The organism is Rummeliibacillus sp. JY-2-4R (assembly GCF_053847205.1).
The window spans coordinates 1903160-2364532 of record NZ_CM132623.1; the positions used below are offsets into that span (position 1 = coordinate 1903160).

A 461373-nucleotide genomic window follows, 5' to 3' on the forward strand; every position below is an offset into this window, starting at 1 on the left:
TACAATTTTGTATCATGCATGATATATTCATTGGCTAATGGAGAGAAATCTCCGGTGTGCAATGCTTCGGCATATGTTACTGGGTACATTGCAATAAAATCAGAAAGTTTTTGTTGCTCCGCAGCTGACATTTTTTGACCAGTAACTTCTACCTCTTGTTTTTGATCAGTTGTTGTAGTTGTTGTATTTCCTTTAGATTGGCTAGTGTCATCAATAGTCGGTGTTTCGGTAGTGAAAGCTTCTGTTACTTTTGGTTCTTCTGAATTTTTCTGCGTATTATTTCCACAACCGACTATCAAAGAAGCTGTTAAACATATTGAACTGATAAGCTTCCATTTATTCATTATCGGCCCCTCTTTCAATGGCAGTTTATCCTTATCATACATTATTTGCTACAAAGTTAATAGTCTGGAAGAAATTTGTCTTATTAAATTGTAGTATAGAATAATAATAAACATTTTTTTGAAAATGAAACCTAAACCTTTTTTATTTTTGAAAAAAAGAGTATTATAATTAGTAATCATATAAGAAAGGTTGGTTTATAATGGAGAAACCAATTTCTATACCAAGGCCTTTAGTTCGAGTGAACCAATGGGTTATTTTAATAAGTACAATAACTATGTGGGTATTACATCAACCTAACATTTTATTGATTCCTTTAATCGCCAATTTAATGGGGCTATTTTTTAACTTTAATCCATTTATGAAGTTGGGGCGATTATTTTTAAAGAAAAAACCATCAGCCTATATCCCTGAAGATATCGTTCAACAAAAATTTAATTCATGCATTGCAATAACTTGTTTGCTTTTAGGATACATTGGATTTGAAATGGATAAACCTGTAATGGGGTATGTGTTTACAGTGATGGTAGCATTAGCAAGCGGTATTGCTATATTGGGATTCTGTATCGGTTGTTTCATCTTTTTCCAACTTAATCAGTTCCGATACAAATTGAAGAAATCTTTTCATTCATAACTATTATGAATAAAAATAATATATCAATAAAATTTTTTCATTAAAGCCTAGCATGTTTCCCTGAAAAGTGCTACAATAATTTATGTACTTGATAAACACTTTAAGTCATTTGCCGATTTAGTTTAATGGTAGAACGGTGGTCTCGTAATCCACTGATAAGAGTTCGATTCTCTTAGTCGGCATAATGTAGCATTTTTGGTTAATTTAATAATTTTTAAAATCCTTGTAAATGTTGATTTATCAATGTTTATGAGGATTTTTGTTTTATGTTAATTAGCACGAGTGAGGCTATTTTAAGGCTATTTTAGTTAAAACACTACACAAATATTACACATACTACACAAGTTACAACATCTTTTCTTGGAATACTTATAAAGATTTCGTATCCTTTCTTGTACGAAGTTCTTTTAATAATGATTATAATAATTTAATTTTTTCTGAATATCTTTATGGCTTAATCTTTCTGACACATAATAAATTGTTATACCTATAAAGAACAATACTATCGTGCAAGTATGTTAAATGGATTAGTTAGAGGGGATACATTGTGACATTTGTCTAATTTAGCAGCAACGACTATTATTTCATGGAACGAAGTTGCTTAAAAGATTATGATAAACGTTTCCAAAATAGATTTAGTTCAGTGGGTTCAGTAAAACGGGGAGATATTGATAATTTGAATCATATTGTGCATCAAGAATGGCTAAAAAGCCATCCAAATTATATGATGGCTCATAAGGTTAATTAGTAGTATTGTAAAATCAAAGGTAGAATCTTTTCTTAACCATTATTACCAATTTTTAAAACTAACGAAGCTAGTAATTGGATTGCTGCTTGAATTACTACATCAATTTGAACTTCCGTTTGTCTAACTGTTATTCCATCAGAATCAATAATAGCAACTCTTTGTGATTCAACTTGAGTAACTTCTAAACTTTGTGCTATTTTTTGAAGATTTTTAACATCAGCATTTTCATCTGAACCTAGTACTGTAATTACAGCTTCGATAGCAGCTTGTAGTGCAGCTTGAACTAAAAGAAGACCTTGAACTTCCGTTTGTGTTACATCAACAGTATGAGAATTTCGAATAATTAACCCTTGATGCTCCATTTGATTTACTTCTATATTATTTCCAGTATGTTGTGAAAATTGTCTATCTTTATCATAACTTGACATAAATACATCTTCTCCTTTTAATTTTATTTTGTCTTCCTTTCATAGATTATTCAAAAATAGTAAAAAACTATGGACCAATATCTTGGTAACTATTAATTATGTTAGAAATTAGTTTTGTAAGCTAATATGATTAAATAACTATTTGAAATAATCCGAGCGAATATTTTCCCGAAAGTTAAAATCGACTCCAGAATAATGATGTCTATACATTCGCTGGCTGATATATAAGTAGAAGAAATAGAAAATGAAGAAGAATATAAATAAGAAGTGGTATGAGTTTTCAACTTTTCAAATAGAAGAAAGTAAAATTATCGTAATTCTATTAATTGCAATAATTACCTTTAGAACCATGATTAGTGATTTTACGCTTGGGATGTAACTATAAATAGTGCTATTATACCGTTTTGTTGATGCAAATTTAGAAGAGTATTTAATTTGATTTTCCTCAACTTCAACTATTTTAAATAGACCGTCCATGTCAGTTATCAAATCCAATTTTTTTGTGCAAGCTTTATTCAATTATATGTATGAATGAAAATGCAGATGGCAACAATAGTGCTATTGTGATAAGATTTTCAAATGATGGAGGTGGATGAAATGCAAATGACAGAACAAGCCGCAGATTTTTTTAAGAAAGAAATGGTTGAAAAAGGCGAGGATACATTGCGTTTTTACAATTTAGCTGGTTGTTGTCACCCCGTTTTAACTGCTGAATTTGAACCTGCTCAAGCAGACGATCAAATAAAAATTGTAGATAATGTGAAAATAGCGATAGAACCAGCAGTAGTAGAGGATTTGAAAGATGTCACGATTGGTATTGATGATACGGGTGATGAAGTTGAGCTTGTCTTGGATGGATATGTTATTCCTGAACAATGTGACTGCGAACATGATCATGAGCATGAAGAACATCATCATTGAAGAAATCTAGTCCAGATTCATTTAAAAAAATCACTAACAAAAGTATAAATTTATGAGTTTCATACAAAAGTTGAAAAATTACGTTAAAACCCTTCTTTAATTAGAAGGGTTTTTTACTGTGATTAAATGAAAAATGGAAAACGAGCCATGAATGATATCAATTTAAGAAGTAATTTAATATTTTTTACTGTAAATCAAATCCCTATATATAGCCGTTTCTTAGAATAAATTACATAATTGTTACAAAAACATTGCAAAAGTTACTAGTAATTTAAAGATACTGTAATGATAATGACCTGTAAATATCAATATGATGTACAAACAAAAAATAGCAAAATTGATAGTTCTGAAGTTCTGATCATAAAAATGAGATACAATTTATTCATTTATAGGATCAACTTAAATTGAATTTGTTCTTATTAAAAAATTGATAATAGCTGAAAGGTGATGAACTATGAATAGTAAAAAGCAATATAGGATAGTAAAAATTATTTTGAATATGGGGTTATTTTTTTCGCTGATTTTGACAGTTGCTGGTTGCTCACAAAGTAATGATGCAAGAGAAAAACCTAAAGTAAAAGAAGTGAGTGCGGACTACTATCTCGAAGACAATGCTAAAAGCATAAAATCTATTGAATATGTTCTTAAATCTGAATTTTCTAGTCCAAAGAAAAAGTACAATCAAATCGTGCAAAATCCAGCGAATATTACTAAAGTTGATGGTCAAAGAGTTTTAAAAGCTTGGAATGGTAGTGAACTTTATAATTATGTAGAAGATTTATACCAACCATACTTTACAACTGCTGGATTTGAAAAGTTTTTTGCAAATACAGCCTTTAGTTACACCTTACAATCAAGCGATATTCATATAAAAGTTGATAATATTTCTGTAAATCGTAGTAAAAATTATAACAAAAACTTTGATTTTATTGTGAAAGTCAAATATAAAAAAGGAAAGAATCCTGAAAAGTATTATCAAGTTAAAGGAGTCGCTGTATTACCTGAAAATGGTAAAATAGAGGAAATTACGTATTATGATGATGGTGGCTTATTAAAAAATATTAAAAAGAATAGCTAAGCTAAGAAAAGATACCAAACAATAGCCTATCATTTCTCGTTACTTTAGAGAAAATAGGTTATTTTTATTTTTGACATAGAAAATACAAGTAAGGGATAAAAATTAAATAGTTTCCTATATAATAGAAGTAAGTTTAAATTTGAAAAGAGGGTTTTGATGTTCCAACCATTAAAAAAAGGTGATACGGTGGGGGTTTATTCACCTTCAAAGCCTGCAACAGTCACTGCAAATATTCGATATGAGCGTGGTAAGAGGGTTCTTGAATCACTGGGTTTAATAGTAAAAGAGGGAAATTTAACTGGTGAGTCTGATTATTATAGGTCGGGTACGCCTAAAGAAAGAGCTGAAGAGTTAAATGCTCTTCTCCGTAATCCTAATGTTAAAATGATCATTCCATCAATTGGTGGGACAAATTCGAATAGCATCTTACCGTATATAGATTATGAAGCGTTTCGAAATAACCCCAAAATAGTCATTGGGTTATCGGACATTACTGCAATTTTACTTGCATTATATACTAAAACAGGTGTACCCGTTTTTTATGGTCCTTCTGTTGCTTCAACTCTTGGTGAATTTCCTCCATTACTTGAGGATACGGTTAAAAGTTTTCAAAATATGTTCATGGCTGAAGTACAAGCACCTTATACAATACCTATGCCAAAGTTTTGGTCTGATGATCATGCAAATTGGTTAGAAAAAACAACAGAAAAAAAGATGTATAATAACGAGTGGATTTGTGTACAAAATGGAAAGACAAAAGGTAGACTAATAGGTGGGAATCTTAACACAATGTATGGTACGATTGGCACAGAGTACTTTCCAGAAATTTTGGAGGGCGATTTATTATTAATAGAAGATACGACTAAAACAGCTGCAATCATCGAAAAAAACTTCGCGATGCTTAAACTACATGGGATTTTAGATAAGATATCTGGAATCATTCTTGGAAAACACGAACAATATGATGATTTAAGGACAAGCAGAAAACCTTATGAAATATTACTTGAGCAATTAGATGGACGTGACATTCCAATTTTAGCAGATTTCGATTCTTGCCATACACATCCTTTACAATCAATGCCTATTGGCCGGCAAGTTGAACTTAATGCAACAGAGAAAAAGATAACCTTATTAGAAAATTGGCTATAACAAAGGAGTGATAATGAATGTACATAGGTGGTCGAAGGGATTTACATGCTCTGGATCAATATACGATTGAAACATTAGGTCTACCAGGAACGGTCCTAATGGAAAATGCAGGAACAGCAGTAGCTTCCACAGTTTTACAACACTGTGAGCATAATCATGATGCAAAAATACTTGTATTAGCAGGTGCTGGTAATAATGGTGGAGATGGTTTTGTTATTGCACGAAAATTGTGTGATATTGGTTTAAATGTTGAAATGTGTTTGCTGGTTAAAGATTCGAAGTTAAAAGGTGATGCGCTTGTTCACTACACTATTTATCAAAATCGGAAATTGCCGTTTTTCCAGTTGACTGAAGAAAACATAGAAGAATTAAATTTGAAAATTGAACATGCAACAATAATTGTTGATGCAATGCTTGGTACTGGAGCAACTGGCTTATTACGTGAGCCGTATCGCACTGTCATTCAAATGGTCAATAATTCAACTGCATTTGTGTTATCTGTAGATATACCTTCAGGACTTCAGGCGGATGATGGGTATGTAGAAGAATTTGCAGTTAAAGCTGATCAAACAATTACCTTTGTAATACCCAAAAAAGGTTTCTTTTTACAAGAAGGGCCAAAATATATTGGAAAATGGGAAGCGGTTAATATATCTGTCCCTACATCTCTTGTTCAACAACTAAACCTTGTGTTACCAAGATTGATCACGACTGGTGATGTATTTGCACAGTTACCTAAACGACCAATGAATGGGCATAAGGGAACATTTGGTCATGGTTTAGTTATTGGTGGTTCAAAACCCTATGTTGGAGCGCCCATATATACTGCCAAAGCAGCATTTCACACTGGGATTGGATTAGTCTCACTAGCAGTACCAGAAAATAATTATCCATTGACAGCGGTACAAATCCCTGAAGCATTATACTTAGCATTAGAAGATCACGAAGGGCATTTTGCTAGTAACTCTTTTTCACATATGGATTTTTCTAAATACAATGCCATTGCTTTCGGACCTGGAGTTAGCCGCTTTGAAGGTGGAGAACAATTAGTAAAAGATCTATTCAAAGGGTTAAATAGTCAATCAATCATTATTGATGCAGATGGGCTCTATTTCATAAAAGACCAATTGGACTTAGTTAAAGAATACAGAGGACAAGTTCTAATTACACCACATCCTGGTGAAATGGCTATGCTGTTAAATACTTCTGTAAAAGAAATTGAAACAAATAGATTAGAAATTGCACAACAATTTGCACAAAAATATAATATATATGTTCTTTTGAAAGGGCATCGTTCAATCATAGCCACACCTGAAGGAAAAGTATGGATTAATCCTTTTGGTCATGATGCCTTAGGGAAGGGTGGTAGCGGAGATGTTTTAACTGGCATCATACTATCATTCATCTGCCAAGGTGCAAGTGCAGAACAAGCGTTAGTATGCGCCACTTACTTACATGCAAAGGCTGCTGAATTACAAGCAAATCAATTATCACATTACAGTGTCACACCAAATGCAGTAATTGAAGGAATTCCGAAAATTCTAAATGAAATGTTCTAAGAATAAAAATTAGATATATTCTATGCTATTTGCGAAATTTGACGATTAATGTTTTGGAAGGAGAATAAACTTGCGGAATTTAGCATGGTACATATCTTTAGGTATTACATTTTTAGGTTTTATGGTTATTGAATTTTATTTTACATTAGAGCCTACAAAAGATTGGGAGAACGGCAATATTGCATTTATCCCATTTATCGTTTTAATTCCTTTTTTATTATTAAGTTTGTTTATCACATGGACAGTTGGAAGAAAATATTTTGCGATGAAACCACTAAATAGGCCTTTGTTATTTATCGTAGTATTCGCACTTATTCTTTTGATCAGTATTCCAGGTGAATATCAACTAATACAAAAATCATTAGATGCATTGCGTGGTTCTTGGCGAAATCATCAATCGATTATATATCAAAAAGGTGCATTCAATTCTTATACAAATAGTTGGTACTTTAATGAAAATACCTTTTTAATTTTGCATCTTTGTGCATTTTTAATTGGTTTTTTTGGAAGAAAGAATGAATGGCAGTTAGGAAATATAAATGAAGACAAAATAAGCAAGAATCAAGATTAAGAGCAGATATAAGTGAAGACTATCTGCTCTTTTTGTATAAAATGAATTGAATTTATAAAATTTGGAATAAATGTTATAATTATTTCCTGTGAAATAGTCTAAAACCATTAATTGAGGAGTGAATCACATCATTCTTTTGTATTTTGTGTTTGGTTTAATTGTTGGAGTAGTTTTATATTTAATTGGAATTTTGCTAATGAGAAAAGGAGTAACGTCAATTTTTATTCGTTATTATTTTTTGACTACAATTGCGTTGGCAGTTTTCATAGCTTTTTATGGCTATTTAATAGTAAGAGGATTTGAGGGATTTTCTTATTTACTATTTTGCATTCCAATTTTTCTGATTTCACTTGTTTCTTTTATAAAAATTTCAAAAAAATGATTAAGTAGATTCAATCAATTTCATAATAAAAAAGAGCTTCAGTTAGTTCATCATAACTGAGGCTCTTTTTATGGAAATAATCCATATTGAAAAGAAGGATTATTTGTGATAAATTTATATAGTAACACAATTTTACATTAAACAAAGTATGTACTTTTATATTTTATCATTATTTTCTCCATTTGTCAACTTTTAAATTCATTTATTAAGGAGTGCATAATATGAATACAGATCTTAAACATGAGCAAGAACGATTGAATCAAGTTATGAATACAATTGAAGAGCAAATTAGTAAGACTGAAAAAGATACAGGGCGGCAACGAGATGAAGTCATTCATTTCCGGAAACATTTTTGGGATGAAGTAAAAGTCAATACTGATACATTTGATGATTATCTCGAAACGATTATTAATTTAAGACAACAAGCACAAGATTTATCAGTCAATCAAAGTATTCATCGACACTCCTACAATCGACTTTCTGTATTGCAAAGAATGAAGGATATTCCTTATTTTGGTCGCATTGATTTTAATGAAAATGGATCAGAAGTAGAAAAAATATATATCGGAATCTCCACACTAACAGATTCTTCTGGAGAAAATTTTTTGATTTATGATTGGCGTGCACCAATATCAAGTGTTTATTATGATTATGCTCCTGGTCCTGCCGAATACAATACACCAGAAGGAGTTATTCACGGTGAGTTAGAAGAAAAGTGGCAATATATGATAAGAAATGGTGTACTCCAATCAATGTTCAATACAAGTCTCACAATTGGAGACGAGATTTTACAGCAAGTGTTAGGCAAAGGCACAGACAAACATATGCATAGTATCGTGGCAACCATTCAAAAAGAACAAAATCAAATTATTCGACACGATCACAGTCGACTTCTAATTGTTCAAGGAGCAGCAGGAAGTGGAAAGACTTCAGCTGCACTTCAACGAATTGCTTATTTACTTTACAAATACCGTGATAAGTTAAAAGCTGATCAAATTGTTCTATTCTCTCCAAACTCAATGTTTAATACTTACGTATCCAATGTATTACCAGAACTTGGAGAAGAGAATATGCAACAGGTCACTTTCCAGGAGTACTTGGATCATAGGTTAGGAAATACATTTCAATTAGAAGGTCCCTTTGAGCAATTGGAATATGTATTAACTAAAACAGGTGATGCTTCATATCAGGTTAGAGCAGCAGGCATAAGATTTAAGGCATCGACTAGTTTTTTTGAAACAATCAAATCATACAGAAAGTCTCTTGAATCGACTGGGATGTTATTTAAAGGAATAAAATTCAGAGGAAAATCGATCATCACAAGTTCGCAAATAGCGGAAAGGTTTTATAATACCGATCATTCAATTCGTTTTTCAAATAAAATAGAAAAAGTGATTGAATGGCTTAATATGCGAATAAATGAGATGGAAAAGCTTGAGTTGAAAAAACAGTGGGTGCAGGATGAAATTGAATTATTAAGTAATGAGGACTATCAAAAGGCTCACACCTACTTACAGAAAAAAAGAGGAGATTCGGATGATTCGTTTGACGACTTTGAAAGAGAACGTAAATTCCTAGCTCGTATGATTGTTCGCAAAAAGCTAAAACCAATTCGTAATCATATTCGAACATACCGTTTTATAGATTTTTTAGGTATATACAAACAGCTTTTCTTAAATCCTGCCCAAATAAATATGTGGAGTAATGAGAAAACACCCGATGAATGGACGCAAATTTGTCAAATGACATTGAAAATGCTAAGTGAAGGAAAACTGAATTACGAGGATGCTACTCCATTTTTACTTTTAAAAGAGATGATTCAAGGATTTCAAACAAATACATCAATTAAGCATGTATTTGTAGATGAAGCGCAAGATTATTCTCCGTTTCAATTTGAATTTATGAAGCAATTATTTCCGAATGCTAAAATGACTGTACTTGGCGACTTTAACCAAGCTATATTTGCCCATGCAAGTGAAACAGTAGATTTTCATACACTTACAAATTTATATGGTAAAGATGAGACGGAAGTAATTAAACTATCTTGCAGTTACAGATCTACTCGGCAAATCACTGAATTTACAAGAGAACTTGTACCTAATGGTAACCGAATTCAATCCTTTAATCGTGACGGTGATATTCCCAAAATCGCTCAAGTATCTGACTTTGACCAATTACATCGTAATATCGTAACCAAAGTCTTCGAATTGAGAAAGAAAAATTATAACACGATTGCTATTATATGTAAATCTGCTAAAGAATGCGTCAATGCTTTTGATGCATTGAGAGATATTGAAGATATCAAGCTTGTGAAGCATGGAGCGATTGAATATGAACAGGGGATTGTTGTCATACCTGCGTATTTAGCAAAAGGAATCGAATTCGACGCAGTCATCATTTATGATGCTTCAGCTAATAAATACGGAGATGAAAGTCTTCGACGATTATTCTACACAGCATGCACTAGAGCAATGCATTTCTTAGAACTGTACAACGTAGGCGAACCAAGCCCATTTCTTAAAAACATTCCACAAGAAAAATTATTCAATGGTCTAATTAAATAATGAAAAGACCTGGATCTATTCGCATAGATCCAGGTCTTTTATTGTCTTTACTATAGATTTTAACTATCATTTAACAGAATTCGCTATGCCAATCAGATTTTCAATGGTTATTTCCTTGTCACTTGCTTGATCCACACTCAATATATATTGCCACCCATTCTTTTCGAATGCCAATGAACTGAAATTAGTGAAGGTTTTACTAAAAATCGCTTCACTTCCATCTTTCAATTTAACTTTTTGGTTAATATTCTTTTGTTCAAAGGGAAGTTTGTACTCACTAGGATTAATAGTAATTTTGTAAAGATTATGCGGAGAATCTTCATTAATAAAGGCAAATTCAAGCCCATCATTTTCTTGTCCATCTAAATCACTTAGTCGACCAAAAGCATGTGTGAAAGGAATTGCTGGTAGTTCAGAGGGCAATGAAATATTCTTGTGAAAATGTTTGTTACTCTCTACAAGTGCTGTGGAAATATCTTTATAGCCAATATCATAGTAGTATTTTTCGAAATCTTCCGCTGCTTTTACTAATTGTGTGTGAACCGTAAACATTGCTATGAAAGAAAATGAAAATAAAGCAATAAATAATTTTTTCATTTTAAATTGTCCTTTTCTATTAGAATTTTTCTATATATAGTTTGAAACAAAACCATTATTTCATTCATACATATATATGTATTAAAAGAATTTTAAAAGTATAAACCTCGATAGTCTATATAAAAAATAAAAATAAAGCAATAAAGACAAAATTATAACAGATTAAAAATAATGAGGATAAAACAAAAAGCTCAATTTCAAAAAAGAAATTGAGCTTTTTGCGTATTATTTAAAAATGATGATAAACTAAACTTGATACAAAAATTGATAATGTCAGAAAAGCGATTAGATTACCTAAAATTAATCCTTTTTTCATGGAGCCTCTTTTCCCCATAGAAGCAATGAGTACCCCTGCAAGCGGAGAAGTGAAAACGAGAACATAAAAAATATACCATAATAACCCAACATAATTATTATTTTCAATAGATGAGCTTGCATACCGATCTAATAACAAACAAACTAAAAACGAGGCAACTGTACCAATAAAGCAAATACTTGAAATCAAGTTTATCTGCCGTTTGTTCAATCGGAAACCTCCATACTTTATTTGTTTTTTGATTCACTGACATTGAAAGCCTTTATAAAATAATATGACAACAAACCGGATTTAATTAGTAAAAAAAATAAATAAAGTCAAAAATTTGTTGGAAATTTTGTGTACCTTTTAACGAATATCAATTGTATAGAATATAAAAGGCTTGTGGAGGCATTATAAATGAAATTCAAAAAGTTTTTTGTCGGTTTTTCTTCTTTCATCGTGACTGTAGCAATTCTCTTTTGTTTGGGGCGTCTTATTGAAATTTCTTGGTTAACATTTCATTACGAATTCATAAATAACTCTGAAGGTTTTTCATTTGAGGCTGGTTCATTATTACCTATTTTTATTGCACTAGTAGTTTCCTTTTTCGCTGAGAAAATTTATCTAAAAAAATGTGAAATGCATTAATCAACTTATGTAATATTTTTATTACTAAGTAATCTTATTTTTACAAAACTCAAGTTTCAGATTATTGTTTTGCTGTTTCTTAACATTTTTAATTCTTACCTTAAAATTAATTTAATTTAATAGGCGAACTTTGTTCCTTAAATGGTGGATATGGCTGAATAATTACCTCCCAATCCATTATTTAGGGATTTTTTTATCATTAAAATAAGATTATAGAATAATTGTTATATTTGAATAATCTGAAAAGTGGTTAAGAAATATAGCTAAAAGAGGTATATAAAACAATTATTTACATATATTCAGTGTTTTTTGTTATAGAAATGATAAGTTTGTAATAAACAATATAGTATTTGTAATTATATTACAATAATAATATATTCTCATTGGGAATTGATAATTAAATGAAACAAAACTGACATACTCACCCTATAAACTTATTGAAGTGGAAGGAGAAGATTTTTTGAAAAAAAGAATTATTTTTTTAGTCTCACTTTTTATAGTAGTAGTAATTGTTGCATCAGTTTTTTCCATAAAAGGATATAAAGAATATATTGCAACAAAGGATCATGTAGGAAAAGCGATGGCTGGAATTCAAGTTACAGTTAAAAACACAAAATTATTATCACAAGCTGGAAAAGATGAACTGTATCTTGAAAATTACAAGAAAGAAAACTATTCATTTAGTAAACCCTATGTTGTACTAGACCCCTACAATCGTGCACCATTATCTGCATTAGCTGTTTTTGAGACAGATCAAAAAGCGAAAATCAATGTAACTGTAAAAGGGAAAAGTAAGGATGCCAATATCTCGCATAGTTTTTCAAAATATGAAAAACTACATGAATTACCTATCCTTGGCTTATATGCTGATACAAACAATGAGGTAATCATTACTGCTCAAACAGAAGATGGTAAAAAGAAATCAACTACTATTCATATTCAAACAGCAGCATTACCTAAATATATAGGAACGATTGATATAAAAAAAGTTAATAAAGATAAAGTTGATATAAAAAGTAGCGATTTGACTTTTGTAGTTCCAAGTACTAAATACCCTTATGCTTTTGATACAAATGGCGATGTACGTTGGTACAGTTCAAATTACAACAGTCATGTATTTAAACAACTTGAAAATGGCCATATCTTATTCTTAACTAAAGAGAATAATGGTGCTAGTACTTATAATGTGCTTGTTGAAATGGATTTTTTAGGAAAACTGTATCATATGTATGACTTTAATATAGCGAACAGTTCAAATGAAGGAATAGATGAAGATACTGCAGCAGCAGAAGCAACCATGATTCATCATGATGCTATTGAGTTACCAAATCATAACTTATTGTTAACTGTAAATGGTGATTCTAAGTATATAGAAGATGTCATGATCGAACTAAATCGTGAAACTGGCGATATAGAAAAGGAAATTGACTTAAAAAATATACTACCGAAAGAATTTTATGAAAACTATACAGGCACGGTTCGTGAGGATGGCAAAATCGATTGGTTCCATCAAAATGCCATCGTTTATGATGATTCGGATCAAAGTATAATTGTTTCAGGACGAAACCAAGATATTGTCATGAAACTTGATTACAAAACGGATAAGATTAAATGGATATTAGCATCACCAGAAAAATGGCCTGAGGAATATAAGAAATATTTATTTATGCCTGTTGGAGACGTTAAATTTAATGCAGGCCAGCATGCACCGGTAATTTTACCAGATCAAGACAATAATAAGGATACAATGGATTTATTGCTTTACGATAATAATGTTGTCGTAACTCGTGGTGATGAAAAGTTATCCAAAACATTTAGTCGTGGTGTTCAATACCGCATCAATGAAAAAGATAAAACTGTAAAAGAAGTTTGGTCATTTGGTCAACAATTTGGTCCAGCGTATTTTACGAATGTAGTCGGAAGTACACGTTGGTTAAATGATTCTAAGCATCGCCTAGTCGATTTTGGTTATATGGATCATGATACTCGAAGTGGCATTTTCGAAGTAGATGGTGATGGAAAAGTATCAATGGAAGCATATGTTACAAAATTCCCACTAGGTGCTAGAGCTTATCGTGCAGAACGCATAAGTTTATATAATGATGAATGGCAGTACTCATTACAGAAGAACCCATTTTTCGTAAAACTATATAAAAAAATCTTAGAATAACCTTAAGTATGCAAAATACTACAAAGGATCCCGTTTTAAAAGCTGTATTTAATAGCTTTTTTAGCGGGATTCTTTTGTTTGTAGATTTGATGGAAAGTATAAATTATACTGGAAAAATTTTGTTGAAAGCTTGATATATAAATAAAAAGGTCATTTTGTTATTGAACACAAGATGACCTTTAAAAGTATTTAAGGTTGGTTCCAAAGAAGTGTCATAAGTAAGAAGAACCCAATAATCACTAATGAGAAGAGAATTAAAGCAATGAAAGAGAGTGTTTTCCAAATACCTTTCTTTGCATAAAGTGCAAAGAACCAAGAAAGTAAATATGTAATTATTAAAATCTGATAGAGATAATTTAAAGTGAAATCAAATTTCTGTGCAAAAAAGATTGTACATATACTAGTTAATAAGAAAAATAAGGAAGTAATTCCCGAAAATTCCCTCATTTAATCCCCCCAATAAAATATTTGCTAATCAATCGTTTTCACTAAATTCTAATATTTTATGTATGAAAATAAAATAGATAAAATGATGAAAGTAAAAATTCTTACTATTTACACCAGTGTTTGATGGTTAATTTAGGTGTTAGAAGCAATATTAAAGGCTTGGTTCTTTGATTGGAACCAAGCCAGAAGGTTATAATTATTTTATTTTTTCTTGAATTCCTCAATCGCTTCATTTGCTAATTTTGTTTGAATCACATCAGGCATTGGGGGATTATATAAACCAGCACGAACATTCAAATAGTATCTGTGCATTGGATTTGATTCAGATAGTGCTCTTGCACCGACGATTCTCATCGCAAGATCAACTATCTTCATAGCAGCGTTTGTGACTTCGATTTTGGTAACATCTAATGGTTCTTTAAATAACGCCTTATCCGTACTGTGTTCATAGCGTTCCACAGTTCCATATAGCATATGTCTGGCAGTAGCAAGTGTAAGTTCCATTTCACCAATCATTTGCTTAATATTTGGTGCTTCTGCAATTGGTTTTCCAAGTGATGAAGGAATGTAGGATGTCGCAAAGTTTAACGCATAATTTCGTGCTGCTTTTGCGATTCCGATATAGCATGCAGGGATATGCAACATCCAACCTTTCGCACCATTCGCTCTTTGTTTACCAGTTTGCAAGACGTATGTATCTGGAACACGAACATGGTCCAAAATAACAGTTTGACTTGCTGTTCCACGCATTGCAAGGGAATCCCATGTATCCTTTAAAGATACTCCTTCTGTAGTGCTTGGGACTAGAATCATGTCTACTTCGTTATTTTCGTTAGTCGCAGTGATAATGAAATGGGTTAACGCTGGTGCTGCAGTTGTGAATATTTTTTCTCCCGTTACAACTAGTTCATCACCATCGCGTACTACCGTAGTTGTTGGAAGTGCTCCTCGAGATGGACTTCCTGCATTATTTTCAGATGATGCTGTATTAATGAGTGCTCCATTTGTAACAGCTTCTAAAAGGATTGTCGCTGCCTCTGAATTCCAATGCTTGCTTTCTACATATTCCAAAATAATTCCGTTCGTAAATCCTATTGAAAGGGCAGTTGAACCGCATCCTTCAGCTATCGCTTCTTGAGCCAAAATAAATTCATATAATCCCATACCTTGGCCACCAAATTGGGTTGGCAATGTTAGGGTATTGTATTTAATTTGTTTCAAGTCAGTAATATTTTCAAATGGAAATGAACCTCTAGCATCGAGTAGTGTTTCCCGTTCGTTAAATATAGGAATTAGTTTCTCGATTTTCGCTAATAGTTCTCGTTGTTCTTCTGTTCGAATAAAGCTCTCCATCATATAACGCCTCCATATCTATCATCTATCATACATCTAAACTCTACTGACTTTCTATGAATTAGATTAGAAATTATTTAAGCGAAAAAGTTAGCTTGTTAGGTGTAATGAAAATAGTATGCTATTATAAGGTCGAATGTTATCTTGAAAGGAAGATATTGATGAATTCACCATTTACATTTTTACACACAGCTCCAAGTAACATGGAAACTGGAAAATTATATCCTGCAATTTTCCTAATGCATGGAATGGGAAGTAATGAACAAGATTTACCTGGATTACTTGATGAAATTAAAGACCAATGCCATATTTTTAGTTTGCAAGGTCCTATTATTCAACAACCAGGTTATGCGTTTTTTACAATAGAGGAATTTGGTAAACCGCATAGACAAGTTTTTGACCAAGTTATTATGCAGATTATGAAATTTATCGAGGAAGCCATCATCGAATACCCAATAGATGCTGAAAAAATCTTTTTAATGGGCTTTAGCCAAGGTGCAATTCTTTCGAAATCATTAGCTTTTGCGATGGGTAAAGAAAAGGTAGCAGGGATTGTTGCATTAAGTGGTTATCTACCAGATTTCGTTCAAAATGAATACCATAAGCACTCAGTTTCTGACATGCCAGTATTTATATCTCATGGTTTAATGGATTATGTATTACCATATCAATGGGGAGAAGCAAGTAGAGACTTCTTCACTGAACAAGGTGCAATTGTAACATTTAAGAATTTCCAAGATGGACACGGTGTCACACCTGAAATTCAACAAGCATTGATTGTATTTTTAAAAGAACAGATGAAAAAGGCATAGGAATGTTAAGAAAAAATAAAAGATTCCAAAAAGAGATTTTAAAAAATGGTTGACAATTGGAATTCAAAACTATAATATTACATTAAATTAATGGTTCGAATAGGTAGCAACTTTGATAGCAAGGTTGGCCTTATGAGTTGAGATTAGAAATGATGAGCATAGCCGAGAAATTGAAGAATAAGAGTAGTAGCATATTAATCATTGCCAAGAGAGTCAGCGGATGGTGCAAGCTGATCAATGGGATATGTGAATGGACTTATGAGAGCATCCGTCAACACATCGTTAGTAGCGGATGACGATTAATCCTCGTTACGGATATTTAAGCGGAAGTTATATAACAACTTCAACTTGAGGTGGCAACGCGGTCTACATCGTCCTCATGAAAGAGATTTCTTTCATGAGGACTTTTTTATTTTTCTCAAACTTCGAGCATAAAAATAGGAGATGAATGATGATGATCGAACAAGCAAGTTTTCGCACAACGACTAAAAAGATTAACGGGGATATATTGACCCCAATATTGATTTTCCAAAGATTAAAAGGAAAACGTAAATTTTTACTTGAATCTGATTCCAAATTTCAAAATTCCGGACGCTATTCGATGATTGGTGCTAACCCTATAAAATCCTATAGTGGAAGTGGCAATACGTTAATCGAAAAACAGTTTCATACAGGAAAAGAATATAGCTATGAAGGAGATTTACTTACACTTTTAAAGAGAGTTATGCCAAGAATCACCGGACCAGATGAATTCCCATTTACTGGTGGAGCAGTTGGGTATATTTCATATGGGTCAATCATTGAAAGTCGTCATCAAAATGATCTACATATTCCAAATGTCAACTTTTATATATACGAAACGATGATTGTATTCGATCACTTACAAGATGAAATTACTGTAATCCATACGGAAGTTAATCCAGAACAACAAAAAGTTGATTTAGATACGATTATCAATGAAATTCAAACACCAATAGATGAGTCAAATGAAGATTATCAACTCTCACAATTTACTAGTGAGGTATCGAAACAACAATTTATAGATCAAGTAAATAAATCGAAATTATCTATTCAAAAAGGAGCATTAGATCAAATCGTTTTATCCAGACCGCAACAAGCAACTTACAGTGGAAATCCATTCTCCATATACAGAAAATTAAGAAAACAAAACCCGTCACCATATATGTATTACATGGATTTTGATGATCATATTATTTTGGGAACTTCACCTGAAAGCCTAATTAAAGTGCAAGACGAAATAATCACCACTACTCCAATTGGTGGTACGAGAAAAAGAGGAAATACGGATGTTGAAGATCAACTACTTGCAAAAGAATTACTAAATAACACAAAAGAACAACAAGAGCATGCTATGTTGGTTGAACTTGCAAAAGATGATTTACAAAAAGTAAGTGAAACTGATTCCATACAAGTTCAACAATATATGAAGTTAGAACGGTACGAACATGTCATGCATTTAGTTTCATCTGTTCAAGGTAAATTATCACCAGTCTATCATTCATTAGACGTATTAATGTCATCCCTACCAGCAGGCGCTATCACAGGTTCACCTAAGAAAAAGGCAATCGAAATGATTGATGAAATTGAGACAACACATCGTAATATATTTGGTGGTGCTATTGGTTATATAGGGTTTAATGGCAATATAGATTTTGCAATTACGATACGCTCAATGTTATTAAAGGATGGGATTGCCCACATTCAATCTGGTGCTGGGATTGTTAAAGACTCCATCGCAGAAAGAGAATTCGAGGAGACAAATGAAAAAACCACGTCATTAACATCATTATCAAATGTAGAGTAGAGAAAAGTTTAGCTTAGAGAGGAGAGCGTTTTTCAATGAAACATGCAATTGAAAAAGTAAGTCAAAACGAACACTTATATTATGAGGAAATGTTAGATGCATCCAAAAAAATGTTTCAAGATGAAACACCACTAGAAGAAATTGAAGCATTTTTAATTGCCTTATCTAAAAAAGGTGAAACTGCACAAGAAGTTGCAGCACTTGCTACTGTTATGAAATCTCTTTCACTAGAAGTTCCAACACCGTTTGGAAGTTATATGGATAACTGTGGAACAGGCGGTGATGGATGTAAAAGTTTTAATATCAGTACAACTTCAGCCATTGTATTAGCTGCAGCGGGTGCAAAAATAACAAAACATGGTAACCGGAAAATTTCAAGTGCAGCAGGCAGTTCTGATGTTTTAGAAGCATTAGGAATTCATACAGATTTCACAATGTCAGAAACAATAGAGTTGCTAGAACAAGAAAATGTTACATTCCTATATGCACCCAATGTACATCCTAAGCTAAAACGAATTGGTCAAGTGAGGAGAAAAATCGGTAAACCGACAATTTTCAATCTTGTAGGTCCATTAACAAACCCTGTTGATTTGGAGACACAATTTACAGGAATCTATCGTAGAGATTTTCTAATGGAATATGCAACAGTGATGAAAATGTTAGGCCGTAAAAGAGGAATAGTAGTAACTGGTGCGGGGGGGATGGATGAGGCATCACTTGCGGGACAAAATGAGTTTGTGTTAGTAGATCATGATGATTTAATTCCTTTCTCACTTCGCCCTGAAGAAGTAGGCCTACAAGAAGCAACATTGGAAGCTGTTCGAGGTGGTAACCCGGATGAGAATGCCATCATTTTAAGGGAATTATTGAAAGGTAAACGAGATGCATATTTTGATGCAGTGGCGTTAAATACAGGAATTGGGCTATTTTCTTATGGTACTGTCGACAAAATCAAAGATGGTGTGGATTTAGCTATTGATACGATCATGTCAGGTAAAGCACTGGATAAATTAGAAGCTGTCATTGCATTTAGCGATGCTCATAAAAAGGAGAAAATCTCATGACAACTATATTAGATAGAATTATTGCTGAAAAAGAAAATGAAGTTCAAAGATTAAAAAGTGTATCCTTACAACAAAGCTTTGAACATGTAAAAAAACCATCTTTGTACGAAAAGTTAAAAGGTGCGAATCGTTTGCAAATTATCTCAGAAATTAAAAGAGCTTCACCTTCAAAAGGAAATATTAATAATGAAGTTATACCGGTAAAACAAGCACGACAATATGAAAACGCTGGTGCAGCTTGTATTTCTGTTTTAACCGATACACCCTTTTTCAAAGGAACATTTGAGGATTTATTTGATGTAACACACGCTGTACAAATACCTGTTCTTTGCAAAGATTTTATCATTGACGAAATTCAAATTGACTATGCAAAAGCAAATGGGGCATCCGTTATTTTACTCATTGTAGCAGCATTAACAAAAGAGAAGTTAGTAAAACTATATCAATATGCAAAAAATCAAGATTTAGAGATATTGGTAGAGGTTCATGATGAAAAAGAACTTCAACTAGCTTTAGAGATTGATGCGAAAATAATCGGCGTCAATAATCGAAATCTGAAAACATTCGAAGTAGATTTACACCATTTTGCAGAACTTTCAAAGCATTTCCCGTTCAATGAAGAACGAGTATTAATCAGTGAAAGTGGGATTAAAACACCAGATGATGCTAAGTTTGTAGCGAGTCATGGCGCAAGTGCAATTCTTGTGGGCGAAACGCTTATGCGTAGCAATCAAATCGAAACTACATTGCAATCGTTTCAAGTGCCAAAAGGTGTTATGATGCCATGACCAAGGTGAAAATATGTGGATTAATGAAAGAGGAAAATGTTAAAGCTGCAGTTGAAGCAGGTGCTGATGCAATCGGTTTTGTCTTTGCCAAAAGTAAAAGGCAAATTTCGATAGAAAAAGCTGCACAATTAGCGAAACTAATTCCTGAAAATATTTTGAAAATTGGTGTATTTGTAAATGCATCAGAAGAATTTATATTAAAAGCTTATCATGAAGTACCGCTAGATTTGATACAGTTCCATGGTAATGAAACAAATGAAGAAATCAAGAATATCGGACTACCATCGATTAAAGCATGTTCTATAAAGAGTAAAGAAGATATTGATTTTTCATTAACCTATGAAACAGATTATTTATTATTAGACGCTCCTGGAATCGAGTTTGCAGGAGGAAGTGGCAAAGTATTTGATTGGAGTTTATTGAATAATCCAAAATTAATTAATTCAAAAGTCATTTTAGCAGGTGGATTAACAGCTGCGAATGTAGAAAACGCAATCGAGATTTCTCGAGCAGATATGGTTGATGTTTCGAGTGGAGTAGAAATAGACGGACAAAAAGATAATCAATTAATTACTGAATTTATTAATGCAGTTAAAAAGGGGAGTTTATTAAATGGTGAAAGAACTAAATGAGCAAAAACCGGGACGATATGGTAAATTTGGTGGTCAATATGTGCCTGAGACATTAATGACTGCCTTGAGTGAATTAGAAAAGGCATACGAGGAAGCTACTCAAGATCCAGAGTTTCATAAAGAATTACAATACTATTTAAAAGATTATGTAGGTCGTGAAAATCCACTTTACTTTGCTGAAAGTTTAACTAAAAAAATCGGTGGCGCGAAAATTTACTTGAAACGAGAAGATTTAAATCATACTGGTGCACATAAAATTAATAATGCATTGGGCCAAGCATTGTTGGCTATAAGAATGGGTAAAAAGAAAATCGTTGCTGAAACAGGCGCCGGTCAACATGGGGTTGCAACTGCTACTGTTTGTGCTCTTTTTGATTTAGACTGTACTGTATTTATGGGGAAAGAAGATATCAAACGACAAGCACTTAATGTTTTTCGTATGGAATTACTTGGCGCAACTGTTGTTTCCGTTGATCAAGGCGGAGGTACGTTAAAAGATGCGGTCAATGAAGCGCTTCGCTATTGGGTTACAAATGTGGAAGATACACATTATATCCTAGGATCTGCAACTGGACCCCATCCATTTCCAAAAATTGTCCGAGATTTCCAAAGAGTAATCGGTGTAGAAACACGTAAACAAATTCTTGAAAAAGAAGGCCGTCTACCAGATGCAGTAGTTGCTTGTCTTGGAGGTGGTAGTAATGCGATTGGTATGTTCCACCCATTTGTTGATGACGAGACTGTAAAATTATATGGTGTTGAAGCAGCGGGTAGTGGTATCCAAACAGGGCTTCATGCATCTGCTTTTGCCGAATTGAAAGAAGGCGTATTACATGGGGCATATACTTATTTATTGCAAGATGAAAATGGATTTGTCCAAGAAGCTCACTCGATTTCAGCTGGGCTTGATTACCCAGCGGTAGGGCCTGAACATTGTTATTTACATGATATAGGTCGTATTCAATATTCCGCTGTTACTGATGATGAAGCATTAGAAGGTCTACAATTATTGTCACGTACTGAAGGGATAATTCCAGCTTTAGAAAGTGCTCATGCAATTTACCGTGCAGTAGAAATTGCGAAAGATATGAGTCCTGACGAAATTCTTGTCATTTGCTTATCAGGAAGAGGAGATAAGGATGTTGAAACGGTAAGAGAAGCTCTAGGAGGCAAAAAATAATGATAACAAAACCATTACAACTAGCAATTGAAGGAAAAGTAAATGCAGGACAAAAGGCTTTTGTTCCATACATTATGGCTGGAGATGGTGGTTTATCTTCCCTCCGCGATAAAATTCTTTTCTTACAACAAGAAGGCGTTACAGCAATTGAAGTAGGTATTCCATTTAGTGATCCTGTAGCTGATGGTCCTGTTATTCAAGATGCTGGTAATCGTGCATTAAAAGAAGGCGTTAATCTAAACGTAATTTTAGAAGAAATTGCGAAGTTTAAAGATGAAGTCAAAGTACCACTAATTATCATGAGTTACATCAATCCAATTATCGCATATGGAATTGAAAAGTTTGTAGCAAAATCTGAAGAAATTGGCATAAGTGGCTTAATCATTCCGGATGTACCTGTCGAAGAAGCTGAAATTATTACGGCTCATCTTCAAAACACATCAATCGCGTTAGTCCAATTAGTTTCTCTAACAAGTCCGAAAGAGCGAATAGAAAAAATTTCAAAAGCATCAGAAGGTTTTGTCTATGCGGTAACTGTAAATGGTATTACTGGTGTACGAAATGAATTTGGAAATTCACTTGAAGATCATTTCAAAACATTAAAAGAAATGAGTGAGATCCCTGTTCTAGCTGGATTTGGTATTTCAACACCTGAGCAGGTTGAACAAATGGGCGCAATGGCAGATGGCGTAATCGTTGGAAGTGCTATTGTAAAAGCTTTCCACGAAGGAAATAAAGAATTCATTAAAGAATTGCTACCGAAAGTAACCGTAGGAGAGTAGATCACCTCCAAAGTTTAAAACTTACACCCCATGATGTAATTCATCATGAGGTGTTTTTTAACAATAGCTATTGATTAATTTTGAATTTAATAATTGTACTAACTCTTGTTTACTTCTAGGTAGATTTACGGTTTCTATGGAATCATTTTTTGATTGCAAAACTTGAGCCATTTCAAATATCCAAGGCTTATCTAAATGTGCTTTCTTAAGTAGCAATTCATTTTGAAAAATATCATATGGATTCTCATGGTAAATTACCTCTCCATTATTCATTACAATAATCTCATCCGCCCATTCATAGGCAAAATCAACATCATGAGTGGATAAAATAATCGTCTTATTATCTGAATGTATTGAATTTAATAAGTGTAAAATTTGCTTTGCATAATAGGGATCAAGTCCAGCAGTTGGTTCATCCAAAATAAATACATCAGGATTCATTGCTAACACTCCAGCAATTGCAACTCTCTTTTTTTGACCAATACTTAAGAAATGAATTGGTTTATCTTGTAAATGAGTTACTTCTGTTTCTTTCATTGCCCATTCAACCATTTCAGTAACTTTTTCAATTGGCCAACCAAGATTTAATGGACCAAAAGATATATCTTGGCGAACATTTCCGGCGAAAAGTTGAGAATCTGGATCTTGAAATACGATTCCAATGTGAGAACGTAATGCAAGTAATGATTTTCGATTATATTTTATTGGCTGATTTTGAAAGAAAATCGTACCTTTTGTTGGGTGCAAAAGACCATTTAAGTGTTGAAATAATGTAGATTTTCCAGCGCCATTATTACCAAGTAACGCAATCTTTTTTCCTTTGGCTATTGTCAAAGACAAATTATGTAACGCATTCGTCCCATCAGCATATGTATGCGTTAGATTCTGAATATTAAAAAATAATTCATTCAAACCAGAGTGCCCCCAAACTGAAAATAAACAACCATAATTAGCGAAATGATAAAGAGAATAATGATCCAATTTTTCCTTGAATATTTGTAACAATCTTCAAGAAAAACTATGGATTCATCGTAACCACGAGCATTCATGGCCATAGATAATTCTGTAGACCGTTGAAAGACTTGAACAAATAATGAAGAGATAAGCATCCCTAATGAATGCATACTACGGATAACAGATAAATATCCTAGTCTAGAGTTTTGTGATTGGAAAATTTCAATCGATTTTTCTAAAAAAACAAATATAAAACGGTAAGTAAGTTCAATTAATTCAATTAATAATTGAGGTATTCTACATTTCCTTAAAACCTGCATGATATCATGAACAGGCGTCGTTAACGTTAAAAAATATAAACAACTTATGCTACTCAAGACTGAAAAAAATAATTGGATACATGATTTAACGCTTTGTTCTGAAATGTAAATTGTCCAGTTGTGCAATTGGAATTGCCAAATTGCACTATGGATTAGTTCAGCTTGTCGAGTGAATGATATTAAAATACTTATCAAACTACTAATGAGAAAAAAAGTAGGTATGGATAACATTTTCAAATAATATGACAAAGGAATTTTAGCTACAACAACTGTTATAAAACTCATTACAAAAAATGTGATTAGTGAAACTAGCTCGTCTTTGACAGATAATGAAAATAATAATAAAAAAATAGCAAATATAATTTTTTCGACTGGATGGATCTTTGCAAGTCGATTGATATAAGCGTATTGATCAATGAGTAGCATGGTTACCTTTGCCTACTTTTCCTTCTGATTTTTTATGTTTTCCACGAGAAAGTCCGATAAAATATCCGATGAATCCAGCACCAATAGCAGCTTGTAAACTGAACAATAAACTTTCAATTTCGCCACTTGGTGGTTCCCAAATACTTGAAAACCATGGTTGATAATTTATATCAATTTTATTAATTGTAGCCTCAGCTTCAGCATCAGCACCACTGAATTCAGCGCCCTTTTGAAAAAGCAAAGGGAAAATCGCTAATATAACAACAATTGCAATTAAGAGAAGATTTTTTTTCATTATTGTTGTGCACCTTTCTTAAATACTTTTAGCGCATTTAATTCTGCTAAGTTGTATTTTTGTAAAAAATTCATAATCACAACAGTCAGAATACCTTCACTCACTGCTAACGGAATTTGTGTAAGAGCGAAGATACTACTAAATTTAGTGAAAGAGGCAATGAAGCCACCCACTTCTGATGGGAAAGCAAGTGCTAATTGGATTGATGTGACAACATACGTACCCAAGTCACCAAGAGAAGCAGCTAAAAATACCGCAAATGAGAATGATAACCCCAATTTGGCCACTCCTTTATATACACCATAAGAAATAAGCGGACCTACGATTGCCATAGAAAATGTATTTGCTCCTAAAGTCGTTAAACCACCATGTGCTAATAACAAAGCTTGAAATAATAGAACAATAAAACCAACAATGCTCATTGCAAATGGACCAAACAGAACAGTACCAAGACCTACACCGGTAGGATGAGAACAGCTACCTGTTACAGATGGTATTTTCAGTGCAGATAAAACGAATGCAAAGGCTCCTGATAAACCTAGCATCATCTTAGTTTCCGGATTTTCAATAATTGTTTTTCGAATTGAACGGAATCCAATGACTAAAAATGGAATAGTTATAGCCCACCAGAAAATGGCCCATTCGACAGGTAAAAATCCTTCCATGATGTGCATGGCAAAAGCAGGTTTTGGCACGATCATGATTGCCGTAAGAAAATAAATAAGTCTCCAATTTAATAATTTTTTTACTATTTTCATGAATTTTTCCCTCTCTATTCGTATTCATTTGTTAGATAATATTTGACGCCACCCCTTTAATACTTTGTAGGACATAAAAAAACACTTCCTCGAACTGAAGAAGTGTAAACGAATAGTAAACCAATACCAAATGTAAAAGCATATCTATTCTCACACCTATCCTCGTAGGCTGAATCGAATCCACACTTTTGGCAGGTCTCCTGGCTTAGAGTCATCATTATGTTCTAACCTTCCCATCGTTGACAGTGGCATCTAAGAACAAAACTCGTCTTTACAGTGGCGGGACCGCGTTTGTATTTCACAAACTTCCCTATTAAGCTAAATAAACTAATTTAGCACCATAAAGTTTATTGAATTGTAAGATTACTCCCCAAGTGTATCATTTTTATATTTTCAATTCTACTAAATTTTTTATAAATAAATTTTTTTACAAAAGATGAACATAGAAAAGTTAAAAGTTTAAATTACTAACAAATTAAGTACATAAAACTCATATAAATTGTTTGATTCAAAAAAATATATTTGAAATTATTAAAAAATGGTATATGATTGTTTTAAGTTTTAAATTTACTAAATTATACAATTTCATAGAATTTTAAAAGTGCCTTTATAAGAATATAAGGGATAATAGGGAAATCGGTTTAAGTCCGATGCAGCCCCCGCTACTGTTACATGGATGAAATGATGCGTACTCACTGGTCGAAGTTAGTGACTGGGAAGAGATCAGAGTAAAGTGAAGTGAAGCCAGGAAACCTGCTTTTAAATGTAATGTATGATACTTTTCGGAGGGAAAGGTAAAGACTAATAAGCAGATTGTTGTTATGTACATATGATAATTTTCTGAATTCTCTAGTTTTTAAACCTTAATTCTTTGAATTAAGGTTTTTTTCTTTCCTTTTCTAAAGAAAATTTTTGAATTGGAGGATTTATATGACAACTTGGAATTTAGCTAGTATGAAAAGTCATTTATTCATTTGTAATGGAAGTTCATGTATGAGAAAAGGTGCTGAAGATATAACAGTGGCAATTCGAGATGAAATTGCACACTTAGGTTTAGATGAACAAATTCATACAACAAGAACGCGTTGTAATGGAAGATGTAAGGATGCTTGTATCGTTATTGCTTATCCGCAAGGAAGCTGGTATAAAGCATCGACTTCTGAAATAGGTCGCGAAATTGTAAGAGATTGTATTACACAACATAACAAGCAAAACACAATCTACCAAATGAAAGATGGGAAAATGATTCTGAACCCAAAAGTTGCCTCCATAACTGGAATTGATAAAAGCAAATAAAGTGAAACTTCAGTCAGTGGAAGGTTTTATCCCCACTGATTGTTAATCCCGGTCTACTGTTTCTAAGATTTCAAGTGTATGCTTCAAATCAATCGACAGTACGAACTCTATTGGTTCAACTAACTTTGTGCAAACGCATCAGTAAGTTTCATTGTATCTCATCAAAAGGGCGTTTACTGGTATTTGACCCTCATATATTTTCTATATAAACCCTTCAACTTGGGGTGAAGGTCTTACTGTCGGTTAATGCGGGATAAATCATATAGGGAGTGATTACACGTGACAAAACAAGGAAAACTATATGTCGTTGGTTTTGGACCTGGGGATTTTAAACATATTACAACAAGAGCCGTTGAAGCCCTTCAAGATAGCGATTTTATTATTGGTTATAAAACGTATGTAGAACTCGTTCAAGATTTAATAAAAAATGAAACAACTGTCATCAGTACTGGAATGACAGAAGAAGTATCCAGGGCGCAAGAAGCCGTTCGCCAAGCGGAAGCTGGTAAAAAAGTAGCTGTAATCTCAAGTGGTGATGCAGGTGTTTATGGAATGGCAGGTTTGGTATATGAGGTTTTAATCGAAAAAGGGTGGTCGGAAGCAAATGGGGTTCCTATAGAGATAATTCCTGGGATTTCTGCTATTAATTCATGTGGTTCATTACTTGGCGCTCCGATAATGCATGATTCTTGTACTATCAGTTTGAGTGATCATTTAACTCCATGGGATCTAATCGCTAAAAGAGTAGAAGCAGCAGCAATGGCCGATTTTGTTATTGCACTGTATAACCCTCGAAGCGGAAGAAGAACACGCCAAATTGTAGAGGCACAACGAATTCTACTTCAGTACAGATCTCCTGAAACACCAGTTGGTCTTGTAAAAAGCGCTTATCGTGATCGTCAACATATTATCATCACAAATCTAGCGGAAATGTTAGATCATGATATTGGTATGTTAACAACAGTTATTATTGGGAATTCTTCAACTTTCCTTTATGACAATAAAATGATTACTCCTCGTGGTTACCAAAGAAAATACACATTGAACACAGAGAAACAATCTTTAAAACCACATCAACGATTAAAAGCAGAAGCAGAACCTTGGGCGATGGATCAAGAAACCGGTGTTCAACGAGCGCAATCTTCTGTTGCAGTTGCTGAAAAAGTAACAAATGTTCAAATGAATGAAGCTGTAAACCCTTCATTACCAAAAATTAGCTCGTATGAAATGGCGATGGAAGCATTAAAACGTGTAACTGGAGAACAACCCAAAACTTCTCAGTACGTACATCAAAACTTTGAAGAAATTTTCGAATTAGCCGTAAGTCCGGGTGTAGCAAATAAAAAATTCACACCTGAACAAATGATGACATTAGCAATGGTAGTTGGAGAAAAAGGAACAATGGAATATACACCAAATCATCAAATCGTATTAAAGATTCCAACTTCAAATCCAGAGAGCATTACGAATAAGCTACAAGGAGTTGGATTCCTACTATCACCAGTTGGAGATGTACTGACATTAAAAGCATGCGATTTCTGTGACGGTGAAAAAACGGGTGGTATTCCTTATGCAGAAGAAATACAAGAAAAATTAGGTGGCGTTCAGTTACCGAAAGAATTAACAATTGGCTTTAATGGATGCGGAATGGCTTGTTATAAAGCGGTAACTGAAGATATTGGCATCATCTATAGAAAAGGGAAATTTGATCTGTTCTTGGGAGCAAAACCCGTTGGAAGAACAGCGCATGCTGGACAACCTGTAGCGGAAGGTATTGAACCAGACAAAATCGTTGATGTGATTACGAGCATTATCAAAGAGTATAAAGAAAATGCACATCCAAATGAGCGACTATTTAAATACTTCAAAAGAGTAAAGCAAATACAAGGATTTGTTTATCAAGATATCGCACCAAAAATTAATATCGAACCAGCTCCATGTGGAGACTGATTTAGGAGGAAAATCAATGAAAGCCATTTTATTTGTAGGTCATGGAAGTCAATTAGCAGCAGGTAATGAGGAAGTAACAAATTTTATTGAACAGTTGAAACCTACATTAGATCAAAATTTACTAGTAGAGTGTTGTTTCCTTGAATTTGCATCACCAAATATTGCTCAAGGAATCGACAATTGTGTTGCAAAAGGAGCAACTGAAATTCATGTGGTACCAATTATTTTATTACAAGCTGGACATTCGAAGATACATATTCCTGCTGCTATTGACGCTGGCATTGCCAAATATCCAAATATAAATATTTTTTATGCAAGACCTCTAGGAATTCATGAAAGTATTTTTGATATCTTGAAAGAACGTCTTGTTGAAAAAGGTTTTGACATCGGAGAAAAGAATGACGATACAGCGATTCTTCTAATTGGTCGTGGTGGTAGCGATGTTGATGCCAATAGTGATTTCTATAAAATTGCTCGAATGCTTTGGGAACAATTAAATGTGCTCACTGTTGAAAGTGCATTTATGGGCGTTACTTTCCCAACAGTTGAACAAGGTATTGAGAGATGCGTAAAGCTTGGAGCAAAGAAAATTGTGATGCTTCCTTACTTCTTGTTCACTGGTATTTTAATGGAAAGAATGCAAGGAATGCGAGCTGATTTTGCTTCAGAATATCCAAATGTCGATGTGAAATTAGCGAATTACTTTGGCTATCACAAATCACTACAAATAGTATTAAATGATCGAATTGAAGAATCATTGCAAGGTGAAGTAAAGATGAATTGCGATACTTGTCAATATCGTATAAATGCTGCTGAATTTGTAGAACATCACCATCATCATGACCATGAGCACGGACATGACCACAACCATCATCATGACCATGAGCACGAAGAACATTTAGTAGGTGTTCACAAATGATTTTCATGTTAGCTGGTACAAGTGATGCAAGAGAACTCGCAATCGAAATAGAAAACAATGGATTGAAAGTAATTGCTACAGTTGTGACAGAATCTGCGGCTAAGAGTTTAATAGAATCTGGTATTCAAACAAATATTGGCCGTTTAACTACAGAGCAAATGATTCAATTTATAAATGACAATGATTTACAAGCACTAGTTGATGCAAGCCATCCATTTGCTGAAGAAGCCTCAAAAAATGCGATTGCGGCGACGAAAGCTATTGGCATTCCATATATCAGATATGAACGAGCGAGTCAATCTTACAATAATCAACTAGTAACGATAGTACAAGACTATGAACAAGCAGCACAATTAGCTGCAAAGAAACACGGTGTAATTATGTTGACAACTGGTAGTAAAACATTAGGGATTTTCACAAAGCATTTATTAGGCTTAGAAAATACTAGAGTCATTGCACGAATGTTACCGAGACTAGACAATATGGAAAAATGCCAAGCATTAGGTGTAGAACAAAAAGACATTATCGCGATGCAAGGGCCATTTTCAAAAGAGTTAAATATGGCACTTATTCATCAATACGAAGTCACACTTATGATTACAAAAGAAAGTGGCAAAGTTGGTTCAGTAGATGAAAAGTTAGAGGCAGCACTTGAATGTGGTATTGAAACGATTATGATTACGAGACCAAAAATACAGTATGAAAATATGCATTCAAGTTTTGAAGGCGTTTTAGAAGAATTAAAGTTGAAACTAATAAATTAGGAGGAAATCAAAATGGATTTTAAAACAGATTTTAAACCACTTACAGTTGCACCTGATAATATTTACGAACATAGTTTTGCAACAATTGCAGAGGAATATGGTCCACATGATTTTACGGAAGACGAATGGAAAGTTATTCGTCGTATCATTCATGCATCTGCAGATTTTGATCTAGGTAGAAGTGTCATTATTCATCCAGATGCAATTGGTGCAGGAATAAAAGCAATTCGCGCGGGGAAACCGGTTATTGCAGATGTTCAAATGGTGGAAGTTGGCACTGGGCATAAACGTTTCCAAAAACACGGTGGTGATATTTACTGTTATATCTCAGATGACGATGTATCACAAGCAGCAAAAGAAGCGGGAGTTACACGTGCAATTATGTCTATGCAAAAAGCTGCTCATTTCCATGAAGGGGGAATTTATGCCATTGGAAATGCACCAACTGCACTTTTAGAATTGATTCGATTAATCAAAGAAGGTAAAGCAAAACCTGATTTAATCATCGGTATGCCTGTTGGTTTTGTTTCAGCTGCTGAATCCAAAGAAGAATTAGCAAAAGTTACAGAGGTTCCATTTATTACGAATATCGGTCGTAAAGGTGGAAGTACAGTTACTGTAGCTGCATTAAATGCTATTTCAATTCTAGCCGATCAAAAATAATGCAAAAGAAAAATAAAAAAGACCCATCGCAAATGCGTCATGGCTACACAACAGGCGCTTGTGCGACAGCTTGCACGAAAGCTGCATTAACAGCCCTAATTACTGGTGAAGCACAAGAAACAGCTACGATTCATTTACCAATTGGGCGAGATGTAACGTTTACGATTGAAAAGAATGTATTTACTGACAAAGGAATGTCTTGCGAGACAATCAAGGATGGTGGAGATGATCCAGATGCTACACATGGTGCTTTGATTGTTTCAACAGTTAGTTGGCAAGAAGAATCAGGAATTAGTTTAGACGGAGGGATTGGGGTTGGACGAGTAACAAAACCAGGTCTTCCAGTAGCAGTCGGAGAGGCAGCGATTAACCCTGTTCCTCGTAAAATGCTATATTCAGCAGTAGAAGAGACATTAGCTGAATTCAACATCAAGCGTGGGGTAAAAGTGATCATCTCGGTTCCAGATGGAGAGGAAATTGCGAAAAATACATTAAATGGTCGTCTAGGAATAATAGGCGGGATTTCAATATTAGGTACAAGAGGCACGGTTGTTCCATTTTCTAGTTCAGCTTATATGGCAAGTATAGTTGAAGCAATCAGTGTTGCTCATGCTACTGGAAATGATCATGTTGTGATGACCACTGGTGGGCGAAGTGAAAAATATGCGATGAAGCAATATGAAGGGCTACCAGAGGAAGCATTTATTGAAATGGGTGATTTCGTCGGTTTTGCTGTCAAGCATTGCAAGATACTTGGAATAAAGAGAGTATCCCTTGTTGGTATGATGGGGAAATTTTCAAAAGTTGCACAGGGAGTTATGATGGTACATTCCAAAAGTGCACCAATTAACTTTGAATTTTTGGCACAATTAGCTAAAGACGTTGATGCATCAGAAGAAATCGTTCAACAGGTAACTGAAGCTAACACAGCATCACATGTAGGAGAAATCATGCTTGGGAGTGGCAATACACGTTTCTTTGATCATTTATGTGAAGCATGTTGTACTTCTTCATTGAAACATGTAAAAGGTGGACTAGTTATAGATACGGCTATTTATTCTATGAAGGGTGAATTATTAGGAAGGGCTGATGGAATTGACGCAATCGATTAAATTAATTGGCATTGGAGATAACGGACTAGCAAGTTTATTGCCCCAATATAGCAAGTGGATAGAAGAAAGTGAAGTACTGATTGGTGGCGAAAGATTGATAGAGTTCTTTCCTTATTATAAAGGAGAAAAAATAATCGTAAAAAGTGGTTTGAAGAAACTTGTTGATACAATTCAACATGAAACAAGAGATATTGTTATTTTAGCTTCAGGTGATCCATTGTTCTATGGACTTGGAGGCTATTTATCAAAATATCTAAATGTAGAGGTATATCCCCATGTTAGTTCTATACAATTAGCGTTTTCTAAAATCGGTGAGAGCTGGCAAGATGCATATATTACAAGTGTTCACGGCCGTTCAATGAAAGGATTAATCCAAAGAATTGATGGCTATGACAAGATTGCTTTATTGACGGATGCAATAAATAGTCCGACTGCAATTGCTGAGTACTTAATTCAATTTGGAATGAATGAATATAAAGCATTTGTTGCAGAAAATTTACAGGGCGAAAACGAAAAAACGGGTTGGTACTCATTAAAAGAAATGAAAAACGAAGAATTTTCCCCATTAAACGTTGTTATTTTAAAAAGAAATGCCCCTTCTCCAAAATGGAGTTTAGGTATTCCAGACGATGAATTTTCTCAAAGACGCCCCGATAAAGGGCTTATTACCAAAAAGGAAATTCGTGTTTTAAGTTTACAAGCTTTGCAATTGCTAAAGAACAGTATTGTATGGGATATCGGAACATGTACGGGTTCTATGGCAATTGAAGCTGCTAAAATTGCACGTGAAGGTCAAGTTTTTGCAATTGAAAAAAACGAAGGGGACCTAGCAAATTGTATTGAGAATCAACATAAATTCCGTACAGATTTAACAACAATACATGGTAAAGCACCTGAAGGACTAGATACTTTCCCAAATCCAGATGCAATTTTTATCGGTGGAACAGGTGGGAATATGAAAGACTTACTTGGAGTTTGTTGTAACCGAATAAATGAGGGAGGCCGAATTGTATTAAATGCTGCAACAATAGAAAATTTATATAAAGCGCTTGAATGCTTTAAAGAGCTGAATTTTAAAACGAGTATTTTACATGCACAATTAGCACATAGCAAACCGATTCTAGGTATGAATCGATTTACACCACTTAATCCAATTTATATTATTACTGCAGTGCGAAAGGAAGAAAATGATGACTAATACTGGTACATTGTATGGCCTAGGAGTTGGGCCTGGAGATCCAGAACTAATTACTGTAAAAGCTTTTCGAGTTATTCAAGAAACGCCGATAATTGCTTATCCTCGTAAGAGAAAAGGTAGCAAAAGTTATGCGGAGCGTATCGTTAATGTATACATAAAACCCGGCGAGAAAGAGATGCTTGGTTTAGTTTTCCCAATGACGAAAGACCAAGATATTTTAGATACTGAATGGCGTAAAACGGTAGAAATTGTCTATGAAAAATTACAAGAGGGTAAAGATGTTGCTTTTGTAACGGAAGGAGATCCACTTTTATATAGTACTTTCATTCATATGATGAAATTAATGCAAGAACTTCACCCACATGTTGATGTGAAAACAGTACCTGGTATTTCAAGCTTTAATGGATCCGCTTCAAGATTAGGGATTGCTTTAGCTGATGGAGATGATCATGTTGCAATCATTCCTGCTCGTGATGATTATGCTGAAATGCGTAAAGCAATTGAAGATCATGATGCAGTGGTCTTTATTAAAGTGGCTAAAGTAATAGACTTAATGATTGCAGTATTAAGAGACTTAGATCTGTTGGACAAAGCATCTGTTGTTACAAAAGTAACTTCTGAAGAAGAAGTGATTTGGGCAATGGATGAGTTAGATGGAGCAGAATTAGAATACTTGACATTAATGGTGGTGCGTAAATGATGAAGAAAATTTATATTGTTGGAGCAGGTCCAGGCGATCCAGATTTAATCACAGTGAAAGGTCTTCATATTTTACAAACAGCAGATGTTGTAATGTATACAGACTCACTTGTAAATGAGGAATTAATTGCAAAAGCAAAACCAGAAGCTGAAGTTTTAAAAACAGCTGGTATGCATTTAGAAGAAATGGTTGACGTGATTATCGATCGTGTAAATGCAGGGAAAACTGTTGCTCGTATTCATACGGGTGACCCAGCTATGTATGGGGCAATTATGGAGCAAATGGCATTACTGAAAAAGGAAGACATCCATGCAGAAATTATACCTGGCGTTAGTTCTGTATTTGCTTCTGCTGCAGCAGTTGGTGCTGAATTAACGATTCCAGATTTAACACAAACACTCATTCTAACTCGCGCAGAAGGTCGTACGCCAGTACCAGAATTCGAAAAATTACGTGATTTGGCTAGCCATCATTGCACAATTGCGCTATTTTTAAGTGCTACATTAACGAAGAAAATCGTTAAAGAATTACAAACTGCTGGTTGGTCAGATGATACACCTGTGGCTGTAGTACAAAGAGCAACATGGCCTGATCAAAAAATAGTACGCACTACTTTAATCAACCTAGATGAAGATATGCGCATAAATGGTATTCGTAAACATGCAATGATTTTAGCAGGTTGGGCTTTAGATCCAAATATTTATGAAAAAGATAAATATCGCTCTAAATTATACGATGCAACTTTCACTCACGGATTTAGAAAAGGCGTGAAACCACAATGATAGAATTACAAGAAGGAATCCTGCCCGAAGTTGACCAACGAAATCCTTATGTAATTGTTGCAATAACAAAACATGGTGTACAACTTGCGCGGAAATTACATAATTCATTTATCCATTCGGACGTCTACTATATGAGTAAATTTGAACAAGGTGATGAAGCATCAAAACACATACAGTTATTTTCTGGTAGTGTAAGAATGCTTCTCCCAACACTTTTCAAACAATATAAAGGCATTATTTTAATCATTTCACTAGGTGCAGTGGTTAGAATGATTGCACCAATTTTAAAAGATAAAAAAACAGACCCTGCTGTCGTTGTCATAGATGACCGGGGTGAAAATGTCATAAGCGTTCTTTCTGGTCATCTTGGTGGTGCAAACCAATTAACACATGAAGTAGCTTCTGTACTAAATGCCCGTCCGATTATTACTACTGCTTCTGATGTCCAAAAAACAATACCAGTTGATTTATTTGGCTCACGTTTTGGATGGGAGTGGGATTCAGCTGATAAATTAACACCTGTGAGTGCTGCCGTGGTGAATGAAGAACCAGTTGCGATTGTTCAAGAATCTGGTGAAACGAATTGGTGGCATTTAAAAAGTCCAATGCCCAACAATTTAAAAGTTTACGCATCAATTCAAGAAGCGATTGAAGCAAAACCAAATGCGGCATTAGTAATTACACATCGCATTTTATCGAAAAAAGAAGAAAAAATCCTTGATAATGGTGTACTTTATCGACCCAAAAATGTTGTAATTGGTATGGGATGCAATCGAGGAACTTCAGCAATAGAAATCGAACAGGTCATTAAAGAAACATTAGATGATCTGCAAATTTCAATAAAAAGTGTAAAAGCGCTCTGTACTATTGAACTAAAAAAAGATGAAGTAGGGCTCTTAGAAGTCGTTGATAGACATGGATGGGAATTTGTTTATTATAAACCAGAAGAACTGAATGCTCAGAAAATCGAAGCGCCATCAGATACAGTATTTAAATATACAGGTGTTTATGGCGTAAGTGAACCTGCCGTTAGAATTTATACCGGTTCTGAACATTTAGAGGTTATCAAGAAGAAATCAGGCAATACAACGATATCCGTTGCATTAATGTAATAAGCAGAGGAGGAATACAATGTCAGCACATCGATTAGTAATTGCTGGTACAGGTAGTGGTGTCGGCAAGACAACTTTCACGATTGGACTAATGGTAGCATTACAACAAAAAGGTTACCAAGTTCAAGGATTCAAATGTGGACCAGATTATATTGATCCTACATTCCATACTGCCGTAACAGGTAGACCTTCCCGTAATTTAGATAGTTGGATGTTTGATGAGAAAACAGTTATTGATATTTTGGAAAGAAGGAGCCGAGATGCAGATATTTCAATAATTGAAGGCGTGATGGGTTTTTATGATGGAAAATCACCATTAGATGACCGAGGTTCTACAGCTGAAATAAGTATTTTAACAGAAAGTCCTGTCATACTAATCGTAAATTGCGCAAGTATGGCCCGTAGTGTTGCTGCTATTGTTAAAGGATTCCAATCATTAAATAATAGAGTCAATATCGTTGGGATTATAGCCAATCAAGTTGGTAGTGAAGGTCATTATAAAATTGTAAAGGCAGCTGTAGAACAAGAGTGTGGAATTCCAGTAGTTGGTTTCTTAAAAAAAGAAACGGATATTCATATGCCAAGCCGTCAATTAGGGTTAATTCCTGCGATTGAACGCGGTGAATTACAGCCATTCTTCCAACAATTAGGTGAGTTGATTAATGCTACTGTAGATGTAGAAAAGTTATTTGAGTTATCGACTGCTACTAAACTCCAAGTGATAGAACCAAGTATTTTTGAGCAGAAAGAAGAGCAGCATGTAAAAATTGCAGTTGCCAAAGATGCAGCATTTAACTTTTACTATGAAGAAAATATTGAGTTACTTAAAGCACATGGGGCAATAATTGAGTATTTTTCGCCATTAAAAGGTGAATTAGTTCCGACCGATGCAGATGGATTATACATCGGAGGTGGGTTTCCAGAAGAATTTGCAGAGGAACTTTCACAACAATCTACAGTAAAAGAATCAATTAAACAAGCAATCTCAAAAGGAATACCTACACTAGCTGAATGCGGTGGCTTTATGTTCTTGACGGAAGCTATTTTTGATACGGAGGGAAATCGTTTTGATATGGTTGGTATTATTCCTGGAACTGTTCAGATGCAAACAAAACGAGCTGCACTCGGTTATCGCGAAATTTTCGGTACATATGGGAACTTCTTAATTAGCGAGAATCAAGTAGCTAAAGGTCATGAATTTCACTATTCTACTTATTCAACAGATGAAAATATTACGCATGCTTATGAAACAAAGAGTCGTTTCAAAAAACAGGGTGAAGGATATTTGAACGGAAATTTAGTTGCAGGGTATACACATTTCCACTTTGCTTCGAACCCGCAATTAGTTGTTCAATGGATTGAGCAATGTAAAAATTATCAAAAGAAAGTTGTGAATGCTAATGGTTAACTATTACCCAATGATGTTGAATATTACAGATCAACCTGTAGTCGTCATTGGTGGAGGTTCAGTTGCTACACGGAAAGTCGTATCCCTATTAAGTGCTCAAGCTCAAGTGACAGTGATTAGTCCAGATCTTTCACCAAAACTCCAACAATTAGTGGATGAAAGATCAATAAAATGGAAGAATAAAACCTTTACTCCTGAGGATTTAGAAGGTGCATTTTTAATAATTGCCGCTACTAATTCTTCTTCAATCAATGAAATGATAGCAAAAAACGCGAAACCCCATCAACTTTGTAATATCGTTGACAATGAAGAGCAAAGTCAATTTATCGTTCCATCAGTAGTAAAACGAGGACCATTAACTATTGCCATTTCTACATCAGGGGCAAATCCAAAACTTTCGAAAAAAATTAAAAAACAAATAGAAGAGCAATATGACGAATCGTACGAAGCGTATATTTTATTTTTGCAAAAAGCTAGAAGGCAAATTATTGAAGAAATAACGGATAAAAGTCAAAAAAGTGAACTGTTAAATGCGTTGCTTGATCCTCAGTTTTTAACATTAACTAAAACAAACAACTTAGCAGCGCGTGATGCATTGTTCAAACAATTATTACAAAGGGGATCGATACTATGACAAAAGGAAAAGTTTATCTAGTCGGAGCAGGTCCTGGAGATCCAAAACTAATTACAGTATATGGACTTGAATGTATTAAAAAAGCAGATGTTATTGCATATGATCGTCTTGTAAATCCAGATTTATTGAAAAATGCAAAAGAGGATGCAGAGCTAATTTTCTGTGGTAAATCCCCAGGTAAGCATCATTTAATCCAAGAACAAATTCATACATTGTTGGTTGAAAAAGCACTTGAAGGTAAAGTGGTAACACGTTTAAAAGGTGGAGACCCTTGCGTTTTTGGTCGTGGTGCAGAAGAAGCAGAAGTGTTAGTAGAACATGGAATTGAATACGAAATTGTTCCTGGGATTACTTCTGGAATTGCAGCACCGGCTTATGCTGGAATTCCTGTTACACATCGTGAATTTGCTTCAAGCTTTGCTATTGTTACAGGACATGGTCGTGATGAAAAAGGTCAAGACCATTTAAACTGGGATGCTTTAGCAAATGGCATTGATACAATTGCTTTTTATATGAGCGTTGGTAATTTGGAATATATAAGTAAGAAGTTGATTGAAAATGGAAGAACTGCAACTACACCAGTAGCTGTTATTGAATGGGGTACAACAGAACAACAACGAACGATTACAGGAACGCTTGCGAATATACATGACAAGGTCATTCAAGAAGGATTCCATAATCCATCGATGGTATTAGTTGGTGAAGTTGTTCGCTTACGTGAAAAAATCCAATGGTTTGAACGTCAACCTGTAATGAGATAGGAGAATTCAAATGACAATTATTGAAGCGATTAAAGAGCGTCGTGCCATACGTAATTATGCAGAACGTGAAGTAGAAAAAAAGAAAATTGAAAAATTGTTGGAAGTTGCTACATATGCTCCAAATGATCGTTTACGTCAACCATGGCATTTCTATGTGATTACTGGTGATGCAATGAAACGATATGAAGAAATGGCGACTGAATACTTACAGCAACGTTTTCCAACGAAACCGCATTTAGTTGAAAGTTCTTTAAAAGTTGTCACAACAACACCAGTAGCTATAGTTGTTACATCAGTAATCATTCCCGATAAACCGGATGATTCTGAAGATAATATTTTTGCTACTTGCTGTGCCATTCATTCCATGTGGTTAGCTGCACAAGAATTAGGCTTGGGCTTTGTTTGGAGAACAAGAGGTGTGGGATTAGTTCATGATGATCGAATGCATGATTTTATCGGTTCTCCTGAAAATGAAAAAGTAGTGGGAACAATCTTCATTGGTTATCCAGAAGAAGGTATAGAAGTTCCTGCAACTGAAAGAATATCATTTGAAGAAAAAACGACTTGGTTGTAAAAAGGGGGAACAGAAATTGGCACGACAAGGTTTACTATTAGTTTATACAGGTGAAGGTAAAGGGAAAACAACAGCCTCATTAGGTGTAACACTTCGAGCAATTGGCAGAGGTTACAATGTGAAATATATGCAATTTATCAAGTCTCCTGAACGTACATATGGTGAAGCCATAGCTCTTCGCAAACTAGGCGTAGAAATGGAACAAATGGGCATCGGTTTTACATGGACAAAAACACCAGAAGAGCATCGAGAAGCTTTGAAAGAAGCCTGGCAAAAAGCAAAAGCTGCATTAGAGGACCCTTCGATTGATTTATTAGTACTAGATGAATTAAATAATGCCCTTTCGATTGATAAATTTCCAATCGGTGATGTCCTACCTCTACACGAAGTAATTGAGGCAGTGAAAAATCGTCCTTCAACGATGCATCTAGTCATTACTGGGCGAAATGCTAAACAAGAACTAATAGACTTGAGTGATTTAGTTTCAACAATTGATGCAACCAAGCATTATTATGAAAGAGGAATACCCGCTGTAAAAGGTTTAGAATTTTAATGGAAGAAGGGGAGACCGTGACTGCTAAGGCATTAATGATTCAAGGTACTGCTTCAGATGTTGGTAAAAGTATGATTTGTACTGCATTTTGCCGTATATTTTCAGACGACGGGTTGAAAGTCGTCCCTTTTAAGTCACAAAATATGGCACTAAATTCTTTTGTTACGATTGACGGCGGCGAAATCGGCAGAGCGCAAGGTGTTCAAGCTGAAGCGGCAAGAGTCATCGCTACAACAGATATGAATCCAATTCTTTTAAAGCCAAAACAAGATATGGTCTCAGAAGTCATTGTGCATGGAAAGCATTTTATGGATATGAGTGCAACGAAGTATCGTAATAATTTTGTGCAAGAAGCCATGCCGATTGTAGAAAAATCCATACATAAGTTGCAAAAAGAATATGATGTGATTGTATTAGAAGGTGCAGGGAGTCCAGCTGAGATAAATCTAAAAGACCGTGATATTGCGAATATGAGAATGGCGCACTTAAGCGATGCTTCCGTTATTCTAGTCGCAGATATTGATCGAGGTGGAATGTTTGCATCCATAATAGGGACATTAGCACTTCTTGATGATTCAGAAAGAGCAAGAGTAAAAGGAATAATTATCAATAAATTTCGGGGAATGCGCGAGTTATTAGATGATGGTGTAAAATGGCTAGAAAAAGAAACGGGTATACCAGTTCTCGGGGTTATACCATTTATTGATATTAACATTGAAGCGGAAGACTCTTTGGCATTATCATCATTACGGTTCAAAAGACCAAAACAACATGAATTTGCTATTGATATTGCCATGATTTGTTTACCACGAATTTCAAATTTTACAGATGTAGATCCATTCTTTGATGAACCTGAAGTCGGAGTGCGTCTAGTACGGCATGTAAAAGACCTAGGTAATCCAGATCTTCTCATATTGCCTGGAACCAAAAATACCATTGATGATTTACAATGGCTAAAAGATCAAGGGTTTGAACTGGCTATAAATCGACTTGTTGAAAAGGGTACACATATATTCGGCATTTGCGGAGGTTTTCAAATGTTGGGTCAAAGATTACTAGATCCGGATGCAGTGGAAGGAGATGGTAGTAGTGCGGTAGGGCTGTCATTATTACCATTAACCACGATTTTCAATAAAGTGAAAAAAACTGTTCAAATGACTGGTTCTATTAATATCTTAGATCAAAACATGAAAGTAACTGGATATGAAATACACTTAGGGAAAACCATTATTGAAGATAAAAATGGGTCTGCATTTTTATCGTTATCAGATGGCCGTACAGATGGCGCCGTTGCAATGAATGGACAAATCATTGGTACGTATTTTCATGGAATCTTTAATAATCGTGAGTTTACTAGAAAAATAGTAAACCAACTTCGAAACAAAAAAGGGTTGGAACCACTTAATGAGGAAGTAAAATCTGATGCAGAAAGAAGAGAAGCTGCCTATCAATTATTAGCAAATCATGTAAAGCAAAATATTGATCTTGAGAAAGTATATGAGATGATTCAAACTTCCATAAGTTTAGGATAACTAGAATATTGTTTCGTAATGTAAAATAAAAATGACCATCACACAGGATGGTCATTTTTATTTGGTAAACTCTACTTTGTTATCGAAATAGTTAATTTACTCTTTTTTTTGAAACTTATGAAGAACTAAAGTAAGTACAGGCGGAATAATTATATAAATATAAAGGATTCTAAATAATTGATAAATAGTTACTGTTGCAACATCTGCATGAACTTCATGTGCAATAATCCCCATTTGATCCATTCCTCCAGGAGCTAAACTTAAAAACCCAGTAATAATTGAAGTATGTTGAAAATCTTTCATAATAATTATACTCATGATAAATGTTATCAACACTAAAAAGACACTACTAGTAATTGCGAATAGGAATATTTTCTTTTTATCTTTTAAAGATTCTGGATGCAATAGTAAACCAATATGTATACCAACAACCATTTGGCAAATATTCAATAAACCATGTGGCAATGCCGATGCATAAAACGAAGTTAAATTGATTAAGATGGTCATAATAATTGGTCCTAGTAAGTATGGTGCTGGAACCTTAATTTTCTTTGCTAGCAGTGAAGCAATCGTACACAATACAATATAAATGATAAAGTGAAATCCATTAAATGTATTTACCAAAGTTGTTATGTCAGTAGAAATGTGTAAATTTCCTGATTGAAGAAATGGCATATGAACGACAAATGGTACTAAAAATACGACCATAATAACACGAATTGCATGAAAGAAGGTAACGGTTGAAAGTTCAATTCCTTTCATTTCTTGTGCAAAAATGACAATCTGAGTAAGGCCACCAGGCACGCTGCTTGTCAATGCAGTAGGAAAGTCAATATCACTGTTTTTAGAAATGAAAAAAGCAAAAATACAACTGAAAATAAATAAAATAGTAGTAATGATTAGCATTAAGGGAATATCAGTTAACATGGTACCTAATATTGATTTGTTAAAAGAAATTCCTAGTGAATAGCCAATAACGATTTGTGCTCCAAGTTGAAGCTGTTTAGGCATATTCATAGGTGTATGCCATATTCTATTCGCTACTAATATGGCGAACATTGGACCTAGTAGATAGGGAACTGGGGCGTGTATTAATTTAAATACGATTACACCCAATATTCCAATGATCACCGTTTTAATAAATATTTTTATTTCGAATGTTTTCATAATCACACCCTCTTCAAACTATACTATCTATTATGGCAATAAAAATAGAGAATGAAAAGTCTGTTTGCAATTTAACTATGTTTGAAATTATTTGAGAATAAAAAAAGATTAGGAGAATTGGGATCTCCTAATCTTCAAGCGATACAATTTATAAGTTAGTTTTTAATCCTGTATTCGCTTTAACTTCAACTTCTGCATATTTTTTAGCATCTGATTTTTCACCAACAAGTGAACCAATCCATCCAGCTAGGAAGCCTAATGGTACAGAAATAATTGCTGGGTTTGTAAGTGGGAATAATGGAGAACCAATTAGAATTGCTTTACCTTCAGGACTCCAAATGTTAGGGCTTACTGCTACTAGAATTAATGCAGAAACTAAACCAGTAACCATCGCAGCAACTGCACCAGTTGTATTGAATTTTTTGTAGTAGATTGTGTAAATAATTACTGGTAAGTTTGCACTTGCAGCAATACAGAATGCTAATGAAACTAGAAATGCTACGTTTAATGTTTGAGCACCTAAAGCAAGCAAGATTGAGAATACAGCTACGCCAATTGAAGCCCAACGAGCAGCACTCATTTGTTGTTTTTCAGTTATTTTACCTTTTTTGATAATTTGTCCGTAGATATCATGAGCAAATGCTGAAGCACCTGATAACACAAGACCAGCTACTACTGCAAGGATTGTTGCAAAAGCAACCGCACATACAAAGGACATAAGCAGGTCTCCGCCAAGTGCATCCGCAAGTAGTGGAGCAGCCATATTACCAGCCGCATTTGCTGCAATAATTTTCTCTGCACCAACAAATTTTGCTGCACCGAAACCTAAGAAAATAGTTAGGATATAGAAGATTCCGACAATCCAAGTTGCTGTAACTACTGAACTACGAGCAGTTTTCGCATCTTTAACTGTAAAGAAACGCATTAGAATATGTGGTAAGCCAGCTGTTCCCAATACTAAGGCAATCATCATTGATAATGTATCTAAACCGTTTGTGTATTTTACCCCTGCGTTTAAGTAAGCTTCTCCATGTGGAGTTGCAGTTTTAACTGATGAGAACATTTCTATAATATTAAAGTTGAATTTAATAAGTACTAAAACAGAGATAATAACAGTACCAATCATTAATAATACAGCTTTAATAATTTGTACCCAACTTGTTGCAGCCATACCGCCCCAAAGAACATAAATAGTCATCATTACTCCAACAAGAAGAACAGCTACCCAATAAGGAATTCCTAATAATAATTGTATAAGTGCACCTGCGCCAACCAATTGTGCAATCATATAAAATAGTACGATTACAATAGTGCTAATTGCTGCGGTACCACGAACTTTTTTCTGATCAAAACGTGCAGTAATCATATCTGCTAAAGTATAACGGCCAAGATTTCGTAATGGTTCAGCCACAATATATAAAACTACTAAGTAAGCTACTAAATAACCAATACTATAGAAGAATCCATCAAATCCAAAAAGTGCGATAGCACCTGCAATCCCTAAGAATGAAGCTGCTGATAAATAATCCCCTGCAATAGCAATACCATTTTGCCATCCAGTTAGTCCGCCACCCGCAGTGTAAAATTCACTTGCTGAATGATTTTTTTTAGAAGCAATGAAAGTAACGACTAATGTTAAACCTACAATTGCTACGAAAAAGATAATGCCAATTGTACCCATTAATATCCACCATCCTTAGCCTTCTCAATAATTTTGTTCGCGTCGTTATCAAAAACATTTGCTTTGCTAACATAAGTCATACATAAAACCCAAGTCATTATGAATAGGCCTAAAGAATATAGCCAAACCCATGTTATATCTCCGATTGCTTTTCCGTCTAAGACAGAAGTAAAGGAAGTTAAGATAGGTAATAAAATATATAATGCCAAGAATAATATTGAAATAGGTACTATAAATGCATTTTTCTTTTTTACTAACTCCTTAAATTCTGAACTTTCTGAAATTGACACATACTCTTCAGGTGAAAAGTCATTCTTCGATCCTTGACTAGGTTCAAATGAATTTGTAATAACTTGACCCATATCAAATCCCCCTTTGATGATTTGTGAATTTGAAAGTGCTTTCAAATCCTTGAAATAATCATATTCAAATTTGACGAAAATAGCAACATTTTTTTGCGAAAAAGAATAAATTATTCTAATTTATGTATATATTTTTCTCTTTAAATCAAAAAAGCCATTAGCTAATATGATTTAGCTAATGACTTTTTTGAATATCCTTGTTGAAATTATAGGTATTTCCTATTAAAAGTATAATACAATTTACATAGAGAAGTAAATAATAATTTTTTCGAGAATATATATATAACTAAATAGTGTTTATATTCTTCTGTTGGTTAATTTGGCGAATTTTTTGTTGACTTTGATTTTTTATAAATAATTATGACAATTGTAGTCAGTATTTCAGCAAACGTAAAAGCTAACCAAATGCTTTTATTATTTAACAATGATGGGAGAATATAAAGGAGCGGTAATAAGAACGCTATGCTTCTCATAATCGTAATCATCATTGATAATCTAATTCGTTTAATAGCTTGATAATATTCTGCGTGTATTAAATTAAAGCTTAAAAATAAATAACCGATAAAGAATAGGGTAATTCCATCTTTTGTAAAGAATATGACTTTTTGATCGTTGACACCAAATAATCCGATAAGTTGGTCATCGAAAAACCACCCCAATAACAATATTACTAATCCACAAATAATCCCTGTTTGTAATCCCAATTTCAACACTTGTTGCAATCTTTCTTTTAACTGTGCTCCGTAACTAAAACTTACAATTGGTTGAATGGCCAATCCGATTCCTGTAAATACCATAATGAATACTGAATGTAGATAGTTAACAATTGCATATGAAGTAACACCAATTTCACCAACAAAATGTCTAAATGCAATGTTATAACCTACAACAACAATTGCAACAGTACCTTCAGTAATAAAGCTTGGAAATCCAATTTTTAGTATTTCTAAACTTAATTTCATATCAAAATGATATCTTGTAAATTTTAAATTGCTTTTTTTTGTAAAAAAGTGAAAAAGAAGTACAATCAATCCCGCTAATGTTGATAATGCTAATGCATATGCAGCGCCCTTTACGCCCATGTTCAAATTAAAAATAAAAATATAATTTAAGATGATATTTAAAATAGAGGTAGTGATTAAACTGGTCATGACTAGTTTTGGATTACCGTCATTTCTCACAAATATACTTAAGAACTCTTCTAATACGAATACAATTCCAAAGAATAAGATGATTTTTAAATATTCTTCAACATAAGGAAAAATCTTGGGGCTTGCTCCAAACAAATAGGCAATTTCTTCTTGTTTCCATAAACAACCTAAGACGATAAAACCAACGATAACTATTGTCATCATTATACTTTGAGTAAAAATATAAATTGCCTTCTTATAATTGTTTTTTCCCATTTCGATGGAATATAAAGTAGCGCCACCTATACCAATCCATAAAGAGATAGAAAGTAAAATAGAGAAGATAGGGACAGCGATATTTACACCTGCAAGAGCAATTTCACCTACTCCTATGCTAATAAAAATGCCATCTACCAATATATTGATTGCCATTAAGACCATTCCTAATAATGATGGAAATAAATAAGAAAAAAACAATTTTTTAATAGGTGTTTTTCTTAAAGTTAATGCGGTTGTTGCCATAAACACTCCTCCTCGGAGCAACAAGTCCAATTGTTATACAATTTAAGTTTTGAATTTAATTTATCTTATGCATTTAACAAGTTGGCAACAGAGATAAATATAATAGAAATTAACAAATAATTTTCTAGTATTTTAATAAAACTGACGGTTCTACAAATATTGAAAAGAGCTTTTATAGATCATTTATAAAGATAAAAACCGACATATTTCTACGAAAATCAAATTAATTAATAGAAATGTAAAAAATAATATTATTTCTGTATAGAACAAAATAATTTCTATATAATTCGTATATTTTCTGCTATTTTTAGAATTCGCTAAATAACGACACTTTTTCATTAGAATCGAATAGTTAGTCGACTAATGCGCATATTTGAACTTTTATAAAATCGATTATTGCGATTAAATTCCAACTTTTATTTATGAATTTCAAGAAAATTAATCATCAATTAAAAAAGGTTCCCAAATGTATATTTGGGAACCTTTTTATGTGTTAAAATAAAGATAAATTGAGGTGAATGCGTATGAAACAAAAGAAACCTAAAATACTTCGTGATTTTTTAATTTATCTAACTGCAATTAAAGGAAAATCAAAACGTACTCGCGATGAATATGAATATGACCTAACGTTATTTTTACGCTTTCTACTAGTCATTCAACAAGATTTGGAGATACATCAGATTGAAACGATTGATATACAAGGAATAGATTCCGCTTTTTTAAAAGATATCTCATTAGAAGATATGTATATGTTTTTAGAATATTGTGAGGAGCAAAGGAAGAACTCAGCAAATACAAGAGCTCGGAAAGTTGCAACTCTCAAATCATTCTTTAAATACTTGAAGTCTAAAAGGAATATTATTGAAGAAAACCCAGCAGAGAATCTCGAAACACCAAAGGTAAGTAAAAGGCAGCCAATCTACTTAAGTTTCGATGAGGCCAAGACTTTTATGAATGGAATTTCATCTAAATGCCATCATGATCGTGATTATTGTATGATGACTTTTTTCTTAAATTTAGGTATCCGTGTCAGTGAACTTTGTAACTTAAATGTTGATTCCATACAGGAACGTTTTTTAACTGTTAGGGGGAAAGGCGATAAAGAAAGAACCGTTTATTTGAACGATGCATGTATGAAGACACTTAATACGTATTTAGAAAACGAGCGACCAAATATAAAGGATTCTACCAATAATCAAGCGTTATTTCTTTCTCAAAAGGGGACGAGATTGACGAGACAAAGAGTGGCTAAAATTGTCAAACAAATCAACCATTCATCGGGTCTGGAAAAGAAAATGTTATCGCCACATAAACTAAGACATACCTCCGCAACGATGATGTATAAAAGCGGTGCAGATATCAGAAGTCTTCAGCAAATACTAGGACACTCAAATGTATCAACAACCCAAATATATACACATGTTGAAGATAAAGAAATCCAACGAGTAATTGAAAATAATCCATTTAACATTTAATTAAATAATATTATTATGTAAACTAAAATTATAAGAGGAGGAAAATAAATGCTTGAAATAAATGAAGAAATGTTAGAAGGCATTATTCTAAGTATTAAACCAGAATTTTGCGAATTGATATTAGCTGGAAATAAACCATATGAATTTCGAAACTTCATACCCAAACAATTTTCTCCATACTTTTTTGTATATGAATCCGCTCCATCATCTGCATTAAAATACATTCTTAAAGTCGCAAAACCAATTAAATTTCCTGATCAAGTTGAAGGAAAAGGCTTTGGTAACGAGCTTTTTAACAACGGACAAATGAGTTATAAACATGCTTATAAAATTGAAGAAATATACTCAATAGCAGAACCAATTCCTCTTACTATTTTGAGAGAAAAATTCAATTTTTCAGCACCACAGGCGTATACATATCTAAAAAATAATAAGGAATTACAAAGTTTTCTGACAGGGAAAAATCTAGAACTTTTTATTCCAAAATAGATTTCGTTAAAAAGCCATCACAATATTGATGGCTTTTTTAGTTTCTATAACACACATGTGGTAATAATCTTATGTAAACTAAAACATCTTGTATCCAATTCAAAGGAATTAAGTAAAGTATATTCTTATTGATATTTTTAAGTTGATGGTAGTGATGAATACTTATTGATATAAGATTTCTAGTTTAATTTTCATTTTTAGAACGAAAGATCATGTATCCAATCTGTACTTAAACAGCTAAGTTAATCTTCTCTTTTAGTAGAAATACTTAATAATATCATTTGCAAATTAGCAAAAAGTATTTTAATTATTCTAAATTATTGGAAATTTAAGAGGGTTTTTATTCCAAAAAGCGTAATAGTATTATTATAAATGCCATTGAAACTAATTAATCGGTATTTTATTGAAATTACTTTCATAACTTTAGGTATTGGATACAATATCCGCTGGAGGTTTTGCACTTGAACATTACTTATTTATTCGTACCGGGGTGTAAAGAAAGGATAATTTATAAAGCAATTGATAGTTCTGCTGATACGATTGTTATTGATTTAGAAGATGCAGTTGCTCTATCAGAAAAGGAAACTGCTAGAAACCTAGTATCAAAGATTTTAGAGAAAAACAATATAAAAAAGGAACACATAATTCGTATCAATGGATTGGATACAACATTTTGGAAAGATGATCTTGATATTGCCATAAGGCATGGTGTTAATGGCATTATGATTCCGAAAGTAGAAGATGCCAATATTATTGAAATAGTATGTGAATATCTTGAAAGCAAACAAGTCAAGAAAGATTTTTATTTGATTCCATTAATTGAAACGGCAAAAGGAGTACATTTTGCATATGAAATTGCAAAAAGCCATGAAAGAATTCAACGGTTGGCTTTTGGGTCGATTGATTATTACTTAGATATAGAATGTGAGCCCTCAAAAAATGGAGAAGCGTTAATATATCCAAAATCTCATCTTGTCATTTCTTCCAAAGTAGCAAACATTGGGGGTCCTATTGATACAGTATTTACAGACTTATCTGATGAAGAAGGGTTAGTAAACGAAACAAAATTAGCAAAGCGTTTAGGATTTCATGCAAAATTACTGATTCATCCGAAACAAATTGCGAGTGTTCATCAAGTATTTACACCCACTAATGAAAAACTATTGAAAGCAAATGAAATTGTTAAATTTTTTGAAAAAAATGAAGGCAATGGAGAAGCTTCATTAAAACTCGATGATCAATTTATTGATTATCCAGTTTACAAAAAAGCGAAACAACTCGTTGAACGCTTTGCATTAAAGGAGATTCGTTAATGAAAGAAATTTTATATAAAAATATTGTCGATGCGGTTGCCAAAGCTTGCCAAGATGCGAATTTTCATTTGGGCGAGGATGTAATGGATGCTTTCCGCTCATCCCTTCAAACGGAAACGAATGATAGTGGAAAATATATATTAAATCAACTTATTGAAAACGCAAACATTGCAAGCCTTGAACGTATTCCGATGTGTCAAGATACGGGAGTTGCGGTGTTTATTGTGGAATTAGGACAAGAATGCAAAATTGTTGGTGGATTGTTAAATGATGCTATTAACGAAGGGGTCGTAAAAGGATATGAACAAGGCTATTTGCGGCATTCAATAGTATCAAATCCGATTACTCGTGAAAAGGATTCTACTTTCTACAATGGTCCGGCCATCATTCATATCGAAATGGTCGATGGTGATGAATTGCATTTACATATGACTGCCAAGGGTGGCGGTAGTGAGAATATGAGTAAAATGCAAATGTTAAAACCATCAGAAGGCTATGAAGGGGTAGAAGAATTTATCTTAGAAACAGTTAAAAAAGCAGGGCCAAACGCCTGTCCGCCATTAGTCGTTGGGATTGGTATTGGAGGGAATTTTGAATACTGCTCCTACTTAGCAAAAAAATCGCTGTTTAGAAAAATTGGAGAAAAACATAAAAATAAAGAAATTGCCGAACTTGAATCTAGGTTAATCACAAAGATAAATGAGCTAGGAATTGGTCCACAAGGCTTGGGCGGATCGACGACTGCATTGGATGTCAAAATTGAAATGGCACCATGCCATATTGCTGCTTTACCTGTTGCTATAAATTTGAATTGTCACGCAAGTAGGCACCAGCATATCGCTTTATAAAAGGAGTATGTACATGAAACAGATTAGTTCCCCTATAAAAAATGAAGAACTCATATCTCTAAAGGCAGGAGAGCATGTATTAATAACAGGCATCATTTATACAGCAAGGGATGCCGCACACAAGAGATTATACGAGATGTTAAACAACGGTGAAGAACTCCCAATCGAAATTAAAGGCCAAACATTTTACTATATGGGGCCCACTCCGGCTAAACCAGGTGCAGTAATTGGTGCTGCTGGCCCAACTACTAGTGGAAGAATGGATAAATTTACTCCTTTGCTTTTAGATAAAGGATTAAAAGTAATGATTGGTAAAGGATATCGAAATCAAGAAGTAAATGAAAGTATGAAAAAGAATAAAGCTATCTACTTGGCTGTAATTGGTGGATCAGGAGCTTTAATTTCTAAAAAAATAAAGAATGTAGAAGTTGTTACATTTGAAGATCTTGGACCAGAAGCAATTTACAAATTAGAGGTTGCAGATTTTCCAGCAATAGTTATCAATGATTTATACGGAAATAATTGGTATTCAATGGTTCAAGACACTGCCAAATGAAAATTCGTTTAAATGGAGTTTGATTAGACGCTCACAATTTAGAAATAATTTAGATTATCTGGGGGGATCTAGGTGCTACCATTAAGTGATATTACAGTTGTAAGTTTAGAACAAGCGGTTGCAGCACCTTTTGCTAGCCGACAGCTTGCTGATTTAGGTGCACGTGTTATCAAAATTGAAAGGCCTGAAGTGGGCGATTTTGCTCGTAATTATGATTCAACTGTGAACGGGTTATCTAGCCACTTTGTTTGGATTAATCGTTCCAAAGAGTCATTAGAATTAGATCTTAAATCAGACGATGGCAAGAAAATTTTGCATGAGTTATTGTCCAAAGCAGATGTATTTATTCAAAATTTAACACCTGGTGCTATTGAGAGATTAGGATTTTCACCAGAAGAATTACTGAAAGAGTTTCCAAAATTAATTGTTTGCAGTATTTCTGGCTATGGAAACAGTGGCCCATATCGCGATAAAAAGGCATATGATTTACTAATTCAATGTGAAACAGGTCTAGTTTCCATTACAGGGACTGATGAAACGCCATCAAAAGCAGGGATATCGATTGCCGATATTAGCGCAGGAATGTATGCGTTTTCAGGAATACTAACGGCAATCATACAGCGCCAATCAACTGGCAAAGGTGCAATTATTGATATTTCTATGTTAGAAGCGCTAGGCGAATGGATGGGCTACCCAATGTATTATGCAAATTATGGCCAAGAAGAACCTGAGCGTACTGGTGCTAGTCATGCAACGATTTATCCATATGGTCCGTTTCCAAGTGGAGATGAGAAATCTGTATTTTTAGGAATTCAGAATGAACGTGAATGGGTTCGATTCTGTAACGAAGTATTAGAATTACCTGGATTAGTTATGAATGAAAAATTTGATAGTAATCACAAGAGAAATCAACATAAGAAAGAGTTGAAAGAAATAATTGAACGCCGATTTGCGGATTTAACAGCAGAAAATATTATCAATCGTTTAGATAGGGCGCAAATTGCTAATGCGAACCTGAACGAAATGAAGTCATTCTTTAAACATCCTCAGCTAGCAGCAAGAGAACGTTTTGTTGATGTTAAAACACCTAAAGGCATAATTAAGGCATTATTACCACCAGCAAATATTACAGGGATTCAACCAGTGATGGGAGCAGTTCCAGCAGTTGGTGAACATACACAAACAATTTTAGAAGAATTGGGGTTATCTGCAAATCAATTATAGTTGGATGTTTGATATGACTATAAAGACGAATTACTTTCCAAAGTATTCGAAAATCAGGAAAAGAGATAATTCCTCTTTTCCTATAAAAAATTATATCTTCACTTTAAGATTTTGAAGAACATTTTTCCCTGCGTTATCAATATGTAATTCGATTAATTCACTAGCACGTTTACTATCTTTTATTTTCACAGCAGCTAGAATTCCACTATGTTCAGCTTTTGATTTACCAATTCCATTTGGAAACAGATAGGGTGTGTTTAATGGTAGTCCCGTATTTAATTGTTTAATGAAATTGTTTAGACGAGGATAAGGGCAGCAACTAATTAATAATTCGTGAAAAGCAATATTCAATTTCACGAATTCACCAATGTTTTGTGTACTTTCCATAGAATGGACAAGATGTTCAAGATCATTATAAACTTCTAAAGTCATACGTCGAACACTTTCTTCAACAGCCTTTTTTTCGAAAATTTTACGAAGAAAATAGATTTCTTCAATTTCTTCAATTGTAAATTGGCGAACAATTGCACCTCTATGTGGTTCGATTGACACTAAACCTTCTGTTTCTAGTTTCTTTAAAGCTTCACGAATAGGCATTCTACTAACTCCCATTGATTCTGCAAGTTCAGTTTGCGCTAAATGTTGTCCGGGTTTTAAATCACCATTAACGATTGCTTCGCGTAGAAGTCGACAAATTTTGTCCGGAATAGTTTCAAGATCTTTTACTCCAAGGCGGTAATTAAAGTCTTCTTTCATCATAATTGCCTCCTACTCTATTTTCGGGATATTGAATCCAATATTTATATCATTGTATAATATCTGAATTTATTTGAATACTCAAAAACTTCACTTTTGACACAAAATAGGACAAGCAGAATCAGAGGTTTTTAATGTTACTAGCTTGTATGTTATCCCTTAAAGATGTGGTGGGAAATAATAGATTAGATTAAGTCTTTAGCCTTTTAAAACCAGCAATCTATTTATAAACTTATGCATTTACTTATATTTTTTTAGAATTCACTTAAAAAAATTGGCTCATAGGAGGGAAAAGTATGAAAATAATGAAAAAAATTTTTTATGTTATCGGATTAGTAGCTATAGTTGCGAGTTTAGGTGCCTGTGGTAGTAAAGAATCATCTGCAAGTAAAGAGGGTGATGGTGGATATACGAAAGAAAAGCCATTAGTTATTAAATTTTCTCATGTTACTTCAGCAGATAGTGTAAAAGGAAAAGCAGCTGATGCATTTGCTAAATTAGTCGCTGAAAAAACAAATGGTAAGGTAAAAGTTGAAGTTTATCCTTCTTCTCAGTTATACGGTGATAATGATGAGTTAGATGCTCTAGCATCTGGAAATGTTCAAATGATCTCTCCATCCGCGACAAAAATGGTGAAAATAGATCCACGCTGGCAATATGTTGATATGCCTTATTTATTTGATAATGAAGAACATGTACGCAACTTCTTCAAATCTGATATAGCAAAAACACTTTTAGAATCCGATCAATTAGCGGCAAATGATATTAAAGGTTTAGCTTTTTGGGAAAATGGTTTTAAAGAATTCTCGAATAATAAGCATCCTTTAGTAAATCCAGAAGATTTCAAAGGACTTAAATTCCGTGTACAAGCAGGGAAATTACTAGATGCACAATTTAAAGCGCTACATGCTGGATCAGCTACCATTGCTTTTGGTGAATCGTATGCTGCATTACAACAAGGAACAGTTGATGGTCAAGAAAATAGTTTCAATAACTTTGATACACAAAAGTATTCTGAAGTACAAAAATATTTAACAGTTTCCGATCATGGTCGCATAGATTATGTAGTATTTGTAAATAAAACATTCTGGGATAATATTCCTAAAGATTTAAAAGCACCAATTGAAGAAGCTTTAGCAGAATCAACTCAATTAGAATGGAAATTAGCACAAGAAGAAAACAAAAAGTCCCTAGAAAATATTAAAAATACTGGTGACGTAGAAATTACAGAATTAACAGAAGCACAAAAAGAAAATTTAAAGAAATCTCTTCAACCGTTATACAAAGAATTTGAAGGTGAAATTTCGAAAGAATTAATCGATGGTATTGAGGGTTTAAGAAAATAAATGCAAAAGGCCTAACGAACACATTCTTAAAATAGCTTTTTATCATTTGTTGAACATGTGATTGTTCACATATAGGGAGGCGATGATCTTTGCAAGTACTGTATAAAGTATGGGGCTGCTTAGAAGAAATATTTGCGGGGTTCTTTTTTTCAATTGGTATTGTACTAATCTTTTACGGTGTGATCATGCGCTATATCTTCAATGAGCCTCAATCATGGGTCGAAGAACTTGTCCGATATACAATTATTTGGGGAACGTTCTTTGGTTTTAGCTTAGCATTACGCCATAATCAACATATCCAAGTAGATATTCTATATGATAAAGTAACCCCTCCAGTAAAGCATATTATCGATATAATCGCTAACGGAGTTAGTATTGTGTTTTGTGTGATTTATACGTATTACGGCTTTATATTAGTTGAAAATCGCTATACTTCGGGGATGGTTTCCCTCGACGTTGGAATTCCTATGTGGATAATCTATTTGGTTTTACCAATTTCAGGAATATTATTTTTAGCACGATTTTTAGAAAGGATTATTAAAGTAATTCGTAGAAAGGAGGAAGACTATGCTAATCCTCTTAATTAGTTTCTTCCTATTATTATTTTTACGAGTTCCAATAGCCATTAGTTTAGCACTTTCTACCATTATCGTCTTATTCCAAATAGATTTTAATATGAATATGGTCCCGCAACGGATGTTTACGGCGCTGGATTCATTTCCAATGATGGCTATTCCAGGATTTGTTTTAGCTGGTGTATTAATGGCACGTGGCGGTATTTCTAAATACTTAATTGAAGCATTACGTGCATGGTTTGGCCATTTGCCAGGAGGATTAGCCGTTGTAACTATTTTAGCATGTTCAATCTTCGCCGCAATATCTGGTTCTTCACCTGCAACTGCTGCAGCAATAGGATCGATTATGATTCCGGCTCTTCTTTCAGCAGGTTATGATAAGAGATATTCAATGGGCTTAGTAGCTGCTGGAGGTACACTTGGTATCTTAATACCTCCAAGTGTACCGCTTATTATATACGGAATCACATCTGAACAATCCATTGGCGAATTGTTTATGGCGGGTGTAATTCCTGGTCTTTCACTATCTGCTCTATTAATTATAGCTGCCATCGTATATGCGAAAAGAAAAGGATTTAAAGTAGACCCCATTTCTTCTTTTGAAGAACGTAGAAAAAAATCTTTAAAAGCAATTTGGGGAGCCATTTTGCCAATCTTGATTTTAGGAACGATTTATTCAGGGATTATAACACCAACTGAATCAGCAGTAGTTGCCGTTTTCTATGGATTAATTGTTTCTATCTTTATTTATCGAGAAATGAAGTTAAGAGATTTCAGAGAAGTAATAGTAGAATCAATTAATATAACATCGATGATTTTTTTAATTATCGGTGCTGCATCACTATTTGGGTTGTATTTAACAAACGCTCAAATTCCACAAGAAGTGGGAAATTGGATTGCAGCAAGCGATATGAATAAATGGATATTTATCATTTTAGTCAATGTTCTTCTTTTCATTATGGGGATGTTCTTAGAATCTGTTTCGATTATCTTAATTACATTGCCAATTCTATTGCCAATGTTAGTTCATTTTGATATTAATTTAATTCATTTTGCTATTATTATGACTATTAATATGGAACTCGGAATGATTACTCCACCTGTAGGATTGAATCTGTTTGTTGTAAGTGGCATTGCAAAAGAAAAACTTGGTGAAGTAGTAAAAGGGGTTATACCATTTATTATTTTGATGATTGTGTTTTTGGCAATCGTAGTGTTATGGCCACAGCTGTCATTGTGGTTGCCTGAAAGAATAAAATAGAACAAATTATTTCTAATGAAAGTTGAAAAAATAACAATGGTTTGAAGGATTTGATAGTTTCAAGTGGAAGATTCTTTTCATATATTTACTGCATTAGATGAGTCACCAAAGATGGACAGCCCCGTAAATGTTAGACATGAAACTAACATTTACGGGGTATTTTTTTGGCACTATTTAACACCAATGAAAATTCCGGATAATTTTGTATATGTTTAAAATGGAACCATAATGGAAATTGTATAAGAAATAAACTTTTTTATAGATTGGAGCTATCTACATGAAGACAAATAATCAACAAGAAGAACATAAAGACGACTCATTACAAGAGGAAGGTAAAACGATTGGAGAGCCATTGTCTGAAATTAAATCGAATCCTCCACAAAAACAATCGAAAGTGACTCGGACATTTGGGATTGTAGTGTTAGGGATATTGCTGATTGTTTTAGGTTATACAGTAATTGTTAATCTAATGTAAGAAATCCCTAGACGATTAATCTTACCATTTTTACTTCTGATTGAAGCATGTATTACACAAAATAATATTATTATGTAAACTAAAATAAATATAACCATACCAATTATCTCAAATCCTTTCCTTTTTCTTTTTAAATAAGTAAAATAATAAGGAATTCGTATTATCCCGCATTAACGGGCGGTAAGACTCCCACCACAATGTTTTAGAAATTCAAAGAAGCATAGGTGGGAGATAACAGCCCATAAATGCCAGATTCGTTCAGGCAGGCAGGATGGCTGTCACTCAGGTGTTGCTATTGACGTGGCGAACTTAGCATGAGTTCCTATTTCTCAGCGGGGGATAGAAAAATTCCCCGCTGATTGAAGTTTCACTTTATTTGAAGGGGAGTTTTTATGAAGGATAAGCGGTATTATATTGCTCATCGTGAAGCACTTATTGGTATTGCATTAGTAATTGTGAATTTTGCAATATGGTTTGGCTTTGCTTATGGGCTTGGTTCAGGGGATCCGAAGAATTATACATATGTTTTCGGCTTTCCAGCTTGGTTCTTTTATAGCTGCATCGCAGGGACAATCTTTATGATTCTCTTGATCATGGTCATCATCAAATTCTTCTTTAAGGATGTATCGTTTGATGAAGAAGAGGATGGTGAAGAAAAATGATGCATTGGGGAGTTATTTTTCCATTAATTATTTTCCTTGTTATTATTTTTTTAATAGGGATATGGGCAAATAAAAGTGTTATGCAGTCTGATTCATTCTTACAAGAATACTTTCTAGGTGGTCGCCAGATGGGGGGGTTCCTCCTTGCAATGACGATGATGGCTACATATGGAAGCGCATCAAGTTTCATAGGAGGCCCAGGGGTTGCATATAACAAAGGTTTAGGATGGGTACTTTTATCTATGGCCCAATTACCTGCAGGGTATTATGTATTGATGGTGTTAGGTAAGAAATTTGCCATAATTGCCAGGAAATATAAAGCTATTACATTGATTGACTTTTTGCATGAACGCTACAAAAGTAATGTTATCGTAATCGTTTCTGCAATTAGTATAATCATCTTCCTGTTTTCATCAATGGCAGCACAATGGATTGGTGGTGCTCGACTAATTGAGTCATTGACAGGACTCCACTATACTACTGCGTTGTTTATTTTTGCGGTTGTTGTGCTTGTTTATGTAATTATTGGCGGTTTCCGTGCGGTTGCACTGACGGATGCTGTTCAAGGTTCAGTTATGTTCCTTGGTGCTGTTATATTATTAGTTGGTACCATTATAGCTGGTGGTGGGGTTTCAAATATTATGGCCGATTTAGTGGCTGAGAATCCGAAACTTGTTTCACCTTTTGGTGCAGATGATAGTCTAACACCACTTTATGTATCAACATTTTGGATCTTAATCGGTATTGGTGTAATCGGTTTACCTCAAATCGCTGTGAGAGCCATGTCTTATAAAGATTCAAAAAGTATGCATTCTGCTATTATTATTGGAACTTTTGCTCTTGGCTCAGTTATGTTTGGCATGCATTTAACTGGTGTTTTAGCAAGACCGGTCATTCCAGGAATCGAAATTGGTGATAAAGTTATGCCGTTACTTACATTGAAGGTATTACCACCGTTTTTAGCTGGAATTGTATTAGCTGCTCCAATGGCCGCTATCATGTCTACAGTAAATGCATTATTAATGCTTGTTAGCTCGACCATTGTAAAAGATATTTACTTAAACTTTATTAATCCAAAATCTTCAGATCAAGAAATAAAACGCATCAGCTATTTTGTTACAACAATTATTGGAATAGCTGTTGTACTAGTATCATTAAGGCCACCTGATTTACTTGTATGGTTAAACCTATTCTCCTTTGGTGGATTAGAATCAGTATTTGTTTGGCCAGTAGTATTTGGCCTTTATTGGAAAACGGGGAACAAATACGGTGCAATTAGCTCAATGATTGTAGGATTATTGAGTTATATCTTGATTGATCAGCTATGGCCAAATGTATTTGGGATGCATACAGTAACCATACCAATATTGTTATCATTGGTTTGTTATGTAATTGTTAGCATACTAACTAAGAACAAATTTAAAGACTTTAAGCATATTATTTAATGAAAAAACCCAAACTTCTAATAACAGAAGTTTGGGTTTTTTCGTTCGTAATTTTTTATTAATCAGATGTTAACTTATTGTATATTTCTGATTATTTTGTTGACATGTAAAAACATGTGTTATATATTAATATCAGAAATTAAATTTGTTATATAACAGGAGGGGATATCATGGAAATGTATCTAGAAGGATATGAACGATATTGCAATGCATGTAAAGAGTACGGTCTAGAATCGAAAGACTTTTATTACTTTATTAACAACTTAACAGAAGAGCAGCTAAATGCTTATATGGAACATTCAAAAAGGAGCAATGATGCAAATGTCTGATGTCGCCACGTGTAACTTATAAGACCCCTACTAATCATGAATGATTGGTAGGGGTTTTATTGCGTTATTTGGAAATTTTAGAGTAATATACTTATATACAAACAGTTGCTTCACTGGTAAAAAAATACTGTTTTTTGAGCTTCGACATAAAATGCCAGTCTTTTTTCTATTATTTAGTGCATAATATAGTATAAATTTAGCTAATATTATATCGGTATAAGTTTGAACTATCAATTTAATAGAAAAGGTGAGTGATAATGTGAAATATTGGAATTCTTCGAAGAGGTTGAAAACGAAAATACTCTCAGTCTTCTGTATTACTAGTTGTTGCATTATGTTTCAGCATCCGCATGTTGATGCAAAAGAACGAAATTATACTTCTTCAGATGTATTGATATCCTATAAAAATGAATCTGGTAAGAACTATATCATTCAAAAAGCTCAAAAAGTGGACAGTTTACTTAACAAAGTAAAAATGGTTAGGGCGACTATTAATATGAAACAATATAAAGAATTTCTTCAAAACAAAAATATAGAATTTATCAATAGAGACTCAAAAAGTATGATTCTAACTGATGAAACGGTAGCAGCGATTCCTAGTACAACACCAACTTATAAATCCTATTGGAATTTGAATTATGTTAAAGCGCCTACGTATTGGAACAAAGGTTTTATGGGGAAAGGTGTAAAAGTGGCAGTGATCGATACAGGTGTAAATAATATTGCTGATTTACCAAATGTCGTGAAACGCGTATCATTTGTGAAAGATGACCCAAAGACTAAGACTATTAACGAATCAGATTCAAAAGATAGAGGAAATGCTGGAGAAGGACATGGGACAAGTGTAGCAGCGGTGATTGGTGCACAAATCGGGGGAGATATTTTCAATACAACCATTTCAGACGTCATTGGAGTTGCACCAAATGTTCAATTATATTCTTTAAAGTATGCAGATGGTACAAAGGAAGGTAGTATCGGAGAAGTAATTGAAGCCATCAATTGGTCAATTGAATATAAAATGGAGATAATCAATATTTCATCAAGCACCTATGAAGATGATCCTGCCTTAAAAAAGGCAATTGATCAAGCAGTAAAAGCTGGGATAATCATAGTTGCTGCTGCTGGAAATCAGGGAAATCAAAGTAAACCTACTTACCCTGCCCGATATAGTAATGTAATTGCAGTTAGTTCTATTGGAAAAGATAAAAAATGCAGTGATTTTTCAAATACTGGCGAAGCAATCGATTTTACTGCACCCGGAGATTACATACCAACGATTAATAGCCATGGGGAAATATTCTTAGCTTCTGGTACATCATTTGCTGCTCCACATGTTACAGGATTGCTCGCCGTTTTAAAAGAAAGATATCCATATAGTACATCGAGCGAGCTTATTCATAAACTTCAAAATGCTGCGTTGGATTTAGGAACAAAAGGCAAGGACACTAAATTTGGATATGGTCTAGCGCAATTGCCGACATTTTCAACAACAAAGCCAAAAGATTTGACGAATGTAGCTATATCCAACATACAAGATCATAAGGCAACACTTTCTTATACATTGCCAAATGACAAATCATTTAGCAAAGTAGCTATTATCGTGAATGGAAAAACTATAAAATATACAACAAAATCGTCCTATACTTTAAAGAATCTTTATGCGAATCGTAATTATAAAGTTGAACTTAAAGTTGTAAATCAAAATGGTGATAGTTCTTCAGGAATTCTTAAGTCCTTTAAAACCTTACTAGATATCACAGCTCCAAGTGATATTACTAATTTAAAATTGGCAAGTCTTAAGATTAGCTCGGCAACATTTACGTGGACGAATGCGAATGACGAAGATTTCAAGGGTACTCAAGTAATATTAAATAATCAACTTTTAGATACCACTACAAATGAACAATTTTCTATAACTAAGTTAAAGCCTGATACTGATTATAAAGTTAGATTGATTACGGAAGATACAGCAGGAAATATAGCAGATGGAATCGAAGCGAAATTCCATACTCCTGCAATAATAAATATTTCAAGTCCAATCGTTTCCCCCGTGACTACTAGCGTCCGAACGATTTCAGGCAAAGCAAAAGGGAACACTGTCATTAAAGTGAAAAATGGCACAAAAACAGTCGGAAAAAGTTTAACAAATAAAGAAGGAAACTTTAAAATTACCATTCCATATCAAAAAGCAGGCACATTCCTGAAGATAACTGCAGAGGATTCAGTCGGAAATATTAGTAAAGCAAAGGAAATAATCGTTAAGCAATCGAATACAACAGCCATGCCAATCGTGAAACCTGTTAGTACCAATTCTAAATATATGAGTGGAGTTTCAGAACTTGGCTCTTCGATTACTATATATAGAGGGAAAACATTATTAGTTTCCGACAAGGTAGACTCAAAAGGTCAATTCTTCTTTTATATAAACTATCAACCTAAAAACACTGTACTAACAGTTTATGCAACAAATAAACTTGGAATTAAAAGTAAACCACTAAAAGTAATTGTAAATTAACGGAAATGAGCCTATACAGTTGTATAGGCTCATTTTTTTATCTAAGTGGCGTTAGCTCATAAACTGCCAATCTATAATGTTAAAAATCACAATAATATAAAGGCTAAATTCTAGTGTTTATATAAGAACGTAGATTTTCTCGTTCTATGAAGGAATAATTATTTGTCCCATCATGTAATTTTCTATTTAAAATAAAACTCAAACTAGTATATTATTTTCCATTAAGTTTGTTGAATGTATATGGACGTGATTCCTTGGAAAAAATAATTTCAAATACAGAGTTTTCAAGGATTCGATAGCAATAACATTGAATATTAAATTTTAGGGAGAATTTTAAAATGAAAATAACAAAAGTCACTACTATATTTGAGTTAATGGAAGCTATTTCGGAAAATATACCACAAGTTTTGGAGATTGAATCATCCATTCTTTCCCCACATTCCATTACTTTACCTGAAGGATACAAATTAACAGGGAAAAGTACCGATTCATGTATAGTGAGTTTTAACAATAGTGATGGGTTTGGTTTGACTCGCGACAATACGATTTCGAATCTAACCGTTATGACAAAACAAACTAACCGGGCTATATATACGATGTGTGGCATTCCTGATATGGGGGATATTGTCCTTGAAAATTTGACTATTACAGGTCAGGTTTCAATTATCTCTAGGCAAGGAACGGACAAAATAAACCTCATCTCAAATAACTTACACATCATTTCTTGTGATTCAAGACATTATAGTGAGCAACCGCAAAAATATGGTGTTAATGTTTACCAAGGGGCATTGACTGTATACAATTTTAATTCTAATGAAAACAGTGAGATTAATTGCACGATAACAAATATCAGTATAGGTATTAAAAATGCTCCTGTAATTGGCTCAGGCATTTTTGTTTGCGGTTTTGGCGATAAAGGTGGCAAAGTCAATTTGGAGACATTAACCACAGGTAATGTTTATACAAATGGTATGTTACCCGATGGTACAGCGGATATCATTACAGCCGCAGTTTTCATTGTTTATGGTGTTGAGGCAAAAACAGTTGAACATCAAGGTGAGCTCGTGACTTACGGTGTTAATGACATGGTACTGGACACATGGGGCAAAGTCGAAAAATGGGTTTGTAATAGTCGGGTAGTTTCTTATGGTCCAAGTGGTATAGGATTTGTGAACTTTGGTACAGTGAAAGATTTCATGGCACAAGATATTATTACATATGGGTTAGGTGCTAGAGGGTTTAACCAATATGACGGTACAGTAGAAAATATTAAGTTTAAATCCATTACTACTCATGGTGATGGATCGATAGGCATACAAGTCAGCAAACCCATTGGAAATATGACGATTGAAGAGAATGTAACAACATACGGCTCAGTGGGTAATTCTTTAGTTAAAGGAGTAGTAACGGAGCTTGCGGCAAATGCAATAAGTATTAAATCGGGTGGCAAAGTAGAGAGTTTGACTGTCCTCGGTGAAATTGTAACGTATGGCGACAATGTGACTAGTTACGCATTAGAAGGTGGCGATGTGATGAATTTCACCATCAGCGGTGAAATTATTGCCAATGGGAAAAATTCGCAAATTACAAATCACAATTAATCTGTGAATCCACTCAACATTTTGAGTGGATTTTTTATAATGAATTCACTTATCTTCATTAAAAATATACATAGTTATACCCATTTTTGGAATTCACCTTTTAAATATTTCCACTATCTAGAAAAATTTTTGGTATAATATTGTTATTAGTCCAAAAGGAGGGTTCATCTATGAAAGAAAAGAATTTTCAACAAGCTGTTGGATTTAGTGTAAAAGACACACTAGCCCTTTATTGGCTTTATGCGACACAAGATAAAGAAATGTACTCAGTAGAAATACACCAACAATTTGAAGTTGAATTCCCGGGGCGGAAAGTCGGCTATGAGTACGTAGCTAGAATTGCAAAACAACTAGAAGCGGATGGTGCACTTTCATCTCGGCAAATTCATAAGAAGGTACTATATAAGAGTACAGAGTTAGGTACGAATAGGTTAAATCGTTATCAAGAACTTTATTTTGAACGCTTCCATGAAATTGTATTAGTACTTGATCGTTTTTATTTTGAATTGACAAGAAATGGGGAAAAGCCGCCGAAACCAGAACATCCATTACCAGAAGAGTTTCGTAGTTACTTCTCAAAGCTAATTTCAGTTAAAGATGCCGTACGATATTTAGCACTTAAATTATCACAAACTCGTTCAAGTTTTTATATGGCAGAAGTTGGTCAACAATTGGAGGATTTATTTGGTTGGTGTCCTTCAAATGGCTATTTATATCAAATTGCATGGGAACTTGAAGAGGAAGGCTATTTAGTAGGTTCGTGGCCTGATGAAAAAAGAACTGTGCGAAATTTAAGAGGGACTGATGAAGGTGTATCCTTTTATCGAACCATTGCGGATTCATTAACTGAAAGAATTACAACCATACGACGATACTTGCGCTATATGTTAAAGTTTTATACAAATAGTAGCGTTATACAATAATTTATTGAAATTTCTTGTATCATTTATTATAATATGTAACATACTTACAATTTTAAATTGAAATCGTTGAACAGGATTAGTACATAAGAGCAAAATGGTTCAGAGAGTCGACGCTTGGTGGAAGTCGATCCATTTCCTTATCGAATGGACCTGTGAGTGATTACTTGAAAATAGTAGGGTAATCCGGCACATACCGTTATATGTGAGTGGTAGTGAGTTCACTACAAGCAAGGTGGTACCGCGGAGATTCCGTCCTTCATAGAATTTTTTTCTATGAGGGGCTTTTTTTGTAGGATCAGTTTTGCCATTCATTCATTATGAACGCCGGAGAGAAAAGTTGAGAAGAGCAGAGAAAAGGAGTTAAACAAATGACAGTTGAGACGAGAATGTATGAGATGAAGACAATTCAGGGTGATATGCTAACGCCCATTTCGATCTATCATGCTTTAAAAGGATCGAAAAAAATGCTATTCGAATCCTCCGCAAAGCATGAAGAAAGTGGCAGATATTCATTTATTGCAGCAAATCCAATTGCGGAAATGACTGCGATTAATAATGAATATCAATTTTATAATGAAATGCATGAACTAATCATTCGTGATACAAACACCTTTGAAAAACTTAAGACATTGCTACCAACAATGGAAGAAGAACTTCCATTTTCATTTTTCGGAGGTGCAATTGGTTATTTTGGTTATGAAACGGCATTTTATCATGAAAAAATTGGTGACATATTAGATGATGAATTAGAAATGCCTGATATGCATGTATTTTTTTACGATACTTTTATCGTAGTCGATCATTTATTGCAACAAGTGCATATTGTGGCAGTTGATTTATTTAAAAAAGGACTCACTCATGAACAATTACTTAATAGAATTCAAACTATGGAAGATCAACTAAAAACCACGATTACAACGCAGTCAACTGACGATTCAAGTATTGAATTCCGTTCTACTATTGAAAAAGAAGATTTTTGTCAAATGGTTCAACAAGCAAAACAACATATTGAGCAAGGAGATATTTTCCAAGTTGTTTTATCACAACGGTTTGAAGCGGATTTCACTGGAAATCCGATGAATCTTTATCGCAAGCTTCGTACGACTAACCCATCACCTTATATGTTTTATATGGACTTTGAAGAGTATGTCATTTTAGGTACATCTCCTGAAAGCCTAGTTAAAGTAAAAGGGAGAATGGTTACAACAAATCCGATTGCTGGTACGAGACGACGGGGACAAACTAATCAAGAGGATCATGACTTAGAACTAGAACTATTACATGACGAAAAAGAACTTGCTGAACATCGTATGTTAGTAGATTTAGGGCGCAACGACATTGGAAAGCTTTCGAAAATTGGCTCCGTTACATTACCAAAATATATGCAAATAGAAAAGTATAAGCATGTCATGCATATTGTGTCTGAAGTAACTGGAGAGTTAAAAGATGAGATTCATCCATTAGATGTTTTAGCGACATCATTACCTGCGGGGACCGTTTCAGGTGCACCTAAAATTCGAGCGATGCAGATTATTAACAATTTGGAGAGCGCTAAAAGAGGTGTTTATGCTGGAGCTGTTGGCTATGTATCCATTTCAGGTGATATGGACATGGCCCTAGCAATTCGAACAATGGTGATTACGAAAGGTAAAGCATATGTTCAAGCAGGAGCAGGGATCGTGTATCATTCGATTCCTGAAAATGAATATGATGAAACGCTAAATAAAGCGAAAGCATTATTGGAGGTACGCTCATGATTTTACTAATCGATAATTATGATTCGTTTACTTATAACTTATATCAACAAATAAGTAGTCTTGGAAAAGAAGTAAAGGTTGTCCGCAATGATGCCGTAACAATTGAAGAAATACGCGCTATGCAACCAGAAGCAATTGTGATTTCTCCTGGACCGGGGACACCAAAAGAAGCAGGCATCTCGATTGATGTTATCAAAAACTTATACACAGAATTTCCTATACTTGGGATTTGTTTAGGTCATCAATCAATTGGAGAGGCTTTTGGAGCTAAAATCATTCAAGCGCAGCAAATAAAACATGGATTATATTCAAAATTACAACATAGTAAATCGAGCTTATTTGAAAAATGTCCAGATTCAGTTTCTGTTATGCGTTATCACTCACTTGTGATTGATAAAAATTCATTACCTCCTGAACTAATCGTAACAGCTACTGCAGAAGATGATCAGGAAATTATGGCCATCGAGCACAAGCAATATCCATTATTCGGATTACAATTCCATCCAGAGTCAATCGGTACGAAGGATGGGGACTTAATGATTCAAATGTTTTTAGAGGCATTCACCAAGCAAGTTGTATAAGAAATAAATTTAAAAACACCATTATCTGCTTACAGATAATGGTGTTTTTGTATATGTAAAGCTATGATACAAAATAATACAACCTGTACGGTAAGGATTTGGATTACTTTAAGATTTAGGTTAGTTTTAATCCGATTCATTTAATGGAAGAAGTATTACGATTAGAAAATACAGAGCATGTTTATTGCTTATTTATATTGGAAAAACTAAGTACATAAAATAATTATAGAATTAGAAAGGCGTGATTTTATGGCTACTGAAGAAAATCCAAATTACTTAACCCACTCTGTCTCTTTAACTCGTAATCTTTGGTCTGGCATCCTTTTTGGATTAGGTCTAGTCGCCTTTATCGATGAAACTGTTTTTCATCAGCTATTGCATTGGCATCATTTCTATGACAAATCAACAACAAGCGTGGGTTTAGTCACTGATGGCCTTTTTCATGCTTTTAGTTGGTTTGCAACGATTAGTTCGTTATTTATGGTTGCTGACCTGCGCCGTAGAAATATATTTTGGTTTAAAAGATGGCAAGGTGGAATGATGCTTGGGGGTGGTGGATTTCAGTTATATGATGGGACAATCCAGCACAAGATTATGAGACTTCACCAAATTCGTTATGTTGATAATGTCTTTATATACGATTGGATTTGGAACATAATCGCTACGGTAATGCTCATCATTGGCATAACAATCATTTTTAGGACCCAAAAAGAATCAAAACAAATTAAAGGGAAAATCATAAATGAACAGTAATCATATTAATCATGGAAATGGAAACTCCTTGGAGTTTATACTGTTGTTTTTCATTGTAATGATATTGATTATTTATATTCCTGCTGTTGTTTATTCAAATCTTCGTTATAGACAATGGCCGCACTATAGAATTGTCTTCTGGATTTCCGGTGTTTTCTGTGCGGCTACAGCAATCATCGGTCCCTTAGCCAATCGTGGTCATATGGATTTCAATGCGCATATGCTTGGCCACTTACTCCTTGGAATGCTAGCCCCAATTCTGATGGTACTGGCTGCTCCGATGACTCTTGTCTTGCGAATACTAAATGTGAGAACAGCTCGACGTCTTTCAAGTCTACTTAAGAGTTGGCCTGTACGAATTCTTAGAGATCCATTCGTAGCAGCCTTTATCAATTTAAGCAGCTTATGGATTCTTTATACTACGAATTTATACTCTATGATCCATCAAAATATGCTTTTGAACTTGTTTATACACCTTCATATTTTCGTTGGAGGATACCTTTTTACCATGTCGATGATTTATATCGACCCCACTCCACATAAATCTAGTTTTCAGTACCGAGCAATCATGTTAGTAATTGCTTTGGCAAGTCATGATGTCTTATCAAAATACATTTATATTAATCCGCCTACTAATGTACCAACGGAACAGGCTGAAACAGGGGCCATGATTATGTACTATGGTGGGGACGCGATTGATATGATTATCATATTTATTTTGTGCTTGCAATGGTTCAGAGAAAACCGTCCAAGAACAAAAATACATGAATCAGTAAGCTCTTAACATTATACTAATTCTATACAAAAATCCTTTAAAAAATTAATAGGTTTAAAAAAGTGATTCCAAACGTTACAGGAATCACTTCTTTTTTTCTAAAGGTATATACAAAATGAGATTAGAATCCTAAAAATTGGCTTCTTTCAGTGAAAAATCTCTCAATTTAGGATATGGGAAGATCTTGAATTAGTTAACCACATTGATGTTGCTTTTTTGCAACACTCCTTAACTATCCTAAGTTACAAAGTATAAAAACTTTCTAAAGTTTCTCTTTGAAATGATGAATAAATGCGACATGACATTGAATATAGTGATTTATCAATAGGATAATTTTAAAGCATAGTAAGCTGTTGTCCTTTTGCAACATCTAGAGAGGAGGTTCATCATGGTGGAATATGAACTGATAGAAAGTTTTGGTATATATCAAACACATCAAAACTTAAAAGATGTACTGAATGATTTTGTTGGAAATAGTTATCAATATGGCATTGTAATTGACAAGAATCATAAAATTGTAGGTTTCTTTTCAAATCAACTCCTTTTAAAGCTAGTTATTGACATCGGTTTGGAAAATATAGAAAAAGCAAAAGAACTTGGTTCATTCACAGCTTCTTTGAGTAAAAACTTTCAAACTTTAATAGACACACCTAGTTCCAAAGAGTTATTTAAAGACCAGGTAGATTTATACATGGTACAAGTAGATGGTTATGTCAACGGTTTAATCGATTATCCTCGATTTCTTCAATATTTAACCAAGGAATTACAATTTGAAAAACATCATTTTGATACCGTTTTCAACGCAGTACCAAGTGGCGTCATTTCAGTGAATATTGAAGGCAACATTACGATGATGAACCCAGCAGCAGAGAAAATTTCTGGGGTTAAAAGAGACAAAGCTATTGGCCAATTTATTACAGACATGGTGTCACCAAAAGGATTGTTACGTGTTTTGCAAACGGGTATTGGCCATATCGAGAAATATAGGGTTGGTAATAGGTGGTATGTTTCATATCGAGAACCCATTTATGATGGGAAACAGTTAGTTGGGGCTGTAGGCGTTTTTGATGATATATCCAAAATTGAAAAATTGTCTACTGAGCTTGCAACGATACAACAATTAGTAAAAGAAAATAAAACATTACTAGAAAATAGTTTAGATGGTGTAGCGATTGCTGATGGAAAAGGAAGTATACTACAACAAAATAATTTGTTTCATCAAATGCATCTAGCACTCATGGTTAATAAAGAACAACAATTAAAATTTTACCAAACGATAGATGAGGTCATACATTCACAAACACCCTGTCAATACGATGCTTTAATGAATAACAATTTATGTTATCGATTCCGATTTAACCCGATTAAAGAAGAAGAAAAAAATCAATTACAACAAATCTTTGTTCGAATACAAGATATAACCGAGCAAACAAATATGAGTTTCCATTTAACAAACTATCAAAAAATAAGTAAACATTTTCTTCAGTCGAAACGAATTGAGCCATTTATTCATGTTTCTAAGGAAATGAAAGAGGTAGCCTCCAAACTTAAAAAGATAGTAAAAGTGAATGCCCCTGTACTCATTCAAGGCGAAATAGGAACGGGGCGATCTACTATAGCAAATCAAATTGTTATTCAAAGTGATCGAAAAGAAGCCCCATTCATCATAATAGATTGCAAAAGTAAAAGAAAACAGGAATTAGAAAACATTCTATTTAGTCCAATGCTCAATCAACTTTTATCCATTTTGAACGGGGGAACAATTTATTTTAAGAATATTGATTTTTTGCCACTGTCATTGCAGGAACGATTAGCAGATTTATTATCACAACAAGCCATTAACACTCAACAAGGGTTTATCGAAAAGATTCATGATATTCGTATCATTTCATCTATCAGTCAAGAAATTTCGTTTATAGGGGAAGCGCCTTTTAGTGAAAGGCTTTATTACCTCATTAATGCCATGACAATTATAGTACCTACACTGCAAGAACGCCCAGAGGATACTCATGCCATTTTAGGTCACTTGATTGACTTACTCTCAGAAAAATACGATAGAGACATTGTTTTAACAAAAGAGGCTTTACAATTTATTACTAGTAGAAAATGGGTCTATAATTTGGCAGAAATAAAAGAATTACTCGAGCAATGTATTCGGTCTAATTCAACGACAAAGATCGATATTTCACTTTTATCAGATAAAATCCGAAACGCCAAACAAACAACTGATAAGCCAATTGTTGTCAATCAACTGATGCCTTTGAAACTAGCAAAAGAGGTAATGGAAAAAGAACTAATAGAGTTGGTTCGGAAACAAAATATCTCCTATCGCAAAATGGCTAAAATTTTAGAAGTCAATCCATCTACAATTATCAGAAAAGTACAAAAACTAGCGTTGGATAAATAGGAGAAATGCGTGTGTACTCCATAAAACGAAAGAAATTACGAAGGTAATACAGAAATCTAACGGTACATTATCGCATCTGAATTAAGTAGAGAATACAAGGGGGAAATGAAATGATCAATTTTGCATTTACAGATGAACAAGAACAGTTTCGGAAAATGCTTTCTGAATTTGCAAAAGAAGAATTACTTCCAAACTATACAAAATGGGATAAAGAAAAAACAACACCGCGGCATCTTTGGAAAAAGCTTGGGGATTTAGGAGTAAATGGTTTACGGATACCTGAAGAATATGGTGGCAGTGGTGCAGATTGCGTTACAACTGGGATTGCCGCTGAAGAAATCGGTCGAGGCGATTTTAATTTAACTTATGCCGTGATGTTAAATGGTCTGGTAGGGGAAATCATTTCACAACATGCGAACTCAGAGATCAAGCAAGAATGGTTACCACAAATTGCAAGCGGAGATAAAATCGTTGGCATTGCTATCACAGAACCTGCAGCGGGTACAGATGCTGGTGGAATTAAATCAACTGCCGTTAGACACGGTGATACCTATATTCTAAATGGCGAAAAATCAGGAATCAGTGTGGCAACATGTGGTGATGCTTTTTTGATTTTCGCTAAAACAGATCCTGTTCTTGGAAATCGCGGTATTAGTGCATTTCTTGTTCCTTCAAATGTAGAAGGTTTATCAACCAAAGGATACGAAGATATGGGAAATATCCCAATTGGACGAGGTTCGATTTATATGCATGATGTAAAAATACCGGCAACTCACCTGCTTGGTGATGAAAATAAGGGCTTCACACAAGTGATGAATGGCTTTGATTTAAGCCGATTACTAATTGGATTACAGTGTGTAGGTGCTGCCATGCAAAGTATCGATGAAACAATTGAACATGTCAAAATGCGTCATTCTTTTGGTAAACCACTTGCAACAAAACAAGGTGTTGCATTTCCAATTGTGACTCATCATACACAATTGGAACTCATTAAATGGCAAGCTTATCGTGGTTTATGGCTTCGTGATCAAGGTTTAAACCATTCACAAGTTTCATCAACTGTGAAATGGTTGGGACCAAAATATAGTGTTGATGCTATCCATGAATGTCTTTTACTCAATGGACATTACGCTTATACAAAAGAAATGCCTCTAGAACAACGCTTGCGTGATGTAATTGGTTTAGAAATTGGTGATGGTACAGCACAAGCAAATCAAATGGTCATTGCAAAAGATTTATTTGGTAAAGAATATCGTTGTAATTAATAAGGAGGAATAAACATGAGCCAACCAAAAGAAAACGTGTTAAATAACGAAGGATCAACTGGATTAGAAGATATCATTTACGAAAAGAAAAATGGAATCGCTAAAATCACAATTAATCGACCACAAGTTTACAATGCATTTCGTTCGCAAACTGTGAAAGAACTAATTCTTGCACTTCGCGATGCTTGGGATGATAACCGAATTGGAGCAGTTATTTTAACAGGAGCTGGAGAAAAAGCCTTTTGTGTGGGTGGCGATCAAAAGGAAAAAGGTGAAGTCGGTGGATACAATTATAACGGAGGATTAGGCGGAGGCATTGGATTAGAAATTGAAACACTCCATCAGACAATACGTAATATTCCAAAGCCGGTTATCGCTGCGGTCAATGGATTTGCTATTGGTGGTGGACATGTCTTACACGTCATTTGTGATTTAACAATAGCTGCTGATACTGCAAAATTTGGTCAAAGCGGACCCAAAGTTGGAAGCTTTGACGCAGGGTTTGGTTCTGCTTATTTAGCTCGCATTGTGGGAGAAAAGAAAGCGCGAGAAATTTGGTATCTATGTGAACAATATACTGCCCAAGAATGTAAAGAGATGGGCCTTGTAAATAAAGTGGTACCAGCAAGTGAATTGCAACAAGCAGCAGAAGATTGGGCAAATAAGATTTTAGAAAAGAGTCCAACTGCTATTAAAATGCTAAAATATTCATTTAATGCGGATAGTGCTAGTATTCAAGGCATTTCGCAGCTAGCAATGGGAAGTCTAGCCATGTTTTATAATACGGAAGAATCAAATGAAGGAAAAGTTGCATTTCTTGAAAAGCGGGAAGTCAATTTCAAAAAATTCCGCATATAATCGGAGGGGAAAAGATGAAATTCCATACAACATTAAATGATGCACTGATTGAAAAGTATCAACATGTTTGGCCACAAAAAACGATTTTAGATTATTTAAACGATTCGATTAAAAAATACCCAAACAAGTTAGCAATTATCGATAAGAAGAGTCGATATACGTATGCTGAACTTGGCAAAATGGTCGATCGTGTGGCACTTGGTTTAGTAGAACTTGGAATTCAAAAAGGCGATGTTGTTTCCCTTCAGTTACCAAACTGGAATGAATTTATCATTCTACATTATGCGATTACAAGAATAGGAGCTATTACAAACCCTCTTATTCCTATTTATCGAGAACGTGAAATTTCATATATGGTTGGGGTAGTAGAATCCAAGATGATCATTATTCCTGATGAGTTCCGCAACTTCGATTATACAAAAATGATTTCTGAATTACGTTCAGAGTGGCCGTTGTTAGAGCATGTTTTAGTTATAGGTGAGAATGTTCCAGAAACAATGCAATCTATTCGAGATTTATTTGACATACCGTGGGAAGAAATCAGAGATATAGCATTACTTGATGAAATACCCTTACATCCAAATGATGTGACGGAAATCATTTTTACTTCAGGAACTACCGGTAAACCAAAAGGTGTGATGCATACACATAACACCTTATGTATTTCAACGGACTACTGGGTTGATAGATTACAACTTACTAGTGAAGATGTAATGTTCATGGCATCTACTTTTGCCCATCAAACTGGCTTTGGTTATGGCGTTCGTCTTCCAACGCATCATGGAGGAACTGCGGTTTATCAAGATGTTTGGAATGTAGAAGAATTTTTACAACTAATTGAGAAAGAGAAAATCACCTATACAGCAGGTGCTACGCCATTTTTACAAGATACCGTTCAATCTCCAGATCTTAGCAAATATAATATTGAAACATTTCGGGCATTTGTTGCATTAGGTGCACCAATACCACGGGTTCTGGTAAAAGAAGCGGCAAAAGTCATCCAATTCAACATTCTAGCAGGTTGGGGTCAAACGGAAAATGGATTGGTTACACTAACCAAATTACAGGATTCAGAAGAAAAACTAACAGGAACTGATGGAGTTCCATTCCCACATATGGAAGTAAAAGTTGTCGATTCTGAATTCAATGAAGTGCCCCCTAATGTAGAAGGAAATCTGTTATGTAAAGGTCCAGCATTGTTTGTTGGCTATTATAAGCAAATTGAAGTCACCTATTCAGAATACCAGGAAGAATGGTTTATTACTGGGGATCGCGCGATAAAGGATGAGGATGGGTATATCCGAATCACAGGAAGAAACAAAGACATTATTGTTCGTGGCGGGGAAAACATACCTGTCGCTTATATTGAAAATGTCCTATACGAACACCCTGATATTTTTGCTGCACAAATTGTAGCTATTCCAGATTCACGGTTACAAGAAAGAGCTTGTGCATGTATTTGTCTAAAGCCTGGGGCAGCAGCATTTACATTTGAAGGTATGCAACAGTTCTTAGAGGAAAAAGGTGTAGCAAAACAATATTGGCCAGAACGGTTAGAACTTTTTGAAGAATTCCCTCGAACTCCGAGTGGTAAAATACAAAAATTTAAATTAAGAGAAATCGTTGGAGGTTGATTCAAATGACAAAAAAAGTAGCATTTGTAACAGGGGCTGGACGTGGGATTGGTCGAGAAATTGCTTTAAAGTTGTCACAAAAAGGACATCAAATTATTGTAACAGATGTGAATGTAGATAATGCGCATGTAACGGTAGCAATGATTGAAGATGCTGGTGGCGAAGCAATAGCAATCTACTGCGATGTGACAAAATTAGAAAGTGTACAAGAAGCCGTACAATTAGCGGTCTTAAAAAATGGCAAAATTGATATTTTAGTCAATAACGCAGGTTGGGATAAGATTGAACCATTTTTGAAAAGTGAACCTTCCACTTGGGAACTGATCTTAAATATTAATTTAATGGGACAAATTCATACTTGTAAAACCATCCTACCTCATATGATTGAAAATGGATATGGAAAAGTGATTAATATTGCGTCTGATTCTGGCCGTGTTGGTTCAAGTGGTGAGGCGGTTTATTCTGCTGCTAAAGGCGGTGTCATTGCCTTTACAAAAACACTTGCAAGAGAAATGGCTAGACATAAAATTAACGTCAACAGTATTGCGCCAGGACCAGCAGATACACCGTTATTTAAAGAAATAGGCGAATATAACGAAGGAATTGCATCAGCGCTTGTTAAAGCTATTCCATTTAGACGATTAGCAAAACCATCAGATATTGCAAATGCTGTTGCATTTCTATCTTCAGATGAAGCAGAATATATCACAGGCCAAACATTATCTGTAAATGGTGGATTGGCAATGGTGTAATCAACTAGCGGTAAAGTATAGGATAAAAGTGAAACATAGCCTAAAATGGTTTAATTCAAAGTAAGAGCATTTCTTTGTAAAGAGAAATGCTTTTTTATTTTTGTAGGAATTTCGAATAACAACAATAACATAATAAAAAACAACATAAGTTTATTGTAAAACAATAAATAAGATGATAAAATCATGTTGTCATTAAATATAAGTGAGGTGTTTTAAATGAATGTTAAACGAGATTCAACCACTTTCTTAAAGGTAATTATTTTTCTGGCTGGAATTGCAGTGCTTGCATTGTGCATTTTTTTGGTGCCTAAGATTGGAGATTTTGCTGGTGAAATGTATCCAGATATCGCTTATATGAAATCTCTTGTTTTAATCGATATGTACGCAGCAGCGATCCCTTTTTACTTGGCTCTGTATCAGGTTTGTAAACTTTTAAGCTATATTGATAAGAACCAAGCGTTCTCGGAATTATCGGTAAAGGCTCTAAAGAATATAAAATACTGTGCCATTACGATCAGTATCCTGTACCTGCTAGGTATGCCACTTTACTATCTTATGGCGGAAAAAGTTGACCCGCCAAGTTTCATGCCAATGGGATTGTTCATTATTTTCACTTCTATGGTGATTGCCGTTTTTGCTGCTGTTCTGCAAAGACTTTTACAAGAAGCTATAAATATAAAATCAGAAAATGATTTAACAATCTGAGGTGAATATCATGGCAATTATCGTCAATGTGGATGTGATGTTGGCAAAAAGGAAAATGAGCGTAACAGAACTTTCGGAGAGCGTTGGAATTACTATGGCGAATCTTTCAATTTTAAAAAATGGAAAAGCAAAAGCAGTTCGTTTTTCAACATTAGAAGCGATATGTAAGGCTTTGGATTGTCAGCCGGGTGATATTTTGGAGTACAAATGTGATGAAGACACTAAATAAAAACAGACACTATGACTTTCTTCAACCCAATCTTCAACCCACTATGAAAGGATAGTGATAAAGCTATTCTTTCTCTACGTTTAATAGAATTGCATTATATTAGTGACAAAAATGGGATGTGATTTTAAATATTTGCATATCAAAAGGGAGCATAAACTGTTTTTCAATTTGTTTAATTATTTTTGCAGGATTTCCACCAACCACTTCATGGTCGGTATATCTTTTGTTACAACCGCTCCAACCGCAAAAACTACATTATTTCCTATATGAACTCAAAGTAAAATCATTGCTCTTCCGCTAATCCACACGGTATTACCAATGTTTACGGGAATTCGGCGCCAGGATTCTTTCTTTAGATTTCAATGGATGAGTCGCAGTATAAATGTGAAATCCTGGTGCAATAAAGCAGTTATTACCTATTCAAATCATAAAAAAATACACAATCAAATTAGTAGAAATTCTCCTACATGGTTATTGTTGCCGTAATCACAGCAAAAATCGGTTCAACATTTAATATTCTCCAGCGGGACCAAAAAGTTCCTTTAAAATTTTCGTACGTTTTTTATGATTTTCGAGTGAATCATTAAATAATTTAGTTAACCGTCTAGCATTCAATCTTTCACTATGTAATTCGGGGTCTGCTGCATTAGAGCATTCACCATTAAACATCATTGCTTTTTCTATTTAATCTATCCGATTAAATTATAATCATGTCACTCCTTAATAATCTGTATCCATTTTTGATAAATTATTGGTACATAACACAAGCCTTTTCAGTTATTAAGCATAACATATACATAAATCTGACAATCCATATGAATAGTTCTAATCATGATTTACGCTTGTTTTTCAGATTGGAATGTTAAATATCCCGATTTTCACTATATTTACTTACACAATCTGATTCACATTAGTGGAAAATAGCAAAATAGATTACGCAATAGGGGGTGGGGAAATGGACCATTATATCTTTTTACTTCGAAATTTATTTATGACATTTTTTAAAGATGCGATATGGGTTGCAGGCTTTTTCTTCTTATTCCTTAAAACTTTTGGTAATCCAGAGCTAAATAAAATTTGTAAGTACTTAGCAATTGTAATACTCGTAATTTTATTCTTGTATTCGATGTTAGTTAACTTGTGACTTTTCATTGTGAAAAAGCGTATGTGGTATTTTCCACATACGCTTTTTACCTTTCATAAAATCAACAAAATTCAACGATTATTTAAAACTAGGACGTCGTTTTTCAATAACTGATGTAACTCCTTCGTGGTAATCTGGTAATTCAGTTATAATACCCATAGCAGAAGATATATAATCAAGTGACGATCTTAAATTCATAGACTGACTTTGATAGACTGCACGTTTCATAAATTGAATTGTTGCAGCCGGTCCACTTGCTAATTTTTCTGCGTAGGCTAACGTATGCTCTTCAAGTTCGTGATCAGGGACTACAAACGTCACGAGTCCTTTTTCTTTTGCCTCCACTGCAGTTAATACACGTCCTGTCCAAAGCATATCTAGTGCTTGATCTATTCCAACAAGTTTTGGTAAGTAATAGGCACCACCATCACCTGGGACTATACCTACATTGACATAGCTTTCTGAGAGTTTTGTTGATTCCGCTACAATGCGGATATCACACATTAAAGCCATATCAAGACCAGCGCCGAAAGCAAATCCGTGAACTTGTGCAATAACTGGTTTATCAATTTCCTCCAGTAATAACGGAATACGTTGAACTCTTTTCCAAAGTGAATTTTTTCTGGCTAGGGCAGTGGAAGTCACATCTTCATCGCTTTCAAAAAAACCTCTTCCAGCACCCATTGCTTTAATATCGCCACCAGCACAGAAGCATTTTCCATTTCCTTTAACAATCAGCACACGAATCGAATCAGAATCTCTGACAGTTTCTAGTGCATGAATCCATTCTTGGATCATTTCTTCACTAAAAGCATTCATACTTTTTGGACGGTTTAAGGTAATAGTTGCAATCGGTCCATTTGATTCAAATAATAAATCTGCCACGTTAATTGCCTCCTTAAAAAGTTTGATATACATTCTGCGAATTCGTTAAATAAGTCCAGATATCCGTCGATTCCGTTTTTAGAAGTTGATTTGCAATTTCCTTTTTCCAATAATTCACTGAGTTACCTTCATCTCGCCATGCCCATAATCGACGCGTGTATTGATGGAGGCTGTGTTCGTGTGTAACACCAATTGCCGCGTGAACTTGATGTGCAGAAGCAGCCACACTCTTAGCCGCTTCGTCAATTCGAATTCGTGTATATCCTACTTCACTATAACCGTCATTTGCCATCAATTGTGCGATCATATTTTCAATTGCTGTTGTTGTAATGACAGCTTCACCAGCAAGGATTGCAATATGTTGCTGTACTAATTGGAAACGATGAATTGGACGACCAAATTGTTCACGTTCTTTTGTGTACTTCACTGTTAAATCATTTGCTTTTTCGATTGCTCCAGCTATTAAGGCGTTTTTGGCAGCTGTATCGAGCACAATCAATTTACTTAGCTGATCTATTGTCAACGCAGTAGCCTGAATAATTTTCGCATTATCAAGTACGACCGTATCTCTTGGCTCTGCTGCTAAATTAGTTTGTGGAGTAATTTCTGCTTCTCTAAGTGATATGTGAATGAGCTGATTATGAGCGAATAATACTAATTCATCGACATGTCGAGCCCATGGGATATTGGTAAGCGTCCCGCTAATGGTAGTTCCGCTTTGAGTGACTTCTTGTTTTTCAATACTGTATGTTACTTTGTTGTGAGAAATTGATAATCCAACTTGTTCTAAAATATAGTTTGCCATTGTTGCTTCTACAAAAGGTAGTGGAGCGGCATATTTGCCAACTAGTGGGTAAATGCTCAGTAAATCATCTATATCGCCACCTGCTCCTCCAGCTAATTCTGAGCTCGTCACATGAAGTAAACCATTTTCTTCTAAGATACTCCAAACATCTTCTGCCCATTTTCCTTCTTCAAGCAAATCGACAACTTCTTTTGAAATTTGTTTTTTGAAGATTTTTTCAACTACTTCAACAATCATTTCTTTCATTTCACTCATTGTGCAACAACCCCCTTCGCAACAATGCCATATAGAATTTCTGATGTCCCTCCACGAATTGTAAATCCTGGGGAATGTAAAATCGATTCGGCAAGTAAGCGATCCAATTTTCTTTCAGCATCAAGCTTCGGATAGGTATCGATAAGTAAGCGTGCAATTTCAGGAATGCTTTGTTCAAATTTCGTACCGATACTTTTCACAAGTGCTGCAGGAATTGCTACTTCGCCGCCTTCTTCCAATACTTTTGCAACGCCAATTGACATATTACGTAAACTCCATAATTGTGAGACTAATTTAGATGCTTCTTGTAAACCAATTAGATTTTGTTGCTTTTTAAGTTCTTCTATTAGCTCCGTTAATAGGGGGAGTGTGCTCAAAATTCTTTCAGGGCCGCTTCTTTCATAGGCTAGTTCAGCTAACCCTTGCTTCCAACCTTGTCCTTCTTCACCAACTAAACGATTATCAGGAACAAATACATTATCGAAAAACACTTCGTTAAAATGGCGTTTTCCTGTCAAATACTTGATTGGTGTAACCGTTACACCTTCAGCATGTAAATCAATGATTAATTGACTTAATCCTTTGTGCTTATTCACACCATCAAAAGGCTCTGTACGAATCAGAGTAATCATATAATGTGCATCATGCGCATTACTTGTCCACGTTTTCGAACCATTGACAATCCATCCACCATCTACCTTTTTCGCATGTGTACTAACAGAGGCTAAATCTGAACCACTATTCGGTTCACTTAAACCAATCGCGAAATAGCATTCACCTTTAATAATTTTTGGCAAAAAATATTCGCGTTGCTCTTCGGTGCCAAAACGAAGTAACAGTGGACCTGATTGACGATCCGCAATCCAATGTGCCGCAACAGGAGCACCCGCTGCTAAAAATTCTTCGGTTAAAATATAGCGATCGATGGCGCTACGCTCAGCACCTCCATATTTTTCCGGCCAAGTTAAACCAATCCACCCTTGTTCGCCAATAAGCTTTGAAAATTCTGGATCAACACCACTTAACCATGAATCACATTTTGTTTGAAATGTTCCTTTTTCCAATTCCTTTTGTAAAAAAGATCTGACAGTTAGTCGAAATTGATGCTGTTCTTCTGTAAAATGAACCGTTGGTAATTTCATATAATTGCCTCCTTTTGTTTACAATGTATGAATTTTGAAAATATAACATGATAGATTTAATGATATATTCGGCTTTAATAAGGGAATCTCCTCGTTTTTTGTGACTAAATAATAGGATAAAGAACAAATATTTTTAAATAATATTATTATGTAAACTAAAGGAGTAAGGATTTGCTATCAGCGATCTAGTCATATAAAACTATTTTTAAATAATCAATGAATAGATTTAGGATATGTTGACATATTAACAAAGTAAAAATTTTAGCACAATAAGGTGGTATAATATCGTGGCAAAAGTATTATATATTACAGCTAACCCCAATGATGAAACACAGTCTTTTAGTATGGCAGCTGGAAAAGCATTCATTGAAACTTACAAAGAAGTAAATCCAAATGATGAAATCGTGCATATTGATTTATATCAAGAAAATATCCCGCATATTGATAGAGATGTTTTTAGTGGATGGGGAAAACTTCAATCTGGTAAAGCATTTGAAGAGCTTTCAGCAGAAGAAAAAGCAAAAGTGGGACGTCTTAATGAGCTGAGTGATCAGTTTGTATCAGGAGATAAATTTGTATTTGTCACACCTATGTGGAATTTCTCATTTCCTCCAGTAATGAAATCATATATTGATTCCATTGCTGTTGCGGGTAAAACATTTAAATATACTGCTCAAGGTTCAGTAGGACTATTAACAAATAAGAAAGCCCTTCATATCCAAGCTCGTGGAGGTATTTATTCTGAAGGCCCCGCTGCTGATTTAGAGATGGGGCATCGCCATTTAAGCGCCATCATGAATTTCTTTGGCATCCCTTCTTTTGAAGGATTATTTATTGAGGGACAAGCTCAGATGCCTGACAAAGCTCAAGAAATTAAAGAAAAAGGAATTGCGCGCGCAAAGGACTTAGCACATACTTTTTAATTAATCGTGTGTAACTGACCTAATAATGCTTAACTATCCTTTTCATCAATTGAGCACTATCCTTTAAAACTCACCATGAGCTTCAGGATACTTGCACGCTAAATCCATTTTCTATCGTACTTATTTAAATGTATATTAAAAGAGGTATAGCCTGTAAAAAAGCGCTATACCTCTTATTTTTATTTTGTATTTTGGATTGTCACCACTAGTTAAAAATACAGTTGTCCAACATTTAGATTTTCTAGTTGATCCCATTTAATCCAAGCTAGTGAAAGCTCTTTGCCAATTTGGATATAGAAAGTAGATTCTTGTTGTGTATAATCACTCTCAGTACGGTTATAGATTTTGAGAATTTCTTCAAAATCTTGATCACCTTTTAAATGAGCAGTATAGATTTCTTTGTATGCGATTAGTTCTGGTTCTTTACTTAGAGCGTCTTCATCAAAATCAGCAATCGCATGTGCTAAATGTCTTAATGTATTTGTGTCATAGTAAATGATAAATGCGCCCTTCACTGGTAAGTCTTTTGTTAAAACTTCTGGTAGTTGATCGTACATTTTTTGAGTTTCATCATTTAACCCAAAATGTTCTAACTTCGCAATTTCAATATGTAAAGCAGATAAGTATGCAGAAACAGCAAGCTTTTGTTCTCCCATTAGATACGCAACTTTTCCAACGCCTCTAAAAAGATTACTGTTTGAGGGTTCCTCTTTGATTGCAGCTGTAAACATATTTAGAGATTGGTCGTATTGACCTGAATTTCTTAATTCAATAGCATGTTCAACCATTTTTTCAACATTTGACATTATTCTCAACCTTTCAAAGTAGATAGTCCTATTATATATGATTTTGTAAGAATAGGGGGAATCCAACGAACAGAACATTTGTTCGTTGATGTTAAAAAGGGCGTTTTTAATAATTTTATAATATTTTTATCAATAATTATCAAATTTAAATCAAAAATAGGCGATTGTTGTTTCTTTAAAGATGCTTGATTTTTAATGAAAGAACGTTTGTTCCGTTTAATCATCATTAGTTTTGACTAATCCTTTCAAAAAAATAGTGATATAATCCCTCGCTTCATCATTTAGATGAAAAGGTTCTCCGAAAGAAAGCCAATCGTAGAGAGTACCTCTCATGCATCTTGAAATGTACATGCTCGACTTAGTTACATCAATTTTAGAAGAAAGCTCTCCATTTTCAACTGCTTCTTCTAGAAACAAATTTAAAATTTTGTATAAGCTTCTTTCTGTATTTGCAAAATAGTTTGCTTCATGTTTTATCAAACCATTCATATAAACACTTCTCATCAAATCTTCGCCAAGTTCATGTTTTAAAAACGTCATTTGGGCATCAAAGAGAGCCATAATTTTTTCTTCGAATGGTAAATAGGATGGTAAAGTTTGTACAAAGTCTTCATAGAAGGAATCGATTTCTTTGAATTTTTCTAAAAAAATGTCGTATTTAGAAGAAAAATGCCCATAAAATGCGCCTTTTGAACTTTTACTTATACGAACAATTTCATCGACACTTACGTTATTAAATCCCTTTTTTTCAAACAATTTTAATGCTGTTTGATAAATCCTCGCTTTTGTTTCCTCAGCTTGTTGTTCTCTTGTTTTCTTCTCCATTTTCACACCTACTTTTGTTTTATTGTTAGAGAATGTATTTTGTAGTTTTTAGAATTTACAAAATAATCTGAAATTTATATTGAAATTAAAATAGAATTATATTATCTTTTAGACTATAGTCTACAAAAAAGTAAGCGCTTTAGCAAAGGGGGTATGGAAAATGGATATCATTGGGGAGAATACGCTTCGATCATTATTAAAAGCAAAGGTTGAACTACATGGGGAAAAGAAATTTATTTGTTTTGAGGATGCAGATGGAAAAAGATTTGAAAAAAGCTACATCGAATTTCAACAAGAAGTTAATAAATTAAGTAATGCTTTTCTAGACTTAGGGATTCAAAAGCGAGATCATATTGTCCTACATTTGCCAAATAATATGGAGTTTCTATCCACTTGGTTTGCTCTTGCCAATATTGGTGCCATTATGGTTCCAACAAATATTTTATCTACTGCAGATGAGATGAAGTATATTATCAATCACTCAGAAGCGGTTGTACTTATGACTGAGGTTGAATATTTGGATAAATTTGAACAAATCCGAGATGAAATCCCAACAATTCAAATGAGAATTGTTACAAGAAACATGAAGTCCATTGAAAATGTTTTAAATTTTGATGTTTTACTAGCAAATGCCTCAGACAATACTGAGAATTTACCGGAAATTGCTTCAGAAGATGTCGCAGCAATGTTATATACATCTGGTACAACATCCAAACCAAAGGGTGTAGAAGTAACGCACGCGAACTATATATATGCAGGTGAATTATTATCGAAATCGATTAATTTAACAGAAGAAGATCGTCCATTTATTGTTCTTCCGCTTTTCCATGGAAATGCACAATATTACACTACAATGTCAGCGCTTGTCGTAGGAGCCAGTATTGCTTTAACAGAGAAATTTAGTGCTTCAAGATACTTTAAACAAGCAAAAGCTTTAGGTGGAACAGTTGGCTCATTATTTGCGGCACCCATTCGAATGATTCTCGCAAAAGAATATGACACAGCTGACCAAGTTAATTCGATTCGATTAATTATGTTTGCGCAATCCATTGCTGAACACCAAATCACTTCTTTTGAAGAGAAATTTAATCTGAAATTATTACAAATGTATGGCATGACAGAAACCATTGGCGTCCCATTAATAAATCCAATAAATGATATTAGAAAAAATATGAGTATTGGGAGACCAAGTATTGGCTATGAAGTTAAATTACTGGATGATCATGGCTATGAAGTAACTAGAGGTGAAGTGGGCCAAATCGCTGTAAAAGGGGTTCGTGGCAGAACATTGATGAAAGGCTACTTCAAAAACGATGAGGCTACAGAACAAACCTTCCAAGGTGACTTTTTATTAACGGGTGATAATGCTCGCATCGGAGAAGATGGTTACTTTTATTTCGTCGATCGTAAGAAAGATATGATTAAACGTTCAGGGGAAAATGTTGCAGCAAATGAAGTGGAAAGTGCATTAGTTGAACATGCTGCTGTTTATGAAGCTGCTGTTATTGGGATTCCAGATGATATGCGTGATGAAGCAATTAAAGCATATGTCATTTTAAATAAAGATTCAATAGTGACTGAAAGTGAGTTAATTGATCATTGCAAAGCAAGATTAGCAAAGTTTAAAGTTCCGGATTTAATCGAATTCGTAGAAGATTTTCCACGAACACCTGTTGGTAAAATTCAAAAACACATTCTACGTAATTCAATTTCTATATAAGAAAGAAGGGGATTTTATTGAAAAATGCAAGGGTATTGTTAGCAAGTGTAGCTGGTTCGATTATTGAATGGTATGATTTTTACCTTTATGGTACTGCAACTGGACTTATCTTTTCTACTCTGTTCTTTCCCTCATCAGATCCATCTATTTCGATTTTAATTGCATTTGCTACTTTTGGTGCTGGTTATGCAGCTAGACCAATAGGGAGTATAATTTTTGGGCACATGGGCGATCGCATAGGACGTAAGGCTTCACTTATGCTAACACTTATCGGAATGGGTGGAAGTTCATTCCTTATTGGGTTGCTTCCAACATACGCACAAATCGGCGTTGCTGCTCCTAGCTTACTCGTGTTGTTACGACTCCTTCAAGGGATTGCGCTTGGGGGTGAATGGGGAGGAGCGGTATTACTAGCAACTGAATCTGCAAAAAAAGGCATACGTGGGTTCTTTGGTTCGATTCCTCAACTCGGTGTACCTATCGGATTAGTACTTGGAACATTTAGTTTTACTTTAATTAGTTCGTTGACAACAGAAGCACAATTTATGTCATGGGGATGGCGTATTCCGTTCCTATTTAGTGCAGTACTGATTGTTTTAGCCGTTTGGATTCGTAGTGGAATTGAAGAAACACCTGAATTTAAGCAGAAAAAAGAACAAGGCGAACTGGCAAAGGTACCAATTATCGATGCCTTTAAATACAACAAAAAAGATATTCTTCGTTTGATTGGTTTAAAACTTGGAGATGGTTTTTTCAATGTATTCTTAATGTCATTTATCTTAGTTTACGCAACAACACATTTAGGGTATAGCAGAGATGTAGCATTATTTGCTTTAATGATTAGTTGTGCAACCATGATTCTTTCAATTCCGTTAGTCGGTTACTTATCTGATTACATTGGACGTAAAACCATTTATATCAGTGGAATCGTTGCAATGCTATTGTTAGCAATCCCATATTTCACGATGATTCCTCAAAGCACAACCGCGTTTTACATTATGCAGGTTCTCTTACTTGGTGTCATTTGGGGAGCTATTTTCTCAACCCAAGGGACGTTATTCTCTGAATTATTCCCTGCAAATGTTCGCTACACAGGTCTATCACTAGGTTATCAAGTAGCCGCTGCGATTGTTGGATTTGGGCCTATGCTTTGGACTGAATTAGCGTCAAAATATGGCGCAGCACCTTATATATTTGGTGGTTTTATGATTTCAGGTCTTGTGATTTCATTGATTTTAGCAATCTTTGCACCAGACACTCGCAAAATTACGCAATATGCAGATCATTCAGAAGCTGAGGAGAACTATTCATCAGAAAAAGTTTCTGTATAAATATGATAAAGTAGAGGCTAAAACCTCTACTTTATTTTGAGGTGAAACGATGAAAAAACAAGTAGCGATTGTTACTGGAGCAGCTAGCGGGATTGGCCAAGGCATTGCGATTGCATTAGATCAAAAGAATGTTCAAGTTGTATTGGTTGATAAAAATCCTTGTCAAGAAACATTGGATCAAATGCAAGGTAATGGGCATGTTGAACATTTAGGGGATATTCGAGAAGCTGAGTTTATCCAATATGTAGTCAAAAATACAGCAGAAACTTTTGGCCATATTGACATTTTAGTAAATAACGCTGGAACTGCTAGTAGATTGAATTTAGAAACGATGACAATTGATGATTGGAACCGGGATATTAATACAAACTTATTAGCAACCTTTTTATTCACGCAAGCAGTGGTTTATCCATACATGAAAGAACAAAAGTCAGGTCGTATTGTAAATATTAGTTCCATATCCGGTTTAAATGGTGGGGCGAAATCAGGTGATGAAACGGTAGGGAGATCTGGTCCAGCCTATGCTGCTTCTAAAGGTGGCAGCATTGCACTTACCAAATGGGTTGCGCGTGAAATTGGACAATATAACATTACTTGTAATTCAGTCGCACCCGGTGCAACTGAAACGGGTATTACAAGAGGCGTGCCGTACGACACAAGCCATCAATCTATTAATCGCATGGGGCAACCTTCTGAAATTGCATCAGCTGTAAGTTATTTGGTCTCAAAAGAAGCTAGTTATATTACAGGCCAAGTGATTATTGTCGACGGTGGGGCTTATATGTAAATAAAGAGGATTAGGTTTCAACATATTAGAAAGGGTATGATAAGATGACTATCTATGAATATCGAGAGAAAAATTATTTATCAAAACCCTTCATTCCTAGACGTGAAGAGCCAAAAGTTATTAAAAAGACAATTTCTGATAAAGGGACTGTTTACTCAGTAACAACAAAATATATTCCACCGACTGAATTTGCGAAAGATTGCCCCTATCCTATCGCGATCATTCAATTAAAAGATGTTCCGATAAAGGTAACAGCACGTATGGAAGAACCTGTGAAGATAGGAGACACTGTTTACTTCACGAAGTTTGAAAAAGGTACTTATCATTTTAGAAAACAAAGGGTATTTAAATAGTTTTATATTAAGGTATTGTATTGTGAAGTATTTATCATAATGCAATGCCTTTTTCATGAGGAAAATAAACAACAATATCATAACTACCGTTTTATAAGCACTTACGTGATAAAATAGTGCTAAGAAACAAATATAGATTTTTTTGAGAAAAATTCTAATTGAAGGAAGTGCAAAATATTGAATTTTGAAATGGTTATGCAGGAGCTTGAAGCCTTGGGGAAAGAACGTACTAAAAAAATATACATGTCCAATGGTGCGCACGAGCCGCTTTTTGGCGTGGCTACGGGAGCGATGAAGCCAATCGCCAAGAAAATTAAGAACAATCAACAATTAGCCGAAGAACTCTATGCAACAGGAAACTATGATGCCATGTACTTTGCAGGAATTATTGCAGAGCCAAAAGTGATGACAGAGTCAGATTTTGATCGTTGGATTGATACAGCGTACTTTTATATGCTGTCCGATTTTGTGGTAGCCGTAACTTTAGCTGAGTCAGATATTGCACAAGAAGTTGCAGATAAATGGATTGGAAGCGGAGATGAGTTGAGAATGTCTGCTGGATGGAGTTGCTACTGTTGGCTATTAGGTAACCGTAAGGACCACGAATTTTCTGAGAGCAAGTTAGCGAGTATGCTTAATCAAGTAAAACAAACCATTCACGAATCGCCAGAACGAACAAAATCCGCCATGAATAATTTTCTTTACACAGTAGGAACTTCTTATATACCACTTCATGAAAAGGCGATTGAGACCGCAGCAGCTGTAGGAATCGTTGAAATGAAAAGAAACAATAAAAAAAGCAGTTTCCTAAACGCCTACGAAAGTATACAACAACAAATCGAAAAAGGAAGAATTGGTTTCAAACGCAAATATGTCAGATGTTAATAAGTTAAACGGAATTGGTGGTAACTACAATCGATGCAAAATAAAAAAGGATAGGGAACGACCTATCCTTTTTTATTATATAAATTTATTAAAAGATTAGAGCATCAAGTGAGATAGATCCTGCGCCCATGAATACCATTCCTAGTGCAATAGCGATTAAAACTAAATTGTACTCGATTCCGCCTTTATCTGCGAACAGTCCATTTTTACCAGTGACAGTAACCATTGCAACAATCATAGGAATAATGATTAAAATAGAAGCTAGTGGAGTTAAGAATCCAAGTACGAAAAGAATACCTCCAACGAATTCTCCTAGACCTGCTAATAGTGCCATAAATTTACCTGGTTTAATACCAATTTGTTCAAAGAATGCACCCGTTCCTGCAATTCCACCACCATTAAACCAGCCAAACGTTTTTTGTGAACCGTGGATTGCATAATATAAACCTACAATCACTCTTATAATTAAAAGGCCAATTGCTGCCATTAAAAATCCCTCCGAATGTATTTACATTTATTTTGTTTCAAATTTAAGTATCTTGAAACTGAGCTAATTATATAGCGCAAAAACGTAGGATACCATCGGGCATAAGTCTGAAGTGAGAAAGAAAGGTTGTAGTGTCTTTCCTTAGACTTTAATTTTTAAAGATATCAAATATAAACAAAAAGGTAAAAAGACAAGATAAGTTAATTTAGCATAGAAATAAATGTTCTTTGAATGACTTTGGTACATTAAATTTTGTCAAAAGTGAAGGGAAAGGGACGATCTAAACCTTCTCGATCGTCGTTAATACACCGACCCTCGTTTTAAAGGTCGTAAGCCATTTATTTCAGCATTTGTTATACTTGATGAAGGTCCGGAACTTTACACGCTTGTTAAAGCAGATGATATACAATCGGTGTAAATTGGCCAAAAGGTTCCAGTGGATTTTGATGAGTTGGCAGGTAGAACAGTTTATGTATTTAAATTGGAAGATTGATACAAATGGTTAGAGAAGTTTAATCCGATTCAAGAACTTACACCTAAAGGGATTCAGACAGCAGAATCAGAGATTGAACTAATATAATTGTATTGCAACTGGATATGATGCGATAACAGGTTCACTACTCATTAAATTTGTGATGGCTTCTATAAAAAATAACGAATTATTTTTTAAGAAACGATTAAAATGTTCGTATTTATACAGTGAAAGTGCGATTCTCTCATCGGCCAGATAAACGTTAATTTTATAAAAAGCGAATATTAATGTTTAACTATTTGTTTCCTGAATGTAAATGATTTATTGACAAATAATCCATATTTGTTAAGGTTACCAATTTAATAACAAAAAGGGAAAACCCCAAGTTTAAACAAAGTTATCGTATTCTATACGTTAATTTGTATTCGCTTGGGGTTTTTTCTACGATTCTATGAAATGTTTCCGTAAGTGATGCAGTGTAAAACGGGGAGGGGGGAGGCCTGCTTTTTTCAACTTATCTTTGAAAATGACATGCAAACCACGAGGATCTAATGCTTTATGGTTTTTATTCAAGAAAACAAGTTCAGATGGATAAAATTGATATGATCTCAAATTTGCTTTATAGCTATTTGAGAAGCGGAATTAAGTGAATTAAGTGCGGGTGAAGAGGAAATATCCGTTCTTTTTTCCTTTTCCTTCAATTCGAATTGTTTCATTTACAAAATCCAGTTGTTCCCATGTTAATGAAACGGGTTCAGAACGTCTTAAACCGGTCATAGCTAATAGTTTAAACATTACCTCATTCCGCTGAGCAAAACGTGAATGGGGGTGTTCTAGATAGCGAAATAACTGTAGTAGATCCATAAAGATATTACAGGGAGTTTACCACCAGTCTTTGGTGAATTAATACGTGCATAAAATCATGCTGTAAAAAAGTGTTCTTTTAGACGATACTTGCTGAATGATTTTAAAAATGAAATTTTTCGATTAACGGACCGAGGCATTTGTTTTAATGATTCCAATTGATATTGAATGAATCGACGACTTAGGTCTTGGTAATATTATTTAAAACAGTTGAACAGCCATGATTCGTTAAAAACGTTAAAAAGAGATGCAAATCGTATTTATAACTGGTGACTGTATTAAGCGAGTGATTTTTTCAATTTCAATATACAATACAAATTCATCAATGGCAGCATGTAGTTGCAAGAATAAAACCTCCAGAAAAATATTAAACAATAATTCTTATCTGTACAAAATCATCCCATTATCGTAAAAAAGGAGAGTTATCGTACATATGAAAATTATCAGGAACTTAAGTATTACAAGTCGAAAACAGATATTATGGGGAATTGGCGTTGGCGTATTCAAGCCCTCCTTTTCGCTAATTCTTTTTAGTTTACATAATATATATTCTAGGAAGTTGCGTTTCATTTCAAAAGTATACTTATAATAGTGAGATATTTGAGATTTTTAGACAATAAAAAACTTCAGCATCTATTACTGAAGTTTATCCGGATCTAACTAATTTTTAGAATTTCGATTCATTTTAAATCTTTTTCCTTCATCTGTTGAATCCATTGCTGGAATTGTTCTTTCTTTGTAATCCATAAATCTTTCACAGATTTTTTAACGCTATTCAAGTCAGTTAATTGATCTAACCGTTTTGCAAATTTAATCTGATTAATTTCTTTGCGACTCATCCTTGAATTAATATCTATTTCATTGCTATGATCTACCAAGTCTAGATAACTTATGGCTACTTCTAACTTTCTTTCAGATAATTTCAAGTTAAGTTCAATCAATGCAATTGTTATGAATGAAATAGCTAAAATTAATACGATAAAAATATAAATCAATGTCTCGCCTCCAGTCCTGTATTTCTATTACCACTTTTCCCCTATTTATATGCTTTCATAACGAATTAATTACATTATTTTGAAATATACGTTACAATTTCAAGTCATGTATGAATTTTGATGAAATTAAAAAGAGAGTCTATCCGAAGATAAACTCTCTATAATTGGTTCATTATTCCATTTGCTATCAACTGCTTCAAATTACGCCAATTCTATAATATTAGGCACTACATACATCTGATTTAGCTAATTTACATCCTCATTGGATTAATCGATATTGATTAACAGGTCTGCCTACGCCTCCATATTGAATATCAATTTTCACTTTGTTTTGCTTTTCGAGATAGTCTAAATAACGGCGTGCTGTTACTCTCGCTATACCAACGCCATTTGCTACTTCCTCAGCGGAAATCGAATGCTCTTGAATCCCAATATATGTAACAATTTTCTCTAGCGTTGCAGCATTTAAGCCTTTTGGTAATTTGATATCAGTCGATTGCACAGTTGTTTGTTGATTGTGAAGCAAAGTATCTAATTCTTTTTGTGTCATCTCATTTTTTTCACTGATTTTCGTTTTAAATTGCCTATAATTTTCTAACGTGAGCTTCATCCGATCAAAAGAAAATGGCTTCATAATATAATCGAAAATCCCTAATTGCAACATTTTCTGAATAGTTTTCATATCATTGGCAGCTGTTACTGCGATAACATCAACTTTAAATTCCTTTTCCCGAATTTTCCTTAAAGTTTCAATCCCATCTTGTTCAGGCATGAAAATATCCATAAATACTAGATCTGGTTTTAATTGTTTAATTTGTTGAATTCCTTCTACACCGTTTTTAGCGGTACCGATCATCCTGTAGCCAGGTACTTGTTCGATAAATTGTCGATTCACTTGGCGCACCATTGGGTCATCTTCTACTAATAGAACTTGAATTGGTTGCATTCCATTCATCCCCTCTTATAAGTAAAACGTTACGAATATACTTGTCCCTTCTCCGACAGTACTTGTCACCTCAATTGTCCCATCTAGTTTTTTGACGATATCTTGGATCAGATAAAGACCAATTCCATGATTTTCATTATTCTTTGTTGAATATCCATTGTCAAAAATACGGGCTTTTACTTCATCTGACATTCCAATACCGTTGTCTTCTACAAGAATTGATAGAATATCTTCATCTTGATCGATACTGATCATGACTTTTCTATCTTCTTTTTTTGAAAGTTGCAAAGCTTCAAAGGCATTTTCAATTAAGTTACCGATGATTACAACAAAATCATTGAAGTCCATTTGTTCTGGGATTTTGGTCAATTGACTATTCATATCAATTTCTACATCTATTCCAAGTTCTTTCCCATGATTTATTTTACTTAATAATAAACCTGAAATATTTTGGTTTTTAATACGATCATTTAAGAAGTTAGCGATTTCATCTTGACTTTCTTTTACCTCTTTTATATAAGAAAGTGCTTGTTGATAATGACCTAACTGTATAAGACCAGCTATGGTGTGTATTTTATTTTTGTGCTCATGGTTTTGAATACGCAAAGCTTGTACAAATTCTTTTACACCTGTTAGCTCTTCCGCAAGCTTTTTAAACTCCGTTCGATCTTGGAAAATAGCAATGGCTCCTACTGTTTTTCCAGCAACAATAATCGGTACACGGTTACTCATAATATTATGTTGATTTACGAATAATTCTTTATTGTATACAGGCTGATTATAATCAAGAATTTCAGGTAATCTAGTATCCGGTAATATATCAAAAATTTTCTTTCCAACTAAATTTTCATCTGTTATTCCTAGTATTTGCTTTGCTTTTGTATTAAAGATTGTTACCGTGAAGTCATTATCAATTGTAATAATTCCCTCATGCATTGCATTAAAAGTTTCCGTACGTTCTGTGTACATTTTAGCAATTTCATGAGGTTCCAAATTAAACATTTGTTTCTTCATGTTGCGACCAAGAAGCCATGCCCCCCATGCGCCAAATAAAAGCGATAATAACGTAGCAATCAAGATTTCTTTCCGAATACTATATAAAATTTCAGGAATTGTCGGTAGTCTGTATCCTACGATTACTACTCCTATTTGTTGATGCTTGTCATTCATAATTGGAACAAACGCTCGAATCGTCTTTCCGACTTCCCCTTGCGCTTTCGACAAATAATAGTGTTCAGCAAAAGCAGCATTCTCATCGCTTGTTTTTGATTTTGTACCAATTAAGTCTTTTTCAGGGTGAGATAGTCTTATATGGTCCATATTTAAAACCACAATGTATTCTGCTTTATTAATGATACGAATTCCTTCTATCGTGTCATTTATCACCTTTGCTTGATCTATTGGTTTTTTATCCAATGATAATTGATTCGTCACTTCAGGAAGTTTGGCCACTGTACGCGCATTAAGCATTGCCTGGTTCCCTAATTCCTTTTCTTTCGTCGACAAGATATTCCCAATTACAAAAATACCCGCAACTAAAAATGAAAATACAATGATGAAGAAGGTGAGCGACATAATTTTACCGTTCATGGACAACTGCTTCTGTTTCACCATTCTTCCTCCAATCTGCTAGTATACTCATATTGTATCACCTGGAATTATGTTAGAATAGAAATATAATAAAATGTCAGAATTGTTGGTGATTGCATGAAAGTATATATTACAACCGCCATTTTAACCATCGTGCTGCTCCTTGGTTCAATTGGCTTTAAGCAACAAGTTTGGCAAAACTCATCCTTACCTAAGGATGAGGAGCAGCATGGCTTGAATAATCAAATAGTAATTAATTTTAGCCATGTTGTAGCAGAAGACACGCCAAAGGGTCAAGCAGCCATTAAATTTGCTAAAGTTTTAGAAGAAAAATCAAATGGTAGAATTCATGTGGTTATTTATCCAAATGGCATGCTTTATAACGATGATAATGAGTTGAAGGCATTACAAAATGGAGAGGTCCAAATGATTGCTCCTACATTTTCTAAAATGACCAACACGATTCCTTCTTGGCAAGTATTGGATTTGCCGTTCCTATTTCATTCAGACGAAGAAGTTGAAAAAGTATTAAATGGAGATATCGGAGAACAACTTTTAAATCAATCCAACCACGCAGGTGTCAAAGGACTTGCCTTTTGGAATAATGGTTTTAAACAAATGATTTCGGAAGATAAACCATTAGTTCGCTTGGAAGATTTCAAAGATTTAAAAGTCCGTGCTATGCCGAGTCAAGTTTTACAATCCCAATTTAAATTACTGGGAGCAAGTGCAGTGAGAACATCATTCGATGAGTTATATTCTGAAATAGAAAATCATGAAATCGATGCTCAAGAAAATACATTATCTAATATCTATTCAAAGGGATTTTATAAAGTTCAAAAACATATCACCATTACGAATCACGGGCTTTTGGGCTATGCTGTATTGATAAATGAAGATTTTTGGAATAGCCTGCCTCAAGATTTGCAAGAGGATGTTGAACAAGCAATGGATGAGGCAACAAAATGGAACTTCAAAATTGCAAAAGAAATGAATGAGCAAGATTTAGAAAAACTAAAGAGAGATCCTAATATAGATATTTCTACTTTGTCTGTTACAGAACAGAGGAAATGGATGAAGCAATTTAAACCGATTTATAGTGAATACAATAAACAAATAGGCTCCGTCTTTCTTAAAGAAATACAATCAGAGATCAATAAGTAGCATCTGTATTAGTACAAAATGGACAAAATTAAATAATTTTTTGAAAATTTATTAACCGAGAACTTGCTTCTCGGTTTTTGTTTTTCATTGATATAACTGGATTTACATACCTTCCTGCATCTTTTTAAGTAATTGAGACCAAAAAGACCAAAAAGAGTTTTATAACCATAATAATTTAATTTTATTAAATGAATAGTATGATATTTCATGTAAGCGATAACAAATAATAACTCACAAAGAAGGTATGGCTATGAGAATAAACTTTAAAAACTTAACCGTTCAAGTTATCTGCGGGATTATTTTAGGTATTATCGTAGGCTTAGTGTTCCCAAGCTTCGGTTCTCAATTAAAAATACTTGCAGATATCTTTATCAAGCTAATCAAAATGTTAATTGCACCAATCATTTTCTTAACCGTTGTTACCGGTATTGGCGGTATGGGGAATTTAAAGAAAGTTGGGAAAATCGGTGGTAAAGCATTAATTTATTTTGAAATCGTTTCTTCTATTGCATTAGCAATTGGTTTAGTAGTAGTTCACATCATTCAACCGGGACATGGTTTAGATACATCATCTGCAAAAGCTGATTCAGTAACTGAATTTACAAAACAAGCTGCAGATTCTGAACATGGTTTTGTTCCATTTATCATGAATATTATTCCTGATAACTTCATTGGTTCACTTGCAAGTGGAGAATTATTACCAGTATTATTCTGTGCAGTATTGTTTGGGGTAGCAGCTGCATCAATCGGTGATCCAGTTAAACCGGTAATTAAACTTTGCGAACAAATTTCTGAAATTTTCTTTAAAATTATTGGATTGGTAATGAAATTATCTCCAATTGGAGCATTTGGTGCGATGGCCTTTACAATCGGGAATTTTGGCCTTGGATCATTAAAATCACTCGGATTGTTAATGGTTTCCGTTTATATTACAATGGCACTTTTCGTTCTCATTGTACTTGGACTAATTGCAAAATTCTTTGGCTTTAATATTTTGAAATTCTTAAGCTATATTAAAGAAGAATTATTACTTGTGTTAGGTACATCATCTTCTGAATCTGCTCTACCATTGATTATGAAAAAACTAGAAAAATTCGGTTGTTCAAAACAAGTAGTTGGTTTAGTTGTTCCTACAGGTTATTCATTTAACTTAGATGGTACTTCCATTTACTTATCAATGGCAGCAATGTTCATCGCTCAAGCATATAATGTTGACTTATCATTATGGCAACAAATTTACTTATTAGGGATTTTAATGATTACATCAAAAGGTGCAGCAGGTGTAACAGGTTCAGGGTTTATCACATTAGCTGCAACACTAGCAGCCTTCCCAATGATTCCTGTAGAAGGGATTGCACTACTAATTGGAGTTGACCGCTTCATGTCTGAAGCACGTGCTATCACAAATATCATTGGTAACTCCGTTGCAACAGTAGTTGTTGCGAAAATGGAAAAAGAATATGATCCTGTTCAACATCAAGAACTTGAAAAAGAAATTGCATTATCACATAAACACGCACATACACATTAATAGCAGAACGTCATAACAGGAACTCGATCTCCTAGACAATGACTTTCAATAACAAACCACCCGCACTCTCCTCGTTGCGGGTGGTTTTTTTATTTAAATGCTAAACGCGCCCGATTTGAGGAAGATAGCCTAAAAAACGCCGCGTCCTGCGTCAACGACTATCTGACCCACATCCTGTGGTCCCCCGACAAGCGCTGGAAGGCTCGGTTGAAAGCATCTTTTAAGCTTTCAACCGAGGGACTGAAGCAACCTCGAGGGGCTGGGCATGAAGCTGGATAATGAATTAATGCTGAAGTGCTCGTTCAGGCCTGACAAGGCTGGAGAGCCCGACTTAAATGCGTCTTTCCAGCTTTTGACCAAGGGATTGAAGCGACATCCCATCGCAACGGCTACCATAATTACATCCAATGAACTCTAGAGGTACTACCATGTGAGTCAAATTTCTAGATATTTGCGATCTTTTAAATCAAATTAAACATCTTTTATAAGCTCAATAGATACAATGGTATGGATTAAAAAATGAATGAAGGAGATGGTTTATTGCTAGTGACTACAACGAATAATATTGAAGGTAAAACCATTCAAACCTATCATGGAATTGTTACTGGTGAAGCAATCTTAGGGGCGAATATAGTGCGAGACCTTTTTGCTTCGATCACAGATGTTATAGGTGGCCGTAGTTCTGCTTATGAAAATAAGCTTGCTGAAGGACGTGAAATTGCCATAGAAGAAATGAAACAAAAGGCATTAAAGCTTGGGGCAAATGCTGTAATTGGAGTAGATCTTGATTTTGAAACAATCCGCGAAGGTATGCTGATGTGTGTAGCGACAGGAACTGCAGTGGTGTATAAATAAACTAAGTATGAATATATCTCTATAAAATTGCATAAAAAAAGACGATGTACACCGTCTTTTCAACTTTAAACATAGAGTTATAGAATACCTATTATGGATTAAATCTATATTCCTTATCAGCGCCATCCGCAAATCGAACTTCAATTTCAATCTTTTTATAATTTTCATTTATATTAAATACTGTTAAAATTTCTCGTTTTACATCTGCATCGGATGAATATTTATCAAATGTTAGTTTATTTAATTCAGGTATTATCATATTATATGCTTTTTTACCAATTACCTTTTTGTTTATACGCTCATCTTCAATTTCCGCTTCAATTCTATTGCTATTCTTTTCATAATCTAATTCATAGGTTTGGTTATTTGCATAATCGATATCCAGAGAAAACTTTGAAAAGGTAAACTTCTTTTCAACTTGGATGCTTATTGTATCTGATATGTTCTGATTTGTTGTATTTGCGGATTCTGTTTGAATATTTGAGCTGCTACCAGATACAGGTATTGCATCAACGGCTTTTGGTTTACGAGCATCATCACTACAACCAAATAAAACTATAACCATTCCTAATAGGGAAATCCATTTACCCATATTCTACTCACCTACCCTTTTCATCATCTAATAATGCTCTATCAAAGATAAAGCTACCCCTTTAATCTTTTATGAGGGGTAGCTTATTTAGTAATTAAGGAGTAAATGTATAGTTCTTCTCTACACCATCAGCAAACTTAACTTCTAATTCAATTTTGTTATAATCTTTACCAAGATCGAATGCTGAAACGATTTCTTTTTTTACTTCATCATCTGGTGTATTGGCATCAAAAGTAAGCTGTTTAAATTTTGGTTCTAATTTTGCATATGCATCATTACCTTCAATGCTTTTGTTCAGTCGTTGATCTTCAATCTTGGATTCTGTTTTCGTTTGTTCGTTTTTGTATTCTACTTCGTATTTTTGATTTGCTCCATAATCAACATCAAGCGAAAACTCTGAAAATGAAAACGGCGCTCCTGCAGTTGATGTATTTGGAGTAGCACCTGTGTTAGGTGCAGCTGCATTAGGATTTGGTGCTTCAGTTGTTTCAGGTGCATTTAAGCCACTTTCTGAAACCGGTGCTTTATTATTTACATTTGTTGCATTGTCACTATTTGATCCACATCCGTATAGCATTGCAGCTACAAGAGAAGAGGATAAAACGATTGACCACTTTTTCATTTAGACATCTCCTTTACATTTCTACTGAATATATCCTTTCCTCTTTCTCTCCTTTTTAACCATAGAATCTTTGGAAAACAAAAAAAGCATGCTAAAATTGCATGCATGCTTTTTCTATTTAAAATCTTGATTGAATGGTTTTAATCGAAGTAAAACCCTTCCTCGAACTTCTTTATGATAATCGATTGGCCCAAAATCTCTCGAATCCATTGAATTATTTCGATTATCTCCCATGACAAATATCTTATCTTTAGAAAGCTTTATATCTAAATTTGAAGTGACCATTGGTTCTTTTATGTATGGTTCATTTAACACTTTTGAGTTTCGATAAAGCACATTATCTTTGATCTGGATATGATCTCCGGGTAATCCGATTACTCGTTTAATAAATAAATCGTGACCTGCAACGATATCTGAGTCAAAACTCACAATGTCATTATAATGCGGCTTACTATATTTATATGCAATTCGATTTGAAATTAAATAATCACCTTCATGTAGGCTATTCTCCATACTATGCCCAATGACTATTTCAGGTGAAAAAATAGCACGGAAACTAATTGCTAAACAAATCATCGCAAGCAATATAAAGCAAAAATACCGTAAATCCTTCAATAATTGTGTATACTTCCCCATATTTACATCGCCTATTTTCTCTTTTATTATCTTTATGAATACAATTTAGTTAAATCATACAAACATACTAATAAAATATCAAATTTCAAATAGATAATAAAACTATAGAAGAATCATTAAAAGCTATTAAACAAAGAATGAAATCTCTTTGCTTAATAGCTTTTGTTAATTCAAAGTTATTGTGTGATGTTTTGCATTCATTTAAAGGTATTTTGTGCGTATTGAGCTTTCAACACGTGTTTTAGAATCTTGCCAGAAGCTGTTTTGGGTAGTTCATCTACAAAAACAAAATACTCAGGTACCTTAAACTTTGCTAATTTTGTAGCACAATAGCTTTGTAATTCTTTGATATTGGCTTCATTAAAGTAATCTGATACTAGGATTGCTTGCACTTTTTCTCCGTATATTTTATCAGGAATCGGAACTACCGCCGCTTCTACGATATTTGGGTGTCCTTTTAATACATCCTCCACTTCAATGGAAAAGATTTTTTCTCCTCCCCGATTGATCATGTCTTTCATCCTGTCTAATACGAATATATAACCTTCTTCATCGATTCGACCGATGTCTCCAGATAACCAGTAACCATCAATAAATGAAGTAGCATTTGCTTTTTCATTATCCCAGTATCGTCCTATTACCATAGGACCTTTTATCAATAGTTGACCCGATTCATTGACACCTACTTCTTCGCCACTCTCGTTCACGACTTTTACTTCTGCATTTTCCACTGGAACACCAACCGATGTTGCTTTTTCTAATGGCAAATTATTAGGTGCTATTGTCGTTGGTGAAGTTGTTTCTGTTGCTCCGTATAAATTATGAAACGTTGCTTGAGTGAAAATTCCTTTTAACTGTTCAAGTGTTTGACGATAAATAGGTGATCCCCCGTAGCCAACGATTTTCACGAAATCCAAGTTGTATTCTTTTAAAAGTGGACTTGTACCCATCATCAAAAACATGGTTGGAACGTTTAATGCAAAATTAATCTGATGTTTCACTAAATGGCGAATATACTCTTCGTTTTGATATCTCTGTAAAATAACAGTTGTTCCGCCTACGTAAATCATGTGTAAAAACTGAGCAGCAAGACCAGTAATATGAAAAAGAGGTACGGCAATAAGAGTTTTACTATTTTCGCTCGATTTTAAGTTAGAGTGGTAGTGCATCACTGTATGGATCATGTTCACATGACTGATCAATGCACCTTTAGGTAAACCCGTTGTACCAGATGTATAACATAAAAAGGCGCCATCTGTTTCTTCAATAACTGGTGGTATATATTCCCCATCTAAACTAAGTAATTCGTCAATTTCTATATTTTTGGAATTTGAATCAATTGAAATTAAGTTTTGCAAATAATAGGTGGCAGTTGGGTCAACTGATGGGATTTGTGTAACTGTGTCTTCTACATCACTTTCAGCTAAAATGACTTTAGGTTTTGAATGGGTCACAATATAAGCAAGCTCTTGTTCAGTTAGCTTCGTATTTGCAGGTACCATGATCGCACCTATTTTCAGACAGGCTAATGTTATAACTGTAAAAGCTGGTATATTTCCAAGAAGTGAAAAAACACGGTCCCCTTTTTGAATATCGTATTTTTGTTGAAGATTATAAGCAATGGTTGAAGTTATTTTATCAATTTCTTCATATGTCCAAGATTGATTTTGATAAATAATAGCTTCTTTTTTCGGATGTTTAGCAACACTATCTTTTATGATTTCACGAAAAGAGTGTGGGCGGTTTTTAAAAACGCTTACATGATTACGGTCAAAAAGTGTAATATGCTCGGTTTCTGGACTAAATAGCAAATTGCATTCCTCCGCTCTCTTTTAGCTATTAAAGATATTTTTCGGATTATCAATTAAGATTTGCTTTAAGATATCATCAGAAACACCATATTCTTTTAGTTGTGGAATGATATTTAAAAAGATATGTTCTATGTTCCAGTCTTTCAGTAACTCTGACATACTTGGAGGAAATTCTGCTGCTTTTCCAAGCCACACATTTACTGTATCATGTGAAAGTGTTAACTGATTCGCATAACCATTTTGAATAATTCCCAGCAATACCATTATTCTTTCTTTATCTGTAGGGGCACCCACAAAGCCTTGAATACCAAGTCGATCAAAGCCAACATGGACACCATGCTTTAAAGTTTCGAGTTGATAGCGCATATCCGTATTTCCATCCATATGACCAATAACGATTTTCTTCGGATTCGCACCTAAAGAGACTAAAAGTTCTGCTTGTTGTGGTCCCATTGTCCCTTCTTGTGTATGTGTAATAATTGGAATATCTTGTTCTTGTTGGACACGTGCTGCTACTCTAATAAATGTCTCTTCATAAGGGGTAATCACATCTTTACTTGTCCCTAGTTTAATCACACCTGGTTTAATGCCTGTATCGCCAATCCCGTTTTTAATCTCATGAGTAAATAATTCATAGATTTCTTCTTCGGCTGTTCCAAGAGAAGATTTGAATTTGAAATAGGCTGGGGCACCTTCTCCTTCATAGTAATAACCTGTTGAACAAATAATATTGACTCCTGATTGTCTAGAAACTTCAGCTAACGCTTCTGGGTAACGGCCACAATCACTCGGTGTTGCATCTACAATTGTTTGCACGCCATGTTTCTTTGCTCTTTCTGCTACTGCCACACCTTCATCAATTAAAGCTTCGAATGATCTTTCGTATTTTGTGTTCCCATAGAATCCTGGGTAACCAAAAAAGAAGTGCTCATGCATTAATGTTTTACCTAAATCAGAAGCAGCAACCGGACCTAATACTGTATTCACTAATTTACTCAAATGAATTACCTCCATGGTTTAAAATGTCATTACTAGTAGATAATCATATGATGGAAAATTAGAAATATTATTCAATTCGTTTAAATTTTTTTGAGAATTTTTTATTGCAATCTTTAAGGTTCTAGCCATTTTCTACTCATCAAAAAAATATTGTTTAAAAATTAACCTTGATTAATTAAGTCGTTCAAAATGCATTTTAGATACTATTCATTGAAGTTGAATAACATATATTGTTGAAAATAAAAAGATAGGAGAGAGTGAAGTGGCCCAATTCAAATTTGAAGTTACTCCTTATAACTTTAAATATGCTCAACAAACAGTAGCAATGTGGAGAGAGAGTAAGGAACAAGCTATTGGTCAGAAAGAAATTCATAGTTTTCAAGATCACGTTTATTTTTTAAATCATATATTAGCTGAACAGTATCAAATTGATTTAGCATTAATTGATGAAAAAGTAGTTGGAATGATTGCGTATAATAAAAACGAAATAAATCAACTTTATGTTCATATAGATTATCAAGGAAACCGTATAGGTCAAACATTACTTGAAAAAGCAAAGGCACAATCAAGTGGGAGATTATCATTATACACATTTGAAATAAATGAAAATGCACAAGCATTTTATGAAAAGCATGGATTTGAAATCATTGGTAGAGGTCATGAAAATGAAGAAAATTTACCTGATATCCAGTATGAATGGGTATCCAAATAAAGAAAAAGCATAAAAACCTGCTTTCATACATGAAGGCAGGTTTTGAAAAATTATAAACTTTAGAAGAATGTATGCAAGGACATTATTTCCATTCTTTTACGGTCTTTTCTAAAGTAACATGATTGATTGCTCTTTGGATCCCTTTAGAGTTTTCGACAGCTAGTTGCATTTCTTCCTTATAGCGGTCTAGTTTGTTTTGTTTCTTTGCAATTTCTGCTTCAATTCGATGCGGCATCCAAGGTTGTAGGAACGGATGGTTTCTTGCAACGCCATATTTTCCGGATAATGCTTCAATGTAAGCCGTGTTGAATGTCTTTAGTGGGCCGTTAGTCATTGAGTTCACGATTTCTTTCGCTTCTTTTAAATTTCCTAAACGAACAGCTCGGGTAAATTCATAGTCCTTTTGCCCGTCCGGTTGATTCTTGTATTTTTTGATGAGTCGATCTAATGCATTGATCTCGTCTTCTTTTGTACCCTCTTTAATTGCTAATATATAAGCATAAGTAGGGTTTCTTTTTTGATTACGAACTTGTCGAAGGATAGCTTTTGTGTTTTTGGATGAAGTCATTGTAAATGCGTAATATCCAATCATTGCAACAGCAAGAATCACAAAGAACGCAAGAGAGATATTAGTTGGTACTTTTAGCCAAATAAAAATTGACCCTATACCGAAAACAATTACGTAAAACAATAGTAGTCTTAAAATATTCATTTTATAACCCCAATACAATTTATATCATTTAATCTTTCATTTCTATCTTATCAATGTGTTGTAGATTGGGCAATTGTAAAGGGTGAATTAGCGTTAGAACAATTTATACTTATTCATAAAAATTTCATATCTACATGGATCGCCATGCGCTTTTCCCTCATATTAGAAGATAATTAATAGTTTGCTAGCATATATTGTTCAAGATGTGAAAGCAAATGTGAATTCTAATACAAAGGGGATCCATATGAAAAAAATATCAGTAAAATATTCTGGAGACTACTCTAAACTATTAACATCTGAGGTTCAACATATGATTCAAAAAATCCACCAAGATATGGATAGTAAAAGTTGTAAGGGAGCGGATTATTTAGGGTGGGTGGATTGGCCAAGCTCCATTCCTCCATCTTACTTTAATGACTTGCAAGCAACAGTCCAGGAAATTCGAGAAAATTCGGATGTGCTAGTTGTTGTCGGGATAGGTGGTTCCTATTTAGGTGCACGGGCTATTATCGATGCATTGCAAAAAAACTTTCAGCCATATCAAAAGTTAGAAGTTATTTTTGCAGGTCATCTTATGAGTGGTACCTATCTAAAGAATTTAATGGGGTATTTAGATAGTAAAGAGGTAACCATAAATGTTATTTCCAAATCTGGTACAACAACGGAACCTGCAATCGCTTTTCGCTTTTTAAAACAATATATGGAAAAACGTTATGGTGAAGATGCTGCTTCAAGAATAATCGTGACAACTGACGAAGAGCAAGGTGCTCTCCGTTCATTAGCCATTGAAAAAGGGTATAAACGATTTTCCATCCCAAAGGATATCGGTGGACGGTACTCTGTTTTTACTGCTGTTGGCTTATTACCGATTGCTGCAGCAGGTTATAACATTGAAGAACTATTAATCGGTGCGAAAATAGCTCAACAAGAGTTTGGTCAATTAGATTTTGAGCATAATGCAGCCATCCAATATGCCGTTGTCAGAAAGCATTTATATGATATCGGTTACCCAGTGGAAATATTAGCTTCATTTGATGACCAATTGAAATCTATTCAAGAATGGTGGAAGCAACTGTTTGCAGAAAGTGAAGGAAAAGATGGGAAAGGAATCTTCCCAACCTCTGCAATCTATACAACAGATTTACATTCATTGGGGCAATATATTCAAGAAGGTAAGCGCATGATATTTGAAACATTTCTATTAATCGAAAGAGTTCAAGAAGATTTAACTGTATTTGAGTCTCTAGATAATGGAGATGAATTGAACTATGTAAGTGGATTGTCGTTACATGAATTGAATTATGTATGTTATAAGGGAACCTCAACCGCACATTTAAACGGTGGCGTCCCACAATTGGCAATTACGATTGATCAATTAGAAGAAAGAGACATAGGTTATCTATTTTATTTCTTTATGGTGGCTTGTGCATACAGTGCTTACCTACTTGATATCAACCCATTCGATCAACCGGGAGTTGAAGAATATAAAACGAATATTTTTAAATTATTGAAGAAACCGGGATATTGTTAACACTCTTTGAAAATAGCTATCTTAATTTAAAAATTATAATAAGGATAGCTATTTTTTTATTGCTATAGTGAAATTTAAATTTACCAATACTTTATCTTATAAAAGTAAAGCTGCCCCAAGCATTCCAGATTCATTGCCAAATTTGGCTCTTTTTATTTCTACGGGTTGTAATTTTAAGGGGTTTACTTTATCAATCAATAAATCCCACCAGTCATTCGCAGATTCCGATACACCGCCACCAATGACAATACAATCAATATCTAGTAGAACTTGTAGGTTGGAGATAACGATAGATAAATCTGTTAGGAATTGTTCTCGAATAGCAATGGCATTTTGTTGGCCTGTCGATGCAAGTTGGAATAATTGATGCGGTAGAACAAGTGCATTTGTGTTTGGGTCAATTACACTCATTTGTTGTATCATTCTTCGAAGGGCCGTGCCTGAAACATATTGTTCGCTACAGCCCTTTCTACCACAGCTACAAGATATACCGTTTGGATATAAGATAACATGTCCAACTTCTCCTGCTCCTCCATGTGAACCGTTCATCAGATTTCCATTCAATACAATTCCACAACCTAAACACGTACCAATCGTTAAACATATGACCCTATTAAACCCTTTTCCTGCACCTATCCTAGCCTCGGCTAATGCAGCGCAATTTGCATCATTATTCACTTCTACACGAATATTTGTAGTAGTTTCAAGAAGTGATTTTACTTCTACGCCTTCCCAACCATCTAATTCTTTTTCGTAGAGAATGATTCCCGTTTTGTGATCAACCATTCCCCTTGTCCCTATACCGATTCCATCAACGTCTGGAAATTCCAAAATCAGTTTCTGTATCTCTTTTTCTAAATAGGAATAAACGGGCAGTTTTGTAGGGATGGTTCGATCTTTTACTACAAGTCCATTCGCGTCTATGACACCTAAACGAATTTTCGTTGCTCCGAGATCTACACCAATTTTGACATTCAAATGGACTTCACCTCCAAATTCAATCAAAATATTACAGATATTTATCCGGCATTAACTGACTTTAGACTCAACTGCAAGGCTTTATAAAATTATAAGAAGCACATAATCCACAGTAGTTGAAGTTTCAATATATGTAAACAAAAGCAGATAAATGCTTAAATTAATAAAAAAAGATTGATCCCAAACTTTAAGGATCAATCCACTAAAATGTCGATTCACTTATTTTCTTAACGCCGTTACTACCGTCATGATGGTAGGTAAAAAAATAAGTAGACCAAGTATTATCCATATGACTCCTTCTAGCGCAGCAGTATTACCTTGGGCAATATGAATAGTTTCCCAAACAACGATAGCTAGTAATAAGCTACTCATATTCTTGATAAATGACAGCATCAATACACTTTGTTTCACTTCTTTTTCGATATGAGGATCGTTTATATTTAAAGGAAAGTAATGCCATTTAGGGTGCTTTTCTAAAAAACGCAAGGCCATTCCAATCATTAATGTGATCATTGGAAATAATAACAATTGCCATTTTGCCCCATATCGATGGATTTCGCCTTTTAATCCGATATAAATAGGGACTTCAGTAGGGAGATTTGACCAATTAAAATAGATATAAGCAATAGAAGCAGCAAACAATCCAATTCCAAATGTATCCATCACATGCATAAGCGTTGTTTTTGGTAATTCACTGAAGGTTGTTTGTTTCATACAAACCCCACCTTTATATTTTGATGGAATAAATATTATGTAAATTTAATCCTTTTTGTTTTACTATCATGTGCCATAATCTACTTTATTATGAATTATTTTAATGTTCTTTATAAAAGTTTCTGGATAACTAAATTGCCTTTAAATAGGTATTTGTTAATCAATTGAAAAAGCCTCAAAATAATTACCATCAGGTAAACTATTTTAAGGCTTTTTCTTCTTATTAGACTTTTCTAAAGTTGTAGTGAAATCGCCTTACTTCGCAACTACATCGCTAATATATTTGGCAACTTCTTTAATTTCTTGTTTGGATAATGTGTCTTTGAAGGATGGCATGGTGGTGCCCCCTTCCGTTACTTGTTTTACAACATTTTCATAAGTTTTTGCAAATTCGCTTTCTTGTAAGTTCGGACCATTATGCCTATTTGCTCCTTGTTCTCCATGACATGGTAAACAATTAGCCGTATATACTGATAATCCTTTATCCGTGTTAGCAGACACTGTTTCACTTGTTTTGATGCTTTTTGTTGCTTTCTTTTTTTTCGCTAGCATCAATAACTTTTCCTTTTGGTAAATCTCCCCCTAGTTTAAATGTGTATACTTTATCTCCATGTTTAGACCCTGCAAGAGCGTTTCCAGCTGCTAAAATTGATATATACTGCTCTCCGTCAATTTCGTACGTGACAGCTGGTGCATTTGCGCCAGCATCCATTTTGTATTGCCACACTTGTTCGCCTGTTTTTGCATTGAATGCGATTAAGCGTCCGTCATTATGACCGACAAAGACTAGATTGCCTTTAGTAGTCATTACGCCACTATACGCAAGCGCATCCCATTTTACTTGCCAGGCAATTTTGTTTGTCTTAACATCGATTGCAGAAACGGTCCCTCTTACAGGTGCTTCAGAGACTGGTTGCATGATACTGCCTACATACATCGAACCTTCTTTAAACGCTTCATCTTCTTTTCGAGCAAATGAGAAGTAACTATCATTGCCTAGAACATAGAAATACTCAGTATCTGGATTATACGCAGATGGTGGCCAGTTTGCACCTCCAAAAGGACCTGGTTTTATTGTTATCGGTTCATCCCAGAATGGTGTATAGATATCGCCAACTTTTCCCTTAAATTTATCGCCTAAATCATTTTTAATATCATCTTCAGTAATTGTTTGAGGAACAAAGGAATCGCCTACAGGATATGGTTGTGTTTTAGCTGTTTTTTGGTTTTCGTTTTGTGGTACTTCTTTTTCATTAATACCAACAAGTGGTTTTCCCGTCTTTCGATCTAATAAATAAACCCAACCTGTTTTACCAGCTTGCCCAAGGCCTTTTCTCATTTTGCCATCCTTCTTAACATCAAACAAAACGACAGGGTTTGTCGGATCCATATCCCATAAATCATGATGGACTTCTTGGAAATGCCAAACGTATTTACCTGTTTCTGCATTTAATGCAACAACTGAGTTGGCATATAAATTATCGCCCTCACGGTTACTACCATCTAAATCTGGAGAAGTATTTCCTGTTGCAAAATAGATGTAGCCTAATTTAGGGTCGATTGCTGGTGTATTCCAAACTGGGGCACCACCAGATTGCCATGCATCATTATCTTTTGGCCATGTATTGCCATTTTCGTCATAAGGTGTAGGTATCGTATAAAATCGCCATACTTCTCGGCCAAGTTTTGAATCATATGCTGTTAGACGTCCTCGGATTCCGTATTCCCCGCCTGATACACCGGTATAAACTTTCCCATTGTAGTAAAGAGGGGCACTTGTTACTGTATAACCTTTCTTCCAATCTGCTACTTCTGTTTCCCATACTACTTTACCAGTCTTCATATTTAGTGCAACTAGCCTTGCATCTAATAGGCCCGCATACACTTTGCCATCACCAATAGTTACACCACGTGTTGTCCATCCACAACAAACAGTTTCCATTTTCTGTTCAATATGTGGTCTATATTCCCATATTTTCTCACCTGTTTTGGCATCAAGTGCGAGTACATCGTTTGCTGCTGTAGCAATATACATCACGCCATTTTGAGCAATTGGTGTTGCTTCTCCTGAATATTTCATCTCGCTGCCAGATCCAAGACTGGTTACCCAAGTCGGCTTTAAATCTTTAATTGTGTCTGTATTGATTTGGTTTAGTATAGAGTAACGTCTATTGTAATAATCACCACCATGTGTCACCCAGTCTTTTGAAATGTATTCAACTTTTTCGTTTGGGTTAGATGGACTTAATGCTGTACTTTGCTTTGTTTCAGTTACTTGTTTTGTATTTTGTGATGCTACTTCTTTTCTAGAATTGTCATAAGAAGTGGCTATCCATGCAAAAACAAATAGTAGAATGAGGCCAATCACCGAAGAAATAGCCATTAACTTCCACAATGACTTATTGTCCAATAACAAAATCCCCTTTCTCCAAAGTAAGATTAATATAAAAGTATTAATGTAAGCGCTTTTATAACTTACACTTAATCTAATCTATGAATCTAATTACTCATCTATATACAACGGGTACAATTCATGAAAATATTCCAATGTAAATAATCCCATATTTTAAGACGATAATCTGTTTGCAATTGCCTATATCTATTACTTTATAATTAGATGAAAACATATTTCTCATTTGCCTTTAGTGCAAATTTTAATTATTAATCAAACTTATAGATAAAAGATGGAATTGAAACAATAGAAAAATTCTTCAATACAGACTAAATGAGGAAGTAGATGTATATCTTTAGATTTCTAATTTAAATCATGGTAAAATATGTATTTGTAAAAGAAGGAGTGATGATTATGTCAGAACAAACAGTATCATTAAACAACGGAGTAAAAATTCCTGCAGTAGGTTATGGTACTTTCCGTGTAAAAGATAGTAATGAACTAGCAGAAATGGTAACGCTAGCAATTAAAGAAGGCTATCGCCATATAGATACAGCACATATTTATGGAAATGAAGAAAGTGTTGGTCGTGGGATTAAAAAAGCAATTGATGAGGGAATTGTAACACGTGAAGAATTATTCGTAACATCTAAAGTTTGGAATGATGGCCTCACATATGAAGAAACAAAATCAGCATATGAAGAAAGTATTCAAAAATTAGGGTTAGAATATTTAGATCTTTATATCATTCATTGGCCAGGTCAAAATGACAATTATATTGAAGTTTATAAGGCGCTTGAAGAACTTTATAACAATAAAAAAGTAAAAACTATAGGTGTCAGCAACTTCCATGTACATCATTTAGAAAAACTATTGGCGAATACTTCAATTGTTCCAGCAGTCAACCAAATCGAATTCCAACCTCGTCTAACTCAAGTGGAAGTTCGTGAATACTGTAAAGAACATGGAATCCAAGTTGAAGCTTGGTCACCACTTATGAACGGCGAAATCCTAAACGATTCAACACTAGTTGAAATTGCTAAAAAATACCAAAAATCTCCAGCGCAAATCGTTCTAAAATGGGATTTACAAAATGATGTCATTACCATTCCTAAATCTATGACACCTTCTCGTATTCGAGAAAACCTAGATATTTTTGACTTTATACTTACTGATGAGGAACTTGATAAAATTTCTTCATTAAATGAAGACTTCCATTATGGTCCAGATCCTGAAGAATATAATTTCAAATAGTATTTTTGAAAATTCGAAAGCACAAACATTTTGTTTGTGCTTTCAGATTGTAATAAGGATTAACTCTTCAGCTTTTAATCATATACCCATTTCTAACATTTTCACTGTTATTTTTTCAACTCTACCATCAATATCAAACCCATTAAATTTAGGAAGCTTCATCTCATTCACAATTTTACCATCACACATAAACATAATGCGCTCTGTCCGCGCCGCTACTTTCGCATCGTGCGTTACAAGCATAATCGTAGTACCATCCGCGTTAATTTCAGTAAATACGTCCATAATCTCTTGAGCAGATTTTGAGTTGAGTGCACCAGTTGGCTCGTCGCCAAAGATGATTTTAGGGTTATTCATTAGTGCTCTACATATGCCCGCACGCTGTAGCTGACCACCCGAAACTTGTGTAATGTCACGATTTTCAAGATTTCCTATACCTAGTTTTTTCATAAATGCTTTTGCCATCACCGAAATTTTTACAGTATCATTTCCCTTGCCACGCATTGATGGAAGAATTATGTTATCGAGGATATTCAGATTTTTTAGCATAGTTGGTTGTTGAAAAATGAATCCCATTTTTGTTCTACGAATATATGAAAGCTCATTCTCCCCGACTGTTGATAACTCCTTGCCATCAAATATGACGATACCATCATCAATCCCATCGATTCCGCTTAAAGCAAATAATAGTGTAGATTTTCCAGAGCCTGAAGGTCCCATAACTGCAACGAACTCTCCTTCGTTTATTTCAACAGACAGTCCGTCTAGAACATTATGTTGTTCATCACCCTCGCTAAAAGATTTTACAATATTTTCGCCGATAATAATTTTCTTCATATGACTACTCCTTTATATTTTCGGTAATTTTTATTTGCCCTGCGCCTGATGTGCCGATTATTGTAGCAATCAATACCGTGCAAATCATCAACAACGGACTAAGCAGATACCCCATAAGCGGATTGACCGTAAAAGTAAATGAAGACGCTCCAAACGAAGAGATTAGCGCACCCGCAAGGATTTCTCCGAGAGTGTTTGCCAGTAGCGTCCCGAGAATAATTCCAATAATTAAGACGAAAACCGCACGTGAAATATACTGTGCTGTAATATCTGAGGTTGTAAAACCAAACGCTTTCATGACTGCAATGGAGTATTCATCTTTTGAAACAAGCATGTTCATGAATAACTGTGTAACCAAAAATGTAATAATCAGCGCAACAACTACTGAGATGTAGGTAGCATTTTCGACGGAGCTAATTGTCGAGCCAAGTGTCTGTGAAACAAATTCGTCAATGTTTGAAGTCTTTGCAAAGTCGAACTTACTAGAATACTCTGAAACTTTTTGGTCAATAAGAGATTTATCCGAAATTGCAACACAGACAATAGTCCACATAATGTTGGCTGAATCGTCAGTAAATACAGCCTTTGCTGTTTTGCCACCGTTAGTAACGTCGGAGTATATTCCAGTTACCGTAAGATTTTTCTCCTTCCCTTCAATCAATAACGAAATGACATCACCGACCATTTTGTTCATTCCACTGGCGTTTATTGCCGAGAGAGCAATTTCGTCATCATGGGTAGGCGCCCTGCCCTCAGAATACTTTATTGGGAATACCGAATGGTCGCCGAGTTCAACTTTTATATTTTCCTCTGATCCTTTACTCGTTTTTAATTTGAAAGTCTTCGTTGTCATAACAGCATACTTTGAAACGGTACTGTCACTGTCTATCGTTCTTACTATTTCATCGGTTTTAGCAAATCTATTGGTCTGAATACGCAAATCGTAATTTCCAATACCCATATATTGGATGAAGTTTTTTGAGGAAATCGTGTTGTAGAGGTTCTGTGGAACAATGATGATAAATGACGAAATCACCAGGACTATAAAAATAGTGGCATAAATTCTTTTTCTAGTGAGAACATCCTTGATTCCGAGAAATACATTCGTACTAAACAATCTGTTTCTATTTAAGGAAAAACGCTTAGCGCCAGCTTTCTTTTCCTGAGAATTCCCAAAACGTATTGCTTCCGCAGCGGAAATTTTTCCAAAGCTTTTCAGTACACCATTGACATAGACAATTATTGCAAGGAAAACGAGTAATATACCGATAATTCCTAAAACAACAGCAGAAGAAGAATTTTCGCTTTCCCCCATATAAAGTCTTATATTTTCAAGAAGCACACTTTGGAACATAACTGTAAGAATAAACCCAAGAATACTTCCTATCATGGCAATACTTAAGTATTTCGCAAGATAAATCAGCTTTATGTCGGATATATGCATTCCTATTGCCTTCATTACCCCGATTTCACGGTAGTCGTCCTCTATTTTCGCAAGTAGCGTAAAGCGTATACACATAAAGGCGATGGCCACGACAAGTGCGCTTACAAGAAGGATAACCGCAATCATTATCCCATCTGAAATAGCGTTCATCGTTTTAAAAAGTGAATAAGTAACCGTAGGTCCATTTGCTTCCAGTCCGTTTGAAGCATAGGCTGTTTCAAATTCATTTATCGCCGAGAAATCCTTTAATCTAAACTCAATCAGATACTCGATACTTCCAAGGTTTTTTATTTTCGCGAAATCATTGTTGCTTACAAGAAATCGCTTTGAAGCGGAAAGAGAGGAATTCATGGTTGAATCACGGAGAAATCCTGCAACGGTAAATTCCATTCCATTTATTATTGCCTTGTCACCGACCTTTGTAGTGTTGTCTCTCATATAGGTTACTGGAACATAAAGTTCGCCGTCGGATGCGTTGATGATGTTGCCATTAAGATCAAGAAGATAATCAAATTTTTTGTTCTGTATACTAAATCCATTATCTTGAACACTATCACTGAGCGAATTATCGCCTAAAATAATCTGCTCGCCATCCATGCCTAGAAACTCAACTACCTGAAATTCTTCGACGTTGTTATTTTGCTCTGCAAAAGATTTAAGCCGAGCATTATTAAGATTACCGGAATGCATTTGCATAAAATGTGGAGTTTCAGCTTTTGTCATTAGCGTATCTAATGCACCCGAAAGATTGACCATGAGGATTGCAGCAGAAGAAACAAGCATAGCTGCTGCAGCAACAAAAATCATAGTACAAATTGTTATCATTTTGCTCTTTAAAATATCATTGCGGATTAATCTGAAATACATATGTCACCTCTGTTTTCAAATTTTAAACAGATTTTGCATTGTTCGAGTTTATAAGTAACACATATTTACACTCTGGTTGATAGATATGAGAATTACAGTTTCTTTGCTGAAAATCTATCCATAGCCATCTCCATCAAATGTCGTACCTATTTATTCAAGGCTGCCAAACATCTGTGAAATTGACAGTAAATTTCCGCTTTTAACACCAAGCAATCTTTCTGTATTGTAAACAAATGCATGTATACGATTAGCGCGCTCTTCTTTCGTCATTTCAAGCATGTCATCGTCAAAAATAGTATTCGTATACGTTACAACCATTTCCATACATTCATAAGGAAACGGTGTATCAAACTGTCCTTGTTCAATTCCTTCACGAATAATCCCCGTCAATATTGGTGTAACCCCATTGATGATAACTTTTTGTATTTTCTGATGCATAAGCGCGTTTTGTGGTCTATGAATATGCTCCATAATCTCCTGACTGCTTCCCCCGCTTAAGTTCAGCGACATTACAACACGAATTATACGGTCAACTACGGGTATACTCTTGTCTGAAGCAATTTTCTGAGCTGCCTCTAAAAGCCGGATACTATAGCGCTCAATCAGCGCATCCATAATACTCTCTTTCGATTTGAAGTGATGATAGAGAGTTCCTCGAGCAATTCCGACCTTTTCAAGAATATCGTTTGTACTTGTACCATCAAAGCCATTTTGACCAAAAAGTTCATCTGCTGCATCTAGTATCTCATTCCTGCGTTCCTCAGCTTCTTTTCTCATAAATCACTCCTCCTTATAAACCGACTGTCTGTCGATAAAATTATAACATTATTTTCCTTATTTTCAATAATAAATTATAAAAATACTATAGCACTTCAACTGAAAGGGACATTCAAAAGGTGAATAAAAACATAAGAAGACGGCCAATTAAATACTAATTGGCCGTCTAATGTTAAAACCTTAAAATTATTTCCTGGTCCTAATTTTCCGGTAGCTCTATACGTTTTACTTTTCCGATTATAAAGATATAAGATATTGTACCAATTAGGGCAACAGCAGAAACAAAGGCTAATGCAGGTGTAAATGAACCTGTAGCACTTACAATAAAACCGATAATTAATGGTGAAAGCGTCCCGCCAATATTCGCTGCAAAATATAGCGCGGAGCCTGTTATACCAACCAATCCTTTTGGTGCTATATCGGATAATAGTGCCCCTGTTACCGTTGATGCAATTCCTTGACCTAAGAATGCGATGGACATAAAAGTAATCACTATAGAAGGAGAATTGGTAAAGTTCCCACCAATGACTGTACAAGATAGTAATAAACCAGCAATAATCGGTAATTTTCGTGCCATGCCTATTGAATAACCGTGTGTAATCATCCAATCTGAGCTTCTTCCGCCAATTGCAGTCCCTAAAATAGCGGCCATGTACGGAATAGCAGCATAGATGCCAGTGTTTAGCATGGAAAGTCCTTTTTCTTTAATCAGATAGGTTGGAAACCATGTCATAAAAAAGAAGAGTGTTGTCATGATTGAAAATTGACCGATAAACATACCCCAAATTTGACGATGTTGAAGCAGTTGCCCGATTCTTTTCCAAGAAAATGGTTGTTTTTCCTCAGAACCTATCATTCCACCACCAGCAGCAATATAATCGAACTCTTCTTTTGAAACGGCGCTATGTTCTTTAGGATTGCGATAAAATGCATGCCAGATGATGGCAATAATAATACCGATCATCCCTGCTCCATAGAAAAGAGCTTGCCAGCCAAAAGTGACAATTCCCCATGTAAGAACAGGTGTTAAAAACGCTAGTCCAATATATTGTGTACCTGTATAAAGACCTACAGCAGTCGCTCTTTCTTTTCTAGGAAACCATTCTGCTACACACCATGCATTCGTTGGAATGGAGGGTGATTCACCTACTCCAAGAAATAAACGATAAATCACCAAAGATGAGAAATTCTTTGCAGTCCCGATTAAAAATGTACAACAAGACCAAATCACGGCTGAAATCGTATAGACTTTTCTAGGTCCAAACTTATCCAAAAAATAACCACCAAAAAGCATTGTAAATGTGTAACCCCAACCAAATGCTGAAAATACAATCCCCATCATAGCTGGTTCTATCCGTAAGTCCTTCTGTATAGCTGGAGCAGCAAGAGAAATGATCGCACGATCAATATAATTAATGCCAGTAACGAGGCAAATTAGAAAGAGTATAAACCATCGAACTCGTTTTCTTCCTTTATTCTTTGTATTGCCAGTTATTTCTGCTATGTACGGCTGCGTTTGCAGTTCTCTGAACCCTTTTCTCATCAGAAATCCCCTCTTATAAATATTCTAATTATTTAAACTTTTATTAATTTTTTTATTATAACAGTTATTTTACTATAAATAAATCTAGTTACTTTTACTTTTTTTAAAAAATGTTATTAAACTAAAAGCATTTTAGTAAAGAATCATTTTGATTTTATCACTAGTCATCTGTAAATGGATATAAAATGAATTTTATTAATAAGCAATACATCAAGTATCTTTGGAAAATAAAAAAGCCTTTCCATCAGAAAAGGCCTTTACTCCCTGTTACAACTCTTATAGTTTCTCAACTTGGTTTTTTTGATAAAATTTAGATTGTGAATAGTCTCCTGAATTTACAATGTTCCAATTTTACTACGCTTTATAAGACTATCTCTAGCTTCAAGATATTCCATATAAAGAGTATCTACAAACTCTGCTGCACTAGTAACCTCTTTAATAACACCGATTCCTTGACCACTTCCCCAAATATCCTTCCATGGCTTCACGGCCCTTTCTCCAAAATTCATCTTAGATGGATCGCTGTCTGGAAGATTGTCAGGATCTAATCCAGCTGCTCGGATTGAGGATTTTAAGTAATTTCCATGAACACCAGTAAAAAGATTACTATACGCAATATCATCAGACGTGCTATCAACGATTGCTTGCTTATAGGCTTCATTTGCTCTGGCTTCATGCGTTGCTATAAAAGGTGAGCCAATATATGCAAAATCAGCTCCCATCGCTTGAGCAGCCAAAATCGCACCTCCTGTAGCAATCGATCCAGACAATGCAAGCGGACCATTGAACCACTGTCTGATTTCAGAAATTAATGCAAATGGACTTTTCACACCTGCATGACCACCTGCTCCTGCAGCAACAGCAATCAAACCATCAGCGCCTTTATCAATGGCTTTATGTGCAAAATTGTTATTGATAATGTCATGAAGAACAATTCCTCCATAACTATGTGCTGTATCGAATATTTCTTTCCGTGCGCCTAGTGAAGAGATGATAATAGGAACTTTATACTTCACACATAATTCCATATCGTGCTCTAACCTGTCATTAGACTTGTGAACTATTTGATTAATAGCAAATGGTGCAGCCGGATGTTCAGGATTTTTTGCGTTGTAAGCTGCAAGTTCTTCGGTAATTTCCGCCAACCATTCATCAAGTTGTGATGCTGGTCTAGCATTAAGTGCAGGCATTGATCCCACTATTCCTGCTTTGCATTGCTCTATTACGAGCTTAGGATTACTGATAATAAATAATGGTGCCCCAATTACAGGGATACGCAAATTCTGAAGTATTGTCGTTTTTACCATTTGTTTGTTTCCTCCATTCTATTTAAAACGTGGTATATCTTCCAAAACTTTATTCGATTAAACTTTCTAAATGGTTCAAATCATCAGAACTATCTTCTATTATTTTTATGTATATAAATAAATGAAAAGACCAATTAATCCTTCTCTTTATATGTCTTCTATAGGGGGGATAAAGACTTTCTCTATTAAATCACTAATAAAAATCTATTCTTATTTGTTAAATGTAAATGAAAGATAAAAAAATCGATCTCCAAAAAATATAGAGATCGATTATATGAGGTTTTTAAGTTCTAGGGTAACCCCATTTCGTTACGGTTCAAATCCTGCTTGACTAATATAAATCTGGTTTTCTTTGAAGACTTTTAGAAACCTTGTATATACGTTTTTATAGGCATGTGGTCCATACCATTCTTCTAATCCTAGCTCTCTATACTTATTCTCCATTTTTAGCCTTTTTGTGCGTTGTCCTCCACTGCCGTCACCCATAAAATAATCATCAATGCATATTCGATCTATTCGCTCCACAGATGACTTTAGTTTTTCGGCAAAATATTCTCCGCTAGGCAATACAGGCGCTATAGCAGCTTGAATTGGTATTCCGGCTTCACTTAGTTTTCGTAATGTGTTAAAACGAGCCTGAATTGGAGGTGCTTTAGGAGTAAAATGTTTTCGAATAGTTTCTGAATCCGTCTCGATAGTCATACTTACTCGGACTTTATCTTTTAACTGTTGAAGCAAATCAATATCTCGACTGACAAGTGGGCTTCTTGTTTGGATGAGTAGAAAATCTGGTGGCTCTTTTACCATTACTTTTAAAAGTGATCGTGTCACCTTTTCTTTAGACTCAATTGGCTGATAAGGGTCTGTGCTTGAGGACATGAATATCGTCACTTTTCCTTTGGCTTTCGCCTTACGAAGTTCTTTTTCAAGTAAAGCTGCTGCACCATTCTTAACATCTACCCATTCTCCCCAGTTGCCTTCTCGAAATAGAGCTACAGGCATTTGTCGAACATAACAATAAGAACATCCAAATGAACAACCTGTATAAGGATTCAGTGAATGTGTATATCCAGCCAAAAATCCTGTCCCTTTATTCAATATCATTTTGGGATTTTTATAGAACAATTCACTTTTCAGGGGAACCACACCTCTCGCTTTAGTCAAATTTGTTTTTCTAAATCCAACAATTTTACTTTCATATCCAACCCACCACGATATCCCGTTAATGCACCATTCTTTCCAACTACTCGATGACAAGGAACTACAATTAAAACACTATTTGCTCCAATAGCTGCTCCAACCGCACGAACAGCAGCTGGCTTTTGAATGGCTTCAGCAATTTCAGTATAAGTTCTCACTTGTCCATATGGAATTTCACAAAGAGCATTCCAAACAGCTAGTTGAAAAGCTGTCCCACTATAATCAAATGGGATTGTGAAATTATGTCGTTTACCTTCTAGATACTCTACGATTTCTAGTTTATAAGGCTTCAGCATTTCCGCATCTTCAATAACTAAACTTCCAGGTAAATGCTTGCCCGCCCATTTAGATAATTCCTCAAACGGCTTATTTTGAGAACCTACATAGCAAAGTCCCTTAGAATTAGCAGCTACATATAAACGCCATTCTTTACTTTCTAATAATGACCAATAAAGTATTAGGCTCTGCTTTGTTTTCACCTTGTTATTCCTCCTTCTTTTTCTTTAAATGCTGCCTGCGAAACTGTGCTGGCGTAAGCCCCATCTTCTCTTTAAACAACGTGATAAAATAGGATGTATTCGGTAGACCTACATATTTTGAAATTTTTTCAATTGTTTTGTTTGTTTGTGTCAAATATTTTTTAGCTTCATTTAATCTAATTATTTGTATATATTCAACCGGTGTAACTCCAGTAATCTTTTTAAATGTTCGATGTAAATGATAGGGACTCCCATGGGCAATATCTGCTAAAGAATCTAGCGTTAATTTATTAGCATAATTTTTATCAATGTATTTAGTGACAAGTGCAATCCACTCGCTATCAGGCAATTTCTCATTTGTTGGCTTACAACGTTTACACGGTCTAAAATTTGCTTGTAATGCTTGTTCTGCATTTGTAAAAATACATACATTTTCTCTTTTGGGTACACGAGATTTACATGACGGTTTGCAAAAAATCCCTGTAGTTTTTACTGCATAAAAAAATATATTGTTATATGATGCGTTATTGTCAATAATCGCTTGCCACTTTTCATCTGTTAGCCTATTATCATCACGATCTTCCGACATTTTATCACCTTCTTTTTTTATTATAACCACTATCTATTCTGAATTTATAATTTTCAAGATGAAACAGCAAGATAGTGAAATTTTTCAAAACTATTATGTGATACATTAAAATAGAAATCTTTTGTACAAAAAGGAAGATGAAAAATGACAGAATCCATTATCCTTCAATTACCTAAATTTTTTGATTCAGCTGCTAACTTAGGTTATCTAACCAGGGCAAAAAATGAGTGCATGTATGAAGTAGAAAACGGCATGATTACAAAAGCAATAGTAATTGGAAAAAGCCGCTATTTAGTACAAATTAACATAGTGGATAATAAGAAAATGCTTATTCAATTTTTAACTAATTCAAATGGAGAACAGCAGGAAGCAGTTGCTCAATATATTCGTGAATGGTTTGATCTAGATACAGATTTAACTTCATTTTATGTAATGGCAAAAAATGATCCATTGCTGAAATATTCGGTTCAAAAGTTTCGTGGCTTACGAATTATGGGTATTCCAGATTTATTTGAAACGCTTTGTTGGAGTATTATAGGTCAACAAATCAATTTGGCCTTTGCTTATTCTTTAAAAAGGCAATTTGTAGAGAGTTTCGGCGATTTTATAGAATGGAATGGCAAAAAGTATTGGACCTTTCCGACTTATGAACAGATTGCGAAATTGACACCTGCTGATTTAGCAGATATCAAAATGACTGTAAAAAAAAGCGAATATATCATCGGTGTTGCGAAGTTAATGGAAAAGGGTGAATTGTCCAAAGAAAAACTATTGAAACTGGAATTTGAAGAAGCGGAAAAAGCTTTAATAAAGATTCGCGGAATCGGTCCGTGGACAGCTAATTATACACTTATGCGTTGTCTACGGTTCAAAGAAGCCTTTCCGATTGATGATGTAGGCCTAAAAAATGCGATCAAAACCCTATCCAATATGGATCGAAAGCCTACAAAAAGCGAGATTTTAAACATAGCAAAATCATGGAAAGACTGGGAAGCATACGCTACATTTTATCTCTGGCGTGTACTTTATTAATAATGATGTTTCATCGGTGCTTAAAGGTCATCCTAAGCAAACAAACAAGATTAATGTTAAAATTATTTCATTCTATTGCAAAAGGAGTTTTTGTTTTGAAAGCACTTATTTTCAATGAATTTGGTAGTTCTGATGTTTTACAATATCAAGAAATACCAAGTCCAGTAATTAAACCAAATGAAGTTTTAGTTCGTACAAAAAGTATTGGGCTAAATTTTGCTGATATATATAGAAGAAAAGGAAATTACCATTTAGCTGGTGAACCACCTTATATACTTGGTTATGAAGGTGCTGGGATTATTGAAGCAATCGGTAAAAATGTAACTGAAGTACAAATTGGCGATCGTGTTGCATTTGCAGATGTTCCATTTGCGAACGCTGAACTAGTTGCAGCTCCAATTGATAAATTAATCTTACTTCCAGATGAGATCTCTTATGACGTGGCATCATCTGTTCTTTTACAAGGGTTAACAGCACATTATTTAACCCATGATAGTTACGCTCTTAAACCAAATGATACAGTCGTTGTCCATGCAGCTTCTGGTGGGGTCGGACAAAATTTAGTTCAAATCGCAAAGATTATTGGCGCTAAAGTGGTAAGTCTTACATCAACTAAAGAAAAAGCGGAAAAAGCATTAGAAATTGGTGCGGATATTGCTTTTACATATGATCAAAATTGGATTCAATCCGTCATTAAATTTTCGGAAGGAATTGGTGCAGATATTGTCTACGATTCTGTTGGCTCTACTCTTATGAACAGTTTCGAAGCAACCCGAATTGGCGGCACAGTCGTATTCTTCGGAATGTCTGGCGGTGATCCTGCTCCTGTTGATCCTCGCATGTTAATGGATACTTCCAAAACACTTACAGGTGGCGATTTATGGAATGTTTTGACATCATTTGAAGAACGCCAAAACCGTTCTAAACAATTATTTGAATGGATTATTGCGGGTAAACTTCAGATTCAATCACCCACTATTTTCTCTCTTCAAGAAGGAGCAAGAGCCCATGACTTACTTGAGAGCCGGAAAAGTACCGGGAAAATATTATTGCGACCATAAGAAATGTCCCTACCCTTGTTAAAATGGATCAATATAACAATTTGAAATAAATGCATAAAAAAGCTGAACTAAATTTAGTTCAGCTTAAATATTATTAATAATGATTTTGAAAGTTATCTATTGATTACTCATACAGTCCTTCGGCTACCTTATCAGGAGTAAACACTATCGCAAGTATTAGGTGCTGGCTCATAAAAGCAATGGTTTTTAAATTGACCAGAAAAAGGTTGACCATACCATGAATCCGGACATGGTGCATAAGGATTAAAATACCAAAGGGCCCATCTCGCTGGTTGTTGTCTCCAATAATCTAAAGTTTGTCTTGCTAATCGTTGTTCATTTGGTCTAGCTCGTTGATAAAACATATTCCCCTTTTGCACCGCTTCAAATGAATAATTTCCACCTTGTACTTGAAAAATCACATCTTCAATTGTTCTTAAATCTTTAAAATCCAAACAGTCTGCTACCAAGCGATTAACAATTACATTTCCAATATACAACATCCCTTGGTTTCCTTCACCTTCACCTTCAGCTCTCATCATCCTTGCAACTAAGTCAACATCTGCATCACGGTAATTTACTCTTGGCATTTTTTCACCTCAAAAATATAATATGAAAAAAACTATAAATTGTTGTCATTCGTTTATACAATAAGAAACCTGAAGTTTATTGCATACAATTTTAAGTAAAAAACATGGATTTAGGTTAATCTTTTCTCCACACATTGATTACTTTTATAACGAATGACAAGAACTTCTAGGAACTAATTCACTAGTTTTCCATTTATATTCAATATGTTAATTTCATAAGAATCACTATGAGATAATAAATTTAATTGTAAGAATTCATTAACTGTCGCTTCTATTTTGTTTGCTAACTGATGCGCTTCATTATTTGAACCTTTGATCGATGTTTCAATGGTAAGTGATTTTTGATATTTAGCAGTTATGCTTCTGATTACTTCGTAGTCTTTAAGACTTTCCGTTAAATCCGCTCCTAGAATTGAAAGTTCTTTTTCTTTTTTAAAAGTTTCATCATTTTCATCGGTATTAAAATCCCATCTCTCAAAGACGATAGTATAGTGTTTTAATGCTGAAGTTCTCATAACACTTTTTGCAATGGTTGCCATATTGTCTTTTACGGAATTAAAATATTCGTCATCCCCTACAACCTGTATCACCAATTCTTTTTTTGAAGTCGTTTTTACATCAAACCAAACGTATTTCGCACCAAGCTTATCTTTCAATTGAGATATACTTTGCTTTTCTTTAGTAGTAAAAAGTTCCTGTTCTTCTTTATTTGCAAAAGAATCAACTTTTAAACTCTTATTTAACAGGATTAGAGAGGTTATTGAAATTAAAAGTATTCCAGCAATTAATATTACCCTTTTTGACAAATAATCCCTCCTATTAAGAAGGTATGACATTTATCCCCCAAATAATGCAAGAAAACAGAAAGTTATCTGATTTAGAATAGGTTCTAGTGTATTAATTATTCGTGTCGTAAATCCATAGCTTCTTGATCTTCTTAAGAAAATCAAGAAAAGGCATCATAGTACAATTTCTACCATGATGCCTTTTCTTATAACAATTCATTTATAATTTTTCGATAATACTTTGTTGTCAGTATTGCAAAGATTGAATATAAGAGAATATAGATTGCCATTGTAATGAGGAGTGGAACAACCAATTCGGTTCCAAATAACATCCAACCAGATTTCACAGCAAAATAGCTATGGCAAATTCCTATTATTAAAGGTAAACCGAAGCTAAATAATTGTTTTCGGTGTATCCCTTTCATAATCTCATCTGTAGAAAAACCGATTTTTTGTAATGTCAAAAATGAACCACGTTCTTCTTCAGCTTCAGTCATTTGCTTAAAGTATAGAATACTTCCTGTTGCAAATAAGAAAGCCATTCCTAAAAAACCAGTGATAAAAATTAATAGTCCCATACTTTCTAGCGTCTGTCTATAGTCCTCGTGTTTTGCATTGAATTGGCGAATTTCAGTTGCACCATCCTTTAGTTTTGCTTTATAGGTGCCTTCATTCGTCGTTTCTTTATAAATCGAATTAGCCTTATCCATTTGTTGCTTATTTGTAATTGTATATCCATTAAATGATTTCCATACTGTGTTCGTTTGGATTGCCTTATTCTTTTGAAGTTGATTAAATAAATCATCTTTTATAATAATTGCTGGTAAAGCATAAGTAAGTTGTGAAGGAATACTTGCTTGTTTTTCAATAGCGACTAATGTAAGTTCTTGTATAGAACCATCGATATGAAGAATCATTTTCTTTCCTACTTCAAATGGAATAAATTTTTGCATGATATCGCTATACCCAGACATAATTGCTTCATCTTTTTTGAGATGAAGTTTTGGAATAATTTGTTTTGCATCGCTTTCTCTTATCACAATATTATCCATATTTAAGTTATTTTGATTAAGCGATTTTTCTTTTAATAATGGCGTTACATCGATTTGCACATTTAAAAGATCATAATGATTTATTTTATATTCTATATTTTCCCTTTGTAATGCCTTTTCAAATGATTTTCCATTTGCTTTTTCTTCACTATTAATTACAGACATATCGTAAGGAACCAATTGTTCGGTTTTCGCATCTACAGAATAATAAGATATATAAGATAAAGATAGAATTGCTAGTGCTAAAGCAGTCAAAATTGTAATGATGGTTAGAGAAAGCACATTGCTTTTCATACGATGCATAATTGATGTAATAGAAAGTACATCATTCAAAGATAAATGACCTTTACGAGACATTCGAATCATATTCATGATAAATGAAATAGAATATCTAAACACTAGAAATGTTCCTAAAATAACGCAACCTAAAACAGTCCCCATCTTTATATACAAGTCCATAATTTCAGTGGTTTTATCCATTTCAAAAAGGGTCGTTGAGACATAATAACCATATATGATTAATGCAATACCTAACAAACCTAAGAGAATTTGAAATGGATTCATCTTTTTCAGTTTAAGTTCTGCTTTACTTGTTGCTTTAAATAAATCTAACAACGAAGTGCGATGAATGACCCACATAGTTTGCAGTAATACCACGATTAATAATATGGCAAAAACGATTATTGTTTGTAAAAGGGCCTCAATTGAAAAATCTAGCGCTACCTCTCTTTTTGTATCGATTACTTTTAAGAAAATTAATGCAAAGAATCTTGAAAAGAAAAATCCGATAAGAATGCCAATAAGTGTTGCGCCAACCCATAGAATGAGATTTTCAAATGTTAGCATGTATGAAATGATTGTTTTAGGAATCCCAATCATTTGGTACAATCCAATTTCTTTACTCCGTCTTTTTAAAAATAACTGATTGGCGTAGAAGACAAAGAAAAACACAATGATTAATAGCAAGATGGATCCTACCTTAAATCCAGCTTCACCTTTCATGCTTGAATGTGTTAGCTTAACCACAGCTTCATTATGTTGTAATGTAACAAACGAAAAATATAAAGCTGCACTAAAAATAAGTGCGAAAAAGTATAAGTAATAGTGCTTTATATTTTTTCTCATGCTTCGAATTACAAGTGTACTAAGCTTCATAACCGTCACCGCCTAAAACACCTTGCGTTTTCATAATTTCTTGGAAGAATTGAGTTCGTGTTTTATCTCCTTTATAAACTTGCGTATAAATTTCACCGTCTTTTAAGAATAGTACGCGGCTACAATAACTTGCTGCTAATGGATCATGTGTAACCATCATGATTGTCACACGATTAGCTTTGTTTAGTATTTCTAAATTTTCAAGTAAAGCTGCTGCTGCTTTAGAATCAAGCGCACCTGTTGGCTCATCCGCAAAAACAATACTAGGCTTCATAATAAGTGCGCGAGCTGCAGCTGTCCGTTGTTTTTGTCCACCTGATATTTCATGAGGATATTTGTTTAGTATCTCTTCAATGCCTAATTGTTTAACGAGTTGAATGCACCGTGCCTCTGCCTCTTGTTTTTTAGTTTTTCCAACCGCTAAAGGTAGAAGGATATTTTCTTTTACCGTTAAAGTATCAAGTAAGTTATAGTCTTGAAAGATAAACCCCATTTCTGTACGGCGAAACGCTGATAATTGTTTTGCTTTCATTTTTTGTAAGGCCTGATTATTTATTTCGACGATGCCTTCAGTTGGGCGATCAATTGAACAAAGTACGTTTAACAAGGTTGTTTTCCCAGAACCTGATGGCCCCATTATACCTACAAATTCTCCTGCTTCAACCTCTAAATCGATTCCTTTTAAAACTTCTTGAGCGAACAATTTTTTTCCGTAAACTTTTTTAATTTTACTTGCTTTTAATATCCCCAAATTTGATTCCCTCCTGCATTTGATACTTCTATTCTATAAAGAAAAGGACTTGGAATCGTTCGATTAACGTGACATTTTGAATTGGTAAATGACATTTTTGTCACTTAGCAAGAGTTTTGACAAATTCATTAGCATTAGGAAATGTAAGTGTAAATGTACTTCCCTCATTTACTACAGAATGTACATCTATTGTAATGCCTAGTTTTTTAGCCGCATTTTGAGCTAAATAGAGTCCCATACCCGTCGATGCACTTTGTTTTCTCCCAGTTGAGCCTGTAAAAGATTTTTGAAATATACGAGGTAAGTCAGCTGGATCAACTCCAACTCCAGTATCTTGAACATGCAATTCTTGATGTCCATCGTTATCAATTGTTACATAAATGGAAATGGTATCTCCCTTACGACTATACTTCACTGCATTTGATAAAATTTGCCGAATAATAAACGAAAGCCATTTTTGATCAGTTAAAACGGTTACTTCAATATTATCTGCATCAATTGCTAAATTTTTTGCAAAACACCATGATTGAAGTTCCTTAATTTCTTGTAAAACAATTGGATACAAAGCTACCTTGTCCAATACTGTGTCTTGCTCAATATTAGCTAGTCGTAACGTGTGCAACGTTTGATCGAGTAGAAGATGTATGCGTAACCACTCTAATTCCAATGGTTTTCTTGTATTTTGAGGCAAATCTTCAATCATCAACTTCATCGCCGTTAATGGTGTTTTCACCTCATGAATCCATGCCAAATGTTGATCTCGTTCTTCTAAAAATTGTATCGATAGTTCATTCTTATATCTCTCAATTTCGAGCTCTGACTCATTCAATTTAGACAGAATCAGGTCTTCTAGATGATGAAATTTCCTTGGTGAATCTGTCATTTTTTTAACTAAATTCATTTCTTTTAAATAGCGCCAAACAAGAAAACAAATAAAGAAGAAAAGAAGTGTTGCGTTAAGGTACATTGTAGAAACAACATGTGTAAATCCAACATCCAAATACAAAAGTACATTCATCCAAATCATACAAAATATAAAAAAGGCAATCCATGAAAGTTTTTCTTTCAAATACAGTAGAATCAACTATTGCACTTCCTTCGTCACAGCCATATAACCAAGGCCTTTCTTCGTCACAATAACATCTAATAATGAAAGTTCTTCCAATTTACTTCTCAAACGGTTCACATTAACGGTCAATGTATTGTCATTGACAAATCGTTCATCGTCCCACAGCTTTCGCATTAGGTCATCTCTAGATACAATTTGGTCCTTATGTTCTAAAAGAATGCGAAGGATAAATTGTTCGTTTTTTGTAAGCTCAATGGTTTTGTTGTTTTTAAGAATTGTACTTGTTAAATAATCAATTGTTGCTCCATTCCAAATCACATGTTCGACTTTTTCTTCTGAATAATCATATGTACGTCGTAATATTGCTTGTACTTTCGCAATTAACACATCCATATTAAATGGCTTTTGAATATAATCATCCGCCCCCATTTGCATGGCCATTACCATATCCATTGGCTGATCTCTTGAGGATAAAAATAGAATTGGCACCTTCGTAATAGAGCGAATTTCTCGACACCAGTGGAATCCATCAAATGCAGGAAGTTGAATATCGATAATTACGAGTTGCGGCTGCACCTTCTGAAAATTGTCCATTACATGTTTAAAATCAATTGGTATTTCAACTTGCATATCCCACTGCGCAAAATGTTTTTGGATGAGTTTTGCAATTGCTTCATCATCCTCTATTAATAAAATGTTAAATGCCATTTGAACGCTCCTTAGTCAATTTTTCTAAGCTTTATCATACCATTTTTAGGGAAAACTTTTTGTTTCAGTTACTTGTTTTATATGATTTTTCTTATTGCAATTTTTTTATAATTTATATAGACTGGCGAGGTATATAGAACAACAAATAATTTACTTTTATGATGAATGATTTTCATGAAAGAAAAAGTTTCGATTCTTTCAAGATATTTTCTATATCAAAAAAGCGCTCATCTACCATTACAGGTTAATAAGCGCTTTAATTGTATTACACAGTGAAATAAACAAAAAACAACTCCAAAATCACTATTTAAAGTGTATTTTGAAGTTGTTTTAGCTTTATTATTTGTTTGTTTGTAAAGTTATATCTTGATAGAAATGTTTTTTACCGATATTAAAAATCACTTCACATTGACGTAATCTCAATTCAAAGAGCGTTATTGAATCATGATAAACTTCAGGATTTGCTTTCAGTTGTTGCAGTGTATCTTGATTTTCTTGTATTTCCATATGGCTGTTTTCTACCGCTTGTTCCAACTCGCTAAATGAATTTCTAAAGAATATAGTAATATCTCGCTCTAACGCTTTTTCAAATAACTCAAATTGCAAGAAGAATTTGTTTGTAATTAATGCTGTTACATCCGTGTAATCTTCATTTTCTATATATTGTTTATATTTATTATAGATCATTGCTTTATTATTTTTAGGGAGAACTCCAAATATTTTACCGGCACCTTTCAGTAAAATTTGAGTTGCTGAAAATCGATGTAAGATATTAACTTCATCCATTTGAATACTTGTTGTCATTCGATCAATATCTCTTTGCCAGTCATCAAGGACTTTAAAATCACCTTCTAACTGTATTCGATCTTCTCCACATAAATAATTAATTCCTTCACTGATTTCATTTAAGTACGATTGACTTTCGAAGAACTCGTTATTAGAAATTTCAATCCAATTTTGCATAGAGCGAACAAGATTAGGTAGAACAGTTTGTTGTAGATAATTTTGAATTCTGTCATTCATTGCTGTATTTAGTTCAGTCTCAATATGACCATAATTGCTTTCTTCACTAATTAAATCAGAACAACCCTTCAAAAGTTTTGGGATATCTACTACAAGATCATTGGCAATTTTGTTTTTCATCGTTCGATATGAACCTGTAATCAATTCGATTTTTTCTTCTTTAAAATCAGTAAGGTTATTAATAAAACCATTTAGTTTAACTAACATATCTTCATTCCAATTAGTAGAATCAACTATGTTGTTTTCCAGCTCTACACGTTTATTTAAAAGATATGTTATTGCTTTTCGAATGAAAAATAACAGTTTTTCTGTACGTTCTGCATCGATATTGTTATGGTTAAAGTTAAAATGTATAAACTCAGTTAAATCGTTTAGTTGTTGTTTATTCGTATATAACGATGAGTAAGGCAAAATTCTAGCTCCAGGGAAATATACATTTACTCTTTCTTGTGTATCATGTATAACTCTTTTTAATTCTACTTCACTGTATATGTTATCAATTTTATTTAATAAGAAATGAATTTGTAGTTTTGGTGCATGTTTTTGAATACTTAAAAGCATGTCACGCTCTTTATCAGTAAATGGTGAATCAGCATTCAAGATGAATAATAAATCATCTACAGAATTTAAATACTCAAATGTCTCATCTGTAGTATCATTGTTTCGATTAAAGCTAGGTGTTACAACGAATGTAAGTTTATTTCTATTTAAAAAGCTAGATGGTAATTTATATTCAACACATGCTTTATCAATATTTGTTTGTTCATGAAGATTCATCATGTTTTGATACTCAGATAAGTCATCAGTTGTTGAAATGGCTGAATCTGTAATAGCATTAATTTCTGTTTCAGCGTCATTTTTCAAGACAATAACATTTGATATTGCGTTTTCGAAAATAGGTTCTCCTAGTATAGAGTTTATAAATGATGTCTTTCCATTTCCTGAAGTTCCCGTTACCAAAAGTCGATTTGTTCTTAGATCTGTAAGCTCGTCAACTAACCATCTAAATCGATGACCCATTTCTAAATCATGTTGCTTTGCCCACTGTGTAATAGATTCAAAAAGATGCAAACTATACTCTATGCCATTCACATCATTCATTGAATAGGACAGTAGTTTTTCCGCTTGTTGAATATTTGCTGAATCTATTTTGGAAGGGAAAATCTCATCCCATGCTAAAACTGCTGCAGATAGAAATACAGAGTGAGATGGATCGACTACCTTTAACCAATTGGTGAAAAGATTTGGCATTATATCGTGTAGTTGTGTTAACAAATATTTACCCTTAATCAATTCAAAGTATGTTTCTTCATAAAGAGAAGAAATGTTGCCCCATATTTCGGACGATTGAATTTCGATAGTTGAGAAAAATACATTGATTGTAGTGAGCCACAATAAGTAATTTTGTTCATTTTTATAGCTGCGCCAAAGTGAGGAAACCATTTGTGTAAATTGTACTTGATCCATATTATATAAAGTAACAAATACATCATTAAAATACGCTGGCGAAATATGTTTTGTATATCCCTTATTTACATACTCCTTTAAAACCTCAAACCATTGAGAAGATTGTGTTCGAATCAACTCATTCACAGCAAGTTCTACCGCACTATCGAAATCTCGCTGTTCTTCATAAAAGGAACGTGCAATTTTTGTAACATTTGGATAATCAGGATTTAAAGAAACTGCTTCTTTAATAACAGTGAAAGCTGAATCAAGTTTATTCTGTTCTATGTAAAGAGACAGTAATTGAAGTGCAATTTCAGTCAAAAGAATTATGTTATCAGTAGTAATAGAGGTATAAACATTTTCAGCAGCTGATAATTGGTTAAGTTCTACATAGGCATCCGCAATATTTTTTTGTGCCCATGGTACTAATTCATTACTAACTTTCTCCCATTTAAAAATAGCTGATTCAAAATCTTGATTATGATAATAAAATTCACCTTGTGCAAAACGAATATCAGATCCATCTGCAATCTCTTTTTTTACTTCGTTTAAATAAACTTCTCCAAGGACTTGAAGAGGTGGATGTGTCTCATTTTCCGTTAGGAATGTTTTATAATATATCTTTTCAATTAATTGTTTTTCTAAACTCATATTTCCCCCACCATATCTTGAAGAATACAATTTCTTCATGTGTCAACTCTTTTTTGTATTTATACTTTTTATTGTAGCAAAGAATGTCTGGTGGTAAATTTCATTTTTCTATCATTTTTTTAGGTAAGATTGAATTTTGATGAGATAAGTTTCAGTTGTTTTGCATTTTCCTTTCAAGTTCGATACAACTTTTGTTTTTTATTAATAAATATGAATATTTTATTCTATATTTTTACAATTGATACCCATACTACTTTAATAAGTATGGGTCCCCTTTTTCATCAAACACTTGCTTAAAGTCAAACGCATAAGGAGTTGGTCCATTCTTAATGTAATGGTTGTATCTTTTGAAAGCGTCCTTCCACGAAGTATCCTTTGACTTCTCTGTCCACCATACTACATAAGAAAGATGTTTTTCTTGATAAGGAACCATCCATTTGTTACTATCACGCAATGCTTGCCTATGAAGGCCAGTATAGGTAAAACGATATAAAGATTGTAGACTTTTCCATACGCTAAGTGTAATTACTGGGAATCCATTCTTCTTTTTTGCTTCTTCAGGTAAAAGTATTCCTTCAGGCGAAAACAATTCTATAAGCTGACCTGACTTAGCGGCCTGACGAATTACTTCATTCCCTACTTCAAAAAACTCACGAGAGGCTGGGTGATCATAGGGTTGATTTAACATTCCAACTGTAAAGATGGAAACAAAAGAAATTTAAATCCCTCCATTTCAAGTTTTTACTTATTTATATTCAAGTTTTGCTTATTGCTATTCCTTTTTATATTTATATAGACTAGCGAGGCTTATACTATTAAAAGATTATAATAGAAATAATTCAAGAAAGTGGTCAACCCTCGCGGATTTAGAAGTAATTTCCCTCGTTAAATTGCCAAGAATTAGTCGTTTCAATTGAATTTCCCGCTATTTTCTGAATTTTTCCCTAGAACAAAACAAATAAAGTCCTATTTTAAAGTAAAATCAAAGGAAAACTATTTTACATCATGCCCCATATATCAAATAATGAATTTGTTTTCTTCACTCTAGCAATGTACAATAATATGGAATATACATTCGTACATTACCCATGAAATGAGGTTACACTATGTCATCCAATCAACCATCTAATCAAAATTCAGCTGAGAAGAAAGAATTTACTACTGAAGAAATGTTACAAGAAATTAGCCGCCTAACTGAATTGCTTCAAAAAGACAATATTACTGAAGCAGAATACTTAAAAGAAAAAGAAAAACTGATGAACATGATGAAATCATAGAAGTTATCTTATCTAAAAAAGCCATTCAGGATACAAAAATCCTAAATGGCTTTTTTCATTTGAAATTATATGAATTATTTCCTGCGAGAAAATTAAACTAATACAGCTGCTTTTTCAAGTTTCTTTGTCATGTTATACCAAACTTCACCGCCATGCTCTGATTCTGAAACACCATCGTTTTCATAACCATGCTTTTCATAAAAGGGTATTAATGTTTCGAGACATGTTAAAGTGACACTTGTGCGATTCTTCAAAGCAGCTTCCTTTTCAAGTTCAGTTAATAAAATCGAAGCTATTCCCTTTTTTCTATGTGATGGATGAACTGCAATTCCAAGTATACTTTGAACGCCACCTGTTTCTGGGTTTTCCTTTGTTTCGCTAAATAAATCATCTGTGATGAATGGATTATCCATAACAGGACCGTTTATAAAGCCTAGAATTTCTTCCCCTTCTACTGCTATTAAAAAGGTATCTGGAATCATACGTATTCGATTAACGAACGCTACTTCTGTTGCAGCTTCATCGGGTGTAAAGCTTAACTTTTCTATTTCCATTAATTGATCGAAATCATCCATTTCTACTTGTCTAATAATCAATTGAATTACTCCTTATCTATCTTAAGGTGGCTGAAAAAATTATATATCTATTGTTACGTATCGAGATACATTTTGCAAATGGAAATTTTCCTATATAAAAAAAGGCGCCTAAAATTCAAAAGAAAAATTAGGTGCCTCCTTAGAACTATTCATAGAAACCTTATAGTACTTTTTCTAAAAAGTCTTTTGCACGTTGTGTAGAAGGGTTTTTGAAGAATTCTTGTGGCGGTGCGTCTTCGATTAATTGCCCGCCATCTAAAAAGAATACACGGTCCGCTACTTCACGTGCAAAGCCCATTTCATGCGTTACAATCAGCATGGTCATCCCTGTGACTGTCAATGATTTCATAACATCTAGCACTTCTTTTACCATTTCAGGATCTAGTGCTGATGTTGGTTCATCAAAAAGCATAATTTCTGGTTGCATAGCTAATGCTCTTGCGATGGCAACACGTTGTTTTTGACCACCTGAAAGACGGTTTGGATATTCGTCTTTTTTATCAAAAAGACCAACTTGTTTCAATAATTCTTCGCCGCGCTTAACAGCTTCTGCTTTTGATAATTTACTTACTTTCATCGGTGCATAGGTTAGGTTTTCCATTACTGTTTTATGAGGAAACAGATGAAAATGTTGAAATACCATACCAACTTTTTCACGAAATTTCATGAGGTTAGCTTTTTTTGCTGTAATTTCTTGATCATGGATGACGATTTTACCACTTGTCGGAGTTTCCAGTAAGTTCATGCAACGTAAGAAGGTTGATTTACCTGAACCAGAAGGACCTATGATTGCGATTACTTCGCCATCTTGAATTGTTGTAGAAATGCCTTTTAGCACATCGTTATTACCAAACGATTTGTGCAAGTCTTGTACATTAATCACCTTTTCTCATCCTTTTCTCAACCAATTTACCTAAATAAGAAAGAACTAAAACAATAAAATAATAGATAACACCAGCAATTAGTAATGGCTCGATATAATGGAATGTCGCGCCACCAACAACATAAGCACGACGCATAATATCAAGTGCACCGATTACTGTAACGATTGCTGTTTCTTTTGTTAAGGATACAAACTCATTTATTAATGCAGGTATAATATTCTTTAAAGCTTGTGGTAAGATGATATCTTTCATCATACTACCATAAGAAACGCCAAGAGCTTGTGCTGCTTCACTTTGCCCTTTATCTACAGCCATAATACCTCCACGAATAATCTCAGAGATATATGCTGCTGAATTTAACGAGAATGCTAGAATTGCAGCTGGCATAGGTTCAATATCAATATTAGGGAACATTTGTGGAATCCCCATATAGATAATTATTAATTGTAAAACTAGTGGTGTTCCACGGAATACAGAAGTATAAAAATCCGCTAGCCATTTAAGCGGCTTAATGCCGCTTAATTTAACTAGTGAAAGTAAAACTCCAAGTAGAAATCCGAGAACACACGCAACTGCCGCAATTTCAAGTGTGATGCCAATACCTTTTAAGATATAAGGGATCGACGGTACAATTGGTGTGAAATCTAAATTCATCTAAAGAACCTCTTTCCCTATATTACTTAACTTTGAACCATTTTGCTTTCATTTTATCGATTTCGCCTGCATCATCTAATTCTTTAACAGCTTTGTTGAATTCATCAACTAACTTACTTCCCTTTTGGAATGCAGCTGCTTTCTTTTGATTTTCAACGCCTTCGATTTTTGAATATTTCAAATCAGGGTTTTGTTTTACATAATTTTCTGCAACAATATCTTCAAGTACGATTGCATCAAGTCTGCCAAGTTTTACTTCTTGGATCAATTCAGGTACACGGTCACGCGTTTCAACTTTTACAGTTTTCACTTTATCAGCAATTGCATTTGCTGTGTCTTGTTCGATTGAAGAAACTTGCGCACCGACTTTTTTATCTTTTAAGTCATCGATTTTATCGAATTTAAAATCTTTTTTTGTGATTAAATAATCATGCGTATCGTAATATGAATCGGTGAAATCGACTACTTTTGCACGATCTTCGTTAGGCGTAATACCTGCCATTGCAAAATCGATTTTCTTAGATTGTACAGCAGGAATTAAACTGTTGAATTCCATATCTTGAATTTTCAATTGATAACCCATTTTCTTCGTTACGGCATTTGCTAAATCAACATCAAAACCGATAATATCTTCTGATTTTGTTGCGTCAATATATTCAAATGGCGCGAAGTCAGCAGATGTTCCCATAACAAGTACTTTTTTGTTTTGATCAGTATTTTGATCTGTAGCAGTTTTCGTTGAATTAGATCCACATCCTGCAAGTGACAATGACAATACAGCAGCTGCTGCAAATAACCATTTCTTTTTCATATCTATTGCTCCATTCTATATGTTGTGTATATATTCTTTCATTTGAGGGCAACTATTTTGCATATAAATACGGGTAAGCTACAAATAATGAATATATATAAATCAATATTTATGAATATAATAACATAAATATAAAAAAACTAAAGTCCTTTTAAGTAAGAATGTGCTTTTTTTTTTGAATTATGATAGAAAAAATTCACGAAAAAGAAAAATAATGATTTTGTCGAAAAAATCAATCAAATCCGAACTTTTTGTCGTTTTTCCTTATTCCTCGGGTAATATTTCTTTTCTCCATTATTTCCTTACGAACATATTTCTTTTCGCTCATTTAAGTATCTTAGGCTTCACTCTTTTGCATATAGTACTTTTTAGAAAAATGAATACTTCAATTACAAAAAGGATCACGACTACATATTTCCCTATTTCCACAACCATTAATCTCGCATGTTCAAATAGTAAACCTTTCGGTAAATGAATTGTAAAGTTAACTAACATTCCAAATGTAAAGTTTCGTGCCCATTGAGTTGGATGATAAGCAAATAAGCCATTATTAAAGCCTAAACTTTTCACACGCAAAACAATTCGAATTAGTTCAATACATTCTACAAGACAAAATAAAATGAAATCAATTAGCCAAAAGTAAATTAGCCAGTTACCTAAGTTTTTCATCGAAATACATAATGCTAAACCAGTAATGGATAAAGCTCCGTGAATTATACAATTTGTATTCGCCCAATTTAAAATAGTATTATGAAGAGTATTTTTTAAAATAGCAATCATAATAAATACAATACCAATCAGATAAAAAACAAACCCAAGTATGACCATTCCTAATTCAAGTCCCCTTGGAATATTAATTGAGTAAATAGTTGCTGCAACAATGACAAGTGATTGTGTGGCAACACAACTCAGTAAGATAGCACCATGTAATTTAGCAATGTATTCTTTATTCTTACAAAAAATAATAAAATTTCTAACAATGAACCACAAATACCAGAGCCAGTTTATGAAATCAAGTCCAAAGAATACTATGCTTGATAATTGCAATTGAGGAAAATAATAATGGGCGTTCAGTAAAACAACAGAAGTTGATGCAACCCATGTTCCAATCGCAAAACTATTGATTGGATTATTTGTATGATTCTGAGATAATGTCCCCTTATTAAAATCGAGTATAAAGAAAGACAAAATGGCTCCATATACACAAAATAAAGTAATTGCCAATATGTGTCCAACTACCAGTGTATAAAATGGGATATTTTGGATAACACCAACAAGAATTATTCCCATAGCCATCACGATGGCACCTGAAGTTGTTGGAATGGATTTGACTTTTAGATAATTGAAAAGGTAACACAATATCCCTATGTAAATAATGAATAATAGAAAATAGTACATATTAACACGACCTTTAGTAAATTTCCTATTCAATTATATATAGAATATATACATAGTTAATACTAATATCTGTGTCATTATTAAAAGCATACAAAAACCTCATTTCATAATAGAAATGAGGTTTTTGATTTATGGTATATAAAACTATTTCATTTTAAACCATTTAGCTTTTAACTCGTCAACTTTTCCTTCTTTTTTAAGTTCATCGTAAGCTTTGTCGAACTCTGCAGTTAATTTGCTTCCTTCTGGGAATGCTGCTGCTTTAGATTGGTCTTCTTGGTTTTGTATTACATAATACTCTAAATCTTTGTTTTGTTTTAAATAATTTTCAGCTACAATATCTTCAGTAATTAACGCATCAATACGGCCGAGTTTTACTTCTTGTACTAATTCTGGGATACGGTCGCGACTGCTAAGTGTAATACCTTTGATTTGTTTTGCTAATGATTTTGCTAAATCTTCTTGGATAGATGATGTTTGCGCGCCTACTTTTTTCCCTGCTAAATCAGCATCCGCTTTAATACCACTACCTTTTTTAGTTAGCATATATTCTTTTGTATCATAGTAAGATTGAGAGAAATCTACTACTTTATCACGTTCTGCATTTGGTGTCATACCTGCTAAAACGAAATCTACTTTTTTTGCTTGAAGAGCTGGAATCAAACTATTGAATTCCATATCTTTTACTTGTAATTTATAACCCATTTTATCTGTAACTGCTTTTGCTAGATCAACATCAAATCCAATGATGTCATCTGACACTTTCGCATCGATATATTCAAACGGTGCATAGTCTGCTGCAGTACCCATCACTAATACTTTGTCTTGTTTTGTATTGTTAGAAGTATCAGCTGATTTATTTGAATCGTTTGATCCACATCCTGCAAGTGAAAGTGCTAAAACTGCTGTTGCTGCGAAAAACCATTTTTTCATTTTCATATTAAAAACTCCCTTTTGTGTAATTACTTAGTTGTATATTTTTCTAAAGCTCGATCTAACATGTTCAATCCATCATCAATTTGTTCTTTTGTTATGGTAAGTGGTGGAATCATTCGAATGACTTCCCCCTCATTTCCGCAAAGGTAGAACAAGACACCCTCAACAAGAGCCAAATCTAAAATTTCTTTAAGCGCTTTACCATCACCATGACCCGTTGTAGGATCGATTACATCAATACCAATCATCAAGCCTGTTGCACGAACTTCACCAATGCAGTCATATTTTTCTTGGATTGCTTTTAGTTGTTCAACTGCATATGCACCAACGACTTTTGAATTTTCAATTAAATTTTCTTCTTTGAAAACTTCAAGTGTTGTTAAAGCTACTGAACATGCAATTGGATTTCCGCCAAAAGTTGTACCATGTGAACCAATTGGCCATTTTTCCATTAATTTATGGCTAGCAACCGTTGCACTTAAAGGAAGCCCAGATGCAATCCCCTTTGCAATCGCCATAATATCCGGTGTTACGCCAAATGTTTGAGCGGCAAACCATTCGCCTGTTCGGCCAAATCCAGTTTGAACTTCATCGAAGATAAGCAAAATTCCATGACGATCACATACTTCACGAATTTTCTGTAACCATTCTTTAGGTGGAATGACATAACCACCCTCTCCTAAAACTGGTTCCACAATAACTGCGGCAACCTCTTCAGGTGTAACTTGATGCTTGAATAATTGGCCAAAATCATGTTCAAGTTTGTCCACTACATATACAACTGGATCAACACCTTGAGGCGCTTCTTTCACATTTGCATATGGAATTTGATAGGACAAGTGTGATGGTTGCATAAATTTGCGATATTTACTTTTAGATGTTGTGACACCTAACGCTCCCATTGAACGTCCGTGGAAGCATCCTGTGAAGGAAATAACATATGGCCGCTGTGTTGTGAACTTCGCAAGTTTTAATGCCCCTTCAATTGCCTCTGTTCCGCTATTTCCATAGAAGAAACAATCTAAATCTCCCGGTAAGATTTCTCCAAGCTGTTTAGAAAGTTCTAATATTGATTCATACATGATAACCCCAGATGGTCCATGTATTAATTGATCAGCAGCGTCCTTAATACTTTGCACGATTTTAGGATGACGGTGACCCGTGTTCGCAACAGCGATGCCTGATGTAAAGTCTAGATATTTTTTACCGTCTGCCCCGTAGTAATAGCATCCTTCTTCTTTTACTACAGGTAGGTTGGGATGATCTTTTGCCATGCTTGGTGCTAAATAATCTCCCATATTGTCATATAAATCGAGCCAACTTACCATTGTAATTCCTCCAATAAATTCTGAATAAACATAAATTAATATTTATGAATATAATAACATAAATATAAAAAAAGAAAATACCCATTTTATGAAAAATCAAATAAAACCACTTAAACATTGAGATTTTTCAAGTAATTTATATACTTATTTTCCCTTATATTATACAAATAGGAATTTCCCTATATCTTTATCGAATTATTGTTATGCATAAATATTAATAATGTATAATTATGACTAATTTAATTGTAGGTTTAATACAAAATTTCAGAATAATTTTTCTCCAGTTGCGGTTTAAAATTGACTTCTACCAAAATAGAATGTAAGAAAAAAAGAAGTCAAACTAGAATTTCCCTCCTAGATTGACTTCTTTATGATGAATTAGATTAATACATGTCTATTCAATATTTTCTTATTTACTAACAGTTAACAACATTTCACGAATTGTTTTACATGCTACAGCTGTAGAAGCACCGCTTGGATCGTATTGTGGTGATAATTCAACAACATCAGCAGCGACGATATTGTTTAAATTTTGTAATTGCATTATACCATTTAACAATTCTTTATACGTAATGCCTCCTGGCTCAGGAGTTCCTGTGCCAGGGAAAGTGCCTGGGTCTAATACATCCAAATCGATTGTAACATACACAGGAAGGTCTTTTAAGTCATTGACAACTTCTGCTAGTGTATCAATTGTAAAACGTTCCATGTACGTATGTTCTTTTGACCATTCAAATTCTTCTTTAAGACCTGAGCGAATGCCAAATTGGAAAATACGACCGTCTCCTAAAAATTCATGGCAACGACGAATGATGGATGCATGAGATAATTTTTCGCCCATATAATGTTCTCGTAAATCTGTATGTGCATCAATATGAATTACATGCAAGTTAGGGTATTTTTCGAATGCTGCTTGGATTGTTGGAAAACTTACCAAGTGCTCGCCACCAACCATCACGAATTTTTTGTTATCCGCAACAATTGAACGTGTAAACTCTAATATCTCTTTCATCGTTTTTTCGGTATTTCCAAGTGGTAATTCAAGATCCCCACCATCATAAATTGCAACATCCTCTAGGTCACGATCTAAATATGGAGAGTATGATTCTAATCCATATGAGTCTGGACGAATTGCTTGCATGGCAAAACGAGTTCCAGGTCTAAAGCTTGTTGTTCCGTCAAATGGAATACCGAAAAGTACTACTTCTGATTCTTCATAATTATTATCACAACCGATGAAAGTTGAGACATTTAGTGGATTTTGTGGCATGTAAATTTCCTCCTGCATATTGCGTTTGATTGTAATACATGATGCATAATTCTTGCACTTTTTATCTATAATTGACTCTATTTTATAATTCTTTTACAACTGTAATATGATGCTTTAAATCAGATTCAGTGAGAACATTCCCGAAGTTTTCACAGTAATAATAGTATTGTTGAACGACTTCTTCTGATATTAGCTCACCCGGAATTACCAATGGGATACCTGGTGGATAAATCATTAACAAATCAGCACTAATTTTCCCTTTTGCCATTTCAATTGGAACTAATTCATGTTCTGCATAATGTGCATCTCTAGGACTGATCATTAATTTATTTGCATGAGTTGGCGTTACGCTTGTTGAGTATATTGGCTTTTTGCCTCCATAAACTTTATCGATATCTTTTAGTGCCCATACTAATTTTTTTAATGATCGTTCATCGTCAGCTGTTGTAATAACAGCCATCACAACATAACCTTCTGCTAGCTCCATTTGAATTTGATACTTTTCTTTTAACAATGTATATACTTCGAAACCTGTTAAGCCACAATCATTAACGCGAATGACTAGTTTCGTCCAGTCGTGAGATTGTGAACAGTGATGATTTAAATAGTCGCTTTTTAAAACTTCAAAACATGTATTTTGTTCAATATCACGTACTGTTTTTTCTACTAATGGAATTAAGGCTTTAAAACGTTCATAACCGTACAATGCAAGGTCATGTCTTGCTACATCTAAAGAACTCATTAATAAGTAATTGGCACTTGTTGTTTGTAACATATTCAATGTTTTTTGCATTTTTTTAGCTGAAATTCGGCCTTCATTTAATAGTAGAATCGAACTTTGTGTTAGGGATCCACCTGTTTTATGCATACTCATTGTAACAATATCTGCTCCTGCAGTAATTGGATCGAGCATTCCTGGCATAAAAGGTAAATGAGCTCCGTGTGCACTATCTACGATTACTGCCATACCGTTTTTATGAGCAAGTTTACAAATTGCTTGTAAATCATTCATAGACCCAAAGTATGTTGGATATGTAACCAAGATAGCTGTTGCTTCTGGATAAGCTGCTATTGTCTTTTCAACGTTTTTTAGTGAAATACCATGTGATATACCAAAATGTACATCTACTTCTGGTTCGATAAAGACTGGTTTTGCACCACTTAAGATAAGTCCGTTCATCACAGATTTATGACAATTACGAGGCACGATTAACACATCATTAGGTTTACATGTTGCTAAAATCATGGCTAAAATTCCAGAAGTTGTTCCATTTACTAAGAAAAATGCATGGTCTGCTCCAAATGCATCTGCAGCAAGTTGTTGTGCTTCTTTGATTACGGATTCTGGATGACTTAAAAGATCTAATTCTTTCATCGAATTAACATCCATTTTCATTGCCATTTCGCCAAGTACATATTTTAAGGGGCTATCTTGTGCACCCATTTTGTGCCCTGGCACATCAAATGGAGTGGTATTTGATTTTGCATATTTAACTAATGCATTAAATAGTGGCATACGTTCTTGTGCGATGGATTCTGCTGTAGGTGCGAATTGTTCTTGTAAAATATTCATGATTGAACTCCCTTTCCCAAAATGTTGTCAGTTGCCTTTGAAAAAGGGCTTTCAATAATTTCTTTTTGTTTTACATTAATTTTCATACTTTCAACTAATTCTAATTCCGATGTAAATAAAGTTTGTTCAGTCAATATTATCCTCTCCTACTAAAAAAAGGTTTTTAGCATGCAAAAAAGCTCTCCAACCATTAGAAGGAAAGCTTCGATAGATATCAACTGCTTATCCTCTTATCGTTCACAAAACTTCGTACATTTTGTGCTCAGGTTGAGCCCCAACATCTGAAAAAACAGACTGGTTTGCCACCGTATCCTAGACCCCTCGTCTCAACGGTTACTAATAAGAGCAACTTTATTTATGCTGGAATTAATACTAAATTATTTCTTTTAAACTGTCAATTCATTTTCAATAAAAAATTTTTGGGTTTTGTTCTTTTTTGAATTCATTAAAAAATAAAGCGCTTTCATTCCAATCATATTTTTAAAGTAGAATCATAAAGTGGTACATTTTGCGCAAAAACAAAAAGACATTTACCTAAAAAATCAAGCGGTAAATGCCAATGTTAATAAAATTTATTTTTTTATATTATTGAATCAAATATTGTACTTCATCCGCATATGTTAGGGCTAAAGGGTTCCATTTCCTTGGAATGCAATCGATTACTTTATAAGGAATACCCATTCTACGGATAAAATCTCCAAACTTTTTATCTAACCAAGGTGGTGTCCAAGCACCTGAGCGGCAGATATGAATGGCTGAAATTTTCGTTTTCGTTTGCAAATCGGTTATTTTCGGATAATCAATATGAAAATGCTCATTCATTTCTTGGAAATTTTCAGGTTTTTCTGCTGTATAGGGACCGTAGATAATATGTGCTTCATCAACTTGTTTATTTTTTAACAATTTACCAAGCCAGTTAGCACAATTGATTTCAAAATCAAGAGATGAAAGTCCGCCATATCCTAAATCTGAATGTGCATCAAAAAGGTACACATCTGCACAATCATACTTTTTCGCGATTTTGTATGATAATGCATGTGAATCTGAGACATATACATCAATATGTGAATCAAATTCAAATATTTGTTTCATTTTACTCCAAAATTTTTCAGTTTCTGTAGATAGAAAAAATCTTCGTTGTATATTTTTTCCTTGAGCTTTCAAGATCAAATATTTCTTATACCACAGATCAATAATTGTTCTTTTATTTTCAATACTTGATACACAATTTTCGTTGTCGAGCGAAATAAAATAATCCCAATCAATAGATAATAAACTGTTCCCCATCTAAGATCACCTCTAATAAGTTACACTACAGATTATCTATTTTGACATTTTATTAGTAATTGTTCAGCAATTAGTAAAATTGCTAATAAATTAATTGTAGTTTTCTGCTATTTTTATGTCAATTGAATTGCGTGTTTTTCGAGGTAAGGGGAAATTGAAGGAATTGAAAACAAAACAGATGATCGAACTTTCAGTTGATCATCTGTTTACTGTAATAAATTGTTTAACATTGTGTTCTCAATTCTGCGAGGCTTAATCGGTAATCGTGATTTTGTGTTCATAAAGTTCTCCTGGATATTCAATCGATAGGAAAGATAATAACGGAAGGCTTAAATCTTGTGGAATTCGAAAATGGACGTTGTTAATATGAATAAGACGTCCAAGTTTATAAATACTTTCATAAAGCGAATCCCTTGAATGCATAACTACATTTTTCCCCATTTTTGTAATATACTCTACGACATAGTGCATATTCTCCCTGTAAATATTAATGGTTAACAAAGAATCATCACTTCCCTTTCCTTTTTTTACTATTTAAATTAAATAGTAATAACATTATTATAGCATAAAACAGAAAAAATATGACACAATATAGAATTGTGCGTATTTTATTAATTACTATGATTTCAAAAACATGTCACATTTTTGAGCACATTTTAGGTTTTGGGTTGGTATAATAAGGGGAATAAATTAGATTCATCTCCTAATAAAATTGGAAAATTTCCATGAATAAGCTAGGAAAATACAACAGGTGATGGGATTAATAAGAAATACAGTGGACAATTATGCTCACATAAATTTATTTCTAAGTATTATTAATATTACAAAATTTGCTGATGAATATTTCAACCATTACGTGAATATTAAATTTTATTTTTATCCAAAATGTAAGGAATTACCTACAAAAAGTGATTCTTATGGCAACATTGAAAATCGATTGTACACATCTGATAAAGTTTCACAACCGATTTGTCTTGCTTTTTCAATATAAATACTCCATAGTTCTGCGGTTAATATCGCATCTCCTAAAGCATTGTGCCGATTGATGATAGGAATGTTGTTATGGCAACAATAATCCTCAAGTTTTACTAGATCTAAATTTCGTTCAACAATTTTAAATAAAAATGTCGTATCGACAATGCGGTGTTTAAACGGCATTTTAAAAAATCGATTGCTTGCATACTTCATAAAATTTCTTTCATGATTTGCATGATGTGCAACTAAGGTTGAATCATTTGAAAATTCCAGAAAGTCTAGGATTACATTGGAGGCCTTTGGAGCATTACGTATGTCTTCATGTTTAATTTTTGTTAATTTGATTATTCGATCAGGAATTTCTTTTTCTATATGCAAAAGCGAATAAAATGTTTGGTCTGTATGAATTGTTGAACCAGTCATTTTAATTGCTCCTATAGACAATATTTCATCACCCTTATCTGGATAAAATCCAGTACTCTCAATATCAAATACCACTACATTAAGCTCAGATAATGAAATAGTAAGTGCCTCTTCTGGCTGAATTTCTTTTTGCATTCTCCTTAAATATGCAATTTGCTGTGCATTTTGCACTTCCCCTAGTCCTTCAAAGGATCGTCTTTTTTGTATGGATCTAAATAATTGTTGAAACGGTTCAAATGCCATATTTAACACCCTTTTTCGATGAGCTCAATCACATCATCATGCAATCTTATACCAGTTTTTAGAACATTTTTAAGATTTCTCTTTTCTTGTTTTTCAAGCTTCTCTACATTTAAATAATGGGTATCGGTATAATTTTCCACTTCTATAAGCTCTAATCGATATTTTAATAGATGATCAAAGTTTCTTTCGCAATCATTAAGGAGATTCATGTATTTCGGGATTTGATTTAGCGTGTTTATCCTACAGAGTGTTGAAGTTTCATGTAAACCTTCTTTAATAGCTAGTAATCGAATAACATTTACGTATGGTACAAATGCAGAATATTTCAGATCAATAAACCCCTGGTAGGTACCATATCGTTCTACTATAATTTGACCGAATGGACCGATAACATTTTTCACATGCCTAATATTTGCAAGAAATCGTTTAATAAGATTTGGATGATTTTTATGATAGCCATAAATGATTGATTTTAATTGTCCTATAAAATTAACTTTTCCATCTATTATTCGAGCATCATAAAAAATTTGTAAATAGCGTATTGCTTCAAAGCTTTCAGATTCCATCCATGAAAGTAGCTGTTTTTCCCATGCATCAATTGATTTACACCAAATGGGATTGGAACTCATAATATTTCCTTTGCAATAGGGATACCCTACAATGGCAAGACCATTTGATAATTCCTCTCCAAGCGCTAAAAAATAGTTGTTACATTTTACTGTATCCTCAGCAAAGATTAATCCATGATCTTGATCACTGATAAATCCCTGCTCCAATCTTCCTCCGCTTCCAGTCACAAACCATGAAAAACTACAAGGTGGCAATCCCAAATTTAACTTCTCAATCGCCACCTGCAGCACTTTTCTCATTACTTGATCATGGAATAAATTTAACTCTTTTATATTATTTTTATATTGCTTAATATTTTGCGTCTTCCAATTTTTTATGGAATTATATGTTACCACCCCAGTGTTCAATTAAAAGCACTTCCTTTTAGAACTAGCCTCATTATAAAAGACCGTATTCTTATGAACTGATATGAGTTTTGTTAAGGCTAATGATTGCATCTTGTTCTTTTAACTTCATTTGTTCAGGGTAACCATAACTACCGTGTTCACTAATATCTAACCCCATTATTTCTTCTTCCTCGCTTACACGAATTCCTCCCATAACTTTCTTCATTACCCAAAGAATTGCGAAGGAAACCATAAATGCATATAATCCTGAAACAGCCACCCCCATGAATTGAACACCTAATTGTTCAAAACCGCCGCCATAGAATAATCCAGGTTTTCCAACAGTAGCAAGCTCTTTTGTTGTAAAGAAACCAGTTGATAAGGTACCCCAAATACCAGGAATACCGTGTACAGATACAGCAAAAATCGGATCATCGATTTTTCTTTTTTCTAAAAAACGAGCACTATAGAATGTAATAATACCAGCGATAAAACCAATCACAACAGATGCCCACACATCGACAAATGCACAAGATGCTGTAATGGCAACTAAACCAGCAAGAGCACCATTTAAAATGGTTGGAATATCCGATTTACCTAGTACAACCCAAGAGATTAATGTAGCTGCTACTGCACCAGCACCAGCTGCCAAATTAGTGTTCAGTGCAACAAAACCGAAGAATGCACCATCTACTGAAATCGTACTACCGGCATTAAATCCAAACCAACCTACCCAAAGAATGAGAACCCCTAATGCAGTATAAACTTGGTTGTGTCCTGCAATATTATTTGCTGAGCCGTCTTTGTTAAATTTACCAATTCTAGGTTTTAATAAAACTGTAGCAGCAAGAGCAGCCATTGCTCCTGTTAAGTGAACGACTGTAGAACCGGCAAAATCTTGTTTACCATGTTCTGCTAACCAGCCACCACCCCAAATCCAGTGAGCAACAACCGGATATACAAGAATGCTAAATAAAATAGTGAATACGACATAGGCAGAAAATTTTGCACGTTCTGCAAAACCACCTAGTGCGATTGTTACGGAGATTGCAGCAAACGCTAATTGGAATACGAAGAAAACGGTTGTAGCAAGTCCTGCTTCTTTATCTAATCCACCAGAATAGAAAAAGTCTGTCATTCCTACAAAGAAGTTTGCATTACTACCAAAGATCAAACCATAACCTACTGCCCAAAATACTAGTGAGGCTAAACCGAAAGTGAAAATTGTTTTACCTGCAACGTGACCAGCATTTTTCATTCTTGTGGAACCAGCTTCTAATAATATAAAACCACCAATCATTAAGATAACTAAAATTGCACCAACCATCGTCCACAAGCTATTCATTAGATAAGTTGCATCCATGTAACCATCCCCTTTTATTGATGTCATATAAATTAACAATTATATGTTAGGTTTTATAACATATATGTTATTAATTTATATTTTACACGTTAAATTTGTATAGTCAATATAATTTTCTGGCTTTTTTGCATTTATGTTAGATATTCTTACATGCAATTAATGAAATAACTTTTTAAGAACTAAAAAAACACGTAATTGACGTTAAAATATGTCGATTACGTGTTTTTTAATTATAAATATCTTTAAGATATTGAATCCATTATATATATATTTAGACTACTATTTATTTAAATTACTTTTCGTTTTCAACCACTGGTAGCTTTTGAACATGTACGATATCCCCGTCAGTTGTAACGTCCACTGCGTATGATCCGTTTGAGAATCGGTCTGCTAAGCGATATTGGCTTTCACGTAACTCTTCTTGAACACCTTTTTCAGTTGTTACTTCAATACCTTCTCCTGCTTCTACATATACAACTGTAAAGATTCGGTGTGGGTTTTTCTTTAATTCGTGGAGTATTAATACGCCACGAAGAGCACGATTTCCAGTCTCTACTTCATCTAAAGCCATTTTCTTAACTGCCCCACGATGTGTGACAACCATCACTTTCCCTTTATGGTTCTCAGGAATTGCGTTTGCAGCTTTAATATAGTCGTCATCCTTTAAATTCATCGCTTTGACACCAGCAGTTTTAGTTCCTGTAACTTGTACTTCACTTAACTTAAAGCGAATGGAGTAACTGCAGTAAGATGTTAAGAATAATTCAATATTTTCCTCAACAATATCTGCAAAAATAACGAGATCATCTTTTTTAATATTCATCATTTTAAGCGGTTTTGTGTATCGTTGGACAAGGAAATCAGCTAATGCAGTCCGTTTGATTTGTCCATTCTTTGTAATTGTTAAGACAAATTTTTCTGCATTAAAATCAGTAACGCCACATGCATTAATAATATTTTCATCTGCATCAATTGGCACAATACTTGAAATATGTTGACCTAAGTCTTTCCAACGAATATCAGGTAATTCATGAATTGGTTGGAAAATATAATGGCCTTTATCTGTAAATAACAATAAATGTTGTTGGGTATTAAGCGTTTCTTCGTACAATAGGTGGTCAGATTCTTTCATTTCAAAATCCTTACCATTTGACGCATTGTATGAACGAATACTTGTACGTTTCACATAACCATCTTTGGTAACGGTTACGACCACATCTTCACTTGGTATTAGTACTTCTAGATCCACTTTTATATCTTCAATTTCATCTTCAATTATGGATCGTCGAGGTTCTTCAAAACGCTTACGAACATCTTGTAATTCTTTTAGCAATACTTTTACCAATTTCGCATCACTATCTAATATACTTTGAAGCTCAACAATTTTATCCTCAAGCTCTTTTTGTTCATTTCTCAATTCTGTAATATCAGTATTAGTTAATCGATATAATTGTAATGAAACGATTGCTTCAGCTTGTACTTCAGTAAAGGCAAATTTTTGTTGTAAATTCGTTTTTGCATCTTTTTTATCCTTTGATGCACGTATTGTTGCTATAACTTCATCTAATATCGATAAAGCTTTCATTAAGCCTTCTACAATATGTAAACGATCTTTTGCTTTTTTTAAGTCAAATCTAGAACGTCTAATCACAACTTCTTTTTGATGTGAGATATATGCATCTAAGAGAAGTGGCAAGCTCATCATCGTTGGACGACGATTATAAATCGCAATCATATTGAAATTATATGTGACTTGAAGGTCGGTATTTTTTAATAAATATTTTAGAATTGGTTCTCCGCTTATTTCTTTTTTCAGTTCGATAACAATACGTAAACCTGTGCGATCCGATTCATCTCGCACTTCTGCAATCCCTTCTAATCGCTTATCTAGACGCATTTCATCAATCTTCTTCACAAGGTTTGCCTTATTCACTTCATAAGGAATCTCAGTGATTATAATTTGCTCTTTGGAACCTTTTATTTGTTCGATTTCAGCTTTTGCACGAACAATGATTTTACCGCGTCCCGTTTCATATGCTTTTTTAATGCCATCAATCCCTTGAATTATACCACCTGTCGGGAAATCTGGACCCTTAATTACAGTCATTAATTCCTCTACTGTGGCATTTGGATTTTTCATACGCATAAACACGGCATCTAATACTTCAGCTAAATTATGCGGTGGAATATCTGTCGCATATCCTGCAGAAATCCCCGTAGAACCGTTCACTAAAAGGTTTGGGAACCGTGAAGGTAGTACAGTAGGTTCCATATCTTGGTCATCAAAATTGGGGACAAGATCAACTGTTTCTTTTTGGATATCTCGAAGCATTTCAGCAGCGATGGTCGATAATCTTGCTTCCGTATAACGCATAGCAGCTGGAGGATCACCGTCAACAGAACCATTGTTACCATGCATTTCTATAAGCATATGACGTGCTTTCCAATCTTGGCTCATTCGAACCATTGCTTCATAAACAGAACTATCACCATGTGGATGATAGTTACCGATTACATTACCTACTGTTTTAGCAGATTTTCTAAATGGTTTATCATGTGTATTTCCTTCCATGAACATCGCATATAAAATACGTCGTTGCACGGGTTTCAGTCCATCTCTTGCATCAGGAAGAGCGCGGTCTTGAATAATGTATTTACTATACCGCCCAAAACGATCACCGATGACTTCCTCTAAAGGCAAGTCTTGGAAATTCTCTGACTGTGTCATTTAAGCTCCTCCTCTTCTTGGTGTATAAATTCACTTTCTAAGATATTGTTATCTTCTTCAAGCCCAAAGTCGACATGGGATTCAATCCATTTACGTCTTGGCTCTACTTTATCACCCATTAGTGTTGCTACACCTTTTTCTGCACGATCAACATCATTGATTTTAACACGTACTAATGTACGAGTTTCAGGGTTCATCGTCGTATCCCAAAGTTGATCCGCATTCATTTCACCAAGACCTTTATAGCGTTGTAATGTATAACCTTTTCCAACTTTTTTAATCGCTTGTTGAAGGTCTTTTTCTGTCCAAGCATATTCGATTACTTCTTTTTTTCCGGTTCCTTTAGATACTTTGTAAAGAGGAGGTAGTGCGATATATACTTTTCCCGCTTCAACAAGAGGTCTCATATAGCGGAAGAAGAATGTCAAAAGTAAGACTTGGATGTGTGCACCATCCGTATCGGCATCGGTCATGATAATAACTTTGTCATATGCAGCATCTTCCACATTGAAATCAGACCCTACACCAGCGCCAACAGCATGGATGATTGTTGAAATTTCTTCGTTTTTCATAATATCTTGTAGTTTTGCTTTTTCTGTATTGATGACTTTACCTCGTAGTGGCAATATTGCTTGGAAAGTTCGATCGCGACCTTGTTTTGCAGAACCACCAGCTGAATCACCTTCGACGAGATATAATTCATTTTTTGCTGCATTTTTTGATTGTGCAGGTGTCAATTTACCAGATAAAATGGTACTTTGTTTTTTTGATTTTTTGCCATTTCTAGCATCTTCTCTTGCTTTTCGTGCTGCTTCTCGAACTTGTTGTGCACGAATTGCTTTACGGACAAGTGATGCACTAAGTTCGGCATTTTCTTCTAAAATGTACATCAATTTCTGAGAAACCACCGCATCAACAGAACTTCTAGCTTCTGATGTACCTAATTTACCTTTTGTTTGCCCTTCAAATTGCAATAAATGCTCAGGTATTCGGACAGATATAATAGCAGCTAGCCCTTCTCGGATATCAGAACCATCTAGGTTTTTGTCCTTTTCTTTTAACAGACCAATTTTTCGCGCATAGTCATTAAACACACGAGTCATTGCTGTTTTTGCACCTGTTTCATGCGTTCCACCATCACGAGTTCGAACATTATTGACGAATGATAAAATTGTTTCTGAATAGCCATCATTGAATTGAAAAGCAAATTCAACTTCAATTTCATCTTGTTCACCTTCAAGATACTTTACCGGATGAAGATTGTCTTTTTCTTCGTTTAAGTAAGCAACAAAAGCTTCAATACCATTTTCGTAATGATAGACTTCATGTCGTTCTGTAGCTTCTTCGATTAGTTCAATCTTCAAATCCTTTAATAAGAACGCTGATTCACGTAAGCGTTCAGCTAATGTATCAAAATTATATTTTGTAGTGGAGAATATTGTTTCATCAGGTTTGAAATGTATAAATGTACCCGTCTCTTTTGTAGAACCTATTTTCTCTAACGTGGTAACTGGTTTACCACCATTTTCAAAACGCATACGATACTTATTACCATCACGATAGATAATTACTTCAAGCCATGATGAAAGCGCATTAACTACTGATGCACCTACACCGTGTAAACCACCACTTGTTTTGTAGCCACCTTGTCCAAATTTACCACCTGCATGAAGGATGGTGAAAATTACTTCTGGAGTAGGCTTTCCAGTTTTGTGCATACCAGTAGGCATACCTCGTCCATAGTCACGAACGCTAATACTTTGATCAGCGTGTATTTTTACAATGATATGAGATCCAAAGCCAGCTAACACTTCATCCACAGCATTATCAACGATTTCATAAACGAGGTGGTGTAAACCTCTACCATCCGTTGAACCAATATACATACCTGGACGTTTTCGAACAGCTTCTAGCCCTTCTAATACTTGAATATCATCTTCATTGTAAGACGTGATTGTCTGTTTACTTGTCAAAAAAATTCCCCCTAAATACAAACACCCGTTCTACTTTAATTCATATTAAACACAATAATCGAAACTGTCAACTTCTTGCATTTTATATATATTCAGCATTTATTGTATCAAACGTTGAATTGAAAGGAAAATAAGAATATGATTAATTCGGACAAAAAAATTGTTGATTGTGTATTCTACTGAATTCATGATAAACTATTAGTACAATATAATAGTACCAACTACTAAAAAGTAAGAGGGAGTTTTTTATGGATATTATTCTTGTTTTGGTTATAGCCTACTTAATAGGATCGATTCCTTCAGGGCTATGGATTGGCCAAATATTTTATAAAACAGATATCCGCAAGTTCGGTAGTGGCAACTTAGGTGCAACCAACACATTCCGTGTTCTTGGAAAAAAAGCAGGGATTGTTGTAACGTTAATGGATATTTTAAAAGGTACAGTCGCAACCCTTTTACCAACTTTAGCAGTCTTTTCAAACAGTGGCGTACATCCTCTTATTGCAGGGATTGTTGCAGTTTTTGGTCATATGTTTCCCATTTTTGCTGGTTTTCGTGGTGGTAAAGCAGTTGCAACTTCAGCAGGTTTGGTACTAGGTTATCATTGGCCCGTTTTCGTGTTATTGATTATAGCATTTCTACTTTGTCTAAAAGTATACAAAATGGTGAGTCTTGCATCGATGTTTGCTGCAGTAGTAGCTTTCATTTATTCATTAATTTATGCATTTACCGCACATGAATATTTACTATTAATCATTATTACAGTCATTGTAGTCTTTATCTTTTATCGTCATCGTTCTAATATTTCACGAATTAAAAATGGAACTGAGCCAAAAGTTAAATGGATTTAGTAAAAAGGGAGAGTTCATATGAACATTCATATTACGGATCAAGCTTATAAATGGTTTTTAGATGAAATGAGTGTCAAGTCTGGTGATTTTGTTCGTTTTTACGCACGATACGGAGGTTCTAATCCTTTTCATGAAGGATTTTCGCTCGGTATGAGTAAAGATGAACCAATGAATCCTACTGTACAAGTTATTATCAATGAAGTGACCTTCTATATTGAAGAAGATGATCGATGGTTTTTTAATGACCATGATTTATATGTTGACTATGACCAAGATAGCGAAGAACTTAGCTACGAATATAAATAACATACATACAAAAAGCATGCAAATTTGGCATGCTTTTTGTTTTGCATGTTATTTTGTATTTTCTGCTTCTTCCAGGTATTTGTTATACCATTCTTTGTCAACACGTTCTAATGCTACTGGTCGGAAATTCTCTTTTTTTACAATAATATGTTCTGATGTTGCAGTTGCAGCGATTGTACCATCTGTATGTAATATCTCATATGCGTATACGGTCCTTAGTCGATCTTGTGATTTGATCCAAGTACGAATAATGGCTTTTTCCCCATATCTTAATGATGCTTTATAGCTCACATTTACATTCATGACAGGTGAAACATAACCTTCTGCTTCTAATTTTGTTACTGAAAAACCTAGGTCTTTAATTAGTTGTGTTCTACCTACTTCCATCCAAATTACGTAATTCGCATGATAGACTACGCCCATTTGGTCAGTTTCTGCATATCGTATTTCTATTTCTTTTTCGCTCACAAACATTTTGTTCACCTCATCCTTAAGTATATCGAATTTTTGAGTTGTATTTCAAATGTCGGATAAGTAAAAATAATTCCATCCATAGGAATTCTATCTGCTCGCTAATATGTGCAACTAAGAACTATTTTTATGCTAATCGGGTGTAATATTGAGAGTACTAATCTTCACCATAGTTTCCAGTCAAAATTTTAATATAAATATACTTCTATTTTACCGTTTCAGGGGCCTGCTCTAATTCCAACTCAAAAATTTTTGACTACAAGCCACATCAAAATTTTGTTAAAAAGCAATTGTACAATCTTAAAAAACCTGCGACAAGTGGATAGACACCATTTTCATTTTCGCCTTTCTATGTTATAAAAAACCTTCAATAATTTTTGTTCAAATCATTGAAGGTCACTAAAATTATATTTAATTGAATTTATTATCTTTTACTTGCTTCGTTCGCTCCAAATAAACCGATTGTTTTGTTTTTATTCCATACACTACTCCAATAACTATGTGGAACTGGACCATTTCCTGCGTAAGGTGCGATTTCTATAGTTAAGCCAGGTTTCTTTTGATTTAGGATAAACCAATCTGCAGAGGATCCTGAACCTCTATAGTATAATGGTGGTACAACTGAATACCCTGTAATTCTTGCTACACTTTTTGCTAAATTCAAATCTCTTGTACGATTTGATCCTGTTTGAAAATTAAACCAATAGACAATTTGTCCAGATGAATGATAGGACAGATTGGTCTTGAAATGATGACGTTCAACAAAGGCTTTTAATGCTTTGGATTCAGGTTCTGAGAAAACACTTGGTCCTTTATAGTTCATATACGATTTAGGCGTTGCGGCAAGATATTTCCATATCCCATCGAAATTACGGTTTAAATCTACGCCTCGACCATTAGCTTTCCAACGATTAAAATTAGTACTTCCTTGATTATATTTTTTAAGAGTTGTTCTATATTTTGAATCTATCCCACTTAACCCTTTTTGTACTAATGTTACCCCATCTGGATTCATCATAGGTACAAACCAAATACTTGTTTTATCTAACGTACTTTTCACATTATATCCTGCATACTTAGAATTTTTGCGGTAAGATTCTGTATACGTATCAATCATTTCCATTAAGACGTTTGTCGTCATATGTTCTCTTGCGTGGAGTGCAGCATCCATTAAAATCTCTTTTTTGCCATTCCCTACTCGTAGCGCATAGATTGATCTTCCTTGTACTGACTCACCGATTTTCTCTACTTTTGTAAACTCAGGGTATAGTTGTGCAATTACTCGAACGTAATAGTTATACATCCCATATGTGATATTCTTGCTTCCGTTCACCATATTCGAATGGTTAAAATATTTTAAGTTTACATAACCTGATTTCCCCATAAAATCGATAATTCCTTGATCGCCTTTTAAAGCTTTCAGTGATACGACTTGACCTTTAAAAATGGTACCAATTTTCTTTCCAGATGAAGAATAAACAGAGTTTGTTGTACCAACTTGTAAAGTAACTGGATAAGTTTCCTTCACAAGCGATTTAAGTGATGCAGACTTTTCAGTTGGAATTGTACCATTTTTTGTGATTGCGTAGGATTGACTGCCTACTTGAATAATATGATAAGATGTCGTTGATTTAGCGACCTTTACAACTGTTCCATCAACTAATGTGCCTACAGATTTGTATTTTCCGCTAACAATTTTATACATTTTAACAGAGCTTGTCGCAACTTCAACGTTACTGTTTTTCTTATACGTAATATTTATTTGACTGAATGGAATATACCCTTTTACCCCCGCTACAGAAACGACATAAAAATTATCAACTACGTCTAACACTTCAAAAGATGTAGGTGTTGTACCTTCCAGCAAAATAGTTGATTTCAAATTGTTCTTTGAATAGATTTTGAAATTACTTTTTGATGTTATTTTAAGTTTTCGATTCTTAGTTAACTTTGTTTGTTGTTCAGAAGATGGTTGTAGACCTTCTGCTTTAATCCAGTATGTGTTTCCCCCAATTTCCATCTCATAATAATCTTCATTTGTTGATTGTTTAACATGATATGTAATTTCACATGCTGGCAACTTTACCTTAGAAGGTTTTAAAGTTTCCGGACTGAAAAGTTCCGTATCTAAACTAATTTTAGCGAAATCTGATATCACATGATTTTGATTATTATTACCATTTTCTATTGAAATTGGATTTTCATTGTTATTATCATTCGAATTGGTTGTATCATTTGAACTATTGTCTTCGCTTGATTCTATTGGTGTTTCTATAGTTGTTCCCTTTTCTTCCCCTTCTGCATTGGCTTGCACAGTAAACAAACTGATGGATAGAAGGCAGCATGCAGAATACAAAAACTTTCTTTTTCCTTTCATATGTATGTCGATCATTTTCTTTCATCACCTCATATTTTTATATAGTAAAATTGGTCCACCATTATAAATATATCATAGATACTACTTTAGTTTCGTTTTTTTACAAAAAAAATACATGTGCACATTATTGTGCACATGTATGAAAAGTTTCAAATGAATAAACTTATTTTGATAATTTGTTACGTAATACCATTTGTAGGATACCGCCGTTACGGTAGTAATCTACTTCTACTTCTGAATCGAAACGAGCAAGTGCTTTGAATTCTTTAGTAGAACCATCTTTAGCAGTTGCAGTTACAGTTAAGATATCGCGAGGTTTAACGCCTTCAGCGATGTTAACTGCAAATGTTTCTTCACCAGTTAAACCTAGAGATTCAGCGTTGTCACCATCAACAAATTGTAATGGAAGAACACCCATCATAACTAAGTTAGAACGGTGGATACGTTCGTAAGATTCAGCGATAACTGTTTTAACACCTAGAAGGTTAGTACCTTTAGCTGCCCAGTCACGAGAAGAACCCATACCATAGTCTTTACCAGCAAGAACTACTAAACCAGTGCTGTTTTTAGCATATTTCATTGCTGCATCATAAATGTATTCAACTTCGCCTGTTGGCCAGTAAGTAGTGAAACCACCTTCTGTACCTGGAGCGATTTGGTTACGAATACGGATGTTAGCAAATGTACCGCGCATCATAACTTCGTGGTTACCACGACGAGAACCGTATGAGTTAAAGTTACGTGGTTCTACACCGTTTTCACGTAAGTATTTACCAGCAGGAGTATCTTTACCGATTGCACCTGCAGGAGAGATGTGGTCAGTTGTAATTGAGTCACCAAACTTAGCTAACACGCGTAATCCAGAAAGTGATTGAATATCTTCTGGTTTAGCAGATAAGTGTTGGAAGAATGGTGGGTTTTGAATGTAAGTTGATTTTTCATCAAATGTATATAAAGAATCAGTTGATGTTTCAATTGCATTCCATTTTTCGTTAGCGTTGAATACTGTTTCATATTCTTTTTGGAATAATTCACGAGTTACAACTTTAGAAAGAACTGCATTTACTTCGTCAGTTGATGGCCAGATATCATCGAAGAATACATCTTTACCATCTTTGTCTTTACCTAATGAATCTTTACGTAGATCAACATCAACAGTACCAGCTAATGCATAAGCAACAACCAATGGTGGTGAAGCTAAGTAGTTAGCTTTTACTAATGGGTGTACACGACCTTCGAAGTTACGGTTACCAGAAAGTACTGAAGTTACGAATAAATCGTTTGATTTAATTGCTTCTTCGATTTCAGGTAGTAATGGACCTGAGTTACCGATACATGTTGTACAACCATAACCTACAGTGTTGAATCCAAGAGTATCTAGGTATTGTGTTAAACCTGATTCATTTAAGTAGCCAGTAACAACTTTTGAACCTGGTGCCAATGAAGTTTTAACCCATTTAGGAACAGTTAAGCCTTTTTCAACCGCTTTTTTCGCAACAAGACCTGCAGCGATTAAAACGTATGGGTTTGAAGTATTTGTACAAGAAGTGATTGCAGCAATACCAACAGCACCTGCTGGGATTTCTACATCGCCTTCTGCAAATTTAGCAGTTGCAGTTTTAGTGAATTCATCTTCAGTTAAACCAAAGCCTTGAACACCAGCTGGAGCAACTACTACTTCATGGTAGCGGTTTTTCATGTTAGAAAGTGGAATCAAATCTTGTGGACGTTTTGGACCAGAAAGGTTTGGTTCGATTTCTGCTAAATTGATTTCTAATACGTCAGTATAAGTTGGTTCTAATTCTGGGTCAAAGAACATGTTGTTAGCTTTTAAGTAAGCTTCTACAACTTGGATGTGTTCTTCGTCACGGCCAGTTAGACGCATATAGTTAAGTGATTCTTCATCGATTGCGAAGTAACCACAAGTTGCACCATATTCAGGAGCCATGTTAGAGATTGTAGCACGGTCAGCTAATGGAAGAGCAGGTACGCCAGGTCCGAAGAACTCAACGAATTTACCTACAACGCCTTTTTTACGTAACTCTTGAGTAACTTTAAGAGCTAAGTCAGTAGCTGTTGTACCACTTGGAAGTTTACCAGTTAGTTTTACACCGATAACTTCTGGAATTGGGAAGTAAGAAGGTTGACCTAACATACCAGCTTCAGCTTCGATACCACCAACGCCCCAACCAAGTACGCCAAGACCGTTAATCATAGTTGTATGTGAGTCTGTACCAACTACTGAGTCTGGGAATGTTTCAAATGTACCATCAGTATTTTCATTTACGTGAACTACTGGTGCTAAGTATTCTAAGTTTACTTGGTGCACGATACCAGTTGCTGGTGGTACAGCACGGAAGTTATCGAAAGCTGTTTGAGCCCATTTTAAGAAGTTATAACGTTCTGCGTTACGTTCGAATTCAAGATCCATGTTAACTTGTAATGCAGAAGAATTACCGTATTTATCAACTTGTACTGAGTGGTCAATTACTAAGTCAACTGGAATAGCTGGGTTGATTTCGTTAGCGTCGCCACCCATTTCTTTCATTGCTGTACGTAGAGATGTTAAGTCAACTACTACTGGTACACCAGTGAAATCTTGAAGTACTACGCGAGATGGTTTGAAAGGTACTTCAGCGTTTGCGTCTGAGTCTTTACCCCATTTAGCTAAGTTGTCTACGTGTTCTTCTTTGATTACGTAGCCGTCATATTGACGTAATACTGATTCTAATAATACTTTGATTGAATAAGGAAGGCGTGAAACTTGTGCTACGCCAGCTTCTTCAATTGCAGTTAAACGATAAAAGTTATAAGTTTTACCGTTTACTTCAAAAGAAGAGCGACTGTTATGCAAGTTGTTGTTTGCCATTGTTCGGTTCCCCCTCTAAATAAACTAATGAAAAGGCTTTAAATTTGAGCTACTTTTCTCCAAAACCAATCATAATCGAAAAAGATTCATAAGTAAATAACATTAATATTATACTTTGTGATAAGTTTTTCGAATGACCCCTAACTAAGAAATCGTTTTCGTACCTTTTCATCTGGAATTTGGCATGAATTTCTCGACTTTGTTAATTTAAACCGATTTCGAGCAATTATCCTATAAAAATAATCTCGTATTGGCAGTGGGATTATTTTCAAAAAATATAAGTATGAATAAGGAAATCTTAAATTTTTTGTAATAAATAGTACTGCATTCGATTCTGTCAGTAATTGGCCATCCTGATATACGACAACTGTATCTAAGTTATGTGTTAAAGTAGTTGGTAATAATTTTGCTGCAATTTCTCCTTGTAACGGCGCAAAGTTTAATATGGGTTTTCTTTCATTTTTTAATACAAAACGAATGGAATTTTGGCAAAATCCACAGTCACCATCATAAAAAAGAATCGAATTCATCTAATCATCCACCTATTATATAGAAGAAACTTCAACGCTATTAATGGTACAAAAGTTTGCGATTATTCGCAACAAATATACTACATACATAAGTTTTAATACCAATTTTTCGTTTACTTATTGATCAGTTAAAATAATATAAGTTGCATGAATCGGCCCATGAACCCCAACGACTAATTTCATCTCGATATCAGCTGAATTACTTGGTCCTGAAACAAAATCAATAGCTGATGGTAAAACTTCCCCTGCTTCAACTCTCGAATTCAAGATTGTTGCTACTTGTGTCATACGAGGTACGATAGTGCTACTGTTTACGATTGCGATAAAACTTGTTGGTAACAAACTAACAGATTTTCCATGTTCGCGATTCGAAAACAATACAACCGTCCCTGATTCTGCTATGACATATTCGGAGAAAGTTATCCCGATTTTTGCTTTTTCGGCATTGAGAATGTTCTTACTTTCTAATTCTTGCTTCCATAAAGAAACTTCATATCCTTGGCTTGGCCATTTTTCTTCATATAGAGATTGTAATTGATACTCATTAAAACGTGAGTCCTGCCACATAGAAATTGGGCCACCACCATAATTTTCTACAATTTTATCAAGTATATTAGGTAGTTCACTTGAAGTAGTTTTGACAAGATTCGTATGAATCTTTTTACATTGTTCTTCCAAGATTTCAATTAAATCATCTTGCGAACATCCTTCATACCCATTTTTCTGTGGTGAGTACTTCCAATTACGTTGCGGTTTTTCTTTTGTATTGATAGGACGACCTAATGCGTTACCGATTGTTTCTAAAAATGCTTCTTTCTGTTGAATCATTCGTTGTCACTTCCCTTTTCATGCTCTTTAAACCAATCTCTAAATCGTTCTTTTTTAGGTGCTGGAAAATCACGAATTTCAGTCCAAGCTTTTAATGGTCCAGGGCCTTTTGAAATTTTGTTATTTTTGGCAATTGGTGAAACAATACGAGAAGCGATTTTAGCACCAGCCGCATAAATTGAACTTGAAGAACCCCCTAAACTAAATGCCTTCATTAACATCGCTTCAGAAATAGGCGCCTTTCCTTCTATTTCCACTATTTGCTCACGATGTTTTAACAGTAACTCATGAAGAGGGATTTTCACAGGACATGCCTCGGAACAAGCTCCGCATAATGAGGAAGCATAAGGTAACTCTTTATAGTCATCATACCCTGCAAGTAATGGTGTCAGCACAGCACCGATTGGACCTGAGTAAATGGAGTTATATGAGTGACCACCAATATGTCGATAAACAGGACAAACATTTACGCATGCACCGCAACGTATACACTGTAAAATTGATTGGAAGTCAGTGCCCAAGATACTAGAACGGCCATTGTCAACGATCACCAAATGAAAATCCTCTGGTCCATCTGATTCGTCAGGCTTTCGAGGTCCAGTAATGACATTTACATAGCTTGGCAATTTTTGACCAACCGCGCTTCGAGTTAGCATATTGACTAATACTTCTAGTTCCTCAAAAGTGGGTACAAGTCTTTCCATCCCCATCACTGTGATTTGTGTTTTGGGAACTGTTGTAACCATACCCGCATTACCTTCATTTGTAACAAGACAAATAGAACCTGATTCCGCAACAGCAAAGTTACAACCTGTGATTCCAACATCTGCTGTCAAAAATTCATCTCGCAATGTGGTACGAACATGCCTTGCTAAATCCCCGGCTTCTGCAGATTTGTTCGGATTGTAACCTAGCTTATCTACAAATACCTCTTTTACTTGACTTGCATTTTTATGTAGTGCAGGTGCAACAATATGTGAAGGCTTATCATGATTATCAATTTGCAAAATATATTCACCTAGATCTGTTTCAACAACTGTGCAACCTGCTTCTTCAAGTGCTTCATTTAAGCTAATTTCTTCTGTTACCATTGATTTAGATTTTACAATCTTTTTTGCATCTTTAGCTCTTACGACTTCTTGTATATACGCTGTAGCATCCTCTGCGGTTTTAGCAAAAAATACTTTACCTCCAGCCTTTTCTACATTTTCGGCTAATTCATTTAGATAATAATCGAGATTATTTAATACATGCTGGCGAATTTCTTCTGCATGATTTCTCCATTCTTCCCAATCGCCTAATTCATCTGCAGCTGCTATTCGTCCAGCACGAAGTCGATTTTGTGCAGAGACAACCGCACCTCTCATAAAAGAGTTTTGTAAATTTTCTTCAACATTTTCTTTGAATTTATGGTTATTATATTGAATAGACAATAATATTCGCCCCTTTAATGGTGGTTTAGTACTTCTGCAATATGCATGACTCTAACATTTTCTCCTCGTCTTTGCATTCGACCACCGATATTCATCAAGCAACCCCCATCTGCACCGATTAAGTAAGTTGCACCAGTTTCAAGCGTACTATTTACTTTTTCATCTACCATTTGTTCAGAGATATTGCCCATTTTTACAGAGAATGTACCACCGAATCCACAGCAATTAAAGCTATTAGGTAATTCGACCATTTCAAGTCCTTCAACATTATTCAAAAGCTTTTTAGGAGATTCTGAAACTCCTAAAAGTCTAGTCATATGACATGAAGGGTGATATGTAGCTTTTCCTTCTAATTTCGCACCTACTTCTTCCACTTTTAAAACATTAACGATAAAATCTGTTAATTCATAAGTTTTAGAAGCTACTTTTTTGGCTTTATCATAATAGATTGGATCATCTTTAAATACTTTTGGATATTCTTTGAACATATATGCACAAGAGCCAGAGGGTGTCACAATCACCTCAGCATCTAGAAAAGTATCAATCATTTTCTTCATTGGTTCTTTTGCGTCTTTGACATAACCTGAGTTATATGCAGGTTGTCCACAACAAACTTGGCCAGATGGAAAGACAATTTCGCATCCTAATCTTTCAAGTAGTTCAACAGTTGCTTTTCCTACATCTGTTTGAAACATATCAACAATACATGTTGCAAATAAAGAAACTTTCATTTATAAACCCCCTCGATCAAAGCTAGGTCATTCTACGACTTAACTTATAGTTTTTATCCTACACCTGGAACGTTATATTTTCAAACTATTTTAATAAATTCGTATTTTCATTTAATCGAAATATTTAATCTACTAAGTTTACCATCGATTATTCTTATGAAGTATGGTTGATATGAGCTTATTTTCGCTTTTTAGCATTAGTTATAATTGAAAAAAGCTGTACCAAAGTAAGTATCTGTTCACTTTGGTACAGCCAATTTAGTTTCTACAAATTAATCTTCAAATTTAAAATCCATTTCTTCTAATTTAACAACTTTTGATTTTCTAACTAGTTTATAGCCAAATAATAAGATGAGGAAAAATGGAATGCCCAGGTATGCAGCTATTACACTCCCCCAGTCTACTTGATCTGCTAATAAGGCTTGAAAGTTTTGAGCTAGGATGACAACAATCCCACAAAAAATCGCGAAAATCGGTCCAATTGGAAACAGTTTTGCTTTATATGGCAATTCATCCAATGAATGTCCTTGAGCTAAAAACCCTTTACGGAATCGATAATGACTAACAGAAATCCCTAACCAAAAGATAAAACCTGTAATACCAATTGCATTCATTAACCAAAGGTATACTTGGCCATCTCCGAAGAATGAAGCTAGAAAAGCAAGAGCTCCGATTGCACATGTGAAAATCATGCTTGCAACGGGGACACCGCGCTTATTTAGTTTTGCAAAAATTTGCGGTGCTTGTCCATTTTTCGCCATAGAATACAACATTCTAGTAGATGCATATACACTTGAGTTACCTGCTGATAAAACTGCTGACAAAATGACTGCATTCATCAGTGATGCTGCAAAAGCGATGCCTGCTTTTTTCAAAATTAATGTAAACGGACTAACCATTACACTATCATTTTGTAAACTTGAATTCGTATAAGGAATTAATAGTCCTATGACGAAGATTGCTAAAACGTAGAATAGTAGAATTCTCCAGAAAACACTATTCACTGCTTTTGGAACGTTTTTAGCAGGATCTTCACTTTCTCCTGCTGCAACACCTACAATTTCTGTTCCTTGGAATGAAAAGCCTGCAGCAATAAAGACGATAAAAACACCGATAATCCCACTTGGAAAAGGTGCAGCATCTACTGTGAAGTTTTTAAACCCAACTGCTCCTTCACCCATAATGCCAAAAATCATCAAGATACCTACGATTAAAAAGATAATAATTGCACTAACTTTTATAAAAGATAGCCAATATTCACCTTCACCATAACCTTTTACCGATAGATAATTTAACAAGAAAATAATGGCTAAAAATGAACCGCTCCACACCCATGAAGGACTATCAGGAAACCAGAATTTCATAATCATGGTGGAAGCAGTTAACTCTGCTGCAATTGTCATGGCCCAGTTAAACCAATAAGTCCAGCCTATTGCAAATCCAAATGCTGGGTCTACAAATCTTGAAGCATATGTACTAAAAGATCCACTTGTTGGCATATATGCCGCTAATTCTCCTAAACTTGTCATGACAAAATATACCATAGCACCAACTAAGGCATATCCAAGTAGCGCACCCCCAGGACCAGCTGTATGAATAGCAGCCCCACTACTTAAGAATAAACCCGTTCCGATTGCCCCTCCAATCGAAATCATGGTTAAATGCCGTGATTTTAATTTTCTTTCTAATTGCTGATTGCCTTGATTTTCTTCATGGGTTTTTTCACTTTTTTTCAAACTAATACTTTCTTGCTCCTGCTGTAATGTCATTCCGCTTATCCCCTTTTGTGAGCATTGCTAAACTATTTAGCAATTCAAGTAGTTTGGTAAAAGATTTACTTTTTTACTAATTTTTCAATATAGTATAGTAGAAATATAATTCATAATTATCCGAATTGTCAATATATTTTTTCGGGGTACAAACTGGCTGAAGATTATTTGTTTAAAATCCATGTAATTATTGTACTGCGGATGATATGATATATTATCTATATCTATTAATTTAAGGGTGGATACCATGTTAGAAGTAAATGAAAGTAAATTAGCACAATATGTAGTGCATCATGTTAGTGATGTGCTTGTTTTAGGTGAAGAGGCTTTTTCTCAGCCAGAGGTATTGTTAGAAGCAGCCTTTACGCAATTAGCATTTAACAAAATCGATTGGGATCAGCAATACGAATTCTTCCATGAAACAGATATTGAATTAAATGAAGTTTATTCATATGTGAAAACTATTTTTGAACAAGAGGATCGATTCCTTGAACATTCGAAAAATATCGCTACACACTTACATTCCTCGTCTCAACATCCAAATATTAAAAGTGGAGAATTGTTTATTGGATTGTTCAAGAATTGTTTATGGAATACAACAGAAGCAAAAAAGGCCATTGCTATTGTCAAAATTGATGAAAAAGAAATATTTTTGGATGTCAAAAATGACCAAAATAAAATGATTGTAAATGGCATTGACGGTATTAATGTAAAGAAAGTCAATAACATGGCCGTAATCGTGGATATGGGCGCAGGCATTGCACCCGCCGTCTATATAAAAACAAAAAGAAAAGAAGATGTTGTCTACTGGCAAGAGCATTTTTTAAAAGTAAAAGTGGCAGATGAGAATTACCATAGAACGAATCTAGCGTTAACAGAATGTAAAAAATATATTATTAAAGAAGAAAGTTTTTCAAATACCAAGAAATTGGGACTTTTAAACAAAACACTCGATTACTTTAGAAATGAAGAAGAATTCCACGTCGATGAATATATTGATAGCGTTTTTGAAGAAGCCGAACCCGTACAAAAAGATATCATCGTCAATACGGTTAAGCCCTACGAAACAGTTATATCTGAAAGCGCAATTGAAAAGGTAGAAAAGAGTTATAAGCGAAAAATCAAACTAGATTCCAATATAGAAATTCAAGTTAATTTACCGAACATTGAGCATATGGATGAACTAATTGAAGTCGGCTTTGATGAAGTAACTAATCGGAAGTATTATAAAATTTATTTTGAAGAAGAAAACTAATTAAACAAGTAAATCCCGCAACACTATTAGTTGCGGGATTTACTTGTTTGTGTATTTAAAATCTATTCCAAATCCTTTTTACTTCTGTCAACTCTGTTTTATCGAATGTAAGTTTATAAATATCTGGCATATCTAGTTGTTTCCAAAAACTGAACCCATAGTTACTATTAAAATAATTCATGATAAGAACCATGATATTACCATGTGTTCCTACTACAATATTTTTATTTTCATAATCATTTAATAGCTTTAAAGTTGCCTTAACCCCTCTTTTCTGGGCAATACTATTAGATTCACCGCCATTCCATGAAAAATGAGAATTATCCCACAATTTTGATATAGCCAAATTAAAATCCTCAACAGGTTGATCAGACAGTTTTCGTTCCTTAAAATCTTCTACAATTAAAACTTCTTTTCTATACGACTTGGCAACTCCCTCAACCGTTTGTATCGCCCTTTTATATGGACTAGAAATCACAATATCTATTTTCTCTTTAATGAGAAGTTTACTAATTCTTCTGGCATCTAAGTAACCAATAGTAGATAATGGTCTCCCCAGTTCATCAGGTGTATATGTAGAGTGAGCATGTCGTACTAAGTATAAATTTGTATGCAAAATTGTCCTCCTTTATATTTTAACTTCATTAAATTACATAAAAACTGCTGTGAAATAATGTAAGATGATGAATTAGACTAGGACACTCGCTATCTAATACACCAATAAACCCTATGTATACATAATCCATTCATTGTCACCATATTGCAAATCCTTCATAAATTAAAATGAGAAAATGAGATTTTAAAAGAAAGGAATGGCTATGGTAAATTTTAAATCGTTTCAAGGAACCGTAACACAGATCAATGATTTTATGATTGGACAAAATGGAGAAGGCGAAGGTTGTTATCAACTAATGACGGTAGTAAATGGGGATGGTGGCATAGTTAATTTTGTGATTTCCCCTGCTACTTACTTTGTAAACCAGGAAATCGTTAATGTCGGGGATAATGTTACTGGATATTATGATGGGAATGCTCCTGTACCTTTGATATACCCACCACAATATCCGGCACTAGTTGTTGCGAAAGGAAATCATTACCAAAATGTAAAAGTGGACTTTTTTAATAGCCAGTTCCTAAGTAGTGACGGTCAATTACAATTAAATCTCTCTCCTTATACCATTATCTTACTCACAAATGGCCAACCTTTTTCAAAAAATCCTGCAAATCGGAACCTAATTGTAATATATGGTGCTACTACCAGAAGCATCCCTGCTCAAACTACTCCTTATAAAATAATCGTTTGGTGTTAAAGGATTAAAATTCAAGGTTAAAAATAGAAAACTATCGGAAAGCCCAATTACTTAGACGTGTTCGATAGTTTTCCTTTTGACTACTATTTCAACCTGATATTACACGAATTGAAGACGTTTTTCTTCAAATTTTTTGATTTCATCTTCATACTTAAATGTTAATGCAATTTCATCCCAACCATTTAACAGCATTTCTTTATAGTAAGGATTGATTTCGAAGTGATAGACTTTATCGTCAGCTGTTAAAGTTTGTTCTTGTAAGTTAACTTCTGCATTTAATGCAGATTGTTCACCCTTTGCCAATAACTCTTCAATTTCAGCTACTTTTAATTCGATTGGTAAGATTCCATTTTTGAAGCAGTTATTATGGAAAATATCAGCAAAACTTGGAGCGACAACAACATTAAATCCATAGTCTAAGATTGCCCATGGTGCATGTTCACGAGATGATCCGCAGCCGAAGTTTTCATGAGCTACTAAGATTTTGGAGCCTTTGTATTGTGGTTGGTTTAATACAAAGTCTTTAATTGGATTGCCATTTTGGTCAAAACGCCAATGATAGAAAACGTATTGACCAAATCCAGTGCGTTCAATTCGTTTTAGAAATTCTTTAGAAATAATTTGATCCGTGTCCACGTTTTTTCGATTTAAAGGTGTAATGACACTTTTTACAACATTAATAGGTTCCATAGTTTACGCCTCCATTACACAGGTACATTTATAATTTCACGAACATCTACAAAATGACCAGCGATTGCAGCTGCTGCAGCCATTGGTGGACTTACAAGATGTGTTCTAGAGCCTGCACCTTGGCGTCCTTCGAAGTTTCGGTTGGATGTAGAAGCACAGCGTTCACCAGCTGGTACCACATCTTCATTCATAGCAAGACACATACTGCATCCAGATTCACGCCATTCAAATCCTGCATCCTTGAAAATTTGGTCAATGCCTTCTTCTTCTGCTTGTTTTTTGACAGAGTACGAACCTGGAACAACGATTGCACGAACATTTGGATGTACTTGTTTTCCTTTTATAACAGAAGCCGCAGCACGCAAATCATGTAAACGTGAATTTGTACATGAACCGATGAAGACATGTTGAATTTCAATATCTGTTAATGGAGTGCCTTCACTTAATTCCATATAAGCAAGAGCTTTTTGTAATGCAAGTTTATCTGACTCATCCGCATAATTATCAGCTGATGGTACATTTTTTGTTATACCACTGCCCATTGATGGATTTGTACCCCATGTTACAAATGGTTCAATTTCAGATGCTTCAATTACCAGCGTTTTGTCATAGGATGCGTCTTCATCTGAAGCAAGTGATAACCAATATTCTTTTGCTTCTTCAAACTTTTCACCTTGTGGAGCGTAACGGCGACCTTTAATATAGTCAACTGTGATGTCATCTGGGCTAATTAATCCTGCTTTAGCACCAGCTTCAATGGACATATTACAAATTGTCATGCGTTCTTCCATCGATAACTTATGGATTGCATCGCCTGTAAATTCGACAATGTGGCCAGTACCTATATTTATTCCGAATTTTGCGATAATTGCAAGTATAACATCTTTTGCTGTAACACCAAAACCAAGTTCACCATTTACATGAATTTGCATTGTCTTGGGTTTGTTTTGCCAAAGTGTTTGTGTTGATAATACATGTTCTACTTCACTCGTTCCGATACCAAATGCAATAGCGCCGAAAGCACCATGTGTAGATGTATGAGAATCACCACAAACAATCGTTTTACCAGGTTGTGTTAATCCAAGTTGTGGTCCAATGACATGCACAATCCCTTGATCTGGATGACCCATATCTGCTAATTTAATTCCAAATTCTTCGCAGTTTTTAGCTAATGTATTAATCTGTGTTTTCGCAATGGGATCATTAATGACTGGTAAATTTTTTGTTGGTACATTGTGATCCATTGTTGCATAGCATAAATCCGGACGGCGAACTTTACGATTATTTAAACGAAGCCCTTCAAATGCTTGTGGTGAAGTCACTTCATGAATTAAATGAAGATCAATGTAGAGTAAATCCGGTTTGCCATCTTCTTGATAAACTACGTGTTGGTCCCATACTTTTTCGATTATATTTTTCCCCATTATTCTTCACCTTTTTTCTATATATAAGTTGTCATAATACTATTTGAAACAAAACTTGTATCGATTTCGTTTAACACTTTTTCTGTCCATTCATTTGTTGTCAGTACTCGACTACCTGGTGTAGCTAAATCTCCAGTGTAGTAACCATCTTCAAAGACTGCATTTACCGCACGTTCAACTTCAGCTGCCTCTTCTTTCAAACCAAATGAATAACGTAACATCATGGCAACTGATAGAATCGTTGCTGCAGGATTGGCAATCCCTTTACCAGCAATTTCTGGAGCAGAACCATGGACGGGTTCATATAATCCAAAATTGTCAGAACGGATACTTGCTGATGGTAATACACCAAGAGATCCTGTGATGACAGAAGCTTCATCACTTAAAATGTCTCCAAACATATTTTCAGTCACAATAACATCATATGCCCCAGGATTTGTAATCAATTTCATTGCTGTTGAATCGACTAAACTATGTTCAACTTCAACATCTGGATATTGCGCTTTTTTCTCATCAACAATTTGTCTCCATAAACGGGAAGTTTCAAGCACATTTGCTTTATCTACAGATGTTAACTTACCTTTACGAACGCGTGCTAATTCAAATGCATTTTCAACGATTCGTTCAATTTCAGGACGACTATAAACAAGTGAATCAAGTGCTTCTTCTTCTGTTCTATTGCGTGGTTCACCAAAATATAGACCACCTGTAAGCTCGCGAACAATGAGTAAATCAACGTCTTTTACTAAATCATTTTTTAGAGGAGAGGCATTGATAAGTGATGGAATAGCTTGAACTGGACGCAAATTTGAAAATAAATCAAAATGTTTCCGAATTCGGAGTAATCCTTTTTCGGGTCTTAATTCAGCAGGGTTTTGATCCCATTTCGGACCGCCTACAGCTCCTAAAAGGATTGCATCACTCTCTTCACATAACTCAATTGTTTCATTTGGAAGTGGATCTTCATGCTGATCAATTGCAGCACCACCAATCGTCCCATAAGCAATATGAAATGAATGCTGGAATCTTTTGCCTACAGCTTTTAGCACTTCAACTGCCGATGCGACTACTTCTGGACCAATTCCATCACCAGGTAAAACAGTAATTTTCTTTTCCATAGTTCTCTCCCCTTCTGATACGAATCAAGCATTTCTTTTACTAAATAGCAAGTTATATACCTAATTGGCTTAAAGAAGCAGTTAACTGCTTCTTTAAGTTTTTATGATAAAAGTAACCTATAGATATACAGCAAGCTAGTAATCTATTAAGCTTTCGTAGTTACAGTTTCTTTGTTCACTTTTTGACCAACAAATGGCATCATAGCACGTAACTCTTCGCCAACTTTTTCGATTTGATGTTCTGTTTCAGCTTGTTTGATTGCATTGTATTTAGGACGACCATTTTGGTTTTCTTCGATCCATTCTTTTGCGAATTTACCGTTTTGGATGTCTGTTAATACAGCTTTCATGTTTGCTTTAACATCTTCAGTAATCACGCGTGGACCTGATACATAGTCGCCCCATTCAGCTGTATCAGAGATTGAGTAACGCATGTTAGAGAAGCCTCCTTCGTAGATTAAGTCTACGATTAGTTTCATTTCATGTAGACATTCGAAGTATGCACTTTCTGGTTCATAACCAGCTTCAACTAATGTTTCGAAACCAGCTTTGATTAAGTGAGTTACACCACCGCAAAGAACTGCTTGTTCTCCGAATAGATCTGTTTCTGTTTCTTCTTTGAAAGTTGTTTCAAGAACACCAGCACGAGCACCGCCAATACCTTTTGCATAAGCAAGACCGATTTCTTTTGCTTGACCAGTTGCATCTTGATATACACCAACTAATGCTGGAACGCCTGCTCCAGAAACATATGTGCGGCGAACTAAATGTCCTGGACCTTTTGGAGCTACTAAGAATACGTCTACATCAGCTGGAGGCACGATTTGTTTGTAATGGATGTTGAAGCCATGTGCAAATACTAAAGCGTTGCCAGCTTCTAGGCCTTCTGCGATTTCACTTTCGTAAACTTCTTTTTGTTTTTCATCTGGTAGAAGAATCATGATAACATCAGCTTCTGCAGCTGCTTCTTTTACAGATTTAACTACAAGACCATCATTTTTTGCTCTTTCAGCCGAATTCCCTGGGCGGATTCCAACACGTACATCGAAGCCTGATTCTTTAAGATTTTGGGCATGTGCATGACCTTGAGAACCATAACCGATGATTGCGATTTTTTTACCTTCTAATACTTTTTCATTGATGTCTTGGTTGTAATATAATTTTGCCATTTTAATTTCCCCCTGATTTGTTTTTTAGTTTTTATATTTATTGTAAAATCGAAAGTTGCGCAGATGGCTTAATTTGAGCATCACGTACAAATGCAGTTACACCTGTACGAGTCAGTTCTTTAATACCATAAGGACGAATTAGTTCAATAAATGCGTCAATTTTTTCCGGATTACCAACGATTTGATAAGTAATTACATTTTTACCCATATCGATGATTGAACCGCGGAATGGTTCAACGATTGAATTGATTTCGCCACGCAAATTCGGTGGAGCCACAACTTTAATTAGTGCTAATTCACGCATTACAATAGATTTATCTGTAATGTCATTGACTTTAATGACGTCAATTTGTTTTGATAATTGTTTCACAAGCTGTTCAATCTTCGCTTGATCTTCAACATTGACGATAAATGTCATTTTAGAAATGCCTTGTTGTTCTGTATGACCAACTGTGATGCTTTCTATGTTAAATTGGCGTTTCATCAGTAGACCTGTTACACGATTGAGAACGCCGCTTTGGTTAATAACTGCAACGGAGATTACTCTTCTCATCCTTTTTTCACTCCTATCATTTCTGCAAGACCTTTACCAGGAGCTACCATTGGATTAACCAAAGTTAATTCTTTAATACGACAATCCACTAAAGTAGGCTCATCTGATTCGATTGCTTCTTTGAATACAGCTTCCACTTCATCCACTTTCTCTACTTTATAGCCTTTGATTCCATATGCTTCTGCAAGTTTTACAAAATCAGGTTGTACTGGTACTAAAGAAGATGAATAGCGTTCTTCATAGAAGGTTTCTTGCCATTGGCGCACCATTCCTAAACAGCTATTATTTAAGATGAAAATTTTCACTGGTAATTTGAATTCTTTTAGCAAAGCAAGTTCTTGCAATGTCATTTGGAAACCAGCATCTCCAACGATTGAAATGACTTTTTGATCTGGTTTCGCAAATTGCGCACCAATTGCAGCTGGGAAACCAAAGCCCATTGTGCCTAGACCACCTGAAGTAACCCAGTTGTGATCCTTTTTAAATGAATAGTATTGTGCAGTCCACATTTGGTGTTGACCAACATCTGTCGTAATGATTGCTTCACCTTTCGTTAAGCGGTGAATTGTTTCAACGGCAAATTGAGGATAAATGGTTCCATCACCATCATCGTCATACCATAGCGGACATTCTACTTGGCATTCATGTAGATATTCATGCCAAAGTGTTAAATCTTGAGCTTCAAATGGTTGCTCTAATAATGAAATTAAAGCTTCCTTTGCATCGGCTACGATTGGAATATCAGTTGGAACGTTTTTACCAATCTCAGCGGGATCGATATCGATGTGAATTACCTTTGCGTTAGGTGCAAATTTATCTAATTCTCCTGTTAAACGGTCATCGAAACGTGCGCCAATATTTAACAACACATCACAATTACTTATTGCCATATTCGCTGTAAATGTACCGTGCATACCTGCCATTCCTAGGAAAAGTTCATGGTTACCTTCGATGCTTCCAAGTCCTAAAAGTGTATTTACAATCGGGAAATTGTATTTTTCAACAAATTCAGTTAATTCTTTTTTTGCATCCGCTGCAAGCACACCTGCACCAGCTAAAATAACAGGTTGTTTTGCTGTACTTAATAAGGACACTGCTTTTTTAATTTGCAAATAGTTAGGATAAATTGTTGGTTGATAACCTGGCAAGTTAATTTCGGCTTCTTCGACTGCACTTGCATCAAATATGCTATTGGCAATATTCTTTGGAATATCCACTACAACTGGACCCTTACGACCTGTTGAAGCGATATGAAACGCTTCTTTTACAATTCGTGGTAAATCCTGAACATTTTTCACTTGATAATTATGTTTTGTAATTGGTTGTGTGATTCCAACAATGTCTGCTTCTTGGAAAGCATCTGTGCCAACAACTGTCGTAGCTACTTGGCCTGTAAAGACAACGAGTGGTAAAGAATCCATCATTGCATCAGTAATACCAGTGACCAAGTTTGTTGCACCTGGCCCAGAAGTAGCAATCACTACTCCGGTTTTACCTGATACACGTGCATAACCTTCAGCAGCGTGAATGGCACCTTGTTCATGACGAGCAAGAATATGCTTAATTGGATTACGGTAAAGTGCATCATATAAAGGTAAGACTGCACCGCCTGGATATCCAAAAATTATTTCAACACCTTGGTTTTGCAACGATTCAATAAATATCTCTGCACCCGTTTTACTGGCTCTACATTCTTGATCAACTTCTTGATCTGCCGCGGATTGTTTTTTTAGTGGAACTTGTGCATTCATCAAAGAACTCCTCCCAGGAAAATCGTATTTTATTAAAAAAAGCTTTTTCATCCACGCAAAAGAAGACCTTTCGCGTAGGGATGAAAAAAGCTTCCATGGTACCACCCTAATTTGTAGTCAAAGAACGACTACCTCATGAATAGATTAACTATTCTTTATCTAACGAGCACAAAAGTATGCGCCCGAGGCTACCTATTAACCAATGGCTTTTAGCAACCCACTCCGAGGGGATGTCGATATTAGTTGTACTGCCAGTTCTCAGCAACCCGGCTCTCTGTAAATACAAAGCTCTAATATCTTTAACCTCATCAACGTTTTATCTATATAAGTTTATTATTATTTAACATTGAATTATATTTTCATTACCCCACCAGTAGAAGCGGAAGTAACTAATTTTGAATAACGTGCTAAATATCCTTTTTTAATCTTCGGTTCAAATGGTTGTAATTGTGCTTTTCGTTGTTCTAATATTTCATCTGATACATTTAGTTCAATTGTTCGATTTGTTAAATCAATTGAAATGATATCTCCATTTTTAACTAAAGCGATTGGACCACCTTCAGCAGCTTCAGGAGAAATGTGTCCAATTGAAATACCGCGAGATGCACCTGAGAATCTTCCATCAGTTATGAGTGCAACGTCTTTACCAAGTCCACGTCCCATAATAGCTGATGTTGGTGCAAGCATTTCAGGCATCCCTGGACCGCCTTTTGGACCTTCATATCGGATAACAACTACATGACCTTTTTGAACTGTGCCGTCATCGATTCTTGCTTGTGCTTCTTCTTGAGAATCAAAAACAATTGCTTCCCCAGTAAATTCCTTAATAGATGGGTCAACCGCACCAACTTTAATAACTGCGCCATCTGGAGCGATGTTACCAAAGAGAACGGATAAACCACCAACTGGACTATATGGATTATCTTTTGTACGAATGACTTCAGTATTTAGAATTTCATGACCTTTTACTTGTTCTTCAATGGTTTTACCAGATACTGTGATGCGATCTTTATGAATTGCACCAGGAATTTTGCATAACTCATTGACGATGGCACTAACCCCTCCTGCAAGATGAACATCATGCATTGAATAATTAGATGCTGGCATGATTTTTGCTAAGTATGGAACTCTTTCTGCAACCTTGTTAATGTCTTCAATGTTATAGTCAATTTCTGCTTCATGAGCAATTGCAAGTGTGTGTAACACAGTATTTGTAGAACCGCCCATTGCCATATCAAGAGCAAATGCATCATCGATTGTTTCTTTAGTAATAATATCTCGAGGTCTTACATCTTCTTTAACCATCCGGATTAAATGTTCTGCAGCTTCCTTAATCAACTGATATCTTTCTTCAGATGTAGCAACAATCGTTCCGTTACCTGGTAATGCCATTCCTAACATTTCCATTAATGAATTCATTGAGTTCGCTGTGAACATTCCTGAACAAGAACCGCAAGTTGGACATGCATTTTCTTCTATTTCTTTTAATTTTTCTGCTGTCATTAAACCACTTTTATAAGATCCTACACCTTCAAAAACAGAAGTAAGAGAAAGTTGTTCACCAGTAGATGAAACGCCAGCTTCCATAGGTCCACCGGATACAAAGACAGATGGAACATTCGTACGAACAGAAGCCATCAACATTCCGGGTGTGATTTTATCGCAGTTAGGTATGTAAAACACGCCATCAAACCAGTGGGCATTGATCACTGTTTCAGCAGAATCTGCAATTAACTCACGGCTTGGCAATGAATAGCGCATACCGATATGCCCCATTGCTATCCCATCGTCAACACCGATTGTATTGAATTCAAATGGAATACCACCTGCTTCACGAATTGCTTGCTTAACAACTTCGCCAAATTTTTGTAAGTGAACGTGTCCTGGAATTATATCAATATACGAATTACAAACACCGATAAATGGTTTATCTAAATCTTTTGTTTTAACACCAGCAGCATATAAAAGACTACGGTGTGGAGCTCGATCGACTCCCTTTTTAATCATGTCACTTCTCATTATTACCGCCCCTTATTCTACTGTAGCTTCTTTTTGGTATACTTTTTCACCTTGTTCTTCAACAACTTTACGGAATGCTTGAAGAATGTGATTTGTTACTTTACCTGGTTTACCTTCACCAATTTCACGGCCGTCAACGTTCACTACAGCAATTGCTTCAGCAGCAGTACCAGTTAAGAATACTTCATCCGCTACATACACATCATGTCTTGTAAATACACCTTCACTCGCTTCATATCCAAGCTCATTTGCAATTTCTAATATTACGTTACGTGTAATACCTTCAAGTGCTCCAACGTATGCAGGAGGTGTAATTACCTTATTTCCTTTGACGATGAAGATATTATCAGCAGAACCTTCTGCGACATATCCTTCTTTGTTTAAGATTAATGCTTCTGTTACTCCAGCTTGCTGTGCTTCAATTTTTACTAGAATATTATTTAAATAGTTTAATGTTTTCGTCTTTGGACTCAATACATCTGAAGGTACTCGTCTGCTTGAGGCAGTTACAATTGAAATACCAGTTTCATATAATTCAGCAGGGAATAATGCAAGTGGCTCAGCAATGACAATTACACTAGCACCTTTGCATGTTGAAGGATCAATTCCTAGGTTTCCTTCACCACGGGATATAATTAATCGGATATATGCGCTTTGCAAATCATTTGCTTTTAAAGTTTCTTTTATGATTTCAGTCATTTCTTCCATTGTGTATGGAATAGTAAGCAGAATAGATTTAGCAGATTCATATAAACGAATTAAATGTTCTTGTAAGCGAAAGACGTTTCCATTGTATGAGCGAATCCCCTCAAATACACCATCGCCATATAAAAAACCATGATCATAAACAGAAATTTTAGCGTCTTCCTTTTTCACTAAATTTCCATTAAGAAAAATTAATTGTTCCCCCATACTTATTTCACTTCTTTCTATAAAATACAATAAAGTGTTTAAGAGCAATTCGCTTTAAAACATTTATTAAATTGTTGCTATCATAGTACGTATTTCCATTCAAGTCAACAGTATTTTTTGAATTGTCACTTAATTTAAAAATTCATAAAGTGTTTGTATACGTTTTCATTCTCTTTATACCACCTTTTCGCTATTTTTTGATAATTAATAAATTTTTTGAAAAATTGATTAATTGAGTTTATTTTGATTTTTATATCTAACATAATCATATTTATATTTACATCTTGATGTAAAAAACTTAATCGAGTAGAAGTACTCAAAAAACAAAAAAGGCTTCTTCTAAAGGTGAATTTGTTTACGCCTTTAAAAGAAGCATTATTTTTTATTCATCATATTCATCGTAAAGCCTTAGTGGATCTCCCAGAAGTCAAAAGCTAAATTCAAGATAAAAATTGAATGTATGGCTACAAAAATCAGAGCCTGTTTGTTTAGTTTTTTTGTCAAAGCACGATCCATAAGCTTACATCTCCCTTCTGCTTTTTTGTAATTATAATCTAATTTATTAGAATTTGCAAAATATTTTAATTTATTAGTTTTAATTTTTTCCAAATGGATTTGTTCTAATTTATATGTCATAGTAAAGGAAAATGGTTGAGGTGATTAAATGGAAAAAGCATTAATCGTAATCGATTATACGGTAGATTTTGTAGATGAAAACGGTGCATTAACATGTGGGAATCCTGGGCAACGGCTCGAGAATGCTATTCTAAATCATATTCATCAATTCGTGGAAGATGGTCAGCTCGTGGTTTTTGCATGTGACTTACACGAAAAGGATGACACTTTCCACCCAGAATCTAAGCTATTCCCCCCACATAATATTCGAGACACAAAAGGCCGAGAACTTTATCATCAAGTACAGACATTATATGAGCAAATAAAGGACTTACCGAATATTTTTTGGTTAGATAAAACAAGATATAGTTCTTTTGTGGGGACAAATTTAGAACAACTATTACGAGAGCGGAAAATTAATAATCTTTATTTAACGGGTGTATGTACAGATATTTGCGTTTTACATACTGCTGTGGATGCTTATAACAAAGGGTATTCTATTCATATTTTTGAGGATTCTGTTGCAAGTTTTAATCAAGATGGGCACGAATGGGCACTTGGTCATTTCAAAAACTCTTTAGGAGCAACAATTCTATAATGTGTTGGGCATCAATTAGAATCTGCGAAATTCTAGATGATGCCCTTCTATTTTCATTGTCTATTTTGATTGAACTTTTCCTTTAGGCAAAAAGAATGTTAATAGAATTGCGATAAGCGCGAAGATTACAGTTCCTGTATAAACAAAATGGATTCCTCCTACTATAATTTGTATAATATGATTAATTTTTTCAGGTGAGAAAACCGTTTGATTAAATGAACCATTTAAATTTATGTTTTCTGCTCCAAGCTTTGCCAATTTCCAACTTGTGGCTGTATTAAAGATTGCGCCAAAGATTGCAGCACCAATAGACTGGCTAAATGTGTTAATAAATGAATTTAGGCCAATTGCAGTGCCTAACTGTTCTTCAGTAGTAGAGGCCTGGACAGAAATGACAAGCATTGGTGAGATAAATCCCATACCTAATCCTAAAAAAGATGTAGATAACGCTACAAAGAAAGGACTGGTATTTGTTGATAAGAACATCAACATCGTTGTTGCAATGATTAAAAGCACAGTCCCTATTTGTATAATAGTTTTGTTTGTAAATCGTCCGACTAAATTCCCCACTACAATTGCACCAACAGTCCACATAACTGATAGTGGTGTCAACATTAAGCCTGCTTCCGTTGCATTTTTCCCTAATACAGATTGAGCATAGATTGGTAAATACGCAGAAATACTAATGACAATTGCCATACAGAATAGTGATAATCCGTTAATTACATTTAATCGCTTATTCTTAAATAATGACAGTGGGATAATAGGTTCTGCTGCTTTTTTTTCGACAAATATAAAAAATCCTAAAAATACAATGGCTATGATATAAAGTGATAGTTGAGAAGTAGTTAGCCAGAGTTGTGTATTACTTCCTTCAATTAGTGAATAGAGAAGTGCTACCATAGCGGTTGAAAATAGCAACGCACCAGCATAATCTATTTTTCTCTTTAATTTTTCTTGATCTTCTTGATAATATTTTGCAATCAGTAGTATTGCCCCTGCACCAAAAGGAATATTCAAAAGGAAAATATAATGCCATGTTAACTGATCGACGATAAATCCACCAATTAGAGGGCCTATAACGCCAGATATCCCCCAAACCATACTAATATATCCTTGACCCTTAGCGCGTTCCTTCTCGGTCTTAAAAAGCTCACCAACGATGGTTAAAGTAATAGGCAAAATAGATCCTGCACCAATGCCTTGTATAGCGCGAAAAACAATTAAAAGCTCCATGGAGGTGGCTAATCCACATAATAATGAGCCCAATAAGAAAATACTAATCCCCACGATGATTATTCTCTTTCGGCCAAATAAATCTGCTAATTTACCGAAAATAACCGCAGAAATTGCTGAAGTTAATAGATAGGCAGAATAGATCCAACTAATTAATTCAACTCCAGACAGGTCAGTCGTAATGCTAGGGATTGCTGTTGATACAATTGTCCCTTCAATAGCAGCCAAAGCCGTTGCTAATAATACAGCGACAAATACTTTATTCATATAACTACCCCAATTCTTAATATAAATATTTCCTTAATTACTAATTGATAAACATAACATAGAAAAGCAGTGTAATATGTATGAGGAAAACTTTCTTTGAAACTAAAATAAAGTTTGCTATAATTTTGTTTGTTTTTACATTCAAATGGAAGAAAATGATTTAAGATTCGGAGGAATATAGTGTATGTGGCAAGACTTCAAAAAATTCGCGTTAAAAGGGAATGTCTTAGATTTAGCTGTTGGTGTCATTATAGGTGCCGCATTTGGCAAAATCGTTTCATCACTAGTAGCAGACATTATTATGCCTATTCTTAGTTTGTTAATTGGCAATGTCGATTTTACCAAGTTACATTATCACGGAATAAAATACGGAAATTTCATACAAAATGTATTTGACTTCTTTATAATTGCATTCTCAATTTTCATATTTATTCGTATCATTTCAAAAGTACATTTTAAGAAAAAACAAGAAGAAGTGGTTGAAGAAGTTCCTGTTGAAACTACAGAAGATCTTTTAAAAGATATTCGAGCATTACTTCAAGAGAAAAAATAAGCATGAAAGTAGCTACCAATAAATCACATGGTAGCTACTTTTTTATTATTTACCGTCTTCAATTATTGTTTCCATATCAACTGCAATCGTATCATATGGTACATCTTTATAGCCACTATAGTTTTTCACTACTACTCCATCTTGGTTTACTAAGAAAAAGCTAGAACCATGAATTACTTGGTTACTATTTGGGTCATCTTTTACTAATGTTTTAAATGATTTTAAAGCAAGGTTCGAAATTTCATCTTGAGAATAACCTGTTAACAAGTTCCATTTTGATTGATCCGCTACTGGATATTGTTCTAAATATTTTTTTAGTTTTTCTGGTGTATCCGTTTTTGGGTCAACGCTAAATCCAACGATGTTATAGTCTTTTAGCCCCTTTTTTTCAAATGACTTTTGAATGTCTGTCATATGCATCGTCATTGGTGGGCATACAGTCGCACAATTTGTAAATATAAACATTGCAAGCCATGGTTTCCCTTTCAAGTTATCTAGCGAAACTTGTTCTCCATTTTGGTTTGTATAATTGAAATCTTGTACTTTCCAATCAGTTTCAGCTTTAAATTTGCCACCACCGCAAGCAGTTAAAAATACTGCTAACACGATTACCATGAACGGTATGAATAACCTTTTTTTCATTTTATCGTCACTCCTAATCAAATTCATCTTATCTAATTACAACCTATATTACAAGAAAACTTTTTGTCCTTTTAAGTCGAAAGGATGAATCGGATTATTTTAAATCTAATAATGCTTCATGGATTGCTTGCAGCTTCGTTTCAACCCTATGCATTAAATAGAATGACACAAAGATTGGAAATCCTATTTCTTGTATTAGCGTAGTCCATTCAGCCATTGCAATTCCTCCTCTCTTTAAACAAAGAAAAATCTGCTCTTCTAGTAAACGAGAACAGCAGATTTTCTAAATTATTATGAATAAATGAGATTATATTTAGTAGTTTTAAGCTTCTACTTCTGTAACAGTACGTTCAATATAACGGGCTCCTACAATTTGCGCTATTGGCGCATTATCAACCTCAAATACATTACTTGATACGATGGTGTTCATGGCTTGATAAATTTCTTCATTCGTTAAATCTTGTTTAGGCATATCTACACTCAATGAAACACCTTTACCATCTTCTGTCTTAAATTGTAATTGCAATACTTTTGACATGCGCAAACCCCTCCATTTTTAATTAGTTTTGAATAATTTCTTGTGTCAAAATTCCTGTTCCTATAAATTCATAGGAATAGAGACTAGCTAGAGCATTACCAGCAGTAGTTAAATTATCAACTGATGTTTGATCTGACACATTTTGGTAAGACTTTACTTTTTCAACTAGTTGACCATTTTCATTGACACCTAATGAAAACTTCAAGCGTAGAGTTGCTTTTTCAAATGCTTTTGTTGCCATCTGTATCACCTCCCTTTCACTCATTAAATAGACATAAAATCTAAAAAGAGGACAATGGGGTGCAATTTTTTTAGAATCCTTTTATAATTACAGTTGAGGTGAATGTAGTGTTAAACGGCTGGTTTATGTGGTTTATATTATTTTGGGTAGTTGTTCTGATCGGTACAATGGCTATTGGTGGGTTCTTTATGTTCCGGAAATTTCTAAAATCGATGCCAAAAGACGATGGAAAATCTACATTGGATTGGCAAGATTATTATGTAAATAAGACATTGCACTTATGGCATCAAGAAGAAAAGGACTTATTAAATGAACTGGTTAGTCCAGTTCCAGATTTATTCAGGGATGTAGCAAAGCAAAAGATTGCAGGTAAAATAGGAGAACTTGCTTTAGAAGAAAAGGCCAAAAAGATAAATTTTGACCTAATTATTAGAGGATACATACAAGCCTCACCAAAACGTGATCATAAATTTTTAAGAAAAAAGATGAACCAAATGAAAATTGATATAACACCTTATGAGCATTTACTTGATTGACGAATGCTACAGCTTTTAACGGACGCGGCGATTGATTCGTTTTAAGCTACGAATACTAAACATTAAAAAAGATTCTTTCCAAATTTCGGAAAAGAATCTTTTTTATTAGTTATGCTGTAATTGTAGTTGTTTTTCCAGCTTCTTGTATCGAATTAGCATTGCAATACGCCATGGAAGAATCATTGAAAAGGCTAATATAAAGAACATCCCGCCAAGTTCTCCAAGATGGAAAGAACCGCTTAGGTAAACCTTTGCAACTGTTCGAACCACCAAAAGACCTATTAAGATAAAAAAGAAAGCCTTTGAAGGTTTCAAGTATACATCATTATCAACAATTTCAAATTTTGAAGTTGCAATAAGTACTGTTGAACAAACAATACCTGCTATAACAGCTTCTAACACTTGAGGCCAAGGCACACGAAAATAGTCAAAGCAAAACATTAGCGCGCCGGTTGACATTGCAAAAGGTGGAATAATAATTTTCTTAACACTCGCTGGTTTTTTTGAAGATTTTGAACGAATGATCATGGCCATAATCCCCATTATGACAAACATAACAGAGGAACCAATCACTATATATTGAGAAGGAATAGCGCTCAACATATTACAATCACCTGTCTTTTATTTAGTTATTCTATCATTTGACGTATCGTCGTCTCTAAACGTTCCCGTTCAAAAGGTTTTGTTATAAAATCTTTTGCTCCATATTTCAACGCTTCTAAGATGACCTTTTGTTGACCTAATGCTGTAACAATACAAATTTTAGCATTTGGGTCTTCTTTTATAATTTCTCTCGTTGCTTCTAATCCTGACATAACAGGCATTGTCACATCCATCGTTACTACATCAGGATGCAATTTTAGGTACTGCTCGATAGCTTGCTCTCCGTTTTCGGCCTGGCCAACAACATCAAAGCCAGCATTTGCGAGAATTTCTGTAATTGTCTGTCTCATAAACATTGTATCATCTACTACTAAAACTGTTGACAACCATTTCACCCCGTTACTTATATAGTTCCTTTTAAAACCCTTGGAACCCTCCGAAAATAGGCGTAAGGATACTGTTAATCCACGTTAATCCATCAAAGAATAAAATTACACCTACAAGAATCATGATATATCCGCCAATTTTCACGAATTTCTGGCTATTTCTTCTAATCCAATTCATACGAGCAATGAAGAATGACAAGACGAAAAATGGAATTGAAAAACCTAGTACATAGGCTAACATATACCCAACAGCTGAATCTGGGTTTGTTGTCCCAAGTGCGATTATAGCAGCTAAAATAGGTCCCGTACATGGAGTCCAACCCGCAGCAAATACCAGTCCAATAAGTAAAGAACCAATATAACCGGAAGGTCGATTATTAAATTCAAATTTGCGATCTTTCATCAAAAACTCTGGAGTGAAGATGCCAGTAATAACAAGACCAAACACAACAATTAAAATACCACCAACTTGACGAATTAACTCATCGTACTGAACAAATATCCCTTTGATAAAAGAGGTACTAAAACCTAATGCAATGAAAATTAAAGAAAAGCCGAGTAAGAAAAATATTGTATGCAGAATGGCTCTTTTTTGCAACATTCCTCTTTCATTCTTTAACTGATTAAATGATATGCCAGTTATGTATGATAAGAAAGCTGGATAAAGAGGCAACGTGCATGGTGATATAAAGCTTAAAAAGCCTGCACCAAAAGCAAAGAAAATATTAATGTCTGGATTCATATGCAGATGTCGCTCCTTATAATTACTGTATCCATCGTACCAAACTTTAAGGAAAAATACTTATTTTTTATCTATATTATTATAAAGATAATTGCGTACTACGTATTAGTATAATGCGTAAGGTAAACATTGGGCAAGATTTCTGTCATGCCTGATTAATTAGATTAGGTCTCAAGAAAATTTCCTCTGTATGCTTGAAACATGTTCATTCTTAAGTTTTTCACTTACGTTCGTATACTTTGACAGCTTGCCATAAAGTGAATATACAGGTATACGTTTTTCCAAATAATGTTGATTTATATTATCTATGATAGCAAGATTTCTCCTATTTATTACATGAATAGTTGGCGTAGTAACTTCAATTGTTTTCAGAGTACATCGATTGCTAAAAACAATCATTGACGTAAATAATTCTTTAGGTTGATCATTAATAATTTTTTGTAAGGCTTTTATATGCGTGTGATTTTGTTTAATCGGATTGTAAAACTTAAAATTCTTCTTATTCGGAAAAACTTGAGTCCATTTATAATCCTTTTCCCTTCCAAAAATCCAACCACTATAATTTTTTGATTCAATTACATAAATTCCTTTTTCGTGAATAAACAAAATATCAATTTCAGTCAATTCACTACAATTTTCTTTCGGAATATATACATTCACTAAAGTTTTATGTATACCAGGAAACTTTTCTAATTCATTTACAATTGAATATTCACCGAATAACCCAGTATTAAAACGAACTTTCCAATAGGAGGAATTTGTTATTTTTTTATATGGACTCCTTTCAAAACGAGAATAAGATATAAAAAAGGAAGGGAGTAGTATAAATATTGTACTAAATAAAAATATAAGAAACATTTAATTCACCTTCTAATTAGTATTATTATACTACGTTACCATTTAATTAATATTTTTCCAACAATTTAAAAATAAAGATTCTATAAATTTTCTTGTTAAATCATCATCAATCTTTCACACCAAAAAACCAGTTCCCCTCTGGAAACTGGTTTCCCTTTAGCACACTATGTATGCTGGATATGGAACTGGCCCCCCTCTGTGGACGTCCTTCCAATTTAAAGCATGAGATATAATCGTATTTGATTTAATTTGAAGATAATTTTTCTTTTGCTTTTTCAAGTTGAATTTTTACTTGATCGAAGCCTGTTCCGCCTAGGGAATGACGACGCTTGACAGCTGCCTCCGGTGCCAATACATCGTACACATCCGCTTCGATTAGTTCACTTGCCTCTTGCAAGTCCTCAAGTGGAAGGTCTAATAAGTAAATACCCCTTTGAATGCAAAGGAAAACTAATTTTCCTGTTACTGCATGAGCTTCGCGGAATGGCATACCTTTTGTTGCTAAGTAATCCGCTAGTTCTGTTGCATTTGAAAAATCTTGATGTACTGCTTTGTTCAATGTGTCTTTTGCAACAGTCATAGTACGAACCATACCTTCGAAGATTTTCAATGCTCCAACAATGGTATGAAGAGTATCGAACATACCCTCTTTGTCTTCTTGCATATCTTTGTTGTAAGCAAGTGGGATACCCTTTAGGACTGTTAATAATCCCATTAGATTACCATATACGCGGCCCGCTTTCCCACGAATTAATTCTGCCATGTCAGGGTTTTTCTTCTGTGGCATGATACTTGAACCTGTTGAGAACGCATCATCTAATTCAATAAATTTAAATTCTTCACTTGACCAAAGAATGATTTCTTCGGCAAATCTTGATAAATGAGCCATCAATAAAGAACTATTACTCAAAAACTCTACGATAAAATCACGATCACTAACAGCATCCATACTATTTTGATAAACGCTTGAAAAGCCCATTAGTTCTGCTGAAAGTTCGCGATCAATTGGAAATGTTGTCCCAGCAAGGGCCCCTGCCCCCAGTGGAGAGATGTCGATGCGTTTCACTGACTCAGTGAAACGTTCTTTATCTCTTTCCAACATCCAGAAATAAGTCATAAGATGATGTGCAAAAGAAATTGGTTGAGCTCGTTGTAAATGTGTATATCCAGGAGCAAGAGTGTCGATATTCGCCTCTGCTTGGTCGACAATCGTACTTTGGAATTTTGCGATTAACGCAATCACTTCATTTACACGCTTTTTCAAAAACAGATGCATATCTGTTGCAACTTGATCGTTTCGGCTACGGCCTGTATGGAGTTTTCCCCCAACAGGACCGACCAAATCGATTAACATTTTCTCTAGATTTAAGTGAATGTCTTCATTTTCTATTAAAAAGGTTAGCTCGTTATTTTGAGCTTTAGATTTTAATTGTTCAAGGCCATCTTTAATCGTGCTGACTTCTTCTTCTGCAAGGATGCCGGTTTTGCCTAGCATCGTTACATGTGCGATGCTACCTTCTAAATCCTCTGTTACAAGCTGATGGTCAAACCCGATGGATGCGCCAAATTCATCTACCCATTGTTCGGCAGATTTTTGGAATCGACCTCCCCAAAGTTTACCACTCATGCTTGCACCTTCTTTTCTCCTTTGTTGTTCACCATTGAATTCACTTTTGTAGGAAGACCGAATAATTCGATAAAGCCTACAGCTGAAGCGTGATTGAATTCATCATCTTTTGTATAAGTAGCAAGTTTTTCATTATATAAAGAGTTTGGTGATTTACGACCTTCAACGATAGCGTGACCTTTGAATAATTTTACACGTACTGTACCATTTACGAATTTTTGAGTTTCTTTTAAGAACGCTTGAATTGCAACGCGTAATGGTGAGAACCATAGACCATCATAGATTAATTCAGTTAATTTTTTCTCAACAACTGGTTTGAAATGAGCTAATTCTTTTACAAGTGTGATATCTTCAAGTTCTTTATGTGCAAGAAGTAAAGTATGTGCACCAGGAATTTCATAAACTTCACGAGATTTAATACCAACTAATCTGTTTTCAACATGGTCGATACGTCCAATGCCGTGTTTACCAGCTAATTCATTTAATTTTAAGATAAGATCGGCTAATTTATATTCAACACCATCAAGAGCTACTGGAACACCTTGAACGAATTCGATTTCGATTACATCAGGCACATCTGGAGCATCTTCAATTGCTACTGTTAAATCATAAGCATCTGCAGGTGGTGCAGCCCATGGATCTTCTAAGATACCACATTCGTTTGCACGGCCCCATAGGTTTTGGTCAATTGAGAATGGGCTATCAAGGTTAATTGGAATAGGAATATTCTTAGATTTTGCATATTCGATTTCTTCTTCACGGCTCCATGCCCATTCACGAACAGGTGCAAGAACTTCTAAATCTGGATTTAATGCTTTAATAGAAACTTCGAAACGAACTTGGTCATTCCCTTTACCTGTGCAACCATGTGCTACAGCAACAGCACCAGTTTTTTCTGCAATTTCAACTAATTTTTTTGAAATTAAAGGACGAGATAATGCAGAAACTAAAGGATATTTTTGTTCATACCAAGTATGTCCTTGTAATGAGATTAAAGCGTATTCTTCAGCAAATTCATCTTTTGCATCAATGATGTAAGATTCAACTGCACCAACTTCAAGAGCTTTCTTTTGTACAAATTCTAAGTCTTTCCCTTCACCTACGTCTAAGCAGCAAGCTACTACATCATAACCTTTGTCTTTTAACCATTGGATTGCTACAGATGTATCTAAACCACCTGAATATGCTAATACTAATTTTTTTGCCATTTTGCATTCCTCCATAACGTTTCATGTATGTTTATGCGTTTGTTTTTAATATTTATGCATACATCTTAACATGTTATAAAAATGAATACAAGTGTATTTTCTTGCATTTTTCTAAAAAAAATAAATATATTAAGTTTTTCATATAAAGCCCTAAAATTAAGGTATTTTCCGATAGTTTTTTTACCTGAAAAATCAAAAAAGCGACTTATGATACAGCAAAGTCGCTTTGGTCTATTTGAATATTATTCTTCTAATAAATTATTAAAAAAGGTTGTTTTATTAAAATTTCTTTAGAAACAAAATGAATATTTACTTAATATACAGATTTTCCGCATCGTTTCGCTAGCTTGGTTGTTAAATTTCTAATGTATAAATGGATCATTATGGACTCCATTATTATTTTTTATTAAAGAAATTCTTACCGACTTTTTCTATTAAACTAGGTGCAAGCGCGTATAGTTTACTCGATATCCCCATATACCATGGCATATTAATTTCTCTTTTCTTCTTCCCTATTGTTTTTAATGTAGCTAGAGCAACATTTTCAGGATTGAGAAGGATATTCTTCATTGCATCTCGGTATGAGGCTGTTTGATCTGCATGGTCAATAAAGGGCGTATCGATTGGTCCAGGATGTATGCAAGTGACAACAATTCTATAAGGTGATAACTCCATTCGTAAAGCATTAGTATATCCAATAAGTGCATGCTTAGTTGCTGCATAGACTGAAGCTTTTGGTGTCGCTACCTTGCCTGCTTGTGAACCAATGAAAATGAGTTGCCCCTGATTCTGTTGTTTCATTTTTGAGGCAATATATTTTGTGAGTAGAATGGGAGCTTGGATATTAAGTTGTACCATTTGCATGATATCCTCATCACGTATGTCAGTTGCATATTCGAAGGTTCCAATTCCAGCAGAAAAAATTGCAACATCTAGAGACGGTAATTGATCAACTAAACGTCTAACGCCATTAATGGTTGTTAAATCACTTTCGATGATTTTCATATTATTTTCAGCTAGTTCTTTTAAAGCTTCTTTATTTCTTCCTGTTGCGATTATTTGATGCCCTTCATTTGCAAGTTTCATCGCAATGATTCGTCCAACACCAGATGTTGCACCTGTTACTAAGATTGTTTTATTTTTTTGCATACCAGTATACGCCGTTCTCATCAATTTCCTCAGTGATTAGCTGATGATGAAGCAAATAATCAATTTGACCAATTGTTTGAGACAATGTTAACCCAAGTTCATTCTCATAGTGGGTAGGAAATATCCCTACTGTCAGTTCAAAAATATTCTTTGGTTCGTCTTCCATCATGCTAAGAACGCGCATTGCACGCAGATGTTGCTTTTCAAGTCTTGCATTGACCAATTCATTTACATTTGTAATCTCTTCTCCATGACCACTATACAAAATGTCAATCGGTAATGTTAATAATTTTTTTAGAGATTGATTATATTGTAGTAAAGATTTTGCTCGTTTTGCTTTCGGATTCAACGGTGGTTCAATTAGTGGATTAGATGAAATTTTAGCGATTAAGAGGTCTCCGCCAATCATTGCCTTTTTTTCTTCATTCCAAAATGCAAAGTGACTTTGTGCATGGCCAAGTGTTTCTATAGCAACAAGTCCCTTATGTCCTGGAATTTCATCACCATCATGAATGATACCTGTTAAAGTTCGTTCACCAAGCATTTCAATTGAACGCGTCATTCTCTTCACCCAATGATGATATTTTTCAGGAACACCTTCTTCTATTAAACGATTCATATAGAAATCATAATGCGAACCGATAAAAACAGGATCTCTCCTTAACCAAGCATCCACATATACATGTCCCAAAACGTCAGCATTTGGAAAAGCATCAATCCATCCTACATGGTCTGGATGATGGTGTGTTAAAATGACTTGTTCAATTTCCCCCATTTGATATCCTGCATTTTTTATTCCCGCTTTTAATGCTTCGTACGCTTCTGGTGTTTTTGTACCAACATCGATAATTGATAAGGCATCGCCTTTTAATAAATATGAATTAACTGTCCCCTCCGGAAAAGGTACTGGTGTAACAATTTTTTGGATCATATGTATGCCCCTTTTTTGTGAATACTAATTCAATTTATTGTACAATTTTTTTTGAAAAACGTCATCTTTTTACATTGACAAATCTATAGTCATTCTCTATACTCACAATAAAGTAAAACTTCCCTCTGTGGGATGTTGAAACAATTGATCCTATACTGGCCGTTTTCCTACACTATCGTCTTTTCGTTTAATTTTAGTGCGAAGTGGGATTGTCTTTACTGCCTAGTATTGTGTGATAAATAATTAAAGCTACGATGAAGAATAGTACGAAGGGTATTCTAGTTTACAGAGAGTGTGACCAATTGAGGCTGCAAGTCACATAACCAAGGTACTTTTGGAACCTACTTCTGAGCAACTGTGCAAACACAGTCGCATCTCTGCGATAAAGGGAATTTAAGATGTGCTACAATTAGTAGCAAAGCAAGGTGGTACCGCGGAATCAAGCATTTTCGTCCTTATATTTTGGACGGAAATGCTTTTTTATTTTAAAAAAACAGGAGGCAACTAGAATGGAGACAATTGTATTTGCAGGTGCTGGCTCAATGGCGGAGGCATTAATTCATGGCTGGATCAAAGAAGGTGTTGTTTTGCCTAAAAACATCTATGTTATGAATAAATCCGACCAAGAAAAGCTAATGCGAATTGAAAAAACATATAATGTACAAATTGTTTATGGGAATCGCGAAATACTTAAACAAGCTGATTGCTTAATACTTGCTATGAAACCAAAAGATATCCAACAGGCAATGGAAAATTTAGCTCCTTATTTATCACCAAATACAGCTATACTTTCTGTAGTTGCAGGTGTATCGATGGAGTCAATCGAACAGACATTAGGAAAACGACCAATTGCAAGAGTGATGCCGAATACTTCTGCAACAATTGGAATGTCTGCTAGTGGTGTCTCATTTAATCATGCCATTACGAATTCTTTAAAAGAAGAATTTCTTCATATGTTAAAAGCGATTGGAATTGTCATTGAGGTACAAGAAGATGAATTACACGCAGTAACTGCTTTATCGGGAAGTGGCCCAGCTTATCTATATTATTTAGTCGAAGCGTTCGAGGAAGCTGGAATGAAACTAGGATTATCGCAAAATACAGTCCGTCAATTAGCTATTCAAACTATAGCCGGAGCAGCAGAAATGCTAAAACAATCAAGTGAAGAGCCTACTGTATTAAGAAAAAAAGTAACAAGTCCAGGTGGAACAACTGAAGCAGGTATTAAAACTTTACAAGAAAATAATTTCAAAAACGCTATAATTGCTTGTATTCAAAACGCGGAAGCAAAATCACGTGAACTTGCTTCAGTGAAAGTAGTTCAATAAAAAAACTGTAGATACATGTGTTAATAGCAAATGTATCTACAGTATCAAAGTAAATCTATATGGATTTACTTTTTTTGTTTATCCGAAACATCATAACGAGAATTAGATTTTGATCGACTAGTGAAAAAGGCTAGTACCAAAAAGAAACCTGCAATTGAAAAATATAATCCAGAGTGATTTGCTTCTACACCTGTTTGAGGTAATCTATTTTGAACAAATTCTGCTTGATTGGATGCGGCGATTTGCTTCGTTGTTGAATTAGATACAGTAGTATGATCAGAATCACTAGCAACTGTTGATGCTTCATGACGGTCGTTCGTACTTGCAGCATTTGCATAAAAACCTTGCGTAAAAATTAAACTTGCTACAAATAGACTCGTCATAATGGTAAATATATATTTTTTTATCATGTTAAGTCCCCTCAATTATAAAATTTCTTAAATGTAATTTGGAATTATGCCCTGTCGAATTATTATAAACCTATCTCACCAATTAAACTATAAAAACTTAACAAAATATTTATATTAAATTTACAAAATAAGGCTTTTTTCTTAATATTATGCGACTAATCATGCAAAAAATAGAGTGCAATGAAAGTATAGCCAAGAAAATCGAATTATAAAATCCATCTACTAATACAAATTAATAAAAATTGAGGAGTTATATGACTATTTAATGATAAATCGAGTATGACTATATCCCTCTTTTGTCTTTTTAACTTCAAGAAGTGCCGGCATTGCATCTTTCAATTCGGCTACATGAGAGATGATTCCAATCATTCTACCTGAATTTTGTAATTCAATTAGCGTATCAATCGCTTTATTTAATGCTTCTTCATCAAGCGTTCCAAAGCCCTCATCAATAAACATTGTATCTATTTCAATATTACCTTGATAGGATTGAATAACATCTGACATACCAAGGGCTAAAGAAAGTGAAGCGTTGAATTTTTCTCCTCCCGATAGTGTTTTAACATCTCGATTTTGACCTGTATATGCGTCATAAACATCTAAACCTAAACCACTTTGTTTTCCCCTAGCTTCTTGACGATTACTTCTCACTAAACGATATTGGCCATTTGAAATTGGCTTTAATCGTTCATTTGCCGCATGAATAATTTGTTCCAAATATTCAATTTGTAAATATCGTTCAAATGAAATCTTCATTCCATTTTGGCCACGAATCAAATCATAAAGATCAACAATTCTCGCGCATTTTTCTTCAAGTGTCTTTATTTCCGCGCTGTTTTTTTGAATTTCAACTGTTAATTGCTTAGCTTGAGCTTGATATTGCTTAGTTTGATGAAGTTCGTTGTTTAATTGAATAGACTTATTGCGTAAATCTTCTAATCTTTGTTCAAGTTCTAATTCATCTTTTAGTGATTTATTTGCATAGTCGGATTCGCCATCTTTTAATTGTTCGGTTAATGCATATTTTTGTTTTAAATAATCAGTATAGCTAGTTTCTAATTCCTCGAGAATTGAGGGTTTTAACCTTGCTGATTGATATGCACTACCATTTTCAAAACCTGATGCAAATACAGCTTCTTTAAAACGATTTTCTGCAGTTTTTAATGCTTCTTGCGCTTCCAAACAGATTTTTTCTATGCTTTTCACTTGAGCTTCTAAAGATACCAATTTATGATTTGTTTCTTCCACTTGTTGTTTTGCAAGTTCAAAACGCTGTTTTAATTGGTCGCGTTTTAGCGTTAACATTTGAATTTTATGATGTAATTCTTGAATGGATGCTATTGTATCAGGTATTTCATTTTTTAAACTCGTAAATTTTGCTTGGGCACCATAATAGTTTTCCAAATGTGTATTCTTATCGCTCTCTAATTGACGAAGTTTTTGATTTATAGTTTCCATTTGCTGTTCTACTTGTTGTTTTTTATTTTGAATATGGTCGAGTTCTTTCTTACAAAGTTTAAGTTCAGCTATTTCATGTTGTAGTTGCTGATAGTGTGAAAGCAATGCATTTCCATCGTCAGGTACTACATTTAATAATTTTAGTTTTTCTTCTAACTGATTAAGTTGTTGTGTTCTTGCTTGAACTTGTCCATGCACTTCAAAGTATTCACTCGTTGCTTTTTCTGATAAAGATTTCAATTTAGACAATTGTTGATCACTCATGGCTTCACTTTTATTAATATGAGTAGCATGATGTTCCAAACTTCCGCAAACTGGGCAAGGCTGACCATCAACTAATTGTGAAGCTAACAAACTTGCTTGAGACTGAAACCATTTTTGTTCTTCAGATTGATATTGCAAAATGATGTTTTCGTAATTTTGTTTTTTCACTTTTTCTGAAGTCTTAATGTCATTCAATACAATTAATTCTTGCTGCCAATTTTGCCAAGCTGCTGTTTTTTCTTTATACATTAGAAGCTTGTCGTTTTTCTCATCAAATTTGCTTAATTGCTGTGTTAATTGAGTGATCATTTCAAATTGTTGCAATTTGACTTTTTCTAAATTTGCAATTTCAGACTTAATAGTATCAATCGTTTTAGAATCTTGAAGGACAATTTCTTTGTGATATTGAAGCGATTGAGTGGCAATTGATAATTCATGAAATTTCTCTTCTAACTTTTGCAAGGAGGCTAGTTCAATAGATAATTCTTCTATTTTGGGTTGCTGTAATTTTTCTTTATCGAATATGGCAACGGATTGTTCGTGTTTAGATTTCACTTGTTGTTCGTTAACTTTTAAATTTTCTAATTCTGCATCTTTTAATTTCTTGATTTGAAGCTTTTCAAAATAGTACTCTTCAAGTGGAATGATATGGCTAGCTTTTTTAGCAGCTTCTATTTTTTGTTTAATTTCTTCAAACGCAAGTGATTGTTTTTCTAAGGAAGCAAATAACTCTTCTTTTTCTTTATATGCACGCAATCGTTTATTGAACTCTTTCGTTTCAACGACCACCTGTTGTTGAAGCTCAAACTGTTTTGCTAGCTCTTGATTTACTTTTTCTTTTTCTACAATATCATTTGAATAATATTCAATTTCATCATTTAAAGCATCTATTAACTGGTACAAATTGATATGCTCTGATAATAAAACTGCTTGTAATGTTGACTGACGCTTAGGCAACCCTGTTTTAATATGTTCAATATGTAAATGCTGAACGGATTTTGCACTATTAAGCGCCTTTTCTGCAACATCTTTTTTGTCTTTTAATCGATCCGCTAAGTGTCGATAAGAATCTGTTTTAAAAATCTTGCGAAGGATGGCTTCTTTATTTTCAGTTTCAGATGTTAATAACTTTCGGAATTCTCCTTGTGGTAACATGACAATCTGTTTAAATTGATCTTTTGAAAGTCCAATAATTTCTTCCATTTTGCGATTAATTTCTGTCATCTTTTGGGATTCAACTACTGGTTTTTCACCATCAGATAAAATTTCTACAAATTCCAATTTATCTCCGGTTGCATTTTTATTCCCTTTTTTCTTATGAGCAATTTGACGTAATATACGGTAGGTTTTGCCTTTCATCAGAAATATAAGCTCAGCAGCAGTATGAATCTCATCTGAAGCAAAGTCACTTCGTATTTCTTTTATATCTGCTCTGTCTTCCCCACTTGCAGAACCATATAATGCAAAGCATATCCCATCAAATATAGTTGTTTTACCTGCGCCTGTTAATCCAGAAATAACAAATAACTTATGATCACCTAATTCTCTAAAATCTATTGTTTCTGTATTTTTGTATGGACCAAATGCGGTAAGTTTCAAGACTAAAGGTTTCATGAATTTTTCACCACCACTTCACGTTTATCTAGTAATTCTTCTTGTAAAACCTCTTGGAATAACTCAATAGTTTGCGTGTCTGCACCTTTCCCAACGATTTCACTATAGAATGATTTAAAAAGAGTGAGGTCGTCCATTTTTTGACGAGATTGAATCTCTTGTTCAACATTTTGAAAATCTTTTAACGTAACTCTTTCAACATGCATGGCATTTGGATAAACAGAACGAATTTTTTCCATTGGGGAAATGATGGGTGTTTCATCTAATAGTTTAACGTAAATATAATCATCGCTCATTGGTGATTTTAATATTTCATCCATAGTATTTTCTACAGTACGTAAATCACGCTTTGGCTTTAATTCTCTTTTTGAGATATTAATTGAACCATCTTCAGCTAAATCAACCATTAGATAACCTTTTTTATGCGTTTCTTCAGAAATAGAATACTTTAATGGTGAGCCAGAATATCTAATCTTCTCTTGATCAACAAAATGTGCTTGATGTAAATGACCAAGTGCAGTGTAATGAAAAGGCTCAAATAGATTTGCATTAATACACTCAGAGCCACCTATTGATAATGGACGCTCAGCATCAGTTGTATTTTCTTCTTCGTCCCCATTTTTTGTGACAAATGCATGTCCTACTAAGACATGTCTAGCATTCTGATCTAATCTATCTACTATATTTTCCATAATTTTTGACATGGCATCTTGTTGTGATTTAACAGAATCATCTTCCAATATATAACGAACATGTGATGGGTCTGTATAAGGAATCAAATGAAAATGAACTTCACCAAATTCATCATGCAATACAATTGGTTGCTGTTCATTTGTCAAGTTACCAATAATATGAAGGCCTTTTGCCCCCATAAAACCAGAACCAAAGTGTATACGTCCAGGGCTATCATGATTACCCGCAATCGCAATCACTGGAATTTCTCTTTTAATGGCAATTTCAGTAAGAACATTATCTAATAATGAAACGGCTTCAGTAGGAGGGACAGAACGGTCATATAAATCTCCTGCAATAATCACAACATCAGGCTTTTCAACGTCAATATCTTTTATAAACTCTGTTAAAATATATTCTTGATCTTCAATCATTGATACACCTTGAACTAATTTTCCTAAATGCCAATCAGCTGTATGAAAGATTTTCATAATATCACTCCACTCCGTTCTAATATATTTGTATCTTATCACATTTTAAAATGTAGAACAAACGTTCCAGAAATGTATAAAAGGACATAACAAGACAAAATTCGCTTGATATGTCCTTTTTCGTTTTTTAATATTGAGAAATCGTATAAATTAAAACTACCGCTATTACAATAGGAACGACAAATGTCATCAAAAATCTCCATGATTTATAATATCCTATTGCTAAGTGACTTCCCTGTGTAAACTCATCTTGTGTAAACTTTTTATCCATTTTATGAATAATGAAAATGGCAATTAATAGATTCCCTAATGGTAAAAGAATATTACTTACGAGATAATCGGTTGCATCAAAAATACTTTTTTTAAATATTGTTAAATCACTTAATGTGCTTGATGATAATGCAGCGGGAATGGATGCAATAAAAACAACTAATCCGATTCCCCATGCTATATTACGTCTAGCATTCGGCCATTTTTCAACGAGTGCTGCAACAATTATTTCGTATAAACTAAACGAAGAAGTCAGCGTTGCAAATAAGAAAAGTAATAAAAAGATGGCAAAGAATACTTCTCCAAATGGCAATTTGCCAAATACTGCAGGTAGTACCATAAACAATAATGCTGGCCCTTCTTTTGGTTCAAAACCAAATGCGAAGACAGCTGGGAAAATAGCTAGTCCCGCTAATAATGATACAAAAATATTCATGAGTACTACTGATCCTGCTGAATATGGAAGACTTTCATCCTTCTTCAAATAGGAACTATATGTAACCATACATGAGAATCCAACAGCTAATGCAAAAAATGATTGTCCCAAAGCATATAGTACCGAATCGGCAGTGATCTTAGAAAAATCAGGTGATAAGAAGAATTTTACTCCTTCCATTGCCCCATCCAACGTCAATGAGCGAATCACTAGTATTATAAAGAAAATAAAAAGTAATGGCATCATGATCTTATTTGCTTTTTCAATTCCATTTTGTACGCCTAAGCTAATTACTAACACGTTAAAAATAGTAAATAAGAACAATCCTAATAATGTAATCCAAGGTGTACCAGTCACACTTCCGAATAAAGCGCCTGGGTCTTGACCTGATTGAATCACATCACCTACAAGTGCCTTTCCTGAATAAATTAATATCCAGCCACCTACAACACTATAAAATGATAATAGTAAAAAGCATCCAATAACGCCTAGTTTACCGATCCATGTCCATTTTGTTTTTGGTGTCAAAAACTTATATGCACTTACGGCTTCTTTATTAGTACCACGGCCTATTATAAATTCTGAGATTAACATGGGTAACCCAATTAATAGTGTAAAACAAATAAATAGTAGGAAGAATGCACCCCCTCCACTTTGTCCTGTTACATAAGGCAATTTCCAAATGGCCCCTAGCCCAATTGCGGCCCCAGCGGACGACAATATAAAACCAAGTTTTGTTGACCACTGATTGTTATTTTTATTCAAAAAAATACCTCCAATGCTCTGCTAAACTCGTCTCAACTCTTAACAAGTGACAAATCTTCAGACTTTCATTATTTTATCATGAAATTCGACATTTTTTTAGAACAAAGTTTTATTAGTCTGAGAGAATTCACTAATAAACTTTAAAATTAAAAACATCCCGCAGTGCTGTTGATTGCGGGATGCATTGTGATCTATATAATTTAAATTCTCTTAAGCATGAAGTTTCCCTTTTTGAGCTTCTACTGACCAATTTAATTCATCTAAGAAATGAAGTGTATCTTCAAAAACTTTTTCACGTTCTTTACCTAACGTAATGATGTGACCAGAGTTTTGGTACCAGATGAGATCTTTTTCTTCTGTTTCAACTGTATCATATATATACGGTGCACTTTCTTGGTATAGATTATCGTCAAGTTTTCCTTGTAATACAAGGGTTGGAACATGGATTTCTTCAATTTCATCTGAAGTATGTTGAATCATTTTTTGAATTTCTTCGATTGCCCCTTGTGGTAGTTTCTTCAATTCTTCAAGTTCTTTTTCTATTTGTTCATTATCTTTACCTTCGAATTGTTTGTATGCTTTTGCATAGTTATATAATCGTTCAAATAATCCATCTTTCGATTTACGTTTAATAGGTGCACACATTGAAACGACACCTTTAATTGGGAATTCAGCCCCTACTTTTAATGTAAAAACAGCACCTAATGAAATACCTACAACTGCAATTTCATCATATCCAAGTTCTTTTAAATGGTGGTAACCACTGGTTACATCTTCCCACCAATATTTTGCACCATATTTCAGAATTTCTTCAGCACTAACACCATGACCACGATACATTGGTGCATGACATGTGTAACCATGTTTATTTAAATATTGACCTAATTTCTTAACGTCTTTTGTACTTCCAGTAAAACCATGTAATAATAAAACTGCACGACGATCTCCCTCTAAAGTAAATGGTTGCGGTGCCAATAGCTTCATTTTTTTTTACTCCTTTGTAATTTTGAGTACCCAGTTTATTTTTCCCTTTTTTATAATTATTAAAATAGTCAAATTAAAACATTGTCAATATTTTCTCTTTTTATACGAGGCGCTCACTTTTTGTTCACATTTAATGTTACATACAGACTAACACCTTTCCCTTATAATGTACACAATATTATCTCATAATTATCTATGCATTTTTGTAATGATTATAATGTCATTAAGGTTGATTTTTAAGGATTCACTTTTCTCTTCTTACCATGCATTTATTTTATAAATTATTAATACATTTTTGTTAATTTTTATGCTAAACAAAAGTAAAAATTTAAACTTGTTCTCTTTTGAGTGTAACAGTACAATCATTGTTAAGTCTGTTATATAATAGTTACATATAAAAGATTAGGGGGTTAACTAATGAAGGTTTCCACAACGAGATTAGAAAAAGAGGATGCTAAAATTATTTATCAAGAAACAGCAGGACTTTCTATTATTACCATTCGCCGTCCACAGGCTAAAAACGCTCTTACTGCGCATATGTGGGATGAACTACGCACGATTGCTTTACAAGCACTAGAAAATCCTAAAAATAAAGTTTTACTTATAAGAGGTTATGGACAACAATTCACTGCAGGTTCAGATATAAAAGAATTTAATTCCATTTCATTAGAACAATCAGAAGAAGCATTTGTACATATGGAAAAAACCATATCTACAATAGAACATTTACCACTTCCAACTATCGCTGTTATTAATGGACCTGCCATGGGTGCTGGTCTGGAGTTAGCACTTGCTTGCGATCTTCGGGTAGGTTCAGATAAAGCTAGACTTGGGATTCCCGTCGGAAAGTTAGGAATAACCATCAATAACCAATTCGCAGCTCGACTCGTGAATTTAATTGGTCCAAGCATGACAAAAGATTTAGTATACACTGGACGTTCGTTAAAATGTGAAGATGCCTATCGTGTAGGCTTGTTGAATTATGTAACACAAGAAAAGGATCTGGATCGATATGCTATCCGGCTGGGCAAGCTTGTCGCTTCCATGTCGCCTGCTTCCGTACTTGCAGTTAAACGTTCAGTACAAGAATGTATAGATTCAGTTCCTGTTTTATGGAAAAACTCAACTCCATTTGTAGACCCTCATGACTTTCCAGAAGGCGTAAGCGCATTCGTAGAAAAAAGGCCACCAAAATTCAAACGAATTCCATAAAGTGAAACTTAATACAGTCATATTCCTGTTAGTAAAGGGAAAAAGAAGCAACATTTCATTCTATTAAGAGCGAAATGTTGCTTCTTTTTTTTGTTCATATTGGATTGTAATTAATTTTACATTGACACTTATTAGTTCTAACTCGAATTCACGTTCAAACATATTCAGTATATTTTGCTGTAACTTGTTGATTGGAATTCTTTTATTTAACGTGATAGGTCCTTTTAAAGTCATACTAACTGTTGTTTTGGGTAATGGCAATAAATCAAATTGTACTTTCGTTACTTTTTCTACAAACTCAGATTCTTCGCAGGTTTGGTTAATCAAATCGATAATATATTGCTGATTTATCTGGCCAATTGGATGATGAAAATCAGGTTGAACAATTGTCGTTTCCCCAATTTTCTCCTTTTTTGAAGAAAAAATTTCTACACCTTTTTGAATAAATCGTTTAAAAAAATTTTGTTCGACTTGAACAACAGGTATAGGCATAATATGCTTGCCTTCCGTTTTACGTATAAATTTAGCTAGCTTTATCTCGGCTTGTGTTCGTAAATCCTCAATATGGTAATAGAATTGTATTTTCCCCACATTTAACCGTTCAGCAATTTGTTTAGTCATTTTATCAGATGTACCTAGAATAAGGAGTTTCTCAATAGCCTGTTCCTTAATGGCTTTTTGTACTTCTTCCACATGGTTATGATCTGTAAAAATCGCCCTTTTTACAGCTCTGTACGCACTTTTTTCAAACTTTGCAGATGTCCCTGCAATTTTTTTGCCATTCAATATAAATAATCCATCATCTATTATGCCGTCAATTCCCTGCTCGTGAGCAAAAGAAAGGGCTGTTGTACTTTTTCCTGTTCCACTTGGTCCACTTAACGAGTAGATTTCCAATTATCCATTCACCTTCTTACTTAAAAAAATTTGCTTAGCAATCAAATTAAAATTACAGCTATCCTTAGTCTATAAAACTAACATAAGGATAGCTTGTATGAATGTCAAGAAGATTAGATTAATTTAAATCGATGTGTTAATTCTTGCAATTCTACTGCTTGTCTGCTTAATTCTTGAACAACACTATTTATTTCTTGTAATGTTGCATTTTGCTCTACAACGGAACTTGAAATATTACTTGTTGCCTGAGCTGCAAGTTGCGATTGATTGGAGATTTCTTCAATAGATGCTGTTACTTCTTCACTTGATGCAGACATTTGTTCTGAAGTTGCTGTAACATCTTCTATACGGCTAGTCATTTCTTTTACAGATTCAACAATATGACTAAATGCTTCTGCTGCATTGGTAATGACATAAACGCCTTCATCTACATTTTTTAAACTCTGTGTTACTGAATTTGCTACGACTTCTGTATCTGATTGAATTGTATTCGTTAACTCTACAATTTTCACGCTTAAGCTTTTTGATTCCTCTGCTAATTTCTTCACTTCATCTGCAACCACCGCAAAGCCTTTACCATGCTCTCCTGCTCTAGCAGCTTCAATCGCTGCATTTAATGCTAATAAATTGGTTTGATCTGAGATATCTGTTATACCATTTGTCATATTTTTTATATCAGCAGTCTGTTTTTTTAGTCTAATAATTAATTCATTTGTTTGATTTGTAGAATTAGCAATAATCTTAACTTGGCCTTTTGCAATTTCTAAAATCTTACCACCGCTATCGGCAAGATCGGTTGCTTGTTTTGCTTCCTCAAAAATTATTTGGGATGCTTCTGCTATTTTTTGAACACCAATAGATGTTTCTTGCATAGCATAAACGGTGTCTTTTGCTATTTCTGCTGAATCATTTACCCCTTGTGATGTCTCTTCCACACTATTTGTAACTTCATCAGCAGCATTCGAAATCTCTTCAGTTGATGCTGCAAGTTCTTCAATTGATGACGATAGTTGACGAGAACCATCTCCAATATGCTGAATTATGGATTGTAAATTCTTTTTCATTTCATTGAAAGAATTAGCAAGTTCCCCTACCTCGTCTTTTGATTTGAGATTTATATCTTCTTGTGTTAAATTTCCTGATGCGATTTGTTTTGCGCCTGCAACTACTTTTAATAATGGTTTTACAATTATTCTTCTAACTCTATTGATAAATACTAAGGAAGTAATCATACCACAAATAGCAATAATGATTGAAATATACTTTGCTACAGCTGAATTATGAATGACGCTTTGCCTTGCATTTTCCAACTCGTTTTGTTGGAATTTTTCGACAGTTGTGATTAAACTCATCATGTCATGGTTTGCAGATTCCGCATTCGTTAATTGGGCAATCGCATCCGCATTCTGTCCTTGCTCTTTTAATTGAACAATATCATTGATCACTTGATTGTTTTTCACTATTAAATCACCAAGCATCGCTGAATAATCTTTAAGTTTTTTTGTATTAGCATTCTTTTTTAATTCATCAACTGATTTTGTTAAATAATCTTGATATGTAAGTAGTTTTTGCTTATTCGAATTATGATCTTCTAAAAGATATCCCCTTAAATATAAACCCTCATTTGCAAGATTTGATTTTATATTGTTGACCAAGTTCATATTTTTTATATTGGAATCGATGACATTATCAAATGAACCAACAACACTATTCATCCGATTATTATTTACCCCCATTAATAACAAGATAAAGATAAATAAAACAATAAATCCAACGCTTATTTTTTTAAACACAGACATGCTTTTCATCCTCCTTTATGATGAATTTTGAACTACATAAATTCAACGTAATAATATAATAGCATTATTAGGATGAAAGATAAATTAGTATAATTAGACTAATCTAAAAAGTTAGTAGAGGATAAAGCAGAATATAAAATTGATTCTATTAATCAAATTATGTCTGAATGAAAAGTGGAATTGGCTCGCTTCCCCGTAAAGAGACAGAGCTAATTCCACTTCAACATAGGCTATACTATTCTATACAAAAAACCTCAAGTTAATATTTGATGGATTTTAAATCTTCCATTCTTACTTTTCCGCTTTCTGCGAGAATAATCTTTAAATCTTCATTTTTTATAATAAGTATTATGAAAAATACCCTTTTTCATACCGTTCACATATGTAATTCTTAACATATTGTATACATTCTAATGATAAACCACTTTTATCTGGTATCAATAAATCTCCATAAGGAATCCCATCAACCATTCGGATGAATCCTTCAAACGATTGCTTATTTCTTGCGTCAATCCCTTGAATTTTGATAAAACATGTTATCGGACCATGAAAAGAATAATCTAGTATCATTACTTCATGTTTCATTTTTAGTTAATCCTCATTTCTTTGAGAATTCTTTTACGATATGAACTTAGTTGCCAGACCGTTAAAAGTACAATAATCCATAAAAACGGCTCATTTAGACTGAATCCAACAGTTGAGTTTCCACCAAGATTCGGTAAAAATAGTATACATGCCACTAAGTACACCATGACAGTATTTTCTACATAAAAATGTTTTAATTTAGCCTTGGCATCAGAAGGAGGATATACACTAAACATTAACAATGCAAATCCTACAACAAGTAATAGCCATTTCGGAAACAAATTCCAAATAGACCATTCGCTAAAAAAGTCATAACACATTAATAGTGTGGCACCTACTAGTCCACTAAATAATTTAAATCCATTCACTTCGATTCATTCACTCCTTTGAAGACTAGTGTAGCATAGGTGCTATAATCAAACATTGACTAATTTAAACTCCCCTTTTATTTCCCCATATATACGTATGTAATTGTGGTAGCACTTTAACATTCGTTATTTCTTTATCATGGATTACTTTTTCAATTAGTATTTCATATTTAGAGATTAGATTACTGACTAATTGTGATTGATCTGTCGTAGTGATATCATCATTTCCAACCTGAAGATAAAAAGGTATATTCTGATAACGTTGATGTATTCTTTTAGCAAACTGATAATCTTCATCATCAAAAACGACAATCTTCAATGAAACATGTTGAAGGTTATTATTTACTGTAAGCTTTTCTATAATTTCATCTAAAATATCGATATTTGTTTTCATACCTGAGCTTGGTGGTTTTGGTGATATCGTTAGTTCATCGATTTGATAAAACCATTCTTGCCATCTACTCCCTTGTGTTTCTACACCTATTTGTATATTTTTTTCTTTTAAGAGTGAAACCAAGCAATCAATATTCTTCAATAGCGCTGGATTTCCACCTGAAATGGTGACAAATGAAAATCCATCACCACCAATTCTTTTTAGTTCTTCCCATATCTCGTTTGCTGTCATTTGTTTAATGAGATTTTTGCCACTACCATCCCATGTAAAGGAGGAATCGCACCACGTGCAAGAATAATCACAACCTGCAGTGCGGACAAACATGGTTTTTTGACCAATTACCATCCCCTCCCCTTGTATTGTTGGACCGAAAATCTCAATAACTGGAATTTTATTCAACTTCCATCCACTCCCTTCTTGCCTCTGCATAGCTTGTAGGAGTTTCAAATAGGCGAACAAATTCTACTCTTGTCTCTTTATACATATAGCTTTGTTTTAATGCTTCTTCCATTCTTTCATATATCCAAACCACTATGTTCTCCGCAGTCGTATTCATCAATGGTAATGTTTCATTTAGATATCGATGATCTAGATAAATCTCAATTTTTTCTTTCCAAATCGTTTTGATATCTCCAAAATCAATTGTCAATCCACGTTCATCAGTAAATCCACTTATCCCAAATACAACTCTGTAGGTATGTCCATGTAAATTTTTGCATTTTCCTTCGTAACAATGAAGGTGATGAGCAGCATCAAAAGTAAATTCTTTGCTCACAAGTACACGTTTCGCATGATATTTTAGTTCATTTCGTTGTATATCCTCATCAATTTTCTGCAGTTTGTCTATTATTCTAAATTCATTCAATTAAAAAGACTCCTTTATCCGAAAAAAACAGCACTCTAAGAAAGAGTACTGTTCTTCTTAGTTTTTTTAAAGAGGGTAGCTAAAACCTCTTATTCGAGATGCAATTTTTTCATCTAATTGAAATTCTAAACGTATTTAAAGTGTAAATCAAGGTTCATCTGGTCTAATTTTGGCATCTCTCCTCATATTATTGAATAATTGGTAGGATTTTCGCGAAAAATTAAGAGTAGATCGATGTCGATTTTTTAGGAGGAAAAAATGAATATTGCAGATTGGCTAATTGTCATCGTATTTGGAATCGTATTGCTTGCAATAATTGTAGCTCTTGTTTTTCTAGTTTATATGTTTTCAATTGACCGCACGCAAAAACGTCATGCTATTTTACGGAATTATCCTTTACTTGGAAGAATTCGATACTTTTTTGAAAAAATTGGTCCTGAGATGCGTCAATATTGGTTTGATGCAGATCTTGAAGGGAAACCATTTTCACGTGTAGATTATGAGCATATCGTAAAAGGCGCAAAGTATATGCGTGAAGTAGCTGCATTTGGTTCGAAACGTGATTTTGAAAAAGAAGGATTTTATGTTCGTAATGATATGTTTCCCAAATTAACAGAAGAAATCAAAGTAGATAATGAAAAAAGGGTGAGGACAAAAAGATATATTTTGATCAGTGATCCGCTTTTTTCTCAACGTGTAGAAAATTGGGAGGTTGAAGAGACATCTGCTTTTTTACTTCATGATGACGATGCTGTTGTCATAGGACCGAAAACAAAAAATCCATTTATAGTCAAAAGCCTTATAGGTATGTCAGCAATGAGTTATGGTTCTTTAGGAAATCGAGCGATAACAGCATTATCAGAAGGACTTAGCTTAGCAAAAGGCACGTGGATGAACACTGGTGAAGGTGGGCTTTCACCCTATCATTTAAAAGGTGGGGTTGATATTATCATGCAGATTGGCCCTGGTTTATTTGGCATTCGTGATAAGAATGGTAGTGTTGATTGGGACGAATTAAAAAGGAAAAGTGAGATTCCAGAAATTAAAGCATTTGAGATTAAACTCGCTCAAGGTGCAAAAGCACGTGGTGGCCATATTGATGCGGAAAAAGTTACCCCTGAAGTAGCTGAAATTCGTAAGGTTGAACCATATAAATCAGTGGACAGTCCAAATCGGTTTCATCAGTTTGGCGATGTAACTTCTTTATGTGAATTTATCGATAAGATACGAACTCATACTGGGAAACCTGTAGGTATGAAGATTGTAGTTGGTAGTATTGATAGTATTGAGGAACTAGCAAAGTATATGAAAGAAACTGGCAAGGGCCCTGATTTCATCACAGTAGATGGCGGAGAAGGTGGTACTGGTGCTTCATATCAAGAATTGATTGACAGTGTAGGACTCCCTATAAGATCAGCTTTACCTATTGTAGTCTCTACTTTAAAAAAATATGGTGTACGAGATCAAGTGAAAATAATCGCATCAGGAAAAATGTTTACACCTGACCGAATCGCTATTGCAATTGCGATGGGTGCTGATTTAGTCAATATTGCACGTGGATTTATGATTACGATTGGCTGTATTCAAGCTATGCGATGCAATTCCAATTCGTGCCCCGTTGGTGTTGCAACAACTGACCCTGATTTACAAAAGGCACTTGTGATAGACGAAAAGAAATACAGAGTTGTAAACTATTTAATTACTCTAAGAAAAGGACTATTTCGAATTGCGGCAGCTGCAGGAATTGAATCCCCTGTTCATTTCAAACCAAAACATATCATGTTTAAAGATGAGAAAGGTGTCGTCATAACCTTAGAAAAAATTATGCATGATATTCAACAACAACTTAAATAAAACAATTCTTTGCCCAAAAAAACCGACTTCCATTTGTGAGAAGTCGGCTTTTTTATGGAGTGGCTTAGTATACTAAACCGTAAAGTGCTTTAATGTGTGAAAGGTAACGCATGTTACTTGCTTCTTTCATCAATGATGCAGGTAAACCTTTAAGTTCAGTATTGTTACCTCCAACTGTAGCAACGCCATCTTTACGTCCTAGTGATGCTAGTGTACCTGAGTTAATTGCGCTAAATTTTCTCATAGGTTGTTTTTTAATTTGTGCAAATAAGTTATAACCAGCAGTTTCACCCATTTGCCAAGCAACTTGTGCAGTTGGTGCATATAATGGACGAGCGCCTTCTTCAGGAATTAGAACAGAACTATCTCCAACTACGAATACATCAGCGTGAGAAGTAGATTGTAAGAATTCATTGATAGTTGCTTTTCCACGGTTTACTTCTAAGCCTGACTCAGCTACAACTGGAAGTGCAGCAACCCCACCAGTCCATACAAATGTATTAGCTTCAATTACTGAACCGTCTTTAAGAGAAATTTTGTTACCTTCTACTGCTGTTACTGGTAGCCCAGTTATGAATTCAACACCACGTTTAGATAATGATTCAGTAGCACGATCAATTAATGTATCTGGGAATACAGGAAGTACTTTTGGACCTGCTTCTACTAATTTAACTTGGAATTCGCTGAAATCAACTCCGTACTTTTCAGCAACTTTTGGCATATTGTCAATGATTTCACCAACAAGTTCAATACCTGTTAGGCCGCCACCGCCAATTACAATTGTGCCATCTGCTGGGTTTTTAGATTCAGCGTATGCTTTAATTTTAGATTCAATATGAGCATTAATATGGTTTGCATCATTAACAGATTTAAGTACCATACTATTTTCTTCTAATCCAGGAATACCGAAGAATCCTGTTTGGCTACCTAAAGCTACTACTAAAGTATCGTAAGATAAAGATGAACCATCATTTAATTTTACAAATTTTTTATCAGGTGAAATTTCTGTAACTGTTGCAATTTTAAGATTGATATCTTTTCCTTTGAAAAGTTTTTCTAATGGGAATGCAATTGCTTGTTCTTTTATTGTACCACCAGCTAAACGGTGAAGTTCAGTAATGATTTGGTGAGTTGGGAATTGGTTGACAACAGTAACTTCCGCCTCTTCTTTTGTAGCGTATTTGCGGAAAGTTAAAGCAGTTAAAACGCCGCCATAACCTGCGCCTAAAATAAGTATTTTTTTTGACATAGTTAATCCTCCATATAGGTATTGATGTAAGACTACTTCTTAATTTTTATGTTCTTTGCTTACTTCAAGGAAAGCGTTAGCAAAACGGAATAGTTGTTGTACTTGTGGATCTTTAAGCAAACGCAACATTCCAAATAGACCAATAGTTTCAGTGCTTTCTGCAGCACGGTCTTTTGCTTCAATTGCAGTTTGTGCCAAACCTTTAGCAGAATTCACAACTGGAGTTGCAATTTCTCCTACAGCTCCAACGATATCGTTTTTTAACACATCATCAGTAGCTAAAGACATTGCAACATCATAGACTTTTGTTAATGTTTGTACCATTTCAGTCAACTTTGGTAACTCGTTTACCAATACAGTAATAGAATCTTGTACCTCAGGTTTTAATAGTTGTTCCAATACATCAAGTTTTTCTTGGCTTACAGCTGATTGTTCAGCTTGTATTTGATTAGTCGTTTCTGACATATTCAATTCTCCTTTACAATAACTAATTACTTTTTACTTACTCTTTTACCCATTATTAAGAAGTCCTACCTGATCATCTTTTTGACAATAGATTCGAAAGTTTTTGACGATCTATTAATAACCTCTATCCTATATATTTGTGGAATATACCACTTTATATGCCTACTACAGAATAATACACCTTAATGAAAATAGTTTCCATCAATTTTGAAAATTTTATGTGAAAAAATGCACAAAGATTCAATTTCAGGTGCTTTAGGCCGTAGAATCAGGTTAATTTAATTCTTTATATGGAGCAAATAGAAAAAGTGTTTTAAAAAAGAGTGATTTAAACACACGGTTAATAAAAACAATCGAATCAAAGTTTGTAAAATATTATTAATGACATGTGTCCATAATAGTAATTTATTCTTGTTTTCTACTGGATTTACATCGTTGTAAATCCTAATCCTATAAATTTATAATTATAATACATTTATAGTATACATCTTATTTTATTATGAGTAAAATGAATGTTAAGAAAGACACCTATATATATAATTCATAGTTTAGAGCAAATTTCAAGTTCATTAGTTGCTTTTTCATATTTGCTTCATGACCAAATTTAGATGTATATCAATTTCCATTAGTATTTATCAGCCACCTATATATAAAACACATTGGCAAATTGCAATATAAAAGGCCGGATTATTTATTATTGCATTTTCTTCAAGTTGTAATTCGATGTGAAATTCATTGTCTAGAAGTTTTGCTTGCCATTTTGCCACCACTAAATTATCTACTAAAAAGAGTGACCAATCATCCATTTCTTTATGTATTTTCATGATAAAGTCATCTTTTTTGATGATAAGATCTGGAATTAGCTGTTGCCATCCATCATAGTCAATCATGTATTTTTCTTTCGTTTTTTCATCAATTGCCTCAAAATAAATTTTGCCTTTTTTCGATATTTTCTTACAGGTGAAAAGTTCTTGTTTTTTTAAATCATATGTTTTGTATGTTAAGAAATATTTATTTTCTAACAAACGGTCCAGTGTGCGTTTGATCCCATTGCTGTATATTCTTTGACATGTATAAACGGTTTCTTTTTGTTCATTTTTGATTGTTAAAATAGGGGTTTCTGTAATGGTATTTGGATGGGTATAAAAATAACTCTTCATATATAACTCCTGACTTTTGAAAATATACTTCATTAATTTCATAAACAAAATTGCATAATTGTTCCGCTTTTTTATCGGATCTTTGTTTATTTAATTTTATTCCCTATTAAAAACTATATCTAATAAAGGGAGACAAAACAATGAAATGGCTATCAAGATATATCAGAATGACTAATTAAAAGGAAAAAGGTATCGAAAGAGCAACTCTTCGATACCTTTATGGACAATACTTAAATTAAGCATTAACCAATTGAATTTTATTGGCAACACGATTTGTAAGGACACTTGTTGCTTTTGGAAGTACTGCTGTAAAGATTGGATTTAGAATTGGAGCAGCTAATCCGCCTGCTTTTACTTCTAAATGTCCTGTCATTTGTGTTTTGTTTGCATCGATTGCAACATCTTCAAAGTAACCATTACCTGAAAATTTATCGGATAATCCTGTTAACTCAAAGTTGATTTTAGATGGTTCTACGAAATCAATAATATCAATTTGTATTTTTACTTCTTTTTTTAATGCACCTACATTTCCAGCGAAAGTCCATGTAGATCGTTTTTCATCGATGATTTCATGTTCGCGGTACCCTGGTACAAGTGTAGCCCATTTTTCCATTTGACTGACAAATTCCCATACTTCTTTTTGAGTTGCTTGTACTTCTACTGTGTGTGATGCTGTTGCCATAATTGGTCACTACTTTCTTATTTGTAAATTATTAAAATCTGATAGTAATTATACTATAGACTCGTCCTTTCATCGACCAAAATTCATTAATTTTAATCTATTTTTAACGTGTTTGTCCACTACCTGAAATATAAAATTTCGATGATGCTAAAGCTGGTAACCCCATTGGACCTCTCGCATGTAGTTTTTGCGTACTGATCCCAATTTCTGCTCCATACCCAAATTCAAAACCATCTGTAAAACGTGTGGATGCATTATGATAAACTGCTGCAGCGTCTACATTCGTTTGGAATTTCGATGCATTTTCTTTACTTTCAGTAACGATTGCTTCAGAGTGTTTCGTTCCATATTGGTTAATATGCAAAATCGCTTCATCAACATTCTTTACAATCTTCGCACTGAGCGTTAATGCTAAATATTCAGTTGCATAGTCTTCCTCAGTAGCCGGCTTAACATTAGCGTTCAACTGCTGAACATGTTGATCACCAATTATAGTTATATCTTTCTGAAGTAGTGTGTCTATCAATTCACTACCGTACTTTTCATACCAATTTTCATGTATTAATAGACTTTCAGCTGCGTTACAAACAGAAGGTCGTTGTGTTTTTGCATTGATCACAATGTCTTTTGCCATTAGATAATCTGCAGTTTCATCTATATATATATGACAATTTCCAGCACCCGTTTCTAATACTGGAACAGTTGCTTTCGAAACGACTGTATCAATAAGGTTTTTGCTTCCACGTGGTATAAGAACATCTAAGTATTCTTTTAAATGGAACAATTCTTCAGCAGCATCATGAGATGTATTTTCAATAAGTTGTACAGCATCTACAGGAAGTTTTGATTGACCTAATGCATGTTTGATTGATGCCACTAAAGCTATATTAGAATATTTTGCAGAAGAACTTCCTCGAAGAATTACTGCGTTTCCTGTTTTTAAAGTAAGTGCAGCAGCATCTACAGTAACATTTGGACGTGCTTCATAAATCATGCCAATCACACCAAGGGGTACACGTTTTTTCTCAATATGAAGACCATTGTCTTTCTCAATATTTTCAAGTACTTCCCCAATTGGGTCAGGCAAACTAATCACCAATTCAATTCCTTCAACAATACCCTTTAATCGTTCTTCTGTTAAAAATATACGATCAAGAATAGACGCAGACAGTCCTTTTTCTTGACCATTCAGTATATCTTTTTGATTTTCTTCAAGAATGAATTGTTGGTCTTCAAGTAGTTGATTGGCAATTAATTGTAATGCCTCATTTTTTTCAATTGTTGTTTTTTGATTCATCTCATAGCTTGCAATCTTTGCAAACTTTCCCTTTTCATGAACCTCTGTCATCTACAGTTCCCCCTTATTTATATTTGAACAAAGCGATCACGATGGATTACTTCAATAGAAGGAGCATTAAAATCCGATGTTCTTTTTCCCATTGATTGTTCTAATTGGTCGGACGAATATAGAACCTCTCCCCTACCTAATAACCCATGTGTACCATATACTTCTACTACATCACCAGTAGAAAATTCCCCTGCTAAATCAATGACTCCTGCAGGTAACAAGCTTTTCCCCTGTTCCATTAAGGCGATCTCTGCCCCATTATCAATGGTAATTTTACCAGCGACAGCTGAGAACAATGAAATCCATTGTTTTTGGCTTGGCAAGATGGGTAGTTCTTCTTTTTCAATATAAGTTCCATCTCCATGGCCATTCAAAATGCCAAGCAGTTTATCTTCACCTGCACCACAACCTATAAATACTTTAACGCCTAAGTCAAACGCTGTTTTTGCAGCATATAACTTAGATTGCATACCGCCAGTCCCTACTTTTGAGCCTTCTGACGTTGCATAGCCAAGCATTTCATCTGTAATTTCAGACAATTGATTGATACGAATGGCATTTGGATTTTTCTTCGGATTTGCATTATAAAGGCCATTTATATCTGTTAGAATAATCAGTTGATCTGCATGCACTAAACCACTTACTAAGGCTGATAACATATCATTATCACCAAATGTTAATTCTTTTACAGAAACGGTATCATTTTCATTGATAATTGGCATGACTGATCGCTCTAATAATTCAGACAATGTTGCATAAGCATTTTTGTAACGATTTTTTTTGGAAAAGTCTGTTCTTGTCAACAAAATCTGTGCAGTGACGATGCCGAATTCATTTAATTGCTCAGTATACGATTGAACGAGTAAACTTTGACCAACAGCTGCAGCTGCTTGCTTACCTTTAATTGTGACGGGTCTTGATGAATATCCAAGTTTTCGGAATCCACAAGCGACTGCGCCTGAGGATACAAGAACGACTTCATGGCCAGCTTGTTTTAATTTTGCAATTGCCTGTATATGATCATGAAATTTCTTTTGATCAATTTCACCCTTAGAATTGGTCAAAGAGCTGCTCCCAATTTTCACAACAATACGTTTCTTTTCCATTGCAAATCCTCCTATTAAAAAAACCCTTTCCATCCTTAAAATTTAAGGACGAAAAGGGTTATTTTCGTGGTACCACCTTAGTTGAACATCAAATTCGATATTCCACTCATTCCTCATAACGCTTGAGACTGCGCCTAGTTTTGCTAGGAGCTATGAAGTAGGTTCCGCATAGTTCTATTACAATGTCTTTCAGCCGGTGAACATTGCTCTCTTTTACAGAAGGGATACACGTACTAGTCTTCAATTTTTGCATTTATATTTATATATTAGAATGCAACAGTTTAAATTGAATGTCAATATGTTCATACTAAATTTTAAGATTATATTTGTTTTCTTTTATAGAGCACGATATTTTTTTAATGAGAGAATATTTAACATGATAAATATTATGGCAAATCCAACTAATACGGATAAATCTAAAGTAATATCATGAAAACTATACCCTTTATACATTACTCCAGTAATAGCATCTGAAGCATAATACAGTGGCATAACCCTACCGATATTCACTAACCACTCAGCCATCCCATCCATCGGAAATAATCCTGTAAAGAATATTTGCGGGATAATGACCAATGGGATAAATTGCACCATTTGGAACTCCGATGAAGCGAAACTTGACAATAGAATCCCGAGAGACAAGGCAACTATGCTTAAGCAAATATTAATCAGTAGTACATTCCAAATCGAGCCTACCAATACAACATCTAGAATATTGACTGCATAAAAAACAACAAGTAAAGTTTGGATAATAGCAAAAATCCCATATCCTACTAAATAACCTATCACGATTTCATAACGTTTGATTGGTGTTGAGAGCAATCTTTCTAAAGTTCCCGTTGTGCGTTCTTTTAATAACGCAATTCCAGCAATTAAAAAGACAAAGAAAAATACAAAAAAACTAACTAAAATGGGACTAATCACATCAAATAGTGCAGTATCCTGATCTCCATATACATAATCAATCGAAATAGATGAAGTTTGTTGTGGCGTGCCTGAGAGTGCTTGTTTTAGCTTTAATTGGAGCGCCTTCGCACGACTTGGTTGATCATTTTGTAATGTTAACAAGAGTTTTCCATCTCGAACTTCTAACCATCCATCGAGTTTCTCGTTTAAAGCTTTTTTTGTTGATAAACTTTCAAACTTCATAACTTTTATATCAGACTTTTCAATTGTATTCACAATTTTTCCATTAACATTCACAACACCTAATGTTGTATCTACTTCATTTGAATGAAATATAAAGTACATCAAACTGAGCACAAGTAATGGGGCCAAAAAGAGCAGCGCCATTGTTCGTTTATCTCTAAAAATTTGTTGAATGATTCGGGTTACTAATGCGAATATTCTCAATTTTGATGACCTCCTGCTTTAAGGAATACATCATCAAAGTTGTCTGCTTCGAATTGTGTTTTTAGCTCTGCAGGTGTGCCTTGTGCAATTATCTTGCCTTCTCGCATTAATGCCAATTCGTCACATTTCTCCGCTTCATCCATGACATGTGTTGTGATGAAAATTGTTTTTTGTTCTTCGTCTCGTAATCTTTCAAGTTCTCGCCAAATGGTTTTCTTTAATGCGGGATCAATACCTACGGTTGGTTCATCTAAAATTAAAATTTCTGGATTTTGAATCAATGCAATCGCAAGTGAAAGTCGGCGTTTCATCCCGCCTGAATAATCCTGTACTTTTCTTTTTAGGAAATCTGTTAATTGCACTACTTCAGCAGCATAGGCAATTTGTTGAAGTCTTTTCATTTTCTTAAATCCATACAATTTAGCATAAAATTGGAGATTTTCATATCCTGTTAAATCAGTGTACAACGCATCGGATTGAGCCATATACCCTATTTTATCTAATAAATCAAATTGAGGAACTGATTTGTCTAAAACTTTAACATTTCCATGGTCTGCTTTTAACATGCCAACCATCACTTTAATTAAAGTTGTCTTTCCACAACCAGAAGGTCCAATCATACCGAAGATTTTCCCTTTTTGAACAGATAGGTTAATATCTTGCAAAACTACATGTTTGTGAAATTGTTTAGTCACATCAGTAATTTCAACAGAAACACTCATTTCGATCATCCTTTCACTAAACACGGTGTTGATTATATAATAAGTGTAAGTGAGTCCCCCTTAGAACTCAATAAACAGTCTTTTGGAATGTGTTGAGTATAATTATTACTTCTAACAATGTACATTCATAAAACACTTTTTTGACAGTGGTGAGCTATAATTTTTAGGAGATTTTTCATGTAAATAGTTGTAAATCATATAATGGATTACAAGGAAAAATTTCAGCTACTACTACTGGGAGGTATTTCATGAGAAATGATCAAACTAATAATCATCTAGAATCACCTGAAAATTATGCTGCAAAATTAGCAGTTATCGTAAGTGCAATTTCAACTCTTGGAGATGGACTCTCAACAATTGCTGCATCAATTGCCCTACAGCAAGAAGTCATTGAGGATACAAAGAATCATCAAAAAGATGAAAATAATTCTAATCAAATTGAACAATTACAAAAGCAAATGAGTCAATTGTCTAAAAGAATTGCTAAGCTAGAACGAACTAAATAATTATTTACATAAACTTTTTTATTTTACGAAAGGTATCTGAAACTCAATGAGTAAATTCCATGAACAAATGAATTTAGACACAAAGCAAAAATTACAAGATGCATGTATTGCCATTATGTCAGAACACGGAATTCAAGGTGTCACTGTTCAAGGTTTGGCTGCTAAAACCGGTCTTAATCGTGGCACCTTTTATTTGCACTATCTAGACAAATATGATTTATTGACTCAAATCCAAGAGCGATTACTAACAGGATTAGAAGCATGTTTGAATGATATGGAACCTTTAGAGGGACTAGGTTTTATAGAAATGGGTAAACCCTACCCTCCTATCATTCAAATGTTTACCTATTTTAGTTCGGAATCAACTGCTTTTAAAGTACTTCTTGGACCAACGGGAGATCCCGCATTTTCAAAAAAGATAAAAAACTTATATAAAGAAACGATCCTCAAAAAAGTCCTTTCCCATATGCCAAATGAGAGAACAAAAGATGATCAATATAATGAAGTAGTATTTTTCAAAAACTATTTTATATCTTTTATTACTTCAGCTATTTTCGGTGTAATAGAGGAATGGTTAGCGAATGGAGCAAAAGAAACAGCTGAAGAGATGGGAATGATTCAGTATCAAATCGTGAGGGCTATTCGTTTTGAATTAGGAAAACAATGATATCAATTGGCTTAAGTCTTATATATATATCAACTACATGAATTTCTCAAATAAAAATGAGTCTGTGTATTGTTTTTTAAAATTAAATGAAATTTTTTCCTATTCTAGGTTAATTTATTTATAGTTATTGATAATAGTATGGATGGTGAAATAATGCAGATTTTAATATTCACTTGTAGTTTAATGTTTATTTATTTTAATTATTTCGTTTTAAAAAATTTAATCAAATCAAATCAAGAAACGTATAAAATAAATAATCGTCATATTAGGCTATTAAAGCTGGTTAAAGTTGCACCAATTATTGCCTTTCTTATTTTATTAGGTTTAGTTTTGATTTATTTCCATACAAAGGAAGAGATTAGGCTATCACACGCTTGGTATGATTCGCAATTTTGGGCTTATGCTACTCTTTTGTGTTTCTTCTATAGAATAACTAAAAATAAACTTAGTCTTATATTTAGTGTACTTTCAATTTTTATAGCAATTTACAATACTCCATTATTTCATTATGAACATTTATTTGTAGGTAGCAGTATCATTGTTTCTGATATTTTTGGAATACTGATGTTTATATCTATGTGGTTAACCATTTCGAAAATCAATATTATAAACCTCAACAAGATTCCAGATTCCATTACATAGCCTAAATGAAAAGTACCACAAATCGAAACAATGTATATCGTTTCATTTGTGGTACTTTTTTGATTCAATTATTGATTTAGCTTTGATTGGTTTTCTTTCGCAGATGGTTGACCATTATTTTCATTTTGATTTTTAGCTTTTGCCGCATTGTTTTGGCCAACAACATCTAAATCATCCGGGCTAAGATCATAACCGTAGCCAAATTCTTCACGATCCACGTTATTCTTATTCTTATTATTTTTTTGTTTTGCCAAGTTAAATCACCTCCAGCCATTAGAATTAGTCAAAACTTTGGATTTTATTCTTATTTAAATGTAAATGTTTTGTAAAGAATATTGTTCAAGATTTTTACCGTTTTAAAACAGTGAGAATCTTCACCGTTTTCTTTTATTTATTTTATTTTTATTTTATTTTTCTTATTGTAAAATCCTTATTCTCTATATAGACTAACGAGGTATATACCAATAATGTTTTTAGTATGTTAAATGCTAATAGTAGTCATAGAATTGGACAAGGGGTACACTAAATTTTAGCGTACCCCTTGGATTTCTATATATTAGCTAATTTTTGAAAGTCAAATTTCAACCCGATCATCCGGGGAATATACTAGAGAACCTCAATTCTCTCTTACTTGCCGCGGTAAAATTCCACTGGAAAGTTCTCTAACTTAAGCAACGCGAACCCTACCTTCTTTCGCGTCCTTGTGACCCCAAAGCCACGCCAGTGTGAATAAGTATCTTCAAAAACATATAGTAGAATGCCAATAACTTCTAATTAGCTAATCAGCATAAATATCATTATCTCACAATATCGTAATTTTGTCTACTATATTATAATTCTTCAATACATTATTTTTCATTTTGTCCTGGCTTTATTGATTGTGGAATTGGACATTTATATCTATTTCCATCTAGACTTTCTTCTAATTCTGCTTTTGCTTTAGCAAGGAGTTCAGGATTTTTCATAACCTCAAGAGCTGTACCAGCTATTACTTTACCAGCTTGTAACATTCCTTTTTGTCCAATCGAGGTAGCTCCTATCGATACAACTTGCCAAGTATGTGCAGGTGTACCGATTACCCAACATGCTGTACCTACTTGAGCTGTTGGTACAAGCCAACTTACATCACCCACATCTGATGATCCGCCTAATTTTTCATCAATATCGCGATCAAAATAAGGTTTAATGATATCAGCAATCGATTTATCTTTTAATTTTCCTGCAAATTCTTTAGGTAAATTATTTAAATCAGATTGAATATCTTCTTTCGTTAAAGTTGATTGTAATTTTCTAGCAAAATCCATTTCTTCTTCTGAATAAACTGGAACACCAATTTCATTAAATACTTCTGCCATTTTCGTATTCAATGTATTATTTGGAATCACATTTGAACATGCTTTATCAAATACAATTTCAACATCTGTTCCAGTCATCAATGCTGCACCTTTGGCAATATCACAAACACGTTCATAGATTTCTTCTACTTGTTGATTTTTTGGTGCACGAACCAAATATAATACTTCCGCATTTTCTTGCACGACATTTGGAGAGAAGCCACCAGTATTCGTCACAGCATAATGGACTCGAGCATCTTGGATAATATGTTCTCTTAAATAATTGACACCGACATTCATTAATTCAACTGCATCTAATGCACTTCTTCCTAGATGTGGAGAGACTGCAGCATGTGAGCTTTTTCCTTTAAAGCGGAAAAAAGCTTGAATATTCGCTAAAGAATTTCCTGGCAAAATTCTGTTTACAGTCCAAGGGTGCCAGCATAAAGCAAAATCTACATCTTTAAATACGCCAGCTCTGGCCATATAAGTTTTTCCAGAACCACCTTCTTCAGCAGGGCAGCCAAAGTATTTAACTGTACCGATGATTCCTTCTTGTTCCATATAGTCTTTTAATGCTACAGCTGCTGCAAGTGATGCAGTACCTAATAGATTATGTCCGCAACCATGACCATTTCCACCAGATACTATCGGGTTAGCTGTAATTTCACCACCCTCTTGACTAAGTCCTGATAAAGCATCATATTCACCTAAAATCGCTACAACAGGTTTTCCTGAACCAAAGCTTGCTACAAAAGCTGTAGGCATTTCAGCTATTCCTCTTTCAACTAAAAAACCTTCTTCTTCCAGTACGCTTGTTAATAATTTTGCAGATTTATGTTCAGTAAAACGAGTTTCGGCATATTCCCAAATCTCTTTACTTGTATCAATCCATTTTTGTTTTTTATCTTCAATTAAATCCACTAATTTTTCAACATCGCTAAGCATGTCGATCACACTGCTTCACTCCCAACTTCATTACTCAATTTTTGTGCTTTTGAATTTTTCTCTCCGTCTCCTTTCATATTTAGAAATAGACTTGCAATAATTGGAATTACTAATGAAACGATTAGCAAAACAAAAGCACCATTGTATGACCCATGGAATACTGAAATCATATAACCCATTAACGTTGGAGCAAGTGTTCCTGCCATTTGTCCACCAAAATACATCATCCCTACTGCTGAACCCATTGAATTTTGACCATAGTATTTTAAAGGTAATGCAAGGACAACTGAAATTAATCCAACGCCAAAATATGCAAAACATAAATCTGTCACTGCTAAGGAAACGCTTCCAGCACTGATAGTAAAATAAAGTGCGAATATTGAGATTAATGACCCTAAAATAATAAGATATTTTTCTTTCCCAGGTTTTAATTTATCTAATATCCAAGAACTTAACAAAATACCAATTAAAGAACATGCGGTTGGGATCATTGAGATGGCCCCTGTTTTCACTAGTTCCAGATGACGTGCATTTACCCAATAAGATGGCAACCATGAATTTAGTCCCCAGTTCACCATACTCATACCGAAATAGATTAACATTAACAACCAAACTGATTTCATTTTCAAAACGTTTAAATAGGAAACTTTATTTCCGTTTTTTTCCTTCTTTTGTGAAGCTCTGTTAGGTAAGAATTTCCAAAGTAAAATCATGAATACAAAACCTAGAATCCCAAAAATATGGAACATGTTTTGCCAACCAACATTTTTGATTAATACTGCTGCTAATAATACTGAAATAATAGAACCAATTTGTGTTGAAGCTGACAATACACCTTTAGCTCGTCCACGTTGCTCTTTTGGAAAATTCTCTGCTAATGCGACTGAACTTGCTGGAGGGAAACTTCCTTCACCTAATCCGAACAGGAATCGTATAGCAATTAATGACACAAATGACCATGCAAACCCAGTAACTACAGTGAATATGGACCAGAATAATAGTGAAAATAAAATTACTTTTTTTGATCCATACTTATCTGTTAGCCATCCCCCAAGTAGTTGCATAAAAGCATAGGCTAAGAAGAAACTACTAATAATCATCCCACTTTGTGTAGTAGTTAAATGAAATTGTTTTGAAATAGATATTAACGCAACTGACATTGAATTTTTGTCTAGATAGTTTACTACCCAAGTTAAGAAAAGCAGCGTTAATACAATCGTTTTATTTTTGTTGTTGTATACATTTTCTTGCATAAAAGCACCCCTTGTTACTAATTTCGGACCTATTTAAGACATGTCCGTTAACAGAATTATAGCAAAAGCAAAATAACTTGGCAATAATTCTGAAAAAAATAATTATTCCATAATACTAATAAGTACATAAAAATGGAAATACATTGTATACTTACATTTAGAGAAAATTTTAGAAGGGTAAGAGAATACATGATCAAACTCGGTGTGATTACCGCCCAACATTCAATTAATTCAATTAAAAAAATCGAGCCATTGTTAGAAGGTCAATGCTCGATTACATATATTCCGTATAAAAAAATTGATGAAATTACTCTTTTATATAAAAATAACCATTTGTTTTTTGATGGTATTTTATTTAGTGGTAGCATGGGCTACACAATTGCTAAACAAGATTTGAAAGAATTTGAGACACCTACCTACTTTTTAGACATTACGGAAGGTGACTTTTATAAACAATTGTTTGTTATTAGTAATTCAAACAAAACGATTAAATTTTCAAGAGTTTGCATGGATTTATTCAACACTGAAAACAACTATCAAAGCTTATATGAAGTATTACCAGAAGATGAATTTCCCCAGTTAATCGAATTAACGTTTAACAATGACTTATATGAAGATGCCTTTTCAAAATACTTATGTTTATGGAAAGAAAAAAGAATTGATTTAGTTGTTACTAGAATCAGTAATATAGTAAATTTATTAAAGGATGCAGGTATTCCGACCGTATTTATTTTCCCATCGACTGAATCGCTTCTTGAGCAAGTAAAAAATATAGCCAATGAATTGCAAATTACCAATTTACTTGATCAACAAGATGCAATCGGAGTTGTTTCAATTGACAAGAATAATGATGAATTAAATAATATTAAGCTCCATAAGGCTTTACTTGAATATAACGATTTGCATCATGAGCTATCTGCCATTGTGAAAAAGGATGATAATTTTCAAGTGATTACCTCACAAGCAGATTTGAAAATGTTAACAAATGATTATCAATCATGTGGTTTGCTAGAATATTTAACCGATGTACTATCTCTACAAGTACACATAGGTTGGGGAATAGGAACTACGTTTTATCAAGCAAGCTCTAATGCATATACTGCTCATGCTCAGGCAGTTAGTACCAATAGTTCTTGTTCTTATGTAATTACAAATAATGACGAAATCATTGGTCCACTTGGAGAAGATACTTGTTTACAATTTACCAATAAAATTGATACACAATTGCAAAATTTAAGTGAAAGTATTGGCATTTCAACTATGCAAATACAAAAAATATTAGCACTGCTTCAAAAGCTACAAACAGATGAAATCACTGCTGAAGATTTAGCCTATCAACTTGGGGTATCCGTTCGTCAAGCAAATCGTATATTAAAAAAGATGGAAGATAAAAAAGTTGCTATGGTTACATTTAAGAAATCAGAAAAGCTACGTGGTCGGCCTAAAAAGCAATATAAAATTGACTTTTCGAATGTTGGAAATTAATTAAAAGAATTTAAATATCAAGTACTCGTAAAAAAGACTTAAAGAGGTTATTTGCTCTTTAAGTCTTTTTTTATCATTGGAAATCATTTGCAATGTCTAAAGAATGTACGACTGGGTGATAATAAAAAAATAACTGTTATTTTATCTATTTTAATTGAGGTGAATCAATATGCCGTGTGTAACAATACTTGGTGGGAAATCATTTGAAGTTGAAAAAGGAACAAAATTAGTGCTTGCCTTGGAGGATAACGGTGTTAATATTCTGCATCGTTGTGGAGGGAAAGCAAAATGTACTACATGCAGGGTAGAGATTTTAGCTGGAGACTATTTAGAAATAACCAGTAAAGAAAAGAAAGCTTTTGTAAATAAAGGGGTTGATCCTCATATATATGATGATTTTTTGCGTTTATCCTGTCAAATTATTGTCAATGGAGATATTACAGTACGTCCAATCATGACCTCTGAAAATACCGGCAAATCTCCTGGCCCAAGACCTGATGATGTATAAATTTCACAAGGTTACTGGATAAAGTTTACCATTAACAGCGAATGATACCTTACCTGTTTCCTCAGAAACGACAAGTATTAGGGCATCACTTCTCTCTGATAGACCTAAAGCTGCTCGATGGCGCGTCCCTAATTTTTTATCACCAGTTGATTGAAGTGAGAGCGGAAGTACATTCGCTGCTGATTCAATATGATTATGACTGACTAATACTGCTCCATCATGTAGTGGATTACCCGGATAAAATATGGACTCTAACAATGGATGAGTTAACTCTGCCTTTATAGAAATTCCTGGTTGCATTAATGGCACAAGTGAATCTTCCCTTTCAATCACGATTAATGCTCCATGTCGTACAGTTGATAAATTTTGCGCACATTTTGAGATTTCCGGATATTTATCTGTATACGGAGATAGGTAGCAATTTAAATAAAACGTAGCTGCTTTCATCTCAATCTCTTCAAATTTCTCTTTGGCATCTTCTAAATTCCCAAGAAGACAGTAATTATCTTCCCCCATACTATCTAAGCTAACTTTTAAAGAACCCATCAATAGGACGATATCTTCTTTTATAATTTGTTGCATCGGTGTGAAATCGCAGTTTCCGTTATTCACGTACAAGCATCTCCTTTGCCCATCTGCTTACTTTTATCTAATTATTTTCATACTAAAAGTTTGTCTTAATTAGTGTTATTTATTCTTTTGAATTATATTAAGCAAAATGTAAATATGAATTTTTAATTTCTGTATTTTTTGTTTTCTCGCTTACAGATTAAAGAGATAAATTTCCCATGCCAAATCTAAAAAAGACAAGAACTGTTTTTAGCTCTTGTCTTTTACAAATTTAATTATGAAATTCAATTAAAATCAAAAATAACTTTTCCTTGATCCAATTTTAGCTTTGCTGAAAAACTAGAGCCTTTTTTTGATTTAAAGCCTTTCATTTCTTTGGTCACACCGTTTTGACAAAGGTCTTTTACTTGATTGGGTGACAATTTTTTGCTTGCAATAGTTTTCGAAACTGTAAATTTGCAACCGGCTCGGTAGTTGGAGCAGCCGTAAAAGGATTTTCTTGCAACCAGTTTCCCCTGATGACAAATTGGACATTCTACGATTGGTTCATCTGATGGAGCTGCTTCGATTGCTGCTTGTATATTGGTACCTGCTACTTTTTCTGGTGTTACTTCTATTAAATGATGTAAGAATTTCGAAACGCTACCCAAGAAGGCTTCTTGAGAACCCATACCATTGCCGATTTTACGTAAATACGTTTCCCATTTGGCAGTCATAGCTGGACTTGATAAAAGTGAACCTTCAATGCTTTCGCAAAGTACGCGCCCTTTATCCGTGACTGAGACGATATTTTTAGCCACTTCGATATAGCCATGTCTTTTAATGGTTTCGATAATACCAGACCTAGTTGCCTCTGTTCCCAATCCTTCTACTTCTTTTAAAATATCACTTTGGCCCTCATCTTCTATGAATTTTCCGCAGGTTTTCATCATTTGTACCAGTTGACCTTCTGTATAGGGTTTTGGTGGTTGAGTTGTACCTTCGTGAATGTGGATAAGTGATTCAACCACATCATTTATTGCCACATGTGGTAATAATGGCTCTTCTTTCTTTTTAGGTGAAGCTGGCCATAATTCTTGGAATCCTTTGTCTATTTCTACTTTCCCTACCGTTTTAAAATCAATCCCTTTAACGATAGTCATGATTGTCGTTTCTTCATATAAATAATCTCTATGAAACATTGCAAGCATACTACGGACAATTTCATAATAAATATTCCGTTCCATCTCCTGTAATCCCGCCACTTTTACATCAGATGGAATGGTCTTTGTTGGAATGATGGCATAGTGCTCCTCCACTTTAGATGAGTCAACATAACGCTTTTGTGGACGACTATTTGCTACTTCAAATGGTTGTCCTATGATTCGTTGATAGGCCGGAATTTGATTGGCTAAATAGGAGAATTCCGCATCTGTAATGTATTGACAATCGGAACGAGGATACGAAACCAGTTTTTTCTCATATAAAGACTGTACAATTTCTAACACTTTTGCTGGACTATATTTCCATATTTTATTGGCCTTTGCCTGTAAAGTTGAAAGTGAATGCAATTTTGGTGGTTTAATCGATTTACGAAGCTTTTTCACATCTTTGATTGTTCCTGGAATTTGTTGATTTTCTAGTATTCCTGCTTGTACTAATATAGCCTCTACTTCTTCTCGCTTGTCCTTTTTCACATTAGCTTTCCCTTTATATGGACCATGTTCCGCTAGAAAGTCACCAGTTATTTCATAGAAATTAGATGGTTTGAAGTTCTCAATCTCTAGTTGTCTTTGGAAGATCATATAAACTGTTGGTGATTGTACTCGACCAATAGACATCGTTTCATTTAATCCTTTTGCTTTTAAAAGCATTGTATAAAGTCGACTTGCATTCATTCCTACTAGCCAGTCACTAATTTGGCGAGTTTGTGCTTCACGATATAAAAGAAGGTCTTTTTGATTATCGCGCAAGTTCGAAAATCCTTTTCGTATCTCATCTATTTCTAGCGAATTGATCCATAATCGTTGAATGGGTTTATTGCGGATACCTGTTTGACGTAATATGGAGTAGAAAATATTCGATCCTTCACGGTCCACATCACATGCGTTAATAAGTAAATCTGCATCTTTAAAAAGTCTCTTAACCTCTTGAAATTGATCCCATTTACCTTTCGACACTCGAAATTCATAACGATCAGGAATCATCGGAAGTTGTGTTAATGACCATCTTTTCCATTCGGGCTTATAGTCTGCTGGCTGTTTTAGTTCTACTAAATGACCTATTCCCCAGGTAATAGTAGCACCTTCAGGAAATGTTGCACATGGTTGCAATTCTATGTAGTTTTTTGTTTTCTTCATTACTTTAAAAGCGTCTGCATATGCCTTCGCCTGTGAGGGTTTTTCGGCTAAAACGACGGTCTTCAAAAAGCATCCACCTCTTTACAATTCATACCTATATTTTACCGAAAATATGTTCTAATGGCGAATAATTCGAGGTGAATTTTAAAATTTATGCGTGAGTAATTTTCCTAGTAACAAGACTTGTAGTCATCCCCACAACCATTAATGTAATGATGGATAAATATAATGTATTTGCAGATATGAGCACTCCACCAAGTATGATCACCGTCACATCAATCATAAAGATGATGATTCCTACATTTATACCAGTTTTGACACTTAAAAATTGAGCAATTAAATCTGTTCCTCCAGTACTAGTGTGGAATCGGAGCATCAAACCCATGCCCGTACCAATGCACACTCCTCCAATGATAGAGCTAGGAATTGGATTCAAGTGAACAAGAGAACGCAAAGGTTTTAATAAATCTATGATAAAGGAAGAAAATAATAACCCATGCAAACTATTATAAAAATAATGCCTATATCGCACCCATGCAACGATAAAAATGGGTACAGAAAGGAGCATAATCATGAGACCAACTTCTAAATCGTACAAATAGTTTAAAATGAGTGATAATCCCACAATACCACCATCTAGTATTTCATGAGGAGCCAAAAATAGATTGATTCCTAATGATAAAAAGATGCTTCCTATGATAATAACGATAATTTTCTTTAATAAATACATATAGGCCCCCTCTTACTATTGAACATATCAATATTTTATGTATAAAACAGCCTGAACATGTTTTATGTGAATTGTAATTTTTTTGAATTCAGATATTTTGTTGGATTGTATGAAATCATGCAAAAAGCCGTAAAAATGTATTCATTTTACGGCTTTTTATACGCGATTTTTTTAATTTATTTTGAGGCTATAACTTCAATTTCAATAAACACACCTTTTGGCAAAGACCTTTAATAAATAATCAAATTTCGTCATCAACAACTTCATTTGCTTCTGGATTTAGGGGAAGGATTTTTATTTTATATTATTTGGAAAGCGCTTATTTTTGGAAATGAGCCCTTAGCATTTCTTTCATTTGAATTTTATTTTCCGCAAATTGTTTAATCCTGTGACCATTTCCCCCAGAAGGATGAGGGAAACCCGAAAGAAGACAATTTGAATCAAGTAGTTGGTTGTCTACTAAATACTTTAAAACATTAGTTACGTTAATACCTAAAGGAATAATAAGTGGATTATCTAAATTGTTCATTTCTGTAGCAAAGCATTGAGTCACGTATTTTTTTAAGGTTTCAGTCTTTAATATGTTTGGTGTTGAGCCACTATAGTTTTTCCCATTGTAAAATACAGGGAAGGGTAAAACAGATGTGGTATGTACAAGGTTACTAGCTTCATTGAAAAGTTCCATAGTAGAAGATAATCCTAAATATTCATTTAAACCTAGTTCGTCTAACATTTTAACCAAATTTTTTCTCATAGGTCCTTCAAAGCTAGAATTATTTTTTACTTGTTGAAGTATGGCTTCATCGTTATCTACGCTGTTCCTTAAATTTAAAACGGTTGAAAAGGATTGTTTCATTTGATGTATTCCTGGGGTTATCCCAACAATAACCACCTTAGCACTTTCATTAACGTATTCAAAAGGTGCGTAATATATTTCTAACTTCTTCTTTTCATCTATTTCTAATAAAAACTGTTCACTTAATAAAGATTCCGCTGTTAGAGAGGAGGGTAATGACTGAATGAGATTCTTAAATTGATTAAATTTTGAATAATTTGCTATTGCCATAGGTTATTATCTCCTTTATTGTATTGAGAATATAACACTTTCTTTTTCTTAATCCTTACTAGTATAGCAAAAAAGCATGACATTTTTCCCCGCCCCCAAGCATGAACAAAAGTGTTATTTTTTTAAAAGACCATCTGTAGCTGTTTTCTACAAATGCTCTAACTGCTTCACAAACAACTTGTTCAACAAGATCTTTACAGTGTTTTGTTTTAATTAGCACTGAGGGACTTGAACCCCCCCGTCCCTCCCTTTCAAGGTAGTAATGTTATTTGTTCATAAAGAAAGTTCACTATTATCCACTTCAACTGTGATATGTTTAAAATTTATAACATCAAACAATCCAGTATCTGTTAGTTTGATACTTGGAATTACTGGTAAAGCAATAAATGATAATGTTAAGAAAAGGTGGAAGTTTAAATTAGGATTCAGCTGGATGAGGGCCTTGTGTAATTCATGTAATTGCTTTTCTGCATCATCCGCATTTAAATTGGTCATGAGTCCGCCAATTGGAAGAGGTAAAGCACTTAACACTTCCCCATCTGCTACTACAACATATCCTCCTTGCATTTTTTGTAATGCTTCAAGTGCTAGTAGCATATCTTCATCATTTGTACCGCAAACAAGGGCATTATGTGAATCATGGGCTACTGTTGTGGCAACGGCTCCTTTTTGAAGTCCGAAACCATTAACAATGCCAAGTCCAATATTACCTGAGTTATGATGGCGTTCTATTACAGCTAATTTTAAATAATCTTTTTCTATTGAAGGAACAAATGCACGATTTTCAATTTGGACTGTTGCAACTTTTTTATGTGTGATCAGTTGATTCGGTTCGATTTCAATGATGTTTGCTTGATTTCCATTAATAAAAGGAATTTCTAAATCATGTGATGTTAATTTTGGAATATTCACAGATTGCAAAATAGAAGCAGGCACAGGTTCAGAGTTTGTTTCTTGTCGTATCAATTTTCCGTTCTCTACTACTTTCTTTCCATCTTTCCAAACAGATTGCGGCTTACAGGTGGTTATATTATCTAGTAAGATCAAATCAGCTATATATCCTTCAGCAACTGCCCCTTTTTTCTTCAATCGATAACATTCAGCAGCATTTAGAGTAGCGAGTTGAATTGCTTGAAGTGGATCCATCCCCTTTTCTATTGCTAAGGCAATCGAGTGATTGATACTTCCCTCATCAATAAGTTCATCTAAATGTTTGTCATCTGTGCAAAACATAAAACGTCTAGCATTTGTAGGAGTTACTGCAGGTAAGACAGCACGAAGATTTTTTGCAGCTGAACCTTCACGAATGAGCACGTACATCCCTTGTTGAATACGAGTTCTTGCTTCATCCGCTGTAACACATTCATGATCAGTTTGAATTCCTGCTACTCGGTATCCACGTATTTGTTTCGAAGTTAACCCAGCACCATGACCATCAATTACGAGGTTTTTAGTTTCCGTTTGAGCAATTTTCTGCATCATATCGTCGTCGCCATTTAACACAGATGGATAATCCATAACTTCTGCTAACCCTAATACATTTGGATGACTTAAAAATGGTGCTAAGTCTTTTGCTTTTAGCGTAGCCCCCGCATTCTCAAAAGATGTAGCGGGCACACTTGATGGGAGCATTACATGAATATCCATCTCAGCATTTTCAGCATCATCCAGCATATATTGAATGCCTTTTGCACCTGCCACATTAGCAATTTCATGTGGGTCGGTAATGACTGTTGTAATCCCATGCGGTAATAGGATTTTACTAAATTCAGATGGTCGCAACATAGAAGATTCAATATGAATATGTCCATCAATAAGACCTGGAATGACATATTTTCCATTTGCATCTTCTTCTTCTTTAGCTTCATATTTTCCTTCTGTATCAATAGCCACGATCATACCATTTTTTATAACAACATCTGCTTTTCGCCAGACAAGATTAAATACGTCCGCAACTTGTGCATTACGTAAAATAAAATCTGCTTTTCTATTATTTTGGGAACTTAAGATGCTCTCTTGTTTTCTTAATAACTCTTCATTCATATGGAGTTCCTCTTTTCCTTTGTCCAGGTTTTCTACAGTTATACCACAAAGTTCTATGGAAGAACAAAAAAATTCGTTTAATAAACAAAAGCATTTCTTCAATATTATATAAGTTTAAAATTCTATTTCACTTTTGCTTTTTTTGATTTATGATTAACATCCACAAACTACATCCGCATAATAACCATCCAAATAATGAAATAATTACAACGGGCGAAATGATTTTTACAAATGTTAGTGAGATCATGATGAATCCAACGATGAGATAATGATTCACTGCGTGTAGATGGTATGTATCTTGTTCAACATGCCACGCTCGAAAATACCCTTGAAAAAATCCAAGCATGATTTGTAATAGTAGTGCTATGTACGGTAAGACATCATACTCCAAATGAAATTGGCCGACGAAAAGGTACATGCATCCCATTCCCAAATAGATGAGTGTTATGTACGATTCCCCCTTATTCTTTTTCACCTGAAATACACGGTATCCCCATGCAGCTGAGAATGAATGGATGGCGAAAAGCCAACCGAATACTGTAAACGTAAGGGTTACCCCTTTTAACCAAATGATATAGTATGGGAAAACGGCAACTTGGCCAACTGTAATAATTAGTGGGATTATTCTATTGCTATTACGAATCATTTATATCCTCTTTACTTCAAATAATTTTGATAAAAATTGTTAACGAACACTTCATTTGGATCTTGCTTACGCTTTTCTGCTTTGAATTTTTTCCAATTTGGATAGGATTCTTTAAATTGTCTTTTTGTTTGATAAGGATAATAAGGTAGATAATACGTTCCACCATGCTTAATTGTGAGATCGGTCCATTTTTGTATCATGACTTTTGCATGTTCAATATCTTTACCTTGAAGCCCATGCTGAATAAGAATGACTAAACCTAACATGTTTTCTTTTGCATAGTTAAGCGTTGTCGTATTGTCTTTTGCTGCATAACGAATTGTAATATTATGAACTTTAAAATCTTCATCTGCATCATTTGCTGGAAGTATTTTCTTTAAGTCTTTCATATATTCATTGAATTCATTAATCGGAACAAAAAATTCCTGTAGCACTTCTACTTTTTCTGGATTATTAAATTCCATAAAAGTAGATTCTGAACGCATGACATTATTTCGAGTAATTTTGGTACCATCAAGATGATTTAAATAGGAACTTTGAGTTTTCCAAAAAATATCCTCTAAAAGCCCGCCTTGTCTTCCAATATCCAGTGAATATTTAGTTAAATGAACAAAATCCTCACCTTTTAACTTCGTCAAATGGTCTGTGTTACCTGTTTTATAGTAATCAATCACAACCATATCATCTAAAAAAGAACTTAGTGCAACACTTACTCTTGCGTAATTCATCGCAATATCAGGATTGTTTAATACTCTCGTGAAATACGATTCATATTCGCTAGTTTTTAAACTTTTCGTATGAATGGTATAGAGCTCATTATCTGTCAACTCTAGTGTTACATCCAAAATCACGCCAAAAAGCCCATATCCCCCTAATACATATTGCATCATATGATTCGCATCTTTGTTCGTAATTGTTTTAATTTCGCCTTGTGGTGTCAATAATGTTAGTTCCTTTAATGTACTAGACATTGGTCCAAAGCGAATATCTCTCCCATGTCCATTGACTGAAAGAGAACCCCCAATCGTGAAGATTGATTGGGATTGAGTCACTTTAAGCGCTAATCCATATGGTTGAATCGCTTCTTGCACATCCTCCCAAGTAGCACCAGCTTCCACTCGAACAGTTTTTGCTTTGTCATTTACTTCTAAAATTTTGTTAAATGTCCGCATATCAATGACAATGCCATTTTTATAATATGTATGTCCACCTTGAGAGTGTTGAAGTCCTGCAATCGATATATGCTTACCTTCCGCATTTGCTTTCTTCACGATTTTCTGCAAATCATCTCGGTTGGTGGCTTTTACCACTTTGTCCACATGCTCTGGTAGTAATCCAGTATAATCAGTAGTCAGCCCAGATTGAGTAAGTCCATATTTTCTTTTTTCAATGGGAATATTAAAGGTCACAATAATAGCTAGGATGACAACAAGGAAAAATAAAAACCATGGATTTCGAATGATTCTTTTCAAATTAATCTCCTTAAAAGATTGATGTGTTTTTACTTACAATATTGTATTATTCAGTAAAACTTTATATTGCCTATTATACAATTTTATAGTTGATTAATGAGAAATGAAATCTATTTTTTCATTGTTCGTTTAGATGAGAACCTAGACTCTTTAGGACTAGTTGTTGCTTGATTAGTTCACTGTGACTTTTATTAGCGCTACTTAGACTTTGATTTAATTCGCTTAGATCTGCATTTGAACTACTCAGCGATCGATTCGATTCACTCAGAGCCATATTAGCACCACTAGTCCTTAATTAGACTCATTCAATACTTAATTAGAACCACTCAACGATCGATTAGACCCACTCGAACTTCGTATAGAACCATTTAGTTTCAAATTAGAATCCAACTTAAGTAAACAAAAAAAGACCACCGAGTTATCTCGTTGATCTTTTTTTGTGCCTCTATCAAACCCCAGTACTCTCTACATAACTCTTTCTCAGATGTACTTTTTGGATTTTGCCTGAAGCGGTTTTTGGTAATTCGTCAATTAATGTAACACCTGTAATAGCTTTAAAGTGTGCTAGTTTGGAACGGGAGAAATCAATGATATCCTTTTCTGTTAATGTTACATTTTCGCGTAGTACTACGTATGCATGAGGTGTTTCTCCCCATTTTTCGTGCGGTACGGCAATAACAGCTGCTTCCAGGATATCTGGGTGATCATAAAGAACGCCTTCTACTTCAATAGAAGAAATATTTTCTCCTCCACTAATAATGATATCCTTTTTACGGTCTGTGATTGCTACATACCCTTTATCATCGATATGGCCGACATCCCCAGTATGTAACCAGCCGTCTTTGATCGTATTCAAGGTTGCTTGTTCGTTCTTCCAATAGCCTTTCATCACGCCATTACCTCTGACGATTACTTCCCCAACTGTTATGCCATCATGAGGTACTTCGTCGCCTAATTCGTCTACAACTTTTACTTTTGTACCAATCATCGGTGTTCCTGCTTTAGCTTTCAGTTGGTATTTCTCATCATCTGGTAAATCTTGATATTGAGGAAGAATGCGTGAAATCGTACTTAATGGAGTTGTTTCTGTCATACCATATACTTGCACAAACTCCCAACCAATTTCTTTTTCTATTTTTTCAACGAATGCGACTGGCGGTGCTGAGCCTGCAATAACAACGCGAAGTTCATCGGATAACGCTGGTTTTTGTTCATCATGGTATTGAATAAGTGAATTCAATACTGTTGGTGCCATATGAACAATAGATACATTGTGTTTTTTAATCTTACCGAATATTGCTTCGGGTGTTGCTTTTCTTAGGAAAACTTGCGTTGAACCATTTGCAGTGTAGTAAAATGGTGAACCCCAACCATTCACATGGAACATAGGTAGAACGTGCAGAAGAACATCCTCATCCGTTACGCGTAGATGGTGCATTGATGTAAGGGCATGTAGATAGTTATTTCTGTGCGTTAACATAACACCTTTTGGATCACCTGTTGTTCCACTTGTGTAAAGAAGACTCGCTACATCATCCTCATCTAACTCTGTACGCTTAAACTCACTATTATCAAAGTGAGCTAACCATTCATCATAGCCAAGTTCTTGCGTTTCTTCATCTTTATAATGGACAATGATTTGCTGCACTGTTTCCAATTTCTCTTTAATTGGGACGATTAAATGGTATAAATCTTGATCTACTAGTAATATTTTAGACTCACTATGATTTAAGATAAATAAGTAATCTTCTGGTTTTAATCGGATATTTAAAGGAACCATTATTGCCCCTAATTGATAAATTCCATAAAAACCTTCATACATTTCAATTGTATTTGAAGCCAAGTATGCAACCTTGTCCTCTTTTTTTACTCCAAAAGATTGTAATCCACGGGATAACTGATTTACACGTCCGTTTAATTCGCGGTATGTAAATGCCCTTTTTTCATCTAATATCGCTTTTTTGTCTCCATATAAATCTACTGCTCTATCAAGAAAATCTGTTAATATTAATGGTACATTCATCCCCTACACCCCTTTTGTAAAATGGAATTACGTTCATTCTACAATATTCAGACAATTTTGTCATTTAGGAGATGAATGTTTATTTCGAGAAAATTTTGCTGAATTTATAGGAGATTTGGAATTCCTTTTATAATGTACTTCCACCATCCACACTTAAAACTGTACCTGTGACAAAATCACTTGCTTTTGTTGCTAAATAGATGGCTGCACCTTTAAGCATATTTTCATCACCTATTTTCTTGAGAGGAATTGTTTCTAGGATTTTTTCTTCTTTTTGATTTAATGTTTCTTTTGTCATCTTCGTTCGGAACATTCCTGGTGCAATAGCATTTACATAGATCCCATGTTGTGCCCATTTGATGGCCAAGTCCTTTGTAAAGTGAACGACCGCTGCTTTACTTGTCGTATAGCCGATGGTATTGGTGATTTCTGGTGGTCTGACTGTAAGGCCCCCCGCAGATGCGATATTGATGATTTTTCCATATTTTTGGTTAATCATATGATTTCCAACTGCTTTACTGACTAAAAAAGTACCCGTAACATTCACATTCATTACTTTTTCCCAAGCTTCTAATGGCATTTCTTCCACTTTTGCTCCCCAAGTTGTGCCACTATTATTGACTAGAATATCGATTTTGCCGAAGTCTTCTATAATTTGTGCAACCACTTCGTTTACTTGATTTTCATTTGTTACATCAAGCTCATAACCCTTTGCTTCTATGCCATATTTTTGAATTAGGATATTCGCAACCTCATCACAATTCTCTTTATTTCTTGAACAAAGAGCAAGATTGCAACCCCGTTCTGCATATACCTCTGCAATTTGTTGTCCTAAGCCTCTTCCTCCGCCTGTAATGACCGCAATCTGCCCATTTAAATCAAATAATTCTCGAAATTCCATTCTTTTGCCCCTTTCAAGATTTTGATGAACTATAAAGAATATCGTTTAATATTTGCGTACGACTCACGCTTTTAACATTAGGTGCTATTTTATAGAATGCTGGTGTGATGTTTTTTAGCTCTTCGAATGAAATTTCTTCTATCTTTTCAGTTAGTTGAAAACAACCATCGACAAATTTAAAAACAGCCAATTCAGTAACAATCGTATCAACACGGTTTTTGGCAGTCAGAGGATATGTACAGCAAGGAAGAATTTTTGGTTCGCCACTTTGTGTTAAATGTTTTGTTGTTACGATTACTTTTTTGGCTCCGATTACTAAATCCATCACACCTCCAACGCCAAGTACATCTTCACCAGGGATCGCCCAACTTGCAATATCTCCATTTTCTGCTACTTGAAGTGCACCTATAATCGTTGCATCCAAATGACCACCACGCATCATGGCAAAGGAAAGAGAACTATCAAAGTAAGATGAATATGGAAGAGATGTAATATAGTCTTTTCCAGCGTTTACTAAATCTAGATCTTCTTCACCTTCTAGTGGCGTTGGTCCAACTCCTAGGATTCCATTTTCAGAATGCAGTGTTACAAGTCCTTTTGGTATAAAGTCAGCAACTAGTGTTGGGATACCGATTCCTAAATTGACAACACCATACGTTAGATCTTTGGCTGCACGCCAAGCAATATACATTTTTAAGGAATCATCACTCATATGACTTCCTCCTCCTTTTTGTTTACAATAATATCAACAAAAATGAAAGGTGTAGTAATCGACTCTGGATCAAGTTCCCCAATTTCAACGACTTCTTCCACCTCTACAATTGTCAAATCTGCAGCCATTGCCATCAATGGATTAAAATTCCGAGCAGTTTTTCGATAAATTAGATTTCCGGCCTTATCTGCTTTGTATGCTTTGATTAATGCAATATCTGCTGTAATGGAATGTTCTAAAACGGCGTCAACTCCATTAATGTGTCGGACCTCTTTTCCTTTAGCCAAATCCGTGCCTACAGCTGTTGGGGTGAAAAAAGCAGGAATGCCAGCTCCACCTAATCGAATTGCTTCTGAAAATGTCCCTTGTGGTAATAGTTCTACTTCAATACGGCCTTCTCTATATGCTTTTACGACCTCTTTGCTCGTTGTATAATAACTTCCTACCACTTTTCGAATACGATTTAGCATAAATAATTTATGAAGATTCGAGGTATCCTTGATATTATTACTTATTATCGTTAAATCCCCTACCCCCTGATCAATCAGACCTTGAAGGAGATATTCAGGGATTCCCGTGGCTCCGAATCCTCCTACTAAAATTTTAGAATGATTAGGGACCTTTTCCATTGCTTGTTGCAAAGATAAGAATTGTACATTTGTTTGAATTGTGCTATTGGTCAATTAATATATCCTCCTTAAGAAAGCTGAATAATTTAAAGGAAGAAATCAGATAAAGGTACCTGATTTCTTCAGACTCATTATCATTTCTCTATTGGGATTGAAACAATTTTTCCATTTTCAACTGCACCCACACGAACATTTACACCAAACGCTCCATTCTTTCCAATCGTTGGAATTTCATAAACCTTTTTGTTTTCTGGTAGTTGATCTAGTCCATCTTGAAGATGTTCATAAATTGCTTTTGGATCATCAACGCTTTTTGCTGCTTTCATTGCCTCTGCAAAGACATAAACCGATGTGTATAGGTATCCGGATTCAGAACTTGGAACAGCATTAAATTTCTCTTTATATTTTTTAATGAATTCAGCTGTTCCAGGATAATCTGCAGAAGAGAGTGGCATCGTACCGATTGAACCTTCTAAAAAGTCATAAGAACCTTTTAACTTCATCATTTCATCCATTTTTGCTTGGTCCATGACGATAAAACCGCCTTTAAATCCTGCTTCTCTAGCTTGAAGTGCTAATTTTGCGGTCGATTCTGATGGACCACCGACGAATAGTACATCTGGTTTCTTTTTCAGCGCATTTGTAACAAGTGTATAGAAGTCTGTATCTTTTTCAAAATCTACAGTAGATTGATATACAACTTCTCCACCTTTTTCTTTCCATTTAGGTGTAATTGCCTTTGCCCAATCTTGACCATATTGTGTAACAGGTGGAATTAGCGCAATTTTCTTTCCAAACTTTTTCATTTCATACTCTACAAATGTGTCAATATAATCCTTATAATTTGGAGGTATTCTGACAGTTAAAGGGTTTCCTACTTCTGTAATGGAAGGTTCACTAGAATATCCACCAATGATAAAATTTTGTTGAACATTAAATACTTGTAATGCAGAAATCCCACCGCTATGTGGTGTAATAATAATTGGGGTTTTATATTCTTGTACTAATCTTTGCCCATTAGATGCCGTTTCATTTGGTAAATATTTATCATCTAACTTCACTAATTTTAATTTATAATTTGTTCCATTTATATCGAGGCCTGATTTATTAATTTCATTAATAGCCATAGATAATCCATTTACTGTTTTTTCGCCATAATGAGCAGCCGAGCCTGTTAAAGGTCCACTGTAGCCGATATTGATAACATTTTTACTACTCGAACCTCCACCGCTTTTACTTGAACATGCTGTTAATACCAACACACAAGCTATGAGACTAATAAATAAAAATGATTTTATTTTATTCATTCAATACCTCCTCAATTTTTTATAAAGGCTTACTTTAAGCACCAATATAGGCTTTTCGAACTTCTTCGTTTTTAAATAATTCTTCCGAAGTTCCTTCAACAACAATTTTTCCATTTTCAAACACGTATCCCTTATCAGCAATACTTAAAGCTGCATTTGCATTTTGCTCTGCCAATAAAATTGTGGTTCCTTCTTTATGAATCTGTTGAATACTTTTAAACATCTGCTCTACAATTAATGGAGCCAATCCAATAGAAGGCTCATCTAACAGCATGATTTTAGGTTTAGCCATTAACGCTCGACCAATGGCTACCATTTGCTGTTGTCCGCCACTTAACGATCCAGCTGCATCATTCTTTTTCTCTTCTAAAATTGGAAATAGTTCATACACATTGTTTAATGTTTTCTTAATCTCATTCTTATTTTTTCTATGAACATATGCGCCCATTAGCAAATTTTCATAGACAGACATTTGTGAAAATAATTTTCGATCTTCTGCACATTGAATAATACCTGCTTGCACAATTTTATCTGGGGATTTTCCACTGATAATATTACCCTCAAGAAGTATTTCACCTTCAGCTGGCTTACTAAGACCACTTATTGTTCGAAATGTTGTACTTTTTCCTGCTCCATTTGCACCGAGTAAAACGACTAATTGACCTTTTTCTATTTGAATATTCAAATTTTGAATTGCGGAAAAATGGCCATATTTAGTCGTTACGTTTTTTAACTTAAGCACTGGCATTCCCCCCGAGATATGCTTCTATTACTGCTTCATTTTGATTGATTTCTCCTGGTGTCCCTTCTGCAATCTTCTCTCCATAGTTTAGAACCATAATTTTATCTGCTAAATCCATAATCATTTTTATTTTGTGCTCGATCAGGCATACTGTTATTCCTTGATCAGCCATTTTCTTAATAATTTCGGCCAAATCATCTGTCTCATCAGGATTTACCCCTGCAGTTGGTTCGTCTAAAAAGACAAGCTCAGGATCAGTCGATAAAGCAAGAGCAAATGCAACTCTCTTTTTTTCCTCTTGGGATATATTTGCAACAATCCTATCAGCTGAGTGAGCTAAACCTACCCTATTTAAAACTTCCAAGGCTTTTTCTTTGCATTGTTCTTCTTCTCGTTTTAATCGTTTTGTTCTAAAAATCGCATCGAATAGGGTTGATTGTGTTCGAAGGCGATGACCGACAATTATATTATCGAAAACAGTAGATTCTTCAAATAAATTAGTTGTTTGAAACGTTCGGGCAATCCCCATTTCAGCAATTTTGTGTGAAGGAAGTTTTGTAATATCCATTCCTTTATATACAATTTCGCCGGTTGTTGGAGTATGAAACCCGCTTAATAAATTAAAGAAAGTAGATTTACCTGCACCATTTGGACCGATAATTGCATTAATTTTGCCCTTTTCTATAGAAAAATCAACATTATTAACAGCAGCTAAACCTCCGAATCTTTTCGATAAGTTTTTTGTTTCTAAAAACATCACATCACCCCTAAGTTACTTTTTTGCTTTCTGCAATTCTTATTCTTTTCTCTCTTCTTGATGCAATCATAGTGCTAAATAATCCAACAATTCCTTTTGGCGAGAAAATAATGATAAGTGTTAGAATTGGGCCGAAAAGTAACATTCGGTACTCTTGAAGAAATTGAAGGCTTTGGGTTACATAAACGATGAGCAATGTACCGATAATTGGACCAGATAAAGTGCCGATTCCACCTACAATAAGAAATGTTAATAAATCGAACATGATAGTGGTAGAACTTATTTGTGGTCCTATGAATCTTAAAAAGCATGCATATAATGCACCAGATAGACCTGCAAAAAACGTTGCTAAAACAAAGGACATTAATTTTGTTTTAACTGTTGAAATACCGATAGCTTGTGCTAAATTTTCACTCGTTTTAACAGCTTTAAACGATCTTCCTGTTAATGAATGCACAATACGATAAACGATTAAAATCGTTAACAATAAAAAGAATAATACGAAATAGTATTGTGAAATTGGCGTTGTGAATGTTACTGGCCCAATATTGCCTGGTACACTTATTCCCATAAGTCCTCTAGGTCCACCGGTTAATGTATCCCATTTATCAATCACCAAGTAGATTACATATCCTATACACAATGTATAAATTGCAAAAAAGTGTTCTTTTGTCCTCAGAGCTACTAGACCTACGATGAACCCTAAAAATGTTGTGATAATTGGAGCTAGAATGAAAGAAGGCCAAAAGCCCATTCCTGTTTTCACTGAAAGTAATCCCATTGAATATGCACCGATAGCAAAAAATCCAGCTTGGGCAAGGGATAAATATCCAGTATACCCTGCCAGTATATTTAAACCATAAACTGCGATCATCCAAATAAATGCTAACGTTGTAACATAGATATGATAATTATTCTGTGTTATTAATGGAAATAGAATAGCAAGTGCTATTAAAACAAGGATGATATATTTTTTGCTGGATACTAACGTCATTCAGCTCCCCCCCTTGAAAATATTCCATTCGGTTTGAAGGACAAGATGATGATGAGCAATACAAATGCGATAATATCCTTATAATCACTGGCAATGTAAGTGGCACCGAAACTTTCACTTAATCCAAGAATATAACCACCAATAATAGCCCCTGGAATACTGCCCATTCCACCTATAATAATGATGACAAAAGCTTTTAGAATCACTAAATGTCCCATACCAGGAAAGACTAAATTTAATGGAGAGGTTAAAGATGCAGCAACTGCAGCTAAAGCACCTGCTATAAAGAACGTTAACATCGCTACCTTATTCGAATTGATTCCTACTAGAAATGCACCTTCACGATTCTGAGACATGGCAATTATTGTTCTTCCGACAAACGACTTATTTAGGAAAAGATATAACAATCCCATGATGGCAATAGCAGCTACAATGATAATGATTCTTTGCATAGTTAACGTAACACCAAATACGTCTATAATTTGAGAAAAGGGTGTTGACATTTGGAGAAAGTCAGCTCCCCACACCAACTGAGAAAATGACTCAAGGAATAATAGAATACCTATTGATGCCACCATATTATTAATAGAAATCGTTCCTCTTAATGGATGAAAAACAAACCTTTCCATTAAGAGACTTATGAAGCCAACGACCAACATTGAAATAACAATGGCGATGATGTAATGAACACCCAGTTTAGTCATAACTGTTAATGTTACATAAGCACCAATCATATATAATGCACCGTGTGCAAAGTTAGGAATGTGCAAAATACCATAAATTAGGGTTAATCCAAGTGCAACAAGACAATACACACTACCAATTGTTAAACCATTCATCAATTGTTGGATAAATATTTCCATTTTGTCCCCCCTCTGTTACAGCAGTTTCGATTATACAAATCGAACAAAATACTATTTACCTTTAAATTGAGGTACTCGTTTTTCTTTGAATGCTTGTACGCCTTCTTTATGATCTTCTGTACCAACCATTGTTGCTTGTGTGATTCTTTCTTGATCGAGAATTTCTTCTAAAGTAGATGTTAATGATAAGTTTGCAATTTTTTTGATAAACCCATAAGAAACGGTTGGACCATTTGCTAGTTTAATCGCAAATTCCTGTACTTTATCTTGGAATTCATTATTTAAATACACTTGATTGACAATACCAAGTGACTTTGCCTTTTCAACTGTGATGGGCTCTGCATTGAAGAATAGTTCCTTCGCAAGATATGGCCCAATTAATCGAGGTAAAAACGATAGCCCACCACCATCTGAAATTAAGCCAACTTTTGAAAAGCTTAATATAAACTGACTATCTTCTGTAGCTAATATAATGTCGCTTGCCAAGGCAAGATTAAAACCCGCACCTGCAGCATACCCGTGAACTGCAGCAATGATTGGTTTTTCTAAGTTTTGCATTGCTAGAATTAATTCATTTAGTCTTCCGATGTGCTCATATGTTCCTAGTGGCGTTCTTTGTCCCATATTTTTAACATCTCCACCTGCACTGAAGGCTCTACCATTGCCAGAAATGACGACAACTTTAATAGATTCATCCGTTTTCGCTATTTGGATGGATTCTTTTAATGCAACAATCATGTCAGGACTAAATGCATTTAAACGATCAGGACGATTTAACGTTAAATATAAAATACCATTATCTTTATTTACTAATAAATCATCAGTCTTTGAAATTGACATTTTTTCTCTCCTCTTTTTCTAATCTAATACAACGGCTTGTTTGTTTTTGACGTAAGGAACAACATCATACAAATCGAACTGTAAGATAAAATCGATTTCATCGCTTAAGTTTTTTCGTACTAATTTCTTTCCTACTCTAGAGGAACGTAAAATTTCAATTCCATTTTCAGCTTGCCCTTTATAAAATTGATGCGCTGCAAATGCTGCATCAGTGAATTCAAAATCGTTTTCTGCATGACTTAACAATTTGTCGATAAAGTATCCTGCACCAAAGAAGTCTTCTATATTAAATGCACCAGAGGATCCTGAACAAACTAGAATAATGGTTTCGTCTTCATCATGATTGATGATTTGTTGGGCCACAGACTTTGCGTTTAAAAGGCACGCAATATATACTTTTTTCGCTTCAATTGCTTTACGAATCGCAACAGTTCCATTGGTTGTTGATAAGATAATGGATTTATCTTTTACACAATTTATTAACGCATTTGGATGTGGTGGTAGCATACCTTCAATTGTTTTCCCAAGATATTCTCCTACCATTAAATAACTTCCTAATTTTTTGTCTTTTGCTACTTGTATGGCCTCTTCTTCATTGAGGACTGGAATTACTTCCTTGGCGCCATTTTTTAAGAAAGTTGTAATAGTAGAAGTAGCAAGTAATATATCAAATACAACAGCAATTTTATTGTTTGTCAGTTTTTCTTCATCGAGTTCTTCTTTTTTCAATATCACATGCACTTTTTTCAATTGATCACCTCATTTACACCGCTCAATTTCTCTTAATGGATGTTTCATTAGCGTAATAGATTAAATTTCGAACATATTCGTTTAACTTGGCAAAACGTTGATCTACCGTTTGACCTAAATAATAGCGATAGTAGATTTGTTGGCAAATCACTGCTAATTTAAAATAAGCAAAGGTTAAATAAAAGTGCATATTAGAAACATCTCGACCGCTCTTTTTCGCATAAGATTCGATAAATTCTTGTCTTGTCATAAAGCCTGGATGGGATGTAATTGATTTTTCAACATCCATTTCTCTTTTTAGCAGCTCTGAATCGTCTTCTTGAATCCAATAACTCATTGCTACTCCTAAATCTATGAGTGGATCACCTACTGTTGTCATTTCCCAATCAAATATCCCTACAATTTCACTAAAGTCATGATTAAACATTGAATTATTTAATTTGAAGTCATAGTGAATAACTGTTGGATTAGGCGATTTAGGAATATGAGTAATCATCCACGACTTTAGTTGATTCAATCCTTTGATATTCTCTGTTTGAACCTTTTCAAATCGTTTGATCCAACTATGAACTTGCCGCTCCATAAAACCATCAGGCCTAGTCATCTCTTTTAACTTAGTTTTTCGATAGTCAATGTTGTGTAAATCAACTAATGTATCGACCATTTTTTCAGAGATTTGTCGACATAGGCTTTTAGTTATCTGAATCGATTCAGGAAATTTTGTATCGAGTACGATGCCGTGTTTTCTTTCCATGATGAAGAAAGGACTTCCAAGTATATTCTCTTCTGCTAATAGATACGGTTCTGGCGCTTTATTGAAATGAGTATGAAGTCCATTTAATATCGTATATTCTCTTTTCATATCATGAGCTTTTGGAGCAAGGACTCCTAAAGGCGGGCGTCTTAAAACGGCTTCCCAGCTTCCAATTTTAATTTCATATGTTAAATTGGATTTTCCTGCGCCGAATTGTCTGATTTCTAATTCGGCACACGGTAGATTTGGAATTTTCTCTTTTAAGTAGGTTTCAAGCTTATGACAATCCAATTCCTCACCTTTTCGAATAGGAATTGTTTCAGAATCCATGTAATCACGCCTTTTGAAATTTATTAAACTAATAATTTCTGTTCTAAATTTTGTCTCAAAACTTCTGGGATTGTAATCGACTTTTGTTCTATATGATTAAAGCAAACCGTTGTGACGATTGCTTGTGCAATAATCTTGCCATCTGCTTCTGATTTAATGATTTGTTCCATTGTAAAACTTTTATTTCCAATTTTTGTAACATAGGTATAAACTTTTAAAATTTGTTCTGCATAGGCTTGGTTGATATAATCACATTTAATAGACGCTAATATAAAACCTAATGAACGTTTTCTATCGGGATGTAGTTCTGAAAAGAACTTTGTGCGTGCTTCTTCAAAGTATAGAAAGTAGCTTGTATTGTTCACATGTCCTATTGCATCTGTTTCGCAAAATCTTACATATACTTCAATTTCATGGGGAGTAGTTGTCACGTTTCTCCCTCCTTCTAGCATTTGAATTGTTTTATCCTTCTCTTTCGATGATCGTAGCAATCCCTTGACCCCCACCTATACATGCAGTAATGAGTGCATACTTACCACCTAAACGCTTAAGTTCATAGGCTGCTTTTGTGATTAATATTGCACCAGTGGCACCTAATGGATGTCCATGTGCAATAGCTCCTCCATTGCCATTTAATGTATCAAGATTCATATCTAATTCTCTTTGACAAGCAATTACTTGCGCAGCAAAAGCTTCATTTAATTCAATGATATCCATTTGGTCTAAATGGAGACCTGATTTAGCCAACACTTTTTTTGTTGCTGGCACCGGGCCAATCCCCATAATATTCGGATCAACACCTGAAACAGCAGTTTCACGAATCGTCGCAAGTGGTTTTAATCCTAATTCTTCAGCTTTTTCTCTCGCCATTATAACAAGTGCCGATGCAGCATCATTTAGACCAGAGCTACTACCTGCTGTGACAGTACCATTTTCTAAAAATGCTGGCGGCAATTTGGATAACCCTTCTAATGTCGTTTGAGGACGAGGATGCTCATCTTGGTCAAAAATAATTGGATTTCCTTTTTTCACTGGTACTTCAATCGGTACGATTTGTTCATCGAAGCGGCCTTCACTCATGGCTAATGCCATTTTTTGTTGACTACCGAGCGCAAACAAATCTTGTTCTTCTCTAGAAATCTCATACATTCTTGCTAGATTTTCTGCCGTTATACCCATAGGAGGATTACCTACTTCTAGTGGTGAAAGCTGTGATTTTCTAAACGATGGTGGACTTGGACTATAAGGCTTCTCTGCTCGATCCATTAAATAAGGTGCACGACTCATGCTTTCAATTCCACCAGCTATATAAATATCACCAGTTCCTGCTTGTATTGATTGTGCTGCAAGTGCTACAGCGTTAATTCCAGAACCACATTGGCGATCTACTGTAAGCCCAGGAATAGTTAAAGATAAGCCGGTCTGTAAAGCTGTTAATCTAGCAATATTTCCGCCACCACTTAATACATTTCCAAAAATCGCATCATCAATTTGTTCCGGTTCGATATTTGCTCGTTTAATGGCTTCCTTCATCACTTCAGCACCGAAAATATGTGCAGGGACAGACGCTAATGCGCCTCCCTGTCTAGCAATTGCAGTACGTACAGCTGATACAATCACAGCATCCCTTTTCATGATTTGCCCCCTTAAAATTCTTACCAAATTATTTTGCTATTGAACCACCATCAACCACAATTGTTTCACCTGTGATAAAATCTGAAGCGGCAGATGCAAGAAATACCGCAACGCCTTTCATATCATTTTCTGTACCAAATTTTCGAAGTGGTGATCTATTTCGTAATTGATCGCCCCCACGTTCGATTAAAACCTGGGACATTTTTGTAGGGAAAAAACCGGGTGCAATTGCATTTACGTAAATACCGCGCGAACCCCATTTCACAGCTAAATCTTTTGTAAATGACAACACGCCACCCTTACTTGTGTTATAACCGATGGCATCCATGAAACTTGGGTCAGAACCTTTTAACCCAGCTACTGAAGCAATATTGATAATCTTGCCGTATTGTTGTTTTGCCATAATTTTGCCAACTGCCTGTGACATCAAGAAAGTACCTACAACATTTACATTTAATACTTTCTGAAAAGCTTCTAACGGCATTTCATCTACAGGGGCTCCCCAAGATGCACCACTATTATTTACGAGAATATCAATTCTTCCAAATTTCTGAAGCGTTTGATTTACTACATTTTCAATATCACTTGGATTTGTGATATCACATTTTAATGCAATGGATTGAATCCCTTTTTCGTTTAATTTTTCGCTTACTTCTTTGCAGTTTTCTTCTTTTCTAGAACAAACTACAACATTGGCACCAGCTTCAGCTAATCCTTCTGCGATTTGTTCACCTAGGCCTCGACCTCCACCAGTGACAATAGCCGTTCTTCCGTTAAGATTAAATAATTCTTTTACGTTCATACACGATCAACTTCTTTCTTAACGATATTTTTTCAACTCTTGCCAAGCAATTGCTCTTCTATGCACTTCATCAGGACCATCAGCAATTCTTAATGTGCGGATTTTGGCAAAACTTGCAGCAAGCGGATAATCATCACTGACTCCAGCAGCTCCTAAAGCCTGTATCGCTCTATCAATTACTTTTAGGGCCATATTTGGTGCCACAACTTTTATCATGGCGATTTCATTTTTGGCTTCTTTATTTCCAACTGTGTCCATCTTATATGCTGCATTTAATGTAAGGAGTCTAGCTTGCTCAATCTCCATACGAGAATTAGCTATCCATTCTTGTACGACACCTTGCTCAGCTAGTTTTTTTCCAAAAGTGATTCTTTCTTGAATGCGCTTACACAATACTTCTAATGCTCTTTCTGCGGCACCAATTGATCTCATACAATGATGAATTCTCCCTGGGCCCAATCTTCCTTGTGCAATCTCAAATCCTCTACCTTCTCCTAAAAGCATATTGGATGCAGGTACTCTTACATTGTTGAAATCTATTTCTGCATGGCCATGTGGTGCATCGTCATATCCGAAAACAGGAAGAGTTCGTTTGATTGTAATTCCTGGCGTATCAAGCGGTACTAGAATCATTGATTGTTGTTTATGTTTTGGTGCATTAGCATCATTTTTGCCCATCACTATGGCAATTTTGCAGCGAGGGTCACCTGCACCTGATGACCACCATTTTGTTCCGTTAATGATGTATGCATCTCCATCACGAACAATACTTGCTTTTATATTTGTCGCATCTGATGATCCAACATCTGGCTCAGTCATGGCAAAGCATGAACGAATTTCCCCATCTAGTAGTGGCTTCAGCCAATGTTTTTTTTGTTCTTCCGTACCATAGCGTACAAGAACCTCCATATTACCTGTGTCCGGTGCTGCACAATTGAATACTTCTGGTCCAATGCTTGAACGTCCCATTATTTCGCATAATGGTGCATATTCTAAGTTTGTTAAGCCCACGCCGTATTCACTATCAGGTAAAAATAAGTTCCACAGCCCTTGTTCTTTTGCTTTTTGTTTTAGTTCTTCCATAATTGGTGGAATGCTCTCAAAACGATTGGCGTGTTCATTCAACTGTTCTTGATATATTTTTTCATTTGGATAAATATACTCATCCATAAACGCTAATAACTTTTCCTGATAAGCTTTTGACCTTGCTGAATTCTCGAACAAGAAATCTACCTCCAATTATGCTAATTAAATTTAGAAAATTGAGCTGTTCCTTTTATCACGGTTTTTTCATGCTGATTCACAGCTTTGACATCAAAAATAATATGCTCTTCTGTGATCTCATTAACCATTGCTTGTAATGTTAGAATGTCATTTAAAAAAACCATGCCAGAAAATCGAATTTGATAGTTTTGTAGGAATCCTTCTTCATAATGCGGTGTAAAGAGCTTTGCTAAATTTCCCATCGTCCACATGCCATGTGCAATAATACCTGGTAAACCAGCTTTCGTCGCTTCTTCATCGATTGTATGAATTGGATTGAAATCACCTGATGCTCCAGCATACTTAATCAAATCGATTCTAGAAACTGGTGTAAGCGTAATCTCTTCAAGTGCTTCACCCTTTTGTAATTCACCTAGTCTTTTCATATTAAATTCGCCTTCTTTACGGTTTCATTTAAAATAGTCGTCATTTCCTCGCTGAAAATGATATTCCCCTTCGAATCTTCACCATATCGAGTAACGACTAAAAACGTCATAGATCCGCTACTTCCCTTTTTTTCATATGAATCTTTTACTACACTATAACAATATAATTCTTCACCAACATGCAATGGTCTTGCATAGTGATAGATTTGTTCGCCATGAATTAAGCCCTTTACTGGAAGGTTCAAGCCTTCAATTTTGCCATAGTCAAATACTCTTGGAAATGTAGGTGGTGCAATGTTGACGGCAAATTGCGAATTTGCTCCTACAGTTTCATCTAGATAAATAGGATGTAAATCGCCAATAGCTTCAGCAAATCTTTTGACAAGACCGCGTTCCACAACATTTTTTACTTTATTTGATCGTTTACCGATTAAATGTTTATACATGTTACGACCCCTTACGCTATAGATTTATGCTTTTGGACCACCAGCAACATAAATAACTTGACCGCTCACAAAGGATGAATTTTCATCCGCGAAGAAAGCAACCGCATTGGCAATGTCCGCTGGTTTACCACTTCTACCAACAGGAATATTACTAACACTTGCTTTAATTAATTCTTCAAATTGAATACCGATTCTCGCAGCCGTTTCTTTCGTCATCTCTGTCTCGATAAATCCAGGCGCCACTGCATTACATGTAATTCCAAACTTTCCAAGTTCAATCGCTAATGTTTTTGTAAAGCCTTGTAATCCTGCTTTTGCGGTTGCATAATTTGCTTGTCCTCTATTACCTAAAGCTGATGTTGAGGAAATATTAATAATTCGGCCATATCTTTGTTCAGTCATATGCTTTTGAGCTGCACGTGCTGCATTAAAGGACCCTTTCAAATGAACATCCATTACCTGTTGCCAATCATCATCTGTCATCTTGAAAAGTAAATTATCTCGTATAATCCCTGCGTTATTCACTAAAACATGTAGTGCACCATAATTTGCAACCACTTCATCGATTGCCTTTTCAATTTCTTCACGATTTACAACATTTGCTTTTTTGGTGATAATATTAAACCCTAGTTCTTTAAATTCTTTTTCGGTCGCTTGTAATGCTTCTTCGTTGATATCAACAATGGCAATGGAAGCACCCTCTTCTGCAAATTTCTGTGCAATGCCTTTTCCAATTCCGCGACTTCCACCCGTTACAAATACAACTTTTCCTTCAAATCTTTTGCTCATCTGTTTTTCCCCCTATTTTTAGATATATTGTCCGACTTTTACATGACCTTTTAATAAGTTTCTAGAAATGATTAAGCGTTGAATTTCATCTGTACCATCATAGATTCTCCATAGTCTTGCCTCGCGGTACCATCGTTCAATTGGCAATTCTTTTGTATACCCCATACCCCCATGTATTTGCAGTACTCGGTCTACTACTTTGTTCCCCATATTTGCGCCGTATAGTTTAGCCATAGATGCTAAATGACGATTATCTTCTCCTTGATCTAACGTAAATGCAGCATTTAAGACTAACCATTTCGCTGCTTCAATTTCTACAGCAGAATCTGCAATTTGCCATTGGATTGCTTGTCTATCAGCGATTGGTTTACCAAAAGTTTCACGTTCTTTTGAATAGTTAATCGCCATTTGTAATAGACGCTCTGCAGCACCAACAGCACGTGCACCAACAATCCATCTTGCGAAACCAATCCATTCAAGGCCTAACTTATAGCCTCCATGCAGTTCACCTAAAATATTTTCCTCTGGCACTCTTACATTATCGAAAATTAAACTAGCTGGTCCCCATTCACCCATTGTCGGAATGAATTCTGATTTCCACCCCATGCTGCGATCTACGATAAAGCATGTCACACCATCTCTACCTGTTTTTTGATGTAACTCTTTATCCGTAATCGCAATAACCATGACGAAATCTGCTTCATTACCACCTGTGATAAAAGTCTTTTCACCATTTAACACCCATTCATTGCCATCCTTAATAGCAGTCGTTTTAATATTTCTTGTATCAGATCCTGCACCTGGCTCTGTCATGGCAAAACAAGATTTTTTTTCGCCATTAATTGTAGGGATTAAATATTTTTTCTTCTGTTCTTCATTTCCATAATAAAGAATATTGTCAGCAGAACCGCCAAATTTGAACGGAACAAATGTCTTGGAAATTTCCATTGTGACAATTGCTTGCATCATTTGCCCTAAATCTGCGCCCCCGTACTCTTCAGGCGTATTGATGCCCCAAAATCCTGCTTCTTTTGCTTTAAGTTGCAATTCCAGTTCTTTCTCTTTTGAAAGACTTGGTTTCCCTTCAATTTCATTGCGAAGCACTTCATTTTCTAGTGGAACTAATTCTTTTTCTACAAATTTTCGGATTGTTTCTTGAACCATTTTTTGTTCTTCATTTAATCTTAAATGCATTAAAATCTCCCCTTTTTGTTGTTTTTTGGCAATAGAATTCAAACTTATTCTACATAGTGATTTACTATGTATGTCAGTGAAGTTAGTAACTTTAGAAGTCATTATTCACAGCCCAGTTTGTTGATTATGAAGACGAATTTAAAGCTCTTTTCAGTATCTTCCCTACTGCTGTTTTTGGTAGTTCTTCTACAAAGGCCACACTTCGAGGGACTTTATAGGAAGCTAATTTTTCTTTGCAATATTGAATTAGCTCTTCTTCTTCTAGTTTTTCGTCTTTTTTGAGTACGACAAAGGCTTTTACCGTTTCGCCTCTGTAGGAATCAGGTACACCAATAACTGCTGCTTCTAAAACTTTTTTATGTGTATAAATGACATCTTCAATTTCTATCGGATAGACATTGTAACCACTCGCAATAATCATTTCTTTTTTACGGCCAACAATGTAAAAATAGCCGTCCTCATCCATTTTTGCTAAATCTCCTGTATACAGCCACCCATTTCGCAATATCTGTGATGTTTCATCCGGCATATTCCAATAACCCTTCATGATCTGTGGACCTTTCACTACTAACTCTCCTACTTCACCAATAGGAAGTGATGTTTTTCCATCTTCCAAATTGACTATTTTAGCATCTGTGTTTGGTATAGGAATGCCAATGCTACCTGGCTTTTGGACACCAGTAATAGGATTTCGATGGGTTACAGGTGAAGCCTCCGACAAACCATATCCCTCAAGTATTGTTGTTCCACAGATAAGATTAAACTGTTCCAATACTTCCACTGGCAATGGGGCTGACCCACTTACACAAGTCTTGAAACTACTAAAATTTAGTGAATGTTGTTTTTGGTAATTTAGTAAAGCAATATACATTGTTGGAACCCCTAAGAAATTAGTAGGTTTTGTTTGTTCAATTATCTTAACTGTTTGTTCTACTTCAAATTTGGGCACTAAGATTACATTTCCTCCTGTATAAAACGTGAGATTCATACAACTCGTCATGCCATAAACATGGAATAACGGAGCAATCGCAAGTACTCTTTCTTCACCTAATACTGTATTCATCATAGATGTTCCATAGCATTGGAAAATATTCGAAACTAAATTCATATGTGTTAACATAGCACCTTTTGAGCGACCAGTTGTTCCCCCGGTATATTGGATCACTGCCAGATCTTCTTTTGGATTTATACGGACTTTTGAAAAAGGTAAGTTATTCTTCTTTAAAAGTTCGTGGAAACGACCATGTTTTTCGAATGACACATCAAACACAGTTTTTAATTGCGTCTGATCCACGATTTGTTCTATTAATGGTAAAATATCTTCTAAGACTATTAGAATAGTTGAGCCTGAATCATTTAACACATGTATCAATTCTGAAGATTTATACATAGGGTTAACTTGTACAATTGTTGCGCCACAAGTCAATGCAGCATAATAACTAATTGGATATTGAGGACAATTTGGTAACATGATTGCTACCCGATCCCCTTTTTTCACACCGATACGTTGTAAATGACTTGCTACATTTTCAACCATTTCACCAAGTTGTTGATAGGTTATGGTTTGATCAAAAAATGTCATTGCCTTATGATTGGCATATTTTCGAACTGATTCTTCAAATAGTTGTACCAACGAGATTTCAGGAATATCCACTACTTGAGGCATTCCATTTGGAACATGTTGTAGCCAAGGTCTCTCCATAGAAATGCTACCTCCATTCGAATCTTGTTATAATTACGAAATTTAATAATTTGATAGAAATATTTGTATGATTATTTTTTTGATTTGAATTTGTATTATGCAATTCATTTTTGAATTATTTGTTATAAAAAAACAAATAAAAAATACAAATTACATTACATCTTATGTGTCTAGGGAAAAATATATTAACCTTTTTTGAATTTTATGTGAATTTAATTATTGTTTTATATGATTAATAATTGATGTAATGATATGAAGTGACTGCCACTCTCCGTTAGAATATTCTTCAATCGCATATTTTTTTGGAAATAGGCTTTTTTGAATTGCTTGAATGGACAATCCGTTTCCAACCATTTTCTCTACTTCCTTATAGATTTGTTCAAGGTACTCTAGCTTTTTCTCTAGCATTCTTCTTCCATCTTGAATATAGCCAGAATGCGAACAAAACAGAGAATCAAAAGGATAGGTAAGTAGTTTACGGATTGAGTTCATGGTGACAGGGATTGATTCACTTTTCATAATGACTTTCGTTTTAGGGCTGACAAATAAATCTCCAGTAAACATCATTCCTGTTTCCGCATGATAAAGGCAAATATGATCATCTGCGTGACCAGGTGTATAAATTACTTCCCATTTATGACTATCTGAGTTAATTGTCTCCCCTAGCGGAAGTGCTTTAAATTCATCCCGTGTTCCCCAAGTCTTTTGACGGTAAAGTGGATATGGAGTTTTTTGATTACAAATAGAAATGCCATTTGGATGTACATAAATCGGAGTATTTAGACTCTTTTGAATCCATGGAGCTACTCCTGAATGATCTTCATGACTATGCGTTAATACTACACAATTAAAATCATGTTCCTTTAGCACAGTTTGGATTTCGTGCTCCATGATTTGTGGTCCGGAATCGATTAACATACCATCTACTAAAAACAAAAAAACCGATTTTTCTCTTCTTCCGCTACTTCCTACTATCACTTCAAAACTTGTGACATTATTATGTTTATGAATATATATCATATCCTCGACCTCTCACTTCTTTGGAGCGATTCATTTAGTTTATTTGCAATACTGTATACAGCTTGAATTGTTGGTACTTCTACATCTAGTTCTTCCGCTTTTTTTACAACAACTCCACACATCGAATCTACTTCCATCATTTTTCCGTTTAACCGATCCTGAAGCATTGAAGTTTGATGTTTTCTTGCATGTTCTGCATTGCGGAAAATAGTGGAATAAGTCTTTTCAAAATCTAAAGAAATACCTAATTTGAGTGCAACGTTAATTGATTGTATACATATATTCGAAGCTGTCTTTTTCAATTCCTCATTATCTAAAATCTCTCCAACCGAAACATTTGCTATAGCTGTTAATGGATTAAACGTAATATTCCACAATAACTTTTTCCATTTTTGTTCGATAATATTTTCTGCATGTTTTGCATCTATGCCTACTTCTTGAAAGACTTTGACAAGTTTATTACATGCTCCTTTTCCAGAAGGCGTATACTCACCCATTACTAATCTTACGCTACCTTGTTGTTTCACTATCCCAGGTTCTACAATGGAGGCCTGTAAATAGGATGCACATGATAAAATTTCATTAGAGCTCAATACCTTGCTAAGAATTTCTTCATTTCCTAACCCATTTTGCACTGTTACAATTACTGATTCTGGATTAATAAACGAGGATAATTTTTTTGCCATTCTTTCTGTATCGTTCGACTTTACACAAAATAAAATCAGTTCAGATTCTGATAAGTCGCCGATATTATCTGTAAAATGTCCTTGAATAGTGATTTCTCTTTCTTCGTGTTGAACAATTAATCCCCTTTTCTTCATCGTAGATAGATGGTTTCCTCTTGCTAAAAATGTAACTTCATGACCCGATTCTTGTAACATCGAACCGATTAAACATCCAACTGCACCAGCTCCTGCGATGCCTATTTTCATAAAACATCTCCTTTCGTTTTTAAATGGATTTTATATTTTTTTAATTTCCTTACAATGGTTGGTTGACTGGTATTTAGTGCTTCTGCAATTTCATACGTATTACTATATTTCTCAGCAGCTCTTTGAATGACTTTTTTCTCCGCAATCTCTACTGCCTCTTTTAATGAAATGGCTGTATGGAATGATTCCGTAGTTTGCTTAAATTGGTCAATTTCCTTTTTATATTCTTCATTCAGTTTATTTACTTTATTCAGCTTTAATTGAAGTTTATTAAAATCCGAGAGATCTCTAATATTCGTGACAATCTTCTCAACTTCACCCTTCTCATTAAAAATAGGACTGCCGATTAAAATCGTTTCATTCCCAGCGTAATTTTTTTGTACGAAAGAAACGGTTCTTTGAAATTTTAAAACCTCTTTTGTAACAGACTTTTCTAAAATGCCTCTTTCCATTAATGTATCTACGTTTTTTCCAATATAATATTCTTTTGGTATATTTGTAATTCTTTCGATTGCTGAATTGGTTCTTAATGTCACGCCATTTGGATCTGTAATATAAATACCATCATATGAATTTTCAATGATTGCATCTAATTCACGGTTGACGTTATTTAATTCTTGCTTTTCTATTAATAGATTAAAAAAGAAAGAAGTCTCCATACCAATTAGCATCACATTTACATCGTTTTCCATTGACCTCTTCATAAATACATAATGTTTTTCGTTTTTTCTCACATCTATAATGTCTGTTTTTAAATCAGGATTCCAGTTAACAAAAATATCAGTTATGTGCTTGTCCTTTTCGAATTCTTCTGCAAATGCATCTTTTACTAGTTGATTGAAGAAAATGATTTTATTATTTACATCAACTATAATTCCTAAAAATGGGATGCTATCAAGTGTTTTCAAATCTATTGTCTGGATCATTTTCTCTCACTTCCTCACTAGTTGTTAGAAAATACAAAATCTATTATTCTTTCAATTAAGTTATTCACGAATGAATCGTTTTAATACTAAATTTAATTTTTGCTTACAATAATATTCATTTTTGCAGTATTAATAGCGTACAAACAAATTTGAAAAAAAAATGACCAACAAATTAGCGTACAATTTGTTGGTCATTAAATATGGTTTTGTTATTAATTACTTTAATAGTGGTACTTTATTAAAATTCAACACACATATTACTCATCGTACCAAATACATAAGATTGGTTAATTTTTTTAGCTTTTGTCGTTTTGTCACTTGCACTACCCATAGCGATAAATAATGGAACAAAGTGTTCTGGTCTTGGCACTGCAAGTGTTGCATTTGGAGCAAGCGTTCGATAGTGATCGAGTGTATCGATATCACCTTTTTCTACTTGATCAAAAATCCAGTTATCAAATTCAACAGCTTCAGGAACTGGACTTGTTGCATCTGGATACATCCACTGGAAGTTGTGCACTGTTGTACCGCTACCGATTACTAGTATATCTTCTTCACCTAATCCCTTTAATGCTTCTCCAATAGCAAACTGTTCTTTTGGAGACAAGAATGGATTCACTGATAATTCGACCACTGGTATGTCTGCATCTGGGTACATATGTTTAAGCGCCACCCATACACCATGGTCTAAACCACGAATTTCTTCACGTTTTGTTTGGATGCCTGCTTTTTCAAAACGATCTTCTAAAATATTCGCTACAATTTTAGATCCTTTTGCAGGATATTTGATTTTATACATTTCTTCTGGAAATCCATAGTAGTCATACACTGTATCTAAAATATCGTCAGTATACGTAATGGCTAATGTTTGGCTTTCCCAATGAGCACTAAAGATGACGATTGCTTTTGGTTTAATACGTTTCCCTAATTCTTTTAGAAATTCTGAATACTCATTTTGAGTAACTGCTAAGTATGGTGAACCGTGTCCAATAAATAATGATGGGACCAATATAATACTTCCTTTCTTAATACCTTCTATTATTAATATCATTAGATATACAAACTCATCATAAACTTTTCAATACAAAAAATGAAGAAAGTGTGCTTATAATCGTCCAATAATTTTTACTAGTAGCACTATTCATATGTTCAATTGAAATTATTGTATCCATTATGTAATAAGTTATTTCTTTAAAACTCAATTCCCTTTCTGCATTAATGGAAATTATCTTAGCTATGTCTACAATTCTTTTATGAGGTCGTGCTCATTTGCATTCATTTCTTTTATTAATTATATATACCATGTATTCTTTTGTTTTTCATCAACGACCTTCGAATAACAGATTGTAATTCACCATAGCCAGATAGTTCAATTGCGTAACAAAATCTATTTAAAGTTGTCACGCTCACTCCAAGCATTTCACCTATTTCTTGTGGGGATCTTAAAGCTACGTCATAGGGGAATTCTAATATATAGTTTGCTACCTTTTTTTGCAACTCTGATAAATGAAAAAAATGCTTATGAATTAACTTTGGATACACACTATGCACTCCTTGATACCTTCATACTTTTTTGAATTACAATATCACTATTATTTTCTAAACAATAACTTGTCAGAATTATCATGATAATAAATGGAAGTAAATTCTATAAGACTAAAGGAACAGTATTAATATAGCCTAAAAAAGTAGCATTAAAAATTGCATTTTTTAAAATTAAAAAAGAGAGTGAATTAAACGTCTCTAATTTCACTCTCTTTAAGATATATTATTCTATTAGGTAAAAGGTTTGAATAAGCGTAAAAAAATTCGGTTTTTGTAATTTAAATACAACAATTTGTATCTTTCATTATTTATCTAGCTGTTTGTCTTTTTATTGTGAATTGGACGTGGGAGATTCCAATGATAATAAACTGATAATAACCTACAAACAACAATTGCCATTAATAGGCCAAATGTGGCATCGGATCCTTTAATCCAATTTAGTCCTATTACAAGACCAGCCAGCGATGCCCATAATGCATAAATTTCCTTACGAAATATCAGTGGTTTTCTCCCTACGAATAAATCTCGAATCATTCCACCGCCCGCACCAGTTAGTGTAGCTGCGATAATGACTGAAATTAAAGGAGAATGCATTGCTACTGCCCAGTTAGCACCTTGTATCGCAAATGCACCTAGTCCTATAGCATCGAATAAGATAACCCACTTTTTCCAATGATAAATCCAGTGGTTTGGAAGAATAAAGGTAATGAGAATAATGACAAAAGCGATCATAAATAAATTATCTTGCTCCCAAATATTCTGTACTGGTATTCCAATCATTAGATTACGAACCAGTCCACCTCCAAATGCTGTTGTAAAGCCTAAAACCATCACACCTAATATATCAAATTCTTCTTCCTTACCTACAAGTGCCCCACTGATTGCAAATGCAAGGGTCCCAATTATATTTAGAATTTCCCAAGACAAAGTAATAATTCCTCCGTGCTAAAATATATTCATTTTGGCTAGCTGTAAAATCATACATAAATTCTTTTAAAAACTAGTCCTGAAAAGAACAGCCATAGATAAACCGTAGTATTATTCTAGTCAATAAAAACTATTTAATACTAAGATTATCTATGACTATACATGTTTCATTCAAATTCTAACACAAATAAAAGTACATTTAGTAATTATTACTTGACAATCTCGTGAAAATCATAAAATTATTTTTTAGTACTATTCTAATCCATAATATCCACAAACCACATATCCTACTGATTTTGCTGCTACTAATAGTGCATCTTCATCGATATCAAACTTAGGATTGTGATTAAAGTAAGGTTTTTCAACGCCCTTAGGTGTACAACCGATATAGAAGAAGCATGATGGGAATTTTTCTGCATAATAAGCAAAGTCTTCGGATGGTGGCATAGCTGGCCATTCTTCTACTTTTGTAATATTTTGATCATTTGCATTCATTAGGAATTGAGAAACTTTTTCAGTTATTTCTGGGTCGTTATAAAGTGGTGGGTAATCATTTTCGTAAGTCAGATCACAAGTTACACCAAATTCTTCTTCGAGACCTTTTACTAGGCGTCTCATTTCTTTTTCAATTCTTTGTTTTGTTTCAACAGTCATATAACGAATATCGCCTTCAAGTTCTACGCTATCCTTGATAACATTGAAAGTACCTTTACCATCAAATGAACCAATTGTAATAACACCAATATCAAATGGACTTAAACGGCGACTAATAATTGTTTGAACTGCAGTTACAAAATGAGCACCTGCAACGATGGCATCATTTGCTAGATGTGGTGATGAGCCATGACCACCTGTACCTTGAATTTTTAATTTCAAGTATGCGCGTCCATTAAATGAGAATCCAGAATGGTAGCCAACAACCCCAGCTGGTGCCATTGGCAATAAATGAATACCAAATATATTATCTAAATCATCAAGCACACCAGATTCCACGATGCTCTTTGCACCACCTGGTGGAACTTCTTCTGCATGTTGGTGAATAATTTTGATAGTACCTGGAATTTCATCTTTTAATTGAATTAGACAATCTGCTAAGACTAATAAGTAAGCTGTATGTCCATCATGTCCACAACCATGAAAAACGCCTTCATTTTTTGATTTGAAAGGAAGTTCTGTTTCTTCAACAATTGGAAGGGCATCAAAATCTGCTCGTAAGCCAATTTTTTTACCAGGCTTTCCACCTTTGATTGTTACGATAATTCCGTATCCATTCCCAACATTTGTTTGAATTTCAACATCTTTACCTTTGTAAAAGTCAATAATATATTGAGCCGTTTTTTCTTCTTTAAAAGAAAGCTCAGGATTTTCATGTAGATGTCTACGAATGGCAATTATTTCATCCTTACGAGATTCTAACATTTCCATTAATTTACTTTTCATTTCAAAACATCCTTTCCGTTTTTTAGGCAATGCCACATACAAGTATATGGCATTGTTGTTTTACATTGCTGATCATAATTCAACGATTCAAATTAAGCTTTTGTTGATTTACCTGCGTTATTTGGAACCATAAAGATAACAGATAGTATTGCAATTATGCCAAATAAAACATTTACAGCCATACCAATTGCACCAGCTGATGCAAGATTTCCACTTGCTGCGATTGCACCATAAGTAGCTGCGGAAATTGCAACGCCGAATGCACCACCAAGTGAACTTGCCATTTTATAAACTCCAGCTGCTTGCCCTACTTTGCCAGCAGGAGCATTCGATACAGATGTATCCGTTGATGGAGTCGCATAAAATCCAAGTCCTAGACCAAATAGTGTAAATCCAATGAATTCAGAAATTATATAACCAACACCTGGTAAGAAAGTTAAGCCCATCAATGCCACACCAATTGTCGTAATGATGGAACCCCAAAGCATTGGTTTTTTTGCGCCTACTTTTTGTAATATTTTCTCTCCGACACGAATCATCACAAGCACAGCAACTAGATAACCTAGTGATAACAAACCTGCTTGGAATGAACTCATTCCACGACCTACTTGAACATACGTATTAGCTACAACTATCGCACCAGCAGTTGCATTTAACAAGAAATTAGAAATAGTCGCACCAGTATATGCCTTATTTTTAAATACATCGAAGTCAATCAGTGCAATCTTTTTACCACTTTCAACTTTAATGAAAACAATCAACCCTATGATTGTGATAATGATAAGAACAATGGAAGTCATGCTTGTCCATCCAAGAGTCGGTCCGAAATTAATAAATACATTCAAAGCACACATGGTGATGATAAAAATGACTAAGCCAGCGTAATCGAATTTAAAACCACCTTTAGATTCTTGTTTACTTTCTGGTGTAGCTTTTAATAAAAGCATACCAAGAATGGCAACGATGATAGAAATGACGAAAATCCATCTCCATCCCATAGTTGAAGCAATGGCACCGCCTAAGAATGAGGCAATCCCTGTTCCTCCCCAAGAACCGATAGACCAGAAACTAAGAGCGCGTTGGCGATCTGCTCCTTCGAAATATTCTTTTATTAATGCAATGGTAGATGGCATAATAGCTGCACCCGAAAATCCTGTTAAGATACGTCCAATAATAAGCAATACGGCTCCGTTAGCGAAAACTAGACAAAGTGAACCAATGATACTTAAAATAAAACCGATATTAGCCATCTTTTTACGACCAACTATATCTGCAAGTCCACCAAAAGCAACGATAAACAATCCTGAGAACAAGGACGTTAAACTGATAGCAATATTCACTGTACCAAGTGAAACTCCCAAATCTTTTTGAACAGAAGGAACTACATTTAGCATTGCTTGTGCAAATAGCCAGAATGTAAGAACACCAAACACAATTCCTGTGATCATTTTATTTGTACCTTTATAACTTGTTTCCATTGTTTTCCTCCTTTTTTACTACAAAAACAATTGGTAAAGTTACAGTTACTTAACTTTCATTAGGGTGTTTTAAAATGAAATTTATTATGCATTAAACTTCCTATTAGATTATTTCAATTGGATTAAGTAACTGCTTACATGATTATTATAATTGAATAATTTATTATTTCTGAGTCATTATTTGAGCACATTACTGTAATAACAAGTGAAAATTTTAACAATCAAAGATTGGCATCAAAAATAAGGGGTTAAAATTTAACCTATTAATTAAATTATTGAATAAAAAAATGAAATGCTCAAAACTGAATATACCTTTTATTATTTAGTCAAAAAGTATTCATATAATTAAATTTTTTATGAACTTTTTATTTAAAAATACAAAAAAGCCATTGAAGCCTAATGGCAACAATGACTTTTTAGATAATTGCTTTTCTTATATCAAAAAAATGTATTGCATTAACAGTTAGATAAGTGGAGAAAGACCATTCTCCATCAATGGATTTATCCTCTATTTCTAAATCAGGATAGCTTGACCGATTAATATAATCAATTATTTCCGAATCTAATCCATACTTACTGTTTAGATTAAACCACTTTGTATATAAAGCTCCGTGTTCACGATCGAAAGTAAGTTTTCGTATTTGATATTCTCCTTTTGGTATTCCTAAAAACTTTACTAGCATATCTTTATTTAGCTTTTGAAGAAATGCTTCTTCTATAGAAAAGTAAGGATTCATGGTGATACAGTTCATTAGAATCAACTGATATCCACGTTCATTTTCGGTTAAAATATAATCTGCATCTTGAGCAATTACTCGCCCAAATAGTTTATTTGCAAACATCATTGCAAAGTATGCTGGACGCTTACCATTAAAATAATGAAATAATTCTAACCCCTCAATTCGTATTTCTTGACTTTTTGCAACGCTTTCATGTATTGCAGAATTAATCCAAAAACCAATCGATTGAAGGTCATTAGAGATATCTAGAACGCTTTTCAATACTAAAGCAGCTCGGAAAAAGGTACCATTTGTATATCGTGTATTTCCTGATAATGTATTCCAAGTAATCAAATGAAGAGGCTTTTCGATATTATGTTTTTTTAGATAGGATTTAAATTTTGTCGTTTGTTCCCTCATAAAATCCTTAGCTATGAAAAATCGTTCATTATTCAACTCTTGAAAATCAATCATCTCATTTAAATTTAATTGGTATCCAATAAAATCTATATGATCAGCTTCTGTTAGGATCCATCTATGTGGATTATTAATTTCTTTATCTTTATACGAAACCGGAAATAATGCACCTACATGAATATCTGGTACAAGGCTTTTTAATAAATGATACATTTTTAAATAGATGCGTTTTAATTCATTTGCTTGAACTGCAGTGTAATAGCTTTCAGAAAACAGAAAATGCCATGTACTTAAATATGTTGAACCATAAAGCTGTATACAGTGCTTCAAAAAGTCATTTAGTTTTATAAAATAACTTTCCTCACTCTCTGTAATTTCTTGGTATTCAATTTTTATAAAAAGGGGAAGTTCGTTTTTCTTTGCAAAATTCAAAGCAATGTCTACCTTATAGTATGGGGAGCTTGTTGCTATTCTTTCATCTGTTTCAATAGATGGAGCAATTGTTTCTCCACTTAATAATTGGCTTATTCCAATAAAATCAAGACGAATCTCATCTTTTGCTATTAGTAACTGAGATCTTACATCTTCTTTTAATAATTCTTTTAGCTCTCCAATAATTAATACATTTTTCGCACGAGGTATTTTTGCGCTGATTGGTTTAGAAATATCAAGAATTAATTCTTCAAAGCGTGATTCTGAATCTCTATTGGTTTGATCAAGATTAGCCATAGTACTCCCCAACAAATTTAAAATTCTTGGTGAGTTGATAATCGATTCAACGTCTTCTAAATCATAATTTTGAAATGTATTAATTTGCTTGACTGGATGTTCTTCACGATAAACATGAGGTGTGACTCCATATACTTCTTTAAAAAGTCGATTAAATGACTTTACATTAGGAAATCCATTTTTTAATGCTATTTGAGTGATTGAATTTTTTGTATACAATAAATCCTTCATACTGTGATTTAATCTGATATTCATCAGGTAACGACTAAATCCCATTCCCATCTTTTGTTTAAAATATCGAGATAAATAACCAGTTGATAAGAAAGACCTTTTAGCCATGTCTTCTAGTGTTATCAGTTGTTGATAATTCCTATCGATATACTCAACGATTTTAGTTAATCTTAAATCATTATTATCCATTTGTTCAATGGAGCTTCCTTTTTGCTTAAATCTCCGAATCAAAATTAATAAGATTTCGCAAATATATCCTTGCATTTCAATCTGATAACTTTCATCTTTTCTATAATCAGAGATAATAAGACTAATGAGATATTTTCTAATTTTATCCAGGATTATATTTCTTCCCGCATCAATTTCTTTAGAATAACATTCGAATCTACTCATTCGATAATCTGTATAGTTATTTTCGATAAAGGAGTCAGAAATATTTAGAAGGATGACACGGTTTGATGGATTACCTTTGATTTTAAAAAATTGATTTCGATTTACTAATAGTAAATCCTGTTCTTTTAATTCGAAAAAGCGGCTTTCTACTTCAATGGTGAGCTCTCCGTCAAGGACATAAATCAATAGTAAGCCTTGATTTAGCCTTGGAGATAAATATTGAATTTTCTTTAAAGAAATTTGAAATAGTTCCAAAAAGACTCTTCCTTTATTTACAATTTTTTATATATTGAGTGTATTTAAATATCTACTTATTTTTATTCTTATCTATTTTTATAATATTGATTCAATTGACAGCGAATTTGATTATCTCATAAAAAACCTTTAAAGCAATTTTGCAAAATTTTAAAAATAACAAGGAAACAATTTAATCCAATATAAATATAATCTGGTAAAATAAGTTATATATATTTTTATTTGGTGGTATTCATATTATTTAAGAGAACTTAAATAACAATCGAGGTGACTTCTATGCAACGAATCGTTTTATTATTCTCTATATTACTAGTTATGTTGAGTGGTTGTACAACCTTTTCGGATTCAGGAATCTCTTCCGCGCAAGCAAAATCAATCGTAATAAATAATCATACTAAAGACATTGGTGAGGTTGAAATAATTTCAGTACGACATAAAAGAAATATGTACATAATCAAATGGGCCAATAAAGAAAACTGCGAAAATGGGGTTGATTATGTTCATGACAAAAAAGGGGAAATTGTAAAAGGCGAAACATCCATATGTTAATTTATAATGGTTCTCTTCTTTTGTAGTGTTTACATTAATATTTTCTTTACCCGTTTAGCCCATTTCTCCCTATAAAACAATTACTTTAAAACTTTTTATCCCACGATTAAAAATAGCGTTCCATCAGGCGCCATTCTTCTACTTTTTCTTCAAACGACTTTATATTTTTTCCCGGAATCGGGCTAGTGGATGGCATTTTTGCATAATGGATGTCTTGTAATAAATCGAACCCCATATGTTTTTTAAATACATCAAACGATTTACCGCCATTAAATAGGATTAATCGTATTTCAGGATAGTTTTTCAATAACATTCGAAAATCATTTGGTACGATATTTCGAATGTTGACGTCAAGGCTGCCTTCTCTTTCGCATGACTGAATAGTATCCCAAAGGCCAATATGATGGGTTTTTAGTAAGTTTAATCGCTCTTTATACTCTAATGGAATTTCCACATGCAAAACTTCACCAATTATTTTCCAAAAATGATTCCGTGGATTGCCGTAGTATTGTTGTTTTTCAAGTGAAAGTTTACTTGGCATAGAGCCGAGTATTAACACATGGGTAGATTCGTCAATTACGGGCGGTAATAGATTTTGAGTATTCAATCTGCTTTGTTACAGCTCCTTTTAATCGTGCTATTCTTTAAAAAATCCACATACTGTTAAGCCAGTATGTGGATTTTGGCGTTATTTAGAATCTCTTTGCATTTACTTCACGGTCTGGAAATCCAAGTTTTGAAACCATCGTATTATAAACCGGGAAAACTTTCTCATATGCAGTTTGCGCACTTTTAATATCGACGATACTTTCATAATCTGTCGTTACATCTTTAAAATATTCTCTAAATTGATCTAAGCAATCATGGAAATCAGTGACTTCTTTTGATTCTTCAATTTCAGGATCAATTATTGTGTAAATTGAAAATGAATGGATGTTAGCACAAAATCTCTCATACAAATCTGAGCGTGCTTTTCCTTTTTTCTTCGCACCGTTTTTCAAATCTTTCATACTTAGTAGAACATTTTCACTTTGTTGCACTACCAATTCTACAGTTGAATTTGTTGAATCCATTATTATTACGACCTTTCATATAGTGAATGCCTTAATGGCAATAGCATGTATAAGAATTATATCTTCATACTAATAATAGCACATTGGAATGGTCAAAACATAAATTTCAACTTTTAATATTACTGAGTTAATAATTAACTTTCTATGAATTCCAAAAATCTTCTATTCCATAACTTCTCATAAAATTCAATAGTTTCTGCTGCAGACATAAATGAGTTTCCCAAAGTAGAAGTTGCCCTATGTACCATAAAATTTTTGTAACCTAATCCATGTGAAAATTTAACAGTTGCATCTATACAATATTCTGTTTGCGCTCCGCTAAATTCAATACTTTGTATAGATAATTGATCTAAAAGATTTTTCAAATTAGTTTTATAAAATGAATTTGCATGTGTTTTACTTATAAAATAATCTTGTTCTCTAAAATCTATACCTGTGTTGATTTTCCACAAATCATCACCTGGTATTAATTCTTCATCTTGGTGTTGGACAAAAATAATCGGCTTCTCTAATTCTCTATATAAGGATATTCTATTATTTACTCTTTTTAATAAATTGTCCAAATCAAATAAACTTTCTGATCCATTACATACTCCGTTTTGTAAATCTATTACAATTAGAGTGTCAGCATATTTATCCATAGTTTCACTCGTCTCCTGCTCCTTTATTGAATGAACGAATTGTTCTGCTTAATTCATTTAACCTATTTTTTCAACATCTTAATTACTAATATTCATAATATTCCCTTCTATTTTTGTTTTCAACAACAAAGAAACTATCTTATATCATTATTGGCCTCCTTCTTTTTTTATATAGACTAACGAGGTTTATAATTATAAAAGGTTGTTCATTTATAGAATGTAGATTGTTGTATTTCAAAATTGTTTTTGAAATTAAAAAAGAATCCTTTTCGCAAGGATTCTATCTTCTATGCCAATAATTCAATTAAATTTTCAATTACTCTATCTGCTTCATTTAATTCCTCAGCTTGTGCAAAATCAAAATTTACACCGATAGCTGTTAATTGGTTGTCTTTTGCAGCTCGAATATCAGACACTCGATCCCCAACTACAACGCCATTTATTATATTATTTTCCTGCACAATTTTCTTTACTAATTCAGATTTATTACCTGAGGAGATATTCTGGATACTATACACCTTTTGAATAAATCGATCTAAATGATATGTATCGACAATTGCCTGCAAATACGCTATTTGTCCATTACTTGCGATATATAATTCATGGTTAGAACTTAATCTTTCCAGTACGAACTCAGTATTTGGGTAAAGTGATCCTTTTTGATCTTTAATAAGACCTATCAATTTCTCGTGGAAAATTTTATTACTATTTTTTCGAATTTCATGTGAATGATGCGGACATAAAGTTTTCCAAACGACAGGCAATGGAACACCCATTATTTCTCGATATTTTTCAATTGGTGTTTCTCCAAACCAGAGATTATTTTCTCGTAAAACATCAAATGTCTCATCTAGTGCTAATCCTAATATTAAATTCGTTTGAAACAGCGTTCCATCCATATCAAAGATTACTGCTTTCTTCATATTCTTTTCCCTTTCTTTATAAGTGGATTTAATTATAATCTGAGGATTTGCCAGCAAAGTATAAAACTGTTAAGCTGCTACATTTTTCTTCTTGTCGAGCGATTTCTTTCTATTCATCATGCTGTTAATAATAAGCGCAGTTAGTGTACAAGTGAACATGACTATTGCCATTGGTAGCGCAGTTAGTTCCCCCGCAATCCCTACTAAAGGAGAAACAATCGATCCTCCCAAAAATGGTAATAATCCAAGTATTGCTGATGCACTTCCTGCATGTTGACCTTGGTTTTGCATTCCAAGTGAAAATCCCGTAGATGAAACAAACCCAACACTTGATACGGCGACAAAGAATCCTAAAAGAATCATGAAAAGTGGCCATTTAAAAATAGCAACTATCAACAACAAAATGCTTCCAATCATCGCTTGCCTAACGCCATATTTTAAAATAGTGCGTTCATCCACTTTTCGAATAATACGGCCAGTAAGTTGAGCCATTAAGACAATGCCAAAACCATTGAGTGCAAAGGAAGCCGAAAACCATTGTGGAGATAAACCGTATAACTTTTGTAGAACAAATGGAGAGGCAGCGATATAACCAAACATACTCGTTAAGACTAATGATTGTGTCAATGCATACCCCATAAATTCTTTATCTTTTATAATGATTGGAAATGCTTTAAAAGAGGTAAATAGATTACCACCGGTACGTGCTTGCAATTGCAAAGTTTCTGGCAGTTGCCAAACAACACCAATCAGTAATAGTGCACTTCCAATTGAAAGGATAAAGAAAATATAGTGCCAATCTAAAGTGGCCAATAAAATACCGCCTAATAATGGCGCTACTATTGGCGCGAGACCATTCACAAGACCAAGAATAGTCATGAATTTTGTTAACTCTTTTCCATTATAAAGATCACGTGCAGCTGCTTTCGCTATGACAATACCAGCAGCACCTGTAGCCCCTTGCATAAACCGTAAAATTAAATGGACTACAATTGAACTAGTTAAACCGCAAAGTAATGAGGCAATCGAAAACAAGATTAGGGCAGTAATTAAAGGCCTTTTTCTTCCCATTAAATCACTCAATGGGCCAAAAAAAAGTTGACCAATTGAAAGACCGATAAAACAAGCTGTCATACTAAATTGTGTGACAGCTGTTGTTGTATGTAAGTCATTCGAAACCATAGGCAATGCAGGTAAATAGAGATCCGTACAGAGAGGACCAAAAGCAGTCAATAACCCCAAAATGATAACGACCCAAAAAGAACTCTTTTTTTCTAATGTAAGTGTGGTATGCATTTAATCTCCTTCCATTACTTTTATATATTCATAGTGTATAAAGGTATATAGAAACTGTCTAGAAAATTCTGGGATTGTAGAAGCTTTTCTATTAAAGAACTAATCCATTTCAACAAAATAATCTCGATCAACTTTGGAAATTCTTACATGATAATTCTTATACCATTGTTCCTTTCACTTTTGCTGAGCAATTTGATGAGATGCATTGTTTTTCCAATTATTTATTGCCTCTTGTGATTCCCAATATGAAACTGTAATTCCTAAACCATCATCTCTTGCACTTTCGATTCCTAAGAATCCCTGTTGTTTTGCAGCTAGCTGTTCCATTATCTTGGCCATATTCGTATAACCATTCTCTCTTTTTTGTACGCGTAGAAGTAAAAATTACCGCATAATAAGGTGGCTTTGGTGTTTTTGCTATTACACTCATTCTTTCATCTCCTATATATTTATTTTCTTTATAAACTAACAATTCTAATTAGTCCCTTTTTTGTCATTACAAAAATTCAAGAATATCATATCATAGTGATTATTTTATTCGTTTAGATTTATCCTAAATAAATGAACAATTTATATATTGTAGTTAAAATTGTTATGAAATTAATTCTTTTTTCCATATAATATTGTATAATTATTCGTAGTATATCGAAAAAGAGGCGAATGACATGCATAAATTGGCAAAAGAATTAAACGACACAATTCAAACAGAAAATCCATATGTTTATGAAATGCTTTCCGATTTAGGAAAAGAAATGTATTTTCCTGAAGAAGGAATTTTAAGTCAATCTGCAGAGGCTGGTAAAAGAGCTAAAAAATATAACGCGACAATCGGAACAGCATTAGAAAATGGTCAACCGATGCATTTAAAAGTAATCCAAGATACTTTATCAGCATATGATCCAAAAGATCTTTATCCTTACGCTCCACCCGCTGGTAAACCAGAATTACGTAAAGAATGGCGCAAAAAAATGCTAAAAGATAACCCATCATTAGAAGGAAAAACTTTTGGTAACCCTATCGTGACAAATGCTTTAACTCATGGTTTAAGTGTTGCTGCAGATTTATTTGCAGATGCAGGTGATGCATTGATCATGCCTGATAAAAACTGGGAAAACTATGATATGGTCTTCGGCATCCGCCGTAAAACACATACTGTCACTTATCCTTTATACAATGCTGAAAACAAATTCAATGCTGAAGGTCTTCGTGAAGCAATCCTAAATCAAAAAGAACATGGGAAAGCAATTGTACTTTTAAACTTCCCGAACAACCCAACAGGTTACACACCAGGTGAAAAAGAAGGCGCTGAAATTGTAAAAGCGATAACTGATGCAGCTGATGCTGGGATTAATGTTGTAGTTCTTACCGATGATGCGTACTTCTCATTATTCTTTGAAGATTCAATGCACCAATCATTATTTGGTTCACTATGTAATGCACACCCTCGTATTCTAGCAGTGAAAGTTGATGGCGCAACAAAAGAAGAATATATTTGGGGATTCCGTGTAGGTTTTGTCACTTATGGAAATACAAGTGAGGCCATCATTTCTGCACTAGAAGAAAAAACAAAAGGGATTATTCGTGCGACTATTTCAAGTGGTCCACACCCATCTCAAACATTCGTTTTACATGCACTTCAAAGCCCTGAATTTGAAGAGCAAAAACTAGAAAAATATAACATCATGAAAGGCCGTGCAAACAAGGTAAAAGCTGTCCTTGATAACGGTAAATTTGATGATGCTTGGGATTTCTACCCATTCAACTCTGGTTACTTCATGTGTTTAAAACTAAAAACTGTTGATGCAGACAAATTACGTCTTCACCTTCTAGAAGAATACGGTGTTGGTGCTATCGCATTAAGCGAAACAGATCTTCGCGTAGCCTTCTCATGTATTGAAGAAGAAGGAATCGAAGAACTATTTGAATTAATCTACAAAGGTGTAAAAGATATCGAAGCGTAAAGCTAGACAAAAAAACGGAGTAGCTACTTCTTGCTACTCCGTTTTCTTTTAATTTTCTCATTATTGTAGATACTTCCCGTAATCAGGCTTTGCAATTGTATCAAACTCTTTGACTAGCATATCTAAACTCTCTGACAATAATTCACCTTTCATAGGAAATCCATGTCCAGTAATTGCAACAGACGGTTTTAATGCTTTTAATTTAACGACAGATTCCTTCGCTGCTTTCCAATCAGTAGTTAAATATCTTGGTGGTCCACTTATTTCTTGTTTTTGTGTTAAAACTTTGTATAAATACTCTTGTTTAACCGTTATAAAGGCGTCCCCTGAAATTAAAGCCCTATCCTTTTCTCTAAAGAATGAAACATGCCCTGGTGAATGCCCAGGAGTATGAATCCAACGAAATTCATTTAAAAATGGAACTGTTCCATCAGAAGGCAATTTTTCTATATTATTTCCTAAATTTATAGGCTCATTTGGAAATACTGATGATATTTTAGATATTACCCCACCTTCAACAGAAGTATCTGGTTCAGGATAACTTAATTTGCCCGTTAGGTACGGGATTTCTAGTTCATGAGCATAAACAGGAATCTTCCAATGTTCTACCAATTCAATGATAGCTCCAACATGATCAAAATGACCATGTGTAAGAATTATTGCTTTTGGTCGACTATTTTCTCCAAAACGCTCATTAACAGCAGAAATAATTTTATCTGCAGAACCAGGCATTCCTGCATCAACTAATACGAATTCATCACGTTTTGGATTCCCAATCATGACAATATTGACGATTTGAATCGTATAACAGTACAGATCTGGTAATATATCAATTCCTGTACTGCTTGCAATGGATGTAGCAGGAATATATTTATAATCACTTCCATATTCCATGTTATTTTCCAATTTACTTCCCCCTTTTTACTTGCTTTAACATGGATAGTATTCCCCATTCCAACGGCTTTATTAGCAAATTTTTACTAAGCGGGATTGATACATACTTTTTGAGTCATTCTAATCGAGCGGTTCTAATTTTGCTTCGATACTTTTACGTTCTTCTTCTAAAAATGGCGGTAAATTTAGTTTTTGTCCCAACTCTTCTACTGTTGAATCTACTGTAAATCCTGGGCCATCTGTTGCCAGTTCAAATAAGATGCCATTGCTGTCACGTACATACACACTTTTGAAATAGAAACGGTCAATAATCCCAGATGTATGAAGTCCATAATCCATTAACTTATCATTCCACATTTCAAGTTCTTCTTGATTTTCAACACGAAGGGCTAAATGATGAATACTTCCACGACCTGGTTTTTCGCTAGAATCCTCAAGCTCTTTCACCACAACTTCGCTTGTACGCTCACCTTTAATTGATTGAAGTCGCACAAAACTTTCTTCTTTTTCAACGACTACAAAACCAAATACATCTTTCAATAAATTTACTGTTTTATTTAAATAACGAACGGTAATTTCAATTGTGCCCATAGCAAAAATTTGATGCTCCTTAGGCACTTCAGAAGTAGTGACAGGTTTCCATGTTGTCGGTATTCTTGCGCCATTATTATTTAAAAGTACCATCCGTAAATCCTCATGATCTTCGAAGAACAATGCATCCTGCCCCATATAAGATGTAATGTCACTGTGTTTTACATCAAGTTGTTCAAAACGTTTACTCCAATATTGTAAACTTTCATAACTTGGTACTAATAACCCTATTTGTGTAATGGCATTCGTACCCCTCTTTGTTTTCCCTGCAATGGGCATTTCAAAAAACGTAAGGTCAAGTCCTGGACTACCCACTTCATCACTAAAAAAGAGATGATACATAGATGGATCATCTTGGTTTACTGTTTTTTTCACACGTCGTAACCCTAAAATGTTTTGATAAAAATGATTATTTTGCTTGCCGTTTTTCGTTAACATTGAAATATGGTGATGCCCTTTCATGAAAATCGCTCCTTTTTCAATAATTATTATTTACTTAGATTGTAATTTTTTTCGTATGCATGCTTTTGCAACTTAGTTGTTAGTTCATATAGCAATTTTAATTCTTCTTTTGTTAATGCTTCATTGAAGAAGGAGGACTGGAACGCCACTTGCTCAGGTGTTGCAACGTTTAAAATAGCTTCTCCTTTTTCGGTCAATGAAATCTTTTTAATCTTCCATTCTTGCTTTCGCTCAATCAATCCATCTTTTTCAAGACGAGTAAGCATTCGTGAAATGCCCCCCTGTGTAACCGTCACTTTTTTAGCAAGTTCAGATTGTGTTATGGGTTGATAAGTTTGAATTTGAATCAATACATCAAACTGTGCTGTGGTTAAACCAAAGCTTTTTAAAAATTCATTAGATAAATGGTTACTTTCTGTTACGAAGCGATTAATTCGCATCCATATTAGTGATTCAATTGTATTCTTTTTCATTTTTGTTGTCCTCCTTTCCATGTTATCGTCATCACTTTACTACTCAACTGATATTGTGTCAATCATTGTGTTTTTTTGAGAATGTAAATTTGTTTAATACGCGGAAACGAATTAATAAACCGCGGATGTGGCTGTGAATATAGTGGATGTGTTACGAAAACCACGGATGTTATTGTGAATAACGCGCATACAACGCCAAATACAGGTAGGCAAACGGAAATTTTTGATATAATGTCGAAGTAAAATTAGATGAAAGGTAAAGGTGTCATTACTAAGTGACTAATTCAGTTAATTCATACGTCCAAGAAATTATTAATTTATATTCGGAGCATGCTGATGAAAAATATGCACAATGGTCAAAAAATTACTTAAGAAACCAATTCGATTTTTTAGGTATTCGAACGCCTATCCGACGTAAATTAACGAAACAAGTTTTAAAAGAATATGGACTACCACAAAAAGAGGAGTTAAAAGATGTTATATATATGCTTTGGGGTCTTCCAGAGCGTGAATATCAAAAAGCAGCCCTCGATATTCTTGAAAAAGCAAAAAAGGATTTAACCAGCAACGATGTGTCTTGGTTATCAAATTTAATCGTGAAAAAATCGTGGTGGGATACTGTCGATGTGCTGTCCCCTCACATTATGGGTTATTTGTTTTCTAATAATGACAATTTCATTTTGTCGTTTGCAGATGAATGGATTGATGATGAAAATATTTGGTTACAAAGGTCAGCCATATTGTATCAACTCTACTACAAAGTTAAAACAGATGAAGAACGCCTATTCCGATACATTTTAAAACGAGCAAATAGCGATGAATTTTTTGTTCAAAAAGCAATAGGATGGATATTGCGAGAATATGCCAAAACTCGCCCCGAAAACGTAATTTCTTTTGTTTCTCACCATCACTTAAAACCGCTAAGTAAGAGAGAAGCGTTAAAACATTTCAAAGACATCTCTATATAATGTTTAATTTTTCCGGGTGCATTACAGAGACAATAATACTTTTTCTAGAACAGATGTTTTGTTAAATAGAGTTTACAACAAAATTAAAGCAGCTCGTACCACTATATTTTGCCGAGCTGCTAATCCCATATATTTTTAATCACTTAAATTTCCTTCAATTTTCTTTTCGCTTCAGCATCCCCTTGCAAGGCTGCTTTTTGGTACCAATGTTTTGCTTTTTTCATATTAATCGGTGTTCCAATCCCCGATTCATAACAAAATCCAAGATTAAATTCTCCATCGACATCTTGTTGGTCAGCAGCCATTTGATACCAACGCATCGCATCTTCTCCTCGTCCGTCCTGGAATGCTTCATGTCCAAGGCGATTTGCAGCAAATACATCACCTGCAAGAGCTGATTGTGTAAACCAGAACTTTGATTTTGCTAAATCTTGTTCCGTACCGACACCATTTTCATACATATATCCTAGTGTATACATTGACTCGGGGACTCCACGCTCTGCTGCTAGCGAGAAAAGTTCATAAGCACGCCGATCATCTTTTTTAACATACTCTCCTCGAAAATACATATCAGCATAATTATTCATCGCATCAGCATGTCCCATTTTGGCTGCCTCTTTATAGCATTCAAATGTTTTCTCCCAATTTTCCTTTACAACTTTCCCGTCATAATAGAAATTCCCAAGCCAATAAATCGCATCACAATTTCCGGATTTCGCAGCTACTTCATACCAATAAAATGCCCAATCATCATGATCAATCGATTTATAAAATTTACCCAATTCAAGTTGAGCATCAGAATCTGATTGCATCGCTTGTTGATAAATCATTCTCACTTCTTCTAACTCGTCTTCTTCCATAAAAATAGTAGTTAGTTCATCTGTAGGGTATATGATTTCTTGTAAAATTCTCTCAAAATCACGAACGACGATAGGAAAATAACTGTTTTCATATTTCGTTAAATTGGATAACTGCTCATATAGAATTTTGATATCATCAGATAAATCGACTTCAGCTACAGCACAGCTTTGGAAAACTTGATGGATATTGGAAATCACATTTTCTCCATTTTCTATGTACGTTAACAGTTTAGATGCAGTTGTAATTCCCTTTTTATGCAGTTCTTGTTGCAATAGTTGTAATTCCATGATGGTCCACTTCCTTAATGTGTTACTTAGAATTAAGTCATTTCCATATTTTATCTAGTTTATTAACAAAAATACCAATGGTTAATCTTAATTATATAACAGAATTTTCATTGCTTCTTGTTCATGCTTTTAACTATAGGACAACATAGCATAAAAAATTTAGATGGTCTTATTTGTATCACCATAAAATTACTCCTTTGGCAAACAAAAAAGCCACGTAAAAATACGCAGCTTTTTATATATCTACTATCTAAAACATTGAAATCCAATTATATTACTTCTAGTTACTGTTCGGAAAGTCCATCTAAATGTTCTATAACTCCAACGCCAACCTATTAGTTGATCTCTTGTTACGGAAATTGGGAAGAACCAAAAATCATTGCCACTAAAAGTCCATATAAATGTGTTTCTAAATAGACATGATGAAATGCCACTTGATCCTTGGTGCCAGTTGCCTCCTGATCTAGTAGGTGTAAAATTAGGTGGTGCGCTCATTGGCATTTGTCCTGGTGATCCACCCGGTTGGCCGCTTGGTGGTCCAAACGGCGGCATTCCTCCAGGCATTCCACTTGGTGGTCCAAACGATGGCATTCCTCCAGGCATTCCACTTGGCGGTCCAAACGATGGCATTCCTCCAGGCTGGCCAAATGGGGGCATTCCCGGCATCTCTGGTCTGCCTATGTTTTGCCCTCCTGGATTGAATTGTGGTTGTGTCAATTGAATCCCTCCTTTCTTCATAACGTAATATATGAAAACATAGAATTCGCGCCTTGAACTTTAGCCCGATTTTATCTGAAATTAATTCCAAGATTATTCCATCTATGAACGGAACTCGATAAAGACGCAATATATTTGAATGATTAATTCGCTTCTTTTCCTCTTCCATTCGCCCTTTTGACGTTTTAATTTGCCCTTTTCATATGTCTATTCGCTCTTATGAAGCTCTCATTCGCTATTAACTAAATTGCATTTGATTGATTCTTAATTTATATCTCAAAATACCCTTTTAGATTGCTCTTACTTGAGCGTACCATTTTGCGTTAATCTCAAACTTTCTTATCTCGAATAATGGAAGCTTTAGTAAATACGGTTTATTCAATTAAGAATATGCTCTGTCATTCGCTTCCTCCAAAATGTCCATCAATCTTCCCCCTATTCTTCAAACAAAAAAGCTCCTATCAATCGTATTTACGATTGAAAAGGAGCTATTATCTATTCACTCTCGTCTCTTTCCACAAACTCCTTAAGGGCAAGGAGTTTTTCATCCCAGTATGGTTCGAAAAAACGAAGCCAGTTTTTCAGCTCACTAAGTGGATATGGATTTAATGTATAGCGATTTTCACGTCCTACTCGATTGTTAGTTACTAGCCCTGCTTCCAATAATACTTGTAAATGCTTATTGATTGCAGTACGACTTATTGGAAATTGCTTGGCGATACCTGCAATAGGTAGTTCTTGTTCCGCGAGCAATTTTAACAACTTTCTACGCGTAGGATCAGCAATTGCTTGGAAAATATCATGCTCGGCATGCATAATTATTTATGCCTCGATATATCTTGGTAAACTTTTATTGACGATTCCTTCCCATCCGCCATCCATTACTTCGCGAATCACAGTATGTGGTTGGCCAAATTCTGTGCTCTTTTCTTCGTCCCAGCCGGAATGAATGAGTGTGAATTCTGTTTTCCCTTCTTCCAATTCTTTTAATTCCATTGTTAGATGCCAATCTTTTCCCCAATCAAAGCCTACTTTATGCGGTGGCTCAAGTTCCGTTACCTTGCATGGGGAATCACCAAATTGACCTGCATGTAGGACAAAATCATGATCTAATTCTGGGACGAATGTATTTGGCATCCACCAACCACCAATTCCTTCTGAAGTTGCAACAGCTTTCCAAACTTTTTCAATTGGTGCATTTAGGACAATTGTTTTACGTATTTCTGATAATGTATTTGTCATGATAATAAGAACCCCCAATAATTTAAGTAACACCTTTTAGTGTTATAAAAAATTATAACACCTTTCAGTGTCATTTTGTGAACTTTTTTTATTTTTATACCTGCCATTAAGAGAGTTGCAGATCGTTTGATGATACTTGGTAATAATATTCATAAAATGCAAGTAGTTTCTTAAATGCTTGTTCAAAGTTAGGTGAGATTACTGAAATTTGGGCAATCTGGCGTTTCTTTAAATAGCTACTTTCATCATGTAGCAGTAATCCATTGAGCTTTGCATCTTGGCTAAAGTGTTGCAATTCAAGTGGCCATTTTAAAGATGTAATCATTGGATAAGTGGATGATTTAACGAAACCATATTTCCAAAATGGACTATTCATGACTTGATCCATTCGGTTTTGTAGAATTGTAAAACGCTCTGGATATTGTTGTAATGCGAAAAGAGTATTGGATACTAAGTATGCTGGCATTGTAAATGGTAGTGAATGATATACATAGTAATATAGATTTGTATACAACGGTGCATTGTTTTTTAGTGGACGTTGATTGGAAAATACAAATGCTAGACCGCTTAATGCACCCAATGATTTTCCACTTACAGCAGTAGCTAAATGTAAGTTCTCCATCGAAAAAGGGAAAGAACCGAATGAGCTAATACAATCCACGCAAACTTTTACTCCATATTTTTTTGCTAAATGAAGTATAGGCTTAAGGTCATTACACATTCCTGTGGATGTTTCACCATGAACAAAGCAAACCCAATCATAAAGACCTGACCATAAATTCTGTTCGATTTCTAGTAAATTGAAGGCTTCTCCCCACTTATATGAACAAATATCGAAGTTCAATTGCCATTTTTTTGCTTGTCGTAAAAGACGTTCGCCAAATTCTCCATTTGAAATCATTAAACCTTTTGAATCTTTAAACTCAGCTTTCATCTGTCCTAACATAACATCATTTGCTAATGTTCCTGTCCCAACAAATGTTGTAACATGTTTTGCATTCGAAATTTTTAATAATTGACCATTCATTTCTTCAAATATATTTGAAAATTTCTTTGATCGATGTGATGTATCGGTGTGAGTTAAGGGATGAATTTGTTCAGTAGGACCGGGATAAAATGAATAGGATTTAATATGTATATGATTTTCCATTTGTTCACTATTTCTTCTTGTTAAAATCATGGGTAGAAAAGAAGCATCTTCTGTTCCTACTCTTTCCGCAAACTGTCGAAATCCAAGCTGACGGTAAAGCTTTTCTTCCCGAGTTGTTCCTGAAATGATTGCAGCAGTAAATCCTAAATCATAGACAAACGTAGAAATTGCCTTTGCAAGTTGTTGAAATACCCTCCCGTTTCGATATTGTTTCTTTACTGCTAAAAGTCTGATTTCACATAATTTTTCACAATCCTCTTTCTCCAGTTTATCTTCCACAGGACCAATTTTTTTATCTAACGAGAAAGGTCTTTGATCCCTAAATGCAATCATCCCAGCCATTTCGCTATCCTTATAAACCAGCAAATAGGTATTTTCGTCGTGAAATGGATCAATCCGCATTTTCTTCTCATTTGAATGATGTTGCGGGATTTCTTCCACAAAGGTCTCGTAGTTTAATTTTGCAATATCCTCAAATTCTTTCTCAGTTCTAGCAATTTTACACCAATACATTATCAAATCACCTTTTTCTTTAAGTTTTCACGATGCTTCCTGGTAATGCAAAAAAAACTGATCATTACTGGACTGCATTCTGGCAGATTCATTACTATAAGGGCAATACTATAAGTAATAAAACCAAATACCATACTCCAAGTAAGACTTTTCGTAAAAGATAGAGAAACCAAAGTCCCGAATAGTAGTATCATAAAAAGAAGAGGATTTAAACAAGACAATCCGCCAATCATTGTTGCAACACCCTTTCCGCCTTTAAAACGTAACCAAAATGGAAAGAGATGTCCTAAAATACAAATGAGTACACCGATTGAAATGGTGAATTCATCTAGTGATAAGCTCCGTCCTAGAATAACAGCGAGTATTCCCTTCATAACATCGACAGTAAATGTAACGCAAAAAGCTCCTTTTCCGAGAGTTCTTCCCACATTACGTGCACCTAAATTTCCACTATTCATCCTTTGTAATGAAACCCCATACCATTTCCCGACAAACCATGCGGCCATAAAACACCCCAATAAATAGCATATGAGTAGATATAAAGGAATCTGTAATTGCAATTACTCACCCACTTTTTACAGCAATTTCGCTAAATTACCCTAAATTTTTCTTTATACTCTTATTCGCTTTATTCATAAGTAAATCCTTTAGAAAACTTTGAAAATAGTTTTCTCAAATTTAGGCACTTACGCATAACCTACAGATGACGACTAATTTGAAGGTGGCGGTTCTTTGTTTATTTACGTCGTAAAATCTGGTGAGTCAATCTTTTCTATTGCCCAAAAGTATCGCGTGACAATGGATAGTATTCGAATTATCAATGGATTATCTTCTGACTCGATAGTTCCAGGTCAAGATTTACTAATCCCAACTGATCAATATATTGTTCAACCCGGTGATTCATTATTTTCGATTTCTCGAATGGCTATGGTACCTGTTCAAACCATTCAAGCATATAATGGCCTTCAGTCAAATACTTTAATGGTTGGCATGCGTCTATATCTTCCTCCTCGTAGAAAATATAGCGCATATAGTTTTGGCTATATATCTGTTACAACTCCAGAAAACGATCAACTTCTCGTACAAAGGTATGCACCTTATAATACGTATTATGGAATCTTTGAACATCATATTAGTGCAGACGGCAGTTTAAGTGAATTAGATGATCAGCAAATAGTTCGATTATCTAGGCAGAACTTTGTTGCGCCAATTGCAGTTATTACCAATTTAACGGAAAGGGGGTTCAGTTCCCAATTAGTAAGGCAAGTTTTATCTTCTCCATCAGTAAGACAACAGTTGATCGATAATATCTATAATCTGGTTAAAAGTAAAAATTATGCAGGAGTCAATATCGATTTTGAACTTGTTCCCCCTGAAGAAAGAGATAATTTTACAACCTTTTTGCATGACCTAAGTAGACGGTTAAGACCAGAAGGATTATCCACTTCAGTAGCAGTACCTTACAAAACAGGTGATAACGAACCTGAGTACAATGCAGGCTTTGATTATGGTGGAATCGGAGCTGCAGTAGATTTTGTTTTCCTGATGGCATACGACTGGCATGAGGCAAGTAGCGAACCTGGTCCTGTTGCGCCAATTCTAAACGTTAGGGAGACGGTTAATTATGCTATTTCAAAAATGGGCAGAAACAAAATACTTCTTGGTTTACCTCGATACGGCTATGATTGGACATTAGCAAGTAATGGAGAAGTAATTACTGCAAAAGCTATTTCTGTCGCAGATGCTTACAAAACCGCGATGAATCATAATGTTCCGATTAATTATTCAGTAGAATATCAACAACCGTTCTTCTATTATTACGATAACGATGGGAATAGGCATGTTGTCTGGTTTGAGGATGCCCGCGCACTTGCACAAAAACTTAAAATGATTGTTGACCTTCGATTGAGAGGTCTTGGTTCATGGCAGCTTGGTTTGCCATTTACACAACAACAAGTGTTAATCAATGAGTTCTTCAGGGTTCGACGAATTTTATAAATATTGATGAATATTAAAAAGCGATTTTTTCTCATTAAGTTAGAGAAAAAATCGCTTTTTATTGTTAATTCTAAATTATCCGTCTGATGAATCGTTAAAATTGCTTTTAAGTTCATTGAATGGATTTTCTAACCATTACAACTAACGATGCAGTTAAAACAATTACTAAACTATATAAAGCTCCATCTACAAAACCTTCAGATAATGAATTTCCTTCAAAAGGAATTTTTACAAATAATAAAATAAAAATTAAGCTAGCTAATACTGGTGTAAATAATTTGTTCATATAACCTCCTAAACCTTTTTATTTTTGCTACATAGTCATGCTTCTAAATAATGTGGTAACAACTAATCAATTAACTATATAAACTTCGATATGTCTTTAATAAATTCATAAATAAAGTACCCAGCATAAATAGCAAGCCCCCTGCGATAACAGAACTCCACTTGATCATATTTCTGTTCATTACTTTTCTCGTGGTTGCAACAATTGCTAGTAATCCGATATCATGAACTAATATTCCCGATAATATTCCTAATGCAGCAATGATAAAGCTATTAGTATGTTTGGATTGATACGACTCAGTTAAAACCGTTCCGAATACAGAAACCCAGAATACGAGATTTCCAGGCGAGACTGCTACTAGTATGCCATTTTTGTATGTACTCCAAAAAGATTTGGTTGGTTTTTCGCCCGATAATGTAATGTCCTGATCTGCATTTTTGATTGAGTCAAAGCCTAACATCGCAAGGAATCCTGCTCCTATTAACCATAGCGGCATTTGAACATATGGTAATGCTAAAACGGAGGCAAGTCCAAAATATAATGCCAGAATGAGTATGAAATCGATGGCCATTCCACCCAATCCAACAGCCCAGCCATGTATGAATCCGTTTTTTAGTCCCTGTTTTGTCATCTCAACTGTAATTGCCCCAACCGGTAATGCAATGACAAGTCCGACCAATAAATATTTTATGTAAACTTCCAATTAATCGCTCCCTTATATTTCAAGTACTCTATATCATAATTATGCATAAAAATACATATAAAATCAATCTGGTTTTTACTCATACATTTGAATGACTACATGTTATTTTAATAGAGAGGTGATAACATTGAATATTCGAAAATTAAGAGAAACAGAGGCTTATCCAATGCAATTATTATTATTAGCAGATCCTTCTGAAATTCTAGTAAAAGAATATTTACAAAGGGGCTTATGTTATGTAATGGAAGAAGACAATCAAATCATAGGCGAATACGTATTACTCCCGACAAGACCTAATACTATCGAATTGATAAACTTGGCAGTTGATGAAAGTCAACACAATAAAGGAATTGGGAAGAAACTTATTTTCCATGCGATCGAAACTGCAAAGACCTCAGGGTATAAAATTATTGAAGTTGGAACGGGAAATTCAAGTATTAATCAAATAGTTTTATACCAAAAATGTGGTTTTAGAATTACACATATAGATCGAGACTTCTTTCTAAGACATTATAGTCATAAGATTTTTGAAAATGAAATTCAATGTATAGATATGATTCGATTTTCACAGGACTTATAATGAACTAGTTATATAATTGATTGAACTAAATTTAAAAGGGGTGTGTACAATTGTGCGGCCGTTTTTCACTTTACTCTTCTTTCGATGAACTTCTCGAAGAATTCAATATACAGCAAGCATTTGAAGAATCTCTTTATGAGGAAAGTTACAATATTGCCCCTACCCATAATATCGTAGCTATCATTAATGATGGCGTTAAAAACCGAATGGGACATTTAAAATGGGGCTTGATTCCCTCTTGGGCAAAGGATGCAAAGATGGCTTCCAAGATGATCAATGCTCGTTCTGAAACAGTTGATGTTAAACCTAGTTACAAAAAAGCATTCGAACAAAAGCGTTGTCTTATACCAATGAGTTCGTTTTTTGAATGGAAACGCGAGGAAAAATCCAAAACACCTATGCTAATTAAGATGAAAAATGCTTCACTATTTGCGGTAGCTGGCCTTTATGATACATGGCACTCCCCTACTAAAGAAACTATTCATACATGTACAATCTTAACAACCAAACCAAACCATCTCATGGCGAATATCCATGATAGAATGCCCGTCATTTTACCAAAAGAACAGCAATCCATATGGCTTGATCGATCTATTCGAAATCACCAAATATTGAAGTCAATACTTTTACCCTATTATGAAGCTGAAATGATGACATATGAAGTTTCTGATGATGTGAATTCACCTAAGAATAATTCCAAGGAATTAATCATGAAATTATCGAAATAATGACAAGGGCCAATTTTGAGGAGGCATGCAATTGTACGAAACAAAAAACAAGGAAACTGACCGTGATGTAATGGATTTACTTTAGCAAATAGAAAACCTTAAAAAACGAGTAGATAGCTTTCAAATTTTAAATACTTTCCAAGAAGTAACACAACTTCCGCCAAAGATTTGGGGCAAAGATATCATAGGATTTGGAAGCTATCATTATCGCTATGCCTCAGGTCACGAGGGTACAGCACCACTAACCGGATTTTCAGCAAGAAAAACAAAATTCAAAATTCTCTCTATACTTATCTATGGAAGAAAGCAAAAAGACAGAATATCTTGAAAAGCTAGGGAAATATAAGGCTGGAAAAGGTTGTGTGTATATAAATAAACTAGCTGATGCAGATATTGACGTATTAAAAGAAATGATTCAAGAATCATTGGAATTTTCTAAAAAACAAGATGTCGATGAATTATTCTAGTTTACTTTAATTTATTTTACTGAATTCGCGATTCTAACAAAAATGTCGGGCGTTACTGTATTAGATAATTTTTTATGAATTCCTAGAAGATATTGCAAATTGTTTTTTTCAAAGACAAAAAAGTTAAATTGATAATCTTCAAAATAAATGCCTTTACTGCCGTCTGAAAGTGTGTATTCCTTACCTTCGAAATTGAGTTTATCTTTGATTGGCCGAATATCCATTTTAAAAATATTTTCACTTACATCTTTATGAACAAATCTGATTTGCAGCTCATTATACCTATTATATTCCGTACCATCATCAAATCGCCCAAATTTATGAGTGAAAGAAATTGAGGGTATAACTTCGGGTAACGATACCTCACATTTCATATGATTTTCAAATTCTTTTACTGACTCTCCCACAGATGTGTATCCTCCTTCTGCGAATTTATCTTCAAAAGAAGGGGGAGGAATGTCAGAATTTGAATTTGCTAATACTCCTCCAGTTGCAGAAAAGAATAAAAGCATAAAACTAAAAACTAGCATATAACACATTTCTTTTAACATTTGTCTTTCCCACCCTTATTGGTAAATGATCAATTACAAAAATTTTTCATTGTAAGTATTTCGATAAAGGATGGAAATATACAGGTGAAATGAATGTTTTTTAAAATAAAGAGTTTGAAAAATAGGAGTTTTCCAGCTCTCTATTCGAAGTTATCAATCTTTATACCGTAGACCTTAGCTTGAATTTGAAACAATCTGGGCAACAGAAGCAACTAAATTTTCGAAAGGAATAGTTTTAAAATGAATAATTTAATAAGATGTAAATGGTGTAACAACAATCCGTTACTCATTCAGTACCATGACCATGAATGGGGGCAAATGCTTAAAAGCAATACTGCCCTTTTTGAAGCATTAACCTTAGAAGTTTTCCAAGCTGGTTTAAAATGGGAAACTGTTTTTAATAAAAGGGAAAATTTCAGGAATGCTTTTTCCAATTTTAAAATTGAAGAAGTTGCTACTTTTACAGATCAGGATGTTGAGAGATTGATGAATGATGACGGTATCATCCGAAATAGGCGGAAAGTTGAAGCAACCGTCCATAATGCGAAAGTATGTCTCCAACTTATAGATTTACATGGTAGCTTATTTGAATTTTTTTCAAATTTACCAGAGTTAAAAGAAGAAAAAATTAAAATTATTAAGAAAACATTTAAGCATGTTGGCGGCATGATAGCGGAGAGTTTTTTTATGGCCGTAGGATTCTTACCTACAATACATGAAGAAGCCTGCTTTTTATATGTTTCAAACGAATAGTTTTTAATTTTATAACATTCTACCTAAAATAAGAACCAAAGCATATTTTTGGTAATACTCCCTTCAAACCTGTAATATTTTAATAGAAGCAAATTTCGCATTAAGGGAGGATTTTGAATATGGCAAACGATCAAAAAGTACAAATTGGTAAAACAGATTTATTTGTAAATCCAATCGGCTTAGGGGCTAATGCAGTTGGCGGGCATAATTTATATCCAAATTTAGATGAAGAAGCTGGGAAAAAATTAGTTTTAGAAGGCATTGAACAAGGTATTAATTTTATCGATACTGCATACATCTATGGGATTGGTCGTTCGGAAGAATTAGTTGGTGAAGTGTTAAACAATAGTGGGAAACGTCAAGATATTGTATTAGCAACAAAGGGCGCGCATGTTGTACAAGATGGGAAAGTTACGTTTGAAAATTCCCCCGCTTTCTTGCGAGAGGCTGTGGAAAGTAGTTTGCGCCGGTTGAATACTGATTATATCGATTTGTTTTATATTCATTTCCCTGATGAAGGTACACCAAAATATGAAGCAGTTGGTGCACTTAAGGAGTTAAAAGACGAAGGGAAAATTCGAGCAATTGGTGTATCAAACTTCTCTCTTGAGCAATTAAAAGAAGCCAATCAAGATGGCTATGTTGATGTTTTCCAAGGAGAATACAATCTAATTAACCGAAGCGCAGAAGTTAACTACTTCCCTTACATTGTTGAAAACAACTTATCATTTGTTCCATACTTCCCATTGGCTGCAGGAATCTTAGCTGGAAAATATACAAAAGAAACCAAATTCAATGATTTGCGTACAAATATGCCCCATCTACAAGGTGATGCTTTTATCTCCAATTTAGAAAAAGTAGAAAAACTTAAAAAGATTGCCGATGCAAAGGATGTTGAAGTTCAACATATTGTTTTGGCTTGGTACTTAAGACAACCTGCTATTGATGCAATCATTCCAGGTGCCAAACGTGCAGATCAAGTTTTAAGTAACTTAAAAACACTTGATGTCAACTTAACATCTGAAGAAACTTCATTAATCAATCAAATTTTTTCCTAATATATAAATCTAATTTCACAATGCTAAGCAGTGCAAATCGTAATCGTGGTTTGTACTGCTTTTTTTATTATATAATGATAAAGTGAAACTTCAATCAGTGGGGAGTTCTAACGTACAGGAAGCACTAGTGCCAACGTTGCTATTGAATGGCGTTTTTAGTTGGCCTTCCCCCACTGATTGTTAGTTGAACTAATCGGGCTTTTACGGACAGTTCTCTCCCACCTATGCTTCTTCGTAAATTCTAAAGCCTTATGGTGGGAGTTTACTGCCCGTTAATGCGGAATTAAGAAGATGATAAATAGGAGAAGATCTGATGATTAATCTATTAAAGGGTTTATTGTTAATTGTACTGATCATTGCAGGCATAATTTATTGGCCAAAATACAATAGTGAATATAAATTGACTGAAAAATTTTCAGCAGTTGAAAGTGAATTTAAACAGATTACCTCAAAGCAAATCGAAAAAATACAAGAGCAAAAAGAAGCAACGAATGAACAAACGATCGAGATCAAAGTCGGCAAATTAGGCATTCCTAAGATTGCTGATACCCCAAAAATGAAAGTCGCAAGTGAGTATGGAGAAACTTGGAATGTCTATGAAAATCAACATCAAAATTTCACTTTGACATTTTCTGATTCAAGCGGTGGCTATATAGCAGGTAAAGGTCGCAAAATATTTGGAGCAACTATTGGCAAAACGACTTACAACGACTTATTGCAAAAGCTAGGAAATCCACTAACCCAGATTCGAAAAGGACATGTTATGTACGAACTTTCAAGTAATCAATCAAACGAACAATTGGTTTACTATATAGAAGGCTATTATGTCACCTTCTTTTTCGATCTTCACAATCAAAACAAACTACGATCTGTTCAATATATTAAGAAAAATGTTGAGATGAATAAGAAAGGATTTTACGGACAAGGAACCGCAAAACTAAGAGACGGATATGAGAAATTAATGGTTGAACTCATCAATGAAAGCCGTGTAGAATTTGGATTAAAACCACTAATTTATGACAAAGGACTTACAGCTGAAGCAAGACAACATAGTCAAGATATGATTGATCATCATTATTTTTCACATACCGGAAGTGATGGTAGCCAACCACATAATCGAATGATTGCAGCTGGCTATAATGAACAAATGTATGCTGAGAATATTGCATCTGGACAATACAGCAGTATTTTCGCCCATGAAGGACTAATGAACAGTATGGGGCATCGTAAAAATATCCTAAACACAGATCTAACCCATGTAGGCGTTGGTGTAGCATTTGACGCAAATAATGTACCTTACTACACCATTAATTTCTATAAACCATTTTAGCTATCAATACTAATCTAATTGGTCAAAAACTGGGGTACCAGCATAAAACACAGCTTGACGTTTTGACCTGCGAGCAATGGCTTCTGCGGAACAGCTCGCGTCAACTAATAGCATGTTTGCTGGATCCCCTATTTTTGGCCATTTTTGTTTTCCTTCTTTATCTATTGGTGTAATCCCACCAGTGATAAAGCGAAGTGTTTGAGAGAGTGACAATTCATCCGTCCATCGATTTTGATCAATTAAGTTTCCTACCTTTTCAATTAAATCTCCATTTCCAGTAGGCCACCAAGAATCAAAGATATTATCATTGCCTATTGCCACATTTACACCACATTCATCCAACAATTGAATGGGCATCTTTCTGTCAATTGGCAAACTTGACACAATAGAGATTCCCGCATCTTTAAGAATTTCAGCCAATTCATAGGCTTCTTCTGGTGATACGTCCGCTAGTCCAAACGCATGACTAATCGCTACCCTACCTTCCCAACCAGCTTGTTTGGTTAAATAGGCTAAACGTTCCATAGTAAAAGTTCCGAGATGATCTGGATCATGTAAATGCAAATCGATATCAACATTGCCTTCTACCGCTATATCCATCAACTCCACAAGTGATGCCTCAATGTTACGATCTACAGTAGCTGGATCGACAGCACCAACAAGCCCTGCTCCATTGCGAACAGCATTTCTCAATAATTTCGATGAATTAGATCGGAGTAAACCATGCTGTGCAAACGCAACAATTTCTGAGCTTAACTTATTTGAATAGCTATCCAGTGCAAGCTTTACACCTTCTAAATTTCGCAGCTCCACTTCAGGATAAATATCCACATGTGTTCGCACATGCGTGGAACCATAGGATAGTAAGGCATTTAGTAGAGCCTTCGCTCGTTCCTCTGTACTTAATTCAATGTTAGCTAGGATATTTTTTTCATGGTTGCTTCGCTCTATTACACTAGATGATGGGATACAAGGTCGCCATTTAGTCCCCATATATGTTTTGTCTAAGTGCACATGTTTTTCGACAAAAGATGGCAACAGTAAAAATCCTTTTGCGTCAATTGCATGTACATTTGTTGGAATACACTCGTGAGATGGCAGGATTTTTGCAATTTTTCCATTTTCAATATAAAGATGGTTAAGTTTTGTCTCTGTGCTTACTACTATACCATTTTCTTTGTTGTAGCCTGTTTCGAGCATAACGTTTCTTAGCCAATAATTTTGAGTCATGAATAATTCCCATTTTCAACATTAATAGTTTATTTAATTTTTAATATTTTGATAATTTATTATATAATAACATCTTTTTAATTAAATTCATCTTTTTTAAAAGTAGGATATAATTACTTAAAATGTTTAAACTAAGCTTTCCACATTAGTTAAACACTTATATAGTTAATTGTACTTTGGGGTGTGGTTACAACGGATAAACGGTTATTTGCGATTTATGTAGATTGGGAAGATAAATTAGATCAAGACGAGTGGTATTTTAGTAATGCATTCGAATCAATTACAAATGGAATGACTCCAGAAGAAGCATTTAACTACATTCCAAATGTTATTAAAATGTTGATCAATTTAAACGATGACTTTTTAATATGGGAAACTCTCTATTTCTTAATAAAACTGTATACCCTTGCTGATACCACACAGATTCATCCATTCCTCAATGAAAATTGGTCTATTTTATCAAACCACATGAAGAAATTTAAAGACTCCTATACTACCCCATTTAAGGATTTAAAAAGACATTTAAGAATTAATGAATAGCTTTCTTCTTATAATTAAATCGTTAAAAAACGGCATTTTCTCAAAAGAAAATGCCGTTTTTGTTTAATGTAATTTTAAAAACAAACCAACAACTGAATAGATAATCACAGTTGAAAATAGTACCGTCATGTGTATCAATGAATAGACAAACAACAATGTCGCCCATTTCTTCGGTTCTTTTTTATGATAACCATAAATATTCATGACTAGCCATGCAATGCTCAAAATTAGCGCTACTAACATCAAGCCTTTACTCAATGTTCCCAATAAAAAACAGCTGGCAATTAAGCATAGGAGATAAACATTCGTTTGAATATATGTTCTCTTCATACCTTTTGCAACTGGTAACATCGGAACTTTTGCTGCACGATAATCATCTTGTTTACGTATTGCAATCGCATAGAAATGAGGCATTTGCCAAATAAGTGTAATGACAAATAAGCCTAAAACCGCAGGATGCATAACATTCGGATGTATCGCAGCCCAACCAATAAGTGGAGGCATTGCACCTGATATACTGCCAACTTCAGTGTTATATACAGTATGGCGTTTAGTCCACATTGTATAGGGAAAAACATAGAAGAAAAGACCAGTTAATCCAAGTAATGCAGCCATTGGCGTCGCAATAAAAAGTGCCAAAAGACCAATGATTGTAGAACCAATTCCAATTGCCCATACATAAGATAACTTGATATCACCTGTTACAGTAGGACGCTGTTTTGTACGCTGCATAATAGCATCTATATCTCGATCGTATAAGTTATTAAATGCTCCTGCAGCCGCAATAATAAGGGCTGAACCGATAATTGCACAAATAATATCAAGTATTTGATTTAATGGATTGATTTCATACGTATAAAGTGCAAGCGTAAGACCAGCAACCATTGGAATAAGATTTGATTTTATAATACCTGTTTTAACAGTTAAAGCTAAAACCTTCGAAAAAGATGGTTTCGATACAATGACATCAGTACTATGTGATATCTGATCAAATTTTATATCACTATTCATTATATTATTTTTCATTCCTTTTCATAGCAAGAGCACCCCTATTATAACATCTAATTGAGAAACTAACATAGGTGCTGATTCTAGTTGGTAATCTTAAAAATTGAAAGCAATGTCTTTATCATACCAAAATTTTAGCCGAATTTATATTAAACCGAACAAATTCACAATGTTGACATGATTTTAGTAAATATATATCATCAAATGGAAATATTGAAGTAAGTATACAATTACGAAAAACTATTAAAGATAAGTAATCGAGAGGTGTTTCCTGTTGACAACAAGTAGACTTGATCAAAAGGTTGATGAATTTTTAAGTAAAGCAAATAAGTGGAGGCCAGAATACGAACTATTAAGGAAGATTATTCTTGACTGTAAAGTGACAGAAGAATTTAAGTGGATGCATCCGTGTTACACATTTGAGAAAAAGAACATTGTTTTAATGCATGGATTCAAAGAATATTGTGCACTTTTATTTCACAAAGGAGCCTTGTTAAAAGATACCGAAGGGATTTTAGTCCAACAAACGGAAAATGTACAGGCTGCACGCCAGATTCGCTTCACTAATGTTCAAGATATAAGAAAAATGGAAACGATTATAAAAGCCTATATTAATGAAGCCATAGAAGTTGAAAAAGCAGGTTTGAAAGTAAATTTGAAAGAGCATTCAGATTATACAATTCCTGAAGAACTACAAGATAAGTTCGAGGAAATGCCTGCCTTGAAAACTGCCTTTGAAGCATTAACGCCTGGTAGACAAAGAGCATATATTCTATATTTTTCAGGGGCCAAACAATCCAAAACTAGGGTTTCAAGGGTTGAAAAATATGTACAACCAATTCTTGAAGGAAAAGGATTAAACGATTAACATCAATTTGAGTAAATTAAAGAATCATTTATATTTTAAAAATTGCCCCTAAAGCTGAGATACTAGCTTTAGGGATATTATTGATGGATTTCATTTTAATATTTTTCAACTAGTGAGCACCTAAAAAATTCATTCAAGCCTAAAAATACACAAAAATAGTTTTTACGCTTATACTTAAGAATGGTTTAGTATTGTATTTTGTTAGGAGTGTAAAATAAATTGAAATATGGTTTTATCGGGCTTGGCAATATGGCCACAGCGATTATTAAAGGAATGGTAAAGAGTGAACAATTCCCTGCGGAAGATATTTTAGGATATAACCGTTCCTCATATAAAACAGAACAACTAGTGCAAGTTTATCAAATTACAGGGTGCAATTCATTGCAAGAAGTAATGAAAGCTGATGTTATCATACTTGCTGTACAACCTCAAACTTTCACTGAATTATTACCAAATGTAAATGAATTATTAAAAGATAACCAAGTAGTTATCTCTATTGCTGCAGGTAAATCTATTGCAAATATAGAAACTCTTTTACCAAATGCAACATCTATTATTCGAGTAATGCCGAATATTAACGCAATTGTTGGAGCTTCTACAACATGTTTTTCTGCTTCGTCAAAAGCGACAGCACAAGATAAAGAAATGGTAACCAAGCTATTTGAAACAATTGGCTCCATGATTGAACTACCTGAAGATCAATTCACCATTTTCTCTGCAATTGCCGGTGCCTCCCCTGCCTTTAGCTATTTATATATTGATACATTGGCAAGAGCCGCTGTACGTGCTGGAATGGATAAAAAACAAGCCCTTGAGATTGCTTCAAGTGCCGTTTTTGGAAGTGCTAAAATGATTATTGAAAGCGACGAACATCCATGGGAACTAGTAGACCAAGTATGTTCACCTGGAGGCACAACTATCGAAGGCGTAACTTCTTTACAAAACGATCATTTTGAAAGTACGATTTTCGATGCAGTCAATGCTGTAATAGAAAAGGATCAAACACTCGCATAACGTAAAAAAGCCTTTTCCAAAAATGTTTGGAAAAGGCTTTACTTTTCTTGTACTTTCTTGCTAGTTGTTAATTCTTTCGCAACCATTTTACATTGCTTCATAAATTGATCATATTTCTTCGCTTCTGTTGTTTGGTTCGTCAACTTTACATGGGTTAATGTTCTTTCTAAGGTAATCGCATTTTTCTTGTCTTTTTTCTTCCATTCTAACTTTTTCTCATCTGTCACCTGTGGTAATTTGTTTATTGCTGTATTAATTTTATGTAAGTATGTTTTTTCATTTGCGCTAAGTTTTGAATTAGCAAAATGTTGATCATCAAGTGCTCTGTCAATGGAATCATGAATTTTTGAAGCTTGGAAGGAAACCAACTCTGGATTATTCCATCTGTTTTGATTTTGATGATTGATTGAGGTTTGTAATTGGATAAGAGGTGCTTGAATCTCTTCTATAAAGTACTTTTCTTGTTCAGTATTTTTTTGGATTAAAGCATATGCGATAAAACAAAGTGAGAGCAAATTCGCAATAACCAAAAACGTAATTAACTGCTTAATTTTCGTCATAATAACCCCCTTATTTATTATTATACGAAATTAAAATGTAATAAAACTAGATTTTCAATTATTTACAAAATTTAATAAGAAAACGCTTTCATTATTTACAAAAATCTGATATCTTTACAATAATGACATTTACATTAAACAATCGGAGGCGATCCAATTTGGAAATGAAAGCGATTACTTCTTCTAAATTAGCTGCTGTTGGTTATCAATCAAGTGCCATGATTTTACGAATAGAATTTATTAAAGATGGCGTTTACGAATACTATGGTGTTCCTGAATTTATTTACAACGACTTAACAGATGCAGCCTCTCCGGGTCGTTATTTTAAACAATTTATAAAAGACAAATACAGATTTGTTAAACTTCAAAAACAATCGTAAAATTGAAGGGCCTACCTACAATTTTGTAGATAGGCTCTTTTTTACCGCAATTTTATAGCTCATTTCAAAGTATCATTATAAAGTATCGACTTTTTCAACTACATTTTCAGCATTTACAAAGGACTTTTGCTCATGACCCTTGTTAGTAACTTCCGTATTCGTTTTTGGTAGTGAAGATAAAATGGCAAGACTAACTACTAATAGAATAATTAACAGGATCATGCCTGAACTAAATCCAAAAGCGCCCAGTATAAATGGTCCTACAAATCCTCCCAACGCAGCAATCGAATTAACTAACGCAATCCCAACAGGTGAGGTTTCTTCTGTAAAGAAAAATGTTAAGTACGCGAAAAAACAACCTCCAAATCCATACAATCCTCCAGCTGCTATAGAAAGCATAAGAATGGTTGGCCACATACCGCTGACTGATAAGAAACCTATAAACCCAACAATTGCAGCAGTGATACAAATCAATAAGTGTAAGCGATGTTTCCCAATACGATCTGTATTCCATCCCATAAACATGATCGCAGGAATTCCCACTAATGGAGGCAACATAGAAAGCCATCCGATTTGCATATTTGTTGTGTTTAAATCTGTAAGTGATTTTATGATAGAAGGGAACCAGAATGAAAGTCCAATCATGCCTGTAAAATTCGCAAAGTAAAAGACAACTAACTTCCACAAAGTTTTATCTTTTAACATTTCACCTTTTGTTGGCTTATTGAGCTTTACAGCCGCTTCACGTTCTTTTCTTAACTCCCCTTCTAACCATGTCTTTTCATTATCGGATAACCATTTTGCATTAACAGGACGATCAGTTAAATAGAACAATGTAACAACGCCAAAAATAATGGCCGGAATTCCTTCTAATATGAACATCCAACGCCAACCTTCTAAACTTGCCCAGGAAATATTATCGATTATCCAAGTAGATAAAGGAGCACCAAGCAGTCCGCTAAGTGGAAGCGCTATCATTAAACTAGAAGTTGCTTTACCGCGATCTGTTTCTCTAAACCAATAGGTGAAATATAATACGATTCCAGGGAAAAAACCAGCCTCTGCCACACCCAATAAAAAACGAAGAATATAGAGGTGTGTTGCTGATTGCACAAAGCCTGTTAAGATAACGACAATTCCCCATGTTAACATAATCCGTGCAATCCAAATTCGAGCTCCTACTTTATGCATGATCATATTACTTGGCACTTCAAAGAAGAAATACCCTATAAAAAAAATACCCGAGAGGACGCCAAATACTTCTGCACTTAATGCTAAATCCGCATTCATTTCCAATGCTGCAAATCCTAAATTTACACGATCTAAATAAGCAATAACATACATTAGTAAAATATAAGGCAAAATCCGCAACATTGTCTTCTTCGTCGTTCTTTTCATGGTCACATCATTCATTTTCAAGCCTCCCCTTTTTTCAAAAAAATAGGAACTAATTAATCTAATGTTAAACATTGTTATTCATCTATTCACCAACAGGATTTTATTAAAATACCTATGATTTTCAGCAAAAAATTAGTTGAGTTTCAATCATTTTCCTAATCCTTTCTAAAATGGCTTTTCAAATAAACAAGTGAATGATCTTATCTATTTTATTATGTAATAATTTATGTAAACATTTTTACTTTTCGTATTTTTTTATTGGAAAGTGAACAAATCATATAAAATTTTCGAACTAATGTAGAATTATTATTTATAATAATAATCCTGCTAGATTATTATTTTTATTAACTATAGGTAAGTAATTTTGAATAGAACACGAATTGAATAAAAATTGGAGGATATTAAATGGAAAATACATTGCTAGTGAGAGTCGAAGCTTCTTATTCATTAAATTTTTTGATTTATATCCAAAATATATTTTTAAATCAAAGCAATGGTAATAAAGAACGGAAATTCCCTTATATACCAACAAGGTGTGAGTTTCGAAAAGACTTTGATATTCGGTTTAGAGCCTTATGGGATAAAATTTCGAATCAAATTTCTGAACACCCAATTAATGACGTGAAAAATTTCAAAGAAGGGAAAAATTTATTTTACCATGGTTTATTTGTTGATAATGATGCTACATTAGGTGCGTTTAATGAAATATATCAATCCTTTAAAGTGTGGTGGGAAAGCTTTGCGGGTCATTTTTCTGTAGAAAAGTCTATTGATGAAAATGTACAACAAATCTATAAAGAATTAGCAAATTTGCTAATAGATAAAGGAATTAAATCTAAAAAAGAATTAAATATTAGCTTAATTTACGATGAATGTTTATTGGTTGATTTAAAACCTACTTCTTATTTTGCAGTTCTTTCAATTAGTGATTGTTTTGTGAACTATAAAGAGTTAATTACAAAATTACAGTTATGTATTAACTAAGCGAAACGAGTATTTCAATGCAAGTGATAATCAATTATTTTATTAAAACAAATAGAAAACCTTCATTTTTAAATCCTTTTATAAAATGAAGGTTTTGAAATATCCGAAATTATTTAGGTCTTTCAATTGAAAACAGTTCACCGATTTTGGCATAATTTGCTCCCGCTAATCTACTTACTGCATTTAATTTCTTAGCATTAATTCGTCCACTTTCATAAATGCTATCATCGATATGGAATAGAACAACTTCACCGATAAACAAATCGCAGCCAGGTGCAGCTTCCTCTCCGCCTAGTGTAACAGCTTTTACAAGTTTACACTCAAATCGAACTTTTGCTTCATTAATACCAGGAACGCTAACCATTTTGCTTGACACTTGTGTTAGATTTGTTAAATCCAATTCGCTCTCACTAGATGGTAACGTTGCAGCTGTTTTATTAATTTCATGTACATTTTCTAAATCTACAACATGCACAACAAATTCTTTGCTTTCATAGATGTTACGTGCAGTATCCTTCATCTTGTCCCCTATCCTTTGAATAGAGATAGAAATGAGAGGAGGGTTTGAAGAAACAATATTAAAATAGCTAAACGGTGCTCCATTGACAATTCCTTCATTTGATTGTGTTGTTACAAAAGCAATTGGCCTTGGAATAATGGTACCAGTTAATAATTTATAATTCTCTCTTTCTGTATTCACATTCGGGTTAAGTTCTAACATCTGACGGGCTCCTTTAATGTAAGTGGATGAACTGCAAATGATATTTCTTCTTTGTATACCTACCTATATGTCATTCTTCTAATTCAAAACGAACATTTGCAGTTATATTAAAGCTAGTATACCTTCCTTAAGCCACTGTGAAAACTATTTCCCTCTTAATAATCCTAATTAATTTTATGAAAAAAAGGACATAACTGTAATCAAAAATTATGTAAAAGTTGAAACTTTTAATTTAATAATAAAAGGGTGGAAAGTTATACCCCACCCTCAAAATGTTGATCAAATGTTTAGTTTGACTTATTTACTTAACAAAACTTCTCGAACAGACAAACCAAAATCATCTTCAGCAGTTGTTGTTTGCAGATTATAATGCGCACGTAATTTCTCAATAATATCTTTCGGTGGTTTTGCGTGATAATAACCTTTGCGAGTCATTGTCATGCCACTTATTTTTTGTAAATCTACTAAAGATTCACACATCTTAATCCCCACTCCGAATGAATCGATAATCGGCACCTCATCTACATGATGGATTCCATGAGTTGCTAAGAAAATATTCATCGGGCCTTCACCAGGAATAATGACATCTGCTCCTTGATCGATTGCTTTTTTTGCAGCCTCTACAAATTTTTCGATAATTGGCGTTGGATGAGTAAAGCCTTCTAATATATCGTAAAATCCGATGTCAGCTTGGACGATTGGACCTAATTTTTGTTGTAGACCATAATCATTTGCATTATGGCGCAATTGAACTGCTAATGGCTCCAGAAAATTCACGATGCCAATATTCGTTCCGAGCATTGACGCCATGTGCATTGATGCTTGTCCATAACCTATGACTGGAATATCAACTAACGAACGTGCTTCGATTAATCCTACATCTGGAATCGTTCCAATGAACATCGCATCATATCCTGCTTTTTCTGCAATCAGCGCATTACGAATAAACTGTTCTTTGTGTAAGCTTTGCAAATAATTAAAAGTAATATAATGTCCCGGATATTGTGCAGGATACGTTTCTTTCTTCATCCCATGTAACACAACATCCACATCACGTCGAGCAATTTTAGATACATGCTGAACCACTGCATCACGATACGCAGGAATTTCTTCAATTGACGTTAGGCTTTGATGCCAGATTTTCATCCAACTACCTCCTCATTCAAAACTTCTAAAGCTTGCATAGCTGCAACTCTCCCGAAAATAGCAGCTTTTCCTAGGGAACTTCCTGTCATATAGCCAGCCCCATGAAATCCTCCAACCATTTCTCCGGCTGCATATAATCCTGCAATTGGTTCATTATACGGATTTAAGATTTCTGCTTTGTCATTCACTCGTACGCCTGCATAAGTAGCGAGCATTGCAGTGACGGTTTCCATTGCATAGAACGGCGCTTTTTTCAATGATGTTGGTGTTCCAAATGTATGGGTTAATGTTTTTCTACCTAATGGATCTGCTCCATTTTCAATACCCTGATTATATGAGTATACTGTCTGTAGTAAACATTTAGTAGGTAGGTTGATCTGCTCAGCAAGTTCTTCTAACGTGTCCGCTTTCACAATCAAATTCTCATCATATAATAATCCAAAATCATACAATGCATCATTTGAAACACTTTTTTCCATTACCGTTTGATCAAATATTTGATAGGTCTTTTGTTTTTGCAATAATGCTGCATCCCCTAATAATTTATAGGATAAAGATTCATTGATAAATCGAGATCCTTCTGCATTTACAATGATGCCACCTTTATAAAAGGTATGAGCTTGGCGTTTTCTTTGATTTGTTGAGCTTGGGTGAAAACCATACGTCCCCTTTAAATATGGAAAATCTTCTAACCAAGCGCCCACTGATGCGGCCAGTTTAATTCCATCACCTTGATTTCCTTCTCCACCGAGACGAATGGTCCCAGCTAATTGAGGCGCAAATTCATGTAGCAATTCTTCACTTTGAGAGAAGCCACCACTTGTCAAAATAACACCTTTTGTTGCATAACATTCATGTTGTTGACCTTCATGTTCATAAAGAACACCTACTACCCTTTCTTCTTTTACAAGTAAGCGTTTAACTGGACTATTTACATGTAAAGTTGCACCATTTTGAGTTGCTTGATCCTTTAATGTATGAATCGCTTGCTTTGGAATAATCGTATGACCTCGAGGGTTCGAGTGGCCACTTACTGCTTGGCAATCTTGAAACGACACCCCATGGGAAACAAGCCAGTTATAGGTTGCCAGTTGATACTTGCCGTAAGCTAATATTAACGACTCATTATTTTGATATTGACCAACTGCACGTAAATCCTCCATCAAGCATTCTGTTGTATCCTTAATATCTAAACGTGTCTGGAAATCTGTTTCAGCAAAAGCCATAAAACATCCGCTTAAAAGAGAGCTTCCACCAATTGATGGAAGCTTTTCAAATATGGCGACGTCCGCTCCACGTTCTGTGGCTTCAAGCGCTGCACATAGCCCTGCCATACCGCATCCGACGATAATGACATCTACTTTGTTCATATATTTACACTTCCTCTGCAGCCTCAGCTAACACGCTTAGCCCAGCCTCACATACTTGCATATCATGAGTATAATGACCACCACTAACACCAATCCCTCCGACACATTCTCCATTTACTTGTATTGGATAACCTCCTCCAAAGACAACTAAACGATCTGTATGAACTATGCCCGTCATAAGAGGTGGATCATTCTTTAAGCGATCGTACCATTCATGTGTAGGACGATTATATGCTGCTGCTGAAAAGGCTTTATTTTGCGAAATTTCCAAAGCTAATACTGGAGCACCATCCATTGCGACAAAGGCTTTTAAGTTTCCTGCTTTGTCAACAATGGAAATGGCAAACTTCATACCTAATTCTTTTCCTTTTTCCTCCGCTTTTTCTAGCATAGCCTTTGCTAAATCTAATGTAATTGAGTGTTGCGTATAAACTGGGTTAAAATCTTTCATTTTATTATCCTCCTTATGATTGAACGGCAAAACCAACAGGCATTCCTGCACCAAAAGCCTCTACAGAAGTGGCTGTAATTGCCTTACTTTTTGGTAAAACTAAATCCGTAATGACATTGGCCAAATCAATTGGTTGTAGCCACCCTGTCTTATTAATATTTTCACCTAGCGCATCCGTCATTTGTGTATCCACAGGACCTGGACATACTGCATTTACCCGAATACCATAGGGTTTTAATTCTTCGCCAAGTGCCTTAGAAAATCCGATAATGGCATGCTTCGAAGCAATATAAGCACTGCGATTGGGGCCACCTTTTGTTCCCCAAATCGATGAAATATTGATAATGGCTCCCTCTCTTTTTTCCTTCATATCTTCTACTACTTCTTGACAAAGATAGAAAGGACCATGCACATTGACATCAAACATTTTCTTCCATTCCTCTGTTGATGTTTCCGTAAAAGGTTTTAAAAGCATAGCTCCAGCATTATTGATCAAAATATCAATCGTGCCCAGTTTCTTTTTGATTTGTGATATGACTTTTTTCACTTCTTCCTCGTCCGCAACATCACAAGAAACAGCCATGGCATCAACACCATATGTTGTTTGAATCAAATTTACCACTTCTTCGCATTCTTGTTCGTTGCGTGAACAAACTGCTACACGGGCACCGTGAGAAGCTAAAAGAATAGCTGTTTCTTTTCCAATTCCTCGACTTGCTCCAGTTACAAGCGCTACTTTTCCATCTAATTGCATCAGGGTTCCTCCTATTCTAGATAGTTTGATAACGACCAATATATGAAATGGCGTGTTTACCAGCTCTTCTGCCAAACACTAAACACCGAAGAACAGATGTTCCTCCTGGATATTTTCCATAATAGATACCAGAAGTTTCGCCTACAGCATATAAGCCAGGAATAGCTGTTTCATCTCCTGTTAATACACGTGCATCAATATCCGTTGCTAATCCGCCATTTGTAAACACATTGCAACAATGAACGGGGTATGCAATATATGGGCCTTCGTTTATAGGAATAGACCAATTTGATTTATTTAACCTTAAGTTTTTCGTTGCTAATCCATCCATTTTGTTATAGATAAATTCACCTTTTGGACATGCTTCATTGAATGTTTGAACTGTCTTTACTAGATTTTTCGGATTAACATTAATTTTTTCAGCAAGTTCCTCGAGTGTGCCTGCTACAATTGGTGGCATATCTGTTTGCAGCGCTTCCACATAATTCGGAATGTTATACATTTTTTGGTCCGTAATCATGTATGCAACATGGTCTTTACATGTATAGAAAATTTTTCTCGCAACTTCTTCATACTGTTCATCAATTGTTGTTATGCCTTCATCCGTGAAACGTTCACCATTTCGATTAACTAAAATAGCATATGGGAATAACATAACCCCCGCTTCTTCTCGCTTACTACGCGGATCGACCGTCTCTGCATGGAAAGAATCAAATTGGCCTTTTCCAGCAGCACCAATCCGCATAGCCATACGAATTGCTTCCCCTTTATTAAATAATCCTCCCTCTGAAACCGGTGGAATTTTATATGCATTACGCCCGATATACTGTGCCATCATTTCTTTATTTCCCTGGAATCCACCCGCAGCAAGTATGACTGCATTCGTTTTTAAATGCATACTACTTCCATCTGCGATACGCACTTTCAATCCATTCACAGCACCATCATCATTTAAAGTTATATCCCATGCTGTAGTTTCATAAATAATTTCCACACCTAATGCACGTGCTCGTAAACTTAAGGTATCAACGATTGCTCTGCCCCCACCAACTGGTAATAGCCTTGGACGTGAAGCAGTTAAGAACATCGTTGGTAGAAAATCGAAAGCAACGCCTTTTGATTCTACCCAGCGCAATGTAGGTCCTGCTTCCTGTTCAAGTGTTTGCGCATACTGCCTGTCTATCAATTGATCTGAAAAATTTAGCATATCTGAAACCAAATTGGGTGCTGGTGTATCAATGTTCTCCATACGCATATAGGCAGCTGTCCAGCGCGTATTTCCTCCTCTTTTTTCAAATGGGGCACGTTCTAAAATAGCTATAGAAATGGATTGATCTTGTGCTTTTGCTTCTTCAGCAGCAGCTAGAGCAGACGCTGTACCAGCAGCGCCACAGCCTACAATGATTAAATCATAATCTACTTTACCCATTCACGTTCACCACTCTCTGATTTTTCAGAATACTTCCCTTCCAATTCTTTAATTTCATGGAGCTTAAATAATTGTTGCCGCTCTTCCCACGAGCATATATATGAATCGATATTTGCTTGAGATTCGTCTCTTTTTAAAACCGCTAAAGCATCTTTGACACCTTTAATCGCACCACGTAAAGCGGTATTTGCACAAAGTACGATTTTATAGCCCATCATTTGCGCTTCTTCCTTTGTAACAAGTGGAGTTTTGCCACCCTCTACTAGGTTTAAAATTAATGGAATATCAGTTACTAGCTTTGGTATTTGTGCAATTTGTTCTAATTTATTAGGAGCTTCAACAAAAATAGCATGTGCTCCCGCTTCCTTATAAGCATTGGCACGTCTGATTCCTTCACCAAATCCATATACTGCTAGAGCATCTGTCCGAGCAATAATGGCTAATTGTTCATCTTGACGTGCATCTAATGCTGCTTTTATTTTTCCAACCATTTCTTCTGTTGAAATGACTTCCTTGCCATTAAAATGTCCGCATTTTTTCGGCATGACTTGATCTTCAATTTGAATCGCTGCTGCTCCAGCTCTTTCTAGAAGCTTTACAGTTCGTTGCATATTCACTGCATTGCCAAATCCTGTATCTGCATCAACGATTAATGGAACACTTGTCACATCTGCCATCCATGAAACAACCTGTGCAATTTCTGATAATGTCGTTAAACCTACATCTGCCCATCCAAGTTGTGCGTTTGAAATTCCTGCGCCCGTTACATATATAGCCTCAAAACCTGATTCTTCTACCAATCTAGCAGTCATCGCATCAAATGCACCTGGTAATATAAATGTTTCTGGTCTCTGTATAAGTTGTTGAAACTTTTCTGTTTTTGACATTTTCTTCATCCTTTAACTAATTACTTGTACTGCTATTTGTGTAATTCGTTGGTGAAAGATAATCGTACACTCCTCGAATTGAATTTCATAATTAAATCGAATCCATTTTCTGTTCACTACATGGACTACTTGTGAAATAGACCGTTCGCCAATTAGTACGGTTACATAGTAATTTCCTTCTTCAGGAAGTGTATAATGTGCCCTCAAGCCAGTATGGAAATGATACTGAACTTGATAAGGTACCCCCAATAATGCTGTCATGGTTTCCATTTGACCGTTTTGTAACAGTTCTCGCAAATAGGAGGAGCTTACCTTTGATCCATACATTGCATATTCTTCTACCACTTGAACTGTTAGTTGGTGCCCGCTATGATTTTTAATCGTATTAACATTTCCTGCTCCCTTTGCACCGTACGTATAGTCAAACCCAGCCACTGCATGTTGTACTTTCAAGTTAACCAAATATTCCTTAACAAATGTTTCAGGCGTTAAAGAGGCAAACGATCTTGTAAATTCAACAATATAGAAAATATCAACACCGAGCTTTTTTAGTTGTCTGGCTTTGTGCTCCATAGGCATTAAATAATCGATTTCTTGATTTAAAAATACCGTTTTTGGATGTGGAAAAAAACTCATGACCGCTAAAGGAAGCCCTTTCATTTTGGCCGATTCTTTGGCTTGAGCAATTACTTTTTGATGACCTTTATGAAGCCCATCGAAGAAGCCTAATGCCATCACACTTGAACAACAATTAGCTTGAATCGTTGATAAATTTTGTTCATTTACAAGAATTACTTTCATCAGCCTCACCTACCTTTTAATGTTTAACGAGCTTCGATGGTAATATTGTTGAGTTCCTTGTCTTGTACCGTGTCGCCCCAATAAGTATTACAAGACGAGCGCTCTTCCAAGGTCCATTCGACCGGCTCCCAATCAGGCTCGAATATTAAATATCCCCCTGAAAACAATTCAACGCGACAACCACTGCCTGGATCCATTACGTAAAGGTAAATAGCCTGAGTTGCCCCATGTTTTCCTGGACCAATAAATTGAAGTCCGTTTTCTTTTAAAATATCTGCAGCGCGTAATATATCTTGCGAATCATCCAACCAATATGAAATGTGGTGTAAGCGTGCTGGTGTTGGCAATGTTTCTTTCTTTAAAAGGGCTACATCATGAACTAAAGGGGTAACACTTAACCATCCTGCTAAAATCCCTTCATCACCACGCATATACTCACGCATATTAAATCCAAGAACATTTACCAAAAAATCATACGATTCTTCCACATCTGTAGAAGTATGAATATTGACATGATCAAAGCGACGAGGTGAAATACCTTTGCGCCAGGATTGATAGACTTGATTCTTTAATACGGACGCTTTACCATTTGTTGCTTTTGGCTTTTCAACATCATAATAAAATTCAAATGTATGACCACTTGGCATCCTAAAACGAATCGAATCTCCAATGCCTACAGTTGTACCTTTTGGATATTCTTCAACTGCTACGTTTAGTTCTTCCAAAATACTTTTGAATGCTGCTACACACTCAGGCGTTTTGGTACGCCAACCAATTTGTTTTACATAGCCTGCTTCTCCTTTTTCAAGACTTAAAGTATGATGTTGGAAGTCACTGTAAGCTCGTAAATAATGGACGCCGTTTACTTCCTCTGTCTCTTCTAAACCAATTACTTCTTTAAAGAAAAATAAGGATTTTTCTAAATCACTTGTAACTAAAGCAACATGTCCTAATTTCGCAATTTCAGGTTTCATTTCACTTTCCCCCTAAATCAGCTTTCTTTAATAGTACAAAACAAAAACTAACAGAACTACGATTCATTTTTCTAAAATTCAATCAATTTTCCGTAAAAAAATACCGAATTCTAGATTCGTATTTTCTCTCGATTCGATTCAAATTCATAGTATTCAACACCTTGTTCATCGATTGGAATTTCTACTAGATAGCCTGCAAATGGTTCCTTTTTAACTTTATCTGCAGGTAAAGGTTCATACGCAGTAGTAACAAACAATGTATCTAATTTTTCTCCTCCAAACGTACAAGACGTAACATGTGAAAATGGTAATTCAATATCTTTTTCAACCTGCATGTTTGTCGGATTAATACATACAATTCGTGTTTCTTTTTCAGAAGTAGTTGCCACTTTTCCTCCTTTAAATAGTGCAACCCATAAGTTTCCATTATCATCTATTGTCATTCCATCTGGATATCCCTCATCGACTTCAAATGTATAAATAATTTTTTCAAATTGAATCTCACTATTTTCCGATAATTCATATTGGTAAATATGATGCTTTGAAGAATCTATATGATAAAATTTATTGGTTTTTCGATTCCAATCTAGGCCACTAGATAATGTGATATTTTTTAATTTCACTTGAATATTGCCATTTTGGTCGATGCTAAATAAGTTTGCATTTTCAAACGGATATTGCGACATCGATGTAAGTGGAGAGTCTTTAAATCTTTTATAAAATCCATCTGAAGATCCTACCCAAATTTGTCCATCAGGTCCACATTTGCCATCGTTTAAATAATGGATGTCGTTTAAGCCTTCGGGTATGACGAATGGTTTTTTGATACCTTGTTTAAAATTAAGATAGTAGAGTCCATCTTTATAAATGCCAATAAATTGGCCGTCTGTTGTTGGTACGATTGCTTGTATAGGTCCTAACGCGTCATATACGTTTTCTTGGTTGGTTTTTGGGTTGTAAGTGATGATTTTCTTTGCTGCAGTATCTAACCAGATAATTCCATATCCATGGTGCCAAATGGGACCGTCCCCAATCTTTGCACGATAATGTCCACACTTTTTCATACACATCACCTACTCTTCTAAATTGTATATTTATTTTTAATGATCATCTTTTTACATTAGTAGATTCTTCCCTTGTTGAGTGGACTGAAAATTTGTTTTAATACTAATTTTTTTAGTTAGACTGGTATTAGCTTCGCTTTCCGAGCTAAGCGAGCGGTGAGTATCCTCGTTAGCTTTCGCTTCCTGCGGGGTCTTACCTGTCTCACTTTTCCTAGCTAGGAGTCTTCGCTTATTCCACGTCAGAATTTTTGTGGTTACTAATCTCCGATTAAAATTTTCATTAACAAATATTTGTATTCCAGCTTATTCTATTATCTAGAATTCGCTATTTACTGATTCCTACATTCCTCCAAAAATTAGCAAATTAGCAAATTATATTAAAATCTATTTTTATAAAAATTAGATACAACATTATTTTCTTGAAAAAAAAGAAAGAGTTATTAGCTCCTTCTTTTTTAGCTATCAAAACAACTAATGTTTTATTTTGTGATTTGTAATGATTACGCCACTTCGTAGATTTTATCTTCTTGGCCTCCAACGGCTTTTCTTCTGCCTAGTTCTACTAAAATATCTCGTTCATCTACAGAAAAGAGTTGAGCAGCTTTTTCTGTGTGTAGCAAGAAGCTAGAGTATACTCCTGCGTAGCCCATCATAAGACTTGATCCAGAGATTTCTTGGGGTCTAGGTAAGATTGGAGCAACGATGTCATTTGCTACATCGATGATTTTATATAAATCTTTGCCAGTTTGTATGCCTAGACGATTAAGAACAGCGATTAGAGCTTCTGTTTGTGTATTTCCTCCTGCTCCCAGAGCTCGCAGTAAGCCATCAATATAACCTCCTCAAGACTTTAATCGTTATAACTCGAATGCTTTTCAAATGATTAAATTCATCATTCGGATAGATCTCATTCTAAGTATTTGCTTAATATCCCGCAGGTAGCTTTGCTCTGTTCAAAGGCACAAACTACAACAACAGTTACCATATTTCGCTTTATTATAATGTTTTAAGAGAAGTTGTCCTTCTCATGCCTATTGTCGGGTTATTCTCTGTTTTTGCATCCATTTGATCTCCCCAATACGTAAATCCAAGGTCCATTTCATCAAGTGTCCAGCGAATCGGTTCCCAATCCGGTTCAAAAATCAGATAACCATTTGTGAAAATTTCTAGTCTTACACCGCTACCTGGATCTATTGCATAAATGTACATCGCTTGAGAGATCCCATGCTTTCCAGGTCCTTTAAAGAAAATGCCATTTTCTTTTAAAATATCTGCTGCTCTCAGTAAATCTTGCGCATTGTCTAACCAATAGGCAATGTGATGCACTTCATGTGTTGATTTTGAATTCGGATCAAAACTAAAGGCAATATCATGTACAAGCGGAGTTACACTCATCCAAGCACCCACGTATGTTCCATCTGGTGCTTCGACATATTCTCGTAAATTGAAACCTAAATGCTTTTCCATGAAATCTGTGAATTCATTGGCTGGCAATGAACTTAATAAGTTAACGTGGTCAATTCTTCGTGGTGAAACACCTCTATTCCACGATTTGTGCGTTTGGTTTTTTAATACAGAACGTGTTTCAGGCGAAGCTAATGTTTTATCCATATCAAAGTAAATTTCAAATGTATGATTGCTTGGTAATTGGAAACGGAATGCTTTGCCTTGCCCTTTTTCCGATCCTTCTTCAACCCATTCAATAGCAATCCCACTATTTTGTAATTGAGCTGCAAATAAATCGACATCTTCACGTCGTTTTGTTCGCCAGGCAATATGATCTAAGTGCGCTTCTTCTCCTGCTCGAATCGATAATGTATGATGCTCAAAGTCTCCCCATGCACGTAAATAGTGCACACCATCGGCTACTTCTGTTTCTTCTAGTCCAATCACTTCTTTAAAAAACCACAATGACTTTTCTAAATCTGTACTAACTAACCCAAAATGTCCTAGTTTTGAAATTTCTGCTTTACTCATTTTCCTGCCCCCTTTGTCAATTAAGCAAAATAAGTGTTTGGCTCTAAATCACACATAATACGACCATATGTTTCTAGTAAACTAGTTGGTGTGATAAATCCATGTAAATGCATGGAGATAAAATCTCGATAGAACGTTTGGAATACATTATTGTTATAGGCAAAAACAGAACCAGCTCCTGCTAACATCAAGTCAAAAGCATCTTTACATAGCTGATTCGCATAGCCAAATTGCGCCTTAATACGAATACTTTCTTTTTGTGTAAATTCTTGACCACGAGTTGAATACTCATCTAAATCAGAAATGGCTTGCTCAAATAACATGCGTGCACATTCAAGCTTCATTTCCGTTTCAGAAATTTGTAAATGGGTAACCGCTGCCTCATTCATTTTGTTATAGAAGGTATTGCCAATTCCGGCTTTTGCCACACGTTCAAGATGTAAGTCAAAACCACCAAGTGCAATACCCAAAGCGGGTGCAGCAATAGAGAGTGTTAGCGATGGCACAAATGGTGTACGATATAACGGATTATCTTGTAATTCTTCTATAATATAGTGCCCCTTTTGCGCTAATCGGTCTAAAGAAACACGATGTTCTGGAATGAAGATTTCTTTTACAACAACACTATTACTTCCTGAACCGCGTAACCCCACTACATTCCAATCATCTAATACCTTTGCATCTTCTTTTGGGACAATCAGGATGGCCATCTCTACGCCACCATTTCCATCATCAATAGGTGCACCGAAGTAGAACCAGTCAGCATAAGGAGAACCCGATACAAATGGCCACTGCGCATCTTTAATAAAATAGCCACCTTCTACTTTTTCAATATCAATTCGAATCGGTTTAAAATTCCCTGCTAATACAACATCTTTATTATGATTTGGCCCGAAGATTTCATCTAATGCTTTGCGCCCGAAAGCATAAGAAATCATGTAATCACGAATATTACTAAGCGATACAAACCAACCAGCAGAAGCATTACCTCGACTAATTTCAGTTACTACGTCAAAATAGGTGCGCATATCTGTTTCATAGCCATTGAACATTTTCGGACGCAAAATTTTTAATAGACCTTTATCACGAATCGCGTTTACTACTTCATCGGGTAAATTACTTGTTTGGTCAATTTCTAATGTTTTATCTCGCAATAATTTTTGTAAGGAGCGTGCATTTTGAACTAACATTTCACGAGCGTTTTCTGTGTTTAAAACTGTTTCACTCATCCGGACCCCTCATTTCAAATGATTTTTCAATTAAACTTCAACTTCCACTTTATCTTTTTTGAAGAAATGTTTTGTCGCATGTAAAAACTCTTCACGTTGCTCAATCATTGCCCAATGGCCGCATTTCTTAAAGACGCGTAGTTCTACATTTGGTAAATGATCTAAAGCATATAAACTACTTTGTAATGGAACGAAACGGTCATAATATCCATGAATTAATAAGAATTCGTTTTCCATTCGCTCAAATGCTGTTTGAGGGATCAACATTTCGGTTAACGTTGATTTTGTAAAGTTCTCACGATAGGAGCGAAGAATCTCAGGACGTTGGAACATTTCAAAACGTTCTTCCACAACTTGATCAACTAAAGGTTGCATCCTATCTATGTCATGGACAAACCAACTCAGTAAGTTTTTCAAGTTTTCTTTTGTTGGGTCCAAATGGAAGTTTGATAACTTTAATAGTTCTGCTGTTGGCTCTTTTAGCAATACGCCTGCTCCCATAAGCACGATTTTTTCAAAGCGCTCTGGAGCCTGCATATTTAAATACATAGATACAACACCACCAAGTGAGTTGCCCACTAAATTCGCCTTTAGTACATTTAAGGAATCCATTAAATCTAAAATTTGTTTAATACGCATCGACATCCATTGAACGCCATTTTCTGGATATACTTCTGGGTGATCTGTATCACCAAATCCAACTAAGTCCGGTGCAATGACATGAAAATCTTGTGCATATTCTTCCAAAACAAATTGCCAATTTGCTTTGGCATTCGCTCCTGGACCAGAACCATGGATGAAAATTACTGTTTCTTTGTGTTCCGTTCCGCCTTCATGAAAATACGTTTCATAATCACCTGTTTTAACTTTTCGTTGAACAATTGTCATTCTAACCACTCCTTGAATTAACTTAATATTCTGACATTTATTTTCCCTATACTGTCGAATGTTTTTTAGTTTGTACAAATTGACTTGCATGTTCACCTGCTAATTTTCCAAATACAGCACCTGATGTGAGACCAGCTCCACCGGGATAGTTGTCATAATAAAGGCCACCAACAATTTCACCAGCTGCATATAGGCCATCTATTGGTGTAAAGTCATTATGAATGACTTGTGCATTTTTATTTATTTTTAAACCACCATATGTGAATGTGATTCCACAACCTACTTCATAAGCTTCAAATGGCCCTTCATCAAGACGATTCGCCCAATTCGACTTTGACACCGATAAGCCATTCGTTTTTTTACCATCTAATCGATTGGGATTAAAAGCGATGTCTTCTGAAACAGAGGCATTATACTCTCCTACTTCCTGTAAAAAAGCTTGTGCATCCATTCCTTCCATTTTTTTTGCCAACTCTTCTAATGTATTGGCAGTTACTTTAGAAACTTGACGGCCATTGTATTCCTCTCGAATAAAACGCTTTACTTTGGCATCATAGACTTGCCATGCACATTGCCCAGGTTGTTTTAAGATTTCACGGCCTACTTTTGCATAAATATAGTTTCGGAAGTTGGCACCTTCATCGATAAATCGTTGACCTTTTTGATTGACCATAATGCCAAAAGGAAAACTCAGCTTTTGGAATCCTTCTTTATAATCCGGCAAGTGTCGATCACCGCTAACAGCATGTGCACCCGACCAGTTACCAGTCGTACGTGCACCCAATGACATGGCCATCCGCAGGCCATCACCCACACTATATTTACAGCCTCTTGTATGAACGGTATCCCAACCAGGTCCTAAATATTTGGTTCGCATTTCAACATTGGCATGAAAACCACCAGATGCAAGCACCACGGCATTACACGCAATAACACGTTCTTCTCCATTACTGCGTACAATTACACCTTCAATCGTACGATTTTTTGTTACAAGGTCAATTGCTGCAGTATTATAAAGAATGGATATGCCCATCTTTTGTGCTTCACGATGCAAGGCTTCCACTAATCCTTTTCCACCACCAACAGCCTCAATGACCATACCACCCCAAAAAACAAATTTATCATCGATTTTATAGGCTTGTCTTCCGTAAATTGGAATCCATTTCACATGGTGTTTCGATAACCATTGAACCGTTTCAAAGCTTTTCTTTGTCATAATTGACGCAAGGTCGTAATCTGTTCGATAATTTGACATCACACATAAATCATCAAAAAACTGCTCTTTTGTATAGCTTCCAAAGTCAACCATTGCAAATTCTTCATCTGTCATATCAGGTAATAGTGCTCGCACTTGCTCACCATTCTTATACGAAAAGCGAATGGAACCATGTGTGTATGCTGTATTACCACCTTTTTCTTCTTGAGATGAAATTTCTAATACAGTCACTTGTGCCCCATTTTCAGCGGCCGAAATTGCAGCACTTAACGCTGCATTTCCGGCACCGATTACTACGATATCTGTTTTCTCAGGCATCTATATCACTCCTATATTAGTTTGAAGGGGAATAAGAGTTTTATAATTTACCATTAAAGAACTGTTGAATAAGATGATTAAATTCATCTTTCTTTTCAATTTGTGTCCAGTGACCGCATTTTGAGAAAACATGTAATTGTGCATCGTCTAAATACTCCATTAGATAGTAGCTAGAATCGATGGAGCATACTTTATCATCACGTCCATGTACTAAAAGAATTTTGTTTTTAATACGACGTAGTGCAGCCGTTGGAATTGGTACTGCTGCTGTAGAAAAAATGGAATTGTTCGAACGACGTACTTCCTCACGCATTGCGTTTTCAAAACGAGAATCTGTAATTCCATCTATAATTGGTTGCATTGCTTCATTGTCATAAACAAACCAGCCCATAATTTGTTGTAAGCGCTTTTTTGACGGATTATCATAAAAGGACTTCGCACGCGCTAATTCTAGGCTCAGCTTTGTATTCGGCGTACCACCTGGCCCCATAAGTACTACTTGATCGAAGCGTTCTGGATATTCTAAAAGTAGTTCAAGTGCTACAGAACATCCTAATGAATTCCCTACAACATGAACTTTATCTAAATTATAAAAATCTATTATTTCAATCACTTGTTCAATCCAACAATCCATCCATGCTTGGCGATTCTTCAAAGGTTCTCCTGGGTGATCACTTTGTGCAAAACCATACAAGTCTGGCGCTAAACAATGGAATGTTTTGCCACAATCCGCTAATGCATAGCTCCAGTTAGCGATAGCTGTTACTCCCGGGCCTGAGCCATGTAAAAAAAGAATCGTTTCTGTATTTTCTGTTCCAGACTCATTCATCCATGTCGTATACTTACCTGTTTTAATATGTTTTGAAGTAATGATATTTTCAACGTTTGTAGTACTCACACTACATTCCTCCCTTAAGCTTCAATTGTTGGAACTATTAATGCATTACCTGTTATACTATCGCCCCAATACGTATTACCAAACGCTCTTTCTTCTGGTCGCCAAACGACTGTTTCCCAGTCTGGTTCGAAAATTAAATAACCACCAGTAAAAAGCTCAACTCGGCAACCACTTCCTGGATCGATTACATATAAGTAAATGGCTTGTGAAATACTATGTTTACCAGGTCCAATAAATGGAAGCCCATTTTCCTTTAAAATATCCGCTGCTCGCATCAAATCTCCTGAACTATCAAGCCAATACGAGATATGATGGAAGCGTCCAGTTGTTTCAAGCGTTTCATGCGCAACAAGGGCTACATCGTGTACTAAAGGGGTGACACTCATCCAGCCGGCCAATAATTTTCCTTCATCCGTTTCGATACATTCGTTGATTCGGAAGCCTAATTCGTCAACGAAGAAATCATAGGCGCTATTTCCTTTTGCGCAAGTGTGAATGTTGACGTGATCTATGCGACGTGGAGAGATGCCTTTTGCCCATGATTTATAGGTTTGATTTTTCAATACGGACTTTCGGTGTTCTTCTACTTCACCTTTTTCCACATCATAATACAATTCCAATTGATGGCCAGACGGTGCGATGAATCGAATGGCTTCTCCAATACCCGGAGTAGTCCCAGCAGGAATGTGCTCAATTGTGTATCCTTTTTCTGCAAATTGTCTAGCAAAAAGTGGAATATCTTCCGCACGTTTTGTTCGAAACGCAATATAGTTTACTTTCCCTTTATCTCCAGGTGAGATGGATAATGTATGATGCTGAAAATCTCCCCAAGCTCTAAAATAATACGTATCTTCTATTTTCTTCGTTAATTCAAGTCCAATCACATCTCGAAAAAAGATCACTGATTTTTCGATATTCGAAGATTCAAGCGCTACATATCCTAATTTGGCTATTTGTGGTTTCAAGCTTCATCCTCCCTTTGTAACACCCATATTAATAGATGGTAATTACGGAAACTATAGAAAATTTTATCCAATAATCTCTTTAGTTTTCGGTAAATAATAGTTAATATCTTAATTGATTTGGTTCTAATCCTGCTAATTTACGTCCAAAATTCTCAAGCGTAATTACTGGGGATAATGAACGGTGAGAATGTAATGTGATAAAGTCACGGATTAGACGTTGCATTGGATTTCCATCATATACATATCCTGAACCACTTGCTGCAAGAATCGCTTGCATCGCTTCATTCAATATATTATTGCTGTAACCCATGTCCGCCAAAACTTTTAAACGCTCTTCTCTTGGCATGATTGTCTTTTGACTTGCCCATTCATCAATCTTTTTAGCAATGTTCATCAAATAGATTTCTGCTGTTTCTACTTTTAATGTTGCTTCAGCAATTAATCTGTGTGTACTTGCTGCATCTTTAATCATTTTGACACCCATATGCTGTGCCGTACGATATGGCAAACTTTCGTTGAATAGTCGCAGCATTTCTTGAACAACACCTAATCCAGGTATTGCTAAAGATAAAATTAAACATGGGAATAATGCTGAGCTAAATAGTGGTATATCTCGTAAATGATCTGATTGGAAATTTCCATCTAGTACATTTACAAATGACGTACATCGATGATCTGGAATAAACACATTCTTCATATGAACTGCGTTACTACCGGTACCTCGCAAACCTAATGTATACCAATCATCTTCAATCTCTAACTCATTGAATGGCAGTGTCATTAAAAGTTGCTCTTTTATTTCACCTTTTGCATCTTTTAAATACATTCCGAAATATCCCCATGTAGCATGAAGTGAACCTGAGCAGAACATCCAATGCCCTTCTTCAATCAAATAGCCACCGTCTACTTTTTTCACTGTACAAGAGCGTGGTTCATAGACGCCTGCAAATAGTACATCATCTGGATTGTTCTTAAATATTTCTAAATGTGTTTTTTCTGTAAATGATTCTGCTACCATCATTTCTCGGATAGCACATAGTGACGCAACCCAACCAGTAGAGGCACAAGCTTTTGAGATTTCAAGAATGACTTGACTATATGTTTGAATATTCACTTCCAGTCCACCGTATCTAGCTGGACGTAGCATTTTAAAAATATTGTAGTCTTTCAGTTGTTGGATTGTTGCTTCTGGAATACGACGAATTTCTTCAGTTTCTTTTGCGCGTTTGCGGATATCTTCAGCTATGAGCTTTGCATTTTGGATTACTTCTAATTCGGTTTCATTCAAAATTGTTGTCATATACCCCACCCCTTTACTTAATGTAATTTCAATTTAACAAAATTAGCGGTGATAAAGTTTAGTGAATTGTTTTGAATTTTCAATACAATTTCTGATAAAAAGTGTTTAATTTTGGTTGAGGAGATTTGCTGTTAGTTGATTTGAATGGAATAATTTGTATTAGCAACTTTTTAATTTCTTATTGAATGGATTATAATTAGCGTTTTGGCGATTAGTGAATCTCTCTTTTTCTGAGACACTGATAATTAATTTAATACTATTTTTATTTCAGAGTGACGTGGATCTAACTACACTTTCCTGCGGGCGAGCGGTGAGTCTCCTCCTGCGCTTCGCTACGTGCGGGGTCTCGCCTGTCTCGCTTTTCCCGCGGGAGTCTTCGTTAATTCCACGTCAAAATTATTTGTAGTACTAATCTATACCGAAAATTTTCAGTAAAAATTTTTTAAACATTTATCCATTGTAACTCTTTAGGAGAATTACAAAAAATCTCAATCCTTAATCGCATGAGAGTCTTCACCAAAAACTTTTAGATACTTTTCTAAATTCATGCCTAAGACACTTTTAATACTACGCATGATGCATTATCCAAGTTATTGAATGATTATTAAATTGATAGAATTTAACTAAAAATCTAATCCTATATTATATTTTTAGATATTTATTTCTTAAAAGTTTACACTTTCCAAATTTGTCTGCTAGAATATTTTCTGTAAGCGCTTTAATTAGAATGATCTTAGGGAGGCAAATTCTTTGATGGCAAATTCTAGTTATATTGATAAAGAACTCGTTACAACTACAGGAACATTCGGTCTTTTGAGAAAGGAATTAATCGAAAATTTAGGGTTAGAACATGCAAAATTTTTTTTACAGCGCTATGGTTGGAATTTGGGAGTTGTACATGCTAAAGAAGTAGAACATCGCCCTATGAGTTTACGCGAAAAGTTGGATTGTGCCTCTGGATATCATTTAAATTCTGGCCAAATTTCAGATGTCATCTCTGATCGAATTTTAGAACTTAATCCTGACGATACAGTAAAATATACCTATGCTAAAGGAATTTGGATCAATTCATATGAAGTATCCGAACATACGAAGCATTTTGGGAAAAGTGATACTTGTATTTGCCATACATTAGCTGGTTATGCAAGTGGATATACTTCTTATTTAACAAAAAAAGATATCTATATTGTAGAAATTACATGTAAAGCAAAAGGTGATGATGATTGCGCTTTTGAAATGCGTATGTTGGAACATTGGGATAAAGAAACGCAGAAGGAATTAAAAAAAATCCATCAATCTCGTATGATCGATGAATTAAACAAAACTTATGAACAACTATACACTGAAATAAGACATACAGAGAAAGTATCTGCTTTTCATAATGATTTAACAATCGGATTAGTACAAGGCATGAATATTGAGCAAATTTTAGAAACCATTCATGATAACCTTAATGTCGCCGTACTTCTTCAAGACCTCAACTTTAATACACACCACGCAGCAGGTATTACGGAAAAGAAATTAGAATTCCTTGCTGCAGATTTTGCAAAACAGATGCCTCAAACAAGTTCTGGGAAAATTTTAATGCAACACATAGAACCTATGCACACACTTCAAATAGATTGTGAACATCATATTCGCTTGATAAGTCCATTAACATTACAAAAACAAAACATTGGCTATATTTCATTCATATATTCAAAAGACTCGCGCCAGTTAAAAGAAGAAATCCACTTTTTACAACGTGCGGGAACCGTAATCGAACTATGCTATCTAAATGAAAAATCAAGCTTAGAAGCCCTTGAAAACATTAAAGCTTTTTTCTTTGAACAACTACTGCAACAACAATATACATCTAAAAGACAAATGATTTCTCGAAGCTATTTATTTCAAATAGATTTAAATGAGGACTTTTATATTGGAACTCTACGAATTACAAAAAAAGGTGCCGTAATTAAGGATTCTAACCTGATCAACAAAATTATTCAATCCTTTACGTCTTATTTAGAAATGCATCAAATCCCTATATTTATTACGGAATTTCAACAAGAAATAACCTTTTTATTTCCAAAATCCGAAGAAACTCACGGAATTTTAACAAACATTTTAAAGCATCTTCATCGAACATTTAAAACCTATGATTTTCGTATAGGGATGAGTCGACTAATTCGTGATATAGAGGATATACCAGAAGCAAATCGTCAATCGATGACATCCCTTAACATCGATAAAAAGGCTAATATCGTCTATTTTGAAAACACAAGTATTATGGGTTCAATTATTAATCCTCATAATATGACTACAATTGTTCAAATTGCTGAAAAAGAACTCGCACCAATCTTGGCATTAAAGCAAAACAAGAGGGACGAATTCTTAAAAACAATCTATGCATTCTTAAATAACAACGGAAATTTGCAACAAACAATGCTTGATTTAAGTTTATCGATGAGCGGACTTGTCTATAGGCTTCAGAAATTAGAGGAAATGCTGAAAAAGGATTTACGCAGTTCTACGCATTCCTTTGAACTCATGCTACTGTTAAAATCATTAATTATTCTTGGGAAAATTGAAATGGAATAGCAAACAAAAACCAATAAAAACAATTGAATTTTAATTACACATCTTTAAGTCACTTAAGAAGCCTTTTTTACACAAAAAACTCTCTATTATTTTTAGATTATTCTGAATATAATTAATACATTTTTATAAAAATTTAACACGTTTTTTCATAAAAAAACATTGATTCCGTACCTATTTTTCTGTGCTACTATCTTAAATAACTTATAAGAAAGGAGTTCGCTTCGTGCTTCGTAGATTCTTAACCTTTTCAATTGGTTAATGTAAACGAAAGAAAAATAGGGGGTACTCATTTATGGCGAAAACAAAAAGTGTTGCTTTTTTAAAATTTTTAATCGTTTTAATAGCATTCCAAGATGTTGCCGCAGGTGTTGCAGGTTCCATCATGGGAGATCTCATTGTAGCTTTTCCCAATTTTAATCCATCCGTTGTTATGCTCATTGCTACGATCCCAGGATTCTTTCAAATATTCCCTTCGTTATTCTACGGGAAGTTAGCAAATAAGTTTTCTAAACGAGGGCTATTATTTACTGGATTAATCTTCTTTATCATCGGTGGGACCATGCCTTTCTTTATTGATAACTTATTCATAATCATTGCCTTCCGTGGTTTATTAGGACTTGGTGTTGGTATTACATTACCATTATCAGTTGATATCATTTCAAGTTTCTTTAGCGGAAGAGAACGAGATTCACTTATTGGTCTAGGTACATCGACTGTTGCTTGTATTGGCGCTGTCTTCTTCCAAGTAGTGGGTGGGATGCTTGCTGATGCATATAATTGGCAATTTGGCTTCTTAGTATACTTATTCCCGATTTGGATATTAGCGATTACTTTCTTATATCTACCTGAACCAAAGAAACAAGAAGTTCCAAATGCATCTCTAAAAGAAATCTTATTTACTGCACCAAAAACAGTTTACGGTTTTTCAATCGGTCAAATTCTATATTCTGGCTTTGTATTTGGCTACGTTACGAACATTTCAATCATCATCCAAAAAGAACATTTAGGAAATGCTACTGAAGCAGGACTTGCTATTTCACTGTTTACGTTTGGTACATTAATCATAGGTTTCTTCTTTGGTCGCCTTCGCCAAATGTGGCCAAACTTTAATATTCCATTTGGTATTTTATTGACATCTATCGGCATTTTATGGTGTTACTTTGCAGCAAATTTAACATTTATTTTTATCGCAAGTCTTCTTGGTGGAATAGGCTTAGGGATTGTTCTTCCAGGTGTGTTAGCAAGGGTTTCTGAACTTTCAAATTTAGCAAAAGGGATTTCATTTGTAGGATTTGTTGCAGCGGCGCAAGGATTAGGTGGGATTGTTAGTCCTTTCGCTTACCAATTCATTTTAAATCTCTTAGGACAAGAAGGCGGTCGTTTTACGCTACTACTTGCCTCTATTGGGCTATTACTTTTAGCCGTGATTTGGATGGTTATCATATCACTGTCTAAAAAAGAACAGATTGTTACGGAAAACGAAACAACAAGAGATGTCGTATAATAAACCTAAAAAATAGAATGCGGAATATCTTAAAATTGTTTCGGTAACTAGCTATGTAAACTTACTTGAATAACGAACAAAGGCAATGTATACTGAAGATATTAAATGCATAAATTAAAAGGACCGCCGATGCTGGTACATCGACGGTTAAATGATAGTTGGTTCCTTCAATTGGGATTGGCTATATTATGGAGATAACCCATTAGAGCTCTCAACTCAAGGATGGGTTATTTTTTATGGCTAAATGACAGAATTGTAATAACTAATGTCGCAAAAGCGATCGCAAACATCAATGCTTCGAATACTGTCATGGCATCACCTCCTTAACTCCACATGTCGTGGATAACCCAGACTAAACTACAGCAAATATACTGTAGAATAGTCTGTTTTTATTTTCAGGAGTATGCCAACCACCCTTGAGTACCAACTATCTTAAAATTATTATAGCAAACATTTGTTCTTTTTTATACTAAAAATTTTTATATGATAACCATTTTATATTTTCAGTAAAAGTTCTCGAAACTAACCAGCTCTCAGCTCTCTATTTAACAAACGGTTAATTGTATAAATTCCATATAAAGATAAATGTTTAGATTCGAAAAACTAATAAACTAATATTTTTTGGAGAACTCCAAAATTAATTCTTTATATAGTTTACGTGAATTTCTTGGTAAATTTCAATACTCTTCTATCCAACTCTTCACCTCAATGAAGGGTAGTAAAAATACAGCAAAATAGAGGTATATTCGATAGAAAAGAGATAATTTTCATTTCTCATTGATGGGCTAATTTGTCGATGGGGTTGATTATGTAAACTAAATATGTATATAATAATATTATGTTTAAAATATATTTCGTGTTATGAAGTTTATACACGGGACTAAAATTTTAGTTTAATCACATTATTTGTTCTTCTTTAATTAAATATAAGCTTAATTGAGTTTTACGTATGAGAACAATTCCGTGGTGTGATTAGGCATCAAGGAAGGATGTTGATCGAATGAAGGCAGACCAAATAATAGGTCGCAATGAAAAAGAGACACCAAATGATTATTCATACGACAGAGTGCCAGAAGAAAAAAGAAATATGGGTTGGTTCAGTGTAACGAACATTACTTTTGGTATTGCAACAGCTATTTTTTATTTCCAAACTGGGAGCGTATTAGCTCTTCAATTCGGTGCCATCAATGCCATTATCTCGGCAATTTATGCCATCATCATTGCAGGTGCACTAGGTACAGTTATTGCCTATTTATCAGCTAAGTCTGGTATGAATGTAAACTTAATGTCGCGACAAGGATTTGGCTATATAGGAGCTTCTTTAACGTCATTAATTTATGCCTCTAACTTTATCATGTATTGTGCATTTGAAGGCATGATTTTAGTAACAGCAATTCATTCATTTTTCCCCGTTATTCCTTTATGGATTTTAATTATCGTATTCGGATCAATCGTTATTCCACTCAACTGGTTCGGTATTAAACAACTAGACAAACTACAAAAATGGTCTTTACCTATCTTCGTTGTATTCTTAATTACAACAATAATTATTGCTTTTAATAGACCATCAGAATTTGATGGGAGCTTTTGGTCATATCTACCTCATGGCGTTCAAGTAGGTGGTTCTGCTTTAATGTTATGTATTGGTATGCAACATGGTATTATGGGTCTAACTGCTTTACTAGGCTCTGATTACGCACGTTTTCTTAAACCAAAAGATGTCAAAATTGGCGCCTTTATGATTGGATTTATACCACAAATATTCTGCTTCGGCGTAATGGGTGGTTTAGGTATTTGGTTTGGCGTCCGATTAGGCGAATCTAATCCGGGAGTATACATTGTCACACTTCTTGGACTTGGTGGAGTTCTATTTACAATGCTGACTCAAATCAGAATTAATGTAACAAATATATACAGTGCTTCCCTATCACTTTCCAACTTCTTTGAGAATGTATTCCATTTCAGACCAGATAGACGATTCTGGGTTGTAGTAGCTGGTGTCATCTCCATGGCATTAATGTTAGGAGGAATCTTAGAACACCTTGATACAGCCATGACATTCCAAGGCGTTTTCCTATTAACATGGGCTGCTATATTAGTAACCGATGCATTAGTTGTGAAAAAATTACTTCACATTGTTCCGAAAGAATATGAAGCACGACAAGATAAATTATATAAATGGAATCCTGTTGGAGTTGTTCCGTTAATTGTATCAAGCGCTTTAGGAACAATTGCAGGACTAGGTTATATGGGTTCTTTCTTACAAAACACAGCTTCATTCTTTGCGGCTATTTTAGCTTCAATTCTAACCGTAATTATTGCACTTGCAACACAAGGAAAATATTATAGTAAAACAGCTCCAAAGCCTTCTAAAAAAGCACGTGAAAAGAAAGATTCCTACAATCTTGATGTGCTTAAGGATGATTCTATAACAACTCATTCATAAAACGATGAATGTTCTAGAACATTATAGTATAAACAGTTTCATTTTTAAACAAGTAAATTGTAAAAAAAGCATGTTTTTGATTAATTTTTTCAAAGCATGCTTTTTTTGTGCTTTTACAGGAAATCAGAGTGGTTGTTTCTACTGTTTTTTGGGTTGTATCTGAAGTTCTCAGCATACCTTTCCGCGCTTTTGTTGATGGCTTTCGCGGTTTTAAGTATAACTTCCGTGTTTTTTCAAATTGTTTCCGCGAACTCAGCAATTTACATCTTCAAGCTAACAAAAGCCTTACTCCCCTTCTACTAGCACAAAGGTTAAAATCCAATATTAAAATAATTCTTCTGTTGACTTTCCACTATTCCTAGCTTTCTCAGCATACTTTTCAATCATTTCCATCATAAATGTATCCAATTTTCTCTTTAACCTATCAAACATATAGCCAAATGGATTGTGTATACACATTCGTTTTGCTTTTTGAATCGTATCTTTAAATGCAATAAAACTTAAATCTTCTAATTCCTTTTTGTGAGATTTCCATACATCCCATTCTAGTAATGAATTTATTTGTTTCCGAATGACGTCTAAGTATCTTTTCGTCTCTGAAGTATTTCCAGTAGTTGATGATAAATAAAGGTATATTCGATTTCTTATTGTTGAATTTAGGATCGGATACGTATGTTTTACATAATGATGTTTAGGATTTAAAGAAAATGATGGTTCGTGTTCCATTTTTGCGACTTCTTCCTTACTCTCACAAGGCGTTTCAGCTTTTTCCTGATGTGACACGCTCGATGTGTCATCACAAGGTAAAATTGAAAAGATATTAGCACCTTTAATACCATTCATCTTTTTCGTATGGATTCGTTTAATGATTTTAAGTTCTTCCAAATTTTTTAGACTTCGAAAAACAGTTCTCACAGATATCTCTAAAACCTTTGCAATCGTTTGTGCCTTTAAATGACACGCTCCTGGATAATCTAGTGCATGAGATGCGATTTTATATAGAACTTCTTTATCTGATTCAGTCAAATCATAAAAATGTTTTCGAATATGAGAATCCACTTGCTCATCCATTTCTTGTACAGTTTCAAATGTTACATAAGGCGTTAAATAGTCAAAACGTGACATGATTCCCCTGCTTTCTATCCTTTTTATTATTAAATAGATAGAAATGGGGTGATCAGGGACATCTTTTTTTCAGTCTAATCGGTAAGTTTGTTATACTTTCATTACAAGAAAAAACAAAAGAGAGTCAGGATTAATATGAAATGGAAGAAAAGGAAAGTCAAACTCTTCACGCAAATGTTTTGGAATATTAGTTTGATTATTGGAATATGCACAATTCTTGCAGCAGTTTTTTTCATGAAAATCATGGATGACCTTTCAACTAAATATCTTGGTGAAGAAGCAATGGCTGTTGCCAAATTAGCTGCACAAGATGAGCACATTATCCAAGCTTTTAAAAACGATAACGCATCAGCAATAATTCAACCAATTGCGGAGAAAATACGCAAACAATCAGGTGCCAGTTACATTGTTATTGGAAATACGAAAGGTATACGTTATTCCCACCCCGACCCTCGATTTATTGGTAAATCAATGGGCACAAGTAACATACCCGTTTTTAAAGACCATATATCCGTTGTCTATTTTGGAGAAGGAATTTCTGGACCTGCAATTAAAGCAAAAACACCCATTGGAAATGATAAAGGAGAAATTATAGGCGTTTCATCGGTTGTTTTTTTACTTGTCGATATAAAAAAAGGAATCTTAACTTATAGAAACGAAATTATTGGTTTTGCACTCTTTCTACTATTAATTGGAATTACTGCAGCATATTTCATATCACGGCGTATCAAACGAAAAATTTTCAACCTTGAACCAGAAGAAATTTCTTTAGTGTTTAAAGAAAAAGATGCCATTTTAGAATCGATTCATGATGGAATAATTGCCATAGACAAAAATTATCAAGTCATAAGCATGAACAAAAGAGCTAGGAAAATGCTAGAAAATGCACCTATAACAAATGGAGTCATCTTACCAGATGGTAGACTTAAAAACCTTATTGGAGAAGTGATCCAGTCCAAAAAAGGAAGATCCACTCAAAAAGTCATCATTGGAAATCAAGTATATATAATTGCTCTATCCTTAATTACCCAAGAGAACCTCGTTCTCGTTACAAGTGTCGTTATCTCTCTACAAACAGAGGATGAAATTGAGCAAATTGTGAATGAAGTATCAGAAATCACATCCTATACAGAGAATATGCGCGCTTTAAATCACGAGTTTCTGAATAAGTTGAATACCATTTATGGGTTACTTAGTATTTCTGAATATGAAAAAGCAAAAGAACTGATATCGGATGAGGTAAAAGATCGCCAAGATATTATCTCCTTCCAAATGTCCTCTGTGAAAAACCCCCTACTTGTTGCTTGTCTACTTGGCAAAATCAATCGTTCGAAAGAGTTAAAAGTAGATTTAGAAGTGGACCAAGACAGTAGCTTATCGGATATTCCAGAAACAATTGATACGAAGTTACTTGTCAGTCTCTGATTAAATTCTTTTAAATAGGTACAACTGTTCCTCTATTGTATAATTGAGGATATAAGTATCCATTAAATATATATACCATTTTTTCACAGTCTATCATGTGATATTCAAAAGGAGTATGAAACTAATGCAAGATAAACAAAAAGCCGTGCCAGATCATACTGCGGTGCGAGTTGCCTTATGGCGTGCTTTGCATGTACAAATCGATTCACCCCCCCATGTACTAGAAGATGAGGTTGGTCTAAAGCTAGTTGCCCCTGAAGATGATTGGCATTCTCGCCCTGATATGGATCCAAAGTTTACAAGCGGCTTCCGTGCATCCATCGTGGCACGCGCTCGCTTCATTGAGGATCTGGTAGCTGAACAACTAAAAAAAGGCGTAACCCAATACGTTATACTGGGTGCAGGTCTTGATACTTTCGCTGATCGAAAAACGGAGATTGCATCACAAATGACTGTGTTTGAGGTCGACCAACCGGAAACACAGGATTGGAAGAGAAATCGTTTGATTGAACTTGGATTTGGAATTCCTGAATGGTTAAAACTTGTGCCAGTGGACTTTGAAACTGGCGCATCCTGGTGGGAACAACTAAAGGAATCGGGGTTTGATGCAAGTCGTCCAGCTGTTATTGCATCCACGGGCGTCACCCAGTATCTTACTAAGGATGCGATTATGGCTACACTACGTCAAGTTGCAAAGCTAGCTCCAGGCACTGTGCTTGCCATGACGTTTTTGCTACCATTTGAACAAACGGCTCCCGACATAAAAAAAGATGCGGAAGAGGCAGAAAAAGGAGCACGTTCAAGCGGTACACCATTCATCAGTTTCTTCCAACCGCACGAAATTGTTGAGCTTGCCCGTGAAGCTGGTTTCAAAGACGCTCAACATGTTTCTTCTGCTTACCTGAACGAACGTTATTTTACTAATCGAAGTGATGGCCTTACATTGCCGAAAGGGGAAGAATTTTTAATCGCTACTATTTAAATAATTATTTTCAGAAATAATCTAAAAGGGCTTCAACTTAAGAAACCCTTTTTGCCATTTTATAAAGTAATTGCTGAATCTTTTTGTTTCATATCTACATCTTGCGACGAAGCAGATGTTAAATCAAATTTTGGTTTTGTTTTAATGGCAGTGAAAAATAATACAAATTCAACAACAGCAAACCCAATTAATAAATCAATTAATAGAATATAAGAGTGATTAATATTATAAATTAAACCTGATACAATTGGTGCTAAAGCTGCACCTAACGAGGTGAATATCGAGACGACTCCATATTTTGTACTGTAATCTTTTTCACCCAAAAGCGCTGCGGTGAGATAGGCAGGTGTTACCGTAACAGCCGTTGATCCTAAGGCTGAAAATACTGTATATAGTATGCCGGGAATTAATAAATTTCCTTTCAATAAAAATAGGAAACAGATTATATCTGAACAAACGATAATCGTCAAAGTTTTAATTAATCCCAATTTGTCATAGAATCTTCCAACTAATAGTTTTGCTAAGATTACCATCGCTGAAGCCATTGATAAAAGCAAGGCAGCTTGGTGTGCTTGTGTACCAATATCCGTTAAATAAGGGACCAAATTGATAATCATACTATTAACGACGATCCCCCCTACTAAAATACCTAAACACAGAGCCCAAAAGGATACCGACTTAATCGCTTCTTTTTGTGTCACTCCCACTAATGGTTTTTTCGGTGTATTTATTGAAACTTGTTCTTCGCCTAATGGTAATAAACCTTTATCAACAGGGCTTAATCTGATGACAAATACTATAAGCGGAATAATAAATACCAACATTAAAATTCCGATAACAAAATAAGCTGTTCTCCAGCCATAATCTGCAATAATCCAATTGACTAAAGGACTAAGAATCATACTACCAAACCCAGTTCCAGCTAAAGCTATCCCTAAATTGATTCCACGTTTAGCATTAAACCAATTTGTTATAAGAACAGATACAGGAATCATTCCACCTCCTGCAAGAGCCATCCCCATTGGTATTGCAAATAATAGAAAGTAAATAAGCCTAGTGGCAAATGAAAAGCCAATATAAGAAACTGCTCCTAGAATAGTAAAGAGCGATAAGTATAATCGTATGTCCATTTTTTTCATTAGTCTACCTGCAATAGGAGCAGTAAGCATACTAGTAATTGCTACCACTGTAAAATAGGTTGTAAATTCTGATCGTCCAAAACCAAGATCTTCTGTAACAGGAACGGTAAAGAGCGAAATTAAGTTTGCAATTGGCGCATAAAGAAATGTCATGATTATGAAGCATGCTACCAAAATCCACCAGCCGTAAAAAATGCCACCTTTTTTATTCATATATTGAAATCCCCCGCTTTTTGGTTATTTATGCTGTTCGTTTAGCCATTCCATTGCTACATTTGCATGTATTGCGGCACCAATTTTAAAGATTTCCTCACTTTGATGCATACGTGGATTGTGAACCGGCGCTTCTCCTTCTTTTCCTGTCCCTAAAACAACAAATGCTGATGGCACTACTTGAGAAATATAAGAAAAATCTTCTGATCCGCCCATTGGTCCAAGATCGACAATATTCTCTCTTCCCACCACTTCTTGGAGGAATGGTTGTATTTCATCAATCAATTCAGGATTGTTATATGTTGTTGGTGTATGAAATTCAATCGTACTATAGTTTCCACGCCATGCTTTCACGATATGATTAATCATTTCTGGGATTCGCTTACATAAATGATCTCGAATTTCTTGATTATAACTCCGCATGTTTCCACTTAAAACGGCAGTATCTGGAATTACATTTGTTACAGTACCACCACTCATTGCTCCAACCGAAAATGTTACACTCGCATTTGGATCAACTTCACGTGTCATTAATAGATTTAAACTTGTATATAGTTGGTTCATAATCATGTTAGCATCTATTGTTTTATGAGGTTGCGAGCTATGACCACCATTTCCTTGGATTTGGACAATATAAGAATCCATTGCTTGTGAAAGTGTTCCTTTATGAACCGATAAAGTTCCAGCCTCTTGGTCTGGCATAATATGAATTCCAAAAGCTGCATCAACTTTTGGATTCTCAAATAAGCCATCATCTATCATTAACTTAGAACCATACCCCCACTCTTCTCCAGGTTGAAACATGAGTTTAACTGTTCCTTTTAACTCAGCTTCGTGTTCTTTCAATAGTTTGGCAGCCCCTAAAAGCATGGCAACATGTGAATCATGTCCACATGCATGCATTAGTCCCGCTTTTTTTGATTTAAATTCTGATTCAACTTCTTCTTGAATTGGTAATGCATCCATATCCGCACGTAGAAGAATACAAGGTTCACCTTGTCCAATTGTAGCTACAACTCCTGTACAGTTTTCATGGTTACCAAATCCAGCTTGTGCATACTTTTCTTTAATCTCAGGAGGTACAATCCCACATGGTTTATTCTCAATTCCCATTTCATCAAGACGTTGTTGTATAAATTTTTGTGTGTTCGGAAGGTCAAATCCAATTTCCGGAAATTGGTGTAAGTATCTACGATTGTTAATAATTTCTTCCTCATATTTCTTAGAATCTTCAACAATACTAATCATCTAGACATCCCCTTTGTTTCGATTAATACTTATACAAAAAAACTATAATTTAACTACCCCTTTAAAAAGTTCAACTCCCGATTCAATCAGTTCATCACGAAAGTCATATTCTTTTGTATGAACATGCGGATAATTTTCACCGTTTCCAATTAAGAAATACGCACCTTTTGTTAACTTTGTAAAATGTCCAAAGTCTTCAGAACCACGAAATGCTTCTTTTAACTCTATTAATTCCATTTCTGATTGCTTTGCAATCCGACGAATCGTATCAGCGCTTTCTTTGTGGTTTACTGTTTGCGGGAATTCATCATTATATTGAAAGCTTACTTTTAATCCAAATTCATTTGCCTGTTCTTTTGCAAAATTTTCAAGGTTTGTTTGAAGCTGATCTAGCTCTTCTTCGTAAAGTGCTCGAATGGTCATACGCAGATCGCCTTTTGATGCAGCAATACCAAATGCTTTTTCACCAACATCAATTTGTACAATTGTACATAGTACAAGTCCATTATTGGTTTCTGGAGATGTGAATTTAGGAATTTCTTTGACAATATTGGCAATAGCAAGGGATGGATTGATTCCCTCTTCTGGTTGACTGGCATGGGCAGGAGAACCTTCCATATGTATAGTCATCCCCTTAGAAGCACACATCATGGTCCCATCTATTACTGCTACAGCCTTAAATGGAAATCCACTCATATTATGGTAAGCATATATTTCATCAATATTTTCTTCTTTGATGAAATCAACACATTGAATTGCGCCTTCCCCTGTTTCTTCAGCAGGTTGGAATAAGAGAAAGATATTTTGCTCTGCACCTTCCTGATCAATTTCAAGCGCAAATCCTGCTAATGTTGCTGAGTGGCCATCATGACCACATTTGTGAGCTTTTCCAGCAATTGTTGAAGCCCATGGAAGTTCAATGGATTCATTCATAGGAAGAGCATCAAAATCTGCACGGAAAGCTATATTCTTCTTATCTGCTCCCGCACGATAAATCGCATAGAACCAATTACCTTTATCAACAAGCTCTAAATTTGTATTCGCTTTCAAAAATTCCATTAAATAATGTTTTGTCCAAACTTCTTCATTAGAAAGTTCAGGATGTTGATGTAATTCATGTCGTAATTGTTTTGCTAACACAAAATTTTCACTCTTCAAAATTATGTACCACCCTTCTGTTACTCTTATCTAATAACCAGATAACAGAATTATTAATATATTCTGTATATTTTATATTATATATTGTATTTTTGTATTTTCAATAAAAATACAAAAAAAATAATTCTGCCACGATTCAGCAGAATTATTTCGGTGATATTTTTTATTTTTTTGTTATTAAAGCGGAATGATTTTTGTCTTTTCTACATTCCAATGGATGTCTTTCAGGAATTTTTCTAAATCAGCTGATTTACCATTTTTGAATAGTTCCAGCATTTTTCTATGCTCATTATTCGTTTGAAAAAGTTTCTTTTTCATTTCATCTGTTTCATACGAATCATCGAAATTTTTTAAGAATTTCTTTTCTAATTGTAACAGTAGGTTTACAAGACTTTTATTTGGACAAATTGATAAATAGACATCATGAAAAGCTGCCTGCATTTTATTATACATAAGGAAATTTTCTGTATTGATGGCTAAGTCCATACTCTGAATATAAAATTCCATTTCTTTCATGTGTTTCTCTGTTAAAAAAGGCGTTGCCAGTGAAGCTGCCAAGCCATCTAGAGCGCCAATGATATAATAGGTTTCTTTTGCTTCTTCTCTTGTAAGGCTCTTGATGACAAATCCTTTTCTTGGAACATTTTCTAATAACCCCTCTGAAGAGAGCTGTATTAATGCCTCTCTTACTGGTGTCCTACTAACCTTTAAACTCTCACTAATTGCATTTTCATTCACTTTACTGCCTGCAATCAGTTTTCCACTATTGATTTGATCGACGATATAATTGTAGACATGGTCTTTTAATGATAAATAAGTATTCATTTCGTAACCTCGATATAGTTTAATATATTCTATTATATCTATATTTTTGAAAAATCCCAACTTTCTGAGTAACATAGCAAAAGAGTTTCAATAAGAAAAAGGCTCAGAGTACAAATTTTCTCTAAGCCTTTTACAATTGAATCTATTAGTAATCCCTATATATCTTCTAAACGTTAAATGACTTTGCTTTTCGTCCATGTAATAAATAATATAAGACTAGGCAAATAACTATTACCATTGCCATAATCAAATACATTCCTCTATAGCCAATAGTCGGCACAAGAGTACCTAGGATAAATGGACCTACACCAATTCCTGCATCTAAACAGATAAAGTATGTTGATGTAGCTAATCCCATACGTTCTTTTGGTGTTACTTTAATCGAAATGGCTTGAGCACTAGCAGAAAATGTCCCATAGCCAAGACCTACAAATGCACCAGCTATTAAAAGAACGAATCCATGATGAACTATTCCTAGAAGAAGCAATCCAATCGCAAATAACAGGAATGCAGGATACATGACCAAATTTTCTCCTTTTGCATCAAACAGACGTCCGGTGAATGGTCTCGAAACCAAAGTAGCTACGGCATAGACAACAAAGAAAAAGCTACCAACAGTTACTAAGTTAATTTCCTGTGCATACGGAGTAATAAAAGTTAAGATACTTGAATAGCCAAAAGCAACTAAAAAAGCAATAATACCAATCGGAATAGCTTTTATTTCTAAGAAATTAAATAATGAAAATCCTTTTTGTTTCTCTGATTTTTGCACTGTAGATGTAGGTGTCATTTTTGGAACTTTTAAGAAGAAAATGGCTATAAAACTGATTAGTAATACAGCAACACATAAAATAAAATTACTCATGATTCCCATATGTTGAGTGAGAAGCATTGCTAAAAAAGGACCAATTGCGGCAGATAGAACAACACTTAGTGCATAATATCCCGTGCCTTCTCCTCGACGTACATCTGGAATAATTTTAGCAACAATAGTTCCTGTTGCGGTAGAAGCAATCCCTAATGCTGCACCATTCAAAAATCGAATGACTAACAAGAATGAGAAATTAGTTACTATAAAATATAAACAAGTTGTAATGAGGAAAAATATAAATCCAATATAAAGCATTTTCTTCCAACCAATTTGGTTAATTGATCTTCCAGAATATAACCTTGCTATCAATGTACCTATTACAAATATCCCTGAAGCAAGACCTGCTTGACTTGGTGTTGCATGAAATTTTTGGGTAGCAAATGTCGTTGATGCTACCATTAATAAATAAAATGTAAAATAAAGAAAAAAGTTAGATATTGAAACTATTAAGAAATCCTTTGTCCATAATTTTGCTTTGTCCATCTTTTCGCCACTTTCGAAATGTTATTTGTATTTTAGAATTCAATAAGTATCATTATTACTCTTATTACACCAATTTCTTTTTGATGGATGGTTCTTCATTTATTATTTTCACACTTATCTTCACCTGTTGTACCTTTATGATTCATCCTACTTCTTTCCTCATAAATTTCGGAAACCGAAATAAACACATCAAAAAGAACATCAGCTCTTTTCACGATGCATTTCTATCAATTAAAGTGTTTACCAAGTGTGATATTAATTTGTTTAAGAGTAACTTGAATACGTTTCCCCCTTTTAAATTGGTTATCATTATTAACTAATAATAAATAGATTACTCCTTTATATTAATTTGTCAAGAGAAATTCCAGCATTTTTCCGAACAAATTCTGCGATTATTGTTGCTATATCCGTCATTTTGATGCCTCTTTCGGCTTTATAATATTATTCGTGTTTTGAACAATTTATATCCTCATATTGAATGAAATTGTGACTTCATTCTTTTTCATAATATATTTTATTTAACATCGATTAACTTCTATTAAGATTATGTAAAATTTAACAAATGTAGTGGATTAATTCCTATAAATAGTTAGAATTAATCTGAATATCACAACATCCTGCGACTTTTTTCATTACATCATGAGGAACCTGCTTCTTTTTTCTTTCTTCTAGGAATATGAATGACTTTGTTTAATAAAGACACGGAATTATTTTGATCAGAACTCATTGTCTTTTTAACTTCATGGATTTTTTCCCATGAACATCTAAGTCTTAGGTCTTATTAAAAATAAACCCCGAGGTCAATGTGGAACATTCTCCCTTTTCTTACAATGAGTTTGCAAGGGAAATTGACTGGAAGGAGGAAATGAATGTAAAAGGCTGAATATTTTTAATTTTACGAAAATGTGATATTCTGCATTACATTTGTATATTTTAATTCGTGCTAAATTTGTTTTTAGGAGGAGAACAATCATGTCGAGCATTACAAAATGGGCTTTTGGTAACAGGCCCGCTGTTGGTTTTTTGACTATTCTGATATTAATTATAGGTATTGTTAGTTATTATAGATTACCTATGGAATTTTTACCCTCTGCGGATAATCCGCAAGTTACCATCATTTCAATGGGCCATGGCACAGATTCCAAAACAATGGAAAATGAAGTCACCATTCCAATTGAGCAGGCCATTAAAGGCTTAAATGGAAAAAAATCTGTCTATTCAACGACTGGAGATGGCTATTCAAAAGTCGATCTGAACTTCGAATCAGGCTATGATATGAAACAGGCTAAACAAGATGTTGAAGCAGCTGTTAACAAAGTGACATTACCTGCTTCTATCTCAAAACCAATTATTTCACAGCTAAATACTTCGATGATTCCAATTGTCAATATTGCCGTTACTTTTAAAGAAGGTTTAACGGATAAAAACATGGATTTTGCACGTGAAGAGCTTCAATCCCGCTATCAGGAAATCAAAGGGATTTCCAGTGTAGATGTATACGGAATGACAAATTCCATCGTTTCAGTCAATTTAGATGATAAAAAGTTAGAAGATCACCATGTCACACTTCAATCTGTAATGGGCGTACTAAATGGTCAAAATACTTCTGTAGCAGTTGGTGAAAAGACCATAGATGGCAAAACAAGTAATATCAAAGTCATCGGTGATGTCACAAGCCTTGCAAAATTGAAAGGTTTAACTGTAGCACCAAAGGTTACACTTGGCGATATCGCATCGATTAAAGAAACGACAGACTCAAACTTCATCAGCCGTTTTAACGGAAAAGACAGTTTAAATATTAGCATTACAAAAGATAGCCAATCAAATGCAGTAGCGATTAGTAAAGAAGTTGAAAAAGTTACAAAAGAAATCAATAAAGAGTTTGATCAGCAGGAATCCACTATCTATGTTTCCTCAGCTGATTTAGTGCAAAATTCTGTTCATACGATGATTAAAGAAGTACTCATTGGCGCTCTTTTTGCAACCATTGTTATTATGTTGTTCCTACGTAATATAAGAACTACTCTAATTACGATTGTATCGATTCCTTTATCACTTTGTTTCACCCTATTCCTTCTGTCACAATCTGGCGTCACATTAAATATTCTAACGCTTGGTGGCGTTGCTGTAGCTGTTGGTAGACTAGTGGATGACAGTATTGTCGTTATTGAAAATATTTTCCGTAAAATGCAAGCAGAAAAATTCTCTATTCAAATGGTAATTGATGCAACAAAACAAGTGGGCGTTGCCATTACTGCTTCTACTTTAACGACTGTAGCCGTTTTTTTACCTATGAGTCTATTGAACGGAAGCCTTCAAGAATTCCTCTTACCATTTGCATTAACGGTTACCTATTCATTGCTGGCTTCATTGCTTGTTGCTTTGACTGTTGTGCCATTAATGAGTGCCTGGTTACTAAAAAACACCAAACTTCCAGAACATAAAGCGGCTGTTCGTTTCCCTAAAATGGTTTCCTGGTCATTAAACCATAAATGGATCATTTTCTCGATTTCTTTGTTCTGTTTTATCGGATCCATTGGAACATATTTTATGATTCCAAAAGGTGCAGTGGATAACTCTTCTGCAGATTATGTTTCAGCAAAGCTAAGTTATCCGAATGATACGCCATTTGAAAAAGTAAAGGAAAATGCAATTGAACTGGAAACATCTATAAAAAACAATAAAGACGTCAAAGAAGTTTTTACACAAGTAGGCTCTTCTGCTGAAAATGCACAATATGGCGTAGTGGATTCTCCGACCGAAGCATTCTTTAGTATTATGCTGAATGATCAGAAGAACACAGATCATGTAGTAAAAGAATTAGAAAATAAAAAAGAACAATATCCTGATGCTACTTTAGAAGTTTCAGCAGCATCCTTTATGATGGGGGGAGCCAGTCCATCTATTACAATTGATGTAGTCGGTGATAATGTAAGTGAACTTGAAGAAGTAGCAACCACCATTAAAGATAAAGTTCAACCAATCAAAGGGGTCGAAAAAGTAACGACTAACCAAGAAGAAAAGAAAACCGTTTATTCTCTTACTGTTAATCCAACAAAAGGAAATACAGAACAAGTGGCGAAAGCATTAGGTGTCATGTTAAATAAAACACCAATTGGCACAATCAATTTAAACGACAAACAAAAAACAGTCTTCTTAGAACCTGTCTTAGACACAAAAACACCTAAGGATTTAAAAAATATACAAGTGCTCACTGATTCTGGTCCAGTCCCTGTATCATCTATTGCAACTTTAAAAAGCGAAGAACTGTCAACTAGCCAATTCCATAAAGACGGAAAAGCATACCTACGGGTTACTGCAAGTGTTGATCCAGCAAAACTTTCTGAAATCTCAACTGATGTAAACACAGCAATTTTCGGTGATAAAAAAGACAAAAAAGGTATTGATATACCAGAGGATGTAAAGGTACTCGTTGGTGGTGCGAGTAGCGACCAGGCTAGTGACTTTGCGGATTTATTCCTTATTATGCTTGCGTCAATCGGTATTGTATTTTTGATAATGGTAATTACATTCAAGTCGATTAAAACACCAATTGCTATACTGTGCTCTCTTCCACTTGCTGCAATTGGCGCCATTTTAGGTATCGTCATCAGTCGAATTTCTGTTGATATTACTGCCCTATTAGGTGCATTAATGCTAATTGGTATCGTTGTAACAAATGCAATCGTACTTTTAGATCGCGTTAAACAAAACGAAAAAACGATGATCATTCGTGATGCACTAATCGAAGCTACTGCAACAAGAATGCGACCAATATTCATGACAGCAGTTGCAACGATCTGTGCGATGCTTCCACTATTATTGAAAAAAGCTGAAGCAGGAAGTTTGGTCTCACAAAGTCTTGCCATTGTAGTAATCGGCGGATTAGCGGTAGCTACCCTACTTACCCTAATCGTAATACCTTGCGTTTATGAACTGCTTTACTTTAGAAAATCGAAAAAACAACGAATGAATCAAGTAATTATAGAGAAAAGCTTACAAGAATCTGACTCTACGATTGCTTAGTTTCATTTCATTCACTTGTATGTAAACAGGAAACAAAGAACCCCTCCATTGCACTCTTATTTATCAATAGAGGGGTTCTTTTCTTAAAAATATCCTTTTCTCTTTAGTTTCTTTTACCCAATTATCCCCTTTCGCTTCTCAATATAGAGATACAATCCAATATGAAGTTCCCAATATTTCGACAAGTTCGATTTTCAAGAAGAAATAATACAATTTATTTATTTTTTTTATTTAATCACGGGCGAAATTTACAAATTTTCACTAATTACATATTCATTTTTAACCACTAAATATTAGGAATTTTTATTCTTTTTTTACATTTACACCCATTTTCATTTAGAAGGAAGGTATAATTATCTAGAAATCATTACATTGGAGGTAATTAACATTAATAGAAAATTATATTTATTTATTTGTTTAGCTTCATTTTCGTTACTTTTAGCAGCTTGTGGTTCAGGTAGCAGTGGTTCTGAATCAAAGAAAGAGGCACGTGATGTTGGTTTCACAGTTAACAATGGTGAATATTTAACCATCACAAAATATGATGATAATGAAGAAAAAACATACCTTAAGTTAAATGTGACAGTACAAAACAAATCAAAAAATGAAATTTCGCTAATGGATTCTGACTTTAGTCTGTATGATCAAAACGATGAAAAGATTGAAGCTGTTTATTTAAATCCACCAGACGAAGATTCTTATAAAGAATTATCAGGTAGCGTCTCTCCTGAGAAAAAGGCTTCGGGAGATCTAGCATACCCGATTAATAATGAAGAAAAATATGAACTTCATTATCAACCTGATATTTACAGCGATAAAGGTGACAAACACGAAGAATTAGTAGTAAATGTGGATCCGTCAAAGTATAAAAACGAAACGACAAATGTGAAAAAAGCTATTGAAGCATACATGGATAACGTATTCCTAAGCAAAGAAAACCCTAACTTTAAGACATTAGTCGTAAATGATGTGATTAAAGATAGTCAAAAATTTGATGAAGAACTTGGAAATCAAATTAAAGAAGGCTTTGGGGTTCAAACACCCGATTTAAAAACGGAAAAAGTCTTTATTGAAAAATACCGAAAAGCTTTAAATCAAAAAATTGAACCTACTTATCAAATCGAATTTGCAGACTCAAAAACTGCAAAAGTGATGGTAAAGTTCAAAAACTTCGATACTTCTGATCTATACAAACAAACAAAAAAAGTTAGCGAACAATTTGTAAAGAAAAGTCAAAGTAAATATTCATATGATGAATATGATAAAGCGAAAAAGGATGCTTTAGTTTACACATTTAGTCGGATTGATCAAATTTTAAATAATACAAAACTTAGAAACGATTCACGCGACTATTCAATTACGATGAAAAATGTAGAAGGTAAGTGGAAAATCAACACCACTGATGATGATATGAATAGCGAATACAATGACTTATTAAAGGCATTTGTATTAGAAGTGTATTAAATAGAAAAAATGAAAAAGAAACGCAAACCATTTAAGATGGTTTGTGTTTCTTTTTTTGAGGGAAATGTACATTTGGTTGTGTAACATGTACTTTTATATTTATGCTTCTTTAAATTCTCTTACCTTAACCTCAACCCATTATTCTCCTTCATCATCCCCTCTTATGTTATGAAATATTGGAAATTAATCTTATATCCATGCTTAACTAATAGCACCACGCTGCTTCCGGCTATCAAATAGGAATTGAATTAGGCTTTCATAATAAGGAATAAACTCTCCTTTTTTGATCATAGCCAAAATTTCTTCCTTGCTTGCCCATTTTACATTTTGTACTTCCTCATACTGTAAAGTGAGCGTATGTAAATGCACATTTTCTTCAATTAAATATATGTCATCAAAGCCATTCTCAAAGTTAATGGTTAAATGAGGGCGTATTTGCAAAAAATCTAATTTTAAACCTAACTCTTCATACAATTCTCTTTGTGCTGCAGTTTGACTTGTATCCCCAGTTATCGCGCTCCCCCCTACTGTAAGATCCCACATATTTGGCCAACCCTCTTTGCAGAATTGCCTTTGTTGAATGAGCATGTCCCCATTTGAATTAAAAATGCATACATGAATAACTAAATGAAAATCACCAAGTTGAAGCTTTTCTCCACGAGCCCAAGTACGATTTGTTTTATTACGATTTATATCATACACATCCCATAATTCCATGCAGTACCTCCTTTAATTCTCGTTAATATTCTTGCCCTTATATTGAAAGTAGACGCGTTCCATAGAGAAACGCGCCCTACAATTGTACAGCAATACTACTTAACTATTTACTAGCAATTTTATTTGATTGTTTGCAATAGTACATAACTGAGGACCAAACTGGGTTTTTACAATAAAACCAGTTTTTTCATGTTTTAAATAATCATTGAGTATGAATGCCCCAACAGAAGGTACTTCTACCTGAACATCAATCCTTCGATCCAAGCTCTCTAAAAATCTACCTACTTCTATTAACAATTCCTTATTTATTTGATCTACATAGAGGCAAATATCAATATCGCTATTAAGTGTGGTAACTTTAATAGAAGTAGCAATCTCAAACCCGACACTTCCAGTTGGTCCCCATAACAATTGTAATTTTCCGAATTCTTTCTTGATATTGTTTAATGCAGAAAAATAGATTTGGTTATTGAACTTATCGATACAATCTAATAACGAGACTGGAGTTATCACCTGCGTTATATTGCTTTCATGGATAAATGCCCCATAACGTTGTGCTCTTGTCTCACCGCGTAACCCAATCGGTACAATTTTGTTTACAATGGGCATTCTTCTGACCACACCAAAATTTTTAGATGCGGACGCATCTATTACCCAGTCTGGAAGGTTCACGAAAGTTTCAAGGTTTTCAAGTGTTGCAAATTGTATAATGTCATGTACCTTTATTTCCATTGTGAATCAATCATTTCACGAACTTTAATGGATGCTTTTCTACCATAAGATATAGCAATTTCTGATTTTAAACGGCTCGATAAATCCTGATCATTTTTATTTTTAATGTCGTTGTATGCTTCGATAATGGCTTTAACTAAAACAACCTTATCTTCAGAACCGGGTTCTTTAGCATTAACCCCATCAAGCAATTTATATAGTGCTCCTAGTTTTTTAAACGACTTAATATCGTAGGCCATCGATGGCACTTCTTTTGCCGCTTCATCTAGTTCTTTAATTGTTCGTTGAGTAATAATTGCAGCAGATTTCTTTGACATTACATGGACATTTACTCCATCATCATTAAGCGCTATTAAACGATTTGCTTGCATTCCATGAGAAAGGAAAGCTCCAGATATAGCATTTCCTACTATCGATGCAACAATTGGATGACCATTTAATCTTGCTGTTGCATACGCATCTACAGCTGCTGAACAAGATAAATAAATGCCAAATAATTCTTCATGATAACCAAAGGCTTGGCTAGGTACATCTACGACAGGTATTATTAAACGCTTTTTGGTTAAATTTCTATCTTCTTCAATGGCTTGTCGTACATATTTTGCAATTGTCCAACCTTCTAACAGACCCACTTCACCATTACGCGCTCGATAATACTGGCTTTCGGGGTTTGGTACTACTGCTATTACCCGAGCATCTACTCCGTCAATTGATGTATCTGCAACCAATACAGATGGAACTTCACTAATGGAAGGTTCACCGTTAGTTAACAAATTGAACCATTTTCGTCCTGTACTTTGTACAGTTTCAATTGGATTAGTTAAATTTGTGTTCCTAATTTCTGAACATATTTTTAAATATTCTTTTGCTTGTTCCGGCGTTATTTTCTCTTCGATTTCTAACAACTTGAATAAAGATAAGTAATGATCTATTTTTTTTGTACGTTGTTGTAACTCTACTTCTCCATTCCAAACACTTAGTAATGCATTTTTAAAATTTGGAACATCATCTTCAATTACAATATCAGCAAGCCCTGCTTCTTTTCGAATTGCTCCGCCAATCATTTTCCAAATCAACTGCTTATTTCTTGAATCAAGCTCACGTATGCCAGCTTCTTGTTGAACAACTTCTGGTCCATTCATACCTAAACGACCTTCACGTGTCATAATTAACGCGCTACATAACCCTGCAGTTAAGGACATTCCGCCAAATGACCCAATTTTACCAGGGATAATTCCAACTACAGGAACAAATTCGCGTAGCGCTACAATCGCAGCACTAATTTCAGCAATTGACAGTAATCCATAGTTTGCTTCCTGGAGGCGTACTCCACCTGTATCATAAATGATAACCGGATAAATCTTATTGCCGTTTTTACATTCTTCGAGTACCTTTTCTAATGCCCCCGCTAATTTTGCACCTGAAACTTCTCCAATACCGCCACCTTGGAAGTTACCTTCAATCGAAATTACTACTGTCTGTTGTCCTTCTAGAGTTCCTTTCACAATAATCATGCCATCATCAAATTGCGGTACAATGTTTTGTGCTTCTAGATGTGGTGACTCTAACCGATCGGAAGGACCGAGAATTTCGTATGCACTTCCTTTATCTAATAGTTGAAATGCTCGTTCTCGTGCTAAGCTTTCTACTAAACTTTCAGTTATGATTTGAGCCATTTGTACTCACCTCCACTGCTTGTGCTAATCGGATTGAAACAACACCAGGTGTTGCTCCAAAATCATTAATCGTAATAAGTGCTGAAATATCATTTTGACTTACAAATCGTTCAATTACCTTTTTCCAAGTCTCTTCGAATCCTGTAATACCTGTACGAATTTCAACCATTGTTTTATACTCGTCTGATGGTTCAACCAATACTTCTAAATCTCCAGAACCAACAACACCAACATGTGCCCTTTGTTCAATTGTTTTGGATGCAGGAAATGAATAAATTAATTTTTCCAAAAAAATCGCTCCCCTTTGTTTAATGAACTATTGCTAACTCCATTTCAGTCGACAATTTAACCGTGCAAATTTTATATAAATAAATAGTTGCGGCCAGTAAATCAGCACTTCCTCCAGGAGATAAGTGTCGTTCTATCAATTTTTCATTCATTCTTCGAAGTTCATATAAATTACCGCTTTCTAAAACTTTGTCTGCATATTGTTTTACGTAATTTAAACCTTCTATTCCACCCCGATGCAGTACACAGGTGTCATCTAAACTAGCCATTAAAGCTAATAATGAATGATGCTTTGCAATTTCATAGTTAAATTGATTTAATGAAGCCTTGAAAGTCGGCAAACTATATTCACGGATGTGTGGAAATGCTAATTGTGCTTCTATTTTTGCACCGTGGACACCATATTTCTGAGTAGCTTTTGCTCCATTCGTTATTTGGAATGGGATAAATCGATCTTCAAATTTTGCAATCTCTCCTGCAGTAAAGCATAATGTTTCTTCATTACAATCCCCTTTATGAATAGCTGCTGCAGCTGTCAATAACCCAAGTGACCAGATAGCTCCTTTATGGGTATTAACACCATTTGTCACCTGGTACATGGCGACTTCTCCTTCGCGACCAATCTCACCGATTTTTTCTCGTAAATATCGGGAAGGCTTTTCTCCAAAAGCTGCCATTGCCATTTTATAGAAGGTCTCACGCAGGGAATTGGCTGATTGTATCATTATTGAAAAAGTCAAATCATCGTGAGAACCTTGGTCTTTTTTATCGACTAATCCAGGCTTAGGAGTAAGAGATACCTCTTCTATTAACGAGGCTACTGCTAAATCTGCTAAAGTTGATGAAATTTGATGCGCAACTTGCAAACTCCTCTCCCCCTCTAATTACCAACTACGAAATTTTGCTGGTGGATTATACAAACCACCTGACCATTGGACAAGTTCATCTATATTTTTAGCAGCAAGTAAAGATCTCTTAGCATCTGAACGACGTATACCTAAATCTTCAGGTAGGGCTATTAATCCTTTTTGACGTAAACGTTCCGTTGTTTTCGGATTATGTTCCATACCAATTGGTGTGATACCTGCTACTGAGGCAACCATCTCCCGTCTTTCAGCAATACTATCAGATTTATAGAGATAAGCAATTCCCTCTTCTGTTACAATATGTGTTACATCTTCTCCATAAATCATGACCGGGGCAACAGCTAATTTTGCTTGATCTTTTACATTTATGGCGTCGAGTGACTCAACAAAAACAGGCTTGTTCGCTTCTTGGAATGTTTCAGCTACTTGTACTACTAGCTTTTTACCACGTGCTAAAGGTTCATCAGAAGTCTTCAAATTATACCAAGCATCTGTTGAATGTCGGCGTCCACCAGGATTATGTCCCATATTTGGCGCCCCACCATATCCAGCTACACGACCTCTTGTTACTGTAGACGAGTTTCCTAATGCATCCATTTGCAAAGTAGAACCGATAAATAAATCAACTGCATATTGACCAGCTAATTGTGCCAAAGTTCGGTTTGAACGAAGAGTACCATCCTTTCCCATAAAGAAAATGTCTCTTCTTGCTTCCACATACTTTTCCATTCCAAGCTCTCCACCGAAGCAATAGATACTTTCTACCCATCCAGATTCGATTGCAGGTATAAGTGTAGGATGAGGGTTTAAAACCCAGTTTGTGCATATTTTTCCTTTTAGACCTAATGATTCTGCATAGGTAGGCAACAATAATTCAACAGCCGCAGTATTAAACCCGACACCATGGTTTAATGATTTTACACCGTGTTTCTCATATATTCCCCGAATAATCATCATTGCCTGTAAAATTTGAATATCTGTAATATGTCGTGGATCTCTTGTAAATAATGGTTCAAGCTCGTAAGGTTTATCTGCCACAACAATAAAGTCTACCCATGAACTTGGAATGTCTACACGAGGCAGTTCATCCACCATTTCATTTACTTGGGCAATTACAATACCGTCTCGGAAAGCAGTTGCTTCTACTAATGTCGGCGTTTCTTCAGTATTCGGGCCAGTATATAGGTTTCCATTGCTATCTGCTTTATCAGCTGCGACTAATGCAACATTAGGTATCAAATCGATAAATAATCTACCATAAAGCTCTATATAAGTATGTAAATCACCTAGTTCAATTTTCCCATCCTCAATCATTTGAGCAACTCGAAGACTCTGTGGACCTGCATAAGAAAAGTCCACTTTTTTTGCGATTCCATATTCAAAAATATCTAAATGCTCTGGTCTTGAAATACTCGACATTATCATATGCAAATCATGAACCTTTTTCGGATCTACCTGGACTAATGATTGTGATAAGAACGAAGCTTGCTTTTGGTTATTCCCTTCCAGCACAACACGATCTCCTGATTTTATTAATCGTTCTAACACGTCTACGATGCGATTGGTCGGAATAGCCACACCATCAACCAAGTTCTTTACACTTTCCAATCTTTCGTTTTTTGCTTCTAACCTAGTTTCCCATGATTTAGAATCTTTATCCAAATTTGTAAAAACCATTATATACACCCCTATTTTTTTAATTTGACATGATATAGAAACAATCCTCGATTCCATTTTTAGATATAGACATCGTTTGAGCATCTGAGAATGCTTGTTGAGCTAACTTGCTCAGTACATCACCAGGTGGCATTTCAATAAATAATTTCGTACCAGACTCAAAGAGTAGATTTACAGCATCATGCCAACGTACCGGATAGCAAATGCTTTTTGCTAAATCTTCCTTTACTGCATCAGGCTGCATTAACAATCTTGAAGTAACATTGCTGGATATTGGAATTTTCGGTCTTTTTAAGTCAAGCTTATCCAACTCAATCAGTAACTTCTCGCTCACCTGTTCAAATAAAGGACTGTGAGAAGGCGTTGAGACATTTAATAAATGAGCTGATGTAGCCCCATGGCACTCTACATAATCTATTACTTTTTGTAAACCTACTAAAGAACCTGACAATGTAACTTGGGTTGGAGCATTTCGATTTGAAACATATACTGGTTCATTCTCACGGTATAAATTATTTACTATTTCAGATAATTGATATTCATCTAACCCTATAACAACAGCCATTCCAAAACCGTCATCGCACGTTTTTTCCATTAGCTCACCACGTATTGTTACTAACTTTAAAGCTTCTTGAAATGTAATGACACCAGAAGCAACTGCAGCACCAAATGCACCTACGGAATGACCTGCAACAAAACTTGGTAATAGCCCATTTTTTTCAAATAGTTTATAAGTAGCCACTGATGCTATTAGTAAACATTGCTGTACTGCCTTGGTTGTTGAAAGCGCTTTTTTACTATGCAGTGATGCTATTTGTATATTTAAAATTTCGCAACTTTCTTCTAGAATGTTTTTTACGACTGGATCATCAGGTAAATCATGTAACATCCCCTCATACTGAGAGCCTTGACCTGGAAAGAGAAAAGCACTTTTCAATCTATCCCTCCTTTCTAGAATATTGTTTTACTTACATTGAAGATTACGTTTTCTGTATGGGTACGCAACAGTTCAATGAATTCGTCTATTTGGTTATTTTTTAGATATTCATAGATTTTCCGATGTTCCTCTTTAGATTTTTCAACCGTTTCTATTTGGGTGAAGTGTATACCTTGAATTCTCAATAACGGAAAGCTAATTTTGCTATAAACCCCTTCTAAAACAGTACTTTCACTAAATTTTATAAGTGTAAAGTGAAAAGCATAATTTAGCTGTACATATTGGGATTGATTTGTACACTTATCCATTTCTTTTAACAGACTCTTCAATTCTTCTAGTAACGTTAGCTTTTTATGCGGCTCATGGATTCTCTTTGCTGATAGTAGTTCTATATTGTTTCTAATATCCAGCAAATCCTGAATTTCTGATAATGTATATCCCTTTACGAAGGCGCCCTTCCTAGGTATTCTTTCTATCAAACCCTCTGTAGTAAGCATATAAATCGCTTCCCTGACCGGAGAACGACTCGTGTTAAACATTTCCGCATATGCGCCTTCAACAATTTTGTCTCCAGGCTTTAACTCTCCATTTAAAATTTGCTCCAGAATTTTTTCTGCAACAATTCTAGATAATGCATTATCTAGCGGATAGTTTAAAAAGAATTCCATTAAGTCCACATCCTTAAGTGCTTATTCAACCATTTAAACGGTCGACTGTATACATCAATAATAAATCAGACAATTCTAAATTTCAATAGATTTTCAACTTTTTTTCTGCTTTATGTAAATATTTTAGTTGATTTATAGTTTTTTATAATTTATGATGTTCACACAGAATGCAGTCGACTGAAAATTCTTTCAGTTTAGCATTTTACAACTTGATAAAGGGGTGTCAAGATTATGGTGATTTATGGGGTTGCTATTTTAGCAGGGTGTTATTTAGTTGGCACGATGGTCGGGGAATTTATAGGGGCATTAATGGGGGTAGATTCAAATGTTGGTGGTGTCGGAGTCGCCATGCTACTCTTAATTATTGTCGTTGACAAACTTGTAAAGTCAGGGAAAATTTCGAAACCTTCATTAGACGGTTTAAGTTTTTGGAATCAGATGTATATTCCGGTCGTTATTGCTATGGCAGCAAGCCAAAATGTTTTAGGAGCATTAACGGGTGGCCCTTTAGCAATTATAGCTGGAATCGCAGTTGTCGGAATTAGCTGGGCATGTGTCCCCCTTCTAAGTGGGAAGCAAAAAGAAGATCCTACGTTTAGTAATACTGTTGTACGGGGGGAAGAAGCAGATGCTTGATATGATAAAAGGTGTATTTGTAGATAACGGATTTGTCACAGCATTTTTAGTTGTCGGGATTACGATGTGGCTTGCCTACTTTATTTCTAACAAACTAACAAAGGGTAGGATTCATGGTTCAGCTATCGCCATTGTACTGGGACTTGTATTAGCATATATCGGTGGAGTAGTAACAGAAGGTACTAAAGGAGTATCCGATATTAGTTTTCTAGCTGGGATGGGTTTTTTAGGAGGAAGTATGTTACGAGATTTTGCTATTGTAGCAACTTCATTCGGAGCAAATTTTGATGAAATTAAAAAGGCTGGATTCCGAGGAATTCTTTCTCTTTTCATAGGTGTAATATTATCATTTGTAATTGGTGCTATATTTGCCCTTATGTTTGGTTACAAAGATGCAGTAAGTATTACAACCATTGGTGCGGGAACTGCCACATATATTGTTGGACCTGTAACTGGTGCTGCATTAGGCGCAAGTTCAGAAATAATTGCAATAAGCATTGCAGCCGGTTTAGTTAAGTCTGTTTTAGTAATGGTGGGAACACCTTTTATAGCAAAATATATTGGCTTAAATAATCCGAAGACTGCCATGGTTTATGGCGGTTTAATGGGAACTACTTCTGGTGTAGCTGGTGGTCTAGCTGCAACTGATGCTAAATTAGTACCTTATGGTGCTGTTACTGCTACATTTTATACAGGCTTAGGATGTTTATTAGCTCCAACGCTTTTATTCTTAATAACAGATGCCATTTTTTAATAGATAATAACCAACCGTCAATTAGATACGCAATTAAAAGTCGATTTGTCACAGAAAAAATGTGTTAAAAATCGACTTTTTTATTTTTATTTATGTCCCCTGAAAAGTACCACGCTACTTTTTGCTATCAAATAGTAATTGAATTAGGCTTTCACATAATAAGGAATAAACTCTCATTTCTATATAACGTTATAAAAACTTATGAGCATTTTTATAAAAGCAATATCTTCTAATCACTTAGATTTATGTATAATTAATTTTTGAAATACTACCATATGAATAAAAGCAGTAAAATTGACTAAGTGGATAAAAGGACTCCCATTTAGGAAGTCCACTACATGCCATAACTTCGATTAATACTAATCTCTTGTTTTGAAGCCATGAGAGTCGTCCTCGTCGGTACCTGCTCCCGCCTTGTTGTCCTGCGCTTCACCTGCTATACTACCAAATGGATCAAGAGCAGATGCCATAGTATCCCCAGGAACAACACCCACTTCTGTTTTCTCTGCCTCGCTAGTATCATTTTTGTCACGTTTCCGTTCGTTTATATTAGCCATCTATTTCACTCCCTTGTTTTTTATAGGGAAGCACTATTGTTTTAGCAGCACTGTCCTATAAATATTTTGTCCAATAGGGGAAAATTTATGATGTATATTAATAAGTAGCGTGTTTATTTCTTCAGTTCTAACGAAAAATCTAAAATTTATACGTTGTAGTTTGTTTGATTAAAAAATGCTATTCTTTTCTTATTTAAAAGCAATTGCAAAAACCCCAATTTAAAAAAAGATTGATTAAATTCTACCATAAAAAGAAGTGGTGACCGACCATTCGATCACCACTTCTTTTTATTCTGTTTCCGGGAAGAATACCTGGGCCGTACTAATATCCACCAGTGTAGGAGCATCTGTATTGAGTGCTTCTTCAAGTACTGATTCTAGCTCGGTATCTGAGGTTGCGCGTAATCCTTTCCATCCGCAGGCTTCTGCCAATTTTATAAAATCAGGGTTGGTTAAATCTACCCCTACTTCTTTCTTATTTGCAGCTTTGAGCTTGTCTCTCTCCATTTGCAAGGCCTCATTATTTAAGACAACGACTGTAATATTGAGTTCATAGCGGGTAGCTGTCAATAAATCAGCAAGCACCATTTGAAGTCCTCCGTCCCCCACTATCGCTACTACTTGTTTTTCAGGTTTTATAAGCTTGGCAGCCATTGCTGCTGGCAGTCCAAAGCCCATTGTCCTCCAGTAGCCTGAGAATAATACAGATTGTTCTTTTTGACGGAAGTTGCGATTCGTCCATACTGTATGATCCCCTGTATCCAGTGCAAGAATTGCGTCCGATGCCACTGTTCGGTCAAGGGCGCGGATAATCCGTGAAGGATGGACAGGATAACCTGCAGTTTCGCCTTCTTTCTCATTTTGCAGGGCCCATTTCTCCTTTATTTCCTCGCAACGAGATACCCAATCTTCAGAACGGGAGAATCCTTGTAAGCTCTCCGTTAAGAGTGGAAGGACCTCTTCCGTTTTACCGGTAATCCCAAGCTCTGTTGGAATGCCTTTTACAAATTTATCGAAGTGGCGGTCAATTTGGATAATCCTTGCATTAGTTGGTACATATCCTTCCGGCCACCATGTCGTGCCTGCAAGAAGTACCACATCTGACTCCATAAATAAGTCAGCTGCATACGGATTGCCACCTTCGCCAATCCCTTGCAAAATATGCGGGGAAGATTCATCAATCAATCCTTTTCCACCCAAGCTTACAAGGATGCCAGCTCCCCACAACTTAGCAAGTTTTTCTAACTCCTCGGAGGTGGAAGTGGCTCCGGAACCAGCAAGAATCATTGGTCGCTTGGCTGTTTTCATAATCTCCGTTGCCTGTTCCAAGCTTTCTTTTGTGAAGATGGAAGGGCCCTCTATAACATCCGGCAATGTACGCGGTTCCCCATTAGCTGGCATCATGAAAATGTCCTTAGGAATGGATAAATGTGTTACAACGCGCTGTCCGAGTGATGTTCGCGCTGCCTTTTGAAGAACTTCAATTGTCGCATCCGGATTCGCTAGATTAGCAGAATAAGCAGCAAAAGGCTTCATAAGCTCCTGCTGGTCAATATACTGCGGAAATTCCGTGCCAATTTTATTACTCGGTGCCTGTCCAGTGATTGCGAGTACAGGCGCTCTGTCTGCATGTGCATCACCAAGCCCATTTAGCAGATTAGTTGCACCTGGTCCCATTGTCGCGGTGCATACACCAAGCCCACCTGTTAGTTTTGCTTCCGCAGACGCCATAAAAGCAGCTGTCGACTCATGTTTAACCGCAATGTATTTAATTTTATCCTGCTTAGCCAGTGCATCGATAAGCCCGAATGTAGCATCGCCCACTACCCCATATATCCGTTTTACTCCGAACAATGACAATTGATCCAGCATCAATTCCGCAACCGTTCGTTCTGTTTTTCCCATGACATATGAACCTCCTTGATAGATCTTTCTAATCCTTCTAGGAAAAAGCATCTATTTATTTTTTCGTTCATATTATTTTTTCCCGGAAATAGGGTCGGTTAATCCTCATACTTCCAAACAAATGGCAAAATGAGGATTAAGTTGTACCTTACTGGATAATATTTAGTATTTTTGCCGTTACGGTTACATTCATAATTTAAATTTATGAATCTACAGAAATAATATAATTGTCAAGAGAATAGAAAAGCAGTAATTTATGTGTAGAGGATTTTTTTGAAAACCAGTTTTTGGTAATATCTATTCAAAAAGGATATCGCAATGAGAGGAGATAAAGTATTGGAAAATATATCCGAAAAAATCATCAAAGAAGAACCTGAAGAACCTCTTTACCGAAGGGGAATCTTTACCTTCAGTGGTTCCCATCTTTTAAATGATTTAGTGACCACAGGGATGGTCCCGGCATTAGTTGTAATCTATAAAAACGCGTTTCACCTTAACTATACCCAATCCACTTTAGTGGTTTTGCTATCCTATTTAACGTCTTCTATTTCTCAACCGCTTTTTGGCATGTTAGCAGATCGGAAGCCTCGAGCCTGGCTGTTTCCAGTAGGATTGTTTTGCTCCATTATGGGGCTTGCTTTAACAGGACTTGCACCAACATTTCCTTGGCTGCTGCTGTTTATTTCCATTTCCGGTCTTGGTTCCGGTGCGTTCCATCCGGAAGCCTCACGAGCAACCCACCTCGCATCAGGTACGAAAAAAGGTCTTGCCCAAGCTATTTTTCAGGTAGGCGGGAATTCCGGTCAAGCCTTGGGACCCTTATTGGTTTCTCTCTTCATAATTCACTCAGGGATTCATGGACTACTATGGTTCATTCCTGTAGCTGTCTTATCGCTTGTATTAACCGGACAGATTTTGCCTTGGTTAAGTAAAAAATTAGAGCTTGTTAAACTTGGTAACAGGAAACAATTAAAAGGAAACAACAATTATCTTGGAGCAACTCTGCTTTCCTGTGTCATCATCCTGCGTTCATGGTGCCAAATTGGGGTTGTGGTCTTTTTACCTTTTTATCTGCACAACCTAACGATACAGCAGTCTGAAATCCTCAGTTTCGTTTTTGTAGGAGCCGGTGCACTTGGCACATTCTTTGGCGGAGTTATTTCAGACAAACTTGGCATGAAACGCTTACTCGTTAGCTCCATGCTAATTGCCACACCTTTTGCCCTTATTTTCCCTCATGTACATGGAGTGTTATCGGTGCTTGTTTTACTGTTATTTGGTTTTAGTGTACTTTCTTCTTTCTCAGTTAGTGTGGTTTTTATGCAGCACATGCTTCCCAAGAACATTGGTCTAGCCTCTGGACTTTCGATTGGATTTGGCGTGGGAGCTGGAGGGGTTGGTTCTGTTTTTATGGGTGGAATTTCGGACATCTTTGGCGTAACAACTGTGTTCACGATTCTCTCAATTCTTCCTCTTGTTGGCTCCCTTATTGCTGCCTTTTTACCGAGCGATCGAAAGGAAAAGAAACAGGTAGCTTTATAACGAAAGAAAAACCGGAGATTTCTCCGGTTTTCTTGTTTTCTCCTATATCTGCGGTGCTATCTTGGGTAGTCCCAGTGTAGCTGTTACCCCCAGCAATAAGATATTTTAATAAGTGGAAAAAAGCATCCAAATAAATAATTTGAATGCTTTTTTATATTAATTTTCTTCCAATGTTAATTCCTCAATTTGTGGTTAACCTTTTTTAGTGTTTTCTTTAACATAGTTACAATTAAGCTGGCAAAGGTTTTTAAAGAACTTCAAGTACTTTCGTTTGATGTTTCAGATGAATGGTGATGATGGTCGTGCTGGTAAGCCAGTGTCGCAGGATTCGTATTGCCAAAAGTTAGATACCATGGCTCCATTAACGGCCCTCCTACTGAAGCAGGCGGGATAATCACATCAAACTTATTACGATGATGGATGCTGTATCTACGCACAGAACCTTGTTCAGGATCGTCTCCCATAATTGGAACAAACAATTTTCCCTCGGGGCCAAACAAAAGTGCCTGAGCAAAAGCGCGCGGTTGTCCGACAACATCAAGATCAATTTTATTGAGAAGCCTACCTGTTCTGCCGTCAAAAATTAATATTTTGTCTGTATCTTTCTCATCTCTTCTAAAACTAGTGATATATAGGTTGCCATCTGGACCGAAGACTAAACCTTCCGGGCGATTGAGGTCATTGATTGCATTGCTTTCAATGAACACTCCGAGGAACTTCCCTGTTTTTGGGTTAAAGCGCAACACTGAGCCACCTTCCGGTTCTGGAAGGTTCCTTACTGAGATATACAGGAAGCCATCTGGGCCAATGACCACTGCTCGTGGATGGAATTGCCCTCTGAAGTCAGAGTGGTTGAGGTTGCCTAGAAATACTCCAGTGGTGCCATTATACATCCGAACTTCTCCCGGTACATCTACGTCACCCATGTCCGCTACAAAAAGGATATTTTGTTCTGACAATACAATACCACGCGGTGCAAAAGGTGCGCCAACTTGATTGGAACTTACAAGCTCACCTTGAAACGCACCAGTTTGTCTATTAAACTTCAATACATCTCCATTCGGGGGATGATCTACTTTTTGGTTGGTAACAAGTAGATTGCCTCTATGGTCGAAGATAAGTCCTCTAGGACCAAATAAGTCGTTGCTTTCTGATGCAACAAAACTACCAAGGAACCTCCCTGTTTTTGCATCAAAAGTCTTCACAGTATTATCGGAGCCGTCACCGATATAGAGAAAGTCATTTTGTCTTTTCAAATTTATCCAAAAACCCCCATATTAATTATTTTAAAGTGAACTATTAATCTTTCACTTCAATATAATTTATTCACATTAAAAATATTTTTATAGACGAGCATACTACAAAATTAAAATAATTTACTTAATATTTTTTTACTAAGTCTAATATAATGACTTTCTTACCTTTCCCTTGCTCTCTTAAATAATGAAAAATAGCCCCATTATTTTATGAATAGTTAATAATGTTTACTAATTAAGAATGTGGTATGATTGGGGAAAAATATTAAGGAAGGTTTTATAATGTTAGAAAAAGTGAATGCGTTTTTTCAAAAGTACATAGCAATTTTAACGCCTCTTAGTTTAGTTGTAGGGGTTTTGTTAGAAAATGTCGGACAGCATTTATTATTCCTAGTATCTTGGTTATTTGCTTTTATGACATTTTCCGGTAGTTTAAAGATGCAATTTAAAGATGCAAAAGTCTTTATCAAGCATCCATTTCTTATTTTATTCACCATCATTTTTTTACATATTTTGATGCCTTTATGGGCTTACTTTTTATCTACGGTTATTTTCCATGACCACCTATTAACTGTTGGTTTTGTAGTAGCCGTTGCTGTACCAACAGGTGTAACGAGCGTTATTTGGATTTCAATTTGTAAAGGTCATTTACCTTTAGGTTTATCTATTATTTTAATCGATACGCTACTTTCACCATTGGTCATGCCCTTATTGTTACATACGGTTTCAGGGAAAATGATTCATTTAGATGTTGCATCACTTGTAATTGATTTAGTTTTAATGATTGTCTTGCCAACAATTATAGGAATATTCGTCAATGAATTTTCACATGGCGAAATACCAAAGAAAATTGGTAAGAAACTAGCTCCATTTTCTAAACTATCTTTGTTTTTAGTTATTATGATTAATAGTAGTGCGATTGCTCCTTATTTAAAAGATATCAACCTCCATTTACTAGGCATTATTCTTTTGGTTTTATTCATGGCTGTGTCAGGATACTTGTTTGCATTGCTCATTGGACGATTTGTTTTAAAGGATTATCCTCAAATGACTACCCTCGTCTTTACTGGAGGGATGCGTAATATTGCGATAGGTGTAATTGTGGCGACAACATATTTTCCTAGCAAAGTAGCAATGCCAGTGGTATTTGGAATGCTGTTCCAACAAGTTTTAGCATCCGTATTTAGTAAAGTACTTTTAAGGAAAAGTATTGAACCCCAGTCTACAACGGAAAAAGTAATCATTTAATTGTATCGAACTGAATAGTTTAACCCACCCTGTATTAAATTTATGAAAATCATTTTGAATCGTCTAATCTAAGGTTTCCACACAAAAAGCCTGAAGATAGATGCACATAACGTGATCTTCAGGCTTTTTGTTAGAATCTATTTTAATTGACTTGAATTCGCAATGAATTTCTAATAATTTGTGGTCCAAATCTATCTCAAACGAATATTCATTTTCATTTAATTCCCTACCCTTGTCTATTAAAATCCGCTACGTTTGTTTTTCCAATCATATTTATAGTTTTTATCTAAATAAATCCTAACTAAAACTATAAACACCTAAAATACTTTATTTTAACTAGTTTAAAATAGTTAAAATTTTGCTATAATAATATTATTTAAAAATATGGGGGTCTTTCCATGAAATTAACCGAAAAAGAATTGGAAATTGTTGAAATATTAGAAAAAGACGCGCGTTTAGCCACTACAGATTTGGCTAAAATGATTGGGTTAAGCGTGGAAGAAACAGAACAGTCTATCAAAAAACTTGAGGAAAATAATGTAATTGTGAAATATATATCTCTCATAGATTGGACAAAAGTCGATCAGCATCCAGGCGTAAGAGCAATGATTGATGTAAAAGTAACACCAAAACAAGGCGTTGGATTTGATGATATTGCTGAAAGAATTTATCGTTTCGATGAAGTAACATCTGTCTATTTAATGTCTGGTGCTTTCGATTTATCAGTTATTATAGAAGGCAAATCATTAAACGAAGTAGCGAACTTCGTATCCAAAAAGCTTTCTACCCTAGATTCTGTTATTTCGACAACTACTCACTTTATATTGAACAAATATAAACATGACGGAATCATCTTTGAACCAGATAAAAAAGATCCAAGAATAGTGGTGTCACCTTAATGAATTCTATGAAAAGTAATTATGTATCTAAAATGGCGAATGAGTTAAAACCTTCCGGCATTCGCCGTTTCTTTGATTTAGCAGCAGGAATGGAAGGAGTAATCTCCCTAGGTGTGGGTGAACCTGACTTTGTCACACCTTGGCATATAAGAGAAGCAGCAATTCGTTCACTCGAACAAGGCTACACATCTTATACACCAAATGCCGGTTTAATGGAGCTACGCGAAGAAATTGCCATTTATATGAAAAACCAATTTAAAGTAGACTATTCACCAGCGCATGAAATTATCGTAACGGTTGGTGCAAGTTCAGCCATCGACCTTGCCATGAGAACCATTTTAGATCCAGGTGATGAAGTTATTGTAGTAGAACCATGCTTTGTTTCTTATATACCCATGGTGACATTAGCAGGTGGTGTAGCAATTCAAGTTCAAGCATTAAAAGAAAATGACTTTAAAATCCTGCCTAGCCAACTAGAAGCAGTCATTACTGATAAAACTAAGGCCATTATGCTATGTTCGCCTAATAATCCTACTGGCACCATGCTAAATAAGAGCGAATTAGAAGAAATTGCAAACTTAGCAAAAAAACACGATTTACTCATCATCGCAGACGAAATCTACGCAGAGCTTTCATATGATGAAGAATATACAAGTATGGCAGCCATTGAAGATATGCAAGAAAGAACCATTTTAGTTTCTGGATTTTCAAAAGCTTTTGCAATGACTGGCTGGCGTCTTGGGTTTGTTTGCGCCCCTGCTCCAATTTCAGAAGCGATGTTAAAGTTGCATCAATATGCATTAATGTGTGCATCGACTATGTCTCAATATGCTGCGATTGATGCACTCCAAAATGGACGACCAGATGTAGATGAAATGGTAAAAAGTTATAAAAGACGTCGAAACTATATTGTCAGTTCTTTAAATGAAATTGGACTAGAATGTCATGTTCCTGGAGGTGCGTTTTATGCTTTCCCTTCCATCAAATCAACCGGGCTAAGTTCACAAGAATTTGCTGAACAATTATTACTCAAAGAAGGCGTAGCTGTTGTACCAGGCGATGTATTTGGAGAAAGTGGCGAAGGTCATATTCGCTGTTCATACGCTTCTTCACTAGAACAACTACAAGAAGCGATTAAACGAATGAAACATTTTGTTGATAATTTGTGAGGAATAGATAAGTAAATTAGTAATATAAAAGAGCGGATTCCTTTTTTAGGAATCCGTTCTTTTGTTTTTTATATAATCTCCAAAAAGGGAATTTAGTATTGCGTGTACTACTAACCTTCCCTTAGTACGATAAGTTCTTTAAAATAAGCGTTAATCCTTCCCCAATCAATGCAACCTATAAATTCAAGAAAACATCTAATTTATAACTCTTTACACTATTTTCAATGCCATAGTCTAAAATAACCAAATCAGGAAAACTATATAAAAATTATTTGAGTTTAGGTTCTAAGTCAATCTCCATATCTAACAGTGCCGAACTTAAGGTTTTCCCATGACGATCTATTGAAAGAGATCGTGTTACACCACCGCCTAAAGCCTGTTGCATTACAAAATTTAAAGCTCCAATATTGGGAAGTTCGTACCTTTGAACGTCACCTTTTACAATTTCTCCAAAGTATTCTTTTACTCGAATTGCTGTAACGATTTCTTTCACCATCTCGTAATCTTTCATACTGTAAACGATAACAGATATGTTTGAGATATTTCCTTTATCACCTGACCTTGAATGAGCGATTTCCTTTAGCTTCAACCGTTTCTACCTCCTCATACGTTACTTCTATATTAATAGCATTGCTAGGAATTAGAATAGAAGCAATTGATACAATTTCTTCTATTTGAATGCGAACTCCCCCGCCGCCAGCAGGTCCATTCGTATAAAGTGCCTCCACTTCTTTACCAACCGCAACAGCTTCCCTTTTTTCCAATGTTCTTGCCGCTACCCGTAATCTTACTTCAGAATGACTGGTTTCATTATACTTACTTGAAATGGAATCAGAATATAATGATACGACACCTATATAATCAATTCTTACCTCTTCTACCTGTATATTTTTATAGTCCAACCGTTTCCTGATGATTTCTTCTGCAAGTTGTGCTCTTTTTATACAACCTGACCCACCAAAGCTTATTTCTGCCTCTATGATAAATCCATCTTTGTAACCCACGCTTGTTTTATAATAACCACTTTTTTCTCTACCAGATACTCCAGTAATCGAAACCTTATTAACATCTTCTTCTTTCACTTGAACTTGAGAAAAATCCGCAATTACATCTGGAGTCATATAACTAGATGGATCATGAATTTCATAAACTATTTGTTCTTTGACAGTAGCGGGGGAAATAATTCCACCTGCATCATCAAGCTTACTTAAGGAAAAACTGCCATCCTCTTGTACTTCCGCGATTGGATAACCAACGTTCCATAAATCAGGTACATCTTTATAGCCAGGTTCTGCAAAATATCCTCCAGTTACCTGCGCTGCGCATTCAAGTAAATGACCTACAGCTGTGGCCTTTCCAAGAAGCTTGTAGTCCGTTTTCTCCCAGCCAAATTCATATACAAGTGGTGCCATGACTAAAGATGGGTCTGCAACTCGTCCTGTAATGACAATATCAGCACCATTTGCTAGTGCACTTATAATTCCTGTCATTCCAATATAGGCATTTGCAGAAATGATTGTGGATTCTATTTCCTTTAGCATTTCTCCTGTTTCTAGTATTTTTTGATCCAGGTATTCTCCTATTTTCGTATATACGTCATCACCTGTAACAGCAGCAATTTTCAAATTTTGAATACCTTTTTCCTCAGCGATTTTTTTCACCCTCTTTACTGCAGAAAGAGGATTTGCTGCACCCATATTTGTAATCATTTTTACGTTTTTCTCTTTACAAAGAGGTAGCACCATATCCATTCGTTCTTCTAACATGTGATTATATCCCTTGTTTGGATTTTTCACTTTTTCCTGTTGAGCAAGAGCAATGGTTCTTTCTGCCAAGCACTCAAAAATGATGTAATCTAAATTACCTTTTTCGATTAATTCTAGGGCTGGTTCGATTCGATCTCCAGCATATCCCGCACCAGATCCAATTCGAATTCTTTTCTTCATATTTCTCCCCCTAAAAAAGCAAATCTCCAATCTCATCAGTTCTTCAACCCTACTAACTGGAGATTCCTTTATCATGATAAATAAATGCCTGCAGTTTCAAGAAGTTTATTCCGTTACTTTAAAATGAAATTACCCCTGTTAACAAAGCTACAATGGTCATAACAATAGTTGTTCCAAACGCCCAAAAGAAAATATGTTTCTGATGATCACCAAGGTCAACTCCAGCTAGTCCCAAAAGCACAAAGACAGATGGGTTTAATGGGCTTACTGGGAATCCTGTTGTTGCATTTCCTAATAAAGCTGCACGACCTATTTCGATTGGATCTACACCATATACTGCCCCTGCTTCACTAAGAATTGGGAGAACTCCATAATAAAACGCATCAGGAGAGAAAATTAAGCTAAGAGGCATACTTACAATAGACACTAATATAGGGAGATGCGCCCCAAGCCAATCAGGAATAATTGCAACTGAGGAAACAGCCATTGCATCTATCATTTTTGTTCCTGATAAAATCCCCGTAAAAATTCCTGCAGCAAAAATTGTCGCTACAACCATTACCATACTCTCTGCATGTGCGGCGATTTGCTTTTGCTGGTCTTCTACTTTTGGATAATTCACTAATAACGCAATAGCAAATGCAATCAAAAATAAAATTGGTGCTGGTATGATGTCCATAATTAACACTGTAATTAATAGGACTGTTAATACCAAGTTAAACCAATAAAGTTTCGGAAGACCACCTTCAAGTGTAGCTGCTATCTCTTCTAAACCGCCTCCATCATCATTTATGACTTTAATAATACCTAAACGCTTACGTTCTTTTTTTCCAAGAATGTAAGAAGCAACCACGACCCAAGCCATCCCCGCAAGCATTGGAATAATAAGTGGGTTAAATAATTGTGATGTATCTGCATTAAGTGTAACCATCGCTCTTGCAAGAGGGCCTCCCCAAGGAATGATGTTCATTACCCCAGCACCTAATGCAACAACCCCAGCTAATACAAGTCGGCTCATTCCAAGCCTCTGATAAACTGGAAGAAGCGCTGTAATAGTGATCATAAAAGTAGCTGAACCATCTCCATCTAATGCAACGAGTAAAGTAATAATGGCAGTTGCCACTACTATTTTTAGTGGATCTCCTTTTGTAAATTTAATCAGTCGAGAAATCAGTGGATCAAATAATCCTCTATCAATCATTAATCCAAAATATAAAATTGAAAATCCAATCATTACCCCTGTTGGTGTTACTTTCTTAACACCTTCAAGCATCATTTCACCGATTTCCAATCTAAAACCGGCAATCAGTGCAAAAATAATTGGTACGAGTGCAAATGCGATTAATACGTTCATTCGTTTTGTCATAACTAAATATAGGAATATTGCAATCATTAAAAACCCTAATATCGCCATAGACATTCTCCTCTTATTAACGTTTTATAGAACCGAATCTGGTTATGACCCATTCACAATTCGCCTAAATATCAACTTTTTCAATCTCACTGTTTAGTAGAGCTCTCATCAATTGAGAACGTTTACATTTCTTTAACAGCAAATGTATGGTAAACACTTTTAAACCCTTGTCACACATTGGAATATCCTGTTTTTACCTTATATAGGTGACCGGTCAGATTACGTTCTGTCATTTCTTTGATGATGTCCACACATTGCATTAATTTTTCTAAATCAATTCCTGTTTCGATTCCCATCTCATGAAGCATAAATACTAAATCTTCAGTTGAATCATTTCCTGCAGCGCCTGGAGCAAATGGGCACCCCCCTAATCCTCCGATTGATGAATCAAACGAACTAACTCCCGCTTCTAAAGCCGCAAGAGTATTCGCTTTTGACAGACCATATGTGTCATGAAAATGGGCAGTAATTTTAGCTTGAGGTGCAAGGTCTAATGTATTATTGAACAATTGATAAACCTGTTTTGGATTAGCCCGTCCTGTTGTATCACATAATACAATTTCATCTACTTTAAGTGCATCTAACGATTTTACGATTTTTAATACCGCCTCTTCTGAAACAAATCCATCAAAAGGACAATGAAAGGCCGTAGAGATATGAAATCTAACAAACATATCCATACTTTTTGCGTCTTCTACAACCGATACTAATTGTTGTAGTGATTCATCAATTGACATTCGCACATTCCTTTTATTGAATGCCTCACTAGCCGCCACAAACAAGGCATGGCTAGTTACTCCTGCATTTATCGCTAATTCAAACCCTCTTCGGTTTGGAATTAGTGCCATATATTGAATATCTCTTTTTTTATTAATGTTGCGAAAAACCATTTCTGCATCAGCCATTTGAGGAACATGCTTTGGAGAAACAAAGGAAGTGGCCTCCATTCTTTTAATACCAGTCTCATTTAAGGCATTAATTAATTTCAATTTTAAATCTGTCGAAATTAATTTCTTTTCATTTTGTATTCCATCCCTTGGTCCTGATTCAATAATTTCAACACGTTTAGGTAAATTCATGAAATCAGCTCCCTAAATTTTTTAAATTCAATTTTTTCTCACCAGCAATTACTCCTGAATTTGCTAATTCATTATATTTCTTATCTGAAATTCCCAATTTTTCTTTTAATACCTTCTCAGTATGTTCCCCTATTCTTGGCCCAGCCCACTGAATACTACCAGGAGTTTTGCTTAATTTTGGAACAATTCCTGGTACCTTTAATTTTCCAAGCCCTTCAACATCCATATCGTAAATCATTTCTCTGGCTTGAAAATGGGGGTCATTCATCATATCTTCAACATTATAAATGGAGCCTGCTGGTATTTTGTAAGTATCTAGCACTTCCAATGCTTCGTCTAAATTATGTTCTTTTGCCCAGCCACCAATAACTTCATCTAAAAACTCTGCGTTTTTTACACGTCCATCATTTGAAGAGTACCTTTGATCATCCCTTAAATCAGGTCTTTCTAATGCATCCATTAATCTTTTAAAAATGCCATCTCCATTTGCACCAATAACAATGTATTTTCCATCTTTACATAGGTATGTGTTAGATGGAACAATTCCTGGAAGAGTGCTGCCAGTTCTTTCCCGAATCATACCGAATTGATCATATTCTGGAACAGTACTTTCCATTAAACTAAATATAGATTCATATAGTGCAACATCGATACATTGTCCTTCTCCTTCTGACTGGTCTCTATGATAGACTGCCATCAAAGCCCCCATAACTGCATATAGGGCAGTGACCGAATCTCCAAGACTAATTCCAACTCGTGTTGGTGGACGGTCAGGATAACCTGTTAAATATCGAATTCCTCCCATTGCTTCACCAATACTTCCAAACCCGGGTTTATTGCGATATGGACCATCTTGACCATATCCTGAAACCCGGACCATAATGATTTGTGGGTTGATCTTTTTTAGATCTTCGTAACCGATTCCCCATTGTTCAAGAGTACCAGGCTTGAAGTTTTCTATTATAATATCAACCTCTTTTGATAATTCCCTAATAATTTTTTGAGCTTCTTCTTGACGTAAATCAAGAGAGATACTTTGTTTGTTCCGTGATTGAACGTACCACCATAATGAAGTTCCATTATGAAGCATTCTCCATTTTCTAATTGGATCCCCTTTTTCAGGCGGTTCTACTTTAATGACCTCAGCTCCAAAATCCGCCATTAATCTCCCCGCAAAAGGTCCTGCAATTAAACTCCCTAACTCTAAAACTTTTAATCCATTTAAAGGTCCTTGTCTTTTTTCATTCTCCATATTTTCCACCTACTTTGAGAATTGATATCTTGAGGTTTGGTACAAGTCTAGCAAAAATTAATAGTAACCGTTAAATATCTCTCCTTTATAGAAAGAATTTTCTGACTATTTCTATAGTAATTCCATTTTTTTCTATTGTCAACGGTTAACCGTAAACATTTTTTGTGAAAATTAAAGCTTTTTAATGTAAACTAAAAAGTAATAACTTACTAAAAGTTTTATGAAAAGGGTGGGCATTTTGAAAAAAATACAAAAAGCAGAACTACTTCATAATCAGGTTTATCAGATTCTCAAAGATATGATTATGAATGGTGAGTTTCAACCTGGTGAACGACTAGTCGAAACCAGGATTGCAGAAAATATCGGGGTGAGTAGAGGTACGCTTAGAGAAGCCTTTCAAATGTTATTAAAAGATGAATTGCTCATTCGAAATGATAAAACGATTTTTGTTTATAATCCTAGTATCCAGGACATTTTCGATGTATATGAATGTCGAAAAAGCCTTGAGTCCCTAGCCGCTAAACTAGCAACTCTTCACATTACGGACAAACAGTTAACAAGATTAAATAAAGTGGTACAAGAATCTAAAGACGCTTTACGTGCAAACAATACAGATCTACTAACAAATTTGAACCAGGAATTTCATGATTTAATTGACCTTTCATCTCACAATAAACAACTAATTCAATTATGTAATTTAATTAAAACAAAATCGCTATTTATCAGAAATAGGTTTTTAAAAATACATTTTAAAGACTTCTCAGATTTCATTGATGATCATGAAAGTATTTTGGTTGCAATCAATAAAAAAGACTCTTTGAAAGCCGAAGAAAATATGCGGTCTCATATTCAAAAAAGTTTGGAGACAATACAGAATTCTTTAGAAAACGATGAAGAAGAAACTATGAGTTATGATGATAAAACTAGATAGTTAAGCAACTCAAGTCCAACTAACAGCTAAACGAATGAAGCATTTTGTTGATACTTTGTAAGTATTGGAAAACTAGTTTAATTAGAAAACCAAAAGAACGGATTTCCAAAAATGGAACCCGTTCTTTAAGTTATTATATAAACCTGAATGGGATGGCATGGGAGTTAAAACTCATAACTTGTAATTTGTAAACTGCTGTGTAGGAAGATAAAATATTCCTTAATTCTTCTATCCAGCGCACGTTTTGCTATTCTTCTGAAGGATTGTTCCATGTAGCGAGTTATTCTTGGGCAATGATGGCATCTCGGTAATAGAAAGCCGTACACTTGCACTGACACGTCCTGCTTCTCCCCAAAGAGTCTGATACCAAATGCTAGCATTTTCGTTTGAAGCGTTTGCTAAAAATTGTTTCATCGTCAAAATTACTTACTTAGGAAAAGGTTTATTTAAAAAAGAGCAATAAATCCTCTCATATAAAACTCTCTTCCAAAATAATGGTTCTATTCTTGAAGAATTTTCTCTCAGCACCAAATCTGTTATTCTAATGATTTTCCATATAAATAAGGGTAAAAGCTAAGTCAAAGATTGATTGAATTTTTTTAGAAGCTGACCAAAAACTTCACGCTCCTCATTCGACCAATCATTAATTACCTCAACTAATCTATCCAAACGTGCTTGCTTATGCTCTTTATATACATTTATTCCAAGTTCAGTAATTTGGAGATTATAAGCCCTTCCATCTAATGGATCAGGAGTTCGATACAAATATCCTTTTTGCTCTAAAGCAGCAGCTTGTCTGCTGATGGTAGAGATATCTAGCTGAAATTCGCAAGCAAGAACTTTCATTCCCACAGCTCCAGTACCGGCTATCCGACGCAGTAACAAATAGGCAGAGCGGTCAAGATTCCCAAATTTTTTATTGGAAGTAACAAAAGTTGAACGACGAATAAGGATGGCCAGTTCCAGTTCAATCATTTCAAAATCTTTTTCATGCATAACAATAACCTCACTATTAAATACGTTTTAAACAAATAATACCATATTCTATTTTTAAATATTAGGCTACGTAAAAGGACTACGTGCTTTACTAATCTGTTGATAGAACAAAAAACAAAGCACCTATAAGTAGTGCTATGGGTTGTGCAAGATCTGATACCGAAATAGAAACTGCAGATATCGTGTTAATGGCTGATAATCTAGATAAACTTCTTCACACAATGAAGTTAAGTAGAAAATTTTTAACGATTATTAAACTATAATATTTGCTTCTATATCATTTTTAAAGCCATAGCATTTGTCTTGATCTTTACGGATTCGCTAACACTTTGGATGGCTGTTCTAAGTGATACAGGTGCTAAATGCAATAAGATTGCTAAAATTTAAAGAATAGATATTAATGAGATGTTTCTTGATAAAAAACATCTCATTTTAATAGGTGTTACAAAATTTTTATATTAAATTTTTAATCACTTGTCGTTTCTTTCGATACCAGAAAAATAGACCTGCCCGTAAAGCATTATCTGATGCAATAGCTATCCAAACAGCAGGCAATCCATATCCTAATTTCCATGCAAATATGTAAACACCTAAAGTACGGATAACCCAAATACCAATAAAGGTAACTATCATTGGAAACTTACTATTTCCTCCTGCTTGAACTACCGCAGTATCAACCGTAACAGAAGCTAGAAAGGGCTGAGAGATGGTATCAATAATTAGAACAACTAACAACAAATTTAAAATACTATCATTATGCGTATATAATTTGCCCACTAATGGGCTTAAAATTGCTAATAATGCAGTTATAATCGTCATGGAGAAGGCTGATTGTATATAGCTCCATCTTCTATATTCTTTAATATCTTCGGTCTTCCCCTCGCCAATTGCTTGCCCGATTAGAGCACTCGCTGCCACAGCAAACCCGCCCGCAATTGTACTCGCAAAAGTTGTAAGATTACCTGCAATATTGTGGGTAGCATACGCATCAGTTCCCATTCGAACAATTAAACCAAAATAGATTACTTGTCCTAAACGCATGGATAATCTTTCGAGTGTTGCAGGTACGGCAAATTTAGTCATGCTCCTAAGTAAACTTCCCATTACCTTAAAGTCACTTGTTTTTAATGCAATTGATGGTATTCGTTGAGAATTAATAAACAGTCGAAGAAATCCATATATTCTTGCTAAAATCATCGCAATTGCTGCACCTTCAAGACCTAATCCTTCAAATGAGCCTATTCCAAAAATTAAAAAGTAATCAAGGACTACATGAACTGCATTCATCTCTAGCCCAATTCGTAAGGGTGTTTTTGTATCTCCAATCGCCCGAAATGCTGCGGATTGAGCAGTAAAAAGAGCAATGAATGGAGTAAGACCAAGCACTACTTTAAAGTAGTTTATTCCCCTATTCTTTAGTTCTTCATCTGCACCCACTAAATTAAGCAATGTTTCAGAAAGAGATATAGAAATTATTGAGAAAATCAAACCTATTGAAACAGAGATTAAAAAACCATGAAAAATGACCGACTTGCTTCGTTTCATATCTTTAGCTCCAAACGCTCTAGATAAAAATACCGAGAGCGTTGCAGAAAGCGCCGCAAATACTCCAATATAAGTACTATTAAAAATGTTGGTAATGCCTACAGAGTTTATAGCAAGCAAGCCTAATTGAGCAATAAAAACAGAGTCAACCACTCCAAGCAAGCTTTGAAGATAAGACTCTCCAATAGCTGGCAAAGCTATTTTAAATACCTTCTTTGCTTTATCTGGAATTTGCATTATTAACCCTCCATAAATTAAAAAAATATGTTTTTCAGCTAAACAGCACTAACTGAATACCACCACTGAATAATTAATGATGGTTTTCTCTTATTTATTTTTTCTTTTATTCTTTTAAGGCTCTTTATTTCTGACATTTGGTTTCCCGCTCTTGGATAGTAACATTGCTTTTTTCAATTTCTTTAAGAGTATTACTCCTTCCTTACGACCATATCATACCTAAGCATCTTTCATTACCTTTAACTCTTTTGTTCCTATCATATTTTAGTCCCCTATCTAAAGGATATTGTTATTTTATCTCAAACTTCTTGTATCTCTCACTCTCTATGACATTTGTTGTAACGTTATATCAATGTTTTTGATGTTTGTGATAAAATGCACTTTTTGATCAATTTCACCATATTAACTTTGCGAAACGAGGTTTTGATGTACCAAGTGTATTGAATGATTTCCATCTCACTCTTTATGAACTGTCTTAAACTTTATGGGTCAAGCTCAAACTTTGTGAAGGATTACAAGAGGGATGCCAAAATAGACAGAATTTTTCGTAAAAAAGCTAAAAGAACTATTGAACCAGTGAAAATTAATTGTATAATACAACTAATTGAACAAAAAAGAAGTACAGTAAATTTTTTCAAAAAATATGTATAAGCAAAATTTAAACAAGAGGAGAATGTGTATGTCGTCTAAACCACAATTAGTTTCTGAATCACCAACAAAAACAGACTTGGAGCCTGTCTTACAAGGGGGATTATTTACTCAACCAAAAGCGGTTTGGGCCGTTTTTTTCGCATGTATAATCGCTTTTATGGGTCTAGGTCTCGTGGATCCGATTTTGCCAGCAATAGCGAATCAATTACATGCCTCACACAGTCAGGTAACATTACTTTTTACTAGTTATAATGCCGTTATGGCAGTGGCAATGATCATTACCGGAATGATTTCCTCTAGGCTAGGTATTAAATGGACTCTGCTAACAGGTATTGTCATCATTGCTGTATTTTCTGCACTTGGGGGATTTTCAAATGGCATTTGGTCCCTCGTTGGTCTTCGAGGGGGTTGGGGACTTGGCAACGCATTATTTGTGGCGACAGCTTTAGCAGCTATCGTTTCTCTCTCTAACAGTGGAACAGCTAAAGCAATAATTTTATACGAAGCAGCAATTGGTCTTGGAATATCTGTTGGACCACTTCTTGGAGGCTGGTTGGGAGCAATGTCATGGAGAGGTCCATTTCTAGGTGTTGCCTCACTGATGATTATTGCGTTTATTGGCTTATTACTCCTTATGCCAAAAGCAGATAAAAGTAGTAACAAACACATTAAAACTTCAATATTAGATCCGTTCCGTGCCTTAAAGCACCGTTCATTATTAATTTTTGGTGTTGCTGCCGCATTATATAATTTTGGCTTTTTTACATTATTAGCGTATGCACCTTTTGTTATGGGGTTAAAAGAACATGGATTAGGTTTTGTATTCCTTGGTTGGGGGATATTACTTGCTATCACTTCCGTTTTCATGGCACCTAAGCTTCAAGAGTCCTTTGGTACCATAAAATCAATGTGTACAATGTTAACACTATTTGCTCTACTTCTTGTATCAATGGGCATTTGGACTTCCACTCAATGGGTAGTCATAGGAGCAGTTATTTTAGCAGGGGCATTCTTAGGAAACAACAATACTTTAATAACAACTGCAGTCATGAATGCAGCTCCTGTTGAACGTTCAACAGCATCTGCCGCATATAGCTTCCTTCGTTTTATCGGTGGAGCGATTGCCCCATTTACAGCTGGGAGACTTGCAGAGATTTATAATCCTAGCGTCCCATTTTTAGTAGGTGCCGGATTTGTCTTATTATCAGTCGCATTAATCTTAATGAATAATACACATCTGAAACATGTTGATGTTGCTGGTAGTGGTCATTAAATAATAGTAGCTCATTTTAGATACTCCACAGAATTAGAAAAATAAAAATCAACATTTGTTGGAAAAGTTATTACCAAATACAAACAAAACCTGAGTAGGTTGTGAGCACTACTCAGGTTTTTTTAATATCCTCACTATACTCTTTTAGAAAGGCATCCGTTATTTACATCAGAAACTCATCTGTTATGCAATGGGAATGGCGGAATGCTTTGTTGCTAAAATGGAAATTCATATTAACAATTTAATTCATAATGGAATAAATGGTATTTTATTTTTTGGAAGTATTGGTGAATTTTTCGCCTTCACTATGGAAGAAAAAAAACAACTAGTTGATTTTGCTGTAGAAATTGTGAATAATAAGGTTCCCGTTCTTATTGGTATAGGTGGAACGAACTCAGATGACGTTTTAGAATTAGCAAAGCATTGCAAAAACGCGGAAGTAGATGGACTTGTAGTCATTTCACCTTATTACTTTGGACCAACTGATCATGCTGCTGAACTATTTTTTGGAAAAATAGCGACATCAGTTGATCTTCCAATAATATTGTATAATTTTCCAGAAAAAACAGGAAATGATTTAACCCCTGAATTGATATATAAATTAGCAATGAAACATAAAAACATCGTTGGCATCAAAGATACGGTAGATAACATAAGTCATACTAGAAAAATTATTCAGCGGATTAAATCAGCAAGGCCAGATTTTTCAGTTCTATCTGGATTTGATGAATATTACGTAGTAAATCGTATTTCTGGTGGGGATGGGGTTCTATGCGGGATTACAAATGTAGAACCTAAGTTATTTGTAACTATGCACGAAGCATATGAAAATAAAGATTTTGAAATAGTAGAAAGGTGTGCTAAACAAATTTTCGTATTAATGAAACTTTATGATACAACAGATTTATTCATTACAGGAATTAAAGGCGCAGTGAAAGCAAAAGGGCTTGATATTTCGACATTTACGAAAAATCCTGCAATAAAACTAACTGATGAACAGTACCAAAACATTAAAGAAATCATTATTGAGGCAAATAATATTAGCCTTGAACAAAAAAAGCTTCAAGTTTGATTATTAGAGATAACACTAGGAATAATGAAGTTAAATTTTATAAACATAATACTTTTTGAAAGAAATGATTAATTCACCACTCATTTTCAAAAATAATAGAGTGGTGAATTCTTTACTTTTAAATATTGTTCTGATTTGAACAATAATGCCATTATTCTCATATGAAACCCTTGTTTGCCAAAAAACAATTATTACAAGACCAGATAACCACCATCGAACATCAAGCCAATAATGGTGGGTGAAAAAATTTAAATAAATCGCAGCTGCAAGAGGTACAACAACTAAAAAAGGTGGCCACTTAATCAGATCAACCTTAAACCTTCTCCATGCCTGACAAAGATAACTCGCTACACTTGCATACATAAATCCACTATACAAGGGCACTCCATAAATTTTGAAATATCCTTCCTCTGGATAGGACCAGGAGCCCATATGTACCTTAAAAAGTTCAAGAATAAGTCCGATCAAGTGGAACAACGTGATCACCTTTAGTTCATCCAGTGTTTCAAGCCCAGAACGAATCATCCACCACTGCATCAAAAGGCAGATGATGAATAACCAATCATACCTTGGTTAGAAAGGGAGTGGCAAAAATTGTGTTATGGCCAAAGAGGCAAAAATAACGACAGGAAACAAACAGGACAAGGCCTGCTCCCATCCAAACGAATAAGTTGTTTTAGTGCTCTCTTTATTTGTTCCTTCAATGTTTTTTTCTGAAAATCATTTTGAATGGTTAAATTCATGAGTAACTCCCCTATTATGAATTTAATTTATTGAATATATCTGTATTATTGGTCAAGGGTGTCTTCATCACTTCTGTACTCTAAAATATCTCCGGGTTGACATTCTAAAGCTTTACAAATTGCATCTAAAGTTGAAAATCTTATCGCTTTTGCCTTACCATTTTTCAATATAGAAATATTAGCCATCGTAATACCAACTCTTTCTGATAGTTCAGTCACACTCATCTTCCTTTTAGCAAGCATTACATCAATATTGATAATAATTGCCATTGTTCTCACCTCAGACCGTTAAATCATTTTCTGATTTTATATGAATAGCCTCTTGTAGTAGCCTTTGGAGTACAGCCGCAAAGACTGCAATAACAATCGGGGCAAAAACAAGCATCATCCCGATAATTACTACTCCCGGAGCATCGTCTAACTGTGCAAAGATATAGAAAAGCGGCAAACCTACTACATACAAACAGCTGATTGTGATCGCACAGTTTTTTATTTTCTTTAAAGCTATTACAGACAATTCAGAGAAAGCTTTGTTTTGATCGATATAGCTTAAAAGTTTAAATGCTTGATACAATGCCATGTAAAATGGAATTGCCGCTATATACATAATTGTAATCATGCCAAGTACAGCATAATCCCATCCTACAATTCCTTGTGCAATATTCTTAACGATCATTGTTGCCATAAATATGCATAAAGCTAAAACTGGAGCCCCAATTACTAGTAAAGCTATCTTTAAAAACACCGTTGTGCCTCGTTTCATAAAAACACCTCACATAATTATTCTTATTTTGATTCTAAACAAAAATTTATCGATTTTCAATAAAAAAATATTGTTATCATCATTTTATATTTTCTAATTTAAAAAATAAAAAAAGCATTTCTTTTTAAAATTATCAAGAAATGCTCAAAAATTTATACCATTCGATTTATTATTTTGGCTCTAACCTACACTCCATTAATTTGGTTTGGTACTTAGAAATATCGATTTAATGGAATCCTTCTACCATTAACAACATAATCACCAATTGCCCGAGCTTTGTAAACAGCTGGGTTATGGGAGGCAAGGGTACGAAGATTGCGCCAATGACGGTCCAAGCCTTTTGACTTCGTTGTTGATGAAGCTCCTCCAACATCAAAAATTTGTGTTGCGGCCTTAAAGGCAAATTCTTCTATCATCACTTTCGCTTGTGCGGCTTGAAGGGCGGCTTTATGAACAAGATCTGGATTCTTAATCCCATCAACGGCAGAGTTAAAAACCTCATCCAATGCATCCGCTACTGCTAGTACGTTCGCTTCTGCACTGAAGGAACTGCTAGATAATTGTCCAACAATCTGTAGTAATTGAGGATCTTCCGGTGCTGAACTTGCTGCTCCATGACTAAATGTTCTAGATCGCTGATGGATTAGTTTGGAAGCATCTAAAACAACATTTCGTAAGATTCCTGCCATAATTGCTTGTAAATAAAGTTGTAAAAATGTATTGGATGTAAATCGACTGTCACTTTCCACCAACTCATGAGGGTGAACGAAAACATTATGAAACCGGGTTGTACCGCTACCAGTCCACCTTTGCCCAATCCCATCCCAATCATCCTCAAGTTCGATGCCTTCACGATTAGTAGGAATAAATACCCTTACTGTCTTTCCTTCTAGATTCGATGCCCTCACTCCAACCCAATCCGAGTAATAGGTACCTGTGCAAAAGTACTTGGTTCCGTTTAACCGATACCCCTCACCATCTGGGGATAAAGTTGTATCATAGACATAGTCTACATCTCCAACATTACGGGCTGATTTTTCGGTCGTAGCATTGCCGAAAATTTCTCCTTGTACCGCTCTTGCTATAATCTTATGATTTGATTCAGTATGAGGATTAAGAAGCGCCTCATTTACAAAGTCATAATGTGTACGAAGAATATGAGCGACGTCAGAATCAGCTTCTGCTAAGCTTATTAAAACCTGAAAAAATTCACGAATGCTTGAACCGCCTCCGCCCATTTCAACTGGAATGCGTAAAGCGCCGAGTCGAGATTTTTTAATTAATTCAATCGCATAAAAAGGGTGTGACTCGTTTCCAGTACTTCTCCGTTTCTCCGCTTCTTCCGAAATCTTTGTCAGTAACCCAAGTAGTTCAGCTGAACCTGCTTTTATCGGCTCTGAAAAAGTTAAGGTTGATTCATCATGGCTTGCTTCTTTTTTTTGATTAATCATAGTTTAGAAGACTCCTTTTTTTTATATTTTTTTGCAATCATCCATTTTAATAGATTACCTATTACATTCCCTATCACTTTACATTTCCTGAATAATCATGAGTAAAGGCACCCCGATATTTTGAAGCCGGATGACGTTCGCTCAGGCGATCTGTTCCAAATAGCTTGTAGCGAAGTGTAGTTGGTTCACCATGCACAGCACTGGCCAATCCTCGCTCGCGTAAAACAGGCATCACTTTATCAATAAATTCTTCATAGGAACCAGGAATGGTTGAATTAATGACATTTATACCATCAACACCTGCATCCCTCCATTTCTCAAGCTGATCTGAAATCGTTTCAGGTGTTCCAATAATATGGGTTCCCTTATTTCGTATTTGGGCAAGATCTCTAACGGTAGGCGTACGCCCCTGTACACTTTCCTTTAACCACTCGAAGTGACTTCTTACTCCCTCTATGGAGATATCTTCCAGCGGAGTATCCAAATCCAAATGTCCAAGGTCAATGCCCATCCCCCCTGCAATATGAGCAATAATCATTTCATAATCTATTTTGCTATCAAGTTCTCGCTCTTTTTGCCATGCCTCTTCTTCTGTTTCACCTACTACAAAAGATAAACCTTGATAAAAATGAAGATCTTCTGCCTTTCTTCCATATTGAACGGCTAAACTACGCGTACTATCAATAAGCTTTTTCGCATTTTCAGGAGTAGGCGATAAAATGAAAACAGCTTCCGCATTACGTGCAGAAAAATCACGGCCAGCAGGTGAAGAACCAGCTTGAAAGAGAACCGGTGTACGTTGTGGTGACGGCGCAGTAAGATGTGGGCCTTCCACTTTGTAATGCTTACTTTCATGGTTAATTTTGTGAACCTTTTTAGGATTAGCATGGATTCCAGTCTTTCGATCCTGCAAGAGAGCACCTTCATCCCATGAACCTTCCCAAAGCTTATAAAGAACGTCTACATATTCATCCGCCAACTGATAGCGCTCATCATGCGGGGTAATGCGCTCATAACCAAAATTGTGATATGCATTCTCAAGAGCGCTTGTTACGATATTCCAAGCAATCCGGCCTTTTGATAGATGATCCAATGTTGACACCCGTCGTGCAAAGGTAAAAGGATGTTCCTGAAGCGGAGCAGAGGTGAAGGCCAATCCTAAATGTTTTGTGTTTACTGCAAGTGCTGACAAAAGGACCATTGGATCATTGCTTGGTATTTGCAACCCATTTTCAACATGATACTCCCAGCTTCCGCCGTGATTACCATACAATCCGATGACATCTGCAAAAAACATCACATCAAAACCGCCCTCATCAAGCTTTTTAGCCAAAGAAACCCAAAGATTCACATCATTAAAATTTAATTGATTCCCCTCTTCATCACGCCATAACCCGTGAATGATATGAGAGGCTGTATTCATTACAAAAGCAGAAAATAAAAGTGGTTTTTTATTCATAATTTTTTTCCTCCATTTCGTTTTGTTATTTAAATACTCAAAAATTTCAGTCTACTTATGTTATCTATTGATGAAACGCCAAATAAATCTTATTCAGGCCATGTCACTACATTACTATAATTTTTTAATACAAATTGTTTTACTTCAGCAGATTCAAACTCTTCAGCAACCTTTTTAATAATTTCATCATCTTTATTGTCCTCGCGAGCAACAACAATACTTGTATAGTAATCATCCGGTTTTTCCTTAATAATTGCATCTTTTGCTGGAGTTAACCCTGCTTGAAGTGCATAAGTACCCATTATAGCTGTCAAATCTGAATCTTCATAAGCCTTTGGCAACATCATTTGTTCCACTTCTACAATTTTATATCGATGTTTATTTTCGATGATATCTTTTTGAGTAGCTTCAGCTCCTACTCCATCCTTGAGCTTAATTAATCCGTAACGATCCAATAAAACTAAGGATCTTCCACTGTTTCCTGGGTCAGCCGGTATCGTAATGACCGCCCCGTCCGGAAGTTCTTTAATGTTTTTGTATTTCTTGGAATATGCTCCAAAAATATTATTGAACGTCTTAGCTACCGGCACAAGATTCCAACCTTTCCCCTTAATAGCGCCGTCTAAATAACTTTGATGTTGAAAATAATTTAAATCGATTTCTTTATTATTCAAAGCTTGATTTGGTATGATTACATCAGAAAAATATTTAATTTCTAAATGAATTCCATCATCTTTTAAATTGTCCTGAACCACTTTTACTATTTCCTTATAAGGTTTCCAATCTAAGATTCCAATTGTTACCGTCTTATCTTCAGTTGAATTACCAGAGCCCGATTGTGTTTTAGTCCCACATGCCACTAAGAGCAAACTCATAATAAGAATAAATACACTTAATAATTTACTTTTGTTCATATGAACCTCCAAAGATATAATTGGTTTGTTAATAGTAGACAGTGGCAATTGTCTAGTAGGTGGAACTAAAAGAACACCTTATAATTGAACTAAAATATTCTTTTATCTCCCTTCTTATCTTTTCTATTGCCAGATAGCTACATCAGGGTAATTTTCTAGAAGAAATTTTTTCGCTTCAGGTGATTCAAAAGCTTTTGCTACCTTTTGAATCAATTCATTGTCTTTATTGTCAGGACGTGCTACTAAAACACTTGTATAATCATGCCCATTTACTTTTTCTTTAAGTAACGCATCTTTTGCTGGCTTTAGTCCTGCCTGAAGCGCATATCCACCCATTATAGCTATCAATTCTGCATCTTGATAAGCTTTTGGTAGCATCATTTGATCGATTTCTACAAATTTATAATGATGTTTATTTTCAACGATATCTCTTTGACTAGCATTGAAACCTGCACCTTCTCTAAGTTTGATTAAACCATGCTGTTCTAATAGTTTTAACGATCTCGCGCTATTACCCGGATCTGCAGGAATGGTTATAGCAGAACCATCTGGTAAATCTTCAATGTGTTTATATTTTTTAGAATACACACCAAAGATTTGATCAAACGTATAGGCTACAGGAGTTAGTTTTGTATTATTTGCTTCATTTGCTGCACGTAAATACCCATTATTTTGGAAATAATTTAAATCTACTTCTTTATTGTTTAAAGCTTCATTTGGCAAAACAACGTCAGAAAAATATTTAATTTCCAAATTGATGCCTTGTTTTTTTAAATCTTTCTGAACAAATTGCAAAACACCATCATATGGTTCATAATCAACTGCAGCTATTTTAACAGTCTGATTTTTTGTACCTGCTCCACTTGTGGATGATGTTCCGCAAGCACTTAATATTAAAGTGAATAATGCTATCAATATCGAAATAACTGAAATTCTTTTCATCTAAATTCCTCCAAATGCTATAATCTCTTATCTAATTTCCTAACAAGAAAATTCCCTGTAAATTGTACTAACTGCACTAGTACTACAATTATTAAAATGGTAAAAACCATAATTTCTGTTTCATATCGATAAAAACCATATCGAATAGCAAAATCTCCAATCCCTCCTCCACCAACAATTCCTACTATTGTTGAATACGAAATATAGCTGACTGTAACAATGGTGATTGCATTCACAAGTCCTGCTCTAGCTTCTGAATAAAGTACCTTCCATATAACTTGGAAGCGATTTGCCCCCATCGATTCAGCGGCCTCAATGACTCCTCGATTAACTTCTAGTAAAGAAGATTCTACAAATCTAGCGAAATATGGAATGCAACTTATCGTCATAGGCACGATGGCTGCAGTGGTTCCAATAGAAGTTCCTACAATCAATCTAGTTAAAGGGATAATAGCAATCGTTAGAATCAAGAAAGGAAAAGAACGAACTAAATTGACTACCGCATTTAAAATGGTGCTAAATGCAGGAGTCCCCACCAGAGAACCTTCGCGTGTCAAATAAAGTAAGGTACCAACTGGTGCACCGAATAGGACTCCTAAAAATACAGATGTAATAACCATGTATAACGTTTGACCCAGTGCCACTTTTATTTCCGGTAAAACCGGGATTATTGTTTCAAACATAGATAATTTCTCCCTTCCTAACAGGTTCGGATTCACTAAATAGAATTTTGGAAATCACTGAGTTAGGTTTTATATTCGTATCAGTCATATTAAACCTCTCAACTATTTTCCCTTGTTCCATAACTGCCACCTTATTACAAATTCTTTTCACCACACTCATTTCATGTGTGACAATAACAATAGTGATACCAAGTTCATGATTAATTTTTTGTAAGTATTGTAAGATGGTTTCTTTTGTTTGCGGATCAACAGCTGATGTAGGTTCATCGCATAAAAGGACTTTCGGTTGTGTCGCAATAGCCCTAGCTATAGCGACACGTTGTTTTTGACCACCACTTAATTTCGCAGGATAAGAATTTACTTTATCAAGCATATCTACTGTCTCTAAGCATTCTAAAATTCGTTTCTTTCGGTCATTTTTACTTACACCCGATAGCTCTAATGGAAATCCAACATTATCAAACACCGTACGATTCGTAAGTAAATTAAAATGTTGAAAGATCATTCCAATCGATTTACGTTTTGACAATAATTCTTTACGTGACAATGACATCATATTTTCCCCGGCTACAATGATTTCACCTGAATCAGGTTTTTCCAACAAATTGATCATCCGTAATAAAGTAGATTTTCCTGCGCCACTAAAGCCTATAATCCCATAAATATCTTCTGCATGAACTTCCAAATTCACTGAAGAGACAGCATTAAAAGGGCCGTCTGGAGTTTCAAACTTCTTATTAACATCATTAATCCTAATCATTGACTCTACTCCTTCATGAAATATTTAAATACAAAGGTAACCAACAAAATAAATTAATAACTTATTATTTGTATAAATTTACTTGGTTTTATAAGGAAGAATCCCTCTATAAAACCAGTTATTTAGTAACAGTCGATTTAAAATCACCACCAAACGGACTAAGGAAGGTTCGTTGATTCGATGTATCCTTTCTTTCAATCGGCAGTTTAGGGAATAATAATTCTGCTGTGGTATAAGCTTCCTCTAAATGCGGATATCCGGATAAGATGAATGTTTCGATACCAAAATCAGCGTATTCTTTCATACGGGCTGCAACTGTGTCAGGGTCTCCTACTAGAGCAGTACCTGCACCTGTTCGCACTAATCCTACGCCTGCCCATAAATTAGGACTCACTTCTAATCGGGCACGGTCTCCTTCATGCAGGCTCGTCATTAAGCGTTGGCCTTCTGAATCCATCCGCTTAAATACTTTTTGTGCTTGCGCAATCGTTTCGTCATCCACGTATTCAATGAGCTGATTCGCTACTTTCCATGCTTCCTCTTCGGTTGGACGTACAATGACGTGTAGTCTTATACCAAATTTCACCTTTCTTCCTTGGGTTGCTGCGAGTTGGCGTATTTTATTTATTTTTTTCTTCACTTGTGCAGGCGGCTCTCCCCATGTTAAATAGACATCGACATGCTCTGCAGCCACATTCATAGCAACGGGTGAGGAACCTCCTAAGTATATAGGTGGGTATGGCTTTTGAACCGATGGATATGGCAATTGTCCTCCTTCAATTCGTAAATGGTCTCCTTGTATATCCACTTCTTCTTCTGTAAATAATCGACGCCATATCGTTAAGAACTCATCTGTTAACTCATAGCGTTCATCGTGATTTAGAAATACACCTTCTCCTGCCATTTCCACTGGATCACCTCCAGCCACCACATTAATTAATAATCGACCACCAGAAAAACGATCCAAAGTGGCAGACATACGTGCAGCAAAGCTTGGTGACATTAATCCAGGACGTACCGCTACTAGAAACTTAAGTTTTTGGGTAACAGGTACGAGCGTAGATGCGACAATAAACCCTTCTTCACATGTTTTCCCTGTTGGGATTAGAACACCTGTATAACCTAAATCATCGACTGCTTCTGCAATTTGCTTACAATAGTTATACGTTGCGGGGCGTGAACCTTCACTATTATTTAATTGACGGAAGTCTCCATTTGTAGGAATAAACCAAAATATTTCCATGTTTTTTTACATCCTCTCTAATAAGTTAATGAAATTTTGAGAATCTGGAGATTTATTATAATTTGAATATTTCGAAATTTAAAAAGAGAACTTTTTCTTATTAATAATCTCTTTAATTATATTTGTCATCTTATAAACCGATATATGTCCAATAAGGTGTAATCTCTGATTATTAAATATCCTATTGCTAAGATTGTATATTTTTGATTCAGTATTTGTAAAAAAAGTAAGGAACTTCTCAAGAAATACACCATCAAAACAATTAATCGTGCTATATGTTTTGTTTTTTTCACCAAACCAGCCAATACATGTATCCCCATTGAATTACTTGGAATAATAGCAATATACTCCTATTCATTAAAATAAAAATATGTTGAGATTAGAGATAAAAACAGCACTATTCCCCCCTTTATTTAGAAAAAATAAAGGCTCCCATTTCGTTATAATTAGAAATGAGAGCCTCCAGTTTTCTAGTCGGCTATTAATTTTTGTTAATACTAAAATAAATCATATTAACCCAATCTGTCAAGTATACATTTAGGAAAAAATGAACATTTTTTACACTAAAAATATAATTCCACTTCAAACTAAATTAATACTCTTGTAGGCTAGGTCATGCCTAATAAATTTAACTAAAATTAAAGAATATTGGTCCTTATAAAAATGTATATTTATTGAATAGGCATAGCTTTTTCCTAAAAGCCTACAAGTAGAGAAGGTGAAAACCTTCTTCACCAATTTCAAAGTCCATAACTACTAAAAATAAAAACACGACTTAGCAAGAATTATGCGCAGTCCACACATATATTCCACTAAGTCGTATAATTAGAATTTTAGTTTATATGATTAGTTTCAAACACACAGCATCTGCACTTTTGGAGTGTCACTACAGTTTGAATAAAATACCCCTTATTTTTAAAGAAAGGTGGTTACCTTTTCTCAACTCTTCCATCTGCATGGCGTGCAAATCTTCCTGAGTCACGCTTATTTACAGGATCAGGACGACCCCACTGCCAGCCACCAAAATGTGTTTGTTGATATTCGTTGAATGCATCACGAATTTCCTGTTTCGTATTCATAACAAATGGTCCATAAGATTCAACCGGTTCTTGTATCGGCTCACCTTCCAAAAGGAGCATATAACTTTCAGATGATCCATTAGTAATTGTGATTTCCTGATCACCCGCAAGCTTTACGCGATGGTATTTTTCAATCGTTGTTTCTTCTATATCTTCTATATTTAATGTGTCTCCTTGATAAAAATATAAATTTCTTGTCATTTCTTCTGAAACAGATGGCAGTGTAAATGTTGCATTTGGTTCCATCTTAATTAGGTAAATACCTACATGATGATTTTTATCGTTTGCCCAAGAAACATTGTTTGGTTCCAAACTAGCCTTACCAAGCATATTTCCTGCAATCAGTCTTACAGTTGTTTTCTGCCCATTCGAAGCAATCTCTTGTACTTCTGGGATATCCTCAGCCCATAACATTTTATAATCTGGTTCAGCGAATTTATCTTTTGCCGGTAGGTTCAACCATATTTGGAATAGTTCAAGCGGATTATCTCTGTCTTGATGGATAAGAGGAAACATTTCAGTATGTTGGCAGCCTTTCCCAGCTGTCATCCATTGAACATCTCCATTTCCGAATCGTCCTGATGATCCATAAGAATCAAAATGATCGACAAAACCTTCAAGAACGACAGTTACCGTTTCAAATCCTCTGTGGGGATGTACAGGAAACCCTGGAACCGTTGTGCCATGATACATTCTAAAACCATCACGCAATGTAAAATCTTCACCAAGATTTCTACCTTCCAATGATACATTTGGTCCTTGGTCTTCGTTTCCTGATGGATAGACATCTTTGTGGTGTACGGTTATTAGGAATGGATCTTCTGTCTCCCATGGAAATCCTAACTTTTGTATTTTCATGATTTTACTATTCACTTCTATTTCTCTCCTTTAAAAGCCATCCTGTTGTGAAATTATCTATTTAGTTTAATATTGTTCCTTTTTTTCAATATGGCTCACTTCCATAATCAATTTACATCTCAAGTGAAAAAAATACAATAAAAATATCTCGAATTAAAAGTATTATCTTCATCTCTTAATTTCACGCTGAACTTTTCTTTACGAGAGAATAGACTTGTAGTTGGAATTTCTGATGTAATTAACGGAAAAAAATATTACATGAAGTTTTCAGCATCTGGTACGTCAACCAATGTACTAACTGAAATACGTGTAATTAACCGACTTAATTGATTTGCTTCTTTTTCAAGCATTTTTGCCTTTTCTTTAAATAATGGAATATCATAAGTGAATTCTTGTATGATACGCTCATTTGCATAACCAGATGTTACATTAACTGGTTTTTGGCTACCTAAAGTTTTATAGGTTAAGACCGTTGCTTGTAGATCTTTTACATAGCATTGTGCCTGTTCAAGATTCAATTCCATTTCTTCGCCAGAAGCAGTAGTATGATCAAATACAGTCTCATGTTTTACTAGATTCAGTTTGTCATTTAAAAAACGAGCATATTTTCGAAGATCATCTAATTTATTTACTTGTGAAAGGAACTGTTCATTCGTCACTTCATCCACTTTTAAATCGTTATTTATCACGATATAAGCTCCATGACTAACTTCTTTAGATGTTTCACGAATTTCATTTCTCACAGTATCTTTCAACTTTAGTAATTCATCTATAGAAATTTTCATTATTAAACACTCCCCTTTTTATTTTGTTGCTCCATCATTGTATCGAACCAATGACTTTTGCTGACTATGCAATTGTTTTACCACTTAATTAAGGGTACTAAACAGTGCACGGCTACTAAGGCTCAATATCCGTATTTTAGGAGCATGATAAAAAAGAAAACAGATGCCCCGAGGCAACTTACTTACAAATCCATCCTGCCCTTGAATTTCCACTCAAACTTCTATATAATTATCTCAAATTCGAGATAATTACAAAGTATGATTTAGAAAGGTGATACTATATGATCCAGGTTAATCCATCAAGCAAGCGTTTTTTGGCAACAAGTGATTGGCAAGAAAGTCATTTCAGTTTTTCATTTGGTCCCTATTATGATAAAGAAAATATCCAATTTGGCCCGTTGCGTGTTTTAAATGATGATATTATTCAGCCTGACAAAGGATTTGGAATTCATCCACATCGAGACGCTGAAATTATTTCTATAGTTTTAAAGGGAGAATTAAAGCATAAAGATAATCTCGGAAATGTTGGAACATTGCAATATGGTGATATTCAACGAATGACAGCTGGAACGGGTGTGTTGCATTCAGAGTTTAACCCTTCTCTAGATGAAGAAACTCATTTTTTACAATTATGGATTTTACCTAATGAAAAACAATTAACACCTTCTTATGAAGATATTTCATTTGATAGTGACAAAATCAGAAATAATCTATTACCAATAGTATCAGGTAACATGTACGAAAATGTAGCGATGATTCATCAAGATACTACACTCTATTTATCACAATTAGATACTGGTAAAAAGCTTCATTTTGAGCAAGAAAAAGGAAGAAGAACTTATCTATTTGTCATTGAGGGAGAAGTTTTACTAAATGGTGATATCATCCTTAACAGAAGAGATGATGCCCGTATCACAGACCTTGACCATTTAACAATAAAAGCAACACAGGATGCGTTCCTCCTATTGATTGATTTACCTGGAGGTGAAGATTAATGTTATACATTCGCCATGCAGTTGGAAGCAGACTATTCTGTGAACCAAAAGAGTACGAAATAAAGTCAACAGATAATGAAAGTGTTTGGGAAATTTCTTTCATCACCGACCGAGAAACAGCTGATACACTTTTAGAATTTCATGAAGAATTGAATATCTTTGAGGCAGAAGGTAATCAAAAAACATGGTATTATTCCTCTGAGGGAGATGCGCGTTATATAGAGGATGAAAGTAAGTTCAAAATCTCTGCTGACCGTAAAACTGTTTATACAGTTTGATAATTCTCTTAAAATTTAGGGTGCCTGTCACCTATCAAAATTTACCCAATAGATGTTGTGGATAAATACAAACAAAACCTCAGTAAATTTTACACTCCTCAGGTTTTGTTCTAATCCACACATTTCAGGCCCTGCAGCGCATCTGGTAAGACGAAATGATTGTGCGATTTAAGTATAATAGACGAATGGTTCTAATAAAGTTAATGTAATTTTATTTATTAAAAATATGCAAAAAGAATTATCAACTTTATATTAATTATATAAGTAATTGGCTAGGCCCTTGGTATAGTGGACTAGCCTATTTTTTATTTCTTTTCACAGTTTACTCTTCAACAATCTTCATCACATACTAATTTTTCTACTTAAGAGCGTTAAGTGCGACCTTTGCAGATTCTGCGATAAGCGTATTGTCATAAATGGCATTCTGTGTATCACGGCTGGATAGAATTGCGATTACAATGGGAGCTTTATTTGGTGGCCAAACAATCGCAATGTCATTCCGTGTTCCATAGCTTCCTGCCCCGCTCTTGTCATCGACTTCCCATCCTTTTGGTGAACCAGCTCGGATTAATGCATCACCAGTAGTATTTCCCCGCATCCAATCCGTCAGAATTGTACGTTTTTCAGTTGAAAGCAAGTCGCTAGTTGCAAAAGCCTGGAGGCTGGTAGCAAGTGCTTTTGGTGTGCTTGTGTCCTGTTTATCTCCAGGTATAGCTGAATTCAAATCCGTCTCGTAGCGATCAACTTGGGTAACATTGTCACCAATCTCTCTCAGTGCACTTTCAAATCCTTTAGGGCCTCCCAACTTCTCTAATAAAAGGTTACCAGCGGTGTTGTCACTATATCGAACAGCAGCCTCCATAACTTCCCGAAGAGTCATCCCGGTATCTACGTGAAGCTGTGTTACAGGTGAATACGAAACGATGACCTCACTGGTGTATGTAACTAATTCGTCGATTTTATCAATTGAGTTATGCTGCAGCAATGCACCAGCGGCAAGTGCTTTATAAGTAGATGCGTAAGCGAACCGTTCATCGGACCGATAGGAGACCAACTGATTTGTACCTGTATCGATAGCATAGACTCCAAGCCGGGCATCAAATTTGCTTTCGAGATTCGCAAACTCATGGTGCAAATAGCCTGGTGTATTCTTGACTGTCTTAGCGGGCTTGTCAAAAAAGTTATGGGTGGGCATTGACCAGCCGGCGAGAGGTACAATTGCAACCATTAGCGCAAGGAAGGCAATTTTAAAATGATTCATTTTTAAAAAAATCATTTGTTTTCCTCAACATTTTAACCTCTTTCTATTTATAATAGATGTGCTGAAATAATCTGGCTCTATCCCATCTTCTTCAAGGGAACGATACCCTAATATCATCCAATTTAAGTCTGTTTCATGAATTTAGTGTACTCTGCTCCCCGCCTCTGGTGTTATAAGCTTTATCTCTTTTTAAGATTAAAATACTCCTTCAATAGCTCTTTGAACCTAGAATTGTCAATTTCTTCTTTTGTAACATTTCCATCAATCCATTGTGTGAATGAAGTATTAGTTAAGGTTACATTTCCTTCTGTTGTAAGTCGTGTAATTAAAGGGTTCTTGTTAAATGAAGATTCTTCGTGTTCGGCGATAATCGTTTGGATTTCATTAAATTCAGAAACATCGTATATAGGATTCCGGGAATCGAAGGCATATCCTATTTTCCATGCTGTATCCTTGTGTTTCAATTTCATCTCAAGTATATAATCTCCATGTTCACTTTTCACTTTCTTAATCCGAAATTCCCCATTGCTAGAGGTTACCGCCTCTCCACTAAATGGAACAGGTTTTAATGGCAAATTCCCTCCAAAGCCTGTATCGATTAAGTATTTTTGATTTTCGTGAGTTAGAAGAATTGTTACATGTGTTCTTCCAAGTTTTAAATAGTTTTGTGTAGCATTATTGTAAATCACTCCACGTGCAAGGGCTGCATTAAAGCCATTTTCGATTAAGAAGAAATACAAGATCGAATTTAACTCATAACAAAGTCCGCCTTCGTTATTTACTAGTATTTTATTGACTAAGTTTTCTCTAGTAATATCACTTGTTTTATTTTCAACAATACATAAATTTTCAAAAGGAATGCTTGTCGCCGTTTTTTCAAGAATTTGATTCAACGTTTCAAATGTTACATCCACATTCTCTGGAAAGCCAATTCTTTTACGAAATAAATCATTCAATTCACTCATTTACCTTTCCCCCAATAATCATTTTTAATTAGTATCTCTATTAAGTATAAAGTAAAAATACATTATTTGGATTTAATAAACTTTCTACTCTTTCTTAGAACTACCCTTCGAAAAAAATTGAGATTGCACTATAGATGAGCAATAAGCCCATCACTACATTAAATGGTTTTTCATATTTTGATAGAAATTTTTGAAACAATGACCCGAAAATCGCCCAGAAAGCGGTACCTGCAAATCCGCCAAAAGCTAGAACAACCGAAAATAAAATCATACTTATATTTGATTTGTAAAACGGAAAGATAAAAAGAGAAATTGCAGTAACGCCGTACAATATCACCTTGAAATTAATAAATTGTAAAAGTATGCCAGAAAAGAACGAGTTTAACTTCTCATCCTCACCTTTTTTCTGCGTTTTACTCCTCATTATTTTAAATGCAAGGTAAATCATATACAAACTTCCCAAAATACTCATCACGAACTTAATTTTAGGTATGAAACTATACAATAGAAGATTAAAATAACCACACAATAACATTATAACCAACATACCGATTGCTACCTCAAAGACAAAATTGAGAGACCTTTTAAATCCATATTTATTTGCATTTGACATAGCCATGATATTATTGGGTCCAGGTGTAAAACTGGTCACAAAAACATAAAGCAAAAACGGAACTAATGACATTTGGTATCCCCCCCTTATATGTTATAATGTACAAAATGTACGTTTTAACGATTATACTTTGTAATTATACAACATGGACGTTATAGCGCACAATAGGAGGTGTGAATACTTTTGGAGAACATTAATGTTGTACTTGCGAAAAATCTTAAAGCGCTTCGTGAACAAAAAAAATTAAGCCTCGATAAGGTTGCAGAAATGACAGGTGTAAGTAAAACCATGTTGGGACAAATAGAACGGAGGGAATCAAATCCATCTATTAGCACAGTGTGGAAAATAGCAAACGGACTAAAAGTTTCTTTTACTTCCCTTATCAATGAACCTCAACCAGATACAGTGATTGTGATGAAAAATGAGATTCAAGAGTTATATGAAGATAACGGTAAATACAGACTGTATCCGTTTTTTCCTTTTGAAGATGGAAGACGATTTGAAATGTATTCTGTAGAAATGGATAGAGGTGCTTATTTAAGTGCTGAACCACATAGGGAAGGAACACAAGAATTTATAACAGTGTTTGATGGGGAACTGACAATCCGCATAAATAATGAAGAATATTCAGTAAAAAATGGAGATTCCATACGCTTTAGAGCTGATAAGCCACATGTTTACCATAATTCCGGTAATACAATTACAAGGATAAGCATGGTGATTCATTATCCTATTTAGATAAATTATGAAGCCCCCTTTCAAAATAGAAAGGGGGTAATTTCAATATCTATTTTATTAATTTGAATAATAGGGTTATTAGGCACAGTTTTAAAATAATAATACATAAAGATTTCAAACTATTTCTTTCATAGTTAAATTGAGATTTATTTTTTATTAAAATAACCAATAACTTATATAAGACCTAGGTTAGGTAAGAACAATTAATAGGATAAGGCTAGATTGAAATTTGGAATCTAGTCAGAAGGATATATAATAAAAAATTAAAAATATTATTGAAATAATAACATGACTTGATTATAATATGTTAGTGCTGTTTACATTCAACATTTTTATAATTTTCTAAAAATTTTAGTTTTTTAGAAATAGTATTTTTTGTTATTTCACGGAGGTTTTAACTTGTCTAATAAAGTACCATTTTCATTTATAGTAATTATTGGTTTAATGCTTTTTGCACTATTCTTTGGGGCAGGAAATTTAATTTTCCCACCCATGCTTGGCCAATCAGCAGGCACGAATATCTGGTCAGCTAATGCAGGGTTTTTAGTAACAGGCGTTGGATTGCCATTACTTGGTGTGTTAGCATTTGGTTTTTCTGGTAAAGATGATTTACAGTCATTAGCGAGTCGTGTGCATCCTATTTTTGGTATTGTCTTCACAACAGTTCTTTATTTAGCAATAGGTCCTTTATTTGCATTACCAAGAACGGGAAACGTTTCTTTTGAGATAGGTGTCAAACCTTTTTTATCTGAAAATTCTAGCTCTCTGCCTTTACTTATTTTTACCATCATCTTTTTTGGTATTTCATGCTTTCTTTCTCTCAATCCTGCGAAAATTGTCGAAATCGTAGGTAAAATTCTGACTCCAATCAAGTTAACGTTTATTGGGATTCTAATAGTTGTTGCCTGTATTTATCCAATCGGCGATATCCAAGCACCTATTAAGAAGTATACCGTACAGCCATTTTTTAATGGATTTAGAGAAGGGTATTTAACAATGGATACTCTTGCATCTTTTGTTTTCGGTATTATCATCATTAATGCTATTAAGGCAAAAGGTGCACAAACTAACAAACAAATTCTGATTGTTTGCGCAAAAGCAGCTACAATTGCCGCTATTATCCTAGCAACCGTTTATACAGCTCTTACATACATTGGGGCTACAAGTGTAGAGAAACTTGGATCATTAGATAATGGTGGTACTATCTTAGCAAAGGTTTCGGAATACTATTTTGGAACTTATGGCGGAATCTTATTAGGATTAATGATTACAGTTGCTTGTTTAACTACAAGCGTAGGGCTTATTACGTCTTGTTCTGCATTCTTCCATAAACTTCTTCCAAAGATTTCTTACAAAACCATTGCGATTATTTTATCTATTTTTAGTGCAGTTGTTGCTAATATTGGATTAACACAGTTAATTGCTATTTCTGTACCTGTATTAACAGCCATTTATCCATTGGCTATTGTATTAATTTTCTTAACATTCCTACATCCCTTCTTTAAGGGAAAAGCTGAAGTTTATCAAGGAAGCTTATTTTTCACATTTATTATTAGTTTCTTTGATGGATTAAATGGGGCTGGTATACACTTTTCATCTATCGATTATTTCTTCAATGCTATTCTTCCTATGTATGACATTGGGCTTGGATGGATTATCCCTGCTATTATTGGAGGATTCATAGGGTATGGAAGTAGCCTATTACGAGTGAAATCTAGTCTTAATCTAAATAATTAATAATACATTTTAAAAAGAAGTCTAGGCAAAATGCCTAGACTTCTTTTTTATGAATTGAAAGTTAATTTAAGATTGGCCTGATTGTCGAACAATATGATCTGCTAGTCTAATAGCTAAAGCAGAGTTAGAAAGAGTAGGGCCAGCTGCAGTTAGGCTTGGAAGCACACTATTATCCGCTATAAATAAACCTTGAACACCATGTATTTGACCATGACGATTTGTCGCTGAAGTATTTGGATCATCACCCATTCTGCAGGTAGAGGACTCATGCATGTCAGCACCTGGTGGACGAAGAACCAAAGAAGATTCATCGAGAGTTACTCCCATGGCTTTTGCAGATCGTCTAATTCCATCTTCTACGTTCTTAGCATTTTCTCTATCCTTATCACTTAAGGAATACTGAACTTGTTGCCAAGGTACACCGTACTCATCCGTATCATTAGGATCAACATATACCCTATTTTCTTTTCTTGGCTCCACTCTGCCAAAAGTTGCGTATACAACCATGAGCTCATCTGGTAATACCTTATCTTCAAATTGCTGGTATGACCAATACTGGTTTGGTCCTAGTATTTGGATGTGAAACGGATCCTCATCCGTTTCAAACTTTAATATAGAAAGATTTCCAAGGTTATCCGAAAATTCTCTTTTACTAATCGTTCCAATCCCAATCATCGACACATGGCCTGTCAAGTATTGTCCAATTGCTGGTCCTTGAATTCCTGAATTAAGCAGCAGTCGCGGAGTCTCTAGAGTGCTAGCAGAAACTACTACATTCTTTGCTCGTATGGTGTGTGACTGCTTATTCGCATCAAATACTTCCACACTTGATACTCTCCCATTAGGTGCATTCACTTTATATACATATGCATCCACTGCAAGATCATACTGCCGATCAAAACGAGCCGCTGCCAAAGCATTAATGGAACTATACCATGGATTGGAGTGGATTTCTCCTTGATGCGAAGGTGTCATATCAAAAGCCAGAGGCATATCATCAGCTTCTAAAATTCCTGCAGCATGAAGTCGTTTTAACATAATATTTTGCATGGATGAACCTTTCGCATAATCCTTTGTTGTATGCAATAATTTTTCAGCCATTCCATAATATACATCTAACTCTCTCCGATTAATCGGCCATTTATTTAGCTCGGAACTTATCGGTCTTGGGGTTGCTGCATTCCAGAATAACGACCTGCCTCCAAGTGCATATACCATTGTTGCACCGGAAAATTGCGGTAAACGTTGTCCTAAAGGAGTTGAATTACTTGGAACCAGTTCATCCCTTGATGTATTAACATTCTGGGTTGGAATATTTTGCGCGTGGGAATGAAATAATTTATCTCCCTTTTCCAAAATCCCAATCTTCTTAGCTCCTTGATACTTCCATAATTCACAAAGTCTTTGTAATACTGCCCCACCTCCGGGACCAGACCCTACAATTAGGACATCGTATTCTGTTCCTGACATTTCATCAAGGGTTTTTGTTGGAATCCAATTATTCTTATATCTCACGACCATCTTGGACACTCCCTCCAAAACAAATGAAAATCAGTTAAGGATATGTTCTGTAGCTCCATTTAATGTCAAGGACAATCTCATAATTCCTTTTTGTAATTTTTATAACATTTATTCACTCCAATTACGCAAATGATGGAAAAGTCATCCTCTTTATCACTACTTCTTCATTAAGAAACCTGCCTCATTTACTTTTGTATAATTCTTCAAGACTTTATTTGACGTAGAAAGAACCAAAGCAAAAAGAGATGACCATCAAAATATAATAGTCACCTCTTTATTGTTTAAAAAATGAGTTCATTAGCAATGATTAACCATTTCAGACTTTTTTGATGTGAATACATGACATCATAAACCGATTACAACTATCTCACAAATGTAATAAAGTCAATATTAATTGGTTCAATACCATCTGCTCGAAGTCGTGAGTTAATCTGTCCTCGATGGTAGTGACCATGCAATGCTACATGAGTTAAAATATCCCGTACAGAACTCTTAAACTCTTTTCCTTTACTATTTGTGTAGGATATTAATTTGTATAGGTCTGTATTTGCTAAATTAGTTAAAAATGATGTTAAACTCTCTTCATTTTGCAAAACAAGTTCTGCACATACTTCTATATCGACCTCTGACCATATAGGCAATTGTGAACTGTCCAATCCTCGTAATCTAGTTAGCCATACTTTTTCTGCAAAAAGGATATGGGAAAATAAATGGCACACCTCTTGATTTTCATCTTCAATACTTTGCAATGTTTCGAGAATACGTTGATTAGCCCAATTTAAATGCTCATACATCTTTTGAATAGTATTCAATAATAATCACACCACCAATCATTAGATTTGAAAAAAATAATGAAATTTCTACCTAACTGGTAACTCTACAATAAAAGTAGATCCCACTGATTCTTTACTATTCACAATCACATGCCCCCCATGCAGTTTAACAATGGTAGCAACAATCGATAATCCCAAACCTGATCCCTCAATTGTTCTTGTACGTGCTAAATCTACTCGATAAAAACGTTCAAATATCCTATTGCTTTCCGTATCTTTCATGCCTATTCCTGTATCCTTAAAAGTTACGGAAACAAATTCTCCTTTATCTTCTATGGATATATCTATGCTTCCGCTCGGTTTATTATATTTAATTGCATTAGATAAAAGATTATCCCAAACCGTATTAAGCAAGGATTGGTCCCCAGTAATCTCTATACTTGGTAATGAGTAGCTAAGCATAATCCCCTTTTCACTTACCAACCATTGGTAATGATGAACTAATTCCTTTATTTGTTCACTCACGTTGAAGGATTTTTTCTTCAATATATCTTCATTACGATCTAATGACGCGAGTAGTAACAATTGTTTAGTTAAGGTAGAAAGTCGTCTAATTTCACCGTTAATGATTGAAATGTATTGGCTTCTTTCTTCTTGGCTTATGGATTCATTTTCCAGTAAATTCGTATATCCCTTAATATTTGAAAGTGGTGATTGTATATCATGAGATATATTGGAGATGAATTCTTTCCTCACGTCATCCATTTGTTCAAGTTTTTTCGACATGCTTAAAAAACTTTGAGTTAGTTCTCCTAACTCATCATGACGAGCAACAGAAAGATCTACATTAAACCGACCATTTGCAAGTAATTTGGTCGCTTTTGTTAGGCTTGATATCGGTTTTACTAAATATTTAGTACTAAACATCACCATGACTATGCTCAAGGCTATAGAAAGTATCAGAATCCAACCAAATAAATTGTGCATTTCATTAAAAAGAAGTTTGATATCTGGTCTAATGAATAATGCATAGTTTTTTCCTTTATATTTCAACGGAACACCAATTGTATTTTCTAGTTCATTTGCAAAAAAGCCAGTTACAAATGTCTTTTGGGGAAAATGAAGCATTCCATGATAAATCCCCCCATTCAACACATACTTTTGAGTTGAAACGGATAGATTTTTATTTCTGAAAGAGGCACCAAAATAAGATTGATTATTGGAAGAATCAACTAAATAAATTTGATATCCAATTGTAGAGATATTTTCTAAATAGTCATGGAGATTTATACTTGAATAATCGTTTACAAACGAAGCAATAGATTGCGCAATTTTTGTGTTTTTTTGATCGTTATAGGGTTTTAATTTTTGCTGGTAATAAGCGTTAGAGAGTAAAAAGGAGACCACACTACTTATAATCATGATACCAACGGTCATCACAACAAATTTTACATAAAGAGATCTCATCCGCGTTTTGCCTCCAATAAATATCCGACTCCACGCACTGTTTTAATTTGAAAATCATCCGTAAATTCAGAAAATCGTTCTCTTAATCTTTTAATATGAACATCTACTGTTCGTTCATCCCCTTCATAATCTAAACCCCAAATCTGTTCAATGAGATGATCCCTGGAAAATACTTGCATTGAATTTGACATCAGAAAATACAAAAGTTCAAACTCTTTTAAAGGTAAAAGTATTGTTCGAGCTCCACTTTGGACTTCATAACTTTTTTTATTTATGACTGTACTTCCGATTTGTATAATGGTTTCGTCAGATTGATTGTCATATCGCCGTAATAAAGCTTTTATTCGGAAACTTAATTCCTTCGGTTCAAATGGCTTGACTAAATAGTCGTCTGTCCCTGCACGAAATCCTTGTTCCTTATCCTCGATTTGATTTTTGGCTGTTAATAGAATGACAGGAATATCATACTTCTTTCGAATCTCTTTCGTGAGTTCGTAGCCGTCCATAAAAGGCATCATAACATCTACTAGGGCTAGATTACATAATTCCTTATGAAGTATGTTCAAAGCTTCGATACCATCTTTTGCTAGGAATACTTTATACCCTTGTTCAGTTAAGTGGATATTTACTAATTTTAAAATATTGATATCATCATCAACAATTAAAATATTTTTCATTAAATTACCCCCCGTATAAAATTATAATTATTTCCACGAAAAAAACTGTATATGAAGAAAATGCCCAATACAATATGACGGGCTGTATATTAAAAATTATAAGTGTAATAACTTTTTCTTAAAGTACAAGGATTAAATCTTAATCCTACATAATTAAACCATCGCTCATTTTAATTATGCGATCAGCATAAATGAGTATTTCTTCATCGTGGGTAACGATAAGGGTAGTAATGTTCAAGTTTTTAGTTATGTCTCGGATTATTGACATAACATTTTTAGACCTTTTTGAATCTAGACTTGCAGTTGGTTCATCAGCGAAAAGAACTTTAGGTTTATGAATAATAGCTCGTGCAATTGCAACTCTTTGTTTCTCCCCACCTGACAGTGATGATGGATATGCATTTTTTCGATGTTCCATTCCAACTAATTGTAGAATTTTATTTACTTCACTATTTTGTTCTTGTTTCTTTAATTTCGATTCAGAAACATCTAGCATTAACATTAATTGTTCTTCTACTGTAAGAAAAGGAACAAGATGCGCAAATTGAAATACAAATCCAAATTTTTTTGCTCGTATTTCCCGAACTTGGTCTTGATTCATGGCATTAATATTTTCTCCCTCAAATATTACCTGTCCATCTGAAGCTAGCTGAAGTCCTGCTGCTATTGTAAGTAGAGTACTCTTACCTGAACCTGATGCACCTACTAATGCTGTTACTTCACCTTCTCTAAGTGTTAGATTCACTCCTCTTAGTATTTCTTCTTTAATTTCCCCATTATTAACCGTTTTTTTCACTTTATTAAGTGTGAATAAAGACATATTAAATCTCTCCTTGTTGAATTGCTTGTAATGGTTCAATTTTTTTAATTTGTAAGCTTGCGATTGTAGTGCCAATAAATCCTATCATTAGGAATACAGAAGATAAAATCACCGTTGTTTCAGTGGACAACCTATAAGGCATTCCTTCAGGTGCAATTAAGTTAATGCCTTGGCCAAGTGCAATAGACAAAGCTAGTGAAGTGATTGTAATAAAAATCATTTGTGTCCACATCATTGTAAATAATCTACTTGTTTTTAAACCAATTGCTTTTAAAATACCGTACAAACCAATCTTTTGAACGTTCATCATATAGAAAAAGATGGCAAATAACATTCCACTAATTGCGACTAAAAACCAAACAATCATATTTAAAGTCATCTGTTCTGCATTATAACTTGGGATTGTTTTGAGAAATTCTTGCTTTGAAAATGATTGTAACCCCATGATTTCTTGAGCAGAATTTTCTCTTGGTATGAAAACTAATTGCATTTCATTTACTTTATAAATCTCTTTGTAATTTTCAATATTAACAAAAGCGACAGGGGCATGGCTGAATTTTTTTTGGTCAACAAAACCTTTTACGATAAACTCTCCGTTAAATTGAGGGTTTGTTAAAATATCTCCCACTTTTATCCCTTTATCCTTCATTGAACGATCTAATAAGATTTCACCGGCTTTGACATCATGAAATAGGTCAGACTCGGTTGAAGTAACAAAAACGACACTTTGTTGTTTGCCATTACGATCGTTCAAAAAACCCATTTGAATGGATAATGCTGTAGCATCTTTATAATCATTAATTAACTTATCCTGCATACCAGTATCGATTCTAGACATATTATAGGTTTCTTCTGCCTCCGGATTCATATAAAATTGTCCTTCTGGTAAATCTTTAATTAATGAAGCATTATCCTGGGATAATCCATTAGCTAAGCCTGAAATAATAAAAGTTAACAAACTAACTAGAAAAACAATTGAACCTAATATTAAAAATCTTACTTTATTTTTCTTGATTTCTTTAAATGCAAGATTCATCATTAATTCCTCCACCTTCTTTTTGACTTCTTAAGATTACATCTCTTGTGTGAATAGAAGATGAACGGATTATTACATCATTTGAATTACTCCGCTACAACTTAATTTGACGAATAAGCAAATCAAAAAGAGATGACCATCAAAACTGATAGTCACCTCTTTTTGATTTAAAAAATCTCTTTTTTATTTAGATAATCCTAAAATTAACTCTTTATAGATATCAAAAAATGCCAAGTAGTAATCTTTGTAGACATATTCATCAGTTTTGTGAGCCATTTTTGTTTCGCCTGGACCAAACATCATGAATGGGAAGTTTTCATCTTTACCCCGTAATAAGTTTGATGCATCCGTTACCCCTGGAGAACCTTTAACGAAAATTTCTAAATCCAAATATTTTTTACCGAGCTTCTTAGCAAGATTAACCATTTCAGACTTTCCTGAAGTGAATACACTTGGTAATGACATCGTCACTTCCACTTCAATATTAGTGCCTTCTTTATTGTATTTGTTAGCTGTTGTGTTGAATAAGTCGATCACTTCTTCATTATCAAATTCTGGAATCGTACGAATGTTTATTTCAGCTACGGCTTTTGCTGGAATTGAGTTTACTTGGTTTCCTGCATTAAAAATAGTTGTACTCATAACCAATTTATCTAGAACTTCATTTTTACGATCATCGCCATTCAATTTTTTGTCTAATTCTAATAGATATTCCATCAATGGATTAATCGCGTTATAACCTTGGTCAGGCATAGAACTGTGTGCAGCTTCACCGATAGATGTTACACGCAAGTTAAGTGATCCTTTGTGAGAGTAAATAATCGTATCATGAGAAGGTTCAGCTACCCATAGATAATCAACATCATCCATATAGCCTTCTTCATATAATTTTTTAGAACCTGCGCCACCGACTTCTTCACCAGTTGTAGCCATAAAACGGACAGTACCATTTTTTAGTTCATCATTTTCTTTGAGTTCAATCATCACTAAAGCAAGGTTTACTAAACCTGCTTTCATGTCATTTGTTCCGCGGCCGTATAATTTTCCGTCTCTTTCTGTCAATATGAACGGATCTGTTGTCCATTTGTTTACATCACCAGGCGAAACGACATCCATATGACCGGAAACGCCAATAACTGGACTCCCGCTTCCAATTTGAGCCACTAAGTTCACACGAGTGTCTGTAACTGGAACAATTTTAGATTCAATGCCGTATTCAGCAAATAAATCTTTCAAGTAATTTGCCACTTCAATTTCATTTTCGTTAATAGATTTAATCGCGATAATATCAGATAAAATTTTTATCTTTTCTTCTTCTGTAAAATGTTTCATACTATATCCCTCCAAAATTTTATCTGTCTATTCACAATGTGAATATAACTCCATTTTTCCGAAAAGTCCATTAATAAGTTAGCATTAATAATTTGGCTTTTATATGTAAAAGAGCATTACCCTTACTCAAGGATAACACCTGTTAATTGAATTTATTTTTTATACATTTATCAAAAAAGGGAATGAATATTCTCCTTATTCATTCCCCTTCCTCTTTTTATTTAGTTCAAAGCAAATACTCTCTTATACTATGATTGATTATTATGATTCCCTCTTATTTTAAGAAGCTCAAAAGGTTAGCAAATGAAGCTACTAGATCTTGATAATATCCTATTACTTTATCCTTTAAAGAGATTTGGTCTGATTCCTTTTCTACCTCATTTTGACTCATTTCATCAGATGCTTGTACTGGTTCTTGAGAATCTGATGCTGTATTTTCCGCTACATCAGAAGGTGCACCTGTTGTATCTGTTGCATCAGTTGCTTCTGGTATTGCATCTGTTGTATCATTTATTTCTGGTAAGGTTTCTGTTGCATCAGTTACTCCTGGTAAAGTTTTTGTTGCATCAGTTGCTTCTGGTATTGCACCTGTTGTATCATTTGCTTCTGGTAAAGTTTTTGTTGCATCAGTTACTCCTGGTAAGGTTTCTGTTGCATCAGTTGCTCCTGGTAAAGTTTCTGTTGCATCAGTTGCTCCTGGTAAAGTTTCTGTTGCATCTGTTACTGGTAAAGTTTCTGTTGCATCTGTTACTCCTGGTAAGGTTTTTGTTGCATCTGTTGCTGGTAAAGTTTCTGTTGTATTAGTTTCATCATTTGTATTAGGTGATTTTGTTGAATCTGTTTGTTTATCATCAGCTGATACATCAGATCCTTTATCATCCACATTTTGAGATTCTTCACTTGTTTGTGCTAATTTTTGTGCTATAAATGATTGATAGAACCCAATAATACTTCGATAGCTATTATCGATAAATTGATAAGTTTCATCTATCATTGCATTTGAATCATCAGCTGCTTCTGTACCTTTATCTGCTTGGCCTTCTTCAGTTGTTGGTGCTGCTGTTTCTTCGCCTGCTTTATCTTCTTCAACTGCTTTTGTACCTTTATCTACTTGTTCTTCTTCAGTTGTTGGTATTGCTGTTTTTTCGCTTGCTTTATCTTCATTAACTGCTTCTGTACCTTTATCTGCTTGGCCTTCTTCAGTTGTTGGTGTTGCTGTTTCTTCGCCTGCTTTATCTTCTTCAGTTGCTTTTGTACCTTTATCTACTTGATCTTCTTCAGTTGTTGGTGTTGCTGTTTCTTCGCTTGCTTTATCTTCTTCAACTGTTGGTGCTACATTTTCTTCGCTTGCTTTATCTTCATTAACTGCTTCAGTATCTTTATCTGCTTGGCCTTCTTCAGTTGTTGGTGTTGCTGTTTCTTCGCCTGCTTTATCTTCTTCAACTGCTTTTGTACCTTTATCTATTTGATTTTCTTCAGTTGTTGGTGTTGCTGTTTCTTCGCTTGCTTTATCTTCTTCAACTGCTTTTGTACCTTTATCTACTTGATTTTCTTCAGTTGTTGGTGTTGCTGTTTCTTCGCTTGCTTTATCTTCTTCAACTGTTGGTGTCGCTGTTTTTTCGCCTGCTTTATCTTCTTCAGTTGCTTTTGAACCATCATCTACTTGGTCTTTTTCAGCTGCAGGTGCTGCTGTTTCTTCAGTTGGTACAACTTCATTTAATTCGCCTTCTTGTTGACTATCATTATTTGTTTCATTTATATTATAATTATCATCTAGATTCCCATTAGTTGTAGCGGTTTTAGCTTGAGCTACTTGACTAACCAGTTTACCTTTTTCAGGAGATCCTGGTAGACTTTTTGCTAATGCAGATACTTTCTGACCATGATTTTTCACTTGTTCAATAGCTTTCGAATGAACGCCGTTTGCAGTATGCTCTGCCGCAGAAGCAGGTAGACCAGCTGCTAGAAAGGCACCAGCCACTACTGATGTTGACATCACAAGGGGTGCGAATTTCTTCGACAATATTTTATTTGCTTTCTTAGAGTCCATTTGTTTTTTATTCATTACTTCATCTCTCCTAATTTGTATTTTTTTCTACGGATAGGATGGATTTTTCATAAATTCCGCTATTTCTCGTTTCACCTCCTAGAAGCTCGAGTAAGATTATTACTCATATATTCCAGCAGCACCATCATCTGCCTGCCTTAAATATATCCAAGTTTTATTACCATTTTGTGTTATTCCGTTTAAAATAAATGACGACTTTCTTACATATTTGTCGGATTTTGTGATAAATGAAATCTTTTAACAATGTCTAAAGTACTATATTTCAAAAAATAGTAGCGCTTTCATATTTGCCCTCTCTACTATTAGCTGCGTTTTTCCATCCTATAAAATACGAGTAATTTTCCTTTACAAATAAAACCATAGAATAAAGATTATTAACTCAATATAAATATTGTAAATATTAATATTCATCCATCTTATGTCATGCTGTTGATGTCAATGTATTCTTCCCGCCTCTCCCAAACCCTTGCCATTCCGCTCTTTTAGAACATAGAAAAGAAAAAGCGTGTTTTGAAATTAAGATTGATCAAAACACGCTTTTTCTATAATCAAGTGATACTTCCTTTTATAAAAAGTTTGAAAATTTTTGTAATCCCTGTCCTAAGATAGAGCCCGATTGATGAATTTTGAAAAAAAAGAAGATTAAAAAGAGTTTATTAGTAATTGTGCTATATCCACTATGTTCAATATTAATGAAAGGATTCTCATTATTTCAGTTTGCTTTGAACTAAATTTTCCCATTCTTCAAATGATAATTTGTCAGTAATATGTTTTAGTTCATTAGGAACATCTACAAAACACATCAACTCTAAACTATTCCCATCCGGGTCATTAAAGTATACAGAAGCATTCCCTTGATTTGGCCTAATAAAAGGTTCAATCGAAGTTCTTCTACCAAATGGAACGACTTCAACTTGAATTGATTCAAGCCATTGTAAAGACATTTTTAAATCCTCATATGTTACTCGGAAAGCAATATGCCTTAAAGAAGGATGATATGGTGTTTGGTACTCATCCCCTTCCCACAACCCCAACCAACTTGCACCTTCTTCTAACCAAAAAAATGCGGTGTTTTCATCACGCCAAGCTAACTTCAAACCTATCTTTTGGTAAAAATCAATAGATATTTCTAAATTTTTCACCGGTAAGTGTGCTTCATATAGTCCTCTGATCATGAACAAAACCTCCCTTGAATTAATTATACTTACATCTACTAATTTATTGGTTCGTAAAATAGTCTTAATTTTTCCACTATTTTATATAGGTTAGAATGAGCCATGGAAATGTACTCATTGAATGCTTCGCTGAGTTATAGCAATACACTCAGCTAATTTATATAGCTATATAGTTTTCAACTTGAACTTGTACTAAATTTGATTCTATGTAGATAATCTTTGAATGGCCTACTTCAATCAAACTAATAATATACAACCTTTTTAACTTTAAATTGAGGATTCGATATTAATTTAGCTTTAGCAGTCCCTCTTTTAAATCTTATTTTGTTTAACCATTCAACAAATGCATTTGCAATATAACTAGGGTAATTCCTTTCACCATTTTTTTATAGCCCAATTTTTTGTATTCTTTTCTTCATCAAATATCCACTCTAGAAAGTCTTCCTGAATACAGTTTATCTTCCTACCTACTTTTGTTGAACAAGAAATGTATTGAATAAAATCGTCACCAAATTCGAGTTTAATAATAATAAGAGTTTCAGCTCCTTAAAAATCGTTACCGCTTAATTAAAATAGCACCATAGCAGAATAAAAGGATTATTTACTTCTTTTACTTATTTGCTTTTCGAGAAGGCATATGAAGGAGTTCTGTGCATTTGAATTGTTAATCAACCTTTTAGTTCGATATGTACTTTGCAAAAACTTCCTTACATGCCTATTGGCGAAAAACAAACGATGATACTTGTCATCATTATATAATTCATTAAACCAGGGATAATTTCGCAATTCTTTAATATGTTTATCAATTTTCTTCGTATTTAAAGAGTTATCTTGTCCGATGCTGCTAAGCAAGCCTGCAATAATCTCCAAAATCATTAAAACGTTCTCCTTTTTCGAAATAATTACCCTTTACTTATATTCTCCCAAATAAAGTATTTGTATTGTTAGAATTGTTTTTATTATAGTTGATGACTATAAGTTACGACCAGTACCCTTTTATAAACGAGGGGAAAATAAATATTTAATTGACGCTTAAGTTAAATTTAATCAATTTTTAAGATAAAGCCTTCCCATTTCTAATATAATAAAGGCGTACATTACTCAATAATGAAAATAAGAGATGGAAATTACTTTATAACAATGACTACTTCCAAAAAGGAGATGATTTCATTAAGTAGGCCTTATAATTTTCTGAACAAGAAAATATCCAACCTTAAGGTCGAAAATGAGTGGCAAAAGAATCACAAGTCATCATACTTTTGATACTATCTTCAAGATTAAAGCAACCACTTTGGGATAGGTATTTAGAGAGGAAAATAAATTAAGTTGTGGGAAACCACTTTAAAGAAAGGAAATTATATATGCAAGAAAATCAAAATAAAATGAAAATTTTACTTAACAAAGTTCCACAAGTGACGATTTTCTTTTGGATCATCAAGGTTTTATGTACAACTGTTGGTGAAACATTTGCTGATTTCATCAATTTCAATATTGGACTTGGTTTAACTTTTACTACCATTCTTATGGGAATAGCATTTTTTATTGCATTGTTTTTTCAATTTAAAACAAAAAAATATGTACCAGCCATTTACTGGGTAACAGTTGTTCTTATAAGTGTTTTTGGAACACTGGTAACGGATAATTTGACAGATAATATGGGCGTACCACTTGAGGTTAGTACAGCTATTTTCTCGGTACTTCTAGGACTAACTTTTCTATTTTGGTATCTTAGCGAAAAAACATTATCGATCCATTCGATTTTCACTAGAAAAAGAGAAGTATTTTACTGGTATACAATTCTTTTCACCTTTGCTCTTGGAACAGCGGTCGGCGATTTATATTCCGAACAACTTGGTTTTGGTTATCTTTACACGGGAATAGGCGTAGTTATTATTATTGCTCTTGTGTTCTTAGCTTATAAATTTTTGAAACTTGACGGAGTATTAGCGTTCTGGATTGCGTATATTTTAACTCGTCCGCTTGGAGCGTCGCTTGGAGATTATCTTTCTCAACCAAAAGTAAATGGTGGATTAGGACTCGGGACAACCATGACGAGTGTGATTTTTCTTATCGCAATTTTAGCAATCATTATTTTCCTTGCCGTTTCAAAAATTGATACTAATGCTAAAAGTGATATACCGGAAACAAACCAAAGTAATGCAAATAAGAAACGTGTGCTAACGCAAACGATTGCTGTACTCGTAATTTTCTTAGTTGTTGGTATAGGTGGTTATAACTGGCGTAGCAATTATATTGCATCACAAAGTGCTACAGAACAAACTACATTAGTAGGTCAATTAAATGATTTTGTTAAATTTGAAAATGATATGCTAAACGCTGTAAATAAAAACGACTTTGCATCAGCAAAAAAAGGCGCTGATAATTTGGAACAACAGTGGGATACACAAGAACCTAAGCTTCGAAAAATTGATAGCACTACATGGACAAAAATTGATGGAACAATTGACTCTGTGCTAGCGGCTGTTCGCTCTTCAAATCCTGATGTAAACAAGTGTAAAACAGCACTTAACAATTCGCTTAGTATCATAAATGCAGCAAATAAATAATTTTCTTAGGAATCGCCAATCGCGGTTCCTTTTTAAAATGGAACTCTTTTTAAACTAAAGCACATGTTAGTTAAATTCGTTTCTTTTTCGATTATTGCCAAGTATATACTTTAATACTGACACATACAACCAAATTATCAATATATAAATAAAACTTTCTAATAGGCAAATGACTATATCGAATATTAAGCGACCAAAATCTTCAATCTCAGAAAACCATAGCGTACCCATTGTGAATTCGAAAAAATCCTATTGTTAATCATCCATAATAAAATTGGAATCATTTGTACCAAATAAATTTTAGGCACAGTATGACCTTTAACTAACAAATTTTCACCACCCTTTTAAGATACATATTACTTAAGCATATAATAACTACTTCTATGCTCAAATAATAGAAGTCTCTTTTTTAAGAAAAGCGCCCTTTAATTGAATAACTAAAATATGAATTCAATCATAGGATCCATTATTTCTTCTCACACTACAGTCTCGGTGGCTGCTATCCTCTTACATAAACAATTTAGGGCATACATCCAACCAAGGCTTTGGCTTTAAGCATAAACTGGTTATATGTCTAATTTCAAAAAGGAGTGAATATTAACTTATGCGATATATGGAACAAATGCCTTTCTATGGTCAGAATCCTAGGGGGCTTGATAATTGTATTTTTCGTTTCACGTATATGTGGCTTAGAAACGGAGACAATTTTTGGTTCTATTTAACGACTGTTGGGCATGAAAGAGTTTATGGCTATAGGTTTTTCGGAGGAAGATGGAATCAATATTCGATAGCTTTAAGAGATATTGTTTCCTTCCATTGTTCTCCTCCGACTCCAACTCCATATTAAAATACTGCGCCTGACCTTTATAAACTTATCGTCCAATCTTACTTTTTGAAACATCCTGGCTTTCAAAAGAGATGGTTTTTTGAATCTAATACAGTAAATAACCGTTATTCGCCACCCACGTGTTCCCTTCCATCATGTATAAAAAGTTAATCATTTCGGTTAGCGTTATTTATAATGAAATTAGACTGAAAGTCAAAACAAATACAAGTTTAATCCTTCACAACTTCAATTGCATTCTAAAATATGCATTTACTTTCCTCAACAATCTAGCCCTATATTGGAATAACTAAGCTGCACTAACTTAAAATACTTCAGATATTACAGTAATGCTGCCCCGATTGGAATATAAGAAAATGGACCTCACTAAAGTGAGATTCATTTTCTTGCTGATTAATTGCAATATCCAAAATTAGATTTATGTTATGTATTTGAGTGGTGAATAACTCTACTACAATGCAAATGTATTTTTAATATTTTAAATTTCTAGAGGCACTTTTGTCCGCACTACTCTTATCTTTGAGTATTGTTTCTAGATTATCCCCTGTATCTACTAGTCCCCTCGTGTATGTTTCTATTATTGCTTATATTATTTAAAACAATTCTAAATTCAGTATAGTTAATATCAGTATAGTTATTTAAAATATACTTAGAGAAAATTTCATGGGGATGGTTAATTTATAGCTTTTCGTTATGTTACATTTTCATTGTATAGACCAATGTAAACTTTAAGTAATCTCTAGAAGTTGTGGCATATTTTTACTACTAACCTATTTATCTGCATAAGTAAGAAGTATTTTTCCCTCATATTCATATAGTAGACGTAGGCAGCTAGTTATTTAAAGTTACTGATTGCGTATTTTTTATTTACCTTAACACTCTTCTCTATTAGGAGAATTAAAATATTTACAAGAATATCCTGAGCCAACAAAATACACTAGAGAGATTGCTAATTGTTAATCTTGTCCCGCTATCTGAAAATATATTTATTTACTCTCCAATCATATTTACTTCATTGAATTTTATTAATCCAAATTTCACCTAATAAATGTTGTTTATTCTCAAAAAAACTCTCATTGTTAATTATTTTAAAGTTAATAGTTGCAATTTATTATTCAAAAGGTTGTATTAACTACACAATGGATAAATCCCTATGGATCAGAGACGCACGCTCTGTCAAAAAGCTGTCGTTTCATAGTTTCGACATGGAAAAACTATTAAAAGAATATTCGTGAAATTACCCTTAAGTCACGTAAAATAATAGGTAAGGTAAGGTGAGTTGAGCCGATGCAGAAAATCATCGTAGCAATCATTAGGCAAGGTCTTTACTGCTGTTTTCTGACCGGATTGTGAGTCTTAGAGGAGCGGGAACGGCTTCTTGCAGTAACGGTTCGGATGGAGTTTCGATTGGTTAAGGCCAATGGTACTTGTCATGATGTATGTGGGCGAAACTACATACGCATGAAGCAAATGACAAGATGAAGAAATTCAGGTATAAACAGCAGCATCATCGGTTCCCAACTTTGGACTGAAAGTTACACCAATTGATATTATACTTACTCCTCTGTCCTTGAATCATCCTTGATTCCTGAGACATGGGTGGGTATTTGCATAGTCAATAACCCACATTACCTGAAAGTGTACATTTAGCATCTATTGCTCGAACAATAACAGTCATTCAACTTTATTTACAAATCAACACTTTACATATTCAAAACTCTCAAATAATGACAGTCACTTAATAAAACCTCTATACCTTATAGTCATTAACCTTTAATTTACTCGGCAACCACAATCATCATCCTTACATCATCTTAATATTGAAGTCTTTGAAACTTTTATTATCGCTGTGCCTCTTAATAAAATCGCAATCTCGGATAACGTTCTCTTTGCTTTTTTAACGTAAACAATAAGAAGTAAACCTCTTTCTAAATTTTACTTCTACGCTCCAATAATAAAACATCTCTCCATATTCCATTATGTTGTGCTATTTTTTCTCGGTATCCAACTTCACGGAAGCCCATTTTTTTATGTAGTTTTATACTTGCAATATTTTCTTTAAAAATTGAAGATTGTAATGTCCAATATCCTTGTTTTTCACTTTCCTCTATCAACTTTGAAAATAAAACCGTTCCTATCCCTTTGTTTTTTGTTTGTGTTGATACATAGATGCTTACTTCTCCAACTCCTTTATATACTATCCGTTTAGATACTGCACTAAGTGCAATCCATCCAACAACTAAATCTTCGATTACAGCAACCAATCTACATGTAGAATCATGTGATGTTGTCCATTCTTCAAAAGATGGTGCCTCAGTTTGAAAAGTAGCGTTTCCCGTAGCAATACCTTCTAAATAAATTTTCTTTACTATAGGCCAGTCTGTATCTAACATCTTTCTGATTTGTATATTATCCGTCATAAGAAATCCCCCTATCCACTACATTAATGTTTTATTGATAACATTAAACAGTATTACTGAATGAAAAGAAACCATTATATCTACTTACAATGGTTTCTTTTCTTATAATTCCAGATTAGCGATACTAACAACAAGAAGAACTTGTATTGTTTAGGTTAATACTACAAACCCCAGTTTCAGGTAAATCAAGTTCAACTCGTTTTGAGGCTTCAACATCGCCTGCGAGATAAGCCGTAATTGAACGTACTTGTTCATATCCAGTTGCCATTAAGAATGTCGGTGCACGACCATAACTCTTCATTCCAACAATATAAAGACCTTGTTCTGGTTGACGAAGAATGGCTTCTCCGTGAGGGCGAACTGTACCACAACTGTGATCGTTCGGATCAATTAGTGGTGCAAGTGCTTCTACGCTTTCTGTAGCTGGGTCAATAGATAATCGAAGCTCTTGTTCAATTGAGAAATCTGGACGGTTACCTGCATTAACAATTAACTCATCTACTTGCTTAATGGAAACAATTTCATCTTTGTAACGACCTATTAACTCCACTTGTTCGTTCATTGATTTGACTTGCATTGTGAAAAATGGCGTATAAACTTCAACTTTACCTGAGTCAACTAATGAATGTATTCTAGTACCTAAAGCTCCACGTGCTGCCAACGCATCTTTTTCTTCTCCACCAAAAGCATCAGATACTTGTTTTTTACGTAATATCCAAATTAATTTTGTTCTTGGATATTTGATTTGTAGATCTGCTAATTCTAACAATGTATTAATGGCGGAATGTCCACCACCAATCACTGCAATAGTTTTATTTGCATAGCGAGTAGTATTCTGAGCAACGTTTGGAATTCCATATTCAATATGATTTTGGCATTCTTTTTCAGAGTTAAGCCAAACACCATTGGATGTGGCTGGGTTTGGATTTCCCCAGGTACCAGTTGCATCAATAATTGCGCGAGCTTCTACTATCTCCATATTATGATTTCGTTCTAAATAAATCTCAAATGGTTGTTTTTCACGATTTAACGATTTCATTTTGTCATTTTCTTTACGAGAAATAGAAACAACCTTTGAATTGTAACGAATCCATTCTTTTATCACAGGTAATTCACTTAATGGTTCTAAATATTGTTCTATTAGTTCTCTGCCTGTAGGTAAAACATCATCTTGAGGTGATTTCCAATTAGATTCTTCTAATAACTTTCGTGCAGATTTATCTATATCGTATTTCCAAGGACTAAACAGATGAACATGTTGCCAATTACGAATATTTTGAGCTACATTTTGACCCGACTCAAAAACAATAAAAGGTACTTTTTGTACTGCTAAATTTGCAGCTGCAGCAAGCCCAACAGGCCCTGCACCAATAATGGCTACTGGTAAGTCCAAATTAAATTGTTCTCGGCTCGGAGATTCTACTACCTTAGCTTCAGGTGAGGAACAGCAGCAAGGAGTAGTAGTTTCTGCACCACAGCATGAAGATTGATTTGTAGTAAACAGTTTAATTTCTTTCATTTAACACTCCTCCTTTTCTATTTGTTGTATTGCCTGCTTAAAATGTAAAGCAGTATTTTAACCATACAATTGAAGATTATCTTTAAAAAAATGCTCACTCATATATTGACTTGCTTCTTTTAAAGAAATTTGTCTTGCTCTGATCACCAGCTCTAAATAACGAATAAAATACTCTATCGATAATGTGCTTCCGTGATTAACAGTCATCTTATATCCTTAGCATCCACAACTTGGTGCATATCCTTCTAATACCAAGCCCATTTCTCCGTTTTGTCCTTCTAAATCTATAGTGATGCCTTTTAATTCTTGAGCAATTTCAGGCATGATAGCTATTTTTACATCGTTAACCATTTCTATTTGATCGCCTTCTTCAGCTGGTACAAGTCCAACTGCTAAATTCATACCACAACATCCCGCAATTCCATAAAAGCGGAGTGTATCTGCATTACTTTCTTTCATTGCATTTAAGATATATTCTTTTGCTTTTTCAGTCATGTTCATTTTATTTTTCCTCCAATAATATGTGTAATCCATCTAATCCTGTTGGTTCTTTTAGACTCCAAGGAATTAAGACAGTATGATTATTTGATAAAGAAGTGATTCTCTTTAACCATTTAGACTCATGTTTTGCTTTTTGAGATAGTAAAGGATCCACTGTTTTTATATTGCGAAATGATTGATTCACAATCCAGTGGGAAACGTGTAATCCAGCTCGTTTTAGATCACTTTGTAAACGTTCAGCTTCATAAACAGGTGTTGCTTCAGGTAATGTTGTAATAAGTATCGATGTCTTATCTTTATCTCTCAATGTAGGTAACAAATGCTGTATAGCAATCGGAACTTCACCAGAAGAACGACTTATTTCTTTATGATAGCTTTCCGTTGAATCAAGTAACAACAGTGTATGACCAGTTGGAGCCGTATCTATTAAGATAATTTCATTTGGATGTGATTCGATAACTTCTGCAAAAGCTCTAAATACAGCTATTTCCTCGGTACAAGGAGATTCTAAATCTTCTCGTACAAAGGCAAGCCCTTCCTCATCCATTGATTCGCTTGCTTTTTGTAATACTTCTTTTTTATAAGATTCCAAAACCGTATTCGGATCAATATTACTAATTGTTAATGTTTCTGGTTTACTATCACCTAGCGTCCACTTAATGTGTGCTGCAGGATCTGTTGTTGTTAAATGTACATGTTCGCCCTTTTCTGCAAGTCCTAAAGCAACAAGAGTCGCAACTGTGGTTTTACCAACGCCGCCTTTTCCCATTGTAAAAATAACACGTTTAGGGTTTTCAATGATTTCCTCAATTAACTTGTGAATTGATAACGGATTAAATGGATAACCCTCACTTGTTGTTTCTGATGAGAACTCATTGATGGATGTATTATCGAACCAAGCACCCATTCTTTCTAATGATGTAATTGTGTACGGAACAAGTGGTAAGGTATAAGTAGGTAATTTAGCTAATTCTACCGGAATTTTTACGATAGCTGAATATTGTCGTTTATGGAAAGCAGTAGCATAAACATCTTCTGAATCTGAAACCTCCAGTAATCCATTAACTATTAGCTGTTGATTGCGAATTCCAATATTCGAAAGTTCTTTTGATGCCCTTGCAGCCTCTTTTAATGGATTAGTATCAGGACGTGTAACAAGTATTAATGTAGTTTGATTGGCATCTGATAAAACATCAACAGCCTTTTTGTACATTTGCTTTTTTCCTTCTAATCCAGCTAGAGGTCCAAGACATGAAGCTCCGGATGAATTATCCGCTAAAAACCCACTCCAGGCCATTGGGAGTTGCAGTAAGCGTAACGTGTGACCTGTAGGAGCTGTATCAAAAATAATCATGTCAAAGTCTTCTTGTACCTTTTGGTCTGTTAATAATGCTGAAAATTGATTAAAAGCAGCAATTTCAACAGTACAAGCTCCAGACATTTGTTCTTCCATGGATTGAATTGCTACATCAGGCAATTTACCTCTTATGGTGCTATTACTTGTTCTTTATAATCATTTGCAGCCTGCACAGGATCTAAATTCAATGCGTATAACGAATCAGTGCCTTGAATCAAGTAAGGTTGATTCGTTAATGGCTGACCAAAGATATCTTGTAAATTACTAGCTGGGTCCGTACTGATTAGTAAAACACGCTTTTTATCACGAGCAACTGAATATGCTAAGCTACTTGCAACAGATGTTTTACCAACACCACCTTTACCAGTAAAAAAGAGATATTTTGTCTTAGGAAAATACTGTTTTGTAAAGCGCTCCACTACAGACCGCCACCTTTTGTATTTAGGGATAATCGTACTTTCGGCTTTTTAGTTAATTCTGAGATTTCTTGAGCTGTCCATTCTGCAAACTCCTCATTCGTTGGATAGCGCTTAGTCATCATTAACTCACCATTTAAAAATACATAGGGTAACTCATTTACACCTAAAGAATTAAGCATTTCATTTACACGTATGTTGTCGACAAATGCCTGTGGGTTGCTTGATAGGTTATGACGTATAATTGGATAATTTTTGTTTCCAAGATTTTTTACAATAAATGAAACACGTAATAATTCTGGATCAATGGATGGTCCGCATACACCACTTTCACAACACATTGCCGGGTCATAGATTTCAATTTTTTTCATTGCTTTCTCTCCTTAAATAAGCAATTTCTTATATATAATTTAAAAACAAAACCTAGAATTTCTAGGCATTTGTTTTAGCAAATTCTTCAATACGTTTACCGATAGCATCACGTACTTCTTGGAATACTTGCCAAACTTCTTCTTCTGTTCCTGTTGCTTTTGCTGGATCATTGAATCCCCAATGTTCTCGTTTTACTTGTGGTGGAGTCATAGGGCATCTATCCTCAGCATCCCCGCATAAAGTAACAACTAAATCCGCATGATTTAAATATTCTAGATCAATCATTTCAGATTGTTGTTTAGAAATATCAATATCGACTTCTGCCATTGCTTTGACTGCATTTGGATTTAATCCATGAGCTTCAATACCAGCACTGCGTACTTCCCATTCAGACCCTAAATATTTTTTTCCAAATCCTTCAGCCATTTGGCTACGGCAAGAGTTTCCTGTGCATAAAAAGTATAGTTTTTTCATCTTAAATACTCCTCTATAACTTAAGTTTAAAGTATTTTTTCTGCCATTTTAACGCAACATCTACAAGCGCTATCAGAACAGGTACTTCAACTAATGGTCCAATAACTGCGGCGAATGCTTCACCACTATTAATACCAAATACGGCTACAGCCACTGCAATTGCTAATTCAAAGTTGTTACTTGCAGCGGTAAACGAAAGTGCTGCTGTTACTGGATAACTTGCACCGGCTTTCTTGGATGCAAAGAATGACACAACAAACATAATTAAGAAGTAAATCAATAAAGGCACTGCAATGCGTAATACATCTAATGGTAAAGCAACAATTTTATCCCCTTTTAATGAGAACATCATAACGATGGTAAATAGCAAGGCAATTAATGTTAATGGTGAAATTTTAGAAATTAATTTTTCTTGATACCAATCTTTTCCCTTTAATTTAATACCAATTACACGTGTTAGAATGCCTGCAGCAAATGGGATACCTAAATAAATCAGAACACTTTTTGTGATTTCCCACATAGAAATTGAAACGGATAAGTTTTCCATACCGAACCAACCTGGCATTACATTCAAAAAGAAGTAAGCAAAAGTTGAATAGAATAGAATTTGGAATACAGAGTTAAAAGCAACTAAGCCAGCTACATACTCACTATCGCCTCGTGCTAATTCATTCCATACGATTACCATAGCAATACAACGTGCTATTCCAATCATGATAAGCCCAGCCATATATTCTGGATAATCATGTAAGAAAATAATTGCTAAGAAAAACATTAAAAATGGTCCTAAAAGCCAGTTTTGTATTAAGGAAAGTAATAGTACCTTCCAATCCTTAAAGACTCTCCACATTTCTTCATATTTCACTTTAGCAAGTGGAGGATAAAGCATAACAATAAGACCAATTGCAATAGGAATAGATGTTGTACCGACGGATAGTTTATCTAATGTATCCTTAAAATTTGGAGCAATAATACTTAGTACTATACCTAATCCCATTGCAATGAAAATCCATAATGTTAAATAACGATCTAGAAAAGATAACTGTTTTGTTAATGGTTTTTCCATTTTAAATCTCACCTTCTTCAATAGTACAAGCACAATTATTTAATGATATAGGCTCCAATTCATCGATGATAGCCTTGATATAAGGGGCTTGAACTTCATTTAACCTATAGTGCTTCCAAGTCCCTTTTTTTCTTTCTAGGATAATATTAGCCTCTTTTAATTTTCGTAATTGTTGGCTAACAGCTGGCTGAGAAACCTGTAATATGTCAACTAAATCACATACACATACCTCGCCATTCTTTAAACTGGCTAACAATTTTAATCGGTTAGCATCACTAACTGCTTTTAGTTGTTTTTCCATTATCGATTGCTGATTCATTTATATCACCTCTTTATATAACAATTCTCTTATATAAGAGTACACTTATATTTTATGGTATGCAAGGTTTTATTTATTGTTACACAGTTGTGGAATGAGTCCTCCCTAATAACGGTCATGGTTATAAGGCAAATAATTTTTTATACACTACGTCAAACATCCATTACTACTAAAAATAACAATACGACTTAGCTATAATTATGTGCGATTAACACATATTTTCCGCTAAGCCGTATTATTTAGAATTTAGCTCTTAAAGTTTAGTTTCCAAAAGGACCGCACTCCACACTTTCTGAATGCATATAAATATCATTCTCCGTACTCCCCGACCAACTTGTCTGAATTACTTTTCCGTCATTTACTTGATAAAAGTATTTCGCATTTGGTTCGTCATTGAAAACCACTTGGATTGTCCACTCATCTTGGCTTTTTGATAAAATGCCGGGAATCGAGTGGAAGACCTTAATACTTTGCATGTCACTATCGTAATATTCTTTCTCTACCATTAAATAGTCTAGCGTATCAGCATATTTTTGTTTTTTTTCAAAGTGAATATAGAATGGAAATGCTGCTACAGTTAATATGACAATCATTGTAAAGATGCGAATGGTTCTTTTTAACGCCATCTGTCCACCTGCCAATTATAGAGTAATCATTCATTTACTTGAAATCTGTTGGTAAACATTTTATCGAAATTAGGTTTATCTGTCTTATTTCTGCCAAAATGTACTTTTTCTCCTCCATGTTATGGAAAAGATTTGTATCTTAACTTTTCTGAATGTATTGTGAATTCATAAAAGTATAGTGTATGATTAGATGAATATGATTTTGTTAGAGGTGATAGACTTTGAGTAATCCTTATGAAACCGCAGATACGAGGTTTCAGGATCATGAAGATTCTTTTCTTCAAGGGATAAAAGATTGTATTCCTACATTATTTGGATACATAAGTATTGGGTTAGCATTTGGTGTGGTTGGGGCTGCTTCTGGTTTAAGCTTAACTGAAATCGCACTTTTAACTGTATTAGTTTATGCAGGTTCTGCTCAGTTTATTTTTTGCGCTTTACTGATTGCCGGTACTCCCCCGTCTGCGATTATCTTCACTATTTTCATCGTGAATCTTCGACACTTTCTAATGAGTTTAACACTTGCTCCTCATTTTACAAAGTATTCTGTTATGAGAAATATCGGATTTGGCTCGTTGCTAACAGATGAAACATTTGGCGTAGCAGTGACGAAGGTTATGCAAACGAAAAAACTAAATGGCAAATGGATGGATGGGTTGAATATAACCGCTTATCTTGCATGGATTATTGCCTGTGTAATGGGTGCTTTTTTAGGTCAATGGGTAGCAAATCCTGAAAAATGGGGTCTTGATTTCGCACTAACTGCCATGTTTGTTGCTTTAGTTGTTTTACAATTGCAAAGTGTTGGTAAATCCAAGCTTGCAAAGAATTTAGTGTTAATCGGTTTAATCGCCCTATGCATGTATGTCTTTTCTTTCTTTATGCCATCACATTTAGCCGTACTGATTTCAACCATTGTGGTAGCAACAGTTGGGGTGGTGATTGATCGATGAGCTTTACAACTATTCTATGGGTGATAGTCGGTTGTGCATTTGTTACATGGCTTCCAAGGATAATTCCTTTTATCTTTGTACGAAGCGTAAAGATGCCGGATGTTGTATTAAAATGGCTATCCTTTATTCCTATTTGCATATTAAGTGCTTTAGTAGTGGAGAATTTGCTTAATACGGAGGGTTCATTCGTAAAACTTAATTGGCCAATTTTGGGCGCATTCATCCCTACATTAATTATTGCTTTATGGACCAAAAGTTTATCGACTACAGTCGTTGTTGGGGTCATTTCAATGGCTGTCATCCGACATTTTTTATAATTGTAATGAATTCTAAACATAGAAAAGGCTATACCATAAGTTGGACTTTCTTACTTACGGTATAGCCGTTATTTTTTATCCAAAGAAATGCTTTAATGCAAATAAGGTTGCAACAACTAGAACCAGCAAAATCATTTCAAAAAAATTCAATTCTTTTTCTCTCTTATTCCTCATTTGCTCTTTATAGAGTTTCTGAATTAATTTTTTATTTCCATATTTCATCTGGTCCCCTCCTGTGAATATGGACAGAAGAATTGCTACGGTTGGTATTTAGATGGATACACTAATATTGTATGCATCATCTTTAAAAAGGTTATCTATTTAAATATAGAAAACAGTATTTTTGAAAGTAAGATATATTTATATATCTATCAACCCTAAAAGTGTGATATTATAGGAACATACTGTTTTATAAAAGATTTATTTCATTCCTATTAGTGGGTTTTGAATTGTTTGAATCTTTAAATTTTTCTTTTTTCTTCTACTGGAGGGTGGATTTATGGAATTACTCATTCAACTTGTGATCATTATCTTGGCGACTAAAATAGCCGGATATATAGCGACTAAATTTGGACAACCAAGTGTCCTTGGGGAAATTATTGCAGGGATAATAATCGGTCCAGCTATTTTAGGTCTTGTAGATAGTCTAGAAGATAATAAAATGCTACATACATTTAGTGAACTCGGGGTAATCTTTTTGATGTTCTTTGCAGGACTTGAAACTAATCTCAAAGATTTAACTTCAAACTTGAAATCAGCTTTATCCGTTGCCTCATTCGGGGTAGTTCTTCCTCTAATTGGTGGCTATTTAACAGGGATTGGATTTGGAATGGATCCATCTCACTCATTGTTTTTAGGGATTGTTTTAACAGCAACATCCGTTAGTATTTCTGTCCAAACATTCCGTGAACTTGGAGTAATGAATACTCGAGAAAGCGCAACAGTTCTTGGAGCTGCTATTGCAGATGACATTATTGGATTAATCCTACTTGCTATTGTTATGAGTATCACAATTGGTGGTGGAGCTTCTATCTCAATTGTACTATTGAAACAAGTGTTTTTCTTTGCAGTCATCATCCTATGTAACTGGAAGATTGTCCCTGCGATATCAAAATCTATTGATAAATTTAAAATTCCAGATTTAGCAATGGTCTTTGCTGTCGTTCTATGCTTAACTTATTCTTATTTCGCACAATACATGGGCATCAGCAATATCATCGGTGCATTCTTTGCTGGTTTAGCATTAGCAAGTGACAAACATCGTGAACAATTTGAAGATAAGCTTTCCCCATCTGTTAGTGCTATTTTCATACCTGTTTTCTTTGCAGGCATTGGTTTATCCGTTACATTCAAAGGAATTGGAGACCATATCATGTTAATCGTTATTTTGTGTATTGTCTCAGTTATTACAAAAATCATCGGTGGTGGTTTTGGTGCCAAAATTACAGGCTTCAACATGATGTCATCAACCTTAATCGGTACAGCAATGGTATCTAGAGGTGAAGTAGCCTTGATCACTTCAAATATTGGTTACTCAAATGGCTTATTCTCTCAAGAATATTTCACACCTATGATTATCGCGATTGTCTTTACAACAATTGTCACACCACCATTACTTAAATTATGTATCACCAAAAAAGACCGGCAAGATGCTACCGAAGCTACACATATAGCACACTAATAAAAAGCTCGTTTCCTTATCGAAACGAGCTTTTCTCAATTTTTCTATTAAAATCTTATGTCTGTAGAATGCTCATTGAGATAAAATTCAAGTAATCTTTTATAATCCTTATATTTCAATGTAACATATTCTTCTCCATCTCGGGTTTCTTTCTGTATATGGGTGTCTGCTTCTTCCATTGTTTTACGTAAATGTTCTGTAACATCAACCATAAATGCCCATTCATTATCCAAAAAGACTCACTCCTTCAACTCTCATGAAGCAATTATATAATTTCATAGAAGTGAGGTCAAAATTTGGAACTATTAAAGTCTAATATAGAAGCCTTATCGAAATAGAAAGTACAGCTTGATAATAACTGGTATTGATCTTCTAGGACAATACGGGGATTTAACCTTTTTATCTTTTGTAAATAGTTCTTGATTTCATGGACTAAAGCATTGATAAAATCTTCTATCGGGTAAGTATACTTTTGGAGAGATTGTTGGTTTTCATTAATTTCGATGTTTAGTTTATCAGATTGTAAGTAAATTTCATATTTTCTATGTTCACCAATAGAGTCAAAAGTTTGTGCTTCATTCGATTTCATCAGTTCCATGAGGGCTTCAACTAAATTTAGTAAAAATCTCCCGTGTATTTCAGATTGAAATAGTTCATTCTTTTCATATTTCATCGTTTTCGCAAAAATTTTTATTTTCTCAAAGAAAAAATCTTTATAGTATGCTGATCGTAAAATTTCTAGATTTTCCACCTCAAAACGCAGCTCCATAATTTTCACCTCCACTTTTCTATTATATGTATTATTTTTTGTCGTTCAAGAATTATTTTACTCTATTTAGTGAGTTCTGTGTGTAAAAGTATAAAATTTCACTTGATTTTTCTAACTTCTATTAAATATTAAACATAATAAAAAGCTATTCCTAAATAGAATAGCTTTTCCCCTGTTTTCTTTTATGCTTTTTTGCGTAATCATCAATATAGAAAAATGCTGCAAACGCTGCTAAAGTTAATAAATAATAATAACTTGCACCATTTTCCACTTGTACTATATAGATTCCTGCGATAAAAACAATCGTGGTAATAATTCGAAGCAATAGAACTTTCAAATTCATAGTATATTTATCCCTCCTACTAACAACATAGAGGATATAAGAAATATGTCAAGAACTTATGTAAATTAATCGTCTCCTCTTACTCTGTGCAAATATTCAATCTATTAAACTCGACAATACTCCTTGGATTAATTATAATTAATAAAATGATATTTAAATAGGATGTGATCATATGAGTATTGAGAATGCTTATTGAAGTTATGGAAGTAAAAAAGCACCTGTTAAAGTTGAAGTTTTTTTGAATTTAACATGCCCATATTGTGCAAGTTTCTATGAAATGGCTGAAGATGTATTAACACCTTACATAATTGAAGACAAAGTAGAATTTGTGATTAAGCATTTCGACAAACCAAGAGAAATGCTTTTAAATGGTGCACTGATTAACGCTTTTTTACACTATAGTGAAAAAGATAAAACGCGCGAAATAATCAAAGAATTATTTGCTACTCAAAGTGAGTGGGACAAATTATCAAATATAGAGATCAAAAAAATGCTTCAGGAACAATACGGCCTAATCGAGCGTCCTGAAAACACATCAATTAGCTTGAATATATTGGGTGAAGCGATCGAACGTAAAGTCACAATGGTACCTACAATCTTTATCGATAACAGAGAATTCCAATATCCACGTGAACTAGATGCAGATGAATTACGTTTTGAAATTGAATCAGTACTTTCTAAAGCTTAATCTACTAGACTAGCAAAATGAAGGACTTTCCCATTTTGTTAGTCTTTTTTAAATTTAATCCCTTGTTGTTCCATTTCCTTCCTCAATACTTCAAGGGTTCGTTTTCCCATTCCATGTAATGCCATTAATTCTTTTTCTTCAATTTTAGATAAGTCAGCAATTGTATACAATCCTGCAGAATTGAGCGCTCGAATCCCCGGCTTTGCCACACCTTTTGGCCAATCGTTCATAGGTACACCTCCAGTTATTTTAATTCCAATAATAGTTTAACAATTTGCCGCTTTACCATAAGGGTTCTTTATTATTAGTTAATTTCAAAAATAATGGCACGACTAACAAAACCATAAGTATTAACGCAAACTCTAATAGCAGTACAGAAGTTAAGGATAAATCATATAGTATTGAAACTGGAATTATGATAATTGGAAATAATATAAATAAAGATATCGTATTTCTCGATGAACTACTTTGGTATTGAATTTCGCCACAATGATGACATTTCATACTTGTGTTAACTACTAATAATTTCTTTAATGAATCAAACCAAGTCCACTTTTTTCCACAGTTTTGACAAATAGTCATTATGATTCTCTCCTTTCTTAGAATTTTCTATTAATAACTATACGTTCTGAATATCATATAAGTTTCATTTATTGAAGATAGTTAAAAACAAGTATTCAAATAAAAGTTGGATTTAGAAATCGCACATTACTTATATTAACAGGCTAGCATGCAATGGTATGACAGCGCGAAATTGACATATAATAATTTAACGGAACTAGCATTTTTAACAAGTATGTGATAGCATAAAGTTTATATGAATATGAGGACGTGAATTTTTTTGATTAAAATTGATATACCAAAACCAGATATCGTGATTCGCCAACGTGAACAAAAACCAAAAGAAGGAGAAGCTATCATCACTCCAGTCTATGGTTTCATTGATTTCCATAAGATTCCACGTGATAAAGGCGGCTTAATTTTATTCTTTGATAAAGACAATGTTTTACTTTTTGTCGGCAAAGCGCGTAAACTACGCCCTAGATTAAAAAAACATTTTGAAGATAATGTTTCACCTTTAAAAAATCATCGTGATGAAGTAAACAAAATTGAAGCGTATATCGTTGAAGATCCAATGGAACGTGAAATTTACGAAACATACATGATTAATGTACTTCGTGCTAAATATAATACAGATAAAATGTTTTATTAATATAACGCTTTGAGAATGAAAGTTCTATAGGAATATTATTTTCCTTTAGGGCTTTTTTGTTTGTTTCCCCTAGTTTAGTGATTGAAGGCCAAAATCTCTTTGAAAATAGCATATATTAATAACAAAAAGCCCCCTATCATAACTATTATCCAAAAACCTTAAATAAATATTCTGAATTTTCAAGAATTATTTCTCAGGAAATTTTATTACAATAATTTCGTAGTATGATTGCTACCTTTTATAAAATAAGCTCAAAACCCGAAAACGCATGAGCTTCAAAATAGCCCATGCGCTAATTGATGTTTATAATAGTTAAATTCTTAGGAAGTTTTTCTTAAAGCATGTAATTCAAATTTTGTGAATTCATACAAATCTGCATCTGAATAATCGTAGTAGTTTTCCAAGTATTGAGTCCAGTTTTCTTGCTCAATACTGTTTAATTGCTTGTCCATTTTTTCTTGATTCCATACATCGATATATAATTTTTCGGCTAATGATTTAGCATCTTCTGTTAATTTTGAGGCGGTAACGAGGATACATTGGTGGCAATTAAAATACGCCTTTCCAATTGCGATTTTATGTACATCATCCATTGTAATGAATAATTCATCATCAACAACACTAATCGCATTCTTGCCCTGCTCATTTTCCGCAAAAAAATGAATGCCAAATGAATCGTAGTGATTGTTCATCTGAATGTTCTGATAGCCTAATTTTTTCAACGATTTAATCACGAAAATCTGTAATTCACGAATTGACATTTCGTTCATTAGTTGATGTGGAGAATTGATACGATTAAAGCGAATTCGCAAACCCTGTATAAAATCATTTAAGTCATTGATTCTTTTGGGAGAAAGAAATTGGTTTAGGATAGTTGATAATTCTTTAGATGACTTCATAAGTTCAACCTTTTTTTCTTGAAGAATCGTTATTTTTTTTGATGCTTGAATGATGTAATAGATGCCTAAACTTATGAAAAGAACGATGACAAGATAGCAGATTGGATGTGTATAATAGGTTTTGTATAGAAAGCTTACTCTTAGAAAATATTCATTATTTAAAGGTTTTGGGTAAACCAATGCAATAATCCATGGCACCATCATAAGATATATGCTTAATAGCAGACCTTTCAAGAGTTCACTAAACGCTCCCTTTTTATCTTGATCAATCTTAGCCATTTCATCCTTTGATGCAAGCTTATTCTCATACGAAACAATTTTATCTATATTTTCTTTTGCGCACTCGGGGCAAAATACGATTATTTTTTGTTTCATCAAAACTCTAGATGGTTTTAATTTATGTAATGTACATACTTGATTTTCCAATTATGCTCCCTCTTACTCCTTAATATTATTCGTCTAATTATATAAAAATATATAGTACAAATATATAAGTGTTAATTATCACATTACTGGATATTTTTTTCTAAATCAACATGACATTATTATCATCACAAAAAAAGATGTCCTTTTATGGACATCTTCATATTATTGTTTCAATTCTACTAGTTGAGGTGGTTCCTCTATTTCTACTCGGATATCATCTAACGTTAATTGCAGTTGGTAGTATGGGTGGTTATCGACTACTAATGCTTGAATTTTTTCATGATTAATAGGCTTTAGTTGTTTGTATTGTTCAATATATGTAGAGTAGGATAAATTCACACGACCTATTCTATGTATTGAATGTTCAAACTGATTCTTTTCCTCTTTTGTCAATATGAAATCATCATTTAACACATACTCATTGATTAATTTTATAAGGAATGTTCGTGCTTCTACTATACTATCAAACCCTTCTAATTTTTTAATCGCATTTTGAAGGTTTTCATTATCTTTTTGCCGCTGATACTCAATTGTAGAAAACTCTTTTGTTAAATGCTCTAATTGATCTCCTACAAATTGATTTAATAATTTTTGGAATTCATCAAAAGAGCTAAATAACTGTTCTTCTTGCAATTTTAATAAATGATATTTTTTTTCTAGAATCTCTTGTTGTTCATTTAACTGTACAATTTGCTGATGAAAATATGAATCTTCCTTACGTTTACCTAAAATAAAGTTCAGCAAATCTTTCCCCGTGATTTTACGATGCTTTTTGTCAATGATTGAATAGGTATTCTTATACGCATGTAATTGTTTTCGATACTCCCTTGCAGATGCATGATAATGTTCTGCTCGTGTCTTAAAGAGTGCTACTTCACGAACTTCTCTAAAAGGCTTTGTTTCGATTACTTGAATGAGTTGGTAAAGTGTGTATATCTCTTGAAAAACAACGCTTTGCTTTTTATAATTTGATACGGCTTCCGCCAGATGTTCATTTTGCGCTGCTTCTTTTATTTGATTACTCTCGAAATTTTCAATATATTGTTTCAATGTTAAAAGTGAAGAATGATACGGTTCTCTTTCTGGAATCATTTCAATTTCGATTTGAAACCTATTTAACCAATGAATAAATCGTTCCGTTATATACGATAAACGTTTTGCTTGGTTATTTGCCGTTTTTTCCAATTCTTTTACTAACAGATCCATTTTGCTCTGTTTCCACAAGTCATTGCTATTTTCATGAAGGGCTGTGAGTGCATCTTTTGCAGAAACGCCAATAATATCTCGAACATATGTAGATAGTTTTGAGTCATACGAAGTGTTTTTCTCTATTAAATCTATACCATTTAAAATGCCAAGAGGCACGAAGTTTTTATCTTTTAAGCGGTTAAGGAAGTTGATTTCTTCCTGTACCATCTTCTGATTATATTTTAATACCCAAAATACATCGTCGGCTCGATTAATTACAGACTCCTTTATGTAGGCAGTATCTATTCCAGAAATTTGTGAAGGTGTTGAAAGAATCAATGTAATAAACTTCAACAAATCATGACGTACATAGATTTCGATAAAATCTAAACCTTCTCGTAAAATTTGTGCACTCGAAGTATTTAATGACGTAAATAGTTCAACTTGCTCTAAGTCGAATGATGCAACTTGTCCATCCAGAAAATAAGCACGAACTTCTTCCTTTTCACCAAAACAAATGATCGAAGTAACACCAGAAGTATCTCCTATTTTAGCGTTTAGAATCGTTCTACCTAACAAAGCATTCACTAAAGATGTTGTACCTGCCCCAGCCATTCCTGTAAGTAAAACCATCGTACTATTAGATGCATCTTGTATAATATATTGCAATACTTTTGTTGTTTCTTTTACATAAGAGTTTTTTGCAAGTAATTCGTTTAAATAATGTAGCTTAGATATAAAATGTTTCAGAAAAGCAGCTGGTTCTGACCGGGCCCAATGAATAGGTAATTCTTCTATCGATTCTTTTAACTTAGTTAGGTCTTTACTCATTCGTTTAATTCTCCTTTATAGCTCCATAATCATTAGTATACATGATAAGCGAATATGTGTATTGAATTATTTAATTTTTTTACAAAAGTAATATTGGTAAATTATTGATATTCATAATATCTATCAAATTTATGGAGTAACTAGAAATAATCTACAAATGTCGGGACACCAGTTGGTATAATTTTCTCTAAAAGAGTTATAGATGCTACATCTCCTTTGATTCTTTCCATATCATATAGATAGGTAGGTCTTAAATAACCTAGTAATAATGTAACAAGTGTTTGAATGGTCATGTGAATGGCATCTTCTTCTAATTCGTCATTCACTTTTTCAATTTTGTTCATTCCTCTTGTTGACTGGACTTCAAATGTTCCATTATTCCATTCAGCTAGAGGATCACTAATGGCCCATCGCATGTTGAAATCCACTTTTAAGAATGGAAATTGTTTAACAAAGGGCACTAAATCTACAATCCTAGCCATGAAATAAGGTGATAAGCTTTGTTTAATTTCACTATCTTGCATTAAAAATGCAACGGCTTCGTTTCCCGTTGTCTTCCCAAACACCTTGTATACCATTGATTGATGTGCATAGATAAAATTCCAAAGAGCTTTACGTGCTACTTCTTTTAATGTGATCAACTCATCAATATAAAAGTTTTCTTCCATAATGCGATAGAACATATACCCTAATGGTAGGCCGTCTTCATCATAGTAAACAGCTGCTTGTAAATTTGCATTACTATCGATAAACTTCTCTTCCCAATAATCTTCCTGGTGTTTTTCATTCCAAGAAATATCATTTCGAATCATCGCACCATGCGTTTTCATAGCAAATTGATGATACACTTTTTTTATATCGGCATGATCCATTGATAATCGACGGACTTGTCCTGGGATTTCATCATAGTGTGGAATTTGTGTATCGCGAATTTGATATTCAACGATATCACTCATGATTTCAAATCCCTTTTTCCGATAATAGGGTATGGAATATGGAAATAAATAGGCTATATAATAGTCATCTTTTCTCAATTGCTTGAGGCTTGCATAAATAAGTTGATGCATAAGCCCAATTCTCGAATATTCTGGGTAGGTCCCTACTGCAGTTATTCCCCCCATTTTATAAATTTGGTTATGAATGTTTACTTCGAAAGGTAAATTTAAAATTTGGGCAACTAATCGGTCTCCGTCAAACCACCCAAGTGCCACCCCTTCATCGAATTGCGTAGATTTAGCAGACACAAATAATCGATCTTTATTCATCGAGACATTCATTTGAAATACATAATTCAGTAATTCGATGGATTGGGAAATCTCCGATAACTTGATTTCTCTCATATGTAAGTTTGATTTCATAGAAACATCCCCTTGGAATTTGATTTTATTATTTTTTCCAAATGGGTCACTATTCATGCATAAATTCATTTCGGTTCATGCTTACAACAATTCCAAACTTTGTAACTATTTAAACTAGGAATTCACTTTATTTTTCGGTCATTTTGCAATCGCCCAGCATAGATATATTTCCCTAAAAAATTTTTGTCATTTTATAGATTTGTCCTACATACTATAAATTTTGTGATTGTTTATTTTAGGAGGGAAGCCGATTAGGTAGGCCTTTTTATTAATTTCTGTTACTGGTACTCGTAGCCTTTGGAATTGTTTTATCTAAAAAAATAAAAAGCGTAAGTAGGAGGGGTTATTATTACTTTGTCATCACGTTTTTCAAAATGGGTATTATCGGTTGTTTGCATGCTCGCATTATTTGCGGCATTTACTTTTGGTCATGCAAGCAATGCAAAAGCCTCCATCAATTATGGGGAGGAAGTTTCACAAGTAGCAAAACGTTATGTAAATACTCCTTATAAATGGGGAGGAACAACGCCAAAAGGCTTTGATGCTAGTGGATTTACACAATATATTTATAAAAAAGCAGCAACTAAAAAGGTGATTCCAAGAACAAGTGCTTTACAATATAAAGAAGGTAAATCTGTTAATCAAAAACAATTAACTCAAGGCGATTTAGTCTTTTATGCAACAGGGAAAAAAGATGTAGTCTCTTTTGTTGCCATTTACAATGGTGATGGGACATTTACTGGCGTAACGGTGGATGGTGTAAAAGTTGTTAAAATGAACGGAAAGTATTGGAAAGATCGCTATATTGGTGCAAAACGAATTATTAAATAATCTATCTATAAAATACTTTTCTTTTGTTAGCCCTTCTCAATCTGAGAAGGGCTTTATGTTGTTGTATATTTGCAGCCTCTTCTATTTAACCTTCATCTTTTGGAATCCCACTCCTATCCCCTCAATACAACACTCACCTATTAAATTTTAGTCATTTATGTCTTCCGTATCCATATTACCAATCTTATTTCGGCATCGGTTTCACACAATATATATATTGTTTCGAATAATTTAGAAGAGTAGTATTTTGAATATAGTATTATTTATTATCACTGGAGTGGTTAAATGAAAAAAATTGAAGCTATTATACGCCCTGAAAAGATTACAGAATCTATTAAAAGATTAAGGAAAATTGGAATCTCTGGTTTTACGGTTTCACAAGTGGTAGGTAGAGGAAAACAAAAAGATAAGAAAGGGGTCTATCGTGGGAAGAGCTACAAAGTAATTCTCCATCCAAAGGTTAAATTGGAAATCATTCTTTCTGATCATATGGTAGAACCTACGATTAAAGAACTTTTTGAATCCGCTTATACTGGTGAAGAGGGAGATGGCAAAATCTTTGTATATCCTGTTTTGGAAGCCTATAACATAAGAACTGGGAAACCGGACTATGACATTAACGATATATTAGATGGTAGGGGATGACGGATGTGGAACTATCGATAGTAAATACGGTATGGATTGTGATTGCCTCAGCAATGGTCTTATTCATGGAAGGTGGATTTTGTTTACTAGAAGCTGGATTAGTTCGAACGAAGAATGCTGTGAATGTATCGATGAAGATTTTTGTTGATTTAACAATTGGAACATTAGCTTTTTGGTTAGTTGGTTTTGGCGTTATGTACGGAAAGGATGATTTTGGGCTCTTTGGTATAAGCTTATTCGGTAACCCCGATCATATATCTCTCTCCATTCCATTGTCCAGTCCAGCATTTGTACTGTTTCAATTAGGCTTTGCAGTAGCATGTATCTCTATTGTTTCAGGCGCTGTAGCAGAACGTATGAACTTTAAAGCGTATATATTAATAGCAGTGTTTATTTGTACGATATTATATCCTCTTACAGGTCATTGGATTTGGAATCGTGACGGTTGGTTAGCTCAGCTAGGAATGAAAGACTTTGCAGGCTCTGCTGCTATACACGCTGTAGGTGGATTTGCTGCTTTGGCAATCGCTAAATGTCTAGGTCCTAGAAATGGGAGATTTAACTCTGATGGAAGCGCAAATGTATTTGCACCTAGTAACATTCCATTGGCTTCAGCTGGAGCATTTATTCTTTGGTTTGGTTGGTTTGCCTTTAATACAGGCAGCACATTAGACGCTTCTAATACTTCTCTTGCATTAATTGCGATTAATACAATGTTAGCAGCGGCAAGTGGTGGTACAGTTGCCCTCATTTTAACAATGAAAAAGTTCGGGAAAGCAGATCCAAGTATGACAATCAACGGAATTTTGTCTGGCTTAGTGTCTATAACAGCTGGATGCGCTTACTATTCAGAGTGGGCATCGATTGCAATTGGCGCTATCAGCGGATTGATTGTAATCTTTGCAACCATATTTGTCGACTACTTAAAAATTGATGATCCCGTGGGAGCAATCGCTGTACATGGATTCAATGGCGTATTTGGAACGATAGCCGTCGGATTATTTGATACTTCTCAAGGTTTCTTCACAACTGGTAACTTTTCTCTATTAGCTATACAACTATTAGGAGCTTTAGTTGTAATTACTTGGGGGCTTGTTGCAGGTACATGTATAGCTAAGATTTGTGAAAAAACAGTAGGATTGAGAGCGACGGAACTTGAAGAAGAAGAAGGCCTTGATATGTCGTATCATGGGATTCCAGCCTATAATGAATTAGAACGTTTTACAGATATACCTACGACTTTTTATGATTTTGAAGAAACGACTGGTATAGTTGTTGCCCCTGCCAGCAATAAAAAAATTGCTCACTGATTATTGGAAGGAAACGAGAACCTAAAAAAGAAAGAAAGTAATTAACTAAAATAAAGGCTGTACAATATATAGATATAACCTTGATATTGTACAGCCTTTTTATTCAATCTAGATACTATTAATAATATAATGTTGGAATTCGCACATTTCTAAAAGATTATTTACTAGTGATACAGTTCACCGTATGATAGATAAATGAGGTTTTCAGTTTGATTTCTACTAACGTTACTAACAAGAAAAAAGGCTAGTTATGTCTTTTTACCCTAGTTGCTGTCAACACTAATCTTCACTTCTTTTTAGCTTCATATACTTTCAATAACTTACCTTTTATTGTTGTGTCCTTCATCTTTTTTAACACAATCGGACCTTTATCATTTAATATTTCAACATACGAAGCAGTATCTAATATTGTAATGATACCAATATCCTCCACTGATACTCCGTCGATTTTTGCAATCGTTCCAACAAAATCTACTGCTCTAAGCTTCTTTTTCTTACCACCATTAAAGTATAACTTCATAATTTGCTTGTTTAATTTTTCACTTTTTGCTTGTTTAATTGTTGGCTCAACATTCATTTTTGATTCAAAAGCCTTTTTCTTACTTGATACTTCCTCTTTTGAAGGAGCGGCTATTTTCGGAATCTCAAAACCAATGTATTCTTCAATTTCACTTAAAAAACGATTTTCAAATGGCGTAACAAAAGTGATGGCTTTCCCCTTTTGCCCTGCTCTTCCTGTTCTTCCTGCGCGATGGACATAGCTTTCTTTCTCTAAAGGAATGTCGAAGTTGATCACATGGGTTATATTATCAATATCAATTCCTCTAGCCGCTACATCCGTAGCAATTAAATAGCGAAATTCTCCTCTTCTAAATTCATTCATCACGTCAAGCCGATCATCTTGAACCATGCCGCCGTGAATTTTATCACAGCTATAACCTATATCAGCTAATTGATCACACACAGTATCTACTCGATCTTTTGTGCGACAAAAGATTATGCAACTATCAGGATTTTCAACAATGGTTACATCTTTAAGTAGAGAAAATTTATCCTCTTCTTCCACTTCCAAAAGAGAATGATCAATTTTATCAGTCGTGAGACCCGTCGCCTTTATTTCGATATCGATAGGTGTATTCATATAGTTACGTGAGAGGTTTTTGACCTCCTCTGGTATAGTAGCTGAAAATAACATAGTCACTCGTTTTCGAGGTACCTCTTTGATGATAGCTTCTACTTGTTCAATAAATCCCATGTTTAACATTTCGTCTGCTTCATCGATCACAAGATAGTTAATCCGATCTAAGGCCAGAGTACCTTTTTCAATATGATCTAACACACGCCCTGGCGTACCAACGACTACATGTGTTTTTTGCTTTAATTCCGTTTTTTGTATTGCAAATGGTTGTTTTCCGTAAATTGCTGTTGCTTTGATCCGTTTAAATCTGCCTATATTTATAAAATCCTCTTTCACTTGCACAGCCAATTCTCTCGTTGGTGTCAAGATAAGTGCTTGGGGTTTATTTTCCATCCAATCAATTAATTCACAAATTGGAATCCCGTATGAGGCAGTCTTTCCACTACCTGTTTGCGATTTCACGACAAGATCCCTTTTCTCTAACACAAGAGGAATCACCTTACTTTGAACGGCTGTTGGATTTTCATATTCTAAGCTATCCAGCGCCTTTACTATTTCATTACTTAATTTATAATCTTTAAAACTTTCTTTGCACATAACTTAGCCTCTTTTATTTTGGATTATTGATCCTTATTATTTCCTTGCGATTGTTCCCTTATTCAAACTACCATTATACGCTAACTTCTACTTGTAAATGACTTAGTACGTGAATTAATAAAAATGACCTGCCTTTTGAGCAAGTCATGTGCTTGGTATTCTAACTGATGCTTTCGGCCTTTTCCAGGCAATCTCATATCTCTTTCTCAACAAAGAAAACCACCCAGCGTAGGAAACAAAAGGGTGGTTCTATTTTGCATTCTCATCAGCTTAATGAATTCCGAATACTTCCCTTCGGTATCAAAATAGTATCCTTGCCACGCCATTCCGGACAGTGCATATTTGGGCAATGCGACCTTGCCGCCATTCTCATGAATTTTGGCTCCCGCTTTGTAATAATTATCGACACCCAAAAAGGCAGCTCCCTGATAGGGATACCTTCATTTACGATTACTATAAGGTAGGAGCAGGGAATTCATCAATTCTCATACGAAGTAAACTATATGGTTTTTCCCGCAGGTCTCTTCCATAATGAAATCTCGCCTGGCGATGTAATTGATTCACAATGACATATAAGTATTGATCGGGGCCAATCGAAAAAGTATCTGGCCATAAAATTCTCGGGTCATGTGCTATGGTTTCCATTGCCCCATTCGGCAATATCTTCCGGATACTATTGTTTTCATAGTCTCCCGCATAAACATTTCCTTTTGCGCCGGTGATCATTCCATCAGACGCACCTTTTTCCCCCCAATACTGAACATATTGGTTTAAATTCATGTCGTGTATCCTTCTGTCTCTTAGGGCTTCTGTTGAAATCGAGAACAGCTGACGGCTGGTTAGCGGAGCATAAAATAAAACCTTTCCATCAGGAGAAATCGCTAAACTATCGGAAGCCATTCTAAATGGGGAAGTCGAGCCGTCCGGGTTTCGATTCATCAAAATTTTACCTTCTACTTTCGGTAAAAAATAGGGATCAGGTGAAGTTGATCTTGCCCCATTTAACCGTCTAAACGCGTTCCCATTTTCTAAATCTACGACGATAATAGCCCCTGGCCCTCTGGAAGAAGAATCCGTTATATATGCATATCCTGCTCTTCCAACCCGAAAATCCAAACGGACATCATTCAGATAAGTTGTTGGCAAGACAACATCTTTTGTAAAGGTATATACTCTCCTTATTGTATTCGTGCTTAAATCAACAGCAACTAATTTTGCTCCCCCTTGAATAGGTTCAGAAAAATTTGGTGCCCCTGTATCTAGAACCCAAAGAGTTCCTCTTCCGTCAGCAACTATACTTTGGACACTGACGAAAGACATCGTAATATTCCCTGTATTAACTAAATTGGTTTCTAAACTGGGATAAGGCTGCAATTCACCCTCAACAATTTCCGCCACAGTAAATTGAACATCGTCTCCCCATTTCGGAAAGCATACAAAAATACGACCGGTTTCGGAAACGCTGACACCTGTAGGCATAGCCCCATAAAAAGCATGCACCAGTTCAAACTGCCCAAAATATTTTTCCATAGGAAACATAGGTTGCATGATATCCTCCTCATCAAATAGAACGGATATCACCTATATATGATGAAAAGTTTTTTAAGTGCCTGGTTCTTGATAAATTTTTCTATCGTGATGGATGTTTTGGGTTTATCAGTTCAGGAGAAACATGGGAGTTTCGATAAAGTGATTCAAACTTCCACTGGCTCTCCAAAGACGAGGAATGCGAGCATCTGAATTTACGTTTGCAGTCAATTTTAGAACTAACATAAAAACTATTATGATTTACCCCCGTCCAGGGAACCTGGTTAAAAAATAAATCTGTCTCATTTAAAGGGAGTATTTTTAAGTTTAGTGTAACTTTTCATCCGGAGCATAAGTAAGTATTTTTAGAAGCCTATAAAATGGTTCTTAATTATTTAAAATAAATAATTAGGAACCATTTATTTATGATACGGTTCCCCGAAACGAATCTAAATGAGGTTATAAAACCATGAATATATTTTATTTTTCATTTAAAGACTTTACCATATTTAAAACTGATTTTATTTGCATATTTCAACGTTGTTTTTTTTTGCTTTTTAGTAAATACTTTTGGTTCTAAAAAAGTTTTAAAAATTCTTTTGCCGCTTTTGATAAATAACTATTCTTCCTCCAAATTACTTTGGGTTCAGATATTAAGGACTGATCCTTTAGCTGAATGACTCTCAATCCTCCCAAGGATTGGAGGGATAATAACGAGAGCGGTAAGATCGTTGCACCAAACCCTGATGAAACGAGACCAAGTAACATAATTAAATCCTGACATTCGCACAGTATATTTGGTTCTAAATCTAACCGTTGAAATTCATTGACAATTTGCCCATACGCACCTAAACCATAGTTTGGTCGCAAAAGAATCAATGGCAAATCGATGATTTCCTCTAACCAGCATTGTTCTGATCCACTCCACGTCCATTTTTCAGGCAAAACAAGCACATATGGGTCACTTTCCAATGTCATTTGAGAGATATTTTTTTCTGTTATTGGACTATTTGTTATCGCAATCTCAATCTGACGTTTAGATAACATTTTTATAAGATGAATCGTTTCACCTTCCCATACTTTGAAAGTAAGACCAGGATTTTTCTCACGAATATCTACCATCTTAGAAAGAATTAAAGATGCACAATAAAGATTGGATCCAACAGATAAAATCCCACTGGCGTCTTTCCTCAATTCTTGAACTTCTACCATTGTTTCATCAAGTTTATTTAAAAGTTCTTTTGCTCGAAGAAGCAATCTTTCCCCCTCCAAGGTTAAATTAAGACTTTTGTTATCTCGATCAAATAAAATGACGCCTAGCTCTTCTTCCATTTGTTTTAGTTGTCTGCTCAAAGGGGGTTGAGCAATATTTAATTTCTTTGCAGCAGTCGTAATCTTACCTTCTTCTGCTATAGTGACAAAGTATTTTAACTGTCGAATATCCAATATGTAACCTCCATCATACCTATAAGATATAGTAAAAATATAAAACAGATATTTTAAGTATTGACAAATTAAGTATACACTAAGATGTAGTATAATTCATAAGTTGAAGGAGCGTGACTTTGTTGTTCAAAAAAAACACCATACAATTTCCAAAGCTTTTATCGGTTGGGAATATATCGAATGGATTTGTGGCCTGGCTTTTTGGTTCTGCAGGTCCATTATTAATTGTTTTACAAGCTGCTGCAAAAGGGCACCTGTCTGGTAGCATAACCAGCTCATGGATTTTCGCCATTTATGGAATGGGTGGACTCCTAACGCTCATCGTCTCCTTATATTATGGGCAACCCATAGGCTATGCCTTTTCAATACCTGGAGCTATTCTTGTCGGCTCAAGCTTAACCCATTATTCTTTCAACCAAGTGGTTGGTGCCTATATTATAACCGGGATCCTTATTTTTCTTTTAGGTATATCAGGCCTTGTTACAAAAATGATGAAGGTTTTGCCTATGCCAGTTATGATGGGGATGGTGTCAGGCGTATTACTCCCTTTCGGAACTGAAATGATAAGCTCGGTTGTAAAAAATCCTTTACTCAACGGAATCCCGTTACTTGTCTTTCTTGCTCTTTCTTTTTTCCTACGATTTTCAAAAAAGTTTCCGCCTATATTAGGGGCAATCATTGCAGCAATTCTTTGTCTTAAATTTTTGCCGAACGTTTCTGTACAGCCTATCCATATAACAATGGGCATTCCCCAGTTTATCGTTCCATCATTTAGTTTTTCCGTTGTAGGGGAACTTGTCATTCCATTACTCTTAACAGTTATTGCCATTCAAAATGCACAGGGGATTGCTATGTTAGAGACCCATGGCTATCGACCACCGATCAATGCCATGACGAATTGGAGCGGAATCGGTACCATTATAAATGCTTATTTTGGGGGCCATCCAGCCTGTATTGCAGGTCCCATGACGGGCTTACTTGTTAATAAAGAATCAGGCAAACATGAACATAGGTATGTTGCTGCTATTGTATTAGGAGTATTATCTTGTCTATTAGCTCTATTCTCTCCAATAGCTGCGCAAATTCCATATGTCATTCCTGCCTCATTAATTCAATTACTAGGTGGCGTCGCCATGATTAGTGTACTGGTTGACTCTTTGAAAATGAGTTTCTCTGGTCCATTCAAATCAGGCGCCCTCTTTTCCTTTATAATCACAATCTCTGGGATTTCTATTCTCCATATTGGAGCGCCATTCTGGGGTTTGGTTGGGGGTACCTTGGCCACCGTATTCTTGGATAAACAAGATTTTTATAAATCCGAATCAAGTGATCAAAATAATGAAACGAACTTGGGTAAAGCTTCCTAATACTGTTTCTTTAGACCTCGGATATATCTCATGACAAAATAAATGACACCTAGACATAGCACAGTCTAGGTGTCATCTTTATTTTTTTGTATAGAATTAAAAACCTCATATACTTATGATACGTTTCACCGTAACATTTACCTATACCCCTTATACTAATAATGAGCGAGAATAGTACTTAATTTTTTCTTCGTCTACTGTAACACCAAATCCTGGACCATCTGGCACTATAATTTCATAGTTTTCGAATTTTAACCCTTCTGTTACAACGTCATCCTTAAATAATAGTGGTCCGAATATTTCAGTTCCAAATTCAAGATTTGGAAGTGTTGAATAGAGTTGGGCACATAGAGCTGTACCAACACTAGATTCAATCATTGTTCCCCCATATAAACCAAGACCCGCCGCTTCTGCGATTGCTGCTTGTTTCTTTGTTGCCAATAAGCCACCTGTTTTACAAGGTTTTAATGCAATAGCATTCCCATATCGATGTTTAGCTATTTGGAAGGTTGTTTCAATTGATGTTGCAGCTTCGTCTGCTAAAATCGTTACATCGAAACGTTCAGTGAGTCTTGCCATACCTTCCATATTCCAAGCTGGTAAAGGCTGTTCAATCATTGACACTCCGCCTGCTTCAAGCTTTGCAATTTGTTTAACAGCCGTACTTTCATCCCACGCTTGATTTACATCCACAGTTATTCGCGCTTTATCGCCTACTGCCTTTATAATCTCAAGCACATGCGCAACATTCTTATCTGGATTACCTTTGCCAATTTTCAACTTGAAGATTTTATGCCTCTTTTCGGCTAAGTATTGTTTTGCCTCTTCAATGTCTTTCCCTGTATCACCACTCGCTAATGTCCATGCAATTGGTAAAGAGTCATGGATTTTCCCACCTAGAAAGTCGTAGGCAGCAATTCCACGTATATGCCCTGCTAAATCAATTAAGGCACATTCAATCAAACTTTTGGCAGAATAGTTTCCTCTTACATGTTTACTAACCTCGTGCATGATGGCATTAAATTGCAGAGGATCTTTACCAATAACTAGAGGTGCTATATATTGATCTATATTCGCTTTAATAGCTTCAACCGTTGATTCACCGTATGATGCACCCCCTATTGTTGCGACTTCTCCCCAACCTGTAATACCTTCCGAATCCGTCACTTTTGCATAAACGATGGCCTGTGAGGTAATGGTATGCATGGCAAGTTGATGAGGACGAAGGGTCGGTAAATCTAATATAAATATTTCAATGGAACGAATAGACATCTTTCTCCTCCTTAAAGTTTTTCCACAAATTTATGTACCGTTAACCAGCACTTTTATCTCATTTGATTAGAAATGGCCAGTTACAGCTTTAGTAACTTGGCCATTATTGTTAATAAAGAATCTTATTTGTATTTTAGATGAAAAGCAAAATTAGATTAAGTCGTTTGTTCGCATTACAAAGTTTAATCTTGCTTCTTTGTGGTCAGCAACTGTTTCCAGTCTTGTTGTTAATGATTGACGAACTCCTTTTGCAACGTCGGTTTCTAACCATTCATCACCTTCAAAGAACACTTGAGTTATTAACGTCTCATGTCCTGGAGCAGTAAATTTAATATGAATATGTGCTGGGCGGTATGCATGGTATCCTGCTGCACGTGTAAATACTCCTGTAGGTCCACTTGTTGGAATTTGATATGGAATAGGAACAATTGATTTTGCTACAAAATCTCCGTTTTGATCCGTTTTAAACTGACCACGTAAATTAAATGCTGGTGCAGGAGAATCGTAGTTAGAATATAAACCATCTGCATCATCTTGCCACCATTCCACAGTTGCCCCTGCTAGTACTTCACCTGTTACTGAACGTAAATTTCCATAAAACACGAGTGGATCACCTTTTTCACCTTCTCGCATTGGTAAAACTTTAATATCACCTTCCAATGCAGGTGAATCAGGTTCATAATATGGCCCAAGTAAAGAAGGTTCTGTACCTGGTTTGTCTTTATATTTTGCATGCAGAACATATGTCTCAACGAAAACATCTAAAAATAACGGAATTTCCTCCACTTTCCCTAATTCGTATGCCCATTCAACAAAATTCGAATACTCCTCATGGTTTAAGTTCGCTTCTTCTAAAAAATTTTGCAAATGTTTTACAAAAAGATCATATAAGTCTGCTACCCTTTGATTTCCAACAATTGTTTGTGTCATATAAACTTCTCCCCTTTGGTTAATAATAAACTTGTCCATTTTGTAATGTAAACGGATACATTTTATTACTAAAAAAATGCTTGTTTTTAATTGCTATTACCCCTTTTTTATTGTACGCTATTCGTACAATAGTACGTTATGTGTACATTTATTATATTAACCAAGAGGTGTTTCTATTGTCAACTGAATATTTGGAAAATTTTAAAGAGAGTAAAGATTATGTCCAATCATTAGATAGAGGGTTACAAGTTTTACAGACGTTTACACCCGAACACCAACATTTAAGTGTTTCCGAAGTCGCAAGTAACACAGGATTAAGTAGACCTACCGTTCGTAGAATCTTACTAACATTAGAAAATTTAGGATTTGTTACAGCGAACCTTGGTAAATATTCATTAACTCCAAAAATCGTAATATTTAGTAATGCCTATTTATTCGCCCAAACAAATTCATGGCATTTTGCAATTCCCTATATGCAAACATTCGCTAATAAAACTGGAGAATCTTGTTCGATCTCCATTTTAGATGATGATAAAATCATTTATGTTGCACGTGTTTCTAAAAAAAGGATTATGTCTATTAATTTAGATGTCGGTTCTCGTTTACCGGCTTTCGCTACTTCCATGGGTCAGGTCCTGCTTGCTCATTTACCAGAGGAAAAATTACAAGTAATTCTAGAGAATTTGAAATTAGAAAAATACACGGAAAATACGGTTGCAAGTAAGGAAGAATTGGTGAATATATTAAAGGAAGTTCGTAAAAAAGGATGGGCTGGTGTAGATCAACAGTTTGAAAATGGTTTACGCTCTATGGCTGTTCCTATTATTAATCCTAATGGCAAAGTGATTGCCGCTATAAACTGTTCTACCCATGTAGGCCGTATTTCAAAAGAAACACTTCGAGACGATTTTTTACCGATTTTAAAAGAGGCGGCAAAAAAAATTGGCGACTTATGTCCTATCCAAAGTTATTAGCCTAGCTATTTTCGAGAGGTGTTATAAATTCCCTTAGTTTTCGTGCTTGGTTCAAAGTTGGATGTCTTGTGTGTATACAGCTTGAACGAAGATCCGTAGTAACTTGCAACTTAATTAGACAACGGAAAAACGGTGAAATAGCGATTCTATTTACCATTTAAGGCAACAAGGACTGAATGGCTATCAGGAAAAGCTTATCTTTCTTATCCGCAAAAAAATACAAGACGATTTTTATTAAATAAAAATCGGCTTGTATTTTACAATCTACAAAAATATTATTTACTTATGATACGATTCTACGCACTTCACTACTGGTAAAGCATTATTTAAAAAATTTGTGTGTTGCCTTCTGTAAACCAGAAATTAAATGCATATAATTCTTATTTATGCTCAGTTTATTACCCAGAATTACATAAGAATCAGGGTCTTATTTGTATTGCCTCAATTGAAAAAGTGTGAAAGAACTACTCAAAAACAACGAAATTAACGAAATAAAAGAGGAGTGCCCTTTTCTATATCATTCCAAATATCTAAAAATAGACATAATATCCGAACAAACGAAAGAAAAAAACTGACTCAATAAAGTCGTATTTAATGCCCCCTTGAGTCAGCCCCCCAGTATTACCCAACATAGGTAAGTCATTCACCATTTTGAATACTTTTTCAAAAATGCCACCTCCGAGGCATTCTCGTCAATTCTTTACTTAGCGGAAACTTTGGCTTGAACCTCAATTTTTACATCTGCTTTTTTCAATAGATTTCCCACTTCGCATTCCTTTTCTGCAGCTTCTGCGGCTTTTTGTGCTGATTCAATCTGTTCTTTAGTTGCTTCAGAAGATAAAACAATACGTGGATAATGCGTAATTTTAAACTCATTATCAGCAATGTTGGCCTCAGAACTCACTGTAAGCTCCACTACAGGTAACTTTCTACTTTCGAGCACAAACACAAGAGTTGCTGTATAACAAGTTGTCACAGATGAAACAAGTAATTCTTTTGGATTCGCTCCATCCCCGCTTCCTCCTATGGATGCAGGTATTGCAATTTTTGTTTCAAGGAAGTTTGCATTAAGCTTTCCATTCCCTTTTACTCCGTCATTCCAAACAGCGTTCACATTTACTTTCATATTAGCCATGTTCAACACTCCTTAAAAAATAAAAATATATTGGATAATCGCAAATTATTCACGAAAAATGAAGATTTCTAAACACGTTGTAATTTAATTTAAAAAAACTATATAATTTGTATAAGTTTTAATGTACTCCATCAATAAGCTGATTGATTGAGTTTAACTTGGAAGAAAGCTCAATAAACCTTGCTTCATCTCCCGTTGATAATGCCAAGTCAATTAGAAATAGAATTTGTTCCTTGTTTACCACCTTAGAAAGTGGCAGTTTCCTAACATTTTTACTTAAAATCGGAATTGTTTTGCCAAGCGTTTCACGATTGTCACTTCTCAACGGGTCAATGCACTCTCATTCCATCGTTATGCCTATCCAAAGGGTGGAGGCCAGTTATGCTAACGCACTGGGTCAGAGCCCTTTTGTTGAAGAAACCTGGTACTCCATACTTACTACCACAAGGCTGTTTAGCTTGTTAATAAAAGCACACTATTAGGGCATATAAGAAGCAACTTAATAAGCATAATCTTGCTCAATACTTCTTATAACTTCGTTTCTTACTAAACTGTTAGGGACTATTGAATGGCGGTAGGCGCTGGAAAGAGAGTAATACATTTTTTCTTCACCTTAAATCACTTTATAGTGGAAACATCTAAGCCTTGGGAGTTATTTGCCCTTTTCCTGTAGCCATTTATCAAATTCAATTGCCACAATTCGTTGCCCAGTAATCCCTTCCGATTCTCCCGATGCCAAAAAGACAATGGGTTTAGCCATTACGCCCGGATCTAGTAACTGAAATTTGCCTTCAAGCTGCTTCTTCACTTCATCAGGAATCATGCCCGTAAAGGTGGCTCCTCCAGGAAGCAACATATTTACTGTAATGCCATAGCTTTTTAAATCCTCTGCCATAATATAGGACAAAGACTCAGTGGCTGCGCGAGAAGGTCCATAAGGAACGAATCCCTTTCGCTTCATTGTCTCATAATTCATAGAAATATTAATGATTTTACCTTTTCCCTGTTCGACCATAAAAGGAACAAAACCGCGGGAAACCAGGAAATATCCTGTAACGTTTGTATCAATTAAATCACGGAATCCATTCGGCGAAACTTGGAAGAAAGGCTGCGGTTCAGTCAGAAATTGAGGGTTCACAGTTCGCATGCCTATTCCGGCATTGTTTACGAGCACATCAATTTTTCCCCATTCCTTTTTCACCCAATCGACGGCATCATTCACTGATTGTTCAGAACGGACATCCATAGGAAGCTCTACAGCATCTAAACCTTGCCTCGTAAGGTTATTTACAGCTTCATTCAATTTCCTCCCCGGGCGGGACGATAAGGCAACAGTTGCTCCCTCTTTTAGAAGCGCTTCTGCCATTGCATAGCCTAAACCACTTGAAGCTCCGGTCACCACGATATGCTGTTCTTTTAATTTCATCATTGTACACTCTCCTTTAAGATACCTTTTCCTGTCTGTGACCCTTTTTAAAGGGGCGAGGTATTCCTTTTGATTATGTTAAAACTCGATATTTTGCTGCCTAAACGATATGTGTGGCAAGACTATCGAACTCAGTAAATAGCATGTCCAAAAAGGGAGGATTCCATTTTGGCAAACTCCGTCTCAATGATTTTAAATGTCGCTACCGCAGGTTTCCAGCCTGCTGCACTTTACCCTTTATGATAAGCAGTCGAACGATTTGAAACCTGTTTTTACAGTACCGTTTGACACGGGCAAACCTATCCCAACTTTGGTGCAAGTTGAAAAACCTGGTAAACCCCTTGATATATCAATGTTTTAGAGCCTAAAAAAGTTTACCTTGTTTGGAAGAGCCTCGATTTCTACATCCGTAATGACCTCATCCACTTCAGCGGAACGATTAACGAAAACGCCTTTTTTCCAAGCTTTGAGGAATCCACCATCAAGATTACTGCATCCGACCTTTCGATTATTTTCTTTTTTAATAGAACCTGCCCCTCATTAGAATCATTAACATCCTATTCTTAATGATGTTACAGATTTAGTGTAAATGCCAGCGCAAAATAACTTTGGCTACAGATCACCTTGAAGCGTGTACTGATAAGGATTTTCGGACTAATCCATAATAGGAAACTAGTGCCAAAAAACTAGCTGAAAAAATAACTATCCCCATTGGAACGGCTGTATGTTCACCTGCTATCCCTACAAGAGGAGCCGCTAATGAGCCAAGCATAAATGGCAATAAACCTAATAATGCAGAGGCGCTTCCCGCAATATGTCCTTGTGTCTCCATTGCTAATGAAAAAGAAGTTGTAGCAACAACCCCAAGAGAACTTACTAAAAAGAATATAGGAACAACTACGGCTAGCAGGGGTGCTTTTAAAATGAGAACTATTAGTAATACAGCACCAGATAAGGTAGAAACAAATAAACCTATTTTCAGAAGGGTTTTCTCTGAAAGGACATCTGTATAGCGGCCAACCAGATGGCTTCCAACCATTAAAGCAATTCCATTCATTCCAAATAATATACTGAATACTTGAGGAGACACTCCATAAATATTTTGATAGACGAAAGGAGTACCAGACACATAGGCAAAGATTCCTGCAATAATAAAGCCTTGTGTAAGTGCGTAGCCTAAGAATTGGCAATCTTTTAATAAAGACTCAAAATTCTTCAATATTTGGGAAAAGTTACTTGGCGTACGCTTCTCTTTTGATAAGGTTTCTTCTAATTTCCATGCACTAGTTAGAAACAATACCATGCCAATACAAGCCAAAACAAGGAAAACTCCCGTCCAATCTGTAAAAGCTAAGATACTGCCCCCAGCAATAGGTGCAACAATAGGGCCAAGATTGTTTACTACCATCAATAAAGCAAAAAACTTGGTCAGTTCCTTACCACTATAAACATCACGCACAACTGCCCTAGAAATAACAAGTCCACCTGCTGCTGCAAAGCCTTGTATAAAACGGCTAGTGATAAAGAAATAAATATTCGGTGCAAATGCACATGTTAATGAAGCAATTAAATATAAAATTAGAAAGATAAGTAATGGTTTACGTCGGCCTTGAACATCACTCATTGGACCAATAATCAATTGCCCCAATCCTAATCCTAATAAACATGTAGTTAAACTAATTTGTACTAAGGATGCTGTAGTATCAAATTCTTTTACAATAGTAGGAAATGAAGGCAAATACGTATCTATTGTAAAAGGTCCTAAAAGTGCAAGCGAACCTAAAAGGAAAGCAAGCTGCAATCGTTTTTTTCCAGTTAATGTATTCAAATTTTTCTCCTCTTAAACATTTTATTATTCACATCTTTTACAAAATTCCATCTTGATATTAAGAACCTATCTCAAGAATATCAATAGCTTCGCTGCTCCAGGTAGTGAAAGATGTTTTCCAAACACATTGTAAATTTTAAAAAAATCTATATATAATTTGTATAAGTTTTAATGTACTCCATCAACAAGCTGATTGATTGAGTTTAACTTAGAAGAAAGCTCAATAAACCATGCTTCATCCCCCGTTGATAATGCCAAGTCAATTAGAAATAGAATATGTTCCTTGTTTACCACCTTAGAAAGTGGCAGTTTCCTAACATTTTTACTTAAAATCGGAATTGTTTTGCCAAGCGTTTCACGATTGTCACTCGTAACAACCGTTACTTTAACAACTCCATCCAGAATACTCTGTGACTCAATATAACCAATTATTAATTCACCGTCCCCAGAATTCCCCTTAATCCAATCACCTGTTTTCAAAACGGAATTACCATTCGTTAACATCCTTTTTCACCTTCTAAAGTTATTTTTATATTTTATAAATGTAAGTAAGAAAGAACCTTTTTTAAGGTACAGTCATCGGGGATATATCACCTAGATAAAACTGTAATGTTTTTTATTACATTTAATAAAAAGAAGTTTACGGCCTCAGTCACAGCCGCTATTTTGTTCTTGTTTTACAAGATCAACAACTTCTTTAATTGTATAGTTCTTTAAATATTCACCCAAATATTCTTCCGCACCTAAGAAAATTGTAAATAATACTCTTTTCATATTTGCTCCCACAATACACTTTTCATTTGAATCAGGACACTTAGGCTGCAAAGCACCTTCAGAGGTTATCATATATATATCCCAAAGATTAACTTCACTCAGGTCTAGAGTAAAAATAAATCCGCCGCCGGTTCCTTCTTTTGATTTTATAAATCCATGTTTTTTTAACAAACTTAGCACTTTACGAATGCGTACTGGGTGGACACCAGCACTCTCGGAGATACTTTCACTTGTTGACATACGGTCCGGCTGCAACGCAAGATAAGTTAAACTATGAATGGCAAGTGTAAAATCACTATTCATGACCTTCCTCCTTAGAAATCAACACAGCTAATCACCTTTTTGCTTTAAATATAACTTGTGCATCTTTTTTAAAATCAATCACATAGTGTAATATTAAATATTACAGTTTTTATTGTCAAGTAACTAATTAGATGTGTTGTTAACTGTTAACTCTTAACCATGGGTAAGGAAGGAGTTTCGAGCATCCTTTAAAGCTTTTCAACTATCACTTTCTTCCTCCTTCCGAAATAATATTAATTGGCCATTTTTTGCCATTCGACGTTCGAAAATGTGCGAAGTCTACGAGGCAAAAAACTACGAATCTCTTCCTCATTATATCCAACCTGTAATCTTTTTTCGTCTTGGATAATTGGCCGGCGCAACATTTGTGGGTACTTGATTATTAATTTATAAAACTCATTAAGCGGAAGAGATTCAATATTTATATTTAATTCCTGAAATGTTTTTGATTTAGTTGAAACAATGTCATTAGTCCCATCTTCAGTCAAGCGAAGAATTGATTTAATCTCATCGACTGTAAGGGGATTGGATAAAATGTTTCTTTCAATATACTCAATATCATGTTCTTCAAGCCAGGCTTTTGCTTTTCGGCAAGAAGTACAACTTGGTGTCGTATACAGATTAACCATATTTATACACACTCCTTCATATTATCCAGCTCATTTTCTACTGGCTATACTGTAATTTTAAATATTACAGTATAAGAAGTCAACTGTAAACTTATGAATTAGATATCAAAACGCATAAGCGTTTGTAACTTTTAAAAATTATTGTATTTAAACTACTCTTGAGTGAAATATTAGGTAATAATGGAAGAGGAGGAAAACAGAAAACATAATTAAATAATAAGTTTAATCCTGACAGAAAGAGTAGTTACGTTAATGAATGAAAAAGGATAAAATAAAATCCTTTTCCTCATAGCTGTGTTCATTCTTGTTCTATTATCAGGGGGTAATAATAACCGAATTATCAATAAAATTCAATTCACTGATACTCTAGCTTATGCTAAGAACAAAATCGAAGGGTTATCTATCTTCTCTTAACGAAAAAAAGGAAAACCGTATTAAAAGATTTCAAAACTTTATCCAATACGTTTGAGAACATCTAAGATTGGATGTAAAAGCCGCTTGGCCGTTGAAATAAGAAAATTTAACTTGGTTTTGTTCGGTAAAGATTTTGCAAAAAAGGAGTCGCTGGAGCTTTAATACGTCTTTTGTTGAGAAGTAAGGTTCACCTAGACGTTTTATTTGGAAATCAGTCATCCCTACCCCATTATCTATTACTTTTACTTTAGCCAGAGATTTTTCTACAGCACCTACAATCGAAAGAGTTCCTCCTGATAGCATTGTCTCAATAGCATTTTTTAAGACACTAATCCTTTGTCCCCATTCATTTTATATAATATCCAAAGGTATTTTTCTTGTTGGTTTTGGAAATACCTCGTCAAGTCTGTTCAGATCTTCTATGGCAAATTGAATAGTAGCAGCTTGAGCATTGGCTAGAACATGTTCTTCCTTAACAGCTTTTGGGATAGCAATTACGTTGTTCGAACGAATGGTCCACGCAAGAGCAATTTGTAATGGCTGCACATTGTATTTTTCTGCAATCTCAATGATGGTTGGATCGCTTAGTAATTGTCTTCTTAAGCTCCCTCCCTGGGCCAGTGGACTATAGGCCATAATTGGCATGTTATGTTCCTGATGCCATGGTAGGAGATTATAATCAATTCCTCTAGAACCTAGATGATATAACACTTGATTTGTCACACATTTTTTTCCGTTATCGGTATCCCATAACTCTATCATATCATCCGTATCAAAATTAGAAACTCCCCATCTTACAATTTTACCATCCTTGCGCAGTCTCTCCATTCCTTCAATCGTTTCTGCCAAAGGAACACGACCTCTCCAGTGTAAAAGATACAAATCAAGATGATCTGTTCCCAGTCGTTTTAGACTATTTTCACATGCGCTTTCAATCAAATCTAACCCGGAATGATGAGGATATACTTTCGAAACTAAAAAAACTTTATCTCTACGCCCCTTGATTACCTCACCAACTAAACGCTCGGAATCGCCATTTCCGTACATTTCAGCCGTATCGATTAGCTTCATGCCTAGTTCTATTCCAAGTTGCAAAGCTTTGATTTCTTTGTTTTTCGATTGAGGATTTTCACCCATGTGCCATGTTCCTTGACCAATGCTTGGAAGAATGGTTCCATCAGGTAAAGTTACTACACGTTTTTCAAGTGATTGCTTAATTCTCAATATTTTTTCTCGGTCACGAAAACTCATTTTCATCATTCCTTTCATATCTCACCTTGTTTTACTTGAACTGCAATTCTTCAATCATAACCATTTATTGAAAAGTTGGATTATTATTAAAAAAATAAATGTGGCTATACATTGTTGTAATATAGCCACAAAAATAACATTATAATGCTCACTTACACCAAGTGAGCACCGCCATCAATAAGAAAAACAGTACCAGTTGTAAAACCATTTTCCACTAAGTACAGGTATGCCTCAGCAATGTCTTCAGGCTTTGCCACACGATTAACAGGTAGCTGCTGTGCAATTTTGCTGTATAAATTTTGTCTTTGCTCGTCAGGCATCCCTCCGTAGAGTGGGGTGTCTACAATACCAGGTGAAACAACATTTACCCGTATAGGGGCCAGATCTATTGAAAGCCCCCTAACCAATCCATCGATTGCTGAATTGATCGAAGCAAGTGTAGTTGCCCCCTGTGGTGGACGGATTCCATAAACACCAGAGGTCAATGTGATAGAACTGGTATCATTTAAGTACGGAATAGCAGCACGAACGGTTAAGTATTGCCCCCAAAACTTACTATCAAATGCTTCTCTAACATCCGCAACAGGTAAGTCACTAAAATGGCCCATTGCACCTTCACCTGCCGTAACGACAAGGTGATCAAAATTCCCTACCTTTTTAAAAAAGTCAGCTAGTTTTTCTTCACTGCGAAAATCAATATTGTATGCTTCCACATTACCACCAAGTACATTCTTTGCCTCCGATAGTTTTGCATCTGAACGACTTGCTATAATAACTTGAGCAGATTCTTCAAGAAATGCCTTCGCAGCGGATAATCCGATACCAGAAGTACCTCCTATTACGACCACACGTTTTCCTTTTAATGACATTGTATAAATCCTCCTTAAAAAATTCTTTTTAGGTTGTATCTGAAAACAATATTACATACTACTTTTAGTGAAAATAATACAAACCAACGCTTCATTATTTATTTTGCTAATAGTTTTAGTGCTTCACGATTGAATGCCTGGATATCATCTGGAAAACGGCTAGTTACAATATTATTGCTTACCACAACTTCTTCATCTTTGTAGTTAGCCCCTGCATTTTTTAAATCATTACGAATAGATTTGAAACCAGTTATGTCGACGCCTTTTAATAGGTCTGTATCGATCAATACTTGTGGTCCATGGCAAATGGCAAAAACAGGTTTTTCTTTTTGGATAAATTCTTTTGCAAATTGACCAAAGCGGTCATCTTCACGTAGTAAATCAGGGGAGAAACCACCTGGAATAAACAAAGCATCAAAGTCTACAGGATTAACTTCATCTATGGCTTTATCAATTTTTACGGTTGCGCCTTTTTTACCAGTTACTTCATTTCCTGCATGTTTATCAATTGTAATCACTTGATGACCAGCTTCTTTGAATGCTTCTGCAGGTTCTGTAAATTCAACATCCTCAAATAAATTGGTGATAAGTGTAGCAATTTTTTTGCTCAAACTAAAAACCTCCTTGAATCGCAAAAACTCACAAAAAATGTTTATATTTAATTAATGGAAGGGTGGGTTCGAAATTCACTTCCGAACCACAAACTATCCAACTAAAATGTAGAACTAACGTAATGCTTTAACAAGGGCTTTTCCAAATTCTTTCGCACCTTGTGGACCATCGCCAGTAATAATATCACTATGAGCAACAACGTGTTGTTCAACATATTTAACGTCAACAGCTATCAATTCGTTCTTTTGAACATCTATTGGGTAGCAAGTTGCTTCTCTTCCAGAAAGCAAACCAGTTTTAGCAACTGTAACAGCCCCTGCACAAATACCTGTTACAAGAACTTTTTCATTGTAAGCTTGCTTTAAAAAGCCTTGTAATTCTTGATTTCCCCATAGATGATCATTTGTACCAGATCCTCCAATTACAGAAACAACATCAAATTCTGTGGGTGATACGTCTGAAAAAATAACCGAAGCAGTTGCTTTCCCATCATAGTCACCAGTAATTTCACCTGCCAACGTGCTAGCAATGGTTACTTCGACTCCTGCATTTTCAAGCTCTTCTTTTGGTTTGAATAACTCATCTTCATTAAAACGTTCTGGCGGTATAATTAAGAGTGCTTTTTTACTCATTATTTTTTCCTCCTCAAAAAGAAAAAGATTTATTGATAACACTTTTTCATATATTCGTATTTTTACTTATAGCTGTTAACAATTTTAGCTAATTTTCCAGCGAGAAGTGCAAGTTCTAGTATATTGCGAAAAGCATCAGCTGGAGAACTTCCAACGTTCAATCAGTGAAATGTCTAGACAAGTGCATGTGCAATCATTTTACAAGGACTACACTAGGGGCCAAAAAATCTACTAAAATTAATCCCTCTTCAATTTCAGGGCTAAATGTTTGTTCTGTTACGTGTGAGTAGCCATTATTATATCTTCCATTTCATGCAATTTTAATAAAAGTATTTATTAATGTTTATAAAAAATACAAAATCACCCCCTTTTAATGTAATAAAAAAAGTTACAGTTTTTTATTACACGTACTGTAATGAAATAGTTTACAGTATAGACGTTCGAAGCTGGTAAATGTCCCTAACAAACTAAACTATTGTAAAAGCCACTTTTCAAATTGATTGCTTCCTGTTCAAAAGGAATTACTGTGATTTTAATATTTACAGTTTATCAAGTCAAGAAAAATTGACTCGATATTCTCAAATTCCACTATAGCTTTTTCATAGGTTATATTCAGCTGTTTGGCATTATCTTTTAAAAGATTTCCTAGCATGTCCTTGACCAAGTATTTCAATTACCCTTCAATTCGCCCTCAACCCTAATCCTACATAAATCACTTCCTAACCTACCTGCTCGATAATTGAAACTCACTATAATTTGTTTGTTGTGCCCAGTGCCTCCAGATGAAATTTGACCAATTGCTGGACTTCTTTTTTCTTCTCTAATACCAACCCAAACCATTTAAAAGATAGGCAAAAAAATCCTTTTCTTCGCCACCTGTTCTCTAAAGCTAATTTGTGTAGTTCCTTCAAAGCTGCTTCCTAGCCCTGAGCATAAAATTTGATTTTGGGAATGTAGAAAGTAATATAGAGATATCGCAAATTATCAATATCCTTTTGTTTGGTTAGTTTATACACATTCCAAGCAAAATAGATATTAATAAGATCAGAAAGGGGCGGGCAGTGTTGAATCAGGAATCAAATATGATAAATGACGAACAGGCAGTTGAAATTTTCAAGGCTCTGTCAAATCAAATAAGAGTAAATATTCTGCAAATGTTGAAAGAACCTGAAAATAACTTTCCCCCACAGTCCCATGTCATCAAAGAAAAAGGCTTTGGTGGCGGGGTTTGTGTCAGTGATATTCGCAGCAAAGTAGGACTATCACAGTCCACTACCTCCCAGTATTTGTCTATCCTATTGCAAAGCAGGCTTGTGGAAACGAAACGAATCGGACAATGGACTTATTATCGACGCAATGAGGAAACCATTAAACAGGTTGAAAAGTATATAGGCTTAAAAATATAACCTTTTAAGGAGGACCAAGAGTGAGTTTTCAAAATCATCGTGCCTATAACAGCATGTACCAGAAAGACAAAATGACACTCGGATTTGTCCTTCCGACTGCCAAGATGTCTAAAAATCCGATTATGGAGAATCAGCTGGAGCTTGCTCGTAAAATTGAGGAATATGGCTTTGCTTCATTATGGCTCCGTGATATTACGATGCAGAATTTGAATATTGATGATAACGGCCAAAAGTATGATTTATGGATTTATTTGACGTATCTTGCTGCCTATACGAAGCACATTGCGTTAGTGACAGGAAGTGTAGTTCTCCCTTTGCGCCACCCCGTCAGGGTAGCCAAGGAAGCGGCATCAATCGATCAATTATTTCCAGGTCGATTAATTATGGGGGTGGCATCAGGGGACAGGGAAAAAGACTTTACAGCTTTAGGGATATCTAAGCAAGAAAGCGGTCCGTTATTTAAAGAAAATTTTGAAATTCTCGACCGGCTGTTAAAAGAGGATCAGCCGACAATCCACAGCCACGCCGGGCTGATTGATGGTACAGATATGAGGTTAATCCCAAAGCCTGTAACTTCTATTCCGACCATGGTCACTGGATTTAGCAATCAGTCTATCAATTGGATAGCCAGGAATGGGGATGGTTGGCTTCAATACCCAAGAAACATTATTCAACAGGCGCAGCTTATCCAGGATTATCGAGCTTTAACTGAAGTTCATGCTCCAGGAGATTTTAAACCCTTCTCTCAAAGCTTGTTCATCGATTTATTGGAAAATCCCGATGAAATGCCTGTCCCCATACCCTTAGGCTATTCCGTGGGAAGAAACCGTTTAGTTGATCTACTTCATCAATTTCAAGCGATTGGTGTCAACCATTTGGCGTTTGTTCTGTATTTTTCCAAGCGCCCTCCAGAGGAAGTCATTCAGGAACTTGGAGAATTTGTTTTACCCTACTTTCCAACCCATAAAGGAACAGGCCAGCATTAAAGAATTAAATTGTATAAAAGGAGGAAGAATTATAACAATGAAAATAGAACTTTCAGTACTAGATCCATCTCCAATTGTCGAGGGAGGATCAGCCGAAATTTCTCTCCAAAACACGCTTGATCTAGCAAAGAAAACAGAAAAGTGGGGATATAAACGGTTTTGGCTAGCTGAACATCATAATTGGGCAGGAATGGCGAGTTCAGCATCCCCGATCGTAATTGGACGAGTAGCCTCTGTCACTGAAAAAATGCGTATTGGATCAGGCGCAATGCTGCTTTCCCATTATTCTCCTTTTTCCGTGGCTGAGCAATTTGGAACATTAGAAGCCTTCTTCCCTGGCCGTATTGACCTTGGATTGGGGCGAGCACCTGGCACAGACCAATATACAGCAAATGTATTGCGGCAGCGGGTTGCAGGTGAACCTGAATTTGATGCTCGGCTCGAGGAGCTAATAGCATATCTTTATGGTACAGGAACAGCAACTAAGAATGGTTCATTTAGTTTTCACGCCATTCCCGGCGAAAAAACAAATGTGCCAATTTGGCTATTAGGTTCAGGATTATATAGTGCACAATTGGCTGGAATACTTGGGTTACCATTCTCTTTCGCGGGACATTTTGCTCCAGGTAACATGATGGAGGCCATAAAACTGTACCGGGATTATTTTCGTCCGTCTCAATTTTTGGAGGAGCCTTATGTACTGTTAGCCGTTCAAGTGGTGGCTGCTGATGAGAAACAGGAGGCTCAAAGGCTTGCTACTTCGATGTATCAAAAATTTCTTTTGTTAACCCGTGGACAGTCCTCGCCCATTTTGCCTCCTGTTGATAATATGGACGACCTTTGGAACGATAATGAACGCAGAGCGGTTGAAGAACAACTTTTCACTTCTATCATCGGGGACCCTGCAGGTGTGAAGCAACAGCTCCATGAGTTAATAGAAAAGACTAACGCTGATGAAATAATGGCTCATACAGAGATTTTTGATCATAAGGCACGGTTGCGCTCTTATGAAATTTTGTCTCAGGCTGCAGTAAATTAGTCTAATAAAGGGCGTACTATTTTCTGCAATATTAAATCAGTTAAATTAATGTGATTTAGATTGAAGTATTAAAAGAAGACAACGAAAACAACCTGTAAATTCTTTTATTGGTTTGAAACGAAATTTTTAAAGAAGGAAGATGAGCATATGTCAGAAAATGATACAAAACAAATTACGAATATTCCATTCTCGGTCCTGGATCTCTCTCCAATTGCAGTTGGAAATACGCCGGCTGATTCTTTTAGCAATACTTTGGAGCTGGCCCGGCTCGCTGAAAAGCTGGGGTATAACCGGTATTGGCTCGCTGAGCATCATAATATGCCATTTATCGCCAGCTCTGCAACCTCAGTAGTCATTTCCCATGTTGCAGCAGGTACATCAAAAATCCGGGTAGGTTCAGGCGGCATTATGCTGCCGAATCATGCACCTCTTGTTATTGCTGAGCAATTTGGTACTCTGGAATCATTATATCCAGGACGCATTGATCTTGGCTTGGGCCGTGCACCAGGCACTGATCAGCTTACCGCACGTGCATTAAGACGTGACTTGAGAAGTTCAGGAGAAGATTTCCCTGAGCAGCTGGCTGAGCTCCGGAATTATTTTGACCCTTCCCTGGCACAAGGATATAGTCATGTTAAAGCAATTCCGGGTGAGGGATTAAACATACCTATTTGGCTGTTAGGTTCAAGCGGATACAGTGCCCAACTGGCAGGAGAACTTGGACTGCCATTTGCCTTTGCGAGCCATTTCTCACCGCATAATACACTGCCGGCTATCCAGCTATATCGCCGTTCGTTTAAGCCTTCTAAAGTACTGGAGAAACCGCATGCAATGGTAGGGCTAAACATCATTGCGGCCGACACAGATCAAGAAGCTGAGCGGCTCGCTACAACATTACAACAGCAGTTCTTGAATTTGATGCGCGGGAAGGAAGTCCCATTGCAGCCGCCAGTGGATAATATTAATGATATAGCGAGCGACTATGAAATTGCTGCCCTTGAGAATCAATTAGGAACTTCAATTATCGGCAGCCCTCAAACGGTAAAAGAAAAGCTGGAAAAGTTTTTGGATGAAAGTCAAGCCGATGAAATCATGGCAATCGCCCAGGTTTATGATCATAAGGCTCGCCTCCATTCCTATGAAATATTGGCAGAAATTACTCAGCTAAAATAGATCGAAATACCCATCTCCCAACTATTGTATGAGGAGTTCATTTATCTCATTCCATCTCTACTTCCTTGAATAGTTCTACAAAAAAATGGGAATCATGATGATAATTGTCCTTGCTCGGTAAGGAGACAGAACATTTTAAAGGGAAACCATCTTAGTGGTTTCCCTCTTTTATTGAGTATTAGAGCAGAAAATCAGGAAAAATACTATATCCTCCCGTAATTATAAAGTTAATTATAAAGTTTTGTTAAAGTGTAATTATCTATTGCAGCTTGGCTTGTGGAGTATTCCTCCTCCACACCATTCCATTCTTATCTGATCTGTGTTTGTTTTACTCACTAAATCTGTTCTTCGTGTTAATCCTGCTCCAAAATTAACCTAAGGCTCGAAGTCTTCTATTAATCCCGCTTCTTTTAGAGTTTTTCCAAATGTTTTATTTAATATCTTATCATTTGTTGAGGATTTTCAAATAGAAATAATAAGATAAGTTCTAAAATTACTTAATCATGTAACAAATTTCTAACTGTCACAGATCAATAAATAGATAGTTTATTTGAATTGACAACTCGATTTTTGAGTGATCTGATACTTTAAAATATACCAATTATTTGCTAACCTTACCCTAGAACATAAACTGATTGAAAAGGACGATTTATATGAGATATAAACCAAACTATGCCCCAGGACCAACGGAAGTACGTGAAAATGTACGCTTAGCGTTAGCAAAGAAAACTAATAACACTGATTTTGATAAAGAATTCATCCATTATTACCATGAGGTGTCCCAAAAGATGGGCATGGTCATGGGTACTACAAATGAAGTAATATTGCTTGCCGGAGAAGGAATTCTCGCTTTAGAAGCTGCCTGTGCAAGCTTAACTGAACCTGGTGACCGTGTCCTTGTACTTGATAACGGTATATACGGTGAGGGGTTTCAAGATTTTGTCAGTATGTATGGGGGAAAACCTGTTGTCTTAAGTTTTGACTATCATAAAGACATACCTGTTGAAGAAGTACGTGACTATTTAGAAAAAGATCATGACTTCAAATATGCAACTTTTGTTCATTGTGATACACCAACGTCCATGTTAAATAATGTTAGCCAACTCTCTCCCTTACTAAAAGAATATGGCATTCTTACAGTGGTTGATTCAGTAGCTGGAATGGTTGGTGAACCAATTGAAGTCGACCAGAATCAGATTGATATTTGCTGTGGAGGTACTCAAAAGGCTATCTCAGCACCTGTTGGCTTAGCTATCGTTTCCATTAGTGAAGACGCTAAAAAAGCGATGAATGATCGTAAAACACCAATCGCTTCATATTATGCAAACCTTCAAATTTTCAAGGGTTATATTGAGAAAGGAACCTTACCTTATACAATGCCTGCTGGCAATATTGAAGCTCTAGATGTTGCCTTAGACAATATTTTAAACGAAGGTCAATCGGCGGTTTATGGGCGACATGCGAAAATTGCCAACGCTGTACGAAAATCAATACAAGAATATGGATTAACATTATTCTTAGAATCAGGATGCTCCAATACAGTAACTGCCGTCATCATTCCGTCAGAAATAGGCGCTTTACGATTACAACAACACATTCAAGAAACATACAATCTATACATCGCTACTTCTTTGGCGCAATATGAAGATGTTATCTTGCGTATTGGGCATATGGGTGAAAATGCCTTCGCTGAAAAAGTTCTAGCTGTGTTAACAGTGATCGATCATGGTCTACGTGATTTAGGTTTCAAAGGAAATGGTAATCTTGGGCAACTATTCCTAGATGCCTATAGAGCAGAAATTTAAGAGCAATAACCATTTTACAAAAAACATACGAGACCCTGCCTAAAACTATAGACAGGGTCTTTTTGTTATTTCAGCATTGTCGTCTTTAAAAACTCCTGAGTTCGCTCTTCTTTCGGATGGTTGAAAAATTGCTCAGGGTTGCCGCGCTCGATAATTTTTCCATCGTGCATATACACAATCCAATCCGCTACTTCCTTAGCAAATCCCATTTCATGGGTGACAATAACCATCGTCATTCCATCTTCAGCTAATTCTTTCATGGTTGTTAAAACCTCTCCCACAAGCTCTGGATCAAGTGCTGATGTTGGCTCATCAAACAGCATAATGTCTGGTTCCATTGCGAGTGCTCTCGCAATCGCTACCCGTTGCTTTTGCCCGCCTGATAATTTATTAGGATAGACATCTGACTTATCCTCCAAGCCTACTTTATTTAGTAATTGTTTTGCTTTTTTGATAGCCTCCTCTTTGTTTATACCCTTTACCATAATCGGTGCTTCGATAATATTTTCCAAAACAGTTTTATGTGGGAATAAGTTGAAATGTTGAAACACCATTCCTACCTTTTCCCTAATCTTATTAAGATTGTCGGTACTAGGATTAACTTCACGTTCTTCAATGAAAATACTTCCGCTATCCTTTTTTTCTAAAAAGTTCAAACAGCGAAGGAGGGTACTTTTCCCTGATCCACTCGCTCCTATTAAACATACGACATCGCTCTCGAAAACGGTCATATTGATATTTTTTAATACATGTAAGTCTCCAAATGATTTATTCAATTGATTTATTTTAATCATTTCCTTTGTTCCCAATGTCCTCATCTCCTATTTGTCGCCTACTGCTAATTTCAGTTCAAATCGGTTCACTATAAATGTCAACAGTGCCACTAGCAATAAATAGTAAACTGCTACAATAAGCAAATAAGTCATTTCGTCAAAGTTGTTGGACCCTAGTGTTGTCGCTACATTGAAGAGCTCATTCATGGAGATAAATGCAGCTAACGAAGAATCTTTTAAACTAATGATAAATTGGTTGCCTAAAGGTGGCATCGCCCGGCGGAATGCTTGCGGAAGAATAATCCTCCTTAATGTGAGCGCTTTTGTCATCCCTAAAGAGCGCCCTGCCTCCATCTGACCTTTGTCTACTGCCTGAATCGCACCTCGAAGGATTTCCGAAATATAAGCTCCATTATGTAGAGCTAGGGCTAGTGAAGCTGCCCAGAAATCCGGAAGAAGGAAAATCCCGCTTATTCCAAAGTAGAGGATAAATATTTGAACAATCAGCGGTGTTCCACGGACCAAAAAGACATATGTATCTGAAATGAGCTCTAAGATTTTGATTTTAGAGATTTTTAACAATGCAAAGAAAAGTCCGATGACGATTCCTATTAAGATCGAAACAGCCGTCAGCTCTAATGTTAAAAGCATAGCTTTGATGAATACACCTTTAGTTTCCGTTAGTATGTTGAAAAAATGTGAAAAGCTTGGCAATGTACCTACTTCCTTTCTTTCTATGGAGTTGATTTATTCTGGTTTTTTGGTAATGTCCTCGCCAAAATATTTGAGACTTATCCGAGTTAGTGTCCCATTTTCCCGAAGATGTTCTAGTGCTTCGTTTACCCGCTTCAATAGTTTTGGATTATCCTTGGGCAGTACAATGGCTTGTTCACTCCGATTTATTAACTGCTGTCCTTTGATCTTAAACCCTTCTTTTGCAGCCATTTTCCCGGTGACAAAATCTGTGATTACCGCATCATGACGTCCGCTGCTTAACGCTTTTAAAGCTGTAATATCGCTGTCATATGTTTTTATATTGTCTGTATACTTGGAAGCTGTGTCCGCATAAGTTGAACCTTTTGCTACAGCCACTTCTTTACCCACTAAATCTTTGACAGTCTTAATTTTACTGTCCGGTCTGGTAAAAATTTGCGGTCCAGAATAATAGTAGGGGGTAGTGAAGGAAACATGTTTGCTCCGCTGCGGATTAATCGTGTGGCTGGCAACAGCTGCATCCGCACGGCCTGTTTTTACCCCTTCTACAATCCCTTTGAATTTTAATCGCTTCTGAACCGGTTTGAGGCCCATTTCCTTTGCAACTGCTTCGCCAACCTCAATATCAAAGCCTGACATGGTGAGATCATTATTCATATAACTAAATGGCTTAAACTCACCAGAAGCTGCAAATATAAATTGATTTTTATGTATTAGTTTAGATCCGTCAGCGAGCTGCTCCTTCTCGGCACAAGCAGATAAAAAGCAGATCATGATAATACTGAAAACCAATAGTAACTTTTTATTCAACAACATGTTGGCTATCAATCCCTTTCCCTCTCATTCATTTATACTGATACCTCTAACTAAGTATCTTGCTTATGTAAATACCCTATTAACTTCCCTAACAAACAAAAAAGTGTCAGGCACCTATAAAAGGGGGCTGACACTCTTAAAGCATAACTAGAAAAAAAGCAAAAAATACCGACATATTATCCGACATTTTTTATAATGGATATCATATTAATCATTCATTTGTAAAAAGGCTTATGTGTATCGAATTTTCCCACCATTAATATGTAGAACTTGGCCTGTCACATATGCTGACTCATTGGATGCTAGATATACATATGCTGGCGCAAGCTCAAATGGCTGTGCAGCGCGCCCCATTGGAATATCAGCTCCAAAAGTAAGCTGGTGCTCAGCAGGATATGTACTTACTGTTAATGGTGTCCACGAAGGCCCGGGTGCCACAGCATTTACTCGTATTCCTTGATTTACAAGTGACAGAGCCATCGTTCGGGTGAAGGAGACAATAGCTCCTTTTGATGCGGCATAATCAATCACATCTTTATCTCCTTCATATGCAACTCTAGAAGTAGTGTTAATAATACTGCTTCCTGGTTTTAAAAAGGTAAGGCAGCTTTCGTCATATAAAATAGTGGATAGACGTTTGTTTGGAATGTATTTTCGAGTTGTTCATTCGAAACGTCCAGAATACTTTTAGTGTAAGGTTGCACTGCCGCATTATTGATTAAAATATCTAATCTTCCATATCTTTTGATCGTTTGTACTACAGCTGAAGATGAAGTAGCGGGATCTTTCAAGTCACCCGGCAGCAGTAGACATCGGGCACCTAATGCCTCTACATATTGTTTAGTCTCATTTGCATCGCGATGCTCATCCAGGTATACAATTGTTAAGTCAGCACCTTCTTTTGCATAAGCTGCTGCAACTGCGCGTCCGATGCCGCTGTCGCCACCTGTGATGATTGCTACTCTACCCTTTAGTTTGTTGTTACCGATATAACCCGGGTAATCAAAAATGGGACGAGGATGCATAGCCCACTCCAGCCCCGGTTGTCGATTCTGGTGTTGTGGCGGAAAAGTGATCGGTATTGTCACGATGCGTTGCGTAAATCCCAGGTATGGATAGATAGGGTAATTCTGATCCATGGTTTTACCCCTCCTGCCATTTTACTTTTTAAAAACATTATTAAAAGATTATGAGGAAACGCTAATAGGTATTCATAACAGGACGTTGTAATTGTTCAAATGAAATATATAGTAAGGTATCCACCAAAAATAACTTCCACGTAACAAAACAAGAGACTAGTTGAAAGTCTAGTCTCTTGTTGTTATTTTCCTAGATTAATATTTTAGACGATTTATAATTTGCTGTACTGTAGATCTTTTTTTCGACGATTATAGAATTTAGAATGGACCTACGCTTATAACTTCAGCTATCGTCACAAGCACAAGAACAACAACAGTTAATGTTATGACTAACGGAAACGCAAATCTAAACCATTTTCCAATATAGAGCCGTTTATCCCAAAAATAACGATGGAGGCTTATGAAATAGAGACTGCCCTTTCATTTGTAGCATCTGGAATGGGAATTACACTTGTTCCACCTTCATTTCAAACACACGAAGTACCCGGAGTTGTATATAAGGAACTTTTATATCAGACTACGACATTTGAAACTTCCATGGCGTGGAGAAGCGATGAAAATTCCCTCGTCGCCCTTGCTTTTATTGGGTTAGTTAGACAATCATTACAACAAATTGATAATGAAAATACTATAAGCAACTTATCTGATGAAAAGTACAAACAAGGAAAATAATTAGAGTTCCAGTCACTACTTGAGTAGCATTTTCACAAGAAAAAACCCCGAATTGGAAGATTCCACTATTCGGAGTTCAATACGTTTTACTTCACTATTTAGCTTTATCGATCCCTTGCAGAGCTACAATTGCTTCTTTTTCATCAGTTATCGCCAACTGACAGCTATAGTTTTGACACATCTGCATTTCAAAGTTACCTTCATTTTCAATATGCCACACATCAAACGGTCGAAATTGTGAGAATAATATTTGACGTATTTCCTCTGAAGGATGTGTCAAATGAATCTCCGATGTTTCCGTTTGATGAGCTAATTGTAATTGTAATAACCATAATGTAGAGGCAGGATAACGATTAATATCAGCTGAAAAGGCTGCAAGGATTTCGTCTGCTAAGTTGATATACTTTTCGTTTTCCGTTATTTTCCCAAGTCTAAATAGTTGCATAGCTGCCGTACTATTCCCCGATGGATACGCATTGTCGATCGCTGATTTTTCCCGTACAATCAAGTTTTCAGCGTGGTGACTTGTTAAGAAAAATCCACCATTTTGCTCATCGTGGAATTGTTCTACCAATTGCTCAGCCATCTCAGTAGCCCGAGTCACATACATTTCTTCCCCAGTTGCTAAATATAACTCATTAAGCGCCCATAGGTAATTAGCATAATCATCCACAAAACCTAAATGTTTGGCATTTCCATCACGAAAGCTTACAAGAAGTCTTCTATCTTTCACTAAATTCTTTTGTAAAAATTCATCTGTTTTCTGTGCCATTTGGATAAAAGAATCCTCATGAAATACTGCCCCTGCCTTTGCCAACGCACTGATCAATAATGTGTTCCATGCTGTTAGAATTTTATCATCAACATGAGGATAGACACGTTTTTCACGATATTGTAGCAATTGTTTTCGACATTCTTCTAGTTCATCTTGGGTGAGCTTGGAATATCCGGTTTCGATGCGATTTGGGATATTCCTACCTTCAAAGTTTCCATGTGGAGTGATATCATAGGTTTTGGCATAGTCTTTCCCTTTTTCATCGCCCAAAACAGCTAAGATTTCGTCATATGACCAAATATAATATTTTCCTTCTATTCCTTCACTATCTGCATCAATCGCACTGTAAAAACCGCCTTCAGGATGCTGCATTTCCCGCTTCAAAAACTCAACTGTTTCCATCACAACACGCTTAAATGTTTCATCTTTAGTAAGCTGATAGGCCTCCGTATAACAATCCAGTAATAAAGCTTGGTCATAAAGCATTTTCTCAAAATGAGGTACTAGCCACATTTCATCTGTCGAATAACGGGCAAAGCCAAATCCAATATGATCATAAATTCCACCGTCATGAATTTGCTTTAATGTTTTCGTAACCATTGTTAGCGCATTTTCTGCACCAGTTGTCTTATAATAACGGAGTAAATATAACAACTGACCCGCAGTTGGAAATTTCGGTGCCGTCCCAAATCCGCCATAAATCCCATCAAAATTTTGTTGAAGGGTTTGGAATGCTTTCTTAGTAGTTGTACTTGGAATTACTTCGGATTCTTGAGTAGACATCTCATGAAGGGCATTCACAATGCGCTCTCCAATTTGTGCCACTTGCTCATGATCTGAATGATAGGCCTCTGCCAAATATGGAATGATATCCATCATCCCAGGGCGACCATATTTCTCTTGTTTTGCAAAATAAGTCCCTGCATAATACGGTATTTGATTAGGCGTCAAAAATACATTTAACGGCCAACCACCAGACCCTGTCATCATCTGGCAAACATTCATATAAATTGAATCAATATCCGGTCTTTCCTCGCGATCAACTTTAATACATATAAAATGCTTATTTAAAAGTGCAGCAACTTCTTCATCCTCGAATGATTCATGTGCCATGACATGACACCAGTGACAAGTACTTAAAATAACCTAACTATACCCAATAGAAACGAGGACAGGTTTATCTTCTTCTCTTGCTTTTGAAAAGGCTTCTTCCCCCCATGGATACCAGTTCACAGGATTATATGCGTGCTGCAATAGGTAAGGCGAAGTCTCAGCAATGAGTCTATTGGGTTTATTTGTATTAGGCATTGGATCACCCTCTTTCATTTTTTTATTTACTTCACATTTATTTTAACCATATTCATTCTATTTAATATAGTTTATTGCTTAATAAGGGACAGAAAAAGGGTTCAATTGGGATTATTTATCTGAAAATTAAAACTTCATTAAAGGTACTTAGAATATGGAAAATCTGCTGTTATCATTTTTGAAATGATTCAGAGGTGATATAAAAATGGACGATCCAAATAAAAAAACAGAATCCGTTCAACATGCAGAACAATATGTAATAAAAATCAATTCAAATAGCCCTAGTCATGGAGCAATCCAAAGGTTCACAGAATCAATTTTAGATGTAATTCAAAGGAGTTCAAACAAATTAACTCACTAAGAATAAGGAGAATATAAGATGGAAAAGTTTTCTTATCATATAGAGGAACTCAAACTTTATATAAAAATAATTGCAATTTATTTACGTAAAAGTAGAGGCGATAAAGATGTAGATTTAGAAAAACATCAAGAAGCATTAATTCGATATGCAAAACAACTAGGAGTTCAATACGTAATTTATAAAGAAATTGGTAGCAGTGATAGCATTGAACATAGACCAGTATTTAAAGGACTTTTAGAAGAAGTTCGTGAGGGTGCATATGACGCAGTACTTGTAATGAAAACGGATCGATTAAGTCGAGGAGATTGGGCAGATGTAGCCACTTATCGTCAAGCTTTTAAATCATCAAACACGTTAGTACTTACACCTCATAAAGTATATGATTATTCTAACGAAAAAGAGGAGTTAGTAAATGATTTAGAAGCATTAGTTGCTCGTCAAGAATACATCACTATAAAAGAAAGATTTAGGGATGGAAAAATTAATGGTCTTTACTTAAAACAGTGGGTAAATGGTCCAGCCCCCTTTCCATATCTATATAATTCAGAAACAAAAGGTTTAATAGTAAACCAAAAAGAACTTCCAATATATGAAATGATAAAACAAGATTATATAAATGGTCTTTCAGTTGAGGCAATTGCAATTAAACTTAACAATCTTGGTATTCTTACACGAAGAAAAAACACATGGTCAGGAGTTCAAGTAGATCGGATATTATTTAATGAGGTTCACTTAGGGAGAATTATTCATGGAAAAACCACTGGAAGTGGACATAAAAATAAAAAAACTCAGCCTTTAATTCACCATCCTCGAGAAAAATGGATTGTAATAGAAAACTGCCATCAATCTGTTAAAACTCCTGATGAACATAAGCAAATGTTATTAATACGCGAAAGCAGACAAAAAGTTGCAAAAGCCTCAAGAGCTGGAGCTTTTGTTCTATCCGGAATATTATTTTGTGGTAAATGCGGTCATGCATTAAGAACAAATAGAAAGAATACTAATAATGGCGAGGCAAATTATACTATTAAATGTCAGAAGAAAGATCCATATGGTCATCAATGTGGAAATCCTGGAATTAAAACAAAGGTCATTATAAACTCAATTGAAAATGAACTAATAAAATATTTAGAAAACGTTTCAAATGAGATATTAAATCGAAATTCCCAAGATAAGATTTCTTCAATTATTCAAATTAAAGAACAAGCGAAGGAAGAAGCTACAAAAAAAATAGAAAAAATAAATGATGGATTCGCTGGAGGATTATATAATTTACAAGAGGCAAAAAAGCTAAAACTTAAACAAGAAGAAATCATTAACAAGGTAAATATAGAGATTGCAGAATTTCAAGAAAATCAAAATGAGTATCAGGATATCTCAGTTGACGAAAAAAAACGTCGAATTAAAGATGTTTTAACGAATTTATATAATCCCAAAATCGAGGTATCTGAATTAAATCGACTTTTAAGATTAATTATTGACCGAGTTACTTATAAAAGGGTTGATAATGTTGTAGAAATAAATATTAAGTTTCTTTGAAAGACCAAGGCTATACTCTAGCCTTGATCTTCTTTTTTATTTATAAACAAATTGCTGATTCAAAAGAATGTTTGCGCTTTTGTTTGGACAATTTAATAGTAAATAAACACTAAAAGTTAAAAGGTGGCTACTTAAATTGAACCTCTATAAATTGATTCTTTACGCTAATATTCTTGGTATATGCCTACCCACTTTAATGGAATAACTAGATATGAATTTAAACATAAAATCATTATTTCTTCTTTCACTTAAGCACCCGATAGTTAAAGAGTTATTGTTCACTAATTCCCATTGCTAACAATAAGAAAAATGTGCAAACCAAAACGAACCCGTTCCCTATTAATCCAATAATTAAAAAAATTATACGTTTAGACATCAACCAAGAGAATATAGCAAATAAAAAACCAATAATTGATAAGATGCTAAAAATTTCAATTAGAAAATAAATATCAACATTTGGCCCTCTTGTCATATAGAAGATAATTATACTGGAAGTGAAACGGGATTAAGAGCATTAGTTCTTCAATCAGAGGAATTGGAAAACCCGTTAAAATAGAAATTATTTTTATAAAGGTTAATAGCACAAGGAAAAGAGCTTATTGAGCTGGCGTTGGATTATGAAGAATAAATATTCTTAAACTATAGGGCCAGTTTTTGCATAAATGATAATACAATAAAATAAATTAGTCTTTGAAAGAGGAGCTAATATGGAAATTAATAAGTTTCAAATGGAACGAATAACGAATGCTTTGTCTAAATCTTGGTCTATAACATCAAGTTCAAAATGGAGTAAGGAAAAACCCTCCTCCGGGCAATGTGGTGTGTTACTACATTAGTAGTAAATGATATATTGGGCGGAGAGATTAGAAAAACTAAACTACCTGATGGATGGCATTTTTATAATTTTATTAATAACCAACGATACGATTTTACAGCTTCTCAATTTAAAGAAGAAATTTTATATATGGATATTCCTTCTAATAGAGAAGAAGCATACGCAGATACTAATGAGAAGCAGTATGGCTATTTAAAACAAGAAGTTTTAGATATCTTATCCAACTAAATGGCGCTTTTCCTGAAAAAGAGACTTCTTTTATTGAGCTAGAAAAGAAACAAAAAGAGCCTAAGCCCTTGAAATTCATGAGTTTAGGCGGATTATCTTTAATTAAAAATATCAAGTTAGTATGTTGCTTCGCGATCAACTTGGCCATAATGATATTAAAACGACTTCCCTTTCTACTAATATGGCAATTAAAGATAGTGAAAAAATCTTAAATAAAATAGATCAACATCGAAACATACAGTAAATAACCGTAAAAAGGAGGCATTTAATAGTTATATTATCTAAAATTGTTATGTATTAAACAACTGTATATAATGTCACACATTTTATTCTGAAAAAGAGAGGATAGACGAAAAGCTAAAACACCTGTATTCATCTATCCTTTTTGTACAACGAATGAACTCATTTACCACAACAACAAAGTATTTTTGTATGTTCAACTAAAGCCACCGTTGTTCCTGTACAGACACCCTTTCGCAAATTGTTATAAATAGTTCAACGAGGAAAATGAAAATGTTCTCTCGTTCATTTATTTCGCCTCAAATTTCTAGGTGCTTATTCCCCTACCATACCATCACTATCTCGCTCATCCATATATAGATATAACCAATGTTATATTTAGGTTAGTTTACTGAAATAGTTGATATTAAAAGGACTAGAAATATTAGTAATAAAATATATGGTCCAAATTTGTGTAGCTTAAAAATAAAATTTGATAAATGCCTCGAAAACTACATTTTATGATAAATGATAAGAATCCACTTTGAAAAAAGTCTGATTATTTTCTTGCTATGTTGCTCCACAGTCGCGCCCTTTTATTGAATAACTAAAAACTGTTTTCACTCATAATATCACTTAATCTTTTTCAACTAGCGTTAGTTGAAGTGTACTAATTCACAAACTATAAATTTTACATTAAAGCTGGATCAGCACCAAACCAAGTTTGAATATCATTTTCTTCTGTCAATGGTTGAATCCAACAAACACCAAAATAAAATTTTCTATCCGCAGTAGTGTGATATGTTAAATATTGAATTCCATTACTTAAATACTCCCCACTATAATCAATATATTTTGGGTAATCGGTAAATTCTCCTACTATTCCAATTGTTAGTTTTATATCATTTTTGTAAAAAGATATCGCTTCAATCTTTTCTCCACTTTCAATATCTCCCTTTACATCTATTGAAGGTATGCAACATCTAATCTCTTGATTCTTAATTTCACTTTTGTATTCATATTGAATTAAATACCTCCCATTTACATCACGACAATGCAATTCTAAATTATCTAATTTTTTCGCAGTAAATTCCACTTCTTCATCATTAACAAATAATTTAATAGCACCTAAAGGAGTTAATAACATGAAATCACCCACTTATTAATATTTTTCTTGTTAAACTAAACTGCTCCGTTCGTTTAAGTGAATTCCTTCGTTCCTTCGCAATCTTCACTATACAATTTAACATGTTATTCAACGATATGGCCCGATTGTTGAACAAGTCTAAATATGATTAAATTAAACTAAGCTACGTCATTAGTTCAATAAAAAAGAACGAATTCCTTTTACAGAGTTCGTTATCTATTTATAAATTATACTATTTCCAACCACGCAAACACTTCTCAATACTTAGTGTTTGTAGCAACATTGAGTGTTAATAGTTCTAAACTTAATTAATTTCATTACTATGCAGGTTGCAATGACAATTCAGATATCTTTTTTTGTTATTCTTTTATACGGATATGAAAATCTCTTTAAAACTATTTGGCCCAGAAAGAGACGCACTTTTTCATGGTAACCTTATTAGAGAAATGCCCCATTAGCGCAATATTATTAAGTGATGGTTTTTCTACCCCAAAATGAATCCAATCTTCTTCTGGCGGACCATAAACCCCAAATCAGATATAATAAAGAGAAAAGGAGTGATTACTAATGAATTTTTTAATCGGCTATTTAGATGCAGAACGTAATAATGGTCATGAAGACCCTATGCTAAATGAGTTTACCTATGGTGAATCTTCAAATAATGCAACGAACTTGTTAAAAGTGAGTAAAGGTGAGTACCTTTTCTTTCATAAAACCATTCATGAAAAGCGTTATATTACAGCATATTATTATGTAGAGAAAGTAATGTTAGTAAATGTTGCGCAGCAAGATTCTTTAATAAAAAACAAGTTTAACAATCCACATTTAAAAAAGAACGATAATCTATTAACTAATAATGAATGTATTGCATTTGGTAATCCTATTTTCTCAAGGAAATTGGATGTACCTTTAGAAATTACACCAGAGCTACTTAGTAAATTATCTAAACCTGCGAACCTTAACCCAAACCAACCTCCATTGTCTGCAATTTCTTCTGCATTACGAACGTGGAAACAGTTAGATAGTAATGACATTACTTTCTTATTGGATAATATTAATAAGCACGAAAAAAAAGGTCGTCTTACGAATAATATTTTATCTAGTAATGAAGTTTTCCAAGTGTTAGAGCGCGATATCGAAAAATTAATTGCTTCAGAACCTACCATTCTAAATAATAACTACATACTTGAAGGATCTCAAATCGTATTTACAGATGAATCCCGCTTAGATCTGTTATTAAAAGATACAATAAACAATGAATATATCGTAGTTGAAATTAAAAAAGGATCCATAGATCGCCAAGCATTGAATCAAATTAAGCACTATATTAAACAATGTAAAAAAGAATTAGGCTTTTCAATTGTAAAAGGTATTTTAATTGGCAGTAGCATTTCAAAATACTATGAAACTGAAATCTTTAATGCTAAAAAAGATGGTATTACAACCAGAACTTTCGGTTGGAAATTCGCAATTAATTAACTAAGGGAGTATTGTAGTGATTTTTTATATGGTACATAAAATAAGTAGCCAATATGCGAATTCAAATATTGGCCTCTCTGTACCAACCACGAGATATCCTCACAGTGCTAGGTCTGTGTGGCAACACATGAGATGTTATATCTATCTTAGATAGTACTTCTTTAAATGTGTTACCATAGCCTTGTATATATGAAGTTATTTTATATATCTCATCCTACTACGGCCACTGATTTAGTGTCCCTAGGTATTGCTATATTTTAAATCAAATCGATATCTAAACCACGCTAACACTAACTCGTTTAAATCTTTTTTCATTTTCTCAATTGAAGGGCTTTTTTTAGGTCCATGCTCTGATTTTTCTCCGTGTCTTGAAAGGATTCCTGAACTAGCTTTAGTATTCATATAACGAGCATGCTTTTGCATTTCATCAGCAGCTTGTTTCAAATCAGTTGGTATTTCAGAGGCATCTCTATTTTTGGTGTAGATTCCAGTGTCAGTCTTGATACTGTCCATTATTTTGTATGCATTGGTTATAAAATATAATAGTTGTTCTTCTCCAAGTGCCAGCCACAATAGCAGGTTTCTTGCTGTAACATTTTCTATACATTCATCCATTATAAATTCCGTAAGTTTAGGCGTGTATGCTTGTTGTTCCGTTTGCCAACTTTTTCTTTCTATCTCTCTTTCCCTTATTTCGTGTGCAACCTTTTTATCAAAGGGATTTTCTAATTCTTCAATCAAAATATCTATGTCTTCTTCTACTCTAGGTTTCGAATAATGCTTCCCGTTGTAGTAATACAATGGTCCGTATGATGGGATTGTTTTTTCCCTAGTTAATATACTGATACCACTAACTATTCTTAATAAAGATTTAATTCTCGAATTAGCCCTTGTCACCTCCTCCTTCCCCAACGTATTTACATGAGGGGAAGAAAAACTGGGATCATTATCAGCAAATTCAGCATCCCCGCTCCAAAAGTAAACATGAGGACTTAAATCCCACCCTACTATCCCTGGATTCGCATAAACTTGTACTGACCATTCATTATAATCTGACACTTATCATCACTCTCCTCCAAATAATATTCTCTAAATACCCTAATTTAGGTATTATCACCTTATTTATTTTTAGATTTTATAAACTGTATTTGATACTCCTTTTGCTCAATAAATTTCTGTTTTTGTTCGTCAGTCAGGTATTTTTTATCTTGTTGAAGAAAGGCAGCATCTATTATAGTCATGTCTGTATAATTTATAGATCCCATTTCATTTTTAAGATAAATTTTCCACCTTAGGTTTAAATCAATATTTTTTTCATGAACAATATAAAAAGTATTATTAATATAGAGTTCCTCATCAAGGCTTAAATATAGTTCAGCAATAATATCCAATAATAGGAAGATTCTTATGTTATTATCTCTTAAAGCTTCTGAGTCCTCAATGTTATATCCAGTTACTTTAAATAAGAATATTAAAAAAAGTACAACTTGTCCTAATCAATCATTGGTAACAGTTATTCATGTTTTTTCTCAAAAAAATGCATCAATATAGTAATACATTTTCTGCAGTAATATTTTACTTAAACTTACAATTGGTTATTATAACGGAAACCAATTGTTTTAGCTCATTTATATTTTAGAAACTCTATATTCATAAAATCTAAACTTGGCAGCAAAATTCCCATTAAAGTTAAAGGTACTGTTGCCTATCGATACATCTAACAATTGATATCTTTTATTTTTATCGTAACCTATTATTGATACTACCTCTACTGGGTCATCTAGATTTATCAATTCAAAAGAATTATTTGATGAAAAGAAGCCCTTATAAGATAAATCTGATTTCTTATGACCTTTAAGCCATAAATCCCCAACTTCGCTAACGCCTACTCTTTCTTCCTTTAAAAAAATATACGTTTTATTTAACTCATAGTATTTTAGACCAACAAATAATAAGCAATCAGTTAATACTATGGGTAATATTTTTTTATGTTTATTATAAAATAGTTCATTAATCATCCCCATTACGCTCCATTGTTGAAATAATTATAGCGTGTTTTAGTTCCTCTAGTTCATTTACCAAGTTATTCATATCCTTTTTGACTAACTGGCGCTGTCCGTATCGTTCTTCGAAATTAATTTCGAAACTCCTAGTAAATTTTTTTGCATTTCGTACTTCTTTTGGAAATGTATAATAACTTAAATATGCGGTAACCAATTTGGGATTGGGTGACTTTATATAGTCGATTAAAGAATCATAGAAGAAAACAACTTCCTCCCCAGAATCAAGAAGAGGCATTCTTTTAAACATATTTAAGTTATTTAAACTGGTATCTCCATATGGTAAATCTGGACTGAATACAGCCTGTAAATCATAAGCTGGACCGCCCCCCGAGTTCTTCAAAACAATATTAAGGAAGTTTGAATTTTTATTATCTGGAATTAATCTCAAAGTAACAATTGGTTCTTCTCTAGATATTCTTTGTCTTCTAGTTTCCAGAAAAGTAAAATAAGTAACAAATAATAGACAAACACTACCTAGCGCAGCGGTACCTGTTGAAATAGCAGATAAAGAAGTATAAAAATTACTATCACCTTTGATAGAAATAACTTGCTTTACCAAAATGAATATTAATATCGCTATAAATAAAAATGATACTAAAAGAAACAGTAACTGTTTTACAAATTTCATCTCTCATTCCTCCGCATAGAGAAAAATAAAAATAAATAGTTCACTATTAAACCAGGTTATTATAACACTCGAATAAATAGTATTAGAATATTTAAGATGGTTGTTCTTCCATAATTCAAATAAGTGAGCTGCCAAATCAGATGGCAGTTCTTCGGAGACAGGTGCTTGAATTGTCTTTCCAATCGATATAAATCATCACATCCACCAGCTATAGTCAGGCTTACCTCCTCACCTATTGATTTAATAAACGTAAATCTTATCCTTGTATAAATCCAACTCCAACCATATCTAGTCTTAGATGATTGTGTTTTGTTTTTAAATATTTCTCCATCCAAACTAATTTTGAGTATACTTTATCATTTTCTTTATATTTAACTTTATCCCTTGTAATAATTTCAAATAGCCTTTGTTTAATGATAGAAATCTCAACTTTCACTGTCTCTAAAAATATCGATGAACTAATACCTTCTAATTGATAAAAAATATTAAGAAAATACTTTTCTTCATCAATATCCTTTTCAACCAACATTGGTCGGCTAGTCATTAAAGAATTAACAAAATCCATATTTATATTGGAAAGCTCCCACACACTAAATTCCTCACCTAATTGTGGATCTAATGCGATTATTGGAACCTTTGCATATTTACTTTCTAACCTATAGGCATCTTCAACTGCCGGACCAAAAAAACCAAGTTCATCAAAATAGGCTTTACCAAATGTAACACCGCCACGCACTAAATAACCTGAGTTAAGTATTCTTAATAATGAAACTGAAGTATTATACATTGCTATTTGAATCAACTTCATATTATCTTTTCGACTATCCTCTACCCCATCCTTATAAAAATAGAAAAAGTAAGCACAATCTGAAAAACTATACACTTTCCTGTCATAGACTACATGTTCCGGATTCCTTGATTCATTTACTCTAGCCTCACTGTGAAAAACTTCGTGTATAAATAATTTGTCTTCGAATCTTGAATTATTCTGTGTACCCAGTAAATCAACAAAAATGACAACCATGTCTTTATATTCTTTCATAATGTCCCTTCCAATTAGAAGATAATATTTTCAAGCAATTTACCAACCATAATTAACTATTACCAAATATTACTTCGGTTAGGAAGAGAAAACTTTGAATTATCTCTTACGGAAATATGCCCAAATTGTCCTCAGTTTCATAATAAACAACCAATTAATTTAATTACTGTTTTCTAGGCATTCGGTATCAATGGAAATCTCTACTTTCCGCTTTACCACTATTTGGTTTACGGTTCACTCCGATTAATCCAAAACAACCTTTAATGAATTACTAATAAATTTCTTGAACTATTCTTCCACAATCTGGCCCGATTGCTGAATAAGAAAAAATAAAGTTCTTTTGATATAGAGTAAACAAATTAACGTAAATAAACCATCATTTTCCAAATTTTAAATCCTATCAATGCTCCCAACATATTAAGGATAAAATTATCAATATCAAAACTTCCTCTTTTTGTTACCAATTGTATTACTTCAATAGAATTAAAGAACTAAAAACCTGGCTAAATACAAATAAGTAGATTTTTAAAAGATTAAAATAATTTAAAAATGGAAATAATATTATCAATAAATAAATAATTTAATATGAAAGGATGAAATATATATGGATAAAACGAGTTGCGAAAAAATTCATCTTCTATTTGAAATAGAAGATTTTGAAATTCTTCATGTCGAAGAAATAGCACAGCTTACGAAAATGCATGTAGAAAGCGTGAGGAGATGGTGTAGAAGCGGAAAATTACCGTCTTATCAATTCGGAGGAAAATTTATTGTAACTGGATCAGATTTTAAAGATTTTATAAAACGATCTAAAGTAAAACCTAAATGGTTGCAAGAAGAAAAGGATTAATCAAATGAATAACGTAATATTATCCTTTTTTAAACAATACAATATTCCATATAAGATAAATAGGAGCAATAATACTGTAATATATCCATGCTTTCATTGCCATGTAGAAACCACTATTTCTATTATTAGAACACGATGGCACTGTAATAATTGTGAACATTCTGGAACACTAATACACTTAATAAAATTTATAAAGGATAATGAGCTTAATACTATAAAAGACATTCAAAAAATTAAAAAAATTTATGATGAAAAGAAAGAAATTGAAGACATACAAAAAATACTTATAAAAATCGAAAATAGTCAATTAGCTAAAGAACTACAAGAAAAGGTATTTAGAGTATTAAATAAAAGACAAAAATAGCAATATCTCTTTTAAAGAGACGTTGCTATTTTTGTCTTTTTATGATACATACGATTTAAAAATAGAGATAAATCAGCACATCGAACTTTATATCGGCCTGTCGGTGCATGAATCGGCAGTTTTCCGCTGCGAATCCATCGCCTAACAGTTTCTGGTGAAACACCTACCATATCAGCAATACTTGGTACTGATAGTAAAGCATCATCATGAATATATTTTAACTCTTCAAAAATACCAGGTTCTTTAATCATAAATTCTTACCTCCAATTTGTATATAGTGTTCGGATTAAAATACTATAACAGCAACATGGAGGTATTTTAAGAGTTTAAACATTCATTTTTTTAGTATAATAAAACCAAGTTCAAAAACCTAGCTCAAGAGAAGATTGAATTTTTTCCTTCTCTTTATTTAATCTAACTACTTCTCTTCTCCATTGATCAAATTTATTTTTACTATTTGGAGGATGTTTGATCTCTAAAAGTCTATGCTCAATCAATTGCAATTGTTCTACCAATACATTATTTGAATTTAATTTTTCTTTTTGGATAACTTCTTTCTTTTCAGTCTGTTTCTTAATTTCTTTTTGAAATAGTTCTTCAAAATTCGCTTGTTCTTCCGAATTATTGTGAACTAAATTCAATTCTTTGTCTACATCTCTAAATCCATGCCTTATTTCCCATAGAACAAGTTCCTGTTTATCCCACGGATATCCAACTACATATTCAAGAACACTATAGTACGCATCCATAGAGATATCAGCAGTGTAATATTCACGGCCTGTTTTAGCCTGATTGAAAGTTTCTTTCTCAATTTGTTTGTTATTATCATTCGTGGCTTTGTGACGCATATGATGTTGTCTTGCTATTTCTAATTTTGATTTTACTTCTTTATCAGGTATGACATAAAACGCTTCAACAAATAAATTATTCATAGAATGTCTACTAGCTTTTTTCACGAAATCATCAGCTTGTTCCTTCTCTAAAAAGGTAAGTTGCTCTCTTAATCGGTCAATAAATTGATTGCTAATTGACTTGTATCTTTTCTCCGGTAAATAAAGAAATGGTCTAAAAAACCAACCGAATCCTCTATCAATTGTTTTACCTTGATGTTTATATACCCATAATAAATACTTATTTATTAAACCTATCGCATAAGGAGAAATAGGAGTTCCGAAAATTTTATGTGATCCTTTTAGTTTTTGTTTAGACATTTCCTTTGGAAATCTAAGAACCCCCCAGCCTCTGTCGTTAATTTTTAATAAGCATTTTTCATCTAATTCAAAATGATCAACTCTTAAATTTAATAATTCCTCCGGACGAAGACCAGCAACGCAACCTATTAACCACATAGTTGCATATTTTAAAGGATCTTGAGATCTGGGATCTGTTAAAAGTAAATGATAAACTTCAATAATTTGTTCTCGTGTTAAAAATGACTTATTTAATTTTTTTGGCAATTCTTCATGATTTTCAACATCTTCAATTTCCTCTTCATTTTTTGGAAATAAGTTAAGAAAATCTTCGAATTGTAACTCTAGGCTATTAAATGAAAGGTACTCTTCAATTGTTTTCAATCTAGTTTTCTTGTTTTTTAGAATAAAATAAATAAATGGTCTAATATTATGAAACAATGTCTGTCTTGAAGTAGGTTTAAATTCTTTTTTTATAACATCAAAATCCTCAGGGTTAAGTGTATAAATATCAAAGAATACAAGTGTTTTTGCTTCTTCTTTATTAATTTCCATACGGTGTACACCTATTTTATATAATGCACTTGATAGCCATCCTTTTATAATTTTTAATTGTTTTTCAGCATTATTTATTTTCTTATTAGTAGAGAAATTGTTGTAAGTAACTGCTCTACCTGCTTTCCTGTAATCAATATATTTATCGATAAGCCGTTGAAGATCTTCATGAATTAATGAATAGAATGTTCCTTGATTTTCTGTGCGTTTAGCATTTTGTTTTTCCACTAGTTGTCTATTTTTATCTAATGCGTATAATACCTTTTCTTTTTCGTAATAATCTATAAACTCTTTTTCTCCATTTTTCAATGAATTAATACTTCTCTTTAGTTTCATTCTATATTCTGGTTCTACTCCGGCTTTTTCCACTGCCTTTCGTAAAGTTTTAGAACATGCCTTCATTTCTAATGCCATTTCATTTAAAGTTTGTAAATCATCAATATTTTCCAGTTTATTTAATACTTCTTTGGTTGACTCTTCATCATAGTAATTTATTCCACTCACAGTACAAATAGGCTCAATTCTATTATGATTTAAATATCGTCTTATTTTACTTGCATCAATATTATATTTTTTCCCCAATTCGCTAGTCGTTACATATAAACCTAGGTTTTTTCTATCTTCTTTCCATTTTACGACTAGTGCTTCTACTTCCTCTCTAAGATAATATTTAATGTCCCCGACTGTGTAACACGAAACAATACTATTATCATCTATTATCTTTTTTACTTGATAATTCTTAAGGTCAAGAATTTTACTGAGATCACTAATATTGATTGTTTCATTTACAATTGTCCTAATTTCTTCAATGTTATAGTATTTCAAACCATTATAATTCATTAGAGGAATAATAGACTTATAAGTTAATATCACATTCAAATGTGTTTTTCCTATCCCTAACTGGTCACAAATTTGATAAATACTTTTTATGTGTGCATTCTGCTTTAGATTTACAAATTGCTTATAACGCTCTATTTCGTCTTTTATAACTTCCTGTTCATAATACTGAATTATTTTATTTGTATCAAAATAATGTGGTGGAATATTTTTTAACTCAATTATTGATTCAATTTTTGAACGAGAGACTTCATATTCTTCACAAAGTTCACCGATAGTTTTATATTTTTTAAATTCATTTACCCATTTAATGACATCTTGGACTTTATAAAATTTTCCATTCCCCTTTGTGTATACAGGGGTTATATTTTGAGAAACTAATATTGATTTCAATAATCTCGATCCTATTTTCAAACTCCTACTTAATTCAGTTACTGACTTATAACTATCTAAAAGTTCTATTGCACTTTTAACTTCATCAGGAATATAATATTTTATTTGACCTTTTGTAACATAAAAAGGTTTTACTTCATGTAAATCAATAGCTAATTTAATTTCATTTTTTCCATGGTTTAAGAAATCAACTAGTGTATTTACTGTCTTGCAGCTTCTATAAGTTTCTAGTAATTCCTCTAATTTAATAGTTTCATAGTACTTAGATCCTTTATTCGTTACTTTAGCTGGAACTAGTTCAGTG

At 34.6% G+C, this 461373-nt stretch carries 434 protein-coding genes, 1 tRNA gene, 14 pseudogenes, 2 riboswitches and 4 other annotated features (2 of these 455 only partly in view); of the genes and pseudogenes, 150 read left to right on the plus strand and 299 right to left on the minus strand.

Going from position 1 to position 461373, the window contains the following annotated elements; translation table 11 throughout:
- A protein-coding gene (locus ACWV26_RS09190; protein ID WP_455898039.1) for a TcaA NTF2-like domain-containing protein crosses the window boundary here: on the minus strand, nt 1-344 show its 5' portion. The gene continues 259 nt to the left of window position 1, outside the view; only the first 344 of its 603 coding nucleotides appear in the window; the start codon lies at nt 342-344; its stop codon lies off the left edge, out of view.
- 200 nt (nt 345-544) lie between these two features.
- Here ACWV26_RS09190 and ACWV26_RS09195 point away from each other — a divergent pair, with 200 nt between their 5' ends.
- Together ACWV26_RS09195 and ACWV26_RS09200 are read left to right on the plus strand one after the other, a co-directional pair.
- Nucleotides 545-976 carry a DUF4395 domain-containing protein gene (locus ACWV26_RS09195; RefSeq protein WP_455898040.1) on the plus strand — a complete coding sequence of 144 codons (432 nt, stop codon included), beginning with the start codon at nt 545-547 and terminating at the stop codon, nt 974-976.
- Between the two features lie 111 nt (nt 977-1087).
- Nucleotides 1088-1158: transfer RNA gene (locus ACWV26_RS09200), tRNA-Thr, on the plus strand.
- A gap of 598 nt (nt 1159-1756) precedes the next feature.
- On the opposite strand, the gene ACWV26_RS09205 is transcribed toward ACWV26_RS09200, so the two are convergent.
- Nucleotides 1757-2152, minus strand: a complete 396-nt coding sequence (locus tag ACWV26_RS09205) for a spore coat protein (RefSeq protein ID WP_455898041.1) — start codon at nt 2150-2152, stop codon at nt 1757-1759.
- Between the two features lie 597 nt (nt 2153-2749).
- Here ACWV26_RS09205 and ACWV26_RS09210 point away from each other — a divergent pair.
- The 6 genes from ACWV26_RS09210 (at nt 2750) to helD (ending at nt 10376) form a co-directional block, all read left to right on the plus strand.
- The gene (locus tag ACWV26_RS09210; protein WP_455898042.1) at nt 2750-3073 is read left to right on the plus strand and encodes a hypothetical protein; all 324 of its coding nucleotides are present in this window, start codon (nt 2750-2752) and stop codon (nt 3071-3073) included.
- Between the two features lie 454 nt (nt 3074-3527).
- Nucleotides 3528-4151 carry a hypothetical protein gene (locus tag ACWV26_RS09215; protein ID WP_455898043.1) on the plus strand — a complete coding sequence of 208 codons (624 nt, stop codon included), beginning with the start codon at nt 3528-3530 and terminating at the stop codon, nt 4149-4151.
- A gap of 156 nt (nt 4152-4307) precedes the next feature.
- Nucleotides 4308-5300 carry a S66 family peptidase gene (locus tag ACWV26_RS09220; RefSeq protein WP_455898044.1) on the plus strand — a complete coding sequence of 331 codons (993 nt, stop codon included), beginning with the start codon at nt 4308-4310 and terminating at the stop codon, nt 5298-5300.
- A 17-nt stretch (nt 5301-5317) separates the two neighbouring features.
- Nucleotides 5318-6859, plus strand: a complete 1542-nt coding sequence (locus ACWV26_RS09225; RefSeq protein ID WP_455898045.1) for an NAD(P)H-hydrate dehydratase — start codon at nt 5318-5320, stop codon at nt 6857-6859.
- A 70-nt stretch (nt 6860-6929) separates the two neighbouring features.
- Entirely contained in the window at nt 6930-7430 is a 501-nt protein-coding gene (locus tag ACWV26_RS09230) for a hypothetical protein (protein WP_455898046.1), read from the plus strand.
- Between the two features lie 603 nt (nt 7431-8033).
- Nucleotides 8034-10376, plus strand: coding sequence for an RNA polymerase recycling motor HelD (gene helD, locus ACWV26_RS09235; protein ID WP_455898047.1), 2343 nt, complete (start codon nt 8034-8036; stop codon nt 10374-10376).
- 66 nt (nt 10377-10442) lie between these two features.
- Here the strand turns inward: helD and ACWV26_RS09240 are convergent, their stop codons facing one another.
- Both ACWV26_RS09240 and ACWV26_RS09245 read right to left on the minus strand, forming a co-directional pair.
- Complete coding sequence (locus tag ACWV26_RS09240; protein ID WP_455898048.1) at nt 10443-10973, minus strand: hypothetical protein; 531 nt, start codon at nt 10971-10973, stop codon at nt 10443-10445.
- Nucleotides 10974-11202: 229 nt separating this feature from the next.
- Complete coding sequence (locus tag ACWV26_RS09245; protein WP_455898049.1) at nt 11203-11499, minus strand: hypothetical protein; 297 nt, start codon at nt 11497-11499, stop codon at nt 11203-11205.
- Nucleotides 11500-11688: 189 nt separating this feature from the next.
- On the opposite strand from ACWV26_RS09245, the gene ACWV26_RS09250 reads away from it, so the two are divergent.
- Entirely contained in the window at nt 11689-11919 is a 231-nt protein-coding gene (locus ACWV26_RS09250; protein WP_455898050.1) for a hypothetical protein, read from the plus strand.
- A 460-nt stretch (nt 11920-12379) separates the two neighbouring features.
- A complete protein-coding gene (locus ACWV26_RS09255; RefSeq protein ID WP_455898051.1) occupies nt 12380-14089 on the plus strand; it encodes an aryl-sulfate sulfotransferase in 1710 nt (569 codons plus the stop codon).
- Between the two features lie 189 nt (nt 14090-14278).
- Here the strand turns inward: ACWV26_RS09255 and ACWV26_RS09260 are convergent, their stop codons facing one another.
- Both ACWV26_RS09260 and ACWV26_RS09265 read right to left on the minus strand, forming a co-directional pair.
- Nucleotides 14279-14536, minus strand: coding sequence for a hypothetical protein (locus ACWV26_RS09260; RefSeq protein WP_455898052.1), 258 nt, complete (start codon nt 14534-14536; stop codon nt 14279-14281).
- A 201-nt stretch (nt 14537-14737) separates the two neighbouring features.
- Entirely contained in the window at nt 14738-15892 is a 1155-nt protein-coding gene (locus ACWV26_RS09265) for an acyl-CoA dehydrogenase family protein (RefSeq protein WP_455898053.1), read from the minus strand.
- Nucleotides 15893-16050: 158 nt separating this feature from the next.
- Here ACWV26_RS09265 and ACWV26_RS09270 point away from each other — a divergent pair, with 158 nt between their 5' ends.
- The 7 genes from ACWV26_RS09270 to trpA all read left to right on the plus strand — a co-directional run bounded on the left by ACWV26_RS09270 (nt 16051) and on the right by trpA (nt 22972).
- The gene (locus ACWV26_RS09270; RefSeq protein WP_455898054.1) at nt 16051-16701 is read left to right on the plus strand and encodes an alpha/beta hydrolase; all 651 of its coding nucleotides are present in this window, start codon (nt 16051-16053) and stop codon (nt 16699-16701) included.
- A 164-nt stretch (nt 16702-16865) separates the two neighbouring features.
- Nucleotides 16866-17083 (plus strand) — a binding site (T-box leader).
- A gap of 69 nt (nt 17084-17152) precedes the next feature.
- Complete coding sequence (locus tag ACWV26_RS09275) at nt 17153-18526, plus strand: chorismate-binding protein (protein ID WP_455898055.1); 1374 nt, start codon at nt 17153-17155, stop codon at nt 18524-18526.
- 35 nt (nt 18527-18561) lie between these two features.
- A complete protein-coding gene (trpD, locus tag ACWV26_RS09280) occupies nt 18562-19590 on the plus strand; it encodes an anthranilate phosphoribosyltransferase (RefSeq protein WP_455898056.1) in 1029 nt (342 codons plus the stop codon).
- Nucleotides 19587-20378: an indole-3-glycerol phosphate synthase TrpC gene (gene trpC, locus ACWV26_RS09285; protein WP_455898057.1), complete on the plus strand. Its 792-nt coding sequence runs from the start codon at nt 19587-19589 to the stop codon at nt 20376-20378. Before trpD ends, trpC begins: the two co-directional genes overlap by 4 nt.
- Entirely contained in the window at nt 20375-21010 is a 636-nt protein-coding gene (locus ACWV26_RS09290; RefSeq protein WP_455898058.1) for a phosphoribosylanthranilate isomerase, read from the plus strand. Before trpC ends, ACWV26_RS09290 begins: the two co-directional genes overlap by 4 nt.
- Nucleotides 20991-22190, plus strand: a complete 1200-nt coding sequence (trpB, locus tag ACWV26_RS09295; RefSeq protein ID WP_455898059.1) for a tryptophan synthase subunit beta — start codon at nt 20991-20993, stop codon at nt 22188-22190. The genes ACWV26_RS09290 and trpB overlap by 20 nt, the downstream gene beginning before the upstream one ends.
- On the plus strand, nt 22190-22972 hold the full coding sequence (gene trpA / locus ACWV26_RS09300) for a tryptophan synthase subunit alpha (protein WP_455898060.1): 783 nt from the start codon (nt 22190-22192) through the stop codon (nt 22970-22972). The genes trpB and trpA overlap by 1 nt, the downstream gene beginning before the upstream one ends.
- Before the next feature lie 57 nt (nt 22973-23029).
- On the opposite strand, the gene ACWV26_RS09305 is transcribed toward trpA, so the two are convergent.
- Genes ACWV26_RS09305 through ACWV26_RS09320 form a run of 4 tightly spaced genes read right to left on the minus strand, consistent with a single transcriptional unit; the run spans nt 23030 to nt 25725 of the window.
- The gene (locus ACWV26_RS09305) at nt 23030-23884 is read right to left on the minus strand and encodes an energy-coupling factor ABC transporter ATP-binding protein (RefSeq protein ID WP_455898061.1); all 855 of its coding nucleotides are present in this window, start codon (nt 23882-23884) and stop codon (nt 23030-23032) included.
- Complete coding sequence (gene cbiQ / locus ACWV26_RS09310) at nt 23881-24672, minus strand: cobalt ECF transporter T component CbiQ (RefSeq protein ID WP_455898062.1); 792 nt, start codon at nt 24670-24672, stop codon at nt 23881-23883. The genes ACWV26_RS09305 and cbiQ overlap by 4 nt, the downstream gene beginning before the upstream one ends.
- Nucleotides 24659-24967 carry an energy-coupling factor ABC transporter substrate-binding protein gene (locus ACWV26_RS09315; RefSeq protein WP_455898063.1) on the minus strand — a complete coding sequence of 103 codons (309 nt, stop codon included), beginning with the start codon at nt 24965-24967 and terminating at the stop codon, nt 24659-24661. Before ACWV26_RS09315 ends, cbiQ begins: the two co-directional genes overlap by 14 nt.
- Nucleotides 24967-25725: an energy-coupling factor ABC transporter permease gene (locus ACWV26_RS09320; protein ID WP_455898064.1), complete on the minus strand. Its 759-nt coding sequence runs from the start codon at nt 25723-25725 to the stop codon at nt 24967-24969. The genes ACWV26_RS09315 and ACWV26_RS09320 overlap by 1 nt, the downstream gene beginning before the upstream one ends.
- Before the next feature lie 173 nt (nt 25726-25898).
- A riboswitch (cobalamin riboswitch) is annotated at nt 25899-26083 on the minus strand.
- Between the two features lie 224 nt (nt 26084-26307).
- A riboswitch (cobalamin riboswitch) is annotated at nt 26308-26500 on the plus strand.
- A gap of 155 nt (nt 26501-26655) precedes the next feature.
- Here ACWV26_RS09320 and ACWV26_RS09325 point away from each other — a divergent pair.
- From ACWV26_RS09325 to ACWV26_RS09400, 16 genes are all read left to right on the plus strand, one after another.
- Nucleotides 26656-27021: a (2Fe-2S) ferredoxin domain-containing protein gene (locus ACWV26_RS09325; RefSeq protein ID WP_455898065.1), complete on the plus strand. Its 366-nt coding sequence runs from the start codon at nt 26656-26658 to the stop codon at nt 27019-27021.
- Between the two features lie 279 nt (nt 27022-27300).
- Nucleotides 27301-28971, plus strand: coding sequence for a precorrin-3B C(17)-methyltransferase (gene cobJ / locus ACWV26_RS09330; RefSeq protein ID WP_455898066.1), 1671 nt, complete (start codon nt 27301-27303; stop codon nt 28969-28971).
- 16 nt (nt 28972-28987) lie between these two features.
- Nucleotides 28988-29890, plus strand: coding sequence for a sirohydrochlorin chelatase (locus tag ACWV26_RS09335; protein ID WP_455898067.1), 903 nt, complete (start codon nt 28988-28990; stop codon nt 29888-29890).
- Nucleotides 29887-30654, plus strand: coding sequence for a precorrin-6A reductase (gene cobK / locus ACWV26_RS09340; protein WP_455898068.1), 768 nt, complete (start codon nt 29887-29889; stop codon nt 30652-30654). Before ACWV26_RS09335 ends, cobK begins: the two co-directional genes overlap by 4 nt.
- A gap of 12 nt (nt 30655-30666) precedes the next feature.
- Nucleotides 30667-31317, plus strand: coding sequence for a precorrin-8X methylmutase (locus ACWV26_RS09345; protein WP_455898069.1), 651 nt, complete (start codon nt 30667-30669; stop codon nt 31315-31317).
- Nucleotides 31317-32429, plus strand: coding sequence for a cobalt-precorrin-5B (C(1))-methyltransferase (locus ACWV26_RS09350; protein WP_455898070.1), 1113 nt, complete (start codon nt 31317-31319; stop codon nt 32427-32429). Before ACWV26_RS09345 ends, ACWV26_RS09350 begins: the two co-directional genes overlap by 1 nt.
- The gene (gene cbiE / locus ACWV26_RS09355; RefSeq protein WP_455898071.1) at nt 32407-33627 is read left to right on the plus strand and encodes a precorrin-6y C5,15-methyltransferase (decarboxylating) subunit CbiE; all 1221 of its coding nucleotides are present in this window, start codon (nt 32407-32409) and stop codon (nt 33625-33627) included. Before ACWV26_RS09350 ends, cbiE begins: the two co-directional genes overlap by 23 nt.
- Entirely contained in the window at nt 33620-34327 is a 708-nt protein-coding gene (cobI, locus tag ACWV26_RS09360; protein WP_455898072.1) for a precorrin-2 C(20)-methyltransferase, read from the plus strand. Before cbiE ends, cobI begins: the two co-directional genes overlap by 8 nt.
- On the plus strand, nt 34327-35109 hold the full coding sequence (gene cobM / locus ACWV26_RS09365; RefSeq protein WP_455898213.1) for a precorrin-4 C(11)-methyltransferase: 783 nt from the start codon (nt 34327-34329) through the stop codon (nt 35107-35109). Before cobI ends, cobM begins: the two co-directional genes overlap by 1 nt.
- Nucleotides 35106-36221 (plus strand): cobalt-precorrin 5A hydrolase, encoded by a 1116-nt coding sequence (locus ACWV26_RS09370; RefSeq protein WP_455898073.1) that lies wholly within the window; start codon nt 35106-35108, stop codon nt 36219-36221. The genes cobM and ACWV26_RS09370 overlap by 4 nt, the downstream gene beginning before the upstream one ends.
- 19 nt (nt 36222-36240) lie before the next feature.
- On the plus strand, nt 36241-37629 hold the full coding sequence (locus ACWV26_RS09375; protein ID WP_455898074.1) for a cobyrinate a,c-diamide synthase: 1389 nt from the start codon (nt 36241-36243) through the stop codon (nt 37627-37629).
- Entirely contained in the window at nt 37616-38263 is a 648-nt protein-coding gene (locus ACWV26_RS09380) for an NAD(P)-binding protein (protein WP_455898075.1), read from the plus strand. Before ACWV26_RS09375 ends, ACWV26_RS09380 begins: the two co-directional genes overlap by 14 nt.
- The gene (cobA, locus tag ACWV26_RS09385) at nt 38260-39024 is read left to right on the plus strand and encodes a uroporphyrinogen-III C-methyltransferase (protein WP_455898076.1); all 765 of its coding nucleotides are present in this window, start codon (nt 38260-38262) and stop codon (nt 39022-39024) included. Before ACWV26_RS09380 ends, cobA begins: the two co-directional genes overlap by 4 nt.
- Nucleotides 39025-39034: 10 nt before the next feature.
- Entirely contained in the window at nt 39035-39598 is a 564-nt protein-coding gene (locus ACWV26_RS09390; RefSeq protein WP_455898077.1) for a nitroreductase family protein, read from the plus strand.
- A 16-nt stretch (nt 39599-39614) separates the two neighbouring features.
- The gene (locus ACWV26_RS09395) at nt 39615-40151 is read left to right on the plus strand and encodes a cob(I)yrinic acid a,c-diamide adenosyltransferase (protein ID WP_455898078.1); all 537 of its coding nucleotides are present in this window, start codon (nt 39615-39617) and stop codon (nt 40149-40151) included.
- Nucleotides 40152-40168: 17 nt separating this feature from the next.
- The gene (locus tag ACWV26_RS09400; protein WP_455898079.1) at nt 40169-41683 is read left to right on the plus strand and encodes a cobyric acid synthase; all 1515 of its coding nucleotides are present in this window, start codon (nt 40169-40171) and stop codon (nt 41681-41683) included.
- A 96-nt stretch (nt 41684-41779) separates the two neighbouring features.
- Here the strand turns inward: ACWV26_RS09400 and ACWV26_RS09405 are convergent, their stop codons facing one another.
- The 4 genes from ACWV26_RS09405 to ACWV26_RS09420 all read right to left on the minus strand — a co-directional run bounded on the left by ACWV26_RS09405 (nt 41780) and on the right by ACWV26_RS09420 (nt 46545).
- Nucleotides 41780-42850: an AbrB family transcriptional regulator gene (locus ACWV26_RS09405; protein WP_455898080.1), complete on the minus strand. Its 1071-nt coding sequence runs from the start codon at nt 42848-42850 to the stop codon at nt 41780-41782.
- Nucleotides 42851-42998: 148 nt separating this feature from the next.
- Nucleotides 42999-44531 carry a solute symporter family protein gene (locus ACWV26_RS09410; protein WP_455898081.1) on the minus strand — a complete coding sequence of 511 codons (1533 nt, stop codon included), beginning with the start codon at nt 44529-44531 and terminating at the stop codon, nt 42999-43001.
- Complete coding sequence (locus ACWV26_RS09415; protein ID WP_455898082.1) at nt 44531-44893, minus strand: DUF485 domain-containing protein; 363 nt, start codon at nt 44891-44893, stop codon at nt 44531-44533. The genes ACWV26_RS09410 and ACWV26_RS09415 overlap by 1 nt, the downstream gene beginning before the upstream one ends.
- A gap of 314 nt (nt 44894-45207) precedes the next feature.
- A complete protein-coding gene (locus ACWV26_RS09420; RefSeq protein WP_455898083.1) occupies nt 45208-46545 on the minus strand; it encodes an MATE family efflux transporter in 1338 nt (445 codons plus the stop codon).
- A gap of 524 nt (nt 46546-47069) precedes the next feature.
- Here ACWV26_RS09420 and ACWV26_RS09425 point away from each other — a divergent pair.
- The 6 genes from ACWV26_RS09425 to ACWV26_RS09450 all read left to right on the plus strand — a co-directional run bounded on the left by ACWV26_RS09425 (nt 47070) and on the right by ACWV26_RS09450 (nt 52450).
- Nucleotides 47070-48020: a tyrosine recombinase XerC gene (locus tag ACWV26_RS09425; protein ID WP_455898084.1), complete on the plus strand. Its 951-nt coding sequence runs from the start codon at nt 47070-47072 to the stop codon at nt 48018-48020.
- Nucleotides 48021-48068: 48 nt separating this feature from the next.
- On the plus strand, nt 48069-48509 hold the full coding sequence (locus ACWV26_RS09430) for a hypothetical protein (RefSeq protein ID WP_455898085.1): 441 nt from the start codon (nt 48069-48071) through the stop codon (nt 48507-48509).
- Between the two features lie 461 nt (nt 48510-48970).
- A complete protein-coding gene (locus tag ACWV26_RS09435; protein ID WP_455898086.1) occupies nt 48971-49822 on the plus strand; it encodes an HpcH/HpaI aldolase/citrate lyase family protein in 852 nt (283 codons plus the stop codon).
- Entirely contained in the window at nt 49822-50670 is an 849-nt protein-coding gene (locus tag ACWV26_RS09440; RefSeq protein ID WP_455898087.1) for a fumarate hydratase, read from the plus strand. The genes ACWV26_RS09435 and ACWV26_RS09440 overlap by 1 nt, the downstream gene beginning before the upstream one ends.
- Nucleotides 50671-50683: 13 nt before the next feature.
- A complete protein-coding gene (locus ACWV26_RS09445; protein WP_455898088.1) occupies nt 50684-51226 on the plus strand; it encodes a Fe-S-containing hydro-lyase in 543 nt (180 codons plus the stop codon).
- A 72-nt stretch (nt 51227-51298) separates the two neighbouring features.
- Nucleotides 51299-52450 carry a CaiB/BaiF CoA transferase family protein gene (locus tag ACWV26_RS09450; RefSeq protein ID WP_455898089.1) on the plus strand — a complete coding sequence of 384 codons (1152 nt, stop codon included), beginning with the start codon at nt 51299-51301 and terminating at the stop codon, nt 52448-52450.
- A 90-nt stretch (nt 52451-52540) separates the two neighbouring features.
- Here the strand turns inward: ACWV26_RS09450 and ACWV26_RS09455 are convergent, their stop codons facing one another.
- Nucleotides 52541-53209, minus strand: coding sequence for a GntR family transcriptional regulator (locus ACWV26_RS09455; protein ID WP_455898090.1), 669 nt, complete (start codon nt 53207-53209; stop codon nt 52541-52543).
- A 293-nt stretch (nt 53210-53502) separates the two neighbouring features.
- Here ACWV26_RS09455 and ACWV26_RS09460 point away from each other — a divergent pair, with 293 nt between their 5' ends.
- From ACWV26_RS09460 to ACWV26_RS09560, 21 genes are all read left to right on the plus strand, one after another.
- Nucleotides 53503-54552: a DctP family TRAP transporter solute-binding subunit gene (locus ACWV26_RS09460; RefSeq protein ID WP_455898091.1), complete on the plus strand. Its 1050-nt coding sequence runs from the start codon at nt 53503-53505 to the stop codon at nt 54550-54552.
- An 89-nt stretch (nt 54553-54641) separates the two neighbouring features.
- Nucleotides 54642-55139, plus strand: coding sequence for a TRAP transporter small permease (locus ACWV26_RS09465; protein WP_455898092.1), 498 nt, complete (start codon nt 54642-54644; stop codon nt 55137-55139).
- Complete coding sequence (locus ACWV26_RS09470; protein ID WP_455898093.1) at nt 55120-56388, plus strand: TRAP transporter large permease; 1269 nt, start codon at nt 55120-55122, stop codon at nt 56386-56388. Before ACWV26_RS09465 ends, ACWV26_RS09470 begins: the two co-directional genes overlap by 20 nt.
- A 277-nt stretch (nt 56389-56665) precedes the next feature.
- Nucleotides 56666-56863 carry a hypothetical protein gene (locus tag ACWV26_RS09475; protein WP_455898094.1) on the plus strand — a complete coding sequence of 66 codons (198 nt, stop codon included), beginning with the start codon at nt 56666-56668 and terminating at the stop codon, nt 56861-56863.
- A gap of 392 nt (nt 56864-57255) precedes the next feature.
- A complete protein-coding gene (locus tag ACWV26_RS09480) occupies nt 57256-57525 on the plus strand; it encodes a YhdT family protein (protein WP_455898095.1) in 270 nt (89 codons plus the stop codon).
- Entirely contained in the window at nt 57525-58970 is a 1446-nt protein-coding gene (gene panF, locus ACWV26_RS09485) for a sodium/pantothenate symporter (RefSeq protein ID WP_455898214.1), read from the plus strand. Before ACWV26_RS09480 ends, panF begins: the two co-directional genes overlap by 1 nt.
- A gap of 170 nt (nt 58971-59140) precedes the next feature.
- The gene (locus ACWV26_RS09490) at nt 59141-59299 is read left to right on the plus strand and encodes a transcriptional regulator (protein WP_455898096.1); all 159 of its coding nucleotides are present in this window, start codon (nt 59141-59143) and stop codon (nt 59297-59299) included.
- A gap of 334 nt (nt 59300-59633) precedes the next feature.
- Nucleotides 59634-61814, plus strand: a complete 2181-nt coding sequence (locus tag ACWV26_RS09495) for a S8 family serine peptidase (protein ID WP_455898097.1) — start codon at nt 59634-59636, stop codon at nt 61812-61814.
- Between the two features lie 338 nt (nt 61815-62152).
- Nucleotides 62153-63415, plus strand: coding sequence for a hypothetical protein (locus ACWV26_RS09500; protein ID WP_455898098.1), 1263 nt, complete (start codon nt 62153-62155; stop codon nt 63413-63415).
- A gap of 170 nt (nt 63416-63585) precedes the next feature.
- On the plus strand, nt 63586-64338 hold the full coding sequence (locus tag ACWV26_RS09505) for a hypothetical protein (protein ID WP_455898099.1): 753 nt from the start codon (nt 63586-63588) through the stop codon (nt 64336-64338).
- A 57-nt stretch (nt 64339-64395) separates the two neighbouring features.
- Nucleotides 64396-64598 (plus strand) — a binding site (T-box leader).
- 108 nt (nt 64599-64706) lie between these two features.
- On the plus strand, nt 64707-66095 hold the full coding sequence (gene trpE, locus ACWV26_RS09510) for an anthranilate synthase component I (RefSeq protein ID WP_455898100.1): 1389 nt from the start codon (nt 64707-64709) through the stop codon (nt 66093-66095).
- Nucleotides 66092-66676, plus strand: a complete 585-nt coding sequence (locus tag ACWV26_RS09515) for an anthranilate synthase component II (protein ID WP_455898101.1) — start codon at nt 66092-66094, stop codon at nt 66674-66676. Before trpE ends, ACWV26_RS09515 begins: the two co-directional genes overlap by 4 nt.
- A 249-nt stretch (nt 66677-66925) precedes the next feature.
- The gene (locus ACWV26_RS09520) at nt 66926-67429 is read left to right on the plus strand and encodes a DUF2243 domain-containing protein (RefSeq protein ID WP_455898102.1); all 504 of its coding nucleotides are present in this window, start codon (nt 66926-66928) and stop codon (nt 67427-67429) included.
- Nucleotides 67419-68213 (plus strand): cytochrome c oxidase assembly protein, encoded by a 795-nt coding sequence (locus ACWV26_RS09525; RefSeq protein WP_455898103.1) that lies wholly within the window; start codon nt 67419-67421, stop codon nt 68211-68213. The genes ACWV26_RS09520 and ACWV26_RS09525 overlap by 11 nt, the downstream gene beginning before the upstream one ends.
- Before the next feature lie 379 nt (nt 68214-68592).
- Complete coding sequence (locus ACWV26_RS09530; protein ID WP_455898104.1) at nt 68593-70611, plus strand: sigma 54-interacting transcriptional regulator; 2019 nt, start codon at nt 68593-68595, stop codon at nt 70609-70611.
- A 110-nt stretch (nt 70612-70721) separates the two neighbouring features.
- Nucleotides 70722-71876, plus strand: coding sequence for an acyl-CoA dehydrogenase family protein (locus ACWV26_RS09535; RefSeq protein WP_455898105.1), 1155 nt, complete (start codon nt 70722-70724; stop codon nt 71874-71876).
- 15 nt (nt 71877-71891) lie between these two features.
- Nucleotides 71892-72734, plus strand: coding sequence for a 1,4-dihydroxy-2-naphthoyl-CoA synthase (gene menB, locus ACWV26_RS09540; RefSeq protein ID WP_455898106.1), 843 nt, complete (start codon nt 71892-71894; stop codon nt 72732-72734).
- Nucleotides 72735-72748: 14 nt separating this feature from the next.
- Nucleotides 72749-74368 carry an AMP-binding protein gene (locus tag ACWV26_RS09545; protein ID WP_455898107.1) on the plus strand — a complete coding sequence of 540 codons (1620 nt, stop codon included), beginning with the start codon at nt 72749-72751 and terminating at the stop codon, nt 74366-74368.
- Between the two features lie 5 nt (nt 74369-74373).
- Entirely contained in the window at nt 74374-75120 is a 747-nt protein-coding gene (locus ACWV26_RS09550; protein WP_455898108.1) for an SDR family NAD(P)-dependent oxidoreductase, read from the plus strand.
- 216 nt (nt 75121-75336) lie between these two features.
- Nucleotides 75337-75825 (plus strand): DUF2975 domain-containing protein, encoded by a 489-nt coding sequence (locus ACWV26_RS09555; protein ID WP_455898109.1) that lies wholly within the window; start codon nt 75337-75339, stop codon nt 75823-75825.
- Between the two features lie 10 nt (nt 75826-75835).
- Nucleotides 75836-76054 carry a helix-turn-helix domain-containing protein gene (locus ACWV26_RS09560; RefSeq protein WP_455898110.1) on the plus strand — a complete coding sequence of 73 codons (219 nt, stop codon included), beginning with the start codon at nt 75836-75838 and terminating at the stop codon, nt 76052-76054.
- A gap of 99 nt (nt 76055-76153) precedes the next feature.
- Here the strand turns inward: ACWV26_RS09560 and ACWV26_RS09565 are convergent.
- From ACWV26_RS09565 to ACWV26_RS09580, 4 genes and pseudogenes are all read right to left on the minus strand, one after another.
- Nucleotides 76154-76726, minus strand: a pseudogene (locus ACWV26_RS09565) (maltose acetyltransferase domain-containing protein).
- A gap of 550 nt (nt 76727-77276) precedes the next feature.
- Entirely contained in the window at nt 77277-78083 is an 807-nt protein-coding gene (locus tag ACWV26_RS09570) for an enoyl-CoA hydratase/isomerase family protein (protein WP_455898111.1), read from the minus strand.
- Between the two features lie 13 nt (nt 78084-78096).
- Nucleotides 78097-79143: an acyl-CoA dehydrogenase family protein gene (locus ACWV26_RS09575; RefSeq protein WP_455898112.1), complete on the minus strand. Its 1047-nt coding sequence runs from the start codon at nt 79141-79143 to the stop codon at nt 78097-78099.
- Nucleotides 79140-80285: an acyl-CoA dehydrogenase family protein gene (locus ACWV26_RS09580; protein ID WP_455898113.1), complete on the minus strand. Its 1146-nt coding sequence runs from the start codon at nt 80283-80285 to the stop codon at nt 79140-79142. The genes ACWV26_RS09575 and ACWV26_RS09580 overlap by 4 nt, the downstream gene beginning before the upstream one ends.
- 287 nt (nt 80286-80572) lie before the next feature.
- Between ACWV26_RS09580 and ACWV26_RS09585 the strand changes: the two genes are divergently transcribed.
- A complete protein-coding gene (locus ACWV26_RS09585) occupies nt 80573-81208 on the plus strand; it encodes an FMN-dependent NADH-azoreductase (RefSeq protein WP_455898114.1) in 636 nt (211 codons plus the stop codon).
- A gap of 209 nt (nt 81209-81417) precedes the next feature.
- Here the strand turns inward: ACWV26_RS09585 and ACWV26_RS09590 are convergent, their stop codons facing one another.
- Nucleotides 81418-82014 carry a tetratricopeptide repeat protein gene (locus tag ACWV26_RS09590; protein ID WP_455898115.1) on the minus strand — a complete coding sequence of 199 codons (597 nt, stop codon included), beginning with the start codon at nt 82012-82014 and terminating at the stop codon, nt 81418-81420.
- 216 nt (nt 82015-82230) lie between these two features.
- The gene (locus ACWV26_RS09595) at nt 82231-82839 is read right to left on the minus strand and encodes a TetR/AcrR family transcriptional regulator (protein ID WP_455898116.1); all 609 of its coding nucleotides are present in this window, start codon (nt 82837-82839) and stop codon (nt 82231-82233) included.
- A gap of 160 nt (nt 82840-82999) precedes the next feature.
- On the opposite strand from ACWV26_RS09595, the gene ACWV26_RS09600 reads away from it, so the two are divergent.
- The 5 genes from ACWV26_RS09600 (at nt 83000) to ACWV26_RS09620 (ending at nt 87915) form a co-directional block, all read left to right on the plus strand.
- Nucleotides 83000-84559, plus strand: coding sequence for an AMP-binding protein (locus ACWV26_RS09600; protein WP_455898117.1), 1560 nt, complete (start codon nt 83000-83002; stop codon nt 84557-84559).
- A 17-nt stretch (nt 84560-84576) separates the two neighbouring features.
- Nucleotides 84577-85890 (plus strand): MFS transporter, encoded by a 1314-nt coding sequence (locus ACWV26_RS09605; protein WP_455898118.1) that lies wholly within the window; start codon nt 84577-84579, stop codon nt 85888-85890.
- Nucleotides 85891-85939: 49 nt separating this feature from the next.
- Nucleotides 85940-86677: an SDR family NAD(P)-dependent oxidoreductase gene (locus tag ACWV26_RS09610; RefSeq protein WP_455898119.1), complete on the plus strand. Its 738-nt coding sequence runs from the start codon at nt 85940-85942 to the stop codon at nt 86675-86677.
- A gap of 44 nt (nt 86678-86721) precedes the next feature.
- Nucleotides 86722-87030 (plus strand): OB-fold domain-containing protein, encoded by a 309-nt coding sequence (locus ACWV26_RS09615; protein WP_455898120.1) that lies wholly within the window; start codon nt 86722-86724, stop codon nt 87028-87030.
- Between the two features lie 177 nt (nt 87031-87207).
- Nucleotides 87208-87915 (plus strand): DNA alkylation repair protein, encoded by a 708-nt coding sequence (locus ACWV26_RS09620; protein WP_455898121.1) that lies wholly within the window; start codon nt 87208-87210, stop codon nt 87913-87915.
- Between the two features lie 88 nt (nt 87916-88003).
- Here the strand turns inward: ACWV26_RS09620 and ACWV26_RS09625 are convergent, their stop codons facing one another.
- The 6 genes and pseudogenes from ACWV26_RS09625 to ACWV26_RS09650 all read right to left on the minus strand — a co-directional run bounded on the left by ACWV26_RS09625 (nt 88004) and on the right by ACWV26_RS09650 (nt 93269).
- Nucleotides 88004-88402: a DoxX family protein gene (locus ACWV26_RS09625; protein WP_455898122.1), complete on the minus strand. Its 399-nt coding sequence runs from the start codon at nt 88400-88402 to the stop codon at nt 88004-88006.
- A 1123-nt stretch (nt 88403-89525) separates the two neighbouring features.
- Nucleotides 89526-89669 (minus strand): tyrosine-type recombinase/integrase, encoded by a 144-nt coding sequence (locus ACWV26_RS09630; RefSeq protein ID WP_455898123.1) that lies wholly within the window; start codon nt 89667-89669, stop codon nt 89526-89528.
- 250 nt (nt 89670-89919) lie between these two features.
- Nucleotides 89920-89994: pseudogene (locus ACWV26_RS09635) on the minus strand (hypothetical protein); the annotation flags it as partial.
- A gap of 424 nt (nt 89995-90418) precedes the next feature.
- Nucleotides 90419-90733, minus strand: coding sequence for a hypothetical protein (locus ACWV26_RS09640; protein WP_455898124.1), 315 nt, complete (start codon nt 90731-90733; stop codon nt 90419-90421).
- A gap of 259 nt (nt 90734-90992) precedes the next feature.
- Nucleotides 90993-91679, minus strand: a complete 687-nt coding sequence (locus ACWV26_RS09645; RefSeq protein ID WP_455898125.1) for a response regulator — start codon at nt 91677-91679, stop codon at nt 90993-90995.
- A 15-nt stretch (nt 91680-91694) separates the two neighbouring features.
- Complete coding sequence (locus ACWV26_RS09650) at nt 91695-93269, minus strand: ATP-binding protein (RefSeq protein ID WP_455898215.1); 1575 nt, start codon at nt 93267-93269, stop codon at nt 91695-91697.
- 117 nt (nt 93270-93386) lie between these two features.
- Here ACWV26_RS09650 and ACWV26_RS09655 point away from each other — a divergent pair, with 117 nt between their 5' ends.
- The 3 genes from ACWV26_RS09655 (at nt 93387) to ACWV26_RS09665 (ending at nt 96819) form a co-directional block, all read left to right on the plus strand.
- A complete protein-coding gene (locus ACWV26_RS09655; protein ID WP_455898126.1) occupies nt 93387-94433 on the plus strand; it encodes a DctP family TRAP transporter solute-binding subunit in 1047 nt (348 codons plus the stop codon).
- Nucleotides 94434-94683: 250 nt separating this feature from the next.
- Entirely contained in the window at nt 94684-95964 is a 1281-nt protein-coding gene (locus ACWV26_RS09660) for a dicarboxylate/amino acid:cation symporter (RefSeq protein ID WP_455898127.1), read from the plus strand.
- A 540-nt stretch (nt 95965-96504) separates the two neighbouring features.
- On the plus strand, nt 96505-96819 hold the full coding sequence (locus ACWV26_RS09665; RefSeq protein ID WP_455898216.1) for a YbjQ family protein: 315 nt from the start codon (nt 96505-96507) through the stop codon (nt 96817-96819).
- A 91-nt stretch (nt 96820-96910) separates the two neighbouring features.
- On the opposite strand, the gene ACWV26_RS09670 is transcribed toward ACWV26_RS09665, so the two are convergent.
- The 5 genes from ACWV26_RS09670 to ACWV26_RS09690 form a co-directional block, all read right to left on the minus strand.
- Entirely contained in the window at nt 96911-97411 is a 501-nt protein-coding gene (locus ACWV26_RS09670; RefSeq protein ID WP_455898128.1) for a YusW family protein, read from the minus strand.
- Nucleotides 97412-97505: 94 nt separating this feature from the next.
- Nucleotides 97506-98033, minus strand: coding sequence for a YusW family protein (locus tag ACWV26_RS09675; protein ID WP_455898129.1), 528 nt, complete (start codon nt 98031-98033; stop codon nt 97506-97508).
- A 114-nt stretch (nt 98034-98147) separates the two neighbouring features.
- On the minus strand, nt 98148-98669 hold the full coding sequence (lepB, locus tag ACWV26_RS09680; RefSeq protein WP_455898130.1) for a signal peptidase I: 522 nt from the start codon (nt 98667-98669) through the stop codon (nt 98148-98150).
- A gap of 197 nt (nt 98670-98866) precedes the next feature.
- On the minus strand, nt 98867-100480 hold the full coding sequence (locus ACWV26_RS09685; protein ID WP_455898131.1) for a class I adenylate-forming enzyme family protein: 1614 nt from the start codon (nt 100478-100480) through the stop codon (nt 98867-98869).
- A 21-nt stretch (nt 100481-100501) separates the two neighbouring features.
- Entirely contained in the window at nt 100502-101479 is a 978-nt protein-coding gene (locus ACWV26_RS09690; RefSeq protein WP_455898132.1) for a phosphotriesterase family protein, read from the minus strand.
- 325 nt (nt 101480-101804) lie between these two features.
- Here ACWV26_RS09690 and ACWV26_RS09695 point away from each other — a divergent pair, with 325 nt between their 5' ends.
- Complete coding sequence (locus ACWV26_RS09695) at nt 101805-102191, plus strand: GNAT family N-acetyltransferase (RefSeq protein WP_455898217.1); 387 nt, start codon at nt 101805-101807, stop codon at nt 102189-102191.
- Between the two features lie 82 nt (nt 102192-102273).
- Here the strand turns inward: ACWV26_RS09695 and ACWV26_RS09700 are convergent, their stop codons facing one another.
- Nucleotides 102274-102903: a hypothetical protein gene (locus tag ACWV26_RS09700; protein ID WP_455898133.1), complete on the minus strand. Its 630-nt coding sequence runs from the start codon at nt 102901-102903 to the stop codon at nt 102274-102276.
- A gap of 244 nt (nt 102904-103147) precedes the next feature.
- On the opposite strand from ACWV26_RS09700, the gene ACWV26_RS09705 reads away from it, so the two are divergent.
- Nucleotides 103148-104434, plus strand: a complete 1287-nt coding sequence (locus ACWV26_RS09705; protein ID WP_455898134.1) for a glucose-6-phosphate isomerase — start codon at nt 103148-103150, stop codon at nt 104432-104434.
- A 96-nt stretch (nt 104435-104530) separates the two neighbouring features.
- On the opposite strand, the gene ACWV26_RS09710 is transcribed toward ACWV26_RS09705, so the two are convergent.
- The 4 genes from ACWV26_RS09710 to ACWV26_RS09725 all read right to left on the minus strand — a co-directional run bounded on the left by ACWV26_RS09710 (nt 104531) and on the right by ACWV26_RS09725 (nt 108536).
- On the minus strand, nt 104531-105412 hold the full coding sequence (locus ACWV26_RS09710) for an ROK family protein (RefSeq protein WP_455898135.1): 882 nt from the start codon (nt 105410-105412) through the stop codon (nt 104531-104533).
- 219 nt (nt 105413-105631) lie between these two features.
- On the minus strand, nt 105632-106126 hold the full coding sequence (locus ACWV26_RS09715; protein WP_455898136.1) for a DUF1648 domain-containing protein: 495 nt from the start codon (nt 106124-106126) through the stop codon (nt 105632-105634).
- 255 nt (nt 106127-106381) lie between these two features.
- Complete coding sequence (locus ACWV26_RS09720) at nt 106382-106678, minus strand: c-type cytochrome (RefSeq protein ID WP_455898137.1); 297 nt, start codon at nt 106676-106678, stop codon at nt 106382-106384.
- Complete coding sequence (locus ACWV26_RS09725) at nt 106632-108536, minus strand: PQQ-dependent dehydrogenase, methanol/ethanol family (protein ID WP_455898138.1); 1905 nt, start codon at nt 108534-108536, stop codon at nt 106632-106634. Before ACWV26_RS09725 ends, ACWV26_RS09720 begins: the two co-directional genes overlap by 47 nt.
- Nucleotides 108537-108932: 396 nt before the next feature.
- Here ACWV26_RS09725 and ACWV26_RS09730 point away from each other — a divergent pair, with 396 nt between their 5' ends.
- The gene (locus tag ACWV26_RS09730; protein WP_455898139.1) at nt 108933-109772 is read left to right on the plus strand and encodes an aldo/keto reductase; all 840 of its coding nucleotides are present in this window, start codon (nt 108933-108935) and stop codon (nt 109770-109772) included.
- A 78-nt stretch (nt 109773-109850) separates the two neighbouring features.
- On the opposite strand, the gene ACWV26_RS09735 is transcribed toward ACWV26_RS09730, so the two are convergent.
- From ACWV26_RS09735 to ACWV26_RS09770, 8 genes are all read right to left on the minus strand, one after another.
- Nucleotides 109851-110609: an ABC transporter ATP-binding protein gene (locus tag ACWV26_RS09735; protein WP_455898140.1), complete on the minus strand. Its 759-nt coding sequence runs from the start codon at nt 110607-110609 to the stop codon at nt 109851-109853.
- 4 nt (nt 110610-110613) lie between these two features.
- A complete protein-coding gene (locus tag ACWV26_RS09740) occupies nt 110614-112920 on the minus strand; it encodes an ABC transporter permease (protein WP_455898141.1) in 2307 nt (768 codons plus the stop codon).
- A gap of 150 nt (nt 112921-113070) precedes the next feature.
- Complete coding sequence (locus ACWV26_RS09745) at nt 113071-113697, minus strand: TetR/AcrR family transcriptional regulator (RefSeq protein ID WP_455898142.1); 627 nt, start codon at nt 113695-113697, stop codon at nt 113071-113073.
- A 199-nt stretch (nt 113698-113896) separates the two neighbouring features.
- Nucleotides 113897-115240: an MFS transporter gene (locus tag ACWV26_RS09750; RefSeq protein ID WP_455898143.1), complete on the minus strand. Its 1344-nt coding sequence runs from the start codon at nt 115238-115240 to the stop codon at nt 113897-113899.
- A gap of 335 nt (nt 115241-115575) precedes the next feature.
- A complete protein-coding gene (locus tag ACWV26_RS09755) occupies nt 115576-116547 on the minus strand; it encodes an NAD(P)H-dependent flavin oxidoreductase (protein WP_455898144.1) in 972 nt (323 codons plus the stop codon).
- A 309-nt stretch (nt 116548-116856) separates the two neighbouring features.
- Nucleotides 116857-117684, minus strand: a complete 828-nt coding sequence (locus ACWV26_RS09760) for a radical SAM protein (protein ID WP_455898218.1) — start codon at nt 117682-117684, stop codon at nt 116857-116859.
- Nucleotides 117685-117707: 23 nt separating this feature from the next.
- Nucleotides 117708-118226 carry a methylated-DNA--[protein]-cysteine S-methyltransferase gene (locus ACWV26_RS09765; RefSeq protein ID WP_455898145.1) on the minus strand — a complete coding sequence of 173 codons (519 nt, stop codon included), beginning with the start codon at nt 118224-118226 and terminating at the stop codon, nt 117708-117710.
- A gap of 4 nt (nt 118227-118230) precedes the next feature.
- Nucleotides 118231-118815: a bifunctional transcriptional activator/DNA repair enzyme AdaA gene (locus ACWV26_RS09770; protein WP_455894574.1), complete on the minus strand. Its 585-nt coding sequence runs from the start codon at nt 118813-118815 to the stop codon at nt 118231-118233.
- 144 nt (nt 118816-118959) lie between these two features.
- Here ACWV26_RS09770 and ACWV26_RS09775 point away from each other — a divergent pair, with 144 nt between their 5' ends.
- Entirely contained in the window at nt 118960-119847 is an 888-nt protein-coding gene (locus tag ACWV26_RS09775) for a DNA-3-methyladenine glycosylase family protein (RefSeq protein WP_455894575.1), read from the plus strand.
- Between the two features lie 95 nt (nt 119848-119942).
- Nucleotides 119943-120908, plus strand: coding sequence for a quinone oxidoreductase family protein (locus ACWV26_RS09780; RefSeq protein ID WP_455894576.1), 966 nt, complete (start codon nt 119943-119945; stop codon nt 120906-120908).
- Between the two features lie 152 nt (nt 120909-121060).
- On the opposite strand, the gene ACWV26_RS09785 is transcribed toward ACWV26_RS09780, so the two are convergent.
- The 8 genes from ACWV26_RS09785 to ACWV26_RS09820 all read right to left on the minus strand — a co-directional run bounded on the left by ACWV26_RS09785 (nt 121061) and on the right by ACWV26_RS09820 (nt 130829).
- A complete protein-coding gene (locus tag ACWV26_RS09785; RefSeq protein WP_455894577.1) occupies nt 121061-121498 on the minus strand; it encodes a cell wall hydrolase in 438 nt (145 codons plus the stop codon).
- Nucleotides 121499-121671: 173 nt separating this feature from the next.
- Nucleotides 121672-122304, minus strand: a complete 633-nt coding sequence (locus ACWV26_RS09790; RefSeq protein WP_455894578.1) for a hypothetical protein — start codon at nt 122302-122304, stop codon at nt 121672-121674.
- A gap of 185 nt (nt 122305-122489) precedes the next feature.
- A complete protein-coding gene (locus ACWV26_RS09795; RefSeq protein WP_455894579.1) occupies nt 122490-124490 on the minus strand; it encodes an FtsX-like permease family protein in 2001 nt (666 codons plus the stop codon).
- On the minus strand, nt 124480-125241 hold the full coding sequence (locus tag ACWV26_RS09800; RefSeq protein WP_455894580.1) for an ABC transporter ATP-binding protein: 762 nt from the start codon (nt 125239-125241) through the stop codon (nt 124480-124482). The genes ACWV26_RS09795 and ACWV26_RS09800 overlap by 11 nt, the downstream gene beginning before the upstream one ends.
- A 100-nt stretch (nt 125242-125341) precedes the next feature.
- Nucleotides 125342-126325: a sensor histidine kinase gene (locus ACWV26_RS09805; protein ID WP_455894581.1), complete on the minus strand. Its 984-nt coding sequence runs from the start codon at nt 126323-126325 to the stop codon at nt 125342-125344.
- Complete coding sequence (locus tag ACWV26_RS09810; RefSeq protein ID WP_455894582.1) at nt 126326-127018, minus strand: response regulator transcription factor; 693 nt, start codon at nt 127016-127018, stop codon at nt 126326-126328.
- Between the two features lie 339 nt (nt 127019-127357).
- Nucleotides 127358-130141, minus strand: a complete 2784-nt coding sequence (locus ACWV26_RS09815) for a dynamin family protein (RefSeq protein WP_455894583.1) — start codon at nt 130139-130141, stop codon at nt 127358-127360.
- Nucleotides 130142-130391: 250 nt separating this feature from the next.
- Nucleotides 130392-130829: a DUF3291 domain-containing protein gene (locus tag ACWV26_RS09820; protein ID WP_455894584.1), complete on the minus strand. Its 438-nt coding sequence runs from the start codon at nt 130827-130829 to the stop codon at nt 130392-130394.
- Nucleotides 130830-131247: 418 nt separating this feature from the next.
- Here ACWV26_RS09820 and ACWV26_RS09825 point away from each other — a divergent pair, with 418 nt between their 5' ends.
- Nucleotides 131248-131418 carry a hypothetical protein gene (locus tag ACWV26_RS09825; RefSeq protein WP_455894585.1) on the plus strand — a complete coding sequence of 57 codons (171 nt, stop codon included), beginning with the start codon at nt 131248-131250 and terminating at the stop codon, nt 131416-131418.
- 92 nt (nt 131419-131510) lie between these two features.
- On the opposite strand, the gene ACWV26_RS09830 is transcribed toward ACWV26_RS09825, so the two are convergent.
- The 17 genes from ACWV26_RS09830 to parE all read right to left on the minus strand — a co-directional run bounded on the left by ACWV26_RS09830 (nt 131511) and on the right by parE (nt 150816).
- Nucleotides 131511-131993: a GNAT family N-acetyltransferase gene (locus ACWV26_RS09830; protein WP_455898219.1), complete on the minus strand. Its 483-nt coding sequence runs from the start codon at nt 131991-131993 to the stop codon at nt 131511-131513.
- Nucleotides 131994-132174: 181 nt separating this feature from the next.
- Nucleotides 132175-132897 (minus strand): amino acid ABC transporter ATP-binding protein, encoded by a 723-nt coding sequence (locus tag ACWV26_RS09835; RefSeq protein WP_455894586.1) that lies wholly within the window; start codon nt 132895-132897, stop codon nt 132175-132177.
- Entirely contained in the window at nt 132890-133552 is a 663-nt protein-coding gene (locus tag ACWV26_RS09840) for an amino acid ABC transporter permease (RefSeq protein ID WP_455894587.1), read from the minus strand. The genes ACWV26_RS09835 and ACWV26_RS09840 overlap by 8 nt, the downstream gene beginning before the upstream one ends.
- A 22-nt stretch (nt 133553-133574) precedes the next feature.
- Nucleotides 133575-134363: a transporter substrate-binding domain-containing protein gene (locus ACWV26_RS09845; protein ID WP_455894588.1), complete on the minus strand. Its 789-nt coding sequence runs from the start codon at nt 134361-134363 to the stop codon at nt 133575-133577.
- A gap of 324 nt (nt 134364-134687) precedes the next feature.
- Complete coding sequence (locus tag ACWV26_RS09850) at nt 134688-135659, minus strand: SLAC1 family transporter (protein ID WP_455894589.1); 972 nt, start codon at nt 135657-135659, stop codon at nt 134688-134690.
- A gap of 246 nt (nt 135660-135905) precedes the next feature.
- Nucleotides 135906-136694 carry a transporter substrate-binding domain-containing protein gene (locus tag ACWV26_RS09855; protein WP_455898220.1) on the minus strand — a complete coding sequence of 263 codons (789 nt, stop codon included), beginning with the start codon at nt 136692-136694 and terminating at the stop codon, nt 135906-135908.
- 29 nt (nt 136695-136723) lie between these two features.
- A complete protein-coding gene (locus ACWV26_RS09860; RefSeq protein WP_455894590.1) occupies nt 136724-138025 on the minus strand; it encodes an aspartate aminotransferase family protein in 1302 nt (433 codons plus the stop codon).
- Between the two features lie 409 nt (nt 138026-138434).
- Nucleotides 138435-139295, minus strand: a complete 861-nt coding sequence (speB, locus tag ACWV26_RS09865; RefSeq protein ID WP_455894591.1) for an agmatinase — start codon at nt 139293-139295, stop codon at nt 138435-138437.
- A gap of 82 nt (nt 139296-139377) precedes the next feature.
- Nucleotides 139378-140868, minus strand: coding sequence for an aminotransferase class I/II-fold pyridoxal phosphate-dependent enzyme (locus ACWV26_RS09870; protein WP_455894592.1), 1491 nt, complete (start codon nt 140866-140868; stop codon nt 139378-139380).
- Nucleotides 140865-141002 (minus strand): hypothetical protein, encoded by a 138-nt coding sequence (locus ACWV26_RS09875; protein ID WP_455894593.1) that lies wholly within the window; start codon nt 141000-141002, stop codon nt 140865-140867. The genes ACWV26_RS09870 and ACWV26_RS09875 overlap by 4 nt, the downstream gene beginning before the upstream one ends.
- A gap of 451 nt (nt 141003-141453) precedes the next feature.
- Nucleotides 141454-142155: an arginase gene (locus ACWV26_RS09880; protein WP_455894594.1), complete on the minus strand. Its 702-nt coding sequence runs from the start codon at nt 142153-142155 to the stop codon at nt 141454-141456.
- Nucleotides 142156-142407: 252 nt separating this feature from the next.
- On the minus strand, nt 142408-142626 hold the full coding sequence (locus ACWV26_RS09885) for a hypothetical protein (protein WP_455894595.1): 219 nt from the start codon (nt 142624-142626) through the stop codon (nt 142408-142410).
- A 444-nt stretch (nt 142627-143070) separates the two neighbouring features.
- Nucleotides 143071-143796, minus strand: coding sequence for an exonuclease domain-containing protein (locus ACWV26_RS09890; RefSeq protein WP_455894596.1), 726 nt, complete (start codon nt 143794-143796; stop codon nt 143071-143073).
- 2 nt (nt 143797-143798) lie between these two features.
- Nucleotides 143799-144761: a DUF294 nucleotidyltransferase-like domain-containing protein gene (locus tag ACWV26_RS09895; RefSeq protein WP_455894597.1), complete on the minus strand. Its 963-nt coding sequence runs from the start codon at nt 144759-144761 to the stop codon at nt 143799-143801.
- Between the two features lie 61 nt (nt 144762-144822).
- The gene (locus tag ACWV26_RS09900; protein WP_455894598.1) at nt 144823-146115 is read right to left on the minus strand and encodes an ammonium transporter; all 1293 of its coding nucleotides are present in this window, start codon (nt 146113-146115) and stop codon (nt 144823-144825) included.
- A 292-nt stretch (nt 146116-146407) separates the two neighbouring features.
- A complete protein-coding gene (parC, locus tag ACWV26_RS09905; protein ID WP_455894599.1) occupies nt 146408-148843 on the minus strand; it encodes a DNA topoisomerase IV subunit A in 2436 nt (811 codons plus the stop codon).
- Nucleotides 148840-150816 (minus strand): DNA topoisomerase IV subunit B, encoded by a 1977-nt coding sequence (gene parE, locus ACWV26_RS09910; RefSeq protein WP_455894600.1) that lies wholly within the window; start codon nt 150814-150816, stop codon nt 148840-148842. The genes parC and parE overlap by 4 nt, the downstream gene beginning before the upstream one ends.
- Before the next feature lie 248 nt (nt 150817-151064).
- On the opposite strand from parE, the gene plsY reads away from it, so the two are divergent.
- Both plsY and ACWV26_RS09920 read left to right on the plus strand, forming a co-directional pair.
- The gene (plsY, locus tag ACWV26_RS09915) at nt 151065-151667 is read left to right on the plus strand and encodes a glycerol-3-phosphate 1-O-acyltransferase PlsY (protein ID WP_455894601.1); all 603 of its coding nucleotides are present in this window, start codon (nt 151065-151067) and stop codon (nt 151665-151667) included.
- 18 nt (nt 151668-151685) lie between these two features.
- Nucleotides 151686-151973 (plus strand): HesB/YadR/YfhF family protein, encoded by a 288-nt coding sequence (locus tag ACWV26_RS09920; protein WP_455894602.1) that lies wholly within the window; start codon nt 151686-151688, stop codon nt 151971-151973.
- A gap of 48 nt (nt 151974-152021) precedes the next feature.
- Here ACWV26_RS09920 and ACWV26_RS09925 read toward each other — a convergent pair whose 3' ends face one another.
- The 8 genes from ACWV26_RS09925 to ACWV26_RS09960 form a co-directional block, all read right to left on the minus strand.
- Nucleotides 152022-152447, minus strand: coding sequence for an acyl-CoA thioesterase (locus ACWV26_RS09925; RefSeq protein ID WP_455894603.1), 426 nt, complete (start codon nt 152445-152447; stop codon nt 152022-152024).
- A gap of 421 nt (nt 152448-152868) precedes the next feature.
- The gene (locus tag ACWV26_RS09930; RefSeq protein ID WP_455894604.1) at nt 152869-154836 is read right to left on the minus strand and encodes a M14 family zinc carboxypeptidase; all 1968 of its coding nucleotides are present in this window, start codon (nt 154834-154836) and stop codon (nt 152869-152871) included.
- Nucleotides 154837-154984: 148 nt separating this feature from the next.
- A complete protein-coding gene (acnA, locus tag ACWV26_RS09935; protein ID WP_455894605.1) occupies nt 154985-157690 on the minus strand; it encodes an aconitate hydratase AcnA in 2706 nt (901 codons plus the stop codon).
- Nucleotides 157691-157830: 140 nt separating this feature from the next.
- Nucleotides 157831-158220, minus strand: coding sequence for a thiol-disulfide oxidoreductase DCC family protein (locus ACWV26_RS09940; protein ID WP_455894606.1), 390 nt, complete (start codon nt 158218-158220; stop codon nt 157831-157833).
- A gap of 117 nt (nt 158221-158337) precedes the next feature.
- Nucleotides 158338-159048, minus strand: a complete 711-nt coding sequence (locus ACWV26_RS09945; RefSeq protein ID WP_455894607.1) for a LutC/YkgG family protein — start codon at nt 159046-159048, stop codon at nt 158338-158340.
- Nucleotides 159045-160481, minus strand: coding sequence for a LutB/LldF family L-lactate oxidation iron-sulfur protein (locus ACWV26_RS09950; protein WP_455894608.1), 1437 nt, complete (start codon nt 160479-160481; stop codon nt 159045-159047). The genes ACWV26_RS09945 and ACWV26_RS09950 overlap by 4 nt, the downstream gene beginning before the upstream one ends.
- Before the next feature lie 14 nt (nt 160482-160495).
- Nucleotides 160496-161212, minus strand: a complete 717-nt coding sequence (locus tag ACWV26_RS09955) for a (Fe-S)-binding protein (RefSeq protein WP_455894609.1) — start codon at nt 161210-161212, stop codon at nt 160496-160498.
- A 272-nt stretch (nt 161213-161484) separates the two neighbouring features.
- Nucleotides 161485-162981 (minus strand): amino acid permease, encoded by a 1497-nt coding sequence (locus tag ACWV26_RS09960; protein WP_455894610.1) that lies wholly within the window; start codon nt 162979-162981, stop codon nt 161485-161487.
- 247 nt (nt 162982-163228) lie between these two features.
- Here ACWV26_RS09960 and ACWV26_RS09965 point away from each other — a divergent pair, with 247 nt between their 5' ends.
- Nucleotides 163229-164236 carry a nucleoid-associated protein gene (locus ACWV26_RS09965; protein ID WP_455894611.1) on the plus strand — a complete coding sequence of 336 codons (1008 nt, stop codon included), beginning with the start codon at nt 163229-163231 and terminating at the stop codon, nt 164234-164236.
- Between the two features lie 55 nt (nt 164237-164291).
- On the opposite strand, the gene ACWV26_RS09970 is transcribed toward ACWV26_RS09965, so the two are convergent.
- The gene (locus ACWV26_RS09970; RefSeq protein WP_455894612.1) at nt 164292-164852 is read right to left on the minus strand and encodes a histidine phosphatase family protein; all 561 of its coding nucleotides are present in this window, start codon (nt 164850-164852) and stop codon (nt 164292-164294) included.
- Nucleotides 164853-165054: 202 nt separating this feature from the next.
- Between ACWV26_RS09970 and ACWV26_RS09975 the strand changes: the two genes are divergently transcribed.
- Nucleotides 165055-165546 (plus strand): hypothetical protein, encoded by a 492-nt coding sequence (locus ACWV26_RS09975; RefSeq protein ID WP_455894613.1) that lies wholly within the window; start codon nt 165055-165057, stop codon nt 165544-165546.
- Nucleotides 165547-165645: 99 nt separating this feature from the next.
- Here ACWV26_RS09975 and leuD read toward each other — a convergent pair whose 3' ends face one another.
- The 8 genes from leuD to ilvE form a co-directional block, all read right to left on the minus strand.
- Complete coding sequence (leuD, locus tag ACWV26_RS09980) at nt 165646-166236, minus strand: 3-isopropylmalate dehydratase small subunit (protein ID WP_455894614.1); 591 nt, start codon at nt 166234-166236, stop codon at nt 165646-165648.
- A gap of 14 nt (nt 166237-166250) precedes the next feature.
- Entirely contained in the window at nt 166251-167660 is a 1410-nt protein-coding gene (gene leuC, locus ACWV26_RS09985; RefSeq protein ID WP_455894615.1) for a 3-isopropylmalate dehydratase large subunit, read from the minus strand.
- A 17-nt stretch (nt 167661-167677) separates the two neighbouring features.
- The gene (gene leuB / locus ACWV26_RS09990; protein ID WP_455894616.1) at nt 167678-168778 is read right to left on the minus strand and encodes a 3-isopropylmalate dehydrogenase; all 1101 of its coding nucleotides are present in this window, start codon (nt 168776-168778) and stop codon (nt 167678-167680) included.
- A 146-nt stretch (nt 168779-168924) separates the two neighbouring features.
- A complete protein-coding gene (ilvC, locus tag ACWV26_RS09995) occupies nt 168925-169947 on the minus strand; it encodes a ketol-acid reductoisomerase (RefSeq protein WP_455894617.1) in 1023 nt (340 codons plus the stop codon).
- Nucleotides 169948-169984: 37 nt separating this feature from the next.
- Entirely contained in the window at nt 169985-170500 is a 516-nt protein-coding gene (ilvN, locus tag ACWV26_RS10000) for an acetolactate synthase small subunit (RefSeq protein ID WP_455894618.1), read from the minus strand.
- Entirely contained in the window at nt 170497-172251 is a 1755-nt protein-coding gene (ilvB, locus tag ACWV26_RS10005; protein ID WP_455894619.1) for a biosynthetic-type acetolactate synthase large subunit, read from the minus strand. Before ilvB ends, ilvN begins: the two co-directional genes overlap by 4 nt.
- A 351-nt stretch (nt 172252-172602) precedes the next feature.
- Complete coding sequence (gene ilvD / locus ACWV26_RS10010) at nt 172603-174270, minus strand: dihydroxy-acid dehydratase (protein WP_455894620.1); 1668 nt, start codon at nt 174268-174270, stop codon at nt 172603-172605.
- Between the two features lie 12 nt (nt 174271-174282).
- A complete protein-coding gene (gene ilvE / locus ACWV26_RS10015) occupies nt 174283-175182 on the minus strand; it encodes a branched-chain-amino-acid transaminase (RefSeq protein WP_455894621.1) in 900 nt (299 codons plus the stop codon).
- Between the two features lie 664 nt (nt 175183-175846).
- Between ilvE and ACWV26_RS10020 the strand changes: the two genes are divergently transcribed.
- Entirely contained in the window at nt 175847-176395 is a 549-nt protein-coding gene (locus tag ACWV26_RS10020; RefSeq protein ID WP_455894622.1) for a cysteine hydrolase family protein, read from the plus strand.
- 60 nt (nt 176396-176455) lie between these two features.
- Here ACWV26_RS10020 and ACWV26_RS10025 read toward each other — a convergent pair whose 3' ends face one another.
- Complete coding sequence (locus tag ACWV26_RS10025; protein WP_455898221.1) at nt 176456-177919, minus strand: MDR family MFS transporter; 1464 nt, start codon at nt 177917-177919, stop codon at nt 176456-176458.
- A 163-nt stretch (nt 177920-178082) separates the two neighbouring features.
- Between ACWV26_RS10025 and mscL the strand changes: the two genes are divergently transcribed.
- Entirely contained in the window at nt 178083-178451 is a 369-nt protein-coding gene (gene mscL, locus ACWV26_RS10030; protein WP_455894623.1) for a large conductance mechanosensitive channel protein MscL, read from the plus strand.
- A 45-nt stretch (nt 178452-178496) separates the two neighbouring features.
- On the opposite strand, the gene ACWV26_RS10035 is transcribed toward mscL, so the two are convergent.
- From ACWV26_RS10035 to ACWV26_RS10050, 4 genes are all read right to left on the minus strand, one after another.
- Entirely contained in the window at nt 178497-179093 is a 597-nt protein-coding gene (locus tag ACWV26_RS10035; protein ID WP_455894624.1) for an SCO family protein, read from the minus strand.
- A gap of 94 nt (nt 179094-179187) precedes the next feature.
- Nucleotides 179188-179310: a YvrJ family protein gene (locus ACWV26_RS10040; protein ID WP_455894625.1), complete on the minus strand. Its 123-nt coding sequence runs from the start codon at nt 179308-179310 to the stop codon at nt 179188-179190.
- A gap of 105 nt (nt 179311-179415) precedes the next feature.
- Nucleotides 179416-179631 (minus strand): DUF2922 domain-containing protein, encoded by a 216-nt coding sequence (locus tag ACWV26_RS10045; protein ID WP_455894626.1) that lies wholly within the window; start codon nt 179629-179631, stop codon nt 179416-179418.
- A gap of 22 nt (nt 179632-179653) precedes the next feature.
- On the minus strand, nt 179654-179872 hold the full coding sequence (locus ACWV26_RS10050; RefSeq protein ID WP_455894627.1) for a DUF1659 domain-containing protein: 219 nt from the start codon (nt 179870-179872) through the stop codon (nt 179654-179656).
- Between the two features lie 107 nt (nt 179873-179979).
- Between ACWV26_RS10050 and ACWV26_RS10055 the strand changes: the two genes are divergently transcribed.
- Nucleotides 179980-180408 (plus strand): DUF2621 domain-containing protein, encoded by a 429-nt coding sequence (locus tag ACWV26_RS10055; RefSeq protein ID WP_455894628.1) that lies wholly within the window; start codon nt 179980-179982, stop codon nt 180406-180408.
- Nucleotides 180409-180513: 105 nt separating this feature from the next.
- On the opposite strand, the gene ACWV26_RS10060 is transcribed toward ACWV26_RS10055, so the two are convergent.
- The 8 genes from ACWV26_RS10060 to ACWV26_RS10095 all read right to left on the minus strand — a co-directional run bounded on the left by ACWV26_RS10060 (nt 180514) and on the right by ACWV26_RS10095 (nt 187912).
- Complete coding sequence (locus tag ACWV26_RS10060; RefSeq protein ID WP_455894629.1) at nt 180514-181011, minus strand: CcdC family protein; 498 nt, start codon at nt 181009-181011, stop codon at nt 180514-180516.
- Nucleotides 181012-181037: 26 nt separating this feature from the next.
- Entirely contained in the window at nt 181038-181397 is a 360-nt protein-coding gene (locus tag ACWV26_RS10065; RefSeq protein WP_455894630.1) for a response regulator, read from the minus strand.
- Between the two features lie 31 nt (nt 181398-181428).
- On the minus strand, nt 181429-182139 hold the full coding sequence (locus tag ACWV26_RS10070; protein ID WP_455894631.1) for a cytochrome c biogenesis CcdA family protein: 711 nt from the start codon (nt 182137-182139) through the stop codon (nt 181429-181431).
- 171 nt (nt 182140-182310) lie between these two features.
- Entirely contained in the window at nt 182311-182997 is a 687-nt protein-coding gene (locus tag ACWV26_RS10075; RefSeq protein WP_455894632.1) for a nuclease-related domain-containing protein, read from the minus strand.
- Nucleotides 182998-183241: 244 nt separating this feature from the next.
- Nucleotides 183242-184624: an argininosuccinate lyase gene (gene argH / locus ACWV26_RS10080; RefSeq protein WP_455894633.1), complete on the minus strand. Its 1383-nt coding sequence runs from the start codon at nt 184622-184624 to the stop codon at nt 183242-183244.
- Nucleotides 184621-185832 (minus strand): argininosuccinate synthase, encoded by a 1212-nt coding sequence (locus ACWV26_RS10085; protein ID WP_455894634.1) that lies wholly within the window; start codon nt 185830-185832, stop codon nt 184621-184623. The genes argH and ACWV26_RS10085 overlap by 4 nt, the downstream gene beginning before the upstream one ends.
- A 396-nt stretch (nt 185833-186228) precedes the next feature.
- Nucleotides 186229-187002: an SDR family NAD(P)-dependent oxidoreductase gene (locus ACWV26_RS10090; protein WP_455894635.1), complete on the minus strand. Its 774-nt coding sequence runs from the start codon at nt 187000-187002 to the stop codon at nt 186229-186231.
- On the minus strand, nt 186968-187912 hold the full coding sequence (locus ACWV26_RS10095; RefSeq protein ID WP_455894636.1) for an MBL fold metallo-hydrolase: 945 nt from the start codon (nt 187910-187912) through the stop codon (nt 186968-186970). The genes ACWV26_RS10090 and ACWV26_RS10095 overlap by 35 nt, the downstream gene beginning before the upstream one ends.
- 242 nt (nt 187913-188154) lie before the next feature.
- Nucleotides 188155-188372: a binding site (T-box leader), on the plus strand.
- A 49-nt stretch (nt 188373-188421) separates the two neighbouring features.
- On the opposite strand from ACWV26_RS10095, the gene proC (ACWV26_RS10100) reads away from it, so the two are divergent.
- Nucleotides 188422-189240 carry a pyrroline-5-carboxylate reductase gene (gene proC / locus ACWV26_RS10100; RefSeq protein WP_455894637.1) on the plus strand — a complete coding sequence of 273 codons (819 nt, stop codon included), beginning with the start codon at nt 188422-188424 and terminating at the stop codon, nt 189238-189240.
- A gap of 65 nt (nt 189241-189305) precedes the next feature.
- Here the strand turns inward: proC (ACWV26_RS10100) and ACWV26_RS10105 are convergent, their stop codons facing one another.
- The 5 genes from ACWV26_RS10105 to ACWV26_RS10125 form a co-directional block, all read right to left on the minus strand.
- On the minus strand, nt 189306-189650 hold the full coding sequence (locus tag ACWV26_RS10105) for an LPXTG cell wall anchor domain-containing protein (protein WP_455894638.1): 345 nt from the start codon (nt 189648-189650) through the stop codon (nt 189306-189308).
- A 258-nt stretch (nt 189651-189908) separates the two neighbouring features.
- Nucleotides 189909-192986, minus strand: coding sequence for an AAA family ATPase (locus tag ACWV26_RS10110; protein WP_455894639.1), 3078 nt, complete (start codon nt 192984-192986; stop codon nt 189909-189911).
- Nucleotides 192983-194149 carry an exonuclease SbcCD subunit D gene (locus ACWV26_RS10115; protein WP_455894640.1) on the minus strand — a complete coding sequence of 389 codons (1167 nt, stop codon included), beginning with the start codon at nt 194147-194149 and terminating at the stop codon, nt 192983-192985. Before ACWV26_RS10115 ends, ACWV26_RS10110 begins: the two co-directional genes overlap by 4 nt.
- A 127-nt stretch (nt 194150-194276) precedes the next feature.
- Nucleotides 194277-195620, minus strand: coding sequence for a sodium-dependent transporter (locus ACWV26_RS10120; RefSeq protein WP_455894641.1), 1344 nt, complete (start codon nt 195618-195620; stop codon nt 194277-194279).
- 210 nt (nt 195621-195830) lie between these two features.
- Nucleotides 195831-196604, minus strand: coding sequence for an alpha/beta hydrolase (locus ACWV26_RS10125; protein WP_455894642.1), 774 nt, complete (start codon nt 196602-196604; stop codon nt 195831-195833).
- A gap of 417 nt (nt 196605-197021) precedes the next feature.
- Here ACWV26_RS10125 and ACWV26_RS10130 point away from each other — a divergent pair, with 417 nt between their 5' ends.
- Nucleotides 197022-197816 (plus strand): enoyl-CoA hydratase/isomerase family protein, encoded by a 795-nt coding sequence (locus ACWV26_RS10130; RefSeq protein ID WP_455894643.1) that lies wholly within the window; start codon nt 197022-197024, stop codon nt 197814-197816.
- Nucleotides 197817-197879: 63 nt separating this feature from the next.
- Here the strand turns inward: ACWV26_RS10130 and ACWV26_RS10135 are convergent, their stop codons facing one another.
- The 6 genes from ACWV26_RS10135 to queD all read right to left on the minus strand — a co-directional run bounded on the left by ACWV26_RS10135 (nt 197880) and on the right by queD (nt 202724).
- Nucleotides 197880-198713: a hypothetical protein gene (locus ACWV26_RS10135; RefSeq protein WP_455894644.1), complete on the minus strand. Its 834-nt coding sequence runs from the start codon at nt 198711-198713 to the stop codon at nt 197880-197882.
- Between the two features lie 113 nt (nt 198714-198826).
- A complete protein-coding gene (locus ACWV26_RS10140; protein WP_455894645.1) occupies nt 198827-200512 on the minus strand; it encodes a methyl-accepting chemotaxis protein in 1686 nt (561 codons plus the stop codon).
- A 348-nt stretch (nt 200513-200860) separates the two neighbouring features.
- Entirely contained in the window at nt 200861-201097 is a 237-nt protein-coding gene (locus ACWV26_RS10145) for a hypothetical protein (RefSeq protein ID WP_455894646.1), read from the minus strand.
- A gap of 2 nt (nt 201098-201099) precedes the next feature.
- Nucleotides 201100-201465 carry a hypothetical protein gene (locus tag ACWV26_RS10150; protein ID WP_455894647.1) on the minus strand — a complete coding sequence of 122 codons (366 nt, stop codon included), beginning with the start codon at nt 201463-201465 and terminating at the stop codon, nt 201100-201102.
- Nucleotides 201466-201529: 64 nt separating this feature from the next.
- On the minus strand, nt 201530-202258 hold the full coding sequence (queE, locus tag ACWV26_RS10155; RefSeq protein WP_455894648.1) for a 7-carboxy-7-deazaguanine synthase QueE: 729 nt from the start codon (nt 202256-202258) through the stop codon (nt 201530-201532).
- Nucleotides 202251-202724, minus strand: a complete 474-nt coding sequence (gene queD / locus ACWV26_RS10160) for a 6-carboxytetrahydropterin synthase QueD (RefSeq protein WP_455894649.1) — start codon at nt 202722-202724, stop codon at nt 202251-202253. Before queD ends, queE begins: the two co-directional genes overlap by 8 nt.
- Nucleotides 202725-202982: 258 nt before the next feature.
- Between queD and ACWV26_RS10165 the strand changes: the two genes are divergently transcribed.
- The gene (locus tag ACWV26_RS10165) at nt 202983-204578 is read left to right on the plus strand and encodes an FMN-binding glutamate synthase family protein (protein ID WP_455894650.1); all 1596 of its coding nucleotides are present in this window, start codon (nt 202983-202985) and stop codon (nt 204576-204578) included.
- A 64-nt stretch (nt 204579-204642) separates the two neighbouring features.
- Here the strand turns inward: ACWV26_RS10165 and ACWV26_RS10170 are convergent, their stop codons facing one another.
- The 8 genes from ACWV26_RS10170 to ACWV26_RS10205 form a co-directional block, all read right to left on the minus strand.
- Nucleotides 204643-205827, minus strand: a complete 1185-nt coding sequence (locus ACWV26_RS10170) for an NAD(P)/FAD-dependent oxidoreductase (protein ID WP_455894651.1) — start codon at nt 205825-205827, stop codon at nt 204643-204645.
- A 39-nt stretch (nt 205828-205866) separates the two neighbouring features.
- On the minus strand, nt 205867-206292 hold the full coding sequence (locus ACWV26_RS10175) for a DUF1641 domain-containing protein (RefSeq protein ID WP_455894652.1): 426 nt from the start codon (nt 206290-206292) through the stop codon (nt 205867-205869).
- A gap of 635 nt (nt 206293-206927) precedes the next feature.
- Nucleotides 206928-207452, minus strand: coding sequence for a tubby C-terminal domain-like protein (locus ACWV26_RS10180; protein WP_455894653.1), 525 nt, complete (start codon nt 207450-207452; stop codon nt 206928-206930).
- A gap of 235 nt (nt 207453-207687) precedes the next feature.
- Nucleotides 207688-208134: a CoxG family protein gene (locus ACWV26_RS10185; RefSeq protein WP_455894654.1), complete on the minus strand. Its 447-nt coding sequence runs from the start codon at nt 208132-208134 to the stop codon at nt 207688-207690.
- 103 nt (nt 208135-208237) lie between these two features.
- Complete coding sequence (locus ACWV26_RS10190; protein ID WP_455894655.1) at nt 208238-209482, minus strand: glutamate-5-semialdehyde dehydrogenase; 1245 nt, start codon at nt 209480-209482, stop codon at nt 208238-208240.
- A 17-nt stretch (nt 209483-209499) separates the two neighbouring features.
- Complete coding sequence (proB, locus tag ACWV26_RS10195; protein WP_455894656.1) at nt 209500-210588, minus strand: glutamate 5-kinase; 1089 nt, start codon at nt 210586-210588, stop codon at nt 209500-209502.
- Nucleotides 210589-210629: 41 nt separating this feature from the next.
- Nucleotides 210630-210845, minus strand: a binding site (T-box leader).
- Between the two features lie 79 nt (nt 210846-210924).
- Nucleotides 210925-211941, minus strand: a complete 1017-nt coding sequence (locus ACWV26_RS10200; RefSeq protein ID WP_455894657.1) for an ABC transporter permease — start codon at nt 211939-211941, stop codon at nt 210925-210927.
- On the minus strand, nt 211938-212663 hold the full coding sequence (locus tag ACWV26_RS10205) for an ABC transporter ATP-binding protein (protein ID WP_455894658.1): 726 nt from the start codon (nt 212661-212663) through the stop codon (nt 211938-211940). Before ACWV26_RS10205 ends, ACWV26_RS10200 begins: the two co-directional genes overlap by 4 nt.
- A 248-nt stretch (nt 212664-212911) precedes the next feature.
- Between ACWV26_RS10205 and ACWV26_RS10210 the strand changes: the two genes are divergently transcribed.
- The 3 genes from ACWV26_RS10210 (at nt 212912) to ACWV26_RS10220 (ending at nt 214478) form a co-directional block, all read left to right on the plus strand.
- The gene (locus tag ACWV26_RS10210) at nt 212912-213169 is read left to right on the plus strand and encodes a hypothetical protein (RefSeq protein WP_455894659.1); all 258 of its coding nucleotides are present in this window, start codon (nt 212912-212914) and stop codon (nt 213167-213169) included.
- A 46-nt stretch (nt 213170-213215) separates the two neighbouring features.
- The gene (locus ACWV26_RS10215) at nt 213216-213836 is read left to right on the plus strand and encodes a TetR/AcrR family transcriptional regulator (RefSeq protein ID WP_455894660.1); all 621 of its coding nucleotides are present in this window, start codon (nt 213216-213218) and stop codon (nt 213834-213836) included.
- Nucleotides 213837-213989: 153 nt separating this feature from the next.
- Nucleotides 213990-214478 carry a hypothetical protein gene (locus tag ACWV26_RS10220; RefSeq protein WP_455894661.1) on the plus strand — a complete coding sequence of 163 codons (489 nt, stop codon included), beginning with the start codon at nt 213990-213992 and terminating at the stop codon, nt 214476-214478.
- Between the two features lie 68 nt (nt 214479-214546).
- Here the strand turns inward: ACWV26_RS10220 and ACWV26_RS10225 are convergent, their stop codons facing one another.
- The 3 genes from ACWV26_RS10225 to ACWV26_RS10235 form a co-directional block, all read right to left on the minus strand.
- Nucleotides 214547-214732, minus strand: coding sequence for a hypothetical protein (locus ACWV26_RS10225; RefSeq protein WP_455894662.1), 186 nt, complete (start codon nt 214730-214732; stop codon nt 214547-214549).
- 594 nt (nt 214733-215326) lie between these two features.
- Entirely contained in the window at nt 215327-216760 is a 1434-nt protein-coding gene (locus ACWV26_RS10230; RefSeq protein ID WP_455898222.1) for a M20 family metallopeptidase, read from the minus strand.
- A gap of 5 nt (nt 216761-216765) precedes the next feature.
- Nucleotides 216766-218013, minus strand: coding sequence for an MFS transporter (locus tag ACWV26_RS10235; protein ID WP_455894663.1), 1248 nt, complete (start codon nt 218011-218013; stop codon nt 216766-216768).
- A gap of 189 nt (nt 218014-218202) precedes the next feature.
- On the opposite strand from ACWV26_RS10235, the gene ACWV26_RS10240 reads away from it, so the two are divergent.
- A complete protein-coding gene (locus ACWV26_RS10240; RefSeq protein WP_455894664.1) occupies nt 218203-219498 on the plus strand; it encodes a transcriptional regulator in 1296 nt (431 codons plus the stop codon).
- 169 nt (nt 219499-219667) lie between these two features.
- Nucleotides 219668-220006 (plus strand): 2Fe-2S iron-sulfur cluster-binding protein, encoded by a 339-nt coding sequence (locus ACWV26_RS10245; RefSeq protein WP_455894665.1) that lies wholly within the window; start codon nt 219668-219670, stop codon nt 220004-220006.
- Between the two features lie 3 nt (nt 220007-220009).
- Here ACWV26_RS10245 and cdaS read toward each other — a convergent pair whose 3' ends face one another.
- The 37 genes from cdaS to ACWV26_RS10430 all read right to left on the minus strand — a co-directional run bounded on the left by cdaS (nt 220010) and on the right by ACWV26_RS10430 (nt 259703).
- Nucleotides 220010-220618, minus strand: coding sequence for a sporulation-specific diadenylate cyclase CdaS (gene cdaS, locus ACWV26_RS10250; protein WP_455894666.1), 609 nt, complete (start codon nt 220616-220618; stop codon nt 220010-220012).
- 242 nt (nt 220619-220860) lie between these two features.
- Nucleotides 220861-222981 (minus strand): DNA topoisomerase 3, encoded by a 2121-nt coding sequence (locus ACWV26_RS10255; protein ID WP_455894667.1) that lies wholly within the window; start codon nt 222979-222981, stop codon nt 220861-220863.
- An 85-nt stretch (nt 222982-223066) separates the two neighbouring features.
- A complete protein-coding gene (locus ACWV26_RS10260) occupies nt 223067-223645 on the minus strand; it encodes a YitT family protein (RefSeq protein ID WP_455894668.1) in 579 nt (192 codons plus the stop codon).
- Nucleotides 223646-223964: 319 nt separating this feature from the next.
- Nucleotides 223965-224711, minus strand: a complete 747-nt coding sequence (locus ACWV26_RS10265; RefSeq protein WP_455894669.1) for a hypothetical protein — start codon at nt 224709-224711, stop codon at nt 223965-223967.
- A 273-nt stretch (nt 224712-224984) separates the two neighbouring features.
- Nucleotides 224985-226754 carry an adenine deaminase gene (ade, locus tag ACWV26_RS10270; RefSeq protein WP_455894670.1) on the minus strand — a complete coding sequence of 590 codons (1770 nt, stop codon included), beginning with the start codon at nt 226752-226754 and terminating at the stop codon, nt 224985-224987.
- Between the two features lie 127 nt (nt 226755-226881).
- Entirely contained in the window at nt 226882-227400 is a 519-nt protein-coding gene (locus tag ACWV26_RS10275; RefSeq protein ID WP_455894671.1) for a hypothetical protein, read from the minus strand.
- 11 nt (nt 227401-227411) lie between these two features.
- Nucleotides 227412-228872, minus strand: coding sequence for an FAD-binding protein (locus tag ACWV26_RS10280; protein ID WP_455894672.1), 1461 nt, complete (start codon nt 228870-228872; stop codon nt 227412-227414).
- Between the two features lie 448 nt (nt 228873-229320).
- The gene (locus ACWV26_RS10285; RefSeq protein ID WP_455894673.1) at nt 229321-230895 is read right to left on the minus strand and encodes a long-chain-fatty-acid--CoA ligase; all 1575 of its coding nucleotides are present in this window, start codon (nt 230893-230895) and stop codon (nt 229321-229323) included.
- A 127-nt stretch (nt 230896-231022) separates the two neighbouring features.
- Nucleotides 231023-231796, minus strand: a complete 774-nt coding sequence (locus ACWV26_RS10290; protein ID WP_455894674.1) for an SDR family oxidoreductase — start codon at nt 231794-231796, stop codon at nt 231023-231025.
- A 13-nt stretch (nt 231797-231809) separates the two neighbouring features.
- Nucleotides 231810-232508, minus strand: coding sequence for a 3-oxoacid CoA-transferase subunit B (locus ACWV26_RS10295; protein ID WP_455894675.1), 699 nt, complete (start codon nt 232506-232508; stop codon nt 231810-231812).
- Nucleotides 232505-233191 (minus strand): CoA transferase subunit A, encoded by a 687-nt coding sequence (locus tag ACWV26_RS10300; RefSeq protein ID WP_455894676.1) that lies wholly within the window; start codon nt 233189-233191, stop codon nt 232505-232507. The genes ACWV26_RS10295 and ACWV26_RS10300 overlap by 4 nt, the downstream gene beginning before the upstream one ends.
- 80 nt (nt 233192-233271) lie before the next feature.
- Nucleotides 233272-234444 (minus strand): ABC transporter substrate-binding protein, encoded by a 1173-nt coding sequence (locus ACWV26_RS10305; RefSeq protein WP_455894677.1) that lies wholly within the window; start codon nt 234442-234444, stop codon nt 233272-233274.
- A gap of 34 nt (nt 234445-234478) precedes the next feature.
- Complete coding sequence (locus ACWV26_RS10310; protein ID WP_455894678.1) at nt 234479-235186, minus strand: ABC transporter ATP-binding protein; 708 nt, start codon at nt 235184-235186, stop codon at nt 234479-234481.
- Nucleotides 235179-235943, minus strand: a complete 765-nt coding sequence (locus tag ACWV26_RS10315; RefSeq protein ID WP_455894679.1) for an ABC transporter ATP-binding protein — start codon at nt 235941-235943, stop codon at nt 235179-235181. The genes ACWV26_RS10310 and ACWV26_RS10315 overlap by 8 nt, the downstream gene beginning before the upstream one ends.
- 10 nt (nt 235944-235953) lie before the next feature.
- Nucleotides 235954-236937, minus strand: a complete 984-nt coding sequence (locus tag ACWV26_RS10320) for a branched-chain amino acid ABC transporter permease (RefSeq protein ID WP_455894680.1) — start codon at nt 236935-236937, stop codon at nt 235954-235956.
- Nucleotides 236934-237800, minus strand: a complete 867-nt coding sequence (locus ACWV26_RS10325) for a branched-chain amino acid ABC transporter permease (RefSeq protein WP_455894681.1) — start codon at nt 237798-237800, stop codon at nt 236934-236936. Before ACWV26_RS10325 ends, ACWV26_RS10320 begins: the two co-directional genes overlap by 4 nt.
- Nucleotides 237801-237851: 51 nt before the next feature.
- Nucleotides 237852-238640 (minus strand): enoyl-CoA hydratase/isomerase family protein, encoded by a 789-nt coding sequence (locus ACWV26_RS10330; protein WP_455894682.1) that lies wholly within the window; start codon nt 238638-238640, stop codon nt 237852-237854.
- Nucleotides 238641-238658: 18 nt separating this feature from the next.
- Nucleotides 238659-239381 (minus strand): 2-phosphosulfolactate phosphatase, encoded by a 723-nt coding sequence (locus tag ACWV26_RS10335; RefSeq protein WP_455898223.1) that lies wholly within the window; start codon nt 239379-239381, stop codon nt 238659-238661.
- Between the two features lie 31 nt (nt 239382-239412).
- Nucleotides 239413-240474: a phosphotransferase family protein gene (locus ACWV26_RS10340; protein WP_455894683.1), complete on the minus strand. Its 1062-nt coding sequence runs from the start codon at nt 240472-240474 to the stop codon at nt 239413-239415.
- Between the two features lie 23 nt (nt 240475-240497).
- On the minus strand, nt 240498-240965 hold the full coding sequence (locus ACWV26_RS10345; RefSeq protein WP_455894684.1) for an acyl-CoA thioesterase: 468 nt from the start codon (nt 240963-240965) through the stop codon (nt 240498-240500).
- Complete coding sequence (locus tag ACWV26_RS10350) at nt 240937-242109, minus strand: thiolase family protein (RefSeq protein ID WP_455894685.1); 1173 nt, start codon at nt 242107-242109, stop codon at nt 240937-240939. Before ACWV26_RS10350 ends, ACWV26_RS10345 begins: the two co-directional genes overlap by 29 nt.
- A 28-nt stretch (nt 242110-242137) precedes the next feature.
- Nucleotides 242138-242911 (minus strand): SDR family oxidoreductase, encoded by a 774-nt coding sequence (locus ACWV26_RS10355; protein WP_455894686.1) that lies wholly within the window; start codon nt 242909-242911, stop codon nt 242138-242140.
- 18 nt (nt 242912-242929) lie between these two features.
- A complete protein-coding gene (locus ACWV26_RS10360; RefSeq protein ID WP_455898224.1) occupies nt 242930-244081 on the minus strand; it encodes an acyl-CoA dehydrogenase in 1152 nt (383 codons plus the stop codon).
- Between the two features lie 74 nt (nt 244082-244155).
- Nucleotides 244156-244560, minus strand: coding sequence for a MaoC/PaaZ C-terminal domain-containing protein (locus ACWV26_RS10365; RefSeq protein ID WP_455894687.1), 405 nt, complete (start codon nt 244558-244560; stop codon nt 244156-244158).
- The gene (locus ACWV26_RS10370) at nt 244557-245006 is read right to left on the minus strand and encodes a MaoC family dehydratase N-terminal domain-containing protein (RefSeq protein WP_455894688.1); all 450 of its coding nucleotides are present in this window, start codon (nt 245004-245006) and stop codon (nt 244557-244559) included. Before ACWV26_RS10370 ends, ACWV26_RS10365 begins: the two co-directional genes overlap by 4 nt.
- A gap of 24 nt (nt 245007-245030) precedes the next feature.
- Entirely contained in the window at nt 245031-245795 is a 765-nt protein-coding gene (gene fabG / locus ACWV26_RS10375; protein ID WP_455894689.1) for a 3-oxoacyl-ACP reductase FabG, read from the minus strand.
- An 18-nt stretch (nt 245796-245813) separates the two neighbouring features.
- On the minus strand, nt 245814-246989 hold the full coding sequence (locus tag ACWV26_RS10380) for an acyl-CoA dehydrogenase family protein (RefSeq protein WP_455894690.1): 1176 nt from the start codon (nt 246987-246989) through the stop codon (nt 245814-245816).
- A 124-nt stretch (nt 246990-247113) separates the two neighbouring features.
- A complete protein-coding gene (locus ACWV26_RS10385) occupies nt 247114-248691 on the minus strand; it encodes a long-chain-fatty-acid--CoA ligase (protein ID WP_455894691.1) in 1578 nt (525 codons plus the stop codon).
- Nucleotides 248692-248907: 216 nt separating this feature from the next.
- Nucleotides 248908-249711 carry an MBL fold metallo-hydrolase gene (locus ACWV26_RS10390; RefSeq protein ID WP_455894692.1) on the minus strand — a complete coding sequence of 268 codons (804 nt, stop codon included), beginning with the start codon at nt 249709-249711 and terminating at the stop codon, nt 248908-248910.
- Nucleotides 249708-250643: a ketopantoate reductase family protein gene (locus ACWV26_RS10395; RefSeq protein WP_455894693.1), complete on the minus strand. Its 936-nt coding sequence runs from the start codon at nt 250641-250643 to the stop codon at nt 249708-249710. The genes ACWV26_RS10390 and ACWV26_RS10395 overlap by 4 nt, the downstream gene beginning before the upstream one ends.
- The gene (locus ACWV26_RS10400) at nt 250640-251569 is read right to left on the minus strand and encodes a PAS domain S-box protein (protein WP_455894694.1); all 930 of its coding nucleotides are present in this window, start codon (nt 251567-251569) and stop codon (nt 250640-250642) included. The genes ACWV26_RS10395 and ACWV26_RS10400 overlap by 4 nt, the downstream gene beginning before the upstream one ends.
- A 238-nt stretch (nt 251570-251807) precedes the next feature.
- A complete protein-coding gene (locus tag ACWV26_RS10405) occupies nt 251808-252578 on the minus strand; it encodes a DODA-type extradiol aromatic ring-opening family dioxygenase (protein WP_455894695.1) in 771 nt (256 codons plus the stop codon).
- Nucleotides 252579-252856: 278 nt separating this feature from the next.
- Nucleotides 252857-253111 carry a MurR/RpiR family transcriptional regulator gene (locus ACWV26_RS10410; protein WP_455894696.1) on the minus strand — a complete coding sequence of 85 codons (255 nt, stop codon included), beginning with the start codon at nt 253109-253111 and terminating at the stop codon, nt 252857-252859.
- A gap of 315 nt (nt 253112-253426) precedes the next feature.
- Nucleotides 253427-254041, minus strand: coding sequence for a trimeric intracellular cation channel family protein (locus tag ACWV26_RS10415; protein WP_455894697.1), 615 nt, complete (start codon nt 254039-254041; stop codon nt 253427-253429).
- Nucleotides 254042-254293: 252 nt separating this feature from the next.
- A complete protein-coding gene (locus ACWV26_RS10420) occupies nt 254294-255481 on the minus strand; it encodes an amidohydrolase (protein ID WP_455894698.1) in 1188 nt (395 codons plus the stop codon).
- 92 nt (nt 255482-255573) lie between these two features.
- Nucleotides 255574-256959 carry an MFS transporter gene (locus tag ACWV26_RS10425; protein WP_455894699.1) on the minus strand — a complete coding sequence of 462 codons (1386 nt, stop codon included), beginning with the start codon at nt 256957-256959 and terminating at the stop codon, nt 255574-255576.
- 416 nt (nt 256960-257375) lie between these two features.
- On the minus strand, nt 257376-259703 hold the full coding sequence (locus ACWV26_RS10430) for a helix-turn-helix domain-containing protein (protein ID WP_455894700.1): 2328 nt from the start codon (nt 259701-259703) through the stop codon (nt 257376-257378).
- A gap of 276 nt (nt 259704-259979) precedes the next feature.
- On the opposite strand from ACWV26_RS10430, the gene ACWV26_RS10435 reads away from it, so the two are divergent.
- The gene (locus tag ACWV26_RS10435) at nt 259980-260252 is read left to right on the plus strand and encodes a hypothetical protein (protein WP_455894701.1); all 273 of its coding nucleotides are present in this window, start codon (nt 259980-259982) and stop codon (nt 260250-260252) included.
- 106 nt (nt 260253-260358) lie between these two features.
- Here the strand turns inward: ACWV26_RS10435 and ACWV26_RS10440 are convergent, their stop codons facing one another.
- The 6 genes and pseudogenes from ACWV26_RS10440 to ACWV26_RS10465 all read right to left on the minus strand — a co-directional run bounded on the left by ACWV26_RS10440 (nt 260359) and on the right by ACWV26_RS10465 (nt 264615).
- On the minus strand, nt 260359-260859 hold the full coding sequence (locus tag ACWV26_RS10440; RefSeq protein ID WP_455894702.1) for a DNA-deoxyinosine glycosylase: 501 nt from the start codon (nt 260857-260859) through the stop codon (nt 260359-260361).
- Between the two features lie 85 nt (nt 260860-260944).
- Nucleotides 260945-261325, minus strand: a complete 381-nt coding sequence (locus ACWV26_RS10445; protein ID WP_455894703.1) for a hypothetical protein — start codon at nt 261323-261325, stop codon at nt 260945-260947.
- A gap of 134 nt (nt 261326-261459) precedes the next feature.
- Nucleotides 261460-261966, minus strand: a complete 507-nt coding sequence (locus tag ACWV26_RS10450) for a cysteine hydrolase family protein (protein ID WP_455894704.1) — start codon at nt 261964-261966, stop codon at nt 261460-261462.
- Nucleotides 261967-262253: 287 nt separating this feature from the next.
- A complete protein-coding gene (locus tag ACWV26_RS10455; protein WP_455894705.1) occupies nt 262254-262889 on the minus strand; it encodes an HAD hydrolase-like protein in 636 nt (211 codons plus the stop codon).
- Nucleotides 262890-262958: 69 nt separating this feature from the next.
- The gene (locus tag ACWV26_RS10460; protein WP_455894706.1) at nt 262959-264185 is read right to left on the minus strand and encodes a multidrug effflux MFS transporter; all 1227 of its coding nucleotides are present in this window, start codon (nt 264183-264185) and stop codon (nt 262959-262961) included.
- A gap of 99 nt (nt 264186-264284) precedes the next feature.
- Nucleotides 264285-264615, minus strand: a pseudogene (locus ACWV26_RS10465) (antibiotic biosynthesis monooxygenase family protein).
- A gap of 235 nt (nt 264616-264850) precedes the next feature.
- Between ACWV26_RS10465 and ACWV26_RS10470 the strand changes: the two are divergent.
- On the plus strand, nt 264851-266146 hold the full coding sequence (locus ACWV26_RS10470) for an aminotransferase class I/II-fold pyridoxal phosphate-dependent enzyme (protein ID WP_455894707.1): 1296 nt from the start codon (nt 264851-264853) through the stop codon (nt 266144-266146).
- A gap of 60 nt (nt 266147-266206) precedes the next feature.
- Here the strand turns inward: ACWV26_RS10470 and ACWV26_RS10475 are convergent, their stop codons facing one another.
- The 3 genes from ACWV26_RS10475 to ACWV26_RS10485 form a co-directional block, all read right to left on the minus strand.
- On the minus strand, nt 266207-267052 hold the full coding sequence (locus tag ACWV26_RS10475) for an MBL fold metallo-hydrolase (protein ID WP_455894708.1): 846 nt from the start codon (nt 267050-267052) through the stop codon (nt 266207-266209).
- A 108-nt stretch (nt 267053-267160) separates the two neighbouring features.
- Complete coding sequence (locus tag ACWV26_RS10480) at nt 267161-268093, minus strand: ring-cleaving dioxygenase (RefSeq protein WP_455894709.1); 933 nt, start codon at nt 268091-268093, stop codon at nt 267161-267163.
- 26 nt (nt 268094-268119) lie between these two features.
- Complete coding sequence (locus ACWV26_RS10485; protein ID WP_455894710.1) at nt 268120-268566, minus strand: MarR family winged helix-turn-helix transcriptional regulator; 447 nt, start codon at nt 268564-268566, stop codon at nt 268120-268122.
- Nucleotides 268567-268841: 275 nt separating this feature from the next.
- Between ACWV26_RS10485 and ACWV26_RS10490 the strand changes: the two genes are divergently transcribed.
- Nucleotides 268842-269534, plus strand: coding sequence for a DNA alkylation repair protein (locus ACWV26_RS10490; protein WP_455894711.1), 693 nt, complete (start codon nt 268842-268844; stop codon nt 269532-269534).
- Between the two features lie 143 nt (nt 269535-269677).
- On the opposite strand, the gene ACWV26_RS10495 is transcribed toward ACWV26_RS10490, so the two are convergent.
- Entirely contained in the window at nt 269678-270682 is a 1005-nt protein-coding gene (locus ACWV26_RS10495) for a tetratricopeptide repeat protein (protein WP_455894712.1), read from the minus strand.
- Nucleotides 270683-271061: 379 nt separating this feature from the next.
- On the opposite strand from ACWV26_RS10495, the gene ACWV26_RS10500 reads away from it, so the two are divergent.
- Complete coding sequence (locus ACWV26_RS10500; protein ID WP_455894713.1) at nt 271062-271403, plus strand: hypothetical protein; 342 nt, start codon at nt 271062-271064, stop codon at nt 271401-271403.
- A gap of 491 nt (nt 271404-271894) precedes the next feature.
- Here the strand turns inward: ACWV26_RS10500 and ACWV26_RS10505 are convergent, their stop codons facing one another.
- The 4 genes from ACWV26_RS10505 to ACWV26_RS10520 all read right to left on the minus strand — a co-directional run bounded on the left by ACWV26_RS10505 (nt 271895) and on the right by ACWV26_RS10520 (nt 274864).
- Nucleotides 271895-272215: an ArsR/SmtB family transcription factor gene (locus ACWV26_RS10505; protein WP_455894714.1), complete on the minus strand. Its 321-nt coding sequence runs from the start codon at nt 272213-272215 to the stop codon at nt 271895-271897.
- 6 nt (nt 272216-272221) lie between these two features.
- The gene (locus tag ACWV26_RS10510) at nt 272222-272641 is read right to left on the minus strand and encodes an SRPBCC family protein (RefSeq protein ID WP_455894715.1); all 420 of its coding nucleotides are present in this window, start codon (nt 272639-272641) and stop codon (nt 272222-272224) included.
- A 106-nt stretch (nt 272642-272747) separates the two neighbouring features.
- Nucleotides 272748-274304: an aminotransferase class V-fold PLP-dependent enzyme gene (locus ACWV26_RS10515; RefSeq protein ID WP_455894716.1), complete on the minus strand. Its 1557-nt coding sequence runs from the start codon at nt 274302-274304 to the stop codon at nt 272748-272750.
- A 2-nt stretch (nt 274305-274306) separates the two neighbouring features.
- Nucleotides 274307-274864: a glycerol-3-phosphate acyltransferase gene (locus ACWV26_RS10520; RefSeq protein WP_455894717.1), complete on the minus strand. Its 558-nt coding sequence runs from the start codon at nt 274862-274864 to the stop codon at nt 274307-274309.
- A 172-nt stretch (nt 274865-275036) separates the two neighbouring features.
- Between ACWV26_RS10520 and ACWV26_RS10525 the strand changes: the two genes are divergently transcribed.
- Entirely contained in the window at nt 275037-276302 is a 1266-nt protein-coding gene (locus ACWV26_RS10525) for a glycosyl hydrolase family 18 protein (RefSeq protein WP_455894718.1), read from the plus strand.
- 112 nt (nt 276303-276414) lie between these two features.
- Here ACWV26_RS10525 and ACWV26_RS10530 read toward each other — a convergent pair whose 3' ends face one another.
- Both ACWV26_RS10530 and ACWV26_RS10535 read right to left on the minus strand, forming a co-directional pair.
- Complete coding sequence (locus ACWV26_RS10530; RefSeq protein ID WP_455894719.1) at nt 276415-276588, minus strand: hypothetical protein; 174 nt, start codon at nt 276586-276588, stop codon at nt 276415-276417.
- A 74-nt stretch (nt 276589-276662) separates the two neighbouring features.
- Nucleotides 276663-277291: pseudogene (locus ACWV26_RS10535) on the minus strand (LysE family translocator).
- A gap of 127 nt (nt 277292-277418) precedes the next feature.
- Between ACWV26_RS10535 and ACWV26_RS10540 the strand changes: the two are divergent.
- The 3 genes from ACWV26_RS10540 to ACWV26_RS10550 all read left to right on the plus strand — a co-directional run bounded on the left by ACWV26_RS10540 (nt 277419) and on the right by ACWV26_RS10550 (nt 279066).
- A complete protein-coding gene (locus ACWV26_RS10540; protein WP_455894720.1) occupies nt 277419-277871 on the plus strand; it encodes a GNAT family N-acetyltransferase in 453 nt (150 codons plus the stop codon).
- A 50-nt stretch (nt 277872-277921) separates the two neighbouring features.
- Nucleotides 277922-278599 carry an SOS response-associated peptidase gene (locus ACWV26_RS10545; RefSeq protein WP_455894721.1) on the plus strand — a complete coding sequence of 226 codons (678 nt, stop codon included), beginning with the start codon at nt 277922-277924 and terminating at the stop codon, nt 278597-278599.
- Nucleotides 278600-278895: 296 nt separating this feature from the next.
- Nucleotides 278896-279066, plus strand: a complete 171-nt coding sequence (locus ACWV26_RS10550; RefSeq protein ID WP_455894722.1) for a hypothetical protein — start codon at nt 278896-278898, stop codon at nt 279064-279066.
- An 11-nt stretch (nt 279067-279077) separates the two neighbouring features.
- Here the strand turns inward: ACWV26_RS10550 and ACWV26_RS10555 are convergent, their stop codons facing one another.
- Complete coding sequence (locus ACWV26_RS10555; RefSeq protein WP_455894723.1) at nt 279078-279617, minus strand: carbon monoxide dehydrogenase; 540 nt, start codon at nt 279615-279617, stop codon at nt 279078-279080.
- Between the two features lie 240 nt (nt 279618-279857).
- On the opposite strand from ACWV26_RS10555, the gene ACWV26_RS10560 reads away from it, so the two are divergent.
- The 3 genes from ACWV26_RS10560 (at nt 279858) to ACWV26_RS10570 (ending at nt 282758) form a co-directional block, all read left to right on the plus strand.
- The gene (locus ACWV26_RS10560) at nt 279858-280370 is read left to right on the plus strand and encodes a DNA-3-methyladenine glycosylase I (RefSeq protein ID WP_455894724.1); all 513 of its coding nucleotides are present in this window, start codon (nt 279858-279860) and stop codon (nt 280368-280370) included.
- Between the two features lie 119 nt (nt 280371-280489).
- Nucleotides 280490-281428 (plus strand): aldo/keto reductase, encoded by a 939-nt coding sequence (locus ACWV26_RS10565; protein WP_455894725.1) that lies wholly within the window; start codon nt 280490-280492, stop codon nt 281426-281428.
- A gap of 313 nt (nt 281429-281741) precedes the next feature.
- Nucleotides 281742-282758: a CAP domain-containing protein gene (locus ACWV26_RS10570; RefSeq protein ID WP_455894726.1), complete on the plus strand. Its 1017-nt coding sequence runs from the start codon at nt 281742-281744 to the stop codon at nt 282756-282758.
- A 9-nt stretch (nt 282759-282767) separates the two neighbouring features.
- On the opposite strand, the gene ACWV26_RS10575 is transcribed toward ACWV26_RS10570, so the two are convergent.
- Complete coding sequence (locus tag ACWV26_RS10575) at nt 282768-283988, minus strand: amidohydrolase (RefSeq protein WP_455894727.1); 1221 nt, start codon at nt 283986-283988, stop codon at nt 282768-282770.
- Nucleotides 283989-284171: 183 nt separating this feature from the next.
- Between ACWV26_RS10575 and ACWV26_RS10580 the strand changes: the two genes are divergently transcribed.
- Nucleotides 284172-284528: an ABC transporter gene (locus ACWV26_RS10580; protein WP_455894728.1), complete on the plus strand. Its 357-nt coding sequence runs from the start codon at nt 284172-284174 to the stop codon at nt 284526-284528.
- 63 nt (nt 284529-284591) lie between these two features.
- Here ACWV26_RS10580 and cyoE read toward each other — a convergent pair whose 3' ends face one another.
- Nucleotides 284592-285539 carry a heme o synthase gene (gene cyoE, locus ACWV26_RS10585; protein WP_455898225.1) on the minus strand — a complete coding sequence of 316 codons (948 nt, stop codon included), beginning with the start codon at nt 285537-285539 and terminating at the stop codon, nt 284592-284594.
- Nucleotides 285540-285810: 271 nt separating this feature from the next.
- Here cyoE and ACWV26_RS10590 point away from each other — a divergent pair, with 271 nt between their 5' ends.
- Nucleotides 285811-286404 (plus strand): YdeI/OmpD-associated family protein, encoded by a 594-nt coding sequence (locus tag ACWV26_RS10590; protein WP_455894729.1) that lies wholly within the window; start codon nt 285811-285813, stop codon nt 286402-286404.
- Nucleotides 286405-286623: 219 nt separating this feature from the next.
- Nucleotides 286624-287418, plus strand: a complete 795-nt coding sequence (gene proC / locus ACWV26_RS10595) for a pyrroline-5-carboxylate reductase (RefSeq protein WP_455894730.1) — start codon at nt 286624-286626, stop codon at nt 287416-287418.
- A 38-nt stretch (nt 287419-287456) separates the two neighbouring features.
- On the opposite strand, the gene ACWV26_RS10600 is transcribed toward proC (ACWV26_RS10595), so the two are convergent.
- Complete coding sequence (locus tag ACWV26_RS10600; protein ID WP_455894731.1) at nt 287457-287978, minus strand: hypothetical protein; 522 nt, start codon at nt 287976-287978, stop codon at nt 287457-287459.
- Between the two features lie 164 nt (nt 287979-288142).
- Between ACWV26_RS10600 and ACWV26_RS10605 the strand changes: the two genes are divergently transcribed.
- Nucleotides 288143-288358: a KTSC domain-containing protein gene (locus ACWV26_RS10605; RefSeq protein ID WP_455898226.1), complete on the plus strand. Its 216-nt coding sequence runs from the start codon at nt 288143-288145 to the stop codon at nt 288356-288358.
- A gap of 75 nt (nt 288359-288433) precedes the next feature.
- Here the strand turns inward: ACWV26_RS10605 and ACWV26_RS10610 are convergent, their stop codons facing one another.
- Nucleotides 288434-289771, minus strand: coding sequence for an MFS transporter (locus tag ACWV26_RS10610; RefSeq protein ID WP_455894732.1), 1338 nt, complete (start codon nt 289769-289771; stop codon nt 288434-288436).
- A 390-nt stretch (nt 289772-290161) separates the two neighbouring features.
- On the opposite strand from ACWV26_RS10610, the gene ACWV26_RS10615 reads away from it, so the two are divergent.
- Nucleotides 290162-290740, plus strand: a complete 579-nt coding sequence (locus ACWV26_RS10615) for a hypothetical protein (RefSeq protein WP_455894733.1) — start codon at nt 290162-290164, stop codon at nt 290738-290740.
- Nucleotides 290741-290849: 109 nt separating this feature from the next.
- On the opposite strand, the gene ACWV26_RS10620 is transcribed toward ACWV26_RS10615, so the two are convergent.
- The 18 genes and pseudogenes from ACWV26_RS10620 to ACWV26_RS10705 form a co-directional block, all read right to left on the minus strand.
- The gene (locus ACWV26_RS10620; protein ID WP_455894734.1) at nt 290850-291461 is read right to left on the minus strand and encodes a flavin reductase family protein; all 612 of its coding nucleotides are present in this window, start codon (nt 291459-291461) and stop codon (nt 290850-290852) included.
- A 297-nt stretch (nt 291462-291758) separates the two neighbouring features.
- Nucleotides 291759-292607, minus strand: a complete 849-nt coding sequence (locus ACWV26_RS10625; RefSeq protein WP_455894735.1) for an aspartate/glutamate racemase family protein — start codon at nt 292605-292607, stop codon at nt 291759-291761.
- A complete protein-coding gene (locus ACWV26_RS10630; protein WP_455894736.1) occupies nt 292604-293977 on the minus strand; it encodes an FAD-dependent oxidoreductase in 1374 nt (457 codons plus the stop codon). Before ACWV26_RS10630 ends, ACWV26_RS10625 begins: the two co-directional genes overlap by 4 nt.
- 4 nt (nt 293978-293981) lie before the next feature.
- On the minus strand, nt 293982-294428 hold the full coding sequence (locus ACWV26_RS10635) for a GlcG/HbpS family heme-binding protein (RefSeq protein ID WP_455894737.1): 447 nt from the start codon (nt 294426-294428) through the stop codon (nt 293982-293984).
- Between the two features lie 13 nt (nt 294429-294441).
- Nucleotides 294442-295182, minus strand: a complete 741-nt coding sequence (locus ACWV26_RS10640; protein ID WP_455894738.1) for an SDR family NAD(P)-dependent oxidoreductase — start codon at nt 295180-295182, stop codon at nt 294442-294444.
- Nucleotides 295183-295198: 16 nt separating this feature from the next.
- Nucleotides 295199-296611: an FAD-binding protein gene (locus ACWV26_RS10645; RefSeq protein ID WP_455894739.1), complete on the minus strand. Its 1413-nt coding sequence runs from the start codon at nt 296609-296611 to the stop codon at nt 295199-295201.
- Nucleotides 296599-297498 carry an isocitrate lyase/PEP mutase family protein gene (locus ACWV26_RS10650; protein ID WP_455894740.1) on the minus strand — a complete coding sequence of 300 codons (900 nt, stop codon included), beginning with the start codon at nt 297496-297498 and terminating at the stop codon, nt 296599-296601. The genes ACWV26_RS10645 and ACWV26_RS10650 overlap by 13 nt, the downstream gene beginning before the upstream one ends.
- Nucleotides 297499-297510: 12 nt before the next feature.
- The gene (locus ACWV26_RS10655; protein WP_455894741.1) at nt 297511-298299 is read right to left on the minus strand and encodes an FAD synthetase family protein; all 789 of its coding nucleotides are present in this window, start codon (nt 298297-298299) and stop codon (nt 297511-297513) included.
- Between the two features lie 23 nt (nt 298300-298322).
- On the minus strand, nt 298323-299273 hold the full coding sequence (locus tag ACWV26_RS10660; RefSeq protein WP_455894742.1) for a VOC family protein: 951 nt from the start codon (nt 299271-299273) through the stop codon (nt 298323-298325).
- Nucleotides 299274-299383: 110 nt separating this feature from the next.
- The gene (locus ACWV26_RS10665; protein ID WP_455894743.1) at nt 299384-300337 is read right to left on the minus strand and encodes an SMP-30/gluconolactonase/LRE family protein; all 954 of its coding nucleotides are present in this window, start codon (nt 300335-300337) and stop codon (nt 299384-299386) included.
- Between the two features lie 500 nt (nt 300338-300837).
- A pseudogene (locus ACWV26_RS10670) lies at nt 300838-301173 on the minus strand (4-hydroxy-2-oxovalerate aldolase); the annotation flags it as partial.
- Nucleotides 301174-301333: 160 nt separating this feature from the next.
- Nucleotides 301334-302314 carry a VOC family protein gene (locus ACWV26_RS10675; RefSeq protein WP_455894744.1) on the minus strand — a complete coding sequence of 327 codons (981 nt, stop codon included), beginning with the start codon at nt 302312-302314 and terminating at the stop codon, nt 301334-301336.
- A 20-nt stretch (nt 302315-302334) separates the two neighbouring features.
- Nucleotides 302335-303543, minus strand: a complete 1209-nt coding sequence (locus ACWV26_RS10680; protein WP_455894745.1) for an acyl-CoA dehydrogenase family protein — start codon at nt 303541-303543, stop codon at nt 302335-302337.
- A gap of 30 nt (nt 303544-303573) precedes the next feature.
- Entirely contained in the window at nt 303574-304431 is an 858-nt protein-coding gene (locus ACWV26_RS10685) for an alpha/beta fold hydrolase (RefSeq protein ID WP_455894746.1), read from the minus strand.
- Nucleotides 304432-304477: 46 nt separating this feature from the next.
- A complete protein-coding gene (gene tcuA, locus ACWV26_RS10690; protein WP_455894747.1) occupies nt 304478-305965 on the minus strand; it encodes an FAD-dependent tricarballylate dehydrogenase TcuA in 1488 nt (495 codons plus the stop codon).
- Between the two features lie 40 nt (nt 305966-306005).
- Nucleotides 306006-306863, minus strand: coding sequence for an alpha/beta fold hydrolase (locus tag ACWV26_RS10695; protein ID WP_455894748.1), 858 nt, complete (start codon nt 306861-306863; stop codon nt 306006-306008).
- 14 nt (nt 306864-306877) lie between these two features.
- The gene (locus ACWV26_RS10700; RefSeq protein ID WP_455894749.1) at nt 306878-307828 is read right to left on the minus strand and encodes a VOC family protein; all 951 of its coding nucleotides are present in this window, start codon (nt 307826-307828) and stop codon (nt 306878-306880) included.
- 100 nt (nt 307829-307928) lie between these two features.
- Nucleotides 307929-309128, minus strand: a complete 1200-nt coding sequence (locus tag ACWV26_RS10705; protein WP_455894750.1) for an acyl-CoA dehydrogenase family protein — start codon at nt 309126-309128, stop codon at nt 307929-307931.
- A 753-nt stretch (nt 309129-309881) separates the two neighbouring features.
- Here ACWV26_RS10705 and ACWV26_RS10710 point away from each other — a divergent pair.
- Both ACWV26_RS10710 and ACWV26_RS10715 read left to right on the plus strand, forming a co-directional pair.
- Nucleotides 309882-311708, plus strand: a complete 1827-nt coding sequence (locus tag ACWV26_RS10710; protein ID WP_455894751.1) for a V4R domain-containing protein — start codon at nt 309882-309884, stop codon at nt 311706-311708.
- A 292-nt stretch (nt 311709-312000) separates the two neighbouring features.
- On the plus strand, nt 312001-313212 hold the full coding sequence (locus tag ACWV26_RS10715; RefSeq protein WP_455894752.1) for an MFS transporter: 1212 nt from the start codon (nt 312001-312003) through the stop codon (nt 313210-313212).
- Nucleotides 313213-313439: 227 nt separating this feature from the next.
- Here ACWV26_RS10715 and ACWV26_RS10720 read toward each other — a convergent pair whose 3' ends face one another.
- Nucleotides 313440-313523: a putative holin-like toxin gene (locus ACWV26_RS10720; protein ID WP_455898227.1), complete on the minus strand. Its 84-nt coding sequence runs from the start codon at nt 313521-313523 to the stop codon at nt 313440-313442.
- Between the two features lie 689 nt (nt 313524-314212).
- Between ACWV26_RS10720 and ACWV26_RS10725 the strand changes: the two genes are divergently transcribed.
- On the plus strand, nt 314213-315658 hold the full coding sequence (locus tag ACWV26_RS10725; RefSeq protein ID WP_455894753.1) for a purine-cytosine permease family protein: 1446 nt from the start codon (nt 314213-314215) through the stop codon (nt 315656-315658).
- 324 nt (nt 315659-315982) lie between these two features.
- On the opposite strand, the gene ACWV26_RS10730 is transcribed toward ACWV26_RS10725, so the two are convergent.
- Nucleotides 315983-316783 (minus strand): helix-turn-helix domain-containing protein, encoded by an 801-nt coding sequence (locus tag ACWV26_RS10730; RefSeq protein ID WP_455894754.1) that lies wholly within the window; start codon nt 316781-316783, stop codon nt 315983-315985.
- 234 nt (nt 316784-317017) lie between these two features.
- Here ACWV26_RS10730 and ACWV26_RS10735 point away from each other — a divergent pair, with 234 nt between their 5' ends.
- Together ACWV26_RS10735 and ACWV26_RS10740 are read left to right on the plus strand one after the other, a co-directional pair.
- On the plus strand, nt 317018-318208 hold the full coding sequence (locus tag ACWV26_RS10735) for a Spo0B domain-containing protein (protein ID WP_455894755.1): 1191 nt from the start codon (nt 317018-317020) through the stop codon (nt 318206-318208).
- 115 nt (nt 318209-318323) lie between these two features.
- Nucleotides 318324-319190, plus strand: a complete 867-nt coding sequence (locus ACWV26_RS10740; RefSeq protein ID WP_455894756.1) for a class I SAM-dependent methyltransferase — start codon at nt 318324-318326, stop codon at nt 319188-319190.
- Between the two features lie 59 nt (nt 319191-319249).
- On the opposite strand, the gene ACWV26_RS10745 is transcribed toward ACWV26_RS10740, so the two are convergent.
- The 5 genes from ACWV26_RS10745 to ACWV26_RS10765 all read right to left on the minus strand — a co-directional run bounded on the left by ACWV26_RS10745 (nt 319250) and on the right by ACWV26_RS10765 (nt 325127).
- Nucleotides 319250-320542, minus strand: a complete 1293-nt coding sequence (locus ACWV26_RS10745; protein ID WP_455894757.1) for an MFS transporter — start codon at nt 320540-320542, stop codon at nt 319250-319252.
- A 24-nt stretch (nt 320543-320566) separates the two neighbouring features.
- Entirely contained in the window at nt 320567-321790 is a 1224-nt protein-coding gene (locus tag ACWV26_RS10750; protein WP_455894758.1) for a M20 metallopeptidase family protein, read from the minus strand.
- A gap of 42 nt (nt 321791-321832) precedes the next feature.
- Nucleotides 321833-322948, minus strand: coding sequence for a M20 metallopeptidase family protein (locus ACWV26_RS10755; protein WP_455894759.1), 1116 nt, complete (start codon nt 322946-322948; stop codon nt 321833-321835).
- 177 nt (nt 322949-323125) lie between these two features.
- A complete protein-coding gene (locus ACWV26_RS10760) occupies nt 323126-323773 on the minus strand; it encodes a GntR family transcriptional regulator (protein ID WP_455894760.1) in 648 nt (215 codons plus the stop codon).
- Between the two features lie 166 nt (nt 323774-323939).
- Complete coding sequence (locus ACWV26_RS10765) at nt 323940-325127, minus strand: MFS transporter (RefSeq protein ID WP_455894761.1); 1188 nt, start codon at nt 325125-325127, stop codon at nt 323940-323942.
- Between the two features lie 972 nt (nt 325128-326099).
- Here ACWV26_RS10765 and ACWV26_RS10770 point away from each other — a divergent pair.
- Nucleotides 326100-329153 (plus strand): efflux RND transporter permease subunit, encoded by a 3054-nt coding sequence (locus ACWV26_RS10770; protein ID WP_455894762.1) that lies wholly within the window; start codon nt 326100-326102, stop codon nt 329151-329153.
- A gap of 372 nt (nt 329154-329525) precedes the next feature.
- The gene (locus ACWV26_RS10775) at nt 329526-330617 is read left to right on the plus strand and encodes a DUF5105 domain-containing protein (RefSeq protein WP_455894763.1); all 1092 of its coding nucleotides are present in this window, start codon (nt 329526-329528) and stop codon (nt 330615-330617) included.
- A 201-nt stretch (nt 330618-330818) separates the two neighbouring features.
- Here ACWV26_RS10775 and ACWV26_RS10780 read toward each other — a convergent pair whose 3' ends face one another.
- From ACWV26_RS10780 to ACWV26_RS10815, 8 genes are all read right to left on the minus strand, one after another.
- Complete coding sequence (locus tag ACWV26_RS10780) at nt 330819-331334, minus strand: NUDIX hydrolase (protein ID WP_455894764.1); 516 nt, start codon at nt 331332-331334, stop codon at nt 330819-330821.
- Between the two features lie 99 nt (nt 331335-331433).
- Nucleotides 331434-332066, minus strand: a complete 633-nt coding sequence (locus tag ACWV26_RS10785; protein ID WP_455894765.1) for a malonate decarboxylase holo-ACP synthase — start codon at nt 332064-332066, stop codon at nt 331434-331436.
- The gene (locus ACWV26_RS10790; protein ID WP_455894766.1) at nt 332057-333742 is read right to left on the minus strand and encodes a biotin-independent malonate decarboxylase subunit beta; all 1686 of its coding nucleotides are present in this window, start codon (nt 333740-333742) and stop codon (nt 332057-332059) included. Before ACWV26_RS10790 ends, ACWV26_RS10785 begins: the two co-directional genes overlap by 10 nt.
- Nucleotides 333723-334031 (minus strand): malonate decarboxylase subunit delta, encoded by a 309-nt coding sequence (locus ACWV26_RS10795; protein ID WP_455894767.1) that lies wholly within the window; start codon nt 334029-334031, stop codon nt 333723-333725. Before ACWV26_RS10795 ends, ACWV26_RS10790 begins: the two co-directional genes overlap by 20 nt.
- 19 nt (nt 334032-334050) lie before the next feature.
- Nucleotides 334051-334896: a triphosphoribosyl-dephospho-CoA synthase gene (locus tag ACWV26_RS10800; RefSeq protein WP_455894768.1), complete on the minus strand. Its 846-nt coding sequence runs from the start codon at nt 334894-334896 to the stop codon at nt 334051-334053.
- An 18-nt stretch (nt 334897-334914) separates the two neighbouring features.
- On the minus strand, nt 334915-336573 hold the full coding sequence (mdcA, locus tag ACWV26_RS10805; protein WP_455894769.1) for a malonate decarboxylase subunit alpha: 1659 nt from the start codon (nt 336571-336573) through the stop codon (nt 334915-334917).
- 19 nt (nt 336574-336592) lie between these two features.
- On the minus strand, nt 336593-337510 hold the full coding sequence (locus ACWV26_RS10810) for an ACP S-malonyltransferase (protein WP_455894770.1): 918 nt from the start codon (nt 337508-337510) through the stop codon (nt 336593-336595).
- 14 nt (nt 337511-337524) lie between these two features.
- Nucleotides 337525-338178, minus strand: coding sequence for a GntR family transcriptional regulator (locus tag ACWV26_RS10815; protein ID WP_455894771.1), 654 nt, complete (start codon nt 338176-338178; stop codon nt 337525-337527).
- A gap of 231 nt (nt 338179-338409) precedes the next feature.
- On the opposite strand from ACWV26_RS10815, the gene madL reads away from it, so the two are divergent.
- Nucleotides 338410-338814, plus strand: coding sequence for a malonate transporter subunit MadL (gene madL / locus ACWV26_RS10820; RefSeq protein WP_455894772.1), 405 nt, complete (start codon nt 338410-338412; stop codon nt 338812-338814).
- Nucleotides 338807-339568 carry a malonate transporter subunit MadM gene (gene madM / locus ACWV26_RS10825; RefSeq protein ID WP_455894773.1) on the plus strand — a complete coding sequence of 254 codons (762 nt, stop codon included), beginning with the start codon at nt 338807-338809 and terminating at the stop codon, nt 339566-339568. The genes madL and madM overlap by 8 nt, the downstream gene beginning before the upstream one ends.
- Before the next feature lie 359 nt (nt 339569-339927).
- On the opposite strand, the gene ACWV26_RS10830 is transcribed toward madM, so the two are convergent.
- Together ACWV26_RS10830 and ACWV26_RS10835 are read right to left on the minus strand one after the other, a co-directional pair.
- A complete protein-coding gene (locus ACWV26_RS10830) occupies nt 339928-340125 on the minus strand; it encodes a hypothetical protein (protein ID WP_455894774.1) in 198 nt (65 codons plus the stop codon).
- Between the two features lie 288 nt (nt 340126-340413).
- Nucleotides 340414-342081 carry a thiamine pyrophosphate-binding protein gene (locus ACWV26_RS10835; protein ID WP_455894775.1) on the minus strand — a complete coding sequence of 556 codons (1668 nt, stop codon included), beginning with the start codon at nt 342079-342081 and terminating at the stop codon, nt 340414-340416.
- 285 nt (nt 342082-342366) lie between these two features.
- Here ACWV26_RS10835 and ACWV26_RS10840 point away from each other — a divergent pair, with 285 nt between their 5' ends.
- Nucleotides 342367-343572 (plus strand): MFS transporter, encoded by a 1206-nt coding sequence (locus ACWV26_RS10840; protein ID WP_455894776.1) that lies wholly within the window; start codon nt 342367-342369, stop codon nt 343570-343572.
- A 257-nt stretch (nt 343573-343829) separates the two neighbouring features.
- On the opposite strand, the gene ACWV26_RS10845 is transcribed toward ACWV26_RS10840, so the two are convergent.
- Nucleotides 343830-344828, minus strand: a complete 999-nt coding sequence (locus ACWV26_RS10845; RefSeq protein WP_455894777.1) for a hypothetical protein — start codon at nt 344826-344828, stop codon at nt 343830-343832.
- Between the two features lie 282 nt (nt 344829-345110).
- Between ACWV26_RS10845 and ACWV26_RS10850 the strand changes: the two genes are divergently transcribed.
- From ACWV26_RS10850 to ACWV26_RS10860, 3 genes are all read left to right on the plus strand, one after another.
- A complete protein-coding gene (locus tag ACWV26_RS10850) occupies nt 345111-346076 on the plus strand; it encodes a bile acid:sodium symporter family protein (RefSeq protein WP_455894778.1) in 966 nt (321 codons plus the stop codon).
- A 398-nt stretch (nt 346077-346474) separates the two neighbouring features.
- Nucleotides 346475-346975, plus strand: coding sequence for an Lrp/AsnC family transcriptional regulator (locus ACWV26_RS10855; RefSeq protein WP_455894779.1), 501 nt, complete (start codon nt 346475-346477; stop codon nt 346973-346975).
- Nucleotides 346975-348144: an aminotransferase gene (locus ACWV26_RS10860; RefSeq protein WP_455894780.1), complete on the plus strand. Its 1170-nt coding sequence runs from the start codon at nt 346975-346977 to the stop codon at nt 348142-348144. The genes ACWV26_RS10855 and ACWV26_RS10860 overlap by 1 nt, the downstream gene beginning before the upstream one ends.
- 268 nt (nt 348145-348412) lie before the next feature.
- Here ACWV26_RS10860 and ACWV26_RS10865 read toward each other — a convergent pair whose 3' ends face one another.
- The 5 genes from ACWV26_RS10865 to ACWV26_RS10885 all read right to left on the minus strand — a co-directional run bounded on the left by ACWV26_RS10865 (nt 348413) and on the right by ACWV26_RS10885 (nt 353835).
- Nucleotides 348413-348733, minus strand: a complete 321-nt coding sequence (locus tag ACWV26_RS10865; protein WP_455894781.1) for an AtuA-related protein — start codon at nt 348731-348733, stop codon at nt 348413-348415.
- On the minus strand, nt 348696-350090 hold the full coding sequence (locus tag ACWV26_RS10870) for an acyclic terpene utilization AtuA family protein (protein ID WP_455894782.1): 1395 nt from the start codon (nt 350088-350090) through the stop codon (nt 348696-348698). Before ACWV26_RS10870 ends, ACWV26_RS10865 begins: the two co-directional genes overlap by 38 nt.
- 118 nt (nt 350091-350208) lie before the next feature.
- On the minus strand, nt 350209-351504 hold the full coding sequence (locus ACWV26_RS10875; protein ID WP_455894783.1) for a CitMHS family transporter: 1296 nt from the start codon (nt 351502-351504) through the stop codon (nt 350209-350211).
- A gap of 170 nt (nt 351505-351674) precedes the next feature.
- Nucleotides 351675-352583 carry a hydroxymethylglutaryl-CoA lyase gene (locus tag ACWV26_RS10880; RefSeq protein ID WP_455894784.1) on the minus strand — a complete coding sequence of 303 codons (909 nt, stop codon included), beginning with the start codon at nt 352581-352583 and terminating at the stop codon, nt 351675-351677.
- Between the two features lie 4 nt (nt 352584-352587).
- The gene (locus ACWV26_RS10885) at nt 352588-353835 is read right to left on the minus strand and encodes a CaiB/BaiF CoA transferase family protein (RefSeq protein WP_455894785.1); all 1248 of its coding nucleotides are present in this window, start codon (nt 353833-353835) and stop codon (nt 352588-352590) included.
- Nucleotides 353836-354073: 238 nt separating this feature from the next.
- Here ACWV26_RS10885 and ACWV26_RS10890 point away from each other — a divergent pair, with 238 nt between their 5' ends.
- On the plus strand, nt 354074-354766 hold the full coding sequence (locus ACWV26_RS10890; RefSeq protein ID WP_455894786.1) for a GntR family transcriptional regulator: 693 nt from the start codon (nt 354074-354076) through the stop codon (nt 354764-354766).
- Nucleotides 354767-355339: 573 nt separating this feature from the next.
- On the opposite strand, the gene ACWV26_RS10895 is transcribed toward ACWV26_RS10890, so the two are convergent.
- Nucleotides 355340-355762 carry a MarR family winged helix-turn-helix transcriptional regulator gene (locus ACWV26_RS10895; protein WP_455894787.1) on the minus strand — a complete coding sequence of 141 codons (423 nt, stop codon included), beginning with the start codon at nt 355760-355762 and terminating at the stop codon, nt 355340-355342.
- Nucleotides 355763-355881: 119 nt separating this feature from the next.
- Between ACWV26_RS10895 and ACWV26_RS10900 the strand changes: the two are divergent.
- Nucleotides 355882-356149: pseudogene (locus tag ACWV26_RS10900) on the plus strand (heavy metal translocating P-type ATPase); the annotation flags it as partial.
- A 66-nt stretch (nt 356150-356215) separates the two neighbouring features.
- Here ACWV26_RS10900 and ACWV26_RS10905 read toward each other — a convergent pair.
- A complete protein-coding gene (locus ACWV26_RS10905; RefSeq protein ID WP_455894788.1) occupies nt 356216-357544 on the minus strand; it encodes an MATE family efflux transporter in 1329 nt (442 codons plus the stop codon).
- Between the two features lie 679 nt (nt 357545-358223).
- On the opposite strand from ACWV26_RS10905, the gene ACWV26_RS10910 reads away from it, so the two are divergent.
- Together ACWV26_RS10910 and ACWV26_RS10915 are read left to right on the plus strand one after the other, a co-directional pair.
- Complete coding sequence (locus ACWV26_RS10910) at nt 358224-359468, plus strand: MFS transporter (RefSeq protein WP_455894789.1); 1245 nt, start codon at nt 358224-358226, stop codon at nt 359466-359468.
- Between the two features lie 220 nt (nt 359469-359688).
- The gene (locus ACWV26_RS10915) at nt 359689-360540 is read left to right on the plus strand and encodes a dihydrodipicolinate synthase family protein (protein ID WP_455894790.1); all 852 of its coding nucleotides are present in this window, start codon (nt 359689-359691) and stop codon (nt 360538-360540) included.
- Nucleotides 360541-360687: 147 nt separating this feature from the next.
- Here ACWV26_RS10915 and ACWV26_RS10920 read toward each other — a convergent pair.
- From ACWV26_RS10920 to ACWV26_RS10975, 12 genes and pseudogenes are all read right to left on the minus strand, one after another.
- Nucleotides 360688-361283 (minus strand): annotated as a pseudogene (locus ACWV26_RS10920) (DUF817 family protein); the annotation flags it as partial.
- A 45-nt stretch (nt 361284-361328) separates the two neighbouring features.
- Complete coding sequence (locus ACWV26_RS10925) at nt 361329-361553, minus strand: helix-turn-helix domain-containing protein (protein ID WP_455894791.1); 225 nt, start codon at nt 361551-361553, stop codon at nt 361329-361331.
- Nucleotides 361554-361563: 10 nt separating this feature from the next.
- On the minus strand, nt 361564-362046 hold the full coding sequence (locus ACWV26_RS10930; RefSeq protein WP_455894792.1) for a DUF2975 domain-containing protein: 483 nt from the start codon (nt 362044-362046) through the stop codon (nt 361564-361566).
- Between the two features lie 212 nt (nt 362047-362258).
- Nucleotides 362259-363497 carry an acyl-CoA dehydrogenase family protein gene (locus ACWV26_RS10935; protein ID WP_455894793.1) on the minus strand — a complete coding sequence of 413 codons (1239 nt, stop codon included), beginning with the start codon at nt 363495-363497 and terminating at the stop codon, nt 362259-362261.
- 73 nt (nt 363498-363570) lie between these two features.
- Nucleotides 363571-364956 carry an LLM class flavin-dependent oxidoreductase gene (locus ACWV26_RS10940; protein ID WP_455894794.1) on the minus strand — a complete coding sequence of 462 codons (1386 nt, stop codon included), beginning with the start codon at nt 364954-364956 and terminating at the stop codon, nt 363571-363573.
- Between the two features lie 89 nt (nt 364957-365045).
- A complete protein-coding gene (locus ACWV26_RS10945) occupies nt 365046-365870 on the minus strand; it encodes a MetQ/NlpA family ABC transporter substrate-binding protein (protein WP_455894795.1) in 825 nt (274 codons plus the stop codon).
- Nucleotides 365871-365993: 123 nt separating this feature from the next.
- Nucleotides 365994-366812, minus strand: coding sequence for a MetQ/NlpA family ABC transporter substrate-binding protein (locus ACWV26_RS10950; RefSeq protein WP_455894796.1), 819 nt, complete (start codon nt 366810-366812; stop codon nt 365994-365996).
- A gap of 17 nt (nt 366813-366829) precedes the next feature.
- Nucleotides 366830-367495 (minus strand): methionine ABC transporter permease, encoded by a 666-nt coding sequence (locus tag ACWV26_RS10955; protein ID WP_455894797.1) that lies wholly within the window; start codon nt 367493-367495, stop codon nt 366830-366832.
- Nucleotides 367488-368255, minus strand: coding sequence for a methionine ABC transporter ATP-binding protein (locus ACWV26_RS10960; RefSeq protein ID WP_455894798.1), 768 nt, complete (start codon nt 368253-368255; stop codon nt 367488-367490). The genes ACWV26_RS10955 and ACWV26_RS10960 overlap by 8 nt, the downstream gene beginning before the upstream one ends.
- A gap of 118 nt (nt 368256-368373) precedes the next feature.
- Nucleotides 368374-369498, minus strand: coding sequence for an FMNH2-dependent alkanesulfonate monooxygenase (gene ssuD / locus ACWV26_RS10965; RefSeq protein ID WP_455894799.1), 1125 nt, complete (start codon nt 369496-369498; stop codon nt 368374-368376).
- A 929-nt stretch (nt 369499-370427) separates the two neighbouring features.
- A complete protein-coding gene (locus tag ACWV26_RS10970; protein ID WP_455894800.1) occupies nt 370428-371450 on the minus strand; it encodes a pirin family protein in 1023 nt (340 codons plus the stop codon).
- A gap of 239 nt (nt 371451-371689) precedes the next feature.
- The gene (locus ACWV26_RS10975) at nt 371690-372220 is read right to left on the minus strand and encodes a hypothetical protein (RefSeq protein WP_455894801.1); all 531 of its coding nucleotides are present in this window, start codon (nt 372218-372220) and stop codon (nt 371690-371692) included.
- Nucleotides 372221-372501: 281 nt separating this feature from the next.
- On the opposite strand from ACWV26_RS10975, the gene ACWV26_RS10980 reads away from it, so the two are divergent.
- A complete protein-coding gene (locus ACWV26_RS10980; RefSeq protein WP_455894802.1) occupies nt 372502-373215 on the plus strand; it encodes a pirin family protein in 714 nt (237 codons plus the stop codon).
- Nucleotides 373215-373493, plus strand: coding sequence for a hypothetical protein (locus ACWV26_RS10985; protein ID WP_455894803.1), 279 nt, complete (start codon nt 373215-373217; stop codon nt 373491-373493). The genes ACWV26_RS10980 and ACWV26_RS10985 overlap by 1 nt, the downstream gene beginning before the upstream one ends.
- Before the next feature lie 358 nt (nt 373494-373851).
- Here ACWV26_RS10985 and bla read toward each other — a convergent pair whose 3' ends face one another.
- The 3 genes from bla to ACWV26_RS11000 form a co-directional block, all read right to left on the minus strand.
- On the minus strand, nt 373852-374769 hold the full coding sequence (bla, locus tag ACWV26_RS10990; RefSeq protein WP_455894804.1) for a class A beta-lactamase: 918 nt from the start codon (nt 374767-374769) through the stop codon (nt 373852-373854).
- 164 nt (nt 374770-374933) lie between these two features.
- A complete protein-coding gene (locus ACWV26_RS10995; RefSeq protein ID WP_455894805.1) occupies nt 374934-375719 on the minus strand; it encodes an arylamine N-acetyltransferase family protein in 786 nt (261 codons plus the stop codon).
- A 100-nt stretch (nt 375720-375819) separates the two neighbouring features.
- The gene (locus tag ACWV26_RS11000; protein ID WP_455894806.1) at nt 375820-376404 is read right to left on the minus strand and encodes a LysE family transporter; all 585 of its coding nucleotides are present in this window, start codon (nt 376402-376404) and stop codon (nt 375820-375822) included.
- 111 nt (nt 376405-376515) lie between these two features.
- Here ACWV26_RS11000 and ACWV26_RS11005 point away from each other — a divergent pair, with 111 nt between their 5' ends.
- Both ACWV26_RS11005 and brnQ read left to right on the plus strand, forming a co-directional pair.
- Nucleotides 376516-377070: a helix-turn-helix domain-containing protein gene (locus ACWV26_RS11005; RefSeq protein WP_455894807.1), complete on the plus strand. Its 555-nt coding sequence runs from the start codon at nt 376516-376518 to the stop codon at nt 377068-377070.
- A 399-nt stretch (nt 377071-377469) separates the two neighbouring features.
- On the plus strand, nt 377470-378807 hold the full coding sequence (gene brnQ / locus ACWV26_RS11010) for a branched-chain amino acid transport system II carrier protein (protein WP_455894808.1): 1338 nt from the start codon (nt 377470-377472) through the stop codon (nt 378805-378807).
- A 66-nt stretch (nt 378808-378873) separates the two neighbouring features.
- Here brnQ and ACWV26_RS11015 read toward each other — a convergent pair whose 3' ends face one another.
- From ACWV26_RS11015 to ACWV26_RS11055, 9 genes are all read right to left on the minus strand, one after another.
- Nucleotides 378874-380328 carry a GMC oxidoreductase gene (locus ACWV26_RS11015; RefSeq protein WP_455894809.1) on the minus strand — a complete coding sequence of 485 codons (1455 nt, stop codon included), beginning with the start codon at nt 380326-380328 and terminating at the stop codon, nt 378874-378876.
- Between the two features lie 362 nt (nt 380329-380690).
- Nucleotides 380691-381140 (minus strand): DinB family protein, encoded by a 450-nt coding sequence (locus ACWV26_RS11020; RefSeq protein WP_455894810.1) that lies wholly within the window; start codon nt 381138-381140, stop codon nt 380691-380693.
- A gap of 48 nt (nt 381141-381188) precedes the next feature.
- The gene (locus ACWV26_RS11025; RefSeq protein ID WP_455894811.1) at nt 381189-382568 is read right to left on the minus strand and encodes an ATP-binding protein; all 1380 of its coding nucleotides are present in this window, start codon (nt 382566-382568) and stop codon (nt 381189-381191) included.
- Entirely contained in the window at nt 382565-383245 is a 681-nt protein-coding gene (locus ACWV26_RS11030) for a response regulator transcription factor (RefSeq protein ID WP_455894812.1), read from the minus strand. Before ACWV26_RS11030 ends, ACWV26_RS11025 begins: the two co-directional genes overlap by 4 nt.
- A 145-nt stretch (nt 383246-383390) precedes the next feature.
- A complete protein-coding gene (locus tag ACWV26_RS11035; protein WP_455894813.1) occupies nt 383391-384065 on the minus strand; it encodes an ABC transporter ATP-binding protein in 675 nt (224 codons plus the stop codon).
- 1 nt (nt 384066) lies between these two features.
- Nucleotides 384067-385101: an ABC transporter permease gene (locus tag ACWV26_RS11040; RefSeq protein WP_455898228.1), complete on the minus strand. Its 1035-nt coding sequence runs from the start codon at nt 385099-385101 to the stop codon at nt 384067-384069.
- A 183-nt stretch (nt 385102-385284) separates the two neighbouring features.
- Nucleotides 385285-386433, minus strand: coding sequence for an ArgE/DapE family deacylase (locus tag ACWV26_RS11045; RefSeq protein ID WP_455894814.1), 1149 nt, complete (start codon nt 386431-386433; stop codon nt 385285-385287).
- A 274-nt stretch (nt 386434-386707) separates the two neighbouring features.
- Nucleotides 386708-388498: a hypothetical protein gene (locus ACWV26_RS11050; RefSeq protein WP_455894815.1), complete on the minus strand. Its 1791-nt coding sequence runs from the start codon at nt 388496-388498 to the stop codon at nt 386708-386710.
- A 710-nt stretch (nt 388499-389208) separates the two neighbouring features.
- Nucleotides 389209-389676: a VOC family protein gene (locus ACWV26_RS11055; RefSeq protein ID WP_455894816.1), complete on the minus strand. Its 468-nt coding sequence runs from the start codon at nt 389674-389676 to the stop codon at nt 389209-389211.
- Nucleotides 389677-391037: 1361 nt separating this feature from the next.
- Between ACWV26_RS11055 and ACWV26_RS11060 the strand changes: the two genes are divergently transcribed.
- Nucleotides 391038-392243, plus strand: coding sequence for a COG4705 family protein (locus ACWV26_RS11060; protein WP_455894817.1), 1206 nt, complete (start codon nt 391038-391040; stop codon nt 392241-392243).
- A gap of 2772 nt (nt 392244-395015) precedes the next feature.
- On the opposite strand, the gene ACWV26_RS11065 is transcribed toward ACWV26_RS11060, so the two are convergent.
- The 10 genes from ACWV26_RS11065 to ACWV26_RS11110 all read right to left on the minus strand — a co-directional run bounded on the left by ACWV26_RS11065 (nt 395016) and on the right by ACWV26_RS11110 (nt 402157).
- Complete coding sequence (locus tag ACWV26_RS11065) at nt 395016-395507, minus strand: N-acetyltransferase family protein (RefSeq protein ID WP_455894818.1); 492 nt, start codon at nt 395505-395507, stop codon at nt 395016-395018.
- 124 nt (nt 395508-395631) lie between these two features.
- Nucleotides 395632-397026, minus strand: coding sequence for an NAD(P)-binding domain-containing protein (locus ACWV26_RS11070; protein WP_455894819.1), 1395 nt, complete (start codon nt 397024-397026; stop codon nt 395632-395634).
- A gap of 216 nt (nt 397027-397242) precedes the next feature.
- On the minus strand, nt 397243-397527 hold the full coding sequence (locus ACWV26_RS11075) for a Fe-S cluster assembly protein HesB (RefSeq protein WP_455894820.1): 285 nt from the start codon (nt 397525-397527) through the stop codon (nt 397243-397245).
- Between the two features lies 1 nt (nt 397528).
- Entirely contained in the window at nt 397529-399004 is a 1476-nt protein-coding gene (locus tag ACWV26_RS11080) for a TRC40/GET3/ArsA family transport-energizing ATPase (RefSeq protein ID WP_455894821.1), read from the minus strand.
- Between the two features lie 8 nt (nt 399005-399012).
- On the minus strand, nt 399013-399303 hold the full coding sequence (locus ACWV26_RS11085; protein WP_455894822.1) for an ArsA-related P-loop ATPase: 291 nt from the start codon (nt 399301-399303) through the stop codon (nt 399013-399015).
- On the minus strand, nt 399303-399671 hold the full coding sequence (gene arsD, locus ACWV26_RS11090; protein ID WP_455894823.1) for an arsenite efflux transporter metallochaperone ArsD: 369 nt from the start codon (nt 399669-399671) through the stop codon (nt 399303-399305). Before arsD ends, ACWV26_RS11085 begins: the two co-directional genes overlap by 1 nt.
- A gap of 61 nt (nt 399672-399732) precedes the next feature.
- Complete coding sequence (gene arsC / locus ACWV26_RS11095; RefSeq protein WP_455894824.1) at nt 399733-400146, minus strand: arsenate reductase (thioredoxin); 414 nt, start codon at nt 400144-400146, stop codon at nt 399733-399735.
- Between the two features lie 13 nt (nt 400147-400159).
- A complete protein-coding gene (arsB, locus tag ACWV26_RS11100) occupies nt 400160-401212 on the minus strand; it encodes an ACR3 family arsenite efflux transporter (RefSeq protein ID WP_455894825.1) in 1053 nt (350 codons plus the stop codon).
- A 1-nt stretch (nt 401213) separates the two neighbouring features.
- Entirely contained in the window at nt 401214-401531 is a 318-nt protein-coding gene (locus ACWV26_RS11105) for an ArsR/SmtB family transcription factor (protein ID WP_455894826.1), read from the minus strand.
- Nucleotides 401532-401791: 260 nt separating this feature from the next.
- Entirely contained in the window at nt 401792-402157 is a 366-nt protein-coding gene (locus ACWV26_RS11110) for a hypothetical protein (RefSeq protein ID WP_455894827.1), read from the minus strand.
- A 221-nt stretch (nt 402158-402378) separates the two neighbouring features.
- Between ACWV26_RS11110 and ACWV26_RS11115 the strand changes: the two genes are divergently transcribed.
- Together ACWV26_RS11115 and ACWV26_RS11120 are read left to right on the plus strand one after the other, a co-directional pair.
- Nucleotides 402379-403110, plus strand: a complete 732-nt coding sequence (locus ACWV26_RS11115; protein ID WP_455894828.1) for an AzlC family ABC transporter permease — start codon at nt 402379-402381, stop codon at nt 403108-403110.
- Nucleotides 403107-403427 (plus strand): AzlD domain-containing protein, encoded by a 321-nt coding sequence (locus ACWV26_RS11120; protein WP_455894829.1) that lies wholly within the window; start codon nt 403107-403109, stop codon nt 403425-403427. Before ACWV26_RS11115 ends, ACWV26_RS11120 begins: the two co-directional genes overlap by 4 nt.
- A gap of 75 nt (nt 403428-403502) precedes the next feature.
- Here the strand turns inward: ACWV26_RS11120 and ACWV26_RS11125 are convergent, their stop codons facing one another.
- Complete coding sequence (locus ACWV26_RS11125; protein ID WP_455894830.1) at nt 403503-403649, minus strand: hypothetical protein; 147 nt, start codon at nt 403647-403649, stop codon at nt 403503-403505.
- Nucleotides 403650-403926: 277 nt separating this feature from the next.
- On the opposite strand from ACWV26_RS11125, the gene ACWV26_RS11130 reads away from it, so the two are divergent.
- Nucleotides 403927-405108: a cation:proton antiporter gene (locus ACWV26_RS11130; protein WP_455894831.1), complete on the plus strand. Its 1182-nt coding sequence runs from the start codon at nt 403927-403929 to the stop codon at nt 405106-405108.
- Between the two features lie 47 nt (nt 405109-405155).
- Here ACWV26_RS11130 and ACWV26_RS11135 read toward each other — a convergent pair whose 3' ends face one another.
- From ACWV26_RS11135 to ACWV26_RS11145, 3 genes are all read right to left on the minus strand, one after another.
- Nucleotides 405156-405341 carry a hypothetical protein gene (locus ACWV26_RS11135; protein ID WP_455894832.1) on the minus strand — a complete coding sequence of 62 codons (186 nt, stop codon included), beginning with the start codon at nt 405339-405341 and terminating at the stop codon, nt 405156-405158.
- 56 nt (nt 405342-405397) lie between these two features.
- Nucleotides 405398-405877: a hypothetical protein gene (locus ACWV26_RS11140; protein WP_455894833.1), complete on the minus strand. Its 480-nt coding sequence runs from the start codon at nt 405875-405877 to the stop codon at nt 405398-405400.
- Nucleotides 405878-406028: 151 nt separating this feature from the next.
- Nucleotides 406029-406220 carry a hypothetical protein gene (locus tag ACWV26_RS11145; protein WP_455894834.1) on the minus strand — a complete coding sequence of 64 codons (192 nt, stop codon included), beginning with the start codon at nt 406218-406220 and terminating at the stop codon, nt 406029-406031.
- Between the two features lie 211 nt (nt 406221-406431).
- Here ACWV26_RS11145 and ACWV26_RS11150 point away from each other — a divergent pair.
- Nucleotides 406432-406908 (plus strand): annotated as a pseudogene (locus ACWV26_RS11150) (thioredoxin domain-containing protein); the annotation flags it as partial.
- Between the two features lie 38 nt (nt 406909-406946).
- Here the strand turns inward: ACWV26_RS11150 and ACWV26_RS11155 are convergent.
- Nucleotides 406947-407138 (minus strand): hypothetical protein, encoded by a 192-nt coding sequence (locus tag ACWV26_RS11155; RefSeq protein WP_455894835.1) that lies wholly within the window; start codon nt 407136-407138, stop codon nt 406947-406949.
- Nucleotides 407139-407190: 52 nt separating this feature from the next.
- On the minus strand, nt 407191-407490 hold the full coding sequence (locus tag ACWV26_RS11160; RefSeq protein ID WP_455894836.1) for a TIGR04104 family putative zinc finger protein: 300 nt from the start codon (nt 407488-407490) through the stop codon (nt 407191-407193).
- A 259-nt stretch (nt 407491-407749) separates the two neighbouring features.
- Between ACWV26_RS11160 and ACWV26_RS11165 the strand changes: the two genes are divergently transcribed.
- Nucleotides 407750-408121 (plus strand): nucleotide excision repair endonuclease, encoded by a 372-nt coding sequence (locus ACWV26_RS11165; protein ID WP_455894837.1) that lies wholly within the window; start codon nt 407750-407752, stop codon nt 408119-408121.
- A 320-nt stretch (nt 408122-408441) separates the two neighbouring features.
- Here ACWV26_RS11165 and ACWV26_RS11170 read toward each other — a convergent pair whose 3' ends face one another.
- The 3 genes from ACWV26_RS11170 to ACWV26_RS11180 all read right to left on the minus strand — a co-directional run bounded on the left by ACWV26_RS11170 (nt 408442) and on the right by ACWV26_RS11180 (nt 412823).
- A complete protein-coding gene (locus ACWV26_RS11170; protein ID WP_455894838.1) occupies nt 408442-409446 on the minus strand; it encodes a restriction endonuclease in 1005 nt (334 codons plus the stop codon).
- A 162-nt stretch (nt 409447-409608) separates the two neighbouring features.
- Nucleotides 409609-411465 carry a dynamin family protein gene (locus tag ACWV26_RS11175; RefSeq protein ID WP_455894839.1) on the minus strand — a complete coding sequence of 619 codons (1857 nt, stop codon included), beginning with the start codon at nt 411463-411465 and terminating at the stop codon, nt 409609-409611.
- 140 nt (nt 411466-411605) lie between these two features.
- Nucleotides 411606-412823, minus strand: a complete 1218-nt coding sequence (locus ACWV26_RS11180; RefSeq protein WP_455894840.1) for a GNAT family N-acetyltransferase — start codon at nt 412821-412823, stop codon at nt 411606-411608.
- Nucleotides 412824-413177: 354 nt separating this feature from the next.
- On the opposite strand from ACWV26_RS11180, the gene ACWV26_RS11185 reads away from it, so the two are divergent.
- The 3 genes from ACWV26_RS11185 (at nt 413178) to ACWV26_RS11195 (ending at nt 415609) form a co-directional block, all read left to right on the plus strand.
- Nucleotides 413178-413654, plus strand: a complete 477-nt coding sequence (locus ACWV26_RS11185) for a C40 family peptidase (protein WP_455894841.1) — start codon at nt 413178-413180, stop codon at nt 413652-413654.
- 285 nt (nt 413655-413939) lie between these two features.
- Nucleotides 413940-414299 carry a P-II family nitrogen regulator gene (locus ACWV26_RS11190; protein WP_455894842.1) on the plus strand — a complete coding sequence of 120 codons (360 nt, stop codon included), beginning with the start codon at nt 413940-413942 and terminating at the stop codon, nt 414297-414299.
- A 5-nt stretch (nt 414300-414304) separates the two neighbouring features.
- The gene (locus ACWV26_RS11195; protein WP_455894843.1) at nt 414305-415609 is read left to right on the plus strand and encodes an ammonium transporter; all 1305 of its coding nucleotides are present in this window, start codon (nt 414305-414307) and stop codon (nt 415607-415609) included.
- Between the two features lie 286 nt (nt 415610-415895).
- Here ACWV26_RS11195 and ACWV26_RS11200 read toward each other — a convergent pair whose 3' ends face one another.
- From ACWV26_RS11200 to ACWV26_RS11215, 4 genes and pseudogenes are all read right to left on the minus strand, one after another.
- Nucleotides 415896-417344: a DEAD/DEAH box helicase gene (locus ACWV26_RS11200; protein WP_455894844.1), complete on the minus strand. Its 1449-nt coding sequence runs from the start codon at nt 417342-417344 to the stop codon at nt 415896-415898.
- 270 nt (nt 417345-417614) lie between these two features.
- Nucleotides 417615-417733, minus strand: a pseudogene (locus ACWV26_RS11205) (VOC family protein); the annotation flags it as partial.
- A gap of 64 nt (nt 417734-417797) precedes the next feature.
- Entirely contained in the window at nt 417798-418892 is a 1095-nt protein-coding gene (locus tag ACWV26_RS11210; RefSeq protein ID WP_455894845.1) for an L-dopachrome tautomerase-related protein, read from the minus strand.
- Nucleotides 418893-419447: 555 nt separating this feature from the next.
- Nucleotides 419448-420317, minus strand: a complete 870-nt coding sequence (locus ACWV26_RS11215) for a LysR family transcriptional regulator (protein WP_455894846.1) — start codon at nt 420315-420317, stop codon at nt 419448-419450.
- 122 nt (nt 420318-420439) lie between these two features.
- On the opposite strand from ACWV26_RS11215, the gene ACWV26_RS11220 reads away from it, so the two are divergent.
- Nucleotides 420440-421684 (plus strand): benzoate/H(+) symporter BenE family transporter, encoded by a 1245-nt coding sequence (locus ACWV26_RS11220; protein WP_455894847.1) that lies wholly within the window; start codon nt 420440-420442, stop codon nt 421682-421684.
- A 150-nt stretch (nt 421685-421834) separates the two neighbouring features.
- Here the strand turns inward: ACWV26_RS11220 and ACWV26_RS11225 are convergent, their stop codons facing one another.
- Nucleotides 421835-422956 (minus strand): muconate cycloisomerase family protein, encoded by a 1122-nt coding sequence (locus ACWV26_RS11225; RefSeq protein WP_455894848.1) that lies wholly within the window; start codon nt 422954-422956, stop codon nt 421835-421837.
- A gap of 150 nt (nt 422957-423106) precedes the next feature.
- Nucleotides 423107-423886, minus strand: a complete 780-nt coding sequence (locus ACWV26_RS11230; RefSeq protein ID WP_455894849.1) for a dioxygenase family protein — start codon at nt 423884-423886, stop codon at nt 423107-423109.
- A gap of 176 nt (nt 423887-424062) precedes the next feature.
- Between ACWV26_RS11230 and ACWV26_RS11235 the strand changes: the two genes are divergently transcribed.
- Nucleotides 424063-424860: an IclR family transcriptional regulator domain-containing protein gene (locus tag ACWV26_RS11235; RefSeq protein WP_455894850.1), complete on the plus strand. Its 798-nt coding sequence runs from the start codon at nt 424063-424065 to the stop codon at nt 424858-424860.
- A gap of 700 nt (nt 424861-425560) precedes the next feature.
- On the opposite strand, the gene ACWV26_RS11240 is transcribed toward ACWV26_RS11235, so the two are convergent.
- From ACWV26_RS11240 to ACWV26_RS11295, 12 genes and pseudogenes are all read right to left on the minus strand, one after another.
- A complete protein-coding gene (locus tag ACWV26_RS11240) occupies nt 425561-425995 on the minus strand; it encodes an OsmC family protein (RefSeq protein WP_455894851.1) in 435 nt (144 codons plus the stop codon).
- 118 nt (nt 425996-426113) lie between these two features.
- A pseudogene (locus ACWV26_RS11245) lies at nt 426114-426314 on the minus strand (IDEAL domain-containing protein); the annotation flags it as partial.
- Nucleotides 426315-426647: 333 nt separating this feature from the next.
- The gene (locus tag ACWV26_RS11250) at nt 426648-427424 is read right to left on the minus strand and encodes an SDR family NAD(P)-dependent oxidoreductase (protein ID WP_455894852.1); all 777 of its coding nucleotides are present in this window, start codon (nt 427422-427424) and stop codon (nt 426648-426650) included.
- Nucleotides 427425-427822: 398 nt separating this feature from the next.
- Nucleotides 427823-427960, minus strand: a pseudogene (locus ACWV26_RS11255) (hypothetical protein); the annotation flags it as partial.
- Nucleotides 427961-428040: 80 nt separating this feature from the next.
- Nucleotides 428041-429249 carry a multidrug effflux MFS transporter gene (locus ACWV26_RS11260; RefSeq protein WP_455894853.1) on the minus strand — a complete coding sequence of 403 codons (1209 nt, stop codon included), beginning with the start codon at nt 429247-429249 and terminating at the stop codon, nt 428041-428043.
- A gap of 168 nt (nt 429250-429417) precedes the next feature.
- Complete coding sequence (locus tag ACWV26_RS11265) at nt 429418-429753, minus strand: IDEAL domain-containing protein (RefSeq protein WP_455894854.1); 336 nt, start codon at nt 429751-429753, stop codon at nt 429418-429420.
- Between the two features lie 144 nt (nt 429754-429897).
- Nucleotides 429898-430326 (minus strand): RrF2 family transcriptional regulator, encoded by a 429-nt coding sequence (locus ACWV26_RS11270; RefSeq protein WP_455894855.1) that lies wholly within the window; start codon nt 430324-430326, stop codon nt 429898-429900.
- A gap of 233 nt (nt 430327-430559) precedes the next feature.
- Entirely contained in the window at nt 430560-430955 is a 396-nt protein-coding gene (spxA, locus tag ACWV26_RS11275; RefSeq protein WP_455894856.1) for a transcriptional regulator SpxA, read from the minus strand.
- Between the two features lie 765 nt (nt 430956-431720).
- Nucleotides 431721-432620, minus strand: a complete 900-nt coding sequence (locus tag ACWV26_RS11280) for an aldo/keto reductase (protein WP_455898229.1) — start codon at nt 432618-432620, stop codon at nt 431721-431723.
- Nucleotides 432621-432772: 152 nt separating this feature from the next.
- The gene (locus tag ACWV26_RS11285; protein WP_455894857.1) at nt 432773-433489 is read right to left on the minus strand and encodes an SDR family oxidoreductase; all 717 of its coding nucleotides are present in this window, start codon (nt 433487-433489) and stop codon (nt 432773-432775) included.
- Between the two features lie 98 nt (nt 433490-433587).
- On the minus strand, nt 433588-434100 hold the full coding sequence (locus ACWV26_RS11290; RefSeq protein WP_455894858.1) for a type 1 glutamine amidotransferase domain-containing protein: 513 nt from the start codon (nt 434098-434100) through the stop codon (nt 433588-433590).
- Between the two features lie 114 nt (nt 434101-434214).
- Nucleotides 434215-434733, minus strand: a complete 519-nt coding sequence (locus ACWV26_RS11295) for a DJ-1/PfpI family protein (RefSeq protein WP_455894859.1) — start codon at nt 434731-434733, stop codon at nt 434215-434217.
- Nucleotides 434734-435815: 1082 nt separating this feature from the next.
- On the opposite strand from ACWV26_RS11295, the gene ACWV26_RS11300 reads away from it, so the two are divergent.
- From ACWV26_RS11300 to ACWV26_RS11320, 5 genes are all read left to right on the plus strand, one after another.
- Complete coding sequence (locus ACWV26_RS11300; protein ID WP_455898230.1) at nt 435816-436139, plus strand: ArsR/SmtB family transcription factor; 324 nt, start codon at nt 435816-435818, stop codon at nt 436137-436139.
- A 20-nt stretch (nt 436140-436159) separates the two neighbouring features.
- On the plus strand, nt 436160-437125 hold the full coding sequence (locus tag ACWV26_RS11305) for a TIGR03571 family LLM class oxidoreductase (RefSeq protein WP_455894860.1): 966 nt from the start codon (nt 436160-436162) through the stop codon (nt 437123-437125).
- Between the two features lie 37 nt (nt 437126-437162).
- The gene (locus ACWV26_RS11310; protein ID WP_455894861.1) at nt 437163-438164 is read left to right on the plus strand and encodes an LLM class flavin-dependent oxidoreductase; all 1002 of its coding nucleotides are present in this window, start codon (nt 437163-437165) and stop codon (nt 438162-438164) included.
- Between the two features lie 147 nt (nt 438165-438311).
- The gene (locus ACWV26_RS11315; RefSeq protein WP_455894862.1) at nt 438312-439337 is read left to right on the plus strand and encodes an LLM class flavin-dependent oxidoreductase; all 1026 of its coding nucleotides are present in this window, start codon (nt 438312-438314) and stop codon (nt 439335-439337) included.
- 653 nt (nt 439338-439990) lie between these two features.
- Nucleotides 439991-441142 (plus strand): pyridoxal-phosphate-dependent aminotransferase family protein, encoded by a 1152-nt coding sequence (locus ACWV26_RS11320; protein ID WP_455894863.1) that lies wholly within the window; start codon nt 439991-439993, stop codon nt 441140-441142.
- 65 nt (nt 441143-441207) lie between these two features.
- Here the strand turns inward: ACWV26_RS11320 and ACWV26_RS11325 are convergent, their stop codons facing one another.
- The 4 genes and pseudogenes from ACWV26_RS11325 to ACWV26_RS11340 all read right to left on the minus strand — a co-directional run bounded on the left by ACWV26_RS11325 (nt 441208) and on the right by ACWV26_RS11340 (nt 444584).
- The gene (locus ACWV26_RS11325) at nt 441208-441936 is read right to left on the minus strand and encodes an amino acid ABC transporter ATP-binding protein (protein ID WP_455898231.1); all 729 of its coding nucleotides are present in this window, start codon (nt 441934-441936) and stop codon (nt 441208-441210) included.
- A 27-nt stretch (nt 441937-441963) separates the two neighbouring features.
- Nucleotides 441964-442629: an amino acid ABC transporter permease gene (locus ACWV26_RS11330; protein ID WP_455894864.1), complete on the minus strand. Its 666-nt coding sequence runs from the start codon at nt 442627-442629 to the stop codon at nt 441964-441966.
- A gap of 33 nt (nt 442630-442662) precedes the next feature.
- Nucleotides 442663-443445, minus strand: a complete 783-nt coding sequence (locus ACWV26_RS11335; protein WP_455898232.1) for a transporter substrate-binding domain-containing protein — start codon at nt 443443-443445, stop codon at nt 442663-442665.
- Between the two features lie 231 nt (nt 443446-443676).
- Nucleotides 443677-444584, minus strand: a pseudogene (locus tag ACWV26_RS11340) (SDR family oxidoreductase).
- A 384-nt stretch (nt 444585-444968) separates the two neighbouring features.
- Between ACWV26_RS11340 and ACWV26_RS11345 the strand changes: the two are divergent.
- Nucleotides 444969-445256 (plus strand): LysR substrate-binding domain-containing protein, encoded by a 288-nt coding sequence (locus ACWV26_RS11345; RefSeq protein ID WP_455898233.1) that lies wholly within the window; start codon nt 444969-444971, stop codon nt 445254-445256.
- 94 nt (nt 445257-445350) lie between these two features.
- Here the strand turns inward: ACWV26_RS11345 and ACWV26_RS11350 are convergent, their stop codons facing one another.
- Together ACWV26_RS11350 and ACWV26_RS11355 are read right to left on the minus strand one after the other, a co-directional pair.
- On the minus strand, nt 445351-446814 hold the full coding sequence (locus ACWV26_RS11350; RefSeq protein ID WP_455898234.1) for a thioredoxin domain-containing protein: 1464 nt from the start codon (nt 446812-446814) through the stop codon (nt 445351-445353).
- Between the two features lie 18 nt (nt 446815-446832).
- Nucleotides 446833-447339 (minus strand): annotated as a pseudogene (locus ACWV26_RS11355) (thioredoxin domain-containing protein); the annotation flags it as partial.
- 205 nt (nt 447340-447544) lie between these two features.
- Here ACWV26_RS11355 and ACWV26_RS11360 point away from each other — a divergent pair.
- From ACWV26_RS11360 to ACWV26_RS11370, 3 genes and pseudogenes are all read left to right on the plus strand, one after another.
- Nucleotides 447545-447700, plus strand: a complete 156-nt coding sequence (locus tag ACWV26_RS11360) for a hypothetical protein (RefSeq protein ID WP_455894865.1) — start codon at nt 447545-447547, stop codon at nt 447698-447700.
- A gap of 18 nt (nt 447701-447718) precedes the next feature.
- Nucleotides 447719-449239: a recombinase family protein gene (locus ACWV26_RS11365; RefSeq protein ID WP_455894866.1), complete on the plus strand. Its 1521-nt coding sequence runs from the start codon at nt 447719-447721 to the stop codon at nt 449237-449239.
- Between the two features lie 707 nt (nt 449240-449946).
- Nucleotides 449947-450302 (plus strand): annotated as a pseudogene (locus ACWV26_RS11370) (YunG family protein).
- A gap of 910 nt (nt 450303-451212) precedes the next feature.
- Here the strand turns inward: ACWV26_RS11370 and ACWV26_RS11375 are convergent.
- Entirely contained in the window at nt 451213-451668 is a 456-nt protein-coding gene (locus ACWV26_RS11375) for a hypothetical protein (protein WP_455894867.1), read from the minus strand.
- Nucleotides 451669-452235: 567 nt separating this feature from the next.
- Here ACWV26_RS11375 and ACWV26_RS11380 point away from each other — a divergent pair.
- Entirely contained in the window at nt 452236-453147 is a 912-nt protein-coding gene (locus ACWV26_RS11380; protein WP_455894868.1) for an endonuclease NucS domain-containing protein, read from the plus strand.
- 240 nt (nt 453148-453387) lie between these two features.
- Here the strand turns inward: ACWV26_RS11380 and ACWV26_RS11385 are convergent, their stop codons facing one another.
- The 6 genes from ACWV26_RS11385 to ACWV26_RS11410 form a co-directional block, all read right to left on the minus strand.
- Nucleotides 453388-454206 (minus strand): hypothetical protein, encoded by an 819-nt coding sequence (locus ACWV26_RS11385; RefSeq protein WP_455894869.1) that lies wholly within the window; start codon nt 454204-454206, stop codon nt 453388-453390.
- Between the two features lie 59 nt (nt 454207-454265).
- Nucleotides 454266-454538 (minus strand): hypothetical protein, encoded by a 273-nt coding sequence (locus ACWV26_RS11390; protein WP_455894870.1) that lies wholly within the window; start codon nt 454536-454538, stop codon nt 454266-454268.
- Between the two features lie 237 nt (nt 454539-454775).
- Nucleotides 454776-455165, minus strand: a complete 390-nt coding sequence (locus tag ACWV26_RS11395) for a hypothetical protein (protein ID WP_455894871.1) — start codon at nt 455163-455165, stop codon at nt 454776-454778.
- Nucleotides 455158-455838, minus strand: coding sequence for a hypothetical protein (locus ACWV26_RS11400; protein WP_455894872.1), 681 nt, complete (start codon nt 455836-455838; stop codon nt 455158-455160). The genes ACWV26_RS11395 and ACWV26_RS11400 overlap by 8 nt, the downstream gene beginning before the upstream one ends.
- 256 nt (nt 455839-456094) lie before the next feature.
- Complete coding sequence (locus ACWV26_RS11405; RefSeq protein ID WP_455894873.1) at nt 456095-456880, minus strand: hypothetical protein; 786 nt, start codon at nt 456878-456880, stop codon at nt 456095-456097.
- A 359-nt stretch (nt 456881-457239) separates the two neighbouring features.
- On the minus strand, nt 457240-457359 hold the full coding sequence (locus ACWV26_RS11410; protein ID WP_455898235.1) for a VanZ family protein: 120 nt from the start codon (nt 457357-457359) through the stop codon (nt 457240-457242).
- 125 nt (nt 457360-457484) lie between these two features.
- On the opposite strand from ACWV26_RS11410, the gene ACWV26_RS11415 reads away from it, so the two are divergent.
- Nucleotides 457485-457730 (plus strand): helix-turn-helix domain-containing protein, encoded by a 246-nt coding sequence (locus tag ACWV26_RS11415; protein WP_455894874.1) that lies wholly within the window; start codon nt 457485-457487, stop codon nt 457728-457730.
- A 4-nt stretch (nt 457731-457734) separates the two neighbouring features.
- Nucleotides 457735-458094, plus strand: coding sequence for a hypothetical protein (locus tag ACWV26_RS11420; RefSeq protein ID WP_455894875.1), 360 nt, complete (start codon nt 457735-457737; stop codon nt 458092-458094).
- Nucleotides 458095-458105: 11 nt separating this feature from the next.
- On the opposite strand, the gene ACWV26_RS11425 is transcribed toward ACWV26_RS11420, so the two are convergent.
- Nucleotides 458106-458345 carry a helix-turn-helix domain-containing protein gene (locus ACWV26_RS11425; protein WP_455894876.1) on the minus strand — a complete coding sequence of 80 codons (240 nt, stop codon included), beginning with the start codon at nt 458343-458345 and terminating at the stop codon, nt 458106-458108.
- Nucleotides 458346-458456: 111 nt separating this feature from the next.
- Nucleotides 458457-461373, minus strand: the 3' portion of a protein-coding gene (locus ACWV26_RS11430) for a hypothetical protein (protein WP_455894877.1). The gene runs 83 nt beyond the window's last position; only the last 2917 of its 3000 coding nucleotides appear in the window; the start codon falls outside the window, past its right edge; it ends in the stop codon at nt 458457-458459.

Coding starts and splice junctions, on each gene's coding strand:
- ACWV26_RS09855 (WP_455898220.1), bottom strand. CDS start 136,694: ATGAAAAAATGGTTTTTCGCAGCAACAGCAGTTTTAGCACTTTCACTT.
- ACWV26_RS10370 (WP_455894688.1), bottom strand. CDS start 245,006: ATGTATAAACATTTAATCGGTAAACGATCAAATAAAGTAAAAAATGTT.
- ACWV26_RS10940 (WP_455894794.1), bottom strand. CDS start 364,956: ATGAATAAAAAACCACTTTTATTTTCTGCTTTTGTAATGAATACAGCC.
- ACWV26_RS10705 (WP_455894750.1), bottom strand. CDS start 309,128: ATGACAACAATTTTGAATGAAACCGAATTAGAAGTAATCCAAAATGCA.
- ACWV26_RS10075 (WP_455894632.1), bottom strand. CDS start 182,997: ATGTTTCTTATATTTTTATTTAGTACAATATTTATACTACTCCCTTCC.
- ACWV26_RS09860 (WP_455894590.1), bottom strand. CDS start 138,025: ATGGTAAGTTGGCTCGATTTATATGACAATATGGGAGATTATTTAGCA.
- cyoE (WP_455898225.1), bottom strand. CDS start 285,539: ATGAATAGTGATATAAAATTTGATCAGATATCACATAGTACTGATGTC.
- ACWV26_RS10770 (WP_455894762.1), top strand. CDS start 326,100: ATGTCGAGCATTACAAAATGGGCTTTTGGTAACAGGCCCGCTGTTGGT.
- ACWV26_RS09480 (WP_455898095.1), top strand. CDS start 57,256: ATGAAGGATAAGCGGTATTATATTGCTCATCGTGAAGCACTTATTGGT.
- ACWV26_RS10905 (WP_455894788.1), bottom strand. CDS start 357,544: ATGCAAATTCCAGATAAAGCAAAGAAGGTATTTAAAATAGCTTTGCCA.
- ACWV26_RS09410 (WP_455898081.1), bottom strand. CDS start 44,531: ATGGGTACAATTGGCATTATCTTTTTCGTAGCAATTGTAGGTTTAACA.
- ACWV26_RS11310 (WP_455894861.1), top strand. CDS start 437,163: ATGAAAATAGAACTTTCAGTACTAGATCCATCTCCAATTGTCGAGGGA.
- ACWV26_RS11120 (WP_455894829.1), top strand. CDS start 403,107: ATGAGCTTTACAACTATTCTATGGGTGATAGTCGGTTGTGCATTTGTT.
- ACWV26_RS11160 (WP_455894836.1), bottom strand. CDS start 407,490: ATGACTATTTGTCAAAACTGTGGAAAAAAGTGGACTTGGTTTGATTCA.
- ACWV26_RS10850 (WP_455894778.1), top strand. CDS start 345,111: ATGTTAGAAAAAGTGAATGCGTTTTTTCAAAAGTACATAGCAATTTTA.
- ACWV26_RS09555 (WP_455898109.1), top strand. CDS start 75,337: ATGAATGTTAAACGAGATTCAACCACTTTCTTAAAGGTAATTATTTTT.
- fabG (WP_455894689.1), bottom strand. CDS start 245,795: ATGAGCAAAAGATTTGAAGGAAAAGTTGTATTTGTAACGGGTGGAAGT.
- ACWV26_RS09705 (WP_455898134.1), top strand. CDS start 103,148: ATGAAAAAAATATCAGTAAAATATTCTGGAGACTACTCTAAACTATTA.
- ACWV26_RS11395 (WP_455894871.1), bottom strand. CDS start 455,165: ATGATTAATGAACTATTTTATAATAAACATAAAAAAATATTACCCATA.
- ACWV26_RS10530 (WP_455894719.1), bottom strand. CDS start 276,588: ATGAACAAATTATTTACACCAGTATTAGCTAGCTTAATTTTTATTTTA.
- leuD (WP_455894614.1), bottom strand. CDS start 166,236: ATGGAACCTATTAATGTTGTAAAAAGTGTCATTACACCTTTAAATCGA.
- ACWV26_RS11350 (WP_455898234.1), bottom strand. CDS start 446,814: ATGTCTACTCAAGAATCCGAAGTAATTCCAAGTACAACTACTAAGAAA.
- ACWV26_RS10710 (WP_455894751.1), top strand. CDS start 309,882: ATGGCAAATTCTAGTTATATTGATAAAGAACTCGTTACAACTACAGGA.
- proB (WP_455894656.1), bottom strand. CDS start 210,588: ATGGAAAAGAAACGTATTGTTGTGAAAATTGGGAGCAGCTCTTTGACC.
- argH (WP_455894633.1), bottom strand. CDS start 184,624: ATGAGTGGTAAACTTTGGGGAGGTCGATTCCAAAAATCTGCCGAACAA.
- ACWV26_RS11320 (WP_455894863.1), top strand. CDS start 439,991: ATGAGATATAAACCAAACTATGCCCCAGGACCAACGGAAGTACGTGAA.
- ACWV26_RS10445 (WP_455894703.1), bottom strand. CDS start 261,325: ATGGATTCAACAAATTCAACTGTAGAATTGGTAGTGCAACAAAGTGAA.
- ACWV26_RS10340 (WP_455894683.1), bottom strand. CDS start 240,474: ATGGATTCTGAAACAATTCCTATTCGAAAAGGTGAGGAATTGGATTGT.
- ACWV26_RS10330 (WP_455894682.1), bottom strand. CDS start 238,640: ATGTCAATTTCAAAGACTGATGATTTATTAGTAAATAAAGATAATGGT.
- ACWV26_RS10995 (WP_455894805.1), bottom strand. CDS start 375,719: ATGAGTGAATTGAATGATTTATTTCGTAAAAGAATTGGCTTTCCAGAG.
- ACWV26_RS11000 (WP_455894806.1), bottom strand. CDS start 376,404: ATGTCATTAGTTCCGTTTTTGCTTTATGTTTTTGTGACCAGTTTTACA.
- ACWV26_RS10790 (WP_455894766.1), bottom strand. CDS start 333,742: ATGGCTCAAATCATAACTGAAAGTTTAGTAGAAAGCTTAGCACGAGAA.
- ACWV26_RS10645 (WP_455894739.1), bottom strand. CDS start 296,611: ATGGGTAAAGTAGATTATGATTTAATCATTGTAGGCTGTGGCGCTGCT.
- trpB (WP_455898059.1), top strand. CDS start 20,991: ATGGTGAAAGAACTAAATGAGCAAAAACCGGGACGATATGGTAAATTT.
- ACWV26_RS10325 (WP_455894681.1), bottom strand. CDS start 237,800: ATGGAAATATTTATCCAACAATTGATGAATGGTTTAACAATTGGTAGT.
- ACWV26_RS11425 (WP_455894876.1), bottom strand. CDS start 458,345: ATGATTAAAGAACCTGGTATTTTTGAAGAGTTAAAATATATTCATGAT.
- ACWV26_RS10960 (WP_455894798.1), bottom strand. CDS start 368,255: ATGATTAGGATTAATGATGTTAATAAGAAGTTTGAAACTCCAGACGGC.
- ACWV26_RS09755 (WP_455898144.1), bottom strand. CDS start 116,547: ATGGTAAAAACGACAATACTTCAGAATTTGCGTATCCCTGTAATTGGG.
- madL (WP_455894772.1), top strand. CDS start 338,410: ATGGTGATTTATGGGGTTGCTATTTTAGCAGGGTGTTATTTAGTTGGC.
- ACWV26_RS10750 (WP_455894758.1), bottom strand. CDS start 321,790: ATGATTAGTATTGTTGAAGATTCTAAGAAATATGAGGAAGAAATTATT.
- ACWV26_RS10565 (WP_455894725.1), top strand. CDS start 280,490: ATGGCAAACGATCAAAAAGTACAAATTGGTAAAACAGATTTATTTGTA.
- ACWV26_RS10925 (WP_455894791.1), bottom strand. CDS start 361,553: ATGGCAATTATTATCAATATTGATGTAATGCTTGCTAAAAGGAAGATG.
- ACWV26_RS10390 (WP_455894692.1), bottom strand. CDS start 249,711: ATGATATATATTCATAAACATAATAATGTCACAAGTTTTGAAGTGATA.
- ACWV26_RS10235 (WP_455894663.1), bottom strand. CDS start 218,013: ATGCAAGAAAATGTATACAACAACAAAAATAAAACGATTGTATTAACG.
- ACWV26_RS10275 (WP_455894671.1), bottom strand. CDS start 227,400: ATGATTCGTAATAGCAATAGAATAATCCCACTAATTATTACAGTTGGC.
- ACWV26_RS09430 (WP_455898085.1), top strand. CDS start 48,069: ATGCTTGAAATAAATGAAGAAATGTTAGAAGGCATTATTCTAAGTATT.
- ACWV26_RS10305 (WP_455894677.1), bottom strand. CDS start 234,444: ATGAATAAAATAAAATCATTTTTATTTATTAGTCTCATAGCTTGTGTG.
- ACWV26_RS09825 (WP_455894585.1), top strand. CDS start 131,248: ATGTCATCCAATCAACCATCTAATCAAAATTCAGCTGAGAAGAAAGAA.
- ACWV26_RS11280 (WP_455898229.1), bottom strand. CDS start 432,620: ATGAGTTTTCGTGACCGAGAAAAAATATTGAGAATTAAGCAATCACTT.
- ACWV26_RS11110 (WP_455894827.1), bottom strand. CDS start 402,157: ATGGCGTTAAAAAGAACCATTCGCATCTTTACAATGATTGTCATATTA.
- ACWV26_RS10140 (WP_455894645.1), bottom strand. CDS start 200,512: ATGTCTGTGTTTAAAAAAATAAGCGTTGGATTTATTGTTTTATTTATC.
- ACWV26_RS10070 (WP_455894631.1), bottom strand. CDS start 182,139: ATGAATCCAGACATTAATATTTTCTTTGCTTTTGGTGCAGGCTTTTTA.
- ACWV26_RS10285 (WP_455894673.1), bottom strand. CDS start 230,895: ATGAATGTACCATTAATATTAACAGATTTTCTTGATAGAGCAGTAGAT.
- ilvB (WP_455894619.1), bottom strand. CDS start 172,251: ATGAATGCACAAGTTCCACTAAAAAAACAATCCGCGGCAGATCAAGAA.
- ACWV26_RS11405 (WP_455894873.1), bottom strand. CDS start 456,880: ATGAAAGAATATAAAGACATGGTTGTCATTTTTGTTGATTTACTGGGT.
- ACWV26_RS10210 (WP_455894659.1), top strand. CDS start 212,912: ATGAGAAATGATCAAACTAATAATCATCTAGAATCACCTGAAAATTAT.
- ACWV26_RS11045 (WP_455894814.1), bottom strand. CDS start 386,433: ATGAAACATTTTACAGAAGAAGAAAAGATAAAAATTTTATCTGATATT.
- ACWV26_RS10115 (WP_455894640.1), bottom strand. CDS start 194,149: ATGAAAATCTTTCATACAGCTGATTGGCATTTAGGAAAATTAGTTCAA.
- ACWV26_RS11420 (WP_455894875.1), top strand. CDS start 457,735: ATGAATAACGTAATATTATCCTTTTTTAAACAATACAATATTCCATAT.
- ACWV26_RS09575 (WP_455898112.1), bottom strand. CDS start 79,143: ATGAGTGAAATGAAAGAAATGATTGTTGAAGTAGTTGAAAAAATCTTC.
- ACWV26_RS10265 (WP_455894669.1), bottom strand. CDS start 224,711: ATGGCAATAGCAAATTATTCAAAATTTAATCAATTTAAGAATCTCATT.
- ACWV26_RS11300 (WP_455898230.1), top strand. CDS start 435,816: ATGATAAATGACGAACAGGCAGTTGAAATTTTCAAGGCTCTGTCAAAT.
- ACWV26_RS09720 (WP_455898137.1), bottom strand. CDS start 106,678: ATGCTAGCGAAAAAAAAGAAAGCAACAAAAAGCATCAAAACAAGTGAA.
- ACWV26_RS11325 (WP_455898231.1), bottom strand. CDS start 441,936: ATGATTAAAATAAATCAATTGAATAAATCATTTGGAGACTTACATGTA.
- plsY (WP_455894601.1), top strand. CDS start 151,065: ATGGATATTATTCTTGTTTTGGTTATAGCCTACTTAATAGGATCGATT.
- ACWV26_RS11265 (WP_455894854.1), bottom strand. CDS start 429,753: ATGTTAACGAATGGTAATTCCGTTTTGAAAACAGGTGATTGGATTAAG.
- ACWV26_RS10495 (WP_455894712.1), bottom strand. CDS start 270,682: ATGGAATTACAACTATTGCAACAAGAACTGCATAAAAAGGGAATTACA.
- trpD (WP_455898056.1), top strand. CDS start 18,562: ATGAAACATGCAATTGAAAAAGTAAGTCAAAACGAACACTTATATTAT.
- ACWV26_RS10215 (WP_455894660.1), top strand. CDS start 213,216: ATGAGTAAATTCCATGAACAAATGAATTTAGACACAAAGCAAAAATTA.
- ACWV26_RS10045 (WP_455894626.1), bottom strand. CDS start 179,631: ATGTCAAAAGTATTGCAATTACAATTTAAGACAGAAGATGGTAAAGGT.
- ACWV26_RS09530 (WP_455898104.1), top strand. CDS start 68,593: ATGGTGGAATATGAACTGATAGAAAGTTTTGGTATATATCAAACACAT.
- ACWV26_RS09495 (WP_455898097.1), top strand. CDS start 59,634: ATGTTTCAGCATCCGCATGTTGATGCAAAAGAACGAAATTATACTTCT.
- ACWV26_RS09345 (WP_455898069.1), top strand. CDS start 30,667: ATGGATTTTAAAACAGATTTTAAACCACTTACAGTTGCACCTGATAAT.
- ACWV26_RS09500 (WP_455898098.1), top strand. CDS start 62,153: ATGAAAATAACAAAAGTCACTACTATATTTGAGTTAATGGAAGCTATT.
- ACWV26_RS10175 (WP_455894652.1), bottom strand. CDS start 206,292: ATGTCAGAAACGACTAATCAAATACAAGCTGAACAATCAGCTGTAAGC.
- ACWV26_RS10945 (WP_455894795.1), bottom strand. CDS start 365,870: ATGAACAAAAGTAAATTATTAAGTGTATTTATTCTTATTATGAGTTTG.
- ACWV26_RS10040 (WP_455894625.1), bottom strand. CDS start 179,310: ATGGCTGAATGGACTACGCTAATACAAGAAATAGGATTTCCAATCTTT.
- ACWV26_RS09225 (WP_455898045.1), top strand. CDS start 5,318: ATGTACATAGGTGGTCGAAGGGATTTACATGCTCTGGATCAATATACG.
- ACWV26_RS09275 (WP_455898055.1), top strand. CDS start 17,153: ATGATGATCGAACAAGCAAGTTTTCGCACAACGACTAAAAAGATTAAC.
- cobK (WP_455898068.1), top strand. CDS start 29,887: ATGATTTTCATGTTAGCTGGTACAAGTGATGCAAGAGAACTCGCAATC.
- ACWV26_RS11050 (WP_455894815.1), bottom strand. CDS start 388,498: ATGAATAAAAAACAAATGGACTCTAAGAAAGCAAATAAAATATTGTCG.
- ACWV26_RS11175 (WP_455894839.1), bottom strand. CDS start 411,465: ATGAGTAAAGACCTAACTAAGTTAAAAGAATCGATAGAAGAATTACCT.
- ACWV26_RS09270 (WP_455898054.1), top strand. CDS start 16,051: ATGAATTCACCATTTACATTTTTACACACAGCTCCAAGTAACATGGAA.
- cbiE (WP_455898071.1), top strand. CDS start 32,407: ATGGAATTGACGCAATCGATTAAATTAATTGGCATTGGAGATAACGGA.
- ACWV26_RS10615 (WP_455894733.1), top strand. CDS start 290,162: ATGGAAAATACATTGCTAGTGAGAGTCGAAGCTTCTTATTCATTAAAT.
- ACWV26_RS10910 (WP_455894789.1), top strand. CDS start 358,224: ATGTCGTCTAAACCACAATTAGTTTCTGAATCACCAACAAAAACAGAC.
- ACWV26_RS09315 (WP_455898063.1), bottom strand. CDS start 24,967: ATGAAAAAAAATCTTCTCTTAATTGCAATTGTTGTTATATTAGCGATT.
- ACWV26_RS11180 (WP_455894840.1), bottom strand. CDS start 412,823: ATGAAATCAAACTTACATATGAGAGAAATCAAGTTATCGGAGATTTCC.
- ACWV26_RS09715 (WP_455898136.1), bottom strand. CDS start 106,126: ATGAAACAAACAACCTTCAGTGAATTACCAAAAACAACGCTTATGCAT.
- ACWV26_RS10450 (WP_455894704.1), bottom strand. CDS start 261,966: ATGGATAAATATGCTGACACTCTAATTGTAATAGATTTACAAAACGGA.
- trpA (WP_455898060.1), top strand. CDS start 22,190: ATGATAACAAAACCATTACAACTAGCAATTGAAGGAAAAGTAAATGCA.
- ACWV26_RS09600 (WP_455898117.1), top strand. CDS start 83,000: ATGGATATCATTGGGGAGAATACGCTTCGATCATTATTAAAAGCAAAG.
- arsC (WP_455894824.1), bottom strand. CDS start 400,146: ATGAAAAAACTATACTTTTTATGCACAGGAAACTCTTGCCGTAGCCAA.
- ACWV26_RS10780 (WP_455894764.1), bottom strand. CDS start 331,334: ATGGAATTATGGGATGTGTATGATATAAATCGTAATAAAACAAATCGT.
- ACWV26_RS10105 (WP_455894638.1), bottom strand. CDS start 189,650: ATGATAAAAAAATATATATTTACCATTATGACGAGTCTATTTGTAGCA.
- ACWV26_RS11415 (WP_455894874.1), top strand. CDS start 457,485: ATGGATAAAACGAGTTGCGAAAAAATTCATCTTCTATTTGAAATAGAA.
- ACWV26_RS10050 (WP_455894627.1), bottom strand. CDS start 179,872: ATGGCAACAAAAGCATTTGAAAAAGCAACTCTACGCTTGAAGTTTTCA.
- ACWV26_RS10090 (WP_455894635.1), bottom strand. CDS start 187,002: ATGAGAACGGCGTATACTGGTATGCAAAAAAATAAAACAATCTTAGTA.
- ACWV26_RS09590 (WP_455898115.1), bottom strand. CDS start 82,014: ATGTCAAATGTTGAAAAAATGGTTGAACATGCTATTGAATTAAGAAAT.
- ACWV26_RS10930 (WP_455894792.1), bottom strand. CDS start 362,046: ATGAAACGAGGCACAACGGTGTTTTTAAAGATAGCTTTACTAGTAATT.
- ACWV26_RS10625 (WP_455894735.1), bottom strand. CDS start 292,607: ATGAAAATCTGGCATCAAAGCCTAACGTCAATTGAAGAAATTCCTGCG.
- ACWV26_RS09520 (WP_455898102.1), top strand. CDS start 66,926: ATGGCTACTGAAGAAAATCCAAATTACTTAACCCACTCTGTCTCTTTA.
- ACWV26_RS11230 (WP_455894849.1), bottom strand. CDS start 423,886: ATGACACAAACAATTGTTGGAAATCAAAGGGTAGCAGACTTATATGAT.
- ACWV26_RS09660 (WP_455898127.1), top strand. CDS start 94,684: ATGAGAATAAACTTTAAAAACTTAACCGTTCAAGTTATCTGCGGGATT.
- ACWV26_RS10640 (WP_455894738.1), bottom strand. CDS start 295,182: ATGCAATTAGATGGAAAAGTAGCGCTTGTAACTGGAGCAAGTCGAGGA.
- ACWV26_RS10975 (WP_455894801.1), bottom strand. CDS start 372,220: ATGAAAATTTCTATAGATGAATTACTAAAGTTGAAAGATACTGTGAGA.
- ACWV26_RS09870 (WP_455894592.1), bottom strand. CDS start 140,868: ATGAATATTTTACAAGAACAATTCGCACCTACAGCAGAATCCATCGCA.
- ACWV26_RS09415 (WP_455898082.1), bottom strand. CDS start 44,893: ATGGGTCAAGTTATTACAAATTCATTTGAACCTAGTCAAGGATCGAAG.
- ACWV26_RS10985 (WP_455894803.1), top strand. CDS start 373,215: ATGTTATACATTCGCCATGCAGTTGGAAGCAGACTATTCTGTGAACCA.
- ACWV26_RS09845 (WP_455894588.1), bottom strand. CDS start 134,363: ATGAAAAAGAAATGGTTATTTGCAGCAGCTGCTGTATTGTCATTGTCA.
- ACWV26_RS09960 (WP_455894610.1), bottom strand. CDS start 162,981: ATGACATTACAGCAGGAGCAAGAAAGTATTAGTTTGAAAAAAAGTGAA.
- ACWV26_RS10185 (WP_455894654.1), bottom strand. CDS start 208,134: ATGGCAACAGCATCACACACAGTAGAAGTACAAGCAACTCAAAAAGAA.
- ACWV26_RS10660 (WP_455894742.1), bottom strand. CDS start 299,273: ATGAAACCTGAAATTGCGAAATTAGGACATGTTGCTTTAGTTACAAGT.
- ACWV26_RS10675 (WP_455894744.1), bottom strand. CDS start 302,314: ATGAGTAAAGCAGAAATTTCAAAACTAGGACATTTTGGGTTAGTTAGT.
- ACWV26_RS10455 (WP_455894705.1), bottom strand. CDS start 262,889: ATGAAGAAAGCAGTAATCTTTGATATGGATGGAACGCTGTTTCAAACG.
- ACWV26_RS10715 (WP_455894752.1), top strand. CDS start 312,001: ATGGCGAAAACAAAAAGTGTTGCTTTTTTAAAATTTTTAATCGTTTTA.
- mscL (WP_455894623.1), top strand. CDS start 178,083: ATGTGGCAAGACTTCAAAAAATTCGCGTTAAAAGGGAATGTCTTAGAT.
- ACWV26_RS10425 (WP_455894699.1), bottom strand. CDS start 256,959: ATGGAAACAAGTTATAAAGGTACAAATAAAATGATCACAGGAATTGTG.
- ACWV26_RS09695 (WP_455898217.1), top strand. CDS start 101,805: ATGTGGAGAGAGAGTAAGGAACAAGCTATTGGTCAGAAAGAAATTCAT.
- ACWV26_RS09210 (WP_455898042.1), top strand. CDS start 2,750: ATGCAAATGACAGAACAAGCCGCAGATTTTTTTAAGAAAGAAATGGTT.
- ACWV26_RS09350 (WP_455898070.1), top strand. CDS start 31,317: ATGCAAAAGAAAAATAAAAAAGACCCATCGCAAATGCGTCATGGCTAC.
- ACWV26_RS10460 (WP_455894706.1), bottom strand. CDS start 264,185: ATGCATACCACACTTACATTAGAAAAAAAGAGTTCTTTTTGGGTCGTT.
- ACWV26_RS10570 (WP_455894726.1), top strand. CDS start 281,742: ATGATTAATCTATTAAAGGGTTTATTGTTAATTGTACTGATCATTGCA.
- ilvE (WP_455894621.1), bottom strand. CDS start 175,182: ATGGGGGAACAATTAATTTTTCTTAATGGAAATTTAGTGAAAAAGGAA.
- ACWV26_RS09630 (WP_455898123.1), bottom strand. CDS start 89,669: ATGTTTAAACTATTAGCTATGACCGGTTTAAGACGTTCTGAACCCGTT.
- menB (WP_455898106.1), top strand. CDS start 71,892: ATGAGCCAACCAAAAGAAAACGTGTTAAATAACGAAGGATCAACTGGA.
- ACWV26_RS09700 (WP_455898133.1), bottom strand. CDS start 102,903: ATGAATATTTTAAGACTACTATTGTTTTACGTAATTGTTTTCGGTATA.
- spxA (WP_455894856.1), bottom strand. CDS start 430,955: ATGGTTAATCTGTATACGACACCAAGTTGTACTTCTTGCCGAAAAGCA.
- ACWV26_RS10480 (WP_455894709.1), bottom strand. CDS start 268,093: ATGAAAGGGCATCACCATATTTCAATGTTAACGAAAAACGGCAAGCAA.
- ACWV26_RS09320 (WP_455898064.1), bottom strand. CDS start 25,725: ATGAAAATAGTAAAAAAATTATTAAATTGGAGACTTATTTATTTTCTT.
- ACWV26_RS09375 (WP_455898074.1), top strand. CDS start 36,241: ATGTCAGCACATCGATTAGTAATTGCTGGTACAGGTAGTGGTGTCGGC.
- ACWV26_RS09930 (WP_455894604.1), bottom strand. CDS start 154,836: ATGATCGACATACATATGAAAGGAAAAAGAAAGTTTTTGTATTCTGCA.
- ACWV26_RS09675 (WP_455898129.1), bottom strand. CDS start 98,033: ATGAAAAAGTGGTCAATCGTTTTATCCTCTTCTCTTGTAGCTGCAATG.
- ACWV26_RS11125 (WP_455894830.1), bottom strand. CDS start 403,649: ATGAAATATGGAAATAAAAAATTAATTCAGAAACTCTATAAAGAGCAA.
- ACWV26_RS11075 (WP_455894820.1), bottom strand. CDS start 397,527: ATGAACATGACTGAAAAAGCAAAAGAATATATCTTAAATGCAATGAAA.
- ACWV26_RS10720 (WP_455898227.1), bottom strand. CDS start 313,523: ATGACAGTATTCGAAGCATTGATGTTTGCGATCGCTTTTGCGACATTA.
- speB (WP_455894591.1), bottom strand. CDS start 139,295: ATGCCACAAAATCCACTAAATGTCTCAACTTTCATCGGTTGTGATAAT.
- ACWV26_RS10915 (WP_455894790.1), top strand. CDS start 359,689: ATGGAAATTCATATTAACAATTTAATTCATAATGGAATAAATGGTATT.
- ACWV26_RS10400 (WP_455894694.1), bottom strand. CDS start 251,569: ATGATCCAGACAATAGATTTGAAAACACTTGATAGCATCCCATTTTTA.
- ACWV26_RS09810 (WP_455894582.1), bottom strand. CDS start 127,018: ATGGCATTTAACATTTTATTAATAGAGGATGATGAAGCAATTGCAAAA.
- ACWV26_RS09445 (WP_455898088.1), top strand. CDS start 50,684: ATGAAACAGATTAGTTCCCCTATAAAAAATGAAGAACTCATATCTCTA.
- ACWV26_RS11360 (WP_455894865.1), top strand. CDS start 447,545: ATGGACGATCCAAATAAAAAAACAGAATCCGTTCAACATGCAGAACAA.
- ACWV26_RS11105 (WP_455894826.1), bottom strand. CDS start 401,531: ATGAATCAGCAATCGATAATGGAAAAACAACTAAAAGCAGTTAGTGAT.
- ilvN (WP_455894618.1), bottom strand. CDS start 170,500: ATGAGAAGAGTAATCTCCGTTGCAGTTATTAACCAAAGCGGCGTTCTC.
- madM (WP_455894773.1), top strand. CDS start 338,807: ATGCTTGATATGATAAAAGGTGTATTTGTAGATAACGGATTTGTCACA.
- ACWV26_RS10745 (WP_455894757.1), bottom strand. CDS start 320,542: ATGAATAAAAAAGGTGGCATTTTTTACGGCTGGTGGATTTTGGTAGCA.
- ACWV26_RS09580 (WP_455898113.1), bottom strand. CDS start 80,285: ATGAAATTACCAACGGTTCATTTTACAGAAGAACAGCATCAATTTCGA.
- ACWV26_RS09525 (WP_455898103.1), top strand. CDS start 67,419: ATGAACAGTAATCATATTAATCATGGAAATGGAAACTCCTTGGAGTTT.
- ACWV26_RS10760 (WP_455894760.1), bottom strand. CDS start 323,773: ATGAATACTTATTTATCATTAAAAGACCATGTCTACAATTATATCGTC.
- ACWV26_RS11240 (WP_455894851.1), bottom strand. CDS start 425,995: ATGGCTAATATGAAAGTAAATGTGAACGCTGTTTGGAATGACGGAGTA.
- helD (WP_455898047.1), top strand. CDS start 8,034: ATGAATACAGATCTTAAACATGAGCAAGAACGATTGAATCAAGTTATG.
- ACWV26_RS09945 (WP_455894607.1), bottom strand. CDS start 159,048: ATGATTCAACAGAAAGAAGCATTTTTAGAAACAATCGGTAACGCATTA.
- cobI (WP_455898072.1), top strand. CDS start 33,620: ATGACTAATACTGGTACATTGTATGGCCTAGGAGTTGGGCCTGGAGAT.
- ACWV26_RS11140 (WP_455894833.1), bottom strand. CDS start 405,877: ATGGAGCTGCGTTTTGAGGTGGAAAATCTAGAAATTTTACGATCAGCA.
- ACWV26_RS09560 (WP_455898110.1), top strand. CDS start 75,836: ATGGCAATTATCGTCAATGTGGATGTGATGTTGGCAAAAAGGAAAATG.
- ACWV26_RS11315 (WP_455894862.1), top strand. CDS start 438,312: ATGTCAGAAAATGATACAAAACAAATTACGAATATTCCATTCTCGGTC.
- ACWV26_RS10435 (WP_455894701.1), top strand. CDS start 259,980: ATGCAACGAATCGTTTTATTATTCTCTATATTACTAGTTATGTTGAGT.
- ACWV26_RS10240 (WP_455894664.1), top strand. CDS start 218,203: ATGATCAAACTCGGTGTGATTACCGCCCAACATTCAATTAATTCAATT.
- ACWV26_RS10665 (WP_455894743.1), bottom strand. CDS start 300,337: ATGAAAAAGTGTGGACATTATCGTGCAAAGATTGGGGACGGTCCCATT.
- ACWV26_RS10560 (WP_455894724.1), top strand. CDS start 279,858: ATGAATAATTTAATAAGATGTAAATGGTGTAACAACAATCCGTTACTC.
- ACWV26_RS10095 (WP_455894636.1), bottom strand. CDS start 187,912: ATGATCCAAAAAATTGTTACACCAGTACCTTTTCCGGAGGGGACAGTT.
- ACWV26_RS10880 (WP_455894784.1), bottom strand. CDS start 352,583: ATGAATTTACCTAAACGTGTTGAAATTATTGAATCAGGACCAAGGGAT.
- ACWV26_RS10395 (WP_455894693.1), bottom strand. CDS start 250,643: ATGAAAATAGGCATCGCAGGAGCTGGTGCAGTTGGATGTTTAATCGGT.
- ACWV26_RS11070 (WP_455894819.1), bottom strand. CDS start 397,026: ATGAAAGAAATTAAACTGTTTACTACAAATCAATCTTCATGCTGTGGT.
- ACWV26_RS10815 (WP_455894771.1), bottom strand. CDS start 338,178: ATGGAATTCTTTTTAAACTATCCGCTAGATAATGCATTATCTAGAATT.
- leuB (WP_455894616.1), bottom strand. CDS start 168,778: ATGGAAAAGAAAATTACTGTTTTACCTGGTGATGGAATTGGTCCAGAA.
- ACWV26_RS09795 (WP_455894579.1), bottom strand. CDS start 124,490: ATGAAGCTTAGTACACTTGTAATTCGAAGCATGAGAAAAAATATAAAG.
- ACWV26_RS10190 (WP_455894655.1), bottom strand. CDS start 209,482: ATGACAGAGGTTCATGAAAAGGGAAAGTTTGCAAAGATTGCAAGCTAT.
- ACWV26_RS11225 (WP_455894848.1), bottom strand. CDS start 422,956: ATGTCTATTCGTTCCATTGAAATATTTATATTAGATTTACCGACCCTT.
- lepB (WP_455898130.1), bottom strand. CDS start 98,669: ATGGGGAAGTATACACAATTATTGAAGGATTTACGGTATTTTTGCTTT.
- ACWV26_RS10365 (WP_455894687.1), bottom strand. CDS start 244,560: ATGAAAAGACTAGGTGAATTACAAAAGGGTGAAGCACTTGAAGAGATT.
- ACWV26_RS09730 (WP_455898139.1), top strand. CDS start 108,933: ATGTCAGAACAAACAGTATCATTAAACAACGGAGTAAAAATTCCTGCA.
- ACWV26_RS10510 (WP_455894715.1), bottom strand. CDS start 272,641: ATGACAAATACATTATCAGAAATACGTAAAACAATTGTCCTAAATGCA.
- ACWV26_RS09610 (WP_455898119.1), top strand. CDS start 85,940: ATGAAAAAACAAGTAGCGATTGTTACTGGAGCAGCTAGCGGGATTGGC.
- ACWV26_RS10295 (WP_455894675.1), bottom strand. CDS start 232,508: ATGAGTGATGATTCCTTAAAAATGTATATTGCTTGGCGTGCAGCCAAA.
- ACWV26_RS11210 (WP_455894845.1), bottom strand. CDS start 418,892: ATGCAACCTATGTTTCCTATGGAAAAATATTTTGGGCAGTTTGAACTG.
- ACWV26_RS10145 (WP_455894646.1), bottom strand. CDS start 201,097: ATGAAACATGAAGTAATGATACTAGATTATTCTTTTCATGGTCCGATA.
- cbiQ (WP_455898062.1), bottom strand. CDS start 24,672: ATGCTACTCATTGATCAATACGCTTATATCAATCGACTTGCAAAGATC.
- ACWV26_RS09335 (WP_455898067.1), top strand. CDS start 28,988: ATGAAAGCCATTTTATTTGTAGGTCATGGAAGTCAATTAGCAGCAGGT.
- ACWV26_RS10085 (WP_455894634.1), bottom strand. CDS start 185,832: ATGGCAAAAAAATTAGTATTAGCATATTCAGGTGGTTTAGATACATCT.
- ACWV26_RS10555 (WP_455894723.1), bottom strand. CDS start 279,617: ATGTTAAAAGAAATGTGTTATATGCTAGTTTTTAGTTTTATGCTTTTA.
- ACWV26_RS10180 (WP_455894653.1), bottom strand. CDS start 207,452: ATGAAGAGTTATTTTTATACCCATCCAAATACCATTACAGAAACCCCT.
- ACWV26_RS09645 (WP_455898125.1), bottom strand. CDS start 91,679: ATGCAACCAATTCAAGTTCTATTAGTAGAAGATGACCCAATGGTGCGC.
- ACWV26_RS10605 (WP_455898226.1), top strand. CDS start 288,143: ATGAAAGCGATTACTTCTTCTAAATTAGCTGCTGTTGGTTATCAATCA.
- ilvD (WP_455894620.1), bottom strand. CDS start 174,270: ATGAGAAGTGACATGATTAAAAAGGGAGTCGATCGAGCTCCACACCGT.
- ACWV26_RS09840 (WP_455894587.1), bottom strand. CDS start 133,552: ATGAATTTAGATTTCACACCAATTGTACCGTCGATCCCTTATATCTTA.
- ACWV26_RS09745 (WP_455898142.1), bottom strand. CDS start 113,697: ATGAGAAAAGAAGCTGAGGAACGCAGGAATGAGATACTAGATGCAGCA.
- ACWV26_RS09670 (WP_455898128.1), bottom strand. CDS start 97,411: ATGGGTAAATGGATTTCCCTATTAGGAATGGTTATAGTTTTATTTGGT.
- ACWV26_RS11190 (WP_455894842.1), top strand. CDS start 413,940: ATGAAAAAAATTGAAGCTATTATACGCCCTGAAAAGATTACAGAATCT.
- ACWV26_RS09750 (WP_455898143.1), bottom strand. CDS start 115,240: ATGAGAAAAGGGTTCAGAGAACTGCAAACGCAGCCGTACATAGCAGAA.
- ACWV26_RS10125 (WP_455894642.1), bottom strand. CDS start 196,604: ATGAAGCTATTGGCACCGCAACCATTTACTTTAGAGGGAGATCGTCGT.
- ACWV26_RS09740 (WP_455898141.1), bottom strand. CDS start 112,920: ATGTATTTCAGATTAATCCGCAATGATATTTTAAAGAGCAAAATGATA.
- ACWV26_RS11025 (WP_455894811.1), bottom strand. CDS start 382,568: ATGAGATCTCTTTATGTAAAATTTGTTGTGATGACCGTTGGTATCATG.
- ACWV26_RS11285 (WP_455894857.1), bottom strand. CDS start 433,489: ATGTCATTAAAAGGAAAACGTGTGGTCGTAATAGGAGGTACTTCTGGT.
- ACWV26_RS09885 (WP_455894595.1), bottom strand. CDS start 142,626: ATGCACTATGTCGTAGAGTATATTACAAAAATGGGGAAAAATGTAGTT.
- ACWV26_RS09940 (WP_455894606.1), bottom strand. CDS start 158,220: ATGAATTCGATTCTTTTTTATGATGGTGACTGTGGATTTTGCCAAAAT.
- ACWV26_RS11030 (WP_455894812.1), bottom strand. CDS start 383,245: ATGAAAAATATTTTAATTGTTGATGATGATATCAATATTTTAAAATTA.
- ACWV26_RS11380 (WP_455894868.1), top strand. CDS start 452,236: ATGAATTTTTTAATCGGCTATTTAGATGCAGAACGTAATAATGGTCAT.
- parC (WP_455894599.1), bottom strand. CDS start 148,843: ATGACACAGTCAGAGAATTTCCAAGACTTGCCTTTAGAGGAAGTCATC.
- ACWV26_RS10245 (WP_455894665.1), top strand. CDS start 219,668: ATGCCGTGTGTAACAATACTTGGTGGGAAATCATTTGAAGTTGAAAAA.
- ACWV26_RS09490 (WP_455898096.1), top strand. CDS start 59,141: ATGGAAATGTATCTAGAAGGATATGAACGATATTGCAATGCATGTAAA.
- ACWV26_RS10350 (WP_455894685.1), bottom strand. CDS start 242,109: ATGAAAAGGGATGCTGTGATTGTATCAGCTGTACGTACTGCAATTGCT.
- ACWV26_RS11375 (WP_455894867.1), bottom strand. CDS start 451,668: ATGTTATTAACTCCTTTAGGTGCTATTAAATTATTTGTTAATGATGAA.
- ACWV26_RS09380 (WP_455898075.1), top strand. CDS start 37,616: ATGCTAATGGTTAACTATTACCCAATGATGTTGAATATTACAGATCAA.
- ACWV26_RS09250 (WP_455898050.1), top strand. CDS start 11,689: ATGAAATTCAAAAAGTTTTTTGTCGGTTTTTCTTCTTTCATCGTGACT.
- ACWV26_RS09955 (WP_455894609.1), bottom strand. CDS start 161,212: ATGAAAGTTTCTTTATTTGCAACATGTATTGTTGATATGTTTCAAACA.
- ACWV26_RS10550 (WP_455894722.1), top strand. CDS start 278,896: ATGGAAGAAAGCAAAAAGACAGAATATCTTGAAAAGCTAGGGAAATAT.
- ACWV26_RS09900 (WP_455894598.1), bottom strand. CDS start 146,115: ATGGATGCAACTTATCTAATGAATAGCTTGTGGACGATGGTTGGTGCA.
- ACWV26_RS09890 (WP_455894596.1), bottom strand. CDS start 143,796: ATGGCATTTGAACCGTTTCAACAATTATTTAGATCCATACAAAAAAGA.
- ACWV26_RS09420 (WP_455898083.1), bottom strand. CDS start 46,545: ATGGCAACAACCGCATTAACTTTAAGAAAAACACCTATTAAAAAATTG.
- ACWV26_RS10650 (WP_455894740.1), bottom strand. CDS start 297,498: ATGTCAAAAACAGAAAAGTTTCAACAACTTATACAGAGACCAGAAACA.
- ACWV26_RS10895 (WP_455894787.1), bottom strand. CDS start 355,762: ATGCATGAAAAAGATTTTGAAATGATTGAACTGGAACTGGCCATCCTT.
- ACWV26_RS09475 (WP_455898094.1), top strand. CDS start 56,666: ATGAAGACAAATAATCAACAAGAAGAACATAAAGACGACTCATTACAA.
- ACWV26_RS10110 (WP_455894639.1), bottom strand. CDS start 192,986: ATGAAACCTTTAGTCTTGAAACTTACCGCATTTGGTCCATACAAAAAT.
- ACWV26_RS09650 (WP_455898215.1), bottom strand. CDS start 93,269: ATGAACGGTAAAATTATGTCGCTCACCTTCTTCATCATTGTATTTTCA.
- ACWV26_RS09195 (WP_455898040.1), top strand. CDS start 545: ATGGAGAAACCAATTTCTATACCAAGGCCTTTAGTTCGAGTGAACCAA.
- ACWV26_RS11200 (WP_455894844.1), bottom strand. CDS start 417,344: ATGTGCAAAGAAAGTTTTAAAGATTATAAATTAAGTAATGAAATAGTA.
- cobM (WP_455898213.1), top strand. CDS start 34,327: ATGAAGAAAATTTATATTGTTGGAGCAGGTCCAGGCGATCCAGATTTA.
- ACWV26_RS10290 (WP_455894674.1), bottom strand. CDS start 231,796: ATGGAATTTCGAGAATTATTTGATTTAAATGGGCAGATTGCGGTCATT.
- ACWV26_RS09215 (WP_455898043.1), top strand. CDS start 3,528: ATGAATAGTAAAAAGCAATATAGGATAGTAAAAATTATTTTGAATATG.
- arsB (WP_455894825.1), bottom strand. CDS start 401,212: ATGGAAAAACCATTAACAAAACAGTTATCTTTTCTAGATCGTTATTTA.
- acnA (WP_455894605.1), bottom strand. CDS start 157,690: ATGGCAAACAACAACTTGCATAACAGTCGCTCTTCTTTTGAAGTAAAC.
- ACWV26_RS10385 (WP_455894691.1), bottom strand. CDS start 248,691: ATGGAGAGACCTTGGCTACAACATGTTCCAAATGGAATGCCTCAAGTA.
- ACWV26_RS09615 (WP_455898120.1), top strand. CDS start 86,722: ATGACTATCTATGAATATCGAGAGAAAAATTATTTATCAAAACCCTTC.
- ACWV26_RS11250 (WP_455894852.1), bottom strand. CDS start 427,424: ATGATGAAATTAAAAGAACAGCATATCGTGGTGACCGGAGCTTCAAGT.
- ACWV26_RS10315 (WP_455894679.1), bottom strand. CDS start 235,943: ATGTTTTTAGAAACAAAAAACTTATCGAAAAGATTCGGAGGTTTAGCT.
- ACWV26_RS11400 (WP_455894872.1), bottom strand. CDS start 455,838: ATGAAATTTGTAAAACAGTTACTGTTTCTTTTAGTATCATTTTTATTT.
- ACWV26_RS10685 (WP_455894746.1), bottom strand. CDS start 304,431: ATGACAATTGTTCAACGAAAAGTTAAAACAGGTGATTATGAAACGTAT.
- ACWV26_RS10130 (WP_455894643.1), top strand. CDS start 197,022: ATGAAGGTTTCCACAACGAGATTAGAAAAAGAGGATGCTAAAATTATT.
- ACWV26_RS09390 (WP_455898077.1), top strand. CDS start 39,035: ATGACAATTATTGAAGCGATTAAAGAGCGTCGTGCCATACGTAATTAT.
- ACWV26_RS10680 (WP_455894745.1), bottom strand. CDS start 303,543: ATGAGTGAAACAGTTTTAAACACAGAAAACGCTCGTGAAATGTTAGTT.
- ACWV26_RS11295 (WP_455894859.1), bottom strand. CDS start 434,733: ATGAGTAAAAAAGCACTCTTAATTATACCGCCAGAACGTTTTAATGAA.
- ACWV26_RS10835 (WP_455894775.1), bottom strand. CDS start 342,081: ATGCTTTTTCCTAGAAGGATTAGAAAGATCTATCAAGGAGGTTCATAT.
- ACWV26_RS09880 (WP_455894594.1), bottom strand. CDS start 142,155: ATGGGGAACAGTTTATTATCTATTGATTGGGATTATTTTATTTCGCTC.
- ACWV26_RS10485 (WP_455894710.1), bottom strand. CDS start 268,566: ATGAAAAAGAATACAATTGAATCACTAATATGGATGCGAATTAATCGC.
- ACWV26_RS10020 (WP_455894622.1), top strand. CDS start 175,847: ATGGAAAAAGCATTAATCGTAATCGATTATACGGTAGATTTTGTAGAT.
- bla (WP_455894804.1), bottom strand. CDS start 374,769: ATGATTTTTTTAAAAATGAATCATTTTAAAATTGCCTTCCTTGCGCTA.
- ACWV26_RS10955 (WP_455894797.1), bottom strand. CDS start 367,495: ATGTTTGAAACAATAATCCCGGTTTTACCGGAAATAAAAGTGGCACTG.
- ACWV26_RS09515 (WP_455898101.1), top strand. CDS start 66,092: ATGATTTTACTAATCGATAATTATGATTCGTTTACTTATAACTTATAT.
- ACWV26_RS09440 (WP_455898087.1), top strand. CDS start 49,822: ATGAAAGAAATTTTATATAAAAATATTGTCGATGCGGTTGCCAAAGCT.
- ACWV26_RS10875 (WP_455894783.1), bottom strand. CDS start 351,504: ATGGCGATATTAGGGTTTTTAATGATTGCAATATTCCTATATTTAGTT.
- ACWV26_RS09545 (WP_455898107.1), top strand. CDS start 72,749: ATGAAATTCCATACAACATTAAATGATGCACTGATTGAAAAGTATCAA.
- trpE (WP_455898100.1), top strand. CDS start 64,707: ATGACAGTTGAGACGAGAATGTATGAGATGAAGACAATTCAGGGTGAT.
- ACWV26_RS09505 (WP_455898099.1), top strand. CDS start 63,586: ATGAAAGAAAAGAATTTTCAACAAGCTGTTGGATTTAGTGTAAAAGAC.
- ACWV26_RS10035 (WP_455894624.1), bottom strand. CDS start 179,093: ATGAAAAAAAGGTTATTCATACCGTTCATGGTAATCGTGTTAGCAGTA.
- ACWV26_RS09975 (WP_455894613.1), top strand. CDS start 165,055: ATGGTAAATTTTAAATCGTTTCAAGGAACCGTAACACAGATCAATGAT.
- ACWV26_RS10205 (WP_455894658.1), bottom strand. CDS start 212,663: ATGAGTGTTTCTGTTGAAATTACTGATGTGACTAAACAATTTCACAAA.
- ACWV26_RS09655 (WP_455898126.1), top strand. CDS start 93,387: ATGAAAGTATATATTACAACCGCCATTTTAACCATCGTGCTGCTCCTT.
- ACWV26_RS11040 (WP_455898228.1), bottom strand. CDS start 385,101: ATGAATCTTGCATTTAAAGAAATCAAGAAAAATAAAGTAAGATTTTTA.
- ACWV26_RS11270 (WP_455894855.1), bottom strand. CDS start 430,326: ATGAATAGTGATTTTACACTTGCCATTCATAGTTTAACTTATCTTGCG.
- ACWV26_RS09785 (WP_455894577.1), bottom strand. CDS start 121,498: ATGCCAAGAGTAAATTACCGTGATGCAGATGTTGACTTAGTTGCAAGG.
- ACWV26_RS09455 (WP_455898090.1), bottom strand. CDS start 53,209: ATGATGAAAGAAGACTTTAATTACCGCCTTGGAGTAAAAGATCTTGAA.
- ACWV26_RS09460 (WP_455898091.1), top strand. CDS start 53,503: ATGAAAATAATGAAAAAAATTTTTTATGTTATCGGATTAGTAGCTATA.
- ACWV26_RS10575 (WP_455894727.1), bottom strand. CDS start 283,988: ATGACTCAAAATTATTGGCTAAGAAACGTTATGCTCGAAACAGGCTAC.
- ACWV26_RS10885 (WP_455894785.1), bottom strand. CDS start 353,835: ATGGAGAATGAAAAAAGACAAGGACCTTTAAATGGATTAAAAGTTTTA.
- ACWV26_RS10420 (WP_455894698.1), bottom strand. CDS start 255,481: ATGAAAAGTAAATTAATGGAAATGTTAGAATCTCGTAAGGATGAAATA.
- ACWV26_RS10165 (WP_455894650.1), top strand. CDS start 202,983: ATGAATATTGCAGATTGGCTAATTGTCATCGTATTTGGAATCGTATTG.
- ACWV26_RS09775 (WP_455894575.1), top strand. CDS start 118,960: ATGACAGAATCCATTATCCTTCAATTACCTAAATTTTTTGATTCAGCT.
- ACWV26_RS10600 (WP_455894731.1), bottom strand. CDS start 287,978: ATGACGAAAATTAAGCAGTTAATTACGTTTTTGGTTATTGCGAATTTG.
- ACWV26_RS10620 (WP_455894734.1), bottom strand. CDS start 291,461: ATGTTAGAACTTAACCCGAATGTGAATACAGAAAGAGAGAATTATAAA.
- ACWV26_RS09260 (WP_455898052.1), bottom strand. CDS start 14,536: ATGAGGGAATTTTCGGGAATTACTTCCTTATTTTTCTTATTAACTAGT.
- ACWV26_RS09965 (WP_455894611.1), top strand. CDS start 163,229: ATGTTAGAAGTAAATGAAAGTAAATTAGCACAATATGTAGTGCATCAT.
- ACWV26_RS10765 (WP_455894761.1), bottom strand. CDS start 325,127: ATGGACAAAGCAAAATTATGGACAAAGGATTTCTTAATAGTTTCAATA.
- arsD (WP_455894823.1), bottom strand. CDS start 399,671: ATGAAAAAAATTGAAATCTATGACCCGGCAATGTGTTGTGAAAGTGGT.
- ACWV26_RS09850 (WP_455894589.1), bottom strand. CDS start 135,659: ATGGCTATGGGAATAATTCTTGTTGGTGTTATCCAAAATATCCCATTT.
- tcuA (WP_455894747.1), bottom strand. CDS start 305,965: ATGCCTGAGAAAACAGATATCGTAGTAATCGGTGCCGGAAATGCAGCG.
- ACWV26_RS09290 (WP_455898058.1), top strand. CDS start 20,375: ATGACCAAGGTGAAAATATGTGGATTAATGAAAGAGGAAAATGTTAAA.
- ACWV26_RS10735 (WP_455894755.1), top strand. CDS start 317,018: ATGAAAATCATGGATGACCTTTCAACTAAATATCTTGGTGAAGAAGCA.
- ACWV26_RS10630 (WP_455894736.1), bottom strand. CDS start 293,977: ATGAACAAAGTAGATGTCATTATCGTCGGATGCGGTATGGCAGGGCTA.
- ACWV26_RS11335 (WP_455898232.1), bottom strand. CDS start 443,445: ATGTTGTTGAATAAAAAGTTACTATTGGTTTTCAGTATTATCATGATC.
- cobA (WP_455898076.1), top strand. CDS start 38,260: ATGACAAAAGGAAAAGTTTATCTAGTCGGAGCAGGTCCTGGAGATCCA.
- ACWV26_RS09815 (WP_455894583.1), bottom strand. CDS start 130,141: ATGAGTTTAGAAAAACAATTAATTGAAAAGATATATTATAAAACATTC.
- ACWV26_RS10935 (WP_455894793.1), bottom strand. CDS start 363,497: ATGATTAATCAAAAAAAAGAAGCAAGCCATGATGAATCAACCTTAACT.
- ACWV26_RS10515 (WP_455894716.1), bottom strand. CDS start 274,304: ATGTATTGGTGTAAAATTGCTAGAACTGAGAAAGAATTTGAGGATATT.
- ACWV26_RS10635 (WP_455894737.1), bottom strand. CDS start 294,428: ATGAAAGATTTTAACCCAGTTTATACGCAACACTCAATTACATTAGAT.
- ACWV26_RS09325 (WP_455898065.1), top strand. CDS start 26,656: ATGACAACTTGGAATTTAGCTAGTATGAAAAGTCATTTATTCATTTGT.
- ACWV26_RS10610 (WP_455894732.1), bottom strand. CDS start 289,771: ATGAATGATGTGACCATGAAAAGAACGACGAAGAAGACAATGTTGCGG.
- ACWV26_RS10855 (WP_455894779.1), top strand. CDS start 346,475: ATGAAATTAACCGAAAAAGAATTGGAAATTGTTGAAATATTAGAAAAA.
- leuC (WP_455894615.1), bottom strand. CDS start 167,660: ATGGGGAAAAATATAATCGAAAAAGTATGGGACCAACACGTAGTTTAT.
- ACWV26_RS10725 (WP_455894753.1), top strand. CDS start 314,213: ATGAAGGCAGACCAAATAATAGGTCGCAATGAAAAAGAGACACCAAAT.
- ACWV26_RS09265 (WP_455898053.1), bottom strand. CDS start 15,892: ATGATGGAGAGCTTTATTCGAACAGAAGAACAACGAGAACTATTAGCG.
- ACWV26_RS11015 (WP_455894809.1), bottom strand. CDS start 380,328: ATGGTCGTGAGATATAAGAATAATTGGATTCCAACAAAAACCCTTGAT.
- ACWV26_RS11365 (WP_455894866.1), top strand. CDS start 447,719: ATGGAAAAGTTTTCTTATCATATAGAGGAACTCAAACTTTATATAAAA.
- ACWV26_RS10380 (WP_455894690.1), bottom strand. CDS start 246,989: ATGCATTTAAGATTAAATGAAGAACAAAAAATGGTTCAAGAAACAATC.
- ade (WP_455894670.1), bottom strand. CDS start 226,754: ATGAATGAAGAGTTATTAAGAAAACAAGAGAGCATCTTAAGTTCCCAA.
- ACWV26_RS09770 (WP_455894574.1), bottom strand. CDS start 118,815: ATGTCGGAAGATCGTGATGATAATAGGCTAACAGATGAAAAGTGGCAA.
- ACWV26_RS09240 (WP_455898048.1), bottom strand. CDS start 10,973: ATGAAAAAATTATTTATTGCTTTATTTTCATTTTCTTTCATAGCAATG.
- ACWV26_RS11035 (WP_455894813.1), bottom strand. CDS start 384,065: ATGTCTTTATTCACACTTAATAAAGTGAAAAAAACGGTTAATAATGGG.
- ACWV26_RS09405 (WP_455898080.1), bottom strand. CDS start 42,850: ATGAAAACATTCGAAATAAAAATATTTATTAAAACGGTGATCATTGGA.
- ACWV26_RS10260 (WP_455894668.1), bottom strand. CDS start 223,645: ATGTATTTATTAAAGAAAATTATCGTTATTATCATAGGAAGCATCTTT.
- ACWV26_RS11155 (WP_455894835.1), bottom strand. CDS start 407,138: ATGAACGATTGGCCAAAAGGTGTGGCAAAGCCGGGGATTCGAGCGCTC.
- ACWV26_RS10360 (WP_455898224.1), bottom strand. CDS start 244,081: ATGGATGAGTATATTTATCCAAATGAAAAAATATATCAAGAACAGTTG.
- ACWV26_RS10355 (WP_455894686.1), bottom strand. CDS start 242,911: ATGAACGTAAAAGAATTATTTAATCTTAACGGAAGAACGGCTATTGTC.
- ACWV26_RS09535 (WP_455898105.1), top strand. CDS start 70,722: ATGATCAATTTTGCATTTACAGATGAACAAGAACAGTTTCGGAAAATG.
- ACWV26_RS10785 (WP_455894765.1), bottom strand. CDS start 332,066: ATGGAAATAAAGGTACATGACATTATACAATTTGCAACACTTGAAAAC.
- ACWV26_RS11055 (WP_455894816.1), bottom strand. CDS start 389,676: ATGATCAGAGGACTATATGAAGCACACTTACCGGTGAAAAATTTAGAA.
- ACWV26_RS10320 (WP_455894680.1), bottom strand. CDS start 236,937: ATGACGTTAGTATCCAGCAAAAAATATATCATCCTTGTTTTAATAGCA.
- ACWV26_RS10470 (WP_455894707.1), top strand. CDS start 264,851: ATGCATAAATTGGCAAAAGAATTAAACGACACAATTCAAACAGAAAAT.
- ACWV26_RS09920 (WP_455894602.1), top strand. CDS start 151,686: ATGAACATTCATATTACGGATCAAGCTTATAAATGGTTTTTAGATGAA.
- ACWV26_RS10170 (WP_455894651.1), bottom strand. CDS start 205,827: ATGTCAAAAAAAATACTTATTTTAGGCGCAGGTTATGGCGGCGTTTTA.
- ACWV26_RS09470 (WP_455898093.1), top strand. CDS start 55,120: ATGCTAATCCTCTTAATTAGTTTCTTCCTATTATTATTTTTACGAGTT.
- ssuD (WP_455894799.1), bottom strand. CDS start 369,498: ATGGAAATATTTTGGTTTATTCCTACAAATGGAGACTTCCGTCAATTA.
- ACWV26_RS10505 (WP_455894714.1), bottom strand. CDS start 272,215: ATGCATGCCGAGCATGATATTTTCCAAGCAATTGCTGATCCTACGCGT.
- ACWV26_RS10230 (WP_455898222.1), bottom strand. CDS start 216,760: ATGCTTAGCGATGTTGAAAAATTAGTGGATTTAATTGAAGATAAAAAA.
- ACWV26_RS11145 (WP_455894834.1), bottom strand. CDS start 406,220: ATGAATTTGAAAGTTCTATTGCTTCGAATTATTACCACGATTGTTTTT.
- ACWV26_RS09820 (WP_455894584.1), bottom strand. CDS start 130,829: ATGTTAAATCAACCCTATGATCACCCAGCCTCTCGTGAGTTTTTTGAA.
- ACWV26_RS10740 (WP_455894756.1), top strand. CDS start 318,324: ATGAAACTAATGCAAGATAAACAAAAAGCCGTGCCAGATCATACTGCG.
- proC (WP_455894637.1), top strand. CDS start 188,422: ATGGAGACAATTGTATTTGCAGGTGCTGGCTCAATGGCGGAGGCATTA.
- ilvC (WP_455894617.1), bottom strand. CDS start 169,947: ATGGCAAAATTATATTACAACCAAGACATCAATGAAAAAGTATTAGAA.
- ACWV26_RS11130 (WP_455894831.1), top strand. CDS start 403,927: ATGGAATTACTCATTCAACTTGTGATCATTATCTTGGCGACTAAAATA.
- ACWV26_RS10220 (WP_455894661.1), top strand. CDS start 213,990: ATGCAGATTTTAATATTCACTTGTAGTTTAATGTTTATTTATTTTAAT.
- ACWV26_RS10860 (WP_455894780.1), top strand. CDS start 346,975: ATGAATTCTATGAAAAGTAATTATGTATCTAAAATGGCGAATGAGTTA.
- ACWV26_RS10655 (WP_455894741.1), bottom strand. CDS start 298,299: ATGAAAGTAATTCTTGTAAATGAACAAAATTTATCAACGATTCAAGCT.
- ACWV26_RS09205 (WP_455898041.1), bottom strand. CDS start 2,152: ATGTCAAGTTATGATAAAGATAGACAATTTTCACAACATACTGGAAAT.
- ACWV26_RS10980 (WP_455894802.1), top strand. CDS start 372,502: ATGATCCAGGTTAATCCATCAAGCAAGCGTTTTTTGGCAACAAGTGAT.
- ACWV26_RS09735 (WP_455898140.1), bottom strand. CDS start 110,609: ATGAAGAAAATTATTATCGGCGAAAATATTGTAAAATCTTTTAGCGAG.
- ACWV26_RS09925 (WP_455894603.1), bottom strand. CDS start 152,447: ATGTTTGTGAGCGAAAAAGAAATAGAAATACGATATGCAGAAACTGAC.
- ACWV26_RS09830 (WP_455898219.1), bottom strand. CDS start 131,993: ATGGATGATTTCGATCAATTAATGGAAATAGAAAAGTTAAGCTTTACA.
- trpC (WP_455898057.1), top strand. CDS start 19,587: ATGACAACTATATTAGATAGAATTATTGCTGAAAAAGAAAATGAAGTT.
- ACWV26_RS09595 (WP_455898116.1), bottom strand. CDS start 82,839: ATGGAGAAGAAAACAAGAGAACAACAAGCTGAGGAAACAAAAGCGAGG.
- ACWV26_RS09370 (WP_455898073.1), top strand. CDS start 35,106: ATGATAGAATTACAAGAAGGAATCCTGCCCGAAGTTGACCAACGAAAT.
- ACWV26_RS11065 (WP_455894818.1), bottom strand. CDS start 395,507: ATGACGGATAATATACAAATCAGAAAGATGTTAGATACAGACTGGCCT.
- ACWV26_RS10950 (WP_455894796.1), bottom strand. CDS start 366,812: ATGAAAAGAATTTCAGTTATTTCGATATTGATAGCATTATTCACTTTA.
- ACWV26_RS10730 (WP_455894754.1), bottom strand. CDS start 316,783: ATGTCACGTTTTGACTATTTAACGCCTTATGTAACATTTGAAACTGTA.
- mdcA (WP_455894769.1), bottom strand. CDS start 336,573: ATGGTTTTTACAAATTTGGATAAAGATTCTAAATCATGGGAAACTAGG.
- ACWV26_RS11060 (WP_455894817.1), top strand. CDS start 391,038: ATGCAAGAAAATCAAAATAAAATGAAAATTTTACTTAACAAAGTTCCA.
- ACWV26_RS09220 (WP_455898044.1), top strand. CDS start 4,308: ATGTTCCAACCATTAAAAAAAGGTGATACGGTGGGGGTTTATTCACCT.
- ACWV26_RS09550 (WP_455898108.1), top strand. CDS start 74,374: ATGACAAAAAAAGTAGCATTTGTAACAGGGGCTGGACGTGGGATTGGT.
- ACWV26_RS10830 (WP_455894774.1), bottom strand. CDS start 340,125: ATGGCTAATATAAACGAACGGAAACGTGACAAAAATGATACTAGCGAG.
- panF (WP_455898214.1), top strand. CDS start 57,525: ATGCATTGGGGAGTTATTTTTCCATTAATTATTTTCCTTGTTATTATT.
- ACWV26_RS09625 (WP_455898122.1), bottom strand. CDS start 88,402: ATGGCAGCAATTGGCCTTTTAATTATAAGAGTGATTGTAGGTTTATAT.
- ACWV26_RS09425 (WP_455898084.1), top strand. CDS start 47,070: ATGAAACAAAAGAAACCTAAAATACTTCGTGATTTTTTAATTTATCTA.
- ACWV26_RS10870 (WP_455894782.1), bottom strand. CDS start 350,090: ATGAAGAAAAGAATTCGAATTGGATCTGGTGCGGGATATGCTGGAGAT.
- ACWV26_RS10060 (WP_455894629.1), bottom strand. CDS start 181,011: ATGTTGAGCGCTATTCCTTCTCAATATATAGTGATTGGTTCCTCTGTT.